This is a genomic window from Streptomyces pseudovenezuelae (genome assembly GCF_001513955.1).
GTDB lineage: Bacteria > Actinomycetota > Actinomycetes > Streptomycetales > Streptomycetaceae > Streptomyces > Streptomyces pseudovenezuelae.
The window spans coordinates 68,853-525,089 of record NZ_KQ948144.1 but is presented as its reverse complement, the minus strand read 5'-3'; the positions used below and the strand labels follow the sequence as shown (position 1 = coordinate 525,089).

Genomic DNA, 456,237 nt, shown 5'->3' with positions numbered 1-456,237 from the left:
ATAGTTGTCGATGAGCACCGCGGACTTGTTCGCCACCGCCCCGGCCGCCTCGGCGGCCCCGGTCATCCAGTTCAGGTCGGCGCCTCGAGCATCAGATACTCACGCCGTCCCATGGCCTGTCGTACCAGTCCGACTGAAGGTGCCCGGTCTGGACGATCATCTGGTCGGGGTCGGACAGCGCGTAGCGGCCCCGCATCGTCCGGCCGGAGCGGGCGACGAAGCGTGCCCTTGCGTCACTGACCGTCCGGACCGAGCAGGAAGTCCAGGAGCGATGGTTTCCCCGAGTTTCGCTGGGTCAGAAGTCGGGTGCGCATGTCGGCCATGAACGCCGACTTCGACCGGTAGGGCGGGAGGACGTTCGCCTTCAGCGTCACCTGCGGGGGCTTTCGTCGCTGTCTTTTCGGCAGCCCCGGTCTTCGCGCCACCGCCCTTGGGCCCACTGGCTTTGCTGCCAACGGCCTTGCGCCGCTGCCCTGGGAGCCACTGCCTTCGGGAGTCTCCGCCTTGGCGCCGCCCTTCTTGCCGCCGCTCTTCTTGACGGCGGTCATCGGGGCGGGGGTGTGCGCAAGGCTTTGGCGTCGTCGCGTGGAGCCCGGTTCGTGTTGGTCCGTCAGCTCAGTGGGGCCCCGGAACGTGGCAGGCACGGGCTTCCCAGTCCAGGAGAAATTGGACTTCTCGCTGCCGCTGCTCTTGATCCTCCAGACGAGCCAGATGTCGATGATGCCAGATTGCGAGCGGTCGTCGAGCTTGAAGGCTGACGAGGTCGGCCCGCTCCCCCGCAGGGTCCCGTGTCTGCCCCTGCTTCGTCTTCGCTGTGGGGGTCGTACTGGGCCCAAAGGTGGTGCTCTCGTCCTTGCCACCCGACGCGACCACCAGCACAACGATGCCGATCACGACCACAGCGGCCAGAGCTCCGGCGCACCCCCACAGACATCCGCGACCTCGCCGCTTCTTCTGCGGTGGCCCAGGGTGCGACGTCCATCCCCGGGAGGGGGCGAGGCGAGAAGGGACTCCCCCACCGAGGACTGCCTTCGGGCGGCTCGCTTGCTGCCATGGCGCCTCCTCGCTAGCGATATCGCCACGCTTGTAAGCCATGGGCGCCTCGCGAACCGAGAGCAGTCACTCAGGCGGCAGCCGCCGCTACGGGGCCGCCGCGGGGCTTGCAACCCCTTAGACCCACGCCACCTCGGAACCAGCCGTCGAGCCCTGAGGGGGCGGTAGCGGCGTTGTCGGCGCCTCCCGCACGAGCCCCTGCCGCCCACTCTCCACACCGAGCGCCGTCAGGGCAGCGACTACGTCGCCTTCGTTCACCCCCGCCAGCGCCTCAATCACCCGATCGAGTGCCTCACTCACCTCAGTGCGAGTGACCACTCGCAGCCGGCGTCGGACCCGCGTTCTTGACCGTAAGAGGCAGCAGCTTCTTCCCGGTCGGGCCGATCTGGATCTGGGTGTCCATCTGCGGGCAGGATCCGAACCGCAACCGCTCAAGCCAGTCGCTGAGAGAGCTCGGCGTCGTCCTCGGCCGACGTCCGTGACGACAACCCTCAACTGATCACCGACCCCTACGGCATCCTCCGGCACTGCCACCGAGTTCAGATCGGCCAGTTGCAGTGCGAGTGACCGCTCCCGAAGGATGCCCCCATCTGCGGCAATCGTTGCGGACGAAGGGGCATGCGGCGGTACGCGCTTCTTCATCCCCCGCCGCACCAGGACCTTCTGGTCCCACGAAATACAGGTTGTTTCAACGCCCCCCTGGGTGCTCCAGTTGGCACCGCATGAAAGGGAGGACCCACACGTATGACAACCCCACCGCCTGAAGGCACCCTGGCATACGCCGTCGATCTGACGCCCGAGAACGTCCGCGCCCTGGAGGCGTTCCTCAACGCGCAGCTAGGGCGAGTATCCGCGGAGGTGGGTGAGACCGGGGAGACGTCTTTCGCGATGCGGTCTCTGTTCATACTGGTCAGCGACTCAGCAGGCTTCCTGCACCAACTCCTCAAGGTGGAGCGGCCCGAGCCGTGGCAGCGGGCTGCGATCGTTCGTGAGTGGCAGCGGCTACGCAGCACAGCCGCCGACTTCAACCATTGCGACGGCTACGACCACGGCCGCTGGTGGAAGCAGATACGGCACTACGACGCCGCCGACGAAGCCGCCGGGCAGGAGAGAATCCGTCACTTTGCCACCTTGCACCCCTGGTCGGACGGTGACGCTGACCAAGGCAAGGAGGATTAGCGAGATACACCGTCACCTGCCAGCGGAGTCGCCTGGTCAGAGTGTCCCGAGGGGCACGGCAACCGTCCCATACAGGCCGGCATGCGGCTTCTCGAAAACCAAGGTTTGCGGGAAGAGGTACGCAACTTCAGTGCGGCACGCTGATGTCCTGGGCACGTCCGCATCTTCGAGAACAAGTCCATCGGAAAGAGCGTCGACCGGCCGCCGGAACTGATAGCCGTGCTGGACTACGCCCGACCAGGCAACGTCCTGTACGTGTGGACGCTTGCCGGTTCGCCCGGTCGCTCATCGGCCTGGTGTCCATCGTCGACGGCCGGTGCGAGCGCGGCATAGGGTTCCGAGTGCTCGACGGCGCGCTCTCCTCTGTCGACACCAGGTCGGCCGACAGACGCCTGTTCTCCAGAACGTCGTGGCCAAGGCGGAGTTCGAACGGTCGCTCATCAACGACCGCACTCAGGCCTGTTCGGAAGCGGCCAGGGCGCAGAACCTTACCGGCGGCCGGCGGCCTGTGGTGAACGAAGACCTACCACCCTGATCCGTGCGGGGCAGGGCAAGGCGCCATCGCCGAGGCGCTCGGCGTTTGACGCGCCACGCTGTACCGACGCCTGTTCATCAGCACCGCGACCATGCGCTTGCCGGCAGGAAGTGGGGAAGGTCGTCCATCGCTTCGGAAGGCACGAAGACCGGCCGGGTCAACAGGTGATCACCCGCCCGCTGCACATCAATCACGACGCCCAGAGATTCTGAGACAGGGACGCCAGCGGCCATATAACTGAGCCCCCTACCAGACTCACGGCCATCGGCTCGGTCGAGCACCCACTGCTCCAAAACCGAAGGCGCACGGCCGACCAGAGCCGTGCCGTCAGCGAAGACCTGAGGTCCACGCAGAGCATCCACCACGACACCGGCCAATCGTTGCTGCTGGTAGTAGAGCTTCAGACCGAACTCTTGGTAGGTGCCGACCTCAACTCTGTAAACGGTCTCCTGCGCAGACCGACTACGCGTGCACCTCTGCGATTCGGCCGTGACGTGGCTAAGAGCCTCTGAGACCTCGTCGGGGCTCATGCCGAAACTCAGCGGGCCTACACCTATCAACGGATCCAGGACCCACTGCTGCCGCCCGTCATCCGGCAGCACATCCCACCACTTGAACATGGCCACGAAGAGTAGGGCAGTTTGCTCGAACCTCTCTCCCCGCAGTCGAGGGACCACGGACGCCAGACGCGCCGGACGGGCCGTAGGTAGGCCTCAGACCCACTCCACCTCGGAATGGACAGCCGTCGAGCCCCTGGGAGGCGGCAGCGGCGTTCTCGGCCCCTCCCGCACGATCCCCCGCCGCCCACTCTCTACACCAAGTGCCCTCAGGACAGCAGCCGTCTCTTCCTCGCCGCTGTTCCCGAGGGCACCCAGAATGCGCCGCAACGCCTCGCTCACCTCAGTGCGTGTGACCGCTCGAAGCCGGCGAACCCGCGTTCTTGACCGTCAAAGGCAGCAACTTCTTGCCCGTCGGCCCGATTTGTATGGCCGTGTCCATCTGCGGGCACACCCCGCAGTCGAAGCAAGGTGTCCACCGGCAGTCCTCGACCTCTGTCTCGTCGAGGGCGTCCTGCCAGTCCTCCCAGAGCCAGTCCTTGTCGAGGCCGGAGTCGAGGTGGTCCCAGGGGAGGACTTCCTCGTAGGTCTTCTCGCGGGTCGTGTACCAGTCGACGTCCACCCCGAACGCGGGCAGCGTCTTGTCGGCGCAGGCCATCCAGCGGTCGTAGGAGAAGTGCTCGCGCCAGCCGTCGAAGCGGCCGCCGTCCTCGTAGACCGCGCGGATCACGGCGCCGATGCGGCGGTCGCCGCGGGACAGCAGGCCCTCCACGATGCCGGGCTTGCCGTCGTGGTAGCGGAAGCCGATCGAGCGGCCGTACTTCTTGTCGCCGCGGATCTTGTCGCGCAGCTTCTGCAGGCGGGCGTCGGTCTCCTCGGCGGAGAGCTGCGGGGCCCACTGGAAGGGGGTGTGGGGCTTGGGGACGAAGCCGCCGATCGAGACCGTGCAGCGGATGTCGTTCTGGCCGGAGACCTTGCGGCCCTCGGCGATCACCTTCGTGGCCATGTCGGCGATCTGGAGGACGTCCTCGTCCGTCTCCGTGGGCAGGCCGCACATGAAGTACAGCTTCACCTGGCGCCAGCCGTTGCCGTACGCGGTGGAGACGGTCCTGATCAGGTCCTCTTCCGAGACCATCTTGTTGATGACCTTGCGCATGCGCTCGGAGCCGCCCTCTGGGGCGAAGGTCAGGCCCGAGCGGCGGCCGTTGCGGGTCAGTTCGTTCGCCAGGTCGACGTTGAAGGCGTCCACGCGGGTGGACGGGAGGGACAGGCCGATCTTGTCCTCCTCGTACCGGTCCGCCAGGCCCTTCGCGATGTCGCCGATCTCCGAGTGGTCCGCCGAGGACAGGGAGAGGAGACCGACCTCCTCGAAGCCCGTCGCCTTCAGGCCCTTCTCCACCATGTCGCCGATGCCCGTGATGGAGCGCTCGCGGACCGGGCGGGTGATCATGCCGGCCTGGCAGAAGCGGCAGCCGCGGGTGCAGCCGCGGAAGATCTCCACGGACATGCGCTCGTGGACCGTCTCGGCGAGCGGCACCAGGGGCTGCTTGGGGTAAGGCCACTCGTCCAGGTCCATGACCGTGTGCTTGGACACGCGCCACGGGACGCCCGACTTGTTGGGGACCACGCGGGCGATACGGCCGTCGGGGAGGTACTCGACGTCGTAGAACGCCGGGATGTACACCGAACCGGTGCGAGCGAGGCGGAAGAGGACCTCCTCGCGGCCGCCCGGCCGGCCCTCCGCCTTCCACTCGCGGATGATCTTCGTCATGTCGAGGACGGCCTGCTCGCCGTCGCCGATGATCGCCGCGTCGATGAAGTCGGCGATCGGCTCGGGGTTGAAGGCCGCGTGGCCGCCGGCCAGGACGATCGGGTCGTCGAGGCCCCGGTCCTTCGACTCCAGCGGGATGCCCGCCAGGTCCAGGGCCGTGAGCATGTTGGTGTAGCCCAGCTCCGTGGAGAAGGACAGGCCGAACACGTCGAAGGCGCCGACCGGACGGTGGCTGTCCACCGTGAACTGCGGGACGGCGTGCTCCCGCATCAGCGCCTCCAGGTCCGGCCACACGCTGTACGTGCGCTCGGCGAGGACGCCCTCCTGCTCGTTCAGGACCTCGTAGAGGATCATGACGCCCTGGTTGGGCAGTCCCACCTCGTACGCGTCCGGGTACATCAGTGCCCAGCGGACGTCGCAGGACTCCCACGGTTTGACGGTGGAGTTGAGCTCACCGCCGACGTACTGGATCGGCTTCTGCACATGCGGGAGCAGAGCTTCGAGCTGCGGGAACACCGACGCGGCGGTTTCGGCTGACATCTCGCACTTCCATGGACGGACAGGGGTGACCATCTAGCCTAACGCGGCCGCGGCCACCCCCCGTACGCCCGGAAGATCACAGGGCGTCCGCGTCCCCCTTGATCCCGTCCCAGGCGCCGGGCAGCTCCGCCTCCACCGCCGCCGCCCGCTGCTCCTCGCGCCCGTACAGCAGCCCGTAGGTGAAGGCGCTCTCCCCCGCCGCGTGGGCGACCGCGGACAGCTCGCGCAGGGTCTGGCGGGCCATCACGCTGTCCTGGTGCTCCCCGAGCAGGTTCTGGAGCGCCTTCATGGACTTGACCATGGTCCTGGCCGGACTGCCGAGGGCCGGGCGGGCGGTCTCGGCCGCGTAGCGGGTGCGCTTGGTCTTCTTGCGGGCCTCGTGGATCGCGACGTCCCGGTCGGTGCCCGGCTCCAGTTCCAGTGCCCGCCCGACGAGCCCGGAGACCTTGCGGAAGTCCTTGCGGACGGCCTTGGCGATCACCTTGTGCGGTTTCTTCCCGGCCGCCTTGAGCAGGGGCGGGTCCGCGATCAGCGCGTCCAGGGCGTCGAGCAGGGCGAGATGGCGCCGGGAGTCCAGCACTCCGATCAGCCGCGCGCTCGCCCCGCCGGGCGAGTCTCCCGACCAGGTGCTCAGGCGGGCGGTCACGGGCCCCGAGACCAACGCCCCGGGCACCTCGTCGAGGGCGGCCGACAGCCGCTCGCTGAGCACCTCGCGGTCCCGGTCCACGCCCAGCTCGCCGGCCAGCCACTTCAGTTCGTCGCTGATCGGGTCGGTGACCGCGCGGTCGAGGACCTTGCCGTACGACTTGAAGGTGCTGCGCAGTCGGCGGGTGGCGACGCGCATGCTGTGCACGGAGTCCTCGGCGTCCTGGCGGACGGCCGGGTCGAGTGCGACGATCGCGTCCCGCTGGGCGCGGACGTACGCGAGGACGTGGTCGCCGGCGGTCACCGGGTCACCGGTGACGGGGCTCTTCTTCCTGGGCGCGGTCTCCGCGAGGGCCCGGGCCAGCTTCGAGGAGGATCCGGACGGCCGTACGCCGGCCTTGCGCAGTCGCTTGTCGACCTTGTCGAGGAGGGCGGGGTCGCCGCCGTCGGCGAGTTCCACCTCGATCTCGGTCCACTGGGCGTCGCCGACGCCGCCGCTGAGCCGCTCGGCGTGCACGGCGTCCACGCTGACCTCGGCGAGCAGCCGGCCGTCCGCGTCGAGGAGGTGGCGCACATCGCGGTCCGAGCGCAGCCGGACCACGGGCAGCAGCTCGACGCCTCTGACGCGGGAGCGGACGAGAGCGGCGAGTTCGTCCGGGAGGGTGTCGGACAGGGGTGCCTGGATCTCGTCGCGCACACCCTCGGAGACGGGGAACTTCAGGTGCCAGCCCGCGTCCGAGCCACCCGTGCGGCGGCGCAGGGTGACCGAGGACGCCATGAGGCGTTCGTCGGCCGTGTCGTAGTAGGTCGCGTCCAGGTGTGCGACACCTTTGTCGACGACGGTCTCGACCCCGGGGACTCCGGTCAGGTCGGGCAGGCCGCTGTCGTCGGACTCGTACTTGCGTTCGATCTCCCGCTTGGTGTCCGCCATGATTCGAATCTAATCGCCGGGCCCCCGTTCCGGCAGGGGGCCACGGCCACCCGGACCACCACCCCTACGCCGACATCGGCCGTTGCACCTTGATCGACTGCAACAGCCCCACCGCCACCCACACCGAGAACATCGAGGACCCGCCGTACGAGACGAACGGCAGCGGCAGACCGGTGACGGGCATGATCCCGAGGGTCATGCCGATGTTCTCGAAGGCCTGGAAGGCGAACCAGGCGACGATCCCGGCGGCCACGATCGTGCCGTACAGCTCGGTCGTCTCGCGGGCGATCCGGCAGGCCCGCCACAGCACGATCCCGAGCAGGACGATGATCAGGCCCGCGCCGACGAAGCCCAGCTCCTCACCGGCGACGGTGAAGACGAAGTCGGTCTGCTGCTCCGGCACGAACTGGCCGGTGGTCTGGGAGCCGTGGAAGAGTCCCGAGCCCGTCAGTCCGCCCGAACCGATGGCGATCCGGGCCTGGTTGGTGTTGTAGCCGACGCCCGCCGGGTCGAGGCTCGGGTTGGCGAAGGCGGCGAAGCGGGCGATCTGGTACTCGTCCAGCACCCCGAGCTGCCACACCGCGACCGCGCCGAGCGTCCCCGCGCCGAGCAGTCCGAAGACCCAGCGGTTGGAGGCACCGGAGGCGAGCAGCAGCCCGAGCACGATGATGACCATGACCATGACCGACCCGAGGTCGGGCATGAGCATCACGATCAGCATCGGTACGGCGGCCAGGCCCAGCGCCTGGAGCACCGTGCGGTGGTCCGGGTAGGGCTTGTCGCCGGCGTCGACCCGGGCCGCGAGCAGCATCGCCATGCCGAGGATGATCGTGATCTTCACGAACTCCGAGGGCTGGAGCGAGAAGCCGCCGCCGAGCACGATCCAGGAGTGGGCGCCGTTGACCGTGGAGCCCAGCGGGGTGAGGACCAGCAGGATCAGGAACACCGAGGCGCCGTACAGCAGGGGCACGGCGGTGCGCAGGGTGCGGTGGCCGACCCACACCACGCCGATCATGAGGGCGAACCCGATGCCGGTGTTCATGAGGTGCCGGATCAGGAAGTAGTACGGGTCGCCCTGGTTGATCTCGGTGCGGTTGCGGGTCGCCGAGAAGACCAGGACCGAGCCGATCATGGACAGGGCGAGGGCCGAGAACAGTATCGGCCAGTCCAGCCGGCGGGCGAGCGAGTCGCGGGCCAGCAGCCGGGTCCAGCCCGCGCGCGCGGGCCCGTACCCGGAGACCTGGAAGCTGTTCGCCCCGGTCATGTGAGCATCCTCCGGCTCCCCCTCTTGCGGCGCCGTCTGCGGGTGTCGCGGTTCCCGGCGGTCGGCGTGTTCACGGTCGCCGCCGGCTGTGTCTCGTTCGGCTCGGGCGCGCTCTGCTGGCTGGCCCGCTGGTCCTTGGCCGGGTCCTTGGCGATCTTCGGGGACTTGATGGTCCCGTCCGTCCGGATCTTCGGCAGGCTCTTCTCGGGGGTCGGCAGCAGGGCGTTCTTCTTGTTGATGGTGCCGTCGTCGGAGACGCCGTACAGCGCGTTGTAGATGCTGCGCACGGCCTCACCGGAGGCGCCGGAGCCCGTACCGGCCTGGGCGATCGTCATGATGACCGTGTAGTCCTTGGAGTACGTGGCCAGCCATGACGTGGTCTGCTTGCCGTAGACCTCGGCGGTACCGGTCTTGGCGTGCAGCGGGATCTTGTCCTGGGGCCAGCCGCCGAACTTCCAGGCGGCCGTACCACGGGTGACGACTCCTTCAAGGGCGGTGTCCATGCCCTTGAGCGAGGCCTGGTCGATCGGCAGCCTGCCGACGGCCTTGGGCTTGATCTCCTGAACGGTCCTGCCGTCGGCGCTCACGATCGCCTTGCCGATGGTCGGCTCGTACATGGTGCCGCCGTTGGCGAGCGCCCCGTAGATCTTGGCCTCCTGGATCGGGGTGACGAGGGTGTCACCCTGGCCGATGGAGTAGTTGATCGAGTCGCCCTCGCGCATCTTGTTGCCTTCGAGGCAGTTCTCGTACGCGATCTTCTCGACGTAGGTGCCGTCCTTCTTGCCGGTCTTGCACCAGGAGTCCTTGTTGGCCTTCCAGTAGTCCTGCTTCCACTGGCGGTCCGGGACCCGGCCGGTGACCTCGTTGGGCAGGTCGATGCCGGTGGGCTTGCCGAGGCCGAACTGGTGGGCGGTCTTGTAGAAGTAGTCCTTGGGCTCACCCTTCTTGGGGTTGATGCCGCCGTCCTTCTTCCACTCCCGGTCGGCGAGGCCGTAGAAGACGGTGTCGCAGGAGACCTCCAGGGCGCGGCCGAGGGAGATGGGGCCGAAGCTCTCCCCCTCGAAGTTCTTGAAGACCTGGCCGCCGACCGAATAGGAGCTGGTGCACGGGTAGCCACCGTCCCACTCGTAGCCGGCTTCGAGCGCGGCGGCCGTGGAGACGACCTTGAACGTCGAACCGGGCGCGGACTGACCCTGTATGGCCCTGTTGAGCAGCGGGTAGTCGGAGTTCTTGCCGGTGAGCTTCTTGTAGTCCTTGGCGGAGATGCCGCCGACCCAGACATTCGGGTCGTACGTCGGCGCGGACGCCATGGCGACGATCCGGCCGGTCTTGGCCTCCATCACGACGACGGCACCCGAGTCGGCCTTGTAGTTCTCACCGGTGATCTTGTCGAACTGGGTGCGGGCGATCTTCATCGCGTCGTTCAGTTCGTACTCCGCGACCCGCTGGACGCGGGCGTCGATGCTGGTGACGAGGTTGGCGCCGGGCTGGGCCTCGTCGGCCTCGGCCTGCCCGATGACGCGGCCGAGGTTGTCGACCTCGTAGCGGGTGACGCCGGCCTTGCCGCGCAGTGCCTTGTCGTACTGGCGCTCAAGCCCCGAGCGGCCGACCTGGTCGGAGCGCAGGTAGGGCGAGTCGGTGTCCTGGGCCTTGGTGATCTCCTCGTCGGTGACCGGGGAGAGGTAGCCGAGGACCTGGGCGGTGTTGGACTTGCCGGGGGCGGCGTAGCGGCGCACGGCCTCCGGCTCGGCGGTGATGCCGGGGAAGTCCTCGGCGCGCTCGCGGATCTGCAGGGCCTGCTTGGGGGTGGCCTCGTCGGTGATGGGGATGGGCTGGTAGGGCGAGCCGTTCCAGCAGGGCTGGGGGGTTTTCGCGTCGCAGAGCCGGACCTTGAGCAGGACGTCCTTGGCGGGCATGCCGAGGACCTTGGCAAGCTTGGCGAGGACGGCCTTGCCGTCGTCCTTCATCTTCAGCAGGTCGGTGCGGGAGGCGGAGACCACCAGCCGGGTCTCGTTGTCGGCCAGCGGCACTCCGCGGGCGTCCAGGATGGAGCCGCGCACCGCGGGCTCGACGACCTGCTGGACGTGGTTCCCGGAGGCCTCCTTGGCGTACGCGTCGCCCTCACGGATCTGGAGGTACCACAGGCGGCCGCCGAGGGTGCCGAGCAGGGACAGCACAAGGATCTGGATGACGACGAGTCGGATCTGGACCCGTGGGGTCCGTCCGGTCTCGGGGATGTTGGTCACTGCGGCTGCCGCCCCCTCTCAGTGTGTGTCTGTGTCATATACGGCGAACCTGTGAGCGGGGTCCGCCGGCTGCCGTGGGGTCACAGCCGCTTGACCCCCTTGATGCGGCCCACCCGCGCGGTACGGGTGCGCGCCTTGGTCTTCAGGCTGCCGAGGCCGCCCCGCTGGCCGCCGATCTTCAGGCCCGTGCCGGAGGAGAGCCAGCCCGAGGAGATGTCCGCCGACTTGGCCGCGGAACCGGCCTCGGCGAGCGGGTCGTTCTCGGCGCGGCGGGCGAGCGCCATGATGCCGGGGACGACGAAGGGGGCGAGCAGCAGGTCGTACAGGGCGGCGGTGAACAGCAGGCTGCCGAGACCCACATGACGGGCGGCGGTGTCGCCGACGAGGGCGCCGACACCGGCGTACAGCAGGGTCGTGCCGATGGCGGCGGCGACCACGACGACCATGGGGCCGGTGGCCGACTTGAGTCTGCCGTTCTCCGGTTTGGCGAGGCCCGCGAGGTAGCCGATGACGCACAGCACCAGGGCGTAGCGGCCGGCGGCGTGGTCGGCGGGCGGGGCGAGGTCGGCGAGGAGACCGGCGGCGAAGCCGACGAGGGCGCCGCCGACATGGCCGTAGACCAGGGCGAGGCCGAGGACGGTGAGGAGCAGCAGGTCGGGGACGGCGCCCGGGAGGTGGAGGCGGGCGAGGACGCTCACCTGGAGGACCAGGGCCACCACGATCAGGGCGGAGGACAGCAGGATCCGGTTGACGCGCATGACTGACAGCTCCTACTGCTCTTGCTGGATCTCGCCGTCGACCGGCGCATTGGCGGACGGGGTGACGGTGACCGTCACGGTCGGCGTGGGCGTCGGCTTCGGTTTGGCGGGCAGCACCGTGTCGCGCGGGTCCTTCTTCGGGGCCTGGACGACCACGCCGACGACGTCGAGCTTGCTGAAGCTGACGTACGGCGTGACGTAGAGGGTGCGGGTGAGGTCGCCGCCGGAGGGGTCGACGCGGGAGACCACGCCGACCGGGACGCCGGGCACGAACGGCTTGTCGGCCTGGGAGCCGAAGGTGACCAGGCGGTCGCCCTTCTTGATCTCTGCCTTGCCGTTGAGGAGTTCGACGCGCAGCGGGCGGTCGCCCTGGCCGGAGGCGAAGCCGAGCTCGTCGCTGGCCTCCATGCGGGTGCCGACCGTGAAGTCGGGGTCGTTGGCCAGGAGCACGGTGGCGGTGTTGGGGCCCACGGTGGTGACGCGGCCGACCAGTCCGTCGCCGTTGAGGACGGTCATGTCGCGCTGGATGCCGTCGTTGGCGCCGACGTCCACGGTGATGGTCCAGGAGAAGCCCTGGGCCGCTCCTATGGCGATGACCTGGGCGCCCTTGATGCCGTACTGCCCCTCGCCGGCGATCTTCAGCATCTTGTCGAGCTGCTTGAGGCGGCTGGAGTTGCGGTCGTCGCTGCCGAGTCTCGCCTTGAGGGCGGCGTTCTCCTTCTCCAGCTCGGCGAGCCGGTCGTGCCGCTCGCCGGAGTCGCGGACGGCGGAGACGGCGTTGCCGACCGGGTCGACCGCGGCGGACACGCCGTTCTCGATGGGGCCGAACACCGCGGCCGCGCCTTGGCGGGCACCGTCGACCGGCGAGTCCTCCCCGCCGCGGATGTCCACCGTGATCAGCGCGAACGCGACGGCGATCAGCAGCACCAGGAGCAGCCGGCTCTCTCGTGTGTCCCTCACGTGCGGCGGCCGTGCCCTTCTTATTGGAGTTGCGTTTATGGGAGCTTATGCCTCTATATCAACGATCCGCCGTACGAGAGGAGATCATCTCGTACGGCGGAATCGAAGAGTTACGTCATCTGCGCGGCTGGGCGTCCAGCACCTGCTGGAGCGCCTCGAATTCCTCGACGCACTTCCCTGAGCCGAGCGCCACGCTGTCCAGCGGGTCCTCGGCGATGTGGATCGGCATGCCGGTCTCCCGGCGCAGCCGCTCGTCGAGACCGCGCAGCAGGGCGCCGCCGCCGGTGAGGACGATGCCGCGGTCCATGATGTCGCCGGAGAGCTCCGGCGGGCACTTGTCGAGGGTCGTCTTGACCGCGTCGACGATGGCGTTGACGGGCTCCTCGATCGCCTTGCGGACTTCGGCGGCCGAGATGACGACGGTCTTGGGCAGCCCGGAGACGAGGTCCCGGCCGCGGATTTCGGTGTGTTCGTCAGCGTCGAGGTCGTACGCCGAACCGATCGTGATCTTGATCTGTTCGGCCGTCCGCTCACCCAGCAGGAGGGAGTACTCCTTCTTGATGTGCTGGATGATCGCGTTGTCCAGCTCGTCGCCCGCGACCCGGATGGACTGCGCGGTGACGATGCCGCCGAGGGAGATGACCGCGACCTCCGTGGTGCCGCCGCCGATGTCCACCACCATGTTGCCCGTGGCCTCGTGGACCGGCAGGCCGGAGCCGATGGCGGCCGCCATGGGCTCCTCGATGATGTGCACCTGGCGGGCGCCGGCCTGGGACGACGCCTCGATGACGGCGCGGCGCTCGACGCCGGTGATGCCCGAGGGGACACACACGACGACGCGCGGCCTCGCGAGATACCGCCGCTTGTGGATCTTCAGGATGAAGTAGCGCAGCATCCGCTCGGTGATCTCGAAGTCGGCGATCACGCCGTCCTTCAGCGGCCGCACGGCAACGATGTTGCCGGGGGTCCGCCCGATCATCTTCTTGGCCTCGGCACCGACTGCCAGAATTCCACCGGTGTTCGTGTTGATCGCGACGACGGACGGCTCGTTGAGTACGATCCCGCGACCCCTGACGTACACCAGCGTGTTGGCGGTCCCGAGGTCGACAGCCATGTCACGGCCGATGAACGACATTGAGTTCCCCATCAGGATTCGTCTGGCCTTCCCGGGAGCTTTTGAGGGCATTTCAGGTCGGCGAAGTGGGTGCTGTGACGTGAAGGCTTCCATCGTAGACGCGCCTGCACGAACACTGCGCGAGGGTCTTCGCCATTGTCAGCAGATCAAACGCCGCCTCGCTTGTGGAGACGGTCCATAAGGGCCACTCGTTCCCCCGATCGGCACGCATATGCCGGAGGACGGCCGAAAAAGTACGGCCGCCCCTGGTCAGACACGAGATCGAGCTGACGCCTCATCAGAAACGTCCACGAAAGCTCCCTGAGCGACGCGGGGAACCGCGCGACGAGCCACGACGGGCCGGCGCGGTCCGCAGCGGCGCCCGGGTGCTACGCGCGGTCCGGGAAGAACACCTTCACCTCACGCTCCGCCGACTCGACGGAGTCGCTGGCGTGGATGAGGTTCTCGCGGACGATGACACCGAAGTCCCCCCGGATGGAGCCGGGCGCCGCGGCGATCGGGTCGGTCGGACCCGCCAGTTGGCGTACGCCCTCGATGACCCGCTCGCCCTCGACGATGAGCGCCACGACCGGACCGGAGGCCATGAACTCCACCAGCGGCTCGTAGAAGGGCTTGCCCTTGTGCTCGCCGTAGTGCTGCTCCAGCGTGTCCAGGTCCAGGGTGCGCAGCTCCAGCGCGGTGATCTGCCAGCCGGCCTTGCGCTCGATACGGCTGATGATCTCGCCGGTCAGGCCACGACGGACGGCGTCGGGCTTGAGGAGGACGAGGGTGCGCTGGCTCACGAGGGGCTCCTTGCCTGCTGACATGTGCGGTGGGACGAGATTACAGGGCGTGTCGGTGCGCTCGTCACACTGCGTCAGGTGCAGGGGAGTCCGCCTGGGCGGACTGGGCGGACTGGGCGGCGAATCTCGCCTTGGCCTCGTCGATCTTCCGGCCGTAGTGCACGGAGGCCCACCACAGGGCCGCGAAGACCGCGCCCAGGAAGAACATCGTCGGCACCACGAAGCCGGAGGCGATCAGGGCGATCTGGAGCGCCCAGCCGAGGGCGATGCCGCCGGGCCGGGTCACCACCCCGCACAGCGCGAGACACAGGAACATGGCGATGCCGCTGACCGTCCACACCGTGGAGGCGGCGAGGTCGGGGTCCTTCATCGCGACCAGCGCGGCGAAGCCGACGACGAAGAACTCACCGATCAGGGTCGATGCACAGAGCGTACGCATGGCCGGGACTCAGCCCCTTCCCAGTAGCAGCCGGGCCTCGCCGACCGTGATGACCGACCCGGTGACCAGCACACCGCCGCCCGCGAACTCGCCGTCCTCCTCGGCCAGCGTGATCGCCTCCTCCAGGGCGTCCGGCAGCCGCGGCTCGACCTGGACGCGCTCCTCGCCGAACACCTCGACGGCGATCGCGGCGAGCTCGTCGGCGTCCATCGCGCGGTGACTGGAGTTCTGGGTGATCACGACCTCGGCGAAGATCGGCTCGAAGGCTTCGAGCAGCCCCCGCACGTTCTTGTCGCCGCTCGCGCCCACCACGCCGATCAGCCGGCTGAAGTCGAAGGCCTCGCCGACCGCCTCCGCGGTGGCGCGGGCGCCCGCCGGGTTGTGGGCGGCGTCCAGGACGACCGTCGGGGAACGCCGTACGACTTCGAGGCGGCCCGGGGCGGAGACGGCCGCGAAGGCCTTGCGGACGGTGTCGATGTCGAGGCGGTCCGGGCGCTGGGCGCCCACGCCGAAGAAGGCCTCCACGGCGGCGAGCGCCACAGCCGCGTTGTGCGCCTGGTACGGGCCGTGCAGCGGCAGGTACACCTCTTCGTACTCGCCGCCGAGGCCGCGCAGGGTCAGCAGCTGACCGCCGACGGCGACCTGCCGGGAGACGATCCCGAACTCAAGGCCCTCGCGCGCGACGGTCGCGTCCACCTCGACGGCCTTCTTCAGCAGGACCTGCGCCGCGTCGACCGGCTGCTGGGCCAGCACGACGACCGCGTCCTGCTTGATGATCCCGGCCTTCTCGACCGCGATCTCACCCGGTGTCCCACCGAGCCGGTCGGTGTGGTCCAGGTCGATGGGGGTGACCACGGCGACATCGCCGTCGATCACGTTGGTGGCGTCCCAGGAGCCGCCCATGCCGACCTCGACGACGGCCACGTCGACGGGCGCGTCCGCGAAGGCGGCGTACGCCATGCCGGTCAGCACCTCGAAGAAGGACAGCCGGTACTGCTGCTGCGCGTCGACCATCTCGACGTACGGCTTGATGTCCTCGTAGGTCTCGATGAACCGCTCGGCGGAGATCGGGGCGCCGTCCAGGCTGATGCGCTCGGTGACCGACTGGACGTGGGGGCTGGTGTAGCGGCCCGTGCGCAGTTCGAAGGCGCCGAGCAGGGCCTCGATCATGCGGGCCGTGGAGGTCTTGCCGTTCGTCCCCGTGATGTGGATCGAGGGGTACGACCGCTGCGGCTCGCCCAGCACGTCCATCAGCGCGGCGATCCGGCCGACCGAGGGCTCCAGCTTGCTCTCGCCCCAGCGGGTGGCGAGCTCCGCCTCGACCTCGCGCAGAGCCTTGTCGACCTCGGGGTCCTCTGGGCGTGCGGGCACGTCTGCCTCCGGCGGGCCGCCCTGGGTGCGCAGGGTGCGGCTGCCGGCCTCGATGACCGCGAGGTCGGGGTCTCGGTCGGTTTCGGCGGCGACGATCTCGTCGAAGGGGTCGGTCTCACTCACGGGCCCCAGTCTACGGACGCGGACTGACAGAGTGCCTTCGGAGTGGGGTGGCCGATGCCGCCTGGCGGGCGCGGGGAAGTTTGTGGCCGGTCGCGCAGTTCCCCGCGCCCCTAGGGGGTCAGGCTTGCGGAAGCCTGTCCAGTTGCTCCTGGATCCTCTGGATGTCCTCGTCCGCCTTGGCCAGGCGGCCGCGGATCTTGTCCACCACGTTGTCCGGGGCCTTCGCGAGGAACGCTTCGTTGCCGAGCTTGGCGTTGGCCTGGGCCTTCTCCTTCTCGGCCGCCGCCAGGTCCTTCGCGAGGCGCTTGCGCTCCGCCGCCACGTCGATCGTGCCGGAGAGGTCGAGCGCGACCGTGGCACCGGCGACCGGGAGGGTCGCCGTGGCCGTGAAGGTCTCGCCCTCCGGCTGGAGGCGCAGGAGCTGGCGGATGGCGGCCTCGTGGGCGGCGAGGGCGGTACCGGTGAGCTCCAGGCGGGCCGGGACCTTCTGGCCGTCCTTCAGGCCCTGGTCCTTGCGGAACCGGCGGACCTCGGTGACGACCCGCTGGACCAGCTCGATCTCCAGCTCGGCGTCCTTGTCGCGGAAGCCGCTGTCGGCCGGCCACTCGCCGATGACCAGGGACTCGCCGCCGGTGAGGGTGGTCCACAGGGCGTCCGTCACGAACGGGATGACCGGGTGGAGGAGGCGCAGCGTGACGTCGAGGACCTCGCCGAGGACCCGGCCGGAGACCTTGGCCTGCTCGCCGCCCGCGAAGAAGGTCGTCTTCGACAGCTCGACGTACCAGTCGAAGACCTCGTCCCACGCGAAGTGGTAGAGCGCGTCGGCGAGTTTGGCGAACTGGTAGTCGTCGTAGTACGCGTCGACCTGGGCGACCGTGGTGTTGAGCCGGGACAGGATCCAGCGGTCGGTCGCGGACATCTCGGAGGCTTCCGGCAGCGGCCCTTCGACCGTGGCGCCGTTCATCAGGGCGAAGCGGGTGGCGTTCCAGATCTTGTTGGTGAAGTTCCGGGAGGCCTTGACCCAGTCCTCGCCGATCGGCACGTCCGCGCCCGGGTTGGCGCCGTTGGCGAGGGTGAAGCGGACGGCGTCGGAGCCGTAGGCGTCCATCCAGACCAGCGGGTCGACCGCGTTGGGGTTCGACTTCGACATCTTCTTGCCGAACTCGTCGCGGACCAGGCCGGTCAGCGCGATGGTGTGGAAGGGGGCCTGGCCGTCCATGGCGTAGAGGCCGAACATCATCATCCGGGCGACCCAGAAGAAGATGATGTCGTGGCCGGTGAGCAGGACGTCGGTCGGATAGAACTTCCGCAGGTCCTCGGTCTGTTCGGGCCAGCCGAGCGTGGAGAACGGCCACAGGCCGGAGGAGAACCAGGTGTCCAGGACGTCGGAGTCCTGGGTCCAGCCCTCGCCGGTGGGCGGCTCCTCGCCGGGTCCGACGCAGACGACCTCGCCGTCGGGGCCGTACCAGATCGGGATGCGGTGGCCCCACCACAGCTGGCGCGAGATGCACCAGTCGTGCATGTTGTCGACCCAGTCGAAGTAGCGCTTCGACATGTCCTCGGGGTGGATCTTGACGCGGCCGTCGCGAACCGCGTCACCGGCGGCCTTGGCGAGCGGGCCGACCTTGACCCACCACTGCATCGACAGGCGCGGCTCGACCGTGGTCTTGCAGCGCGAGCAGTGGCCGACGGAGTGCATGTACGGGCGCTTCTCGGCGACGATCCGGCCCTGCTCCTTGAGGGCTCCGACGACGGTCGAGCGGGCCTCGAAGCGGTCCAGGCCGAGGAAGGGGCCGTGGACCGTGATGACACCGTGCTCATCCATGATCGTCAGGGACGGCAGGTCGTGGCGGCGGCCGATCTCGAAGTCGTTCGGGTCGTGCGCGGGGGTCACCTTGACCGCGCCCGTGCCGAACTCGGGGTCGACATGGGTGTCGGCGACGACCGGGATGGTGCGGTCGGTGAGCGGCAGCTTGATCTGCTTGCCGATGAGGTGCTGGTAGCGCTCGTCGTCGGGGTGGACGGCGACGGCCGTGTCACCGAGCATCGTCTCCGCGCGCGTGGTCGCGACGACGAGGCTGTCCTCGCCCTTGCCGTAGCGGATCGAGACCAACTCGCCCGCGTCCTCCTGGTATTCCACCTCGATGTCGGAGATGGCCGTCAGACAGCGCGGGCACCAGTTGATGATGCGCTCGGCGCGGTAGATCAGCTCGTCCTCGTAGAGCCGCTTGAAGATGGTGAGGACGGCCTCGGACAGACCCTCGTCCATCGTGAAGCGCTCACGGCTCCAGTCGACGCCGTCACCGAGGCGCCGCATCTGGCCGAGGATCCGGCCGCCGTACTCCTCCTTCCACTGCCAGACGCGCTCGACGAACTCCTCGCGGCCCAGGTCGTGGCGGGACTTGCCCTCCTCGGCGAGCTGCTGCTCGACCTTGTTCTGGGTCGCGATACCGGCGTGGTCCATGCCCGGCAGCCACAGCGCCTCATAGCCCTGCATGCGCTTGCGGCGGGTGAGGGCGTCCATCAGCGTGTGCTGGAAGGCGTGCCCGAGGTGCAGGCTGCCCGTGACGTTCGGCGGCGGGATGACGATGGTGTACGGCGGCTTGTCGCTCTTCGCGTCGGCGGTGAAGTACCCCTTGTCCACCCAGCGCTCGTACAGCGCCCCCTCTACCTCGGCCGGCGCGTACTGGGTCGGCAGTTCGGTGCTGGGCGCTGTGGGCTGCTGCTGAGCGTTCTCGGTCACGGGGTCAGTTTAGGGGTGTCCCGGGCGTGTCCCGAAACGCGTTTGTTCTGTAACGGTGGGCCCCCCGATGCCCTGTGCCGACTTGGCCTGGGCCAGGATGTCAGGAACACATAAGCATCTGGAGGGGAACCCAGAGATGAGTCACAACCAGCCGGGCCCGTACGGGCAGCCCCAGCAGCCCGGGCAGCCGCCGCAGCCCGGGCCGTACGGCCAGCCGGGCCCCTACGGCCAGCCGCCGCAGGCGCCCCAGCCCGGCTATGGCTACCCCCAGCAGGCACCGCCGCCCCAGCAGCCGGGACAGCCTCCTCAGCAGCCCGGCCAGCAGCCTCCGCAGCCGGGGTACGGCTACCCGCAGCAGGGCGGGGTGCCGCCGCAGGGCACGCCGGCGTACGGCCAGCCGCAGGCTCCCTACGGCCAGCAGGCCCCGTACGGCCAGCAGCCGCCGTACGGCCAGGCCCCCTACGGCGTCCCGCAGCCCCCTCCGCCGGGCGGCGGCAACGGGAAGAAGATCGGCATCGTCATCGGCGCGGTGGCGGTCGTGGCCGCGATCGCCGTCGGCGCGTACCTCGTGATCGGCGGCGGCGGGAACGGGGGCGGCGGCTCGGACATCGCGGACGACGGGGCGCACAAGCTGACCGCTCCGGCGACCGTCCTCGACGGTGAGTACAAGAAGGGCTCCGACACCGGGGTCGGCGGGATGACCGACGACGACATCAAGGACGCGGAGTCGTGGGGCGTGGACAACCCCAAGGACGTCAGCGCGAGTTACACCGCGGGCTCCGGTCTGACCTCGAAGAACCTGACGTTCGCCGGTGTGTACGGCACCATCGACGACCCGGAGAAGGTCATCGACGCGATGTTCGCCCAGACCAAGTCGGAGGCGTCGAAGAGCTCCAAGAGCGGTGAACTCGTCGGCAGCCCGACGGAGTTCACGCCCGCCGGTTTCGAGAACGGCGTCCTGAAGTGCCAGGAGATCAAGACCACCGAGTCCGGGCAGACCGTGACGATGCCGTTCTGCATCTGGGCCGATCACAGCACCGTCACCTATGTCCTGGCGTTCGACATCGCCGGGCTGGCGGAGGGCAAGAGCACCTCCATGGAGGACGCGGCCGCACTGACCGCGAAGCTCCGCAACGACGTACGCGTCAAGGCCTGACGCGGCACCCGTAACAGCGAAGGGGCCCCGGTCGGTTGACCGGGGCCCCTTCGCATGTCCTGGGCGGTTACGCCGTCTTCTGCTCGCCCGAACCCCGTCCGCGCGCGTCCCGCGGGATCAGCGTCGGGTTGACGTTGGAGTGGACGACGTCCGCCGTGATGACGACGCGGGCCACGTCCTTGCGGGACGGGATCTCGTACATGACGCCCTGGAGGACCTCTTCCATGATGGCGCGCAGGCCGCGCGCGCCGGTCTGGCGGAGGATGGCCTGGTCGGCGATGGCCTCCAGCGCCTCGCGCTCGAAGTCCAGCTCCACGCCGTCGAGTTCGAACAGACGCTGGTACTGCTTCACCAGTGCGTTGCGCGGCTCGACCAGGATCTGGAGGAGGGCCTCACGGTCCAGGTTGTGGACGGAGGTGATGACGGGGAGGCGGCCGATGAACTCGGGGATCATGCCGAACTTGACCAGGTCCTCGGGCATGACGTCCTCGAATTGGTCCTTGGCCTCCAGCTCGCGCTTGGAGCGGATCGTCGCCCCGAAGCCGATGCCCTTGGCGCCCGCCCGGGACTCGATGAGCTTCTCCAGGCCCGCGAAGGCACCGCCCACGATGAACAGGACGTTCGTCGTGTCGATCTGGATGAACTCCTGGTGCGGGTGCTTGCGTCCGCCCTGCGGCGGGACCGAGGCCGTGGTGCCCTCAAGGATCTTCAGGAGCGCCTGCTGCACGCCCTCGCCGCTCACGTCCCGCGTGATCGACGGGTTTTCACTCTTCCGCGCGACCTTGTCGATCTCGTCGATGTAGATGATCCCGGTCTCGGCCTTCTTGACGTCGTAGTCGGCCGCCTGGATCAGCTTGAGCAGGATGTTCTCGACGTCCTCGCCGACGTATCCCGCCTCGGTGAGCGCTGTCGCGTCCGCGATCGCGAACGGGACGTTCAGCATGCGGGCGAGGGTCTGGGCGAGGAGCGTCTTGCCGGAGCCCGTGGGGCCCAGCAGGAGGATGTTGGACTTCGCCAGCTCGATCGCGTCGTCACGGCTGCTGCCGCCGCCGTTCTCGCCGGCCTGGACGCGCTTGTAGTGGTTGTACACCGCCACGGAGAGGGCCTTCTTGGCCTGCTCCTGGCCCACCACGTAGCCCTCCAGGAACTCGTAGATCTCGCGGGGCTTGGGCAGTTCCTCCCAGCGCACCTCGCTCGTCTCCGCGAGTTCCTCCTCGATGATCTCGTTGCAGAGATCGATGCACTCGTCGCAGATGTACACACCAGGCCCTGCGATGAGCTTCTTGACCTGCTTCTGGCTCTTGCCGCAGAACGAGCACTTGAGCAGATCGCCGCCGTCACCGATGCGTGCCACGGTGTGCTTCCCCTTCGCCTGGGAGACGCCTAGGTCCAGCGGCTCCTGGTGCTGCCTTATGTCCGACGGTACCTTGCCGGGCCCCCCGTTCGGGCCCCCCTTGGCAGGGTTCACTTTGACGTGCACTGTGCCAAGGGGCGGCATATCCTACGGGGCCGCGTCAGCGGACGGCGGCGTTGTTCATCTTCCGGGTGGAGATGATCTGGTCGATCAGGCCGTACGCCAGGGCGTCGTCGGCCGTGAGGATCTTGTCGCGCTCGATGTCCTCGCGGATCTTCTCGATCGGCGTCGTGGAGTGCTTGGCCAGCAGGTCTTCCAGCTGGGCGCGCATCCGGAGGATCTCGTTGGCGGCGATCTCCAGGTCGGAGACCTGACCGCGGCCGGTCTCGCTGTACGGCTGGTGGATGAGCACCCGCGCGTTGGGCAGCGCCATGCGCTTGCCGGGCGTACCGGCGGCCAGCAGGATCGCCGCGGCGGAGGCCGCCTGACCCATGCAGACCGTCTGGACGTCCGGCTTCACGAACTGCATCGTGTCGTAGATGGCGGTCAGCGCGGTGAAGGAGCCACCGGGGCTGTTGATGTAGACGGAGATGTCCCGGTCGGGGTCCATCGACTCCAGGCACAGCAGCTGCGCCATGACGTCGTTGGCGGAGGCGTCGTCGATCTGCACGCCGAGGAAGATCACGCGCTCCTCGAAGAGCTTCGCGTACGGGTCGTACTCGCGGATGCCCTGCGAGGTGCGCTCGACGAAGCGGGGGATCACATAACGGGACTCGGCGCGCGGGCCGGTGTACTCGGCCTCGGTGCGGGCGTAGAGGCCGCTGCCGGGGAAGTCGTTCACTGTCTGTCTCCTAGGGGCTTAGGCGGTCGGCTGAGGGGCTGTACGGGGGTGTTGTGGCCCCGCATGGGGCTCAGGCCCCGGTGCCGCCGCCGCCCGGCATACCGGCGGCCGTGGCGATCACGTCGTCGATGAGGCCGTACTGCTTGGCCTCGAACGCGTCGAACCAGCGGTCGCGGTCCGAGTCGCGGGTGATCTGCTCGATCGTCTGGCCGGTGTGCTGCGAGGTGAGCTCGGCCATGCGCTTCTTGGTGTGCAGCAGCCGCTCGGCGTGGATCTTGATGTCCGAGGCCGAACCGGCGAGGCCGGCGGACGGCTGGTGGATCAGGATCTCGGCGTTCGGCAGGGCGAAGCGCTTGCCCGGCGTGCCCGCGCTGAGCAGGAACTGGCCCATGGAGGCCGCCAGGCCCATGGCGATGGTCACCACGTCGTTCTTGATGTACTGCATGGTGTCGTAGATCGCCATGCCGGCGGTGATCGATCCGCCGGGGCTGTTGATGTAGAGGTAGATGTCCTTTTCCGGGTCAGCGGCAAGGAGCAGCAGCTGCGCGGTGATCTTGTTCGCGATGTCGTCGTCGACCGGCTGGCCGAGGAAGATGATCCGCTCGTTGAGCAGCCGGTTGTAGACATGGTCGCCGAGGCCACCGCCGATGGAAGGCTCGCCGGCGGCGGAGGGCATCAGATTCGTCACGTATCCACCTGCTCGTCTTACGACGGCGCCGGGCCGTCTTACGTGTTCCCGTCCGGGGGCTGGGCAGTTTGCGGGACTTCCCTGCCCTGGTACTCATGGACCCTAACGCGCTGGTCCCCTTGGGGAATCCCGGTAAGGGGGGTGTTCGCCGGGGGCGTAGCGCCGTGGTATCGCCGCTCGGCCGCCGGGCGCGGACGATCCGCGGTCCGCCGCACTGTTCCCCGTGCCCGCGCCGGGTCCCGCGCACCGATGCCGGAAGGGCCCCGGAGACATGCGTCTCCGGGGCCCTTCCTACGACGTTCGCGAGGCCGTGGGCTCAGCCCTCGGTCTTCTCCTCGGCCTCGGCCGGGGTCTCCTCGGAGGCGGCCTCGACGGTCTCGGCCGTCTCGTCCTCGTCGTCGTCCAGGTCGATGACCTCGCCGTTGGTGTCCTTGACCGTGGCGGCCTCGACCACGACGGCCAGGGCCTTGCCGCGGGCGACCTCGCCGACGAGGAGCGGAACCTGACCGCCCTCGACGACCGCCTGGGCGAACTGGTCGGGGGACATGCCGGAGGAAGCCGCACGGCGCATGAGGTGCTCGGTGAGCTCCTCCTGGTTGACGTTCAGCTTCTCGCGCTTGACGAGTTCGTCGAGCACGAACTGGGTCTTGATGCCCTTGACCGCGGCGTCCTTGGTCTCGGTGTCGAACTCCTCGGCCGTCTTGCCCTGGATCTCGAGGTACTTCTCGAGGTCGAGGCCCATCTGGCCGAGCTGGTGGTGCTCCAGGTTGTGCTTGCGGGTGTTGACCTCGTCCTCGAGGAGCTTCTCGGGGACGGGCACCTCGACGAGCTCCAGGAGCTTCTCCAGGACGCGCTCCTGGGCCTGGGTGGCCTGGTCGTACTGCTTCATGTTCTCGAGGCGCTTGCGGCTGTCGGCCCGCAGCTCCTCAAGGGTGTCGAACTCGGAGGCGAGCTGCGCGAACTCGTCGTCCAGCTCGGGCAGTTCGCGGGCGGCGACCTGGGTGACCTTGACGGTGACCTCGGCCTCCTTGCCGGCCGCGGAGCCGCCCTTGAGCTCAGAGGTGAAGGTGGCCTCGCCACCGGCCTCCAGGCCCTTCACGGCGTCGTCGATGCCGTCCAGCAGCTCGCCGGAGCCGATGGTGTAGGAGACGCCGCTGGCGACGCCGTCCTCCAGCACCTCGCCGTCGACCTTGGCCTCCAGGTCGATGGTGATGACGTCGCCGTCCTCGGCGGCGCGCTCGACCGGGGAGGTCGAGGCGAAGCGCTCACGCAGCTCGGTCACGGCCTTGTCGACGTCCTCGTCGCTGACCTCGACCGCGTCGACCTCGACCTCGATGCCGGAGTAGTCCGGGATCTCGATGGAGGGGCGGACGTCGACCTCGGCGGTGAAGTTCAGCGTCTCGCCGTCCTTCAGCTCGGTGATGTCGACCTCGGGCTGGCCCAGGACGTCGATCTCGGCCTCGTTGACCGCTTCGGTGTAGAACTTGGGAAGCGCGTCGTTGACGGCCTCCTCCAGCACCGCACCGCGGCCGAACCGCTGGTCGATGACGCGGGCCGGGATCTTGCCCTTCCGGAAGCCCTTCACCGTGACCTGCTGGTTGATCTTCTTGTACGCCGCGTCGAGGCTGTCCTTGAGCTCCTCGAAGGGCACCTCGATGCTGAGCCGAACCCGAGTCGGGTTCAGGGTCTCCACGGCGCTCTTCACGGTTCGGTCTCCTTGTGGCTGACTTCTCGGATTCTGCCGGGGCCAGAACGGCTCCGGCGGATAGCCGCCCGGAGGACTTCTAGTAGGAGAGACACACGGGCGTGCAGCTTGCATAGTAACGGCAGCGGCGACACGCCCCAAAGGCGATCACGGACTCGGTCGCGCGAGCTGATCGCGCAGGTGGTCGGGGTGGCGGGATTTGAACCCACGGCCTTCCGCTCCCAAAGCGGACGCGCTACCAAGCTGCGCCACACCCCGTCTGGTGCGACACGTAGGCTACATGCCCGCAGGCAGCGGGGCTGCCGCATTTCCCGAGCCCCGGCCGCCGGTCCCCCTCACGGGCGCCTGCGACGCAGGCCCGGCCGGGTCACGGAGGCGGCCCGGACCCGATCCGGCGCGGTGCGCGTCGTGTGCCGGCTGCCCGGGCTTCGGCCGGAGGGAAGCGGGAGCGGCCCCGACAGGCGCGATGTCGCGGCGCACGCCCCCGGCGTGAATCCCTCGCGCGCGCTCAGGCAGATGGAAGGGGTGTGCGGCGAGGGCTGACGACCCGGTACGATGCTTTCGTGCCGTCGGTCACCTGACCGCGGCGCGTCCTGTGCGGGCGTAGCTCAATGGTAGAGCCCTAGTCTTCCAAACTAGCTACGCGGGTTCGATTCCCGTCGCCCGCTCCATACACATCAGGGCCAGGTCAGAGGATCAATCCTCCGCCTGGCCCTGATCGTTGTCCGGGTCCTGTTCAGCCCCTCGTGCGGTGCAGGCCCGCGAAGCAGGGCGTGCGCCTTGGCAACGAGGGTGGCCGCCTGCCACGATCAGGCCGTGGTCGACCTTGCAAAGATCGCGGGACGAATGAGCAGCCTCCTCAGAAAAGTCGCGGCGCGGCTGGAGATCCTGGACGTCCTCCTCCCGAAGATCGCGAGGCAGGCGAACCAGCTTCTCGACCTGGTGGGCGGCCCCGTGGTCGGCGCACTGATGCTGTCCGCCGGTATCAAGAGCTACCGCGACGGTGGATCCGTGGGGTGGCCCGTCGCTGGATCGGCCCTCCTCTTGATCAACCTCTGTGTGGCCTGGCGTCGGCTCGCCCGGCACCGGAAGCCCACTCCGACGCCGTAGCCGCCCTCCGACCCGGTCCTCCAGGGGATCGGGCGCCTTCCGGGGCTAGAACTGGATCGAGTTGATGGTCTCCGCTATCGAGTCCAGGAAGCGTTGGATGTCGTCGGCCATGCCGGTGGAGGCGAGGAAGAAGCCGAAGAGCACCGCGACTATGGCGGGGCCGGCCTTGATGGAGCCTCCCCGCATCAACACCACCAGGATGATCCCCAACAGCAGCACCACTGACAGCGAAATGGCCACAACTGATCACACCCTCGGTCGGTCCCGCTCTCCCGGCCCGGGGACGCGACCCCGCGACCCCCGCCAGAACCATCGTGCCACCAACGCGGCCCGCATATGCGGCCGCTGAGCCAACGTTTGGCCATGCCGATACACGCCCCGCACCCCCTGGCCGGTTCCTTTCGGTCTCCGGTCGCCGTGTCCGCACATTCCGTCCGCAGGGAATTCGAAGCATCGACACAGCTGTACGACAGCCATGGTTATGCGCGGCTTCAGGGGGATTAATCCTGACAACACGGGCCTGTTGAAGACGGCTCAGAAGGGAACAACCGGTAACGAGACGGCTGGTTTTACGGAAACACACAGCCGAGGCTAGGGTGCCTCAGATGTTTCCAGCCGCCGCCGACGCAGTCCCCCGTCCGCGCTCGCCGCAGGACCCACCGCCTCGCCAGCAGCGCGACGCCTTCTTCGACAACGCCAAGTACCTGGCGATCGTCCTGGTGGCCGTCGCGCACGCCTGGGAGCCGCTCAAGGGCGACAGCCGGATCCTGGAGGGCGTGTACACCGTCGTGTACTCGTTCCACATGCCGGCGTTCATCGTCATCTCCGGCTTCTTCTCGCGCAGTTTCGACATGCGCCCGGACCGGCTGAAGCGGCTCGTCACCGGCGTCGCGGTGCCGTACGTCGTCTTCGAGACGGGCTATTCGCTCTTCAAGCGGTTCGCCGACCACGACCCGGGCATGGAGATCAGCCTCCTGGACCCGTGGTTCCTCACCTGGTTCCTGGTGGCGCTGTTCATCTGGCGGCTGACCACACCGATCTGGAAGCTGGTGCGGTGGCCGCTGCCGCTCGCGCTCGGCATCGCGATGCTGGCCTCCGTGACCCCGGACATCGGCGACGACCTGGATCTCCAGCGGGTGTTGCAGTTCCTGCCGTACTTCGTGCTGGGCCTGGTCCTGAAGCCCGAGCACTTCCGGATGGTGCGCCGGCGCTCGGTGCGGATCGCCGCGGTCCCGGTGTTCGCGGCCGCCCTCGCGGTCGGCTGGTGGGCGGTGCCGCGCATGAACACCGAGTGGTTCTACCACCGCAACGCCGTCCAGGAGATGGGCGCGCCCTGGTGGACCGGCCCGGTCATGGTGCTGGCCATGTTCGGCAGTTCGCTGTTGCTGACGGCCTGTTTCTTCGCCTGGGTGCCCGGCCGGCACATGTGGTTCACCGCCCTCGGCGCGGGCACGCTGTACGGCTATCTGCTGCACGGCTTCCTGATCAAGGGCGCGGGTTTCGCGGGCTGGTTCGACCCGGCCTGGCTGCACCGGCCGGCCGGTGAGCTGTTCGTGAGCGCCCTGGCCGCGGTCGCCGTCACCGTGCTGTGCACCGCGCCGGTGCGCCGGGTCTTCCGGTGCGTGATGGAGCCCGACATGAACTGGGCGTTCAAGAAGGAAGCTCCCGACATGGCCGCCCGGGCGCGCGAGCAGAGGACGGCTCCGCGCGAGAAGGCCGGCGTCTAGACGGACCCGCGGCTCAGACCGAGAAGCGCACGCATTCCCGCGTACTTCTCGGTCAGTCGGGTGCGGGTCGCCTCGTCGAGGACGGCCAGGCGTACCGGGTCCGCGTTGTGCGCCAGGTCGGCTTCTTTCACCAGCAGTGCGCCCGGGGTCGCGAGGATGCGCCCGGCGTAAACCTCGGGCGGCTCCCCGGCCCGCTTGGTGACGGCACGCACGATGTCCTTCGTACGGCGGCTCAGCGCGGCCTCGTCGAGCCACCGTGCGGAGAGCGCGTCGTCCTCGACGGCGTCGTGCAGCCAGGCCGCCGCGATCTGCTCGTCGTCGCCGCCCCGCGCGCGTACGCCCTCGGCGACGGCCCGCAGGTGTTCGGCGTAGGGCCGGCCGGCCTTGTCCGTCTGGCCCTCGTGTGCGGCGCGGGCCAGGGCCTCGACCTCGGCCAGGGTCAACTCGTCGGTCATGGCTCCAGTGTGTCGCGCCGCGGCGCCGAGCGGACCGGGAGGCCGTGCCGAGGACGATTCCGGCGAGGGCGACCAGACCACCAGGCCACCAGAGGGCCTCCCCGCGGTCATGCGCGGCGCCTGGCAGCGAGTGGAGCCGATTGCGTCAGGCGAACGGCTGGTGCGGTATCGCCTGGGCCGTCGGACCCTCGCGGCAGATCAGCAGCAGCGCCCGGTCGTCGTTGACGTCCTTCGCCACCGCCTCGATCAGGTGCCAGGCGGCACCGTGGAAGCCGCCGGCCACGTACCGGTCGGCCTCCCCCGTCAGCCGGTCGATGCCCTCGACTATGTCGCGGTCGGACGTCTCGACCAGACCGTCGGTGAAGAGCATCAGGACGTCGCCGGGACGCAGTGATCCCTTGACCGGGTCGAACTGGGCGCCGTCGTAGACACCGAGGAGGGGGCCTTCCGCGGCCTTCTCCTCCCAGCGGCCGCTGCCCGCGCTGAGCTGCAGCCCCGGCGGATGGCCTGCCGAGTAGAGCTCGTAGTCGCCGGAGTCGAGGTCCAGGACCAGGTGGATCGAGGTCGCGAAGCCCTCGTCCCAGTCCTGGCGCAGCAGATAGCCGTTCGCGGCGGGCAGGAAGGCGTGCGGGGGCAGCGAACCCAGCAGGCCGCCGAACGCCCCCGACAACAGCAGCGCACGCGATCCGGCGTCCATGCCCTTGCCGGAGACGTCCGTGAGGACGACCTCCATGGTCCGGCCGCCGTTGGTACGGGCCGCGACAACGAAGTCACCGGAGAACGACTGGCCGCCCGCGGGCCGCAGAGCCATCTCCCGGTGCCAGCCCTGCGGCAGGTGCGGCAGCTTGCTCTGCACCCGGATGCGTTCACGCAGGTCGAACAGCATGGTGCCGCCGCGCCGCCAGGGCACCCCGACCCGGCTGCGGAACTGGGCGATCAGCAGGCCGAAGAAACCGCACGCGGCCACGACCAGGACCACGCCCGGGGTGACCCGGGAGGGGCCCTCGGTGTACGGCCCGAGCTGCACCGACTCCACGATCAGGGCGGTCGCGGCCGCCGCGTACAGGCCGAGCAGGCTCGCCGGGCGCAGCAGCAGACCGCCGGCGACGATGGGCAGGACCAGCGCGGCCGGTGAGCACCACACCGAGTTCATCAGGGTGACGGACGTGATCACCGGGACGGTCAGGAGCAGACCGGCGAGCGCGACCCAGTCCGAGCCGTCGCCGCGGAAGTAGTCCACGGCGCTTCTGCGCAGCCCGACGCGGACCCGGTGCCACTGCATCTTCAACCGGGCCGTGAACGTCTCGGCTTCCGCGCGCCGCTCTCGTCCTGCTGCCATTAGTTCGGGACCTTATCCGTCGAACCCCCTGCTTGGCACAGGAGGTACGACTTGTCCCCCGTGCGAGGTTCAACTTCACAGTGGTTCAAGGGCCGTACCCGCCCCGGCGCACGACGGGCCGCGGCGAAATTCCCTCGCTCCTCCCGCAATGCCCTGGTAGGCATGGTTCATGGGGACAGACTTGCGGGTGCTTCGGCAGGACGACTGGGACGAGTGGTACGACAGCCTGATCCGCGCCTTCGGCGGGGTTCCGGAGTCGGCCGAGGAGCGGGAGCTGTCGCGTGAGCTCACCGAGCACGAGCGTTCCATCGGCGTCTGGGACGGCGAGCGGTGCGTGGGGACGGCGGGGGCGTTCAGCTTCCGGCTGACCGTGCCCGGCGGGGCCTCCGTGCCCGCGGCCGGCGTCACCATGGTCGGCGTGGCCGGCACGCACCGGCGGCGCGGGCTGCTGACCTCGATGATGCGCCGCCAGCTGGACGACGTGCGCTCCTGGGGCGAGCCGCTGGCCGTGCTCACCGCCTCCGAGCCGGTGATCTACGGCCGGTTCGGGTACGGCGTGGGCACCTACAACGTGAACGCCGACATCGACACCACCCGGGTTCGGCTGTCCGTATCGCCCGGCACCGACGACGTACGGCTGCGGTACGCGGCGCCCGCCGACGTGCTCGACGCGTGCGAGGCGGTGTACGCCCGGCTGGTGTCCCGGCGGCCCGGGATGGTCGCCCGGATCCCGGGCTGGGAGCGGCTGTGGCTGCTCGACCCGGAGGGCGACCGGGGCGGCGCCTCGCCGCTGCAGTGCGTGGTCGCGGAGCGGGACGGGGAGGTCGTCGGGTTCGTGCGGTACCGGGTCAAGGCGGACTGGGAGGCGGCCGGCCCCAAGGGCACGGTGGTGGTCTCCGACCTGGAGGCGCTGGATCCGGCCACGCACGGCGCGCTGTGGCGGTTCCTGTTCGACCTGGACCTCACCTCGCGGATCGACATCCGGCGACGGCCCGTCGACGAGGCCTGGCAGTACCTGGTCTCCGACGTCCGCCGCTGCTCGCTGGTGGTGCGGGACTCGCTGCATGTGCGGCTGGTCGACGTGGGTGCCGCGCTGGAGGCGCGGACCTATCAGACTCCGGTGGACGTGGTGTTGGAGGTCGAGGACTCCTTCTGCCCCTGGAACAGCGGGCGTTGGCGGCTCAGCGGGGACGCGAAGGGTGCGTCGTGCGAGCGTACGACGGACGCGGCCGATCTCGCCCTGTCCGTAAGGGAGTTGGGAGCGGCCTATCTCGGGGGCGTGAGCCTCGCCTCGCTGGCGGGGGCCGGGCTGGTGCGCGAGGTACGGCAGGGGGCGCTGGCCGAGGCGGCGGTGGGGTTCGGGTCGGCGGTGGCGCCCTGGCTGCCGCACGGGTTCTAGGTTCTCAACGGCTCTGGCAGGCCGGACACCAGAAGAGGTTGCGGGCGGCGAGATCGGCGGTGCGGATCTCGCCGCCACAGATGTGACAGGGCAGAGCGGCCCTGCGGTACACGTAGACCTCGCCGCCGTGGTCGTCGACGCGGGGCGGGCGGCCCATCGCCTCCGGGGTGTGCTCGGGGCGGACGGTGTCGATGCGGTTGTTCCGCACGCCCTCGCGCATGAGCTCGACGAGGTCGGCCCAGAGCGCGTCCCACTCGGCGGGGGTGATGTCCTTGCCCGCGCGGTACGGGTCGACGCGGTGACGGAAGAGGACCTCCGCCCGGTAGACGTTGCCCACGCCCGCGATGACCTTCTGGTCCATCAGCAGGGCGGCGATCGTCGTACGGCTGCGGGAGATCCGCCGGTACGCGGCCTGCGGGTCGGCGTCCTCGCGGAGGGGGTCCGGGCCGAGGCGGTCGTGTATCGACTGCTTCTCGGCGGGGGTGATCAGGGCGCAGGTCGTGGGGCCGCGGAGGTCGACGTACGCCGTGCTGTTCGCGAGGCGGAGGCGGACCGTGTCGGTGGGCGGGGGCGCGGGGGCCGCGCCGAAGGTGACCTTGCCGAAGAGGCCGAGGTGGATGTGGACCCAGTCGGTGCCCCGGAAGCCGAGGAAGAGGTGTTTGCCGTGGGCCTCGGTGCGGGTGAGTCCGGAGCGGTCGAGGAGGGCGGCGGCGTCGGAGAACTTGCCCTGGGGGCTGGTGACGCGGGGTTTCGTCCCCCGGAACGCGGCACCGTAGTCCTGGGCCAGGCGGTGGATGGTGTGGCCCTCGGGCACGGTGGCTCCTTGTTCGTCTGCGGGTGGGGGTGCGGGCGGATTTCCTCGCCCCCGCCGCCCCTACCCGTCCCATCCCCAGGGGGCGCTGCCCCCTTCGACCCCCATCGGCCCGAAGGGCCTCGTCCTCAAACGCCGGACGGGCTGAGAGATGACGTCCAGGTCGGCTGCCCAGGGGCGCGGGGAACTGCGCGGCCGGCCCCCACGCACCCGCACCCGGCCGACAACCCCCGCCGCCCCACCGCCGGAGGCTACTGCTGCGGGTGATGCGCGGGAATCTCCGGCAGGTCGCCCGTGGTCTCGTAGCCGGAGAGCATGTCGATGCGGCGCTGGTGGCGCTCGTCCCCGGAGAACGGGGTGGCGAGGAAGGTCTCGACGAACTTCGTCGCCTCCTCCGTGGAGTGCATGCGGGCGCCTACCGCGACGACGTTGGCGTTGTTGTGCTGGCGGCCCAGCGACGCGGTCTCCTCGCTCCAGGCGAGGGACGCACGGACGCCCTTGACCTTGTTCGCCGCGATCTGCTCGCCGTTGCCGGAGCCGCCGATCACGATGCCGAGGGAGTCGGCGTCGGCGGCGGTGCGCTCGGCGGCGCGGAGGCAGAAGGGCGGGTAGTCGTCCTGGGCGTCGTAGATGTGGGGGCCGCAGTCCACCGGGTCGTGGCCGGCTGCCTTGAGCCAGTCGACGAGGTGGTTCTTGAGTTCGAAGCCCGCATGGTCGGAGCCGAGATACACGCGCATGGAACGAGTGTGACACGGCTGTTTCAGGGCAGCAGCCCCGGGTGTCAGCCAGGAAAACCGTGAACCCGACAATGGATCCTCAAGGAAACCTCAAGTAACGATCTGGATTCAAAGGTTCACGAATTTCTTTGCCTCCGATTCACTGGACCGACCCGTACACCGCTCGTACGGGAGCCCCACACCCGGCACGAAGGAATTCCCCGTATGACTGGTCTCCAGGCCGGACTCAAGAACCGTCACCTCTCGATGATCGCCATCGGCGGTGTCATCGGAGCGGGCCTCTTCGTGGGCTCCAGTTCCGGTATCGCCACCGCCGGACCCGGCATCCTGCTCTCGTACGCCCTCGTCGGCACGCTGGTCGTCCTCGTGATGCGGATGCTCGGTGAGATGTCCGCCGCGAACCCGAACTCCGGCTCCTTCTCGGCGCACGCCGACCGGGCCCTCGGGCGCTGGGCCGGTTTCTCCATCGGCTGGCTGTACTGGTTCTTCTGGGTCGTCGTGCTCGCCGTGGAGGCGACCGCCGGCGCCAAGATCCTCGAAGGGTGGATACCCGCCGTACCGCAGTGGGGCTGGGCGCTGATCGTCATGATCGTGCTCACCGCCACCAACCTGGTCTCGGTGGGGTCCTACGGCGAGTTCGAGTTCTGGTTCGCCGGGATCAAGGTCGTCGCCATCGGTGCGTTCATCGTCATCGGTCTGCTCGCGGTGTTCGGCGTCCTGCCGGGTGTCGACGCCGACCAGGCGGGGCTGTCCAACCTCACCGACCACGGCGGTTTCCTGCCCAACGGGCCCGGCGCCATCCTCACCGGTGTGCTGCTCGTCGTCTTCTCCTTCATGGGCAGCGAGATCGCCACGCTCGCGGCCGGTGAGTCGGAGGACCCGCAGCGGGCCGTGACCAAGTCGACCAACAGCATCATCTGGCGGATCGCGGTCTTCTACCTCGGCTCGATCTTCGTCGTGGTCGCCCTGCTGCCCTGGGACTCCAAGTCCATCCAGGACGACGGCTCCTACGTCGCCGCGCTCGACTCCCTCGGGATCGCGCACGCCGGTCAGATCATGAACTTCATCGTGCTGACCTCGGTGCTGTCCTGCCTCAACTCCGGCCTCTACACGGCCTCCCGTATGGCCTTCTCGCTCGGCGAGCGGGGAGACGCGCCGAAGGCGTTCGCGCGGGTCAACGGCCGGGGCGTGCCGATGGCCGCGATCCTCGCGTCGGTGGTGTTCGGCTTCGTCGCCGTGTTCTTCAACTACCTCTCCCCGGACAAGATCTTCCTCTTCCTCGTCAACTCCTCCGGTGCGGTGGCCCTGTTCGTCTGGCTGGTCATCTGCTTCTCGCAGCTGCGGATGCGGAAGATCATCCAGGCCGAGGCGCCGGAGAAGCTCGTCGTGAGGATGTGGCTGTACCCGTATCTGACCTGGGCGACGGCCGCGTTGATCGTGTTCGTCCTCGGCTACATGCTGACCGACACGGAGCACGACGGTCGGGAGACGGTGCTGCTGTCGCTGCTCGTCGCGGCGGTGGTGCTGGTCATCGCCGTGGTGAAGGAGAAGCTCGGCCGCGGGCGGGCGGGCGCCGCCCCGGCCGGCGAGGTGACGGACAAGGTCTCCGTCGGCTGAGCATTAGCAGTCGTGCGAGAGGGGCCCCGTGGCATGTGCCGCGGGGCCCCTCTCGTATGCGTCCTTTCGCGTGCGTTCACAGGACGGTGAAGCTGTCTTTCACCTCGTCGTACGTCCTGAGGGCCTGCGTCTCGATGTCCGGCTGGTACCAGGTGTTGATCTGGTACGACTTGTCGCCCACGTTGAAGCCGAGCAGCCGGGCGTGCCAGGGGACGCCGCCCAGGGTGAAGCTGTATTCCCAGACGACCGCGGGGTGATCGCGGAAGGTCGTCTCCTCCAGACGGATCTTGCGGTAGTCCTGGCCCTGGTGGGCGTTCTGCTCGGAGGTCCTCCAGGTCTCCATCAGGTCGCCCCGGGCGAGGGAGGACTTGGCCGCGAGCTCCTGCTCTCCGTCCGGCGAGGTGTAGTGGACCTCGGCTCCCGTCTTCACGTCCCGCCGCCAGCCGGTGGGGGTCGCCCACGCGAATCCGCCGGCCTCCTCGTGTGCGCCGGGCGGGAGCGAACGGGGGCGGGCGGTGCCCTCGACGGTGGAGGACGGGGTGCCGCCGGGGGTGGAGGCGCCGGGTGCCGAGGAGGAGACGGACGCGGAGGCGGACGGGGAGCCGCCCGCCTTGTCGTCGCCGGGTGAGCCGGACGTGGTGGCGAGGATGATCGCGACCACTACGGCACCCGCGGCGACCACGCTCCCGGCGGCGACCAGGGCGGTCCGGCGCCGGCCTCGGTGCGGGGTGGCGGGGCGGGCGGGGCCGGGGAGTTCGCCCGGGGGCATGCGGTGGGGGTGGGGGCCCAGGATCAGGGCGGGGTCGGGGTCCCGGCCGGGACGAGGTTCGGTACGGGGGTCCGCGGCGGGTTCGTCGGTGTCGATGCCGGGTCCGCCGTTGCCGGCCGAGCCTGACGTGGGGGCGGGACCGGCCGGATCGGGGTGGTGGGGGCTACGGCGGGTCGGCGGTGCCGGACCGACACGGGTGGGAGCGGAGGCCGCGCGCAGGGGGGTGTCGCGTGTCGGCGCGTCCGGCATCGGGAAGTGCTCCGTGGGGACGCCGGCCGCGAGGGAGTCCTGCGTGGGAGCGCTCGCGAGGGGCGTACTGGTCGTGGTGGCACCCGCCCGGAGCGCGGCTCCCGCCGAGGCTCCCGCCGAGTTCCCGGACGGCGCCTCCGACCGGACCTCCGAACGCTCCTCCGAGACGGCCTCGGTGGAGGCACTGGCACGGTGGTCGGCCGACGGCTCCCGGAGCCGGGACCGGGCGGTCACGAACGGCTCGACGGGGACGCCGAGTTCGGCCCGAGCGGCTACGACCTCGCCTGCCGGCCCGGCGTCGGCGTCCGGGGTCGCGTCTCCTGCTCCCGGCGTGTCCGGGGGCGAGCCCTCGGCGCCGGTCAGGTCCGGGAGCGAGCCTGCTGTCCCCGCCACGTCCGGAGCCGAGTCCCCTGCTGCTGCGGCGTCCGGGGGTGAGCCCGTCGTCCCCACCACGGCCGGAGCAGAATCCTCTGCCCCCGCCGCACCCGGCGGCCAGCCCGTCGTCCCCACCACGTCCCGGGCCGAGTCCCCTGCACCAGCCACGTCCGGCATCCCTGCAGCGGCCGAGGCCGAATCCACGCCTCCCGTCACGTCCGGGGGCGAACCCGTCGTACCCACGACGGCCCGGGCCGAGTCCCCCGCACCAGCCACGGCCGGGGCCGAGTCGCCCGCTCCGGCCACGTCCGATGCCGCGCCCCCGGGCGCCATGACATCCGAGGGCTCCGGAGTCCGGGCGGCAGATCGAGTTCCGTCGGGCGACGAGCCCGGTGCGTCGGAAGCGCCCGCCTCCGAGGGGCCGTGCCCGGGCGGTACGGCATCCATGGGCTGCACGCGCTCGGCCACTGACCGGGACTCCGCCGGCACCGAGTCCGAAGCCCCGGCACCCCCGGCCTCCGAAGGCAGATGACCGGGCGGCACGGCATCCGAGGGCTCCGCGCCCTCGGTCACAGACCAAGACCCTCCCGCCGCCGAGTCCGACCCACCGGCACCATCCGCCCCCGCAGACCCCCGCCCGGGCAGTACCGCGTCCAAGGACCCCGTCGGTTCCGAGAGGCCCGGCACCTCGGCCTCCGGCACCCGCGGGTCCCGTACCGCCCGTACGACCCGTGTGGGCGGCTCCTGGTTCGTCCACCTCACCGACGGGCTGGGCGGTTGCGCTGGGGTGTCCGGCCCCTCCGACGGGTGTCCGCGCGCATCGCTCGGGCCGCCCGGCGCACCGGAGTCTGCCGACACCCCTGAACCACCCGGCGTCCCTGCGGTCCCCGCGGTTCCGGACGTCTCCGGCCCGATCGGATCTCTGGGGTCCCTCAACTCCCCCCGGGCCCACGCCGGTGCGGACGTCCCCGCTCGCTCCGGTGCCGGTGCCGCCTCCGGCTGCTGGGCCTCATCAGCACGTACGGACTCCGACGCTCGCGCAGAGTCCTCCCGCCCCGGGTCGGTCCAAGTCGCGGCCCCGCCTTCCCCGGTCCCCCGCTGCTCACCGGCATCACCCGCACCGTCAGCGCCCGCGTCCTCCCCCGTCTCCATCCGCAGAGTCGGCGTGGGCGCCGGGAACGCCACCCTGTGCAGGGCCGCTTCCACCTCGTCCAGGCCCGGGCGTATCGAGGGGTCCTTCTCCAGCAGGGCGGTCAGGACGTCGGCCAGCGGGCCCGCCGCCGCGGGGAGTTCCGGCTCCTCGTAGAGGACGGCGTGCAGCGTGGCCAGGGTGGTGTCGCGGGAGAAGGGGGAGCGGCCGCCGAGGGCCGCGCAGAGGGTCGCGCCGAGGGACCAGATGTCCGACGGGGGTCCCTGGGGGCGGCCCGAGACCCGCTCGGGGGCCATGTAGTCGGGGGAGCCGACGAGCATGCCGACCATGGTGAGCGCCTTGGCGTCCTGCATCGCGGCGATGCCGAAGTCCGTCAGCACGATCCGGTGACCGGTGCGGTCGCCGGACTCCACCAGGACGTTGCCGGGTTTGATGTCGCGGTGCAGGACACCGCGTGCGTGCACCTGGCGGAGCGCCCGCACCAGCCCGAGTCCGAGCAGCGCCGTGTCGCGTGGTCCGAGCGGGCCGTCCTCCGCGATCATCCGTTCCAGGGAGCGGCCCTTGACCAACTCCATGACGATCCACAGGCGTTCGCCCTCGTCCACGACGTCGTAGACCCGTACGACGTTGGGGTGGTCGATCCGGGCCGTGGCCCTGGCCTCGCGCAGCGTCCGTTCACGGCGGGTGCGGGTGTCCTCCGCGTCGAGGCCGTCGATCCGCATCTCCTTGACCGCGACCTGCCGGTCGAGCATTTCGTCGGCGGCCCGCCACACCCGTCCCATTCCCCCCTGGCCGATACTTTCGACCAGGCGATAGCGTCCTGTCACCAGGAGCCCTGGAACTCCGCCGCGCCTCGCATTTCCCGTGTCTCCCGCATTCCCCGGCAATCCGCTGCACCCCCTCAACGATGTCCCGAGTGGAACACAATGGTCACACTTCGCGCCGTACCAGCATAGTGCGGAGAAATCTTGTGGTACCTCTTCAAGTACTGCGAATTCAGGCGCAGCCAAGGGGGGCGAACATGAGTTCTCGTCGTATGACGACCATTGCCGGATCGCTGGTCGCGGCATCTTTCTCGACGGTGATGATCTTCAGCTTCACCGCGAGCGCGGACGAGGGACCCGCCAGCAGCAAGGGGGGAAAGGCCGTTGACGCGGCACCGGCCGGTGTGAAGCTGACGACGACACTGCCGGAGAAGATCTCCGTCGACAACAGCTCGCAGAAAACCGACCTCACGGCCGGCGTGAAGAACGACGGGAGCAAGGACAGCGGAAAGATCAGGCTCTTGGTCGTCGGTTTCGACGGCCTTACGGTCAAAAACGTTCAAGGTTGCTCTCCGATGGAAGAAAAGGATCTGCCGGAGGGCTCGAACAGCGGATTCGTCTGCTCCATCGACAATCTCGCGGCCGGTAAGTCGAAGTCGTACGCCGTCGACGCGACATTCGATCTCAAGAAGACCGGAAAGATCTGCCTGCCGGTGCAGACCGGCGACGGGAAGAAGACGTTCTGGCAGCAGGGCCCGGTTCCGTTCGGTACGACGAACCCGTCACCGAACGCCCCGGCCACCCCGCTGCTGCTGGGCACCGACAACAAGCCGGTGTCCCCGGGCGGCGGCACGCCGAGCGAACTGCCGAAGACCGGCCCGGCACGTGACCTGTTGCCGCTCGGGGCCGCGGGCGCCTCGCTGATGGCGGCCGGCGTGGCCGGGATGTGGTGGTCGCAGCGACGGCCGCGGCGCACCGTCTGATCCGGAGCGGAAACCGGTGGAGGCGTGACCCGACGGAAACCGTCAGGTCACGCCTCCAGCATGTCCGGCATGAACAGCTCGTGTCGTACCGCTCAACCCGCTGGGCGGGCGTTTCCGTGTACGGCTGTTGACCGGTGGTGGGCGTCAGCAGGCGCGCGAGCTGCTGAACCCGGCCTTCGCGCCGCTGTACGACGCCGAAACACGCGAGATGCTCGCCGAGTTGGAGTCGCGGTACGACCCGGCGAGCCTCTTCCGCGGGGGTGTCAGCGCTTGACGAGCTTCCAGGCGGTGGGCAGCACGCCCATCGCGAGGGCCGCCTTGAGGGCGTCGCCGAGCAGGAAGGGGGTGAGGCCGGCCGCGACGGCGGCGGACAGCGACATGTCGGCGGCGTAGGCGAGGTACGGGACGCCGACGGCGTAGATGATCGCCTCGCCGACCAGCATGGCACCCGCCGTCCGCCACACGTTCCGGTCGGCGCCGCGGCGGGCCAGGGCGCCGACGGCGGCGGAGGCCAGGATCATGCCGAGGATGTAACCGAAGGAGACGGAGAACCCGGAGGTGCCCTGGGCGAACCACGGGAGCCCGGCGAGGCCGGCCAGCGCGTACAGCGCGAGGGAGGCGACACCGCGGCGGGCGCCGAGGGTCGTGCCGACGAGCAGGGCGGCGAAGGTCTGGCCGGTCACCGGCACCGGGGAGCCCGGCACGGGCACGGAGAGCTGTGCGGCGAGGCCGGTGAGCGCGGCGCCGCCCACCACGAGCGCGATGTCCCGGACGCGGGAGGCGGGGATCAGGTCGGCGAGGACCTGGCCGGTGCGGACGGGGGCGACGGCGGTGCTCATGGGGACTCCGCGAGAGTGTGAACGGCGAGGGACATCGTGACGCTATCCCAGCACGTTCGGGCCGATCACCGTCAGCGCCCGACAAAGGGGGGAGCGAGGGCTTGGTGGGCTCCGGACAAAGGATGCGGGTTACACCCGGTTCGGCGTGACGCCGGTCACTGAGGTGAGGTGGCCCCGGCTACAGGCGCGCGGGTTCACGCCACTGTGGGGAACCACCAAACGAATCCTAGTGGGCTGGTCGGATTCACCGTTGGTGACCTACCCTTCGGGACATGGTCGCCCAGTCCCGGTACTTCTCCTCGCGTCGCCACGTCGATCTGCGACGCGTGGGCACGGCCGTCTGTCGCCGTCCGGTGTGAGGCGGGCTCCGGCGCGCCTCGCTCTCCGAGACGTGTCGGCCCCCGTTCCCGAGGACGGTCCTCCATGCCCCCTTCCGTGGCACCCCCTGTCTCTTCCCCTTCCCCTTCCACGTCGCGGCGCCGGACCAGCGCCAGCGTCGTCCTGCGGTCCGTGCTGGAGCACGGGCCGGTGGCGCGCAGCACCATCGCCCGGCTGACGGGGTTGTCCCCGGCGTCCGTGACGGACTACTGCTCACGCTTCACCGAACTCGGCCTGATCCGGGAGTCGGAACTGCCCCGGCGCTCCCAGGGTGTGGGCCGCCCCCATGTGCCCGTGGACCTCGACGCAACACGGTTCGTCGTGGGCGGGGTCCATGTGGCCGTCCCCTATACGACCGTGGCGCTGCTCGATCTGCGCGGCCGGGTGGTGGCCGTGCGGGAGCTGCGGCACGGCAGGGACGGCAGGGGCGACAGGGACGGCAGGAACGAGAGGGCCGACGGGGCCGACGCCCACGCGGTCCTGGCGCGGGCCGCCGACGCGCTCGCCGCACTCCTCGCCCGGGCCCCGCGACTGCGCTGCCTGGGCGTCGGCTTCGCGGCCGGCGGCTGGGTGGACCGGGACTCCGGGACCGTCGTCGAGCACCCCCTGCTGGGCTGGCACGAGGTGCCGGTGCGGGACGTGCTCGGCGCCCGGACCGGTCTGCCCGTCCATGTGGACGGGCACGCACGGGCGTTGGTCAACGCGGAGCGGCTGTTCGGGCGGGCGCGCGGCAGCCGGAGCGTGCTGCAGCTCTTCGTCGGAAACGTGGTGGACGCGGCCTTCGCCACCAACGACGAGGTGCATCACGGACCGCGCTCCCAGGCGGGCGCGATCGCCCATCTCCCGGTACCGGGCGGCACCGAGCCCTGCGCCTGCGGGCGGACGGGATGCCTGCAGGCCGAGCTGAGCGAGCGGACCCTCTGCCGGCGGGCCCGGCGGGCGGGGATCGTCGAGGGCGTGAACCCGATGCATGTGGTCGCGGCGGCGGCCGCGGGCGACCCGGTGGCGGCCCGGCTGCTGGTGGAGCGGGCGGGCGCCGTGGGGCGGGCGGTGCGGCTGCTCCTCGACGTGCTGAACCCGGAGACGGTCGTGGTGACCGAGGTCGGCGTGCTGCACCGGGAGGACTGCCTCGCCGCCCTGCGCGAGGGCGTCGGCGACGACCGTGCGGCCTCGGTCCTGCCGTCGAGTTTCCCGGACTCCGTCCTTGCCGTGGCGGGCGGTTCGGTGGCGCTCGACGTGCTCTACCGGGATCCGCTGGCCGCTTCACCTGAGGCTATTTAATTCAGAAACTCCGAATGTTGACAGGGGTTCCCCATGACCGCGAACATCCTTTCATGAGCCCGCACCTGTACTGTCGCGCCCTTTGTTGCTGACACGTTGCCCCGCGTGACGCGCTCATTTCCTCTGCTTGAACGCATTTCTGCGTGACTTTCTCCTGCACTGATCCAGGGAGTCTTCCCATGCCCTATTCCCGCACGTCCGGCATCGACCGGCGGCTGTTCCTCTCCTCGGTCCTCGGCGCCGCGGCCGGTGTCGCCGGCCTCAGTGGCTGCGCAGGTGGCAGCGCCGCCGCGGCCGGCGAGGACGACCTGTCCGCCCCGCTCGCCAACAAGATCCCGGCCGGTACGAGCCTCAAGATCGCCTCATATTCCGGCACCCAACAACTACAGCTGAAACTCGGCAGACTGGGCGATCCTCCGTTCAAGGTGACGAGCTGGGCCAATATCAGCGCCGGCCCGGATGTCATCAACGCCTTCCGTTCCGGCTCCCTCGACGTCGCCAACAACGCGGGAATCCCGCCGATCCAGGCGCATTTCCAGGGATACGACGCGAAGATCGTCGCGATCAACATCACCCGTAAGCCGAACTACCTCTTCGCCACCAAGCCCGGCAGCGACATCCGCACGGTCGAGGACTTCAGGGGGAAGAAGCTCGCGTTCTCGCAGGGGCAGGCCCAAGGAGTGGTCCTGCTGCGGGCGTTGAAGAAGGCCGGGCTCGCCTACGACGAGGTGAAGCTGGTCCCGCTGACCAGCAACCAGTTCTTCACGGCCCTGCAGTCCGGCCAGGTGGACGTGGCCCCGCTCGCCAACAGCCAGGCGCCCGCCTACCTCCAGCAGTACGAGGCCAAGGGAGCCCGCGCCATCACCACCGACGTGGTCGACCTGCTCAACCTGCTGTGGGCGCCGACCTCCGTGCTGGGCGACCCCGCGAAGGCCGCAGCGGTGGCCGCGTACATCCCGTACTGGGCCAAGGGCCAGGTGTGGACGTACGAGAACCCCGACATCTGGAACGAGGAGTTCTACGTCAAGACGCAGAACCTGACCCCCGCCCAGGCGAAGGCCGTCACCGCGCTCGCCAACAAGCCGCTCTTCCCGCCGAGTTGGGACGAGGCGATCAAGTGGGAGCAGGAGACCGCGGATCTGCTGGCGGAGGGCGGCTTCGTGAAGAAGTTCGACGTGGGCGAGCTGTTCGACCACCGCTTCGAGGGCATCGCCGCGAGGGCCGTGAGCGCGGAGTACCGGAGGTGAGCGCAGTGACCACCACCGTGGCCGCCACCGCCGCGGTCGCCCGGGACACGTCTCAGGTCCGCAGGCGCCGCCGGCTCTCCCCCGGCCGTCGCCTGCCCGCGGCCCGGCTCGTCGGGCCGGTCCTCCTCCTCGCCCTGTGGGCCGCCGCCTCCGCCGCGGGACGCCTCGATCCCGCCGCGGTCCCGGCGCCTTGGACGGTGGTGCGCACCGGCGTCCATCTGTGGACCGCCGGGACGCTGCCCACCGACATCCTGACCTCGCTGCGACGGGCCGCGTCCGGATTCGCGATCGGTCTGGCCGCGGGGGTCCTGCTGGCCCTGGCCGCCGGGCTCAGCCGGGCCGGCGAGGCGCTGATCGACGGGACGGTGAACCTCAACCGGGCGATCCCCACCCTCGGTCTGATCCCGCTGTTCATCCTCTGGCTGGGCATCGGGGAGTCCTTCAAGGTCGCCATCATCGCGATCGTCGTCTACATCCCGATCTATCTGAACACCCATGCCGCACTGGCCGGCATCGACCACCGCTACGTCGAACTGGCCGAGGTGCAGGGGCTGTCGAGGTTCGCCTTCGTCCGGCAGATCGTCATCCCCGGCGCGCTGCCCGGATTCTTCGTGGGACTCCGGCTCGGCGTCACCGGCTCCTGGCTGGGCCTGGTCGTCCTGGAGCAGATCAACGCCACCAGCGGACTCGGCTACCTGATGTTCCAGGCCCAGAACTACGGCCAGAGCGATGTGATCCTCGTCGGTCTCGTCGTCTACGGCGTCTTCGGCCTGGTCTCCGACAGCGCGGTCCGACTCGTCGAACGGAGGGTGCTGTCATGGCGCCGCACACTGAGCAGCTGACCCGGCCGGCCGTACGACTGCGGGGGCTGACCCGGTCGTTCGGCGGGCGTACGGTCCTCGACGGCATCGACCTCGACATCCCGGCCGGACAGTTCGTCGCGCTGCTCGGGCACAGCGGCTCCGGCAAGAGCACGCTGCTGCGGGCGGTGGCGGGGCTGGACCACGAGGTGGTGGGCAGCGGGCAGCTCACGGCTCCGGACCGGGTGTCCGTGGTGTTCCAGGACGCGCGGCTGCTGCCGTGGCGGCGGGTGCTGGACAACGTCCTGCTGGGGACGGACGGCGAGGAGAAGGGGCGGGAGGCTCTTGAGGAGGTCGGTCTGAAGGGCCGTGAGCGGGCCTGGCCGAGCGAGCTGTCCGGCGGTGAGGCCCAGCGCGCGGCGCTGGCCCGGTCGTTGGTACGGGAGCCCGAACTGCTCCTGGCCGACGAGCCGTTCGGGGCACTGGACGCGTTGACGCGGATCAGGATGCACGCGCTGCTGAGGCAGTTGTGGAAGCGGCATCAGCCGTCGGTGCTGCTGGTGACGCATGACGTCGACGAGGCGGTGGTCCTCGCGGACCGGGTGCTGGTGCTGGAGCACGGGCGGATCGGGCTGGACCTGACGATCGAACGTGAGCGTTCGCGGGAGGAGTACCGGGTGCGGTTGCTGGCGGCGCTGGGGGTGACCGCGGAGGTCGGCTGACCGCGGAAGTCGGCTGACCGGCCCTGGGGGCTGCGCCCCCAGACCCCCATCGGCCCCAAGGGGCCTCGTCCTCAGACGCCGGACGGGCTGAAATACGCCACCCGGCACCCGCCCAGAACGGCCCACCGGACACATCACCAGGGCCCCGCACGGCAAAGGATCACCATGTCCCGTCATCTCCACCTCAACGCCTTTCTCATGAACACCGGTCATCACGAGGCGTCGTGGCGGCTGCCCGAGAGCGATCCCTTCGCTCATGTGTCGCTCGACCACTACCTCCACCTCGCCCGGATCGCCGAGCGCGGGACCTTCGACTCGCTCTTTCTCGCCGACGGGCCGCAGTTGTGGAGCAACCTCGCCCAGCGGCCCGCCGGGGCGCTGGAGCCGCTCACCCTGCTGACCGCGCTGGCGACGGCCACCGAGCACATCGGGCTGATCGCGACCGCCTCCACGTCCTACAACTCGCCCTACAACCTGGCCCGGAAGTTCGCCTCGCTGGACATCATCAGCGGCGGCCGGGCGGGCTGGAACATCGTCACCACGGCCGGCGCGGAGGCAGCCCGCAACTTCGGTCTGGACGCGGAGCCGGCGCACGCCGAGCGGTACGCGAGAGCCGCCGAGTTCCTCGACGTGGCCCTCAAGCTCTGGGACAGCTGGGAGGACGACGCGATCGTCGGCGACAAGGCGGCCGGCGTCTGGGGCGACGACACCAAGGTCCACCCGCCCCGCCACCGGGGCACGTACTTCAGCGTCGAGGGCGCCCTCAACGTGCCCCGCACGCCCCAGGGTTACCCGCTGCTCGTACAGGCGGGCTCCAGTGCGGACGGCAAGGAGTTCGCGTCCCGGTACGCCGAGGCCGTGTTCACCGCCCAGCAGACCATCGAGGACGCGCGGGCCTTCTACGCCGACCTCAAGTCCCGCACGGCGGCCGCCGGCCGGGACCCCGAGCACATCAAGGTGCTGCCCGGCATCGTCCCCGTCATCGGCGCCACCGAGGCCGAGGCGCGCGCGAAGGAACAGGAGCTGGAGGACCACATCGTGCACCGGCACGGGGTGGCCAACCTGGAGCGGTTGCTGCAACTGCCGGCAGACACACTGGAGTTGGACAGGCAGCTGCCCGCCGACCTGCCGCCCGAGTCGGCCGTCGAGGGTGCCAAGAGCCGGTACACGCTCGTCGTGGAGCTGGCCCGGCGTGACCGGCTCACCGTGCGGCAGCTGATCGGGCGCCTCGGCGGCGGCCGCGGCCATCTCACCTTCGCCGGCACACCCGAGCAGGTCGCCGACGCCATCGAGACGTGGTTCACGCAGGGCGCCGCCGACGGCTTCAACATCATGCCCGCGGTGCTCCCCTCGGGACTCGACGCCTTCGTCGACCACGTCGTCCCGATCCTGCGCACCCGCGGCCTGCTCCGCACCGAGTACGGCCCACGCCGGACCCTGCGGGAGCGCTACGGCCTCCCGCGCCCCGCCAACCAGCACGTCCAGCCCGCCTACGTCTAGGAAGGACCCCTCCCATGTCCGGTATCGAGATCCGCAAGATCACCGCGAACATCGGCGCCCAGGTCTTCGGCGTCGACCTCACCGAGCCGCTCGACGAGAAGACGGCCACGGCTCTGCGCGACGCCCTCAACGCCCACAAGGCGCTGGTCTTCAGCGACGTGAACCTCGACGACGAGGGCCAGCAGGCCTTCGCCCGGCACTTCGGTGAGCTCACCACCGCCCACCCGACCGTGCCCGCCGTGGACGGCGCCCCGAACGTCCTGCCCGTCGACAGCGAGGGAGGCCGCGCCGCCAACCACTGGCACACCGACGTCACCTTCGTCCTCAACCCGCCCCAGGCCAGCACCCTGCGCAGCCTGACGATTCCGCCGTACGGCGGCGAGACGCTGATCGCCGACTCGGCGGCCGCCTACCGGGATCTGCCGGAGCCCCTCAGGCGCCTCGCCGACGACCTGTGGGCCGAGCACACCAACGACTACGACTACGCCGTACCGGAGGAGACGCTGGACGAGGAACAGGCCGCCCGGCGCGCCCAGTTCACGTCGATCACGTACCGCACGGCCCACCCGGTGGTCCGGGTCCACCCGCTGACCGGCGAACGGGGTCTGTTCGTCGGCGGGTTCGCGCAGCGGATCGTGGGGCTGTCGACGGGTGAGTCCCGCAAGCTACTCGACCTGTTCCAGTCGTACGTGACCCGGCCGGAGAACGTGCTGCGCCACCGCTGGTCGGAGAACCAGCTGGTGCTGTTCGACAACCGGATCACCCAGCACTACGCCGTGGACAACTACGACGGTCTGCCGCGCCGGCTGCACCGGGTGACCGTCGCCGGGGACGTCCCGGTCGGCGTCGAGGGCAAGGAGAGCTGGTCGGTCGAGGGCGACGCCTCGCACTACACGGCCGTAGCCGCGTAGTCACAGCCGGTGCCTGACGGGTCCGCATGGTGGGCGGTCTCCTCTCTGACCAGGGGAGACCGCCCAGACTGTGGGCGTTTTTGCCCGTCTCACGCACTGGACGAACCCGCCCATGCCCAGCACCACCGTCAAGACACCGCCAGGGTCCGAGGCCTCCCTGACCCACGGCCTCAAGCAGCGCCATCTGTCGATGATCGCCCTCGGCGGGGTGATCGGCGCCGGACTGTTCGTCGGCTCCGGCGCGGGGATCGCCGCCGCCGGCCCCTCGATCGTCCTCGCCTACACGCTCTCCGGCCTCCTCGTGATGCTAGTGATGCGGATGCTCGGCGAGATGTCGGCCGCGCACCCCTCCTCCGGCTCCTTCTCGGCGCACGCCGAGCGGGCGTTCGGCCCCTGGGCGGGCTTCACGGTCGGCTGGTCCTTCTGGATCCTGCTGTGCACGGCCGTGGGACTGGAGGGCATCGGTGCCGCGAAGATCGTGACCGGCTGGCTCCCGGGGACCCCCGAGTGGGCCTGGGTGGCCCTGTTCATGCTGGTCTTCTGCGGCACGAACCTGGCCGCGGTGAAGAACTTCGGCGAGTTCGAGTTCTGGTTCGCGGCCCTCAAGGTGGGCGCGATCGGCCTGTTCCTGGTCCTCGGAGTGCTGGCGATCGCCGGCGTCCTGCCCGGCACGGACGCTCCGGGCACCGCGAACCTCACCGGCCGAGGGGGCTTCTTCCCGGGCGGCGGCGAGGGCCTGGTCGTCGGCCTGCTCGCCTCCGTCTTCGCGTACGGCGGCCTGGAGACGGTCACCATCGCGGCCGCCGAGTCCGAGGACCCGGTGCGCGGGGTGGCGAGCGCGGTCCGTACGGCGATGTGGCGGATCGCGCTGTTCTACGTCGGCTCGATGGCGGTCATCGTCACCCTGGTCCCCTGGGACGCGCGGGCGGTCGTGGCGAAGGGCCCGTACGTCGCCGCCCTCGACGAACTGGGCATCCCGGGAGCCGGACAGCTCATGAACGTGGTCGTCCTGGTCGCCCTCCTCTCCGCGATGAACGCCAATGTCTACGGCTCCTCCCGCATCGCCTACTCCCTGGTCGAGCGGGGTCTCGGACCCGGCATCCTGGGGCGCGTCTCCGGCGGGGTCCCGCGCCTGGCGGTGCTCGCCTCCAGCGTCTTCGGCTTCGTCTGCGTGGTCCTCAGCTATTGGCGCCCCGACGACGTCTTCTCCTGGCTCCTCAACATGATCGGCGCGGTCATCCTGGTCGTCTGGGCCTTCGTCGCCGTCTCCCAGCTGCGGCTGCGCCGCGCGCTGGAACGCGAGGGCGCCGAGCGGCTGACCGTGCGCATGTGGGCCTTCCCGTACCTGACCTGGGTCGCCCTGGCCGGCATGGCGGCGATCCTCGTCCTGATGGCCCGCGAGCCGGGCACCCGTGTGCAGCTGTACTGGACGGGCGGCCTGACGCTGCTCCTGGCGGGCGCGGGGTATGCCCGCCAGCGGACCCGCGCCAGGACCTGACCCCACCGCCCGCGAGCCGTCCGGCAGCGCACGAAAAGACCCCCCGGTCCACCCGCGGGGGTCTTTTTGTTGCTAGCGTGCAGTTGCAAGCTCTTTGCAATAAGAGGTTCGGAGGGGACCCCGCATGCCCGTCTACGCGCTGCCCGACCTGCCGTACGACTACTCCGCGCTCGCCCCCGTGATCAGTCCCGAGATCATCGAGCTGCACCACGACAAGCACCACGCGGCCTATGTGAAGGGCGCCAACGACACGCTGGAGCAGTTGGCACAGGCGCGGGACGAGGAGTCGTGGGGCGCGGTGAACGGGCTGGAGAAGAACCTGGCCTTCCACCTCTCCGGGCACATCCTGCACTCCATCTACTGGCAAAACATGACCGGCCCGAAGGGCGGCGGCGGTGAGCCGCTGGCCGCCGACGGGGTCGGGGAGCTCGCGGACGCCGTCGCCGAGTCCTTCGGGTCGTTCGCCGGGTTCAAGGCCCAGCTCACCAAGGCCGCCGCGACCACGCAGGGCTCAGGCTGGGGTGTCCTCGCGTACGAGCCCCTCAGCGGGCGGCTGATCGTGGAGCAGGTCTACGACCACCAGGGCAACGTCGGCCAGGGCTCGACGCCGCTCCTGGTCTTCGACGCCTGGGAGCACGCCTTCTATCTCCAGTACCGGAACCAGAAGGTCGACTTCATCGACGCGATGTGGGCCGTCGTCGACTGGCAGGACGTGGCCCGGCGCTACGAGGCCGCCAAGTCCCGTACGGACGTCCTGCTGTTGGCGCCCTGAGCCGCTCCCGCCGAAGCGTCCCGCCTCGTGATCGTCTTCTCAACCTTCATGCGGGCGGGCGGAATGACGGAAGCCCCCGCGAGGACGTGACTCGCGGGGGCTTCCCCGGTGGCCGAGCGCTCAAGGCTTGCGGCCCACGCCGCCGTGCTGGCCGATCGGGGCCGGGGCCGCGTCGCCCTCGGGGCGCCACAGCGGGACCGAGACCACGCCCGGGTCCACCAGCTCCAGGCCCTCGAAGAACGCCTCGATCTTGTCCACCGGGCGCAGGAAGTAGGGCACCGCGCCGGTCTCGTTGTAGGCGTCCTGGGCCTGCTCGTAGTCCGGGTCGGTGCCGCGCGAGCCGTCGTTGACGCACAGGTAGCTGCCGGAGGGCAGGCCCGCCAGCAGCCGGCCGACCAGCTCGCGGGCCAGGTCGTAGTCGGCGACATGGCCGAGGAGGCCGCTGAGGATCAGGGCCGTGGGGCGGGTCAGGTCGAGGGTCCGCGAGGCCGCCTCGATGATCTTCTCCGGCTCGTAGAGCGTCAGGTCCTCGTACGCCGTCTCGCCCTCCGGGGTGGAGGTGAGCAGGGCGCGGGCGTGGGCGAGGACCAGCGGGTCGTTGTCGACGTAGACGATCTTCGATTCGGGGGCGAAGCGCTGGGCGACCTCGTGGGTGTTGTCGACCGTGGGCAGCCCGGTGCCGACGTCCAGGAACTGGCGGACGCCCGCCTCCTCGACCAGGTACCTGATGCTGCGGCCGAGAAAGGCGCGGCTGCTGCGGGCGATCGTGACGATGCCCGGGAAGACGGCCGTGTAGGCGTCGCCGGCCGCTTCGTCGACGGGGTAGTTGTCCTTGCCGCCGAGCCAGTAGTTCCAGATCCGGGCCGAATGCGGCACCGAGGTGTCGATCTCCGTCATGGTCCTATCGTGCTACGACCGGTCCTGCTCGCACGGCACATTGAGAGAGAGAAGTGCGGCGGATCCGTGCTCGTCGAGGCGGAGTTCGGTGATCGCCGCGTTGCGCAACCGCGGGAACACTCTGCGGTACTCCCCCAGCGGGATCGACAGCAGGGCGCACAACGCCAGCCGCAGCAGGGTGTTGTGGGCGACGACGAGGACGCGCTCGCCGGGGTGGGCGGCGGCGACGCGGCGCAGGGCCGCCGTGCCCCGGGCGGCGGCCGCGGCCGGATCCTCCGCGCCGGGGAAGGGAAAGGCCACCGGGTCCGCCCGGAACGCCTCCGCCGCGTCGGGCACCTCCGCGGCGAACTCCGCGAGCGTACGTCCCTCCACCACCCCGAAGTCGCACTCCCTGAGCCCGGGTTCGCGGTGCGGGGTGACGCCGAGGGCACGGCAGGCCGGGTCGGCGGTGGCGATCGCCCGCGAGAGGGGGGACGTCCAGACCGCGTCGGGGCGGTGCACGGCGGCCCACCGCCCGAGCGCCTCCGCCTGGACCCGGCCCTCGTCGGTGAGCCCGATGTCGCTCACGCCCGCGTAACGGTTCTCGGCATGCCAGATGGTCTGCCCGTGCCGGGCCAGCAGCAGGGTCGTGCTCGTACTCATGAAACGGTCCGCTCGGTCGGGGTCGGGACGGGGTCGAGGGGCGGCCACGGGCCCGCCACCGGCACGGTGGCGGCTACCCGGGCCAGGCCGAACCACCCGCCGCCCGGGCGGCGAGACCGCCAACCGGCCAGGCGCGGCACAGCGCAAGCGCCGTCGACCGGGGCGCCCCTCACGGGGCCCGGGCCCTGCCCTGAAGCCGCCGCGCACCCAGCCAGGCCACCACGCCCGGCGACCACGACCGGTGCCGGGGGACAACCAGGGTGTCCCTCATGGGGCGTAGGGACGGTCATGAGGTTGCCGTGTCTTCGGCCAGGCGGGCGTGTGCGTGGGTCGCCACGTCGGGCGGGAGCCAGCCGCGGGCGGTGAGTTCGTCGACGAGGCGGGCGTACGGCTCGGCGAAGAGGGCCGTGCGGCCGCGGCGGGGTTCCACGACCGTGCGGATGCGGACCATGTGCTCGGCGGCCTCCGCCAGAGGGGTGCCGGTCGTGCCGTGCAGCGCCAACGCGGCCATTCCCAGGGCCGGTTCGGTCTGTTCGGGTACGCGGGCCGGGCGGCCGAGGATGTCGACGCGCAGCTGGTTCCAGTACGCGCTGCGGGCCGCGCCGCCGGTGAAGGTGAGGGGACCGTCCAGCGGGGCGCCCAGATGGTGCAGGTAGTCGAGGCAGAGGCGTTCCGCGAACCCGACGCCCTGGAGGAGCCCGGCCCAGCCGTCGGCGTCGTCGGCGGGATCACCGAGACGGAAGACGGTGGCGTCCGGGGCACGGAAGGGGAACCGCTCCCCCCGTGACACCAGCGGGTAGGCCACCGCGCCGGACGGCTCGTACGCGGCGGCCCGGGCGTCCATGGCCGCGGGGTCCACGTCGCCCGGAAGCGCGCCCGCACCCACACCGGACGCCCCGCCGGGCAGCCAGGTGCCGCCCGGCGCACGGTGGTTGTAGACCACGCCGCTCGGGTCCCGGACCGGCTCCGGGCCGGCCCCCTTCAGGACGAGGGTGGTGCCGAGCACCGAGTTCCAGGACCCGTGCCGCAGGGCGCCCGCGGCGATCTGGGCGGCGCAGCCGTCGGTCATCCCGGCGACGACGGGCGTGCCGGCGGGGATGCCGGTCGCCTCCGCCGCGGCCGGGCAGACCTCGCCGAGCCGGGTGCCGGGGAGGACGACCTCGGGAAGGTCCAGGGCGACATCCGGCCAGGCGCCGCGCTCGACGTCGTAGCCCGTCTTGAGGGCGTGACTGGAGTCGGTGGGCACCGGCCCGCCGACCAGGTGTGCGGTGACGACGTCCGGCTGGTGGGTGACCCGGCCCTTGCCGTGCGCCCCGGCGAGCCACAGCGCCTTCGGCAGCGCCCAGGTGTCCTGCACCGCGAGCCCCGCCGCGCGCAGCCGGGCCGCCTCGTCCGCCGCGCGTCCGTCGTCGTACATGAGCGCCGGGCTCGTCGGCCGGCCCTGCGGGTCCGTCAGCAGGACCGTCCCCGACGTCCCGCACACCGCGAGTCCGCCGACCCGTACACCCGTCAGGGTGAGCAGCGCGGAACGGGACGCCGTGCGCACCGCCTCCCACCACTCCCCCGGATCCTGCTCGTGCCGCCCGCCCTCGCGCCGTCCGCCGAGCGGGGCGGAACCCCGGCCCAGCACGGTTCCACCGGCCGTGACCGCCAGCGCGCGCACGCTCTGGGTGCCGAGGTCGATCCCCAGCCACACCGTCTCGTTCACGTCCGTCATCCCTGTCATCGGAGCCTCCCACCCGCACGGGGTCTATGCGTACCCGGGACTCGCGGCTCAACATCGTCTCAGTGAAGCGACGACTCGGAGGTCGACGATGACCCAGAGGACCGATCCCGTACGTGTCGTGGCGGCCGGCGACCACTTCGTACTGCCGGGGCTGATCGCCGGGGCCGTCGAGGCCGAGCTGGGCGGTATCGCCGCGGAGACGAAGGAGGTGACGCTCGGCTGGCCGCTGGAACCCTTCGGGCCCGTCTCGGAGGTGACGGAGGCGAGCGACGCCGAGGACGAGCTGATCGAGGCGCTGGACGGCGCGGAGGTCCTCGTCACCCAGATGGGCCCGGTCACCGAGCGGGTGCTGGACGCCGCCGACGGCCTGCGGCTGGTCGTGGTGTGCCGGGGCGGCCCGGTCAACGTGAACCTGGACGCGGCCAAGGCCCGTGACGTCCGGGTGTGCTTCGCGCCCGGCCGCAACGCCGCCGCCACCGCCGAGTTCACCGTCGGCATGCTGCTGGCCGCCGTGCGCCGCATCCCGCAGGCCCACGACCTCCTCGCCGGACAGGGCAGTTGGGAGGGCGGCGCGGCCTACTACACCTACGAGCACAGCGGTCTGGAGCTGGAGGACCTGCCCGTGGGACTCGTCGGTTACGGCGCCGTCGGCAGCCGGGTCGCCCGCGTGCTGTGCGCCTTCGGGGCGCAGGTGATGGTCTACGACCCCTATGTGCGCGGCGAGATCCACGGCCTGCGCGTGTCCTCACTGGACCAGCTCCTCACCCGCTCCCGGGTGATCACCCTGCATGCCCGCCTGACCGCCGAGACCCGTGGCCTGATCGGCGCCCGCGAGCTGGCCCTGCTGCCCGGGGGCGCGGTCGTGGTGAACGTGGCCCGCGGCCCGCTGATCGACGAGGGCGCCCTGTGCGACGCCCTCGAAGCCGGTCGGCTGTCGGCGGCGGCCCTCGACACCTACGAGCACGAGCCGCTGCCCGCGGACTCCCGGCTGCATGCCCTGGCCGACCGGGTCGTCCTGACCCCGCACCTCGGCGGGGCGAGCCGCGCGGTGGCCGAGAAGGCGGCGAGGATCGCCGCGGAGGAGGTGGGCCGCTGGGCGCGGGGGGAGCCGTTGGCGCACTGCTTGACGTGACGGTCGTAGGCGGTCGTAGGAGGGAATCCGTATGTACGTCGGTATCGATGTGGGCACATCCGTCGTCAAGGCCGCCGCCTTCGACAGCGGGGGCCGTCAACTGGCCGTCGAGTCGCGCCCGGTGGAGCTCTCCCTGCGCGACGGGTTCGTCGAGCAGGACATGGACGAGGTCTACGGCGGCGTCGTCGACGTCCTCGGCCGGCTGACCGGGCGGGTGCCGGAGCCGGTGGAGCTGGCCGGGCTGACCGGTCAGGGCGACGGGGTGTGGCTGGTCGACGGGGAAGGGCGGCCGGTGCGGTCGGCGCTGTCCTGGATGGACGGGCGGGCGCACGAACTGCTCGACCAGTGGCTCGCGGACGGCACGTTCGAGACGGTGTTCCGGCGGACCGGCGGCGCGATGTTCCCGGGCTCGCCGGGGCCGCTGCTGGCCTGGCTGGACCGGTACGACCCGAAGTCCCTGGACGCCGCCGCGGCCGCCGTGTACTGCAAGGACATGGTCTTCCAGCGGCTCACCGGGGCCGCGCGGGCGACCACGGACGTGTCGGACGCCTCCATGCCCTTCCTCGACCCGCGCACCCGGTCGTACGACAACCGGGTGGTGGAGCTGCTGGGGCTCACCCGTCGCCGGCGGCTGCTCCCGCCGATCGGGGATCCGATCGCCACGGGGGAGGCGCGGGGCGAGGGACTGCCGTCCGGTACCCGGCTCTCCAACGGGCCGTACGATCTGCCGGCCTGTGCGCTGGGCGCGGGGGTGACCTCGCCCGGGGACGGGCTGCTGATCGTGGGCACGTGTCTGGCGGCTCTGGTCGCCACGACCGAGCTCGACCTGGGCAGCGAGCCGGCCGGGCTGTACATCTCGACCGACCGGCCGGGGCACCGTCTGCGGGCGATGCCTGCGATGGTGGGGACGGCCGCGCTGGACTGGGTGCTGTCGACCACCGGCGTCACGCATGCGGAGGTGAACGACCTGCTGGCGTCGACTCCGCCGGGGGCGCACGGGGTGCGCGTGCTGCCGTACTTCGCCCCCTCCGGGGAGCGGGCGCCCTTCGTGGAGCCGCATCTGCGGGCCGAGCTGAGCGGGGTCTCGCTGGAGACGACCAGGGCCGACCTGGTCCGGGCGACCTGCGAGGGGATCGGGTACGCGGCTCGGCACTGTCTGGAGGCGGCCGGTCTGACGGGGTCGCTCGCGGTGTGCGGGGGCGGGACGCGGAGTCCGGCGTGGATGCAGTTGCTGGCCGATGTGCTCGGACGGCCGCTCAGGGTGGTCGAGGGGGAGGTGGGGGCCCGGGGGGCCGTGTTGGCGGCGGCCGAGCGGTACGGGGTTTCTCTTGATGCCCGGGTCTGGACCGAGCCGACGATGATCGTTGAACCGGATCCCGGGCGTTCCGCGTACTACGCGAAGGGGTTCCAGGAACATTTGGTGCGGTTGGACGTGGCTCGGGGGACGGCCGGTCGTCAGCTGCGGTTTCGTGGCGGCTGGTCGCGCAGTTCCCCGCGCCCCTGAGTGGGCTGGGGCACATGGTGTTCATGCGGTGCCGGAACTGCGGTGGGAGCCTTCAGGAGTTTCGGGCTCTCACCGACGAGGAGCAGAGGTTCGTCCGGGAGCACAAGCCCAGGCACACCCGCCTGGGCTCGTACTTCCGGTGTGCGCGTGAAGGGTGTCTGCGGTATCAGCGGCTCGGGGACCAGAACGACGGGGGGTCCTTCCCCGAGCCGGAGAAGTGACTACAGGTTGCTGAAGTCGGGGCCCTTGGTGCGGGTGCGCTTGATCTCGTAGAAGCCCGGGACCGAGGCGACCGCCACCGTGCCGTCCCACAGGCGGGCGGCCTCCTCGCCCTTGGGGGCCGGGGTGACGACCGGGCCGAAGAAGGCGATCTGCTCGCCGTCGGGGCCGGGCACGGCGATGACCGGGGTGCCGACGTCCTGGCCGACCTTGTCGATGCCCTCCTTGTGGGAGGCGCGCAGCTCGGCGTCGAACTCGAAGTCCTTCTGGTCGAAGTACTCGATCAGGTCGGCGGGCAGGCCGACGTCCGCCAGCGCGCCCTCGACGGCCTCGCGCGTCGGGCCCTGGCCCTCGTTGTGGATCCGGGTGCCGAGCGCGGTGTACAGCGGGCCGAGGATGTCGGAGCCGTGCTTCTGCCAGGCCGCGGTGACCACCCGGATCGGCTGCCAGGCCTTGGTCTCGAGGAGCTCGCGGTACTCCTCGGGCAGCTCGTCGATCTTCGGCTCGTTCAGCACCGCCAGGCTCATGATGTGCCAGCGCACCTCGATGTCCCGGACCTTCTCGACCTCCAGGACCCAGCGGGAGGTCATCCAGGCCCAGGGGCACAGCGGGTCGAACCAGAAGTCGACGGGGGTCTTGCCGGACGCGCTCGTGGTCTCGGACATGGGTCTCCTAGAGAAGTGTTCGTCTCACCCCGCAACACCGGTCGCCGCCCACCCCATTCCCGGCTGACCGATGTCAGGGGCACATGGCAGGATCGGGCCTGTCCGCATGCTGAACACCATCCGAGGGAGCATCGCCCGTGCCCGGTGAGAATCTGTCCCGTGACGAGGCCCGGGAGCGGGCCGCCCTGCTGTCCGTCGACGGGTACGAGGTGTCCCTCGACCTGCGCTCGGCGGTCGGGGACCAGGCCGGGGACGGTCCGCGCACCTTCCGGTCGGTCACCACGATCCGCTTCCGGTGCAACGAGCCGGGGGCCACGAGCTTCGCGGACCTGATCGCGCCGCGCGTCACGGCTCTCTCGCTGAACGGCCGGGACCTGGACCCGGGCGAGGTCTTCGACGGCTCCCGGATCGTCCTGGAGGACCTGGCCGCCGAGAACGAACTGATCGTGGACGCCGCGTGCGCCTACTCCCGCACCGGCGAGGGCATGCACCGCTTCGTCGACCCCGAGGACGGCGAGGTCTACCTCTACACGCAGTACGAGCCGGCCGACTCCCGCCGGGTCTTCGCGAACTTCGAGCAGCCGGACCTCAAGGCCCCCTTCCGCTTCGAGGTGCGGGCGCCGGAGGGCTGGACGGTGTGGAGCAACGGGGCCGGGACGGAGAGCGACGGGGTCTGGCGGTTCGCGGAGACCAAGCCGATCTCGACGTACATCACGTGTGTGGTGGCCGGTCCCTACCACTACGTGACGGACTCCTACGAGCGGGTCCTCGACGACGGCACGCGCCTGGAGATCCCCCTCGGCGCCCTGTGCCGCAAGGGGCTCGCCCCCCACTTCGACTCCGACGACGTCTTCCTCGTCACCAAGCAGGGCCTGGACTTCTTCCACGAGCACTTCGACTACCCGTACCCCTTCGGGAAGTACGACCAGGCGTTCGTGCCCGAGTACAACCTGGGCGCGATGGAGAACCCGGGCCTGGTGACCTTCCGCGAGGAGTACATCTTCCGCGGCAAGGTGACCCGTTCCTCCTACGAGGCCCGGGCCAACGTCATCCTCCACGAGATGGCCCACATGTGGTTCGGCGACCTGGTCACCATGGTGTGGTGGGACGACCTGTGGCTGAAGGAGTCCTTCGCGGACTTCATGGGCACCTTCGCCAACGTCGGCGCGACCCGCTTCACCGACGCCTGGATCACCTTCGCCAACCGCCGCAAGGCCTGGGCCTACCGCGCCGACCAGCTGCCCTCCACGCACCCGATCACCGCCGACATCCGCGACCTGCAGGACGCGAAGCTCAACTTCGACGGCATCACGTACGCCAAGGGCGCCTCGGTGCTCAAGCAGCTGGTCGCCTATGTCGGCCAGGACGCGTTCCTGGAGGGCGCCCGGCGCTACTTCAAGCGGCACGCGTACGGCAACACGCGGCTCGGCGACCTGCTGTCGGTGCTGGAGGAGACCAGCGGTCGGGACATGGGCGCGTGGGCGCGGTCCTGGCTGCAGACGGCCGGGGTCAACTCGCTGACCCCGCAGGTGCTGCTGAGCGCCGAGGGGCGGGTCGACGAGCTGGCGGTGGTGCAGGAGGCCGCCGAGTCGCACCCGGAGCTGCGGCCGCACCGGGTCGCAGTGGGGCTGTACCGCCGTACGCCCGAAGGGGCCCTGGAGCGGTACGCGCGCGCCGAGGCGGACGTCGACGGCCCGCGCACGGTGGTGGCGGAGTTGGCCGGTGCGGAGGCGCCGGAGCTCGTGCTGGTCAACGACGACGACCTGACGTACTGCAAGACCCGCTTCGACGCGGGCTCCCTGGAGACCCTGAAGGCGGGGCTCGGCGGCCTCACCGACCCGCTCGCCCGCGCCCTGTGCTGGTCGGCGCTGTGGAACATGACGCGGGACGCGCTGCTGCCGGCCCGGGAGTTCATCGACATCGTGCTGCGCTTCTCGGGCCGCGAGTCCGACATCGGCGTCCTGCAGATGCTGCACGCCTGGGCCGAGTCGGCCCTCGTGCACTACGTGGCGCCCGAGTGGCGGGAGACGGGCGCGGGGCTGCTCGCCGAGGGCGCCGAGCGGGAGCTGCTCGCCGCCGAGCCGGGCAGCGGGCAGCAGCTGGCGTGGGCGCGGTTCTTCGCCCGCACGGCCGTGGGCCGGCCCGCCTTCGACCTGCTGCAGGGCCTGCTGGACGGCACGTCGGCCATCGAGGGGCTGGACGTCGACCAGGAGCTGCGGTGGGCGTTCCTGCAGCCGCTGACCGTGTGGGGGGTCGCCGACGAGAAGGCGCTGGCCGCCGAGCTCGCCCGTGACGACACCGCGTCCGGCAAGCGCCATCAGGTGCGCTGCCTGGCCGCCCGGCCGTCCGAGGCGGTGAAGGCGCAGGCGTGGGCGCAGGTCGTGGAGTCCGACGCGCTCTCCAACGCCCTGGCCGAGGCGACGATCGCGGGCTTCGACCAGCCCTCCCAGCGCGCAATGCTGGAGCCGTACACGCAGAAGTACTTCGCGGTGATCGAGCGGGTCTGGCAGGACCGCTCGATCCAGATCGCGATGAACATCGTCTCGGGGCTGTTCCCCTCCCTCCAGGACTCACCGGCGACGCTGGACGCGGCCGACGCCTGGCTCGCGGCCCACGAGGACGCGGCGCCGGCGCTGCGCAGGCTGGTGCTGGAGGGGCGGGACGATCTGGCGCGGGCGCTGCGGGGTCAGGAGTGCGACGCGGGGGCCGTCAACGCCGTCAACACCGCGTGACCTTTGGCCTGAGCTTGGGCGTCCGGTAGTCGTTACCAAATCCGTTCCCCAGCAGCCGTAACCCCTGGTCCCACCCGAATGGACCAGGGGTTTTCGCTCCCTACTCGGCATCCGAACACCCGTCCTTTAGTACTGCCTTGTCCTCATTTGTCGACGAGCCTGTAACAGCGGTTAGCGGGCGGTCCGGAGGCGGGAATCTCCGCTGCATGAACCACAACGCCCCGGTCCCCCCGCTCTCCCCCCGCCCCCTGCGTCATCTGTCCGAGGTGCACCGCCGTGTCGTGACGGCCGGCCGGCTGCGTGCGACCGGCGTCTCGGTCGCCGAGGCCACCGAGCAGTGCCGGCCCGGCGGCCCCTGGCAGCAGATCCTCCCCGGCGTCTTCCTGCTCCACCCCGGACCGCCGACCAGCGAGGAGCGCCTGCACGCGGTGCTCATGTACGCGGCACGGGAGCAGAGCGCCGGGGTGCCGACGCAGCCGGGAGCGGAGGAGCCGCACCGGCCGGTGTACGCGGAGGCGATGATCACCGGCCTCGCGGCGCTGACCCTGCACGGCTTCAGCTCGACGCCGCCGCTGCTCTCCCTGGACCGGATCGACGTCCTGGTCCCGAGGATGCGCCGGCTGCGCTCGACGGGCGGCGCCCGGATCGTCCGCACCTCGGCGCTCCCGGCCGCCGAACAGGTCACCGGCCTCCCGGTCGCCCCGGTGCCGCGCGCCCTCGCCGACGCGGTCACCGAACTGACGGACGCGGGCGCGGTGCGCCGGCTGCTGACCGAGGCGGTGCGCGGCGGGCACTGCGAACCGGCCGCCGTCGTCCGGGAGTTGAACAACGCCAAGCTGCTGAGCCGCCCGCACGTGGTGGACGCGGTGGACTCCCTGCTCGCCGAGGGCCGCGCCATCGCGGAGGACCGCCTGTACCGCATGGTCGAGGAGTACGGCCTCCCCGACCCGGTGTGGAACGTCGATCTGAGGCTGCCGGGCGGCCCCCACCTGGGCGGCCTGGACGCGTACTGGCCGGAGCAGGCGGTCGCGGTGGAGCTGGACACCCGCGCCCCGCGGCAGGGCCACCGGCAGGACGAGGACGCGCTGTGGTCGGAGTACGCCCGCAAGCGCGAGCACCTGGAACGGCTCGGCATCACGGTCGTCCACATCACCCCGCGCAAGCTCCGGGACGCGATGGAGCAGCAGGCGACGGTGGTCCGTACGGCCCTGATGGCCTCCGGCGACCGGGACCCCGCCGCCTATGTCGTGGTGCTGCCCCGGTAGTGACGGACCGGGGCGGGACCAGGAGGGGAGAGGAGGGGCCACGGCACTGAGCCGGGGCCCCTCCTCGTCGTGTGCGGCCGCGGCGTGACTACGCGCCGCAGAACTCCGCCTCGACCACCGCGTCGCTGTTCCCCGACCAGTCGCCGTTGAAGTTGAAGGCGAGGGAGTGCCGGCCGTCGGCCGTGGTCACGGCCACGGAGGAGGAGCCGTGGATGCCTCCGTCGTGGCCCCACACATGCACTCCGCAGCTCAGCTCGCGGTCCATCAGGGCGAGGCCGTATCCGGCGTTCGGGAGGCCCTCGACGGCCACCGTCGTCTTCATCTCCTTGAGCTGCTTCGGCGGGAGCAGCCGGCCCTTCAGCAGGGCCGAGTAGAAGCGGTTCAGATCGGCCGAGTCGGAGATCATCTCGCCCGCCGAGGAGGCGAGGGAGGGGTTCAGCCGGGTGACGTCGTACGTCGGTCCCGTCGCCGTCTCCGCGAGCTTGGAGTAGGCCCGGCTGCTGGGCCGGGGCACGGTGACGCGGGTGCCCGGGACCGAGGTGGCGGTCAGTTTCAGCGGCTCGATGACACGGTGCCGGATCTCCTCGCCGTAGGTCCGGCCGGTGACCTTCTGGATCAGCATGCCGGCCACGACGTAGTTGGTGTTGGAGTAGTTCCAGGAGGTGCCGGGCGCGAAGTCCGGCTTGTGGGCCATGGCGGTGGCGACGAGCTGCTCGGGGCTCTGGGTGTCGTAGCGGTGCTCGAAGAAGCCGTCCTTGAGGAAGTAGGTGCGTGCGAAGGTCTCGTCGGCGGTGTAGTTGAAGATCCCGCTGGTGTGGTTGAGGAGCTGCCGGACGGTGATCCGGCTGCCGTCGTGGCCGTTGCCGTGCACCACGCCGGGCAGCCACTTGTCCACCGTGTCGTCGAGCGACAGCCGTCCCTCCGCCTCCAGTTGGAGCAGCACGGTGGCGACGAACGTCTTGGTGATGCTGCCGACGCGGTACCGGTCGTCTGCCGCGCGCGGCGCGTGCGTCCTCAGGTTGCCGACCCCGGCGGTGGTCGACCAGGTGCCGCGGCCGTCCCTCGCGGTGAGCGTCACCCCGGGCACACCGTCCTCCACCGCGGCGCGGACGGCCTGCCGGGTGGCCTCGTGACGGTCGGACCCGGCCGCCATCGCGGGGGCGGCGAGGCCGGTCGTGAGTGCCACGGCAGCCGCCCCGACCACCACCGTCGTACGTACGGTCATGTCTTCCCCCTGTTCCGGCACGCTCGGCGAGCGTGATCGGCGGGAGAGACTCACCCGGGGCGGCGAAGGTTGAGGTGGATCAAGGGGTTGGGCCGGTTTCAGCCTTTCTTCAGCACCAGCTCCGTGTTCCGGTCCCGCGAGGCGCCGCCGAGCTTGTCGCTCGCCCCGGGGGCGTTGTAGGCCAGTTCGCGGTAGAGGGCCGCGAGGCCGGTCTGGGAGAGGTCGGTGAAGTCGGTGCGGTGGGGGGCCGCGGACTCGATCAGGGTGGTGAAGATCGAGATCGTGCCGTCCTTGTTGTCGGCCAGCTCGATGACCCGGGCGAGGTGCGGGAAGTCGATGTGGGAGGCGGTGGAGATCTCCCAGAAGGAACGGCCGTCGGGCGCCGAGTGGGCGGTGATCACATTGCGGTGGACGTGACCGTTGACCCAGGCGAGGACGTTGCTGTGGCTCGCGAGGAGGGCGACGACCTCCTGGCCGTTGTGCCGCCGGTCGCCCGGGTGGGCCGGGTCGGGGCGGGTGTTGTCCATCGAGTCGCTGGTGTGGTGGCTGAAGACGACGGCGAAGGAGTCCTTGTTCTCCCGCAGCGTCCGGTCCAGCCAGCGCAGCTGCTGGGCGCCTATGGAGCCCTGGTAGTGGCCGCCCGGGTCCGTGGTGTCGAGGCTGATGCCGATGACGTCGTCGGCGATGCGGAAGCTGTAGTACTGGGTGCCCGCGTCCAGGTTGGCGGTGGAGTAGCCGTGCCCGACCGGGCCCACGCCCCGGTGCGCGGGGTCGAGGTGGGCCGTGAGGTAGTCGCGGGCGGTGTAGGGGGCGCGCCGCTCGTAGGGGGTGACCGAGCGCATGCTGCGGGCGTGTGCCTTGAGCAGGTCGCGGAAGGCGTGGCCCTGGGGGTCGGAGGCCTTGCGGATCATGTCCTGGAGCTTCTTCGACTCGGACGCGGGCAGCGACATCAGCTTCTTGCCGCCGACGGCGTACTCGGCGAGCCAGGAGTCGCCGTGGCCGTAGCAGCCGAGCGGCAGGCTGTCGTGGTTGCCGACCGTGGAGTACCAGGGGATGGTGAGGCCGGGGCTGTTCAACTGGCGTATGGCGGCGGCGAGATAGCCGTGCAGGTGCGGGAAGCCGAGCTGCTTGTCGGCGTCGCGGGTGGCGGAGTCGGGCTGCCAGTACTGCTTGAGGCCGCTGTTCTGGACGCCCTCGTAGTGGCGCGGGTCCCCGGAGTTGGGGGTGATCCGGCCGCCACTCATGACGGTCAGGAACCAGTCGAGCTCGGTGCGCGAGTTGTTGTCCGTGTTGTCGCCGGTCGTCATGGCGAACTGGAGCGGGGCACCGGTGGCGGGGGCGCCCCGCAGCGCGTTGATCCGCTCGACGAGCGAGATCGCGCCCGGCACGGTCAGTGCCTCCTGGGGCCGCCAGGCGTGCGCGTCGGTCGAGCGCAGGTACTCCAGGCGCAGCGGGTGCTGGCTGTCCATCAGGTGCAGGTCGGTGAGCTGCACGAACGCGGCGAGTGTCGTACGGCGGCCGGCCCGCCCGGTCTTCGGGGCGGCCAGCTCGGAGCGCACCTTGCGGCTCCAGCCGGCCCCGTCGCCGAGGCGCCGGTAGCCGGAGCTGGTGCGCGGGGCGGCGACGGAGGCGACGGTGGTGCCGCGGGTGTAGGGGGCGAGGGGGGCCTCGGCCGGGGCGGCGGCCTTGTGGACGGTCTGGGCCACGGGTGCCTCGGCGGCCCCGGTGGTCGTGGCGGCCTGGCTGTCGGTGGGCCGCAGGGCGTAGCCGACGCCCGCGGAGACGGCGGCCGCGCCGGCGGCGGCGAGGACGGTGCGGCGGTGGACCCCCAGCGTGGTGCTGGCGACAGAGCGTGTGCGCGACATGGCGCGATCTCCCCGAGTGCGAACTGCGTCGGCAGTGGTCGCGGGGTGATCGCGTTCGCGAACAACCCGCTCGCTCTGGATGCTTGGCACCGGGAATGACCTGCGCGTGAACGAGACGGCAACGCGCAACGCCGATCACCGTACGTGGATCTTGGCCCACCCTGCGCGTTCAGGAGCGCTCGTCGAACGGCCCGGGGGCGGTCACTCCGTGTTCATCTTCCGGGGTACGACACCTATTCCCCGGGCCGTCCGGCCGCCGGCCGCTCCCGCCACAGACTCAGGCCGAAGTCGACCATGGGGGTGCGTTTCAGCGCGGGTACCGCGTCCAGGTCGTGCCATGCGGCCATGTCCGTGGAGCCGCCTACCTCGAAGCGCAGTTCGCCTCCGGTGACGCGGGCCTCGTACATGAGTCCCACATGGTGCCGGTCGACCGGGCGCCCGAGGCGGTGCCGGGTGGTGAAGCGCACCGACCGCACCCCGAGCACGCCGGTGACCTCGACGCGGTACCCCGTCTCCTCCGTCACCTCCCGCAGGACGGTGTCGTGGGGGTCCTCGCCGTGCTCCATGCCGCCGCCCGGCAGCGTCCACTCCGGCCGGCCGTCGTTGATCCAGCGGGCCAGCAGGAGCTGTCCGTCGCGTACGCACACGGCGTAGGCCGCCACCCTCGACTTCTTGCGCATACGGGCAAGTTAGCCCGCCGGGTCCGGATTGGCCGGTGAGTATGCGGGCGCGGACCAGCGCAGCGGGAGCGCGGCGGGGGTCTCGATCACCTCGCGGACGGTCAGCCGGACCCTGCGCTCCGGGCCGAAGTCGGTGCTCGCCTCGCCGGTGAGCTGGAGCGCCGTGCCGGTCGTCCAGTCGAGGAACAGCAGGCCGGCCCGGGGATCGGCGGCGAGGTTGCCGAGGGTGAGGAACATCGAGTTGCCCGGGTAGTCGCGCCAGCTGAGCTCGCCAGGTGAATCGACGCGCACGAAACCGGGGTTGCCGCCCCGGTGGCTGACGTCGGCCCCGTCCTCGTGCACGGAGGCCAGGAAGAAGGTGTCGGCCCCGGTGACGAACTCGGCCTGCCGCGGGGTCAGTTCGGCGGTGCGCCGGGGCTCGCCCGGTCGGCGGTCCGTGACGATCTCGTACGACTCCCTGCGCTGCAGGTACTTCGGGCAGTTCGCGAAGACACGGTCGGCGTCGATCGCGAACCCCCGTGCCGTGGGCCCGAGTCGGCCGTTGAGGCGCATACGGCGGCGGGTGCGGGGGTCGAGGGCGATCGTGCCGACGGGGGTGCCGGGAGTCGTGAACGCCGTCGCCAGAGGGTCGGCCGGCAGCCATCCGCCCGCGACCGAGACGCGGTACGGGCCCGTCGCCCTCACGAAGCCCGGCGCCCCGGTGAGCGGGGACGCCCAGACCCGGCCGGTCGAGGGGTCCGCGGCGCCGGCCACCAGCAGCGGCTGGAGTTCGAGGAAGGCCGCGGCGACGTCCCGGATGCCCCGGCCGACCGAGCGGCCCACGTGATCGGCCTGCTCGCGCACCCCCACCCGGTCCTGCACGGCTCGCGAGCCCGCGTGATAGACCCCCATGGCTAGAAGAACCCGCAGGTCGGGGCCGTGCCGGAGGGGGCCGGCGCGCCCTGTGCGCCGCTCGGCACCGAGATCTCCAGACGGGTGCCGTCGGGGTCGTGGAAGAAGATGCCGCCCGACCCCGCGCCCTCGCGGTGGGCGACCACGCCCTCGTGGGCGAAGTCCGCGCCGTACGCCCGCAGCGCCTCCTCGTACTGCCTGACCCGGTCGATCGAGTCCGCCTCCAGGGCAAGGTGGTGCAGGCCCGCGCGGTCGGGTCCGTACGGCTGCTCCGCCTGCTGCCACAGGGTGAGCACGAGGGTCTCGCCGTCCCCCAGGAAGGCGTACCGGCGGCCTTCCTCCTTGCCCTCGGCGAGGGGCACGAAGCCGAGGACGTCCCGGTAGAAGGCGAGCGAACGGTCGAGGTCGGTGACGTTCAGGCCGATATGGCCGGTGCGCAAGGTCACGGCTGTCCCCTTCAGCTTGACTGGTTCACATGGGTAACCCTTGTCATCGACTTTAAGGGTTAGAAGCGAAGAGCGCAACCAGTCACGTACGCTTGACCGGTTAGCACGGAAGGGAGCCCCCATGCCCACCCCCCGCGACCCCCGCCCGCTCACCGGCGAGCCGCTCGCACTCGACCTGCTCAACACGCGATGGATGAGCGAGGGGACCCTCCAGGACCTTCTCGCCGACGTCGACGGGCTCGCGGTGTGGCTCGACTCGGCCGGCCTGAGCGGTGATCACGCGCCGGACGACACGATGCTGCGGCACGTCCGGCAGGCCAGGGAGGCCCTGCGCACGGCGGTGGACGGGTCACTGGAGGAGGGGGCCCCACAGGTCGACGCGGTACTGGAGCACGGGCGGGTCCGGGTCGCACTCACCCCCCAGGGCCCGGTCGAGCGACCCGAGTTGAGCAACCCCGACTGGGGCCCCGCCTGGCTCGCCGCCCGCAACTACCTGGAGTTGCTCAGCACCGCGCCGGACCGGATCCGGTCATGCGCCCACGAGTCGTGCGTGCTCCACTTCCTCGACACGTCGAGGAACGGCACCCGGCGCTGGTGCTCCATGGCGACCTGCGGCAACCGCGCGAAGGCGTCCCGGCATTACGCGCGCACCAAGGACGCCTGAAAAGGCCACCCCAAGGGGTCGTAGGCCGGATTGCCCGCTTTCGCACGCACCTTCACCAATGCCCCTAAAGGCCATCGCGGGTTTTCCCCATACACCCATATCGATTCGGTCAACTCTCCCTAAACATCCCTCCCATACGTAAAGCTGTGCGGTCATCCGGGGTCTTCTTCCGGATCACCGTGGCCAGGTCCGATCGGACCCGGTCACACACCCGCTCGTTCCTTTACCTACAAGGGATGCCGATGACCCTCACCCCCCAGCACGCTCCGATATCGGGCGCGAGACGTGTGGCCCGCATAGCGGCCGCCGCGGGACTGGTCGCCGCGCTCTCCGCGGCGGGGCCGATACCCATGGCCTTCTCCGCCGAGGCGGGCACCACCCCCGCGGCGTCGGACCCGGGCCTGAAGTCCGCCGACCAGAAGCTCGGTTCGGACGACGCCGACGCGCTCGCCGAGGCCAAGGCCGACGGCGCCAAGAACATCACGCTGATGGTCGCCACCGCCCCCGGGAAGACCGAGCAGGTCGCCGAGGAGCTGGACGCGGTCAAGGGCGGCCTGGTGGGCCTCACCTACGACAAGCTCGGTTACGTCCGGGCCACCGTCCCCACCGCGAAGGCGGACTCGGCCATCGCCGCCGCCGCGAAGCTCTCCTCCGTGCACGGCATCGACGTCAAGCAGGACATCCCGCTGGACGACCCGACGCCGAGCGCCGACACCGCCAAGGGCGCCGCGCACAAGGCCGCGAAGACCTACCCGGCCCCCAGCGCGAAGACCCCCGCCGAGAACCCGTACAACCCGTCCTTCGAGACGGGCGCCGTCGACTTCGTGCAGGAGCACCCGAAGGCGGACGGCCGCGGTGTCACCATCGGCATCCTGGACTCGGGTGTGGACCTGGGCCACCCGGCCCTGCAGAAGACCACCACCGGTGAGCGGAAGATCGTCGACTGGGTGACCTCGACCGACCCGGTCTCCGACGGCGACGCCACCTGGCGGCGGATGAACAACCCCGTCAGCGGCCCGACCTTCACCATCGCGGGCGCCACCTGGAAGGCCCCGGCGGGCTCCTACCAGTTCAACCTGTTCCGCGAGTCGGCCACGGCCGGCGGTGACGCCAAGGGCGACGCCAACCGCGACGGCGACACCACCGACGTCTGGGGCGTGCTGTACGACGCGGCCGCCGGGACCGTCCGGGTCGACCTGAACAACAACAACGACTTCTCCGACGACGCGCCGATGAAGCCGTACAAGGACGGCTACCAGGTCGGGTACTTCGGTACCGACGACCCGTCGACCGACGTCGCCGAGCGCCAGCCGTTCGTCGTCGAGATCCGCAAGGACGTCGTCTACGACGCCGCGGGCAGCAAGGCCGACTACGTCAACATCGGCGTCATCGAGTCCGAGCACGGCACCCACGTCGCCGGCATCACCGCCGCCAACGGCCTGTTCGGCGGCAAGATGAACGGCGCGGCCCCGGGCGCGAAGATCGTCTCCTCCCGTGCCTGCACCTGGACCGGCGGCTGCACCAACGTGGCGCTGACCGAGGGCATGATCGACCTCGTCGTCAACCGCGGGGTCGACATCGTCAACATGTCGATCGGCGGCCTGCCTGCGCTCAACGACGGCAACAACGCGCGCTCCGAGCTCTACACGCGCCTCATCGACACCTACGGCGTCCAGCTGGTGATCTCCGCGGGCAACTCCGGCCCCGGCGCGAACACCATCGGCGACCCCGGCCTGGCCGACAAGGTCATCTCGGTCGGCGCGGCCATCTCCAAGGAGACCTGGGCCGCCAACTACGGCTCGGCCGTGGAGAAGAAGTACGCGATGATGCCGTTCTCCTCGCGCGGTCCGCGTGAGGACGGCGGCTTCACGCCGACCCTGACCGCCCCGGGCGCGGCCATCAACACCACGCAGACCTGGCTGCCGGGCTCCCCGGTCGCCGAGTCGGGCTACACGCTGCCGGCCGGCTACTCGATGCTCCAGGGCACCTCGATGGCCTCCCCGCAGGCCGCGGGCGCCTCGGCGCTGCTCATCTCGGCCGCCAAGCAGAAGCACCTCGCGCTGACGCCGGCCACCCTGCGCACCGCCCTGACCTCCACCGCCGAGCACATCAAGGGTGTGCAGGCGTACGAGGAGGGCGCGGGCCTCATCGACATCGTGGACGCCTGGGACTCCATCAAGGACGGCGCCACCGCCCACGACTACACCGTCAAGGCCCCGGTCGACACCGCGATCGACCAGCTCCTGAAGACCCCGGGCTTCGGCACCGGTCTCTACGACCGCGAGGGCGGCCTGAAGGCCGGCCAGAAGAAGACGTACGACGTCACCATCACCCGTACGTCCGGCGCGGACAAGGCGCTCCGCCACGAGCTGTCCTTCGAGAACAACGCGGGGCACAGCTTCCGGATCCTCGGCAAGGACGACATCAGCCTCCCGCTGAACCAGCCGGTGACCGTCAAGGTCCAGGCCCAGCCGAAGTCCGCGGGCCTCAAGAGCGCGATCCTGGCCGTCGACGACCCGCGGACCGAGGGCGTCGACCAGCAGATCCTGACCACGGTCGTCGTCTCGGCGCCGGTGAAGTACACCTACACCGCCTCGAACACCGTGCAGCGCAACAGCACCCAGTCGTACTTCGTGACCGTGCCCGCGGGCGCCAAGTCGCTGGAGGTCGCGATCGGCGGGCTCAAGGACAAGAGCCAGACCCGCTTCATCGCCATCCACCCCTACGGCGTCCCGGTCGACAACACCGGCACCCCGTACTGCTACAACAACTACCTCGACGGCAACGGCTGCAAGCCCGACGCCCGTTCCTACGCCGACCCGCAGGCGGGTGTCTGGGAGATCGAGGTCGAGTCGCGCCGCACCTCGCCGCTGCTCGACAACCCGTACAAGCTGGACGTCGCCGTCTACGGCGCGGTCTTCGACCCGGAGACCGTGACCGTCCCCGAGGCCAAGGTCGGCACCCCGGCCACCGCCTCCTGGAAGGTGACCAACACCCTCGCCGCGATCGACGGCAAGCTGGCCGGCGGCCCGCTCGGCTCGTCCAAGACGGCCCGCCCGACCATCACCGAGGGCGCCACCCAGACCACCACGGTCGAGGTGCCCGCGGGCGCCAAGTCGCTGGACGTCGCGATCGGCAACGTCTCCGACCCCTCCGCGGACCTGGACCTCACGGTCTACAACGCGGCCGGCACCTCGGTCGGCTCGTCCGCCGACGGTGACTCGGAGGAGGCCGTGTCGGTCGCCTCGCCCGCCGCCGGCACGTACACCATCGAGGTCGTCGGCTACTCGGTCCCGACCGGTTCCACGGCGTACGACTACCAGGACGTGTTCTTCTCCAGCACCCTGGGCACCGTCACCGTCTCCGACGCGCCGGTGAAGCTCGTCACGGGCGCCTCGACGACCGTCTCCGGCAGCGTCACCGCCCTGGCGGCCGCCCCGGCGGGCCGTGAGTTCTTCGGCCAGGTCAGCCTCGTCAACGCGCGCGGCACGGTCGCGGGCGTCGGCAACGTGAAGATCGAGAAGGTCACGCCGTAACACTTCTCCGTACGGCGACGAGGGGCGGGCGTCCGATGGGCGCCCGCCCCTTCCCGTGCCCTAGCAGCCGATCCCGCGCGAGGCCGGCAGCGAGGCGGTGACCCAGGCCCGCTCCCGGGCGATGTCCTGCTCGCCGACCACCCAGTGGTCGGGGCTCGGCGCGCCGCCGGTCACGCCGAACAGGACACGGGCGCCCTTGGCCAGGGGTTCGGGCAGGTCGTACTCGCTCACCGTGTACGTGAGGAGACCGAGGTCCCGGGTCTGCTTGTAGTAGCGGCTCACGTGCACGGTGACCTGGAGTTCCCCGGTGGCGGGGAGCTCCTTGGCCACGGTGACCTCGCCCTCGGCGACCGTGGTGGCGCAGGCCAGGTAGGCCGGGCTGCCGAAGCGGGCGCCGGCTTCCGCCTTGGAGGCGCCGGAGTCGGCCGAGCTGAGGTTGTCCGCACCGCCGTGTCCCGCGAGCCAGCCGAGCCCCGTGACGACACCGGCGACGGCGGCCGCCACGAGGGTGCCGAAGGCCAGGGCGCGGGCGCGGCGGCGGGCCCGGACGGGCCTGAGGGCTACGGGTTTCCCGGTGGGCGGCGCCTCGGCGAGCGTCTCGCCCAGGATCCCGAGCTGCTCCCTGAGCAACCCGATGTCGGCCTCGGCCGCCCGGTACTCGGCCAGGAACGCGGTGTCCGCGCGGGCCTCGTCGCCGAGCGCCTCGCCGGTGATCGCGGCCATGAGCGCGTCGCCGTCGTACGTCTCGTTCTCGGCGCTCATGTCACACCACCTCGTCCTCGTGCAGGCGGGCGCGCAGGGCCCGCACCGCCGTGTGCAGGCGGCTTTTGACCGTGCCCTCCGGGACGCCCAGCTCCTGGGCGATGGAGCGCACCGGCAGATCGGCGAAGAACCGCAGCACGAGGACCTGGCGCTGCTGGTCGGGCAGCTCGTCCAGGCCCTGGGCGACGGCCAGGGAGAGCACGCTGGTGTCCTCCCCCGAGGTGTGCTCGTGCTGCCTGAGCGAGGCAAGGCGCTCCCCCAGCCGCTCCTGGCGCTTCTTGGCCCGGTGCCAGTCCATGGCGAGGTTGGAGGCGACGACGGCGGCCCACGCGGACACGTCCCGCGGCGCCTCGTACCCCTTGGCCGCCCGCTCCAGCAACCGCAGACGGACCTGCTGCACCCCGTCCGGCAGGTCCGCCTGCGGCACCCCGCCCAGCGCGAGCACGGCCCGCACCCGGCGTTCCTGCGCCGCGTCCAGGGGGTCACCGTGATGGTCCCGGTGCCCGTCCCCGTGGACGCGGCGGGCGATTCTGCGCAGCACAGACACCCCTCCCCTAGGGCCTGCCCGGCGGATCAGGCCGCGGTCGCGGGGTCTGACACGCACATCTGCGGCGTTGTCGTCGGTCGCCGACGCTCCGCGTCGACTCCCTCCTCCGCCTTGCAGCTGCACGCACCAGACCCCGCTCACCGGCGCTGATCAGTCACCGGAGTTTTCCGCGGCCTGATCCGCCGGGCAGGCCCTGCCGCGTTTCTCCTACGACGCCGGGGGCGGCGGAAACGTTCAGAGGCGTACGTCACACCCGGTGCGCGGCGCCGCACGGCTTACGGCAGGACGTGACCGTAGGGCTATTTTCTCCAGCTCAGAAGGGGTGCGGCCAAAGTTCCGCAACCGTTGATCACCGCGCGGCGTCCCAGCCCTCGGGCATGGAGCACAAAGAATTGGACAGGCTGACCCCGGTCGGCCGCATGATGGAAAAGCCGCAGAAAAGTACAGGACACGCAGAAGGAGTCACCGTGAGGGTCGGAATCGTCGGAGCCACCGGGCAGGTCGGCACGGTCATGCGCGGGATCCTCAAGGAGCGGAACTTCCCGGTCACGGAGCTGCGCCTGTTCGCCTCCGCGCGCTCGGCGGGCTCGGTCCTGGACGGCGTGACGGTGGAGGACGCGGCGACGGCCGACTACACCGGCCTGGACATCGTGCTGTTCTCGGCGGGCGGCTCGACCTCGAAGGCGCTGGCCGAGAAGGTCGCCTCGCAGGGCGCGGTCGTGATCGACAACTCCTCCGCCTGGCGCAAGGACCCCGAGGTCCCCCTGGTCGTCTCCGAGGTGAACCCGCACGCGATCGCGGACCGCCCCAAGGGGATCATCGCCAACCCGAACTGCACCACCATGGCCGCGATGCCGGTCCTGAAGGTGCTGGACACCGAGGCGGGCCTGCAGACGCTGATCGCCACCACCTACCAGGCGGTGTCCGGCTCGGGCCTCGCGGGCGTGGCGGAGCTGCACGGCCAGGTGCAGAAGGTCGCCGCCGACGCGGACAAGCTCACCCACGACGGCTCGGCGGTCGACTTCCCCGAGCCGCAGGTCTACAAGCGGCCCATCGCCTTCAACGTCCTGCCCTTCGCGGGCAACCTCGTCGAGGACGGCCTGAACGAGACCGACGAGGAGCAGAAGCTCCGCAACGAGTCCCGCAAGATCCTGGAGCTCCCCGAGCTGAAGGTCTCCGGCACCTGCGTGCGCGTCCCGGTCTTCTCCGGCCACTCCCTCCAGGTCAACGCCCGCTTCGCCCGCCCGATCTCCCCGGAGCGCGCGACGGAGCTCCTGGCGGGCGCCCCCGGCGTGACCCTCTCGGACATCCCGACCCCGCTGCAGGCCGCCGGCCAGGACGCCTCCTTCGTCGGCCGCATCCGCCGCGACGAGACGGTCGACAACGGCCTGGCCCTGTTCATCTCCAACGACAACCTCCGCAAGGGCGCCGCGCTGAACGCGGTCCAGATCGCGGAGCTGGTGGCGGCGGAGCTCAAGGACTGACCCCTGCCGGGGGGCGCCCCCGGCAGGGTCGTCGGTACGCCCCGGCCGGACGACATGGACCCAGCCGCCCGGCCCACGCGGGAGCCGTACGCCCCCGCACGCCAGGTTTTCCCGGGCGGGCCTGGAGGGGGTCGTCGCGCAAGGACCCGAAGCGCGACGCGGCGGAGCGTGGGCTCGGCGACCGGAAACGGCGTCTGCCCGACCGGACCACGCGGAAGCCGTGCGCCCCCGCACGCCAGGCGTTCGCGCGGGCCGGTGGGGCCGACGTGGCAGGACCGGCCCCGACAGGTGCCCTACGGCCTGCGGACCTCGTAGAGGAAACAGCCGTACTCGACGGCCCGGACGTGGACGAGCGCCACGGACGGGTCGTCGAATGCTGTGCGGAAGGCGTCGTCGTCGGGGGCCTCGACCAGCTCACCGCCGAGGATGTGTCCGTCGGCGGAGTAGCGGCGGACGGTCCGGTGATCGTTGGCGAAGGGATACCCCTCGCGCTCTTCCGGCCCCCCGCACTCGTCGGCGTGGATGAACACGGGTCCCTGTTCGTCGTACGCCCCGGGCTCGGCGCCGGTCCCGGCCGCCCAGCGGCGCAGGGGCGCGTAGGAGACGAGGGCGATCCGCTCGCCCGGGACGCTGCGGCGCAGACAGCAGCGCAGCGGAGCGCCGCCCTCCGCGTCGGTGAAGGGTGACAGGGGGCGGCCGGAGTCGTCGGCGGTGCGGAGTTCCTTCAGAGTGGCCGGAGTGACGGGGCGTGCGCGGTAGGTCGTCATGGGACCAGGCTGGCGCGGACGGGTACGGATGACCGGCGGAAATCGGACGGGGCACCCCCGAATCCGCAGGGTAATCCCCCGATCCGTCGGAGACAGTTCGTGGAAGGATGACCGAACCGCCGAACCCACACATAACGAGGAGATGACCGCGTGCCTGGCACAAACCTGACTCGCGACGAAGCTCAGCAGCGGGCGAAGCTGCTCAGCGTCGAGTCCTACGAGATCGATCTCGACCTCTCCGGCGCGCAGGAGGGCGGTACCTACCGGTCCGTGACCACGGTGCGCTTCGACGTGGCCGAGAACGGAGCGGAGTCCTTCATCGACCTCGTCGCTCCCACCGTTCACGAGGTCACGCTGAACGGGGACCCGCTCGACCCGGCGGAGGTCTTCCAGGACTCCCGGATCGCGCTGCCCGGCCTGCTGGAGGGCCGCAACATCCTGCGGGTCGTCGCCGACGCCGCGTACACCAACACCGGTGAGGGCCTGCACCGCTTCGTCGACCCGGTCGACGAGCAGGCGTACCTGTACACCCAGTTCGAGGTGCCGGACGCCCGCCGCGTCTTCGCCTCCTTCGAGCAGCCGGACCTGAAGGCCACCTTCCAGTTCACCGTGAAGGCGCCGACCGGCTGGACGGTCATCTCCAACTCCCCGACTCCGGAGCCGAAGGACGACGTCTGGGTCTTCGAGCCGACCCCGCGGATCTCGTCGTACATCACGGCCCTGATCGTCGGCCCGTACCACTCGGTGCACAGCGTGTACGAGAAGGACGGCCAGTCCGTGCCGCTGGGCATCTACTGCCGTCCCTCGCTGGCCGAGCACCTCGACTCGGACGCCATCTTCGAGGTCACCCGGCAGGGCTTCGACTGGTTCCAGGAGAAGTTCGACTACGCGTACCCGTTCAAGAAGTACGACCAGCTGTTCGTGCCGGAGTTCAACGCGGGCGCGATGGAGAACGCGGGTGCCGTCACCATCCGCGACCAGTACGTCTTCCGGTCCAAGGTGACCGACGCCGCGTACGAGATGCGCGCCGAGACCATCCTGCACGAGCTGGCCCACATGTGGTTCGGCGACCTCGTGACCATGGAGTGGTGGAACGACCTGTGGCTCAACGAGTCGTTCGCCACCTACACCTCCATCGCCTGCCAGGCGTACGCCCCGGACAGCCGGTGGCCGCACTCCTGGACCACCTTCGCCAACTCCATGAAGACGTGGGCGTACCGCCAGGACCAGCTGCCGTCCACGCACCCGATCATGGCCGAGATCGGCGACCTGGACGACGTGCTCGTCAACTTCGACGGCATCACGTACGCGAAGGGCGCCTCCGTCCTCAAGCAGCTCGTCGCCTACGTCGGCGTGGACGAGTTCTTCGGCGGTGTGCAGGCGTACTTCAAGCGCCACGCGTTCGGCAACACCCGGCTGTCCGACCTGCTGGGCGCGCTGGAGGAGACCTCCGGCCGCGACCTGGGCACGTGGTCGCAGAAGTGGCTGCAGACGGCCGGCATCAACATCCTGCGCCCGGAGATCGAGACGGACGGCAACGGTGTCATCACCGCGTTCGCGATCCGCCAGGAGGCCCCGGCGCTGCCCGCCGGCGCCAAGGGCGAGCCGACCCTGCGCCCGCACCGCATCGCGGTCGGCCTGTACGAACTCGACGAGGACAGCGGCAAGCTGGTGCGCGACGAGCGGGTCGAGCTGGACGTGGACGGCGAGCTGACGGCCGTACCGCAGCTGGTCGGCAAGCGCCGTCCGGCGGTCGTGCTCCTCAACGACGACGACCTCTCGTACGCCAAGGTCCGCCTCGACGAGCAGTCGCTGGCCTTCGTGACCGAGCACCTGGGCGACTTCGAGTCGTCCCTGCCCCGCGCGCTGTGCTGGGCGTCGGCGTGGGACATGACGAGGGACGCGGAACTCGCGACCCGCGACTACCTCTCGCTGGTCCTGTCCGGGATCGGCAAGGAGTCCGACATCGGTGTCGTACAGTCGCTGCACCGGCAGGTGAAGCTGGCGATCGAGCTGTACGCCGCCCCCACCGCCCGCGAGGCCCTGCTGACCCGCTGGACCGACGCCACCCTGGCCCACCTGCGGTCCGCGTCGGCCGGCAGCGACCACCAGCTGGCCTGGGCGCGGGCGTTCGCGGCGACCGCCCGTACGCCGGAGCAGCTGGACCTTCTGGAGGGGCTGCTCGACGGCTCCCAGGTCATCGAGGGCCTGGCCGTCGACACCGAGCTGCGCTGGGCGTTCGTGCAGCGGCTGGCGTCCGTGGGCCGCTTCGACGAGTCGGAGATCGCCGCCGAGTACGAGCGGGACAGGACCGCGGCGGGTGAGCGCCACGCGGCGACCGCCCGGGCCTCGCGGCCGACCGCGGAGGCGAAGACGGAGGCCTGGGCCCAGGTCGTCGAGTCCGACAAGCTGCCCAACGCGCTCCAGGAGGCGGTCATCGGCGGCTTCGTCCAGACCGACCAGCGCGAGCTGCTGGCGCCGTACACGGAGCGGTACTTCGAGGTGGTCAAGGACATCTGGGAGTCCCGCTCGCACGAGATCGCCCAGCAGATCGCGGTCGGCCTCTACCCCTCGCTCCAGGTCTCCCGCGAGACCCTGGACAGGACGGACGCCTGGCTGGCCGCGGCGGAGCCGAACGCGGCCCTGCGCCGGCTCGTCTCCGAGTCCCGCGCGGGCGTGGAGCGCGCGCTGAAGGCCCAGGCGGCGGACTCGCTGGCGGACCAGTAGGACCCGGCGGGAGGCGGACGGCTCCGGTCGTCCGCCTCCCGCCCCACGCCCCCACGCAGGCAGTGCCGGGGGGGGGCAGGCGTCCCGGCGCACCGCCCGGGCGGTGCTCAGCATCGTCCGCATGCGCAGGCGGACCGAGTCGAGCACGGGCCTAGTCCAGCGCGTGCCGAGTCGAGCGCGGGCCGAGTCCGGCGCGGGCCCGCTTCAACCACCCCCGCACACCAGCCGGGCCGTGCTCAGCATCGTCCGCACGTGCAGCCCGGTCTGCGCGGCCACCGGCACCCACCGCAGGTGGTACGTCTTCTCCAGCTCCTGGCTCCACTCGCGCACCAGGTCGTCGAGGATCTCCACGGCCCGGGGGTCGGTGCGGGCCAGGGCACGGCTCGCCATCGCCGCCACCCTGAGCGGGATACGGCGGGCGGAGATCCCCCGGGAGGCGAAGTGGCCGTGGAACCGCCCGGGTTCCTCGGCGGCCCAGCCCGCGACGATCGACGGCGCCACGTCGAGGAGTTCGCGCGCGGCGTCCCGCAGCGGCGCCAGATCCTCGGGTACGTCCGTGTCGAGGCGTGTCCCCAGAACGGCCGCGAGTTCCCGGGTACGGCCCAGCAGCACCTCCCCCAGCCGGGCGGCCTCGCGGGCCGGGTCGGTGACCGGCCGGGCGTCGCTCACCGAGGGCACGGCCCAGGCGGGGGTCTCGATCAGGGTGGTCAGGGTGCCGTGGCGGCGCGGATGGAACCAGGTGCTCTCGGCGACGTACCCGCTCGGGTCGCGTTCGCCCTCGCCGTGGCCGTCCGGGAGCACCAGGACGCCGGGCGGGTCGAGCCGCCAGTCGGGGCCGTCGACGGGGTCCCGGTCGACCGGGAGGCGCAGCCGCGCGGCCGTCGCCCGGAAGGCGTCCGCGACACCGGGCACCTCCCGCGTCATCATCACGAAGGCCCCGCCGAACTCGATGCCGTGCAGGGTGAACTGGGCGACGGGCCGCAGTTCGTCGAGGAGCCGGACGAGCGCGGCCGACTCGGGCAGCGGCCGGCCGGGAGGCACGGGCAGGGACTCCGGCTGGCGGGCGAACGCGGGCCGGTAGAAGTACCGGTGACACTCGGTCAGCGAGGGCTCCGGCTGCTCCGGCTGCCAGCCGTGCGCGAGGTGCGCCCCGTCGGGGTCGAGGCAGAGCAGGAAGTGCCAGGTGCAGCCGAGCGTGTCGAGCAGCTGGGGCCGGCCGGTGAACAGGGCGGCGAGCCGCAACGCCGAGGCCCCGCCCACGGGTTCGTTGGCGTGCGCGCCCGCGACGGCCAGGATGTGGCGGTCGCCGTGTCCGGCGGACAGCAGCCACAGCGGGCGCCCGGCCCGGCTCTGTCCGACGCTGCTCAGCCGCAGCAGGCCGGGCGCGGTGCGGACCAGCGTGCGGGCCCTTCGCTCCAGTTCGTCGACTGCCGGGTAGAGCGAAGTCCGCACGCCGGTCCTCCCACGCTGGTGATCCGATCAAGCACCCTGGGAATTACTGTCCCCAGTGGTCTCTTTCTTGTCCAGCGGGCGAATCACGATCTTGACCGGCATGTGAGCTCCTCTCAGCTGCCGCCGTTGCCGCCGCTGTCCCCCGTGGTCTCCTTCTTGTCCAAGGGGCGGATCACGATCTTGGTCGGCATCTCAACTCCTCGTCTTCGTACAGGATTTGACCTTTCCGAAGCGATCGCTGACCGCTCTTGTCAAGGCTGTGCCGACGGGGTCAGAGTGTCAAGAAGGTGTACGTGTAAAGGGGAGGGGTCCCTGGTGGCGGATACGGCGGCGGTGACGGTCGAGGCGTTCGGGCGGCCCCGGATCAAACCCGAGCACCGCGCCTACCGCACGGTCGACGGCAATGTCCGCGTCGGCAGCGTGATCCACGGCATCGGCGCGGAGATCGCGGACCCGCGGGGCTGGGTGTGGACGCTCGTCGAGGCGATGGACGGCAGCCGAGGGCCGTCGGAGGTGGTCGCGGAGGTCCTGCGCGGGCACCCTGAGCTGTCCGGCGCGGACGCCCGCCAGGCGATGGCGGATCTGCTGGCCGCCGGTTTCGTGGACGACGCGGACGCCTCGGCCTCGTTGCCGCCCCGCGAACAGGACCGCTACAGCCGGGGTGTGCCGCTCCTGCGCTGGATGGACCTCGCCCCCCGCACCAGCCCCTGGGACGCCCAACTCCGCCTGCGCGAGGCACGGGTCCTCCTGGTCGGGGTCGGCGGCACGGGCGGCCACGCGGCCCAGGCCCTGGTCGCGTCCGGTGTGGGCCACGTCCACTGCGTCGACCCGGACGTGGTCGAACTCTCCAACCTCAACCGCCAGCCCCTGTACCGCGAGTCCGACCTCGGCCGGCCGAAGGTGGAGGCGGCGCTGGCGACCCTGCGGGCGCTCAACTCGGACGTGACGGTGACCGGGGAGCGCAGGGAGGTGCGGGGGCCGGAGGATCTCACGGAGCTGGTGGCCGCGTCCGCCCTGGCCGGCTCCCCCCACGACCTCCTCGTCCTGGCCGCCGACCGCCCCGACGCGATCCGCCGGTGGACCAACCGGGCCTGTCTGGCGGCCGGGCTGCCGTGGGTCGACGCCGGATACCGGGGGCCTCTCGTGACCGCCGGTGTGTACGTGCCCGGTCAGGGCGCCTGCTGGGAGTGCCTGCGGGAGGGCGAGATCGCGCGGCGCGATCTGCGGCTCGGGCCGGGGCAGGACCCGGAGAGCGCCTCGCCGCGGATGCCGTGGAACCCGGCGAGCGCCGTCACCGCCGGGCTCTCGGGAGCCCTGCTCGCGCATGCCGCCCTGGCCCTGCTGACCGGGGTCCCCGCGATGGAGCCGGGCTTCCGCTTCGGTGTGAACCTCATGCTCCCCGGCGACCCCGTCCACCAGCGCACCCCCCGCCGGCTGGACTGCCCGGCGTGCGGGGAGCGGACGTGAACCGGGTACGGCTGCACGCGCTGGACTCCCGCCCCGACGGCGACGAGTGGATCGTGGGCCGCCGGGCGACCGGTCGTTTCGTCGCCCTGCCCGAGGTGGGCAAGCAGGCCCTGGATCTGCTCGACCAGGGCCTGACCCCGGCCGAGGTCGGCGCACGGCTCCGCACCCGGACCGGCGACGACATCGACGTACCGGACTTCGTGGAGGCCCTGCTGGGTCTGGGGTTCGTGGCGGAGGTCGACGGCCGGGCGATCGACCAGGAGCCGCCCCCGGCACCGACGTTGGCGTGGATACGGCCCCGTCATGTGCGCCGGCTGCTGAGTCCCGTCGTCCCCGTGGCGGTCGCCCTGCTGATCGCGGTCACCGTGCTCACCCGCCCGCCCGTGCCGCTCGACTACCGGACCCTGTTGTGGAGTTCGCACGGCAGCGCGGTCATCGCTCTCGGCGCCGGCGTCGGCTGGAGCCTGCTGCTGCTCCACGAGTGCGCCCACCTGCTGACCGCCCGCGCGACCGGTGTGGCGGGGCGGATACGGCTCGGCACCCGGCTGCAGTTCCTGGTGCTGCAGACGGACATCAGCGGCATCGAACTCGCCCCGCGCAGACACCGGTTGACCGCCTATCTCGCCGGCATCGCGACCAACCTGACGGCCGCGTCCCTGGCCGCCCTCGCCGCGGGCGCCACCACCGGCACCCCCCGCCGGGTCCTCGCCGCCGTGGCCCTGCTCGCCTTGCTCCCGCTCCCCTTCCAGCTCCTGGTCTTCATGCGCACCGACCTGTACTTCGTCCTCCAGGACCTCACCGGCTGCCGCGACCTGTTCGGGGACGGGGTGGTGTACACGAGGTACCGGGCCCGGCGTCTGCTGCCGCGCCGGGGCCGCCGTACCGACGAACCGGACCCCAGCCTCGGACTGCCCGCGCACGAACGGCGGGCCGTACGCGGGTACAGCGTGGTGCTGGTGGTCGGCACCGCGCTGTGTCTCGCGTTCTTCGCCGCCGTCACCCTGCCCGCGGACCTCACGCTGTTCGCCCGCGCCGTGGTCAAGTCGGGCGCGGGGCCCTCGGCCTGGGACCGGCTGGACGGGATCACCGTCGTCGTCACGCTCGGCGCGCTGCACGCCCTGTGGCTGCGCACCTGGTGGCGGGGGAGCGGGCTCAGACGGACACCATCCCGCCCGTCGCGTTGACGAAGGTGCCGGTGATGCCGCCCGCGTGGTCGGAGGCGAGGAACACCGCGGTGGCGGCGACCTCGGCGAGGGTGGGGTTGCGGCGGGTCATGCGCATCCCGGCGAGCTGGTCGACGATGCCCCGCACGGCCCCCTCGTCGATGGCCGGGTTGACCGCGGAGAGCTTCTCCACGGTGAACGTCTCCGGCACCCCGGCCACCCACAGCCCCACCGCCCGCACCCCGCGCGGCCCCAGCTCGATCGCCAGGTTGCGCACGAGCGTGTCGATCGCCCCGTCCGCCGGACCGGTGCCGCCCATCATCGGACTGCCGTGCGCGGAACCGCTGTTGAGGGCGAGGATCACACCCGAGCCCCGTGCGGCCATACGGCGTCCCGCGGCCCGGGCGGTCAGGAAGTTGGCGCGCAGACCACGGGTGACCGGCCGCAGGAAGTCCTCGACGGCCGTGTCGACCAGCGGCGCGCCCTGCACATCGCCGCGCGTGACCAGGTTGATGGAGATGTCGATGTCCCCGACCTGCTCGGCGTGCGCCTCCACGGCCGCCTCGTCCAGCGCGTCCACCACGGCGACCTCGGCGTCCTTGATGTCGGCGGCCACCGCCTCCAGGGTCGCGCGGGTGCGGCCGACGAGGTGGACCCTCGCGCCCTGCTCGGCGAAGGCCCGGGCGACGGCCCCGCCGATCGAACCGCCGGCGCCGTAGACGATCGCGGTCTTGTCGGTGAGCAGCATGGTGACTCCTTGGAAGTGGTTCGTGCGTGACGTCCATGCAGACGTACGACATCGCCGACGCTCATCGGCCGTCTCGCTGCTCGCCGGTCGGTCACAGCCGCAGGGGCAGTCCGAACGCGGGGAAGAGGTGCGGCTCGAAGGAGGTGATCTCCGCGATGCGGTCGCCTTGGCCCTGGCCGGCGAAGCGCAGCACGTCCAGGACCTGGGCGCGGTGGACGCCGGTGCCGGGCCGGCGGACGTAGTGCGCCGTCGCGAGCTGGCCGTTGGCCCGGGTGGGCAGGCTGCGCCAGTGCCCGAAGAACATCGGGGAGGCGGGATCGAGGCTGACCCGCACGAAGTCGATGACGGCGTCCCGGCCGACGAACCAGTACGGGTTCGGCGGCATGGTGAGGGTGACGTCCTCGGTGAGCAGCGCGGCCATCGCCTCGAAGTCGAGGCGTCCGACGGCGGCCATGTACCGGTCCAGTACGGCCTGTTGGTCCTCCGTGGGCACGGTGGTCCGCCAGTCCGAGCGGTCCGGGGGCAGGTGGGCGCGCAGGGCTGGCCTGGCCCGCTGGAGTGCGCTGTTCACGGAGGCCACGCTGGTCTCCAGGGCCTCGGCGGTCTCGGCGGCGGTCAGCCCGAGGGCGTCGCGCAGGACCAGTGCGGCCCGTTGCCGCGGGGGCAGATGCTGGATCGCGGCGAGGAGGACGAGCTCCAGGGTCTCGCGGGAGACCGCGGCGGACTCGGGCTGCTCGTGCTCCTCGGTCAGCGGCATCTCGTCGTCGGGGTAGGGCTGCAACCAGGTGATACGGGCGGGCGGCTCCCCCTCGCCGTGATGCATCCCCGGCACCGGTTCGTACCGTTGCGGGCGGCGCGCGGTCCGTCGCAGCAGGTCCAGACTGGTGTTGGTGGCGATCCGGTACAGCCAGGTCCGCGCGCTCGCCCGCCCCTGAAAGCCGTCCCGGGCCCGCCAGGCCCGCAGAAAGGTCTCCTGGACGAGGTCCTCGGCCTCGTCGTACGACCCCGTCATGCGGTAGCAGTGCACCTGGATCTCACGGCGGTACTGCTCGGTGAGGGCGCCGAACTCGGTCTCGGTGAGGTGGGTGCCGGGGGCGGCCTCGGTGCGTTGCGTCACGGGGTCCGCCGTTACGGAATCCCCGGCGTCCTGGGTGGTGTCGCGCACCGTACGGGCCACCCGCCGCAACCGGGCGACCGATTCGGACAGTTCGCCGACGGTCGCGTAGAGGGCGTCCGCGGGCTCGGGCGCCAGCTGTCCCGCCCGGCGCCCGATGTCGTCGATGAGGCCCTGCACGGTGAGGCCCCGGGGCTGCCGCCGTTCCCGGTAGGCCTTCTGCCGGCAGGCGGCCGAGCAGTAGACGGAGCCGCGTCCGGTCCGGCCGGCTCGCGCGGCGAGCGGCTTCCCGCACACCGCACAGACGTCTGTGGCCACGTGCGCCTCCGGGAGTTTCGTAACGCGCTGCCGGAGTGACGTTACAACGCCCCCGCGACACGTGGGCCCCCTACCGCCGCGCCCTCGCAGGCGTCAGGCCCGACGAGACCGACACCTGCCCAGCAGAACCGAACCACGGCCGCACGGACGGCCTACCCCCAGCCGCCCCGCCACCGTGGCAACGCCCCCGCGACGCGCGCCCGCTACCGCCGCGCCCTCGCAGGCGTCAGGTCCGACGGCACCGACACCTGCCCCGCAGAACCGAACGACGGCCGGACAGGCGGCCGTACCCCCAGCTGACCCGCCACCGTGGCGCCGAAGGCCAGCGCCATGCCCGTCAGCTGCACCGGCGTCAGCGTCTGCCCGAGCGCCGCCCAGCCGACGACCGCGGCGGTCAGCGGGGACAGCGGGCCGAGGAAGGTGACCTGGGTGGCGGTCAGGCGGCCGATGCCGCGGAACCAGAGCCAGTACGCCACCGCCGTGTTCGCCAGCGCGAGGTAGAGGTAGCCGCCGATCGCGCGCCCGTCGAGCGCGGGCGGGGCGCCCTCGACGATCAGGGCGAGCGGCGCGATGAGCAGGCCGCCGGCGGTGAGCTGCCAGGCGGTGAGCGCGAGCGGGCCCACGCCCTCGGGGCGGCCCCAGCGCTTGGTCAGCACGGTACCGACGGACATCGAGGCGGTGGCCGCGAGCGCCGCGAGCACACCGACGGCGTCGAGGGCCCCGGCCGCCTTGAGCACGACCAGGCTGACGCCGAACGCGGCGACGAGTCCGGTGAGCACACTGCGGGCGGTGGGCCGCTGCCCCAGCAGTACGGCCGACAGGCCGACGACGATCAGCGGCCCCACCGACCCGACCACCGCGGCCATCCCGCCCGGCAGCCGGTACGCCGACAGGAACAGCAGCGGGAAGAAGGCCCCGATGTTCAGCGCCCCGAGCACGGCGGCCTTCCCCCACCAGGCGCCGCGCGGCAGCACCCGGGCCAGGCCGAGCAGCACGAGCCCCGCGGGCAGCGCACGCATAAGGCCGGTGAACAGCGGCCGGTCGGCGGGGAGGAACTCGGTGGTGACGGCGTAGGTGGTGCCCCAGGAGACGGGGGCGAGGGCGGTGAGAAGGATGGTGGCGGGACGGTTCGCGGTCGGCTTCCTCATGACTCCCTCTCATCAGCGACTTACAGGAAAGTAGCTTACTCCTAAGCTACTTTCCCACAAGCCACTTTCTTGCGGCCGAGCCGACGGCCGCGGATACTCGGCACATGAGTGCACAGCGCAAGGACGCCGTCGACGCGATCATCGACCAGTGGGCGGCCGTGCGGCCCGACCTCGACACCAGGGCCATGGAGGTCTTCGGGCGCGTCTACCGCCTCTCCCGCGCCATGGGCGACCGCGTCGAGAAGGTCTACGCCCCCTACGGCATCTCCCGCGGCGAGTTCGACGTCCTCGCCACCCTGCGCCGCGCCGGCGAGCCGTACACCCTCTCCCCCCGCCTGCTCTCCTCGACGCTGATGCTCACCACGGGCGGCATGACGGGCCGCCTCGACAAGCTGGAACGCGCCGCCCTGCTGCGCCGCTCCCCCGACCCCCACGACCGCCGGGGCCTCCAGGTGACCCTGACGGAGAAGGGGCTGGCCGTCATCGACGAGGCGGTGGGAGCGGGCCTGGCCGCCCAGACGGCGGCCCTGTCCGCCCTGGACGACGAACAGGCCGGCCAACTGGCCGACCTGTTGCGGACCTTGCTCGCGGGCACCCAGGACTCAGCGCACTAGCGGCCCACCTGTGCGGCCAGCGCCGCCCCCACCGCCCTCGCGTCCGCCCCGTCCGCCGCCCACCCCACGTACCCGTCGGGCCGCACCAGGACGGTCGTACGGCGGGAGGTCGCCCAGCGTTCCACGGCGAGGCGGTCCTTGTGGGCGCCCCCGTCGCCGTAGGCCTCGGGCTCGGGGGTGATGAGGACGAACCTGCCGCCGCGCAGGGACTCGTAGAGGCGGCCGCCGCCCGCGAGGGAGACGTCGGGGGCGCGGGTGCCGGTGAGGGGATGGGAGCCGCGCGGGGCGGCGTACTTGTAGCCGATGCCGGTGAGTTGGCCGAGCATGCGGCGGCGGGCCGGGCCGACGTGGTCGAGGACGGTGGTGAGGGCGGTGCGCAGGGCCAGTTCCCAGGGGCGCTTGGCCATCGCGAGGCGGACGATGCCGCCGCTGCTGCGCAGGACCGCCCTGCCGACGGGGTGCCGCTCCGCCTGGTAGGTGTCCAGGAGCGCGGGGCCCGCGTGGCCGCCCGCCACCTGGGCCAGCTTCCAGCTCAGGTTCGCCGCGTCCTGGAGGCCGGTGTTCATGCCCTGGCCGCCGGCCGGGGTGTGGACGTGGGCGGCGTCGCCGGCCAGGAAGACCCGGCCCACCCGGTAGGCGGGGGCCTGGCGCTCGTCGCTGTGGAAGCGGGACATCCAGCGGGCGTCGTGCATCCCGAAGTCGCGGCCCAGGGCGAGACGGGTGACCTCCTTGATCTCGTCGAGGTCGAGGGGCTCGCTGTCGGCGACGTCATGGGCGCGGTTCCAGGCGATGACCCGGTGGTAGCCGTCGCCGAAGGGGGCGATGAAGGCGAAGGCGTCGCCCACGGCGTGGACGGTGAGCAGGGTCTCGGGCGGCTCGGCGAGGCGGACGTCCGCCAGGACCACCGAGCGGATCACCGAGCGGCCGGGGAACGGCAGCCCGATCGCGTCACGCACGGCGCTGCGCATGCCGTCGGCACCCACGAGGTACTCGGCACGCAGCGCCCCCGCGCCCCCTCCCGGCCCCTTGACCCGCACCGTCACGCCGTTCTCGTCCTGGGACAGACCCGTCACCTCGGTCTCGTACCGGAAGTCGACGCCCGCCGCCACGGCCCGTCGCTCCAGGGCCTGCTCGACCTCGTACTGCGGCAGGACCAGGAGGTGGCGGAAGCGGGAGGGGAGGGTGTCGAGGCCGATGGTCAGGTCGCCGAACAGGCGCAGCTTGTCCAGGCGCTGCCCTGCCGCCTCCAGGCCGTCGGCGAGACCGCGGGCGTCCAGCTGTTCGAGTGTGCGGGCGTGCAGGACGAAGGCGCGGGAGAGGTTGCTGATCCGGTGCGGGCGCCTCTCGACGAGGGTCACGGGGACGCCGGCGACGGCCAGGTCACCGGCCAGGAGCAGGCCGGTGGGGCCGGAACCGACGACGATCACGGTGGGCGTGCCGTGCCCGGGGGTGCCGTTCATGGTGGCCTCCTGTTGCCAACACTTGTTCGCCGACGCCTGATTGCCAACGGTTGTTGGCCAACGCCTGTTGACGAAGGTAGCGCTGCGGAGACCCGGCGTCAACGCTTGTTGGCCAACAAGCGTTGACCTACGATGGCCGTCATGAACGAATCCCCCCGTCGCCGCTCCGACGACACCCGCGACGCGATCCTCGCCGCGGCCCGCGAGCGCTTCGCCGCCGACGGCTACGAGCGGGCCACCATCCGGGCCATCGCCAAGGACGCGCGCATCGATCCCTCGATGGTGATGCGCTACTACGGCAACAAGGAGGGCCTGTTCGCGGCGGCCGTCTCCGTGGACCTGGGACTGCCGGAGCCCGCCTCGCTGCCCCGGCACGACATCGGCCGCGCACTCGTGTCGCGCTTCCTCGACCTGTGGGAGGAGAACGAGGTGCTCACCGCGCTGCTGCGGGTCGGGGCGACCAATCAGGCGGGGGCGGAGCGGATGCAGGGCATCTTCCGGGAGCAGGTGATGCCGGTGGCCCTGCGGGTGTGCCCGGACCCGGAGCAGGCCCCCGCGCGGGCCGCGCTGGCCGCCACGCAACTGCTGGGGCTCGCGCTGACCCGGTACGTACTGCGGTTCCCGCCGACCGTGGCGCTGACGCGCGAGGAGATCGTGGCGTGGCTGGCGCCCACGGTGCAGCGGTACCTCACCGCGCCGAGCCCCTGAGAACGCACCGGGGCGCCGGCCTCGCCCACGTACGGCTCGGGCGCGTACGTGCGGCGGGGCCGGCGCCCCGGGAAGGGCGCGGTCGGCGCCCCGGAAAGGGTGGGGTCAGGCCTTCGAGCCGGCCTTGGCCTCGGCCTCGGCGGGCTTGGTCCTGATGTTGCGGCTGGTCACCCGGTGCTCTTCCTTGGACTTGTCCAGGACCATCACCAGACCGGCGATGACCCCGAACAGCACGAGCGGGGCCACCACGAAGAGGCCCAGCGTCTCGATGACGCTCAGGCCCGTGCCGGGGTCGTCGCCGTCGTCGGGCGTCAGCGCGGAGGCGGGGGACGACATGAGCAGCATCATCAGCGTCGTACCGGCCACCAGGGCGCCGGCGCGCAGGGCGTTCTTCTTGTCCACGGAGCCAAAGTATCCAACGGCGGTCGGGGCCGCGCGTCCGGGGTGCCGTATGCGCCGCCCCGGACCTTGCCCCGCCCCTCGCCCGGCCCCGCGGGCGTCCGCCCCTACGGCGCCCGCAGCACCTCCACCAGGGCGTGCAGACGGGCCGAGCCCGCCAGGTCCTCCAGTGTCATCGCGCGCCCCTCCCCGTCCGCGATCGGCAACCGCCAGTTCGGGTACTGGTCCCACGTCCCCGGCAGGTTCTGCGGCCGGCGGTCCCCCACCGTGTCCGGCAGCCAGACGCCGACCATGCGGGCCGGGGTGTTCAGCAGGTACCGGTGGACGGCCTGGATCTGGGCCTCCTCGGAGGAGGGGTCGGCGCCGCCGCCGGTGCCGTGCAGCAGGCCGAGCCGGGCCAGCAGTTCCAGCCACTCCGCCGTGTCCGCGGCGGCCTCCGCGCGTTCCTCGTCCAGCGGCCGGGTCAGCAGGCCGAGGCCGTCCCGGAGTTCGACGTGTTCCCCGGTGAGCCGTGCGGCCGTGGGCGGCAGGTCGTGCGTGGTCGCCGTCGCCAGACAGTCGGCGCGCCACTTCTCCGGCGGCAGCGGACGCCCGTCGCCCTCCCAGTCCCGCTCGAACCACAGCACCGACGTCCCCAGCACCCCCCGCTCGCGCAGGGCCTCCCGCACGCCGGGTTCGACCGTGCCGAGGTCCTCGCCGATCACCACGGTCCCGGCCCGCGAGGCCTCCAGGACGAGCACGGCGAGCATCGCCTCCGCGTCGTAGCGGACGTAGGTGCCCTCCGTCGGCGGCCGCCCCTGCGGGACCCACCACAGCCGGAACAGACCCATGACGTGGTCGATGCGCAGCGCGCCGGCGTATTGGAAGAGGGCCCGCAGCAGCTGGCGGTACGGCGCGTAGCCGGACTCCGCCAGCCGGTCCGGGCGCCAGGGCGGCAGGCCCCAGTCCTGGCCGCGGGCGTTGAAGGCGTCCGGAGGCGCCCCCACGGACATCCCGGCCGCGAAGTACGCCTGCTGGGCCCACGCGTCCGCGCCCTCGGGATGCACGCCCACCGCGAGGTCGTGGACGACGCCCAACGGCATCCCCGCCTCCCGTGCGGTGCGCTGGGCGGCGCCGAGCTGGCTCTCGGTGAGCCAGGCGAGGCGGCACCAGAAGTCGACGCGGTCCATCAACTCGCCGCGCGCGCGGGCGGTTTCGGCGGATCGCGGGTCGCGGAGGCCGACGGGCCAGCCGCGCCAGTCCGAGCCGTGCACCTCGGCCAGCGCGCACCAGGTGGCGTGGTCCTCCAGCGCCTGGCCGCCCTCGGCGAGATAGTCGGCGTAGGCGGCGCGGCGGCCGGGTCCGAGGGGGACCTCGCGGACGAGTTCGAGCGCCTCCCGCTTCAGCTCCCACACCGCGTCGCGGTCGATCAGCGCGCCCTTCTCCAGCACGGTCTCCCGCAGCCGCCCGGCCCGCTCGCGCAGGGTCCGCAGCCGGTCGTGGTCCGCGACCTGGGCGTACTCGGGGATGTCCTCGATGCGCAGGTGCACCGGGTCGGGGAAGCGGCGCGAGGACGGCCGGTAGGGGGACGGGTCGGTGGGGGCGCCGGGCACGGCCGCGTGCAGCGGGTTGACCTGGACGAAGCCGGCGCCGAGCGCGCGTCCCGCCCAGGAGGTCAGTTCGGCGAGGTCGCCGAGGTCGCCCATGCCCCAGGAGCGGTGCGAGAGCAGGGAGTAGAGCTGGACGAGGAGGCCGTACGACCGCCCCGGCGGCGCCGGCAGTCGCGGCGGGGCCACGATCAGGTGGGCGTCGCCGGTGCGGCCGTCGGGCGCGGTGGCGGTCAGCCGGTGGACGCCGGGCGGGAGTTGGTCGGCGGCGGCGCGGGTCTCGCCCTGTTCGGTCGTGATGCGCAGCCGGGTGCCCGCGGGCAGGTCGGCGAGGAAGGCGGCCGGGCCGCCGCTCCAGCACACCACGGTCGGCGGCAGCAGGCGGGCGCGCAGTTCGCGCTCCCGGGCCGCGAGGGCGGCTGCGGGGTCGCCCGCGTCGACGCCGAGGGCGGCCAGGGCCAGGGTGACGGCGGTGGCGGAGGCGGCGACCGAACGGTCCGGGGAGGGCTGGTAGGAGGTGGCCACGCCGTAGGACTCGGCGAGCCGGGAGAGCTCCGGACCGGGGGGCGCCACCATCTACGGCTCCAGGTAAGCGTCGGACTCGCTGGTCAGGGGGGCGGCGTCGGCGAGCGGCGGCTCGCTGGTGAGGGGCTCGGCGTCGGGCAGGGGTGGTTCGCTGGTGAGCGGGGTCTCGGTGCAGGCGCCCTCGGCGCTGAAGACACAGAAGTGTTCAGCGGGCGCCTCGGGTTTGGACAGGGGCGGAAGCAGAAGGGGTGCCGATGCGGCCACGGGGGCCTCCTTGTCGAGTACGACGACGGGGGTTACCGCAGCCCTACCCACAGGACGCGACGACAGACGTACCGGAGGGGAGAACGTGCTTTTCGTCATGTTCCGTGGCTTCGCCGTTCCCGTCCACCGCTGATCACTATTCACTCAGTACATGTACGTGGTGCATACTGATCGCCATGAGCATCCGCCACATCCTGCTGGGGCTGCTCGCCGGAGGGCCGAGCCACGGCTACGACCTCAAGCGACGCCACGACGACCGTTTCCCCGAGGCCCGTCCGCTGGCCTACGGGCAGGTCTACACGACCCTCCAGCGCCTGGTCCGGGACGGTCTCGCCGAGGTCGAGGGCACGGACTCCGACGGCGGCCCGGAGCGCACCAGGTACCGCTCGACCGAGGCGGGCACGCGTGAACTGGCCGAGTGGGCCGGGCAGATCGCCCCGCCCGCACCCTTCGTGACCAACGAGATCTTCGCCAAGGTCGTCGTCTCGATCCTGTCCGGCGGCGACCCGGACGCCTATCTGCGGGCGCAGCGCGCCGCCCACATGACGCGGATGCGGGAGCTCACGGCGGTCAAGACCGCCAAGGGCGCCGACCTCGCGAGCGTGCTCTCGGCGGACTACGCCCTCAACCACCTCGACGCCGACCTCCGCTGGATGACCACCACGGCGGCCCGGCTCACCACTTTGACCGCGGAGGTCGACTCCGCATGACCATCAAGGGGGACCCCACGGTGCCACTTCTCGAAGGGCTCGGGCTCGTCAAGGCGTACGGCCCGACGAAGGCCCTGCGCGGCGCCTCGGTCCGGCTGGACGCGGGCGAGATCCTCGCCGTCACCGGGACCAGCGGCAGCGGGAAGTCGACGCTGCTGCACTGCCTGGCCGGGATCGTCGCTCCGGACGCGGGTTCGGTGTCCTACGGCGGTGAGCGCCTCGACCACCTGTCCGAGAAGCGGCTCAGCGAGCTGCGCCGTACGGAGTTCGGCGTGGTCTTCCAGTTCGGGCAGCTCATCCCCGAGCTGACGGCGATCGACAACGTGGCGCTGCCGCTGCTGCTCGCGGGCCTGCCCCGCACCGACGCCCACGCTCGGGCCGGTGAGTGGCTGGAGCGGTTCGGGGTGCGCGGCCAGGCCGGGCTGCGGCCCGGCGAGATGAGCGGCGGGCAGGCCCAGCGCACCGCGCTGGCCCGCGCCCTGGTCACCGGACCGAGGATCGTCTTCGCGGACGAGCCGACCGGCGCGCTGGACTCCCTGGCGAGCGAGCAGGTCATGACGGCCCTGGTCCGCACGGCCCGCGAGTCGGGCACGGCGGTCCTGCTGATCACCCATGACGCCCAGGTGGCCGCTTACGCGGACGGCGAGGCACGGATGGCCGACGGGGCCGTCGTGCCGGTGGGGGTGACGGCATGACCACCGGCACCGCAGCGCGTCCGGGGGCCGATCTCCGGATGGCCTGGCTGCTGACCCGCGGTTCCGACCGGCGGGAGTGGTGGCGGATCGGGCTCACCGCCTTCGGGGCGGCGCTCGCGACGGGGATCGGGCTGGCGATCGCCGTGCTGAACTCCCTGGACGGGTACCACTCCGTGTCCTTCGGGTCCGGACTGCTCGATTCCGCGAGCGACCGGCGGAACGTGAGTCTCGTCATGGGGCTGCTGCTCGTCCCGGTGCTCGGGTTCCTCGGGCAGTGCGCGCGCGTCGGCGCGGTGCACCGGGACCGACGGCTGGCCGCGCTGCGGCTGGCGGGGGCCGGCCCCTGGCAGGTGCGGCGGATCGCGGCACTGGAGTCGGGACCGGCCTGTCTGGCGGGTTCACTGACCGCCACGGCCCTGGGCGTACCGCTGCTGCTGCACCTGTGGGCCCGTCCCACCGTGCTCACCTGGACCGGGATCGCCCTGGTCGCCGTGGCCGTGCCGGTGCTGGGCGCGGCCGTGGGCGCGCTGTCGCTGCGGCGCGTGGTGGCCTCGCCGCTGGGCTGGGTCCGGCGGGTACGGCCCGTGTGGGGCCCGGGGCGGACCCTGCGGGCGGTGAGCGGGCTGCTCGGGGTCGCGGGGCTGCTCGCCGGCCTGTCGGCGTTCACCGGCGGTCCGGTCCGTCTTACCCTCGGCCCGCCCGCGCTGTTCGTCGTCGTCCTGCTCGTCGGGTTCGCGACGGTGTCACTGACCGGTACGGCGGCCCGGCGGCTGGGCGGGGCCCTGGCGTCCCGGGCCCAGAGTCCCGCGCTGCTGATCGCGGCGGAACGGCTGCGGGACGACCCGTGGGCGGCCGCTCGCACCCATGCCGCGGTGCTGCTGGTGACGGTCGTGGGAGCGGGCTTCGTGGGCGTGCGTCAGGTCCTGCTGGAGACCCTGCACACCATGCGCCGCGAGGGGACGCTGGGCACGGACATGGCGTACTACACGACCGGCATCGACCTGACGGCCGCCGCGATCCTGGTCGCCCTCGCGCTGACCGTGACGGGGCTGGCCGTGGGCACCGTCGAATCCCTCGCCACTCGGCGCCGGGGCCTGGCCGCCCAGGTCGCCGCCGGGGTGCCGCACCGGGTGCTGGCCCGGGCGCTGCTCCTGGAGACCGCGCTGCCGCTGGCTCCCGCGGTCGCGGTGGCGGGCCTGGGCGGTACGGCGATCGGGTTCTGGTACGCCTCGCTGGCCGCGCACGGGACGGGGACGGGACTGCCGTACGCCGCCCTGCTGGTCCCCGTCGCGGTGTACGCGGCCTGTCTGCTGGCCGCCGCGACCTCCCTGCCGCTGCTGCGCCGCTCGGTCCGCCCGGCGGAACTCAGGCACGCGTGACCCACTGATCGTCCGGTCCCGGAGGCACGGGGGACCTCCGGGACCGGACCCGGGCCGCCGGGTGCGGCAACACGAAGGCCCGGATCGTCGTCAGGCTGAGATGCCGTCGATCCGGGCCATGGCGTCCTCCGCGCCGTACGGTTGCAAGTACGGCAGCCAGCGCGGGTCCCTGTGCCCGGTGCCGATGATGCGCCAGGCCAGACCGGTGGGTGGGGCGGGTTTGTGGCGCAGCCGCCAGCCGATCTCGAACAGGTGCCGGTCGGCTTTGACGTGGTTGCACCGGCGACAGGACGCCACCACGTTGTCCCAGACGTGCTTGCCCCCGCGGCTGCGCGGGATGACGTGGTCGACGCTGGTTGCGACGCCACCGCAGTACATGCACCGGCCCCCGTCGCGGGCGAAGAGCGCCCTGCGGGTGAGAGGAACGGGCCCCCGATAGGGAACCCGGACGAATCGCTTGAGCCGGACCACGCTGGGTGCGGGGACTGTGACGGTCGCGCTGTGCATGAAGGCGCCGGATTCCTCCAGGGAGACCGCTTTGTTCTCCAGGACGAGGACGAGCGCGCGGCGGAGCGGTACGACGCCGAGGGGCTCGTACGACGCGTTGAGTACCAGGACATGCGGCACGGATGCCTCCTTGGGCGTCGGCGGCACGTGGCTCGTGCCGGGACGAACTGAGGTCAGTCTCCCCTCTCGGCCGGGAGAAACGCCACCATGTCCCGGTAACGGGCTGGGAGTGTTTTCGACCACACCTTTCTTCATCCCCAGGTGAGAGCCGTCTCTCCCCCGAACATTGCAACGATCCACACACGATGCACCGTTAGTGTGGTGAGCCTGCTTTACCGGTGACCTTTTCGTGACCTTGACCGCCGTACCGGAAGGCAGACGCAGCACCTGGAGGTACCTGCCGTGTCCTTGTCCGCCGTCCTACTGGCCGCGAGTCCGTCGCCGTCGCCGTCCCCCTCGGACACCCCGACGCCGGCCGTGCCGAGTCTCCAGGACGCCCAGGAGAGCGCGACGAACGCCGCGAGCTGGGTGGAGCAGAACTGGTCGACCTGGCTGGCGATCGGTCTGCGGGTCCTGCTGATCCTGGTGATCGCCGCCGTGCTGAGAATGGTCGTGCGGCGGGCCATCACCAAGCTGATCGACCGGATGAACCGCACCGCCCAGGCGGTCGACGGCACCTCGATCGGCGGTCTGCTCGTCAACAACGAGCGCCGTCACCAGCGCTCCCAGGCCATCGGCTCGGTGCTGCGTTCGGTGGCCAGCTTCGCCATCCTGGGCACCGCCGCCCTGATGGTGCTGGGCGCCTTCGAGATCAACCTGGCCCCGCTGCTCGCGTCGGCCGGTGTCGCGGGTGTGGCGATCGGTTTCGGCGCCCGCAACCTCGTCACGGACTTCCTCTCGGGCGTCTTCATGATCCTGGAGGACCAGTACGGCGTCGGCGACACCATCGACGCGGGTGTGGCCTCCGGCGAGGTCATCGAGGTCGGCCTCAGGGTGACCAAGCTGCGCGGCGACAGCGGCGAGATCTGGTACGTCCGCAACGGCGAGGTCAAGCGCATCGGCAACCTCTCCCAGGGCTGGGCGACGGCCGGCGTGGACGTGACCGTGAGGGCCTCCGAGGACCTCGACAAGGTCAAGCGGGTGCTGGGCGAGGTCGCCGAGAAGATGAGCAAGGAAGAGCCCTGGAACGAGCTCCTGTGGAGCCCGATCGAGGTCCTCGGCCTGGACAGCGTCCTGCTGGACTCCATGGTCGTGCGGGTCTCCGCCAAGACCATGCCCGGCAAGTCCCTCACGGTCGAGCGCGAGCTGCGCTGGCGCATCAAGCGCGCCTTCGACGCGGCCGACATCCGCATCGTCGGCGGCGCGACCGTCCCCGCCGACGAGGACCCCGCCGACCCGGCCGCCGCGGTCGCGGCCCCGTCGGTCTTCTCCAACTCCGAGTCCCCGCAGTCGGCGGCGGCCTCCCCGCTCGTGTCGGCCCCGGCCCAGCGCGGCCCGGCGCCGAAGTAGGACCCCCTCCCGCGAGACCGCCCCGGCAGGTAACGACTCCGTTTCCTGCCGGGGCGGTTTGGCGTTCCCCTCTTGACGGAAAGGTGGTCCAGACCTATGTTCCGTGCATCCGATAGGAAACCTTCCTAACAGTCACCGGACAGTACAGTCGTCCGGCAGTCACGGAGAGGGGCACCCATGGCAGGCACACCACGCACACTCCGCGCCATGAACGACCGTGCCGCGCTCGACCTCCTGCTGGAGCACGGCCCCCTCTCCCGTACGCGGATCGGCAAGCTCACCGGCCTGTCCAAGCCGACCGCGTCCCAGCTCCTGGCCCGCCTGGAGGCGTCGGGGCTCGTCCTCGCGACCGGCACCAGCGAGGGCAGGCCGGGCCCCAACGCCCAGCTGTACGAGGTCGACCCGAGTGCCGCGTACGCCGCCGGGCTCGACGTCACCCCCGAGCGCGTCCTCGCCGCGGTCGCCGACATCACCGGCCGCACGGTGGGCTCCTTCGAACTGCCGACCCCGGGCAGGCGACCCGCCCAGCCCGTCGTCCGGCAGGTCACCGACGCCCTCGACGGGGCGGTGAAGGCGGCCGGGCTCGCCCGCGCCGACGTCCACCGGCTCGTCATCGGCACCCCGGGCGCCTTCGACCCGGGCACGGGCCGGCTGCGCTACGCCTCCCACCTCCCCGGCTGGCACACCCCGACCCTCCTCGACGAGATCGCCGCCGCGCTGCCGATGCCGGTCGAGTACGAGAACGACGTCAACCTCGTCGCCGTGGCCGAACAGCGGCTCGGGGCGGCCCGCGGACACGAGGACTTCGTGCTGCTGTGGAACGAGGGCGGCCTCGGAGCCGCCCTGGTCCTCGGCGGCCGGCTGCACCGCGGCTGGACCGGCGGCGCGGGAGAGGTGGGTTTCCTGCCGGTTCCCGGAGCGCCCCTGGTGCGGCAGGTGACCAAAGCCAACAGTGGCGGCTATCAGGAGCTCGCGGGCTCCCAGGCGATCCCGGGCCTCGCCCGCGAGCTCGGCATGACGGACATCCCGTCGGGGCCGTACGCCGAGGTCGCCGCCGCCCTCGTCGAGCGGGCCGCCACCGAGGACACCGTCCTGCACCGGCTGCTCCTGGAGACCTACGCCACCCGTCTGGCCACCGGTCTCGCCTCCCTCGTCTCCGTCCTCGACCCCGAACTCGTCGTCCTCAGCGGTGCCTCGCTCACCGCCGGCGGCGACACCCTGCGCGCCCTCGTCCAGGCCGAACTGGAGGAACTGGCAGCCTCCCGGCCCCGCCTGGTCGTCGGCGCCGTCCACGAACACCCCGTGCTGCGCGGCGCGCTGGAGAGCGCGCTGGCGGCCACCCGCGACGAGGTCTTCGACACCTCGCGCTGACCCCCGTACTCCCCCACACCCTCATCTCACCGCCCGTCCCTGGGAGACCTCGTCATGCGCACAGCCATACCCTCAGCCGCCCGGAAAGCGGCATTTGCCCTGACCGTGTCCGCCGCGCTCCTCACCACCGCCTGTACCGGCCAGTCCTCCTCCGGCGCCGACGACGACGCGTCCAAGGAGACGACCATCAACTTCTGGCACGCCTGGAGCGCGGACTCCGAGGTGGCCGGGGTGAAGGCGCTGGTCGCCGGGTTCGAGAAGGCCCACCCCAACATCCACGTCAACGTCGTCGGCAACATGACCGACGACAAGATCAACCAGGCACTGCGCACGGGCGGCGCCAAGGCCCCGGACGTCATCTCGTCGTTCACCACGAACAACGTGGGCAAGTTCTGCTCCTCGGGCGCGCTGGTCGACCTCAACCCCTTCTTCAAGAAGTCGGGGATCGACCCGGACACCACCTTCCCGGCCGCGATGAACCAGTACACGCAGTTCGACGGCGACCGGTGCGCGGCGCCGCTCCTCGGTGACGCGTACGGGCTCTACTACAACAAGACGGCCTTCGAGAAGGCCGGCATCAGCGCGCCGCCCAAGACGTGGACCGAGTTCGAGGCCGACGCCAAGAAGCTGACGATCGCCCAGGGCGACTCGTACAAGCAGCTCGGTTTCATGCCGGACTACCACGGCTGGGAGACCACGACCGAGCACTACATGGGCCAGTTCTCGCCCACCTACTTCGACAAGGCGGGCAAGTCCACGGTCGCCACCGACCCTGCCGTCGCCGCCGCCTTCACCCTCCAGAAGAAGCTCGTCGACGAACTCGGCGGCTACCAGAAGCTGGAGAAGTACCGGGCGGGGCTCGGCGACGAGTGGGGTCCCAAGCACCCCTTCCAGACCGGCCAGGTCGCCATGCAGCTCGACGGCGAGTGGCGGCTCGGCATGGCCGTGGACGCCAAGCCCGGCTTCGACATCGGCGTCGCCCCGCTCCCCGTGCCCGACGACCAGGCCGACCAGTACGGCAAGGGCTACATCACCGGCACCATCGCCGGCATCGCCGCCAACAGCAGCAAGCAGAACGCGGCCTGGGAGTTCCTGAAGTACATCACCACGGACACCGACGCGGTGGTCGGCTTCTCCAACGCCATCCACAACGTGCCCTCGACGCTCGCGGCCCTGAAGTCCCCGAAGCTCAAGTACGACCCGCGCTTCAAGACCTTCCTGGACATCGCCGCGAACCCGAACTCGACGACCGCCCCGTCCTCGATCAACGGCGGCGTGTACCTCACCACCATTCAGGACCTCGGCTACGCCTACGAGAGCGGCAAGGTCACCGACCTGAAGAAGGGCCTCGCCGACGCGGCCAAGCAGATCGACACGGACATCGCGCAGGCGAAGTAATGGCAACCGTCACCCTGGCGTCGAAGCGCCGCCGGTCGGCGCTTCGCACGATCGCCTTCATGTCGCCCTGGCTGATCGGCTTCACGGTCTTCTTCGCCTACCCGCTGCTCTCCACGGTCTACTTCTCGTTCATGCACTACGACGGCTTCAAGCCGCCGACCTGGAGCGGGACGAAGAACTGGACCTACGTCTTCAAGGACTACCCCTTCTTCTGGCCCGCCCTGCGCAACACCCTGTGGCTGGTCGTGGTGATGGTGTCGTTGCGGGTCGTCTTCGGACTGGGCGTCGGCATGCTCATCACGAAGATCAAGACGGGCACGGGCGTCTTCCGGACGCTCTTCTACCTGCCCTACCTGGCCCCGCCGGTGGCCGCCACGATGGCCTTCGCCTTCCTGCTCAACCCCGGTACGGGCCCGGTCAACTCGATCCTGGAGAAGGTCGGCATCCCGGCCCCGGGCTGGTTCAACGACCCCACCTGGTCGAAGCCGGCCCTCACCCTGCTCGCCCTGTGGGGCATCGGCGACCTGATGGTCATCTTCATGGCCGCGCTGCTTGATGTGCCCCAGGAGCAGTACGAGGCCGCGGAGCTGGACGGGGCGTCGGCGTGGCAGCGGTTCCGGTTCGTCACCCTTCCCAACATCTCGCCGATCGTGATGTTCGCCGTGGTCACCGGTGTCATCCAGACGATGCAGTACTACACCCAGCCGCTCATCGCGGGGAAGGTCGCCTCGGGCGTGATCCAGGGCGCGGGCACGCAGTTCGAGCCCGGCTACCCGGACAAGTCCACGCTGACCCTCCCCCAGCTCGTCTACAACCTCGGCTTCCAGCGCTTCGACTACGGCTCCGCGTGTGTCGTCGCCCTCGTCCTCTTCGCCCTGTCGATGGTGTTCACCGCGTTCCTGATGCGGCGCCGGGGCGGTCTCATCCAGGCAGGTGACTGACCATGACCCAAGTACTGGACCGGCCGGTGGAGTTGAAGACCCCGGTCTCGCCCGCCGAGCGCACCGCCCGGCGCAGGGCACTCCTCGAATGGGTGGCGATCCACTCCCTCGGCATCGCCGCCGCCCTCTTCTTCACGCTGCCCTTCGTGTTCGTGTTCCTGACCTCGCTGATGAGCGACAGCCAGGCCCTCAGCCGCGACCTGATCCCGCACACCTGGGAGTGGGGCAACTACCGGCGGGTCTTCGACACCCCGGGTTTCCTGACCTGGTGGCGCAACACGCTGGTCTACGCGGGACTGGGAACAGTCCTTACGGTCGTGTCGTCGATCCCCGTGGCGTACGCGCTCGCCAAGTTCCGCTTCCGGGGCCGCAACCTCTCCCTGATGCTGGTCATCTCGATGATGATGCTGCCGCCCCAGGTGGTCATCATCCCGATGTACCTGTTCTGGGCGAAGCAGCTCGGCCTGTCCGGCACCCTGTGGCCGCTGATCATCCCGATGGCGTTCGGGGACGCGTTCTCGATCTTCCTGCTCAGGCAGTTCCTGATGACGATCCCCAACGAGTACGTGGACGCGGCCAAGGTCGACGGCTGCGGCGACTTCCGCACCCTCGTACGGGTCGTCATCCCCATGGCCAAGCCCGGGATCGCCGCGGTGGCCCTCTTCCAGTTCTTCTATGCCTGGAACGACTACTTCGGCCCGCAGATCTACGCCTCGGAGAACCAGAACGCCTGGACGCTCAGCTACGGCCTGGAGTCCTTCAAGGGCATGCACCACACCGACTGGAACCTCACCATGGCCGCGACCGTACTGGTCATGGCCCCCGTGATCCTCGTGTTCTTCTTCGCGCAGAAGGCATTCGTCGAGGGCGTCACGCTGACCGGAGTGAAGGGTTAACCACACATGAAACTCACCGTGGTCGGCGGCGGCTCGACCTACACCCCCGAACTCGTCGACGGCTTCGCCCGCCTGCGCGACACCCTGCCCGTCGAGGAACTCGTCCTCGTCGACCCGGCCGAGGACCGCCTGGAGCTGGTCGGCGGTCTCGCCCGGCGCATCTTCGCCAAGCAGGGCCACGACGGCCGTATCGTCACCACGACCGACCTGGACGCGGGCGTGGACGGCGCCGACGCCGTGCTGCTGCAACTGCGGGTCGGCGGCCAGGCGGCTCGTCAGCAGGACGAGACCTGGCCCCTGGAGTGCGGCTGCGTCGGCCAGGAGACGACCGGGGCCGGCGGCCTCGCCAAGGCGCTGCGCACGGTCCCGGTGGTCCTCGACATCGCCGAACGGGTCCGCCGCACCAACCCGGACGCCTGGATCATCGACTTCACCAACCCGGTCGGGATCGTCACCCGCGCCCTGCTGCAGGCCGGGCACAAGGCGGTCGGGCTGTGCAACGTGGCGATCGGCTTCCAGCGGAAGTTCGCCGCGCTGCTCGGCGTCACGCCCGCCGACGTCCACCTCGACCACGTGGGCCTCAACCACCTCACCTGGGAGACCGGGGTACGGCTCGGCGGTCCCGAGGGGGAGGACGTCCTGCCCAAGCTGCTCACCGGGCACGGCGACACCATCGCCGCCGACCTGCACCTGCCGCGCCCGCTCCTTGACCGGCTCGGCGTGGTCCCGTCGTACTACCTGCGCTACTTCTACGCGCACGACGAGGTCGTGCGCGAACTGGGCACCAAGCCGTCCCGGGCCGCCGAAGTGGCGGCCATGGAGCGGGAGTTGCTCCAGATGTACGGCGACCCGGCCCTGGACGAGAAGCCGGAGCTGCTCGCCAGGCGGGGCGGCGCCTACTACTCGGAGGCGGCCGTGGACCTCGCCGCCGCACTGCTCGGCGGGGGCGGCAGCCCCTACCAGGTGGTCAACACCCTCAACCGGGGCACGCTGCCCTTCCTGCCCGGCGACGCGGTGATCGAGGTGCAGGCGGCGGTGGGCCCGAACGGGCCGGCCCCGCTGGCGGTGCCGGCCGTGGACCCGCTGTTCGCGGGCCTTATGGCGCACGTGACGGCGTACGAGGACCTGGCGCTGGCGGCGGCCCTGCGGGGCGGCCGGGACCGGGTCTTCAAGGCGCTGCTCGCCCACCCCCTCGTCGGCCAGTACGCGTACGCCGAGGGCCTCACCGACCGACTGATCGCACACAACCGGGAGCATCTCGCGTGGGCCTGACCGCATGCGTCCTCGCCGTCGACGCGGGCAACAGCAAGACCGACGTCGCGGTCGTGGCGGCCGACGGAAACGTCCTCGCCACGGCTCGCGGCGGCGGGTTCCGGCCGCCGGTGGTGGGCGTCGAGACGGCGGTGGACACCGTCGCCGACGCGGTCGGACGGGCCTTCGCGGCGGCCGGGGTGACGTCGGTGCAGCACGTCTCGGCGTGCCTGGCCAACGCCGACTTCCCCGTGGAGGAGCGGCAGTTGGCCGCCGCGCTGCACACGCGCGGGTGGGGCCCGGACGTGGAGGTCCGCAACGACACCTTCGCGATCCTGCGGGCCGGGATCACCGAACCGCGCGGGGTCGCCGTGGTGTGCGGCGCGGGCATCAACTGCGTCGGCATGCGCCCCGACGGCCGCACCGCCCGCTTCCCCGCGCTCGGCCGGATCTCCGGCGACTGGGGCGGCGGCTGGGGGCTCGCCGAGGAGGCCCTGTGGCACGCCGCCCGCGCGGAGGACGGGCGGGGCGTCGACACCGACCTCGCGCGCGTGCTCCCGCGGCACTTCGGGCTGGCGTCCATGTACGCCCTCATCGAGGCCCTGCACCTGGAGGAGATCGCCCCGGCCCGCCGTCACGAACTGACCCCGGTGCTCTTCGCCGCGGCCGCCGCCGGTGACACCGTGGCCCGCTCGCTCGTCGACCGCCTGGCCGACGAGGTGGTGTCCATGGCGACGGTGGCCCTGACCCGCCTCGACCTCCTCGACGAGGAGACCCCGGTCCTGCTCGGCGGCAGCGTCCTGGCCGCCCGGCACCCCCAACTGGACGACGGGGTGCGGGAACTCCTGGCGGCCCGCGCCCCCAAGGCCGTACCCCAGGTGGTGACGGCGCGTCCGGTCCTGGGCGCGGCGCTCCTCGGCCTGGACCGCGCGGGGGCCTCACCGCGGGTGCAGGAGAGGGTGCGGGCGTTCTACGAGGCCTGAGCGAGCACCGCGTCGGCCACGTCGGAGACGGACCTGCCGTTTCCGACGTCGACGCGGGGCAGTCCCAGCCGGTCGACCGCCTCCACCATGAGCTCCTGATAGCGCACGCTCCGGGCCAGGAACTTGTCCATCAGCGCGCGCTCCCCCTCGGACGCCTCGTCATAGCGCCCGCCCGCACGGATCCGGGCGCGTACGACGTCCTCGCCGGCGGTGAGCCATACGGCGGCCGTGTGCGGGGCGTCCAGTGCGGCAACCCGCTCCGGCCACAGCGCGGAGCCCTCCAGGACCAGGCCCGGCCCGGTGGCGTGCGCCGCGACCAGCTCCTCGATGCGGGGCCAGAGCCGCTCGTAGTGGGCGAGGACCGAGTCGATCAACTCGTCGACGCCGAGCGTCGCGTAGTGCTCGGCCACATGCGGCGGCACCTCCCGCTCCGGCGTGCGCCAGGGCCGCCCCGGGTGTCTCGCCAGCAGGTCCGTCGAGCGATGCGTGAAGCCGAGGCGGTCCGCGACCGCCCCGGCGACCGTGGACTTACCGGTATTCGACGTTCCGCCGATCATCACCACTCGCACCCCGCGCACGACGGCGACCCTACGCGCTCCCCCGGGGGAACCGAACCGATTCCGGGGGCGTATTCATGGGCAAGGGGTGGTGCAGAACGCGGAGCCGCCGGGGGCGATCCGCTGCGATCCGATCAAGATCGAGTGAAGCCCGGTGCGGATGTCGGTCCCGGCAGCGATACTTGCGGCGAGGGATGACCATGGGGGAGGTCAAACAGTGACACACCCGCCGAAGAGCAGCGCGGCGGCACCGGGTTCCGGGGTGCCCACGATGCCGGCCGTGCCGCCGCAGCCGGGCCCTGTGGCCCCGGCCCCGCAGGCACCCCCGCCCGCCGTCGCGCCGGAGCGGGCACCCGCGCGCCGTACCGCCTTCGCGGAGGGTTTCGACCAGGTGCGCGCGGCCGCCACCACCGAGCCGGGCCGGCTGCGCATCATCGGTGCCGCGCTCGCCCTGCTCGTCGTCCTCTTCGGCGCGGTGACCGCCTGGCAGACCAACGACCGGGCCGCCGCCGCGGACGACGTGCTGCACAAGAGCCAGCCGCTCAGCAGCGCCGCCGCCGACATCTACCGCTATCTGGCCGACGCCAACACCGCCGCCTCCAGCGGCTTCCTCGCCGGCGGCCAGGAGACGGCCGCCTCCCGCGAGCTGTACGAGAAGGACATCGACCTGGCCGCGGCCGGCCTGGTCAGGGCCGCCTCGAACTCCGACCCGGACTCCCCGGCAGCGAGGACCGTGGCCGAGCTCAACACCCTGCTGCCGGAGTACAAGGGCCTGGTGGAGCGGGCCCGTACGTACAACCGCCAGGGCTTCCCGGTCGGCGGCGCCTATCTGCGCTACGCCAACGAGAAGATGCAGGAGGAGATGCTCCCGAAGGCGCAGAACCTCTACACGAGCGAGAACCAGCGGCTGCGCGCCGACTACGGCGACGCCACGCCCTACCCGTGGGCCGCGATCGGCCTCGGCGTGCTGGCGCTCGCCGGTCTCGCCTGGGCCCAGCACCGCAACTACCGGCGCACCAACCGGGTCCTCAACCACGGCCTGGTCGCGGCCACCGCGACGGCCACCGTGGTGCTGCTGTGGCTGGTCGTCGGCCACACCGTCGCGCGCGCGGGCCTCAACGACTCCTACGACCACGGTGTCCTCTCTCTCAACGTGCTGCACGACGCCCGGATCGCCTCCCTGAAGGCGCGCGGCAACGAGAACCTCACGCTGGTGGCGCGCGGCGCGGAGACGGTCGTCAAGAAGAACGCCCAGGGCGAGGACGTCACCTACGACGCCTACGACTACGACTTCGACAAGGACATGGACACCCTCGGCAAGGGGCTGGCCCAGGCGTCGAAGCTCGCCGACGACAGCAGCGGCAAGCAGCCGGTGACCGCGGCCGAGGGCAACATGGCGGTGTGGAAGCAGCGCCACACCGCGGCCCGGGAGCAGGACGACAACGGCAACTACGAAGAGGCGCTGAAGCGGGTCATAGGCCCCAAGGGCGCGACGGGCGAGTGCTTCGACAGCGTCGACGACAACCTCGCCAAGGCCCTGACCCACGAGGAGGCCGAGTTCAGGCGTTCGGCCGGTGACGGTCTGGGCGCGATGACCGGACTGCCGGTGGGCGCCGCCGTGCTGGCCGTCCTGGGCGCGGCCGGCGCGGTGCTGGGCATCGGGCGCAGGCTGTCGGAGTACCGGTGAGAGGGGGCGTGACGATGCGGATGCGCGGGCGGGTGCGGACCGGTCTCAGGGGCTGGGGCGGGGTCGGGGCGATGGCGGTCGTCTGCGCCCTGGCGCTCGCCTTCGTCCTGCTGCTGCCGCTGACCCAGTCGCACGGCGACGGCGGCACGGAGACCGGCGGGCCCGGCGTGGTGTACGCGCGGCAGGCGGCCGACGACGATCCCTGTCTGGACCCGGCGATCAAGTCGGCCCCGGAGAAGCAGACGCTGTCCCCGTCGAGCGCGGACGGCCCGACCATCGAGAAGATCAAGGCCCGCGAGGGCGAGAAGCGCAAGCTGATCGTCGGCGTCGACCAGAACAGCTACCGCTGGGGCTACCGCAACCCCAACGGCGGGCCGAAGGCCGACCTGGAGGGCTTCGACATCGACCTGGTGCACAGGATCGCCCAGGACATCCTCGGTGACCCGAACGCCGTCCAGTTCAAGGCGATCCCCACCAACCAGCGCATCCCGGCCATACAGAAGGGCCGGGTCGACATGGTCGTCCGCACGATGACGATCAACTGCACGCGCGTGGGCCAAGTGGCGTTCTCCGCGCCGTACTTCAAGACCGGCCAGCAGGTCCTCGCCCCCAAGTCCTCCGCTATCGAGGGCTACGGCGACACCCTGGCGCACAAGAAGATCTGCACGGCGGAGGGTTCGACCGCCTTCAGCAAGCTGGACGACGACAAGAAGGCGGGCAGGCTCGTCGCCTCCGCCGACATCACGACCACGGTTCCCAACCAACTCGACTGCCTGGTGAGGCTGCAGCTCGGCGAGGTCGACGCCGTGGTCACCGACGGCGCGCTCGCCGCCAGCCAGGCCGCGCAGGACCCCACGGTCGAACTGAAAGGGACCCCCTTCACCACCGAGTACTACGGCGTGGCGATGAAGAGCGACGCCGACGATCTGGTACGCCGGGTCAACCAGATCCTGGTGGACTACCGCAAGGACACCACCGACGGCTGGCAGGCGTCGTACGACAGGTGGCTGTCCGCCACACTGGCCAAGGACTCGGCGAAGTCGGAGCCGCCGCCACCGCAGTACCTGCGCACGAGCTGACGACCACCACGGACGACCGCAACGGACGACAACCACCCACAGCAACCCTTCAGCAGCGAGAGGTGATCGATGGGCGTCACGGGACCCCCCGGGCCGGTGATGGACCGGGACGAGGTGGACCGTGCGCTGGCGCGGCTCGGCGCGGAGCACGAGGCGATCGAGACCTCCCTCCTCGCCCTCCAGGACCACGCGGGCCGCAGGCTGCTGGAAGGCGCCGAGCTCACCGGGGTGACCAAGGAGCGCTGGGAGTCCGCCGACGCGTCGATCACCCTGCTGTGGGCGTACTTCGACGCGTACGCGGACGCGCTGCGCTCGGCCCGCGAGATCCGCTCCCGCCGCCGCTGGTCCAGCCGCGAGGACCTGGTGGAGCTGACCGAGCTGCTGCGCGGCGAGTCGGTCACGGTCGCGGGCTCGGCGACCGCCACGGCCAACGCGCCCACCCTGCACGGCAATGCGGGCAAACTCAGCGAGCGGTTCTCGCTGGTGACGCTCGTGGAGCGGATGAACGAGCTGTACGCGACGAGCCTGGACATGGTCGTCGCCGCCGACGCGGTGTGGTCGGCGCTGCCCGCCCGGATAGACCTGCTGTCCGCCGAACTCCAGCGCACCCGCCGGCTCGCGCACTCCGTCGGCGTACGCCCCGGGGAGCACCCGTCGGGCGACGACCTGGAGCGCATCACCCGCACCCTCACCTCGCTGCGCGAGCAGGTGATCTCCGACCCGCTCGCCTTCTGGCAGCCCACGCCGGGCAGTTCGGCCCCCGGCGGCGGACGGCCGGACACCACGGCGTACGACCGTGAGGCGCGCGCCCTGGAGGACGTGCGCCGGGAGATCGACGCGGTGCTCACCGTCCGCCAGGACGCCGAGGCCCGGCTGGTCAAGCTGCGGGACGTGCTCTCCCGCGCGGACCGCACGCTCGCCGAGGCCCGCATCGCGCGCGGCGAGGTCCTCGCGAAGATCGCGGCCACGGAGGTGCCGGTCGTCAGCGGACCGCCGACCGCTCTCCAGGAGCAGCTGGCGACCGCCGCCGAGTACCGCAGACACGCCCAGTGGCACCGCCTGTCCCCGCTCCTGGAGTCCCTGGAGCAGAAGGCGGAGGACGAACTGCTGCGCGCCCGCGAGTCGCTGACCGCGGTCACCGCGCCGCTCGCCGTCCGCGCGGAGCTGCGCGGCCGGCTCGACGCGTACAAGGCGAAGGTCGCCCGGCACGGTCTGGCCGAGGACCCGTTCCTGATCGAGCGGTACGACGCGGCCCGGCGGATGCTGTGGAGCGCGCCCTGCGACCTGCGGGTCGCCGACCAGGCCGTGTTGCGCTATCAGCACGCGGTCGCCGAACTGCTGACCGCCCCGCGGGTGCCGCAGAGCGGGCCCGAGGACCGTAGGGGGGAGTCGTCGTCATGAGTCAGGAACAGCAGCCCTGTCAGCGGCCCGGCTGCGAGGGCAGGTACGAGGACATGGGCGGCGGCGAGCTGTACTGCGACACCTGCGGCCTGGCGCCGGTCGTCGCGGGGACCGGCCGCTCGGGGTCGGTGCCCGCCGGCACCGACGGCGGCGGGGACTCGCAGGGCAGCGCGAGTGCGCGCGCCACCGGCCGCGGTTCCTCACGGACGTCCTCGCACTCGTCGAAGTCGCGGCGCTCGGTGTCGGGCCGGCTCTCGCGTTCGGTCTCGGGCAAGTCCACGGGCCGTTCGGTGTCGGTGCGCGGCTCCGGCTCCTCCGCCGGTTCGACCGGGCGCGGCCGGATCGGCGCGGGGCTCGTCGAGGTGCCCGGGGTGCCGCGGCCCGACCCGCGCGAGATGGTCCTGGAGAACCCCGAGGTGCCCGAGCGCAAGCGGTTCTGCTCGCGCTCCGACTGCGGTGCCCCGGTGGGGCGTTCGCGCGGGGAGAAGTCCGGGCGCACCGAGGGTTTCTGCACCAAGTGCGGCCACCCGTACTCGTTCGTGCCGAAGCTGAAGTCCGGCGACATCGTGCACGGCCAGTACGAGGTCGCGGGCTGCCTCGCGCACGGCGGTCTCGGCTGGGTCTATCTCGCCGTGGACCGCGCGGTGTCCGACCGCTGGGTGGTCCTCAAGGGTCTCCTGGACACCGGCGACCAGGACGCGATGGCCGCCGCGATCTCCGAGCGGCGCTTCCTCGCGGAGATCGAGCACGCCAACATCGTGCGGATCTACAACTTCGTGGAGCACCTGGACCAGCGCACCGGTTCGCTCGACGGCTACATCGTCATGGAGTACGTCGGCGGCAAGTCGCTCAAGGAGATCGCCAACGGCCGCCGTTCGGCCGACGGCAAGCGGGACCCACTGCCGGTGGAGCAGGCGTGCGCCTACGGCATCGAGGCCTTGGAGGCGCTCGGCCATCTGCACAGCCGCAACCTCCTGTACTGCGACTTCAAGGTCGACAACGCCATCCAGACCGAGGACCAGCTCAAGCTGATCGACATGGGCGCGGTGCGCAGGATGGACGACGAGGAGTCGGCCATCTACGGCACGGTGGGCTACCAGGCGCCGGAGGTCGCGGACGTGGGCCCCTCGGTCGCCTCCGACCTGTACACGGTCGGCCGCACCCTGGCCGTGCTGACCTTCGACTTCCAGGGCTACACCAACGTCTTCGTCGACTCGCTGCCCGACCCGGACAACATCGAGGTCTTCCGCCGGTACGAGTCCTTCTACCGGCTGCTGGTCCGCGCGACCGACCCCGACCCGGCCCGCCGTTTCGCCTCCGCGCAGGAGATGTCGGAACAGCTGACGGGCGTCCTGCGCGAGGTCGTCTCCCTGCAGACGGGCCGCGCCAGACCCGCCCTGTCGACCCTCTTCGGCCCCGAAGTGCGGGTCACGGACGCGGAGTTGTTCCCGAAGCTGGACGGGGAGGTGTCACGGCTGGGGGGACGGGCGCTGCCCGCCCGGAAGTCTGCCGGCCAGGCGGGCGCCCCGGGTGCCGCCGAGCGGCCGGGCGCCGGAGCCCTCGGCACCCCCCGGTCCCTCGTCAAGCCGGCGAACGCTCCCGTCGCCGCCCTCGCGCTCCCCGTCCCCCACGTGGACCCCTCCGACCCCAACGCCGGTTTCCTCGCCGGGCTCATGGCCACCGCGCCCGCCGAGCTGCTCGGCGCCCTCGCGGCCGCGCCGGCGCCGTCGGCGGAGTCCCGGCTCCGGCAGATCCGCGCCTGGCTGGAGAACGGCGACGCGCACACCGCGGACGAGGCGCTGCGGCGCCTTGAGGAGGAGCGGCCCGACGACTGGCGGGTGGTCTGGTACCGGGGCGTGGCCGCGCTGGTGACCGGCGACCACGAGGCCGCCGCGCTCGCCTTCGACGCGATCTACGACGCCTTCCCCGGCGAACCCGCCCCCAAGCTCGCCCTCGGCCTGTGCGCGGAGGTGCTGGGCCAGCTCGACAACGCCGCCGAGTACTACGGGCTGGTGTGGTCGACCGACCCGAGCTATGTGAGCTCCGCGTTCGGCCTCGCGCGCGTGCAGCTGGCGACCGGGGACCGCCGTAGCGCGGTGCGGACCCTGGAGTCGGTGCCGGAGTCCTCCATCCACTACACCGGCGCCCGGGTGGCGGCCGTCCGCGCGCGGCTGCGTGGACGCACCGCGACCGCGGGCGACGTACCCTTCCTGGACGACCTGACCGCCGCCGCCGGGCAGGTCGAGGCGCTGGACGCGTACGGACTGGATCCGGCGCGTCGCGAGCAGTTGTCGGCCGAGGTGCTGGGCGCGGCCCTGGACTGGATACTCTCCGGTGGCCAGGACTCCGTCGCCCCCGCCCCCGGGGGACGGGCACTGCTCGGCAGCGGACTGGACGAGCGCGGACTGCGCTTCGGCCTGGAGCGTTCGTACCGCGCGCTGGCCCGGCTCGCGCAGGGCGGCGAGGAGAGGATCGACCTGGTGGAACGAGCCAACCGTTACCGCCCCCGGACGTGGGTGTAGTTGATGTCGCAGATGCCCCAGCAGACCGCCCTTTCGAGGTGTCCGAGCTGCGAGGAACCCGTCGAGTCGGGCGACCGTTTCTGCGGTGCGTGCGGATACGACCTGTCCGCCGTCCCGGCCCGGCCGGACGACAGTCCGACCGTCGCCGTGAACGGCGCGCCCCCGGGCGGTCCCTGGCCGACGGCCCCGCACCCCCCGGCGGAGCTCCATCTGCCGACCGACCTGCGGGCCTCCGCGTCGGGCGAGCACGAACTGCCGCCGGTGCCGCCCCAGTCGGGGCCGGTGCTCGGGTCGCCGGTCTCCCCCGCCTCCGGCGTGCGCTTCGACCGGCCGCCGGAGCCCGACGAGTACGTCCTTCAGGCGCCCGACCCGCGCGTGGCCGCGGGACCGGCCACCCCTGCCGAAGGGACCAAGGTGTGCGTGGCCTGTCGTGCCGGCCGGGTCGACGACGACGGCTACTGCGAGAACTGCGGGCACGCCCAGCCGCGTGAGCGCGACCACATGGAGCAGGAGATCGGCCCGATCGCCGCCGTCAGCGACCGCGGCCTGCGCCACCACCGCAACGAGGACGCCTTCACGCTGGGCACCAGCGTGCTGCCCGACGGCTCACCGGCCACCTTCGCGGTCGTCTGCGACGGTGTGTCCTCCGCGACCCGCCCCGACGACGCCTCCCTGGCCGCCTCCCGGGCCGCGGCCGACGCGCTGCTGGCCACGCTGCCGCAGGGCACCCACCCCCAGCAGGCCCTGCACGAGGCGATCGTCGCCGCCTCCCGCGCGGTCAACTCGCTCGCCGGGGAGCCCGCCACGGCCCGCGAGCACCAGCCGCACCAGAACGCCCCCGCGTGCACGATCGTCGGATCGGTCGTCACCCCGAGCCTGCTGGTCGTCGGCTGGGTCGGCGACAGCCGCGTCTACTGGGTGCCCACGGACCGCGGCGCACCCCCGGCCCGGCTCACCGAGGACGACTCCTGGGCCGCGCAGATGGTCGCCGCGGGCCTGATGAACGAGGCCGAGGCGTACGCCGACGAGCGCGCCCACGCGATCACCGGCTGGCTCGGCGCGGACGCCTACGAACTCGACCCGCACACCGCTTCCTTCAAGCCGGACCGGCCTGGTGTGGTGGTGGTGTGCACCGACGGCCTGTGGAACTACGCGGAGGCGGCCGAGGAGATGGCTCAGGCCGTGCCGGCCGACGCCGCCGCGCGCCCGCTGCACACCGCCCGGGTGCTGGTCGGTCACGCCCTGGACGGCGGGGGCCACGACAACGTAACAGTGGCCGTCGTGCCGTTCCCGATCCCTGCGCAGGGGGCAGGATCGGCCTGAGGCCGTACACGGGGAGGCCCGGCGGACCGGAGGGGACCGGTCCGCGATCAGTCATCGCCCCATGAACGTGGGGTTCGCGAGGGGGATTTGAGTAGGCATGGCCAATTTCTCGAAGTCGAACGTGCCGCAGTTCGCGATGGACGTCTACCAGAACGAGTACCTGCCCGAGGGCGGCCGCGAGGTCAACGCGATCGTCACGGTGACCTCGACCGGCGGCGGCACGATCGGAAGCGCGGTCGCCGCCCCGCACCTGTGGTCGGCCGGGCAGGGCCCCTCGGCCGCGGTCGCGCTCATGGTCGACTGCTCGGGCTCCATGGACTACCCGCCGACCAAGATGCGCAACGCCCGCGACGCCACGGCCGCCGCGATCGACACCCTGCGCGACGGTGTGCACTTCGCGGTGATCGGCGGCACCCATGTGGCCAAGGAGGTGTATCCGGGCGGCGGCGGCCTCGCGGTCGCCGACGCCACCACCCGTGACCAGGCCAAACAGGCCCTGCGCAAGCTCAGCGCGGGCGGCGGTACGGCCATCGGGACCTGGCTGCGCCTGGCCGACCGCCTGCTGTCCTCGGCGGACGTCGCCATCCGCCACGGCATCCTGCTCACCGACGGCCGCAACGAACACGAGTCACCGGAGGACCTCAAGGCCGCCCTCGACTCCTGCGCGGGGCGTTTCACCTGCGACGCCCGGGGCGTGGGCACCGACTGGGAAGTGAAAGAAGTCACAGGGATCGCCTCCGCGCTGCTCGGCACGGCCGACATCGTCGCCGACCCGGCCGCCCTCGCCGCCGACTTCACGCAGATGATGGAGGCGGCCATGGGCAAGGAGGTCGCGGACGTCGCCCTCAGGGTGTGGACCCCGGTCGGCACCACGATCAAGTTCGTCAAACAGGTCGCGCCCACCGTCGAGGAGCTCACCGACCGACGCACCGAGGCCGGTCCGCGGGCCGGCGACTACCCCACCGGCTCCTGGGGAGACGAGTCCCGTGACTACCACGTCTGCGTCGAGGTCCCGGCCGCGAACATCGGCCAGGAGATGCTCGCCGCCCGGGTCTCCCTGGTCGTCCCGCAGCCCGACGGCACCCCGCAGAACCTGGGCGCCCAGGGTCTCGTCCGGGCCGTGTGGACCGACGACATGGTCGCCTCGACGTCGATCAACCCCCAAGTCGCCCACTACACCGGCCAGGCCGAACTGGCACAGGCCATCCAACAAGGGCTCGATCTTCGCAAAGCGGGCGATATCGATGGAGCAACGGCCAAACTGGGCCGGGCCGTTCAGCTCGCGAACAACTCGGGGAACGCCGATACTGCGAAACTGCTTTCGAAGGTGGTCGACGTGGTCGACGCCACGACAGGTACTGTGCGACTGAAGGCGAAGGTCGAGGAGGCCGACGAGATGACTCTCGAGACCCGGTCGACAAAGACTGTTCGTGTAAAGAAGTGACGTAGAAGTTCCCTGATCCGAGAGGGGGAAGCGCCGACATGCCGACCTGCCCGAACGGACACCAGTCGGGTTCCGACGACTGGTGCGAGGTCTGCGGTCACCGCATGGCCGGTGCCGTACCTCCGCCCCCTCCGCCGCCCGGTCCGGGTGGCGGCTACGGCTTCCCGCCGCCCGGTGGTCCCGGGGGCCAGCCCGGTGGACGTCCCCATCTGTCCTCCGTACCGGACCCCGAGCCGGAGCTCTGCCCGCAGTGCCGTACGCCCCGTGAGGGCGGTGCGCCCTTCTGCGAGGAGTGCCGGTGGAACTTCCTGACGAACACGGCGACCTCGTACACCCCGGCCGCCCCGCGCCCGCCGGCCGGCTCCGGCGGTCCGCCCTCGCACTTCCAGCAGCAGGCCGGGCCCGGTCCGTCCTTCGGCGGCGGCGGTGACTCGTACGAATACCAGGGCTCGCGCCCGTCACAGGTGAACCGCCCCGCGGAACCGATCCCCTTCGGCTCGGAGCCGTCGGGCCGCTCGGGTCCGGGTGGTCCCGGCGGTGGTCCGGGTGGGCAGGGTGGCCCCGGCGGTCCTGGCGGTCCCGGCGGTTCGCAGGGCTTCCCCGGTGACCCGTCCCGTCCCGGCGGCCCCGGTGGTCCCGGCGGTCCTGGTCCCTCCGGTTTCCCGGGCGGCCCCGGAGCACCTGGCGGCCCCGGCCCCTCCGGTTACCCCGGCGGTCCCGGTCCTTCCGGCCCGGGTGGTCCCGGTGGCCAGCAGGGCTTCCCGGGTGACCCCGGGCGTCCTGGCGCACCCAACCCCTCCGGTTATCCCGGCGGCCCCGGTGCACCCGGCGGCCCCGGCCCCTCCGGTTACCCCGGCCAGTCCGGCCCGGGTGGCCCCGGCGGCCCCGGCGGCCCCGGCGGTTACGGCTACCCCCAGCCGGGCTCGCCACAAGCCCCTTCCGGTCCCGGCGGCCCCGGTGGCCCCCAGGGCTTCGGCGGACCCCCCACCCAGCCCGGCCCCGGCGGCTCAGGGGGCCCGCAGGGCTTCCCCGGTGACCCGTCCCGCCCCGGCGGCCCCGGCGGCCCCGGTGCTCCCGGCGGTCCGCCGAACTTCGGTGCGGACCCCTCCCACCCGGTCCCGCCGCCCCCCGGCCCCGGAGCCACGAGCGGTGCCCCGCAGGGCTTCCAGGCGCAGGGCGCGTCGGCCCCGCCCGCCTTCCCGCAGGAGACCAACCGGCCCCAGCCGGGTGGCGGGCCCTTCGGCGGCGGTGGCGCCGACGACTGGGTCATCTCCCCGCCGTCCTCCACCGCCCCCGGTGGTCCCGGTGGTCCCGGGAACAACCCCGGCCCCGGCGGTTACGGCTACCCGCAGCCCGGCTCCACCCAGGCCCCGCCCGCGCCCCCCGGCCCGTCCTTCCCGCAGCAGCCGGCGACCTGGACGGCGACCATCGGCCCGGACCGCGACTATTTCATGGCGATGATGCAGCGCTCCGGCCCCGAGGCCGCGGGCCTGAACCTGCCCGCGTACTCCCCCGAGCAGCAGCGCGCGCTCACCGGCAACCAGGTCACCATCGGCCGCCGCCGGCACTCCACCGGCGACACCCCCGACGTCGACCTGTCGGTGCCGCCGGAGGACCCGGGCGTCTCGCACCAGCACGCGGTGCTGGTCCAGCAGCCGGACGGCTCCTGGGCGGTCGTCGACCAGAACTCGACGAACGGCACCACGGTCAACGGCGCCGAGGAGCCCATCACGCCGTTCGTGCCGGTGCCTCTCCAGGACGGCGACCGGGTGCACGTCGGCGCCTGGACGACGATCACGATCCGCCGCGGCTGACGAACGGCCACGTCACCGGAGGGGCCAGGCATACGGTCCCTCCGGGTCGTCCAGCCACGCCCACTCCCGGTCCGCGCCGACCGTGATGCCGTAGCGCTCCCGACTCGGCTGCCCCTCGCGCTCCCACAGCGCGTACGCCTCCTGCGGTTCGAGGCTGCCGCGGCTCAGGACCAGCAGGAACCGGAACAGCTCGCTCTCCCGGGCCCGGCGCGGGAGTCCCTCCAGGTCCGCGGACTCCTCGTCCGGCCGGCCGGCGCCGCGCAGCGGCACGAAGTAGGCGGGCGTGTGCAGGAACCGCCCCTCGGCGTGGCCGGCGTCCCGCACGGTCAGGACGATCAGGCCGGTGGCGAGCGGGCTCAGGATGCGCGCGCCGGGGCGGCACTGGGCGAGCCAGGCCGTCGGGACCGAGGCCAGCGTGCAGGTGGCGATGATCCGGTCGAAGGGGGCGCGTTCGGGCACCCCGCGCGCGCCGTCGCCGGTGACGACGACGGGGTGGTACCCGGCGGCGGCCAGATGCCTGCGCGCCGCCTCGGTGATCTCCGGCTCCAGATCGACCGTGGTGACTCGGTCGTCGCCGAGCCGGTGCGCGAGCAGGGCCGCGTTGTAGCCGGTGCCCGCCCCGATCTCCAGGACCCGGTCGCCGTCCCGTACCCGCAGCTCGGCCAGCATCATCGCCATCAGCGAGGGCTGGCTGCTGGAGGAGAGGAGTTCGCCGTCGCGCAGCCGGGTGGCCAGCGGGGCGTCGGCGTAGGCCCCGCGGACCCACTTCTCCCGGGTGCGCGGGTCCCGGCTCTCGCCCCAGCGCCGCTCGTAGGCCCCCATGACGCCGACGTAGTAGTAGGGCACGAACAGATGCCGGGGCACCGCCTCGAAGGCCGCCCGCCATCCCGGGTCGGCGGCCCACGCCCCGCTCGCGTCGATCTCCCGCACCAGCGCGGTCCGCGCGGCGGCGGCGAGTTCGGCGAGATCCCTGTGGAGAGCGTGCGCGCCCATACCTCCACTCTGCACCCTGCGTACGGGAGGTCCTAAGCCTTGAGTCCTCCTCCACCCCGTCTGAGACCATGGTTGACGTGAAAGAGATCCGGCGCGGCACGCTTCAGACGCAGACCTTCTACGAGCAGGTCGGCGGGGAGGAGACCTTCCGCCGCCTCGTCCACCGTTTCTACGAGGGGGTGGCGGAGGACCCGGTCCTGCGGCCCATGTATCCCGAGGAGGACCTCGGTCCGGCCGAGGAGCGCCTCACGCTGTTCCTGATGCAGTACTGGGGCGGCCCCACCACGTACAGCGACAACCGCGGCCACCCCCGGCTGCGCATGCGTCACGCCCCCTTCGTCGTCAACCGCGAGGCGCACGACGCGTGGCTGCGGCACATGCGCGACGCCGTCGACGAACTCGGTCTGTCCGAGGAGCACGAGACCCAGCTGTGGAACTACCTGACGTACGCGGCAGCTTCGATGGTGAACACCGCCGACTGATCACCACTCAGTGACCGTTGTTCACTGATTGCCGGATTCCGGTCACGCGGGACCGGATTGCGGTCACAATCCGGTCAAGCCCGGGCTACAAGCGCTTACTCGTGGCCGTGCCCTCTGACATCCTCGCCGGAGATCTGCCACGACACGGCGGGGGGCCGGGTGACGGGGTTCGGGGGAATCGCACGTCTCGGGTTCCTGCGTGCGCGGGCGCACCGGCTGCTGCTCGCCGCCGCGTTGCTCACGGTCCTGCTCACCACGGCGGTCCTCGCGACCCTCACCGCCTACTCCGGCGCGATCGGTGACGCGGCCCTGCGCCACTCCCTGGACGATCCGCACAACGCCGCCGACACCGCGCTGTTCGTCAAGGCCGACGTACCCGCGGACCGCCGTACGGCCGCCGACGCCACCGTACGCAAGGTGGCGCGGCAGACCTTCGACGGGCTGCCGGTGACCGTGCGGACCTTCCTGCGGTCGGGCCCGTACGCGCTGCCGCGGTCTCTGCAGCCCGAGTCGGCGCGGTCCGGGGATCCGGATCTGACCCACTTCGCGGCGCTGGACCGCAGCCGGCTGCGGCTGGTCGAGGGGCGGGCGCCCCGGCCGGCCGAGGGGCTGGTCGAGGTGGCGCTCCCGCAGGCCGCCGCCCGCGTCCTGCGTCTGGGCCCGGGGGCCCGTTTCACCCTCACCGACCGGCTGCGCGGCCCCGCCGTGCGCGTCACGGTGACCGGCCTGTACCGGCCCGTCCGCACGGACGACTCGTACTGGCTCCTCGACGACCTGCACGGGCGGGGCATCAACAAGCTCGACTTCACGACCTACGGCCCGCTGCTCGCCGATCCCGCGGTCCTGACCGACGGGACGGTGAGCGTGGGGACGTCGGGGTGGGTGGCGTCGGCCGACTTCGCGACGGTGACGACCGCGCGCTCGGACACGCTGCGCAAGTCGGCCGAGGCGGGGAACGCGGTGCTGCGCAAGGAGGCCGCTTTCGGCGGCGCCACGACCGCCTCGACCGCACTGCCCGAGGTCCTCGACCGCACCGACCGCTCCCTGCTCGTCTCCCGCTCGACCCTGCTGATCGTCGCCCTGCAACTGGTGCTCCTCGCGGGCTGCACCCTGTTGCTGGTGGCGGGGCTGCTGAGCAGTGAGCGCACGGGCGAGAGCCGGCTGCTGCTGGCGCGCGGCGCCTCCCGTGCCCGGATCGCGGGCCTCGCCGCGCTGGAGGGGACGCTGCTCGCGGTGCCCGCGCTGCTGTGCGCGCCGCTGCTGGCGGGCCCGCTGACCCGGCTGCTGGCCGGTCGGGGTCCCCTGGCCCGGATCGGGCTGCACCTTCAGGTGCCGTCGGCCGGGCGGCCCGAGGTGTGGCTGGTGGCGGGGTCGGTGGCGTTCGGGTGTGCGCTGGCGGTGACCCTGCCCGCGCTGACCTCCTCGTTCGCGCGCGGCCGGGCCCGGGCGCTGCCCGGTGCGGTGCGCTCGGGGGCGGATCTCGGGCTGCTGGCCGTGGCCGGGGTGGCGTACTTCCAGCTCAGCCGGCAGACCTCAGGGGCCGTGTCCGACGACGTCTCCGGCACGCTGGGCGTGGATCCGCTGCTGGTGGCGGCGCCCGCGCTCGCGCTGCTGGCCGGGACCGTCCTGACGCTGCGGCTGCTGCCCCCGCTGGCCCGGCTCGCCGAACGACGGGCGACCGGCGGGCGCGGGCTGACCGCGGCCCTGGCGGGCTGGCAGATCGCCCGTCGCCCGATGCGCGGGGCGGCCCCGGTGCTGCTGCTGGTCCTCGCGATGGCGCTGGGCATGCTGGCGATCGGGCAGGGCGCCTCCTGGAGCCGTTCGCAGTCCGACCAGGCGGACTTCCGGGCCGGGGCACCGGTGCGGGTGCTGACCCCCGGGGAGCCGGGTCCCGGCCGCACCGAGCAGTACGCGGCCGTCGCGGGCGTACGGCAGATCGCTCCCGCCACCCGGTCCGAACTGCCGCTGTCCGGCGGCCGGTCGGCGACGGTGCTGGCGCTGGACACCACACGCGCCTCCATGCTGATCCGCCCCGACCTGCACTCCGGACCGTTCCTCCAGGGCCTCGCCCCGGTGGGTGGGATCGCGGGGGTGAAGGTCCCCACCGGCACGGCCGGGCTGCGGCTGACGGCGACCCTGCGCAGTGGGAACCGGAGCACGACGGGCGTCGCCGTCACTGTGGTGGACGGCTACGGCACCCCCTTCCGGGTCCCGGCCGGTCAACTCCCCGGCGACGGCCGGGCCCACACCCTGGACGTCCACCTGTCCGGGGGCCCGCTGATCCTCACCGCCCTGGAACTGGCCGTCCCCGTCCCGGCCGACACGTCCGACCGACAGCGCTTCACGGTGAGCGAGCTGGCGGCCACGGGCACCGACGGGGCGGTACGACAGCTGCCGTTGCCGACCGACTGGACGGCCAAGTCGCTGAGCGACGGGGCGAGTTCGGCTTCGGATCCCGAGGCCGGGCCCAGCGCACCGCGTCTGAGTCCCGAACCCGGGCTGCTGCGCGTGGACTACCGCACCGGGACCGCCCGGTGGGACGACACCTCCGGCTCGGGGACGCTGACAGTCCGGTTGGAGGCCCCGCAGCCGGTGCCCGCCCGGATCACGGCTGTCGCCACCGAGCGCTTCCTCACCTCGGCGGGAGCGGCCGTCGGGGACAGTCTGGACGTGCCCCTGGACGGCGAGACGGTCTCGGTGCGGATCGTGCGCTCCATACGGGAGTTGCCCACCGCCTCGGACAGCGGAGGGGCCCTGCTGCTCGATCTGCGGACCGTGAACCGGAGGCTGCAGGCGCAGAGCGGCCGCGGTGTGGAGCCGACCGAATGGTGGCTGTCGACGGACCCGGGCGCGTCGGACAAGGTCGCGGCGGCGCTGCGGGCCCGGCCCGACATGGACCCCGCGCAGGTCGTGGTGCGGGACGAACTCGCCGGGCAGCTGCGCGACGATCCGTTCGGAGCGGGCCCCGAGGCCGCGTTCGCCGCGGCGGCCGGAGTGGCGGCGGCGCTGGCCGCGGTCGGCTTCGCGGTCAGTGCGGCGGGGTCGCTGCGGGAGCGCGGCGCGGAGTTCGCCGTACTGCGCGCCCTGGGGGCCCCGAGGCGGCGGCTGGCCCGCGCGGTCGCCGTGGAACAGGGCGTCCTGGTGGTGCTCGCGCTGCTGGTGGGCGCGCTGCTGGGCACGGCGTTGACCCGGGCGGTGGTCCCGCTGATCGTGCTGACCGGCGCGGCGGCCAGACCGGTCCCGTCGGTCCTGGTCCGGCTCCCGCTCCCCCAGGCGGCCGCGCTGCTGGCGGCGGTGGCCCTCGTCCCGCTCCTGGTCACCGCGGCGCTGGCGCTGCGGCGGGCGGATCCGGCGCGGGCGCTGCGTGAGGGAGGTGAGTGAGGTGAGGTTCTTCGGGACCGCCGAGCCGGGAGTCCCCGGCACGACCGCGCCCTGGGTGCGCACCCGGCTGCGCACCGCGCCCGGGACCGCGTTCTGGCTCGCGCTGCTGGTCGCGCTGACAGCCTGCCTCGCGGCCGCGTTCCCGCGGGCGGTCGACCGCTACGAGGACGCCGGACTGCGCCGCGCCGCCGAGCAGGCCCGTCCCGACCGGACCAGCGTCGAGGTGTTCGCCCCGCCGCCGTCCCCGATGCTGACACCGCACGAGCAGGAGGACGTCCTGCGCCCCGCCCTGCTGGCCGGGCAGTACGCCCAGGTCCGCGCCGAGGTCCCGCGCGCGCTCGTCCTCGACCCGGACCAGTCGACGTACGGCGTGCGCACCACCCTGGACCTCGCGGTACCCGACCCGTGGCTGCCCAGGCCGACCGGCAAGCCCACGGAGGTGACCCTGGTCGCCCAGGCGGGCCTCGGCGCCCATGCCACGGTCGCCCGGGGGCGCCTGCCGCGCGCGGCGCGGAACGTGACGGCCGCCGCACCGGAGCTGGAGGCCGCGGTCACCGCCGAGACCGCCAAGTCGCTCCACATCAAGGTCGGTTCGGTGCTCCACGTTCCCGCCAGGGCGGGCGCCCTCCCGGTCCGTGTCACGGGCATCGTGACCCCGCACGACCCCCACGGCGCCTACTGGTCCACCCGGTCCATCCTGCGCACCCCGGCCCTGATCCGCGAGCCCGCGCCGTCCGTGGACATGCACTGGCTCGGCGCCCTGCTCATCGCCCCCGAGGGGGCCCCGGCCCTGCTGGCCACCCCGGGACGCCCGGAACGCTACTGGCAGTTGGCGCCCGCCGAAGAGTCCCTCCGGGCCCGCGACACCCCCGCCCTGCAGTCCGCGCTCGCCTCCCTGGAGGCGGGTCCCGCCCTGCGGAAGGTGCGCCTGAGGATCGACGGTCCGGTGACCGAGCTGACGGAGATCACCGGCCAGACCGACATCCTCACCGACCTCGACGAGGTCCTCCTCACCTACCGCCGGGTCCGTGCGTCGGTCGCCCCGCTCGTCGCGGTCGGCGCGGTCGGCACCGGCGCGGTCGCCGCCGTCGTGCTCCTGATGGCGGGCGGCCTCACCGCCGACCGCCGCCGCGGCGAACTCGCCCTGCTGCGCGCCCGGGGCGCCTCCCTGCGCGGTCTGACGGGCCGCCTGTTCGCCGAGACGGCGGTCGTCGCCGTCCCGGCGGGCGCCCTGGGTCTGGCCGCCGCGCTGGTCGCGGTCCCCGAGGGCCGCTTCCGGTACGCGCTCGCGGCCGCCGCGGCGGTCACCGCCGTCACCTGCGCGGCCCTCCCCCTGCGCGCGGCGGCCGCCCACCGCGTGGTCCGCGTCCACACCGGCCGCGAGGACGTCTCGGCCGTACGACCGTCCCGGCGCCGCACGGTCGCCGAACTGACCCTGCTGGTCCTGGCGGCCGCGGCGGTGGAGTCGCTGCGGCGCCGCGGCACCTCGGGCGCCTCCGACGACCTCGTCTCCCTGGCACCCGTGCTGGTGGGCGTGATCGCCGCCCTGGTGCTGGTCCGCCTGTACCCGCTGCCGCTGCGGGGCCTGGCCCGCCCGGCCGCCCGCCTGCGCGGAGCCCTCGCCCATCTGTCCCTGGCCCGGGCGGGCCGCACCTCGGCCTCCGCCGTCCTGCCCCTGCTCGCCCTGCTGACCGCCCTGACCACCGCGGCCTTCGGCGGCTCGGTCCTCGCGGGCGTACGGGAGGCCCGCGACCACGCGTCCCTCCTCGCGGTCGGCGCCGACGCGCGCGTGGACACGGCGACACCGCTCCCGTCGGGGCTGCCGGACCGGCTGCGCCGGTCGCCCGGGGTGAGCGGCCTGTCCGCGGTGAGCGTCACCGACAACGCGATGCCGTTGAACGGAGCCGCGTCGCTGCCCCTGGTCGGCGTGCACCCCGCGGACTACGCGGCCCTGTCGTCCCGGACGGACATCGGCGCCTTCGCGGCGGCCAGGCTGCGGGCGGGGAGCAGCGCGGGCACGACCCCGGCCCTGGCCTCCACGGCCACCGCCCGGACCTACGGCACCCGCCCCTTCCGGGTCCTCCTGCCGGACGGCAGCTCGCTCACCGTCCGCATCACCACGGTGGTGGAGCGCACGCCGGCGGTGCTCGGCTCGGACTTCCTGGTCGTGGACCGCGAGGCGCTGAGCCCGGCGCAGGCGCGGCCGACGACCCTCCTGCTGACGGGGCAGGGCCTGGACGGGTCCGCTCTGCGGAAGGCGGCCCCCAAGGCGGCGTCCGTGCATCTGCGGTCCGAGGAACGGGCACGCTACGTCGGCTCCCCCCTGCAGACCGGCGCGGAAGGCGTCTACGCGACGGCGGTGGCGGCCGGCACCGGATACGCGGTTCTGGCTCTTCTGCTGTCCCTCCTGCGCGCGGCTCCCGAACGCGCGGCCCTGCTGGCGCGCCTGCGCACGATGGGCCTGACCCGGGCGGCGGGCCGCCGCCTGCTGATCCTGGAGTCCCTGCCGCAGGCGATCCTGGCCGCCCTGGGCGGCACCCTCACGGGCTGGGCCACCATCCGCCTGCTGTCCCCGGGCATCGACCTGACAGCCATCGCCGTCCCCACGGGCGAAACCGCCTCGGCCGGGGCGCAGTTGCGCACGGACGCCCTGTCGCTGGCGATACCGGCGGCGGCCGTGCTGCTGCTGGCGGTGGCGATGGGGATCGGGCAGGCGTGGTGGTCGGGCAGACGGGGCTCGGTGCGGGAGTTGAGAGCGGGGGACGCGAGATGAGCGGCTTCGTCGCCCCCGGCCGCGGTCGGTGGAACCCCGGCGGCGCCTCCCCGCCGGCGCGGAGCGGCACCCGACCCACGGCACAGCGAGGCACATCGACAGGCGCCCCCACAGGAGACGGCCAGTGACCACGAACCCCACCCTCACCGACCTCGCCCGCAAGGCGACCGCGGCCCGCTCCCACCCCGCCTACGGCCACGACGCCCTGATCACCTGCGACCGGCTCGTCCGTGTCTTCACCACGGACGGTGTGGAGGTGCAGGCCCTCCAGGGTCTCGACCTGCTCGTCCGGGAGGGCGAACTCCTCGCCCTCGTGGGCGCGTCCGGCAGCGGCAAGTCCACCCTCATGAACATCCTCGCCGGGCTGGACACCCCCACCGCCGGGGCCGCGAGGGTCGCGGGCCACGACCTCCTCACCATGACCGCGAAGGACCGCCTGGCCTACCGGCGCAGGACGGTCGGCTTCGTCTGGCAGCAGACCTCCCGCAACCTGCTGCCCTACCTCACCGCGGCCCAGAACATCACCCTCCCCATCCAGCTCTCCGGCTCCCGGACACCCCGTCGCGCCCACACCGAACGCGCCCTGGAACTCCTGGAGTTGCTGGAGGTGGCCGACTGCCGCAACCGCCGTCCGCATCAGATGTCGGGCGGCCAGCAGCAACGTGTGGCGATAGCGGTGGCGCTGGCCAACAACCCGGCGGTCCTGCTGGCCGACGAACCGACCGGCGAGCTCGACTCCCACACCGCGGAGCAGATCTTCGCCGCGTTCCGCACCGCCAACGAACGGCTCGGCACGACGATCGTCATCGTCACCCACGACCAGGCGGTGGCGGGAGAGGTCCGCCGTACGGTGGCCATCAGGGACGGCCGTACCTCCACGGAGGTCCTGCGCCGCAGCGAGGTGGACGCGACGACGGGCCACGAGACCCTGGTGGCGCGGGAGTACGCGATGCTCGACCGGGCCGGCCGGCTCCAGCTCCCGAAGGAGTACACCGAGGCGCTGGGCATGCGTGACAGGGTCGCGCTGGAACTGGAGCCCGACCACATCGGCGTCTGGCCGGACGACAGCGAGCAGGACTGACGGCCGCTCAGCGCACGCTGACGCCGAGCATCCCGAGTCCCCCTTGCCGTACGGCGATCGAGCCGTACGGGGTGCGCAGCCGCAGCCACGCCCCCGACGCGACGAGCGCCACCTCCCCGCCGGGCCGCAGGAACCCGAGCGACTGGGCGGCGTGCACGGCCCGCACGGGCAGCCGGGTGTCCCCCACGGTCCGGGACCAGATCTCCCGCCCGATCCGGTCGAGTTCGGCCCGCGTACGCGCCTCGGGCGCCAACTCCTCGGTACGGGACCGGAATTCGGTGACCCCTGAGTGGACGAGCGCCCGCAGCGCCTGAGGCTCCGGCAGCCCGGGCACCGCCTGCCATCCGCCGCGCGGCGGCAGCACTCCGGCCCACGGCGGACCGGTCACCGCCGTCGGCACGACGGCCGTGACCGCGCCCTCGTCGACGGACTCCAGGAGCTCACCCGCGGACACGGTCACGTCGAGCGTGACGTCGAGCCCGTTCTCGTACGGCTTGGCGAGGCGTACCGCGCGGATCGCCAGCACTTCGAAGGAGGGCGGGCGCCCGAAGACGGCGAGCGCGGTTCCGGTGCCCTGGAGGCGTACCGCGGCCGAGCGGTCGTAGCGGAGCAGCCGGGAGAGGAAGGCGGCGAGATCCGCGGCCTCCCCCTCGTCGGCCAGGTGGAGCACCGTCATGCGGCGACGGCCTCGTCCTCGTCGTCGCGGAACCCCTCCAGGAACTCCCGTTCCTCTTCGGTGATCCGGCGCGGCCGCTGTGCCTCGAAGTCGAACGGCACGACCACCGTCGAGGCCCTTACGTAGACCAGGTCGTCGTCCTTCACCTCGTAGCTGATGGTGAAGGACGCCGCTCTGATCTGCGAGACCCACAGCTCGATGTCGACCGGGTGGTGCCGGTGGACGAGCTGCCGCTTGTAGTCGATCTCATGGCGTGCCACCACGGACCCCTGCTTGAAGTCCTTCTCCGGCCGGAAGAGGAAGTCGATCCGGGCTTCCTCCAGATAGCGGATGAAGACGGCGTTGTTGACATGTCCGTAGGCGTCCATGTCGGACCAGCGCAGCGGGCAGCGGTAGAGGTGACGCAAGATCGATCAGCCCCGGGTCAGCTTCTTGTAGGTGGCGCGGTGCGGACGGGCCGCGTCCGGGCCGAGCCGCTCGATCTTGTTCTTCTCGTAGGACTCGAAGTTGCCCTCGAACCAGAACCACTTGGACTCGCCCTCGTAGGCGAGGATGTGGGTGGCGACCCGGTCCAGGAACCACCGGTCGTGGGAGACGACCACGGCCGCGCCCGGGAACTCCAGGAGCGCGTTCTCCAGCGAGCCGAGGGTCTCGACGTCGAGGTCGTTGGTCGGCTCGTCGAGGAGCAGGAGGTTGCCGCCCTGCTTGAGGGTGAGCGCGAGGTTCAGGCGGTTGCGCTCACCGCCGGAGAGCACACCGGCCGGCTTCTGCTGGTCCGGGCCCTTGAAGCCGAAGGCGGACACATACGCCCGGCTCGGCATCTCGACCTGACCGACGTTGATGTAGTCGAGCTCGTCGGAGACGACCGCCCACAGCGTCTTCTTCGGGTCGATGTTCGCGCGGCTCTGGTCGACGTACGAGATCTTGACGGTGTCGCCGACCTTGATGGTGCCGGAGTCCGGCTCCTCCAGGCCCTGGATCATCTTGAAGAGGGTGGTCTTGCCGGCGCCGTTCGGGCCGATGACACCGACGATGCCGTTGCGCGGCAGCGTGAAGCTCAGGTCGTCGATCAGGACCTTGTCGCCGAAGCCCTTGGTGAGGTTGTTGACCTCGACGACGATGCTGCCGAGCCGCGGGCCCGGCGGGATCTGGATCTCCTCGAAGTCCAGCTTCCGCATCTTGTCGGCCTCGGCCGCCATCTCCTCGTAGCGCGCGAGACGGGCCTTGGACTTGGCCTGACGCCCCTTGGCGTTGGACCGCACCCACTCCAGCTCTTCCTTGAGCCGCTTGGCGCGCTTGGCGTCCTTCGCGCCCTCGACCTTGAGACGGGTCTGCTTGGTCTCCAGGTACTTGGAGTAGTTGCCCTCGTAGCCGTGCAGCCGGCCGCGGTCGACCTCGCAGATCCAACCGGCCACGTTGTCCAGGAAGTACCGGTCGTGGGTCACGGCGACGATGGTGCCGTCGTACTTGGCGAGGTGCTGCTCCAGCCAGTTCACCGACTCGGCGTCGAGGTGGTTGGTGGGCTCGTCGAGGAGCAGCAGGTCAGGAGCTTCCAGCAGCAGCTTGCACAGGGCCACGCGGCGCCGCTCACCACCGGAGAGGGTGGTGACGGCCCAGTCGCCGGGCGGGCACCCGAGGGCGTCCATGGCCTGCTCCAGCTGAGCGTCGAGGTCCCACGCGTTGGCGTGGTCGAGCTCCTCCTGCAGCTTGCCCATCTCGTCGAGCAGCGCGTCGGAGTAGTCCGTGGCCATGAGCTCGGCGATCTCGTTGAACCGGTCGAGCTTGCCCTTGACCTCGGAGACGCCCTCCTGGACGTTCTCCAGGACGGTCTTCTCCTCGTTCAGCGGCGGCTCCTGCAGCAGGATCCCCACGGTGTAACCCGGCGACAGGAAGGCATCGCCGTTCGACGGCTGCTCCAGCCCCGCCATGATCTTCAGAATGGTCGACTTACCGGCACCGTTCGGGCCGACCACACCGATCTTCGCGCCAGGCAGGAAGTTCAGCGAGACGTCGTCAAGGATGACCTTGTCGCCGATTGCCTTGCGCGTCTTGCGCATGGTGTAGATGTACTCAGCCAAGAGAAACCGTCCGGCAGCTTGAAATCTGGCAGTGGGCAGATACACCCCATCTTGCCTGAGGTCCACCCTCGGGTGGTAACCCGTTTGGTCGGGGGGCTGTGACCTGGGGGTTCGCGGCCTTCGGCGCGGGCTCGGCGGCCACTGCCGATCACCACCGGCCACCCTCGCCCGCCCTGACCGCAACCTGGACCTTCACTGCCGCCGCTGGTGACGGCTCCCGCCCCTCCCCTCCCCCTCACACTCCTCCGACTTACCGAAGCCATGCCCGCCGAGCCGGAGGCCGCGCGCGGGATGGTGTGCACTGCGCAGCGTCTCCGGCACCGGACGGAGGTCGCGGTGCGGGAACCCCTGGTCACCGAGCGAGGGCGGTACGGCCGTGGGCCCGCCCGGGTGGGCCCATCGGATGCGCAGCGCTCTGCCGCCGCACCGGAGGACACTCGGGGCGGCAGCCGAGGCCGGCCCCCTGTACGCACGCTGCGCCTCGCCCGGCCGCAACCCGGTCACCTCAGCGCTGGACGCCGCCGGTCCTCGACGAGGCCCGCACCTCGCCGCATCCGCACAGCCCTGCCGATCGGCGCCGCGGCCCACCGGTGACGATCAACTCGCCTCTCCCCTCACGGCGGGCATACGGACCCCGAGCTCGCCACCCGGTCGTGCACGACGAGATCAGCGGTGTTCACGACCAGCTGGTCGACGCCGACCCCTTCCGGCCCGGGGAGCACCACCGCAACGCCTCCGCCCAGAGCCGCGACCACGCCGACCTCCCGGACCGGCACGTCGGCTCAGTCGGCCGCCCTGCGCACCGCCAGCAGCACGGCCGCGCCCACGGCCACCGCTCCCGCGGACCGCATCAGCCCCTGGGACGAGCGCCACGAGAGCACCGACCACTTCGACTGCGCCGACAGCAGGGACCCGGTGCTCAGCCATGAACCCGCCGAGATCAGGGACAGGGCCGAACCGATCGAGCCCACGGACAGGGCGCTGCCGATCGAGCCGACCGAGAGGGCCGAGCCCACGGAACCGATGGACAGCACCGAGCCCACCGAGCCGATCGACAGCACCGAGTCCTGGGACCACAGGGACAGCACCGAGTCGGATGAGCGGTGACGCGCCGGCGATGCGGATGACTTGGTCATGACGTCATTCTGCCGTCACCGACGCGCCCGGTCAGTCCTGTGCCCGGTTCTGCTTCCTGCCGGTGAGAACAAGGGCGGCGCCCCCGATCACGACCAGGGCGATGGCGGTACCGGTGATCAGCGGGGTGGTGGCGGAGCCGCCCGTCTCGGCGAGGTTGACGTCGGTGGTGGGGACGGCCACCGTGGCGGGGCTGGGCTCGCTCAGGGTCTGGGTCGTGGCGCCCGTCTCGCTGCTGCGGGTGCGGCAGTCGAGGACGCCGGTGAAGCGCTCGGCGAGTCCGTCGTTGCCGGTGATCGTGAAGTCGTACGCCTGGTCCTCCTGGAGCGGGACGGTCACCGTGCGGGACTCGCCCGCCGCGATGGCGTACTCCGTGCCCATCAGCTCGAACGCGAACTCCTCGTCGCCCTGGTTGACCGCCTTGATGTCCAGGCCGCCCTCGGCGCAGTTCCGCGCCGCGGAGAGGGCCGGTACGGCACCCTCCTTCGCCCAGGTCGCGCTCGCCGTGGCCGAGACCGTCGACTCGCTGGAGCCGGCGAGGATCTGGGTCTGGCTCCGGCTCTCGGAGGCGAACGCACGGCCGACCGGCACGGTGGTCGAGGCCTGCACGGTGAGGTCGGCCGAGCCCGCCGCCGCGTCCTCGGGGACCTCGAAGTAGAGCTCGCTGCCGTTGCTCGCGGAGGTCACCGGCCTGCCGTCCTTGCCGACGATCCGCACCCCGCTCGTGGCCGCGTCCGCCGGCGGGCTGACCGTGACGCCGCCCGCGTTGGTGTGGACCGTCACCGGGCCGAGCAGCTCACCGGGGTGGCCGGAGACCGCGGGCGGGTCGAGCGTCAGCGACGCCGCCGGCTCCGCGATGTCACGGGCGCTCTTCTCCAGGTAGTCCGCGAGCCTCTCGGCCTGCGGGTCGGCGGCGTCGACGTCGGCGGCGTCCGAGTAGCGCCAGATCGCCACCTGGGTGCCGGCCGCCGCGTCCTGCTCGGTCAGTCCGGCGGTGATACCGGCCTTGGCGGCCAGCGCCGCGAGATCGTTGACCTGGGGATAGGAGTTCTCCAGGATCCAACGGATCTTGCCGGCACCCTTGTTGGCGCCGAGCGAGGTGCCGCTCCAGTCGGTCTCGTGGTACTTGGCGTCCTTCTGCGTCGGGTTGTAGAGGTCGACGCAGTACGTCTGGAGCGTTCCGCCGCCCTCGACGGACATCTCGAACAGCCCCGCCGACACCTGGAGATCGCCGTCGGTCCCGTGTATGACCGCGTCACCGTAGGTCTTCAGGCCCCCTATGGTGGCGGTCGCCCCTCTCTGGTTCTGCGCCGCCTCGTCCGCCGACGCCGTGTCGGCGGCGGCCACCGTCGCACCGGCGGCGAGCAGGCCGGAGACGAACGTGACGGCCGCGAGGCGAGCCGCCCCCCGTCCGCGCACGGACAGCGCAGAGAACGCAGAAAACACGGAATTCCCCTTCGAGCAGGACCCGTTGTCGAGCGGGCTGGCGGTCCCACCAGCAGAATCAGTAGCCCCGGGAGCTGTGTTCGGCATCCTAGGGACGCGGCCGCCCCCCTCTTCCCGGGGATGCGGTCGGAAGATCGATCCGACTCGGAATCGTTATCGCCAGGGCCTTCCACCCGCATGGCTTATCGACAAATCGATCGCAGTCATCCGTAACGCATCAGCCGATAAGCCACACTTGGGGCAGGGAGGGAACCGGGTCGGATCCGCCGCGTCCTCGTCCGACGTCACGTCATGTCATGTCACCGCGACGGGCTCCTTCCGGTCCGCGGTCTCGTCCGACGGTGTCTCCCAGGCGGGCTCCGGCTGCGCGGACGGCCCCGCGGCGCCGCTCTCCAGTCGCTGGGTGCGCCGGAAGGCCGAGGTGCCGCGCGCGAGGTCATGGCCGATCGCCACCGCGTCGATGTCGGCCGAGGTCCAGGCCGGCTGCCCCTCGCGCATCTCCGAACGCACCTTCAACCGGCCCTGGACGACCACCGGATCACCCACGTTGATCGACCCCGCCACGTTCGTGGCGAGCTGGCGATTGGCCCACACCGTGAAGAAGTTGGTGTGCCCGTCCGTCCACTCGTTCTTCTCGCGGTCCAGATAGCGCGCCGTCGCCGCCAGCCGGAACCGCACCGACGCGCCCGTCGCCAACTCCCGGTACACCGGCTGTGTCGCCACGTTGCCCACCGCGCAGATCATGGTCTCGTTCATCGCCGGGATCCCCTTTCGGACATGCGTACGGGCCCGTCCCGTACGGCTGCTGCTGTCTGCGTGCCGACCGCGTCACCGCGATCGCCGCGAAGCCAGACTGCCTCCGCCGGGCCGAGCCCGCTGCGCCCTGTGGACCGTCCCCGGGTTGTGGAAAACTCCGCCACCCGAACGGGGCACCCGGCCCACAGGACCGCTCCGTCACACTCCGACGACCCTGCTGTACTGCTCCCGGACCTCCCGGTAGCGCAGCAGCTCCGCCGCCACCGGATCCAGCACCCGCGCCCGCCCGCACCCGGACGCCGCCTCCCGCAGCCGACGCTCCGCCTCCACGCCGTACCGTCGCGCGGGCCCGCGTGCCGCCATCCGGCAGCTCCACTCGACGAGCGGGCCGCCGATGATGCCGGCCACCATCAGCAGCACCGGAACCCCCAGGTTCGGTGCCATGACCCCCACGATCTGGCCCACCAGCCATAGCCCGCCGACGATTTGAAGGAGCGTCATGGACGCCTGTGCCAGCACGGCCGCCGGCCACCAGCCCGGGCGCGGCGGACGGCCCGGTGGCAGCCCGGCCCGGGCCGTCAGCTCGTCCAGCGCCTCCGGCAGCCCCTGGGAGCCCCGTACGGCCGCCTCGCGCACCGCCTGCGCCCACGGCGCGGGCAGTCCCGCCGAGGCCCGGTCGGCGAGCGTCCGTACGGCCTGCTCGACACGCTGCCGCGCGGTCGCCTCCTCTTCGGGGTGGGCACGCAACGGCAGCCGCCCGGTGGGAGGTTCGCGCCGGTCCTGGTACCAGCGCCACAGCCGCAGCCACGGCGTGCCGCAGGCGCGGTTGGCGTTGCGCAGCCAGGCGCGTTCGGCCGCCTCGCCCGCCGCGGTGGCGCCCACCGCGTCCGCGAGCCGGGCGGCGAAGTCGTCGCGCGCCTCCTCGCTCAGCCCGGTGCGCCGGCCCGTCGCGTAGACGGGCCGCAGCCGCCAGGCCGCCGCGTCCACGTCGGCCGCGATCCGCCGCGCCGGAGCCCCGCGCTCCGCCACGAACTGACCGAGCGCCTCCCGCAGTTCGCCGATGCCGTCCCCGGTGAGCGCCGACAGCGCGAGCACGGTCGCGCCCGGTTCGCCGTACTCGCCGAGGGCGATCCCGTCCTCGTCCAGCAGCCGCCGCAGATCGTCGAGGACCTGCTCGGCGGCCTCTCCGGGCAGCCGGTCGATCTGGTTGAGGACGACGAACATGACCTCCGCGTGGCCCGCCATGGGACGCAGATAGCGCTCGTGCAGCATCGCGTCGGCGTACTTCTCGGGGTCGACGACCCAGATGACGGCGTCGACGAGCGCCAGGATCCGGTCCACGTGCTCGCGGTGCTGGACGGCCGCAGAGTCGTGGTCCGGCAGGTCGACCAGAACGAGCCCGCGCAACTGGGCCTCCGACTCGGCACTCTGCAGCGGGCGCCGCCGCAACCGGGGCGGGATGCCGAGCCGTTCGATGAGACTCGCCGACCCGTCGCTCCAACTGCACGCGATCGGCGCGGCCGTGGTGGGCCGGCGCACCCCGGTCTCCGAGATCGCCACTCCGGCGAGCGCGTTGAACAGCTGCGACTTCCCGCTGCCCGTGGCCCCGGCGATGGCGACGACGGTGTGCTGCCCGGAGAGCCTGCGCCGGGCGGCCGCCTCGTCCAGGACCTGCCCGGCCTCGGCGAGCGTCCGGCTGTCGAGCCGGGCCCGCGAGAGCCCTACGAGTTCCCGCAGGGCGTCCAGACGGGAGTGCAGGGGGGCGTCGTAGGCGAGCGGGGCCGCGGGCGGGGCGTTGGGCCCGCGGACCTCCACGGCGGCGGCCTGCTCGGTCTCGGCGGTGACCCGGCGCGCGATGAGCCCGTCGTCCCAGCCGCCCGCGGAGTCGGCGTCGGCCGGCCCCTCGGCGGTCTCCACGGTCTCTCCGCGGGCGGGTCCGGCCTCCTCCCGCGCGCGCCCCGGCCCGGCCTCCGCCCGCGCGGGACCGCCCTTGGCGCTCTCCACACGCGTGTGCCCGTCCTTCCCGCCCCTGTCCGCGTCGCCCCCCACGGGTTCCTCGACCGGCCCCTCCCGGTTCTCCGATCCGGCGTCCCCCGCCTGGTCCGTGTGGTCCTGATCCGTGACGGCGGTCATCGGTCACCTCTCCTTCTGCAGTACGGACAGCGCGGCGATGAGTTCGGCCTGGGGTTCGGGGTGTACGTCGAGTGCGTCGAGCGGGGCGAGCCGGCGCTCGCGTTCGGTGTGCACGACCCGGTCGAGGTGCTCGGCGAGCAGCCGCCCGCCCCGGTCGCGCAGCCGCAGGGCACCGTGGGCGCCAATCCGCTCGGCGAGCCCCTCACCGGCGACCCGCGCCCGGCGTCCGCCCAGCAGCGCGGTGGCGACCAGGGCGGCGACCGTCTCCGGGTCGGGCGCGACCCCGCGGTCGAGGTCGCGGATCTCCTCCTCGGCGTACTCCTCCAGCTCCCGCCGCCAGCGCCGTACGGCCATCCCGATCCGGTGTTCGGCGCTCTCCGCGGTCGGATCGCGGTTCGTCAGTTCCGGTGCGGCCGCGGCCGGTTCGCGCCGCCAGGCCTCGTCGACGCGCTCGTCGGCCGCGGTGACCGCGCACAGCAGGAGGGCTGCCAGGCTCTCCACCAGGGCGTCCAGGAGCTCCGCGGCGGTGCAGTCGAGGGGGAAGGCCCGCCAGCGCTTGAGGGCGTCACCGGCGAGCACGGCGCCGGCCTGGAGCCGCCCCCGCACGCGCGCGTACTCGCTGTCGTACGCCCCTTCGACGGCGGTGGTGAGCCGCAGCGCGGCCGCGTACTGGGCGGCGGCCGCGCCGGCCAGTTCGGGCATCCGGGACTTGAGGGAGGCGAGGACGCCGTGGGCCGTACGGGCGACGGCGTGCTGCCGGGCCGCGGGGTCCTGCACCTGATGGACGAGCCAGGTCCGCAGCGACGCCACGGCGGTGGCCGGCAACAGCCCCCCGCCCCAGGCCGATTCGGGCAGCTCCGGCACCGTGAACCGGGGCACGTCGCCGAGGCCCGCCTTGGTGAGCAGGGCGCCGTACTGGCGCGAGACCTCGGAGACGACCTGGTGCGGCACCCGGTCGAGGACGGTCACGAGCGTGGCGTCGTACTCCTTGGCGGTGCGCAGGAGATGCCAGGGGACGGCGTCGGCGTAGCGGGCGGCCGTGGTCACCATGATCCAGACATCGGCGGCGCAGATCAGTTCGGCGGCGAGCGTGCGGTTGTCGGCGACCAGGGAGTCGACGTCGGGCGCGTCCAGGAGCGCGAGGCCCCGCGGGACGGTGTCGGCGGTCTCGACGCGCAGCACGCGCGCGGGGTTCTCGCCGGGGAGCAGGACGTCGTCGCCCGGATCGTGGTGGGGCACCCACACGCGCGTGAGGTCGGGCAGTACGCGCATTCCGCTGAACCAGTGATGGTCCTCCGGATGGCAGACCAGCACCGGCGTCCGGGTGGTCGGCCGCAGCACGCCCGCCTCGCTCACCCGCCGCCCCACAAGGGAGTTGACGAGGGTCGACTTGCCGGCCCCGGTGGAACCGCCCACCACGGCCAGCAGCGGCGCTTCGGGGTCCCTCAACCGGGGCACCAGATAGTCGTCGAGCTGGGCGAGCAGTTCGTCGCGGTTGGCACGCGCGCGTGGGGCCCCCGCCAGGGGCAGCGGGAAGCGTGCGGCGGCGACACGGTCGCGCAGGGCGGAAAGTGCGTCGAGCAGCTGAGGCCGTACGTCCAAGGTCACCACATGTGAAGAATGCCCAATTTTAGGGGAATTCTGAAGCATATGAGCATGTCTGCGCGCCGACAGGACGTAAGGGACGGAAGGGATGACTGGGACGGAGGCACAGTCCAGGCATAACGAGTGCACAACACCCGGTGCGCGAGGCGCCAAAAGCGATGCACGATTCGTACCTGCCTGCGATTATCAGGACCGCTTCACTGAACCTCCACATCGAGCCACGGAGGCGAAGCAACAGGGACAAGGTCGTGGGAGCCCTATCCTTGTCCCCGGCAACGTCACGGAACGGCCCACACCCGGGCACCCAAGACAGAGGCCACCACACCCGGCCCCCGTAGCTCAGTGGATAGAGCAGGCGCCTTCTAAGCGCTTGGCCGCAGGTTCGAGTCCTGCCGGGGGCGCTCTTTCCTCGCTCTCCTTCGGGAGAGCGTTTTTGCTGTTCAGAGCGGGTATCGCTCGGCACGACGAAGCCCCGGCCCCTCCCCCTGACGATCAAGGGAGAGCTCCGGGACTGTCCGGCTCTCACCGGGTTTTTGCGGGTGGCCGTGTCGAATGCGTGTCGAAGTTCTTTGGCCGAAGATCAACCAGGGCCGGGCGGCTCGGGGAGGCCTCCGGCGGCTTCAAGTCACTTCTTCAGGTCCGGCAGTTGCCCGTTGACGCACCGGGCGTAGGTGGCGAGCAGCACGGGGACGCTGTTGCCGGCGAGCATGTGGAAGCACCACCGTCGTGGCGGTGTCAGTCCTGCCGTACACAATGCCGTCCATGAGTGAGCGCTATGAGGTCGTCTTTTCCTGCTACTTGCGCGACGACACCCCCGAATGGGTCATGACCGCCTTGCGGTGGCACTTGGGCATGGTCGCCGAGTTCCCCGAAGGTCTCGACGACCAAGACGAGTATCTGTACCCCCTGCTCGTCCCCGACAACTACGCCAACCGCCGGGTGCCCGGGGGAGACGTCGTGTCCCTGCGTCGCGAGGTGCAGGAGTTCACGAGTTCCGGGGAGAGGTACGAGTGGGAACTTTTCGCACGCAACCACTGGGTCGACGACTCCATGCTTTACCTCCGGGGCCTGTTGGACCTACTCGCCCCGCACATCGCGCAGCCCGGCTATGGGGGCCACTTCCGCCACATATCCGACACCGAAGTGACTGTCTTCCACTTCCGCGATGGGGCGTATGAGCCCATCAAGATATGGGGTGTCGACCCGCGGTGACAGGGCGACAAAACGCTCGCGCCCCGCGTGCGCTCCCGGACGAAGAGCGGTCGCGCCAGATCCATGCCACAACGGGCGGAGAGTCACGGGGAATCGGGGTGCACCGAGACGCGTGCCACCGGACTGCACTCAAGGCGGTGAACCCGCAGGTCACGCTGCGAGTCACCCTGCCTCACCCCTAAAGCGATGGCGTCCTGGCGCCCAGCGGCAGCGGCCAGCTAGCGCAGGCCGCGAGCGCGCTGCCGTCCTCGGTGAGGAAGAGCAGGGTGAACCGTGTCCGACTATCGTGCGCGACCACTACTGACAGTGCGGCGGCGTAGAGTCGATCATCCTGAGCATCCTGGCCTGATCAAGCGGGGAAGGACCGACATGCGTCTGCGCTGTGCCGTGCTCGACGACTTCCAGCGGGCGGCGACCGAGCTCGCCGACTGGTCACCGCTCGCGGACCGGGTCGACGTCGTCTCCTACGCCGACCACTTCGCCGACGAGGACGCCCTGGCCGCCGCCCTCGCCGACGCCGACATCGTGGTCACCCTGCGCGAGCGGGTCCCCTTCCCGGCGTCCCTCATCGCCCGGCTGCCCCGGCTCAAGCTGCTCATCGCCTCCGGCATGCGCAACTCCGTCATCGACTACGCGGCCGCCGAGGCGCACGGCGTCACCGTCTGCGGTACGGCGAGTTCGTCGACCCCGCCCGTCGAGCTGACCTGGGCGCTGCTGCTGGGCCTGGCCCGCGGGATCGTCGAGGAGAGCAACGCCCTCCGCCAGAAGGGGCCCTGGCAGTCCACCGTCGGCGCCGACCTGCACGGCCGCCGGCTCGGGCTGCTCGGCCTCGGGAAGATCGGCGGCCGGGTGGCGCAGGTGGGGCTCGCCTTCGGGATGCACGTGAGCGCCTGGAGCCAGAACCTCACCCAGGAGCGCGCCGACGAGGTGGGCGTGCACCTGGCCGCGTCCAGGGAAGAGCTGCTGGCGGAAAGCGACTTCGTCTCCGTCCACCTCGCCCTCGGCGACCGCACCCGAGGCCTGCTCGGCCCCGCCGAATTCGCCCTCCTCAAGCCCACCGCCTATCTGGTCAACACCTCGCGCGCGGCGATCGTCGACCAGGACGCGCTCCTCGCCGCCCTGCACGAGGGCCGGATCGCCGGAGCGGGCGTCGACGTCTTCGACACCGAGCCCCTCCCCGCCGACCACCCCATGCGCACGGCACCGCGGCTGCTCGCCACCCCTCACCTCGGCTATGTCTCGCGGGCCAACTACGCGACCTACTACGGCCAGGCCGTCGAGAACATCCAGGCCTACCTGGCGGGCGCGCCCGTACGACGGCTTCCCTGAGACGTGCGGTATCCGACCCTCCGCTTCAACAAGGGTGATCCGCACATGAACGCCGTTACCAGGAGTGAACCTTCGCGTTGAAGGGTAAGTGCGACGGCTCGTCCTGCCGCCGCACTTACCGATCAGAAGGAGTACGTGATGTCTCGCATCGCGAAGGCAGCTGGTGTCGCCCTCGGCACCGGTGCCGTGGTCATCGGTGGCGCCGGCCTGGCCCTGGCGGACGCGGGTGCCGACGGCACCGCCGTCGGCTCGCCCGGCGTCCTGTCCGGCAACGTCGTCCAGGTCCCGATCCACATCCCGGTCAACGTGTGCGGGAACACCGTCAACGTGATCGGTCTGCTGAACCCGGCCTTCGGCAACAGCTGCGCCAACATCAGCGACGGCCACAAGGGCCACCCGGGCCCGGGTGGACACGGCGGCTACGGCGGCTGATCGTCCGTACGCACAAGAGCCCCGGCACCTCGAGCGCCGGGGCTCTTGCCTGTCCGGTCCGCCGTCCGCGAACCGCCCGCGGGTCTCAGGCGTACCGATAGATCCGGCTGACGTCCTCCAGCTGATCCGGCGTCACGTCCCAGGGCGGCAGCTTCTCGTGGCGGGCCACGACCCGCTCGTACTGGTCGCTGGCCGGACCGGGCGGCCTGGCGGGCTGGTAGCGGGCGCCGCCGTGCCGCCGCTGCCAGCGGTACCAGCACAGGTCGATGAAGGCGTGGTGCATCCAGAAGACGGGGTCGTTGACGGAGGCGCCGCCGACCATGGCACCGCCGACCCAGCGGTGCACCCGGTTGTGGTTGCGCCAGGCGGCACTGCCCCGGCCGCTCCCCCACCCCTCCAGCTTGTTGCGGAAGCCCTTGGTCACCGTCGAGTTCCAGGGCGAGACGTCGTAGACGGGGTCGGCGAGCGCCCCCTCCAGCTCGCTCCTGGTCGGCAGCGCGAGGGGAGCGGCGGCGCGCCCGAGATCCCGGGTGAGGAACTCCCCGTCGGTGACGCCCTCCGTGAGGGTCCAGTTGCCGCTCGCGTAGGCGAACGGCCCGGTCATCACCTGGCGGTCCGAGCGCCGGCCGTTGCCGCCGAGCAGGTCCTTCGTCCAGGGCGCGGACGTGGTCGTACGGTCCCGGGTCCAGTCCCAGTACGGCACCGTCACCGAGGAGTCCACCCGGCGCAGCGCCCGCTCCAGGTCCAGCAGGAAGCGGCGGTGCCAGGGCAGGAAGGAGGGGGCCATGTGGGCCGTCCGCAGCCCGTCCTCGCCGTCGGAGACGTAGTACTGGATGTGCGTGCGCACGAACTCGTCGTACTCGCCGCGCTGTTTGAGCTCCAGCATCGCCTTCACGAACCGCCGCTTCTCGGCGGCGGTCAGGGTGCTGACGTCCTTACGCGTGTACACCATGGTGTCCCCCCATGTGCGTCTGATCGGCCGTGGTGGTCTCGCGCAGCCGCTGTCCCGGCCCCAGTTCGTCGACGGCCGCGCGGGCCGCCGCCAGGGGGGTCGGGTACGAGCGGTAGTGGTCGACCATGCTCAGCCAGCCGCCGTCGGCGCGGCGCATGAGGTGCAGCGGTCGGCCGTCCACGGTGACGTGCCACGGGGCGGCGCCGGCGGAGTGCCCGGCGGCGATCATCCGCGAGCCGCGCAGACGCCGTCCGCGATAGGTCTCGTCGAACTCGAAGGCCGGGTCCGCCGGTCGCGCGGCCCGGTGCGCCGGCCGGGAGGCCGCGACGACGGGGGCCAGCGCCATGGCCACGGCCGCGACGAGCAGCCCGCGCAGCGCGTCCCGCCGCGCGGTGCGCACCGGCCCGGGTCTCACCGCCCCTGTTTCGGCGCTCGCCACTCCCCCACCGACGCTGACGACCATCGTGCACTCCTCGTCCGGTTGCGATGTACACAGCCGTAACCGCCCGAGGGCCCCCGTGGTCACTCCCGCGGTCCGGACGGTCCCACGGAGAGGCGGTGGCCCTCGTGCCGAGCTCGCCGCGTCGGCGCGGTCCCGCGGCGCGGGTCCTACAGGCCCGGCCCCATGCCCAGGTTCGCGCCGGGCACCGTCTGGAGGACCGGGGCGAGGATGCCCGCCTGCGGGAGCTTCGTGTCCGGCAGGCCGAGGTGGTCGGGGTTGGGCCGGGTCAGCGGGGCGTCCACGCTCAGGCCGGGCGACAGGGTGCGCAGGTCGGAGGCGGGCACGTCGGCACCGACGTGGTCGAAGTCCGTCCCGAGGACGTGGGGCACGGGCGCGCGCAGGCCCGCGCCGGGCAGGCCGCCGGTGACCGGCAGCTGGGGGACGGTCCGCGCCGGGAGGAGCCGGCCCGCGACGAACTGCGGTCCGTCCGGCTTTCCGGGCTTCGGCAGCGGGATCTCGCCGCTCAGGCTGGGCAGCTCCATGTTGAGGGCCTTCTCGGCGCCTTCCAGGGGCACCGGGACGGGGACCGTGCCGACCGCGGCGGCGGGCGCGGCGGCGGCACCCACGGCGGCCGCGACGCCCGTGACGACGGCGGCAAGGGTCCTTCGGGTGGTCGACTTCATGGCAGGTGCGGTCCCTTTCAGGGTTCGGGGGCTCAACGTCCTTACCGCGTAACGATCCTGGGGCCGTCACCAGCGCAAGAATCCCCCGGCTGCCGTAGTAGTACGACGAGCCGACAACGGCAGGTCAGCCGGTCCAGAAGTCCCACCAGCGGGTCAGGACCAGCATCCCGACGATCCCGGTGTGCAGCACCGGGGGCACCCAGGCGAACTCGCCGAGGAACGCCCTCACCGGGGCCGGCGCGGGCAGGAACCGGTGGCGTACGAGGTGCGAGAGGACGTACCAGAACAGCAGGATCGTGGCGACCCACGCCAGACAGCACCACAGGCACAGCGCGTTGATCCGGTACAGCGACTGGAACTGCAGCCACGACACGAACCCGACGCCGAACAGGCAGCCGGCACCGAAGAGCAGCCAGTACCAGCGGGGGAAGCGGGCGCCGGCGAGCAGGCTCATGCCGACGCAGATCACGATGCCGTAGGCGACCAGGCCCAGCATCGGGTTGGGGAATCCGAAGGCCGAGGCCTGGTCGCTCTTCATGACGCTGCCGCAGGACACCACCGGGTTGAGGCTGCAGCCGGGGGTGAAGTCCGGGTCCTTGAGCAGCTTGAACTTGTCGAGCGTGATCACCCAGGAGGCCAGCAGCCCGGCCGCCCCCGTGACCACCAGCAGGAGGGCGAGGGCGCGCCCCGCGCCCGCGGGTTCTCGCGGGTGCTGCCCCGGGGCGGCCACGGCGTCAGGCGCGCAGGCTGCGGGCCGGCAGCACGATGTGCGCGGCGGCGTCCAGGGTCTCGTCGGCGTTGACGAACTCGGCGAGCGCCTCCGGGTCGACGGTCGCGCCCGGTTCGGCCTCGGTCCAGGCGCGGGTGGTGAAGATCAGGTAGGCGAAGCCGCGGGCCTCGACGGCCGCCAGCCACTCCGGGGGCACGGTGCACTGGACGCTGAGCCGCGGCATGGTGAGGACGGCCTGGCCCGCGACGACGAGCAGCCCGACCGGGAGACTGGGCCGTGCGATGCCGTCGACCAGCTCCCTGCCGACCGGCAGGCCGTTGTCCGTCAGCAGCCGCTCGACCGCGGCGGACGCCGCCTGCGGACCGCCCTCGGCGTTCCCGAGGGAGCAGACCAGGAGGTGGGGGATGTCGACGCCGTCGGCGTTCTCCCCGCTCCAGGGCAGTACGACGACGGTGCCCAGGTCGGCGGAGCGCAAGGGCCGGGTTTCGCTTGAGGTTGAGGTCACCGGGCGACCATATCGACGCTCCGGACGGCCGCCTGACGCGTTCTCACCCGAGCGGGCGACGGGCCGCGGCGCGTCCACACGAACGAGGGACGGGCTCGAACAGCGAAGGGCCGATTCCATGGCCCTGGACGGCCACCACGGAATCGGCCCTTTTCCCGGATGTCTCCGGTTCGGGAAATGCGGATTCAGCCGCCCATGGGAAGAGCGCCGACAATTCCGCCGTCGCGGTTCAGGTCCCGGGTCGCGCCCTTCACGGTGTTGAGCACGGAGTCCTTGTTCTCGGTGTCGAGCGCGTCCGACTGGTGCTGCAGGGGCATCACGTCGATGGGACCCCTGGTGAGCGCGTTCACGGCGCCGTTCAGGCTGGTGGGCGTGAGGTCGGCGCTGTTGTAGGCGAACGCGGGCGCTGCGGCACCGGCGAGGACCAGGGAACCGGCAACGACAGCAGCGGCCTTCAGGGACTTCATCGTGTTCCTTTCTTCGGCAACTCATGTCGCCAGAGGAAATTCTGACGCCGTGTCCAACGAGTTGCGACCTGAGCGGAAACCCTTCCTGTGAGTCCTCATATGAAATCCCGCCGACTAGCTCGACAGGCCCGCTGTCGGCAGGCTCGGCGGGCCGGGCAGGCTCGGTGCGGGCAGCTTGCCGCCCAGCAGAGTCGCGGCCACGGTGTTGACGAGACTCGCCAACGAGTTGGTCACCGCCGTGGCCACCTGAGCGGGGTCACCCGAGGTCACCGCCTTGATCAGCTCGTCGATCGCCTTCTGCAGCGCGGCCAGCGCGTCGCCGATGACATCGGCGGGGGCCGCCTCGGTGGCGCCACCGCTTCTCGTGGGCGCGGGCAGCGTAGTGGCCGGCGCGGGGGCGGTCGGGAGGGCAGGGGTCGTCGGCGTCACGGGAGTCGTCGGCGTGACCGGGGTCGTCGGGGTTGCCGAGGTGGCCTTGGCGATGGCGTCCTTCACCGCGGTGCCCAGCTTGGTCGCCTCGTCGGCGGAGAGCCGGCCGTCGTCGGCCTTGAGGACGGCGTTGAGCAGATCGGTGACCGGGGTGAGTACGCCGCCGAGGTCACCCAGACTCTTGACCTGGGCGAGGAGCGTGTCCGCGTCGGGCAGGGGCGCACGGGACGCCGCGTGGGTGTGATCCCGGGCCGAGTCGGCGGCGACGGCGGACGGACCGGCCGCGCCGGCCAGGAGGGCGGCGCACAGTGCGGTGGACGCGATACGCCGTGCGGGCAGACCACGCATGGGTGTTCCTTTCGATGAGCATCGGATCTGTGCTCACCGTGAATTCACCCGCCGCACCTCGCAACCCGTCGCCCCCGTTCGGGGGCAGCGCAGACCGGCCGCTCTCCCGCGCAGGAACACGGGAGGGCGGCCGGCCGACGGAGTGGCGTGCGAACGTCAGTCGTTGCCGCACTGGTTGCCGAACGCCGGGTTCAGCAGGGCGATGACGTCGACGGTGTTGCCGCAGACGTTGACCGGAACGTGAACCGGAACCTGGACGACGTTGCCCGACAGCACACCCGGGGAGTGAGCGGCGGCGGCCTGCGCGCCACTGTCGGCAGCGGCGATGCCCGCACCACCGGCGACGGCCGCGGCGGCAACGGTGGTCAGGGCCAGGCCCTTCGCGATACGCGACATGGAGAGTTGCTCCTTGGGGGTTGACACAAAACACCCGGGCGGGATGCCCGGCGCTGTGTCAACGCGTGGCGCCCTCGCGGGTTGTGCGGCCAAAGGGGTGATCTACGAGGACCGCGGGTGTGCGACGCCGACACGGTTGACTGATTTGCCAGTAATAGTCCCGATCCTGGCTAGAGTTGCGGACCTCCCGAGGCCCCCACCGACAGCACGTCGCACGCACGGGGCCGCACTTTCCCGAAAGGGCAACGCCGGTCATGCGTAATTCCCCGGGCCCCCTGCTGCGCCGTGCGATGGCCGGTGCGCTCTCGCTCGCGGCCCTGTGCACGCCGGTCTGCGCCGAGGCGGCGGCGCCCGCCCCGCCTTCCGCGGAGGCGCAGCGGCTCCCCTTCGCCGAGCGGTACCGCGCGACCCAGCACGGCGGCATCGTCCGCGCGGCCAACACCTCCATCAGCTGCCGTGCCACCGGCCCCCGGGCCGCGTCCGCCTGCCCGGCCGTACGCGCGGGCGGGAAGGGCGCCAACGGCGACTTCGACATGTTCTACGTCGACGTCGACAGCGACCCCAACACCTACAACTCCTCCCGCGCCGAGGTCCGGCTGCCGGAGGGCTCCCGGGTGACGTACGCGCGGCTGTACTGGGGCGGCAACCTGCGGGTGGGTGAGCAGAAACCGCCGAAGGACGACGGGCGGGTGCTGATCGCCGAGCCCGGCGGCCAGTACAAGGCGCTCCTCGCGGACACCGTGGTGGGCCACCGTGTGGCGCAGGGCGCGGACGCCTTCCAGGCCTCGGCCGACGTCACGAAGCTGGTCCGGGACAGCGGTTCGGGCCTGTACACGGTGGCGCAGGTCGACGTGGCGATGGGCAGGTCGAAGGCCGGGGCGTGGGGCGGCTGGACGCTGGTGGTGGCGTACGAGAACCCGGACCAGCCGCTGCGGCACCTCTCCGTCCGGGACGGCTTCGACGCCCTGGGCTCCCGTACCGCCCAGGAGATCCGCCTGAGCGGGTTGCGCCTGGCGAGGAACGGCACCGGCCGGGCGGGGCTCGTCGCGTACAACGGCGACCGCGGCCGTACGGGTGATTCGTTCACCGTTTCGACCGGCCGCGGTTCGAACACCGTGCTCGCCGGTCCCGCCGACCCCCGGGACGACGTACTGAACTCGACGATCTCCGAGGCGGGGGCGCCCGCGCCGGAGCGTGTGCCCTCGTACGCGCACACCCTCGGTTACGACTCGGACGTGTTCGAACTCGGAAACGCTCTGCGGCACGGCGGTGACCACCTGGCCTTCCGGCTCGTTTCCCACCGGGACGCGGCGTGGGCCGGTGCGCTCTTCGTCGCAGTCGACGCCCGGCAGTAGGCGCGTTCCGGCCCGTCCCGAGCCCGTCCGTGAGCGAGGAAACCGCGCAATGCACCAGTCAGCAACCGACCCCAGGCCGCGGGTCCTGCACCTCACGCAACCCGTGGACGGCGGGGTCGCCCGGGTGGTGACGGACCTGGTGCGGGCCCAGGTCGCCGAAGGCCTGGACGTCACGGTCGCCTGCCCGGACGGTCCCCTCACCGCGAACCTGCGGACCCTGGGCGCCGACGTACGGCGGTGGGAGGCGACGCGCTCGCCGGGTCCCGCACTCGTCGGCGAGGTCCGGCGGCTCACCCGGGTGATCGAGCAGGTGCGGCCGGATCTGGTGCACGCGCACAGCGCGAAGGCCGGACTGGCCGGGCGGATCGCCGTACGGGGACGGATCCCGACCGTGTTCCAGCCGCACGCCTGGTCGTTCGAGGCGGTCGGCGGCGTCACCGCCGCCCTCGCGCTCGGCTGGGAGCGGCGTGGCGCGCGCTGGTCCGCGCGGACGGTGTGCGTCAGCGAGGCGGAGCGCCGGACCGGGCTGCGGGCCGGGATCGCGGGACGGTGGCGGGTGATCCCCAACGGGATCGACACCGGACGCTTTCGTCCCGCCGCGGCGGACACCGTACGGGCGAGGCTCGTGCCCGAGGCCGATCCGGCGGCCCCGCTCGTGGTGTGCGTGGGGCGGCTGTGCCGGCAGAAGGGGCAGGACGTCCTGCTGCGGGCGTGGGACGCGGTGCTGCGACGGGTGCCGGAGGCCCGGCTGGTGCTGGTCGGGGACGGGCCGGAGCGGGACGCGCTGCGCGAACGGGCCCCGCGGTCCGTGCTCTTCGCGGGGGCCGTCGCCGACGCGGTGCCCTGGTACCAGGCCGCCGATCTGGTCGTCCTGCCCTCGCGCTGGGAGGGCATGGCGCTCGCCCCGCTGGAGGCCATGGCCTGCGGGCGGCCGGTGGTGATGACGGACGTGGACGGCGCCCGGGAGAGCCTGCCGCCCGAGCTCGCGCCGCGCTGCCTGGCGCCCACGGAGAACCCGGCGGCACTGGCCGACGCCGTCGCCGCACTGCTGCTCGACCCGCCGCTGCGCGAGTCGCTCGGCCTCCAGGGGCGCCGTCACGTCCTGACCACGCATGACGTGCGGCGCACGTCCGAGGCGGTGGCGGGCCTGTACCGCGACCTGCTCGACGCCGAGCCCGCCGCGCGCGTCGCGCCCACCGAGTACAGGGAGCCCATCCACTCGTGACCGCGGAAAGCACCGTCCCCTCCCCCGGCGGACAGGCCCGGGACTTCGGATTCCCCTCCGTCTCGATCATGCCGCCGCGCGGCCCCGGAGCGGGCTTCAGGTTCCCCGCCCGCCGGCCCCCGGCCCGTCCCGCCTCCCCGGTCCCGCTGCTCACCGCGGACCTCGTCGCCGCTCTCGTGGGGGCGCTCGCCTTCAGCGGCGCCCAGTGGCGGCCGCTGCTCGCGGCGCTGCTGGTGGCCGCGTCGATGCTGCTGCGCCCGCACCCGCCGCGCCGGGTGGCCGGTGTCCTCGACGAACTGCCCGCCGTCTGCGGCAGGATCGCGGTCGCCTGGCTGCTCCTCGCCGCCGCGGTGGCCTCGTACGACGTGGACCGGGCGCTGCCCGCGACCACCCTGGCCGTCGGCTTCCTGCTCCAGTCGGTGACGGCGTGCGCGGGCCGCGGCACCGTGCGCCGCTGGCAGCGCGTGGCCCTGCTGGCCCGTCCGCGCGCCGCCCTCGTCATCGGCCCCGCGGCGACCGCGCAGCGCGTGGCCGCCGCCGTACTGCGCCATCCGGGCTGCGGGGTAAGGCCGGTGGGGGTCGTGACCGAGCAGCCCGACGGCGGCGAGGGGCTGCCCGTGCTGACGACCGGCGAGGAGGTCGAGCGGGCGCTCATCCAGAACGGCGTACGGGACGTCCTGACCGTGCATCCGTCCGTACGGTCCCGGCAGGGGCCGCTGCTGCGGGCGCTCGCGGAGTCGGGCTGCACGGTGTGGGAGATCGACGCGGACTCGCCGTCGTACGAGATGCGGGAGCAGCTGGCCGGGTTCTCCTGCCGGCGTCTGGTGATGGGGTCGCGGCGGCGGGGCAGCGCCGGGAAGCGGGCGCTGGACGTGGCCGTGTCCGGGGTGCTGCTGTTGCTGGTCAGCCCGCTGCTGCTGGTGTGCGCGGTGGCCCTGCGGCTGAGCGGCGGTCCGGGCGTGGTGTTCCGGCAGGAGCGGATCGGCAAGGACGGGAAGCCGTTCACGCTGCTGAAGTTCCGCACCCACCGGCCGGTCGACGCGCACGAGGCGGCGACGCGCTGGAGCGTGGCGAACGAGCACCGCATGCCGTGGCTGTGCCGCTTCATGCGACGCACCTCGATGGACGAGCTGCTCCAGCTGTGGAACGTCCTGCGGGGCGACATGAGCCTGGTCGGTCCGCGGCCCGAACGCCCCTACTTCGTCACGAAGTTCAGCCAGACCTACCCCGGTTACGCGGCCCGCCACCGGATGCGGACCGGCATCACCGGGCTCGCCCAGATCCACGGGCTGCGCGGTGACACCTCGATCGAGGACCGCTGCCGGTTCGACAACGCCTACATCGACAACTGGTCGCTGTGGCAGGACATCTGCATCCTGCTGCGCACCGCGGCCGCGCTCGTGCGTCCGACAGGGAGCTGAGCGCGCATGAGTCTCGCACTGAGCCTGCCGCGGGTACGGGAGTTGTCTCCCGTCCTGCCGGTGGTGGCCGTGGTCACCCTGCTGGCGCTGCCGGTGTCGCCGACCGCCGAGAGCGGTGCGGGACCGGCCGACGCGGTCTCCGCACTGGTGGTGCTGTACTGCGTGGTCCGGCTGCTGCGGGAGCGGCGGCGCCCCCTGTCGCGGACGGCGGCCGTCCTCCTCGGTCTGCCGGTGGCGGGGCTGGCGGTCGCCGCGGTGGGCGCGTCCTCGCCGGCCGCCGGGCTCACCGGCATGGGCCGCTACCTCCAGGTCTTCGTGCTCGTCCCGGCGGCCGTGCTGCTGCTGGTCCGCGACCGGCGCGACTTCCGGCTGCTGGCCTGGTCGCTGGTGGCCCTCGCCGGGTGGCAGGGCGCGCTCGGCGTGCACCAGTACACGACCGGGACCGGCGCCTCCTACCAGGGCGAGGACATCCGGGCCGTCGGCACCTTCGGGGCGTCGGACGTGATGGGGATGGCGACCGTGGTCTCCTTCGGGCTGGTGTGCGCGCTCGGGCTGGCGCTCGGCCGGGCGTCCGTACGGCAGCGCATGGTCGCCGCCGGGTGCGCGCTCGCGCTGCTCATGCCGCTCGCGCTGTCCTTCAGCCGGGGCGCGTGGATCGCCACGGCCGTGACCTGCTCGGTGCAGCTGGTGCTGGCCGGGCTGCGGCGGGCGCTGGTGGTGGGTGCCGTGGTGGCCGCCGTCGGCGTGGTCCTGGTGGGCGGGTTCGGGGTCGGTTCGGCGCAGCTGCAGGAGCGGATCAGCAGCATCACGCAGGTGACCGACGCCCCCGACCAGTCCGTGACCGACCGGTACACCATGTGGGCGGCGGCCGTCGGCATGTGGCGCGAACAGCCGCTGACCGGCGTGGGGTTGAAGGGCTTTCCCGAACAGCGGGACGGGCACGCCTCGCTGGCCCTGTCCGCCGGCAGTGACACGGAGGGCGCGGGAGCGGCCTTCCGCCGGCAGCCGCTGCTGTCCCCGCACAACATGTATCTCCTCGTGCTCGCCGAACAGGGCCTGATCGGCCTGCTCGCCCTCGCGGGCAGCTGGCTGGCGCTGCTGGTGTGCGGACTGCGCGGGCTGGTGCGGGCGCGCGGGTCCGGGCGGGGGCTCGACTGCGCGCTGGTCGGCTGCGGGCTGCTGGTGTGGCAGCTGACGGACTTCGCGTACGCGGACATCGGCGGCCCCTCGACGGTGCTGACGGCGGTGTGCTTCGGGGTGGTGGCGTGGTGGGCGCTGGTCGGCAGCGATGCCGTGCCGGAGCGGGGCGGAGCCGGTTCCACGACGGCACGGGCCGGGGCCGTCGGCGAGGCGGAGGAGGCCGAAACCCGATGACGGTGACACCTCCACACGCCTCGGGCTCGACCGGAGCGGGCTCCGCCCTCGGCCGAGCTTCAGGATCGGCTGCCTCGGGCTCCGCCGCCGGCCCGGCATCGGGGTCCCCCTCCAGCTCCGCCCCCGGCCCGGCTTCGGGATCCCCCGGCCTCCTCTCCGGGCCCACCGACTCCGGCTCCGGCTCCGCCCCCGGCCTCACCTCCGTGCCGGACTCCAGCTCCGCCCCCGGCCACCTCTCCGGGCCCACCGACTCCGGCTCCGCCCCCGGCCTCCTCTCCGGGCCCACCGACTCCGGCTCCGGCTTTACCCCCGGCCTCACCTCCGCGCCCGAATCCAGCTCCGCCCCCGGCCTCCTCTCCGGGCCCACCGACTCCGGCTCCGGCTCCGGTCTCCCCTCCTGGCCCACCGACTCCGACTCCGGCTCCGGTCTCCCCTCCGGGCCCACCGACTCCGGCTCCGGCTCTACCCCCGGCCTCACCTCCGCGCCCGAATCCAGCTCCGCCTCCGCGCCCCGCCGCGCCGGCGTTCCGATTCCCGTCCCCCCGGCCCGCGGCTCCGCCGACCAGCCCGGCGGCATTCCCGAACTCCCCGCCGTCTCCCGTCGTTTCCTCGCCAAGGCCACCGCCGTCACCGCCGCCCTGTCCGTCGCCGGGGCGCTGCTCGGGCTGGTGCGGGACCAGTCGCTGGCCCGGCTGTTCGGGGCCGGCAGCGGGACGGACGCCTTCCTGGTGGCGTGGACCGTGCCGGAGTTCGCGTCCACGCTGCTCATCGAGGACGGGCTGGCCTTCGTACTGATCCCGGCGTTCAGCCTGGCCCTGGCCCGGCGTGCCCAGGGCGCCCCCGGCGACCCGGTCCGTGCCCTCGTAGCCGCCACCCTGCCCCGCCTGACCCTGGTCTTCGTCGCCGTGTCCGCGCTGATCGTCGCCACCGCCCCCTACCTGGTCGAGGCGCTGGCGCCGGGCCTGCCCGACCCCGCCCTGGCCGTGGACTGCACCCGGCTCACCGCGACCTGTGTGCTGAGCTTCGGGCTCGCCGGGTACTGCAGCGCGGCGCTGCGGGCGCACCGGCGGTTCCTGATGCCGGGCGCGATCTACATGGCGTACAACGCCGGCATCATCACGGCGATGTTCGTCCTGGGCGGCGACTGGGGGGTGCGGTCGGCCGCCGTGGGGGTCGCGGCGGGCGGCGCCCTGATGGTGGCGGTCCAACTCCCCGCGGTGTGGCGCCAGTTGCGTCGCTCCCCGGTGCGCCGGGAGGAGCCCGCCGAGACACCGGACCGGGCGGTGGCCCTGACGCTCGTCGCCACCGTCCTGCTCTTCGCGCTGTGCCGGCAGTCCCAGGTCCTCGTCGAGCGCTTCCTCGCCTCCCCCCTCCCCGCCGGGGCCATCTCGCACCTGAACTACGCGCAGAAGGTGGCCCAGATCCCGATGACCCTGTCGCTGATGCTGTGCACGGTCACCTTCCCGGTGGTCGCGCGGGCACTGGCCGACGGCGACACCGAGCGGGCCCGTACCCGCGTCGAGCGGGATCTGGCGCTGGCCGCCTGCACGGTGCTGCTCGGGGCGGCCACGGTCATCGCGTGCGCCCCGCAGATCATCGAACTCCTCTTCCAGCGGGGTGCGTTCACCGCCTCCGACACGGCGGCCACGGCGGGCGTGATGCGCGTGTACGCCCTCGGGCTGCTCGGTCAGACCCTGGTCGGCGTGCTGATCCGCTCGTACTTCTCGGCGGGCCGCCCCACCTGGTACCCGGTCTGCGCGATGGCCGCGGGCATCCTCGTCACCTCGTGGTCAGGCGCCTGGGCGGTGGGCCCCTGGGGCGTGTCCGGGATCGCCGCCGCCAACGCCGCCGGGATCACCGTGACGGCGTCACTGCTGCTCGCCGGCATGGGGACGAGGCACCGGGGCGTCCCGCGCGGCGTCCCCGTGCGCACCCGGCAGGTGCTCGCGGAGCTGAGCCGGCCGGTGTGCGCGGCCGCGGTCGCGACGCCGGCGGGCTGGCTCGTCGCCGGCCGGACCGGTCAGCCGCTGCCGGGACTCCTGGCGGGGGCGGCGACCGTGGCCGCCGTGTTCGTCCTGCTCGGCCTGGCCCTGGGCGCCCAGGGTTTCGCACCCGCCCTCCGTTCCGTACGGGTCGCCGCCCGTACCTTCACCCGAAGGCTCACGCATGGCCGTTGACTCCGCAGGCGCCCGCACGGCGCCCCGCCCCGGCCCCGCTCCCTGGGTGGCGATGTACCACTCGGTGACGGACTGCCCGGACGACCCGTACCGGATCACCGTCACCCCCGACCGGCTGGAACGGCAGCTGAGATGGCTCGCCGTGCGGGGCGTGCGGGGCGTGTCCATGGCCGAACTGCTGGCCGCACGCGCGCGCGGCGAGGGCCGGCGGCTGGCGGGGCTCACCTTCGACGACGGCTACGCCGACTTCGTCGACCACGCCCTGCCCGTGCTGCGCCGGCTGGACTTCGGCGCCACCCTGTTCGTCCTGCCCGGCCGGCTCGGCGGCGACAACGCCTGGGACCCGCTGGGCCCGCGCAAGCCGCTCCTGTCGGCCGACGGCATCCGGCGGGCGGCACGGGCGGGGATCGAGATCGGCTCGCACGGGCTGACCCACGTCGACCTGACGACCGAGGACGACCTCCGGCTGAAGGCCGAGGTCGTCGAGAGCCGGGCCGCCCTGGAGGACCTGCTCGGCGCACCGGTGAACGGCTTCTGCTACCCCTACGGCACGCTCGACCGACGGACCGTCGAGGCCGTACGGAGCGCCGGGTACCGCTACGCCTGCGCCATCGACCCCGGTCCGCTCACCGGCCCGTTCGCCCTCCCCCGGCTGCACATCGGACAGAACGACGACGCCGTACGCCTGTTCCTCAAGTACCGGCTGCACCGGCTGCGGCGCCGGCCCGTGAAGGGGCTGTGACATGCGGGCCCTGCACATCATCACCGGCCTCGGCGTCGGCGGCGCCGAGCAGCAACTGCGGCTCCTGCTGCGCCACCTGCCGGTCGACTGCGAGGTCGTGACGCTCACCAACCCGGGCGCGGTCGCCGACGGGCTCGTCGCGGACGGGGTGCGGGTCACGCACCTCGGCATGGCCGGCAACCGTGACCTGGCCGCGCTGCCCCGGCTGGTCCGGCTCATCCGCCGGGGCCACTACGACCTCGTGCACACCCACCTCTACCGGGCCTGTGTCTACGGCCGGCTCGCCGCGCGCCTCGCGGGCGTCCGGGCGGTGGTGGCCACCGAACACTCCCTCGGTGACTCGCAGATGGAGGGGCGCAGGCTCACCCCGGGGGTACGGGCGCTGTACCTGGCCAGTGAACGGCTCGGCCGTGCCACCGTCGCCGTCTCCCCCACCGTCGCCGACCGGCTCAGGCGCTGGGGGGTGCCCGCCCCGCGGATCTCGGTCGTCCCGAACGGCATCGACCTGGCCCGCTTCCGCTTCGACCCGGCCCAGCGGCTGCGCACCCGCCAGCGCCTCGGACTGCCGGAGACCGCGTACGTCGTCGGCGGCATCGGCCGGCTGACGGCGGCCAAGCGGTTCGACGTGCTCATCCACGCCCTCGCCCAGCTCCCCGACCACTACTGGCTGTTGCTGGTCGGCGGCGGGCCCGAGGAGCACGTCCTGCGGCGCACCGCGCACGCGGCCGGGGTGGCGGACCGCGTGCTGTTCACCGGCGAACGCCCCTGCGTGCCCGACGGCTCCCCCGGCCCCGACCTGCCGTCGCTCACCGCCGCGATGGATCTGCTCGCCTCGCCGTGCCCCGAGGAGGCGTTCGGACTGGCCGTCGTGGAGGCCCTCGCCGCCGGGCTGCCGGTCCGCTACGCCGCCTGTCCGGCGGTCGAGGACCTGCCCCCGCACTCCGCGCCGGCCGCGCGCCGCGTCACCGGGGGCCCCGACGCGTTCGCCCGGGCACTGGTGGCGGCCCGCGCCGAGGGCCCCCTCGCGCGCACCGCGCCCGACGCCGCCCACCACTACAGCATCGCCCGCAGTGCCGCGCGGCTCATGGACGTCTACGCGGCCGCCCACTCCTCGCCCTCGTCACCTCACGGAGTCAGTTCCTCATGACCGAGAATCCCACCGGCCCGCACCGCTCCTCCCCCGCCCTCACCCGCGCCAGGTCGCTGCCTGCCTGGTCCCTGCTCGCGGCCGGCGTCCTCGCCGGCGGGCTGCTCGGCGGCACGTACGGGCTGGTCAGGACGCCGACGTACACGGCCACCAGCTATGTCGTCGCGGTACCGACAGACCGGTCCGACGCCGCGACCGCGCTGGGCTTCGCACAGGCCTACGGCAGGGTCGCCCCGCAGCTCGCGGTGCTCGGGGACGCGCAGGTGTGGGCGGGCGTGCCGGTGACGACGCTGGAGTCGAGCGTGCAGACGGCGACCTCGCCGGACGCGCCGATGGTCGCGATCACGGCGACCTCCTCGCGCCCGGACCTCGCCGCCGACATGGCCAACGCCGTCTCGCGCGCGCTGACCCGGCACGCGAACGACTCCCGGGCCGACACCCACGTCGAGCTGAGGCAGTTCGCCCGCGCCACCCGTCCGGCAGGACCGTCCTCGGCGTCCGCGGCGGTCACGGGTCTGGTGGGGGCGAGCGCGGGCGGTCTGCTCGGCGGGCTGGTGCTGCTGGTCCGGCCCCGGCGGGCCGCCGGGGAACAGCTGCGGCCACCGTCGGTGCCGAGCCCGGCCACCGCCGCCGATGTCCACGGGCAGCTGTGAAGTACACCGTAGAACTCGTCACCGACGACACCGCGTTCGCCGAACTCGCCCCGGACTGGGACCAGTTGTACGGCAGGTGCGCGGCGGCGACCCCCTTCCAGAGCCACGCCTGGCTGCACTCGTGGTGGCTGTCCTACGGCAGCCGCGGCCGGTTGCGGCTGCTGCTGGTCCGCGACGGCCGCGAACTCGTCGCCGCCGCGCCGCTGATGCGGGTACGCCGTCCGGTGCCGACGCTGGTGCCGCTCGGCGGTGCGATCTCCGACTACGGGGACGTGCTGCTGGACGACGAGCGCGGCGAGGAGGCGGTCACCGCGCTCACCGAGGGGCTCGCCTCGGTGGCCCGCACGGCACTGATCGACTTCCGCGAGGTACGGCCCGGGGGCGCGGCCGAGCGGATCTACGACCGCTGGCACGGCCCGCGCAGCCGGGTCAGCGACTCGCTGTGCCTGGAGCTGCCCGCCGTGCCGATGGACGAACTGGTCGCCCGGCTGCCCTCGGCGAAGGCGCAGCGGGTGCGGGCCAAGCTGCGCAAGCTGACCGCGCTCGGCGTCGAGCGCCAGGTGGTGCGGCCGGAGGAGGTCGACACCGCGCTCCGGCGGCTGCTGGAGCTGCACCGGCTCCAGTGGGCCGGGCGGAAGGTGACGTCGGAGCATCTGCGGCCGCGGTTCTGCGACCACCTGGTGCGGTCGGTCGGGCCGATGGTGCGCTCGGGGGACGCCGTGGTCACCGAGTTCCGCCTCGGCGAGGACGTGGTGGCGGTCGACCTGACGCTGCTGTCGCGACGACTGGCGGGCGGCTATCTGTACGGCGCCCACCCGCGGCTGCGGGAGTGCAAGGCGGACGTGGCGGTGATGCTGCTGGACGCGTGTGCCGAGCACACCCGTACCGGCGGACGCGGCACGCTGAGCCTGCTGCGCGGCAACGAGCCCTACAAGCATCACTGGCGTCCCGAACCGGTCGTCAACCAGCGGCTGTTGCTGGCCCGGCGGCGCACCGCCCCGCTGCTGTCGGCGACGCTGTGCGACGTGGCCGCCCGGCGGCGGGGCAAGGAACTGCTGCGACGGTGGAGGGAGCGCGGTGGCGACGGGCCGTGACCGACCCGCCGCCGCCTGGGGTTCACCGGCTGCGCGACCACCAGTCGAAGCGCAGGCACAGCTTCCCGCCGAGCCAGTACTCCACCCAGTCGCCCAGTTGCAGCGGCGAGCAGTTGGTCGGGGGCACGGGCGTGACCGGTGCGGTGGGAGTCGCCGGGACCGTCGGGGTGACCGGAGGCGTCGGTGTGGCCGGGGTCGTCGGTGGGGTGGTCCCGCCGGGCTTGGTCGGCTCCGGGGTCGGGCCCTCGGTGCGGCCGAAGAGCACGGACCGGTAGACCTGCGAGGACATGGGGTTGTCGGCGCACTGCCAGACACCGTGCGGACAGTAGTCCGTCAGCGTGTTGTACAGCGGCTTGTGCGCGTCCATCCACGCGAGCATGCCCCGCATGTACGCGGAATTGTCACCGTTGCGGAAGAGCCCCCATTCCGGATAGGAGATGGCCTTTCCGTGCGCCTTCGCGAAGTCCACCTGGGCCTGGAGGCCGTACGGCTCTTTCACCTGCTGCTCGAACGACAGTCCGCTGGGCTGGTCGTACGAGTCCATTCCGATGATGTCGACCGTGTCGTCCCCGGGGTAGCACTGCGTCCAGGGAACGGCGTCCCGGCCGCGGCTCGGGGCGAAGTCGAAGCGGAACTTCTGGCCCGGCACCGCGCGCATCGTGGTGACGATCCGCTTCCAGTACGTCTTCCACGCCTCGGGGTCGGGGCCGCAGCGGTGGGTGTACGTGGTGCCGTTCATCTCCCAGCCGAGGACGACGACGGTGTCCGGCACCTTCAGCTCGACCAGCCGCTCGGCGAGCGCGCGGAAGTGCCGGTCGAACTCGCCGGCGACGCCCCGGCGCAGCAGCTGCCGCACCTCGGCGTCGGAGACGTTCTCCTCGTTGCGCTCCATCATGGGCACGTTGAGGACCAGCATCCGGTCGGCCTGCCGGGTACGCCAGTCCGCCCACACGTCGAGGAAGCCGTGCCGGCCCTCGATGTTGGTCCAGCGGTCACCGGGCAGATAGGTGTGCCCGACGCGCAGCTCGGCACCGCCCAGCCAGTGACTGAGCTCGGCGATGCGGGCCACGCCGCGGGGACCGTAGTCGAGGTAGGCGCCGAAGGCGGACCCGGTCAACACCGGCGGGGTCGGCGGCTGCGGGACCGGCGGGATCGTCGGCATCGGCGGGGTGACCGCCGGCACCGGGACCGGCGGGGCGACCGTGGGTGTCGGAGCGGGAGGATCGGCGACCCGCGCCGTCCCCGCGGCGAAACCCGTTCCCGACGCCAGGACGACCGACGCGACGACCGACGCGGCGACCGCCGCCGTGGTGACGGCCAGTCGTCGGGAACGGGCCCCTCGCTGCTGTGAGGACATGCCTGCTCCTTTCTCTCCGATAACTGACACTCAGTCACATCAATATGACCAACGCCACCGTGGTTACGGCTTTCGAGTGCACCGATCGCCCGCCCGAGTGAAACCACCCGAAGGAAATGCCCGTGTCGCTGCTCGACACCCGAGTCCCCGCCGTCCTGCTGCGGATCGACCGCAATCCCTTTCACCACGGAACGCTGGGGGCCGTCCGCTCACTCGGCAGGGCGGGGGTCCAGGTCCATCTCGTCGCGGACTCCACCGGAAGTCCCGTACGGACCTCCCGCTTCGTGCGCCAGATCCATCCCCCGCCGCCGCCCGGCGCCTCCCTCGGTGACATCGCTGTCGCACTGCGCCGGATCGCGAACGGCGTCGCGCGTCCGGCCGTGCTGATCCCGATGGACGACGCGAGCGGCATCGCGGTGGGCCGGCTGCGCGAGGAACTGGCCCCCGCCTACCTGCTGCCCCAGCAGCCGGGCGCCCTGCCCGAACGCGTGGCCGACAAGGCGGAACTGGCCGAGGTGTGCGCGGCGGCGGGCGTTCCCCATCCCGAGACGGTCATCCCGGAGAGCGCGGAGCACGCCGCGAGCGCCGCCCGCGGGCTGGGGCTCCCGGTGATCGCCAAGTGGAGCAGGCCCTGGCTCCTGCCCCCGGGGACCGGGCTGCGCAGCACCACCGTGGTCCGCTCGGCGCAGGAGGCGCGGGACCTGTACCTGCGGACCGGGGAGGCGGGCAGTCGGCTGCTGCTCCAGGCCTTCCTGCCGCCGGGCCCGGACCGGGACTGGTTCTTCCACGGGTACGCCGACCGTTCCGGGGCCGTGTGCGGCGGCGGTCCCGGCGTCAAGACACGGGCCTGGCCGCGCGGCGCCGGACTGACGGCGGTGGGCCGCTGGGCCCCCAACCCGCAGGTGCAGCTGCTCGCCGAGCGGCTGGCGGGCGAGCTGGGCTACCGCGGCATCTTCGACCTCGACTTCCGCCGCTGCGGCGCGACGGGCCGCTATCACCTGCTCGACTTCAACCCGCGCCCCGGAGCGCAGTTCCGGCTCTTCACCGACTCCGCCGGGCTGGACGTCGTACGCGCCCTGCACCTCGACCTGACCCACCGGCCGCTGCCGGACGGGGTGCCGCTGCCGGGGCGGGAGTTCGTGGTGGAGAACTACGCGCCGCTGACCGCGCTGCGGCCCGTCCCTCCGGCCGGCCGCGAACTGGCCTGGAACGCGCGGGACGACCGCGGACCCGGGCGGGCGCTGTGGGGCCTGTGGGCGCGTCATGTGTCGGGCCGGCTCCTGGACCGCGTACGAGCGGCGGTACCGGCCGCCTCCCCCACCGAGTTGCCCCACGACCTGTCCGACGACGTCCGCGAGAACGTCTCCGAGGACGTCTCCGAGGACGTCTGCGACGAGAAGGCGAGCAGTTGCTGATGTACGACCTGCTGGTGGTGGGCGCCGGGCCCTACGGCCTGTCCATCGCGTCCCACGCCGCGGCCGCCGGGCTGAGACTGCGCGTCTTCGGCCGGCCCATGGCGTCCTGGCGCGACCACATGCCCCGCGGCATGTTCCTCAAGTCGGAGCCCTGGGCCTCCAACCTCTCCGACCCGCAGGGCCGTTGGCAGCTGGACAGGTACTGCGCGCAGCAGCGGCTGTCCGCCCGGCACGGGGAGCCGATCCCGGTGGAGACGTTCGCCGAGTACGGCCTGTGGTTCGCGCGCAACAGCGTGCCCGAGGTCGACGAGCGCACGGTGACCCGGGTGACCCCCTGCCCCGGCGGCTTCGAGGCGATCACGGAGGACGGGCAGTCCGTGCACGCCCGTACGGTCGCCCTGGCGGTCGGCGTGATCCCCTTCGTCGAGATCCCGTCCGCCCTGCGCGGCCTGCCCGCGTCCCTCGTCTCGCACAGCAGCCACCACAGTGACCTCTCCCGCTTCCGCGGCCGGGACGTGACCGTCGTCGGCGGCGGCCAGGCGGCCCTGGAGACCGCGGCACTGCTGGCCGAACAGGGCACGCGGGTAAGGGTGTTGGTGCGCGCCGGCCACCTGTCCTGGAACGACGTACCACCGCCGTGGGAACGCCCTTGGTGGCAGTCGGCCCGCGCCCCGCACAGCGGCCTGGGCTGCGGCTGGCGCAACTGGTTCTACGCCGAACGCCCCGGCCTCTTCCGTCGCCTGCCGGAGTCGGCCCGGACCCGCGTCGCCGCGACGGCACTCGGCCCGGCGGGCGCGTGGTGGGTGAGGGACCGGGTCGAGGAGGCGGTGGAGGTCCTGCCCGGTCACGAGGTCGCGGCGGCACGATCGGTGCGGGACGGGGCCGGGGTGCGGCTGGAGGTGGTGCACCGGACCGGTGCCGCCGGGCCTGGAGCTCTCGCGCCCCTGGAAACCGACCACGTCATCGCGGCCACGGGCTTCACGGCCACCGCTGACCGTCTGACGCTCCTCGCCCCCGAGCTGCGCACCGCCCTCACGAGCACCGCGGCCGGTTCACCCGGGGTGAGCTCCGCCTTCGAGTCCTCCCACCCCGGCCTCTTCCTGGCCGGTCTGATCACCGCCCCGGGCTTCGGCCCGGCGATGCGATTCGTGCACGGGGCGGCCTACACGGCGGAGACCTTGGTACGAGGGGTGCGGCGCCGGCTGCGGGTGGGGGACGTGGGAGCAGTGGTGCCGGCGCCGGGGAGGCGGGGGCGCAGCGGGGCACCGGCGAGCGCGCGCGGCTGACGCCGGGGGGTTCGTGCCGCGGGTGCCGGACGTTCACGGTCCGGCACCCGGCGCACTATCGACGGGAGGCCGCTCGGCCTCGGCGGTACAGGACGACCCCACCCACGATCATCGCGGCGCTGGCCCCCGATGCGGCCAGCATGGCCTGGGCACCGGTGTGGGGCAGCTGGGGCGGGGGCGTGTGGTGGCCACCGGGAGGCGGAGTGTGGTCCCCACCGGGAGGTGGCGTGTGGTCGCCGGGAGGCGGGGTGTGGTCCCCACCGGGAGGTGGCGTGTGATCACCCGGCGGCGGCGTGTGATCCCCACCCGGAGGTGGCGTGTGGTCGCCGGGGGGCGGGGTGTGGTCCCCACCCGGAGGCGGGGTGTGGTCGCCGGGAGGCGGGGTGTGGTCCCCACCCGGAGGTGGCGTGTGGTCGCCGGGAGGCGGCGTGTGATCCCCACCCGGAGGCGGAGTGTGATGCCCACCGGGAGGCGGCGTGTGATCCCCACCCGGAGGCGGCGTGTGATCCCCACCCGGAGGCGGAGTGTGATCCCCACCCGGAGGCGGAGTGTGATCCCCACCCGGAGGTGGCGTGTGATGCCCACCGGGAGGCGGCGTGTGGTGACCACCCGGAGGTGGCGTGTGATGCCCACCGGGAGGCGGAGTGTGGTGACCACCGGGTGGAGGCGTGTGGTGGTCGCCCGGCGGAGGCGTGTGGTCGCCGTAGCCGCCGCCCTCCTCGTGCCCGGGGCTGTCGCCGTACCCGCCGCCGCCCGACTCCTGCCCGGAGTCATCGCCGTAACCCGAATCGTCGTCGCCGTACGGCGCGCTGCGTGAGCCGTGTCTGCCCGCACTCGGTTTGACGGCACAGGAGTTGCCGAACGCCGGGTTGAGCGCGGCGGCCGCGTCGACGGAGTCGCCGCAGGCGTTGACGGGGACCTCGGCCGGCGCCGCCACACTGTCGCCGGACAGGACGCCGGCCGAATCCGTGGCGACCCCGCTCGTGTGCGTGTCGGCGAGGACAGGGCTGCTGCACAGGGACAGAATGCTTGTCGCGGCGGCGGCCGCGACCATTCCCCTACTCAGGGTCTGTCGCAATCTCGTTGTCTTCCTGCTTGTAGAAGTGGGAAAAGCCGGCCTCGGACGGAATCGAGCGGTCCAAGGCCGGCCAGTACAGCCGGTACGGCTGAGGCGTTACGTGGTCAGTCGTTCACGCACTGGTTGCCGAACGCCGGGTTCAGCGCACCGATGACGTTGACCGTGTTGCCACACACGTTGATCGGGACGTGGATCGGCACCTGGACCACGTTTCCGGACAGGACACCCGGGGAACCGATGGCGGCACCCTGGGCTCCGGCGTCAGCGAAGGCCGGGGCGGCCACGCCGAAGGCCATGATCACGCCCGCGGCGACAGCGGCGGTCTTCTTCATGAGATTTCCCTTCTCTGCGGTCATGCCCCTTTGTCGGCGTGTGACCGAGCGAGCACAGACGGAACGGCTCGCGCCATGACCTGCAGGCTGTAGAACGAGGGATAGCCGATGGAGAAACTACCGAACGCGTGGCGCGGGAGAATTCACTCGATTGCCCTGTGCCGTCACTCATTTCCCCCTCGACCGCACGGAAAAGGGCCCACGCAAAAAACCCGGACGGCCCGCAGACAATGCCGCGGGCCGCCCGGTCGATCGGATTCGTCTTAGCCCTCGGTGGCGGCCGACAGAACCGACAGGTCCTCGAGAACGTGCGACAGCGCGCCGTCCCGCTTGGACTGGGTGGAGTTGTCGCTGCACTGCTGGGTGAGCTTGTCCGACAGGACGGGGATGTCCTGGACGTTGACGACCTGCAGGACGCCGACGTTGGTGTCGCTGAGGCCGAGGCACGGCTTGTTGAGCGTGCCCTGGACGAGCGAGAGCTGGGGGCTCATGTCACCCTTGGTCGCCGAATTGCCGAACGACGACGTGGCGCCGTTACCGTTCTGCACGGCCGGCCCGTTGTCGTTGCCGATGGCAAGCGCCGTCGGAGCTGCCGCCACCGACATTCCGACGACAGATGCGGCGGCCGCCGCGGCGGCCATTGCCTTCTTAAGCACTTCGCGTTCCTTTCCTCGTAGCGACACAATGTCCTACGGCCACATCAACCCGGCAGGTGAGGAATGGTTGCGGGCGTTCACTCCATTGGCCCTATGGCCGACTCGGGCACCCCGTGGGCACCGGCTTCCGGCGGGGTGCCCGGCCGCTCGCCGCTATCGGCCGTCGGAGTGAACGGGAGAAACCTCGTCGCGGGCGCGCAGTTAGCCAGAACGCTCCGGTCCACGGGGCTTCCTCAGAAAGGACTGGCCAGTGATCAAGAAGATTGTTGCCACCGCGGCGATCGCCGCGTCCGCCGTGGGTGCCTCCGCCGCCGCGGCTCCGCAGGCACTGGCGATCGGCAACGACAACGGGCCGACCGCGGCGAACGGCAACGGCTCGTGGCAGAGCTTCGGCAACTCGAGCACCTACGGGAACATGAGCCCGCAGATGGCGCTGATCCAGGGTTCGTTCAACAAGCCCTGCATCGCCGTCAGCGACCTGCCCGTCGGCGTGCTTCAGGTCGTCAACGTCCAGGACGTTCCGATCCTGTCGGACCAGCAGACGCAGCAGTGCGCCGAGAACTCGACGCAGGCCAAGCGCGACGGTGCGCTGGCCCACCTGCTGGAGGACGTGTCGATCCTGTCCAGCAACCAGGAGTCCGACGGCAAGAAGTCCGGTCACTGATCCCGGCTTGCTGGTCGAAGCCGAAGGGGCCGCCGAGCATCTCGGCGGCCCCTTCGGCGTGTCAGCGCCGGTACAGCGCCTCGATCTCCTGCGCGTAGGCCGCCGTCACCACGTGCCGCTTGACTTTCAGGGACGGGGTGAGCATGCCGTTGTCCTCGGTGAACTCCCCCTCGACGAGCCGGAAGGCGCGGATCGACTCGGCGCGGGAGACGGCGAGGTTGGCGTGGTCGACGGCCTTCTGGAGGTCGGCGCGCAGCCGCTCGTCCTTGACGAGCTCGGCGTGCGGGGTGTCGGCGGGCAGTCCCCGCACCGACAGCCAGTGGGTCATCGCCTCGGGGTCGAGGGTGATCAGGGCGGCGACGAAGGGGCGGTTGTCGCCGACGACGAGGCACTGGCCGACGGGGGCCCGGCTGCGCAGCCGGTCCTCCAGGACCGCTGGGGAGACGTTCTTGCCGCCGGAGGTGACCAGGAGGTCCTTCTTACGGCCGGTGATGGTGAGATAGCCGTCCTCGTCGAGGGCGCCGAGGTCGCCGGTGGCGAACCAGCCGTCCCGCAGGACGGCGTCGGTGGCCTCGGGGTTGTTCCAGTAGGCGCCGAAGACGACCCCGCCCTTGACGAGGACCTCTCCGTCGTCGGCGATGCGGATCGCGGTGCCGGGAACCGGCTGTCCGACCGTGCCGGGGCGGGGGCCGAGCGGCGGGACGACGGTGGCGGCGGCGCTGGTCTCGGTGAGGCCGTAGCCCTCGTAGATGATGATCCCGGCCGCGGCGAAGAACAGGTTGAGCTCGCGGTCCAGGGGGGAGCCGCCGCTGATGGCGTAGCGCATGCGGCCGCCGAGCTCCTTGCGGATACGGCGGTAGACCAGCAGGTCGTACAGGCCCCAGGCGGCGTAGAGACCGGGGCCCGGCCCCTTGCCGCGGCCCAGGAACTTGTCCAGGTACGCCGCGCCGAAGCGGACGCCGGTGCGGTGGGCGCGGTCGAAGGAGGCGGCGCGGCCCAGTTTCTCGGCGGTGGCGCGGCCGGTGGCGTGGATCTTCTCGAAGAGGTACGGGACGCCGACGAGGAAGGTCGGGCGGAACTCCTTGAGCGCGGGCCTGAGTTCGTCGGGCTTGATGCTCGGGCAGTGGCCGATCTCGATCCGGGCCATCAGACAGGCGATCTGGAGGGTGCGGCCCATGATGTGGGCCAGCGGGAGGAACAGCAGGGTGGAGGCGGTCTGGTCGGTGACCTCCTTGAAGATGGGGTGGAGCAGTTCGACGGTGTTGGCGGCCTCGGCGTGCAGGTTCGCGTGGGTGAGGACGCAGCCCTTGGGGCGGCCGGTGGTGCCGGAGGTGTAGCAGACGGTGGCGATGGTGTCGGGGGTCAGGGCGGCGCGGCGCTTGGTGACCTCCTCGTCGGGGACGTCGAGCCCCTTGGTCCTGAGGGCGGCCAGGTCGTGGCTGTCGATCTGGAAGTAGCGCACGAAGTCGGGCGCGGGGTGGTCGGCGGCGGTCGCGGTGGCCAGGTTGTCGGCGGTCTCCACGAAGAAGTGGCGCACGCCGGAGTCCCGGACGATCCACTCCACCTGCTGGGCCGAGGAGGTGGCGTAGACGGGGACCGTCTGGCCGCCGGCCGCCCAGATCGCGAAGTCCAGGACCGTCCACTCGTAGCGGGTGCGGGACATCACCGCGACCCGGCCGCCCGGTTCGAGACCTTCGGCGATCAGCCCCTTGGCAACGGCGGTGACTTCGGCGGCGAACTCCCTGGCGGTGACCGGATGCCAGCCCGTCCCCTCCCGGCGGTGCAGCACCACCGCGTCGGGGGCCTCGGCCGCGTTGGTGAAGGGGAGGTCGGCGGTGCTGCCCGTGGTCGGGGGCGGGGCGAGGGGCGGTGTGCGGGCCTCCCGTACGACACCGCCCTCGTCCTTGACGATCTCGACCCGGGTCCGGCCCGCCAGGTGTTTCGCCCGCTTCAGGTCTTTGCGTACGCCCATGGTGGCTCCCCGGTCGGCTCCGACTCGGCCGCTAACTTACTCTCAAGTAAGAAAAGGTCAATGGGGCCCGTGTCAGTCCGCGAGGTGCCGGGCCCGGCGGATGGTGTCGGCGAGTTGGCGTACCGCGCTGTCCTCGGTGCGGTCCCCCAGACGGTCCGCCCAGTCGGCGAGTTCGCCCATCGAGGGGCGTCCCGGCAGCCGGTCGTTCCGGTCACCGTCCCGCAGGGCGTCGGCGAAGTAGGCGGCCACCGCGTCGACCTGGAAGCGGAGGTTCGCGTCGCGCAGCGAGCCGTCGAAGGTCTCCAGCGCGGCCGACTTCTCGTGCGGGGCCCGGGTCTTCGGGTCCTGCCAGCGGACGGTGGCCGTGGCGAGGTGGCCGTCGGCGCCGGGCCTGGTGCGGACTGCGTAGAGCGCGGTGACCGTGTGGCCGGGGCCGACCTCGCCGCCGTCCACGCGGTCGTCGCGGAAGTCGTCGTCGGCGACGCGGCGGTTGTCGTAGCCGATGAGGCGGAAGGAGGCGACGGTCTCGGGGTCGAAGGCGACCTGGGCCTTGGCGTCGCGGGCGGTCAGGTCGATGTTCTGCGGGAGCTGTTCGCAGAAGACCTTCTCGGCGTCGTCGCCGGAGACGTAGACGGTGTGGCCGTCGCCCTTGTCGGCGAGCCGTTCCATGAGGGCGTCGCCGTAGTCGCTGCCGACACCGACGCCGAAGAGGGTGATGCCGTGCTCGCGGCGGGCGGTGTCGATGCGGTCGAGGATGGCGTCGGGGTCGGTCTCGCCGTCGTTGGCGAGGGCGTCGGAGATGAGGACGACCCGGTTGGTGGCGCCCTCGCGCAGGCCGTCGACGGCCGTCTCGTAGCCGGTCTCGACGCCCGCGCCGAGGTTTGTGGAGTACGTCGGCTCCAGGCCGTCGATCGCCCGGTGGATCCGGTCGCGGTGGTCGCCGACGCGGGTCATCGGCAGGACCGTCTCGGCCTGGTCGCTGAAGGTGACGAGGGCGACCGAGTCGTCGTCGCGCAGCCGTTCCGTCATGGTGTCGAGGGACCGTTGGGCGAGGTCGAGGCGGCCGGGTTCGGACATGGAGCCGGAGATGTCGATGACAAAGGTGAGGGCGGCGGGCGGGCGGTCGTCCGCGTCGTGCTGTGCGCTCCTCGTGGCCAGGCCCACCCGGACCAGGGACCAGTCGTCGCGGGCGGTGCGGGCGCCGTCGACGGTCACTGTGAAGCCGTTGCCGTCGGGGCGGTCGTAGTCCTGGCGGAAGCTGTTGACGAACTCCTCGGGGCGGATCGTCGAGGGGTCGGGGCGGCGGCCCTCGGCGAGGGTGCGGCGGGCGTAGCCGTAGGAGGCGGTGTCGACGTCGAGGGCGAAGGTGGAGAGGTAGTCGGGGGACGGGGTGACGTAGTCGTCGCGGGACTCCTCGGAGTTCTGCTCGCCCTGCGGCTGGTCCGGGGCCGGGAACCCTGAGCCGTACGAGCCGCCCTTCGCTCCGTCCGCGCTGCTCCCGCCCCCGTCGTCGCCGCCCCCGCAGCCGGTGAGCAGCAGGCCGCCCGCCACTGTGAGGGCGAGCATCACCTGTCGTGTCCGCTGTCGCTCCATCGTCCGTACCCCCTGGGCCTGTTGACGTCGGCTTCTGCGACTGTGACGGGCCGGGGGGCCGGAACGTGCGCTACGGAGCGTTGCGGATGGGTATCGAAGGGGGCACGGAGACGGGCTGTTGAGACCAGTAGGTGATCCTCCGTTGACCTAGGAGACCACGTCCTTGCGGGCGAAACCCCGGAAGGCCAGGGCGAACAGCACCAGGGCGAGCGTTATCGACAGCGAGGTGCCCTGGATCATGTCGGACCACTGCACCTTCGGCTGCACGGCGTCCAGCCACGCGTACTGCCAGTGCGAGGGGAGGAAGTCGCGCCAGTCACCGAGGGCCGTGACCTGGTCCAGCACATTGCCGACGATGGTCAGGCCGACCGCGCCGCCGACCGCGCCGAGGGGGGCGTCGGTGCGGGTGGAGAGCCAGAACGCCAGGGCCGCGGTGACGAGTTGGGAGACGAAGATGTACGCCACCGTGATCAGCAGGCGCTGGGCCGCGGTGCCGGGTTCCAGTGCGCCCCCGGTGGGAAGCTGCAGCGGGCCCCAGCCGTAGGCGGCCGTGCCGACCGCGAGGGCTGTCAGCGGGAGCAGGAGCATCGCGGCCAGGCTGAGGGCGAGGCCGACGACGAGCTTCGACCACAGCAGGCGGGCCCTCGGCACGGGCGCCGCCAGCAGGTAGCGCAGGGAGGACCAGCCGGCCTCCGAGGCGACCGTGTCCCCGCAGAACAGCGCGACCGGGACGATCAGCAGGAAGCCCGCGGAGGCGAAGAGGTTCACCGCGGCGAAGTTGGCCCCGGACACCGTCGCCGTGTCCATCAGGTTGACGCGGGTGTTGCCCGAGCCCGGTCCGCCGCCCAGTTGGAAGGCGATCAGCAGGACGAAGGGCAGGGCGATCAGGATGCCGAACATGACGAGGGTGCGGCGGCGCTTCAGCTGCCGTACCAGCTCGACCCGGACCGGCAGCGTACGGGCGGCGCGGTAGCCGTCGGCGACCTCCGCGCGCCCGGTCAGCGTGCTGCTGCTCATGCGGAGTCTCCGATCAGGGTGAGGAAGGCGTCCTCCAGGCGGCGGTGGGGGCCCACCGCCGCCACGGGGACCTCCAGCCGGACGAGGTCGGCGACCAGCTGTGCCGCGCTGCCGTCCGCGTCGAGTCGTACGAGCAGTCCGCCGTCGGTGGTGACCGCCGACGCCACGCCCGGCAGGGCCGCGACCTTCTCGGCCACGGGCTGCTCGACCGGTACGGCCGTGCCGACCAGAAGGGTGTCGCCGGAACCGACGATCTCGGCGACCGGGCCCGCCTGGACCAGCTTGCCGTGGTCCATGACCACGAGGTGGGTGCAGGACTGCTCGACCTCCGAGAGGAGGTGGCTGGAGACGATGACCGTGCGTCCGGCGGCCGCGTAGCGGATCATCACCTCGCGCATCTCGCGGATCTGCGGCGGGTCGAGGCCGTTGGTCGGTTCGTCGAGGATGAGCAGGTCCGGCAGGCCCAGCATGGCCTGGGCGATGGCCAGGCGCTGGCGCATGCCCTGGGAGTAGGTGCGCACCGCGCGGGACAGCGCGTCGCCGAGGCCGGCGATCTCCAGCGCCTCCTCCAGGTGGGCGTCCTCGGGCGGGCGGCCGGTGGCCCGCCAGTACAGCTCCAGGTTCTCCCGGCCCGACAGGTGCGGGAGGAAGCCCGCGCCCTCGACGAAGGCGCCGACGCGGGAGAGCACGGGGGCGCCGGGCGCGATCGCGTGGCCGAAGACGCGGACCTCGCCGCCGTCCGGCTTGATGAGGCCCATCAGCATGCGCAGGGTGGTCGTCTTGCCCGCGCCGTTCGGGCCGAGCAGGCCGAGGACCTGGCCCTTGTCCACGCGGAACGAGAGGTCGCGGACCGCGTAACGGTCGGCGGACCTGGCGTACCGCTTGCTCAGATCCGTTATCTGCAGGGGTACTTCGGCCAGCTCCGGCTCGGGGGCGGCGGGGGCCGTCGTACGGCGGCGGCCGGTCGCCACGAGGATCAGCGCGAGCACCGCGCCGGCCAGGGGCAGCCACCACACCCAGGCGGGCAGGGGGGCCTGGGTGTTCTTCTCACTGAGGGCGGTGGGGACCTGCAGGTCGCTCTTCAGCGAGACGCTGTACGTCGCCGGGGCCGCCGGGGAGGCGTAGCCGAGGTCCGTGGAGGCGAGGACCAGGCGGAAGCGGTGGCCGTCCTCGATGTCGTGGTCGATCGCCGGGAGGGTGACCGTGACGTCCTTGCCGGCCTTCGCGCCCTCGACCCTGAGGGGCTCGACGAGTTGGGAGGGCAGCGTCTGCCCGCCGTTCGGGCCCACGTCGTACAGCTTGGCGAACAGGACGGCGTCGTCGGTCGTGGACTTCACGTGGACGGTGACGGTGGGCGAGCCGGTGATCCGGAGGTCGTCCCCGACCGGGGCCGACTCGAAGGCGGCGTACTGGCCCGGGAAGTCGAGGGAGACGCCGACGCCGAGGGAGGAGAGCTGGGAGAGGCCGCCCCCGCCCAGGCCGGGCAGGGCCGAGACGGCGGGCGGGCTGGCGCCGGCCGGGTTGCCGAAGTCCTGCTCGCGGCCGGTCAGGGCGATCCTGTGGTCGTCGCCCTCCAGGCCCGGGTAGGTGTCGGCGGTGACGCCGGTCAGGCGCGTCTCGCCGTCGCCGGTGTCGGTGCCGAGGGTGCGGGTGACGCGGAAGGCGGGGCCGGTGTCGGCGCTCTTGTCGTCCTTGAGATAGCGGTCGAACCAGCCGGCCACCCGGGACTGGACACGGCTCGTCTCCAGGTCGCCGCCGTCATGGCCGCCCGCGATCCAGTCGACGTCCACGGGGGCGCCGTTGGCGCGGATCGCCTTCGCGGCCTGGTCGGCCTGGTTCAGGGGGAAGAGGGAGTCCGTCTGGCCCTGGACGAGGAGGGTGGGGACCTTGATGTCCTGGGCGACGGCCGACGGCGAGCGCTCCTCCAGCATCCGCTCGGCCGGCGCGTCCGGGGTGCCGGACTGGGCCACGCGCTCGTACATCGCGCAGATCTGCGGCTCGAACTTGTCGCAGCCACCGGCCGAGTTGACGAAGATGCCGGCCCACAGCTTCTTGAAGACGCCGTTCGGGAAGAGGGCGTCCGAGAGGTTCCAGTACGTGATCGACGGGGCGATCGCGTCCACGCGGTCGTCGTGACCGGCGGCGAGCAGGGAGATCGCGCCGCCGTAGCTCGCGCCCGCCACGCCGACCCTGGGGTCGCCGGGCTTGTCGAGCCGGACCTGGGGTTGCCTGGCCAGCCAGTCGATCAGCTTGCTGACGTCCTTGACCTCGGCGTCGGGGTCGTTGAGGCCGACCTTGCCGGTCGACCTGCCGAAACCGCGGGCGGACCAGGTCAGGACCGCGTAGCCGTCTCTGGCGAGGTCTTCGGCCTGTTGGCGTACGTCGTTCTTGCTGCCGCCGAAGCCGTGGCCCAGGAGGACCGCGGGGCGCCTCTCGGTGCCGTTCGTCGTGAAGTACGAGGTGTCTATGCGGACGCCGTCGATCGACATGATCTGGTCCGCGCGGTGCACCGGGGGTGGGTCGTCAGAAGCGGCGGCCGTCCATGTCCCGGCAGCGGCGAGGACGACGACGGAGGCCGCGGCGGCGATCCGCCGCGGCCTCCGGAGGCGTCGAAGATCCATGATTCAACGGTACGGGGTGAAGCTGTCGGGGACGTGCCCTCCGGGGGCTGAACTGCGGGCCATCCTTGGGGTGGATGGGGGTGCGTGGTGTACAGCGGGTGCGGTACGGCTACGAGCTCGGTCTCGTCCGTTCGGCTGCCGGATGCCGGCTCGTTGTGGCTGGTCGCGCAGTTCCCCGCGCCCCTGGGTCAGTTCACGCATCCGGGATCGAGACCAACCACCTGGTGTCCCGGCGGGGGCGGAGGTAGAGGACCCAGTACAGGGTCGCCGCTGCTGTGATGCCGCCCGTCCACAGCAGGTACTCCGTCTCCTGCTGGGTCAGGATGTAGGCCAGGACCGCGATCAGGAGGACCGGCGTCGCGGGCCACAGGGGCATGCGCCAGGCCGGGGTGTGCCGGTGGTGGTTGCGGCGGGACAGCAGGGCGGCCACGGCGACCAGGAGGTACATGCCGGTCACCGAGACGCCCGTGACGCCGTACAGCGTGTCCAGGTTCACGAAGCACAGGGCCGCTCCCGGGACGCCCACCGCGAGGGTGGCGACCCAGGGGCTGCCGAAGCGGCCCAGTTTCGAGAAGACCGTGTTGACCGGCTCGGGCCAGGCCTTGTCCCTCGCCGAGGCGAACAGGACGCGGGAGTTCTGGATGACCATGACGATGCCGGCGTTGATGATCGCGAGGGCGACGCAGAGGCTGACGAAGGTGCCGACCGCGGAGTTGGACCAGGCGGTGACCATGGTGCTGATGTCGCCGCCGGTCAGTTCGGAGAGGTCGGAGGCGCCCATCGTGATGGCCACCACCGGGATCAGGATGACGAACGTGGAGATGGCGAGGGTGGCCAGGACCGTGCGGGCCACGGTGCGGCGGGGGTTCTCCAGTTCCTCGGAGAGGTAGACGGCGGTCGAGAAGCCCTGGGTGACGAAGAGGGCGATGGCCAGGCCGGAGACCACCAGCATGGCCGTGACCGTGTCCGTGCCGCCGTGCGCGCCCGCCACCTCCATGGACAGGAGGCTGCTCGGGCCGCGCTCGGCGTGGGTGAAGCCCAGCAGTGCCACGACGGCCGCCGCGATCACCTCCAGGACCAGGAAGACGCCGGTGATCCACGCGTTGGCGCGCAGGTCGAGGAGGCCGGCGAGGGTGGCCAGGAGCATGACTCCGGCGCCAGCGAGGGAGGGGTCGAGGTGGATGACCGGGGCCAGGTAGTCCGCCGTGCCCATCGCGATCACCGGCGGGACGATCATGACGACCAGGAGGGAGAGCACGAAGACGAGCCAGCCCGCGAGGCGTCCCGCCAGCGTCGAGACGATCGCGTACTCGCCACCCGCGCTGGGGATGAGGGTGCCCAGCTCCGAGTAGCAGAACGCCACGGCGATGCAGAGGAGGGAGCCGATGGCGATCGTCAGGGCGGTGGCGGTGCCGAGCGAGCCGAAGAGGTCGGGGACGACCACGAAGAGCGTGGAGGCCGGGGTCACGCAGGACAGCGTCAGGAGGGTGCCGCCGACCACGCCGATGGAGCGGTTGAGCTTGGCGTGGCCGTGCTCCAGCGCCTCTGGGACGGCGTTGTCGGCAGGGCGGAGGGTGTCGGTCATGGTGCTGCATGGAACCCCGACGAAAACCGGCCCGTCAATAGATGACTTGCTGCGAAATCCGTAGGCGAAAACCGGTTGGGGTGACGAGTTCGACAGTTCGAGGCAATGGTTTCCGCGTTTCCGGGAGTACGGGAACCGCAGCGCGCGGGCGCAAAAAAACGGGGCCGTCCGCATGGCGGACGGCCCCGTCGGGGGTGCTCAGTGGTTGCGCGGGAAGCCCAGGTCCACGCCGGTGGGGGCGTCGGCCGGGTCGGGCCAGCGGGTGGTGACGACCTTGCCGCGGGTGTAGAAGTGCGTGCCGTCGTTGCCGTAGATGTGGTGGTCGCCGAAGAGGCTGTCCTTCCAGCCGCCGAAGGAGTGGTAGCCCACGGGGACCGGGATCGGGACGTTCACGCCGACCATGCCGGCCTCGACCTCCAGCTGGAAGCGGCGGGCGGCGCCGCCGTCCCGGGTGAAGATCGCGGTGCCGTTGCCGAAGGGCGAGGCGTTGATCAGCGCCAGGCCCTCCTCGTAGGTGTCGACGCGCAGCACGGTCAGGACCGGGCCGAAGATCTCGTCCTGGTAGGCCTTGGCGGTGGTGGGGACCTTGTCGAGGAGCGAGATGCCGATCCAGTGGCCGTCCTCGAAGCCCTCCACGGTGTGGCCGGTGCCGTCCAGGACGACCTCGCAGCCCTCGGCGGCCGCCCCCTCGACGTAGGAGGCCACCTTGTCGCGGTGCACCTTCGTGATGAGCGGGCCCATCTCGGAGGCCGGGTCGTTGCCGGGGCCGATCTTGATCTTCTCGGCGCGCTCGCGGATCTTCTCCACCAGCGTGTCACCGACGGCGCCGACCGCGACGACCGCGGAGATCGCCATGCAGCGCTCGCCGGCCGAGCCGTAGGCGGCGGAGACGGCCGCGTCGGCGGCGGCGTCCAGGTCGGCGTCCGGCAGGACCAGCATGTGGTTCTTGGCGCCGCCCAGGGCCTGCACGCGCTTGCCGTTCGCGGAGGCGGTGGTGTGGATGTAGCGGGCGATCGGGGTCGAGCCGACGAAGGAGACCGCCTTGACGTCCGGGTGCTCCAGGAGGCGGTCGACGGCCACCTTGTCGCCGTGCACGACGTTGAAGACGCCGTCGGGCAGACCGGCCTCGGCGAGCAGCTCGGCGATCTTGATGGAGGCCGAGGGGTCCTTCTCGGACGGCTTGAGGACGAAGGTGTTGCCGGTCGCGATGGCGATCGGGAACATCCACATCGGCACCATGGCCGGGAAGTTGAACGGCGTGATGCCCGCGACCACACCGAGCGGCTGGCGGATCGAGGCGACGTCCACGCGGCTGGCGACCTCGGTCGACAGTTCGCCCTTGAGCTGCACGGTGATCCCGCACGCCAGGTCCACGATCTCCAGGCCGCGCGCGACCTCGCCGAGCGCGTCGGAGTGCACCTTGCCGTGCTCGGCGGTGATCAGCTCGGCGATCGCGTCGCGGTTCGCCTCCAGCAGCGCACGGAAGCGGAACAGGATCGTGGTCCGCTTGGCGAGCGAGGAGGTGCCCCAGGTCTGGAACGCGTCCTTCGCGGCGGCCACGGCGGCGTCGACCTCGTCGACCGACGCGAAGGCGACCTTCGTGGTGACCGCGCCGGTCGCCGGGTCGGTGACCGGCCCGTAGTTCCCCGACGCGCCTTCGACGGTCTTGCCGCCGATCCAGTGGTTGACGATCTTCGTCATGACCGAGTACTCCTTTTCACAGATGGCGGCGTCGGGTTGAGACGTGCCGTTCGTACAGCTCACGGGCCTTCACCGCGGACGCGCGCGTCGCGGTCTCGGCCACAGGTACATCCCACCAGGCCTGCGCCGGAGGCGGGCCCGACACTGTGTCGGCCGTTTCGGTCTCGACGTAGACACATGTGGGAGTGTCGGCGGCCCGCGCCGTTTCGAGCGCGGCACGCAGGTCTCGTACGGTCTTCGCACGCAGCACCCGCATGCCCAGGCTGGCCGCGTTGGCGGCGAGGTCCACGGGCAGCGGGGCGCCCGTGTAGGTGCCGTCGTCGGACTGGTAGCGGTAGGCCGTGCCGAAGCGCTCGCCGCCGACCGTCTCGGACAGGCCGCCGATGGAGGCGTAGCCGTGGTTCTGGATCAGGAGGAGCTTGATCGCGATGCCCTCCTGTACGGCCGTGACGATCTCCGTCGGCATCATCAGGTAGGTGCCGTCGCCGACCAGCGCCCAGACGTTGCGGTCGGGAGCGGCCATCTTCACACCGATCGCGGCCGGGATCTCGTAGCCCATGCAGGAGTAGCCGTACTCCAGGTGGTACTGGTCCCTCGACCGGGCGCGCCACAGCTTGTGCAGGTCGCCGGGGAGGGAGCCGGCCGCGTTGATGATCACGTCGGACTCGTCGACGAGCGCGTCCAGGGCGCCGAGGACCTGCGGCTGGGTCGGCCTGATGTCGGGCTCGTCGGCCTCGTAGCAGGCGTCGACGCGCTGCTCCCAGCGCTCCTTGTCGAGCGTGTACTCGTCGACGTAGACGTCCGGGACGCGGTGGGCGTGCAGTTGGAGCGCCTCGGTGAGTTCCGTCAGTCCGCTGCGGGCGTCCGCGACCAGCGGCATACCGGCGAGCTTGTGGCCGTCGTAGGGCGCGATGTTGAGGTTGAGGAAGCGGACGCCGTCGCCCGCGAAGAGGGTGCCGGAGGCCGTGGTGAAGTCGGTGTACCGGGTGCCGACGCCGATCACCAGGTCGGCCTGGCGGGCCAGTTCGTTGGCGGTCGCGGTGCCGGTGTGGCCGACGCCGCCGACGTCCTGGGGGTGGTCGTGGCGCAGGGAGCCCTTGCCGGCCTGGGTGGAGGCGACCGGGATGCCGGTGGCGGCCGCGAACTCGGCGAGGGCCTCCTCGGCGCGGCTGTGGTGCACCCCGCCGCCGGCGACCAGCAGGGGACGCCGGGCGCCGCGGATCGCGTGGACCGCCTCGGCGAGTTCGGTCGGGTCGGCGCCCGGCCGCCGTACGGTCCAGGTGCGCTCGGCGAAGAACTCCTCCGGCCAGTCGTACGCCTCGGCCTGCACGTCCTGGGGCAGCGCGAGGGTCACCGCGCCGGTCTCGACGGGGTCGGTGAGGACGCGCACGGCCTGCAGGGCGGCCGGTATCAGGGCCTCCGGCCGGGTGACACGGTCGAAGTACTTCGACACGGGCCGCAGACAGTCGTTGACGCTGATGTCGCCCGCGTACGGCACTTCGAGCTGCTGGAGGACCGGGTCGGCCACCCGGGTGGCGAAGGTGTCACCGGGGAGGAGCAGGACCGGGAGGTGGTTGATCGTGGCGAGGGCGGCGCCGGTGACCAGGTTGGTGGCGCCCGGGCCGATCGACGTCGTCACCGCGTGCGTGGACAGGCGGCCCGACTGACGCGCGTAGCCCACGGCCGCGTGCACCATGGACTGCTCGTTGCGGCCCTGGTGGAAGGGCATCTCGTCGCCGTACTCGACGAGCGCCTGGCCGAGGCCCGCGACATTGCCGTGGCCGAAGATGCCCCAGGTCGCGGAGATCAACCGCTGCCGTACACCGTCGCGTTCGGTGTACTGGGCGGCCAGGAAGCGGACCAGCGCTTGCGCGACGGTCAGGCGGGTGGTCATCGGTACCCCTCCGTGTGGTCCGGGTGGAAGCAGATCCGCCACTCCCGCGTCTCACCCGGTCCCGCCATGACGTTGAGGTAGTACATGTCGTGGCCGGGCTGGGCGATGGACGGGCCGTGCCATCCGTCGGGGACGAGGACGGCGTCGCCGGAGCGGACCTCGGCGAGGACGTCGGAACCGCCCTCACGGGAGGGAGATACGCGCTGATAGCCGAAACCGTTCGGGCCGTCGATCTCGAAGTAGTAGATCTCCTCCAACTCGGCTTCCACGCCGGGCCGGTGCTCGTCGTGCTTGTGCGGCGGGTACGAGGACCAGTTGCCGCCGGGGGTGACCACCTCGACGGCGATGAGCTTGTCGCAGTCGAAGGCGTCGGCGGAGGCGAAGTTGCGCACATGCCGCAACTGCGTGCCGCTGCCGCGTTCTTCGACGGGGACCTCCGGCGCGGGGCCGTAGCGGGCGGGGAGTCGTCGCTCGCACTTCGCTCCTGCCAGGGCGAAGCGGCCTCCCGCGCCGGAGGCGATCGATGCCTGGGCGTCCCGGGGCACGTACGCGAAGTCCGAGACTCCGGCGAACACGCTTTCCCGGCCCAGGAGTTGGAACTCTTCGTCTCCGACGTGGACGGTACAGCCGCCTTCCAGCGGGAGCACGATCCACTCGCTGTCACCGGAGGTGAAGGTGTGCGTGCCCCCCGGTGCCAGTTCGACGATCCGCAGACTGCTGTGGGTCCAGCCGGCCCGCTTGGGGTCGATGTCCACCGCGTACTGGGCGTTGGCGGAGCCGCCCTTGGGGACGTACAGCTCGGTCTGTGTCATGCGGCGGCCCTCACAGCAGTCCGACGGCGGTGTCCACGGCGGCGGCCACGTCGCCGTCCGCCGGGTACAGCAGCGAGCGGCCGACCACCAGGCCGCGCACGGTGGGCAGTTGGAGGGCGCCGCGCCACTTCTCGTACGCGCCGGCTTGTTCCTCCATGGAGCCGCCGACCTCGCCGCCCAGCAGTACGGCGGGCAGCGTGGAGGCGGCCATGACCTCGCTCATGTCGTCGGGGTTGTCGCAGACCGGGACCTTGAGCCAGGTGTAGGCCGAACTGCCGCCCAGGCCCGAGGCGATGGCGATCGACCTGGTGACGGCCTCGGCGGACAGGTCGTTCCTGACCTTGCCCTCGGTGGTGCGACCGCTGATGAACGGTTCGACGAAGACGGGGAGCCGGCGCGCCGCCATGTCGTCGATGGCGCGGGCCGTGGACTCCAGGGTGGTCAGGGAGCCCGGGTCGTCGTAGTCGATGCGCAGCAGCAGCTTGCCGGCGTCGAACCCGAACCGCTCGATGTCCTCGGGGCGGTGGCCGGTGAAGCGGTCGTCGAGCTCGAAGCTCGCGCCCTGGAGGCCGCCGCGGTTCATGGAGCCCATGACGACCTTGCCGTCGAGGGCGCCGAGCAGCAGCAGGTCGTCGAGTATGTCGGCGGTGGCGAGGACGCCGTCGACGCCGGGGCGGGACAGTGCCAGGCAGAGGCGTTCGAGCAGGTCGGCGCGGTTGGCCATGGCCATCCGGTTGCCGCCGACGCCGAGCGCGCCCCGGGCGGGGTGGTCGGCGGCGACGATCATCAGGCGGCCGCTGTCGTTCAGCAGCGGGCGCCGGGTGCGGCGGGCGGCGGCCTCGGCGATCGCCTCGGGGCGTTCGGCACGCAGCCGCACGAGTTCGGTGATGTCGACGCTCACTTGACCGCTCCCGCCGCGACCGCGTCCTCGATCTCGGTGACCGTCGGCATCGCCGAGCTGCATTCGAGGCGGGAGGCGACGATGGCGCCGGCCGCGTTGGCGTGCCGCATGATCTTCTCCAGGTCCCAGCCCGCGAGGAGGCCGTGGCAGAGCGAGCCGCCGAAGGCGTCACCGGCTCCGAGGCCGTTCAGGACGGTGACGGGCAGGGGCGGGACCTCCGCGGACTCCCCCCTGCTGTTGACGGCGAGGACACCCTTGGGGCCCTGCTTGACGACCGCCAGTTCGACACCGGCGTCCAGGAGGGCGCGGGCGGCGGCGTGCGGCTCGCGCACCCCGGTCGCGACCTCGACCTCGTCGAGGTTGCCGACGGCCACGGTGGTGTGGCGCAGCGCCTCTTCGTAGAAGGGGCGGGCCTGCGCCGGGTCCTTCCAGAACATCGGGCGCCAGTCCAGGTCGAAGACGGTGGTACCCGCCTTGTCGCGGTGGGCGAGGGCCGCCAGCGTCGCCGTACGGCTGGGCTCCTCGCTCAGGCCGGTGCCGGTGACCCAGAAGACGTTCGCCTCGCGGATCGCGTCGAGGTCCAGCTCGTGGGCGTCGATCTCCAGGTCGGGGGCCTTGGGCTGCCGGTAGAAGTACAGCGGGAAGTCGTCCGGCGGGAAGACCTCGCAGAAGGTGACGGGGGTCGGCAGGCCCGGGACCGGGGTGACCCAGCGGTCGTCCACGCCGAAGCCCTGGAGGGCTTCGTGCAGATAGGTGCCGAAGGGGTCGTCTCCGGTGCGGGTGATCACCGCGGTGCGCCGTCCCAGGCGGGCGGCGGCGACCGCGACGTTCGTCGCCGAGCCCCCGAGGAACTTGCCGAAGGACGTCACCTGCGGCAGCGGGACACCGGTCTGGAGTGGATACAGGTCCACACCGATCCGCCCCATGGTGATCAGGTCGTACGCCATCGGCTTCCCTTCGTACCTGCGTCGGCTCTCCCGGCGTTTGTAGCCCCGGACGCCGAGCCCTGTCAATGTTTTGTCCAGACATTCGGACGAGACCTTGACAGCGCTTGCTGTGCGAACCGAAGCTGACCGGCATGACAGCGCCCGCACCTCAGCCCTCACTGTCCCGCATCCGGATCGGCTCGGCTCCGGACTCCTGGGGCGTGTGGTTCCCCGACGACCCCCAGCAGGTCCCCTGGCAGCGCTTCCTCGACGAGGTCGCGGACTCCGGCTACGAGTGGATCGAGCTGGGGCCGTACGGGTACCTGCCGACCGACCCCGCAGTCCTCACCGAGGAGGTCTCCCGACGTGGCCTGAAGGTGTCCGCAGGCACCGTCTTCACCGGCCTGCACCACGGCGAGGCCGTGTGGGAGAAGACCTGGGCGCATGTCGCGGACAACGCGGTGCTCGCGCAGGCGATGGGTGCCCGGCATCTTGTCGTGATCCCTTCCTTCTGGCGGGACGACAAGACGGGTGAGGTGCTGGAGCCTTCGTCGCTGACGGCCGAGCAGTGGGGCAACCTGGGCTCGCTGACCGAGCGGCTGGGGCAGCGGGTGCGTGACGAGTACGGCCTGCAGATCGTCGTCCATCCGCACGCCGACACCCACATCGACAGCGAGGAGAACGTGGTCCGCTTCCTGGACGCCACGGACTCCGACCTGGTGTCGCTGTGCCTGGACACAGGGCACTACGCGTACTGCGGCGGGGACAGCGTCAAGCTGATCGAGACCTACGGCTCGCGGATCGGGTACCTGCACCTCAAGCAGGTGGACCCGGAGATCCTCGCGGACGTCCGGGCCAAGGGGACGCCGTTCGGTCCCGCGGTGGCGCAGGGCGTGATGTGCGAGCCGCCGTCGGGTGTGCCGGCGCTCGGTCCCGTGCTGGAGGCGGCGCAGAAGCTGGACGTGGATCTGTTCGCGATCGTCGAGCAGGACATGTACCCGTGCGAGCCGGACAAGCCGCTGCCGATCGCTCAGCGGACCCGGGCGTTCCTTCGGTCCTGCGGCGCGTAGCCGTACGCCCGCGGGGGCGGTCACGCGGCGCACGGGACGCCCCGGCGTCAATGCGCCGCGCCCGCACGCCCGCGCGCACCTTTGCGTCACCTCTGTCACAAAACCCCCTTCCGTGTCACACATGTCCCGGGTACGCGGGCTCCCCGTCACACCCGGCGCACAGCCCCTGACCGACGGTCACCGGAGGTCGTTCACGAGGCGCAGGCTTTGTGATCGCCAGCGCAGCGCCCGGTACCCCCGACGGCCGTTCCCGGCCGCCGCCGCGGTGCGCGCGAGGAGGTGCACCCACATGACCGACCGAAGGCTCTGGTCGTACAAGGAGATCGCGGCGCACATCCGTGTGCAGCCGGACACCGTGCGGTCGTACCGCAAGCACGGGCTGCTGCCGCCGCCCGACCATGTCGAGAGCGGCAAGCCCTTCTGGTACGCGGACACCGTGCGCGCCTGGGTCGCGTCCAGGCCGGGGAACCGGGGGCGCAGAGAGGACTGAGGCCGGCACGGGCATCCGGCGTCCTCGGCGCCCCCTGCCCCCTGCCCGCCGAGTCCTCCCGGCCCGCCGAAAATCACGGGCCGGGAGGACTCGGCGTCTGACACAGTCGGCCCATGAGCGACTTCTCCGTCAAGCCCGTGCTGACCGGCGACAAGGCCGTGCTACGGCCGTTCACGGAGGCGGACGCCGAGGTCATGGCGGAGATCATCACGGACCCCGAGGTCATCCGCTTCACCGGCCCGCCCGCCGCCGAACTCACCCCGGAGCGGCTGCGGTCCTGGTACGGCTCCCGGTCCGCGCAGCCCGACCGTCTCGACCTCGCCGTCACCGACCGCGCCACCGGCGAGCTGGTCGGCGAGGTCGTCCTCCACGAGTGGGACGCCCGGGCGCGCAGCTGCACGTTCCGCACGCTCATCGGCCCCCGGGGCCGTGACCGCGGGCTAGGCAGCGAAGCCACCCGTCTCGTCGTCGGCCACGGCTTCGAGCGACTCGGTCTGCACCGCATCGAGCTGAAGGTCTACGGCCACAACGCCCGCGCGCTGCGGGTCTACGAGAAGGCCGGGTTCAAGGTCGAGGGAGTGCGACGGGAGGCGGACCTGCGGGACGGCGCGTGGGTGGACTGGGTCCAGATGGGCCTCCTCGACCGCGAGTGGGCGGCCCTGACCCTCACGGCTCGATGACCGTCCCCTCCACGGCTCGTGACCGCCACCTCCACGGCTCGTGACCGCCACACCCGCGGCCGTACTCACGGGGCCGCGGGAGGCGCGATCAAGGGCGTGACCGGCACACCCGCCCGCGCCAACTCCGACCGGACTGGCGCCTGACAGGCCCCTTCGACCGCGAACAGGCCCCGCTCACCTCCACGACTCGATGACCGTCACGCCCGTCCGGGCGGCGTGCCCACGCCACGACGGCGGTCAGGGACGCGCCCGGGGCGATCGCGGACGTGACCAGCGCACCCGCCCCCACCAGCTCCGCCCGGACTGGGACCTGGACAAGCCCGTCGACCGCGAACGGGCCCCACTCACCCCACGGCCCGATCACCGTCCCCCCGACCCGGGCGCCGTAACCACGCCACGATGCGGTCAGGGACGCGCCCAGGGCGATCTCGGACGTGACCAGCGCACCCGACCCACCAGCACCGACCGGACTGAGACCTGGCAGGCCCCCTCGACGGCGAATGGGCCCCGCTCACCCCCACGGCCCGATCACCATCACCGCCCGCGAGGGCAGTCAGGGCCGCGTCCGGCGCGATCAAGGGCGTGACCGGCACACCCGCCCCGCCCCCACCAACTCCGCCCGGACGGGGGACCTGGACAAGCCCCTCGACCGCGAACGGGCCCCATTCACCCCCACGGCTCGATCACCGTCACGCCCGACCCGGGGGCCGTGCCCATCGCCGCGAGGGCGTCCGGGGCTGCGGCCAGGGTGATGGTGGAGGTGACCAGCAGGTCCGGTCGCAGGGTGCCCGCCTCGACCAGTTCGAGCATCGGCGGGTAGGTGTGGGCGGCCATGCCGTGGCTGCCGAGGAGTTCCAGCTCCAGGGCGATCGCGCGGGCCATGGGGACCGGGGTCGTCCCGTCCGGTGAGGGCAGCAGGCCGACCTGGACGTGCCGGCCGCGGCGGCGCAGGGAGCCGACCGAGGCCGCGCAGGTGGCCGGGGAACCCAGGGCGTCCAGGGAGACGTGGGCCCCGCCGCCGGTCAGGTCACGGATCGCCGCCGCGGTGTCGGGCGTACCGGTCGCGTCCACGCACTCCGCCGCGCCGAACTCCCGTGCCAGGGCCAGGGCCCGGGGAGACACGTCCACGGCCACCACGCGGGCCCCTGAGGCCGCCGCGATCATCACCGCGGACAGGCCCACGCCGCCGCACCCGTGCACCGCGACCCACTCCCCCGCGCCGGCCCGCCCCTGCTGTACGACCGCCCGAAACGCCGTGGCGAAACGGCAGCCCAGGGACGCGGCCGTGGCGAAGGACATGCCCTGCGGCACGGCCACGAGGTTCACGTCGGCGTGGTCCAGCGCCACGTACTGGGCGAACGAGCCCCAGTGCGTGAAGCCGGGCTGAGTCTGGCGCTCGCAGATCTGGTGGTCGCCCGCCGCGCAGGACGCGCAGGTGCCGCAGGCGCAGACGAAGGGGACGGTGACCCGGTCGCCGGGGCGCCAGTCGCGCACGCGGGGGCCGACCGACTCCACCACGCCCGCGAGCTCATGGCCGGGCACGTGCGGGAGGGTGATGTCCGGGTCGTGGCCCTGCCAGCCGTGCCAGTCGCTTCTGCACAGGCCCGTGGCCTCCACCCGGACGACCGCGCCGTGGTCCGCCGGGCGGGGGTCGGGCACATCACGTACCTGCGCGGGTTCGCCGTACCGTTCGAAGACAACCGCTCGCATCCAGTCTCCCTCGCCGTTTCCGTCTGCCGGTCCATCGTGACTGGTCACCGATCCGCCACGTCGACCCGGCCCACGACTCTTGGAGAAATACCCCCTAGGGGTATAGGCTGTGATGCAGTAACCCCACACGCTCCACGAGGAGAACGACATGACCGCCCAGACCGATACCCCGGGTTCCGTCACCGCCGTCTACAAGGTGAGCGGAATGAGCTGCGGGCACTGTGAGGGTTCCGTTTCCGGCGAGATCTCCGAGATCGCGGGGGTCAGCTCCGTGAAGGCGGTCGCCTCCACCGGCGAGGTGACGGTCGTGTCGGCGGAGCCGCTGGACGAGGAAGCCGTACGGGCCGCCGTGGACGAGGCCGGTTTCGAGCTCGTCGGCAAGGCCTGAGCGTCCCGAGAAGAGCGTCGGCGGGCCGTCGGGCGACCGACGGGCCCGCCGAAGCCGTTCGCACAGTGAAGTAGGGAACATGTCCACCACGGCCCCGATAGCCCCCGTGTCCGAGGTCGAGCTCGTCATCGGCGGGATGACCTGCGCCTCCTGCGCCGCCCGGGTCGAGAAGAAGCTCAACCGGATGGACGGCGTCACCGCCACGGTCAACTACGCGACCGAGAAGGCCAAGGTCGCCTACCCCGCGGAGGTCGACGTCGCCGACCTGATCGCGACCGTCGTGAAGACGGGCTACACGGCCGAGGAACCGGCGCCCGCGGCGGACCGGTCCGAGGCACCCGACGACACGGACCCCGAGCTCACCGCCCTGCGGCAGCGGCTCCTCGTCTCCGTCGCGCTGGCCGTCCCCGTCGTCGCGCTGTCGATGGTCCCCGCCCTCCAGTTCGACAACTGGCAGTGGCTCGCGCTGACCCTCGCCTCACCCGTCGTCGTCTGGGGCGCCTGGCCCTTCCACCGGGCCGCCTGGACGAACACCCGGCACGGCGCGGCCACCATGGACACCCTCGTCTCGGTCGGGACCCTGGCCGCGTTCGGCTGGTCGCTGTGGGCCCTGTTCTTCGGCGACGCGGGGATGCCGGGCATGCGGGAGCGCTTCGAGCTCACCATCGGCGGCATGGACGGTGCCTCGACGATCTACCTCGAAGTGGCCGCGGGGGTCACCGCCTTCATCCTGCTCGGCCGCTATCTGGAGGCCCGCGCCAAACGCCACGCGGGGGCCGCCCTCAGGGCGCTGATGGAGCTCGGGGCCAAGGACGTCAGCGTGCTGCGGGACGGGCGCGAGGTGCGGATCCCGGCGGAGCGGCTGGCCGTCGGGGACCGGTTCGTCGTACGGCCCGGCGAGAAGATCGCGACCGACGGCACCGTGGTCGAGGGCGCCTCGGCCGTGGACGCCTCGATGCTCACCGGCGAGTCGGTGCCGGTGGACGTCGGCGTCGGGGACGCCGTCACCGGTGCGACCGTCAACGCCGGCGGACGGATCGTCGTCGCGGCGACCCGGATCGGGGCCGACACGCGGCTCGCGCGGATGGCGAAGCTGGTGGAGGACGCGCAGAACGGCAAGGCGCAGGTGCAGCGGCTGGCCGACCGGGTCGCCGCGGTCTTCGTGCCGGTGGTGATCGGCATCGCCGTGGCCACCTTCGGGGGCTGGCTGGGTGCCACCGGGGACACCGCCGCCGCGTTCACCGCGGCCGTCGCCGTGCTGATCATCGCCTGTCCGTGCGCGCTGGGCCTGGCCACGCCGACCGCGCTCATGGTCGGCACCGGGCGCGGCGCCCAGCTCGGCATCCTCATCAAGGGTCCCGAGGTCCTGGAGTCCACGCGGCGCGTCGACACCGTCGTCCTGGACAAGACCGGCACGGTCACCACCGGCCGGATGACGCTCCAGGAGGTCCACGTCGTCCGGGACGCCGACGAGAAGCAGGTGCTGCGGCTCGCGGGCGCCCTGGAGCACGCCTCCGAGCATCCCGTGGCCCGGGCGGTCGCCGTGGGCGCCGAGGAGCGGGTCGGACCGCTGCCGGCCGCGGAGCGGTTCGAGAACGTGCCCGGCAGGGGCGTACGCGGTCGCGTGGAGGGCCGCGAGGTGGCCGTGGGGCGGCTGTTCGACGTGCTGCCCGCCGAACTGGCCCGGGCGAAGGAAGAGGCCGAGCGGGACCGCCGTACGGCTGTCGTCGTCGGGTGGGACGGTGTGGCACGCGGCGTGCTGGCCGTCGCCGACGCGGTGAAGGGGACCAGCGCCGAGGCGGTGCGGTCGCTGCGGGCGCTGGGGCTCACTCCGGTCCTGCTGACCGGGGACAACCGGACGGTGGCCGAGGCGGTGGCCCGGGCGGTCGGGATCGACGAGGTGATCGCCGAGGTGCTGCCCGAGGACAAGGTCGACGCCGTACGGCGGCTTCAGGGTCGGGGGCGAGTCGTCGCGATGGTCGGCGACGGCGTCAACGACGCCGCCGCGCTGGCCGCCGCCGACCTGGGGCTGGCCATGGGGACCGGGACCGACGCGGCGATCGAGGCGGGGGACCTGACGCTGGTGCGCGGGGACCTGCGGGTGGCCGCGGACGCGATCCGGCTCTCCCGGCGCACCCTGGCGACGATCAAGGGCAATCTCGTGTGGGCCTTCGGCTACAACGTGGCGGCGCTGCCGCTGGCCGCGGCCGGCCTGCTGAACCCGATGATCGCGGGGGCCGCGATGGCGTTCTCCTCGGTGTTCGTGGTGACCAACAGCCTGCGGCTGCGGACCTTCCGTTGAGGATCCTTTGACGGACCCCCTCTGGAGTCCGGAGCCACGCTCACATAAGCTCTTCACAAGACTCGCGCATCGTCCTTACGCTTGGTCCCGTTCGCTGCATCCGGGCTCTTGCGTATCTAACGGACATTTGCAAGAGACGCAGATCACAGTGATGTGAAGGTAACCATCGAAGGGGTTCGAAGGTCTAAGTTGGCGATGTCAGGCAGCGTCTTGGGGGGCGCCGACTGACGTCTGAGGATGTCTTGGGGGACTTCCTCGGAGCTGCGTTGCCGGGGCACGCACTTAGGGAAGCTTTGAGCGGCCCTCCCGACCGTGCGCTGTCCCGGCAGACCGCACACAGGAGTAGTACGAGCAGTTCTGCTCGTTCTGCTCAAACAGCAGTACCGGAAAGACAGCGATTCAGGCGCTGGTCTCTCAGACGCCCGGCCGGATCCCGTGGGGGGAATCCGCACCGGGACATGGGAAGGCGCCCTGGACGCCGGCCCGTGGGGGGACCGTCGCCAGGGCGCCTTCCGCTTTTCGCTTCGCGGATCGAGCCGGGGGGTTCGTGGAAGTTCCGGTCGTCTACCGGCTTCCCGCCGGTGGGGGCTGGTCGCGCAGTTGCCCGCGCCCCTAAAAAGCCAAAAGCAGGCCAGCCCCGGCACCGGCGTTCATCAGCGCTGCTCGACCGGCACGAAGTCGCGCTCCACCACGCCCGTGTAGATCTGGCGCGGGCGGCCGATGCGGGAGCCGGGCTCCTTGATCATCTCGTGCCACTGGGCGATCCAGCCCGGGAGGCGGCCGAGGGCGAACAGGACCGTGAACATCTCGGTCGGGAAGCCCATGGCGCGGTAGATCAGGCCCGTGTAGAAGTCGACGTTCGGGTAGAGGCTGCGCGAGACGAAGTAGTCGTCGGAGAGCGCGTGCTCCTCCAGCTTGAGCGCGATGTCCAGCAGCTCGTCGGACTTGCCGAGGGCCGACAGGACGTCGTGCGCGGCAGCCTTGATGATCTTCGCGCGCGGGTCGAAGTTCTTGTAGACCCGGTGGCCGAAGCCCATCAGCCGGACGCCGTCCTCCTTGTTCTTCACCTTGCGGATGAAGGAGTCGACGTCACCGCCGGAGGTCTGGATGCCCTCCAGCATCTCCAGCACCGACTGGTTGGCGCCGCCGTGCAGCGGGCCCCACAGCGCGTTGATGCCCGCGGAGATCGACGCGAACATGTTCGCCTGGGACGAGCCGACGAGGCGGACCGTCGAGGTCGAACAGTTCTGCTCGTGGTCGGCGTGCAGGATGAGCAGCTTGTCGAGGGCGGAGACCACGACCGGGTCGGGCTCGTACTCCTGCGCCGGGACCGAGAAGGTCATGCGGAGGAAGTTCTCGACGTAACCGAGGTCGTTGCGCGGGTAGACGAACGGGTGACCGATCGACTTCTTGTACGCGTACGCGGCGATCGTCGGAAGCTTGGCGAGCAGGCGGATCGTCGAGAGGTTGCGCTGCTTCTCGTCGAAGGGGTTGTGGCTGTCCTGGTAGAACGTGGACAGCGCGGAGACCACCGACGACAGCATGGCCATCGGGTGGGCGTCGCGCGGGAAGCCCCGGTAGAAGTTCTTGACGTCCTCGTGCAGCAGGGTGTGCTGCGTGATGTCGTTCTTGAACACCGAGAGCTCGTCGACGGTCGGAAGCTCACCGTTGATCAGGAGGTAGGCGACCTCCAGGAACGTGGAGCGCTCGGCCAGCTGCTCGATCGGGTAGCCGCGGTACCGGAGGATGCCGGCCTCACCGTCGAGATAGGTGATGGCGGATTTATAGGCGGCGGTGTTGCCGTAGCCGCTGTCCAGGGTGACCAGACCGGTCTGGGCGCGGAGCTTCCCGATGTCGAAGCCCTTGTCGCCGACGGTGCTGTCGATCACCGGGTAGGTGTACTCGCCATCGCCGTACCGCACTACTACAGAGTTGTCGCTCACGTCATCCCTCACCGACGTTGTGCCTCTTCTTCGAGGTTGCCCTGACTGTCTCTACCATCCCCCATTTGGCGCAGGAGAGTGCACTCGGGGTCGGCCGTTGGGCGTATCAGCGGCACTGAGTGCCGCCAACTTGCTCATCCTGCCCCTCTCCACCCGCTTCCGGAAGGGCTCTGTGATCCACGTGACTCATTTGATCGATCATTTTTTGTGTTGTCTCACGATTGACGCCCGTCACCGGCCCGCGAGCCGGAAGTCCAGCGCGGTGCAACGCCGTCCCGCCGAGACCGTGCGCACCGCCTGACCGATCGCCTTGCGCGAACCGACCAGGACGACCAGCTTCTTCGCCCGGGTGACCGCCGTGTACAGCAGGTTCCGCTGCAGCATCATCCAGGCGCTGGTGGTGACCGGGATCACCACGGCCGGATACTCGCTGCCCTGGGAACGGTGGATGGTCACCGCGTACGCGTGGGCCAGTTCGTCCAGCTCGTCGAACTCGTAGGGCACCTCCTCGTCCTCGTCGGTCAGCACGGTCAGGCGCTGGTCGACCGGGTCGAGCGAGGTGACCACGCCCACGGTGCCGTTGAAGACACCGTTGGCGCCCTTCTCGTAATTGTTGCGAATCTGGGTGACCTTGTCGCCGACCCGGAAGACCCGGCCGCCGAACCGCTTCTCGGCGAGGTCGGGTCGGCCCGGGGTGATGGCCTGCTGGAGCAGGCCGTTGAGCGTGCCGGCGCCCGCGGGGCCTCGGTGCATGGGGGCGAGCACCTGGACGTCCCGGCGCGGGTCGAGGCCGAATTTGGCCGGAATCCGACGGGCCGCCACGTCCACGGTGAGACGGCCGACCTCCTCGGTGTCGTCCTCGACGAAGAGGAAGAAGTCCTTCATGCCGTCGGTGACGGGGTGCTGCCCGGCGTTGATCCGGTGCGCGTTGGTGACCACGCCGGACTGCTGGGCCTGCCGGAACACGCGCGTGAGGCGCACCGCGGGGACCGGGCCGCCCTCGGCGAGCAGGTCCCTGAGGACCTCCCCCGCGCCGACGCTGGGCAGTTGGTCGACGTCCCCGACGAACAGGAGGTGCGCGCCCGGCGGCACCGCCTTCGCCAGCTTGTTGGCGAGCAGCAGGTCCAGCATGGAGGCCTCGTCGACCACCACGAGGTCGGCGTCGAGCGGGCGGTCCTTGTCGTAGGCCGCGTCGCCGCCGGGCTTCAGCTCCAGGAGCCGGTGGACGGTGGAGGCCTCGGCGCCGGTGAGCTCGGCGAGGCGCTTTGCGGCCCGTCCGGTCGGGGCGGCGAGGACGATCTTGGCCTTCTTGGCGCGGGCCAGCTCCACGATCGAGCGGACGGTGAAGGACTTGCCGCAGCCGGGACCGCCGGTGAGGACGGCGACCTTCTCGGTCAGCGCGAGCTTGACGGCGGCCTCCTGCTCGGGCGCGAGCTCGGTGCCCGTACGGGACCTCAGCCAGCCGAGCGCCTTGTCCCAGGCCACGTCCCGGAAGCCCGGCATCCGGTCCTGGTCGGTGCGCAGGAGCCGCAACAGCTGGGCGGAGAGGGAGAGTTCGGCGCGGTGGAAGGGGACCAGGTAGACGGCGGTGACCTCATGGCCGTCGGGGCCGGGCACCTTCTCGCGCACGACGCCGGGCTCTCCCGAGTCCTCGTCGGGCAGGGCGAGTTCGGCGAGGCACTCGATGACCAGGCCGGTGTCGACCTGGAGGAGCTTGACCGCGTCGGCGATCAGCTGTTCCTCGGGGAGGTAGCAGTGGCCCTGGTCGGTGGACTGCGAAAGGGCGTACTGGAGACCGGCTTTGACCCGCTCCGGGCTGTCGTGCGGGATGCCGACGGACTGGGCGATCTTGTCGGCGGTGAGGAAGCCGATGCCCCAGACGTCGGAGGCGAGGCGGTAGGGCTGGTTCTTCACGACGGAGATCGAGGCGTCGCCGTACTTCTTGTAGATGCGCACGGCGATGGAGGTGGACACCTCGACGGTCTGGAGGAAAAGCATGACCTCCTTGATCGCCTTCTGCTCCTCCCAGGCGTCGGCGATCTTCCTGGTCCGCTTGGGGCCGAGCCCGGGGACCTCGACGAGCCGCTTCGGCTCCTCCTCGATGATCTTCAGGGTGTCCATGCCGAAGTGCTGGGTGATGCGGTCGGCGAAGACCGGCCCGATGCCCTTGACGAGCCCGGAGCCGAGATAGCGGCGGATGCCCTGGACGGTGGCCGGCAGGACGGTCGTGTAGTTCTCGACGGTGAACTGCTTGCCGTACTGCGGGTGAGAGCCCCAGCGCCCCTCCATCCGCAGGGACTCCCCCACCTGGGCGCCGAGCAGCGCGCCGACGACGGTGAGGAGGTCACCGCCGCCTCTGCCGGTGTCGACGCGGGCGACCGTGTAGCCGTTGTCCTCGTTGGCGTAGGTGATGCGCTCGAGCACGCCTTCCAACGTCGCCAATCGGTGGTCCGCGCCTGCCTCTTGCCTGGACATGATCCGACGGTACCGGCCGGCTCTGACAGCGGGGACGGCTCCCGACCTCCAGCCCGATCACCGACTTGTCAAGACCAGGTGATCCGCTCCAGCACGCCTTCGAGCACGGCCGGCCGTCGTTCGCCCGTGGAGGCCCCCGCCTGATCGGTCATGATCCGTCCGTACCCCCGGGGTCCGACATCACGATCCGGTATCGAGGTCTTGCCTCTGGCCGTGTAATCGATTCCAATCCTCGGTACACGAAGTCGTGTAATCGATTCCACAAGGAGGTGGAGCGGCGATGGCGAGCATCAAGGACGTCGCTGCCGAGGCGGGGGTTTCCGTCGCCACGGTGTCGCGCGTCCTCAACGACCATCCGTCGGTCAGCGCGGACGCACGCACCCGCGTGCTGGCCGCCGTCGAGGCCCTGGGCTACCGCCCGAACGCCGTCGCCCGCTCCCTGCGCACCGACCAGACCCACACCCTCGGCCTGGTCATCAGCGACGTGCTGAACCCCTACTTCACCGAGCTGGCCCGCTCCGTCGAGGAGGAGGCCCGCGCGCTGGGCTACAGCGTGATCATCGGGAACGCCGACGAACGCCCCGACCTCCAGGACCACCACGTACGGAACCTGCTGGACCGCCGGATCGACGGGCTCCTGGTCTCCCCCACCGACGGCGGCTCCCCGCTGATGCTGGACGCCGTGCGCGCGGGCACGCCGATGGTGTTCGTGGACCGGTGGATCCCGGGCGTGGCCGTGCCGGTCGTCAGGGCCGACGGACAGGCCGCGGTGCGCGATCTCGTCGCGCATCTGCACGGCCTCGGACACCGCAGGCTCGCCATCATCGCCGGGCCCGCCGCCACCACGACCGGCCAGGAGCGCGTGGCGGCCTTCCGGGACGCCCTTGAGGCGTACGGACTGGAGCTGCCCGACGCCTACATAGGGCAGGGCGACTTCCAGGCCGAGAGCGGGCGGCGGGTCACCGAGGGCTTCCTCGACCTGCCCGAGCCGCCCGAGGTCGTCTTCGCGGCCGACAACCTGATGGCGCTCGGCGCCCTGGACGCCGTACGCGCGCGTGGGCTGCGGGTACCGGAGGACCTCGCCCTGGCCGCGTTCGACGACATCCCGTGGTTCGTGCACACCGATCCGCCGATCACCGCGATCGCCCAGCCCACGGGCGACCTGGGACGGGCCGCGGTGCGCGCGCTCGTCGACCGCATCGAGGGACGGCGGCCCGCGTCGGTCACCCTCCCCGCCCGTCTGGTCGTCCGCCGCTCGTGCGGCGAGAACCCCAACCCTGTGCAAAGGAGCACGTCGTGAGCAACGAGGACGAGTTGCTGCGCATCGAGGGCATACGGAAGTCCTTCCCCGGAGTGGTCGCGCTCGACGGCGTCGACTTCGACCTGCGCCGGGGCGAGGTGCACGTACTGCTCGGCGAGAACGGCGCCGGCAAGAGCACGCTGATCAAGATGCTGTCGGGCGCCTACCACCCCGACCAGGGCCGCGTCCTGGTGGACGGCGAGGAGGTGCACATCCGCGGGGCGCAGGACGCCGAGCGGCTGGGCATCGCCACCATCTACCAGGAGTTCAACCTGGTACCGGATCTGACGGTCGCCGAGAACATCTTCCTGGGCCGGCAGCCGCGCCGGCTCGGGATGATCGACCGCAAGCGGATGGAGGCCGACGCCGAGGTGCTGCTGCAGCGCGTCGGGGTCAGCGTCTCGCCCCGCGCGCGGGTGCGTGAACTCGGTATCGCCCGGCTCCAGATGGTCGAGATCGCCAAGGCGCTCAGCCTGGACGCGCGCGTGCTGATCATGGACGAGCCGACCGCCGTGCTCACCTCCGAGGAGGTCGACAAGCTCTTCGCGATCGTGCGCAGGCTGCGCGCGGACGGGGTCGGGATCGTCTTCATCACCCACCACCTGGAGGAGATCGCCGCCCTCGGTGACCGGGTCACGGTCATCCGGGACGGCAAGTCCGTCGGCCAGGTGCCCGCCTCCACGCCCGAGGACGAGCTCGTACGCCTCATGGTGGGGCGGTCGATCGAGCAGCAGTACCCGCGCGAGCGCGGCGACACCGGAGCGGCCCTGTTGAAGGTCGAGGGCCTGACCCGGGACGGCGTCTTCCACGACATCGGCTTCGAGGTGCACGCCGGCGAGGTGGTCGGCATCGCCGGGCTGGTCGGCGCGGGCCGTACCGAGGTGGTGCGGGCCGTGTTCGGCGCGGACCCGTACGACAAGGGGGCCGTGCACGTCGCCGGGGCGGCCCTGCGGGGCCATGACGTGGGCGCCGCGATGGCGGCCGGGATCGGGCTGATCCCCGAGGACCGCAAGGGCCAGGGGCTGGTGCTCGACCAGTCGGTCGAGGAGAACCTGGGGCTGGTGACCATGCGGGCCCGCGCGCGGGCGGGGCTCGTCGACCTCAAGGGCCAGCGGGAGGCCGCCGCGCGGATCGCCGAACAGCTCGGGGTCCGGATGGCGGGCCTGCACCAGCACGTGCGGACCCTGTCCGGCGGCAACCAGCAGAAGGTCGTCATCGGCAAGTGGCTGCTCGCCGACACCAAGGTGCTGATCCTCGACGAGCCCACGCGCGGGATCGACGTCGGCGCCAAGGTCGAGATCTACCAGCTCATCAACGAACTCACCGCGGCCGGTGCCGCCGTCCTCATGATCTCCAGCGATCTGCCCGAGGTGCTCGGCATGAGCGACCGGGTGCTGGTGATGGCCCAGGGCCGGATCGCCGGCGAACTGACCGCCGACGAGGCCACGCAGGACTCCGTGATGGCACTCGCCGTCAGCACGAACACCGTCAAGACCGACAAGGAGGCCCCTCGTGGCCACTGACACGCTCAAGGGCGGGGCGAGCGCGGGTGGCCTGCGCCGTCTCCTGCTCGACAACGGCGCGCTGACCGCGCTGATCGTCCTCGTCATCGCCATGTCGGCGCTGTCCGGCGACTTTTTGACCACCGACAACCTGCTCAACGTCGGCGTCCAGGCGGCCGTGACCGCCATCCTCGCCTTCGGTGTGACCTTCGTGATCGTCTCCGCGGGCATCGACCTGTCGGTGGGCTCGGTGGCGGCCCTGTCGGCCACCGTCCTGGCCTGGAGCGCGACCTCGCACGGGGTGCCGGTCTTCATAGCGGTCGTCCTCGCCGTCGCCACCGGCATCGCGGCCGGTCTCGTCAACGGCTTCCTGATCGCGTACGGCAAACTCCCGCCGTTCATCGCCACGCTGGCGATGCTCTCGGTGGCGCGCGGTCTGTCGCTGGTGATCTCCGAGGGCTCCCCGATCGCCTTCCCCGACTCCGTCTCGCACCTCGGTGACACGCTCGGCGGCTGGCTGCCGGTGCCCGTCCTCGTCATGGTCGTCATGGGGCTCCTCGCGGCGTTCGTGCTGGGACGGACCTACATCGGCCGCTCCATGTACGCGATCGGCGGCAACGAGGAGGCGGCCCGCCTCTCCGGGCTGCGGGTGAAGAAGCAGAAGCTCGCCATCTACGCCTTCTCCGGTGTGTTCGCGGCCGTCGCGGGTGTCGTGCTCGCCGCCCGGCTCTCCTCGGCGCAGCCGCAGGCCGCCGACGGCTACGAGCTGGACGCGATCGCCGCGGTCGTCATCGGCGGCGCCTCGCTCGCGGGCGGCACCGGCAAGGCGTCCGGGACGCTGATCGGCGCGCTGATCCTCGCGGTACTGCGCAACGGCCTCAACCTGCTGAACGTGTCCGCGTTCTGGCAGCAGGTCGTCATCGGTGTCGTCATCGCGCTGGCGGTCCTGCTGGACACCCTGCGCCGCAAGGCCGGGGCGACCCCGGTGGCCGGGGCCCCGCAGGGCGGCAAGCGGCGCCAGGCGGCGACGTACGGTCTCGCGGCCGTGGTCACCGTGGCGATCGTGGGCGCGACCTCCTTCCTGCACAACGACTCGTCCTCGTCGTCGAACCCGAAGGTGGGTCTGTCGCTGTCGACCCTCAACAACCCCTTCTTCGTGCAGATCCGGGCGGGTGCCCAGGCCGAGGCGAAGAAGCGGGGCGTGGACCTGACCGTCACGGACGCCCAGAACGACGCCTCCCAGCAGGCCAACCAGCTGCAGAACTTCACCAGTTCGAGCCTCGGCGCGATCATCGTCAACCCGGTGGACTCGGACGCGGCGAGCAACTCGGTCAAGGCCGCCGACAAGGCGAAGATCCCGGTCATCGCGGTGGACCGCGGTGTCAACAACGCGAAGACGGACGCCCTGGTGGCCTCCGACAACGTCGCCGGCGGTGAGCTGTCCGCCCGGACGATCGCCGAGAAGCTGGGCGGCAAGGGCAAGATCGTGATCCTGCAGGGGCAGGCGGGCACGTCGGCGGCGCGTGAGCGCGCGCAGGGTTTCGCGCAGGGTCTCAAGGCGTACCCGGGCATCCAGGTCGTCGCGCAGCAGCCCGCCGACTTCGACCGCACCAAGGGCCTCGACGTGATGTCGAACCTGCTCCAGGCCCACCCGGACGTCCAGGGCGTCATCGCCGCCAACGACGAGATGGCGCTCGGCGCGATCAAGGCGCTGGGTTCCAAGGCCGGAAAGTCGGTCTCGGTGGTCGGCTTCGACGGCACCCCGGACGGCCTGAACGCGGTGAAGAACGGCACGCTCTTCGCATCCGTGGCACAACAGCCCTCCCAACTCGGCAAAATCGCGGTGGACAACGCGCTCAAGGCCCTTCAGGGCAAGAAGGTCGAGGAGACCATCAAGGTGCCGGTGAAGGTGGTCACGAAGGAGAACGTGGCCGGTTTCACGGGCTGACGACGGCGTAAGGGCGGGCGGTCGCTTCGACCGCCCGCCCCGCGTCACCGACTAGGGGAGTCATTCATGTACGACTACGACCTTCTGGTCGTAGGGTCGGCCAACGCCGACCTGGTGATCGGCGTGGAGCGGCGGCCGGGGGCCGGCGAGACGGTGCTGGGCTCGGACCTGGCCGTGCACCCGGGGGGCAAGGGCGCCAACCAGGCCGTCGCGGCGGCCCGGCTGGGCGCCCGTACGGCGTTGCTGGCCCGCGTCGGCGACGACGGGCACGGCCGGCTGCTGCTCGACTCGCAGCGGGCGGCCGGGGTGGACACGGTGGGGGTGCTGGTGGGCGGGGCCCCGACGGGGGTCGCGCTGATCACCGTGGACCCCTCGGGGGACAACTCCATCGTGGTCTCGCCGGGTGCCAACGGGCGTCTGACACCTGGTGACGTACGCGCCGCGGTCAGTCTCTTCCACGCCTCCCGGGTGGTGTCGACCCAGCTGGAGATCCCGCTGGAGACGGTCGTGGAGGTCGTACGGAACCTGTCTCCGGACAGCCGGTTCGTGCTGAACCCGTCACCGCCGCGGCCGTTGCCCACCGAGGTCCTCGCGGCCTGCGATCCGCTGATCGTCAACGAGCACGAGGCGAAGGTGATCCTCGGGGACGCGTGCGTGAGCGACGCGCCGGAGGACTGGGCGCGGCTGCTGCTCGCGAAGGGCCCGCGGTCGGTGGTCGTGACGCTGGGCGCCGAGGGGTCGCTGGTGGCGTCCTCGGCGGGGGTGAGCCGGGTGGCGTCGGTGAAGGTGGACGCCGTGGACACCACGGGCGCGGGGGACGCCTTCACGGCGGCGCTGGCGTTCCGGCTGGGGGCCGGTGCCGGACTGGCGGAGGCGGCCGCGTACGCGTCCCGGGTCGGGGCGGTCGCGGTGACCCGGAAGGGCGCGCAGGACTCCTTTCCCACGTCGGAGGAGGTCGAGGCGCTGTGAAGAAGGCCGGGATACTCAACCGCCAGCTCTCCGGCGCGCTGGCCGAGCTGGGGCACGGGGACGGGGTGCTGGTGTGCGACGCCGGCATGCCGATCCCCGACGGGCCGCGCGTGGTCGACCTGGCCTTCCGGGCCGGGGTGCCGTCCTTCGCGGAGGTCCTGGACGGGCTGCTCGCCGAGCTGGTCGTGGAGGCGGGCACCGCGGCGGAGGAGGTGCGGGGCGCCAACCCGGCGGCCGCGCAGCTGCTGGACGCCCGCTTCCCCGCGCTGCGCCTGGTCTCCCACGAGGAGCTCAAGGTCCTGTCGGCGGGCGCGCGGCTGGTGGTGCGCACGGGCGAGGCACGGCCGTACGCGAACGTGCTGCTCAGATGCGGGGTGTTCTTCTGACGTCGGCCGGCTCAGGGCGTCGGGAAGGCGAGCCGTAGGCCGTACGTGCTCTCGGCGCGGCGCAACGCCGGTACCAGGGCGGTGCGCAGCTCGCGGATCTGCTCGGCGTGCTCCGCGAGGAACCGCTCACGCAGGTGGCGCCGGACCGGCTCCCGTGCGGCCTCGACCGGGCGCATGCAGAGGGCGTAGGCACTGCCGAGGGCGCTGTCCTCGCGCGCGTAGTCGGCCGCGGGGGCGTTCATCAGACGGGAGTCGACGAGCGCGAAGAAGGCGTTCTCGTCGCGGACCCGGTAGCCGCGGTCCGCGAGACAGCCCGGCAGGCCGCGCAGGGCCCGGGACGCGGCGGGATCGTTCCGCGAGGCCGTGAGTGCGCCGAACCACGCCCGCTGCACCGGCAGATAGACGTTGCGCACCGCGGACCCGGCGGCCTCCCCCTCGGCACGGCAGCGCCGGGTCTCGGCGGCACCCCCGGACCGCGCCGCGCCGGGGCTCGCGGCCGGGGTCGGTACGGGCACCTCCGTGCCGTGTCCGAACCCGTGGCGGCCGAGGAAGGCGAGGTCGGGCAGTTCGGCGTACGAGATGAAGGCCAGCGGGACCTCCTGACCGGGCGGCGCGATCCCCTCGTCGTGCGCGCAGTCGGCGGCGGCCGTGCGGGCCACCTGCTGCACGAAGACGTCCAGACCCTGCGTCCAGCGGCTCTCGGCGCCCGTCGCCGGGAGCACCATGAGCGCCGGGTCCCGGGGCAGCGTGTGGGTGACCCGCGCGGGGGCCGCGGCCGTCGTGGGCGCGGGCGGCGCGCTCGGCTCCTGCCCGGACGAGCCGGCCGCCGTGCCGCACGCGGCGGTGAGCAGAGCGGCGGCCGCTGCGACGAGGGTGCGCGCCAGGCTGGTCCGGTTCACGTCCGTCCTTCCGCCGGCCGGGGTGCCGCGCGCACGCGGCACCCCGGGACCGGGAGTCGAGGTCAGTGGGTGATGGTGACGTTGTCGCCGCCCTCGAGGAGGCTGGCCACGCTGAACGGGGTGTTGTCGTTGACGTCGGTGCACAGCCAGTACGTGGAGTCGTTGATGCTGTGGTTGCCGTCGTAGGCCTGGACGTAGCGCTTGGCGCAGGTGAACCAGGTGCCGTCGGAGCGGCGCAGCCGGCCCGCGTAGTAGTCGTAGGTGCGGGACGTGGTGTTGAACGAGTAGGTCAGGTTGAGGTCGCCGCAGGAGCTGGTGGCGGACTTGTTGCGGACGGTGCCCTGGCTCTCGTACTCGCCGGTGGTCAGTGGCGAGGGGGTGCAGGCCTGGGGGGCCGCGGAGGCGGCGGGGGCGAGCACCATGCCGGTCGCGGCGGAGACGAACACGAGTGCTCCTGCGACGACGGCCCGGCGGCTGCGGTCTCTGTTCGGCATGCTGGGATCTCCTCTTCCGGTGGGTGGTGGTGCCGCCGGATACGGTCGCAGCGCGGGCCCGTTCGAACCACGCCCTTCGAACAGCCTCGAAAGTCGCAGGCGGGGCAGCGGAGTTCGTCGCTCCGGTGCGGCGGGTGGGTCTGCCGGGGCCCATGAGCCGGACGGTGTCTGTGGTGCCGGGCGCCGTTGACTAAAAGTCGCTCGGCACCGCCGCCCCGGCGTGCTCGGCCGGTGAGGGGCGCCGCAGCATCGCCGCACCCAGCGGGGTGAGGGTGTGCAGGACGGTGTTCTGCAGGCGCCGGCTCGTGCTCAGGCCGGCGTCGCGCAGCACCGTGGTGTGGTGGGTGGCCGTGGCCGGGGAGACGCCCAGGAAGCGGGCCAGTTCCGAGGTGGTCATGCCGAGGGCCACGGCCCGCAGCGCGGCGGCTCTGGTGCGGCCCAGCAGCGCGGAGAGAGCGGCGTCGGGTGCGGCCGGGCCGGACGGCCGGACGTGCTGCACGGAGTACACCAGCACCGGTTTCAGCGAGCCGTCGGCCAGGGACACCGGTGCCTTCCAGCAGAAGTAGGACGGGACCAGGCGCAGGCCCCGCCCGTCGAGGTACAGGTCGCGGTCCTCGACGTAGTCGACGTGGAGCACGGGCGGGCACCAGCGCATGGCGGGCGAGAGGCCGTTGAGCAGGTCGCCGACGCCGCCGTTGAGCGTCGAACGGGCGAGCAGGCCACGCTCCCCGGCGAGGGACTCGCACATCCGGTCGAGGTGGGGTGCGACGACGGTGTCGTGGTAGGCGCGCAGGACCCGCACGAGTTCGTTCCGCAGGTCGGGCTCCGCCAGCGCGGGCGCCCAGTCGGGGGCGCCGCTGCACCGGGCCAGCAGCCTCATCTCGTGCACGACCCGCTCGGGTGGGGTGTCCCGGACCGCGGCCAGCCCCGCCTCCAGCCCGTCCGCGCCCTCGGCCGGGGTGAGGAAGTCGGGCCAGTAACGGGCCCTGGGCAGCACCGGGATGAGCAGTCCCCGCACGGCGGCGCCCAGCCTGGTGCCGGTGAGCGCGGCCAGGGTGCCGCGATGCCAGTCGGCGTAGGCCCAGCGGCCCTGGGTGGTCTGGAGGCGGTGCAGACTGAACGCGGTCTCCCAGAGCGGGTCCGGTGTACTCGCCACCCTGATGCGGGTCAGGTCATCGGGGGTGAAGTGGATGCGCAGCACGGAACGGTCCCCCAGGAGCGTCGGAAGTCGTGCTCGGCAGGCAGCAGCCTGGGGCCTCGGGCGTCACACGGGCAACGTATGGATTCGGCCGCTTCCCTCCGTCACCGCCGGTCACCGTCGGCTCCGCGAAGAGGGTGCGGAAAAAAGTCGGTGCGCCCGTACAACCCTCCCCCGACCTGGCGGGTCGTACTTGGCATCAGGACTCTTGGAGGGGGATCTGGGGGGATCGCGGGGGTTCTGATGGGGAGGGGAAACCCGAGGGGGCCCGGTCATCGGCCGGGCCCCTTCGAAATGCCCGGACCGCCTCACACGGTGTGTGCCACGAACCGTTCCGCCGTCTCCGCGAGGACCTCGCGGCCGTCGCGGGCCCACAGCGCGTCGTTGAACAGCTCGACCTCGATGGCACCCGTGTAGCCGGCCGCCTCGACGTACCGCTGCCACTCCCGCATGTCGATCGAGCCGTCGCCGATCTGCCCGCGGCCGTTCAGCACGCCCTCCGGCAGCGGGGTCGTCCAGTCCGCGAGCTGGAAGGTGTGGATACGGCCGCCGGCGCCCGCGCGGGCGATCTGCGCGGGCGCGTTGTCGTCCCACCAGATGTGGTACGTGTCCACCGTGACGCCGACCTGCCGGGCGGGGAAGCGCTCCGCCAGGTCGAGGGCCTGGGTGAGCGTGGAGACCACACAGCGGTCCGAGGCGTACATGGGGTGCAGCGGCTCGATGGCCAGCTTCACCCCGTGCTCCTCGGCGTACGGGCCGAGCACCGCCAGGGCGTCCGCGATGCGCTCACGGGCGCCGTGCAGGTCCTTGGAGCCGGCCGGCAGACCGCCCGAGACCAGGACCAGCGTGTCGGTGCCGAGGGTGGCCGCCTCGTCGACCGCGCGCCGGTTGTCGTCCAGGGCGGCGGCCCGCTCGTCGGGGTCGATGGCCGTGAAGAAGCCGCCGCGGCACAGCGTGGTGACGGTCAGACCCGCGTCGCGGACCAGCTTGGCCGTCTCCTCGACGCCGTACGACTGGACGGGCTCGCGCCACAGGCCGAGGTTGCCGATGCCCAGCTCCTGGCAGGCTTCGACCAGTTCGGGCAGGGACAGCTGCTTGACCGTCATCTGGTTGATGGAGAAGCGGGACAGGTCGGTCACTGGGTCACCCCGTACAGGGACAGCAGGTTCTTCATGCGCTCCTCGGCGAGCTTCGGGTCCGGGAACAGGCCCAGGCCGTCGGCGAGTTCGTAGGCGCGCGCGAAGTGCGGCAGGGAGCGGGCCGACTGGAGGCCGCCGACCATCGTGAAGTGCGCCTGGTGGCCGGCCAGCCAGGCGAGGAACACCACGCCCGTCTTGTAGAAGCGGGTGGGTGTCTGGAAGAGATGCCGGGACAACTCGACCGTGGGGTCGAGGAGTTCACGGAAGCCCTTGGCGTCCCCGGTGTCCAGCACCCGCACAGCCTCGGCCGCGAGCGGGCCCAGCGGGTCGAAGATGCCGAGCAGGGCGTGCGAGAAGCCCTGCTCGTCGCCCGCGATCAGCTCGGGGTAGTTGAAGTCGTCGCCGGTGTAGCAGCGGACGCCCTGCGGGAGCCGCCGGCGGATGTCGATCTCGCGCTGCGCCTCCAGGAGGGAGACCTTGATGCCGTCGACCTTGTCGGGGTGGGCGGCGATGACCTGGAGGAAGGTGTCGGTCGCCGCGTCGAGGTCGCTCGATCCCCAGTAGCCCTCCAGGGCCGGGTCGAACATCGGGCCCAGCCAGTGCAGGATCACCGGCTCGGCGGCCTGGCGCAGGAGGTGGCCGTAGACCTCCAGGTAGTCCTCGGGGCCCTTGGCCGCGGCCGCGAGGGCCCGGGAGGCCATCAGGATGGCCTGGGCGCCGGACTCCTCGACGAGGGCGAGCTGCTCCTCGTAGGCGGCCCGTACCTCGGCGAGGGTCGCCGGGCCTGTGAGCTGGTCGGTGCCCACACCGCAGGCGATGAGCCCGCCGACCGACTTCGCCTCGGCGGCGCTGCGGCGGATCAGCTCGGCCGCGCCCGCCCAGTCCAGGCCCATCCCGCGCTGGGCGGTGTCCATGGCTTCGGCGACCCCGAGTCCGTGCGACCACAGGTGGCGGCGGAAGGCGAGGGTGGCGTCCCAGTCGACGGCGGCCGGGGAGTCCGGCGTCGCGTCGGCGAACGGGTCGGCGACGACGTGCGCGGCCGAGAAGACCGTACGGGAGGTGAAGGGGGTGCCGGAGGCGGCGGCGAAGGGCTCCTCGCGGGGCGCGTAGGCCCTGAAGCCGCCCTGGAAGTCGGGGAGTCGGATCGTCACAGCGAGATCTCCGGGACGTCGAGACGGCGGCCCTCGGCCGAGGACTTCAGGCCCAGTTCGGCGAGCTGGACACCGCGGGCGCCGGCGAGGAGGTCCCACTGGTAGGGGGCGTCCGCGTAGACGTGCTTGAGGAAGAGCTCCCACTGGGCCTTGAAGCCGTTGTCGAACTCGGCGTTGTCCGGGACCTCCTGCCACTGGTCGCGGAAGACCTCGGTGGCGGGGATGTCCGGGTTCCAGACCGGCTTCGGGGTGGCGGAGCGGTGCTGGACGCGGCAGTTGCGCAGGCCCGCGACCGCCGAGCCCTCCGTGCCGTCGACCTGGAACTCGACGAGCTCGTCGCGGTTGACGCGGACGGCCCAGGAGGAGTTGATCTGGGCGATGGCGCCGCCGTCGAGCTCGAAGATGCCGTAGGCGGCGTCGTCGGCGGTGGCGTCGTAGGGCTTGTCGTCCTCGTCCCAGCGCTGGGGGATGTGGGTGGCGGTGAGGGCCTGCACGGACTTCACCCGGCCGAAGAGCTCGTGGAGCACGTACTCCCAGTGCGGGAACATGTCGACAACGATGCCACCGCCGTCCTCGGCGCGGTAGTTCCAGCTCGGGCGCTGGGCGGTCTGCCAGTCGCCCTCGAAGACCCAGTAGCCGAACTCGCCGCGGATCGAGAGGATGCGGCCGAAGAAGCCGCCGTCGATGAGGCGCTTGAGCTTGAGCAGGCCCGGCAGGAAGAGCTTGTCCTGGACGACGCCGTGCTTGATGCCCTTCGCCTCGGCGAGGCGGGCCAGCTCCAGGGCGCCGTCGAGGCCGGTGGCGGTGGGCTTCTCGGTGTAGATGTGCTTGCCGGCGGCGATCGCCTTCTTGATGGCCTCCTCGCGCGCGGAGGTCACCTGGGCGTCGAAGTAGATCTCGACGGTCGGGTCGGCGAGGACCGCGTCCACGTCGGTGGAGATGTTCGCCGGGTCCAGGCCGTGCTGCTCGGCGAGGGCCTTCAGCGCGTGCTCACGGCGGCCCACGAGGATCGGCTCGGGCCACAGCACGTTGCCGTCGCCGAGGTCGAGACCGCCCTGCTCGCGGATGGCGAGGATCGAGCGGACGAGGTGCTGGCGGTAGCCCATGCGCCCCGTCACACCGTTCATGGCGATACGCACCGTCTTGCGTGTCACGTCATTCCCTTCATAGGAGTCGTACGCGGTTGTGCGCGCCGCGCACGCCCTACTGATGAGCGTTACAGCAAGCGCTTTCTATCTAGGAAGAAGCTAGCCTCTGACCAGCGGTCTGGACAAGCCCGCGAACGGGGTGAGTTGTTCGAGGGGGCGAACGACTGGGGTCGGGGGGCTTAAGGTCGGCTCGGAACCGGGCCGTGGGGGCCCGCGTGTACGACGGAGTACGACTGAGATGCGCCAGGGCGGGGCCGCGGCACACCGCGGCACGCTGAGGCGCGCAACCGGAGGACGACGAGATGACGGTGACCCTGGCGGACGTGGCGGCCCGCGCCCAGGTCTCCCCCGCGACGGTGTCGCGCGTACTGAACGGGAACTACCCCGTGGCCGCGTCCACCCGTGAGCGGGTGCTGCGGGCCGTGGACGAGCTGGACTACGTGCTGAACGGGCCGGCCAGCTCGCTCGCCGCCGCCACCTCGGATCTCGTCGGGATCCTCGTGAACGACATCGCCGACCCCTTCTTCGGGATCATGGCCGGCGCGATCCAGTCGGAGATCGGCGGACCGGGCGGGCGCGCGGGCGGTGAGCGGCTCGGGGTCGTCTGCAACACCGGGGGTTCCCCGGAGCGGGAGTTGACGTATCTCACGCTGCTCCAGCGGCAGCGGGCGGCGGCGGTCGTCCTGACGGGCGGGGCGACGGAGGCCGCGCCGCACCAGGCCGCGATGTCCGCGAAGCTGCGGAAGCTGGCGGACGCGGGGACGCGGATCGTGCTGTGCGGGCGACCGCCGGCGCCGGAGACCGGGGCGTTCGCGCTCACCTTCGACAACCGGGGCGGCGGCCGCGAACTGACGGAACACCTCATCGGGCTCGGCCACCGCCGCCTCGGGTACATCGCGGGCCCGGAGGAGCGGACGACCACCCGGCACCGGCTGGAGGGCCACCGGGCGGCCCTGTCGGCGCACGGCATCGAGGAGGACCCTCGCTGGACCGTGCACGGCCGCTACGACCGGCGGTCCGGGTACGAGGCCACGCTGGAGCTGCTGCGGCGGGACCCGTCCCTCACGGCCGTGGTGGCCGCGAACGACTCCGTCGCGCTGGGAGCGTGCGCCGCGCTGCGGGATTCGGGGCTGCGGATTCCGGACGACGTGTCCGTCGCCGGGTTCGACGATCTGCCGTTCAGCATCGACGCGGTGCCCGCTCTGACGACGGTGCGGTTGCCGTTGGCGGAGGCGGGGGCGCGGGCGGGCCGGATCGCCATGGGGCGGGAGGAGCCGCCGCCCGGGGGGATCGCGACGGTGCGGGGGGAGTTGATGGTTCGGGGGTCTTCGGGGGTTCCTCGGGGTTGAGGGTGCGGGGGTCGTCGGGGGCGCCTCGGGTCAGGCGTCGGCGGCAGGGCCGGCTCATCCTCTTCTCCGACCAGTACAACTGCAGGCCGGCCGCGCCTGACCAGCCGCCCGTAGGCAACGGCACCGGCGCGGAGTCCGAGCGCTGTTACACGCTCACAGGTGAAGTTCGTGCAGCTGCTGGGGTGGCGTGTCCTGGCGGTCGCGGGGGACGGCCAGGACCCGCACGGGATCTCTCATGGCGGGGCGTCAATTTCGCACATACGCCGCATGAATGGACGTTACAAGCGACAGTCACAGCAATACGGATGAACAGTAACGGACCGCCCGTATCGCGTTCACCACCTGCACGAAACGGCCATGGTGTGGGTGTGCGGCCGACCGGCCGCCACCCGCACACTGCACCAACTCGTCCCACCCGCTGCGCTGTCAGGGCCCCGGGACGGGCGGGTGCCCGTACAGCCTGGGGGCTTTGTGTCTTCTTCCACGGTGACCGCCCGTCGGATGTCCGCCGCCGCTCTCGCGGCCGCCGCGATCGTCGGGGCGGTGGCGCTGCCGGCGTCGGCTGCCGACCACGGCCGGCCCGACCGCACGAAGGTGGAGATCAGCGCGGTCCAGTACGACTCACCCGGCTGGGACGACCGTTCGCGACGTTCGCTGAACAAGGAGTGGGTGGAGCTCACCAACACCTCCAGCCGCACGGTCAACCTCGACGGCTGGACTCTGACGAACGAGGACGGCGACACCTACACCTTCGACCACTACCGCCTTGAGGGGCGCGCCACGGTCCGTATCCACACCGGCTACGGCCACGACACCGACAGCGACCTCTACATGGACCGCCACAACGAGGTGTGGGACAACTACTCCGACACCGCCACCCTGCGCAACGACCACGACCGTTTCATCGACGACGCGTCCTGGGGCCACCACCGCCACGGTGGCCGCCACCACTGACCCTGCTTCCCACACCCGCGGCTCGAGGTGATGCCGCGGAGTGACGGAGGGCCGGCCGGCTCGCCCGGCGGGCCCTCCGTCACTCAGGCGCGCCAGTCGGGCCGACGCCAGCGGGATAACCCGTGTCCGGAATTCGGGGTCAAGGCCCGGCGCTACTTGAGCTCGTCGGCCGTGTAGTAACCGTCCCGGATCAGAACGTCATAGTTGGTCTCGTCGAGGCTCTGCGGCTGCAGCAAGTAGGCGGGCACGTTCTTGACGCCGTTGTTGTAGTCGCGTCTGTTGTTGATCCGCGGACGCCTGTCCTTGAGTATGTCGTCGACCATCTCTGCGGCGGCCCCGGCGAGTTCGCGGACGTCCTTGTAGACGGTCTCCGACTGCTGACCCGCGATGATCGACTTCACCGAGGCAGGCTCGGCGTCCTGCCCGGTGATGACTGGGAGCCCGCTGCCGGAGCCGTACCCGTCCGACTTCAGCGCGGACAGGACCCCCCGGGAGATGCCGTCATACGGCGACAGGACCGCGTCGACCTTCTTGCCGTGGTACCACGTGGCGAGGATTCCGCTCATGCGCTTTTCCGCGGTGGGCCCGTCCCAGCGCAAGGTGGTGATCCGGCTGAGCTTGGTCTGACCCGAAGGGACGACCAACTGCTTGCTGTCCAGGAACGGCTGCAAGCGCGCCATCGCACCGTCGAAAAAATATTTGGTGTTGTTGTCGTCGGGGGAGCCGGCAAACAGCTCGATGTTGAAGGGGCCCTTGCCGTCCTCCAGTCCGAGCTTCTTGATGATGTGGGAAGCCTGCATCCGGCCGACCATCTCGTTGTCGAAGGAGACGTAGTAGTCGACGTTCTTGGTGCCGAGGATGAGCCGGTCGTAGGAGATCACCGGAATGTGCGCAGCGGCGGCCTCTTGAAGCACGCCGTTCAGCGACTTGGCGTCGATGGCCGCGATGATCAGTGCGTCGACGCGCTGCTTGATCAGGTTCTCGACCTGGGAGACCTGGGCTTTCGGGTCGTCGTCGCCGTAGACCAGCTTGGCCTTGTACCCCTTGCCCTTCAGGTCCTTGACGATGCTCCTGCCGTCGGTGAGCCAGCGGTCGGAGGACCGGGTCGGCATGGCGACGCCGACGGTACCGCCCACGGACGTGCCCTCGGAGCTGCGCACGCTGCTCTGGCCGCAGGCGGACGCGGTAAGGGCGAGAGAGGCGGCTCCGGCGAGGGAAGCGAGGGCGGTTCTTCGGTTGAACATGGCGATCGTTCCTTGTCCTTCTCATCGTTGAGGAGTTGCGGCGGACCAGTCGTCGAGGGGGAAGTGGTGGAGCGAGCCGGGCGCTCGGCAGGCAGGTCGAGAGCGAGTCGGAACGCTGTTCGCGCGCTGTGGCACGGGCAGGCGTCGCAGACGAGTGCCGTACGGGCAGATCCCCGGGCGGACCGGACTTCGGACTGAGCGGTGCACCGGAACGGATCAGTTTGGGCGCCCTCCCCGATCCGCACGCAGCAGCCGAGGTCGTCGGGGTCTCGGCGCACGGGTTTCAAGGCGAGCGAGCAACCGGCGAACCTGGCTCGTACGGTTGCGATCAGGCCGGCCCGGCACGTTGCTCGAGTCGGTGCTCAGACGCCTCGGCATCTCGTACATCGCCGATCAGCGCGTTGCTACGGCCTGGCATCGCCGACTCTCGTGCTCCCTTTGCCGGCGTGCTCCTGTACCTACGTCGGGCTGCGCCACGGCGTTCCGGCCACGTGCGTGCTGATTCCGGGGGTGCACAGGGCAATCGCCTTTCGCATGTTCGAAATATCGCCAAGCGTTCGGAAGTTGGCGTGACAGTAAGGGGCCGGGTATGGGGTGTCAACGGTACGAACTGGAACGGTTACAGAGAGATGTTCAAAGCCGCTTTCGGCCTCCACGCGGAGCAGAGGGGGCGAGGCGATGCCGATCGTGGCGACCACGCTGGAGCCGTTGCGCGGGCACGGCCCGGCCGGGCCCGCGTTCTGGCGCTTCGGCCGCGATGGCCGACAGAACCTCTGGGACACGATCGGCAACCCCCGCCGGTACGAAGAGGCGCGGCGCCGTCCCGCGCAGGAAGCAGACGAACGCGCGACGCAGCGCCCGGTGTGCGCCAACTGGGGGCAGAAGTTCACCGACGACCGGTGGAGAGCCGGCATCGCGGTCGACTGGGGCCGCGGGGACAGCCACCCGCACCTGCGGCCGGGTGGCGGAGCCGTTTGCGTGGCGACCGTCACCCCCGACATATGCTCCCCTCCACCGATGAGTTCCGCGCCCCGCCTCGGTCTGCAAAGCCGTAACCGGCCGACCAGGAAATGGAGTGAGTCCCATGCGCATCGTGGTCAGTGAGTTCATCAGTCTGGACGGGGTCGTGCAGGCGCCGGGCGGGCCCGAGGAGGACACCGACGGCGGGTTCGCGCACGGGGGCTGGTCGCACCCGTACTTCGACGAGGAGGTGCTCGGCCCGGCGTTCACCGAGGGGATGGAGCGGGCCGAGGCGCTGCTGTACGGGCGGCGGACGTATCTGACGATGGCGGGGGCCTGGCCCGAGCGGGCCGGGGACCCGTTCGCCGACCGGCTGAACTCCCTGAAGAAGTACGTCGTGACGGACACCCTCGGCGACGACGAGCTGACCTGGAACAACACCGAGCGCATCCCCGGCTCCGAGGCCGTCGCGCGGATCCGTGAGCTGCGCGAGCGCGAAGGCGGCGAGCTGGCGATGATGGGCAGCCCCACCCTGGTCCGCACGCTGATCAGCGAAGGGCTCGTGGACGAGCTGCAGCTGATCGTGATGCCGGTGGTGCTCGGCGGTGGCAAGTCGATCTTCCCCGAGGACGGCGCGAAGCGGCCCTTCGAGCTGGTGTCCACAGTCGCCGGGAAGACCGGCGTGCAGGTGTGCGTCTACCGGCCCGCTGCCGAGGGGTAGCCGCGGCGGGCGCGGACGTCCTACGCTCGGTCCGTCGGTATCTCTGACTGAGTCAAGTATCCGGGGGTCGACCGATCATGACCGTCCAGGACGTCCGCGCCTTCAACCGCTTCTACACGAACGTCATCGGCGCCCTCGACTACAGCCGCCGGCTGTACGCGCCGTACACCCTGACCGAGTCCCGCGTGCTGTACGAACTGGCCCACTCGCCGCGCACCGACGCGGCCGATCTGCGCACCGAACTCTCCCTGGACGCGGGGTACTTGAGCCGGATCCTGAACAGGTTCGAGCAGGACGGGCTGATCGAGCGCACGGCCTCTGACCGTGATCCGCGCCGGCGCCGGGTCGCGCTGACCTCGCGCGGCCGGGAGACCGCCGCGCTGCTCGCCGAGCGCGCCGACGAATCCGTGGGCGCGCTCCTCGCGACCGTCCCCTCGGCCGACCGGCCCCGGCTCTCCGAGGCGATGCGGACCGTCCGCACACTCCTGTCCGACGGCCGCCCTCCCCGCCGCGAGGACGTCCTGCTGCGCGAGCCGGGTCCCGGTGACCTCGGCTGGATCGTGGCCAGGAACGCGGCTCTCTACGCCGCCGAGTACGGCTTCAACGCCGACTACGAAGCCCTGGTCGCGAGGATCGTCGCCGACTTCGCGGAGGACCACGACCCGCATCTGGAGCGGGTGTGGATCGCCGAGCTGGACGGGCGTCCGGTGGGGTGCGTGATGTGCGTACGGGACGACGCGCCCGCGACCGCCCGGCTCCGGCTGCTCCTCGTCGAGCCCGAGGCGCGCGGACTCGGCATCGGGGACCGGCTGGTGTCGGCCGTCGTCGACTTCGCGCGCGGTGTCGGCTACCGCGACCTGGTGCTGTGGACCAACGACGTGCTCACGGCCGCCCGCCGCGTCTACCAGCGGCACGGTTTCGTCCTGGCCGCCGAGAAACCCCACCGCTCCTTCGGCAAGGACCTGAACGGGCAGGACTGGCGACTGGATCTGACCGGGACGGGTGGGTGAGGTGGGAGCGGCCGGCGAATGGCCGAGCCGGCCGTCGGCTGCACCGCTCGCCGCGCGCCACTCCGCCCGGCTGGACCTCAGCGACTCCACCGGGCGAGAGTAGGGCGCATGAAACTGGCGTTCTCCACCCTCGGTGTCCCCGGCCTCCCCCTCACCGACGTGCTGCGGCTCGCGACCACGCACGGCTATCACGGAGTAGAACTGCGCGCGCATCCGGAGGAGCCCGTGCATCCCGGCATCGGGCTCGGCGAACGGGCCGACGCGGTCGCCGAGTTCAAGGCGGCGGGCGTGGAGGTCCTCGGTCTCGCCGGGTACGCGCGCGTGGCCGCCCCGGGCGACGACGAGCCCGTCGTGGAGGAGATCCACCGCCTCCTGGACCTCGCCCGCGACCTCGGCGCCGGCTTTGTGCGCGTCTTCCCCGGCGCCGCCTCCGACCAGTCCCGAGAGGAAGCCGACGCCACGGCCGCCCGGCGGCTCGGTACGGCCGCGGAGTACGCCGGTGACCTCGACGTACGCATCCTCCTCGAAACCCATGACTCGCACCGCACGGCCGCCGACGCGATCCGTGTCCTCGGTCCGGTCGGCCACCGTCAGGTCGGCTCGCTCTGGGACGTCATGCACACCTGGCTCGGCGGCGAACAGCCCTCCGAGACCTACGCGGCCCTCGCCCCGCACCTCGGATACGTCCAGGTCAAGGACATCGCCTCGGCCGAGGACACCACCCCGGTCGCCCTCGGCACCGGTGTCCTGCCGCTCGCGGAGTGCGTGGAGGTCCTCTCCCGGCACGGCTGGGACGGCTGGCTGTGCTGGGAGTACGAGAAGCGCTGGTACGAGAAGGCCGCGCCGCTGGAGGAGCTGCTGGGAGCGGGCCGCGAGCACCTGGCCAGGCTCCTGAACGACTCCGCCTGACATCGGATGACCGGGCGGCAGGGCGGCAGGGCGGCAGGGCGGCAGCGGCTCGGTACCGTCCCGGGCGCCTGAGCCCGCCCCTCGCCCGTCTTCCGCAGGCTGCTGCCAGATGTGGGACACGGCCCACAGCACGGTCCGGAGCGGCGCGGTTGACATCGCACCGGCCGTCTCGATGGTCGGGGGCGGTCAGGGCGCGGGCGCGGGTTCCTGGGCCGACCGGGCCGACCGGCGCCGGGTGTACCGACGGGCCCGGTCGGCTCGGCGGTCCGCTCCCTGCTGCCGACCGTGCAGGGCTTCGCCGGACTCGCGCCGGCGCTGATCGTCCTGCTGCCGGTGGCGGCGCAGACCTCCTTGGCCTCGCCCGGCGAGCAGGCTGCCGTAGCCGGCGTCCACGTCGGGGCGGCCGGAGGGCGGCGCCGGTCCCCCGTCCGCTCGGCGGACGCCCACCGCGACCTGGCCCTGGACCGACCACGGCTCTCAGGAACTGCAGGCCGGATCAGCAACCGTACCCACGGGCAGGGCGGCCGGACGCCGGCGAGACTGTTCCGCGGCCCTGATCCGGCAAGGGCGAGAGCAGCGCCGGGATCAGCGGGCGCCGGAGCCGCGTGACACGTATCCGGCCACCCGCTCCTCCAGCCGCTCGCGGCATTCCGGCCACTCCTGGACCGTGACGGAGAAGATCGCCGAGTCCCGCAACAGGCCGTCCTCGCCCGGTGCCCAGGAGCGGGACCAGTTGCGCAGGACGCCCTCGAAGCGGGCGCCGACACTCTGGATCGCGGCGCGCGAGCGGGCGTTGCGGGCGTCCGTCTTCAGGTCGACCCGGGAGACGCCCCACGTCTCGAAGGCGTGCCGGAAGAGCAGCAGCTTGGCCTCGGCGTTGATGCCCGTGCCCTGGGCCGAGGCCCCGAGCCAGGTGAACCCGACCTCGACGGCGTCGAGCCGCTCGTCCGAGCGCCAGCACCGCGGCTCCCAGAACGACGTGGTCCCCACCGCCCGCCCGGTCGCCACCGACACCTGCGCGTAGGGCGCCAGCCGTCCCGTCGCCGCCCGCGCGAGCTGCGCGTCGACGTAGTCACCGACCTCGTCGGCCCTGGGCACCCAGGTGTACGCGTACGTACCGCGGTTCTCCTCCGCCGCCACGGCCAGGTCCGCCGTGTGCCCGTGGTCCAGTGGTTCCAGGCGTACCAACGCGCCCGCCAGGACCGGCCCTTCCAGCTGGAAAGTCACCGTCCGTTCACCCCCCGATGCCCCTGCGCAGCTCCGCGAACGCCTCGTGGAAGCCGGGGAAAGTCTTCCGTACGCACCCGGGGTCGTCGAACGAGATTCCCGGGATCCGAAGCCCGGTGACCGCGAAGGACATCACGATGCGGTGGTCGCCGTACGTCTCGATGCGCGTCCGGTCCGAAGGCGCGGTCCCCGGGTGGATCTCGATCCAGTCCGGGCCCGTGGCCACCCGCACGCCCAGCCGCCGCAGGTTCTGCGCGCAGGCCTCCAGCCGGTCGCACTCCTTCACCCGCGTGTTGGCCACGTCCTCGATGCGGACCGGGCCGGAGGCGAAGGGGGCGATGGACGCGAGGGTCGGCATGGTGTCCGAGATGTCCCGCATGGCGACGGTCAGGCCGCGCAGTTCGCCGGTGCCCCTGACCGTGGTGGCGTCGGCACCGACGGACACCTCCGCGCCCATCTGCCGCAGGACGTCCACGAAGCCGAGGTCGCCCTGGAGCGCGCCCGTGCCGAGCCCGGGGACCGTCACCTCGGCGCCCGGCGTCAGCGCCGCGGCCGCGAAGAAGTAGCTCGCCGTGGACGCGTCCGGCTCGATCGCGTAGGTCGTGGCGCGGTAGCCGTCCGGCGGGACCACGAAGACGTCGTCCTCCCGCGTCACCTCCACCCCGAACGCCCGCATCATCGCGAGGGTGATCTCGACGTACGGCGCCGACACCAGGTCGGTGACGCGGATGCGCAGGCCACGGCGGGTGAGGGGGCCGAGGAGCAGGAGCGCGGTGAGGTACTGGGAGGACTGGCCCGCGTCCAGCACCACCTCTCCGCCGTCGACGCCCGCCGCCCGCACGGTCAGCGGATGGTGCCCCTCCGCCTCCTCGTGCCGCAGGTCCACCCCCAGGTCGCGCAGCGCCCGCGACAACGGCAGCAGCGGGCGCCGGCGCATCTGGGGCGAGGCGTCGAAGCGGTACGTGCCGTGGCCGGCCGCGGCCAGGGTGGGCAGGAAGCGGGCGGTGGTCGCGCCGTCACGGCAGTACACGTCGGCCTCGGCGGCCGCCGGTCCCTGCGGGCGGCCGTCCACCTGCCAGGCGTCCGGCGAGCGTCCCACCCGGTAGCCGAGCCGCACCAGCCCCTCGGCGAAGCCCTCCGTGTCGTCCGAGCGCAGGGGGCGTACGAGGGTGGTCACGCCGTCGGCCGCGGCGGCCAGGAACAGGGCGCGGGCGGTGATGGACTTGGAGCCGGGAAGGGAGAGGGACTGCGGGGCGGGCGTGTCGGCGGGCATGCCCCTCATGATCGCCCACGGCCGTCTCCGACGCCGGGACGTCCACGGGGTGGACCCCGTTCAGGCGCGACGCCCGGGGCGCGGCCCCCGCTTCCACCGGTCGTCCGGCAGCGGCGCTCTGCGGTCCGTCTGCACCTGGAGTTCGTGGTACGAGTCGGCCGCGGTGCCGTGGAAGGCCTCGTCGTGCGCGGCCAGCGCACCGCGCAGGCCGCCCCCGGCCGTGCCCCGCTTGCGGACATGTGCGGCCAGGGCCGTGAAGAGGCCGAGCACGACGACGAGAGCACCCATGACGGTCAGGAGCGGCATCAACGGACCCATGGGGCGACGATACGCCGGACAAGTCGCCGACTCATCCGCCCCGTTGACCCCGGCCGCACCAACTTGGGGAAATCCGGCCCCTGGCGGGAACCCCGCCCCGCCGCCGCTCGTCCAATGCGCAAGCTGCCGGAGAGTCACCGCGGTGCGGCGTCGGCCTCGCTGCTGGCTGCGAACGCTGACCAACCCTCTCCTCCGTACCGCGGCCGGCAGCACGCCGTCATCGGCGCGCCCCCCTCCAACTGCGCCGATGGCGGCCCCTCCCTGGTTACTGTGCACTCCCTTGACTGGCAGAAACTTCCCGGATATTGGTGACCCCACGGAAGTTTCCTTCAGCGGATCATCTCCGGAAGGAGCGCACGTGCCCTCCAGACGTACCGTCCTCGCCGCCACGGCAGGCGTCGCCGCCTCACTCGCCATCGGCGGGACCGCACACGCCGACGACCACAGGCTCCGCTCGCTCATCTCCCGTATGACGCTTGAGGAGAAGGTCGGCCAGCTCTTCGTGATGCGGGTCTACGGCCACTCCGCCACCGCTCCCGACCAGGCCGACATCGACGCCAACCTCAAGGAGATCGGCGTCCGTACCGCCGCCGAGATGATCGCCAGGTACCGGGTGGGCGGGATCATCTACTTCACCTGGGCGCACAACACCCGTGATCCGCACCAGATCGCCGACCTCTCCAACGGCATCCAGGAGGCGTCGCTGCGACAGCCGCGCGGGCTGCCGGTCCTCATCTCCACCGACCAGGAGCACGGGATCGTCTGCCGGGTCGGTGAGCCCGCCACCCTCTTCCCGGGTGCCATGGCGATCGGCGCCGACGGGTCGCGGAAGGACGCCCGCACGCTCGGCCGGATCGCCGGGCAGGAGCTCGCGGCGATCGGCGTCCGCCAGAACTACTCCCCCGTCGCCGATGTCAACGTCAATCCGGCCAACCCGGTCATCGGCGTCCGTTCCTTCGGGGCCGACCCCCAGGCCGTCGCGGGACTCGTGGCCGCCGAGGTCGCGGGGTACCAGGGGGCCGGGGTCGCCGCGACCGCCAAGCACTTCCCGGGACACGGGGACACCGCGGTCGACAGCCACTACGGCTTCCCGGTCATCACCCACAGCCGGGAGCTGTGGGAGAAGCTGGACGCCGTGCCCTTCCGGGCCGCGATCAGCGCCGGCATCGACTCGGTCATGACCGCGCACATCCAGTTCCCGGCGCTCGACGACTCGGGCGACCCGGCCACCCTCTCCCACCCCATCCTCACCGGCATCCTGCGCGGCGAACTCGGCTACGACGGGGTCGTGGTCACGGACTCCCTCGGCATGGAGGGCGTCCGCACCAAGTACGGCGACGACCGCGTCCCCGTCCTCGCCCTCAAGGCCGGTGTCGACCAGCTCCTCAACCCGCCCTCCCTGGACGTGGCGTGGAACGCCGTCCTGAAGGCCGTACAGGACGGGGAGCTCACCGAGGCGCGTCTCGACGAGTCGATCCTGCGGATCCTGCGGCTCAAGGCCCGGCTGCGGCTCTTCGAGCGGCCCTACGTCAGCCACGACGGAGTGACCCGGACCGTCGGCACCCCGGCCCACCTCGCCGCGGCCGACCGGATCGCCGAGCGCACCACGACCCTGCTGGTCAACGAGCGGCGACTGCTGCCCCTGAACCGCCGCACCCACCGCAAGCTGCTCGTCGTGGGCGCCGACCCCGCCTCCCCCTCCGGCACGACGGGTCCGCCCACCGGCGTCCTCGCCGCCGCCCTCACCGAACTGGGCTTCACGGCCACCGCGTTGTCGACCGGTACGGCCCCCTCGGCGGCCGTCGTCGCCCAGGCCGTCGCGGCCGCACAACAGGCGGACGCGGTGGTCGTGGGGACGTACAACATCACCGCGGCCCAGAAGACGCTCGTCGAGCAGCTGCTGGCGACCGGGCGGCCGGTGGTGGCGGTCGCGATCCGCAACCCCTACGACGTGGCCCAACTCCCCGCGGTACCGGCCTACTTGGCGACCTACTCCTGGACCGACGTCGAACTGCGCGCGGCGGCACGGGTGATCGCCGGGAAGGCGGCACCGCACGGGAGGCTGCCGGTGCCGGTACAGCGGGCGGATGATCCGGCGAAGGTGCTGTACCCGGTCGGGTACGGGCTGTCGTACGGCCGGTAGGGGGCGGGACGTAGTTCCCGTACGACGCACAACTCGCACATCACCCCCGAAAGGCGCAAAGGGCCCCACACGTCTGGCGTGGCCCCGCCGCGGCGGTCACGCTGGACGCGCGGGCGGCTCGGGGGGTTGGCGATGCGCGACAGGTTTTCCACGGGGGTGGTGTCCGTACTGGCGGCGCTGCTGGCCGCCCTGCTGACGGGGTGCGCCCCGTCGGCGGCGGGCACCGACGGCGGCGGGACGACCGGGCCGTCCGGCGGTACGGCCTCGGTCAGACCGTCCGCGGTCCGGACCTCCGGTTTCGGCGCGGTGTTCCTCGCGGTCGACGAGTGCAGTTCCTTCGGCAAGACCAGCTTCACCGAGGTGCCCTGCTCCGGCGAACGGGCGGCGGCCCGGGTCGTGGCCCGGCACGACGGCACCACGGCCGACGGACCACCCTGCCCGGCCACCACCGACTTCGTGCTGCACATCAGTGAGCAGAGCCGGCTCTCCGACGAGGACGGCGACGGGGCGGTCCCGCAGGGGTACGCCTGCATGCGCAACCTGGAGCCGCCGCACCCCGGTGATCCCGGCGGCGGGGGCGGACCCCGGACCATCGTCGGCGACTGCGTGTACGGCTCGGGCGACGGGCAGGTCCGGGAGACCGCGTGCGACGGCAAGGGCGCGAGGAAACCGCAGTACAAGGTGGTGAAGGCGGTCGCCACGCGCAGCCGGTGCCCGCTGTCGACCGCCCTGTACGTGCAGCTGGGCGGCCCTCAGCCGGTGGGCTGCGCCCGGCCGTTGTGACTCCCGGCCGGGCGCGGCGCGCGGACTACGGACGCAGGGTGGGCTCGCGCTCCACGTCCCGCACGTCCAGCTTCCTGTCGAACGTCGCGAGCGGCTTGGCCGCGGTCACGGCCGGGGCCGGGACACCCGCCCAGGCGAGGATCCTGGCCGTGGCGAACGCCTTCTGGTCGGCGACCAGACCGGCGACGTTCGCCCCGTGGTTCATGCCGGGCGCGGTGAACACGTACGCGTCCTTCGCCCCCTTGTCGACGCGGAATCGCTCCGCGCCCCACGGGTCGTTCTGGCCGTAGACCCACAGCATGTGGTGGGCGTTGTTCCGTACCCAGGTGTCCACGTCCCGCATCGCGTACGGCTGGAACTTCGTCGGGATGCTGCGCGGGACGAAGTTGCGCGGCGGCTGGTAGCCGTAGCGGATGTACTTCTTCTCGATGTGCGGGAACCTGATCGTCGGCGCGCCCAGCTGGGTGGCCGCCTGGTAGTAGTACGGCGTGTACGTCTCCAGACCCTGGTCGGCGTAGGCGGAGAAGCCGGAGATCGTGTCGACCGAGTTCCAGATCTGGTCGTCGGTCGCGGTCTTCGCGTTTGCCGGGATCAGCGCGTCGTCCCCGCAGTTGGCGAGCAGGTTGTACTGCCAGAAGCCCCAGACGTAGTCGAGTACGACGGCCTCGTACGCCTTGTCGAGGCTGCCGACGGTGGTGAAGGTGAGGCCCTCCGCCGCCGCGTAGTCGGCGTACTTCTTCTCCAGGGACTCGCGCCGGACCAGGGCCTCGCGCTGCACCGCGTTCAGCCGGTCGCGGCACTCCTCGGTGCCGACCTTCGCGAAGAAGCGGTCGTAGGCCGAGTCCTCGTTGTTCACCACGTCGTTGGGGGCGACGTAGGCGACGACTCCGTCCATGTCCCGCGGATAGAAGCGCTCGAAGTAGGTGGCGGTCATGCCGCCCTTGGAGCCGCCCGTGGAGAGCCAGTTCTTCGCGTAGATCTTCTTCAGCGCCTTGAAGATGCGGTGCTGGTCGCTGGCGGCCTGCCAGATGTCCAGCTTGCTCCAGTCCGCCGGGGCGGGCCGGGAGGGCGTGAAGAAGCGGTACTCCATGGAGACCTGGTTGCCGTCCACGATCTGGGTCGGCTCACTGCGGCGAGGCGTGGTGGAGACGTTGTAGCCGCCGGTGTAGAAGACCGTCGGCCGGCTCACGTCCTTGTGCAGCACGGTGATCCGCTGCTGGAACGTGCCCTTGGACGGGTGCCGGTGGTCGACCGGCTGGGTGTAGTTCAGGACGAAGAAGCGGTAACCGGTGTACGGCTTCTCCTCGATCAGGCTCATCCCCGGAACGGCGAGGAGCTGATCCTTGATGTCGGTGGTGGCACCGGTGCCTCTGGCCTCCGGCTCGGCGGCGGTGGCCACCCCTGCCGTGCCGACCGTGCCTATGAGCACGACCAGCGCGAGAAGCCATCTGAGCGCCTTGCGCATGCACCCTCCCCTGTGAGTACAGATGTGCGCCGGACGCTAGCGGCGCAAGTGCGCTCCGCACCAGGGGAGATGGCACCTCGATGGGGAAAACCCTGTGAGGAGTCTGTGGGTCAGAGCCGGATCCAGCCGTCCGAGTCGTACCTGCCCCGCCCCACCCCGCCCTTGATCCACACCTTGCGCTGGCCGGCGTGCACGGTGACAGGGCCGGCCCGGTACTTGTACCGGCCCGCGTCCTCGACCGGCCGCAGCCCGTACGCGCGCAGGCTCACCATCATGTACTGGCGGGCCCCCGCACGCCTGGGAAGCGTGATCGCGCACACGTAACCGTTCCGCTTGTAGACCTCCACCGTGCCGGTGGAGAACGGAAACGATCTGACCTTGCGCCCCTCGCACGACGTGGCCGCGGCGTGCGCCTGTCCCGGCACCGCGACCCCGAGCATCCCGGCCGCCGCCGCCACGGCAAGCCCCGTCGCGAGCCGCCGTATCGCTCCACTCTTCACTGCCGTCCCTCCCGCAGCTTTCTGGGCGTACAGGTGTACGGACGCAGAACCCATGTCGGACGGTTGCACGACCGTCAGGGAGACACCTCGACCGGCTCCCCTACGAACGTCCGCCACAGCTGCGCGTATCGGCCGTCCCGCGCGAGCAGTTCGTCGTGGGTGCCGTCCTCGACCACACGGCCGTGATCCATGACCACGACCCGGTCGGCACGGGCCGCCGTGGTCAGGCGGTGGGCCACGACGAGGGTCGTACGGCGGCCCGCGAGACGGTCGGTGGCCTGGTTCACCAGGGCCTCGGTGGCCAGGTCCAGGGCTGCCGTGGCCTCGTCGAGGAGCAGGATGTCCGGGTCGACCAGTTCGGCCCGGGCCAGCGCGATCAGCTGGCGCTGGCCGGCGGAGAGGTTGCGGCCGCGTTCGGCGACCTCGTGCAGGTAGCCGCCCTCCAGCGTGGCGATCATCTCGTGGGCGCCGACCGCGCGGGCCGCCGCCTCGACCTGGGCGTCGGTGGCGTCCGGGCGGCCGTAGGCGATGGCGTCGCGGACCGTGCCCTGGAAGAGGTACGCCTCCTGCGGGACCACTCCCAGGCGGTGGCGGTAGGAGGTCAGGTCCAGGGCGCGCAGATCGGTGCCGTCGACCGTGACCCGGCCGTCCGTCGGGTCGTAGAACCGGGCCACCAGCTTGACCAGGGTGGACTTGCCCGCGCCCGTCTCGCCGACGAAGGCGACGGTCTGGCCGGCGGGGATCTTCAGGTCGATCCCGCCGAGGGCCTCCTCGTCGTCCCCGTACGCGAAGCGCACGTCCTCGAAGGCGACTTCGCCGCGCAGCGAGAGGACTTCCAGCGGCTCCTCGGCCGCCTTCGTGGACGTCGGTTCCCGGAGCAGTTCCTGGATGCGGCCCAGGGAGACGGTCGCCTGCTGGTAGCCGTCGAAGACCTGGGACAGCTGCTGGACCGGGGCGAAGAACAGGTCGATGTAGAGGAGGTAGGCGACCAGGGCTCCGGTCGTCAGCGTCGCCGCGTCCACCCGCCCCGCGCCCGCGATCAGGACGGCCGCCGCGGCCACCGAGGACAGCAGCTGAACGAAGGGGAAGTAGATCGAGATCAGCCACTGGCCCCGGATACGGGCCTGGCGGTAGCTGTCGCTGCGCTCCGCGAACCGCGCCCCGCCGTCCCGCTCGCGGCGGAACGCCTGCACGATCCGCAGCCCCGACACCGACTCCTGGAGGTCGGCGTTGACCAACGAGACGCGCTCACGGGCGAGTTCGTACGCCTTCACGCTCGCCTTGCGGAAGAAGTACGTGGCGACGATCAGCGGCGGCAGGGTCGCGAAGACGACCAGCGCCAGCTGTACGTCGAGCACCAGCAGGGCGACCATGATGCCGAAGAAGGTGACGACCGAGACGAACGCGGTGACCAGGCCGGTCTGCAGGAAGGTCGACAGGGCGTCGACGTCCGTCGTCATCCTCGTCATGATCCGGCCGGTCAACTCCCGCTCGTAGTAGTCGAGTCCGAGCCGCTGGAGCTGGGCGAAGATCTTCAGACGCAGGGAGTACAGGACCCGTTCGCCGGTGCGTCCGGTCATCCGGGTCTCGCCGATCTGGGCGGTCCACTGGACGAGCACCGAGAGCAGGGCGAGCAGGGTCGCCGTCCAGACCGCCCCGACGGCCATCCGCGAGACGCCGTCGTCGATGCCGTGCCGGATCATCACCGGGAGCAGCAGGCCCATGCCGGCGTCCACGGCGACCAGGCCCAGGCTGATCAGCAGCGGGCGGCCGAAGCCCCGCAGCAGCCGGCGCAGGCCGTACGACTCCTCGGGTGTGACCGCGCGGGCCTCGTCGATGTCGGGGACGTCCGTCGCCGGGGGCAACGCGTCGACCTCGGCGAGGAGCTCGGGGGTGGCCGGGGTGCCGGCCAGGGCCAGGTCCTTGCGCTCGCGGTCGCCGGTCCACAGGCGGGGGGTGACCCCGCGCTCGGCGTCGAACTCGGCGTCCAGTTCGTCGCGTACGGAGGTGTCCTCCTGGACGGCGACCGGCTGGGCGTGGCCCGGGGAGACGCCCCCGAGGCCGTCGGGGTCGGTGAGCAGGCGGCGGTAGAGGGCCGAGCGCTGCTCCAGCTCCTCGTGGGTGCCGACGTCGGCGAGGCGGCCGTGCTCCAGGACGGCGATGCGGTCGGCGAGGTTCAGCGTGGAGCGGCGGTGGGCGATGAGGAGGGTGGTGCGGCCCTCCATGACGTGCTTGAGGGCCTCGTGGATCTCGTGCTCGACCTGGGCGTCCACGGCGGAGGTGGCGTCGTCGAGGACGAGCAGGCGGGGGTCGGTGAGGATCGCCCGGGCGAGCGCGACGCGCTGGCGCTGGCCGCCGGAGAGGGTGAGGCCGTGTTCACCGACCGTGGTGTCGTAGCCCTCGGGGAGCTCGGCGACGAAACGGTCCGCCTGGGCGGCGCGGGCGGCCTTCACGACCTCTTCCGGGGTCGCGTCGGGACGGCCGTAGGCGATGTTGTTGCGGATCGTGTCCGAGAACAGGAAGGAGTCCTCGGGGACCAGGCCGATCGCGGAGCGCAGGGAGTCCAGGGTGAGTTCGCGGACGTCGTGGCCGCCGATGAGGACGGCTCCGTGGGTGACGTCGTAGAAACGCGGCAGGAGCAGGGAGACCGTGGACTTGCCCGAGCCGGAGGAGCCGACGACCGCGAGGGTCTCGCCGGGGCGGATCTCGAAGCTGAGCCCGTCGAGAACCGGCCGCTCGTGGTCGTAGCCGAAGGACACGTCGTCGAACTCGACGGTGGCCGGGGCGTCGGCGGGGAGCTCCTTGGTGCCGTCCTGCAGATACGGCTCGGTGTCGATCAGCTCCAGGACGCGCTCGGTGCCGGCGCGGGCCTGCTGGCCGACCGTGAGGACCATCGCGAGCATGCGGACCGGGCCGACGAGCTGGGCGAGGTAGGTGGAGAAGGCGACGAAGGTGCCGAGGGTGATGTGACCGCCGACCGCGAGCCAGCCGCCGAGGGCGAGCATCGCGACCTGGCCGAGGGCGGGGACGGCCTGGAGCGCCGGGGTGTACTTCGAGTTGAAGCGGATCGTGCGCAGCCGGCCCGCGTACAGACGGCGGCCGACCTCGCGGAGCTTCCCGGTCTCCTGGTCCTCCTGCCCGAAGCCCTTGACCACGCGTACGCCGCTGACCGCGCCGTCGACCACGCCCGCGACGGCGGCGGCCTGGGCCTGGGCGTACCAGGTGGCGGGGTGCAGCCGGGAGCGGGAGCGCTTGGCGATCACCCACAGGGCCGGGGCGACCGCCAGGGCGACCAGGGTGAGCGGGATCGACAGCCAGGCCATCACGACCAGGGAGATCACGAAGAGCGCGAAGTTGCCGATCGTCATCGGCAGCATGAAGAGCAGGCCCTGGATCAGCTGGAGGTCGCTGGTGGCCCGTCCCACGACCTGGCCCGTGGACAGCTCGTCCTGGCGGCGGCCGTCGAGGCGGGTGATCGTGCCGAACATCTCCGTGCGCAGGTCGTGCTGCACGTCGAGGGCGAGGCGGCCGCCGTAGTAGCGGCGGATGTAGGTGAGGACGTAGACGAGGACCGCCGCGACGATCAGGGCGCCCGCCCAGGGAGCCATGTCCCGGGTGTGGTCGCCGATGACGTCGTCGATGATCACCTTGGTGATCAGGGGGACGACCGCCATGACGGCCATGCCGCCGAGGGAGGAGCCCAGGGCGAGGACGACGTCCTTGGGGTAGCGCCAGGCGTACCCGGCCAGTCGTCGTGCCCATCCCCGTTGCGGTGTCACGCGGGTGCCCTCCGGTTCGTTCGTCGTCCTGATCTACCGGAAGGCACCAACGCGGACGGAAGCGGATTTCATCCCTCCGCAACAAAGAGTGGTCAGACGCGGACCCGCAGGTAGTACAACCGGGTCGTCTGCACCGCGTTCTGGTTGTCGTCGCTGACCAGCAGAACCTTCAGGCGGCCCTTGTCCCGGCCCGTGACGACCATGCCCTCGATGTTGTCCAGAAGCGGGTTCGGCTGGGGCTGCTTGGCCGTGGCGCCCAGGGTGGGGCAGCTCGCGATGTCCGTGAGCAGGGTCTTCCTGATCAGGCGTACGCCCGACTGCCCCGTCAGGTTCTCGGTGCCGCTGGTGTCCGTCGCGTGGCGGGGGTCGGCCAGGTAGAGGCGGACCGTGTTGCCCACGCCGGAGGTGAAGCCGCGCTCCAGGACGAGGAGGCGGCCGTCGGGGAGGGCCTGGACCTCGGGGACGCCGAGGAAGGCGGCGTCGGTGCGGTAGGCGTACTGGGCGCCGGGCCGCCAGCTCTTCCCGTGCCGCTGCCAGGTCTGGAAGCGCACGATCCCTGCCGTGTCGCCGGAGAGCGCGTACTCCATGGCGGCGAGCAGGGTGCGGCCGCCGTTCATGAAGGTCAGGCCCTCGAAGGTCTGGTTGGAGGTGGCGCGGCCCGCCGGGGCGACCTGGAGGGCGGCCGGGACGGGGAGCCGGTCGAGGATCTTCCCGTCGGCGCTGTAGCGGCGGATCGACGGCCCGGTCTCCGAGGTGATCAGCCGGGTGCCGTCCCGGTCGATCGCCAGGCCCTCGGAGTCCAGCGCGGCGCCCTTCTCGTCGGCGAGCGGGACGACCGACGCCGGCGCGAGGGTCCTCGCGTCCAGGCCGAAGAGGGCGGAGCGGTCGGAGAGGGCGGCGAGGGAGCCGTCCCGGTCCACCGCGAGCGCGGAGAGGTTGCCCACGAAGGTGCCGTCGTACGTCGTCTTGTCGAGCGCGTCGGAGAAGCGGTCGAGGGAGACGGACGGGGAGCAGGCGTGGCTGACCGGAGCCGGGGCCGAGGCGACGGCGGGCCCTGCCGCTGTCAGGCAGGTCGCCGCCGCCAGGGCCGCGGTGGTGGTCGCGAGTACGGTTCTCAGCTGCATGGGCGTCACCGTAGGGCGGCCCGGTGACGTCCGGGAGTCCGCGTCATGAAGCGCCGGCGGGCGGTCGCTGTTCGCGTGCGGACCCGCACCGCGGTCGAGCGCGGACGACGGGCAAGGTGGCGAGGGGCCCGTCGTGGCGCAGGTGACCGCACCTCCCCAGGGGCGCGGGGAACTGCGCGAGCAGCCACAACGCACCCGCAGCCGCCCGACCACCCGCACCGGCATCCCTGTAGGCGCCCCGCCCGAGCCCAGCGCGGCAAACCGGTGACGTCCGGAGGCCGCGCCAGGCCGGTCGGTATCCGTGAGCCGGCACGGGCGGGCGGGAGTCCGCAGGCGTCGGTTCAGCTCGCCGCGAGGTCCTTGTGAATGACCTTCGCGACGCCCTGGATCGTCGTGATGCCGTAGTTCATCGTGCTGTTGCCGTGCGTGAGCACCGTGATCATGTAGTCGTGGCCGCCGCCCGTGAAGGTGCCGACGCTGTGCACCCGCCAGCCGTGCGTGGAGCGCTGGAGCCAGCCGTTCTTGACGTGCCAGGCGATACCCGAGCCGGCGCCGTACGGTGTGCCCCAGCGCTGCGAAGAGATGACCTGGCCCATCAACTTCAGGATGTAGGCACGCGCGTTGTCGCTCAGGACCGTGTTCTTCGCGGTGACCAGCTTGAGCAGCTTCTGCTCGTCGGTGACGGTGATCTGGGTCAGGCCCCAGTAGTTGTTCGCCCCGGGCTTGGTCTGGGTCATGCCGGCCGCGGCGAGGAAGCCCTTGATCTTGGTCAGGCCCAGCTGGCGCCACAGCTTGCTGGTGGCGTCGTTGTCCGACTTGGTGATCATGGCCTTGGCGAGGTTGCTCTCGGTGGTGGTCAGATACCTGTTGTGCTTCTTCGCGTCCCACAGCAGCGTGGCGAGGACGGTCACCTTGACCACGCTCGCGGAGTCGTACGCGGTGGAGGAACGAAGGGTGCAGGTGGTCTTGGTCGTACGGTCGTAGAGGCCCACGGCGATCGTGCCGGAGCGGCTGGAGACGGCGGACGTGATGTCCCGCTTGAGTTTGTCGGCGAGGCCCGCCCTGGCGGACGTGCAGCTGACGGTCGGTGTGGTCGCCGCGGCGGCCGGAGTGGCGGCGGCGACGCAGGCGGCCAGCGCACCGGCCGCGATCCATTTCGTGTGTCTGAATATCCCCCGTGTCATGCCCAGTTGACTCTCGGGTCCGGGGGAATGGTTGTACGCATGGGGAATGGTTGTACGAGTCGTTACCTGGCGCGTGGCAATTTCACAGGAAGACGCCAGGTACGTCACAGCCCCCGCCCAAGCCGCCTCTGCACGATGCCCGGGTGACATCTGCCACCGATCCCCACCCCCACACCGCGCCCGTGTCCGCCGACCGGCCGCCACCGGCCCCGCCCGCGGCACCTCCGGACAGGGCCCCGCGCTGGTCGCTGCCCGCCCTGCTCGCGATCCTGGTGCTGGCCGGCGTCCTGTACGGCTGGAACCTGAGCGGCAACAGCCTCAACAGCTTCTACAGCGCGGCGGTCTACAGCGGTACGCAGAGTTGGAAGGCCTGGTTCTTCGGCTCGCTGGACGCGGGGAACTTCCTCACCGTCGACAAGCCGCCGTTCGCGCTGATGATCATGGGGCTGTCGTGCCGGGTCCTCGGCTTCGGCACCTGGCAGATGATGCTGCCCGAGATCGCGGCCGCCCTCGGCACGATCTGGATCCTGCACACCTCCGTGAAGCGGGTGTTCGGGCACGTGGCGGCCGCGATCGCCGCGCTCGTCCTCGCGCTGACCCCGATCACCGTCGCGATCAACCGGGACAACAACCCCGACACGATCCTGGTGCTGCTCATGGTGGGCGGCGCCGCCCTGGCACTGCGCGCGGTGCGCACCGACCGGCTGCTGCCGCTGATCGGCTCCGCGGTCCTGTTCGGGCTCGCCTTCAACACCAAGATGCTCCAGGGCTACATCGCCCTGCCGGCCGTCTTCGCGGTGTACGTGTACGCGTCGAAGCTCGGCTGGAGGAGGAAGGCCGTCAACCTGGCCCTCGCGGCCGTGGCGTTGGCGGTCTCCAGCTTCTGGTGGGCGACGGCGGTCTCGCTCGTCCCGGCCGACGACCGGCCCTACATCGGCGGTTCGACGGACGGCTCCGCCTGGAACCTGATCATGGGCTACAACGGCCTGGGCCGGGTCCTCGGCGGCGAGGGCAACGGCGGAGGCGGCGGGGGCGGGGGCGGTACCTTCGCCGGCACCGCGGGCATCGGCCGGATGTTCAACGACATCCTCGGCGGCCAGATCTCCTGGCTGATCCCCTTCGCCTTCCTCGCGCTCGTCGCCGGCCTGCTGCTGTGCGGCCGCGCGCCGCGCACCGACCTGCCCCGGGCCGCGCTCGTCCTGTGGGGCGGCTGGCTGGTGCTGCACTACCTGACCTTCGCGATGGCCGAGGGCACCATGCACCCGTACTACACGACCGCGCTCGCCCCCGGTATCGCGGCCCTGACCGGCGCGGGCGCCGTCCTGCTGTGGCGGGCCTTCCGGAGCGGTGACGCCCGCTGGTCCTGGGTGCTGCCGGCCGGACTCGCGGTCACCGGCGTCTGGGCGATCGTGCTGCTGCGCCGGGCCACCGGCTGGAACACCTGGCTGTGGCCGGTCCTCGGCGTCCTCATGGTCCTGGCGATCGCGGGCCTGTTCGTCTTCCGTACGGCGGGCTCGGGGACGAGGCTCCGGCTGCTCGGGGTGTCGGTCGCCGCGGCGATCGTGGCGGCCCTCGCGGGTCCGACGGCGTACGCCGCCTCGCCGGCCTTCTCCGCCACCACCGGCGGCATGGGCGGCACCAACCCGACGGCGGGTCCGTCGACCGGGGGCGGCATGGGAGGTCCGGGCGGCGGGGGCGGCCGGGGTGGCTTCGGCGGCGGCAGCGGCGGCCCCGGCGGCCGGATGCCGGGCGGCACCCAGCAGAGCGGCGGTCGGGCGGGCGGGGAGTTCCCCGGCGGCGGCACCGGTCAGATGCAGCCCGGCGGCGGCACCGGTGAGCTTCCGCAGGGCGGCGGCGCACCCGGCGGCACGAACGGAGAGCTCCCGGGCGGCGGCACGGCTCCCGGCGGCACCGGCGGCACGAGCGGTGGCCCCGGCGGCGGCATGGGCGGCAGTGTCGACAGCGCGCTGGTCTCGTACCTGGAGAAGCACCAGGACGGCGCCAAGTGGCTGCTCGCGGTGTCCAATTCACAAGGTGCCGGCCAGCTGATCCTCAGCACCCACCGGCCGGTCATCTCCATGTGGGGGTTCACCGGCACGGACCAGGCGATGACCCTCACCAAGCTCAAGGAACTGGTGAAGAAGGGCGAGCTGCACTACATCCAGCTCGGCGGCGGTGGCATGGGCGGCAACAGCGGCCTCAGCCAGGAGATCACCAGCTGGGTGCAGAAGAACGGCACCGCGGTGAAGGCGAGCGACTACAGCGCCACGAGCGGGTCCGCGGCGACGACCACGACCGGCCAGTCGTCGGTCTACCGCCTGGACCCGTCGGACGTCAGCTGACCAAGTCCCGGCGGAGCGGCCCCCGATCACGCGTCGGGGGCCGCTTTCGCGTGTCAACTCGCGTAGACACGGCCCGATTTGCCGTTTCAGGTCACCCAATGGACACGTGCAATCCATTTACACGGCCGCATGTCCATGTCACTCTCCCAACTGCCGCCTCCATTCAACCCGCGTAGATGGGACCCCCCTCATGCTGGCGACACGCAACCGCAGCTGGAAGTCGGTGGCACTCACCACCGCCGCCGTGCTGGCCGGGCTCGCCGCCCCGGTCGTGACCACGACCCCGGCCGCCGCCACGACCACCGCGTACGACACGACGTACTACAAGAACGCGGTCGGCAAGACGGGCACGAGCCTGAAGTCCTCCCTGCACACGATCATCAGCGCCAACGTCTCGAAGATCTCGTACTCCGCCGTCTGGGACGCGCTGAAGGTCACCGACCAGGACCCGAACAACAGCAGCAACGTGATCCTGCTGTACAGCGGTGTCTCCCGGAGCAAGTCCCTCAACGGCGGTGACACGGGCGACTGGAACCGCGAACACGTGTGGGCCAAGTCCCACGGCGACTTCGGCGAGGTGACCGGTCCCGGCACCGATCTGCACCACCTGCGCCCCGCGGACGTCCAGGTCAACAGCATCCGCGGCAACCTCGACTTCGACAACGGCGGCAGTGCCGTCACGGGCGGCGGCGGCAGCACCGTCGACTCCGACTCCTTCGCGCCGCGCGCCGCGGACCGGGGTGACGTGGCCCGCATGATCCTCTACATGGCCGTGCGCTACGACGGCGGCGACGGCTTCGCCGACCTGGAGCCCAACGAGAAGGTCGGCAACGGCTCCAACCCCTACATGGGCAAGCTCTCCGTCCTCAAGGCCTGGAACGAGGCGGACCCGCCGAGCGCCTTCGAGGAGAAGCGCAACCAGGTCATCTACGACACCTACCAGCACAACCGCAACCCGTTCATCGACCACCCGGAGTGGGTCGAGGCGATCTGGTAGCCGTTGCTGTGGCTGGACTCCTGTCTCGATGAAGGGAGTCCAGCCGGGCCTACCGAATGTCGCCCATCCAGAGCCGTCGCCCCAGCTCGTCGAGGTCCGCCCGCCGCTCCTCGTACTCAGGCAGCGCCACCCGCAGCAGCCGCCAGAAGTCCTCCCGGTGCCCGGACACCTTCACGTGGGCCAGTTCATGGGCGATGACGTAGTCGATCAGATGCATGGGCAGCTGGAAGAGTGGCCACCCGAGACTCATCAGACCCTTGGCGCCTGCCCCGGCCTGCGGCGGCCGGTAGGAACCCCATCGGTCTCCCAGGTCCCGCACGTCGAGTTCCGGCTCGGTCACCCCCATGCGGGCCGCCCAGGGCTGAAGCCGCTGTCCCGTCCACCTCCGGCCGGCCCGGCAGTACCAGTCGACCAGCGCCGCCCGACCCGCCTGCGGCTCCGCCGCCAGATCCGGGCCCATGACGAGGCGTCCCGCGATCAGCCGGACCTCTCCGCCCGCCCCCTCCTCGCCGGACACGGCCAGTCGGTACGTCCTCCCCAGGTAGCGGAAGACCTCTCCGTCGGCGAGCCGCTTGACGGGGCTGAGCGGGCGGGTGCGCTCCCGCTCCCGCCGCTTGGTCATCAGCCAGTCCCGGTGCGCGCGGACGAACTGCTCCGCCTCGGCCGTCGAGCGCCCGGCCGGGGTGTGCAGGGTGAGGGTCGCGTCGGTCTCGACGGTCAGGGCGAACCGTTTCCTGCGGGCGCTGGCCCGTACCCGCAGGGACAGTCCGTCCACGGTGAGGAGGGCTTCGGGGGCGGAAGACGTCGAGGGGTCGGCCGGAGCGGTCACCCGCCTATTCTCCCCTCGCCCTGCTCCGGAACTGCCGCAGGTTGTTCTGTGCGAAGGACGCCAGGCGCTCCGCCGCGTTCCCCAACGCCGCCCAGTCCCCGTCCACGGGCCGGACATCGTTACCAAGCAGGACGTCCTGGAGGTCCCCGGCCAGCGCGCTTATGTCCTGGTGCTGCCCCTGGTACGACGCCCTGGCCATGGCTCTGGTGGCCACGTCGCACACCCTGCCCGCTAGCCGCCTGACGTCTCCGTCACCGGCGAGCCTGATTCCGGGGGTGTCCTCCAGGATCTGCTCCACCAGCCGGTACACCCGCTGTTCGAGCGGCGTGAGCCCGGCGAGTTCCGGGGACTCCTCCTGTTCCTGCCGGGCCTCCTCGATCAGCGGGCCGAACTCCTCGATCTGCTCCTCGAAGCGGCCCGGCATCGTGCGCAGGATCTCTTCCAGACGCTTGGAGAGCCGCTCGTACTTCGCGGGGTCCTCCCTCTTGGTCCGCTCCTCCAGGTGGAAGCGGAGCGCATGGCCCATCTCCGCCGCGGCCTCCTGCGGCGGCAGCCGCCGCACGGCGTCGTCGAAGGTCAGGGCGGTGAGCGAGACCGGCGGGATGACCTGGTCGATCTCCGGCCCTTCGAGGTGGTCGGCGATCATCGCCCGGACCTTGCGCCCGTACCGGCGCAGGGTGAACGTGCCGCCCTCGGCGTCCCGGCACAGCCGCCGCACCCGCTTCTGGAGCAGGCTCCAGCGCCGGGCGTCCGCGACGTAGTCCAGGGCGTCCTCATGCGGAAGGACACGTTCGAGGGTGGCGAGGAACGCGTGCAGCACCTCGTCGAAGTCGAACCGCAGGTCTTCGGGCTGCAGGGCGAGGGCCGCGGGCCCCAGCTTCGCGAGCTGGTCGAGCTGCGCGTCGTCGATGCCGTTGCGCCGCAGGAAGTCACGGACCTCCTGGGCGGCGGGCCCGAGCTTGTCCACCTCGTAGGACAGATCTCGCATGGTGTCGGTGACGTCGGCGTTCCGGTACCCGGCGAGTGCGCTGGAAAGGTGCTCGAAGACGCCGTAGTAGTCGACGACGTAACCGACCTCCTTGCCGGGCGAGGTGCGGTTGACCCGCGCGACGGCCTGGAGCAGCTCGACGTCCCGGATCGGCCGGTCCAGATAGAGCACCTGTTCGCGCGGGGCGTCGAATCCCGTGAGCAGCATGGACTTCACGATCAGGAACGCGATGGGGCTGTCGGGGTGCACGGGGTCGGGGACCGAGGTGGGGAGCGGCGACGGTTCGCTGTTCGAGGCCTCGGACCACGGAGTGTTCATCCCCCCGGCGGGATCGGTGGAAGGGGCCGGGTCCTGCGGCGGGTTGAAGGGGGTCACGGCGACCCACTCCGGATCGGGGGCCAGCTCGGGAAAGGCCTTCTGGAAGCGCTCGGTGTACGCCTCCTGGCGACCGGCGTCGGTCCACTCCCGCCATTGCCCCCGCTTGCGGCCGGCCCCAGGGGAGATGACGGGAACGAAGTCGATCCGCCGCAGCAACGCCCGGAACTGGTACGCCTGGTGGAGGTAGCGCTGTCTGGCGGACAGCTTCTCCAGCGGTGTCCCCGTCACTGACTCCGGATCGAACTCGGCCAGCCGCGCAAGCAGTTCGTCCCGGGCCCTGCGCAGGGCGTAGTGGTACTGCACGGCCGCCTTCCGGCTGACGGCGGCGACCTGTGCCTTGAAGCCGCCGGGCAGCACGGTGGTCACCCAGTGCTCCAGCATGTCCTCGGCCTTCGCCTCGATCATGGGAACGGACTCGGCGACGTCCCGCTCGGTGGGCCACCGTTTGAGGAGCGCGGCCCGCTCCTCGGGAGTGCGGTCCCGGACGAGGTCGTCGAACCCCCTGTCGAGGACCTCCCCGTCACGGACCTCGCCCTCCCCCGTCCGTCCCTCGTAGCGGATGCGGACGACGACGCCGTCGTGCTCGGCGTCCTCCATCCGGTATTCGTCGAGGAAGCCACGCGGTGAGTCGCCCCGCCCGAAGATCCGGCGCGTGTCCTCCTCGCGCCCGGTGATGATGGGCGTCCCCGTGAACCCGATCTTGGCGGCGTTCGGGATCGCCTTGCGCAGGGCCGCGTGCAGGACGCTGGTGTGGGAACGATGCGCTTCGTCGACGAGGACGAGGATGTCCGACGACCTGTTGCACTCGGGGAAGTCCGGTACGGGTCCGGGGCTTTCGTCCTCGCCCCCGCCCGTTCCCTCTCCCGTCAGATCCCGGTCGTCCCCGCTGCCTTCCGCCTCCCCGGCGAAGGTGAACCCGGTCCCGCACTTCTGGATCATGCCGAAGACGACGCGCCGCCCGCCGTCGCGCAGCAGCCCCTCCATCTGCGTCCGGGTCTTCGCCGTCTCGACGTCCGACTCGCTGAGCTTCAGCGTCCGTGAGAGCTGGGTCTGCAACTGGGTGCGGTCGGTGACCACGACCACCATGAACTCACTGAGCTCATGGTGCAGGTGCACCCGTCGCACCAGGAACGTCATGGTCAGCGACTTGCCGGAGCCCTGCGTGTGCCAGATGACACCGCCACGCTCGTCCTCGGTGTCACGCCCGGCACGCGCCCGCCCGTTCAGCAGTCTGCGTACGGCCTTCTCGGCGGCCCGGTACTGCTGGTGCCGGGCGACGGCCTTCACGGTCCTCACGGCACCGCCGTCCGCATCCGACTCGACGGCCATCGGGATCACGTAGTGCCGTACGACGTTGAGCAGGGCGGCTGGCCGCAGGACCACACCGACGAGCTTCTGCTGCTCGCCGAGCGGCGGGGGCGCGGCCGGGTCGGCGTCGTCCGCGAGCAGTCCGGCGGTACGCAGCTCCCGCCGCAACGTGCTCTCCTCCTCCGGCTCGACGCTGCGCCACGGATGGAAGTGCTCGGGCTCGGAGGTGACGGTACCCAGGTGGGCGGTCTCACCGGTCGCGGCGACGAGGAGCTGCACGGTCCGGAACAGTTCCGGCACACCGGCGGGGACCGGGGCCCCGGTGGAGTCGAGGTCCAGGACAGGATTCCCGGCGTAGTGCCGGAGGTCGAGCACGGCACTGCGGACGGGCTCGGCGAGATCGGGGCTCTTGCACTCGACGGCAACGAGCGGGATGCCGTTCACGAAGAGGACGACGTCGAGTATCGACAGCTCGCCGGAACGGCTGCGCACGCGGAGCTGGTCGACGACGGTGAAGGTGTTGCGCGTGACGAGGTCCGGATGCCACTCGATGTACTGCACGGTGGCGGACGGACCGCCGTGCGCTGCGGAGGGCGAGGGAAGCGTCCAGCCGTGGAGCAGCATGTCGGTGGCCGCGAGGTTCGCCTGCACGACGCCGCTGCCGAGGGAGAGGGAAGCGAGCTCGCCGACCGCCCGCCGGATGTCGTCCTCACCCATCCAGGGCTGACCGTCACTGCCCCGGAGGTTGATCCGCCGCAGCGCCGGCCCGAGCTGGTCGACGAGCAGCGGCACGGCCGCGTCGAGCGTGTCCAGCTCCACGCCCGGGACGTGCGTCCACCCCATGGCCTCCAGCTGGGCCACTAACGGCCGCTCCACCTCGTCCCGCTCGACCTGCACCACCACAGCCCCGCACCTCTCCGTACGTCCCGCCGTTCCCCGGAGATCCATTCTGTGCCGAGGGGGTGGGCTGAGGGAAAGGGATGCAGGGGAGTACGTGGCAGATCGTGCGGACGTAGGGGGGCTTTATGCCGGTACGTCCGCATGATCGGCGGAGGCGGGTGGGTCAGGTGCCGGGGCCCTCCTCACGAGCTTCGTCGTCATCGTCCGGGACAGGGAGGCGGGCGCCCCGGCTGCGAGCGATGCGGTGCACGTCGTGCAGAGATTCGGTCAATCGGGCTGCGAGAAAACGGAGTTGAGGCGCTGTGGCCTTGATGTCGGCTAGGAGGTCGGCGGCATGGTCGAGAAGGTCGCCGGCCATGCCGAGCTGGACGGCCTCGACATTGTCGGCGACACGGGAGAGAGGACCGGTGCCGGAGGCGTCGGCTACGAGGTAGCAGGGGTTGCCGTCGGGGTTGGACCACGGGAGGAGGCGGGGGCGCGTGGCTGTGGAGGCGGCGTCGTGGCTCTTGTAGATCATGCGGCGGCCACCTCGTTGCCCCGGGTCCGGCGTGAGCCGACCTCGACACCGTGGATGCGCCGTGGCCCCACGTCGATGCCATGCACAGCGAGCCAGAGGGTTCGACGACGGGCACGCTGCCGCCTGGCCTGCCCACGCTGTTCGTGGGTGAGGAGGTAGGGGCGGACGAGTGGGGAGTCCTCGCCACGGATGAGGGCTTCGTGCGGGGAGAGGGGGCGGTCGGGGGCGGCGGCTCCCGGTGCGGGGGTGGGCCGCACCCTCCCCCCGGCACGGTGCCGGTTCTGGTGCCGGTGGCACCCGGAGGCGGGCAACAGGAACCGCAGCAGCGGCTCAAGGAGGCAGGCAATAAGGTTCAACACGTCTTCAACTCCGTTGCGGTTGAGGGCCATGCCCCCGGGCCGTCGGTAGCGGTCGCGGGGGTCTTCCGTGCCCGAGGGCAGGTCGACATGCATGGACATCGCTGTGTAGCGATCCACTCACAGAGTGAGATGGGTCGGACTAGGCTCGCCAGAGGGCTGGATGTGACAACGCATCTGTCACACGGGAGTTGACGATGAGCAACATCTATGGGGAGTGGTTGAAGACTCAGCGCGAGGCGGCCGGGCTGACGCAGCAGGAGCTGGCGACGGCCGCTGTCATGACGCGTTCGCACATCGCGCACATCGAGGCGGGCCGACGCAACCCGTCCAAGGAGGACGCGAGACGCCTCGACAGGGCGCTGAACACGGGCGATGTGCTCAGCAGCTTCCTGCCAGACGACGACAGCGTGGTGGCGAAGCACTTCGAAGCGGCCCACGCACTCGAACAACAGGCCGTCGAGATTCGGGAGTTCGCCCTCTCCTTTGTGCCGGGCATCCTCCAGACGGAAAGGTACGCACGTGCGGTCCTGGGCCCCTCTTACCCTCCACTGGGTGAAGAGGAATGTGACAGGCTCGTTGTCACACGCCTGGAGCGGGCGAAAATCCTTGAGGACCCCGTGACACCAGTAGTGTGGGCGCTTCTGGACCAGAGCGTCGTGGACCGGCCGATCGGCGGCCCAGAGGTCATGGCCGAGCAGATCACACACATCGTCAGGCTGGCAGAGTCAAGACGGGTCCGCGTGCACGTGCTACCGCGCTCCTTGGGGTTCCACCCCTTGCTGGAGAGCATGCTGACGCTGATGTGGTTCGACGATCAGCCGCCGGTGGCATACAGCGAGGGGGTCCGCATGGGGAAGGTGCATGACTCCCCAGCCATGGTTCAGGAACTGCAAGGCCGTTACGATCTCGCACTGAGCGACGCTCTGCCATTCAAGGAGTCACTGGCCCTGCTGAGGGCGACAGCAAAGGATTACGGACGTCATGACTGAACCGATCATCTCGAACGCTGCCGCACTGACCGGCTGGCGGAAGTCCTCCTACAGCGGCAGCGAGGGCGGCAGTTGCCTGGAGGTCCTGGACAACCACCCCATGGGCGTCCCGGTCCGCGATTCCAAGATTCCCGAGGGGCCCGCCCTGGTCTTTCCATCAGCTGGGTGGACGGCGTTCGTCGCAGCGGTCAAGGGCGAAAACTTTCCCGCCTGATCACTCCCCACGACTATTCGTTCAGCCCTCGCCCCACAGCGAGGGCCGGCCGTCGTTCGCTCAGGCCGCCACAACAGATACTGCAACCCGCCCCGCCAGCAGGTCGCCCACCAATCCCTGCTTGAGCTGGCGCAATTTCGCAAGCTCCACGACTTCCGCCATACGCTGCCCCTCCACCGCATCAAGCCTCTTAAGAAAGGCCAGCTGCCCCGGCACATCCATTTTTGGGAATGGACAGTCGCGCACGTCATCGCCATTAATACTGGCCTGAGAGATGGCACTCTTGGCGCGCTGCAGAAAGTACCGCTTAACCGTCGAGCTCCCCAACCAAGTCTCCGTAAAACCAGGGTCGGCGGCGGAATGATGCAGTTTGCAGCGCATCATGTTCGACTCAAAGATCGTGGGCTCAATCAAGCGACGTACCGATGTCGCTTTACCAACGAGGTCGGGCGTGTTCACGCGATTGATTACGATATCCCCCACCTCCAGCCCATACCGCGCAATCTCGCCACCACTCACGGCGACCCGCAATAGGCCTCGGGTAAGGTCCGACCTTCCCCTGGAGAAACTATCGATGCGCACGATGGGGGTACCTTGCAGGCCGTACGAGCTTGCGGGCTTGTAGATCCCGTTCTGGGGCCCCTGCTTGAGAACCTCACCGAACTGCCCGCACTCCAGTTCAGCAAGCTCCTCCATCAAACCGGAGCGCAACGCCTCAAATTTAGCAATCGACGCCTCGATGCCCCGCTCCAGCTTAGTGAAACTGTCGAGCACCTTAACAACCTGCCGCTGCACTGGCAGCGATGGAACTGGGACTTCGAATGCCAACACGTCCGACTTGGTAATGTTCGGATCCTTGCGGGTGCTCGCTGCATAGCGGCTCCACCGCGACCTACCGTGCTGCAATGCAACCAATAGGTAGCGCGGTTCCAGTTGCGGACCGACCTCCAAGACCGAGATCGCCTGATTGACTGCTGCCGGCACTGCGAGTATTGCCGTGCGACCGATTTGCTCCCAACCGCCGTACATAGCGAGAAGCACCGCCTTCGCCGGGTAGATACGTGCCCCCGTCTCGGCGACAGCAATATCAGTCAGCGATTCATCAGTCGCATGAAGTGATCCTTCATTGAGATCCAGAGTCTTCACCCATGGGATACCTTGATGGGTGAAGTAACGAGCACCGGCCGCCCTGCTAGGAGTCGTTCCAGAACTAACTCGGCAAAGGTTTCCCAGAGATTCGAGGGGCCACGGCCCTTCTCCGCTAGACACTCAGCCCCATCCCTTCAAGGAGACTGTCCAGCTTCTCTGCCGCTGCTTCCCTCGCCGCCCGAATCTCCCTCAACGAGACGGCGTACTTCTGCTCCCACGTCTCGTAAGAGGCCGCCAGTTCCCGCTGCCACCGCACCACATGCCCGCCCAGCTTCGCCGCCAGGTCGCCCCGCAGCAGGTCGAGTACCACCCGGCGCTCCCCCTCCGCGTCCAGCTCCGCCCGCGCCCGGAACAACCGCGGCGGCTCCTCCCCCAGCGTCGGCGGGTCGCTCGGGTACGGATACCGGTGGAAATCCGCCTCAAGACGCTTGATGTCCGCGCCCGCCTTCGTTCGCGCCTTCTTCACCCTCGCCAGCTCAGCCGTAAGCTCGGCCAACTCCTCGACACTCAGAGCAACTTCCTCCGAGTCGGCCTCACCATCGACCTGATCGCCGTCGGCCTCCGCTTCCTCCCCACCCCCAGAAAGCCGCGCACTCAGCTCCTTGAACCGCGCGTCCGCCTCCGCCTTGCGCGCGTCCGCCTCCGCCAGCTCCTCCAGGAACCGTGGAGCGATCGCGGCGACCACCTTGTGGTCGTACGCCTGACGCCGCTCCGCCGCCGTCCTCGTCCGCAGCTTCTTCGTCCGTGCGTCCTGCTCAGGCGAGAGCATCGTGTCAACGTTCTCGACCCAACCGTCGACAACGCCCCCGAACCCGTTCTCCGACAGCGCGAGCAGGTCGTATTTCGCCTCCCACCACCAACCCGCGACCGCCCCTGCCAACGCATACCGGTCCAGCAGCCCGACCCGTCCCAGCCGCTCCCCGAACGACTTCATCAACTGCCCCCGCACCGCCATCAACGCGGCCTTGCGCTCGGAGGATGTGGAGGAAGCGAGAGTCTCAGGCGTAGCCGCCACCGCCTCCAATCGCAGGGCGGCCTCCTCCTCCCACCACTTACCGAACTCCGCCCGCAGCGCCTCCTCACGAGGTCGGGCCAGCTCGCCCAGCTCGGGACGGCCGCCCGCCGCCTCGTCCCGGAAGTCGACGTACGCCGGGTCCGCCGGCTCTCGCTCCACGAACAGATCGGTCACCCCGATCCCGTACGAGTCGAGCAGTGGCTTCTTCGCCTCGATCTCCGCGCGCGGTACCCCTCCCACCAGGTGTGCCCGCACGTCCTGCGGCTCGGGCGGCGGCGTGTTGTCCACGTACCGGCGGATGTTGAGGTTGTCGTCGTTGGCGGCGAGTTCCTCGCGGGTCACGATTCGCGAGAAGCCGGGTACCTCCTCATACGCGTGGAACGTCGAGACGATCTTCTCGGCGTGCTCGGGGAGCAGGATGTTCTGCGCCCGCTCCGCGTGGAACTCACGGTCGGCGTTGATGAACAGCACCTTCCGCTCCCGGTCCCTGTCCTTCCGCCCTGGCGGGCGCAGCACCAAGATGCAAGCCGGGATACCCGTCCCGTAGAAGAGGTTCGGCGCGAGGCCGATGACCGCCTCGATGGCGTCCTTCTCCAGCAGCTCCCTACGGATGGCCTGCTCACCGCCACCCCGGAACAGCACCCCGTGCGGCATGACCGTGATCACCATGCCGCCGCGAGCGCCCTCCCGTTTGGTCTCCCACAGCATGTGCTGGAGGAACATCAGGTCGGCCTTGCCGCGCTCGCTCGTCGCCCCGTACTTGGCACGCTCCGCCGGGTGTGCCAGGTCCGCGAGGGTGTAGTCCAGGGAGAACGGAGGATTGCTGAGCACCCCGTCGAACCGGTCCTCGTCCGAGCCCGGGACGTGCGCCGGCTGCGAGAGCGTGTCCCCGGTGGCCAGGTCGAAGCGGCGCACCCCGTGCAGGACCATGTTCATCGTCGACATGATCCAGGAGCCGGAGTTGGCGTCCTGACCGGCGAAGAACATCGACGACGTGTCGCCGCCGTGCTCCTCCACGTACTCCGCCGCGTGGATCAGCATGCCGCCCGAGCCGACGCACGGGTCGTAGATCCTCATGTTCTCGGTGGGAGCGAGGAGTTCGACCATCATGCGGACCACGGCGCGCGGGGTGTAGAACTCGCCGCCCTTGCGTCCGGCCGAGTCCGCGAACTCCTTGATCAGGTACTCGTACGCGGCACCGATCAGGTCGGGGAACTCGAAGTCCTCCGTGCGCAGCCGGATCCGCCCGAAGTGCGCGATGAGGAGTTTCAGGCGCTGGTCGGCGAGCTTGGCCGCGCCGGACGCGGCACCCGACCCGCCGATGCGGTTGAAGTCCAGGTGGTCGAAGAGGCCCTTGAGCTTGCTGTTCTGCCCCTCAAGCGCCTGGAGGGCGGGACGCAGGGTCATCTCGTTGATGTTGTGGGTGGCGGCGGAGACCTTGGCCCAGCGAGCGTCCTCCGGCACGTACAGCACATCGCGCTTGCGGTACGGACCCGGCTGCTCCAGGTACCCGGGAAGGTCTTCGTCGGCGAGCTTGAGCTCCTCGACCGCGTACTGCCTGAGCCTGTCCCTGGCCGCCTCGAACTCGTCGTTGGCCCGCTTCAGGAAGAGCAGCCCGAAGATGTAGTCCTTGTACTCGGAGGCGTCCATCGAGCCGCGCAGAATGTCCGCGGCGGCCCACAGATGCCGTTCCAGCTGGGCGAGCGTCAGCTTGGCCACGTACGACTCCCTACGACCCGACCTGTGATGACGGAGAGACCCTATGACTCCGCTCGGGTCATACCGAAATCAACGCATGATCATGGCCGAGAAAGGTCAGTAGCTGTCGATGTGCAGCGCCTTCTCCACGAACTCGTGTACGTCCGTGTAGGGGTCCCTGTCCCACTTGCCCACATGGGCCGGATGCTGGCCGTTCATCCGCTCGGCGTTCTTCCGGGCTGTCTTGTAGCTCCCCAGGATCTGGTGCGGCAGGACGACCTTGGGAGTCTTGGCATCCTGGGAGCCCCGCGGGAACGGCAGCCGCCCGGCTGCCCCGTCACACACCCCGGCGAATGAGCCGCTGACCGGCTTGTAGTGGGCGAGGCGCCACACCTCGAAGCACGGATGCGAGAAGGCGACACCGATGCCCGCCTTCTCCGCCTGGTCCAGTGCGTCGCGGACGTACTTGTAGTTGTCGTGGTCGAAGAGGCACCAGACTTGAGGGAGGTACTTCTCCTCCAGCTTGGCCCGCTTCGCCTTGCGGTCCTCTTCACGCTTCAGCCTGATCGCCTGCTCGACCAGGTCGAGCGGCTTGCGCCCGCTGTCGGCCCTGCGGTTGGCGATGTGCATCTCCACCGGGACCTCGTCAGCGAGCGGGACGCCCTGGTCCTTGAGGATGTCGAGATACGAGGGCTCGGTCACCTTGCCCTCGGTGAAGATGAAAACCTGGCGCTTGCGCTGTCCGCCCCGTCGGGCCGGACGCTCCCACGAGTCCCTGCCCTTTTGCGCCCGCCCCATCAGTCGCGCCCCGCCCCGTCCGCTCGCTCGCCTGTCTCGTCGTACGTGCCGGCCTCGCGCGCCACCAGGAGCCGCCGCGCGATCTGCCCCTCCAGGAGTGCTGGAACCCCGCCGAAGGCCCCCGCAAGATAGGACTGTGTGAGGTCCTCGTCCTCACCCGGCTCCGCATCGGTGAGGGGATACAGCGCGGTCGCCCCGCCCTTGTCCTTCTCCGTCAGCCACACCTGCGCCGGGTCGAGGAGCCGTTCGCCGCTCGGGGTGGTGAGCACCGTGGCGTCGTGCGACGTGAAGACCAGCTGGGCACCCTTGGGGTTCGCGTACGGGTCGTGGAAGAGCCGGACGACCTCGGCCGCGAAACGGGAGTGCAGGCTGGCGTCGAGTTCGTCGACGAGGAGGACCGCGCCTTCGTCGAGGGCGAGGAGCAGTGGACCCAGGAGGGCGTACCAGGACCGGGTGCCGTAGGACTCCTCCTGCCAGTCGAAGGAGACGTCCCCGGCAGCCGAATGGTGCGTCAGCTTCACCGCGTCCTGGCCGGGACTGTCCTGGACGACCGTCGCTCCGGTGATGCCGAGGTCGGCGACCCTCAGCAGCTCCTGGATCCTGGCGGCCCTCGGACCGGACAGTTCCTTCGTGGTGTACCGCGCGCGCTCGTCCCGCTCGACCTCCGGGCTGATCATCCAGAAGTTGCGGCGGAACCAGTGGAAGAGCGGAGAGAGCTGCGGGTGGTTGTCCGTGCCGGCCGTGGAGAGCAGCAGGGCGTTCGGCCGTGTACGCCGTACGAGCTGAGCCCGGTCCCTGACGCGGCTGCCGGGCCATTTGAAGACGTCCGCCCGGGAGGCGTCGCGGTCGAGCCACCCCTGACGGTGACCCTTCGGATAGCTGTACAGCCATTCGGACTCGACACGGGTGGCGCCGAGCTCGAAGCCGTACGTCCAGCGGACCGAGTCGATGACGACGTCGACCTCGAAGAAGGAGGGCTCGTCCTCACTCTTGGGACTGAGGGCGAAAACCTGGCGCGGGATGCCATCGTAAGAGGCCCAGCGTGCATACGAATTGAGGACCGCGTTGCGCATGTCCGTCATCGCGGTCAGCACGTTCGACTTACCGGAGGCGTTGGCCCCGAAGATGCCGATCAGTGGGAGTACGGAGAGTGATCCGCCACCTGCAAGATCCACCGGGCTCGCCGACCCGCCCGGGTCGCCGCCAGGTGCGACGAAGGACAGCTCCTGCTCGTCTCGCAGGGACCGTACGTTCGCGACGCGGAACCTCAGCAGCACGCTGTCCTCCTCTCCTGGCTCAGGCTAGTGGCCGCATCTGACATCGGCCCGGCTGGGGATGCCAGCGACCTCACGGAACATATCCCGTCAAGGTCATCGCGAACAGTCGATTGGTTGATCAGTCGGAGCCCAAATGAGTGGGTGCGAACATCCGCAGCACCGCCGGGAGCACGACCACCGAGGGCCCCGGTGAGTTGAGCGCCTTCGACAGGTCGTCCGAGAGGGTCCCCGGGGTCGTACGGACCCCGGGGACGCCGAAGGACTCGGCCAGTGCCACATAGTCGGGGCGAGACAGTTCCGTCCCCGTGGCCTGGCCGAAGGCGTCCGTCATGTACTCGCGCAGGATGCCGTAGCCGCCGTCGTCGACGATCAGCCAGGTGACGTTCAGGTCGTACTGGCGGGCCGTCGCCAGCTCGGCGATCGAGTAGAGGGCACCGCCGTCTCCCGAGACCGCCAGCACCGGGCGCGAAGGGTCGGCCACCGCCGCGCCCAGCGCCGCCGGGAAGCCGTAGCCCAGCCCTCCGGCGCCCTGGGCGGAGTGGAGCAGGTTGGGGCCCTTGGCGTCGAACGCCGACCAGGCCCAGTACGCGAGGATCGTCATGTCCCAGAAGGACGGGGAGTCGGCGGGCAGCGCCCTGCGCACCGACGCCAACACGTCCTGTTCCAGGGTGAGTTCCTGGGCGGCGATCCGGTCGGAGACCTTCGCGAGGACGGCACGGACCCGTTCGGGGGCCTCCGCGTCCTCCCTCGGGGACACCGTCTCCAGCAGCGCCTGCAAGGCCAGTCGCGCGTCGGCGTGGATGCCGAGCGCGGGGTGGTTGGCCTCCAGCTTGCCGAGGTCCGCCTCGATCTGGATCACCCGGCCGCGCGGCCGGAACGTATGGTAGTTGGACGACAGCTCCCCCAGCCCCGAGCCGACCACCAGGAGTACGTCCGCGTCCTCCAGGAAGTCGGTGGTGTGACGGTCCTCGATCCACGACTGGAGCGAGAGCGGGTGCGTCCAGGGGAAGGCTCCCTTGCCGCCGGGGGTCGTGACGACGGGTGCCTGAAGGGTCTGCGCCAGCTGCCGCAGCTTGCCCGAGGCGTCGGAACGTACGACTCCCCCGCCCGCGATGATCGCCGGGCGGGCGGCGCGGGAGAGCAGGTCGGCTGCCACCGCCGTGAGTTCGGGGCGCGGCGGCAGCTCCTCGGGGAAGGCGTCGCCGCCCGTCACCACCGGGATGGAGGTCTCGGCGAGCAGCACGTCCTGCGGAATCTCCACCCACACCGGGCCGTGCGGGGCGGTCAGCGCGGACGTCCAGGCCGCCTCGATCGCGGAGGCGATCTGGGACTGGGCGCGGACGGTGTGCACCGACTTCACGACACCTCTGAACGAGGCCGACTGGTCCGGGAGTTCGTGCAGATAGCCGTGGCGGCCGCCGCCCAGGCCGGCGGTCGGGATCTGGCTGCTGATCGCCAGGACCGGCGCCGAGGCCGAGGCCGCCTCCTGGAGGGCCGCCAGGGACGTCAGCGCTCCCGGTCCCGTCGACAGCAGCAGGGGCGCCGCCTCGCCCGTGATCCTGCCGTACGCGTCCGCCGCGAAGCCCGCGTTGTTCTCCATCCGCAGGCCGATGTACCGCAGGTCGGAGCGCCGGAGCGCGTCGAACACGCCGAGCGCGTGCTGGCCGGGCAGGCCGAAGACGGTGGTCGCGCCGAGCGCGGCCAGCGTCTCCACGACCAGGTCTCCGCCGTTGCGGCCCGGAGGCGGGTTCAGGGCCGCCGAGATCTGCGCCTCGGTCGGACGGAGCACCAGGTCGTGGTCGTGAGTCACTGCGCGCGGGCCTCTGCAATCTGGCGGGACATGATCGTGGTCAGTTCGTAAGCCGTGTGGGAGGCCGCGACCGAGGTGATCTCCGCGTGGTCGTACGCGGGGGCCACCTCGACGACGTCCGCCGACACCAGGTTGCACGATGCCAGACCGCGCAGGATCTCCAGCAGCTCACGGGAGGTCATGCCGCCCGCCTCGGGGGTGCCGGTGCCGGGCGCGTGGGCCGGGTCCAGGCAGTCGATGTCGATGGAGATGTAGAGCGGGCGGTTGCCGATGCGCTGCCGGAGCTGGTCGGCGACCTCGTCCACACCGCGCCGCATGACGTCCGCCGAGGTGACGATGCCGAAGCCCATCTTCTCGTCGTCGTCCAGGTCCTGCTTGCCGTACAGCGGACCGCGGGTGCCCACGTGGGAGAGGGCGGAGGTGTCCAGGATGCCCTCCTCCACCGCCCGCCGGAACGGCGTCCCGTGCGTGTACTCGGCGCCGAAGTAGGTGTCCCAGGTGTCGAGGTGGGCGTCGAAGTGCAGCAGGGCGACCGGGCCGTGCTTCTTCGCGACCGAGCGGAGAAGGGGAAGCGCGATGGTGTGGTCGCCGCCCAGCGTCATGAGGCGGGCGCCGGTGCCGAGGAGGTCGTCCGCGGCGGCCTCGACCGTCTCCACGGCCTCGTTGATGTCGAACGGGTTCACGGCGATGTCGCCCCCGTCCGCCACCTGCGCCAGCGCGAAGGGGGACGCGTCCTGAGCCGGGTTGTAGGGCCTGAGCAGCCGGGACGCCTCACGGATCGCGTTGCCGCCGAAGCGGGCGCCCGGCCGGTAGGAGACACCCGAGTCGAAGGGCACGCCCACGACGGCGACGTCGGCCCGGCCGACCTCGTCCAGGCGCGGCAGCCGGGCGAAGGTCGCGGGTCCGGCGTAGCGCGGGATGCGGGAGGAGTCGACGGGGCCGCGGGGCGTCTCGGGGGTGCTCATGGTCGTGTGCCTTCCTTCTGCCGGTGCCGGTCCGGGTCCTTCGGGTCTGCGTCGACACTAGGTGGCCGGAACGCGGCTGCGAAGTGTACGTTTCATCCATTGGAGCGGTTCCGGATGGAGGGAACGTCCACCATGCCGGACCCGGCTGTCCCACCCACCCCACCGGTCCCACTGGCCGCGCTGCTGGCCCGCGAGGATCTGGGCCTGCGGCAGATCGCGGGGCCCGTGGACCCGTCCGCGGTCGTCCACGGGGCGCACACCTCGGAGATGGCGGACCCGTACCCGTATCTACTGGGCGGGGAGCTGCTGCTGACGGCGGGGGTGCACATCCCGGAGGGGGCGGGGCCGGACCCGTACTTCGACGCCTATGTGTCGCGGATCGTCGCGGCCGGCGGGGCGGCGCTCGGCTTCGGTGTGGCGCCGGTGCACGAGACCGTCCCGCGCGCGCTGGTCGCGGCCTGCGACGCCTACGGGCTGCCCCTGATCGAGGTCCCGCCCGGGACCACCTTCTCCGGCGTGGCCCGCGCGGTCTGGCAGCTGATGGCCCAGGCCCGCCACGCGGAACTGCGCCGCGTGACCGAGGCCCAGCAGAGTCTGGCCGCGGCCGCGTCCCGCCCGGACCCGGTGCCGTCGGTGCTGCGGCAGCTGGCGCAGCGGGTCGGGGGATGGGCGGCGCTGTACGGACCGGACGGGGCGGAGGTCGCGGTGGCCGGCGGACGACCCGGGACCCGGCCGGTGCGAGAGGCGCTGGGGGGGCTGGCGCGGATCGTCCGGCCGACGGCCACGGGCCCGGCCACCTCCCGCCCCGCCGCCACCCCCGCCTCCGCCACCGACACCGTCGCCGGCCTGCACCTGGCCGCCTACGCCCTCGGCGCCGGGCACGGTTTCGTCCTCGGGGTCGCGGCGCCCCACCGCGCCCCCGGCGACCACACCATCGCCTCCGTCGCCGCCGTACTGCTGTCGTTGCTCACCGGTGAGCAGCAGAGCGGGTCGGGCGCGGCGCGGTCCTCCGCTCTGGTGCGGCTGCTGCTGGGTGCCCCGGCCGAGGACGTGGCCCCGCTCCTCGGTGGCGAGCGCTGGATGGTCGTGCACGCCCGGTCCGACACCCTCGCCGCCGTCGATCCGGTCGCCGCCTCCGCGCTCGGTGCGGCCCTCGGCTCGTCGCTGGTGGACGTGGCACCGGACGTCGTACGGGTCCTGCTGCCGGCCGAGCGGGAACCGGCCCCGCAGCCCGGCTGGACGCTCGGGGTCAGCGCTGTCGCCGGACCGGCGCAGTGGACCGACGCCGACGTCCAGGCGGGCCGTGCGCTGGCCCGTGCTCGCGCGACCCGTGCCGCGCTGGTCCGGTACGGGGCCCGGCCCGCCCTCGCCGATCTGGTGCCGGAGGCGGACGCCGACGCGCATGCCCGTGCCCTCCTGGCACCGCTGGCCCCCGCCCTCACCGAGACCCTGCGCACCTGGCTGTCCCTGCACGGCAGTTGGGACCGTACGGCGGTCGCGCTGGACGTGCACCGCAACACCGTGCGGCAGCGGATCGCGAAGTGCGCGGCGCTGCTGGAGCTGGACCTGGACGACCCGGACGTACGGATGGAGCTGTGGTTCGCACTGCGGCGACCATGATCGCGTGACCCGCGTCCCAGCGTGCGGGATGCGCGGCGGTCCTGGGAGGACGTGCCTCAGAATGGGAGACATGCCGATACCCGGGACACCCAGCCGCGCCGAGCTCGTCGACCACCTTGTGAAGACCCGTATCGCGGGCGAGGTGGCCACCCCGCGGGAGAACAACCTCTCCCACTACCGCCAGCTGGCGAACGGCAACCGCCACTACTGGTTCGGGCTGGAGTTCGGGGACCGCTGGACCGACGAGCAGGACGTGCTCGCGGTGATGGCCGAGCGGGTCGGGGTCAACGACGACCCGGAGTACCGCTACGGCCAGGACACCATCGACCCGGAGCTGACCGTGGGCGGTCTGGAGCGGATGGCGGCCCGGCTGCGCAAGGCGGCCGACGGCGCGCAGCGGGTGCTGTTCGCCACCGGTCACCCCGGCGGCCTGCTCGACGTCCACCACGCCACCGCCGCCGCGCTGCGCACCGCCGGCTGCGAGATCGTCGTGATCCCGGACGGGCTGCAGACGGACGAGGGGTACGTCATGCAGTTCGCGGACGTGGCGGTCCTGGAGCACGGCGCGACGCTGTGGCACACCCACTCCGGTGACCCGATGAAGGCCGTCCTCACGGCCCTGGAGCGGGAGGGGCGCCCGCTGCCGGACCTGGTCGTCGCCGACCACGGCTGGGCGGGGTACGCCGGCCGGCACGGGGTGGACTCGATGGGGTACGCCGACTCCAACGACCCGGCGCTGTTCCTGGCGGAGGCCGAGGGGACGGTCCAGGTGACCGTGCCCCTCGACGACCACGTGGTGAGCCCGCGCTACTACGACCCGATGACGGCGTACCTGCTGAGCGAGGCCGGCCTGTCGTAGGCGCCGGTCACCTGGGCGCGCGGACCACGCCCTCCTGGATGACCGAGATCGCCAGCCGGCCGTCCCGCGTGTAGATGCGGGCCTGGCCCAGGCCCCGGCCGCCCGAGGCCGACGGGGACTCCTGGTCGTACAGGAGCCATTCGTCGGCGCGGAAGGGGCGGTGGAACCACATCGCGTGGTCCAGCGAGGCCCCGACGACGTCCCCGACGGCCCAGCCGCCACGGCCGTGCGCGAGCAGGACCGAGTCGAGGAGCGTCATGTCGGAGACGTACGTGGCGAGCACGACGTGCAGCAGCGGGTCGTCCGCGAGCTTGCCGTTGGTGCGGAACCAGACCTGGGAGTGCGGTTCGCGCGGCTCGCCGAACTTCCCGTAGGGCGGCTCGTCGACGTACCGCAGGTCGATCGCCTCGCGGGCCTCCAGGAACCGCTCGACGACCGCCGGGTCCAGGTGGTCGTAGCCGTGCAGCCGGTCCGCGGAGGTGGGCAGCGTGGCCGGGTCGGGGGCGGCCGGCATGGCGGCCTGGTGGTCGAAGCCGTCCTCGTGCCGCTGGAAGGAGGCGGAGAGGGCGAAGATCGGCTGGCCGTGCTGGACCGCGAGCACGCGGCGCGCGGTGAAGGACCGGCCGTCGTTCATGCGGTCGACGGTGTAGACGATCGGCGCGCCCGGGTCGCCGGGGCGCAGGAAGTACGCGTGCAGGGAGTGGGCGAGCCGGTCCTCGGGGACCGTGCGCCCGGCGGCGACCAGCGCCTGCGCCGCGACCTGCCCGCCGAAGACGCGCGGGACGACGGCGGCGCGGGAGTGGCCGCGGAAGATGTCCTCCTCGATCTGCTCGAGGTCGAGCAGATCGAGGAGGTCCTGGAGTGCCTGGCTCATGGAGCTGTTGTACCGGCCGGTGATCTCGCGCGGCTTACAGGCCCATGTCCTTCGCGATGATCGACTTCATGATCTCGTTGGTGCCGCCGTAGATGCGGTTGACGCGGTTGTCCGCGTACAGGCGGGCGATCGGGTACTCGTTCATGAAGCCGTAGCCGCCGTGCAGCTGGAGGCAGCGGTCGATCACGCGGTGGGCGACCTCGGTGGCGAACAGCTTGGCGCTGGCGGCCTCGGCGGGGGTCAGCTCGCCCGCGTCGAGGGCCTCCAGGGCGCGGTCCACGACGGCCTCGGCGGCGTCGACCTCGGCCTGGCACGCGGCCAGCTCGAACTTGGTGTTCTGGAAGGAGGCGACCGGCTTGCCGAAGACGGTGCGCTCCTGGACGTACTGCTTGGCGAACCGGACGGCGGCCTTGGCCTGCGCGTAGGCGCCGTAGGCGATGCCCCAGCGCTCCGAGGCGAGGTTGTGGCCGAGGTAGTAGAAGCCCTTGTTCTCCTCGCCGAGGAGGTCCTCGACGGGCACCTTGACGTCGACGAACGCGAGCTCGGCGGTGTCGGAGGTCTTCAGGCCGAGCTTGTCGAGCTTGCGGCCGACGGAGTAGCCCTCGGACTTGGTGTCCACGGCGAACAGGGAGATGCCGAAGCGGCGGTCCTCGGCGGAGGACGGGGAGGTGCGGGCGGCCACGATCACGCGGTCGGCGTGGACGCCGCCGGTGATGAAGGTCTTGGCGCCGTTGAGGACGTAGTGCGTGCCGTCCTCGGAGAGCTTGGCGGTGGTCTTCATGCCCGCGAGGTCGGAGCCGGTGCCCGGCTCGGTCATCGCGAGGGCCCACATCTCCTCGGCGGAGACGAACTTCGGCAGGAAGCGCTTCTTCTGCTCGTCGGTGGCGAGCATCTTGATGTACGGCAGTCCGAGCAGGACGTGCACACCGGAGCCGCCGAACTGGACACCCGCGCGCGAGGTCTCCTCGTACATCACGGCCTCGAACTTGTACGAGTCGATGCCGGCGCCGCCGAACTCCTCGTCCACGCGGATGCCGAAGATGCCGAGCTCGGCGAGCTTGTAGTAGAAGTCGCGCGGCGCCTGGCCGGCCTGGAACCACTCGTCGTAGACGGGGACGACCTCGGCCTCGATGAAGGCGCGCAGGGTCTCCCGGAACGCCTCGTGGTCCTCGTTGAACACCGTACGGCGCACCGCCGCCACCTCCACCTGACTCAAAGGGTCCATGTCTAAGCGCTTGCTCAGATCAACGGTACCGGCGAGTACGAAGAGGCGTCCAGAGCTGATCCCGTAACGCTCGTCACGCCGCCCACGGTCCGTGGCCACTCAGCCGTTGCGGCAGGGGGCCGACACGTGCAGCCCCTTCAGGTAGCGGTCGCACTCGTCCGCAGGGAGTTCTTGCGGCGCGAGATCACACAGCACCTTCTGCCACGCGGCCACATCGACGACCCGTCGCACCAGGCTGCCGTCCGAGCCGAAGGTGGTCATCGCGCCGTCGTCGCCCGGCAGCAGGCCCGTGACCGTGGCGCCCTTGCCGGTCGCCTCGTCCGGGAGTGTCCAGGCCCCGCGGGACTCGCCGGTGGCGGCGTCCCAGAACTGGAGTCCCGAGGAGCCCCCGGCCTGGACGAGGAAGGCGCTGTCTCCACTGAACGCCAGAGCCGTTCCGTCGCTCGCCGCGGACGTGGCCCGCACGAGCCGCCCGCCGGACACGTCGAGGGTGGAGATGAGCCCGTCGGAGTTCAGCACCGCGACGCGCTCCCCGTGCGCACTGACCACGACGTCAAGCCCGTACTGCGTCCAGACCGGCCGGATCGACACCCTGCGCACCCGTTGGAAGCCCTTGCCCCCGGCCCACTTCCACACGGTCAGGACGTCGTCGTCCCCCACCGTGGCCAGGGTGGTGCGGTCGGCACTGACGGCGACGGAGGTGTCCGGGGCGACGGGATCGAAGGGTATGGACTGCACGGTCCGCCAGGTCCGGGTGTCCAGGACGTACACCGCGGACTCGCTCTCCGACATCGCCACCACATGAACGCCGTCGGCCAGGAAGGCAAGCACCGCGAACATGTCGTCACCGGTAGCGTGGCGCCCCAGTCGACTGCCGTCCTTCGGACGCCACAGCGAGACGACGCCGTCCTGCGCCACCACGGCGCGGGTGCCGTCGAGCGAGGCCACCAGCGTGTCCCCGCGCAGTTCATGGTCGAGGCCGCGCAGCGGTATGCGGCCCACCGTCCGGACACCTCTGCCGGTGACGGACCAGACGTCGGTGCCGGATGCGTCGGTACGGAAGGCGGTGCGGTGGTCCGCGCTCAGGTTCGCGGGCTTGAGATGCGGCGGGTTCGGAAGCTGGACACCTTCCTGGTAGCGGGCCGTGGAGAAGAGGGAGACGGCGCCGTCCTGGGAACCGGCGGCCACCCATCGGCCGTCCCCCGAGACCGCGATGCTGAACACCGGCCAGGTGAAGGAGCCGAGGGTTCGGGGATGGCGCAGCTCCGCGTCATAGACGTTGACCTCGCGGTCGTCGGCGACGTACACGGCGCTGCCCGCTGCACCGGGCAGAGCGAGCGCTCCGACGCCCTCGACGGGCTTGCCGCCCTCGCCGCCCTTACGGGAGACGAGGCGGCCCTCGGAGAGATCCCACAGCTCACGCCGCTCGCCGATGAACGCCTGGGAGCCGTCGGCCGACAGGATGACCCGGGCTGTCGCCGGCACCTTCGGGCGAGGGAGACCACGAATGACCCGCCAGCCGCTCCAGGTCGTGGAGCCGCTCGCGAGGCTGCGGATCCGACCGGTCTCGTAGTCGAGCGCCAGGAGGCGGTTCGACTCGTCGAAGCCGAGGGCGAGGCTGTCCGGGCGCACCGTCTGCTCGCTGATCAGCCGCCCGCTCCTCACGTCCCAGACCGCGGCGCGGAATTCCTCCGATTCGTTGGAGGCGTAGAAGGAAGCAGCGATCCGCCGTCCGTCTCCGGAGAAGGCGAACGCCCGAAGGTGTTGCAGGGCCGTGGCCAGGTCCCCGCCCTGACTGGCCGTGATCCGTCGGATGAGCTTGTGGCGGGTGACGTCCCAGAGGGCGATCCGGTTGTACGGTTCTTCGACCGCCAGGGTGCCGCCGTCCGCGCTGAACTCGATGCCCCCGCCACTCTGCGGCCAGCTTGCGTTTTCCAGGTGAGGCAGTTCCCTGCCTTCGGCGATGTCGTACAGGTGAATGCGCTGCGGCGCCGTGCCGACCAGCGCGCCGGGATCGAAGTCCGAGTAGTAGGCCAGCATTCCTCCGTCACGACTGATCGCGACCTCGGTGGCACCGACGTTGCCCGCCCCGCGGTAGTTGACCACCGCCTCGTGGCCGACCTGGAGGTGCCGGACCACGCTGTCGTTGGCTGCGACCGCTTGTGCCATGGCCTGCGCCGACTCACCCGTGGGCCGGACCGCCTGGGCGTACAGGGCGAACTGGGCGGCCTTGCGGGGGTCCTTGGACGCCAGGGCGAGGGAGCGGGCGGCCAGCGCCTGCGAGGCGGAGGTACGGGCGCGCGCCAGAGCCTCGCCCCGTTGCTGCCAGGCGACGACACCGGCCACGACCGCGGTCAGCGCCAGCGCGAGGAGGCCGACCACGAAGTACCGCAGGATGCGCACTGCCTTGCGCTGAATGTGCAGGTCGGTGCTGTCCAGCGCGTCCTTCGCCATGCCGTGCAAGGGCGCGGCCAGCCCCGCCACCCGGTCTCGGAAGTCGGAACCCGGCTTCATCGACCGCTGGTCGGCGTCACGGAATCCCCTGAGGTCGACCCAGAGCGGCTCGGCGGCGAAGGCCCCCTGCAACCCGGGCGGCAGCACGTCGGTGTACGCCCAGTCGAAATCGCGCGCATCAGGGTCCCAGACGAGGTTCCCGTCGCTGAGGGCGATCAGGAACTGCTCCATGCCGTGGTTGCGGCTCCAGTAGCCGATCTCCTCGCGCACCCACCGCGACCGTGCGGCCTCGGGGGAGGCGAGATAGATGAAGTAGCGGCACTCGGCGAGCGCGGCCTTGATGGAACCGTCGAGGTCGTGGTTGGCCGCGAGGCTGGTGGTGTCGCGGAACACCTTCAGTTTGGAACGCCGCAGCCAGGGCGTCCGGAGGATGTCATGCAGCCCGCTCTCCACGGCCTGCGCCAGCGGAACGTCCCGCTTGTGACTGTATGAGATGAACGCGTCGCGCTGCACTGCCGTTCCCCCGAAGTTCCTGCGCGTGCCCGTGGATTGCACTCAGCAGGGTGGCACAAGGAGTCCGAGGCAGAGCCGGGTTCCTGTGAACGGGGCCGCGACAGGAGGCCGAGGAGCTGTGGCGATGCCCGGTCAGGCGGCGTCGCCGGCCGCCGCGAACGCCCCCCTGGCCATGCGGTGCAGCAGCTCCGCGGTGGCGCCGCGCCCCGGGAGCGAACCGGGGCGGCCCAGGTGCGGGGTGGAGTTCAGGAGCCCGAAGACGGAGTGCACGGCCGAGCGGGCGGCGGGTTCCGTGAGGCCGGGGTAGACCTCGCGCAGGATCTCCACCCACAGCTCGACGTACTGCCGCTGGAGCTGCCGCACCAGCTTGCGGTCGCTGTCCCGGAGGCGGTCCAGCTCGCGGTCGTGCAGGGTGATCAGGGGGCGGTCGTCGAGCGCGAAGTCGATGTGGCCCTCGATCAGCGAGTCCAGCAGCACCTCGGGGTCACCGCCGTCCGACTCGGCGACCCTGCGCTTGCCGCCGGTCAGGAGCTGGCCGCTGATGCCGACCAGCAGCTCCGCCAGCATCGCGTCCTTGCCCGCGAAGTGCCGGTACAGCCCGGGCCCGCTGATCCCGACGGCCGCGCCTATCTCGTCCACGCCCACGCCGTGGAACCCGCGCTCGGCGAACAGCCGCGCGGCCTCCTTGAGGATCTGCTCGCGGCGGGTGGGGGCGTCGGTTCTGGTGGCCATGGAAGCAATTCTAGACAGGGAGGTTAGCGGTCGTTAACCTAATGGAAATGGTTAACGCTCATTAACAGGCGATCACTGGGTGAGGGGACCGCGGGACATGGATCAGGCACCCGAGCTGACGAGCGCGGCAGACCCCGCGTCGGCGGCCTGGAAGGCCAACGAGGAGGCCCACCGGGCCCTCGTGGACGAGCTGCGCGACAAGCTCGGCGCGGCCAGGCTGGGCGGCGGCGAGAGGGCGCGCGAGCGGCACACCGCGCGCGGGAAACTGTTGCCCCGGGACCGGGTCGACACCCTCCTGGACCCCGGCTCGCCCTTCCTGGAGCTGGCTCCGCTCGCCGCCGACGGGCTGTACGACGGACAGGCCCCGGCCGCCGGGGTCATCGCCGGGATCGGGCGGGTGAGCGGGCGCGAGTGCGTGGTCGTCGCCAACGACGCCACCGTCAAGGGCGGCACGTACTACCCGATGACGGTGAAGAAGCACCTGCGCGCGCAGGAGGTCGCCCTCGACAACCGTCTGCCGTGCATCTACCTCGTGGACTCCGGTGGCGCCTTCCTGCCGATGCAGGACGAGGTCTTCCCGGACCGTGAGCACTTCGGGCGGATCTTCTACAACCAGGCCCGGATGTCCGGCGCGGGCATCCCGCAGATCGCGGCGGTGCTCGGCTCGTGCACGGCCGGGGGCGCCTACGTCCCCGCCATGAGCGACGAGGCCGTCATCGTCCGCAACCAGGGCACGATCTTCCTCGGCGGCCCTCCCCTCGTGAAGGCCGCCACCGGTGAGGTCGTCACCGCGGAGGAGCTCGGCGGCGGCGAGGTGCACTCCCGGATCTCCGGGGTCACCGACCACCTCGCCGAGGACGACGCCCACGCGCTGAGGATCGTGCGGAACATCGCCGCGACCCTGCCCGCGCGCGGGCCGCTGCCGTGGTCCGTCGAGCCGGCGGTGGAGCCCAAGGTGGACCCCCACGGCCTCTACGGCGCGGTGCCGGTGGACTCCCGCACCCCCTACGACGTCCGGGAGATCATCGCGCGGATCACCGACGGCTCCCGGTTCGCCGAGTTCAAGGCCGAGTTCGGGCAGACCCTGGTCACCGGGTTCGCCCGGATCCACGGCCACCCGGTCGGGATCGTCGCCAACAACGGCATCCTGTTCTCCGAGTCGGCCCAGAAGGGCGCCCACTTCATCGAGCTGTGCGACCAGCGCGGCATCCCGCTGCTGTTCCTCCAGAACATCTCCGGCTTCATGGTCGGCAGGGACTACGAGGCCGGCGGCATCGCCAAGCACGGCGCCAAGATGGTGACCGCGGTCGCCTGCACGCGCGTGCCCAAGCTGACCGTGGTCGTCGGCGGTTCGTACGGCGCCGGGAACTACTCGATGTGCGGCCGGGCCTACTCCCCGCGCTTCCTGTGGATGTGGCCCAACGCCAAGATCTCCGTCATGGGCGGCGAGCAGGCCGCGTCCGTCCTCGCGACCGTCAAGCGGGACCAGCTGGAGCAGCGGGGCGAGGACTGGTCCGCGGCGGACGAGGACGCCTTCAAGGACCCGATCCGCGCCCAGTACGAGCGCCAGGGCAACGCCTACTACGCGACCGCCCGCCTCTGGGACGACGGGGTCATCGACCCGCTCGACACCCGTCAGGTGCTCGGCCTGGCCCTGACCGCATGCGCCAACGCGCCGCTGGGCGACCCCCAGTTCGGCGTCTTCCGGATGTGAGGACCCATGTTTGACACAGTGCTTGTCGCCAACCGGGGCGAGATCGCGGTCCGCGTCATCCGCACCCTGCGCGCCCTGGGCGTGCGCTCGGTGGCGGTCTTCTCCGACGCCGACGCCGACGCGCGGCACGTCCGGGAGGCCGACACCGCCGTACGCCTGGGACCGGCGCCGGCCTCCGAGAGCTATCTGTCCGCCGAGCGCCTCCTGGAGGCCGCCGCCCGCACCGGCGCCCAGGCCGTCCACCCCGGCTACGGCTTCCTCGCCGAGAACGCGTCCTTCGCGCGCGCGTGCGCCGACGCCGGGCTGGTCTTCATCGGGCCGCCCGCCGAGGCGATCGCCCTCATGGGCGACAAGATCCGCGCCAAGGAGACCGTCGAGGCGGCCGGCGTCCCGGTCGTGCCGGGCGGCCGGGACCCCGAACTCGCCGAGGCCGCGCGCGCGTTGGGCGCCCCGGTGCTGCTGAAGCCCAGCGCGGGCGGCGGCGGCAAGGGCATGCGACTGGTCCGGGACCTCACGGTCCTGGAAGAGGAGATCGCGGCCGCCCGCCGCGAGGCCCGCACCTCCTTCGGCGACGACACCCTGCTCGTGGAGCGGTGGGTGGACCGGCCCCGGCACATCGAGATCCAGGTGCTGGCCGACGGCCACGGCAACGTGATCCACCTCGGCGAGCGCGAGTGCTCCCTCCAGCGCCGGCACCAGAAGATCATCGAGGAGGCGCCCAGCGTCCTCCTCGACGAGACCACGCGCGCGTCGATGGGCGAGGCCGCGGTCGAGGCGGCCCGCTCCTGCGGCTACCGGGGCGCGGGCACCGTCGAGTTCATCGTGCCCGGCGACGATCCGTCCTCGTACTACTTCATGGAGATGAACACCCGCCTCCAGGTGGAGCACCCGGTCACCGAGCTCGTCACCGGCCTGGATCTGGTGGAGTGGCAGCTGCGGGTCGCGGCGGGCGAGCGGCTGCCGTACGGGCAGGAGGGCGTCTCCCTCAAGGGACACGCGATCGAGGCCCGCGTCTGCGCGGAGGACCCTTCAAAGGGCTTCCTCCCGTCCGGCGGCACCGTGCTCCGGCTCCACGAACCCCAGGGCGACGGCGTCCGCACCGACTCCGGGCTCAGCGAGGGCACCGAGGTCGGCAGCCTGTACGACCCGATGCTGTCCAAGGTCATCGCCTACGGCCCGGACCGCGCGACCGCGCTCAGGAAGCTGAGGGCGGCCCTCGCGGGGACGGTGACGCTGGGCGTGCAGACCAACGCGGGCTTCCTGCGCCGGCTGCTGGCCCATCCGGCGGTGGTCGCGGGCGAGTTGGACACCGGGCTGGTCGAGCGCGTGGTGGACGACCTGGTCGCCACGGACGTGCCGGACGAGGTGTACGAGGCCGCAGCCGCCGTACGACTGGAGGCGTTGCGTCCCCCCGAGGGCGGCTGGACCGATCCGTTCGCGGTGCCGAGCGGCTGGCGGATGGGGGGCCTCGGGAAGGACCTCGGATTCCCCCTCCGGGTGCAGGAGCCCGTGGAGTACGTCCCGCGCGGCACCCACACCGTTACCGAAGACCGGGTCGCCGTCACCCTCGACGGCGTCCGCCACACCTTCCACCGGGCCGGTGACTGGGTGGGCCGGGACGGCGACGCCTGGCACGTGCGCGACCACGACCCGGTGGCCGCGTCCCTCACCCGCGGCGGGCACGCAGGCGCCGACTCCCTCACCGCCCCCATGCCCGGCACCGTGACCGTCGTGAAGGTGGCGGCCGGGGACGAGGTGGCGGCCGGGCAGAGCCTGCTCGTCGTCGAGGCGATGAAGATGGAGCACGTCATCTCCGCCCCGCACGCCGGCACGGTCGCCGAGCTGGACGTCACGCCGGGCACCACGGTCGCCATGGACCAGGTGCTTGCGGTCATCACCCCCGTGGAGGACGAGCGATGACACTCCCCATGGTCGTACCGGAGACAGGTCTCCCGGCCCGCGTCCGCATCCACGAGGTCGGCGCCCGCGACGGCCTGCAGAACGAGAAGTCGACCGTGCCCACCGAGGTCAAGGCGGAGTTCGTGCGCCGCCTGGCCGACGCGGGACTGACGACCATCGAGGCGACGAGCTTCGTCCACCCCAAGTGGGTGCCTCAACTCGCGGACGCTGAACAGCTGTTCCCCCAGCTCGCCGACCTGCCCGTGGACCTCCCGGTGCTCGTCCCGAACGAACGCGGCCTGGACCGCGCCCTGGCCCTCGGGGCCCGCCGGGTCGCCGTGTTCGCGAGCGCCACCGAGTCCTTCGCCAAGGCCAACCTCAACCGCACGGTCGACGAGGCCCTGGCGATGTTCGACCCGGTCGTCGCGCGGGCCAAGGCCGAGGGCGTGCACGTCCGCGGCTACCTCTCCATGTGCTTCGGCGACCCCTGGGAGGGCGCGGTCCCGGTCCCCCAGGTCACCAAGGTCTGCCGTGCCCTGCTCGACATGGGCTGCGACGAACTCAGCCTCGGCGACACCATCGGGGTGGCGACACCGGGGCACGTACGGGCACTGCTCACCGAACTCGACGTCCCCGTCGAGAAGGTGGGCGTGCACTTCCACGACACGTACGGCCAGGCCCTCGCCAACACCCACGCCGCCCTCCAGCACGGCGTCACCACCGTGGACGCCTCCGCGGGCGGCCTCGGCGGCTGCCCGTACGCCAAGTCCGCCACCGGCAACCTCGCCACCGAGGACCTCGTGTGGATGCTTCAGGGCCTCGGCATCGACACCGGTGTCGACCTCGGCCGTCTCGTCGCCACCAGCGCCTGGATGGCCGAACACCTGGGCCGACCCAGCCCGTCCCGCACCGTCCGCGCCCTCTCCCACCAGGAGTGAACCCCCGATGGACCACCGCCTCTCCCCCGAGCTGGAAGAACTCCGCCGTACCGTCGAGGAGTTCGCCCATGACGTAGTGGCGCCGAAGATCGGCGAGTACTACGAACACCACGAGTTCCCCTACGAGATCGTCCGCGAGATGGGCCGCATGGGCCTGTTCGGGCTGCCGTTCCCCGAGGAGAACGGCGGCATGGGCGGCGACTACCTGGCGCTCGGCCTCGTCCTCGAGGAACTCGCGCGCGTGGACTCGTCGGTGGCGATCACCCTGGAGGCCGGCGTCTCCCTCGGAGCCATGCCGATCCACCTGTTCGGCACGGAGGAGCAGAAGCGCGAGTGGCTGCCCCGGCTGTGCTCGGGCGAGATCCTGGGCGCCTTCGGCCTCACCGAACCGGACGGCGGCAGCGACGCCGGAGCGACGCGTACGACGGCCCGGCTGGACCCGGACACCGACGAATGGGTCATCAACGGCACCAAGTGCTTCATCACCAACTCCGGCACCGACATCACGGGCCTGGTCACCGTCACCGCCGTCACCGGGCGCAAGCCGGACGGCAAGCCGCTGATCTCCTCGATCATCGTCCCCTCCGGCACCCCGGGCTTCACGGTCGCCGCGCCGTACTCGAAGGTCGGCTGGAACGCCTCGGACACCCGTGAGCTGTCCTTCTCCGACGTCCGGGTCCCGGCGGCGAACCTGCTGGGCGAACAGGGCCGCGGCTACGCCCAGTTCCTGCGCATCCTCGACGAGGGCCGGATCGCCATCGCGGCCCTGGCGACCGGGCTCGCGCAGGGCTGTGTGGACGAGTCGGTGAAGTACGCCAAGGAGCGGGAGGCCTTCGGGCGGCCCATCGGCGCCAACCAGGCCATCCAGTTCAAGATCGCCGACATGGAGATGAAGGCCCACACGGCCCGCCTCGCCTGGCGGGACGCGGCCTCGCGGCTGGTCTCCGGCGAGCCCTTCAAGAAGGAGGCCGCCCTCGCCAAGCTGTACTCCTCCACGATCGCCGTGGACAACGCCCGCGACGCCACCCAGATCCACGGCGGGTACGGCTTCATGAACGAGTACCCGGTGGCCCGTATGTGGCGCGACTCCAAGATCCTGGAGATCGGCGAGGGCACGAGCGAGGTCCAGCGGATGCTGATCGCACGGGAGTTGGGGCTGGCCGGGTAGGGCGCGGCCCACAGGGCACCCACGGCTTCGACGGGGCGGCACCCCGCCCTCTGGACATTTGATGAGGTTAGGCTAACCTACCTTCGAACTTGTCCGGCGGGCGCTCCGCCCCGTTCGAAAGCAGCCACACATGTCCAACGCAAGAGCCGCCCATCTCACCCGCCGTGGCATCCTCGCCGCGGGCGGCGCACTCGGCCTCGGCGCCGTGCTCGCGGCCTGCGGTGACGACGACGCCGGCAGCGAGGGCTCCGGCAAGGGCACCACGGCCGCGAAGTCCGGGGCGTGGACCTTCAAGGACGACCGCGGCACGACCGTGAAGCTCGACAAGGTTCCCACGAAGATCGTCGCCTTCGTCGGCGTCGCCGCCGCGCTCCACGACTACGGCATCGAGGTCAAGGGCGTCTTCGGCCCCACCAAGACCAAGGACGGCAAGGCCGACGTCCAGGCCGGCGACATGGACGTCAGCAAGCTGACCGTCTTCGGCAACGTGTGGGACCAGTTCAACGTCGAGCAGTACGCGGCCTTCGCGCCCGAGGTCCTCATCACCACGACCTTCGACAGCGCCGGCACCCTCTGGTACGTCCCCGCGGCCTCCGCCTCCAAGATCGCCAAGCTGGCGCCGAGCGTGGCGATCTCCGTCTACGACCGTCAGATCACCGCCCCCCTGCAGCGGGTGTGGGAGCTGGCCGAGTCCCTCGGCGCCGACATGACGGCGGCGAAGGTCACCGACGCGAAGAAGCGGTTCGAGTCGGCCTCGGAGCGGTTGCGGGCCGCCGCCAAGGCCCACCCCGACATCAAGGTGCTCGCCGGGTCCGCGGCCCAGGACGTCTTCTACGTCTCCGGCACCAACCTCTCCATCGACCTGGAGTACTTCAAGGCGCTCGGCGTGAACTTCGTGGAGCCCCCGGCGTCCGTACTCAAGGCCTCCGGCGGCTGGTACGAGTCGCTGAGCTGGGAGAACGTCGACAAGTACAAGGCCGACATCATCATGATGGACGACCGTACGGCGACCATCCAGCCGGCCGACATCACCGAGGCGACCTGGAAGAAGCTGCCCGCGGTGAAGGCGGGTCAGGTCATCGCACGGTCGCCGGAGCCGATCCCGTCGTACGACAAGTGCGTGGCGATGGTGGAGAACCTCGCCAAGGCGATCGAGACCGCCAAGAAGGTCAGCTAGCCCCCTCACGTCTTCCTGAGCCTCAGGAGCCCTGCATGACTACGGCCGTAGCCGCCCCGTTCCGTTTCTTCTCCCTCCAGGTCGCGCGGACGAGGCGGCTCGGGCCGTCTCTGGTCCGGGTCAGCTTCACCGGGGAGGACCTTCAGCACTTCTTCTCCGACGGACACGACCAGTCACTGTCCCTCTTCCTCCCGGCTGCGGGGCGGACCGAGCCCGGCGTCCCCGTCGAACTCGGGGACGGCTGGTGGCAGGCCTGGCGGGAGCAGCCGGACGAGGTGCGGGCCGTGATGCGGTCGTACACCCTGCGGGGCCTGCGGCGCGATCCCGACGAGATCGACATCGACTTCGTGCTGCACGAGCCGGCCGGGCCCGCGTCCACCTGGGCCGCGCGCGCCCGCGCCGGCGACCGGGTCCAGCTGCTCGGGCCCGCCGTCGCCGACAACCGGGCCATCCGGTTCCGCCCGCCGGCCGACACCGACCTGGTGCTGATGTGGGGCGACGAGAGCGCCCTGCCCGCCGTCTCCGCGATCCTGGAGGCCCTCCCCGCCGGGCAGCGCGCCCGCGTGTGGCTGGAGGTGCGTGACGCCGGGGACATCCAGGACCTGGCGACCGACGCGGACGCCGAGATCACCTGGCTCGTCGGGGAGAAGGCACCGGATCTCATCCGTGACACCCAACTCCCGCCCGCCGAGCGGCCGTACGTCTGGATCGCGGGCGAGTCCGGGTGCGTGAAGGAGCTGCGGCGGCACTTCGTGCGCGAGCGCGGGGTCGACCGGCGCCGGGTCACCTTTGTCGGGTACTGGCGGCAGGGGATGACCGAGGAACAGCTGCGGGCGGCCGAGTAACTCCCCCCGACGTGACGGCGGTCACGGGTGGGGCAGGTTTCGGCTCAAGTTAATTAGGTTAGGCTTACCTAAGTTGAAGCCCGGGTATCCGCCCCGCTCCTGCCCCGTCCCGCACGGATCGTCCCCACCGGAGGACCCCCACATGCGCTCGCACCTGCTCAACGACACGACCGCGGAGAGCTACCGCCGCTCCGTGACCGAAGGAATCGAGCGGGTGGCGGCCAAACTCGCCACCACCACCAGGCCGTTCACCGGCGTCACCGTCGACGCCCTCTCCCCCCGCATCGACGAGATCGACCTCGACAAGCCCCTGCTGGACACGGCCGCGGTGCTCGACGAGCTGGAGGACGTCTACCTCCGGGACGCGGTCTACTTCCACCACCCCCGCTACCTCGCCCACCTCAACTGCCCGGTCGTCATCCCGGCCGTGCTCGGCGAGGCCATCCTCTCCGCCGTCAACTCCTCCCTGGACACCTGGGACCAGTCGGCCGGCGGCACCCTCATCGAACGCAAACTGATCGACTGGACGACCGCACGCATCGGTCTGGGACCGGTCGCCGACGGCGTGTTCACCTCGGGCGGGACGCAGTCCAACCTCCAGGCCCTGCTCCTGGCCCGCGAGGAGGCGAAGCCGGCGCGGGACGGGTGGGAAGGCCCGGCCGCCTTCACCGCCCTGCGCATCTTCGCCTCCGAGGTCAGCCACTTCAGCGTCAAGAAGTCGGCCAAACTGCTCGGCCTGAGCCCGGACGCCGTGGTCTCGATCCCCGTCGACCACGACAAGCGGATGCAGACCGTGGCCCTCGCCCGCGAGCTGGAACGCTGCCGCCGCGAGGGCCTGGTCCCGATGGCCGTCGTCGCCACCGCCGGCACCACCGACTTCGGCTCCATCGACCCGCTGCCCGAGATCGCCGAGCTGTGCGAGCAGTACGGCACCTGGATGCACGTCGACGCCGCCTACGGCTGCGGACTGCTCGCCTCGGTCAAGTACCGCGACCGCATCGACGGCATCGAGCGCGCCGACTCGGTCACCGTGGACTACCACAAGTCCTTCTTCCAGCCCGTGAGTTCGTCCGCCGTGTTGGTCCGCGACGCCTCCACGCTGCGGCACGCCACCTACCACGCGGAGTACCTCAACCCGCGCCGCATGGTGCAGGAACGCATCCCCAACCAGGTCGACAAGTCCCTCCAGACCACCCGCCGCTTCGACGCGCTCAAGCTGTGGATGACCCTGCGCGTGATGGGCGCCGACGGCGTCGGCCAGCTCTTCGACGAGGTCTGCGACCTGGCCGCCGAGGGCTGGAAGCTGCTCGCCGCCGACCCCCGCTTCGACGTGGTCGTCGCCCCGAGTCTGTCCACGCTGGTCTTCCGCTACATCCCGGCCTCGGTCACCGACCCGGCCGAGATCGACCGCGCCAACCTGTACGCCCGCAAGGCCCTGTTCGCCTCCGGCGACGCGGTGGTCGCGGGCACGAAGGTCCAGGGCCGCCACTACCTGAAGTTCACCCTGCTCAACCCCGAGACGACGGTCGAGGACATGTCCGTCGTCCTCGACCTGATCGCCGGCCACGCCGAGCAGTACCTGGGAGAGTCCCTTGACCGCGCGTCCTGACAACCCGTCCACCACCTACGACTTCGTGGGGATCGGGCTCGGCCCGTTCAACCTGGGCCTCGCCTGCCTCACCGAGCCCATCGCCGAACTCGACGGCGTCTTCCTGGAGTCGAAGCCCGACTTCGAGTGGCACGCCGGCATGTTCCTGGAGGGCGCCCACCTCCAGACCCCGTTCATGTCGGACCTGGTCACCCTCGCCGACCCGACCTCGCCGTACTCCTTCCTCAACTACCTGAAGGAGAAGGGCCGGCTGTACTCGTTCTACATCCGCGAGAACTTCTACCCCCTGCGGGTCGAGTACGACGACTACTGCCGCTGGGCCGCGAACAAACTGAGCAGCGTCCGCTTCGGTACGACGGTGACGGAGGTCCGGTACGAGGACGACCTGTACGTCGTGACGACGTCGGCCGGTGACGTGTACCGCGCCCGCCACCTGGTCCTCGGCACCGGCACCCCGCCGTACATACCGGAGGCCTGCCGGGACCTGGACGGCGACTTCATCCACAACTCCCGCTATGTGCAGCACAGAAGCGAGCTGGTGAAGAAGGAGTCGATCACCCTGGTCGGCTCCGGACAGTCCGCCGCCGAGATCTACTACGACCTGCTCGGCGAGATCGACGTCCACGGCTACCGGCTGAACTGGGTGACCCGCTCCCCGCGCTTCTTCCCCCTCGAATACACCAAGCTCACGCTGGAGATGACCTCCCCGGAGTACATCGACTACTACCGCGAGCTGCCCGAGGCCACCCGCTACCGGCTCACCGCCGAGCAGAAGGGCCTGTTCAAGGGCATCGACGGCGACCTCATCAACGAGATCTTCGACCTGCTCTACCAGAAGAACCTCGGCGGCCCGGTCCCCACCCGGCTGCTCACCAACTCCTCGCTCAGCAGCGCGCGCCACGAGAACGGCACGTACACGCTCGCCTTCCGCCAGGAGGAGCAGGAGAAGGACTTCGAGATCGAGTCCCAGGGCCTGGTCCTCGCCACCGGCTACAGGTACGCCGAGCCGGAGTTCCTGGCCCCGGTCAAGGACCGCCTGGTGTACGACTCCCAGGGCAACTTCGACGTGTCCCGCACCTACGCGATCGACGTGACGGGCAGAGGCGTCTTCCTCCAGAACGCCGGCGTCCACACCCACAGCATCACCAGCCCCGACCTGGGCATGGGCGCCTACCGCAACAGCTGCATCATCCGAGAGCTGCTCGGCACCGAGTACTACCCGGTCGAGAAGACGATCGCGTTCCAGGAGTTTTCCGTATGAGCACCACCGCCGTGGGCACCTTCACCTTCCGCCCCCTCGACCCCCTGAAGGACGCCGAGCTGCTGCACGGGTGGGTCACCCACCCCAAGGCCGCGTTCTGGATGATGCAGGACGCGAAGCTGGAGGATGTCGAGCGCGCGTACATGGACATCGCGGCCGACGAGCACCATCACGCGCTGCTGGGCCTCGACCGGGACGGCGAGCCCGCCTTCCTGATGGAGAAGTACGACCCCGCCCACCGCGAGCTGGTGGGGCTGTACGAGCCCCGGCCCGGTGATGTCGGCATGCACTTTCTCACCCCGGCCACCGACCGGCCGGTGCACGGGTTCACCCGGTCCGTCATCACCGCCGTGCTGGCGCACCTCTTCGAGGACCCGGCGGCCCGGCGGGTGGTCGTGGAGCCCGACGTCTCCAACAAGGCCGTCCACGCCCTGAACGAGGCGGTCGGGTTCGTGCCCGAGCGCGAGATCCAGAAGCCGGAGAAGAAGGCCCTGTTGAGCTTCTGCACGCGGGAGCAGTTCGCGGCGGCCACGGGGGTGGCCGTATGAGCCTCGCCGACACCGTGGCGCACCTGTCCCCCGAGCGCTGGGAGACGGCCAACCGCCTGCTGGTCCGCAAGGCCCTCGCCGAGTTCGCCCACGAGCGGCTGATCGAGCCGGAGGAGACGGACAAGGACCAGTACGTCGTCCGCAGCGACGACGGAAAGACCCGCTACGACTTCACGGCCGTACGCCGCTCGCTCGACCACTGGCAGGTCGACGCCGACTCCCTGACCCGGCACCGCGACGGCACCGAACTCCCCCTCGCCGCGCTGGACTTCTTCATCGAGCTGAAGAACACCCTCGGTCTGAGCGACGAGATCCTGCCGGTCTACCTGGAGGAGATCTCCTCCACCCTCTCGGGCACCTGCTACAAGCTCACCAAGCCCCGCATCCCGGTGGCGGAGTTGGCGAAAGCCGGCTTCCAGGACATCGAGACCGGCATGACCGAGGGCCACCCCTGCTTCGTCGCCAACAACGGCCGGCTCGGCTTCGGCATCCACGAGTACCTGTCGTACGCCCCCGAGACGGCGAGCCCGGTCCGTCTGGTCTGGCTCGCCGCGCACCGCTCCCGCGCCGCCTTCACGGCCGGGGTCGGCATCGAGTACGAGTCCTTCGTACGCCAGGAGCTGGGCGAGGAGACCGTCGAGCGCTTCTACGGCGTCCTGCGCGACAAGGGCCTCGACCCGGCCGAGTACCTCCTCATCCCGGTCCACCCCTGGCAGTGGTGGAACAAGCTCACCGTCACCTTCGCCGCCGAGGTCGCCCGCGATCTGCTGGTCTGCCTCGGCGAGGGCGACGACGAGTACCTGGCCCAGCAGTCGATCCGGACCTTCTTCAACAGGTCCCACCCGGAGAAGCACTATGTGAAGACGGCCCTGTCCGTCCTCAACATGGGCTTCATGCGCGGGCTTTCGGCCGCCTACATGGAGGCGACCCCGGCCATCAACGACTGGCTGGCCGCCCTCATCGACGGCGACCCGGTCCTCAAGTCCACCGGTCTGTCGATCATCCGCGAGCGGGCCGCCGTGGGCTACCGGCACCTGGAGTACGAGCAGGCCACGGACCGCTACTCGCCGTACCGCAAGATGCTGGCCGCGCTGTGGCGCGAGAGCCCGGTCCCGTCCCTCCGGGACGGCGAGTCGCTCGCCACGATGGCCTCGCTGGTGCACGTCGACCACGAGGGCCGGTCCTTCGCGGGCGCGCTCGTCGAGCGCTCCGGGCTCGCCCCGGCCGACTGGCTGCGCCGCTACCTGCGCGCCTACTACACCCCGCTGCTGCACAGCTTCTACGCCTACGACCTGGTGTACATGCCGCACGGCGAGAACGTCATCCTGGTCCTGAAGGACGGCGTGGTCGAGCGGGCGGTCTACAAGGACATCGCCGAGGAGATCGCCGTCATGGACCCGGACGCGGTGCTGCCGCCGGCGGTCGAACGGCTGCGGGTGGAGGTCCCGGACGACAAGAAGCTGCTGTCGATCTTCACGGACGTCTTCGACTGCTTCTTCCGCTTCCTCGCCGCGAACCTCGCCGCGGAGGGCGTGCTGGAGGAGGAGGACTTCTGGCGCACGGTCGCCGAGGTCACCCGCGACTACCAGCACTCGGTGCCGGAACTGGCCGACAAGTTCGCGCGGTACGACATGTTCGCGCCCGAGTTCGCCCTGTCCTGTCTCAACCGCCTCCAGCTGCGCAACAACAGGCAGATGGTGGACCTCGCGGACCCGTCGGGCGCGCTGCAGCTGGTCGGCACGCTGAACAACCCCCTCGCGGGCCTGTAGGACGGCCCGGCAGGCGGGCGGGGCCCGGGAGTACGGTCCTCCCGGGCCCCGTCTCTTTCCGGCTCTTCTGGTGCCTCTTGAGCACCCGGGCCGCACAGCATCGTCATAGTGAGTGCCACTACGGTCCACATCTTGCCGTGACCGCGCTCCTTGGGGGAGACGAGACGATGATGTCCGAGCACACGCCCCAGCAGGCCCTGGACGACCCGGCGACAGGCTTCCAGGCGCAGGACATCGCGGCGGTGCACGCCTATGCGGGCGCGTTCTGCGGCAGGCCGGGCCCCGCGGCGGACCTCGCCGCGGCGGTGCTGGCCGGCCGGCCGGGGCCCGCCGCGCGCACGGACCTGCTCGCCGACGTACGACGGACGGCTTTCGGGTGGCTGCGGGACGAGCGCGCCGGACTCCTCCGCCCCGGCTTCCGGGACTGGGCCCGGCGGGCGGGCGAGCGCTTCGGTACGACGGACACGCTGCGGCTCGTGGAGCACGACGCGCTGCTGCTGCGGGCGTTCGGGGAGCTGGCCGACCAGTCGCGGGCCGCGCTGTGGCTGTGTCTCGCGGAGGGCGAACCGGCCTTCGCCGCCCGCGTGTTGAACACCTCGGAGGACTTCGCCGCCTCGCTGGCCGAGTCGGCCCGTTCCCGTCTCGCCGACACCTTTCTGCGGCTGCGCGCCGAGCACACGGCCGACGCGCGCTGTGTGCACTACGGCGGGATGCTCGGCGCGATCGCCCGCGGCACGCATCGTGAGACCCCGGCCGATCTCGAACAGCACCTGGAGACCTGCGAGTTCTGCGCCCACGACATCGCGTTGCTGCGCACGCTCACGTCGGGGGGTGCGCCGGAGCTCCGGCCGCTGCTCGTCGACCGGCTCCTGGTGTGGGGCGGCCCGGACTACCGCGCGGCGAGGCCGGGGGTGCGCAAGGCCCGCCCGGCAGCCGCGGAGCGGGCGTCCCGGAGCGGGCCGGGGAGGTGGGCCGGGATGAGGTTACGGGGGCGGGGAGCGCGGGCCGGTTCCGTGGCTCCCGCGGGATCGGGGGCCGGGGCGTCCCGCGCGGACCGGTCGGCCCCGGACGGCCCCGCCGCCCTCGACAGCCCGGTCACGGCAGGTTTCCCCGGCGCACCGGACACGCCCGCGGCCCCGCTCCCCCCGGGCCCCCGCCGCCCGGTGCTCGCCATCGCCGTGGCCGTGGTGGTGACCGCGGCCGCCACCGCCGTGGCGCTGAGTCTGCTCTCCGGTGTGGGGTGGAGCGAGCGGTCCGCCGGTTCCTACGGTCCGCCGCCCGCCGGGCCTCAGCGGTCCGCCTCTGCCTCTGCCGGGGCGGGGACCGTGCTCGCCACCGTCGCGCTGAAGGGGGCGGCCGAGCCCGGGAGGTGTGTCGGCGCCGCCGCCGGTGGGTCCCCGGACAACGTCCCCGCGCCGGCCGCGTGCGACGGGGGTGCGGGGCAGCGGTGGCGGGTCGTCGACCTCGGTGGCGGGGCCGTCGCTCTGCAGCACGTGGCGTCGACGTTCTGCCTGGACATCGCGGGCTACCGGGCCGTGGGCGACCCCATGCAGCTGCGGCCGTGCGCCTACACGCAGGGGACCGCCGCGCCCTACCCCGAGGACCAGGCGTTCCTCCTCAAGGCCCACCAGGACCGGACCTTCGGCCTGGTCTGCCAGGACAACCCGGCGATCGCCGTGGGGATCACGAACGGCGAGGTGCGCATGCTGTCCTCCGCGACCGCGGGCAGCGCGGTCCGCTTCGCCCTCGACGACGCCCTGGCCGCGGCGCTGGGCGACTGAGGCCCGATCGTTCCGCGACGGCCGGGCCGGGCTCCCCCGCCCGGCCCGGACCGCCACGTCGACGTACGCGCCGAGGGTGTGTCACTTCGCCCGGCGCGCCACCGTGAAGTGGTCGATGCGGTCACCGGTCTCGGCGATGCCCGACACCTTCAGCTTGGCGTAGTGGCCCTTCGACGCGGGCTCCACGTCGACGCGCAGGAAGGAGTAGTTGAGGTAGCGCACCCGGGACCAGGCGACGGTCTCGTCGACCTTGCCGTCCTTGGTGTTGACGAAGGAGGCGACGGAGTCGCGCTCGTTCAGGTGCCCCTCGTAGGAGTCCGGCGCGGAGAACGCGTACAGGCTGCGGCCCGCGGCGCCCGCCGTGACGTAGACGACCCCCTCGGTCTCGGGGTACGCGGTCTCGCCGATCGGGAGCTTCTTGGCGACCTTGTCGCCCTTGATGACGTCGGTGCGCTCGTACTGGTGGTTGTGGCCGTTGATGACCAGGTCCACGGTGTACTTCTCGAACAGCGGCACCCACTCCTGGCGCACGCCCCCCTCCGAGGCGTGCGCGGTGGAGGTGCAGTAGGCGCAGTGGTGGAAGAACACGATGACGAAGTCGATGTCCTTCGCGGCCCGGTACTTCTTCAGCTGCCCCTCGAACCACGTGGTCTGGGTGCCGCCGGAGATGCCGAGGTTGGCCGGGATCTCGAAGGAGACGTCGTTCGGGTCGAGCGAGATGATCGCCGTGTTGCCGTAGACGAAGGAGTACACGCCCGGCAGATGGGCCTTGTCCGGCCCGTTGTCGGGGAGCGTGAAGCGGGCCTCCTCGCCGCCGTAGCCGTTGGGCGAGTACCAGGCCTCCATGTCGTGGTTGCCGTAACTCACCATCCACGGCACGGACTTGGCGACGGACTCGGTCTGGGCGAGGAACTGGTCCCACACCCGCGAGTCGAAGCCGGTGTCGGCGGTCTTGCCCGCGCCGGCCGGGTCGGCGTAGGCGATGTCGCCGGCGTGCAGGTGGAAGCTGGGGTTCTGGCCGAGGAGCAGGCTGTCGTTGGCCAGGCCGTGGTAGCTGACGCCCTGGTCGCCGAAGGCCGTGAAGGTGAACGGCTTCTTGTGGGCGGGGGCGGTGGTGAAGGTGCCCAGGGTGCCGGTCAGGTGCGGCTCGGCGGGGTCGAAGCCCTGGTGGCCGACGCCGTAGTAGTAGGTCTGGCCGGGGCGCAGGTGGGTCAGCTTGGCGTGCAGGTAGTACTGGGTGTGGTCGCCGCTGGCGCCGACGCCGGCCGGGGTGTACAGGGTGCGCACCTCGGCCTCGATCTTGCGGGAGAGGTCCCAGGGGCGGGCGCCGATCCGGATGAAGGGCTTCTTGACCGCGACCGGCACCTGCCAGGAGACGGTCATCTCGGTGCGCGGGTCGTTGCCGTAGGCGAGGTGCCGGCCGAAGGGGGCGACGAGGGCGCCGTCGACGCTCTCGGTGCTGGGGAAGGTCCGGGTCGGCGCGGCGGCCTGGGCGACGGCGCCCGGCACGAACGCGCCACCCGCGACGGCGCCCAGGGTGACGGCGCCGCCCCGGATCATGGTGCGCCGGGAGAATCTGGCGCGCAGGTACTCATGCTGTTCGGCCATGCTCATGTGCTCGGCGAGCTGGTCGGGTACGCCCATACGAGGAATGTCCATGACGTCTGAAACTCGTCGCCATGAGCAACGAGGTGTGAGACGCAGGATGGACAGCTTACGAACAGACGTTCATAAGAGCATCAACAGCCATCTGCCCGATATCGGGCAGGATTCTTGCGAAACGGCCTCCGGTACCCCAGGATCTACCGGGTGCACGACGAACTTGTTGATCATCTGACGCGGTCCACGCCCCTCAGCAGGGGCGAGGCACTGCGGGTGATCCAGGACGTGCTCGCCTTCTTCGACGAGACGACCGAGGTCTACGTCCGTCGCCGCCACCGCGAACTCCAGGCCCAGGGCCTGGTGAACGCGGAGATCTTCGGACGGATCGAGGCGGACCTGAAATATCGAGCGGTGGCGCCGCCTGAGCTGACACTGAGGCAGCTGCGCCGCATGGTCTACGGCTAGGGGACACATCCATATGTGCGGAATTGTCGGATACATCGGGAAGCGTGATGTCGCCCCGCTGCTCCTGGAGGGTCTGCAGCGCCTCGAATACCGCGGCTACGACTCCGCGGGCATCGTCGTCAGCTCCCCGAAGACGGCCGGCCTGAAGATGGTCAAGGCCAAGGGCCGGGTGCGCGACCTGGAGGCCAAGGTCCCGGCCCGCTTCAAGGGCACCACCGGCATCGCCCACACCCGCTGGGCCACCCACGGCGCCCCCTCCGACGTGAACGCCCACCCGCACATGTCGGCCGACCTCAAGGTCGCCGTCGTCCACAACGGCATCATCGACAACGCCTCCGACCTGCGCCGCAAGCTGGAGGCGGACGGTGTCGAGTTCCTCTCCGAGACCGACACCGAGGTCCTCGTCCACCTCATCGCGCGCTCCCAGGCGGAGAAGCTGGAGGACAAGGTCCGCGACACCCTGCGGGTCATCGAGGGCACCTACGGCATCGCCGTGATGCACGCCGACTTCGCCGACCGCATCGTGGTGGCCCGCAACGGCTCCCCGGTGGTCCTCGGCATCGGCGAGAAGGAGATGTTCGTCGCCTCGGACATCGCCGCGCTGGTCGCCCACACCCGGCAGATCGTGACGCTGGACGACGGCGAGATGGCCACCCTCAAGGCCGACGACTTCCGCACCTACACGACGGAGGGCACCCGTACGACGGCCGAGCCCACCACCGTCGAGTGGGAGGCCGCCTCCTACGACATGGGCGGCCACGACACCTACATGCACAAGGAGATCCACGAGCAGGCCGACGCCGTGGACCGCGTGCTGCGCGGCCGCATCGACGACCGCTTCTCCACCGTGCACCTCGGCGGCCTGAACCTGGACGCCCGCGAGGCCCGTCAGATCCGCCGCGTGAAGATCCTCGGCTGCGGCACCTCGTACCACGCGGGCATGATCGGCGCCCAGATGATCGAGGAGCTGGCCCGCATCCCCGCGGACGCCGAGCCCGCCTCGGAGTTCCGCTACCGCAACGCGGTCGTCGACCCCGACACCCTCTACATCGCCGTCTCCCAGTCCGGTGAGACCTACGACGTCCTCGCGGCCGTCCAGGAGCTCAAGCGCAAGGGCGCGCGGGTCCTGGGCGTCGTGAACGTGGTCGGCTCGGCGATCGCCCGCGAGGCGGACGGCGGCATCTACGTGCACGCGGGCCCCGAGGTCTGCGTGGTCTCCACCAAGTGCTTCACCAACACGACGGTGGCCTTCGCCCTTCTCGCGCTCCACCTCGGCCGCACCCGCGACCTCTCGGTCCGCGACGGCAAGCGGATCATCGAGGGCCTGCGCAAGCTGCCCGCGCAGATCACCGAGATGCTGGAGCAGGAGGAGCACATCAAGAAGCTGGCCGAGCAGTACGCCGAGGCCCGCTCGATGCTCTTCATCGGCCGCGTCCGGGGCTACCCGGTGGCCCGCGAGGCCTCCCTGAAGCTCAAGGAGGTCTCCTACATCCACGCGGAGGCCTACCCCGCCTCCGAGCTCAAGCACGGCCCGCTGGCCCTGATCGAGCCCGCCCTCCCCACGGTCGCGATCGTCCCCGACGACGACCTCCTGGAGAAGAACCGCGCCGCCCTGGAGGAGATCAAGGCCCGCAGCGGCAAGATCCTCGCGGTCGCCCACCAGCACCAGGAGAAGGCCGACGAGACCATCGTCGTCCCGAAGAACGAGGACGAGCTGGACCCGATCCTGATGGGCATCCCGCTCCAACTCCTCGCCTACCACACGGCCTTGTCCCTGGGCCGGGACATCGACAAGCCCAGGAACCTCGCGAAGTCGGTCACCGTGGAGTAGGGCCGTCACGGGCCACCCGACGGAACGGACCCCCACGTGATGCCACCTGGCACGGGGGGTCCGTCTCTGTCGCCGGGAAGCCGCCCAACTCCCCGGCGGGCGCGGCTGACCGGTGGCCGTCACGCCCCAACCGGCAGCCCGTGACCGCTATATGCCCTTCACAAAAGCACAAACACCCCTACGCGCGGGTAGGTTCACACATCGCACGTGGGGAGAACCGCGCGTCAAGGAATGACGATGACGGGCCGCTTCGCCCGCTTGGCGAGCCGCCCCGCGACGGAGCCGAAGATGCGCCCGACGATGCCGTGGGTCGAGCCGACGACGATCGCGTCCGCCTCGTACTCCCGCCCGACCTCCTCGAGTTCGTGGCAGATGTCCCCGCCGCGCTCGACGAGGATCCAGGGGACCTCGGCCAGGTAGTCCGCGCAGGCGAGCTCCAGGCCGAGCACCTCGGTGCGGTGGTCGGGCACGTCCACGAAGACCGGTGGCTCGCAGCCGGCCCACACGGTGGTGGGCAGCCGGTTGGCGACATGCACGATGATCAGGCCCGAGCCGGAGCGATGGGCCATGCCGATCGCGTAGGCGAGAGCGCGCTCGCTGGACGTGGAGCCGTCGAAGCCCACCACGACGCCGTGCTTGAAGGCGGGGTCGCAGGAATGGCGTGGCTCTTCCGCCGCCAGGGGCTCGGCCGCCGTGGGGTCGGCGACAGGCCGCTTGCGGTCCGCTGGTTCGAAGAATTCGTGACCGGCCATGGCTGTCTCGGCGTTGTGATCCTTGTGTGGGAGGGACGACAGTGTGCGGCGGAGCTGTGTCCGGGAATCATCTTCCCAACCCCATACCCCCAAGGGTACGGCGCCAAGCCTGCTTGGCCCAGAGCCCGCCCACCGTCCGTGGGGGTTCCAGGGAGCATGCACGAGGGGGCGCCCGTAACGCAATGGTTGCTGCGTTGTACAGGCGGTTTGCACAGGATTCCCGCCACCGGCCCCGCCTCGGCCCACCGGACGGCCCTCGACACAGTGACCGAAGGGTCGAACAGGCGTTGAACCCGTGAGCCACGCCGCAGGGAGACGCCCCAGGGAGCACACGATGACCGGACACCGACCGCCCGCCGAGGACTCCACCACGGACGTGGTCCGCTGGGCGGCCTTCAGCTGCGTCCTCGTCCCCGTGGTGCTCCTGTGGTACGGCACCTCGCTGGCCGGCGCGACGGGCACCGCCCTCGGTCTCGCCGCCGTCACGGCCGTCTGCCGTATCCTCCTGCGCCAGTCGGAGCGCGGCGCGGCCCGTCTGCACGCGCAGGAGCGGACACCCCGTCGCGGCCGTCACCACAGGGGCGCCACCGGGGCCCGTCGAGGCGGTCGTCACACCGGGGGAAATACACCGGTCGGCTGACCGGTTTCCATGCACCGCGACGATTCTTTTCAGCCAACTTCCGCGTTGGGCGTGTCCCTTGGTCCAAGCACCCCCCAACCCCCGTTCCACCTGCACGGATAGGGGTTGGGAGGCCCCGCGCACCCTACGTGGATTAGCCACTGCCACAAGGCGCACTTCCCTGCACGGCCCACGAGTGCAACGCTTCGTGATCGAATGCTTTACGCCAAGTTGCCAAGTCGACAATCTGCCGGATGACGAACTGGTCACGCCGACAGCACGGGACACAGTAGATTCGATCTTGACGTCTTACGGCGGGGGACTCGTGCAGGACCGAGGGGAAACGTGCAGGAGCGACACAACCGAGGAGCCGCGACCACCGAGGGGGGCTTAGCAGTATGAGCCACGACTCCACCGCCGCGCCGGAAGCCGCGGCCCGGAAACTTTCCGGGCGACGCCGCAAGGAGATCGTCGCGGTGCTGCTGTTCAGCGGCGGCCCCATCTTCGAGAGTTCCATACCTTTGTCGGTGTTCGGGATTGACCGCCAGGACGCCGGCGTGCCGCGCTACCGCCTTTTGGTGTGCGGCGGCGAGGAAGGCCCACTGCGGACCACAGGGGGCCTGGAACTCACCGCACCGCATGGCCTGGAAGCGATCTCACGCGCGGGCACGGTCGTCGTACCGGCCTGGCGCTCGATCACTTCTCCGCCACCGGAGGAGGCGCTCGACGCTCTGCGCCGGGCACACGAAGAGGGCGCCCGGATAGTAGGACTGTGCACCGGCGCGTTCGTACTGGCGGCGGCTGGCCTGCTGGACGGCCGCCCCGCGACGACACACTGGATGTACGCGCCGACGCTGGCCAAGCGCTACCCGTCGGTGCACGTGGATCCACGAGAACTCTTCGTGGACGACGGCGACGTACTGACCTCGGCCGGTACCGCGGCCGGAATCGACCTCTGTCTCCACATCGTGCGGACGGACCACGGCAACGAGGCGGCCGGGGCCCTGGCCCGCCGTCTGGTGGTCCCGCCGCGCCGCTCGGGCGGTCAGGAGCGCTACCTCGACAGGTCTTTACCCGAGGAGATCGGCGCCGACCCGCTCGCCGAGGTCGTCGCCTGGGCGCTGGAGCACCTCCACGAACAGTTCGACGTGGAGACGCTGGCGGCGCGGGCGTACATGAGCCGTCGTACGTTCGACCGCCGGTTCCGCTCGCTGACGGGTTCGGCCCCTCTGCAGTGGCTGATCACGCAGCGGGTGCTGCAGGCACAGCGTCTGCTGGAGACGTCGGACTACTCGGTGGACGAGGTCGCGGGCCGTTGTGGCTTCCGCTCACCGGTGGCGCTGCGCGGGCACTTCCGGCGGCAGCTGGGGTCGTCCCCGGCCGCCTACCGGGCCGCGTACCGGGCCCGCCGTCCGCAGGGCGACAGGCCGGTGGACAGCGACGGTCCGATGGGGGGCCCGACGGGTCCCGCGCCCAGCGCGCCCGTCCCGCTGCACCCGGAGAGCGGTCCGGTACCGCTGCAGACCCGCCGTACCCCGGCCCCCGTGGGCCCGCCCTCCGACAACGGCCGCGAGCTGTACGTCGGCGGCGGCCGGGCGAGTCTGCCGGGGCAGCGCAGCGGAGCGTGACGTCCTGACGCCGGGCGCGACCTGTGAAGGTCCGCCCGGCGTTCCAGGCGCCCGGCACCGCCCGGGGCGCCACAAAGGCGAACGTCAGCCGTAGGGTGTTCGCATGAACGATCGCATGGTGTGGATCGACTGCGAGATGACCGGCCTCTCGCTGTCCGACGACGCGCTCATCGAGGTTGCCGCCCTCGTCACCGACTCCGAGCTCAACGTGCTCGGCGACGGTGTGGACATCGTCATCCGCCCGCCGGACCAGGCGCTGGAGACGATGCCGGAGGTGGTGCGTCAGATGCACACCGTGTCCGGGCTGCTCGACGAGCTGGCCGGCGGGACGACCCTCGCCGACGCCGAGGAGCAGGTCCTCGCCTACGTCCGCGAGCACGTCAAGGAACCCGGCAAGGCCCCGCTGTGCGGCAACTCCGTCGGCACCGACCGCGGTTTCCTGCTGAGGGACATGCCCACTCTGGAGGACTACCTCCACTACCGCATCGTGGACGTCAGCTCCGTCAAGGAGCTCGCCCGGCGCTGGTACCCGCGGGCCTACTTCAACAGCCCGGACAAGAACGGCAACCACCGCGCCCTCGCCGACATCCGCGAGTCCATCGCGGAGCTGCGCTACTACCGCGAGGCGATCTTCGTCCCGCAGCCCGGACCCGACTCCGAGACCGCGAAGACGATCGCCGCGAAGCACGTCCTGCCAGGGCGGTAAAAGCCGGGCGCGAGCACCCCTTCGGACCCTGTACACTTTTTCTCGGCCGGTCGGAGAGATCCGAACAGCCGAACATGGTGGGTGTAGCTCAGTTGGTAGAGCACCTGGTTGTGGTCCAGGTGGCCGCGGGTTCAAGTCCCGTCACTCACCCCAATCACCTCAGCCGGTGACCTTGGAAACAAGGTCACCGGCTGAGGTCGTTTCAGGAGCCGGGCGCCTTGAGGAAGGTCCGCGCGGCGTTGAGGACCACATGGGCCGGCTCGACACCGTGCATCGGGACCGCGGTGACATCGGGGCGGAGCGTTCCGGCCCGGGGCAAGGCCGTGATGGCCAGGGCCTGTCCGGAGGCGACGAGTTCGAACTTGTCCTCCAGCGCGTCGGCCAGCGGGCCGTCCGGTGCCGGGCGGCCGTCCGGACGGGGATCGATGCGCCAGTACGCGTTCCAGGTCTCGTCGGCCACCCGGACCAGCGGCTCGTCGGAGATGTCGTCGAGGGTGACGGACTCCTTGCCCGCGAGGCGGTGGCCGACCGGGAGCACCAGCGCCCGGGGCTCCTCGTAGAGGACCGTCACCTGCGCCCCGTCGGTCGGGAAGGGCAGCCGGGTCACCAGGACGTCGACCCTGAGCTCGGGCAGGACCGTGGTCCGCTCGGTCCAGTCGACGTGCGCGGTCCTGACGTCGGCGTCCGGGAAGCGCTCGCGCAGGGCGCGCACCGCCGGGGTGACGATGATCCCCGTCGTGTACCCCACGGTGATCCGGCTCGGCTCGGCGGCCGCCCGGGCCAGGCTCGCCGCCTGGGCCGCCGAGCGCAGCAGTGCCTTCGCCCGGGGCAGGAAGACTTCCCCCGCCCCGGTGAGCCGGCTCCCCTGCGGGGTCCGCTCCAGCAGCCGCGCGCCGAGCTGCTGCTCCAGTCGCCGGATCTGCCGGCTCAGCGACGGCTGCGTGATGTGCAGCGCTTCGGCGGCCCGGCCGAAGTGCCGGTGCTCGGCGACGGCCGTGAAGTACCGGACCAGCCGGAGGTCGAGGTCGGTCATGCCTGAAGCGTACGACCGCCCGCACGGCAGTCTTCCGCTCATAACGCCCGCCACCTGCGGTGATGCCTGATCCGTATTGCGTCATACGAAACAGGCTTTGGACTGCCGCGGCCTTGCCTTCGCACGCTGAAGAGGCATTCACCCGTTCATCCGCTTCACCCGTTCACAGCGAAGGATCACCATGCGTGTATTCGTCACCGGTGCGACCGGCTTCGTCGGTTCCGCCGTCACCCGGGAGCTGCTCGACGCCGGGCACGAGGTCGTCGGCCTCGCCCGCTCGGACCGGTCCGCGGAGGCGCTGAAGACCGCGGGCGCGCAGGTGCACCGCGGGGACCTGACCGACCTCGACAGCCTGCGCCGGGGCGCACAGGCGGCGGACGGGGTCGCCCACCTGGCGTTCATCCACGACTTCACCGCTCTGGCCGCTTCCGGCGAGGCCGACCTCAGGGCGATCGAGGCCCTCGGCGAGGTGCTCGAAGACACCGGCAAGCCCTTCGTGGTCACCTCGGGGCTGCTGACCGCGCCGGGACGCGTCGGCACCGAGGAGGACCCGGCCGACCCCCGCTCCCCCGGCCATCACCGGCTCGCCTCGGAGGGCGCGGCGCTCGCGCTGGCCGAGCGCGGGGTGAGCTCCATGGTTTTGAGGCTCCCCCCGAGCGTGCACGGCGAGGGCGACACCGGTTTCGTGCCCATGTTCATCGACCACGCCCGCACCAAGGGTGTCTCGGCGATGGTGGGCGACGGTTCCAACCACTGGGCGGCCGTCCACCGGCTCGACGCGGCCCGGCTGTTCCGGCTGGCGCTGGAGGCGGCACCGGTGGGCGTGCGGCTGCACGCGATCGGCGACGAGGGGGTGCCGTTCCGCGAGATCGCCGAGACGGTCGGACGGGGGCTCGGCGTGCCGGTCACGAGCGTGGCCCCCGAGCAGGCGACGGACCACTTCGGCTGGCTCGGCCGCTTCGCCGCCATCGGCATGCGGGCCTCGGGCGCGCTCACCCGAGAGCTGCTCGGCTGGCGGCCGGAGCACCCCGCGCTGATCCCGGACCTGGAGGCCGGCCACTACTTCAAGACGTCCTGAGGAGACATCCTGACTGCCCGGTCCCGCCACCGTCCAGGCCGGCGCCACCGGCCTTTCGTGATCCTTGCGTTCAACCTCTTGACGGCATCGAGGTCAGGACGACGCCCGCGCCACCAGTTCCGTGGCCAGGACCACCTGGCGGCGCTCGAGTTCCCGGGACACCGCGGGGCGGCGGTCGGCGATCTCCGAGAGCAGCAGGTCGATCATGTGGCGGCCCATCTCCTCGATGGGCTGGCGGACGCTGGTGAGGGGCGGGTCCATGTGGCGGGCTATGGCCGAGTCGTCGTAGCCGATCAGGGCCACGTCCGAGGGGATGCCGCGACCCTCCTCGCGCAGGACCTGGCGGGCGCCGGCCGCCATGACGTCCGAGCCGGCGAAGACCGCGTCCAGGTCGGGACGGCGGGCCAGCAGGTTCGTCATCGCCCGCCGGCCGCCCTCCTCGGTGAAGTCACCGGGCTCGATCAGCCGCTCGTCCACCTCGTGGCCCGCGTCGCGCAACGCGTCCCGGTAGCCGTCGACGCGCCGCTGGGCGCCGTACACGTCGAGGCGGCCGGTGATGTGCGCGATCGTGCGGCGGCCCCCGGCCAGAAGGTGCTCCACGGCCGAGCGGCCGCCGCCGTAGTTGTCGGAGTCCACGGACGGGAGCGTTTCCCCCGCCGAGCGCGGACCGCTGATCACCGCCGGGATCTCCAGCTGGGACAGCAGGTCGGGGAGCGGGTCGTCGGCGTGCACCGACACCAGCAGGACGCCGTCGACCCGGTGCGCGGCCAGGTACTGGGCCAGCCGGCGTCGCTCGCGGTCGCTGCCCGCGAAGATCAGCAGGAGCTGCATCTCGGTTTCCGAGATCTCGGCGCCGACTCCCTTGAGCATGTCCGAGAAGTACGGCTCCGCGAAGAACCGTGTCTCCGGCTCGGGCACGACCAGCGCGATCGCGTTCGTCCGGTTGGCCGCCAGGGCGCGCGCGGCCGTGTTCGGGACGTACCCGAGCTCCGCCACCGCCGCCTCGACCGCCGCGCGCGTGGCGTCACTGACCCGCGGCGAGCCGTTGATGACCCGGGACACGGTGCCCCGGCCCACGCCGGCGCGCGCGGCGACCTCCTCAAGGGTGGGCCGGCCACCGCTTCGGCTCCGCGCTCCGTGGCTTGCCATGGGCTCCGCCTTCCCACCGTGTATCTAAGCTGGCCTGGAATTTAACAGTCCCGCGTGCGGACGTGACTGTCGCGGGGGCCGCCACCCCCCGCTCCGGACGGCCGTCCGCGCGAGCGACGGCCGTGCCGAGTGGGTCCAGTTAACGGGCTGATAACTGAAGGCATCTCTCCTCGCCCACTCCCTTGACACCCTCGCTCCGACCCGCGAACCTTCAACACATCACTTGTGGGAGCGCTCCCACGGTACCTGACACATAAACATCCCGCACGTTCCCCGCCCGAGCCGCAGCATGAACCAAAGGGCCCAACAACGCAGTTGGCCGGGGGGTCGGCACGTCAGGCAACAGGAGGACGCAATGCGCACGACTACCCGCCGGTCCCACCGGCTGTTGGCCCTGGCGGCCGTCGCCGCACTGACCACGGGAGTGCTGGCCGGCTGCGCCGGCGACTCCGACGACGGCGACTCGTCGGGCTCGGGCAACAACTCCGGCGGCGGTAAGACCACGCTGACGGTCGGCACCTTCGGGGTCTTCGGTTACAAGCAGGCCGGTCTCTACGACGAGTACCAGAAGCTGCACCCGGACATCACCATCAAGGAGAACGTGACCACCCGCACCGACGTCTACTGGCCGAAGGTCCTCACCCGGCTCCAGGCCGGTTCCGGCACCGACGACATCCAGGCCATCGAGGTCGGCAACATCACCGAGGCCGTGCAGACGCAGGGCTCCAAGTTCGTCGACCTCGGCAAGGACGTCGACAAGTCGCAGTGGCTGGACTGGAAGAACGCCCAGGCCACCACCGCGGACGGCAAGCTGATCGGGCTCGGCACCGACATCGGCCCGATGGCGATCTGCTACCGCAAGGACCTGTTCCAGAAGGCCGGTCTGGAGACCGACCGCACCAAGCTCGCCGCACAGTGGAAGGGCGACTGGAACAAGTACGTCGACCTCGGCAAGCAGTACATGAAGAAGGCGCCGAGCGGCACCAAGTTCGTGGACTCGGCCTCCTCCGTCTACAACGCGGTCCTCAACGGTGAGAGCGAGCGCTACTACGACAAGAGCGGCAAGGTCGTCTGGGACAAGTCCGCCGGCGTGAAGAACGCCTGGGACGTCGCGATGTCCGTGGCGACGAGCAACATGTCGGCGAAGCTCAAGCAGTTCGACAAGCCGTGGGACCAGGGCTACGCGAACGCCTCCTTCGCCACGGTGGCCTGCCCCGCCTGGATGATCGGCTACATCCAGGAGAAGTCGGGTGAGGCCGGCAAGGGCAAGTGGGACGTGGCGGCCGCGCCGACCGCGGGCAACTGGGGCGGTTCGTTCATCGGTGTGCCGACGGCCGGCAAGCACCAGAAGGAGGCCGTCGCGCTGGCCAAGTGGCTGACGGCGCCCGAGCAGCAGGCCAAGGTCTTCGCCAAGCAGGCCAGCTTCCCGTCGACCCCGTCGGCGTACTCGACCCTGAAGCCCGCCACCGCCACCACGGAGTACTTCAGCAGCGCGCCGATCACGCAGATCTTCTCCGACTCGGCGAAGACGATCCCGGCGCAGGTCTTCGGTATCAAGGACCAGCCGATCAACACCGCGCTGACCGACATCGGCATCCTCCAGGTCGAGCAGAAGGGCAAGTCCCCCGAGCAGGGCTGGGACGCTGCCACGAACGAGATCAAGGACGTGCTCGGCCAGTGACAAGCCCCAAGCAGGCACTCGCGCATCCCGCGTCGAGCGTCGAGGCCGCGCCCGGCTCCCAGCCGGGCGCGGCCCGGGGCGCTGACGGTCGCGGTACGCCGCCCGAGGGCAAGGGCCCCTGGCGCAGCCGGCTGTACCGCTGGGACATGAAGGCGTCTCCGTACGTGTTCATCGCCCCCTTCTTCGTGATCTTCGGGGCGTTCTCGCTCGTCCCGCTGCTGTACACGGCCTGGTACTCGCTGCACGACGTGCAGCTGTCCTCGCTGGACACCCAGACCTGGGCGGGCCTGGACAACTACAAGAACCTGCTCAGCTCGGACTTCTTCTGGAACGCCCTCAAGAACACCTTCACCATCGGCCTGATCTCGACCGTCCCGCAGCTGATGGCGGCGATCGGCCTCGCCCACATGCTCAACTACCGGCTGCGCGGCTCGACCGTGTGGCGGGTCGTGATGCTGACCCCGTACGCCACCTCGGTGGCGGCCGCGACCCTCGTCTTCACGCTGCTGTACTCGTGGGACGGCGGCATGGTCAACTGGCTGCTCGACTTCGTCGGCATCGACCCGATCAACTGGCGTGAGTCCGACTGGGGTTCGCAGTTCGCGGTGTCCTCGATCGTGATCTGGCGGTGGACCGGCTACAACGCGCTGATCTACCTCGCGGCGATGCAGGCGATCCCGGCCGATCTGTACGAGTCGGCGGCGATCGACGGGGCCAACCGCTGGCAGCAGTTCCTCCATGTGACGGTCCCGCAGCTGAGGCCGACCATCCTGTTCACGGTGGTCGTCTCCACCATCGGCGCGACCCAGCTCTTCGGTGAGCCCCTGCTGTTCGGCGGGGTGAGCGGTTCCAAGGGCGGCTCCGAGCACCAGTACCAGACGCTCGGCCTGTACATGTACGACCAGGGCTGGATCATCGGCAACCTCGGCAAGGCGTCCGCGATCGCCTGGTCGATGTTCCTGATCCTGTTGATCATCGCCGCGATCAATCTGCTGGTCACCCGACGTCTGAGGAAGTCCCAATGACCACCAGTGAACTGACGTTGCCTCAGGTCCGTAAGGAGGGGCGCCGGTCCCGCCGGGTGATGGGCGCGGGCAAGCAGCTGCACGCGGGCCCGGTGACCTATCTGGTCCTGGCGGTCTTCGCGCTGGTCTCGCTGGCTCCCCTGGTGTGGACCGCGATCGCGGCCTCGCGCACCGACCGCAGGCTCGCGGAGACCCCGCCGCCGCTGTGGTTCGGCGGGAACCTGTTCAAGAACATGCAGACCGCGTGGGACGAGGCCGGTCTCGGCACGGCGATGCTGAACAGCGTGGTCGTGGCGGGCGCCATCACGATCAGCACGGTGCTGTTCTCCACGCTGGCCGGGTTCGCCTTCGCCAAGCTGCGGTTCAGGTTCTCGGGCTTCCTGCTGCTGCTGACCATCGGCACGATGATGATCCCGCCGCAGCTGGCGGTCGTACCGCTGTATCTGTGGATGGCGGACCTCGGCTGGTCGAACCAGCTCCAGACGGTCATCCTGCCGACCCTCGTGACGGCCTTCGGCACCTTCTTCATGCGGCAGTACCTGGTGCAGGCGCTGCCCACCGAGCTGATCGAGGCGGCCCGGGTGGACGGGGCGAGCAGCATCCGGGTGGTGTGGCACGTGGTCTTCCCGGCGGCGCGGCCGGCGATGGCCGTGCTCGGGCTGCTGACCTTCGTGTTCGCCTGGAACGACTTCCTGTGGCCGATCATCGCCCTGAACCAGCAGAACCCGACCGTGCAGGTGGCGCTGAACTCGCTCGGCACCGGCTATGTCCCCGACCAGGCCGTGATCATGGCGGGCGCGTTCCTCGGCACGCTGCCGCTGCTGATCGCCTTCCTCCTGTTCGGCAAGCAGATCGTGGGCGGCATCATGCAGGGCGCGATCAAGGGCTGACGCCCGTCGTACGGTTTCTCCCGCACGTCTTCCGGGGCCGGGCCGCCGCCGCTTCGGCCCCTGTCTCTCCTCCTCCCCCCTCCATCCGTCGGTCCGACGACCTCCAATGGGAGCGCTTCCATGCCTGAACCCGAATCGCCGGCGACCCCGGTGACCTTTCCCCCGGCCTTCCTGTGGGGAGCCGCGACCTCCGCCTACCAGATCGAGGGGGCGGTGCGGGAGGACGGCCGTACGCCCTCCATCTGGGACACCTTCAGCCACACCCCGGGCAAGACGGCGGGCGGTGAGCACGGTGACATCGCTGTCGACCACTACCACCGCTACCGCGACGACGTGGCGCTCATGGCCGACCTCGGTCTGACGGCGTACCGCTTCTCGGTCTCCTGGTCCCGGGTGCAGCCGACCGGCCGCGGCCCCGCGGTCCAGCGGGGTCTGGACTTCTACCGCCGGCTTGTGGACGAGCTCCTCGCGCACGGCATCAAGCCGGCCGTCACGCTCTACCACTGGGACCTGCCCCAGGAGCTGGAGGACGCGGGCGGCTGGCCGGAGCGCGACACGGCGTACCGGTTCGCGGAGTACGCGCAGATCGTCGCGGAGGCGCTCGGCGACCGGGTGGAGCAGTGGATCACCCTCAACGAGCCCTGGTGCGCGGCCTTCCTGGGCTACGCCTCCGGAGTGCACGCGCCGGGCCGTACGGACCCCGCGGCCTCGCTGAAGGCGGCGCACACCCTCAACCTGGCGCACGGGCTCGGCACGTCGGCCCTGCGCGCCTCGATGCCGGCCCGCAACTCGGTGGCGCTCAGCCTCAACTCCTCGGTCGTCAGGCCCCTCTCGCAGGACCCGGCGGACCTGGCGGCGGCGCAGAAGATAGACGACCTGGCCAACGGCGTCTTCCACGGCCCGATCCTGCACGGCGCGTATCCGCAGACGCTGTTCGCGGCGACGGAACTGATCACGGACTGGTCGTTCGTCGAGGACGGTGACCTGGCCCTGATCCACCAGCCGCTCGACGCGCTGGGCCTGAACTACTACACGCCCGCGCTGGTGTCGGCCGCCGACGCGGAGACCAGCGGGCCGCGCGCCGACGGTCACGGCAGCAGCGCGCACTCCCCGTGGCCGGGCGCGGACGACGTCACGTTCCACCAGACGCCGGGCGAGCGCACGGAGATGGGCTGGACGATCGACCCGACGGGCCTGCACGACCTGATCATGCGCTACACGCGCGAGGCGCCGGGGCTGCCGCTGTACATCACCGAGAACGGCGCGGCCTACGACGACAAGCCCGACCCCGACGGCCGCGTCCACGACCCCGAGCGGATCTCCTATCTGCACGGCCACCTGGCCGCGGTCCGCCGCGCCATCACCGACGGCGCGGACGTCCGTGGCTACTACCTGTGGTCCCTGCTGGACAACTTCGAGTGGGCGTACGGCTACGAGAAGCGGTTCGGGGCGGTCTACGTCGACTACACCACGCTGGAACGGACACCCAAGTCCAGTGCCCTCTGGTACGGCCGGGCGGCACGCAGCGGCACCCTCCCGGAGGTCCACAGCATCCCGTAGCCACCACTAGGACGGGGGACGGGGGACGGGGAAGGGGCGCGGCAGCCGAGGGGGGTGCCGCGCCCCGCCGTTCACCGAGGTCGTGTCAGCGTGGTTCCCGCACGACCACGACATCGCCCGGCGGCACCGACACACAGCCGCCGTCGACGCGCTTGCCGCTCAGCAACTCGGTCGCCCGCGCGGCCACTTGTACGTCGGCGGTTCGCTCACCATGGTTGATCAGGAAGAGGTAGTCCGCGTCCTCGCCCCTGCGCAGCACCGTCTCCAGGCCCGCCGGTGTCTCCCGTACCGGTGTCACACCCGCCTCGGTGCGGATGCGGTCCAGCAGATCCGTGAGGGTCGACGGGTCCGGGTGGGTGGCCAGGTACCAGGCCACCCCCTCGCCGTAGGGGTGCCGGGTGACCGCCGGGACTCCGGTCAGGGGGCCCGAGGTGTACGAGGTGACGGCCTCGGCGCCTTCCAGGTGCACCCGCTCCGACCACAGGGTCGCGGTGCCGCCGTCGCTCAGGTCCAGGGACTCGCCGGGCAGCAGCGGGAAGAGTTCGTCCGTGCGGACGCCGAGGGGCTCCCGGAACGCGCCCGGGTAACCGCCCAGTCGGACATGGCAGTTGGTGTCGACGGCCCCGCTGTGGAAGCCGACGACCAGGGTGCCGCCGCCCGCGGCGAAGTCCGTCAGGTTCGCCGCGCCCTCGTCGTCGACCAGGTAGAGGGCGGGGGCGAGGACGAGCCGGTACCGCGACAGGTCCGCCGACGGGTGGACGAAGTCCACGGCCACGCCGGAGCGCCACAGCGGCTCGTACCAGGCGCGGACCAGGTCGAGGTAGCGCACCGACTCACTGGGCTGGGAGGGCAGTTCCAGGGCCCAGCGGGCGTTCCAGTCCCAGACGACGGCGACCGAGGCGGGGCTGGTGCTGCCCCGCACCTCCGCGAGCGCCTTCAGGTCCGCGCCCAACGCGACCACGTCACGCCAGATCTGGCTGTCGGTGCCCGCGTGCGGGAGCATCGCCGAGTGCCACTGCTCGGCGCCCGCCTTCGCGGCCCGCCACTGGAAGTAGGCGATGCCGTCGGCGCCCCGGGCGACGTGGGCCAGGGCGTTGCGGCGCAACTCCCCCGCGGTCTTGGCCCGGTTGACCGGCTGCCAGTTCACCGCGCCGGTCGAGTGCTCCATCAGCAGCCACGGGCCGCCCGCCAGCGACCGGACCAGGTCGCCGCTGAGCGCGATGTCGATCTCCGACTCGGGATCCGCCGACCACAGATAGTGGTCGTTGGAGACGACGTCCAGCTCCGGCGCCCAGCGCCAGTAGTCCAGCGCGTCGAAGTTGTACATCACCATGAAGTTGGTGGTGGCGGGGATCGAGGGAGCGGCCTGCCGCAGCACCTCCCGCTCCGCCGTGCACAGGGCCAGCAGCTCGTCGCTGCAGAAGCGCCGCCAGTCCAGCTGGTGGGTCGGGTTGGGCACGGCACCGGTGGCGCGGGGCGGGAGGATCTCCTCCCAGTCGTAGTACCACTGGCTCCAGAAGGTCGTGCCCCAGGCGTCGTTGAGGGCGTCCAGGTCGCCGTACTTCGCGCGCAGCCACACCCGGAACGCTGCCGCGCTCACATCGCAGTAGCACTCCGCGTTGTGGCAGCCGTACTCGTTGTGGATGTGCCACATCACGACCGCCGGGTGGTCGGCGTACCGCTCCCCGAGGACCCGGGCGATCCGCAGGGCGGCCTCCCGGTAGGCGGGGCTGGAGGGGCAGAAGGTCTGGCGGCTGCCGTACGACAGTCTCCGGCCGTCCTTGTCGACCGGCAGCGCCTGCGGGTGGGCGCGGAAGAACCAGGCCGGCGGGGCCGCGGTCGGGGTGGCCAGGTCGGCGGCGATGCCGTGCTCGTGGAGCAGGGCGAGGATCCTGTCGAGGCGGGAGAAGTCGTAGGTGCCCTCGCGGGGTTCGAGGAGCGCCCACGCGAAGATGTTGACGCTGACCATGGTCACGCCCGCCTCGCGCATGAGGCGTACGTCCTCGGCCCAGACCTCCTCGGGCCACTGCTCCGGGTTGTAGTCGCCGCCGTAGGCGATGCCCTCGGCGATCATCGGACGTCTCCGCCGAGCAGTCGGCGGGTCGTCTCCACGCCCCACGGGTCCAGGGACAGCAGCCGGTCGCTCGACGCCATCAGGCCGCCCGTCGCCTCCACGTGGGCCGCCCAGCGCTCGCGGGTCTCCACGGCCGGGCGGGCCATCAGGCAGTCGGGGTCGTTGACCCAGAGCCGGCCGTGCTGCCACTGGCGGCCGGCGCCGGTGAACTCGGCCGGGTCCTGACCCGGCTGGCTGTAGTCGTCGGCCTCGGAACGCCGGTGCGGGGCCGTGTCGGGGCTGACCCGCATCGCGTCGAACAGGCCGATGGAGGGCAGCACGGGCGCCCCGCAGCCGAGCAGGTAGGCGTCCTCGCCGATCGCCTCGCGGATCAGCTCGATGCCGGAGCGGTACGCCGTGAGGGCGTCGGCGGCGGAGTGCCGTACGCCTTCCAGCGCTCCCGCGTACAGGAAGTCGACCTTGAAGTAGTCGTAGCCCTCGGACACCAGGGTCCTGAAGACCGAGGCCAGGTACCGCGCCGCCTCGGGGTGGGTGGTGTCCAGGACGCACAGGTCGTGGCCCCAGTTGCGGCCGGCGTGCAGGAAGCCTCCGTCGAGGTCCTCGACCAGCCAGTCGGGGTGCTCGGCGGCCAGGTCACTGGCCGGGTCGACCAGGAAGGGAGCCGTCCAGATGCCGGCCCGCCGCCCCCGCGCCCGGATCGCGTCGGCGATGCCCGCGCGGGAGCGGAAGCGGCCGGAGAGGGTGAGCCAGTCGCCCAGGGCCTTCTGGTAGCCGTCGTCGATCTGGACGACGTCGACGGGCAGGTCGAGGGTGTCCATCGCGCGGAGGTTCTCGTGGATGTCGTCCTCGGTGACGCCGGTGAAGTACTCGTACCAGGAACACCAGACGGTGGGCGCCGGGCGGAGGGTCCGGACCCCGAGCTCGGCGGCCCACTCGGCCAGCACCGACTGGATGGCGGTGCCGGTGAACTCCTTCACCGGGCCGTCGGCCAGGACCTCCGCCACGGAGCCTTCGGCGACCAGACGGATCGACGGGACCTCACGCGTGGGGTCCGTCGCCGCCCACAGCCGTACCGGCGATCCGTCGCCCGGGTCGAGCGCCAGCAGGCCCTCGCCCTGGAAGGCGCCTTCGGGCACGGTGACGCCTGGCCGGTAGCAGACCGTCGCCCAGTTGTCGTTCGTCGGGCGGTACGGCTTGTCGCCGAGGGCGTACGTGCCGCTGGGGCTCCAGGACTGCCAGCCCTCCTCGTGCACGCGGGCCCTGAGCGGGTCCACGGGCACGGAGGCGAGCGGGGTGAAGGGGTGGGGCACGGGGGTTCTCTCTCAGGTGCGGGCGGTCAGCCCTTGTTGGCGCCGAGGGTCAGTCCGCTGACGAACTGGCGCTGGAGGACGAAGTACACGATCAGGGTGGGGATCGCGGTGAGCAGGGCGCCGGCGGCGACCAGGTTGGGGTCGGTGAAGTACTGGCCGGAGAGGTTGTTCAGGGCGGAGGTGATGGGCATGTTCTCGCCGGTGGAGATCAGCACGATGGCCCAGAAGAAGTCGTTGTAGATCCAGATGGACAGCAACGTCCCCAGGGCGGCCATGGCCGGCTTGCACAGCGGCAGCACGATCTGCCAGTACATCCGCCACACCGAGGCGCCGTCGACCAGGGCGGCCTCCGTCAGCTCGTGCGGCAGCATCCGCATGTAGTTGCTGAGCACGAAGGCGCAGAACCCGGACTGGAAGGCGACGTGGATGAGGACCAGGCCCAGCGCGGAGTCGTAGAGCTTGCCGCTCATGGTGATGCCGGGCAGGTCGATGAGCAGGTACAGGCGGTACAGCGGGGTGATGATGACCTGCTGGGGCAGCAGGTTGCCGGCGGTGAAGACGAGCAGCAGGGCGATGTTGAGGCGGAAGTCGAAGCGGGAGACGTAGAACGCGACCATCGACGACAGCAGCAGGGTGATCAGCACGGACGGCACCGCGATGATCAGGGTGTTGCCGAAGTAGTGCAGCATGTCGGACTGCTCGAAGGCGTTCGTGAAGTTGTCGAACGTCAGCTTGTCCGGCCAGGACACATAGCCCTTGTTGCTGGTCTCCGAGTAGGGCCTGAGGGCGGCGAAGACCGCCCACAGCAGGGGCGCGAGCCAGGCCAGCGCGGTGCCGGCCAGGAACACGTGCAGCAGGATCCGGGCCGGGCGCAGCGGGGTGCGCTGTTCGGCCGGGGCGCCGGCGGTCAGGGTGCTCATGCGCGGCGCTCCTTGCGGAAGGTCGCGATCAGGTACGGGATGATGACCGCGAGGGAGATGACCAGCAGGACCACGGCGATCGCGGAGCCGTAACCGATCCGGCTGGACTCACCGATGATGTTGTTGGTGATCAGGATCGACAGCAGTTCGGTGCCCTGGGCACCCTTGTTGAAGACGAACACCAGGTCGAAGGCGCGCAGGGCTTCGATGATCGTGACGACCAGGACGACGGTGTTGGTGGGGCGCAGCGTGGGGAAGATGACGTTCTTGAACGTCTGCCACTCGTTGGCGCCGTCCAGCGAGGAGGCCTCGCGCAGGGACGGGTCGACGCCCTTGAGGCCGGCCAGGTAGAGGATCATCATGTAGCCGGTGTGCCGCCAGGACGCGGCGATCAGCACCGCCCACAGGTTCAGCTTGGGGTCGCCGATCCAGTCGATGTAGTGGCCGGGCTTGTTCGCCCCGATCAGGCTGTTGATCAGGCCGGTGTCGGGGTTGTAGACCAGCTGCCACACGAACCCGGTCACCGCGAGCGAGACCACGACGGGCAGGAAGAACGCGGTCTGGTAGACGCGGGAGAAGCGGATGTTCTTGTCCAGCTGGACGGCCAGGAACAGACCGAAGGGCGTCGGGATCAGGATGAGCACGACGAACCAGATGATGTTGTGCTCGACCGCGGGCCAGAACTGCGGGTTGTCGGTGAACAACTGCTTGAAGTTGTCCAGTCCGACCCACTTGATGGAGTCGAAGCCGATGCCGTCCCAGCTGGTGAAGGCCAGCGCGATCGACGCCAGCGCGGTGACCCAGACCAGGAGCACGTGCAGGACCGTGGGCACACCCGCCATGAAGGAGAGCGTGATGCGGTCACGGCGGGTCAGCAGGCGCTTGTGGCCACGCGGGACCCGCTTGACAGGGGCAGGGCCCGAAGGCGGCATAGCGGCCGCCTCCGGGCTCTTCGTGTTGATGTCGGTAGTCATTCAGCCGCTCAGCTCAGGAGGACGCGAAGATCGTCTTCTTCTGGCGTTCGATCGAGGCCAGCAGACTGTCGACGCCCTTGGGGTTCTGGAGGAACTTCTGCAGCGCGGGCTGCATCACCGTCGAGGTGAAGTCGGGGCGCGAGTCGCGGTCCATGAACTGGGTCAGGCTCTTGGCTCCGGAGATCATCTCGTACGCCTTCTTCTGCAGCGGCGTGTACGAGGAGGTGTCGGCCTTGCTGGAGGCGGCCACCACGCTGGAGTCGGCCTTGAGGTAGATCTGCTCCGCGGCCGGGGTGCCCAGGTACTCCAGCAGCTTGGTGACGCCGGCCTTGTTCTTCGGCGCCTTGGAGACCATGAAGCCGTCGGTGGGCGCCTCCACGGTGTCCTGGCCGTAGGCGGGGTTGATCTCCGGGAAGGCGAAGAAGTCCAGGTCGTCCAGGTCCGCCTTGTTGGTGAACTGCTGCGCCACGAAGGAGCCCAGCAGGTACATGCCGGCCTTCTTGGACACCAGCGTCTGGGCGGCGTCCTGCCAGGTGCGGCCCATGAAACCGTCCTGGTGGTAGGGCAGCAACTCGGCCCAGTGGTCGAAGGCGGCCTTGACCTTGGCGTCGGTCCACGCGGCCTTGCCCGCCATCAGCTCGACGTGGAAGTCGTAGCCGTTGAGGCGGAAGTTGATCTGGTCGAAGGTGCCCATCGCCGGCCAGGCGTCCTTGTCGCCGAACGCGATCGGGACCAGGCCGTCCTTCTTCATCTGCTTGGACAGGGCGACCAACTGGTCCCACGTGGTCGGGACCTCGTAGCCGTGCTGCTGGAAGACGCTCTTGCGGTAGAAGATCGCCCACGGGTACGTGTACAGCGGCACGAAGTAGTACTTGCCGTCCGCGCCCTTGGACAGCTTCTTCATGGCGTCCGGGAAGTTGCCCCCGATCTTGTCCCACACGTCGTCGATCGGGGAGGCGAGGTTCTTGGCCGCGAAGAACTGCATCCGGTACCCGGCGAACCAGTTGAACACGTCGTCCGGCGTGCCCTGGAGGTAGGAGTTGATCTGCTCCTGGAAGGTGTTGTGGTCCTTGGTGTTCACGTCGACCGTGATCCCGGACTGCTTCTGGAAGGCCGCGTAGATCTCGGCGAACGCCTTCTTCGGCACCGCGTCCGACGCGTTCGACCCAAGACTCACGGTCTTCGGGTCGCTGGAGCTGCCGCTGCTGCCACAGGCGGACAGCAACGGTATGCCCGCACCGAGCAGGGCGGCACCACCCACCCCCTTGAGCACACCACGACGGCTGGGCGAGGGAAGGGAAGACGAGAGGTCACGCATGGACGGCTCCTGAAGGCAGGGGTTCAGTCACGGAGGGATTCGGAGACCAGTCGTAATCGACCAGAAACCAACTTGACCGAACACGGTGGCGCAATGACAGCGTTATGTCAGGTCATGCGTCAATAGCTATCGACCCGATTTGTCGAAACGTGACCGACATCCCTGCCTACCGGTGACCCGGGAGCCTCGCCGTCGAGGGGCTCAGCCGAAGGCGGCGAAGGCCTTCGAGAACGCGAACGCGTCCTGGACGATCGAGCTGCAGCTCGCGTCGGCGGTGGGCTTGGCACCGCCGGAGCACTGCTTGTCCCGGGTGGCGGACCACATCGACAGCAGGCCCAGTCCCTTCGCCTTGGCGAAGGCCACCAGCTGGGCGGCGTCCTCGACCCTGAAGATCTCCGAGGCCACGTCGTTGACCCCGATCATCGGCGTGACCCCGACCGCCTTCCAGGCGGCGCTGTCGGACAGCCCGAGGACACCCTTGACCTGTGCCTGGGTGGCGGTGGCCGCCTGCTCGGCGTAGGTGCCCATGTCCCCGCTGTACGAGGCCCCGTAGTCCATCGCCATGATGTTGACGGTGTCGATCTCCACACCGTTGGACTTGGCGTTCGCGAGCAGGTCGACCCCGTCCTGGGTGAGGCCCTCGGGCATCACCGGGAGGGTGTAGGAGACGTCCAGGCCGGGGTGCCGGTCCTGGAGCCTCGCGATCGCCTGCGCCCGCCGGGTGTTGGCGGCCGTGTTCGGCAGCGCCCCGCCCTCCACGTCGAAGTCGACCTTGGTGAGGCCGTACGCGTCCACGACCTTGCCGTACGCCGCCGCCAGCGCGTCCGCCGAGGAGCAGGTGGTGGCCAGCTCGGAGCCGGAGGCGCCGCCGAAGGAGACCCGGACGTCACCGCCCTTCGCCCGCAGCGCGCCGATCTGCGCGGCCACGGCGTCGCTCGCCAGGTCGGTGACCCCGCCCCACTTGGGGGTGCAGCCGCCGCTGTCGGTGACGAAGGCCAGGTGGTAGGTCTTCACGCCGGTCGCGTCGGCGGCGGCGAGGAGGTCGAAGGCGGGGTGGAGGGAGGTGTCGACGTAGGGGGCGAAGCCGCCGCTCGCCGAGGGGGAGGCGGTGGAGGTGGGAGCGGCGGTGGGGGTCGGCGTGGACGTGGGTGTGGGCGTCGGGGCGGACGTGGGGGTGCCGCTGTCGCCGGTGGAGCAGTCGCCGTCGTCGACGAGACAGCCGGTGGGGTCGCCCGTGCCGTCCACCACGAATCCGACCGTGACCGACTCACCGGGTGCCAGACCGTCGGTGTCCCAGCGGGGCGGCTTCACCAGGACATGCCGCCCGCTCACGCTGGACTCCCCGTTCCACAGGGAGCCGAGGGTGGATCCGCCCGGCAGGTCGAACTCCAGCTTCCAGTCCTTCTGGGCCGAACCGCTGTTGTTGGTGACGACGTACTGCGCGGTGTACCCCGTCGACCAGTCGCTCGTCCGCGTGTACGCGGCGCCGATGCCGGCCGCCTGGGCGGTTCCGCTCAACAGGACCGCGCCGGTCCCCACCACGGCGGCGGCGACCACCCCGCCGATCACCTTGTTCCTGCCGTTCAGTCTGCGCCGATGCATGCTCATGGCGTGGCACGCTAGCGATCCGGAATCGGGCAAATAGCCTGATCAGGGCGGGCGTTGAGGATCTTAGGGCGCGCTTAAGGAAGGGATCGGGGTCGGTTAAAGGTCGAGACCAGTCTGCCGGTCCGGCGTCTGCGCACCCGGTGTCCCCGGCGCACCGGTTCGCGCCCGTCCAGCTGGATCCACACCCGCACCTCGGTGCCTCCCAGCACCGACGACCCGATCCGTACGTCCCCTCCCGTCGCCTCGGCGAGCCGCCGGACGATGTCGAGCCCGAGCCCGGTCGACCCGGTGCTGCCGGACCCCCGTCCGCGTGCCATGGCGGCCTCGGGATCGAGGATGCCGGGGCCCGCGTCGGAGACGAGCACGATCACGGCGTCCTCGCCGTTGTGCACGTCGACCGCGAAGGCGGTGCCCTCCGGGGTGTGCCGGAAGACGTTGCCGAGCAGGGCGTCCAGCGCGGCCGCGAGGTCCGCCCGGGCCACGGGGATGCGCACCGGCCGCTCGGTGCCGGCCACCCGCCACTTGCGGCCCTCGTCCTCGGCGAGCGCCGACCAGAACCTCATCCGCTCGCGGACCACCTCGGCCGCGTCGCATCCGGCGCCGGGCCCGGCCGCCGCCGTCTGCGGTTTGGCCTCCCGCGCGGTACGGATGATGGTGTCGACCTCGCGCTCCAGTTGCGCGACCGCCGCCCGGGTCTGCTCGGCGGCCGGACCCTCGCCGAGCGAGGCCGCGTTGAGGCGCAGCACGGTCAGCGGGGTGCGCAGCCGGTGGGACAGGTCGGCGGCCAGCTCCCTTTCGTTCGCCAGCAGTTGGACGACCTGGTCGGCCATGGAGTTGAACGCGACCGCCGCCAGCCTCAGTTCGGTCGGACCCTCTTCCGGCACCCTCGACCCCAGCTTCCCCTCGCCCAGTTCGTGGGCGCCCTCCACGAGTTTCTGCGCGGGCTGCACCATCCGGACGCCGAGCCGGTCGGCGACCGCGACCGACCCGACGACCAGCGCGATGCCGACGCCGGCGAGCACCGCCCAGGCGGTCGCGACGCCGTTGCTCACCTCGGACTCGGGGACGTACACCTCGACGACGGCGATCTGGCCGGAGCTGAGCGCGACCGGCTGGAGCAGGGTGGAGCCGCCGGGCACCTCGGTGGTGGAGGCTCGGCCCAGCCGGCGCACGGTCGCGATGTCGTCGGCGGCGGCCCGCTGCCGTCCGATGTCCACGGCCTTCTGGGCGCCGCGCCGCTCCCCGTCGGCCGGTATGTGGACGGCCATCCCGGCGTCCGATCCCGCGGAGGCGACGACCCGCTCCAGCTGGTCGCGGTCGGTGGTGATGGACAGCGCGGGGGCGACCGCGGCCGCCTGCCGCTCGGCGTTGGAGAACGCGCGGTCCCGGGCCATCTCCTTGATGACGAGGCCGAGCGGGACGGCGAAGGCGACCACGACCATGGTGGTGACCGCCAGGCAGACCTTGACCAGAGCCCATCTCACAGCGGCAGCCCCCCGCCCGGTGGTTCCAGCTTCACGCCGACGCCCCGCAGGGTGTGCAGATAGCGGGGCTGCGCCGCCGTTTCGCCCAACTTGCGCCTGAGCCACGACAGATGGACGTCGATCGTCTGGTCGTCACCGTAGGACTGCTGCCAGACCTCCGCGAGGAGTTCCTTGCGGGGGACGACCACCCCGGGCCGCGCGGCCAGGAAGGCGAGCAGGTCGAACTCGCGGCGGGTGAGGTCGAGCCGGACGCCGTCCAGTTCGGCCTGGCGGCGCAGCGGGTCGACGCTCAGTCCGCCGACGCGCAGCACGGTCTCGGGCGACGCGTCGCCTCCGGCGGCCCGGGAGCGTCGCAGGACGGCGGACATCCGGGCGGAGAGGTGCTCCACCGAGAAGGGCTTGGTGAGGTAGTCGTCCGCCCCGGCGTTCAACAGACGGACGATCTCGGTCTCGTCGTCCCGCGCGGTGGCGATGATGACCGGCACGTCGGTGATCCCGCGCAGCATCTTCAGGGCCTCGGACCCGTCGAGATCGGGCAGACCGAGATCCAGGATCACCACGTCGAAACGGAAATGGGCGACCTCGCGCAGCGCCTCCAGCGCCGTCCCGACGCTGCGCACGGTGTGGGCCGCGTCGGTCAGGTGCCGGATGAGCGCCGAGCGAACGAACTGGTCGTCCTCGACCACGAGCACACTTGCCATGCGCCGCACCGTACGCGATTCGGGCGAGCCCGGTCGGGGCCTGTGGACAACTCAGTCCGGGTGCGGCCCGTGAGACGCGTGAGGCAGTATGGCGGGCGATGCGCAGAGGATTCGTACACGTACTGGCCTGGCTGCTCGCCACGGGCGCGGCGGTCACGCTGTCCTGGTGGGGTGTCCACACGGTCATGGCGGGCACGGCCTACGATCCGCCGCGCGCACTGCCCATCACGGCGGCCGACGCCACCACGCAGGAGTCGAAGCCGCTGGTGTCGCCGACGCCGACGCCGACCGAGCGGGCGACCCCGTCGAAGAGCCCCGCACCGACGCCGAGTTCCCCGACCGCGAAACCCGCCCCCTCCTCGAAGAGCCCCTCCCCCACCGCCTCCGGTCAGGTCCGGAGCTACGACACCGACGGCGGCCGCGCGGTCTTCGACCTCGGTGAGAAGTCGGCGACGCTGGTGTCCGCGACGCCGGGCACCGGCTGGTCGATGCAGGTGTGGAAGACGGAGTCGTGGATCCGGGTGGAGTTCTCCTCGGGCGCGGACCGGGTGTCGGTGTTCTGCACCTGGCACGACGGCCCACCGCGGGTGGAGATCGGGACCTACTGACTCACCGGTTCATCTGAACACGGAGGCGGGCGGCGCCGGAGAGGCCACCGCCTCGGCGTCCGTCACCGGTACGGCCCCTCCGGTGAAGTCGAGGAGCGCCTTGCCGTGTTCGACGCGGCCGGGGTGCGGGTCGGAGGCGGCCCGGCGGGTCAGTTCCGCGATCGGCAGGGGGGTGTCGCAGGCGACGAGCACGGCGTTGCCGAAGCGTTTGCCGCGCAGGACCGTCGGGTCGGCGACGAGGGCCAGTTCGGGGAAACGGGCGGCGGCGGTGGCGATCTGGCCGCGGAGATGGGCGAGCGGCGGTCCGTCGGCGAGGTTGGCGGCGTAGAGACCGCCCGGCCTGAGCGCCCTTCGGACCTCGTCGAGGAACTCGGTGGAGGTGAGGTGCGCCGGGGTCCTGGCTCCGCTGAACACATCGGCGATGACGAGGTCGGCCCAGCCGTCGGGGACCTTGGCGAGGCCCTCACGGGCGTCCACGGAGCGCACGCGTATCCGCGCGGCCGGCTCCAAGGGCAGTTTCTGCCGGATCAGTTGGACGAGGGCCGCGTCCCGCTCGACGACCTGCTGGGTGGAGCGGGGGCGGGTGGCGGCGAGGTACCGGGCGAGGGTGAACGCGCCGCCGCCGAGGTGTACGGCGTGCACGGGCTTGTTGGGGGGCGCGAGCAGGTCGATGACGTGGCCGAGCCGGCGCTGGTACTCGAAGGACAGGTGGCGTGGGTCGTCGAGGTCGACGTGGGACTGGGGGGCGCCGTCGATGAGCAGCGTCCACGCGTGCGCGCGTTCCCGGTCGGGGATGAGCTCGGCGAGGCCGCCGTCGACTGGTTCCACGACGGCTTCGGCGGACTTTCTGGACTTTCCCACTCCGCCATTATCCGGGGCGGTGGGTGGCCGCGCTCCCGCGGGCCGGTGGGGGCCGGTCGCGGCCACGCGGCGGGGCCGCACACCGGTGCCGCCCCGCGCCCCCGACCGGGTGCGGTCACCTGCAGTTGTCCGCGGCCTCGATCAGTCGCGCCGCCTCGCCCAGGGCCGCCCGCAGCACGGCCGGGTCCGTCGCCAGGTCCGCGTCTCCCGGCGGCAGCAGCCAGTCCGACCCCTCCACGGGAGGCTCCGGGGTCAGCCGCAGCCCCCGGCCGTCGGTCTCCGTGCAGGTGCTCCCCGGCATGTCCCAGCCCGCCGCCGTCCCCGGCGGCACCAGGAACCCCAGGGTCCGGCCACCGTCGTCGTGCAGCACGGGCCCGACGCCCTCACTCACCCCCCGCCGCAGGATGTCGACGGCCTCCAGGCCGTGTCGCGCCGGCACCGTGACCACGTCGCACGACACCGGCGTACAGGGATTGACGCTCCGGCTGATCTCCATCGCGGCCTCCACCAAGGAACCCTCGTCCGACTCCGGGAGGTTCAACGCGCGCCGGCGTCAACGGCTACGGCGAAAGTCCGCCGCAAAGGATGGCAGTTCATGGCGGATCCCGGATGAGATATCCGGTTTGTAGCCAAACCCCGCATGGGGACCCGGACTCAACAGGTACGTTCTTGCCCGCCGGAAACAGGGCGTCACACTGACAAACCAGTCAACTCGCCCCGCGCCCGGCATGGTTCGACGGTTCGCACGAGAGGACCCGGACATGGCGTCGTCAATGGTGACCTCGTCCCAGTCCCCCACACCACCGAGGCCGAACCTCGCGTTCCGGCGCCTGCGCGGGCAGCGCTCGCCGGCCGAGTTCGCCGCGGCGGTGCGACGGGCCGCGCGCGAGATCGGAGAGAGCGTCAGCTGCGACGCGCGCTATGTGGGTCGCGTCGAGGCGGGCGAGATCCGCTGCCCCAACTACGCGTACGAACGGGTGTTCCTGCACATGTTCCCCGGCCGCACGCTCTCCGACCTGGGCTTCGCCTCCCGCGCGTCCGTCCGCGGACGCCGGGGGCGCCCCACGACTGAGACACCGGGGACGTACGAGCCGTATGACACGCAGGACACGCAGGACCCCGACGAGACGTACGACGACTATGAGGAGAGCGACGTGCTGCGTCGCGCATTCATGACCGGCGGGGGCGCCACGGTCGCCGCCGCCTCCCTGGGCCCCCTCGGGCTCGCCCTCGACGCCAAGGCCGCCGGACGACCGGTCCGCCGCGCCGGGACGGGCGAGGCGGGTGCCCTGGAGGAGGCCGTGCGCAGGATCCGGCTGCTCGACGACCGGCACGGCGCCGACGGCCTGTACCAGCGGGCGGCGGCCCCCCTGCGCGCCGCCTACGCGCTCCTGGACGCCGGCGCGACCCGGCAGACGACCGCCGACCGGCTGCACTCGGGCGCGGGTGAACTCGCCATCTCGGTGGGCTGGCTCGCGCACGACTCCGGGCGGTTCGACGACGCCCGCTCGCACTACGCGGAGGCGCTGGCCACGGCCCGGTTCACCGGTGACGACGCCCTGGAGGCGCACGCCTTCTGCAACACCGCCTTCCTCGCGCGCGACGCGGGACGGCCGCGGGAGGCGGTACGGGCCGCGCAGGCCGCGCAACGGGTCGCCCGGCCCCTGGGTTCGGCCCGGCTCATGTCGCTGCTCGCGCTGCGTGAGGCGGGCGGCTGGGCGGGCCTCGCCGACCGCACCGGGTGCGAGCAGGCCCTGGTCCGCGCGCAAACCTATTTCGAGCGCGGTCTCTCGGACACCGACCCCGAGTGGATGAGCTTCTACGGCGAGGCCGAGCTGGAGGGTCTGGAGGCGCAGTGCTGGTCCACGCTGGGCGACTGGCGCCGGGCCGCCCGGCACGCACGCCGCGCGGCGGATCTCCAGGACCCGCACTTCACCCGCAACATCGCGCTGTACACGGCCGAGCTCGCGGACGACCTGGCCCGCGGCGGCCACCCGGACGAGGGGGCGGCGGCGGGGCTGCGGGTGCTGGAGCTGCTGGGCGAGGTCCAGTCCTCGCGCATCCAGACGATGCTGGCGGCGACGGCGAGGGTGCTGCTGCCGCACCGGAGGGCGACGGGGGTCTCGGCGTTCCTGGAGCGCCACGCGTCGACACGTCGGACGGCTTGAAGGGGGGTGGTCGTTCGACCGCGGGCCGGTGGGGGCTGGTCGCGCAGTTCGCCGCGCCCCTGAGTGGGTACAGCCAGGCAGGCCGTCACGGCACCGAGCCCGGCTACGACCCCAGATGCCCCAGGTCGTTCCAGCTCTCGATCGCGGGCTCCCCGTAGGCCCAGCCGAGCACCGAGAGGGACGTCGGATTGAGCCGTATCCGTGCCGCGAAGTCGACCGGCAGCCCCAGCCACCGTGCCCCGATGGACCGCAGGATGTGCCCGTGGGCGAACACCAGCACATCCCGGTCCGCCGAGCGCGCCCACGCGACGACCTCGTCCGCGCGGGAGGTGACCTCCGCCAGGGACTCCCCCTCGGGGACGCCGTCCCGCCAGATCAGCCAGCCCGGCCGCACCGCCTGGATCTCCTCCGGGGTCATGCCCTCGTACGTGCCGTAGTCCCATTCCATGAGCGTGTCCCAGGTGGCCGCCCGCTCCCCGAACCCGGCGAGTTCGCAGGTCTCCCGCGCGCGCACCAGCGGGCTCGTGCGTATCTCCACGTCGGAAAGACCGTCGTAGGGGGCCCGGTGCAGCCGCTCGCCGAGCAGCTTGGCACCCCTGCGGCCCTCCTCCAGAAGCGGCACGTCGGTCCTGCCGGTGTGCTTGCCGGACAGCGACCACTCGGTCTGTCCGTGCCGGGCCAGCAGGATGCGCGGTGCCATGGAGAAACCTTTCCGGGGGAAAGCGGAGGCGGAACCCCTCCATCATCGCGCACCCTGTGGGAGGGCAACCCGGCGGGCGATCTCAGCGTCTTCGTGGACCGAAGGCGCTGCGTGGGGGCACTCCACAAGGGCCCGCACATACGCCGTAAAGTGGCACGGCCGGACGACGACCGCCGGATGCCGCGCGAAACGAAGGGGGACAGGATCGGATGCCGCTGACCGAGACACCAGGCACCGAGGAAGTCCCGCAGACGCGGCTGCGCTGGTGGACCGAGCTGCCCCTGATCCTGTTGGTGTACGCCTGCTACAGCGCCGGCCGGCTCCTCGCCAGGGGCGATGTCACCGGCGCCGTCGACCACGGCCTGGCGATCCTCAAGGTCGAGAAGTTCCTCCACCTCAACGCCGAGCACCCGCTGAACCGGCTGTTCACCAGCCAGACGTGGATCGGCGTACCGGCCGACTTCTGGTACGCCTCGCTGCACTACCTGGTCACACCGGCCGTCCTGATCTGGCTCTTCCGCTCGCGTGCCGTGCACTACCGCGCGGCCCGCACCTGGCTGATGACGTCCACCTTCATGGGCCTGATCGGCTTCACCCTGCTGCCGACCTGCCCGCCCCGCCTCCTCTCGGCGAGCCACGGCTTCGTCGACACCATGGCCCAGTACAGCTCGTACGGCTGGTGGGGCGGCGAGGCGAGCGCCCCCCGGGGCATGGGAGGCATGACGAACCAGTACGCGGCCATGCCCAGCCTGCACGTCGGCTGGGCCCTGTGGTGCGGTGTGATGCTGTGGCGCTACGGCAGGACGCGTACGACGAAGGCCGCGGCCGTCGCCTACCCGCTGATCACCACCATCGTGGTCATGGGCACCGCGAACCACTACTTCCTGGACGCGGTCGCGGGCGCGGCGGTGATGGGGCTCGGATTCCTGCTCGCCCCGTACGTCAGCCGGGCGGCACAGCGGGCCACGGCGGGCATCCGCGCCCGGATAGCCCCCGTCTCCGTCGCCTCTCGCGGCACAGAGCCCTCAATTGTCAGTGGCGGATGCCAGACTTCCGCGGGTGAGCACATTCCACGGCAGCGCGAGTCACGCTTCCCAGGCGGAGCCGAGCCGAGTGCCGCTCCCACGGACGCGGGGGACGGCGCTCCGGCAGCGGCTCGCTGAGCTGCGCGGCCCCGAGGTACCGGCCAAGGCACTGGACGCACGCGCCCTGGCGGCGCTCGCCGCGAACCCCGGCTGCAAGCGGCGCGCGATCCTCGACGGCGCCGGGGTGAACAAGACGGCGCTGGCGAGCGCGCTGGGTGCGCCGTCCGCCTTCGGGCAGTCGCAGTTCGCCCTGACCCGGGGCAACGCCTTCGAGGCCAAGGTCAAGGCGGACGGCGGCGCGGCGCTGCTGCGGCTGGTGCACGAGCGGCTGGACCGGAGCGCCGAGCCGCCCACCGAGGCACAGGTGCCCGACCTCACCGCGATCGGTCCCGAGGGCCGTACCGCGCGTACGGCCCTCGCCCTGCGCGAAGCCACCGAGGCACAGGGGTGGACGCTGCTCGACCACCCCATGCTCGCGCTCGACGTCGCCGGCTCCCCCGCCTTCCTGGAGCCGGACGCGGTGGTCGTGCACCCGGACGGCAGCTGGACGGTCGTGGAGATCAAGTCCTTCCCGATGCTGGACGGTTCGGCGGACCCCGCGAAGGTGGGCGCGGCCGCCCGCCAGGCCGCGGTGTACGTCCTCGCGCTGGAGGAGGTCGCCGCCCGCCTGGAGCCGGCTCCGCGGGTCCGTCACCGGGTCCTGCTGGTGTGCCCCAAGGACTTCTCCAACCTGCCCACCGCCTCGGCCGTCGACATCCGCAAGCAGCGCGCGGTCACCGCCCGCCAGCTGACCCGGCTCACCCGCATCGAGGACATCGCCGACACCCTGCCCGAGGGCGCCTGCTTCGCCCCCGACCTGCCCGCCGCCGACCTGACCGCCGCGGTCGAGTCGGTCCCGGCGGCCTACGCCCCCGAGTGCCTGTCCGCCTGCGAACTGGCCTTCCACTGCCGGGACCGCTCCCGCGCGGACGGCGCGGTGACCTCCCTGGGCCGCTCGGTCCGCGCGGAACTGGGCGGTCTGACGACGGTCGAGGAGGTCCTGGCGGCGGCCCGCGGCGAGGCCGGGGACCCGGACGACCCGGCGGTGGCCGCTCTGCGCAGAGCGGCGGAACTGCGCGCGGAGGCACTGGGGGTGACCGCGTGTCACTGATCGCCACGCTCGCCCGGCTGGAGGCCGTCAGCACCGGCCGCGCCCAGCCCGCCGCGACCGTCCTGCACCGGCACCTGTCCGCACACCCCCTCGTCCTCGTCCCGCTCACCACCGCGGGCGAGGCCGGTGCCCCGCTCGGCGCGCTCGTGGGCACGGACCGGGACGCCCCGCACCTCCTGGTCGTACCGCAGCCGCGCGACCGTGACCTCAGGTTCGCGTTCCTGGCCGAACTGGCCGACATCGTGCTGCCGTACGTCGACGGGTACGCCGAGTCGGTCGAGGCCGCCGAGCGCAACGAGACCGACCCGGAGACCGGAAAACGCGTCAAGGTCGAGGTCGAGCTGTGCGCGGACGCCCCGCAGCTGATCCTGCCGAGCCGCGCGGGCGTCGATTTCGTACGGCTGCTCGGGCGCTCCATGCGCTTTCGGCGTACGGCGGAGCAGGACCCGGAGACGCCGTACCCGGCCCCGCCCCGGGTGCCGTTGCTGGGCCGGTGGCTGACCCACTTCGGGGAGCGGGCCCGGGTGCCCGGCTCCTCGCTGCTGCTGGCGATGACGGACGTGCTGTCCCGGCACTGGTCCACCGGCCAGTCCACGCTGGAGGACCAGCACCTGGGCGCGCTGCTCGCCTGGATCGACCCGCCGCAGGGGCGGTCGGGCGCCGAGGCCGCACTGGCGGCCGAGCTGGCCCGGGACGACCGCGGCCAGCTGCTGCACCCGCCCGCCGGCCCCGCCACCGACCCGGCGTTCGACAACAAGCTGCTCGCCCCGGCCTTCGAGCGCTACGACCGCGCGCGGACCGCCCTCGCCGCCGCCGAGGACGGTCTGGAGGCCGACGACCGGCTCGGCGCGCTCACCGCCGCCGAGCAGGAGATCCGCGCCCTGGTCGCGAGTCGTACCCGGCCGACCTGGGACGCGGTGTGGCGGGGCATCGACCTGCTGCGGACGCTGCCCGAGGGGGCGCACGCCGAGGAGCGGTGGACGCGCGACCGCTGGTCGTTCACGAGCCACCGCGACCGGGTCGTGGCGGGCGAGCCCCCGCAGCCGCGCCGCGACGACGCGGTCACCGCCGCCAACAAGCTCGCCTCACGTGAGCGCGAACAGGCCCGCCTGGACGCGCAGGAGGCGCTCGACGACCCGCTGGTGATGGCGGGGCGGCGGCTGGCCGGGGAGGCGTTCGCGGGGGAGGTCACGGACGTCGTCATGACGTACAGCGAGGGCAAGCGGCCGAGCCCGCGCCCACTGGTGACCGTGCGGACCGACGACCGGCCGCATCTGGGCGAGCGGGCCAAGGTGTACCGCTCGCTGGGCGGCAAGCCGCAGTCGGCCGAGTTCGTGGGGTCCGAGGAGGAGGGCGCGCTGATCGTCCTCAAGATCCTCGACAAGATGGGCCGCGGCAAGGAGCCGGAGACCGGGTCCGTCCCCGAGAAGGGCGACCGGGTGTGCTTCACGCTGTTCGAGCACGAGCAGCGCGGCGGCGCGAAGCTGCCCGACCCGGAGAACACCCCGTGGACGCACGGAGGCCCGCCCGGTGAGGCCGTGCCGGAGAGCGCCGATCCCCTGACCCCGGAGGACGTCCTGTGACCACCCAGGCCAGGGGCCCCCGGGCCTTCGACCCCGGTGCCGAGGCCGCGCGGGCCACCGACGCGATCCTCCACGACACCCTGCACGGCACCCACCGCGGTGTCGTCGTCGACTCCCCGCCCGGCGCCGGCAAGTCCACCCTGGTCGTCCGCGCGGCACTCGAACTGGCCGACGCGGGACGCTCGTTGATGGTGGTCGCGCAGACGAACGCGCAGGTGGACGACCTGGTCCTCAGGCTCGCCGAGAAGAACCCCGGGCTGCCGGTCGGGCGGCTGCACAGCAGTGACGCCGACCCGTACGACAAGGCGCTGGACGACCTGCCCCAGGTCCGCAAGTCGGCGAAGGCGGGTGACCTGACCGGGCTGCCCGTCGTGATCTCCACGGCCGCCAAGTGGGGGCATGTGAAGACCGACGAGCCGTGGACGCACGCGATCGTGGACGAGGCGTACCAGATGCGCTCGGACGCACTGCTGGCGGTGGCGGGACTGTTCGAGCGGGCCCTGTTCGTGGGCGACCCCGGGCAGCTGGACCCGTTCGCGATCGTGGGCAGCGAGCAGTGGGCGGGGCTGTCGTACGACCCCTCGGCCTCGGCGGTGACGACCCTGCTGGCGCACAACCCGGAGCTGCCCCAGCACCGCCTCCCGGTCTCCTGGCGGCTCCCGGCCTCCGCCGCGCCCCTGGTCTCGGACGCCTTCTACCCGTACACGCCCTTCCGCAGCGGCACCGGCCACGACGACCGCCGGCTCACCTTCGGCGTTCCCTCGGACGGCTCCGGCCCCGACCGGGTGATCGACGCCGCGGCGGAGTCCGGCTGGGGTCTGCTGGAGCTGCCCGCCCGGCACACCCCGCGCACGGACCCGGAGGCGGTGCGGGCCGTCGCGACCGTCGTACGGCGTCTCCTCGACCGGGGCGGGGCGGCCGCGTCGGAGCGCTCACCGGACCCCACGCCGCTGACGGCCGACCGGGTCGCCGTGGGCACGGCCCACCGGGACCAGGCGGCGGCGGTCCGCGCGGCGCTGGCCGAGCTCGGCGTCACGGACGTCACCGTCGACACGGCGAACCGTCTCCAGGGCCGCGAGTACGACGTCACGGTCGTCCTCCACCCGCTCTCCGGCCGCCCCGACGCCACCGCCTTCCACCTGGAGACGGGCCGCCTGTGCGTCCTGGCCTCCCGCCACCGGCACGCGTGCGTCGTGGTGTGCCGGGCAGGCGTGAGCGACCTCCTGGACGACTACCCGTCCACGGAACCGGTCCAGCTGGGCACCCTGGTGAAGTTCCCGGACGGCTGGGAGGCGAACCACGCGGTGCTCGCGCGGCTGGCGGAACACCGGGTGGCGTGGCGACCGTGACCACTCCCGCCGACGCCCGCCGACCATCCCCGGACGGAGTCCGGCCCGCCGCCGGAGGTGGCCCATGGACACAGCCCGGACGGCTGGGAGGCGAATCACGCAGTGCTCGCGCGGCTGGCGGAACACCGGGTGGCGTGGCGACCGTGACCGGCCCGCGTGGAGGCCGTGAGCGGGAACAGCACGCGGGCCGTGGGCCTTGGTACCCCCCGGAGGCGCCCCGCCCTCTTGCACGGGCGCGGGACAATGGACGGTGGCCCATCCACAGGCGGGCCGTCGGTACGGACGACATACGAGGAGGATGAAGACATGGCGGAGCCCACGCCGCGTCGGAACGAGCCGCGGCTACGCCCCGCGCCCCTGCTGTTCGAGCCCGCGCAGGTGGCCGACGACCCCGAGCACTTCTTCGACCTGGAGTCGATCGACGACCCGCGCGCGCTGCTGACCCGGTCCACCGAGCTGGCGCAGGCCTTCCGCGCGGCGGCGGACCGTGCCGTGGAGTTCCAGGCGATGGCGGCCGCCCAGCTGGCCGACCCCCGGCGCTTCGACCGGCTCACGACGGCGGACATCGCCGAGCGCGCCGAGTGGACCGAGGACTACGCGAAGAAAATGGTCGAGTTCGGCCGGGATCTGCTGCGCGGCGCGGAGGGCGGGGCGGGACACGCCGACCCGGTCTGAGCCACGGAGGTCTCAGGCGTCCCAGGCACCCCAGTGACTCCCCGTCAGCCGCCGTAAAGAATCCCTGGCATATGCCAGGCGGGCAAGATACCCCTCACCGCCCCCTCCTGTCCCGATTTCCCGCAACCCTGTGGAACCGACCGCTCACGCCCGGTAGATGTATGCGGCATGACCACTCGCGACGAACCCTTCTCCGACCGCTTCGACGTCTCCGGCGTCACCGCGGACGGAGCGGCCTGGCTCGCCTCGGCAGGAACGTATCCGCGCAGCACCCTGTCGCTCTGGGAGGAGCGCCCCGCCGCCCCGGTGGTCCTGCCCTGCGGCACCGCCTTCGACGTGGTCAGCGCTCCCGCGATCTTCGGGCGCCGGATGCTCGACCGGCTGTGGGACGAGGGACCGGGCTCCGGGCCGGTGGCCGCGTTCCGGGGCCGGATGCTCCTCTTCGCGGCGCCGGGCACGGCACAGCGGCTGCCGTCCCTGCTGCGGTGGGAGGAGTTCGGCCGTACGGCGGCGATCCCGCCGCTGCTGTGCCACGGCACCGGCGACGCGGTGACCGTCCCGGCCCCGCTCGGCACCGCGAAATCCACGCTGACCTCGCGATGGCTGGTCGCTCCCGACACCCGTCACCCGTGGCTGCCGGGGCCGGAAATCCTGCTCTGGGCGGCCGTCCGAGCGGCCCGTACCGCGGTGCGGATATCGATTTTTCCCCCGGCCGATCAGGATGCTAAGGTCTACGACGTCAGCAGGCGCCGCTAGCTCAGTTGGTTAGAGCAGCTGACTCTTAATCAGCGGGTCCGGGGTTCGAGTCCCTGGCGGCGCACAGACACCGAAGGCCCTCCGCGAGAGCGGGGGGCCTTCGTCATGAAGCCCAGCGGTCCCCACGCCGAAGCGGCCGGGGGTCCGGGGGTCGCCCCCGGAAAGACACAGCATCAGCGGGTCCGGGGTTCGAGTCCCTGGCGGCGCACAGACACCGAAGGCCCTCCGCGAGAGCGGGGGGCCTTCGTCGTGCGGGCCGGGGGTCCGGTCCCTGGCCGTGTGCGTCGGCTAGCCGACCGCGATCTCCACGTCCCACGCCCCCGTGGTCGTGCGGCCCGTCACCTTCACGCGGACGTCCTCGCCCGGCACCCGGAAGGTCTCGCCCACGCCGACGGGGGCGTCCGCGAGCGGGGGATAGACGGAGTTCTCCCAGCAGGCCTCGGTGCGAGGGTGGGCGTCGATCACCTGGATCGGGCCGCCGCCGGACGCCTCGCCGCCGCGGACCCGGTACACCAGCACGCCCTCCCGGCAGAGCGCCGTGTCGTTGCCCACCGCCGCGCGCGCCTCGAAGGCGAGCGCGCTGTCGGCTCCGGTGCGCACGACCGCCAGCTTCGTGCCGCGCCCGAGTCCGAAGATCCCGGCACGGTCGGGGGCGGCCCCGACGGGTTCCAGCGTCAGCCGCGTCGGCTTCGGCCCCCGTACGCACGCCACCTGCCGTCGCTCCAGCCAGCCCAGCTTCCACTTGTGCCAGGCGAACAGGTCCGGGGCCAGCCCGAACTGGCTGCCCATCAGGTCCCAGTCGCCGACGTAGGTGTCCCAGTCGCCCTTGCCGTCCATCGGCCGGTGGTACAGGTCCGGCAGGTCGAAGACGTGCCCGGTCTCGTGGGCCAGCACCAGACGGTCCGGCGGGTGCTTCTCGAAGACCGTGACGACCCGGCGGATGTCCGTGCCGTCGGCGCGCAGCGGGACGTCCAGGTTGACGACCTTCGTGGCGTCCGAGTCGACGCCGGGCGCGTCCGGATCGGCGACGAAGTAGACGACGTCGTAGCGCGAGAAGTCGACCTGCCCGTCCGCCGCGGCCAGCGCGTCGCGGAGGTAGGCGCCCCGGTCCGCGGCACTCCAGTCGCGCTGTATGGCGTACGCGGTCGACGGACGCGGCATCCGGATCCAGTTCCGCAGCGGGTGCGGGCGCAGGGTGAAGCGGCCGTAGGAGGCGCGTTCGAAGAAGCGGGTGGTGGCCGGGAAGTGATCGGCGGTCAGCTCGGCCGGGGTGGTCATCGGCGGGGCGTCCGGGAAGGACAGGAAGACCATCACGGCGTCCAGGGCGCGGGCCGGACGCGGATACGCGCTGTTCCAGGTGTCCAGGCCCTCCGAGTGGTGGACCTCGGTGCGTTCCAGGGTGCAGGGCGCCGAGGAGAAGGGTCCGGCGACCGAGGGCCCGGTGACGAGGGAGGTGGCGGCGAGCGCCGCCATGGTGGTGAACACGGCGGCGGTGCTGCGCAGGGGCGGGCGCGGCAAAGTGCGCGGAAACGAGCGCGGCAACGGGACCTCCGGGAGCGGTTCACGGGACACCGCACCCAGCCTGTGATGATTTGCGGTAATACGCCCTGTTTATCTGCACCGGACGAGTGAGTTGGCGTGACCTGCCGAACCGGCCGACACCCCCGAATCACTCACGGAACGTCACAACCGGTCTCCTGCCTGAAGAACCCGTCCAGCTGCGGGCAGAAACGATCTGCCAGAAGGGGTTGCCGGTCCCCGAGACTGGGCAATGGCTGGAAGGGCCTGGGGGCAACCTCTATGATCGGCACACTTTCCTGCGCGGACAGCGATCGAGTGCACTGCGGGAGCTAGCGGTGAACGGAACGTCCGAAGGGCCGGCGCCCGCGGCAGACCTCGACGGGTCAGCTGTAACAGAGAGTGACATCGCAACACCTTTTCGTACCGAGCCCCCGTCGCATCGCGCGGCGTTCGCGGCGGCACCGCTGGCCATGGCCGTGGTGGACCGCGAGGGCACGGTCGTCGACGCCAACCCCGCCTTCGGGGAGCTGCTCGGGGCAGCACCGGAGGAGCTGTCCGGGACCCCGGCCGCCGACCTGGTGGACCTGGCCTCGGACACACGTACCTGGCACGCCTATCGCGAGGTACTGCGGGGCCGTCAGGCGAAGCTGCGCTGCAAGCGCCGGCTCAAGCATCCCGACGGGCACTCCATGTGGGCGCAGATCACGGTCACCCCGCTGACCGCGGACGCGCACGGCTCGCCCGGCGTCCTGCTCTCCGTCGCCGACATCACCGCCCGCCGTGAACTCCAGGCGCGGCTGCGGCACTTGCAGATGCACGACCCGGTGACCCGGCTGCCCAACCGCACACTGTTCTTCGAGCGGCTGACGGCCGCGCTGGAGCCGGAGTCGTACGAGCAGGGCGGCACGGGCCGGATCGGGCTGTGCTACCTGGACCTCGACGGGTTCCAGGCCGTCAACGACACCCTCGGCCACCGGGTCGGCGACCGGCTGCTGGCCGCCGTCGCGGAGCGCCTGACGCGCTGCGCGGACGAGGCCGGCCACGACCGGGCGACCGCTCCCCTGGTGGCACGGCTGGGCGGCGACGAGTTCGCGCTGCTCGTCGAGGACTCCACCGGCACGGAACAGCTCGCCGACCTCGCCGAGTCCCTGCTGAAGGCGATCCAGGCGCCCTTCGACCTCTCCGGCCACCGGATGTCGGTGTCGGCGTCGATCGGGGTCGTCGAGCGCCGGGCGGCCGGCACCTCGGCGACGGGGCTGATGCAGGCCGCCGACACCACGCTGTACTGGGCCAAGGCCGACGGACGGGACCGCTGGACCCTGTTCGACCCCGAGCGCAACGCCCACCGCATGACCCGGCAGGCCCTGGCCTCCACGCTGCGCCCGGCCATCGAGCGCGGCGAGTTCAGGCTGGAGTACCAGCCGCTGGTCGGCATGGAGGACGGCCGGCTGCGCGGGGTCGAGGCGCTCATCCGCTGGGACCACCCGCAGTTCGGGATGCTGACGCCGAATCGGTTCATCCAACTGGCCGAGGAGGACGGCTCGATCGTCCCGCTGGGCCGCTGGATCCTGGCCACCGCCTGCCGCCAGGCCCGGCAGTGGCAGCTGGACCATCCCGACGAGCCGCCGATCTTCGTCAGCGTCAACGTGGCGGTCCGTCAGGTCTGGGACTCCGACCTGGTCGCGGACGTGGCGCGGACCCTCGCGGAGACCGGCCTGGCCCCGCATCTGCTCCAGCTCGAACTCACCGAGTCCGCGGTGATGGGCTCGGCGGGCCGCCCGCTGCAGGCCCTCCAGGCGCTGAGCGACATGGGCGTCGGCATCGCCATCGACGACTTCGGCACCGGCTACTCGAACCTCGCCTACCTCAGCCGCCTGCCGGTCTCCGTCCTGAAGCTGGACGGTTCCTTCGTCCGGGGCTTCCAGTACGAGGGTGAGGGCGTCGCCCCGAACCCGGCCGACGAGGTCGTCGTCGAGGCGATGATCCAGCTCGCCCACCGTCTCGGCCTCACCGTCACCGCGGAGTGCGTCGAGACCTCGGCCCAGGCCAGCCGGCTGCGCCGCATCGGCTGCGACACCGGCCAGGGCTGGCTGTACTCGCGGCCGGTGTCGCCGGATCGTATCTCCGGGCTGATGGGCGTGCAGGCCTAGGAGGCCGCGGGGAGTCCGTAGGCGTCCGCGACGAGTTCGTACGAGCGCAGGCGTACGTCGCCGCTGTGGGCGTTGCCCGTGAGCATCAGCTCGTCGGCGCCGGTGCGCTTGTGGAGGTCGTCGAGGCCGGCGCGGACCTCGTCGGCGGTGCCGTGGATGACGTTGGCGTTCCAGGAGGCGGCGAACTCCTCCTCCATCGGGCTGAACTCGTGGGCCTCCGCGTCCTCGGGGGTGGGGACCAGGCCCGGGCGGCCGGTGCGCAGCCGGATCATGCTGAGGGCGGCGGCACGGACCTGGCGGCGGGCCTCCTTCTCGTCGTCGGTGGCGAGGGCGGAGACGCCGATCAGGGCGTACGGCTCGGCCAGGGCCGCGGAGGGCCGGAAGGACTCGCGGTACAGGTCCAGGGCCGGGACGGTGTTCTGCGCCGAGAAGTGGTGCGCGAAGGCGAAGGGCAGGCCGAGGGAGCCGGCCAGCTGAGCACTGAAGCCGGAGGAGCCGAGCAGCCAGACGGGCGGGCGGTGCGGGGACTGGACACCGCCCGGCGAGGTCGCCTGGACGGGGCCGGGTACGGCGTGGATCCGGCGGTAGGGGTGGCCGTCGGGGAAGTCGTCGTCCAGGAAGCGGGTGAGCTCCATGAGCTGCTCGGGGAAGTCGTCGGCGCCCTCGCGCAGCCGGTCGCTGCGGCGCAGGGCGGCCGCGGTGGCGCCGTCCGTGCCCGGGGCGCGGCCCAGGCCCAGGTCGATGCGCCCGGGGGCCAGCGCCTCCAGGGTGCCGAACTGCTCCGCGATCACCAGCGGGGCGTGGTTGGGGAGCATGACACCGCCCGAGCCGAGCCGGATACGGCTGGTGTGGGCGGCGAGGTGGGCGAGGATCACCGCGGGCGAGGAGGACGCCACGCCCGGCATGGAGTGGTGCTCGGCGACCCAGTAGCGATGGAAGCCGCGGGACTCGGTGAGCCTGGCGATGGCGACGCTGGTGCGCAGGGCGTCGCCGGCCGTGCGTCCGGCGCCTACGGTGACCAGGTCGAGTACCGAGAGAGGTACGGGGGCGGTGCCCTGTGCAGTACCTCGGATCTCGTCTTCCGCCACGGTGGGGTGCCTCCTGCTCATGAGCCGTGCTGTCGTCCTGGCGACAACAGGAGAGTGTCCCCGGTTATTCCCGGGCGCGGTCACGCGGCTCCCTGGAGCCCCGGCTTCCGCATCCCGCCCGGCACGTGACCGCTTGCCGCACGGGCCCCCGGGTACCCAGAGCCCATCACCTCACGGACCGGAGGGATCGCCCATGACGCAGGAGAACACGTCGCGGCCGTCGGAGCTCGGACCGCTCGAACCCGGCACCAGGCAGCGCGCCCAGCTGTCCATCCGTATTGCCGACATCGCCTGGACCGCCCTGAGTGTCATCGCCGCCCTGTGGATGATCCTGGCCACCGTCGACGCCGTACGCGGCACGGGCTCGTGGGCGTACAGCGTGGTGGCCCTCGCCCTGCTCACCATCGGCCTGACGATGCGGATCGTCGGCATCCGGCGCCGGGGGCGGACTCACCTCTGAAGGACACCGCGGGCCTCACCGCCGGGCCGTCCAGGACGGGACCGCCGGCGGTGAGTCCCCGCACCGGTGGGTGTCACACCTGGACGATCGGCTCCCGCGTGAACAGCGCCCCCATCGCCGGAGCGTTCACCCGGCGGTCCGTCAGCCTCAGGGCCTCCCAGACGGTGACCTGGTTCGCGGTGAGGACCGGCTTGCCGAGCTCCTTCTCCAGGGCCGGGATGTGGGTGGCGGTGTGGAGGGCCGTGTCCGGGAGGAGCAGCGCCTCGGCGTCCGGCGAGTCGGCCTCCCGGGCCAGCGCGAAGATCTCCTCCTCGCCCCAGGTGCCGACCTCCACGGCGGTGATGATCCCGGCGCCGCGGACCTGGCCGACCTCGACCCCGCCGGCCCGCAGGAACTCGGCGAACAGGGCCGCCACGTCGTCCGGGTAGGTCGCCGCGACCGCCACCCGCCCGGCCCCGATCTCCTTCGCCGCGCGCACGAAGGCGAAGGAGGTCGAGGAGGCGGGCATACCGGCCGTGCGGGCCAGGGTGCGCACCTGCTCCTGGGCGCCTTCCCAGCCGCGCACGAAGCTGCCACTGGTGCAGGCCCAGACGACGGACTCGGCGCCCGACATGTGCAGTTCCTCGACGCCCGCGGCGAGCCGCTCGGGTGAGCCCATCTCCAGGAGGGCGTCCACGCGGTGGGCGTCCGTGCCGATGTCGGTGTGGACCACGTCCAGGCGGATGTCGCTGCCCAGGAGCTGTTCGATGCGCGGGTAGTCGTCCTCGGCGGAATGTCCCGGGTAGAGGAATCCGAGTGCGGTCATGTCCAGCCTTCCTGCTGCTGTTCTCCGTCCGGCAGTTCCCGGACTTCCGGCAGACCCGGAATCTCCGGGCGCACGGGACCGGACCTCGCCGCCGGGTCGATCAGCGCCTGGTACGGTCCCACGGCTCGGGTACCCAGTCGGCGCAACGCCGCCCACATCGTCACCTGGTTGGCCGAGATCACCGGTATCCGCAGTTCCGCCTCCAGTTGCGGGATGACGTCGTACGTCGGCAGGTTGGTGCAGCTGATGAACAGCGCCTGGGCGTCGGCCCGTACGGCCTTGTGGGCCATCTCGGAGACCTGCCGGTAGGGCACCTTCCAGATGTGCCGGGTCAGGCCCATGTAGGCGCACCCGGTGACCGAGACGCCCGCCTCGGCGACGTACTCCTCAAGGGCCGTGGTCACCGAGACCGTGTACGGCGTCACCAGGGCGACCCGGGTGACGTCCAGCTCGGCGAGGGCGTCCAGGAGCGCGCCGGAGGTGGTCAGGGAGGGGACCGCGCCCGCCCTGGTCATGGCCGCGCACATGGCCCGCTCCCCCGCGATCCCGCCGACGAAGCTGCCGGAGGTGCAGGCGTAGGCGACGACCTCGGGGGCGATGGCGTTGAGGGTGCGCACGGCGTCGTGCAGGGTCTCGTGCTCACTCACGAGCCGGGCCAGGTCGAGGCTGACCTCGACGGGAACGTACGGGGTGCGGGTCAGATGGAGCGAGATCTCGTCGGGGACCCAGCGCCACAGCTCGCGATCCAGCGCGAAGTCGAAGGGGGCGACGACACCGACACCGCGCTGAGGGCGCGGACCACCCAGAAAGGAAACGTCCATGGCGAGACCGGCCTCACGGTGAGAGACGGGGGGACAGCGGAACGTACGCAACGCCCGTGTTGACGAAGGTAGGTTCGGGTGCGAGCGTGGTCAATCCGCCCATGTCACGCTCACGTCACACCGGGGTTGCCGTCGGCGTTCCCGCCCACGTCAGACGCCCGGCCGCTCCGCGATAATCCGTAGAAACGGTGGCTCGATGCCCGTCCCCACCCTTCTGGTCCTTGACGCCGACCCCCCGCCCCGGCTCGGACGGCTCACCGGCCGGGCCCGGATCGAGCACGCGGACGAGGCCACGCTCGCCGAGCGACTGCCGTCCGCCGATGTGCTGCTGGTCTGGGACTTCACCTCGACCGCGGTACGGGACGCCTGGCCGGGCGAGGGCCCGCGGCCGCGCTGGGTGCACACGGCGAGTGCGGGCGTGGACCACCTGATGTGCCCCGAACTCGCCGTCTCCGACACGGTGGTGACCAACGCCCGCGGGGTCTTCGACCAGCCGATCGCCGAGTACGTCGCCGCGCTGGTCCTGACGATGGCCAAGGACCTGCCCCGGACCCTGGAGCTGCAACGCGAGGGTGTGTGGCGGCACCGGGAGTCCCAGCGGGTGGCCGGCACCCGTGCGTGCGTGGTCGGTTCCGGGCCCATCGGCCGGGCGATCGTGAGCACGCTCAAGGCGCTGGGCATCACGACCGCCCTGGTCGGCCGCCGTCCCCGCACCGGGATCCACGGCCCCGACGACCTCGACCGGCTGATGGCCCGCGCGGACTGGGTGATCGCGGCCGCCCCGCTCACCGCGGACACGCACGGCATGTTCGACGCCCGGCGCTTCGGGATGATGCAGCCCTCCGCCCGGTTCATCAACATCGGACGGGGCCAACTGGTCGTCGAGCAGGCCCTGGTGGAGGCGGTGTCCAAGCGGTGGATCGCCGGGGCCGCCCTCGACGTGTTCGACACCGAACCCCTGCCGCCGGAGAGCCCCCTGTGGGGGGTCCCGGGTCTGATCGTGTCCCCGCACATGAGCGGTGACACGATCGGCTGGCGCGATGAACTCGGCACGCAGTTCGTGGAGTTGTACGACCGCTGGGAAGCGGGCAGAGCACTGCCGAACGTGGTCGACAAGGAACGCGGGTACGTACCAGGGCACTGAACGTCGACGGAGGGGCACACATGCGGGACCTCACCGAACTGACCGCCGTACAACTCGTCGAGGGCTACCGCAAGGGCGAGTTCAGCCCCGTGGAGGCCACCCGGGCGACTCTCGACCGGGCCGAACGGATCCAGCCGGAGGTGAACGCCTTCGTGCGCCTGACCGGCGAGGAGGCCCTGGCGCAGGCCCGTGCGTCGGCCGACCGCTGGCGGCGTGGGGAGCCGTGCGGCGCGGTGGACGGCGTCCCGGTCACGGTGAAGGACATCCTGCTCATGCGGGGCGCCCCGACCCTGAAGGGCTCCAGGACGATCTCGGAGACCGGCACCTGGGACGAGGACGCGCCCTCCGTCGCCAGGCTGCGCGAGCAGGGCGCCGTGTTCCTCGGCAAGACGACCACGCCGGAGTTCGGCTGGAAGGGCGTCACGGACTCACCGCTGTCGGGCGTGACCCGCAATCCCCACGACCCGACGCGCACCGCGGGCGGCTCCAGCGGGGGCGCCGCGGCGGCCGTGGCGCTCGGCGCGGGGCCGCTCGCGCTCGGCACGGACGGCGGGGGCAGCGTCCGGATCCCGGCCGCGTTCTGCGGGATCTTCGCCCTGAAGCCGACCTACGGGCGGGTGCCGCTCTACCCTGCGAGCGCCTTCGGCACCCTCGCCCACGTCGGCCCGATGACCCGGGACGCGGCCGACGCGGCGCTGCTGCTCGACGTCATCGGCGCGCCGGACTCCCGTGACTGGTCGGCGCTGGGCCCCGCGGCCGGCCCGTGCACGGCGACCCTGTCGGGCGGGGTGCGCGGGCTGCGGGTCGCCTACTCACCGTCCCTCGGCGGCCAGGTGGCCGTACAGCCGGCGGTCGCCGCCGCGGTCCGCCGTGCCGTGGAACGCCTGGCCGGGCTCGGCGCGTACGTCACCGAGACCGACCCCGACCTCACCGATCCCGTGGACGCCTTCCACACCCTGTGGTTCAGCGGGGCGGCCCGGGTGACCCAGCATCTCGGGCCGCACCAGCGGGAGGCGCTGGACCCGGGGCTCCGGGAGATCTGCGGCCTCGGGGCCCGCATGAGCGCGCTGGACTACCTGGCGGCGGTGGACGTCCGGATGGAACTCGGGCGCCGGATGGGCCGGTTCCACGACTCCTACGACCTGCTGGTCACCCCGGCCCTGCCGATCACCGCGTTCGAGGCGGGCACGGAGGTGCCGAAGGGCTCGGGCCAGCACCGCTGGACGGGGTGGACGCCGTTCACGTACCCCTTCAACATGACCCAGCAGCCGGCGGCGAGCGTGCCCGTCGGCGTGGACGCCGACGGGCTGCCGGTCGGACTCCAGATCGTGGCGGCCCGGCACCGGGACGACCTGGTGCTGCGGGCGGCCCACGCCCTGTACGAGGCGGAGGCGGCGGGCATCAGGCTGCCCGCCGCGGCCTACGCGAGGTGAGGGCTAGGCCCGGCTGAAGCGGAGGTTTTCGCCGAGGGCGCCTGCCCGCCAGAGGTCGTTGCAGCCCTCGGCGAGGGCGTCCAGGCCCTCCACCACCTGGCCCCAGACGATGCCCGGCACCCAGCCCACGTCGGCGTTCAGGAGCAGGTTGTTGCGCTCGTAGAACAGGGCCAGGTCGACCACCGTCGTGCCCGCGCGGACCTCGCGGTCGTAGCCGTAGGACTTCGTGCCGAGTTCCGTGCCCGCGAAGGAGAAGTAGCAGAGATCTCCGGGAATCGGGGTAACTGTCGGATTTTCCAGAGGTGGCTCCTTTTCCGCGAAAGGCGGGAAAAGGGCGTAGATCTCGTTGCGTGCGTACTTTGCGTGATAGACGTCACCGGCGAGCGGGAGGGCGTCCCATACGGCCGCACACGTGATCGGTGCCCGGTCGTCGAGAAGCTTTGCCCTGGCGGTGATCCCGCGCTTGACCAGCGAGACTTCGATGTAGCGGTCAGCCATGCACTCCATGGTCCCCCGCCGGTCAAGAGGGCCTCGGTGGAAAAAGGGGCGCGAATCGATCCGCATAAGTCGCATCCGGTCGGGTAGCCGCGCCGCCATGGCTCCACCACTGGAACACGGCGAACACATATCCGGGACCACCCGCCGGTCGCTGCTCGCGGGGGTAGCGGCGCTCGGCGCGCTGGGCGCGGCCGGCTGCTCACGTGTGGCCACCGCCTCCACCTCAGGAGGCGGTGAACTGCTCGACCGGCTCAGAGCGGCAGGCGTCGTACGGCTGGGAATCGCAGGTGAGATCCCCTTCGGGTACATCGACAAGAACGGCGACCTGACCGGCGAGGCACCAGAACTCGCGAAGGTCATATTCAAGCGGCTGGGCGTGGACCGGGTGCAGCCCGTGCCCACCGAGTTCGGCTCGCTCATTCCCGGACTGAATTCACAGCAGTTCGATGTCGTGGCGGCCGGGATGTATGTCACCCCGGAACGCTGCGAACAGGTGATCTTCGCAGATCCCGACTATCAGATGCTCGATTCCTTCATCGTGCGCAAGGGAAATCCCAAAGGTCTTCACAACTACAAGGACGTCGTCGCGAAGAAGGCGAAGTTCGCCACCGGTACCGGCTATGCGGAGATCGGGTACGCGGTCGAGGCGGGATACAAGGAGAGCGACATCCTGATCGTTCCGGACCAGGTCGCGGGGCTGAACGCGGTGGAGGCGGGACGCGTCGACGTGTTCGCCGGGACCGCGCTCACCACCCGTGAGGTGGTGAAGAAGTCGGCCAAGGCGGAGGCGACGAAGGCCTTCACCCCGATCGTGGGCGGCAAGCCGCACACCGACGGCGGGGCCTTCGCGTTCCGCCGTACCGAGACGAACCTGCGGGACGCCTTCAACGCCGAGCTGCGGAAGCTGAAGGAGAGCGGGGAACTGCTCCGGGTCCTCAAGCCCTTCGGGTTCACGCAGGCCGAGATGACGGACCTGACCGCGAAGGAGCTCTGCGGCGGATGACCTCCGGACTCTGGGAACTGGTGTTCAAGGGCATCTGGACCACCGTCCAGCTGCTGTTCTTCAGCGCGATCCTCGCCGCCGCGGTCTCCTTCGTGGTCGGCGTGCTGCGCACCCACCGGCTGTGGATCGTCCGCTTCCTCGCGGGCTTCTACACCGAGGTGTTCCGCGGCACCTCCGCGCTGGTGATGATCTTCTGGGTGTTCTTCGTGCTGCCCCCGGCCTTCGGCTGGCAGCTGGTCCCGATGTGGGCGGGCACCCTCGCCCTCGGCCTGACCTACGGGGCGTACGGCTCCGAGATCGTGCGCGGAGCGCTCAAGGCGGTCGACCCGGCCCAGCAGGAGGGCGGGATCGCGCTGAGCTTCACGCCCTGGCAGCGGATGCGGCTGATCCTGCTGCCGCAGGCGGTGCCGGAGATGATCCCGCCGTTCTCCAACCTGCTGGTCGAGCTGCTCAAGGGCACCGCGCTGGTGTCCGTGATGGGCATGGGCGACCTGGCGTTCAGCGGCAACCTGGTACGGCTCGCGCTCCAGGAGAGCGCCGGGATCTACACGTATCTGCTGCTCATCTACTTCGTGATCGCCTTCCTGCTCACCCGGCTGATGCGGGGCCTGGAGAAGAAGCTGAAGGCGGGGGTCGGCAAGGAGCCCACCCGTGAGGTGAAGGTGCCCGAGCCGGTCGGAGGTGGTGTCTGATGGAGTGGGACTGGAGCGCCGTGGGCGACTTCATGCCGCAGTTCTGGGACGGTCTGCTGGTCACCCTGCAGGCCCTCGCGCTCGGCTCGCTGATCTCTTTCGTCCTCGGGCTGGTGTGGGCGCTGCTGATGCGCGCCCCCTCGCGGTTCGTGCGCTGGCCGGTCGGGGTGGTCACGGAGTTCGTGCGCAACACCCCGCTGCTGGTCCAGCTGTTCTTCCTCTTCTACGTGCTGCCCGAGTGGGGCGTGACCCTCTCGGCGCTGGCCACCGGTGTCATCGGGATCGGCCTGCACTACTCGACGTACACGATGCAGGTCTACCGGGCCGGCATCGAGGCGGTGCCGCCCGGCCAGTGGGAGGCGGCGACGGCGCTGAACCTGCCGCGGGTGCGCACCTGGCAGGTGGTGATCCTGCCGCAGGCGATCCGCCGGGTCGTGCCGGCCCTCGGCAACTACGTGATCTCGATGCTCAAGGACACCCCGATGCTGATGGTCATCACGGTCCTGGAGATGCTCGGCCAGGCGCGGCTGTTCGCCCAGGAGCACTTCCAGTTCACCGAGCCGCTGACCGTGATCGGCGTGGCCTTCATCGTCATCTCCTATCTGGCCTCCCTTCTTCTGCGATCCCTGGAGCGACGTCTTGTCCGCTGACACTCCCCTCATGAAGGACCCCGACGCGAACACCAACCCGCCGGTGGACGGCAGCGAGCTGATCCGCTTCGAGGACGTGACCAAGCGCTTCGGGTCCAACACGGTCCTGGACCGGCTGAACTTCTCGGTCGACTCCGGCAAGCACGTGACGCTGATCGGCCCCTCCGGGTCCGGCAAGACCACGATCCTGCGGATGCTGATGACCCTGACCAAGCCCGACGAGGGCACGGTCACCGTGGACGGCGAGAAGCTGTTCCCGGCTCCGGAGAAGCAGCTGCGCGAGGTCCGCAAGAAGATCGGGATGGTCTTCCAGCAGTTCAACCTGTTCCCGAACATGTCGGTCCTCAGGAACATCACCGAGGCGCCCGTCACCGTCCTCGGCATGTCCAAGGACGAGGCGGAGGCACGCGCGCGTGAGCTGCTCGACCTGGTGGGGCTCGCCGACAAGGCAGGCGCCCGGCCGACCCAGCTCTCCGGCGGGCAGCAGCAGCGGGTCGCGATCGCCCGGGCGCTTGCCATGCGGCCGCGGGTGCTGCTGCTCGACGAGGTGACCTCGGCGCTCGACCCGGAGCTGGTCGCCGGCGTCCTCGACGTGCTGCGGGACATCGCCCGCACCACCGACATCACCATGCTCTGCGTGACCCACGAGATGAACTTCGCCCGGGACATCTCCGACCAGGTCCTGATGTTCGACTCGGGCCGCATCATCGAGTCGGGCCCGCCGGAGAAGATCTTCAGCGACCCCGCGCAGGACCGCACGCGAGAATTTCTCAGCGCGGTTCTCTGACGGCGAGAAGTGAACAGCGTTCAACCTTCGAGGTCCCGGACCCGGGTCATGCCCTTGGCATATGCCACCGTGTCGACGCCCCTGCTGAGAGGGCCTGGCCCGGGGACGGAATCTCGTCAACAGCCGCTCACTACAAGCCTTTTGCCGGTTATCGTGGAGGGGATCGCTGTCTGGATTACGGCCCAGTAGTAGTGCGACCGAGCGAGCGCAGGGGGAACACCGTGGCGCTGAAGCACGAGCCGACCGCGCCGTACCACTCGGCTCAGGACGCGCTGCGCGTCCTGGAGACCGTGGCACGGCACACCGCCGGAGTCACCGACACAGAACTCGCCCGTACCACCGGCCTCGACCCGGAGCGACTGACCACGCTCCTGAGGATGCTGCGCCGCGAGGGGTACGTCGAGCAGGTCGCCGACGGCGCGTATGTGACGGGGGACGCCCTGACCAGGCTCACCTCGGTGCACGACCGTGACGAGGCCCTGCGCGACCAGCTCCAGCGCACCCTCGACGAGCTGCGCGACTCGATCGGCGCGGCCGTCTACATCAGCCGGTACGTCGACGGTGAGGTCACCATCGACCAGTACGCCGACGGTCCCGCGACCCCGGCGGTCCACGAGTGGGTGGACTTCCGCTCCTCCGCCCACGCCACCGCGCTCGGCAAGAGCCTGCTCAGCCAGCTCGACCACAACGGCCGCCGCGACCACCTCTCCCGGCACCGCATGACCCGCCTCACCTCGCGGACCATCACCAACGACAAGCTGCTGCTCTCCCGCCTGGACGCCCAGCCGCCGACGGTCCCCCACCTCGACCTCCAGGAGTACGCGGTGGGCACGGTGTGCGCGGCGGTACCGATCACCGCGGGTTCGCTGGTGGGCTGCCTCGCGCTGTCCCTGCCGGTCGACCAGGCCCACCGCCTGCGCCGGGCGACGGACCGCCTGAACAGGGGGGCGGCGCCGGTACTGCTGTCCCTGGCGATCTAGGAGCGGTGCGGAAGGTCGTGGTTCGACCGCGGGCCGTGGGGGCTGGTCGCGCAGTTCCCCGCGCCCCTGGGTGGGTCGACTCCAGCGTGGTCAGAAGCACCCCTTCCGACCGGGTAGTATTTTCTCTGTCGCCAGCCGCCGAAGGCGGAGGGCGAGAGTCATGCGCCGCTAGCTCAGTTGGTTAGAGCAGCTGACTCTTAATCAGCGGGTCCGGGGTTCGAGTCCCTGGCGGCGCACCGGTGAAGGGCCTCTCGTGGGAGCGAGGGGCCCTTCGGCGTTTCCCGCACGCCGAGATGTCGGCTGGGGGTCTGGGGGTTACCCCCCAGAAGACACCGCATCAGCGGGTCCGGGGTTCGAGTCCCTGGCGGCGCACCGGTAAGGGCCTCTCGTGGGAGCGAGGGGCCCTTCGGCGTTTCCCGCACGCCGAGATGTCGGCTGGGGGTCTGGGGGTTACCCCCAGAAGACACCGCATCAGCGGGTCCGGGGTTCGAGTCCCTGGCGGCGCACCGGTGAAGGGCCTCTCGTGGGAGCGAGGGGCCCTTCGGCGTTTCCCGCACGCAGTCTGCGGTACGTCGGCTCGCCCGGTGGCCGCCACCACACCGGGTCGGCGCACGCCAGCCCCTCCTTCCGCAGCCGCGCCCGGTGGATCTTGTTCGTGGCCGTCACCGGCATCCGCTCCACCACCCGCACGAACCGCGGCGCCATCTTCGTGCCGAGATCGGGCTGGGCGGCGAGGAAGTCCGCGAAGGCCCGCGGGTCGAAGGTGCCGGCGAGCGTCGCCATCACCTGATCCCCGGTCACCGGATCGGGCACCGCGTACACGGCGACGGCCACCGCCCCCTCGTAGCGCGCGAGGATGTTCTCGATCATCGCGGCGGCCAGGTTCTCGCTGTCGACGCGAAGCCGGTCGTCGGTGCGGCCCGCGAAGTAGAGGTATCCGTCGGCGTCCCGGTAGAACAGGTCTCCGGTCCAGTACCAGCCTCCCCGGCGGCGCTCGGCCTCCGCCTCGGGATTGCGCCAGTACCCCTCGAAGGGGTTCGGGGCCCGGTTCACCAGCTCACCTATGGCCTCGTCCCCGTTCAGCAGCCGCCCGGCCGCGTCGAACCGCGCGGGCGGACACTCCTGACCCGTCTCCTGATCGAGTACGACGAGCCCGGGACCCGCCCGCCCGACCGCGCCCCGCGGAGTCCCCGGCGCCCACTGGATCGCCGCGCCGCCCTCGGAGGACCCGTACCCCTCGACGAGCCGCACCCCGAACCGCCGCTCGAAGGCCGCCGCGTCCACGGCCCCCGCCTCGGTGCCGAAGCCCAGCCGCAGCGGGTTGTCCCGGTCGTCCTCGCGCGCCTCGGTGGCCAGGACGTACTGGATCGCCCGGCCGACATAGGTGAAGTACGTCGCCCCGTACGCGCGCACGTCCGCCAGGAACCCCGAGGCCGAGAACCGCCGCCTGAGCGCGATGCCCGCCCCGGTGGCCAGCGCGGGCGCCCAGTCGGCGATCACCGCGTTGCCGTGGAACATCGGCATGCAGACGTAGTGCACCCCGTCCGGGCCGAGCCGGAACTGTTCGGCCAGCGAGCGCCCGGCGGCGGCCAGCCTGCCCTGGGAGCAGAGCGCGGCCTTGGGGGCACCGGTCGAGCCGGAGGTGAAGTAGAGGAGCAGCCGGTCCTCGGGCGCGGCACGGGAGGCGTCGGGTTCGGCGCCGGCGTAGGGCGCGAGCAGGGTGTCGTACTCCTCGGTGCCGGTGACCAGCAGGCGGACGCCGGGGAGGTCGAGGCCGCGCAGGAGGGGGAGCCGGGACGGTTCGGTGACCAGCAGACGGCACTCGGTGTGCAGGATGTCGCGGGCGAGCTCGGGGCCCCGGCGGGTGGGGTTGATGCCCGCGACGGCGGTACGGGCGAGGGCGGCCGCGCTCAGCCACAGCGGGTATTCGGGGGTGTTGTCGAGCAGCACACCGATATGGGCCCCGGGGCCCGGCAGCAGGTCGGCGAGCAGCGCCGCCCGGACGGCGGCGCCCGCCGCCACCTCGTGGTGGGTGAGCACCCGCCCCTCGAACCACAGTCCGGGCCGGTGGTCGCCCCACCGGCCGGCGACGAGCTCCGCGACCGTACGCCTCCTGGAGTCCATGGGGGCGCAGGGTAGTTGACGGTCCGTCAGATGTGGAGCCTCAGAAGCCTGCCGCGTTCGAGCCCGAGGACATCGTGGCGAAGGTGACCATGAAGCCGACGCAGAACAGCACGATCACGCCGAGGAACGCGAGCATGACGAAGGCGGCCGCCGCGTACCTGGCGCTACCGCGCGGGTGCGCCGTGGCCACGACGTCCTGGCCTGCGGCGTAGTGGACGGTGACGCTGTCTCCCTCGACGGTCGTCCCGGGCCCGCCGTCCTCCTCGAACCGGACGACCCGGCCGTCCTGGGTCGTGAACTCGTACACGTGGTGCAGCCTCGTGCGCACCCGGGTGTCACCGCCGCCGTGCGTCGTCGTGTACACCCGCAGACACCGCCCCCAGGCCGTCAGCCCGCTGTTCCAGGCACTGCGCATCCTGAGCCAGCGCCGCACCACGAGCCAGGCGCCGAGGAGCGCCACGGCCATGATCAGGCTTGGAGCGAGGTAGAAAAAGACATCCATGACGCATCCCCCGAGGTCAGGTACTGATCGTGTGGGGAACCTACCCCGGGGGACGCCTGGACTGTCTCAAGCGATGCTCAGAACGTGACGTCCGAGCAGGCGTAGAACGCGTTCGCCGTGTCGGCGATCGTCCACACCGCGACGATCACATGCCGTCCGCTGAGCCCGGACGGCAGGGTGCCGCTGTGCGAGAGGGTGGAGGGGGGTCGCTGGCCGTTGTAGGGGACGGTCAGGAACGGGGTGAGGTTGAGGTCGGAGCGGGCCAGGTTGTGGTTCTGGTTCCAGCCCGCCTTGGTGACGTAGTACTTGAAGTCGGTCGTGGCGTGCATGGCGGTGAACTGCCAGCGGAAGGTGTAGCTCTGGCCGCCCGTCACCTTGGTCGCCGGCCAGGCCGTGCCCGAGGGGGTCCTGGGCGCGCTGAGCTGGCTGAACTGACTCAGGCCCGCGTTGCATATCTGCCCGTCGGCGGGGCCGGAGGCCGGGAAGCCCTTCGGACCCTCGACGCTCTGCGGCTCCCACTGGATCGAGCCGCAGTTCGCCACCGTGCCGTTCTGGCAGAGCTTCTGCCTGCTGATGGGGAGGTCGGTGTAGCCGTGGCTGCTGGCGCCGCCGGAGGAGAGGACGACGGCGCCGGTGGTGACGAGGCCCACCACGGCGGCGTACCACTTGGTCTTTTTGCGCATGCTGCCGCTCCTGGAGAACGTGGGGGAAGTTCAGTGAGCTTGCAGGTCTAGACCAAGTCCCAGATTATTGCTGAGCGTTGACCATGTCCATACCAACTACGCCCCTTGTTCGCCGCGGCCCGCGCAGAACGCCACCGTCAAGTCCTTCACCAGCGCCTTGCGTTCGTAGTCGTCCAGCTCCACCAGGCCCCGCATGGTCAGCCGGGTCACCGTGTCCTCCACCGAGTCCACGACCGAGGTGAGCATGGTGGACCGGTGCTGGGCGTCCAGCGCGGCGATCCGGCGGCGGTGCATCGCGGCGGCGACCTCGGGGGCGTACTCGACACGCAGCGGCTGGACCGAGAACACCTCGACACCGACCGGCGCGGTCTCCGCGGCCACCAGCCGGGTCAGCGCCTCCCCCGCCGCGTCGACCGAACCGCGGCCGGAGCCCGGCGCCTCCACGGGGACCCGGGCGAGCGCGGCCTCGACGCACTCGCGCAGGTAGGTCTCGTGGTCGTCGACGCCGAGCGTGGCCCGCGCGGTGTCCCGCACCCGCCACACCACGAGGACGACGACCCGCAGCGCGACCCCGCTCGCGTCGGCGGCCGGCATCGGCTCGCCACGCCAGTGCCGCAGCCGCACGTCGACCCGGCGGCGCAGCAGCAGCGGGTTGACCCACATCAGGCCGGTGCGGCGGACGGTCCCCCGGTAACGGCCGAACAGTCCGAGCACCCAGGCCCGGCCGGTCCGGCCGCGGGCCAGTCCGCCGAAGCCGACCAGGCCGAGGGCACCGGCTCCGGCGTACGCCGCCCACTGCGCCGGGCCGAGGCCCGCCCCCGCGACCGCCGGGACCCTGAGCGCCTCCAGTGCGAGCCGCGGCAGCAGGCCGGCCCACCACGAGGTGACCGCGCACCCGGCCACCCCGCAGGTGCCGGCGAGCACGCCCACCGAGCCCGGCAGCACCCGGGCCGGACGCTCGGCCAGCTCGGGGTCGACGTCGGGGGCGAGGCGCGGGGCGACCTGGTCGGGCCTGCGCAGCCGGGGCTGTTCGCCGGTGCCCTGCCGACGGGCCACCACCGCGGGCCTGAGCGGTACCGACACCGGGTCCGGGTCGTCACGGAAGAGCAGATGGACGGGGATCTCGGTGGTCGCCTCGTTCTGGATGAGCCGGGCGGGGCGGGCATGCCCCTCGGACTCCGGTGTGGGTGAAGTGGTCGTAGTCATGCGTGTCTCCAGCCTCCGCGCCAGATGTCACCACAGGTGGTTACGAGAAGAGCCGCCGCCAGGTCTCCGGCCCGGGGTAGCCGTCGGCCGCGCCGCCCCGCCAGCCCTGGGCGCGCTGGAACGCCTCGACGCCCCGCCGGTCCGGCTCGCCCCAGCGCGGACCCGGCCCGGTCGTGTAGTACTTGCCGAACCCTTTCTGCACCAGCTGCCTGCCGAGCTGGGTGACGTACTTGTTGGTCGCGCCGGGCCGGAACATCGCGCGCCCGGGGTAGCCGGGGATGCCGTGCGAGGAGGGCGCCGACGGGCCCGCCGCCCCGGTCTGACCGCCTGCCGCGGGGATGTCCTTGCCCTTGCCGGTCGCCAGCAGCGTCCAGGTCTGCGCCCCGGGCAGCCCGTCCGCGTCCTCGCCCTGCCAGCCCTGCGCCTGCTGGAACGCCTGGGTGGCCCTGCGGTCCGCGTCCGTCCAGCGGGGGCCGGGACCGGAGGTGTAGTAGCGCCCGGCGCCGCGCTCCACGAGCATGCGGCCGAGCTGGGTGACGTACTTGTTGTCGGCCCCGGGACCGAAGTAGGCGGCCCCCGGGTAGGGCGTCACCTCCGGCGACTCCGGCTTGGCGGTGTCCGGCTCGGCTCCCGCCGCCGGGCCCGCGAGCCCCTTGTACCGGTAGGCCACGTAACGGTCCGAGTTGCTCCAGTAGGCGTACGGGGTGGCCTGCCTGCGGGCGTACGGGCGGGTCTCCTCGTAGGCGAGGTAGTAGGTGCGTGTGTAGTCCGTCCAGCCGCCGAAGATGACGACGTGCGAGCCCTGCTCGGGGTTGGCCGGGTTGTGGAAGAGCAGGATGTCGCCGGGCTGGAGGTCGTCCTTGGCGATCCTGATCCCGTACTGGCCCAGGCTGCCGGTCCACTCGTTGCCCGGCAGGTTCCAGGCCATGGACACGAAGCCCGAGCAGTCCTGCCGGTAGCCGTCGTCCCAGTAGGCGGACATGCTGTACGGCACCTTCGCGGCGACCCATTGCTTGGCCCGCCGGATGATCTCGGCGCGGGTGGTGGTCGGCGTCCTGACGCCCGTCGATGTGCCTCCGGGGCCGTGCAGCGGGGCCTTGTGACCCTGAGGGGTGTCGGGCTCGTCGACCGCGGGAACGCCCGGCCGGGCCGGGGCGTGGGCGGCGGCGAAGGCCGGGGCCGTGTGGACCGCGCCGAAGGCGGTGGAGGCCGCGGCGGCGAGGATCACGGCCCGGGTGGCGGCGGGGTGACCGCCGGTCGAGCGGGGCAGGACGCGCCGCCAGTGGACGCATCCGGGGCAGTCGCAGTCGCTCGCGGGATCGATGTCCTCGAATACCGGAGTCTCCATGCGACGCCCCTCACACTCCAGATAGAAATGTCCGCAACTGTGCACATTCGTCAGTTTCTCAACTGTCGCCCGGACGCGCATGCTGACGGTCCGAATGATGTACGGCGATCCGGAGCACCCTCCCGCGTCGGGTAGAGTTGTGCAGGTCAGCAGGCGCCGCTAGCTCAGTTGGTTAGAGCAGCTGACTCTTAATCAGCGGGTCCGGGGTTCGAGTCCCTGGCGGCGCACAGACACCGAAGGCCCTCCGTGAAAACGGGGGGCCTTCGTCATGGAGCCCAGCGGTCCCCACGCCGAAGCGGCCGGGGGTCCGGGGGTTGCCCCCGGGAAGACACAGCATCAGCGGGTCCGGGGTTCGAGTCCCTGGCGGCGCACAGACACCGAAGGCCCTCCGCGAAAACGGGGGGCCTTCGTCATGGAGCCCAGCGGTCCAGCACACCCAAGCGGCCGGGGGTCCGGGGGTTGCCCCCGGGAAGACACAGCATCAGCGGGTCCGGGGTTCGAGTCCCTGGCGGCGCACAGACACCGAAGGCCCTCCGTGAAAACGGGGGGCCTTCGTCATGGAGCCCAGTGGTTCACCACGCCGGAACCGCTTCCTGCGTGACGGGGCGTGAACCAGGCCGAGCCGGCGGACGTACGGATGTCCGCAACCACTCCACAAGGCCCCCACAGGAGCCACAATGAACGCGTATGACCGGTAAACACCGTGTTTCGCATCTTGCGATCATGATGAGCACCGTAGAACCCTGGTTTTCAAGATGCTGCGTATACGCGGCAGTTGGGGGGCATGGAGCCGGTTGCCGGAGTTGCGGGGAAAGGGGCCCCGCTTCGGAGGATGCCGAGGGGGGCGTCTGCAACCGGAAGGTCGCTGTTACCTGTCTAATGCTGTGAAGATTGTGGTGACTGCGGCCCACCACTGATACGTCTGTGAAGGTCGAGGGGGACCGGACCGGACGTAAGGAAACGACAACACGCGGTGCTTTCGCGTGTGGGGGGATGACTCATGACGTCGACGCCGACGGGCGCCCGGCAGAACTTCGACCCGTCCGACACCACTCAGCTCAGGCTGCCTGCACATCGGACCGGCACACTGCGCCGGATAAAGAAGACACTTCCGAAGTACGACTACGAGCACTACAGCAGACTGGCCGGTCCCCTCACGCAGCCCGACCCGGGCCAGCCCTACAAGGTGCAGTACCGCTCGCTGATCTCGCAGGAGCCGCACCGCATCCGGGTCGCCCTGATGCTCGCCGCGGCCCCGCTGCTCTCGCTGGTCCTGCTGGCCTGGCTGCTCCAGCCCGAGCACTGGACCGAGCGCGACTACCCGGCCTTCTCGTGGCTGCCGGCCCTGGACATCGTCATGCTCGTCTCGATCGGCCTGATCGAGTTCTTCCGCTGCATGAACGTCCTGTCCAACGCGCACGCCACCCTGGTCGCCCGCGACCCGATCCCGGTGGTGCCCGAGACCGGCACCAGAGTGGCCTTCCTCACCTCCTTCGTGCCCGGCAAGGAGCCGCTGGAGATGGTGACGAAGACCCTGGAAGCCGCGGTGCGGATCCGCCACCGCGGCCTCATGCACGTCTGGCTCCTGGACGAGGGCGACGACCCGGCGGTCAAGGAGGTCTGCGCCCGGCTCGGTGTGCACCACTTCTCCCGCAAGGGCATCGAGAAGTGGAACCAGCCCAAGGGCCCGCACCGCGCCAGGACCAAGCACGGCAACTACAACGCCTGGCTGGACGCGCACGGCGACCAGTACGACTTCTTCGCCTCCGTGGACACCGACCACGTGCCGCTGCCCAACTACCTGGAGCGGATGCTCGGTTTCTTCCGCGACCCGGACATCGGCTTCGTGATCGGCCCGCAGGTCTACGGCAACTACGACAACTTCGTCACCAAGGCCGCCGAGTCCCAGCAGTTCCTCTTCCACGCGCTGATCCAGCGCGCCGGCAACAAGTACGGCGCCCCGATGTTCGTGGGCACCTCCAACGCCGTACGCATCAGTGCGCTGAAGCAGATCGGCGGCCTGTACGACTCGATCACCGAGGACATGGCGACCGGTTTCGAGATCCACCGCCACAAGAACCCGGCCACGGGGCGGAAATGGCGCTCGGTCTACACGCCGGACGTCCTCGCCGTCGGCGAAGGGCCCAGCGCCTGGACCGACTTCTTCACCCAGCAGATGCGCTGGTCGCGCGGGACGTACGAGACGATCCTCAAGCAGTACTGGAAGGGCTGGTACTCGCTGCCGCCGAGCAAGCTCTTCAACTACACGATGATGATCATCTTCTACCCGATGTCCGCCCTCAACTGGATCCTCGCGGCCCTGAGTTGCGCGCTGTTCCTGGGCCTGGGCGCCTCGGGTGTGAACATCGACCCGACCGTGTGGCTGATGCTCTACGGCAACGCCTCCGCGCTCCAGATCGGCCTGTACATCTGGAACCGCCGCCACAACGTCTCCCCGCACGAGCCCGAGGGCTCCGGCGGTGTCGCGGGCATGGTGATGTCGGCGCTGTCCGCCCCGCTGTACGCGAAGGCCCTGGTCGACTCGCTGCTGCGGCGCAAGAGCAAGTTCGTGGTCACGCCCAAGGGCGACTCCGCGAGCCCTGACCGGTGGTTCGCGACCTTCCGCTACCACTGGTACTTCATCGCGATCTTCGGTGGCTCGATCGGTGCCGGTGTCGCCCTGGGGCACTCGCACCCCGCGATGATCATCTGGGCGACCTTCGCCATGATGATCACCGCGACACCGATCTTCACCTGGCGGCACATGCTGCGACAGGCACGCAAGAAGCCGGCCGGCGCACCGCCCGAGGCCGTGGTTCCGGCTCAGGTCCCGGCCCAGACCTCGGCGCGGACGCCGTACCAGCCGCAGCCCGCCGCCCCGCACGCTCCGGCCCGGAAGCCGAGCTGGGCGGACTCGCACACGCACGACGAGGGCAACGACCAGACGATGCAGATCGCCCTCGGTGGACTTGGGGGACGTAAGGAATGAACGACCGTGCAGGCCGCCGCCGCGCCCGTCGACTCGCGATCGGTACGGCGGTGGTGCTCGCGCTGGCCGGGATGAACGGCCCGTGGCTGTACCGCTTCGGGACGGCGAAATACCACCAGTACAAGATCGACAAGCCCGAGTACAAAGCCGAGAACGGCAAGTGGGAGATCGTCGACTTCCCCGAGAAGTACCGGCAGAACACCATCCACGCGGCGCTGCTGCGCACCGGGAAGGTGCTGTTGGTGGCGGGCTCCGGCAACAACCAGGACAACTTCGACGCGAAGAGGTTCGACACCAGGATCTGGGACCCGGTCAAGGGCACCATCAAGAAGGTGCCGACCCCGAGCGACCTGTTCTGCACCGGGCACACCCAGCTCGCGAACGGCAATCTGCTGATCGCCGGCGGCACCAAGCGGTACGAGAAGCTCAAGGGTGACGTCACCAAGGCCGGCGGCCTGATGATCGTCCACAACGAGAACCCGGACCGTCCGATCACCCTGCCGGCGGGCACCAAGTTCACCGGCAAGGAGAACGGCAGGACGTTCGTGTCCAAGGACCCGGTCGTCGTGGAGCGGGCCACGAAGGTCTTCGACAAGACGACCGGGAAGTTCCTGCGCAACAACCCCGGGCTCGGGCGGATCTACGTCGAGGCGCAGAAGAGCGGCGCCAAGTACGAGACCGGTACGCAGGACAACTACCGGATCCAGGGTCTGACCGGGACGGACGCGCGCAACACCTACGGCATCGCGCAGAAGCTCGCGCTCGACAAGAAGGACTTCCAGGGGATCCGGGACGCCTTCGAGTTCGATCCGGTGGCCGAGAAGTACATCAAGGTCGACCCGATGAAGGAGGCCCGCTGGTATCCGACGCTCACGACCCTGAGCGACGGGAAGATCCTCAGCGTCTCCGGGCTCGACGACATCGGGCAGCTGGTCCCCGGCAAGAACGAGGTCTTCGACCCGAAGACCAGGAAGTGGACGTACCTCTCGAAGGTCCGCCAGTTCCCGACGTATCCCGCGCTGTTCCTCATGCAGAACGGCAAGGTCTTCTACTCGGGGTCGAACGCGGGGTACGGGCCGGACAACGTCGGGCGGGTGCCGGGGATCTGGGACGTGGACACCAACAAGTTCACCAAGATCCCGGGGCTCAGCGACGCCGACAGGATGGAGACCTCCGGGACCGTGCTACTGCCTCCGGCGCAGGACGAGAAGTTCATGGTGATCGGGGGCGGCGGGGTCGGCGAGTCCAAGCTGTCCAGCAACCGGACGCGGATCGTGGACATGAAGGCGGACAGCCCGAAGTTCGTGGACGGGCCGACGCTGGAGAAGGGGACGCGGTATCCGCAGGCGTCGATCCTTCCCGACGACACCGTGCTGGTGTCCGGCGGGTCGGAGGACTATCGCGGGCGCGGTGACTCCAACATCCATCAGGCCCGGCTGTACCACCCGGACACCAACACCTTCGAGTCGGTGGCCGATCCGCTGGTGGGGCGCAACTACCACTCCGGGTCGCTGCTGCTGCCGGACGGGCGGGTGATGTTCTTCGGGTCGGACTCGTTGTACGGGGACAAGGCGAACACCAAGCCGGGTGTCTTCGAGCAGCGGATCGAGATCTACACGCCGCCCTACCTGTACCGGGACTCCCGGCCCTCGCTGTCCGGGGGGCCGCAGACGATCGCCCGGGGGGCCTCGGGGACGTTCACCTCTCCGCAGGCTTCCGTGATCAAGAAGGTGCGCTTGATCCGGCCCAGTGCGTCGACTCATGTGACCGATGTGGATCAGCGGTCCGTCGAGCTGAAGTTCACGGTGTCCGGGGACAAGGTGAAGGTGACCGTGCCGGAGAACAAGAACCTGGTGCAGTCGGGGTGGTACATGCTGTTCGTCGACGACGACCAGGGGACGCCGAGCAAGGCTCAGTGGGTTCGGGTGCCGTAGCGCTCCCGCAGGTCGCCCTTCGGGTGCGGGAGCGCTGCGGCTTGTCGCGCGGTTCCCCGCACCCTGGGGCGTGTCCCGTCACATCGCACCGTGCCGGTGGTCAGGCGGTGAACATCGTCATGATGGCGGCAATCCTTCCGTCGCGGACGGTGATGACGTCGATCCCGCGGACGGCGGGCCTGCCGGGCGGACCGAAGGCCCAGGCGAGTGCTCCGGTGCGGGGGCCGGCGTAGCGCCGACCGTCCTCGGTGAACTCGAAGTCGGCGGGGGCGTCGGCAAGAAGAGCGGCGGCCTTGTCCGCGATGGCGTCGCGTCCGGTGGTGGCGCCCTCCGGATCGGTGAAGACGACGTCCTCGGTGTAGATGCGGTCGATGGCCGCGCGGCGGGTTGCGGCGTCGCGGTTGCCGAAGACTTCGTGCAGGTTGGCCGCGAGCAGGTCGGTCACGTTGCGCATGGGGCCTTCAAGGGTGTCCGGAGCGGCAGGGGCGACCGGCCGGCTCGGCAGAGCTCGGCAGGCCGTCCCGTGCGCTCGTGTCAGGTGTGTGGAGGGGGATGGGCGGCTGTGGTGCTGGTCAGATCTGGCTTGCGCCGCCGTCGACGTATATCTCGGCACCGGTCATGTAGCTGCTGGCCTCACCGGCGAGGAAGAGGACCGTCTCGGCGATCTCCTCCGGGCGGCCGAGACGCTGCATGGGGACGCCGGCGGCGAGGCCCTCAAGCAGCTGTTCGGCAGCCTCGGGGGTGCCCGCGAGACCGCTGAGGCCGGGCGTCTCGATCGGGCCGGGGGCGATGCTGTTGACGCGGATGCCGCGGGTGACGAGTTCCGCCGCCCAGCTGCGGGTCAGGGAGCGCAGCGCGGCCTTGGTCGCGGCGTAGACGCTGAACGAGGCAGCGCCCTTGGTGTCGATGTTGGAACTGGTCAGGATGACCGACGCGCCCGGGCGGAGCAGCGGGAGCGCCTTCTGCACGGTGAACAGGGTGCCCGCGACGTTGGTGTTGAAGGTGTCGGCGTAGTGGTCCCAGGTGATGTCGGGCAGGGCCGCGAACTCTCCGCCGCCCGCGTTGGCGAAGACGATGTCGAGGCTGCCGTGCCGCTGGATCTGGTCGAAGAGGCGGTCGAGGTCGCCGAGGTCGGCGACATCGGCTCGTACTCCCTTGGCGCGGTCGCCGATGGAGGCCACCGCCTCGTCGAGCGCCTGCTGCCGGCGGCCGGTGAGGAAGACCTGGGCGCCTTCCGCAGCGAGCCGTCGTGCGGCGGCCAGGCCGATGCCGGACGTGGCACCGGTGACGAGGGCGGTCTTGCCGTCGAGCTGACCCATGAGGGGTTCTCCATTTCTGTACCGCTCGGTACTCAAGTCGTTCATCCGTGGAGAACCGCGACACCGGGGCAGCTATTCCGTACCGCTCGGTTAAAATTTCGGGAGCCGACACAGGAGGGCTTCATGGCGGTACGCGGCAGACCCCGCGGCTTCGACGTGGAGGCCGCGCTGGACCGTGCGGTGGAGGTCTTCTGGCGCCAGGGCTACGACGGCGCGTCGCTCACCGACCTCACCGAGGCGATGGGCATCAACCGCACGAGCATGTACGCGGCGTTCGGCAACAAGGAGCAGCTCTTCCACCGCGCCGTCGCCCGCTACGCCGAGGCGGACATGGCCTACGCCCGCGAGGCTCTCGCGGAGCCGACCGCCTATGCGGTCATCCAATCCTTCCTCCGTGCCAACGCCGACGCACTCACCCGCCCCGACCGCCCCTCCGGATGCCTGTCCGTGCAGGGCGGCCTGGCCGAGGGCGGAGACAGCGGCCGCATCGCCCGGTTCCTGGCCGACAGCCGCCTCGCCGGCGAGCACGCCCTCGCGCAGCGTCTGGCCCGCGCCGTCGAGGAGGGCGACCTGCCCGCGGGGACCGACCCGCACGCCCTTGCCCGCTATGTCATGGTCGTCAGCGAAGGCAATGCCGTACACGCGGCCGCCGGCGCGACCCGTGCGGCCCTCCACACCACCGTCGACATCGCCCTGCAGGCGGTGCCCCGGCCGCACGCACAGGTGAGCGCCTGACTTGTACGACGGAGAGCGGGACGGGGTGGTGTGCGAGCGCCATGCCGACGGACGGACACCTCCGAGCAACTGACCGAGACGTCGGAGCGATGCAGCCTAGGTGCCCGAACCCCGCGCCAGCTTCAACGCGTAGTCGGCCCACCATTGGCCCGCCTTCGGGCCGCCCTTGCATTCGCCGTCCGACTCTCCTGGGCGTTTGACCCAGAGGTAGGCGTCCACCAGCGGGTCCGCCGTCTTTATGGTCGGCGTCTCCCCCAGCGCCCTGCCCGGCGGGTTGCACCAGCGTTCGTTCTCGTCGCCGTCCTTGTACGGGCCGTTGCCGTTGCGGCTGGTGTCGATGACGAAGTGTTTGTTGCCGACCTTCGCGGAGAGCTGCTTGCCGTAGGTGATGGAGTCCTTGGTGGAGTAGAAGTTGGAGACGTTCACCGAGAAGCCGTCGGCCTTGGCGACGCCCGCCCACTTCAGGGGTTCGAAGATCTGGTCGGGGTGGCCCCAGCCCGCGTTGCCCGCGTCCAGGTAGACCTTCGTGTTCTTCAGGGACTTGAGCTTCTCGACGGCGCCGGTGAGCAGGTCGTAGCGCTCCTCGTGGAACTCGTCCTTGGTGCAGCCGTCGACCAGGTGCAGGACGGCGTCCGGTTCGAGGATCACCGTCGCCGAGCGGTCGCCGATGCCGGCGGCCACACCGTCGATCCAGGTCCGGTAGGCGTTGCCGTCGGCGGCACCGCCCTGGGAGTACTGGCCGCAGTCGCGGTGCGGGATGTTGTAGAGCACGAGAAGGGCCGTACGGCCGGCCTTGTCCGCGGCCTCGGTGAAGCCGCGCGCCTCCTGCTCCGGGTTCTCCGGGCCGATCCACTCGCCGGTCGGCTGCTGGGCGATCTTGCGGATCTGTCCGGCCTCGTCGTCCTTGCCGCTCTTCCGGTACGCCGCGACCTGCTTGGCCGCGTTGCCGTCCGGGTTGACCCAGAACGGGTCGGCCTCCTTGGGCTGCTGGGTGATCCCGGCGCCGGCCTTGTCGCCGTCGCCCTCCTGCTTCGGATCCTCCGACGACGAACACGCGGCGAGCAGCAGTGCCGCCCCCAGCACCGCCGCGGACGCCCGTGCGCGGGCTGCCGTCGTGGCCCCCCTGCTGACGTACATCCAATTCCCCCCTGGGTGCACTGTGGCAAGTCTCAATCGTGACACACCGCTCGCGCCGCCCACGAGCTCGCCGGAGCCTTGTCCAGGAGCTGTTACAGCCTGGAAGGTCGGGGTAGGGGCGCGCCGTACGGGGGCGCTCGTCGATGGAGGAGAGTGCTCAGCGATGCGGTACGCCACCAGGGAGATCCGGCTGGCCTCGGCACTGGTGGAGGCCGCGGACACCCTCGTCGAGGGCTTCGAGGCCACCCGGTACTTACAACGGGTCTCCGACCACTGCGTGGAACTGCTCGACGCGCGGGCGGCGGGGGTGATGCTCATCGACGGCGGCCGGTCGGTGTCGCTGGCCGCCAGCAGCCGGCACGAGCAGGTGGCGCTGGATCTGCTGGAGGCGCAGCACGGCGGCGGTCCCTGCCTGGACAGCTACGGCTCGGGACAGCCCGTACCGCCGGTCTCCATACGGGTCGCCCACGCGGCCGCCCGCTGGCCCGACTTCACCGAAAGGGCCCTGCGGCACGACATCGTGACCACGTTCGCGGTCCCGCTGCGCCGCAGCGAGAGCCTGCTGGGCGCCCTCAACGTGTTCGCGCCCACGCTGCCCGACACCTCCCCGGCCGGCGACGTCACCTCCGAGCTCCATGTCGCCCAGGCCCTCGCCGACGCCGCCGCCCTCGGTCTGCAGAACCGTCACACCTACGCCCGCTACCGCACCCTGTCCGGTCAGCTGCAGGAGGCCCTGTCCAGCAGGGTCCGCATCGAGCAGGCGAAGGGGATGCTCGCCGAGCGCTGGAGCGTCCCCGCCGACCAGGCGTTCATCGCGCTGCGGCAGTACGCCCGACGCCACCGGCTGCCCCTGGACCGGGTGGCGAGCGCGGTCATCGAGGGTGCCGCGGACGACGCCGAACTGCGCCGGGAGACCGGCCCGAGCGCCGACGGGCCCGCGTAGCACACTGGACCACCAGGGCGTATGACGGAGAGCCACAGCACGGGACTTGGCGTCCATCAGCCTCTAGGCCGGGGCGCTCATCCGTTCTAGAGTCTTCTCATACGGTTACGGCCCCAGCCCCTGGCCGCAGTGATCACCACCGAGCCTCCAGGCCTCCCGCGCCGTCGCCGGGTTACTCCCGCAGCCCGCGCGCGTGCGGTCGAGGACCAGCCCGGTCGGCGGCTTCGGGGGGAGCGGGTCGCCGACCGGGCCAGGTGACGGCCAGGGGAGCCCTACAGGCCGGTGCCGGTCAGATACGCCGAGACGATCACGTTCGCCGTGTAGCTGCGGCTCGCCCGGTCGAAGGTGCCGCCGCAGGTGATCAGGCGCAGTTCGGCGCGGCCCGGCCGGCGCGGGCCGTAGGCCTGGTGGGCGTCGAAGCCCGCGCGGTCGAGGACGCGCACGTCGTCGACGGTGAACTCGGCGACCCTGCCGTCGTCACGGATCACCCGGACCGTCTCGCCCGGTCTCAGGGTGCCGAGCCGGTGGAAGACAGCGGGCCGGGTCTCGGTGTCGACGTGGCCCACCATCAGCGCGGTCCCGGCGGCCCCGGGTTTCGCGCCGGCCGCGTACCAGCCGACGACACCGGGCTGGTCGAAGGGCGGTGGGTCGAGGGCGCCCCGGCCGTCCAGACCGCGGGCCACCACGGGCGCCTGCACCTTGAGGTCCGGGATGTCGAGGCGCTGCGGCCGCGCTCCCGTCAGGGGCCGTGCGGCGGGCGGCAGTTCGACGGCCCCGGGCGGGCGCCCGACCGCGGCCAGGTCACCGGTGACCGGCGCGGACGTGCCGTGCCGTACGTCCGTGACCTGGCACCCCCACAGCCACAGCCCTAGCAGCAGCACGGCCCAGGTCACGCCGGTCAGCAGCCGTCCGGTCCCGGAGGTGTGGCCGCCGAGGGCGGGGACGCCGTCCTGGTCGAGGAAGCGGTCGGACATCGCCGGTCAGTCCGTCCGGCAACTCCGGCGGCTGCGGCGCAGCACCACGGCCACCGCCGCGACCCCGGCGAGCACCAGGCCCGTCACCGCGTGCCCGGTTCCGGGCGCGACGGCGTGGGGCTCCATGGCGGAGAGATGGGTGGCGGTCCAGCCGCCACCGGCGTCGACGGGGGCGGCCGGGGTCGCCGGGGCCGTGCCGCCCTGCGCCGCCGCGACGGTGATCCTGCCCTTGACCTCCAGGTCGGCGCAGGTGATCCGCACGTCGTAGGGGCCGGGCTCGACCGAGGAGCGGACACGGGTCTCGCCGGCGAGACTGCCGCCGGCCCCGGTCAGCCGGGCGTCCGCGACGAACGCGGCCGAGGCGGCGGTGGCCGTCCGGCCCGCGCAGCCGGTCACCCGGAGCGTGAGATCGGCGCCGGGGGCGGGGGTCGACGGGGTCACCGACACACCGTCGCCGTCCGCCGCCTGGGCCGCCTGGGCCGCCTGGGCCGCCTGCGCGGCCGGGGCGAGGGCGGCGACGGCCAGGACCGCGGTACAGAGAGTGAGGCGTAGTGAACCCATCGTGAACCTCCAGATATCTGGAGAGTCCCCCGGGGACCCCGGGCCCGCATCCCGGGGAGCCGCCGCGTTGCTCCGTTCGGGTGCGGTCGGCTCTCAGATGCGGTCGACGAGGTCCGCGATCGAGTCCACGACCTTCGAGGGCCGGTACGGGAAGTCCTCGACCTGCTCGGGCCGGGTCAGGCCGGTGAGCACCAGGAAGGTCTGCATGCCGGCCTCCATGCCGGCCAGGACGTCGGTGTCCATGCGGTCGCCGATCATCGCGCTGGTCTCGGAGTGCGCGCCGATGGTGTTGAGGCCGGTGCGCATCATCAGCGGGTTGGGCTTGCCCGCGAAGTACGGCTGCTTGCCGGTCGCCTTGGTGATCAGGGCCGCGACGGCACCGGTGGCGGGCAGCGCGCCCTCCGCCGAGGGCCCGGTCTCGTCGGGGTTGGTGCAGATGAAACGGGCGCCGTCGTTGATGAGCCGGACCGCCTTGGTCATGGCCTCGAAGGAGTAGGTGCGGGTCTCGCCGAGGACGACGTAGTCCGGCTCGTGGTCGGTGAGGATGTAGCCGATGTCGTGCAGGGCGGTGGTCAGACCCGCCTCGCCGATGACGTACGCCGTCCCCTCGGGCCGCTGGTCGTCCAGGAACTGCGCGGTGGCCAGGGCGGAGGTCCAGATGTTCTCGATCGGGACGTCCAGGCCCATGCGGCGCAGGCGGGCGTGCAGGTCACGCGGGGTGTAGATGGAGTTGTTGGTCAGCACCAGGAAGGGCTTGCCGGACTCACGGAGCTTCTTGAGGAAGGCGTCGGCGCCGGGGATCGGTACGCCCTCGTGGATGAGTACACCGTCCATGTCGGTGAGCCACGAATCGATGGGCCTGCGGTCTGCCATGTGCGGGATCTCCTGCCGTACGCGTGTACGCCGTGCTGCGTCGGCCCCAGCCTAGACAGTGGCCGGATCTTGGGGGAATGGCCGGTTGGGGGCAGGTCCGGGAAGGTCTGGGGTCAGCGGCGGCCGCGGGCCCGGAGGATCGCGCCCGCCGTGACCAGGAGGAGGGCTACGGTCGCGAGGGCGGCGGCGGCCGCGGCGGGGCCGGTGCTGGCGAGTTCCTCGGCCGCGTCCGTGAAGGGCAGGCCGTCCGGGGTGGGGGTGGGGGTGGTGTCGGACGTCGGGTTCGCGGCGGAGCCGATGCCGAAGCGGTAGTCGTTGGACTGCCCCACCCAGTCGCCGTCGTCGCCGTGCCGCTGGACGACGGCCGCGTTGGCGGTGACCTCGTTCGGTACGGCGTCTTCGGCGACCGCGAGCCGTACCTTCACGGTGACGGTCTTTCCGGGGCCGACGGTGAGCCCGGCGCCGCCGAACGCCCCGACGAGTTCGTCCTCGTCGGTGGACTCGAACCGGACGGGGTGGGTGCGGGTGCCGTCGTAGAACTCCAGGCGGGGCTGCGCGGGCTTCAGGGCGTGGCGCTCGTCGACCAGGACGACGACGGGGTGGACCCCGGCACAGGTGTGCGGGGTCGTGTTGACGAGGTCCAGGTACCAGGTGGCGAAGCCGCCACCGGCCTCGTAGACGGCGGGGCCGCCATGGATACGGGTGGTGAGCGGGAAGGTCCGGCCGGCGGGGTCGCAGGACGGGCCGCCGGGGCCGGCTGTCGCCGGGGGCGCGGACATCAGGGCGGCTGCCGCCGCGAGGCCGAGAAGGGTGGGCGCATGACCGTGCACATACCGTCGCATGAACACATGACCATGCCGGGCGGGACGAACCACCGGGCGATGCCGCTCCGCACGCCTCTCGAAGTCCCCTCGATCAGCGGACGCGGGGCACGGCCGCCCCGCCGCACGCGCCTACCGCTTGCGGAGCTGAGCGAGCCGTGCCGTCCGACGGCGGAACCCCACACGCGCGACAGCCCGGCGAAGGCCGCCCACCGCATACCGCTGCGGCTTGCCACACCCGACCTGCCCGAGAGAGTCCCCCCAGCCTTCACCGGACGTAGGGCCCCGAGCCGCTCAGCCACGCAGGCCCGAGACCGACCAGCCGGGGCCGTTCGGGCAGTTCACCTGCGCCGGACCGCACCCCACCGCATGAAGACATCCCAGCGCGCTACTCCCGGTCCGCCCGCCCCCGGCCCGGAGCGGCCCACGCCGTACCCGCTCGGCCGCCCGGGCCAGACACCGACCGGCCGGGGCCGTTCGGGCAGTTCACCTGCGCCGGACCGCACCCCACCGCACGAGGACATCCCGGCGAGCCACGCCCAACCTGCCCGAAACTCGGACCCCAGACAGTCCCGACCAGCCCCCACCGCACGTAGGGCCCCGAGCGGCCCCCGCCCCACCCGCTCGGGGACGCAGGCCCGAGACCGACCCGCCGGGACCATTCGGGCCGGTCGCCTACGCCGGACCGCACCCCACCGCGCGAAAGCGTCCCGGCGCGCCACAACCGACCCGCCCGGCCACAGCCCGAACAGCCCACGGCGTACCCGCTCAGCCGCCCCGGCCGGTGCCGTTCGGGCGGAGCGCCAACGCTTGACCGCCTCCCGCCGCATGGAAGCGCCCCGGCCCGAAACAGCCCCCACCGGACGTAGGCGCCCGCAGCAGCCCACCCCGTGCCCACTCGCCCACGCGCACCGCGCACCCCGCACCGCGCACCGCACACCCACCAGCCGGAGCCATTCGAGCGGAGCGCCTGCGCCCAATCGCGCAGTCCGTCAGGCGTCGGCGCGGCCGAAGAGTGGGGACAGGACGAGTTGGGCCGCGCCCTCGGCAACCTCGTCGGGTGCGGTGCGGACGGGGATCGGTGGCTCGCCGGTGTGCCGGGCGCGTGCGTCGAGGACGGCTTCGACGCCTCGCAGGAACGGGTCCGGGGCGCCGGTGACGGTGCGGCCGCCCAGCAGGACCAGGTCGATGTCGAGCAGGGCGACGAGGTTGCCGGCCGCGATGCCGAGGACCCGTGCCGCCTCGGCGAGGTCGCCGCGGGCCACCGCCGCCAGGCACAGCGCCTCGACGCAGCCCCGGTCGCCGCAGCCGCAGGGCGGCCCGTCGAGCTGGACGACCTGGTGTCCGAACTCCCCGGCCCCGGTCCGGGCACCCCGGTGCACGGTCCCGCCGATGACGAGCCCGGCACCGAGCCCCGTACCGAGGTGCAGATACGCGAACGACCCGCGCTCCCCCGCGACCGCCAGCCCGAGCGCGGCCGCGTTGGTGTCCTTGTCGACCGCGACGGGCACCCCGAGCCGCCGCGCGAGCGCGTCCCGCAGGGGGAAGCCGTCCCACTCGGGGAAACCGGTGACGCGGTGCAGCACGCCCCGGGTGTGGTCGAGGGGGCCGGGGAGGGCGACGCCGACCCCGAGGAGGGCGGAGAGGGAGCCGGCAGCGAGCTGCGGCGCGGCGGGCCCGGTGCCGCTCACCCCCGTCACCAGTGCCTCGGCCTCCCCGGCGACCGCCGCCACGACGGCCTCCGCACCCGCCCCCAGGTCCAGCGCGGCACGTCGTTCGCCCACCACCGTCCCCGCGAGATCCACCAGCACCGTGCGCAGCGCGTCCCGGTCCAGGTGGATGCCGACCGCGTGCCCCGCCGCGGGTACGAGGCGCAGGACGGTCCGTGGCTTGCCGCCCGTCGAGGCCCGGTGTCCCGCTTCCACCGCGAGGCCCGCCTCCCGCAGCCGTCCGGTGATCTTGCTGACGGCCTGCGGGGTCAGCCCGGTCCGCTCGGCGAGCTCCAGTCGGCTGATTCCCCCGGCACCCGCGCCCCGCAGCAGGTCGAGCACGAGCGCGGTGTTGTGGCTGCGCGGGGCCAGGAGGTTGACGCCGCCGTTCGTCCTGTTCACGCCTGCCATTCTCCGTCACGCTTGCACTTTGGCAACACCGTTGCGAAAGTGGAGGGCATGACTGCTGCTGACCTCCGCGTGGGCCTCGTCGGCTACGGCCTCGCGGGCTCCGTCTTCCACGCCCCGCTGATCGCCGCCACCGAGGGCCTGACCCTCGACACCGTGGTGACCTCGAACCCCGAGCGGCGGGAACAGGCCCGCGCCGAGTTCCCGGACGTCCGTACGGTCGCGGGCACCGACGAGCTGTTCGCCCGCGCCGGCGACCTGGACCTGATCGTCATCGCGTCCCCCAACAAGACGCACGTCCCGCTCGCCGGCGCCGCCCTGGAGGCCGGCCTCCCGGTCGTGGTCGACAAGCCGATCGCCGGCACCGCGGCCGAGGCCCGCGAGCTCGCCGCCCGCGCCGAGGAGCGCGGCCTGCTCCTGTCCGTCTTCCAGAACCGGCGCTGGGACAACGACTTCCTGACCCTGCGCCACCTCCTCGACGAGGGCGAACTGGGCGACGTATGGCGCTTCGAGTCCCGTTTCGAGCGGTGGCGGCCGCAGCCCAAGGGCGGCTGGCGCGAGTCCGGCGACCCGGAAGAGATCGGAGGTCTGCTCTACGACCTCGGCAGCCATGTCGTCGACCAGGCCCTGACCCTGTTCGGGCCCGCCGCCTCCGTGTACGCCGAGGCGGACGTCCGCCGCCCGGGCGCCGAGATCGACGACGACACGTTCCTCGCGATCACCCACGCGAGCGGCGTCCGCTCCCACCTCTACGTCTCCGCAACCACCGCCCAACTCGGCCCCCGTTTCCGGGTGCTGGGCTCCAAGGCGGGCTATGTGAAGTACGGCCTGGACCCGCAGGAGGCGGCCCTGCGGGAGGGCGAGCGTCCCGGCACCGCGGCCGACTGGGGTCGCGAGCCGGAGGAACTGTGGGGCCGGCTGGGCGCGGGAGAGTCCCCCGTGACGGGCGGCGGCAGTCCCGTCCCCACCCTCCCCGGCGACTACCCCGCTTACTATGCGGCCGTGGCCAGGGCCCTTTCCGGCGACGGCACCAACCCGGTGACCGCGCTGGAGGCGGCCGCCGCCCTCGACGTACTGGAGGCGGCGCGCCGTTCGGCCCGCGACGGAGTGGCGGTGCAGCTGTGACGCACAACACCGGGCTGACCCCGAAGTTCCAGCCGGAACTCACCCCTCCCCTGGAGGAGCTGGAGGCGCAGGAACGCCGCCTGGTCTTCCGGCAGTTCACGTACGAGGACGCGTGGGCGCTGGGCTCCCTGCTGGTGGAGATGGCCAGGGAGCGGCAGGCTCCGGTGGCCGTCGACATCCACCGCGGCGGCCAGCAGCTCTTCCACGCGGCCCTGCCGGGTTCCACCCCGGACAACGACGCCTGGATCGACCGCAAGCGCCGGGTCGTGGAGCGTTACGGCGCCGCCTCGTACCTGGTCGGCGCCCGCTTCCGCGCCAAGGGCAGCACCTTCGAGGAGTCCTCGCGCCTGGACCCGGACGCGTACGCGGCCCACGGCGGCTCCTTCCCCATCACGGTGGAGGGCGTGGGTGTGGTCGGCACGGTGACCGTCTCGGGCCTGCCCCAGCTCCACGACCACCGTTTCGTGGTCGAGGCGCTGGAGGAGTTCTTGGACAAGAGCCTTCCGCGGAACAGGGATTAGCGCCGGGCCCTGGCGCGTTGGCACCTGCCATGAAGGAGACCATCGGAAAGTACGGCATCTGGAACGGCGGCGGGCTGCGCGGGGAGGACCCCTCCCTGCGGGGCGAACGCGCCGAGGCCGCCGCCGAGCTGGAGGAACTCGGGTTCGGCGCGATCTGGCTGGGCGGCAGCAGTTCGGCCGCCAACGCCGCCCCGCTGCTTGAGGCGACGTCCCGGATCGTCGTCGGCACCAGCATCCAGAGCATCTGGGACCACGAGGCCAAGGCCGCCGCCGCGAGCTTCACCGACCTGAACGCCGCCCACGCCGGCCGCTTCGCCCTGGGCCTGGGCGTCAGCCACGCCAAGCTCGCCGAGCAGTACCGGCGCCCGTACTCGGCGCTGGTGGCCTACCTGGACGCCCTGGACGAGGCGGGCGTCCCGGCCGAGGGCCGCGCCCTGGCCGCGCTGGGCCCGAGGACCGTCGAGCTGGCCCGGGACCGCGCGGCGGGCTCGATCCCGTACCTGATCACCGCGGACCAGACGGCACGCTCCCGGGAACTCCTTGGCGAGGGGCCCCTGTTGGCCCCGGAGCTGAAGGTCGTCCTGGAGTCCGACCCCGCGCGGGCCCGGACCCTGGCCCGCGGCTCCCTGGCCGTCTACCTGGGCCTGCCCAACTACACCAACAACTTCCTCCGCAACGGCTTCACGGAGGACGACCTGAAGGACGGCGGCAGCGACCGCCTGGTCGACGCGGTTTTCGCCTGGGGCACGGACGACAGGATCCGCGCCCGCGTCGACGAGTTCATCGAGGCGGGCGCGGACCACGTGGCCCTGCAGATCGTGGACGGCGCCCCGCGCCACAGCCTTCCGAGGGAGGCCTGGCGCACGCTCGCATCTCTACTGGGGTGAGGTACGGCCTTCAGGGGCGCGGGGAACTGCGCGACAAGCCACATCGGAGTCGCACCCGCCGAACAACGCGCAGTCCCGGGTTCTCCCAGCGGAGCGTCTACGCGTCCTTGAACTCCTGCCGCTGACGCCCGAGCCCCGAGATCTCCAGCTCCACCACGTCCCCGGCCCGCAGATAGGGCTTGGGCTCGGGCTCCCCCATCGCGACCCCGGCCGGCGTGCCCGTGTTGATCACGTCCCCGGGGTACAGGGTCATGAACTGGCTGACGTACCGCACCACTTCACCGACGGGGAAGATCTGCTCGGCGGTCGTGCCGTTCTGCTTCTGCTCTCCGTTGACCCACAGCCGCAGGGACAGGCTCTGCGGATCGGGAACCTCGTCCGCGGTCACCAGCCAGGGCCCCAGGGGATTGAAGGTCTCGCAGTTCTTCCCCTTGTCCCACGTCCCGCCGCGCTCGATCTGGAACTCCCGCTCGGACACGTCGTGCGCCACCGCGTATCCGGCGACATGGGCCAGCCCCTCCTCGGGGGACGCCAGATACCGGGCCGTACGCCCGATCACGACCGCCAGCTCGACCTCCCAGTCGGTCTTCACCGACCGGCGGGGGACCAGCACGGTGTCGTACGGTCCGACGACGGTGTCCGCGGCCTTGAAGAAGATCACCGGCTCGGCGGGCGGCTCGGCCCCCGTCTCGCGCGCGTGGTCGTGGTAGTTCAGCCCGATGCAGACGATCTTCCCGATCCGGGCGACCGGCGGCCCGACGCGGAGCCCCGTGGCGTCCAGCGCGGGCAGGTCCCCGGCCTCCGCGGCCGCGCGGACCCGGCCGAGTGCCGCGTCGTCGGCGAGCAGCGTCCCGTCGATGTCGTCCACGACACCGGACAGGTCCCGCAGGACCCCGTCGGCGTCGAGCAGCGCGGGCGTCTCCGTTCCCGCCGTACCGACTCGCAGCAACTTCATGATCACAATCTCCCTCGATCGCGGGGCGTCCCCCGACGGGTGCAGCCATCGGATGACTGGTCGATCCTCCAAGCTGGGCGTCCGGTCCGCAATACCCGGTTCACGGACTGGACCGGTCAGCGGTAGAGGGCGGCCCGCTCGACCGCGGCCCACGTCGAACTGGTCACCACGTACAGCGCGGCGGCCAGGGGCACCACCGCCACGGTGAAGAGGGTGAAGAAGGACATGAAGGGCATGAGCCTGCTCACCGCACCGACCCCGGGCACCGCCTCCGCGCCCGGGCCCGCGGGGGCACCCGGCACGACCGGGTTGGCGGCCATCATCCGCTTCGTACGGCGGAAGTTGAAGGTCGCGACGGCGGCGACCACGACGAACAGCCCGGCGTAGACGAGTCCGGCGCCGCCGAACACCCCACCGTCGCCGAGGGCGTCCGCCCAGCGGCCGCCGAGCGGTGCGGTGAACAGCTCGTGGCTGAGCAGTTCGTTCGCCTTCCCGCCGATCGTCGTGTTGGAGAAGAGGTGGTAGAGCAGGAAGAACGCGGGGAGCTGGAACAGTCCGGGCAGACATCCGGACAGCGGTGAGACCTTCTCCTCGGCGTGCAGGGCCATCACCGCCTTCTGCAGCTTCTCGGGGTCGCCCTTGTGCCTGCCGCGCAGCTCGGCGATCTTCGGCTGGAGCCTGGTGCGGGCCTTCTGGCCACGGGCGGCGGCGCGGGACAGGGGGTGCACGAGCAGTCGTACGAAAGCGGTGAACAGGACGATCGCGGCGGCGGCCGCGGTGGCGCCGAAGAGAGGGTGCAGCAGGTCGGCGAGGTGTTGGACCAGATCAGCGAAGACGGACATGGGTGAGCCCTCCGGGGGTCTCGTCGTGCCGGAAGAGAGAAGGCGGCATGACGACCCGCGCGGGGGTGTCCGTACAGGAGTGAGCCCCTACGCGGCGGTCGCCGGGAGGGCGTGACCGGGCGCTCGGGGGCGGGGGCGGCCCTTGGCGTCGGGGTCGCGTTGCGCGAGGAAGGCCGTACGGCGGGCTCGGTCGCGGATGGCGGTACGGACCCGGGTGGGCGGTACGGCGGGCGCGCAGCGCGAGGCGATCAGCGAGCAGGCGGCGAGCGCGGAGCCGGCCGCGGCGGTGGCGGCGAGCGCGACGGCGGCGGAGAGGCTGCCGGCGTCGAGGAGGACGACATCGAGGAGGAGCAGGAGCAGCACGGCGGCGGGACGCGGTGTCGTCCAGTTGCGCATCACGGCCACTCCCCCTCTCGCTGCGGTCCTCCCCCGGTTATACCTGATCGACCACGATCGGCTGAAGGAGCCTCCGGGGCTGGAGCAGCGCCCGGCTGACCGGGTCGGCCGGGTCCGGGTCGAGTCCGGGGCCAGGCGCCATGAGGACGTCCTCGACCGGTACGACGGTCGCGCAGGCGGGGCATTCGCCGTAGGAGCCGAGTTCGGTGCCGCACTCGGCGTGGTGGAAGGTGCGCAGCGCGCTCTCGCCGTGGTGCTCGCGGCCCCAGCGGCCGAGGGCGCGCAGGGCGGGCCACAGGGCGATGCCGCGGTCGGTGGCGACGTACTCGTCGCGCGGCGGGGACTCCTGGTAGCGGCGCTTCTCCAGGATCCCCTCCTCGGTGAGCATCTGGAGGCGGGTGGCGAGGACCGCGCGCGGGATGCCGAGGTGGACAAGGAAGTCGTTGTAGCGCCGGACGCCGTAGAGGGCGTCGCGGACGACGAGCAGGGTCCAGCGCTCGCCGACGATCTCCAGCGCGCGGGCGATCGAGCATTCCTGTGTCGCGTAGTCCTTGCCCAGTGCCATGACGCCCACTGTAACCATTTTCCGGCCGTGGGTTCAATGACAGAACCTACTCTGCTACGGTTTTTGGCATGCCAAGGTTCAATGAACGAACTCTCACTGAGGTGAACGCCGCCGAGGCTCCCCAGGCGTCTCCCGCGCACTCCACCGCCACGCTCACCCTGACCAGCGCCGCCACCGCCGTGGCCCTCATGACGTACACCGCGCCGATGGTCACGCTCCCCGACGTCGCCGCCGACCTGCACACCCCGCTGTCCGCCCAGGCCTGGCTCCTGAACGGCACCCCGCTCGGCCTCGCCGCCCTCCTCCTGGTCGCCGGCAGCCTCGCCGACGACTACGGCCGCCGCCGGATCTTCGTCGCGGGCACCCTGGCGCTCGGCCTCACCACGGCCCTCGGCGCCCTGACCTCGTCCACCTGGCTGTTCACGCTGGCCCGGATCGCCCAGGGCGCGGCCAGCGCGGCACTCCTCGCGAGCAGCCTCGGCCTGATCGTCCACGCCTTCCCCTCACCCAGGGGCCGCCTGCACGCGACCGGCGTGTGGGGCGCGTTCGTGAGCGGCGGCATCGCGGTCGGCCCGCTGCTGAGCGGCGCGATGCCGAACTGGAGAGTGTCCTACGGCGTCCTCGGCGCCGCCGCCGTGCTCGTGGCCGCCCTGTCCGCCCGCTTCCTTTCGGAGTCCCGGGCCCCGCGCGGCGGCCGCCCCGATCTCGCCGGCGCGGTGACCTTCGGGCTCGCCCTGGTCGCCCTGGTCGCGGCCCTGACGCTGGGCCGGGACGGCTGGCTTCGGGCACCGGTCGGCCTGTTGCTGCTGGCGTTCGTGGTCCTGCTCGCCGGGTTCGCCGCGGTGGAGCGCCGCTCGGCCACCCCCATGATCGACCTGGGCCTGCTGCGCCACCGCCGTTTCCTCGCCTCCTCCTCCAGCGGCCTGTTCACGGGGCTCGCGGTGATCGGCCTGTTCAGCTTCCTCCCGGCCCTCCTCCAGCAGACCGTCGGCCTGTCCGCGATGGACACCGCCTGGCTCTTCCTCCTCTGGTCCGGCCTGTCCTTCGCGGTCGCCCTCCAGGTCCGGCGCCTGGCGGGCCGGGTACCGCCGCGCTGGCAACTCGCGATCGGCTTCCTCCTTCACGCGGCGGGCGTACTGACCATGCTGGGCTCGCTCGACGCGGGTTCCTGGGTACGGCTGCTGCCGGGCCTGGTGATCGCCGGCATCGGCAGCGGCCTGCTCAACGCGGCGCTCCCGCTGCTCGCCGTGGAGTCCGTCCCGGCGGCACGGGCGGCGATGGGCTCGGGCGCCCAGCAGACCTTCCGCTACATCGGCTCCTGCGCCGGAGTCGCTCTGACCATCGCGATCGCCACCTCCTGCGGCGGCGGCCTCGCCCACGGCGCGGACATCGCGATGCTGGTGTCAGCGGGCCTCGCGCTGGTGGCGGCCGCGAGCGTGGTGGGGCTGCGGGAACGGTGAGGTCGAGGTCGTGTAGGCGGGTGCGGGGTGGGGGCTGCGGGCTGCGGGGACGGTTAGGTCGTCTAGGTGGGCGCGGGGTGGGGACTGCGGGGACGGTGACGTCACCGACGCGGGGTGGGGACTGCGGGAACGGTCACGCCGTCGGCGCGGGCGCGAGGCCGGGACGACGGGAACCCTGACGCCGCCGACGCGGCCACGGAGTGGGGACTGCGGGAACGGTTACGCCGCCGAGGCGGGCGCGAGGCCGGGACTGCGAGAACAGTGACGCCGCCGACACGGGCGCGGGGCGGGGACTGCGGGAACGGACCCGCCGCCGACGCGAGCGCGAGGCCGGGACGACGGGAACCCTGACGCCGCCGACACGGGCGCGGGGTGGGGACTGCGGGGACGGTGACGCCGTCGGCGCGGGCGCGGGGTGGGGGCTGCGGGAACGGACCCGCCGTCGGCGCGAGCGCGAGGCCGGGACGACGGGAACCCTGACGCCGCCGACACGGGCGCGGGGCGGGGGCTGAGCAAGCAGTGAAGCCCCCACGCCGTCGCAGGAGCGGTGAACCCGTCGTACGCAGCCCCAGGGTGAGGGCTGAGCGGGCGCTGAAGCCGCCAGACGCGGCCGCACCGTGAGAGTTGCGCGAGCACTGTGGCCGTCAACGCGGCCTCGTCGACACGAGCTTGCCCCACACCACCAGCCGGTACCGGGACGTGTACTCGGGGGTGCACGTGGTGAGGGTGAGGTAGTGACCGGGCGCGGTGTACCCGTAGGAGGGGTGCAGTGTCGAGCGCGGGACCGGGCCGATCACTCCCGAGTCGCGGGCCGAGGTCTGGCGCAGAGTCCGGTCCACGGCGTACGTGTAGACCGCGCTCCGCGTCTCCACCCGGACGGTGTCCTCGGGCACGAGCCGGTTGATGTACCGGAAGGGCTCGCCGTGGGTGTTGCGGTGTCCGGCGAGCGCGAAGTTCCCGGCCGCGCCCGGCTGCCCGGTGCCGGGGTAGTGGCCGACGTACCCCTTGTTGAGGACGTTCCGCTTGCCGACGCCCTCGGCGACGGGAACGCGGAGGTGGAGCCGGGGGATGCTGAGGACGGCGTACGCCTGGGACAGGTCCGGGGTCACGGCGGCGGAGCCGGGGGCGGCACGGAGATCCTGACCGGAGGGGGACTCGCGGGGTTCCCCGGACACCCCGGTCCCCCGGGACGCCTCCGACTCCCGGGACTCCTCGGACTCCTGGGACCCGGAGTCCGTTCCCCCACCCCGCGCCCACTCCCGCTCCAGCGCCTCGACCCTGCGCTGGGCGCCCTCCCGGGCCTCCCGGTTGGTCCACCACAGCTGGTGCGCGACGAGCAGCAGCAGGACGACGCCCGTGGTGACGAGCAGTTCGCCGCCGGTCCACACCGCGCGCCGGCGACGCTCGCGCCGACGCCGGGCACCGTGGTGCATGATGCGCTGCCGCATGGGTCACGCCTCCTCGGACGGGGCCGCCCGCACGATAAGGGCAGGGCCCGCAAGTAGCCAGGGCGAGGGCCTCGCGGAGCGGGCGCGGCGGTCGGCGCGTTCGACATACCGCACTTTCTCCACTGGTTGTAAGAAGGGCTGTCAGAACCCTCGACAACCCCACTGGCCACACCCGATGCTTCGACGTGGCATGAACGGGGCAGGCCACGACGCGGGTCAGAAGGCCGCGTCGATCCATCGGAGTTCGGAGTAGCCATGATCCGACGCAGAACGCTGCTGACAGCCGCAGGAGGCACCCTCCTCGGCAGCGCGCTGGCCACCGGTACCGCCCGTGCGGACGCCACGATCGCCGTGAGCCCGGGAACGTCGTACGGCACCTGGGAGGGCTGGGGCACCTCGCTGGCCTGGTGGGCCAACGTGTTCGGCGCCCGGGACGACTTCGCCGACATCTTCTTCACCACCAAGTCGACGTCCTACAACGGCACCACGCTGCCCGGCCTCGGCCTGAACATCGCCCGCTACAACCTGGGCGCGAGCAGCTGGAACTCCGTGAACGGCGAGTCGATGGTCGCGTCGGCCAACATCCCCGCCTTCAAGCAGATCGAGGGCTACTGGCAGGACTGGAACAACGAGGACCCGACGTCGAGTGCCTGGGACTGGACGGCGGACGCGAACCAGCGGGCGATGCTGGTGAAGGCGACGTCGAGGGGCGCGACCTCGGAGCTCTTCGCGAACTCCCCGATGTGGTGGATGTGCAGCAACCACAACCCCTCGGGCGCCTCCGGCGGCGGCAACAACCTCCAGACCTGGAACTACCGCCAGCACGCCTCCCACCTGGCCGCGACCGCCCTGTACGCCAAGAACAACTGGGGCGTGAACTTCGCGACGGTCGACGCCTTCAACGAGCCCTCCTCGTCCTGGTGGACGGCGACCGGCACGCAGGAGGGCTGCCACATGGACGCGTCGGTCCAGTCGGCCGTACTGCCTTACCTGCGCAGCGAGTTGAACAACCGCGGACTGACCGGCGTGAAGATCTCGGCCTCGGACGAGACCAGCTACGACCTCGCCCGCACCACCTGGAACTCCTTCAGCTCGACGACTAAGGGGTACGTGAACCGGGTCAACGTCCACGGCTACCAGGGCTCGGACGGCCGCAGGGACCTCCTCTACACGGACGTGGTGACCACGGCGGGCAAGGCCCTGTGGAACTCCGAGACCGGCGACGGCGACGGCACCGGCTACACCACGGCCTTCAACCTCCTCTACGACTTCCGCTGGCTGCACCCGACGGCCTGGGTCTACTGGCAGGTCATGGACCCGACGGCGGGCTGGGGCGTGATCAAGTACGACGCCGGCACCCTCCAGGCCGGCGCGATCGAGACGAAGTACTACGTGCTGGCCCAGTTCAGCCGGCACATCCGCCCCGGCATGAAGATCATCGACACGGGGGTGAGCAACGCGGTCGCGGCCTACGACTCCTCGGCCAAGCGCCTGGTCATCGTGGCCCTGAACACCTCGTCCTCGGCCCAGACCCTGACCTTCGACCTGTCCCGCTTCACGACGGTCACGGGCGGCTCCGGCGGCCTGGTCCCGCGCTGGAACACGGTCACGACGGGCGGCGACAAGTACGCGTCGTACTCCAATACCTTCCTGAGCGGGAAGTCGGTGGCGGTGCCGTTCGCGGCGAAGGCGGTGCAGACGCTGCAGATCGACGGCGTGACGATCTGAGGGCGTGGGTGCGGGCCCGGGGTCCCCGTGTCCCCTGGCCTGCACCTCTCTCTTCTTTGTCACTGATCGGCAGTACGGTGTCACCCATGCGCCCCGACACGCCTGCCGAGAACGTCGACCACAACGCCGAAGCGGCGCGCCTGGAGCGGACCGCCGACCGGTATCCCGAGGACGCCGAAGCCCTGCTCCTGCAGGCCGCGGCCCATCTGGAACTGGCCGGCGACCGCCCCGCCGCGTCCTCCCTCTACGACCGCCTGCTGGCCACACAGGAGGGCCTGGAGAACCCCTTTCTCGTCCGCGCCCTGAAGGCCGCGAACCTCTGGGAGTACGGCCACGAGGCCGAGGCCCGCGCGATCATCGAGGGCGTCCGCGCGGCGGCCCCCCGGGACCCGGCCCCCTGGGTGATCGTCGCGGAGGCCCTGGAGTCCCACGACGAGCTGGAGCAGGCGCAGGAGACGTTCACGGAGGGGGCCCGGGTGCTCCTGACGGACGTGGCGGAACCCCCGTACTCCACCCACCCGTTGCTGTTCGGCCGCCACCGGGTGCGCCGCATGCTGGGCCTGGCCCACGACGACTGGGACGTCCTGGCGGACACCCTCCACTCCTCCCCGGTCTCCCTGGACGAACTGCACGACCCGAAGCGCGTCTGGTCCCTCGGCTCGGAGAACCCGGCGGAACTGGAGGCGGAGATCTCCCGCCTGCGCGCCGAACTCGGCACGTTCCGGGCGGCGTTGTCGCGTCCGTTCCCGGTGGCGGTCCTGCACTGGCCCGCGTCCGAACTGACGGAACTGGTGGCGGCGTACCCCGCCCTCTCCTCGGAGTACCCCTCCCACGAGGAACACCTGGCGACGATAGAGGCGTCCCTGCGCGAACTCTCCGCCTCCGGCACGGCGAACCTCGGCATCGTCACCGGCACGGTCCCGTCCTACGAGGCTTTCGCGGCCTCGGAGGGCATGTCCCCGGCGGAGACCGCGCTGCTCCCCCAGTACGCGACGACCCTGGCGGCACGGGGGCGTGCGGTGGAGTGGCCGCCGCAGCGGGGGGCGGCTTGCTGGTGCGGGTCGGGGCGGGGGTACGGGGAGTGCCACGGGGAGTGACGCGGCGAGGGGGCCGAGTTGATTCCTCGGCCCCTTGCTGTGTGACGGCGGCGTCGGTGCACCGATGAAGTGAGCGGTGCCGCCGGCCGGTTCAACGCCCCTGGATCAGCCGCACCGGATGTCCGGGGTGCTGAGGGTGTACTTCACCCCGCCCCGGATCAGTGACCCGCCCAGGTGGATGCACTCGTTGGTCGCGTCGAACCAGGTGTAGAGCGGCCCGGCGTAGTAGTGATAGTTCGCCGGGTGCTCCTGCGGCGGGTCGGCGGAGTAGTCGCCGCTCTCGTCGAAGAGATACAGCGTGATGTTGGACGCCAGCCCGTCGTACGGGCTGGAGAAGAACTTCGCGCAGTTCCGCTTGGTCGAGGCGTTCCAGTAGGTGCGCGCGTAGCCGCCCCCGCTGCTCCCTGAAGGGCTCTTGGCCCAGTAGTTCTTGCCGTCCCAGCTGCCGCTGCACTCAACAGCCGCGGAAGCGGCGGCAGTTGCCCCCTCGTCCTGCGCCGCCTGCGCGGTCGGCGCGGCGACCAGACCGAGCATCAGCGCCATGACTCCTACGCCGATCAGCTGTGTTCTCCGTAAACGCTTCATCCGCAGCTCCCGTGGTGCGATGCCGTCGATCCGGTACATGACACGTGCACTCGGAATGCTCTGCCTCCCACAGGACGGGCACCCGCCTTTTCACGAAATCCCTACCCAATGGCGACAGATCGGCGCGATCTCACCGACGACAAGGGTGCGTAGGCGAGACGCGCCGGGAAAGACACACTATTTACCCAAAGGATCTTCACTGAATGTGAAGTCTGTCCATAGGATGCGGGGATCAACAGGCCTGACCAAGAGGGGACTTGGGGCGGGCCTCTCAATTTCCCGTGGGGGATTCATGCGTATACGCGTTGCGGCCGCCGTCGTCTCCGGCGCCGTCGTTCTGTCCGCGCTCGCTCTTCCGGTGGCCGCCCAGGCGGCGGTACGGACGGGTGCGGAGGCGAAGCTCAGTTCCTTCACCTCGCAGTCCGTGCAGCCGAGGGACTCGTTGGGAAACATGAAGTTCTCGCACGGGGTCATCAACGGGGGCAAGGACATCGTCCTCGGCACCACCGGCACGAAGACCGTCACCGTCACCTACACCGCCACGGACGAGAGCGGCGTCGCCCTCACCGAGGCCTTCCTGTGGCAGGGAACCGACAGTTCGACCACGGAGGGCATCACCGGCGGCCTGGGGACGGACGACGACCCCAACTGCACGGAGACGGCGACCCAGGGCACGTACACCTGCAAGGCCGTCTTCCACATCCACCCCGCCACCGACATGAAGGACAACGGCGTGGCCGGGACCTGGAAGCTGTTCCTGGGTGGCTGGGACCTGTACGCGAACGCCAGCTACAACGACGACGTGGCCACCACCTCGATCAAGAAGGCCTCCACGCTGACCGCCAACGCCACACCCGAGCCGGTCAAGAAGGGCAAGACCATCACGGTCACGGGCAAGCTCGCCCGCGCGAACTGGCAGACGGGGAAGTTCGCGGGCTACGTGTCCCAGCCCGCGAAGCTCCAGTTCCGCAAGAAGGGCAGCAACACCTACACCACGCTCAAGACCGTCAAGACGAACAGCACCGGCGTCCTGAAGACCACCACCAAGGCCACGGTCGACGTTACTACCGCTACGTCTTCGCCGGCACCGCCACCACCGCCGCAGCAACGGCACCCGGCGACTTCGTCGACGTCAGGTAAGCGGTCCAGTCATCCGGTGCCGGGCCGCCCTGCGTCATGGCGGCCCGGCACCGCGCATCGCACCACCGACCGCCGACCACCGACCACCGACCACCGGCCGAGCCACCTCACCAACGATGGCAGGCCAGGGAATGCCCGCAGTGTTCTCTCCGGCAATCGGCGGCGGGGCGGTGAGGTGTCGCCACATACGCCTGACATCCGCAGGTCAGGCACGTTTCGAAGACATCATCGGCGCCACGGCTGATACCCGCTTCCGTCAGCCTTGCCGAGGCCTTTCGCTGGGCCGCCCGGAGCCGCTCCTCGGCCTTCCCGAGGGCGGCAGCGTTCTCCTTGAACGCTTCACGCTGAGCTTCGGTGAGGCACGGCGGGTCCTCGTCGCGCGGTGGAGCTTGCTGCTCGCCAGCTTTCGTCATCACGGAAACACCTCCGTGCAGAGCTGTGCCGAGTTGCCGAGCTGAACGGAAGAAGCGGCAGCCTGCGCCCGCACTGAAGGCTGGATCGTGGAAACGAGTGGTGGGCAACCGGGTATAGCCGTAAGCCCGCAACTACGTTGAACGGAACTCCATTGTCCGACCGGGGACGCGGGGTTGCCACTGGAGAAGTGTGCCCACCGGCCTGGGGCCCCCGACCCGGGCCCGAGCCCGACGGCAACGAAGCAGGAACGGAACCTCGAGCCCCGTCAGTCCGCCCTCATCGCATCCGAGATGGACTTGACCCCACCGTGCGCGGTAAGTCCCCCGTCCACGGGTATCTCCGCCCCCGTGATGAACGAGGACTGATCGGAAAGCAGGAACACCACAAGCGGAGCGATGTCATCAACGGTTCCGCTCCGCCCCAACGGCGTCTCCCCGATTGTCGCGTCCCGGAAAGCCTCTGTGGCCCCGGCAGTCATCTCGGTCTCGATGTACCCGGGATGCACGGTATTGACCCGAATCCCCCGAGGCCCCAACTCCATGGCGGCAACCTTGGACACCCCGCGCAGAGCCCACTTGCTGGCGGTATAGGCGACGGGGTAGTACCCGGTGAGCGCAGCCGACGATCCGACGTTCACGATGGACGAGCCGGGCGGCATGAGCGGCGCAAGGTACTGAATCCCCAGCAACGGCCCAACGGTATTCACGGCCTGCACCTGCGCGAAGTCCTCGGCCCGCACACTGCCGATCCGATCCCGCTGAATGATCCCGGCGTTGTTGACCAGCCCGTGCACCTGGCCGTACGCCTCCTTGAGCTCAGCGGCGAACTCAGCCCAGTCGGCCTCACTACTGACATCAAGCTGCCGGCACTCATTGCCCTCCGGCCGCACATCAGCACCCACCACCGTGGCCCCGGCCCGCTCCAACGCGGCAACCTCGGCGGCCCCTTGCCCTCGGGCTGCACCGGTCACGACTACCACCCTGCCAACCAGGGGCTCATGATGCTGACCGCTTCTCGGGATCTGAGTCATGGCGGACAAGATATCCGCGACGGGTAGCCACCCGGGGGCTTCGGCCGGGGGCGCACTCTTCAGCCCACCCGACACACACCCGCGCTCCCACCGGCCGTCAGCCGCTGAACAAACCCGGCGTGCCATCGAAACGCGACAGCGCCTCCCCCGACTCCGGTGCACAGGGCAGCCAACCCCACTGCAACTCACCTGGGCCACCCATCCCTCCGGGCCGCCCGCTCGCTTCTCCCCCGTGCTGGAGCGGACTGGGTCAAGGGTCGGCCGCAGGCCGATCGCCGAAGGCGACGCGACCGCAGAGAGCGCCCTTGAGGCAGGCCGTGGAGGAACGAGACTGCAAAGAAGCGGGCGGCCCAACAGCAACCAAGCAGAGAGGGGCACGATGGCCGAGCTGGCCCTGGGTCACTGGTCACTGGTCACTGGTCACTGGTCACTGGTCACTGGTCACTGCCAGACCTACGCCGCGGCAGACCAGTTATTTATGACGCCCAGGCTTCGGAGAGCCGCAGGTCCCGACATTCCGATCACCGCCCCTGTCAAGACTCATCCGCGTGGAACCATCTGCCCGCTGCCCGGCGGCAGGACTAGGCTCAACGGTGTGCCCGAAGATCTCGAATGGGAAGCGCCCGAGGGCTCCTGGGCTTCCTCCGCAGCCCGGCGCCGCAACATGCAGGCGATCCGAAGCCGTGACACAAAGCCTGAGAAGCTGATCCGCCGACTAGTGCACGCACAGGGGCTGCGATACCGCGTCGCCGCACGTCCTCTGCCGGACCTTCGCAGAACTGCCGACATGGTCTTCCGGCCTGCCAAAGTCGCCGTCTTCATTGACGGCTGCTACTGGCACGGCTGCCCCCAGCACTATGTTCCGCCGAAGACGAATCCCGGCTACTGGTCTGAGAAAGTGCTTCGCAACATGGAGCGTGACCGTGACACCGATCAACGTCTCAAGGAAGCAGGATGGCTAGTTCTTCGCTTCTGGGAACACGAGGCCGCGGAGGTCTGCTCACTCGCCGTCTGCCAGGCGGTCGCCAGCAGAAGAGCCGAACATGTGAGTGCTCGCACTGAGCCAACCGACCGACCCGGGCATCCAGACGGAGTGTCCCCATCGCTTCCCGCGAAGGGGGAATAGTCCAGGCAGCAGGCGCATTGCCCCTCCCCTACCCTGGTCTCCAGCGGGTTCAGCAGGCGTACGCGGCTTCTGCGGTGGGGAGACTGCCAACCGAGCTCGCATCAAGGCAGAGCGGGTGCTGGCTGGCCAGCCGCTACCGCATAGAAGGCTGGGGGGCACAGTGGCGGTCGAGCGCACAAACCGCGACGTCCGGACACTTATCACGCAGATCGCGGCCGGAGAGATCATGCTCCCTGAGATCCAGCGTGGATATGTGTGGAAAGCTTCCCAGGTCGCCAGGCTCATCGAATCGCTGTATCGCGGATATCCGGCCGGGTCTCTGCTCTTCTGGAAGACCGGACAACTCGCCGAGACCAGGCAGGCCGCGATTGGCACAGCTCAAGCCCTGCCCAGGGTCATGCCTCTCTACCTGCTGGACGGCCAGCAGAGGCTCACCTCACTCTTCCGTGTCCTGAGCGACCACCCAGACGCGCAGGTTGTCTTCAACATCGAAACAGAGGCCTTCCAGAACCAGAGTGCCGCCACCCGGCGGAACCGGAAATGGCTCAAGGTCTACGACGTCGTCGGCCCCGATGCCGACATGTTCGCTATCCACGGCGAGCTGAAAGGCGCTGGACTCGCCATCCCCGAACCTGAGATCGGCCGCCGACTGAGCGCGTTGCAGAAGATCACCCAGCGGGACTTCCACATGGAAGTGCTGCACGAGTTCGGATATGAGGAAGTCGCGGACATCTTCGTACGCGTGAACAGTGGCGGACGAGCTCTCAAGACCACGGACCTCGCGCTCGCTACCCTCTCGGCACGCATACCAGGCTTCCTAGGGCAGTTGGAGGCCGAATCAGCTCACTGGGCCGAGCGCGGGTACGGAGCTCTTGATGTCAACTTCCTTATCAAAGCACTGACTTTGAGCCTGTCGACCACGGGCACACGACTCGCTTCCGTAGCGAAGCTAACTGCCGCTAGCAGAGAAAGTGTCGAAGGCGGGTGGGAGAAGGTTCAGCGCGGGCTCGCGCACGTCGTACCTCTGCTTGCTGAGAAGCTCCTCATCCCGACGACAGCACTGGTCCCGTCACTGGCCGCGCTGCATCCACTGATCCTTTACTACGGCCGACAGCACCAAGAAGCAAAGGTCGCCAAGGAGGTCGAGGAGGGGCTTCTGTATTGGTTCCTAGCTGCAACGGCCCGCAACCGCTACGGCGGATCCACGGACACCACGCTGACTCAGGACATCAGGATGCTTGATGCTGAAGATCCCGTGGCAGCCTTGCTCGCCAACCTGGGGATCCGCGACCGGGGTCTCTCGGTAACTGCCAGCGATTTGGCCGGCCGCAACCATCAGAGCCCGTACCTGATGTTCTGTTACCTGGCGGCAGCCCACGCGGGGGCCACTGATTGGTGGGACGGCGGCCCCATCTCGGAGGGGGTCGAAAAGTCCGGAAAGCCGCAGTACAGCCTCGTGCACCCGGCAGCGAAACTGCGTACTCATGGAAGCAAGTACTCATCTGCCGAGATCAACGAGCTCGCCAACATCGTGTTCGTCTCTGAGCAGACAGCGAAGAACATCATCGGTAGCCGTTCGCCGGCCGCCTACATGCAGAGTGTGAATGCAAGCGACCGTGCCGCCCATGCGATTCCGAACGACCCTGCCATTCTGGAGCCTGAGGGATACCGCGACTTCCTAGCTGCCCGCAGGTTCCTGCTGGCAGAGCGGATCACTGCACTGCTGGACCAGTTCCGACCGAGTTTCCTGGTCGAGGACGACACACCAACCGAAACCGCTGCGTCACGGTCGCTGATGTTCACCGGATACACCGGAGCCGGCCGAAGCGTGCTGACCGCGGAGGCGAAAGTCGACAGCCAGATCTGGGTCGGATGGATCGACCCCGCAGACTTCGAAGCAGCCCTTGACGCCGCCGCCACCGGTCTCGCCAGCGATGTCCCCCTGGGTGACGAGACAGCACCGTTGCGCATTGACGATGAGGGCGGCATGACCTTCGGTCTAGGTCCATTTGTCATCCGCGGTTCGCTCGATCAATGGCGTACCGCTGTCAAGGACGCCTTCGAGGACGCACAGCCCCTGGCGGACTGTCCCGAACCCAACGACGGTCCATGGCCCGCGGAACCTGATGAGTTCCTCCTCTCAGAAGCAGGAGTACAGCCAGCCTGAACTCTTGGCTTTCCAGGGCCCACCAACCTCGATCCCTGTGATACGTCCTCGCACGATCAGGCGATCCAGTCGATGCACACGAGGCCGCTTGTCCAGCCCAAGAAGTGGGGATCGGGGTCGTAGCCCTCGCCACAGAGCAGCACACAAGATCGCAATAAGCACTCTAGGGTGCGCCCGCGCCAGTGAGCAGCGGGGGCGCGGTTTTGGAAAGTATGGGCGCGAGGCTTGGAATGCCGGCTACCGGAACTTCCGAAGGTATATCGAGCCGACATGACTCCCAACGCCCCCGCATAGTGCGGTCCGAGGGGACATGGTCAGCAATCCATTTCTTCGGCACTGCGGCTACCCCCGTGATTTTGAGTTCTGGCGTGAGCCGAACTGTCACGAGTTCCCAAGCAGGGTCCCGCAGCATGGTCTCGTATTCGTTACGTGAAATATAGACGGTAAGACGCCCTTTACGAGTCGTGGTTTTCACCTCCAAGTGGGCGGAAAATAGATCCGAATCGACAAAGATATCGTACCCGTAACCATCGGACCACGCCGCGACGTGCTCCACCCGGCCGTCAGCAGATTCGGAAAGCAACTCCAAGAGCGCGAGTTCGCCGGCTGATCCAATCCGGGAGCGCTCTTCGGTGTTGACTTTCCCCCACACCGCATGAACCTGCGCATACGCCTCATCCTGGGTCAGGCCTAGTGCCTCTGCTGCGCGTAGGGCGTCCTCAGGAAGCTCGTCTGGTTTACGTACGAGCAGGTCGGCATCCTGAAACCAGGGCGCTCCGCTATAAGCCATGGCCGTGTCAAAGACTCGGCACTGCACGGGTACTCGACTACGGAGGTCCTCAAGGAGCCCCGCCTCTCGAATCCACATGTACGCTGCATCGTACTGTGTCGGGGTGAGGTCACTGAAGTCGCTATGCGTGGTAAACAGGGCACGAACCCGCGCAACGCCGCTGGCCGGGAGCTTCTCCAGCCAGCGGGCAGCAGCACGCAGGACCGGCTCAGGCGGCACGGGCACGGAGATGACCCATCAGCGCCTGAAGGTCCCGGTGATCCAGGCCACCACCCTCGGGTGACTCTTCCTCAAGGTCTGCCAGCTGCCGCACAGCGGGGTCATCGAGGATACTTCCCATGAAGTGCAGCTTGTCACTGAGCCGTTGATCAACGATTTCATCGATCGTGCCCTCTGAGGCAAGCACCGTAATTCGGGTCTCCGTCTCAGGTGCAAGCCCAAGGCGGTGAATGCGGTCCAGACTCTGCAGGAAGCGGCCAGCTGCGAAATCACGGTCCACATATACGGCGTCATGACAGTGATGGTGAAGGCTGATACCTTCACCAAGGGTACCCGGATTAGACAACAGAACCATGCAATCCGGGTCATTCCGGAACCGTTTGATCGCCTCCTCACGGTCAGCGTCGCCCAACCCTCCATAGACCAGGGCGGGCGAGAACTCACCAAGCATGTGATCCAACGTATTGAGACTGCGCACAAATGTGGACCAGACAAGTGTCTTGCGTCCGCGGGCCGCGTTCTTACTGACGATGTCAAGAACCTCGCGGTACTTCGGCGACATCTCGTAGCTCGGAAGGTCCCGCATCAAATCGAAGAGCGGAGTGCCCTCAGGCACAGAGAGGGGAGGCACCCGGTAAGACAGCGGCTCGTGCCGCGTAGTGCCAACAGCAAGGAGCGCCGGACTGGTTGCCGCCATCAGCATGTAAACGATGATCTTGCCAAGTGCGAGAAAATCGCTCTCCGAACCAGCGGCTCGTGCGGAGAACCGACCCACAAGTGCCTCGTAAACCTCATTGTGGAGAGGCGGCATGGGAACGGTTCGCAAATTCGTGGAGACCGGCGGCAACCCCAGCTCACCTTTAGTGGTGCGAGTGAACAGGGGTCGCAGAACCTGGCTGGCCTTGGCTAGGTCCCCGCCAGCTACGGCCTGGATGACCTTTTGGCGACCATGGCCTGGCCATACGAAACCGAAGAGATTTTCCAGATCCTTGACACCGTTCGGAGCCGGCGTACCGGTAAGAATGAGGCGGTGTCTGCTGCGGGGGCCGAGCGCAAGGCAGGCAGCACCGTCCGTTCCGTCCGCTCCGCGCTTCATCCGATGGGCTTCGTCGAGCAGGAGCATGGACGGCCGTGCGGCGAGCCACCGGCCGAGCTCATTCACGACACCGTCTTGGCGCAGCCGCTCGTAGTTGACGATGAGCGCGTCGGCAGCCGGATCAGCGTCCCTTGAGAACACATCCATGCGCAGAGGCTCGTTCAGGCACTGTCTGTTCTCGAACTTCCAAGACTCATAGCAGGACTTCGGTCCGACCACAAGAAGCCGCTCGATTCCCTTGGTTTTCCGCAAAGCGTGGAACACCGCCAGGCCTACGCGAGTCTTCCCGGCCCCCGGCACGGAGAAGTTGGCTCCGTGGCGCAGGGACAGCAACTTAGCGATGTCCCGACGTTGAAACGAGGTGAGATCCGCTACCCAGTCGGAACCAAGCAGGTTACCGACCTCATCAGGGTCGACTTCTCCATCCGGGCCGGCGGTCGGATCAAGCCGTTTCGCGACAGTCTGCGCGTCTACCGCGGAGTCTGTAGCCAGTGCGGCCAGCTGCGGGTCCCACGAGACGCTGTTGGGCTCTGGCCAGGTAGCAAGGGACACCAAGTTCGTAAGGAGGTCGTCGATCTCGACCTCCAAGGTCCCGGGAGAGCGCTGCACACTGCTCTGGAATCTAAGAGCCAGACGACGAAGATCCGCCTCGTAGCCATTGCCCGCCCTGAGCCGTGCCCGAGTCACGCCGTCACCGAAGCCGATCTCCAGACTTGGTGCAGGAGGCTGACCCGCCATCAGTTCTCCCGCGTCGAGTCGAGCAGCCATGCGACGCCGTTGCCGGGGGAACTGAAGGTTCGCCCAGCCTGCTTCGCAAGGCGGGTGAGGCTGGCCTTCAAGGTCAACAGAGCGTCGTCAAACGCGTCCTCGTCCAGCGCGCGCTTGGCCTTGGCCTCAGCGAACTCAGCGGCACACTGGTTCACGTAATCGGCTGCGTCCGTCAGACGCTCTGGAACAGCGACTTGCCGCTTCTGAAGCTCCGCGTTCGCCCCCGCCAGCTTCACGGCTGCGTCGAAGGTCTTGCGTGCTGACTTGATGAGCCCGTCCGCCTGCGTGACAGCTGCCGTATCCAGCATGTCGCCGGCCTGCGCGGCCGCCTTGGCTTGAAGCAACGAATCTGTAAGTGCACGGGTGGTCTTCACAGCTGCGGTGGCGTCCTGAATCGCGACCCCAGCCAGGCCAGGGATCGACACGGCAGCGGATTCCTGAACTGCGGGCCGCAGTTCAGGGGGCAGGCGTTCTTCCAGATAGCGGCTGTGAAAATCAGCTTCCGCGAGCCGCACCGTCGTCTTGGCATAGTTCAAGACCACCATTGCCAGACGCGATTCTTTGAGCTGTTCTGCAGCGTCGCGATCCGTCTTCGCGAGTTTGGTGTAGTCGCGGTGCAGCTCGCGGAGCTTCTCCTGGTGGTCCTCGAAGTCGACGAGCCTGAGAACGGCACCCTTCGTCGTCCGACTACGTTCGATGGCGCTGTTAATCAACTCATAGACCCAGCGGTCTTGTTGGAGAGTGGTCCTCTTGATGTTGAAATCCCGGGCCACATCCTCTTCGCGACGGCCGTCCGCGAGCTCGTCTTCGATCGCGATGAGCCGGTTGATGTAGGAGTACTCTCGGCGCTTATCACGGCGCAGCTGCAGAGCAAGCTCGACACTGTTGATGTCACGGCGTGACGTGTCCGCAGGGAGCACGCCAACCCGGATGTCCCGGATACCCAGGTCCTTCAGCGCCGCGCAGCGGGTGTTCCCGTCAACGAGGATGCCGTCCCGACTGATGATTCCGGGCTCCCGCTGCCCCACGTCGTCCAGCTCGTCCTGGAGTGCCGTGTAGTCCGGATCAGTCTGGTTCGGGTTCGAGGGCCGGCACCGCAACAGGTCATGAAGATACGTTTGCGCAGCCTCACTCCACGGCTCTTCCTCGAGGACCCGATTGCGTTCGGGCTGCAGGGTGCGCTGTGCCCGGATGCGGTGTGTATCGGGGTTGAAGTAGAGCATGTCGACCGGCATGGAGATCACGTGCAAGTGCTTCTGCTCGCCGCGCCACTCCACAGTGATCTTCGCACCGTCCTCGGCCATAGCCTGCTTCAGCCGCTCGTCCACCAGCGAGCGAATCTTCTCGCCCTCGGGCGGAACGCCGAACTTCACAGCCATAACCAGAGCCTCCAAGGAACCAGACGCAGTGTGTCCCAGCATCATGGCAGCACCGGCTGACAGCAGGTGCGCCCATGACCCACAATCGATGTCTCGATCACTTGGAGAACGGAGCACGAGGTGACGCTGCCCGCCTGGAACGACCCTGACCTCAAAGCAGGGACCATGGTTCGCGGAGCGCTCTGGCTCGTCCAAGTGGTCGGTGAGGGGAACACGTTCACTAAAGAGCAGCTGCGCGATGCCTTCCCGGGGATCTCACAGGCTGACCGCCGCATACGCGATCTCCGTGACTACGGCTGGGTCCTCTTCACGAACTCCGACGACGCCAGGCTGGTGGCTGAGGACCAGCGCTTCGTCAGGGCGGGAGTCCCCGTCTGGGACCCTGCGGCCCGCCGCGCCGCAGCGCCGCAGAAGACCATCTCCAACAAGGAGAAACAGGCAGTCTTGGCCCGCGATGACTACATGTGCACTGTCTGCGGCGTCTCAGGCGGCGAGGCCTATCTGGACGACTCGAACCAATCCGCTGTGCTCTCTGTGACCAGGCGCGAAACCGTCCTTCCAGACGGCCGGGAACAGACCCTGCTTGTCACAGAATGCAAACGGTGCCGCGCGGGCAGCGACGGTAGCCCTGCCCGAGCCGATGAGGCGATGGCTGATATCAGAGCTCTCGACCCTGGCGAACAGAAGAGGCTCCGCAGGTGGATCGAGCGCGGACGGCGTGGTTCCACTCCACTGGAGCGGGCATGGAATGCCTACCGGCGGCTCCCGGCTGACGCCCGTGATGAGGTGCGGGCGGCACTCGAAAGCTGATCACTCCGCGGCCGCCGCAACGTGTGGGGCACGCGGGTTCGGAGCATGTCAGTGGGCCGCCGTAGACTTCACAGCCTCGCCTCTGGCACGCCATCGCAATTAGATGACGTCAGCGAAGGCCGGAGACTAGGGTGCTACCGCTAGAACTGTGTTCAAGCCAGTGCCCGCTGTGACAGTGAGCCGAGCGCACGAACTCGGCACCGCGCTGGCTTAGCCGGTGCGCCTGAAAGGAGATCGGATGACGGCGTTGGAGCGCGACAGGCAGCTCGAGGTCGTCGAGATCTGCGCAGGCGCGGGGGGGCAGACCCTCGGCTTGGAGCGGGCAGGTTTTCGCCACCGACTCGCGGTGGAGCTCGATGTGCATGCCGCGAACACGCTGCGCGAGAATTTGCAGGAAGTCCTCGGCTACAGCGCGGAAGAGGCTGCCGACACCGTAGCGGTCGGAGACGTTGCCGACCCGACCACCTGGGACCCCGCTGAGTACAAGGACAAGGACATCGACCTGCTCGCTGGTGGTGTTCCGTGTCCGCCGTTCAGCATTGCGGGCAAGCAGCTAGGCGCCAACGACGAGCGTGATCTCTTCGCCTGGGCAGTCGAACTCTGCGGTGAGATCCGACCCAAGGCACTGCTGCTGGAGAATGTGCGAGGGCTCAGCGCCAATCGATTTACGGCCTACCGCCAGCATGTCCTGGACCGGCTTCACGAATACGGCTACATCGGCGACTGGAAGCTCCTCCACGCCAACGAATTCGGTGTATCACAACTCCGACCGCGCTTTGTACTGGTCGCTCTGAAACGGGAATTCGCGGAGTACTTTGAGTGGCCGACCCCACATGAGGAAGAGCCGCTCACGGTAGGCCAGCTTCTCGCAGACCTCATGGCGAGCAATGGCTGGGAGGAAGAGCAGGTCGCCAAGTGGGTTGAGAGGGCCCATGACATCGCACCGACCATCGTCGGTGGCTCCAAGAAACACGGTGGGGCTGACCTCGGTCCGACCCGGGCCAAGCGTGCATGGGCGGATCTCGGAGTGGACGCTATGGGTGTGGCAAACCATGCCCCAGCGAAGGGGTGGAGAATCCCCGAAGGTGTCCCTGGTCCCAAGCTCACTACCGCCATGGTTGCCAGGATCCAGGGCTGGCACGACATCGAAGAGCCGACGGGCAGCGCCTCAGACCACGAGTTCCGCTGGCGATTCCATGGACGTAAGACCTCCGTGTACCGGCAAATCGGCAATGCGTTCCCGCCGCCAGTCGCCAAGGCTCTCGGCGTAGCTATCCGGAAGGCCATCCTTCAGGAGGGCGAGCGTAAGACTCTGGTCGAGAACACGGACCGTGTCCTGGACCCCGTGTACAAGCTCCTACGCGGTCTTGACCGCCCGCTCACGGTCGACCAGATCATCGAGAAGCTCGCCAAGAAAGGCACCCTTCTGGATCAACCGGACGTCGAGCGGCGCCTGAACCATCTCGCCCACGACTTCGCGGTGACCATGGCCCCCCGTTCCAGCGGCGCCATCGCTTACAGCCTGGGCGAGTTCAAGGCGTTCATCGGCCAGGACGATCACCAGCGTCATGACCTGTTCACCTTGCACCGAGCCAAGATCAGCTAGCTGCGGGACAGAGCCAGCGTGAGTCCCATCCCGCACCTGGAGAGCTACTCGAAAAGCTTGGCCGTCAGCCTGGCTCTTTCGGCGCCCCCGAGATCCTTCGCCTTGTTGATGGCCTTCGCTATGAGCTCCGGCACCTTCGAGTAGTCGATCTTCAGGTCAACCAAGGTGTAGAACTGACTTCCGTCCACCGCGGACGTCGTGATGTTGAACCCCAGCTCGCGGAGTTCCCTAGCCCGTCGCTCTGAATGAGTCCTGTCCGCCGTCAGAACGCGGAGCCTGTCGCTGTCCACCGGCTTGCCGAGAGCCTGCAGGAGAATCATGAAGAGCAGTTCGTGCACCTGACTGCCGTAAGGGACCCTGAGAAATCGTTCTGGGATTCTGTCAGCGTAACGATTTTTCATCTCCGCTTCGATGCGAGCTCGCAGCTCGGCAAACTCAGGGCACTGCGCAGGTAGTTGCGAGAGCATCAACGCCCGCATGGACTGAGCAAGTTGCCGCTTCGCGAAAAGATAGGCATCGACGAGGTCGTCCAGTGTGGAGTCGTCGCTCCCAAGGGCGGAACTCAGCTCTCGCACCGCGTAGGCTGATGTCGGCTTGAGGTTCTTCCAGACCTCGTACTGCTCCTCGTTCGCAGCGGACACGGTGGCATCCCTTCTTCGTGGTGGAAGCGGCGGTGGCGACAACAGAGTCCGGGACATTAAGACGCCGTCTGTTTCAGACCGTCCGCAAACAGTTGCAGGACTCCGCCCCGCAATTCCGGTCAAATGGCGCCACGTTGGTTCTCAGCGGCTTGCTCTGAGGCCAGCGCGCTCAAGATTCCACGATCGGTCGACGGCGAAGAGCCAAGGAGGTCGAGGAACCATGGTGCGATCCATGACGACTCCCGGCGAATCCATTCCCCTGATGGCAGTACCGTTCCCGGCTTCCAGTCCGGCGCGGGCGCCTCGCCGCCTCGAACAGCCGCAGCAATGTCAACCTGCGCCTCTCCTTCGGCGACTTCCCGTCGATGCAACTGCGCTGTGACTCCGATAAGCCACCACTGCGCAAGTCTGTCCACTGGCGCTAGTGACTCCATCACGGCCCGCAGAACAGAGGAGGTAAGCCCAGCAGATCTGTAAGCGGTGATCGGCAAGCCACTGGGCGGAGCGATCTTCGCAGCCGTACTCACTGTGACCACCGTGCCATCATCCAATGTCGGCGATGTGAACGTTTCTGACACCCGTCGGATCTCCGCGAACGTGTCCTCCGCGAGCTCTGCCTTCAGATACTCACCGATACCCGCGTAGAAGTCTGGCGGAGTCTCAAGTCGTAACTCTGCGCCGGCCCGGCGCTGAATCTCGTCCAGCAACGCGGGCCAGGGACGCTGCTTGCCATTGCTTGTGTCATACCAGTCCTCTTTGACGTCATTGGACACAAAGAGGACTCGACGCTTCCCTCCCGGGAGCAGTGCAGCATGCTCGATCACTTCCTCCCATATCAGGAAGTCACCTGCCGCATTGAGCGGAGTGCCCTTGTCGGAGTCCTTGAAGCCCGGCGGGATCTGGTTCGGGAATCTGAAGGCCAGAGCCTCATCCAGTCGTTGCTGGAGCAGCTGGTCATCGGGCTGATGGCCCACGCGATCACCGTAGAGATCTGCCACCCGAGGCAGGATCGGATCGGCGGTATCGACGTTGACCGGATGAAGGTCATGCTCCGACTTCAGCATGTCCAAGTGAGCCTTGAACGCGTCTCCGTAGACGGCGAGGTGCTCCTTGACGGCCGCTTCGCTGACCAAATTCTCCAGGGCCTCTATCTCACCGGGTACTCTCGCGTACTTCTCTAACTGCGCTCGCACGGTGTTCTTCGCTGCGATGACCGCCTGACAGGCGGCCATCAGCTTGGTGTTGACCGACTTCGAGGCCTCACTCAACACCCGTTTACGTGACTCCAGTACGCTGCGGCGGCCGCGCACGAATTCAAGACCCACTTGGTACGGCATCCACAGGCGTCCGGAGACCTGGCTCAGAGCCTTGAGGACTTCCTCTCGGGACTCTGCCGTGTACTCATAGAGACTGAGCAGGACGTTGGTGTCCAGGACGATCAGAGCGTCCTGGAAGAAGATGAGACGAGCAGTGTCCTGCGGGGACGGCACGGGCTGCAGCCAAGCGTGGAACCGCCGGAGCAGTGCCGGATCCTCCATGTGTACTCCCCCTGAACTCGTCTGATCGCAGCCTGCGATCATCCTGGCATAAGTACGGGCTGAGAAGCAGGGGAGGCCAGGAGGAAAGGAATGCCCCATACAAGCAGCATTCCCGCAGACCTTCACAGCGGCAGACAATATCTAGGCCGCGTCCGCCTCTGCTTCGTAGTGGGCCTGAGCCCGGTCGAGCATGTCGTCCGGATCTTGGCCCCGGGCGGCAGTCCAGTGCAGGAGATCAGCGATCAGCTCGATCGCTGACACCTCCAGAGCCGCCTCCCACCTCCTGCCCCGCGAGCCAGCAGCTCTGGCACTCCCCTGATACTTCTCAAGCGCCTCCACGGCTCGCTCAATGCGTCGGCACGCACGTCCCGAGGGGATAGCGACCTCACACCAGACCGCCTTGCCCGCAGCCGTCAGGACAGTTCCCCAGTCCACAGCCAGCGCCGCCAGCAGGTGCAGCCCTCGGCCACACTCCTCGCCACAGTCCGCCAACTTGGGTGTCGGCATCACCTGACTCTTGTCGTGGACCTCAAGCCGCAGCCGCTCTCCCCTCCGTTCAAGGATCAGAGTCGCCGACACCCCTTCGCCGACATGCTTGAAGACGTTCGTGGCCAACTCCGTGACGAGCAGCTCCGTTTCGTCTGTCGCTGCGGGCAGACCCCAACGGCTCAGCTGCTGGGCGGCGGCCTTGCGGAGAAGGCGCACTTCCGCCGGCACCGCCTCGAATGGCAGGACACAGCGGAGCTGGGGCTCGGACATGTCGTAGCCGGCCATGGGCATTCCTCCCTCCCAAGCCACACAGACGCTTCACGTGTCGTATCCGGACGACTGCACTGTGTAGCGATTCGAGAGTGAGCATGGCATAGAGAAGTCTCACTGTGTAACTTCTCACGAGAATCCATCGAGTGAATTTGATGGTGGCTCCGGCCGCTCCCTGCCTAGCCTGTTGAGAATCTCCGGGCCTGCCGACCCGGTACCTGGCGGAGGAGCCGCATGCCCGAACGCACCACAACCCGGCGTCGTCAACTAGGCGCGATGATGCGCAAGTTGCGCGCCCGCAAGGGCATGACGCTTGAGGAGGCCGGGAAACTCGTCGGCGTTTCCAAGGCGACGGTGAGCAGGTACGAAACTCAGGCAGGACCGGTCAAGTGGCTCATCATCGACGCGCTCTGCCGCGGGTACGGAGCAACTGAGGCCGAACGCACGGCGATTGTCGGGCTTGCCAAAGATGCGAAGCAGCAGGGCTGGTGGAGCTCCTTCGCCGACTCCATCCCGGAGAGCATGAACCTGCTGCTCACTCTGGAGGACGAGGCAGTGCAGGAGAGTCACTTCGCGTGCGTCTACGTCCCCGGCCTCCTCCAGACCCGCGCGTACAGCACAGCACTTCAGAAGGCCAACGAAGTGCCTCTGGAGCCTGGGGAGATCGAGCGGCTCGTCGACATCCGAATGAAACGGCAGGAGATCCTCAACCGTCCGAAGCCGCCACGCCTCTGGGCCATCCTCGACGAGTCCGTGATCCGCCGCGTCGTCGGATCACCCGACATCATGAAGGAGCAGCTCGGCCGACTCCTCGAAGCCAACGAGTCACCGCACACAACACTTCAGGTGCTGCCCTTCGCCAAGGGTGCTCATGCCGCAGCGCTGGGAAGCTTCGTCATCATCGGCGGCGCCGAGCCAGGTCTCGACGTCGTGTACGTCGACTTCCACACCGGCTCCCTCTTCCTGGAGAAGGACGAGGAACTGGACCGATACAGACTTGCGTTCGAGTACCTTCGCGCACAAGCGTTGGACATGGAAGCCTCCTCCGCCATGATCCATCGCGCCCGCAAGGAGCTGTGAATGTCCGTCGGTCCTCAGCTTGTTTCTGAGCCTGCTTGGTTCAAGTCGTCTTACAGCGGGGGCAATGCGACCGAGTGCGTCGAAGCCGCGGTCGTCCCCTTCGGCGTACTCATACGGGACTCGAAGCGCCCCGGGTATCCCCACCTCACCGTGTCAGCGCCACCCTGGGGCGAGTTCCTGGCAAGCCTCGACTTGCCGCTGCCTTTCCCCGGAGAGCCGAAGCTCTGAGGTCCACGCTCCGGGAAAGCCTGATCCGATCGCCTGCATCAGGAGACCACCGCATGACCATCGTGCAGGGCATCGACCCCCGCGGCATGCAGCACTGCGAGACCACCACCCTAGGCGTGCTCCTGCGTCACCAGGGGGTCGATCTCTCCGAGCCCATGCTCTTCGGGCTCGGTCGTGGGCTGTCCTTTGTCTACTGGGACAGCAAGAGCATGGGCTTTCCCTTTCTCGGGGGGCGGGTCAAGCCGTTCGAGCTGACCAGGAACCTCGCCGACACGCTCGGGCTGGAGCTGGTGGTGCGGGAGACCTCCTCCGCCCGCAAGGGCTGGGCGAATGTCGTGGAGGCGATCGGTGCCGGGCGGCCCGTGGGGTTGCAGCTCGACAGTTACCACCTGGAGTACTTCACGGCGAAAGTGCACTTCGGGGGGCATGTCGTCGCCATGTACGGCTATGACGACCGGGTCGCCCGGCTCGTGGACACCGAGCAGCAGGGCGGGGCCGTGACGACCGGGCTGGGCAGTCTTGCCGAGGCCAGGGCGGCGCGCGGGCCCATGGCCGCCAGGCACCGGTCCTTCACCCTCACCGCTCCGCAGGACCTGCCCGCCGTTCACGACAGGATCGTTCCCGCCGTCACCGCCTGCGCCCACGCCTTCCTCAACCCGCCCATCGCCAACCTCGGGCACCGTGGCATCGCGAAGAGCGGCAAGCTCGTACCCACCTGGCTCGGGCGGAGCGACGATCCTCGGCGGGACCTGCCGCAGGCCGCCCTGCTGATGGAGAAGGCCGGTACCGGCGGCGCCCTGTTCCGCAATCTCTACCGGGACTTCCTCGCCGAATGCGGCCAGTTCCTCGACAGTGAACTCCTGCGCACCGGCCATCGGTTGTACGCCGAGGCGGCCGCCCTGTGGACCGAGGTCGCGATGCTGATCACCGAGGCCGGTGAGTCGGGTGAGGAGCGGTACCTCGTACAGGCGGGCACCGCCCTTCTTGAACTGTCGCGCATCGAGCGCGAGGCCATGGAGGCGCTGAGCCGCCTGGAGAACTGAACCGAGTCCCGGTGCAGGCAGGAGGCGGCGCCCCACACGGTCGACCGAGGGTGACGTAACAGCGAAGACGCCGGACGCAGGGATACTGCCTCTCAAGGACCGACCCCGGAAGGCGACGACACCATGCTCATCCTCTTTGGCACCAAGGGATACCTGTACCAGCTCGCGATACTCACCCTGGTGTGCGGGCGGTGCGGGAACCCGGCCGCGCACACCCTGCGCAAGCGCGTCACGAAGTTCACGCTGTTCTTCGTGCCGCTGTTCCCGATCTCCACCAAGTACGCGTCGCAGTGCACCTTCTGCGGTGCGGAGAACAAGGTGAGCGCCGAGGAGGCGGAGCAGCTGCAGGCGCAGGCCGCCGCCGGTGGCGGGCAGAGCGGTCAGGTGTACGGCGGACAGGCCCCGCAGCAGCCGTACCAGCACTGAGGTCTCAGCGGGACTTGCGGGCCACCCCGCCGTAGAAGCCGATCTCGTGCGAGCGGGGCGGCGGGGGTGTGTCCGGGCGCCAGAACGGGACCTGGGCCACGCCCGGATCTATCAGCTCGAAGCCGTCGAAGAAGCGCTCGATCTCGGTGCGGGTGCGCAGGTTCATGGCCGCCGTGGCCTTGCGGTAGACGGCAGCCGCCCCGCTGCGGTCCGCGAAGTCGCCGGTGGCGTGGGACAGGATCAGGTGGCTGCCGGGGGTGAGGGCGTCGCGGAGGGTGGCGACGATCTCCTGCGGCTTGTCCGCGTCCGCGAGGAAGTGCAGGACGACGCCCAGAAGCAGCGCCACCGGCTCGTCGAAGTCGATGACGGCCCGTACCTCGGGGGCGTCCAGGATCGCCCGCGGGTCGCGCAGGTCGGCCAGGAGGATGCCGATCGTGATGCCGGCGGTGCCGGTGGTGCCGTCCGGGCCGAGCAGGTCGCCGGCGTGGGCGTGCACGATCGGGTCGTTGTCGACGTAGGCGACGCGGATGTCCGGCGCCACCTCCAGGGCCGTCTCGTGGACGTTCGGTGCGGTGGGCAGGCCGGTGCCGATGTCCAGGATCTGGCGGACCCCGGAGCCGACGACGTGACGGACGGCCCGGCGCAGGAAGGCCCGGTTGGCCCGTACGCCGATCCGCGCCTCCGGGGCCGCCGCGACGAGCTGTTCGCCGGCCTCGCGGTCCACCTCGTAGTGGTCCTTGCCGCCGAGGAGGTAGTCGTAGATCCGTGCGGGGTGCGGCTTGGTGGTGTCGATCTCCTCGGCGCGAAAGCCGTTCTCTCCCACGGGGGCTCCTCTCAGGCGGCCCCGAACGCCTGACCGGCGGGGAGCACGTCAGCTGTGCCTTCGCTGGGTTCAACTCCCTTGTCCGTGGCGGAAGTTCCGGGGGCGGGCCCGGGTCCGCACCCGTCGCCGGCGCCGTCGCTGGGCGGAGCGACTGGGGTGGTGGGGGGCTCCGATGCGGCCGGGGGATCCGATGGCTGCGGTGACCCCGGCGCGGTCGGGGGTTCCGAGTAGGTCGGTGGGTCCGGCGTCTCGTCGGCCGGTGGAGGACCGGTGGGCGTCGGGGTGCTGGGCTCCGGTACGGGTGTCTTCTCCCCCGGCCCGCCGGGCTTCGGCTTCCCCGGCTCGGGCTTCTGTTTCTCCGGCGGAACCGGCGTCGGATCCGCGGGCGGCTCCGGCGTCCCGGGCTCCCCGACGACACCTCCGCCCTCAGAACCGCTGGATCCGTCGCCGGAGTCCCCCGAGTCCCCGGTGCTCCCGAAACCCCCGGCGCCCCCGGCGCCCCAGATGACCACCGCCCCGGCCCCGTCGCCCCGATCCCGGTCCCGCCCCCGCTCGGCCTCCACCGGCAAGGCATCCCCCGGCGTCCGCCCCGCCGCTCCCGCGGACGGACCGGCGACCGGTTCCTGTGACACCGGGCCCTGCGCCACCGGCGCCCTTCCCGGCGAAGTCACCGTGGCGGGCGACTCGTTGAGGCCGAGGGCCAGGACGACCGCGACGGCAGCCGCGACCGTCGTACCGGAGGCGAGGGCCGCCTTGGTCTTCGGGCCCGCCGCACGGGCCGTACGCAGCAGACCCTGGCCGGTCGCCGAAGCCGCACCGGCCGTACCGGCCGCACCTGCCGCGCCCGCGGACCCGGCCGTGAGCGACGCCAGGAACTTTCCTCCGCCGCCCACCGCGAGAACCAGCAGCGCGGGGCCGACGAGCGCGGGCAACCGGTGGTTGGCGCGGATCAGGACGGCGAGACGGCCGCGGCACCCGTCGCAGGCGTCGACGTGGGCGAGGAGGCGCTCGGACTGGCGCGGGGTCGCGTTGCCGCGGACGTAGGCCGGCATCCGGACCCAGTGGACCTCGCACGCGGGATCCTCGGGGGCCTCGGTCTGCGAGCGCAGGAACGCCTGGCGCATGCCTTCGCGGGCGCGGTGCAGCAGTACCGCCGTCGCGCCCTGCTTGGCGCCGATCTGCCGGCCGACCGTCTCCAGCGGCTGGCCCTCGGCGTCGGCGAGCCACAGGGCCCGCACCCAGCGTTCGGGGAGTTCGCCGAGGACACGCACCAACAGGTCGGTGGCGGAGACCTGTTCGGCCGGGTCCGCCATCTGTCCGGCCGAGGCCTGCTCCGGAACCTGCGGGAGCTGCGGGTCCCGCGGGGTCTCGTGCGTGGCGCTGCTCGCGACGGAGGACGCGAGATGCCGGACGGTGGTCATGAGGTACGCCGGGACGTTGTCGATCTCGTGTCCGGCGGACAGTCGCCGCCACACCCTGAAGTGCGCCTCGGCGACAAGGTCTTCGGCCGCCCAGGTGTTACGGGTGAGCGAGCGGGCATACGCGACGAGGCGCGGCTGCTCCTGCTCGTAGATCCGCACGTACGCGGCGGTCGCGGCGGCCTCGGCGGTCGCGGAGGGGGATGTCAGGGCGGGCACTCTGGCCGGTTGGTCGGTCATGCAGGAACGCTCCAGTTCCCGGCGGTCGGGGCGCGAAAGGGTTTGTCAGCGTAGATGACAAAACTTTCAATCATTCAGTTCCGGCCGTGATTCAGATCACATGAACGAACTCCGGGCCCGCGTAATCGATCGGTACTCCTGGGGCTCGACAAGGCAACCGACCCGCACCCCACACCCGAGACGGAGACCGCCGCTCATGCGCCTCACCACCCTGGAACAGACCGTCCGCGCCCGTCTGATCACCGCCGGCCACCCGGAACTCCCGGTGCGCCCCACGCTGCGCTACAGCTCCGCCGAGCCGTTCGCCGTGCACATCGACTTCCCCGCGCAGGTCTCGGCCGACGGGGAGGGCCTGACGTGGATGTTCGGACGGGCCCTGCTGGAGGAGGGACTCGGGACACCGGCCGGGGAGGGGGACGTACGGATACGGCCCTACGGATGGGCCCGGACCGTCATCGAGTTCCACTCCCCACTGGGCCTCGCCGTGATCCGCTTCGGCACGGCCGGCCTGCGCCGCTTTCTGCTGCGCTCCTACGACGTCGTCGAGCCCGGCGCCGAGGATCTGGGCCCTGACCTCGACCAGGGCCTCGCCTCGCTGCTCGACGAGGTGTGAGAAGGCACCCGCCCTCCTGCCCCACCTCCCTTCCCCGCCCCCCACTGCCCTCACAGGCTCCGGGCGAAGGCCGCGAGCTCGGCGAAGTCCGCTTCGCGCAGCCCGAGTCGGGGGTCGACCCGGTGCAGCAGGGCCGGCCCGGCATGGTGTGCGGTCACGAACCGCCGGTCCTGGTCGTCGAGTTCGTCGTCGAGCCAGGCGAAGGGGCGGCCGCGGGCATGGGTGACGAGGTGGCGGGTCTTCCAGAAGGTGCCGTTCGGGCCGGGGGTGAGGGTCGTGGGCCAGTCGACGACGGGGAGGGCCGGGAGACCGAGGACGGGGGCGATGAAGGTGTTCGCCTCCTGGCGCCAGGTGGTCGCCCAGACGAGGTCGTAGCGGTCCGCCAGTGCCAGCAGGGCGCGTCCGTGGCCGGGGTTGAGCCAGACCCGCAGGGGTTTGACGGCGGACGGGGGCAGGCCGGGGTGCTGGGCGATCCAGCCGTCGGGCTTCATGCGGTGGGTGGTGTAGCCCTCGGGACGGCGTTCGGGCTGGGCGGCGTAGGGGTTGAGGGGTCCGTCGACGTCGAGGTAGAGGAGCGCGCGGCCCGTGCCGCCGTCGCCGCTCATGAGCGCTCGCGCCGGCGCCGCCCCCGGTCCTTCCGCGTGCGTACGTCCGTCACCCTCGCCGCCTCCCCTCGCCGCGGTTGCCTGAGTGAGCACCACGGTTGCCTGAGAGAGCCCCCGCGGTTACCTGTGTGAGCGCCACGGTTGCCCCCGTGAGGGAAGACTCGCCCGCCAGAGCCGTCCGCGCCAGCCCTTTCCCGCGACCCGGTCTGTGACAGCCCTGTTGCCGGAACTATGGGCTCCGTCACAGCGGTTCCCCTTCCGTGCTGCTGAACTCTGCGGACCCGGAAGACGAGTGGTCAGGGGGCCGGGATGTCATCACTGCCGCGCGGTCTGCGAGGCGTCGCCACGCTGGCGGGGCTCGTGGCGCTCGCCGTGTACGCATGGGGGCTGCTGCATCTGGCCGGCTCGGTCCTGGAGGCGGAGGACGGCGGTGTGAACTCCGCGCCGATGCCGCCGTGCCGCGGGAGCGAGCAGGCCGCCCAGGTCATCGACTACTCGGTGAGCTATCTCCCCCTCTCCTTCGACTGCGAGCTGAGCGGCGGCGGCAGCTACTCGGCCGGGGCGATCCCCGGGTACGTCAATCCCGTCGCCGTGGGCTCCGCCCTCGGTGCCGTCGGCTGTGCCGTCGCCGCCGCCTGGGTGGCGGAGCTGCGGCTGCGCGCCGGGACACGCGAGGGCGGGGCCCGCTAGGGCCTGTCGTTTGGATCAGCCCGGCGTCGCGGGGTCTGGCACGCACATCTGCGGCGTTGTCGTCGGTCGCCGACGCTCCGCGTCGACTCCCTCCTCCGCCTTGCAGCTGCACGCACCAGACCCCGCTCAAGTCGGCAGAAAAGCACCGCACCTCACGGCCGGCCTGATCCAAACGACAGACCCTAGGGCCCGGTCAGGCCGCGGGAGCCAGTTCCGCCTTGCCGAACAACAGGGCGTAGCCGGACGGCAGTCGGGCCAGCACTCGGTCGACGAGCTCGTCGCCCACCAGCTTCGGCAGCACGCTCAGGACCGAGCTGACGTGCCAGCGGGCCGTCGCCGGGGTCGCGCCCTCGATGCGACCGGCCACCGACTCCACGAACTCCGGTGCGGCCAGCGGCTTGTTGAGCGGAATCCGGGAGGCGACAAGCCTGGCGGCCTCCTCGGGCAGGGCCCGGGCGAGGTCGACACGTTCGTCGCCGGTGACATGGCCGCCGAGGGCGGACAGGACGACACGGGCGACCTGTTCCGCCTCCGCCGTGCTCGCGTACTGCCCGGCGTCCCGCACGGCGTCGACGAGGTCGCTCCACCGTGCCGTTCCGGTCGCTCGTTCCGCGCTGAGTGCGCTCATGTACGGGTCTCCTGGGGGTCGTTGCACCCCGCGGGCGGATCGGCCGGCCCGCGGGGCGCGACTGCCTGGTTCGTTCTACGGCCGCCGCGGTCAGCGGCTGATCTGCTTGCGGTCGCTGTCGCCGCCCGTGATCCGGATGCGGCGCGGCTTGGCCTGCTCGGCCACCGGGATGCGCAGGGTGAGGACGCCGGCGTCGTACGAGGCGTCGATGCGTTCCGTGTCGAGGGTGTCGCCGAGGAAGAGCTGACGGGTGAAGGAGCCCGTGGGGCGCTCGGCGACGATCATCTCCGCGTCCTCGGGGGCGGGGAGGCGGCGCTCGGCGCGGACGTTCAGGACGTTGCGCTCGACGTCCAGGTCGATCGATTCGGGGTCGACACCGGGGAGGTCGAAGTGGACGACGAAGTCGTCCCCCGACCGGTACGCGTCCATCGCCATCGCGGCGGGACGGGCGGTGGAACCGAAAACCTGCTGCGTGAGCCGGTCGAACTCACGGAAGGGGTCGGTACGCATGAGCATCACAGTCCATCTCCTTTCCCCAGACTCCGGGTGCGATGCCCTACGCCTTCTTATATAGCTCGGAGCCAGGAAACTTGACAAGCCCAGACTCAGGTTAGTTTCCCGTCTCAGGTCCGGAGTTAGCCTCGCCCCATCGGCGGGGCCGGTCGTGACCGTGCCGATCATGAGCGTCAGGAGGCAGACATGGCGAAGGTTCCCAGCGCGCTGGTGGCGGCGGGCGGGCTCGTCGGCGGGTACGGCGTGGCCCGCTGGACGAGGAAGCGGCAGCTGGGCGGGGCGGTGCTGGCCGTCGCCGGGGCCGCGGCGGCCCAGCAGTGGCGGGAGCGGGCCGGCGGAAAGGCGGCCGGGGCACTGACGGCCGCGTACGTGGCCGCCTTCGCCGGGTCCCACCCGCTGGCCAAGAAGGTCGGCGCGTGGCCCGCGGTGTTCGGTGCGGCGGGCGCGGTGGCCCTGGCCTCGTGGGCGGTGGCGGACCGCAACGCCTGAGAGGTCTCACCCGCCTCCCCCGGACGGGTGGGTCAGCACGTTCACCACCCGCCCGTTCGGATCGCGGACGAAGAAGCGCCGTACGCCCCACTCCTCGTCCCGCAGCTCCCGTACGATCTCCGCGCCCGACGCGACGACCTGCGCGTACACGGCGTCGACGTCCTCGACCTCCACGCTCAGATCGGGTACGACGGGCGCGGTGCGCTCCTGGGTGAGAAAGCTGATCTGGGCGGTCGGGTTGGCGGGCGACGCCAGCGTCACCACCCACCCCATGTCCATGACCTCCTCGAACCCGAGCAGGCCGTAGAAGTCACGGTTGGCGGTCAGCGCCTCCCCGGACTCGACGTGGATGTCGGGCATGATCCTGCGAATGCTCACGGGCACGACTCCTCGGCTGTCGCCTTTTCTGTTATCGCCGGTCCCACCCTCGCGTCTCCTGACCGTCCCCAGCCACCGGCACGCGAGGAATGACGTTCGTGACTTCACAGATCAGCCGCCGCGCCATGCTCAGGGCGACGGCAGCGGCAGGTGCGGCGGTGACCGCCACGACGGCCCTGCCCGCCACGGCCGCCACCGCCGCCGACTCCGCCTTCGCGCACCCGGGCCTGCTGCACACCCGGGCCGACCTGACCCGCATGGCCGCCAAGGTGAAGGCGGGCGCCGCCCCCTGCACGGCGGGGTTCGCCAGGCTGACCGCCAACCGCCATGCGCAGAGCGACTGGACGCCCAACCCGCAGACGACGGTGTACCGGGGCGAGGGCAGCCCGCAGAACTACGCGACGCTCTACAACGACATCCACGCCGCTTACCAGAACGGCCTGCGCCACCATGTCAGCGGCGACAGCGCGTACGCCGACACGGCCGTGGCGATCCTCAACGCCTGGTCGGCGAAGCTGACTTCCCTCGAAGGCAGCGCGGACCGCTTCCTCGCCGCAGGGCTCTACGGCTACCAGTTCGCCAACGCCGCCGAACTCGTCCGCGACCACCCGGACTTCGACCTCTCCCGCTTCCAGGAGATGCTCACCAAGGTCTTCGCCCCGCTCAGCGACGACTTCCTGGTCCGGCACAACGGCGCCGTCGTCACCAACTACTGGACCAACTGGGACCTCACCGCCATGGCCTGCGTCCTGGCCACCGGCATCCTCTGCGACGACAGGTCCCAAGTCACCCGCGCCATCGACTACTTCAAGCACGGGGACGGCCTCGGAGCGATCAGGAACGCCATCCCCGTCGTGCACGACGACGGCCTCGCCGAGTGGCTGGAAGCGGGCCGGGACCAGGGGCACGCGCTCCTCGGCGTCGGCCTCATGGGCACGTTCTGCGAGATGGCGTGGAACCAGGGGTACGACCTGTACGGCTACGACGACAGCCGCTTCCTCAAGGGCGCCCAGTACGTGGCGAAGTGGAGCCTGGGAGGGGACGTCTCCTACACCGCGAACACCCGCGCGAAGGGGGCGATCGGAGGCTGGTCCGGGAGAGAGACGGCCTCCGCGGCGGCCGGGGTCGACCCGTCGATGACCCGCCCCATCTGGGCGATGATCGCCAACCACTACACGAAACGGCGGGGACTTCCGGCGTCGTACGTCACCCGGATCGCGGCGAAGTCGGCACCGGAGGGGGGCGGCGGGGACTACGGCCCCAACAGCGGGGGCTACGACCAACTGGGCTTCGGCACGCTGGCGTTCACACGGGACCGGGCGGTCACTCCTCGGCCTGCGCCCAGCTCAGCCGCCTCTCCGCAGGCCGGGACCACCGGCGGCCAAAACCTCGCCGCCACGGGTTCCGCCGATGTGGTCGGGTGGTCGGCGGCTGCGGGGATCACGGCGGTGGCGGGGGGACTGCTGTTGCTGCGGCGGCGGGGCGAATAGGCGCCGGGTGCGGGCCGGTGGGGGCTGGTCGCGCAGTTCCCCGCGCCCCTGGGTGGGCCATGTGGACGCTCGTGCAGCCGCACACGGCGCACAGGGGACGGGGTGGGGGGTGTCCGCCCGCAGCGGCCGGCGTCCGTTACAGAGCACTCCTCAAGGGACCGAGCCGCCGGACCGAGGACGGATACCCCCCACCCCGGCCCCGACCCCACCACCCACCCAGGGGCGCGGGGAACTGCGCAAAAACGCACATCACCCCGTAGCCGTGAGCGGCTTGGCGATGTCCTCCAGCGACCGCCTCTCCGCCCGCACCGCAAGAAACGCCGCCACCAGCCCCGCCGCACACATCAGCCCCGCCCCGATCTGGAAGGCCAGCACCGTGTCGCCGACCTTGCCCGTACTCGTGAGGTCGGCGAACAGCAGCGGCCCGCTGATACCGCCCGCCGCGGTGCCCAGCGCGTAGAAGAACGCGATCGACATCGCCCGCGTCTCCATCGGGAACACCTCGGACACCGTGAGGTAGGCGCTCGACGCCCCCGCCGAAGCGAAGAACAGCACCGCGCACCAGCACGCCGTCAAGGAACCCGCACTCAGCGACCCCTGGTCGAACAGCCACGCCGTACCGAACAGCAGCACCCCCGACAGCAGATACGTCGACGAGATCATCACCCGCCGCCCCACCGTGTCGAACAGCTTCCCCAGCAGCAGCGGCCCGAAGAAGTTGCCGACCGCGATGACCGCGAAGTAGTACCCGGTGTCCCCGGTCGGCACGTCGAAGAACGTCGTGAGGATCGCCCCGAACCCGAACGTGATCGCGTTGTACAGAAACGCCTGGCCGATGAAGAGCGAGAAGCCGAGCACCGACCGGCGCCGGTAGTCCGAGAACACCGTCCGCGCGATCTCCACGAAGGTCACGCTCCGCCGCTGACGGATCGTGAGCTCCCCCTCGGGCCGCGGCAGAGCGGACCCCTGCTCCGCCTCCACCCGCTCCTCGATCGAGGTGACGATCCGCTCGGCCTCCTCGTCCCGCCCGTGGATCAGCAGCCACCGCGGACTCTCGGGCACATGCCGCCGTACGAGAAGGATCACGAACGCCAGCACCGCGCCCAGCGCGAACGTCAGCCGCCAGCCCACGTCCTTGGCGAAGATGTCCGTGTTCAGCGCGACGATCGACAGCAGGGAACCCCCCACCGCCCCCAGCCAGAAACTCCCGTTGATCATCAGGTCGACGCGGCCCCGGTACTGCGCCGGGATCAGCTCGTCGATCGCGGAGTTGATCGCCGCGTACTCCCCGCCGATGCCGAACCCGGTGAGGAACCGGAACAGGAAGAACCACCAGGAGTCGAAGGACACCGCCGTCAGTGCCGTGGCCGCCAGATACACCGCCAGCGTGATCATGAACAGCTTCTTGCGGCCCCATTTGTCCGTCAGCCGCCCCCAGAAGAGCGCCCCGAGGCACGCGCCCGCCACGTACAGCGCGGCCGCGACACCGGTGACCTGCCCGGAGGAGATCGACAGGCCGCTCCCCGGTTCCGACAGCCGGCTGGCGATGTTGCCGACGACCGTGACCTCAAGGCCGTCGAGGATCCATACGGTGCCGAGGCCGATGACGATGGTCCAGTGCCAGCGTGACCAGGGAAGCCGGTCGAGTCTGGCGGGGATGTTGGTCGTCACGGTGCGGCCGGTGTCGGCCTGGGCGGTGGTCACGGACGGGCTCCCTCCTCGTCGAGCGATCCTCGAACGACCCCCGGGTGCCCCCGGCCCGCCCGCCTACGCCCCCCGCCTACGCGCCCGCCTACGCCCCCAGCGCCCGCGACACCGTGTAGATCAGCAGTCCCGCGAGCGATCCGACCACCGTGCCGTTGATCCGGATGAACTGCAGGTCGCGGCCGATGTGCGCCTCGATCTTGCGTGTCGTGTGCTCGGCGTCCCAGCCGGCCACCGTGTCCGTGATGAGGGAGGTGATCTCCCGCCGGTAGGTGGTGACCACGTACACCGCGGCCCCCTCCACCCAGCCGTCGACCTTCGCCTGCACCTTCGGGTCGTCGGCCATCCGCGCGCCCAGCGACAGCAGCGACGCCCGCACCCGCAGCCGCAGCTCGCTGCGCTCGTCCTCGGCGGCGGAGACGATCATGGACCGTACGGCGGTCCAGGCGGACGCGATCAGGTCCTGCACCTCGCCGCGCCCCAGCACCTCGCCCTTGAGCCGCTCGACACGCGCGCGGGTGTCCGTGTCGGACTGGAGGTCGGAGGCGAAGTCCGTCAGGAACCGGTCCAGCGCCCCGCGCGCCGGATGGGAGGGCATGTCACGCATCTCGGTCACGAACCGCAGCAGCTCCTTGTAGACCCGCTCGCCGACCTTCTTGTCGACGAAACGCGGGGTCCAGCCGGGCGCGCCCCCCTGCACCGCGTCCATGACCTGTTCGTCGTGGAGCACGAGCCAGTCGTGGGCCCGGGCCACGACCAGGTCGACGACCCGCCGGTGCCCGCCGTCGGCGACGACCTTGTCCAGCATCTTGCCGATACCGGGCGCGATCTCCTGGGCGTCGGCCCGCCGGGTGATCGCCTCCCCGACCACGGCCTGGACGTCGGAGTCCCGCAGGACGGTCAAGGCACCCCTGAGCGCGGCCGACAGCTCCGCCGTGACCCGGTCGGCGTGCTCGGGCTCGGCAAGCCAGGCCCCCAGCCGGCTGCCGATCCCCACGGCCCGCAGCCGCTGTCGTACGACGTCCTCGGAGAGGAAGTTCTCACCCACGAACTCGCCCAGCGACACACCCAGCTGGTCCTTCTTGGTGGGGATGATCGCGGTGTGCGGGATGGGCAGGCCGAGCGGGTGGCGGAAGAGGGCGGTGACCGCGAACCAGTCGGCGAGCGCGCCGACCATGCCGGCCTCGGCGGCCGCCGCGACGTACCCGGCCCAGGGGCCGGCCCCGGAGCTGTGCGCCCACTTGGCGAGGACGTACACCACGGCCACGAACAGCAGCAGTCCGGTCGCGGTGAGCTTCATGCGCCGCACCCCGCGCTGTTTCTCCAGGTCGGCCTCGCTGAAGGTGTTCATCGCACGTACGGCCGGGGCGGGGGCGGCGCGGCCCGTGGACGTCGCGGCCCCGTCGCTCCGGGCCTGCGGCTCCACGTCCGACGGTGCCGTTTCCTCAGGTTTCGTGCGTTCCATCCGCTCCACCCGTTCGGTGATCCCTCACACATTGTCCCTTCCTGACCGACTCCCGGAACAGAACAGGAGTTCCCGGTGTCGGTTCCGGACGAGGGAACCGGAGGGGGCTCGTCACTGCTCCTCAGGTTCATGCCCCATCATGGGTTCATCAGATCGGAGCCTCGGGCTCCCATCGCCCTAGGAGAACAGCACCACATGACCCGGCGTCATGGTTACGCCCTGCTCGCCTCGATCGTCGCTCTGATCGTGGCCCTGTCCACCGCCATCTACGTCTCAGTGGCGGCCGGTACCGGCACCGCGGACCGGACCTCGTTGTCCGGTTCCGGGCCCGTACGCCCCTCCGCCGCGCCCGCCTCCGCAGGAGTCTGGGTCGGCACCTGGTCCGCCGCCCCGGTCGGCGCCGAGCCCGGCACCGGGGCCGAGGGAATGACCGGCCGCTCCGTCCGCAACGTCGTCCACACCAGCGTCGGCGGTACGAGTGCCCGTATCACGCTGTCCAATCTCTACGGCCGGACCGCGCTGACCGTCACGCACGCGTCCCTCGCCCTCGCCGCCGGTCCGGGGACCCCCGCGGCACAGACGGGCACCACACGGCGGCTCACGTTCGCCGGCAACACCACGGTCGTCGTCGCGGCGGGCGCGCAGGTGCTCAGCGACGCCGTCGCGCTGGCCGTCCCGGCGGGCGCCGACGTCCTCGTCACCACCTACTCCCCCACCCTGTCCGGCCCGGTCACCTACCACCCGACGGCCCGGCAGACCTCGTACGCCGGCCCGGGCGACCTCACCGCGAACGAGACCGGGGCGGGGTACACGGAGCAGGTCGACCACTGGCGGTATCTCACCGCGCTGGACGTGCTCAGCGGCGAGGCCGACGGCACGGTGGTCGCCTTCGGCGACTCGCTGACCGACGGCAAGAACTCCACCGCCGACGCGAACGCCCGCTGGCCGGACTTCCTGAACCGGCGTCTGCGCTCCGCGCTCGCCACCGGCCGGGACCTGCCCCGCTACAGCGTCGTCAACGAGGGGATCGGCGGCAACCGGGTCCTCGCGGACGCCCGGGGCCGCGCAGGGGAGAACCAGGCCGGCATCCGACGCTTCCGGCGCGACGTGCTCGACCGCCCCAACGTCAAGGTCGTGGTCGTCGACCTCGGCATCAACGACATCCTCCGCACGCCGGGCACCGTCGACCCCCAGCAGCTCCTCACCGGCCTGCGCGACCTGGTCCGCCAGGCCCACGCGCGCGGCATCAAGGTCGTCGGAGCGACCCTCATGCCCGTCGGCAGGCGCACCACCTGGACCGAGGCCCGCGAGGACGTCCGCCAGACCGTCAACGCGGAGATCCGTTCGGGCAGGGTCTACGACGCGGTGATCGACTTCGACCGGGCGCTGAGGGATCCCTACGACCCCCGCAGGCTCCGCACGATGTACGACTCGGGCGACCGGCTGCACCCCAACGACAAGGGGTACGAGCGGATGGCGGACGTGTTCGACCTGGAGTACCTGAAGGGGTCAACGGCGGCGCGACTGTAGGCGCGGGCCGGGTGGGTGCAGCCGGGCATGCCTGCCCTGCACCCACCCAGGGGCGCGGGGAACCGCGCGACCGGCCACGACGAGACCGCACCCGCCCCCGGCCGCTCAGCGCTCCCCGCGTCGAAGCTCCCGCGCAGCGGATCGGCGCTCCATCCGCTCCTGCCGCCGCTCCTCCCGCAGCCGCTGCCGGTCGGCCTTCCTGAGCTTGCGCTCGACCCCGACCCCGCCCCAGAAGGCGAACCCGCTCACGATCACGCGAGGTGCCCCGGGCTCACCCGGAACCCCTTCCTCGCGGTGGTCGAAGCCGCCCATGATCCCGATGCCGCGCACCACGACCTCGACCCCCGGCGGCACGACGACCTGCATCCCGCCCATGATCGCGACACAGGTGATCTCGACCTCGCCGGCGGCGAAGTTCGCCTCCCGCAGGTCGAGTTCCCCACCGCCCCAGAAGGCGAAGCAGGTGAAGCGCCGGGGCACGGTCCACCGCCCTTTGCGCTGGAACCCGGACATCACGGCGACCGCCCAGGTCGAGGAGCCCTCGCCGCCGACGATCCGGGACGCCCAACTCCCGTCCTGCTCCGGCCGCTTCAGCATGTCGACCTTGGGCGCGGTCACCGGCCCGACCGGCAGGTCACGGGTGATCGGAGCGAGCTCGCCGTAGGTCCGCGCCTTGTAGGTGGCGTCCAGGCGCTCCTCGAACTCCTCCATGTCGAGCCGCCCCTCCGCGAGGGCGTCCCGCAGGACCTCGGCGACTCGCTCACGATCGGCGTCGGCGGCACGCAGCTCTGGGAGTTCTTCCGTCATACAGGGCAGCCTACGAGCAACCCCTTCCCACGGCTACGACACCGCGTTCTCCGCTTCTCCCGCGTACATGCGCGCGATCACGGCCTCGATGTCCGGCTCCCGCACCGACAGGTCGACCAGCGGATACTCCGCCGCGACCCGGGCCACCAGCGCGGCCGCCGACTCGGACGCCGGGAACGCCAGCCACTGGCGCGGCCCTTCCACCTTCACCACGCGCGCGGGCGCCGCCTCGATCGGCGGCACCTCCCGCTCCAGGTCCACCACCAGCATGCGCTCGCTCTCGCCCACCTCGTGCAGGCCGGCGAGCGCACCGTCGTACATCAGGCGGCCGTGGTCGATGACCATCACGCGTGAGCACAGCTGCTCGATGTCCTGGAGGTCGTGGGTGGTCAGCAGGACCGTCGTGCCGCGCTCGGTGTTCAACTCCCGCAGAAAACCCCGCACCTTGGCCTTGGAGATGACGTCGAGTCCGATCGTCGGCTCGTCCAGGTACAGCACCTCGGGGTCGTGCAGCAGGGCCGCCGCGATGTCGCCCCGCATGCGCTGGCCCAGCGACAGCTGGCGCACCGGGACGTCCAACAGGTCGGTCAGTTCGAGGAGTTCGACGCAGCGGTCGAGGTTCTCGCGGTAACGGGCGTCCGGGATCCGGTACATGCGGTGCATCAGCCGGTAGGAGTCGATCAGCGGCAGGTCCCACCAGAGAGTGGTCCGCTGTCCGAAGACGACCCCGATCCGGTGGGCCAGCCGGGTGCGTTCGCGGGACGGGTCGATGCCGGCCACCCGCAGCCGGCCGCCGGACGGGGTCAGGATGCCCGTCAGCATCTTGATCGTCGTCGACTTGCCCGCGCCGTTCGGGCCGATGTACCCGACCATCTCACCGCGCGCCACGGTGAAGGAGATCGAGTCGACCGCCCGCACCTGGCGCCGTTCCCGTTTGAGGAACCCGGTCTTCCTGCGCACGTCGAAGACCTTCTCGACGCGGTCGAGTTCAATGAAGGCATCCGTCATCACGTCCATCGCCACGTCCACCTCTAACTCCCCGTACTCCGATACGACCCGAGCCCCGCCCGCCACGCGAGCCCCGCCAGCGCAGCGCACGCCACCGCCACCAGCGGCGGGGTGAAGGCCGCCCACCCCGGCAGGTCCAGCGGGTACGGCCGGCCCAACACGTAGGAGGCCGGCACCCAGTTGACGAAGGCGAGGGGCAGCACGAACGTCACCCCGCGCACGAAGTCCTTCCCGAACACCGTCGGCGGATACTGGAGCAGGGTCGTACCGCCGTACGTGAACGCGTTCTGCACCTCGGAGGCGTCCTGCGCGAAGATCTGGAAGGCCGCGCCCGCCACGAACACCGCGCAGAAGATCGCCGCGCCGCTGACCACCATCAGCGGCACCAGCAGCACTTTCGCCGCACTCCAGTCGACCTCCACCGAGGCCAGCGCCCACACCAGCACCGCCGTGCCCTGGGTGATCCGGCCCAGGCGGCGCACCGCGAAACGGTCCGCGCCGATCTGCGCGAGCACCGGCGCCGGGCGCACCAGCAGGATGTCGAAGGAGCCGTCCCGGATCCGTGAACCCAGCACGTCCATCGAGCCGAGCACCAGGTCGGCGATCCCGAAGGCGGTCACCGACAGGCCGTAGAGGAAGGCGATCTCGGGCAGCCCCCAGCCGCCCAGCGAGTCGACCTGCGAGAACATCAGCAGGATCCCGACGAAGTCCAGGCCGGTCATCAGCAGGTTGCCGCACATCGTGACGACGAAGGAGGTGCGGTAGGTCATCGCGGACCGGATCCACATGCCCGCGATCAGCCAGTAGGCCCGGACCCCCTCGCCCAGGCGGGACGTCTCAGCCACCCTGCACCACCACCCGCCGTGTCGCCGCCGACTGCAGCAGCCGCCCGGCTCCCAGCAGCACCACCGCCCACGTCGCCTGGAAGGCGTACGCGCCGAGCGGGTCGGTCTCCCCCATCAGCACATCGGCCGGCATCTGCAGCTGCGCCGCCCACGGCAGCGCCCGCACGATGTCGCCCAGCGCCCCCGGGAAGGCGTTGAGCGGGAACACGATGCCCGAGCAGAAGACGCCCGTGATCATCACGCCCTGCATGATGCCCATGCCGTCCATCAGCCAGAACACACTCAGCGCCGCGAGATAGCGGATCCCGAAACTGACCACCATGGCGAGCAGCAGCGCCACGAACAGGGCCGCCCACGACATGACGTCGGTGGGCAGCGCCATCGGGAAGAACAGCGCGCCGAACACGAAGGGGATCACCCCGCGCCCGATCAGCTGGAACAGCGAGCGGCCCAAGTCGCTCGCGAGCCACCACAGTTGAAGATCGGCCGGGCGGTACAGGTCGACCGCGATCTCACCCGTGCGGATCCGCTCGATCACGTCCTTCTCGGCACCGCCGCCCTGGATGGCCAGCGTCGAGTAGAGGCACTGCCCCAGCCAGACATAGGTGACGGCCTGCGCCTGGTCATAACCCCCCAGATGGGGCTTCTCGTCCCACAGCGCGAGATACGTGTAGACGAGGATCACACCGAAGACGGTGTTGGTGAACACCCCCGCGAACGTGGCCGCGCGATATGTCGCGTATCGTCGGAATCCCCCCGCCGCGACGGCCGCGTACAACCGCCAGGAACCCACATCAACAGCCCTCCTCGGCCCGCGGACACCGAAGCGCAGGAGCCTACTGCGCAGGTGACGGGGCGGGCCAGCCATTTTCCCGGGCGAGACGCGCGCCATATCCGGGAACGGAACGCCGGGTGCGAGAGTCTTCAACAGGGGACGCAGAACGCGTAAGAGGTCGTACGGGAACGTACGACGCGAAACAGGAGTCCGTGCACGAGATGAGCGACCAGCCGCAGCAGCCGACCGAGGGCTGGGCACCGACAGACCCCCAGGCGCCTGAAGAGCCCGGCGGCAAGAAGAAGGCCAAGCGGCCCAGGCGCACCGGCTGGCGACGGCTGATCCCGACCTGGCGCATGGTGCTGGGCACCTTCGTCCTCGGACTGGTCGCCCTGGCCGGCCTGTTCTTCCTCGGCTACTCCATGGTCAAGATCCCGCCGGCCAACGCGCTCGCCATGAAGCAGACCAACGTCTACCTCTACGCCGACGGCAGCCAGCTCGCCCGCGACGGCGAGGTCAACCGCGAGAACGTCTCCCTCTCGCAGGTCTCCAAGGACGCCCAGCACGCCGTACTGGCCGCCGAGGACCGCGACTTCTACACCGAGTCCGCGATCGACCCCAAGGCCATGCTCCGCGCCGGCTGGAACACCGCCACCGGCAAGGGCAAGCAGTCCGGCTCGACGATCACCCAGCAGTACGTGAAGAACTACTACCTGGCCCAGGAGCAGACCGTCACCCGCAAGGTGAAGGAGTTCTTCATCTCGATCAAGCTGGACCGCACCCAGTCCAAGGACCGGATCCTCGAGGGCTACCTCAACACCAGCTACTTCGGCCGCAACGCCTACGGCATCCAGGCCGCCGCCCAGGCCTACTACGGCAAGGACGCCGTCGACCTCGACCCGGCCCACGCCGCCTACCTCGCCGCCCTGGTCAACGCGCCCAGCGAGTACGACGTCGTCGCCCACCCCGGGAACAAGGCGGCGGCCGAGGCCCGCTGGAACTACGTCCTGGACGGCATGGTCAAGAAGGGCTGGCTGGCCCAGTCCGAGCGCACCGGCCTGAAGTTCCCGATGCCGAAGGAGCAGACCGTCTCCACCGGCCTGTCCGGGCAGCGCGGCTACATCAGGGACGCGGTCGAGGACTACATCCTCACCAACAAGATCCTCACCAAGGACCAGTTGGAGGCGGGCGGCTACCGCATCACCACCACCCTCGACAAGAGCAGGCAGAACGCCTTCGTCAAGGCCGTCGACGACCAGGTGATCAAGAAGCTCGACAAGAAGAACAACAAGGTCGACAACTACGTCCGCGCGGGCGGCGCCTCCGTCGACCCGAAGACCGGCAAGGTCGTCGCCATGTACGGCGGCATCGACTACGTCAAGCAGTACACGAACGGCGCGACCCGGGGCGACTTCCAGGTCGGCTCCATCTTCAAGCCCATCGTGTTCGCCTCCGCCGTCCAGAACCACTCCGAGACCCAGGACGGCGAGCTCATCACCCCCAACACCTACTACGACGGCACCAACAAGCGGCCGGTCGTGGGGTGGAGCGGCGGCTCCTACGCCCCCGAGAACGAGGACCAGGGCTCCTACGGCGACATCACCGTCCGCGAGGCCACCGACAAGTCCGTCAACTCGGTGTACGCGCAGATGGCCGTCGACGTCGGCTCCGACAAGGTCAAGCAGACCGCGATCGACCTGGGCATCCCCTCCGACACCCCGGACCTGACGGCGTCCCCGTCCATCGCGCTGGGCGTGAACACCGCGAGCGTCCTCGACATGGCGGAGGCCTACGCCACCCTCGCCAACCACGGCCGGCACGGCACGTACACGATGATCGACAAGATCACCAAGGACGGTGAGGAGACCGTCGAGCTGCCGCAGAAGCGCACCCGGCAGGCCGTCAGCCGCGAGGCCGCCGACACCACCACCTCGATCCTCCAGAGCGTCGTCGAGAACGGCACCGCCACCGCCGCCCAGGGCGCGGACCGCCCCGCCGCGGGCAAGACCGGCACCGCCGAGGAGGACACCGCGGCCTGGTTCGCCGGCTACACCCCCGAACTCGCCACCGTCGTCTCCGTCATGGGCCAGGACCCGGTGACCGCCGCGCACAAGTCGCTGTACGGCGCGATGGGCCTGGAGCGCGTCAACGGCGGCGGACCGCCCGCCGAGATCTGGGCGCAGTACACCAAGGCCGCCCTCAAGGGGAAGCCGGCCGGTGACTTCGACCTCCAGCTCCAGGAGGGCGCCGAGGAACAGGCCCCGAGCAGCCAGGCCCCCGTCGACCCGACCACGGGCGGCCAGGACGACGGCGGCACCACGGGCGACACCACCGGCGGCCAGGAGACCCCGGGCCGGACCGAAGGGCAGACCCAGGGCCAGACCCAGGGCCAGACCGGGGGCCAGGACAACGGCGGCACCACCACCGGCGGCGACACGACGACGGGCGGGACCACCGGCGGCACCACGGGCGACGGCGGCACGACGACGGGCGGGACCACCGGGGACACCTCCACCGGGGGCGGCACGACCGACGGTGGCACCACAGGCGACGCCACCGGAGGCACCACCGGGGACACACCGAGCGGCGGGGCGACGGGCGGCCAGAACCTGCTGACCACGTCCCGCCGGGAATGACCGTCCCTCAGTGACCCGAGGTCGCCTTCAGCCCCACCACGGCGACCAGCAGCAGGCACACGAAGAAGATCCGCGCGGCGGTGACCGGCTCCCCCAGCACCACCATGCCGAGCACCGCCGCCCCGGCCGCCCCGATCCCGACCCAGACGCCGTAGGCGGTACCGATGGGAAGGGACTTGGCGGCGTACGACAGCAGGATCATGCTGGCGGCGATTCCGGCACCGGTGAGCAGACTCGGCACCAGCCGGGTGAAGCCCTCCGTGTACTTCATGCCGATCGACCAGCCGACCTCCAGCAGACCGGCGACGACGAGCAGAACCCAGGCCATGACGGGCACCTCCGAGACATACGACAGAACGGGCTGCGTCGTCTTTGCCTGTCCCGGTACGGCGCGTCTCGTCGGGCACCTTCGAAGGTAGCAAGGAAACGCCGAAAAGGGCCGGTGACGATGGTCACCGGCCCTTCTCGCCCGCTGTTCTAGAGGTACAGGCCCGTCGAGTCCTCGGAGCCCTCGAACCGGTCGGCCGCCACGGCGTGCAGATCACGCTCCCGCATGAGGACGTAACCCGTCCCGCGCACCTCGACCTCGGCCCGGTCCTCGGGGTCGTACAGCACCCGGTCACCCGGCTCCACGGTCCGTACGTTCTGCCCCACGGCGACCACCTCGGCCCAGGCCAGCCGGCGCCCGACGGCCGCGGTGGCGGGAATGAGGATGCCGCCTCCCGACCGCCGCTCGCCCTCACCGTTCTCCTGCCGCACGAGTACGCGGTCGTGCAGCATCCGGATGGGCAGCTTGTCCTGCGGGGTGTCGTTTCTCTTGGCGCTCACGCCACTGAACCTACCTGTCCTCGACGCCCGTGTACGCGGCCGGGTCAGCCCTTGCGGCGCCGGGTCCCCAGGGCGAGCAGCCCCACGAGTCCCACGGCGACGAGGGCGACCGGCAGGACACGCTCCAGCCGGGGCGCGCCCTCCTCGTCCACGAACTGGGCCTTCACGTCCGTCACGGCCTTGTTCACGGAGACGTACGCCCGCCCCAGCGTGTGGTCGATGTTGGAGACGACCTTGGCCTTGGCGTCACCGACGATCGTCTTCGGGTGCACCCGCACCCCGATCTCGTCGAGCGTGTCTGCCAGCACCTCGCGGCGGCGCTTGATGTCCGCCTCGATCTGCGCCGGGGTTCTGGTGTCCGACGTGTCCGCCACGGTAGAGCCTCCGGGTTCGCTTCTGCTTGTCCTGGACAGTCTGTCAGTTCCGCCCGCCACCGCACTGTCAGGACCCCCGGTTACGCTGACCCAATGAGCGAGCGACTCCAGCCCGGGGACGTGGCCCCCGCCTTCACCCTGCCCGACGCCGACGGCAACGACGTGTCCCTCTCCGCCCACAAGGGCCGCAAGGTCATCGTCTACTTCTACCCGGCCGCCCTGACCCCCGGCTGCACGAAGCAGGCCTGCGACTTCACCGACAACCTGGAGGTGCTGGCCGGCGCGGGCTACGACGTCCTCGGCATCTCCCCGGACGCCCCGGAGAAGCTGGCGAAGTTCCGCGAGAAGGAATCCCTCAAGGTCACCCTCCTCGCCGACCCCGAGAAGACCGTCACCGAGGCCTACGGCGCCTACGGCGAGAAGAAGAACTACGGCAAGACCTACATGGGCGTCATCCGCTCCACGATCGTCGTCGACGAGGAGGGCAAGGTCGAACGCGCCCTGTACAACGTCCGCGCGACGGGCCACGTAGCAAAGATCATCAAGGACCTGGGCATCTGAACTCCTCGGCTCCCCTGCCGAACGGCCCGCACCGAATGCCGGTGCGGGCCGCTTCCCGTTCCGGGCGTGACTGTCCGATAAACGATTCGTTACCCCGTACGAGGCCGCGAACGTGTGGTCGGGAACGGAGGGGGTCCGGTGGGGGCCAGTGCGTACACGAAGGAGCGGCTGGAGGCGGCGGCTCGGGGGGCTCGGACGTTGTCGGAGGCGTGTCAGAGGTTGGGGGTGGATCCAAAGGGCTGGAAGCGGCGGTACGTCCACGAACGGATGAAGAAGCTCGGGGTGGACGTCTCGCACCTCGAGCGTGAGGGTGCCAAGTGGACGCGGGACATCCTTGAGCCGGTGGTCGCGGCGTCGACGAGCGTCAATGACGTCCTGCGCCGACTCGGGCTGGAACCGGTCGGCGGCCACCACGCCAACATCTCTCGGCGCATCAAGGCCTACGGCATCGACATCTCGCACTTCACGCCGGTGGTGCGCACGGAACGGCAGCGGTACAACCAGCGCCGCCGGACAGCCGAGGAGATCCTCGTCGAGGACAACTCGGCAGTCGCACGCCGCGTGCCGGGCAGCCGCCTCAAGCGGGCGATGAGCGCGCAGGGCGTGGAGGAGTGCTGCGCCATGTGCGGGATCGAAGGGGTCTGGCTCGGCGAGCCGCTCTCCCTCGAGGTCGACCACATCGACGGCAACTGGCGGGACAACCGCGTCGAGAACCTGCGGCTGCTGTGCCCCAACTGCCACTCGACGACGGACAGTTACCGAGGGCGCGGCAAGGGCAGGGCTTCATGAGCAGCAGCATGCGGTACACCCGGGAACGGCTGGCTGAAGCCGCCGCTCGGTGTTCCGACCTCGACGGGGTCATCACCTTCTTCGAAACTCAGCCCTACGGCCATCTGCGCACGTATCTCGCCGGGCGATTCGCCCACTTCGACATCGACATCTCGCACTTCCGCCCCTGCGGCAGGTCCGCGCGGCCCACCCGCGACGAGCTACGTGCGGTGGTTGCCGACTCGACCTCCATGGCGGAGGTGCTGCGTCGCCTCGGCCGCACGGACACCGGTGCGCAGCGACAGAAGCTGCGCCAGTGGATCGCCGACGATCACCTCGGGACGGACCACTTCCTTGGACAGGCACACCAGCGAGGCAGACCGGCGCCGAACTCCAAGCGCCCCGAGGACGTTCTGGTACGGCACCAGGGCACCCACCGGACGGCGACGAAGCGCCTGCGCCGGGCGCTGGGCGCGGTCGGGGTTCCTGAGGAATGCGCCAGGTGCGGAGTCGGCCCTGTGTGGTGGGGCAAGCCCATGACCCTGGAGGTCGACCACATCAACGGCGATTGGCGCGACGACCGGCGGGAGAACCTGCGGCTGTTGTGCCCCAACTGCCACGCGATCACCAGCACCTGGTGCAGGGGAGGCCGAAAGCGGGGAGCGGCTCCCGGTACGATGGCAGGCGGCTAGCGGCGGTGGCGCAACGGCGACGCAGCAGGTTTAGGTCCTGTGGCCCCTGATCGGGCTTGAGGGTTCGAATCCCTTCCGCCGCACATGAACGGCCTGCGAATCGAAGCATCGACGCGCAGGCCGTTCTGCATCATCCCAACAGCTCCCGCACCACCGGCACCAGCGCCCGGAACGCCTTCCCCCGGTGGCTGATCGCGTTCTTCTCCTCCGCTGACATCTCGGCGCATGTGCGGGTCTCGCCGTCCGGCTGGAGGATCGGGTCGTAGCCGAAGCCGTTCGTGCCGGTGGGGGTGTGGCGGAGCAGGCCCCGGAGCTGTCCCTCGACCACGCGCTCCGTGCCGTCCGGCAGGGCGAGGGCGGCGGCGCAGGCGAAGTGGGCGGCGCGATGTTCGTCGGCGATGTCGGAGAGCTGGGCGAGGAGCAGGTCCAGGTTGGCCTGGTCGTCGCCGTGGCGTCCCGACCAGCGGGCGGAGAAGATGCCCGGGGCGCCGTTGAGGACGTCGACGCAGAGGCCGGAGTCGTCGGCCACGGCGGGCAGGCCCGTGGCGCGGGCCAGGGCGTGGGCCTTCAGGAGGGCGTTCTCGGCGAAGGTGACGCCGGTTTCCTTGACGTCGGGGATCTCCGGGTACGCGTCCGCGCCGACGAGGTCGAAGGGCAGACCTGCGTCGGCGAGGATCGCGTGGAGCTCGGTGATTTTGCCGGCGTTGCGGGTGGCGAGGATCAGGCGGGTCATGCGCACCAGTATTACGGCGTGCAGACCTTGGTCAGTTCGCCGGCGGCGTCGGTGACGGGGCTCAGGTCGGGGGTCTCGTCGCCGTTCTTGACGGCCGTACGGACGTTTGACACGGCCTGGTCGAGGTGGTCGACCGCCTGGTTGACGTCGGTGTTGTCGGTCTTGTCGCCGATCTCGTCGAGGTTCTGGTCGATGGCGGCGAGGGACTCGTCGATCTGGGTCGGGTCGTTCGAGGCGTTCTCCACGGCCTGCTGGAGGTCGGTGACGCTGTCGGCGACGGCCTCGGCGGTCTGGACGCAGTCCAGGGCCTTGTTGACGGCGTCGCAGCCGGTGGTGAGGCCGGCTGTGAGTGCCACGGCGGCCACCGCGGCGGCGAGGGTGATACGGCGACTACGGCGGCGTCGGCTCGCGGCCATGGATCTGTTCCTCCTCGTGGCAGGCCTCGGGGGCCCCCGTTGACTGGACGGGCGCCCGTTGTGCACAGCGGGCGCCCGTACTCCCGAAGACGCCGGGACGGCCGGTCGGGTTGCGCGCGCCGGCCGCCGTTCTTGGCGGTCCCTTTACCTTTCGAGGACCGTATCAAGTGCCTTGCTCTGTACGGCGGTGAGTTCGGAGCAGCCCAGGACGGCGAGGTCGAGGAGGGAGTTGAGTTCGTCGCGGGCGAAGGGCTCGGCCTCGGCGGTGCCCTGGACCTCGACGAAGCGGCCGTCGCCGGTGCAGACGACGTTCATGTCGGTCTCGGCGCGGACGTCCTCCTCGTAGCAGAGGTCGAGGAGGGGTGTGCCGCCGACGATGCCGACGGAGACCGCGCTCACGGTTCCGGTCAGCGGTCGGCGGCCGGCCTTGATCAGTTTCTTGCCCTGGGCCCAGGCGACGGCGTCGGCGAGGGCGACGTAGGCGCCTGTGATGGCGGCCGTGCGGGTGCCGCCGTCGGCCTGCAGGACGTCGCAGTCGAGGACGATGGTGTTCTCGCCGAGTGCCTTGTAGTCGATCACCGCGCGCAGGGAGCGGCCGATGAGGCGGCTGATCTCGTGCGTGCGGCCGCCGATCTTGCCGCGGACGGATTCGCGGTCGCCGCGGGTGTTGGTGGCGCGGGGCAGCATGGAGTACTCGGCGGTGACCCAGCCCTCGCCGCTGCCCTTGCGCCAGCGGGGGACGCCTTCGGTGACGGAGGCGGTGCAGAAGACCTTGGTGTCGCCGAAGGAGACGAGGACGGAGCCTTCGGCGTGCTTGCTCCAGCCGCGTTCGATGGTGACCGGGCGGAGTTGTTCGGGGGTGCGGCCGTCGATTCGAGACATGGCGTCGAGCCTATCGGCCTCCCGGGTGGGTCTTCGGCGTGCTCAGCTCACATCATGTCCTCGATCTCGGCGGCGATCGGGTCGGCGTCCGTGCCGATGACGACCTGGATCGCGGTGCCCATCTTGACGACGCCGTGGGCGCCGGCGGCCTTGAGGGCGGCCTCGTCGACGAGGGCGGCGTCGTGGACCTCGGTGCGCAGGCGCGTGATGCAGCCCTCGATCTCGTCGATGTTGTCGATGCCGCCGAGTCCGGCGACGATCTTCTCTGCCTTGGTGGCCATGTCGTTCTCCTCCTGCACAGTTGGCCCAACTTCGCGGGCGATCGCGCTGTCCGTACCGAAAGATGACGTCACAGCAACCAATCGTCCGTGACTGGTCTACACCACCCGACAGGCGGTCGCCAACTGATGAGTTCGGAGACGGAGATCTCACCCGCACGCCGGCGCTGGCAGTCGGCGTTCCAGGGGTTGCAGAAGATGGGCCGCAGTCTTCAGCTGCCTATCGCGGTGCTGCCGGCGGCGGGCATCCTCAACCGGCTCGGGCAGCCGGACGTGTTCGGGGACGACGGTCTGGGGTGGACGGACGTCTCCAAGGTGATGGCGGGGGCGGGCGGGGCGCTGCTCGACGGTCAGCTGGGGCTGCCGCTGCTGTTCTGTGTGGGTGTGTCGATCGGGATGGCGAAGAAGGCGGACGGGTCGACGGCGTTGGCGGCGGTGGCCGGATTCCTTGTCTACTACTCGGTGTTGAGGCAGTTTCCGGAGGACTGTCCGAGCGGGGCGAAGGCCGTGCAGGGCATCGGGTGCCAGGCGACGGTGGACCAGACGGTGGTGGCGTTCACCTATCAGAACCCGGGGGTGTTCGGCGGCATCGTGATGGGGCTGCTGACGGCGTACTTCTGGCAGCGGTACCACCGTACGAAGCTGGTGGACTGGCTCGGGTTCTTCAACGGGCGGCGGCTGGTGCCGATCATCATGGCGTTCGTGGCGATCGTGTTCGCGGCGCTGTGTCTGTGGGTGTGGCCGCCGATCGGTGACGGTCTGGAGAGCTTCAGCGACTGGCTGAATGACGCGGGGGCATGGGGTTCGGGGCTGTTCGGTGTCGCGAACCGGGCGTTGCTGGTGATCGGGCTGCACCAGTTCCTGAACGTGCCCATCTGGTTCCAGTTCGGGACGTACACCAAGCCGGACGGCACCGAGGTGCACGGTGACATCAACATGTTCCTGGCGGGCGACCCGAACGCGGGGCAGTTCACCTCGGGGTTCTTCCCGATCATGATGTTCGCGCTGCCGGCGGCGGCGCTGGCGATGACGCACTGCGCGAAACCGGAGCGGCGCAAGGAGGTGGGCGGGCTGATGCTGTCGGTCGCGCTGACCTCGTTCGTGACGGGGATCACCGAGCCGATCGAGTACTCGTTCCTGTTCATCGCGCCGCTGCTGTACGTGGTGCACGCGGTGCTGACGGGGGTGTCGATGGCGGTGACCTGGGGGCTGGGGGTGCACGACGGCTTCAGCTTCTCGGCCGGTCTCATCGACTACGTCATCAACTGGAACCTCGCGACGAAGCCCTGGGCGATCATCCCGATCGGCCTGTGCTTCGCGGCCGTCTACTACGTGATCTTCCGGTTCGCGATCACCCGGTTCGACCTGAGGACGCCGGGCAGGGAGCCCGAGGAGGAGGTCGAGGACGTCACCAAAGTGTAGTCCTCCGGTTGCAGAACTGACGGGTTCCTTATAACGCCCCCATCGTGTACAACAGGTCTACACCACTGAGTGGTGTAGACCACCACCCGATGGAGGAAGCGTCATGAGCACCGCCACCGAGACAGCGGCGGCCCCCGCCAAGAAGCGGGGAGCCGGTCTTGTCCAAGGCCTGCAGAAGGTCGGCCGAAGCCTGCAGCTCCCGATCGCCGTGTTGCCGGCGGCGGGGATCCTGCTCCGGTTCGGCCAGCCCGATGTGTTCGGCAAGGACGGCTTCGGCTGGGACAAGGTCGCGTCCGTGTTCGCCACCGCCGGTGGCGCGATCTTCGACAACCTGCCGCTGCTGTTCTGTATCGGTGTCGCCATCGGCTTCGCCAAGAAGTCCGACGGCTCCACCGCGCTGGCCGCCGTGGTCGGTTTCCTGGTCTACAGCAACGTGCTGAAGGCCTTCCCGGTGACCGAGGCGAAGGTTCAGGCCGGCGCGGACATAGCCGCGACCTACAACAACCCCGGTGTCCTCGGCGGCATCATCATGGGTCTGCTGTCCGCCGTGCTGTGGCAGCGCTTCCACCGCACCAAGCTGGTGGACTGGCTCGGCTTCTTCAACGGCCGCCGCCTGGTGCCGATCATCATGGCCTTCGTCGGCACCCTCATGGGCGTCTTCTTCGGTCTGGTCTGGGAGCCGATCGGCGAGGTCATCTCCAACTTCGGTGAGTGGATGACCGGACTCGGCGCCTTCGGTGCGGGGCTGTTCGGTCTGATCAACCGCGCGCTGATCCCCATCGGCATGCACCAGTTCGTGAACTCCGTCGCCTGGTTCCAGATCGGCGACTTCAAGGACGCCACAGGCGCCGTCGTCCATGGCGACCTGACCCGCTTCTTCGCCGGTGACCCGACGGCCGGTCAGTTCATGGCGGGCTTCTTCCCGATCATGATGTTCGGTCTGCCGGCCGCCGCGATCGCGATCGCCCACTCCGCCCGCCCCGAGCGCCGCAAGGCCGTGATGGGCATGATGATCTCGCTCGCGCTGACCTCCTTCGTGACGGGTGTGACCGAGCCGATCGAGTTCTCGTTCATGTTCATCGCGCCGGTGCTCTACGCGATCCACGCGGTCCTGACCGCACTCTCCATGGCGGTGACCTGGGCGCTCGGCGTCCACGCCGGCTTCACCTTCTCGGCGGGCGCCATCGACTACGGGCTGAACTGGAACCTGGCCACCAAGCCATGGCTGATCATCCCGATCGGGCTGGTCTTCGGCGCGATCTACTACGCCGTCTTCCGCTTCGCCATCGTCAAGTTCAACCTCCCCACCCCCGGCCGTGAGCCCGAGGAAGAGGTCGAGGACCTCACGAAGGCGTAGAGCCGCCGTACCGCATGCGAAGGCCCCCGGAGTCCTGAACCTCTCCGGGGGCCTTCGTCATGTCGTAGGGGCTAGATCTCGTACGACTGCCTCGGCGTCGCCAGGGACACCGGGCCGTCGAAGACCGCGCGCGCGTCGGCGAGGTTGACCTGGGGGTCGGTCCACGGGGGGATGTGGGTGAGGACCAGGCGGCGGGCGCCTGCCCGGGTCGCGGTCTCACCCGCCTCGCGGCCGTTGAGGTGCAGGTCGGGGATGCTCTCCTTGCCGTGCGTGAAGGCGGCCTCGCACAGGAACAGGTCGGTGTCGCGGGCGAGTTCGGTCAGGGCCGGGCTGAGACCCGTGTCGCCGGAGTACGTCAGGGACTTCCCGCCGTGCTCGACGCGGATGCCGTACGCCTCCACCGGGTGCGCCACTCGCTCCGTGTGGACCGTGAACGGGCCGATGTCGAAGGTGGACGGCTTGACCGTGTGGAAGTCGAAGACCTCGCTCATGGAGGAGGCGGTGGGGGTGTCGGCGTAGGCCGTGGTCAGACGGTGTTCGGTGCCTTCGGGGCCGTAGACCGGGAGGGGGTCGCAGCGGCCGCCGTCGTGGCGGTAGTAGCGCGCGACGAAGTACGCGCACATGTCGATGCAGTGGTCGGCGTGCAGATGGCTGAGGAAGATCGCGTCGAGGTCGTAGAGACCGCAGTGGCGCTGCAGCTCGCCAAGGGCACCATTGCCCATGTCGAGAAGCAGCCGGAAGCCGTCGGCCTCGACGAGGTAGCTCGAGCAGGCCGATTCCGCGGACGGGAACGACCCCGAGCAGCCGACGACGGTGAGCTTCATAAAACAGAAACCTCCGCTGGCGGGAACTTTTCTGGGATGGGAACGGGGGTCGTGCGGTCCGTCGAGCGTAAGGCGCAAAACCTCCGGTCGCTCCTCCGCCAAGGGCCGTTGTGGGCGAACTCACCTGTGGTGTCACCGGTTCGGCTGGACCAGGGGCGTATGGGGAGTGAGAGAGGGATCACGGGTTACGCAGAGGGCGCGCGGGGCAGATCGCGCGCCGGTACCGTCGTCTGCATGGACACGTCCTGGTGGCTCGCGCTCGCTGCGATGGTGCTGCTCGCGCTGGTCGCCACGCTCGTCGACGGGTGGGGGCGGGGGCACCGGCCGCGGAGACGCGCGGACCGTACGACTGGGCCGTCCGGGCGTACGACGGGAGGACGGCCGCGGCCCGCCGAGATCTGGTGGGCGCAGGTGCCGTACGAGGACGGGCCGGGGGCCAAGGACCGACCGTGCCTGGTGCTGGCGGTGCACGGCCGCCGGGTCACCGTCGCGAAGATCACCAGCAGGTACCACGACGGGCGGGCCGGGGTGATCCCGCTGCCTCCGGGCTCGGTGGGCGACGCCCAGGGACGCGCGAGCTTCCTGGAGACGGACGAGCTGCGGCAGGTACCGGTGGGGGACTTCCGGCGCAGAGCGGGGGTGGTGGACCCGGTCCTGTGGGACCAGGTCCGTCACCTGGCGACCTAGCGGGAGGTCAGGCCCAGAGCTGGCCCTGCAGGGTCTCGATCGCTTCCTCTGTCGTGGCCGCGGTGTAGACGCCGGTGGACAGGTATTTCCAGCCGCCGTCGGCCACGACGAACACGATGTCGGCGGACTCCCCCGCCTTCAGCGCCTTGTTGCCGACGCCGATCGCCGCGTGCAGGGCGGCGCCGGTGGAGACGCCCGCGAAGATGCCCTCCTGCTGGAGGAGCTCGCGGGTGCGGGTGACCGCGTCGGCGGAGCCGACGGAGAAACGGGTGGTCAGCACCGAGGCGTCGTACAGCTCCGGGACGAAGCCCTCGTCCAGGTTCCTGAGCCCGTAGACCAGGTCGTCGTAGCGCGGCTCGGCGGCGACGATCTTCACGTCCGGCCTGTGCTCGCGCAGGTAGCGGCCGACGCCCATCAGGGTGCCGGTGGTGCCGAGGCCCGCGACGAAGTGGGTGACCGAGGGGAGGTCGGCGAGGATCTCCGGGCCGGTGGTCGCGTAGTGGGCGCCCGCGTTGTCCGGGTTGCCGTACTGGTAGAGCATCACCCAGTCGGGGTGCTCGGCGGACAGCTCCTTGGCGACCCGTACGGCGGTGTTGGAGCCGCCCGCGGCCGGGGACGAGATGATCTCGGCACCCCACATGGCGAGCAGGTCCCGGCGCTCCTGCGAGGTGTTCTCGGGCATCACGCAGACGATCCGGTAGCCCTTGAGCTTCGCGGCCATCGCCAGCGAGATGCCGGTGTTGCCGGAGGTGGGTTCCAGGATGGTGCAGCCCGGGGTGAGCCGGCCGTCCTTCTCCGCCTGCTCGATCATGTGCAGGGCGGGGCGGTCCTTGACCGAGCCGGTCGGGTTGCGGTCCTCCAGCTTCGCCCAGATACGGACGTCGGCGGACGGCGAGAGCCGCGGCAGGCGCACCAGAGGGGTGTTGCCCACCGCGGCCAGCGGGGAGTCGTAACGCATCGACGTCAGGCCATGCCGCCGGCGACGGCCGGCAGGATCGTGACGTTGTCGCCGTCGGCGAGCTTGGTGTTGATGCCGTCGAGGAAGCGAACGTCCTCGTCGTTCAGGTAGACGTTGACGAAGCGGCGCAGCTCACCGCCGTCCACGATGCGGGCCTGGACGCCCGCATGCCGGGTCTCCAGGTCGGCGAAGAGCTCGGCGAGGGTGTTCCCGTTGCCCTCCACCGCCTTCTGGCCGTCGGTGTAGGTGCGGAGGATGGTCGGGATGCGGACCTCGATGGCCATGGCTCAGGGCTCCTGTCGGATGGTGTCTGGTCGGTGGGCGCGCGGCAGCGCTGGTACCGCAGGTCGTGCGTGTGTCAGGCGCCGCGGCTCACGGCCGTACGGCGGCAGGGGGCAGCGTCAACAGATGGCGCTGGCGAGCCTGCACAGGTCGACGTGCAGCCGCGCCACGAGCAGGCTGCCCGGCGTCTTCTCGCTCACGTCGTAAGAAACCATGGGGTCATCGTATCGATTCCCGGTCCGGGTCCCGGAGTGTGATCCCACCATGCGGACGGAATCCGCCCGCTCACTGAGATCGGGCAGCTCAGGCGGAGGCCCTGACCACCAGTCTGGTCGGTACGACCACCGAGGGCGGCGGTGCGGGCCGGTCGAAGAGGAGGCGGGCCATGAGCCGCCCCGTCCGCTCCACGTCCTGGTGCACCGTGGTCAGCGGCGGGTCCGTCGACTCGCTGATCGCGGTGAGGTCGTCGAAGCCGATGACCGCGACGTCCTCGGGGACCCGGCGGCCGCACGCGCGCAGGGTGCGCAGCGCGCCCGCGGCCATGAGGTCGGAGGCGACGAAGACGGCGTCGAGGCCGGGGCACCGGTCGAGCAGGGCGGCCATGGCGTCGGCGCCGCCCTGCTCGGTGTAGTCGGCGCGTTCGGTCAGCTCGGGCGGGGCGTCGGGAAGGACGTCCTGGTAGCCGGCGAGCCGTTCGGCGGCGGAGTCCTCCTGGTCGTAGGGCCCGGTGACGGTCGCGATCCTCGTGCGGCCCCGGGAGACGAGGTGCTGGACGGCCTGCCGGGCTCCCCCGCGGTTGTCGCCGTCGACGTGGGCGTGGGCGTGCGCGGTGTCGCCGTCGCGCGGCAGGGGGCGGCCGCCGAAGACGACCGGGATGTCGAGCCGGTCGGCCAACTCATGGAGCCGGTCGCCGGGGCGCAGGGAGAACAGCACGGCGCCGTCGACATGGCCGCCGCCGAGGTAGTCGGCGACGCGGGCGTGGTCGTCGGGTTCGTCCAGGAACAGCAGGACGGCCTGGGCACCGTGCCCGGCGAGTTCGCGGCGCACTCCGCGCAGCAGGCAGTCGAAGAACGGGTCGAGGAAGAGGCGGTTCTGCGGCTGACTGGCGACCACGGCGACGGCGCCGGTGCGTCGGGTGACGAGTTGACGGGCCGCCTGGTTGGGCACGTAGCCGAGTTCGGCGATGACCTCGCGGACCTGCTCGACGACCTCCGCGCGCACTTTCGGCTCGCCGTTGATCACCCGTGACACCGTGGACTTCGACACCCCCGAGCGGCGCGCGACATCCTCCAGGGTGGGCCGTCGTCCGTGCGTGTGCGAGGTCAACACCCTCTCCGATACGGGAAGTCGGTCGTCCCCGCGAGCCTAGTACGCCGCGACGATCTTCACGTCCTCCTCGGTGACCTCGCCGTCGACGATCCGGTAGGAGCGGAACTGGAAGTCGCCGAGGCCGTCGGTGTCGGCCGTGGAGACGAGGACGTAGTGGGCGCCGGGCTCGTTGGCGTAGGAGATGTCCGTGCGGGACGGGTAGGCCTCGGTCGCGGTGTGGGAGTGGTAGATGACCACCGGCTCCTCGTCGCGGTCGTCCATCTCGCGGTACAGCTTGAGCAGGTCACCGGAGTCGAACTCGTAGAACGTGGGCGACATGGCGGCGTTGAGCATGGGGATGAAGCGCTCGGGGCGGTCCGACCCGGCCGGGCCCGCGACGACTCCGCACGCCTCGTCGGGGTGGTCCTTGCGCGCGTGCGCGACGATCTGGTCGACGAGGGCCTGGGTGATGGTCAGCATGCCGAAAGGATAAGCAGAGGGCCGCCCCGTACCGAGGGTCGGTACGGGACGGCCCACATGCCGGACTTACCGGCTTCAGACCTTCTCGAGCTCGGGCTCGCGCCGGTCCGCGATCCCCGGGTTCCGGGTCTTCAGGACGGCCCAGCCGATGCCCAGCGCGGCGGCCCATCCGGCCATCACGTACAGACACACGCGCGAGTCGGCGTCGTAGGCGATCAGGCAGGTGACGAAGAGCAGGAACACGATCGCGATCCAGCTGCCGACCGAGCCGCCGGGTGCCGGGAAGGAGGAGGCGGGCAGGCGGCCCGCCACGACCTCGCGGCGGTAGCGCACATGGCTGATCAGGATCATCAGCCAGGTCCAGATGCCGGCGGCGGTCGCGACCGAGACGACGTATCCGAAGGCCTTCTCCGGCACGACGTAGTTCAGCACCACGCCGATGCCCATGAAGAGCACGGAGACGGTGATGGCCAGCGCCGGGGTGCGCGTCACCGAGAGCTTGTTGAAGGCCTGCGGGGCCTCTCCGCTGTCGGCGAGGGTGCGCAGCATGCGGCCCGTGGAGTACATGCCGGAGTTGCAGGAGGACAGGGCCGCGGTGAGGACGACGAAGTTGACGATGCCGGCGCCCGCGGGGATGCCGATCACGGCGAAGGCCTTCACGAAGGGGCTGACGCCCGCCGCGAACTCGGTCCACTTCACCACGCACAGGATGACGGTGAGGGCGCCGACGTAGAAGAGGCCGATCCGCCAGGGCAGGGTGTTGATCGCCTTGGGGAGGGTCTTCTCGGGGTTCTCGGACTCACCCGCGGTGACGCCGACCAGCTCGACGGCGAGGTAGGCGAACATCACGCCCTGCAGGGTCATCAGGGACGAGCCGACGCCCTTGGGGAAGAAGCCGTCGAAGGCCCAGAGGTTGGACACCGCGGCGGTGTCGCCGGCCGCGCTGAAGCCGAAGGTGAGGACGCCGAGGCCGATCACGATCATGCCGATCAGGGCGGTGACCTTGATCATCGAGAACCAGAACTCGATCTCGCCGAACAGCTTCACCGAGATCAGGTTGGCCACGAACAGGACGACCAGGAAGACCAGGGCCGTCGTCCACTGGGGGACGGCCGGGAACCAGTAGTTGACGTAGATCGCGGCGGCGGTGAGTTCCGCCATGCCGGTGACGACCCACAGCAGCCAGTACGTCCAGCCGGTGAAGTAGCCGAAGAACGGGCCGAGGAACTCGCGGGAGTACTCCGCGAAGGAGCCCGAGACCGGGCGGTAGAGCAGCAGCTCGCCGAGTGCCCGCATGATGAAGAAGATGATCACGCCTGCGACGGCGTACATGAGGATGAGGCTCGGACCGGCCTTGGCGATGTTCGCCCCGGCGTTGAGGAAGAGGCCGACGCCGATGGCGCCGCCGATCGCGATCATCTGGACCTGGCGGCTGCCGAGTCCGCGCTCGTACCCCTCTTCGGAGGTCTTCTCCGAGCCTGAGCCCGTGCCTGTGTCGACCTGAGCGGAGGTCATGTGTGTGGTGCGCCTTTCTCCATGCCGACCCCGGCCTTCGTCGGCCGCGGACCGGATCTCGATCCCCCCGGATTGATGGAGTGAGCGGGCTCGGGGACGTCCGGGTGCGCTCCCGCGTCGTTCGGTGCGTGCTCTCGGCGTGCCGGACGAAGTCCTTCGTGGCGGAGCCACGTGGGGCTTTGGCCGGTGCGGCGAGAGTGCGTGCCGGGCGGTGTGGGGGCGTGCTCGGGCGTTTCCGGGTCCGCTGAGCCTGGCCGGCGGTTGCCGGCTCGGTGGCGCACCCGGCCGAACATACGGGTGGTGTTCGCCGGGCGGTCGTGAAGATTTATCACGGCCGCAACACTGATCGCCTGGGCGGGATGTGGCGCGCGTCACAGGGAGAAGCGGACAAAGAACACCCTTGGCGGGCATAGGCGGCCATCACGGTGACGTGATCGTTATCCGGATTTGAGCGTCCTCTGAGCGAACACATCATCCTCAAAAGCGAGCACGAAAACGCCACATCTCATGGCATAAGGGTGGTCACGAGGGTCTCCTGGAGGCCCCCCAGCCACAGGTACGCCATCACCATCGGCTTGCGGGGGTCCTCGTCCGGGAGCCGGTAGAGGAGGTCGGTGTCCTCCTCGTCGGTGATGTCGAGGCGGGAGCCGATCGCGAGCCGCAGGTCGTTGAGGGCGCCGAGCCACTGCCGGGACTCATCGGTCGACAGCTTGAGGACCGCCCCGCCGTCGCCCCCGGAACGCAGCGCGTCCAGCGAGCGGACCACCGCGAGGGCGTTCTCGCGCTTGCCGGCCCGCAGGTCGTTCTCGGTGTAGCGGCGGAACTCCGAGGAGTACTCCCGCTGCTCCTCGGCCTGCTCCGCCTGCGGAGTGCCCTCGGGGTCGCTGTAGGCGTCCGGGAACAGCCGCTTGAGCACCGGGTCGGACGGCGGCTCGCTCGGGCCGTCCGCGAAGAGCTCCGCGAGCGGGTCGTCGGGCGCGTCCTCGGCGGGTCCGGGACCGATGAGTTCCAGGAGCTGGACGGCCAGCGACCGGATGATGGAGATCTCGACGTCGTCGAGGGCGACGGCCGCGCCGCCGCCGGGAAGCGGTTCGAAGGTTCCGGGCATCAGGGATTGTCGCTACTTCCGGTCCTGCGGGCGGGGTCGGGTCATTTCCGGTCCTGCTGGAGGGTGGCCCACAGGCCGTAGCCGTGCATGGCCTGCACGTCGCGTTCCATCTCCTCGCGGGATCCGCTGGAGACGACCGCCCGGCCCTTGTGGTGGACGTCGAGCATCAGCTTGGTGGCCTTGTCCTTCGAGTACCCGAAGTACGTCTGGAAGACGTAGGTCACGTAGCTCATGAGGTTGACCGGGTCGTTGTGGACGATCGTGACCCAGGGGACGTCCGGCTCGGGTACGGCGAAGACCTCCTCCGCCGACTCGGTGCGTTCGATCTCTACGGGAGCGGGTGACGTCACACGGCCCATGCTGCCACGCACCCCACAAATCGTCACACTGACGCGAAGTGGGGTAGCATCCGTTGTTATGAACACAGCGGACCTTGGGCTGCCGGTGGACGTTCCCTCGACGGCACTCTTCACGGACCAGTACGAGCTGACCATGCTGCAGGCCGCCCTGAAGGCGGGTACCGCCGAACGGCGCAGCGTGTTCGAGGTCTTCACCCGGCGGCTGCCGGAAGGACGGCGCTACGGCGTCGTCGCGGGCACCGGCCGGGTCCTGGACGCGGTGGAGAACTTCCGCTTCGACGGGGACGTCCTGGGCTTCCTGCGCGAGCGCTCCATCGTCGACGAGGAGACTTTGGACTGGCTCGGCGCCTACCGCTTCGGCGGTGACATCTGGGGCTACCCGGAGGGCGAGGTCTACTTCCCGGGCTCGCCGATCATGCGGGTGGAGGGCTCCTTCGCCGAGTGCGTGCTCCTGGAGACCGTGATCCTGTCGATCCTCAACCACGACTCCGCGATAGCCGCGGCCGCCTCCCGGATGTCCTCGGCCGCGGGTGACCGGCCGCTGATCGAGATGGGTGCCCGCCGCACCCACGAGCTGTCCGCGGTCGCCGCGGCCCGCGCCGCCTACGTCGGCGGCTTCGCCACCACCTCCGACCTCGCGGCCGGCTTCCGCTACGGCATCCCCACGGTGGGCACCTCCGCCCACGCCTTCACCCTCCTGCACGACCAGGAGCGGGACGCCTTCCAGGCCCAGGTGGACTCGCTGGGACGCAACACGACCCTGCTGGTGGACACCTACGACGTCACCGAGGCCGTCCGCACGGCCGTCGAGGTCGCCGGGCCGGAGCTCGGGGCCGTGCGCATCGACTCCGGCGACCTGCTCCTCGTCGCCCACCGGGTGCGGCAGCAGCTGGACGAGCTGGGCGCCGAGGGGACGCGGATCATCGTCACCTCCGACCTGGACGAGTACGCCATCGCCTCGCTGGCGGCGGCCCCGGTGGACGCGTACGGCGTCGGCACCCAGCTGGTGACCGGGTCCGGGCATCCGACCGCGTCGATGGTCTACAAGCTGGTCGCGCGCGCCGAGTCCGACGATCCGAAGGCCCCGCTGATCCCGGTGGCGAAGAAGTCGTCCGGGGGCAAGACCTCGATCGGCGGCCGCAAGTGGGCGGCCCGGCGGCTGGACGCGGAGGGTGTCGCGGAGGCCGAGGTGGTGGGCACCGGGCCGGTCCCGGCGGGGCTCACGGACCGGCAGCTGCTGGTCGAGCTGGTCAAGGGCGGCGAGGTCGTCGCCCGCGAGCCGCTGGACGTCGTACGGGACCGGCATGCCGCCGCCCGGGCCAACCTGCCGCTGTCGGCGACGCAGCTCTCGCGCGGGGAGCCGGTCATTCCGACGGAGTATGTCAACGGGCGCACGGGTAGCTAGGGTCTGTCCGGCCGATCGGGCCGGCTCCCGCACGAGGTCGTTCGAGCACGGCGGATCCGGCAACCGACGACAACGCCGCAGCTCGGCGCACCGGCCCGCGCGACGCCGGCGTGATCCGCCGGACGGGCGCCGCGGCTGTCGTCCCGAACGCGCCCCGCAATGCCCCCTCCCGCCCGGTCCCCGAAGTCTCTAGGCTCGTAAGTTCACTCTTAGTCGAAGGACACCCACCATGCGCCGCGCCTTGATCGTCGTCGACGTGCAGAACGACTTCTGCGAGGGAGGCAGCCTCGCGGTGGCCGGAGGCGCCGATGTGGCCGCCGCCGTCACCGAGCTGATCGGGCAGGCGGCGGGCTCCGGCTACCAGCACGTGGTGGCCACCCGCGACCACCACATCGCCCCCGGCGGCCACTTCGCCGACAACCCCGACTACGTGCACTCCTGGCCCGCGCACTGTGTCGCCGGGACCGAGGGGGTCGGCTTCCACCCGAACTTCGCGCCGGCCGTCGCCTCCGGGGCGATCGACGCGGTCTTCGACAAGGGGGCGTACGCGGCGGCGTACAGCGGGTTCGAGGGCGCCGACGAGAATGGCGTGACCCTGGGCGACTGGCTGCGGGCGCGGGAGGTGACGGAGGTGGACGTGGTCGGGATCGCCACGGACCACTGCGTACGGGCCACCGCGCTGGACGCGGCCCGGGAGGGCTTCCGTACCCAGGTCCTCCTCGACCTCACCGCCGGGGTCGCCGAGGCGACGACCGAGCGGGCGATCGAGGAGTTGCGCCAGGCGGGCGTGGAGCTGTCCGGGAAGCCGGTCGTCTAGGGACAGGCCCCCGGCCTCAGGCCGGTGCCGCCGGCCTCCGCAGCAGTGACCTGATCGGATGCCACAGCTCCTGAGCCAGCTCGGGACCGCCCACGACAGCGTTGTCAGGGGCGGTACGCCATATCAGTCCGTCCGGATGGTGGAGCACGGCGGTGATCTCGTCGGGGGTCGGGGGCGCGCCGTTGCCGCGCAGGTACACGGCCCGCAGACCCAGGTTGCGCAGCCTGGTCAGGGCGCGCGCCCGGTTGTGGGCGTGGACCAGCACCCGCACGCTGCCGTATCCGTCGGCGGGCGGGCGCGGCAGGTTCAGCGCCACCACCACCCTGCCGTTCGGCAGCTTGCAGAAACCTCCTGCGGCCATGCGGTCACACCCCCGTGAGCGTCGGTGTCAATAAGGAAGCCACAGGACGCACCTAAACACGATCGGCGGCAACCCGCCAGGGGTTGCCGCCGATACGCTTCTGACCTGCAGTTTTACTTCTTCTTGGCCGAAGGTCCAACCTGGAGCGAGATCGTCGAGCCGTCCAGGGGCTCCTTGACGATCTTGATCCGGGTGTCGGTGTCAGTGATCTTGACACCGGCGAGCGGGTTCGTCGCGTCGTAGTAGCTCGACGTGCCGTCGTCGAAGACCGGGACGCCCGGCTTGGACTTGATCTTCGTCGCGACGTCGGCGTTGTGCAGCGTGATCGAGTCCGTCGGGTACCAGCTGAAGGTGGAGTCGTAGGCCTGGATGCGGTTGCGCATCAGCGTGCCGTCGGACCACTTCAGCGCGGTCGGGTGGGAGTCGATCGGGAGGATCAGACCCTCGCCCGGGTGCTGGCTGGTGTTGTCGTCCGCCTGGGAGGTGTCCCACTTCCAGATCAACAGGCCGTTCTGGTAGGCGTAGTGCTCCACCCAGTCCGGACGGGTCTTCGAGAAGCCGTAGTTGTACGGGCCGACCTTCAACACCTTGTCGTACGACACGTATTGGCGGTTCTCGGCGAGGTAGTACTGCGCGTACTCGTCCGTGATCGAGGAGCCGATGCGCGAGAAGCCGTTCGCGGTCCAGGCGGCGTCCGCCGTCTCGGCGTTGTCGGAGAACAGGGTCGCGCCGTCGGCGGTCACCGTGATCTCGTCGGCCGTGAAGCCCTTCTGGGCGACCCCGCCGTCGGTCTGGTAGCGGAAGCGCAGCTGGATCTTCTGGCCCGCGTAGGCGTTCAGCGGGAAGGTCAGCTTCTGGTACGCCTCGACCGTGCCGGTGAGGGTGGGCTTGCCGCTGCCGTCACGCGGGATCGCGGTGCCGTCGGCCAGAGTGCCGTCGATCGGCGTCCAGTTGGCGCCGTCGGTGGAGACCTCCGCGTAGACGTAGTCGTAGTCCTTCTCGGTGTCCCACCAGGCGTCGAGGGTCAGCGCCGCCGAGGACTTGCCGGTCAGGTCGACCGCGCGGGTCAGGGTGTTGCGCAGGTCGTTGCCGCTGCCGCTCCACCACTGGGTCGCGCCCTGCGCCGGGGTGACCACCGAGGTGGTGACCGTCTTCTTCGGCAGCTGGACCACGAGCGCCTGCGGGTTCTTGGTGTTGTACTCCGCGACGCCCAGCTTGTGGCTGGAGCGCTTGCCGGCCGTGGCCGTGTCGTAGTCGAGCCAGCCCAGTTGGAGCTTGTCCCAGGCGTTCATGTCGCCGGGCAGGTCACCGATGGAGTCCTTGCCGGTGCCGAGCCAGGAGCCGGAGGACATCAGCGTCCAGAAGCCGGTGGAGTTCTCGCCGCCGCCGGAGGTGTCGTACTCGTCGGGCAGGCCGAGGTCGTGGCCGTACTCGTGGGCGAAGACGCCCAGGCCGCCGTTCTCCGGCTGGATGGTGTAGTCGCCGACCCAGATGCCGGTGTCGCCGATCTGGGTGCCGCCGAGCTTGTTGGTGTCCGGACCGGTGGAGCCGGCGTCGGTGCCGAAGGCGTACCAGCGGTGCGCCCAGATCGCGTCCTCGCCCTGGGCGCCGCCGCCCGCGGACTCGTCCTCGCCGGCGTGCACGATCTGGAAGTGGTCGATGTAGCCGTCGGGCTCGTTGAAGTTGCCGTCGCCGTCGAAGTCGTAGCGGTCCCACTGGTCGAACTCGGCCAGTTCCGTCCTGATCTCGGCGGCCGTGTCACCGGCGGCCTCACGCTGGGCGACCCAGGCGTTGACGCCGTCCTGGACCGCGTACCAGGCGCAGTTGTCGGGGTCGCACTTGTTGGAGCCGTAACGGGCCTCGTTGTAGGGGACCTTGACCCAGTCGGTGACCTCGCCCTCGACCGAGTAGCGGCCCGAGGACTGCTTCTCGTAGTACTTCTTCAGCGACTCGGTCTTCTTGCCGGTGCCGAAGTACAGGTCGCGGAAGTGCGTCTGGTTGTAGTCCGCCTGCCAGGCCGTGCTGTTGTCCTTGGCACGGTCCGGCTTGGCTATCTGGTTGTGCAGCGGGCCGGCGGTGCCGCCGTAGCGCGGGTCGACCTTGTCGCCGAACTCGACCAGGATCGTGAAGATCTTGTCGGTCTTCTCACGGCCGAGTTCGACGTACTTGCTGTCGCCCTTGCGGCTCTTGAGCTCGACCACCTGGGAGCCGTTGCGGTTCTTGACCGCCGCGTCCCCGGATATGACCTGGTCGAGCGCCTCCTTGCGCTGCGCCTCCCGGGTCTTGGTCAGCGGGCCGTCGAAGTCGTGCTCCCTGGCCTTCGCCGGCTGCGGGTCCTGCCGGTCGACCGCGGAGGTCCCGGCGGAGCTGTCCGCGGCCTGCGCCACGGCGAACGTGGAGAACGTGGCCGAGGCCGCGGCTATCGCCACGACCGTCGCTGCCGTCCTGAACGTCCAGGATCTGTCAGTCACTTGTACCTCTCCCCTATCAGGCAAGTGAGCCGTATTTGACTAAAGTTTGAGGAGAAAAGACAGACCTTGACTTGGACCCGACAAGTGCATTATTGGGAGCCGGTGTTCGCATTGCGGACACGTGCCTGCAACACGACGGGCGCGCGCGACCGTCCACTTGATGGACGTCATGACTCCGTGCGCCCCCTGTGCTCCGGCACTGTTGGTTAGGTCACGCTTACTGTTCGTTCCAGTCGGGCACACAGGCGATTAGAGTCGATTGGCGGAACGCCCGGATGTCGGCGGAAAGCCAGGCCGACACCCCCCGTGGACCCCCGATTCCGAGGACACGATTGCCATGCCTCGTCCGACCGCCGCACAGATCGCCTACGGTTCGATCACCGTCATCTTCTCGACGCTCGCCATGCTGCTGCTGTCACAGACGAGTTCGGCCGTGGGGACCGCGGTCATCGCGGTCTCGGCGCTCGCCCTCGGCCTGCTGGTCGCCATGACGGTGCCGCAGCCGAAGTCCCGCGTCGTCGCGGTGAACAGGCCCGTCGAACGCGCGGCGGAGGAGCCCGTACCCGCCGCGGCCACCCGCTCCAAGACCGCAGCCTGAGCACTGCGTTCACCTGGCCGGCTCCTCAGGGTCCACCGAGGCACCGGCCACGTTCGCGCTCGCTCCCGCCGACGGCTCCGCGCCCCAAGCACGCTGCCACGACACCGCGTTGGCCGCGCTCCGGTACCGCCCGATCCCTCGGCCTGTGCGCCGTCACGGGCGCCCGGAGCCAGCCACTGCCCCGTACGGCGGGACGGCCCGCAGTGGGCAGGAACAGCTCGCGCGCGCATCGCCCACGCCGCCGTGCCCGGAACACCAGCACAGGCCGCCCAGCGGGCCCTCCGGGTCCATCAGCCCGGACCGGAGCACCGCCCGCGTCCACCCACAGGCCGCTGGGCTCTGCGAGGCATCCCCGCGTCCACCCGACCGGACCGCGGGGCACCGACCGCACTCCCCCTCACAGCCCGCCACGGCACGCCCGCGATCACCCCGCCCAGGCTCCGGACCACCTTCGCGATCACCCCGCCCAGGCTCCGGACCACCTTCGCGATCACCAGGCCCAGGCTCCGGACCACCTCCGCACCCACCCAGGCAGCCCGGGTCACCGACCGCGCTCTCCCCCACAACCCGCCGGCTCACCGCCAGACGACCACGATCTCTGGATTGCCTCCGCACCCCCAGGCAGACCCGAGCGCCAACCGCGCTCCCCTCACAGCCCGCCGACGCCCCCGGCCCGCAAACGGCCCCTCCAGGCGTGCCACAGCAAGACCTGCCGCACCGGGACTCCGGACCACCGCATCCACCCAGGCAGACCCGAGCACCGACCCCGCTCCCCCTCACAGCCCGCCGACGCCCCCGGCCCGCAAACGGCCCCTCCAGGCGTGCCACAGCAAGACCTGCCGCACCGGGACTCCGGACCACCCGCATCCACCCAGGCAGACCTGAGCACCGGCCACGCTCCCCCTCACAAGCCGACGGCCCGCCGCCCCACCACCGCGACCGCTGGGGACGTCTCCCCCAGGCAGACCGAAGCGCCGGCCCCGTGCGCCCTCGCGGGCCGACGACCCGGCGCTCGTGAGGGGCGCGGGAGGGGGCGGGTCAGCCTGTGGTGACCACCACGGTCTTCGCCGCCTTGTCGTGCAGGCCCTGCTTGTAGGGCTTGTCGAAGTAGCTCCAGCCGCCCGCGATGGCGGTCCAGATGCAGGCGCAGCAGAACGCGAAGGGGATCCACAGCACCGCCGAGCGGGTCAGCGTGGTCTGCACGGAGGGCGTGGAGCCGTTGTCGAGGTTCGCCACCCGCATGCCGAGCCACCTCTTGCCGAGCGTCTGCCCGGACCGGCTGATCAGGACGGTGTCGTAGGCGATGTAGAGCACCGCGGCGAGGAGCGACTGCGCGAGCGACTTGCCGTACTGCACGTCGTCGCCGTTCACGTCGTACTCGCTCACCCCGAAGCCCCAGGTGATCAGCCAGACGACGATGCCCACGAGGATCATGTCGATGATGCGGGCGAGCGTGCGCCGCCCGCTGGGCGCGAGCGGCGGCATGCCGGCCAGCGGGTCGGCGGGGTAGGAGCCGCCGCCGTACGGGTCGCCGCCTGGGGCGCCCCCGGGAGGCGGGGGCGGTGCGCTGTACGGCGATCCCGAGCCCTCGGCCGGCGGGGGCTGTTTCCTGAACGGGTCGTCATCCGGCGGCTGCTGGCCGGAGCCGGGAGGCGGTTCACTGCTCATGGCCCGAGTCGACCGCGAACCCCCCGGCTCCGCATCCGGCGAGCGGCCGTCCGGGGTACCGAATCCCGTACGCCGTTCGCGGGATCCGCTCAGCCCGCCACGAACGTATGCGCCGCCTTGTCGTGCCAGCACTGGCGCCACGGCCGGTCGAACAGGCACCAGGCGACGCCCACGAGGCCGATGCCGAGCAGGCCGGGGACGCTGTAGACCAGCCAGCGGCGCAGGGCCGCGCCGAACGCCGGGGGCTCGTGGCCCTCGATGTCCCGCACCTCCAGGCCGAACAGCTTCTTGCCGAGGGTGCGGCCCCACTTGGCGGTGGGCAGCGCCTCGTACAGGACACCGGCGACGAGGAGGACGGCGACCACGATCGCGAGGTACACCGACGTGGTGCCGTCCAGCAGCCAGACCGTGACGGTCTCGCCGGAGAGCTTGGCCGCGTCGACCTTCTCGGAGATGTGGTCGGCCGCCCTGGTGCCGAGGGGGACGGCGGCGACGGCCGTCACGGCGCCGACGACGAGGGTGTCGAGGAGCCGGGCGGCCAGCCGCTTGCCGAGAGCCGCGGGTCTGGCGGAGGCCTGGCGGCGGGCGGCCGCCTGGAAGATGTCCTCGACCGGTGGCTTCCAGGGGGCGGGCTGCTCCTCGTCGGGCCCGGCGAGCCGGTGCACCTGCTGGGCCCAGGACGGCTGACCGCCGCCGGGACCCGCGCTCATGGGAGTGGCGGCCTGGGCCCCGGCGGCCTGCTGGGGGACGCCCTGGTGCGGCAGGCCTTGCTGCGGCACGCCCGGAGGGGCCGTCTGCGGGCCGGGGGCGGCGCCGGACTGCTGGGAGCCGGAGAGGGCCGCGGCAGCCGCGGAGGCGGGACCCTGCGGGTCCGCGGCACCGGCCGCCGCGGCGCGCTCGGCGGCCGCCTTGCCGGCACCGAAGCCCGGGGCCTCGGGGGCCGCCGCGGAGGACTGCGGGCCGGCCGGCGGGCCGCCCTGGGCGGTGGGACCGGAATACGCGGGTCCGGGCGTGCTTCCGTTCTGCGCCCCGGGCCCCGGGCCCTGCTGCGCCGTGCGCGGGGAGAGCGCGCGGAACTTCATGGTGCCGTCGTCGGACTGCTGGGCCGCCCCCGCCCCCTGGGACCCGGCCGTGGGCCTGCGGAAGACCCGCGTGCCGCCGTCCTCGTCCGGCTCGGCGGGCGGGATCGTCGCGGTGCCGTCGGTACGCGCCGCGTGCCCGTCCGGCTGGACCGGCGCCTCGGCGGACCGCCCCGGTCCCGGCACCCTCGGGTCGGCGCCCTGCGGAGTGCGCGGTACGCCGTGCTGAGCTCCCTGCGGCCCCTGCTGAGCCCCTTGGTGGGGAACCCCCTGAGGCGCCCCCTGCTGAGCCTGCGCGGCCGACTGCGGGGACCCCCACGACACCCGGCGGTCCTGGTCGCCGCCGAAACCCGCCTGGTGGGCCCGGTCGGCGGCCCACGCGGACGCGGGTTCGGGACGGCTGCCGTGCTGGGTGTCGGGGTGCGGGGGTTCCTCGGCCGGGTCCTCGTCGAAGAAGTGCGGGCCCGTCTCCTCCACCGGCGACGGGGCCGCGTCGGAGCCCGCGCCGGACGGCGACGCGAGCGGTTCGCCGGCCGCCGGGGCGGGACGGCTGGTGCCCGGCACCCAGGAGGCACCGTTCCAGTAACGGACATATCCAGGAATGGACGGGTCCGGGTAGTAGCCCTCGCGGGGCCTGTCGTCACCGGGTGCCGGGGTTGGGGCGCTCATGTCCGTCGTCCCGTATCTGCTCGGGGGTCAATAGAGGGGGCTCCACATCTATCAGACCGGCGCAAGACCCACCGCAAGTCCCACCGGACCCACCCCTTTTGAGCACGACCCGGCACCGGCCGTGATACCGGCCTCGACACCGGCCGTGGCGCCTGCCGCGGTGCGCCCGGAAAAAAGTCCGCCGAACCCGCGTAATGATCCCGCCCCCTGCCCCCTCTCCACTCGTACGGGCCCACCGCGGGACCCGGACGAGCCGAGAGAGGAACGAACGACATGCACCACACGGTGGTAGAGCGCGAACTGGAGCTCCAACTCATCCTGTCGCCCGAGCGCAGCATCCCGGTCCCGGCCCGGCTGGGCTACCGCAGCGACGACCCCTTCGCCGTCCACATCACCTTCCACATCGGCTCGGACCACCCCGTCCACTGGACCTTCGCCCGCGAACTCCTCGTGGAGGGGGTGTTCCGCCCGTGCGGGCACGGGGACGTGCGGGTGTGGCCGACGAAGGTCGCGGGGCGCGGTGTGGTGCTGATGGCACTGAGCTCCCCCGACGGCGACGCCCTCCTGGAGGCCCCGGCCGCGCAGGTCTCGGCCTGGCTGGAGCGCACCCTGAGGGCGGTCCCCCCGGGCTCCGAGGCGGAGCAGCTCGGTATCGACGACGGTCTCGCCGAGCTGCTGGCCCCCACTCCGGGCTGTCACGACGAACTGTGGCTGTGCGACCCGTGGCCGGGCGACGAGTCCAAGGACGGGGAGTGAGCCGTACCGCCAGGCCTCAGAACAGCTTGCCCGGGTTCAGGATCCCCAGCGGGTCGAAGACCCCCTTCACCGCGCGCTGCATCTCCACCCCCACCGGGCCGATCTCGCGCGCCAGCCACTCCTTCTTCAGTACGCCCACCCCGTGCTCCCCGGTGATCGTGCCGCCGAGCTCCAGGCCGAGCGCCATGATCTCCTCGAAGGACTCGCGGGCCCGCCGGGACTCGTCGGGGTCGGCGGCGTCGAAGCAGACCGTGGGGTGGGTGTTGCCGTCACCCGCGTGGGCGACGACACCGATGGTGAGCCCGTGCTTCTCGGCGATCCGCTCGGTCCCTTCGAGCAGTTCACCGAGCCGGGAGCGGGGCACGCACACGTCGTCGATCATCGTGGTGCCCTTGACCGCTTCGAGCGCGGTGAGCGACAACCGGCGCGCCTGGAGGAGCAGTTCGGACTCGGCGGCGTCGTCGGCCGGGACGACCTGGGTGGCACCGGCCGCCTCGCACAGCGCGCCGAGGGCGGCGAGGTCGGCGGCCGGGTCCGTGGTGTCGAAGGCCGCGAGGAGCAGGGCCTCGGTGGTCTCCGGCAGTCCCATGTGCGCCAGGTCGTTGACGGCCTTGACGGTCGTACGGTCCATCAGTTCGAGGAGGGACGGCACGTGCCCGCCCTCCATGATCTTGCACACCGCGTCGCAGGCGGCGGCCCCGGAGGCGAACTCGGCGGCCAGCACCAGCTGCTCGGGCGGCTTCGGACGAAGGCCCAGGACCGCCTGCACGACGATGCCGAGCGAGCCCTCGGAGCCGACGAAGAGGCGGGTCAGGTCGTATCCGGCGACCCCCTTCGCGGTGCGGCGGCCGGTGGACATGAGCCGCCCGTCGGCGAGGACGACCTCCAGTCCGAGGACGTACTCGGCCGTGACCCCGTACTTGACGCAGCACAGTCCGCCGGACGCGGTGCCGATGTTGCCGCCGATCGTGCACATCTCCCAGCTGGAGGGGTCCGGCGGGTAGTAGAGGCCGAGTTCGTTCACCGCGCGGGACAGGGTCGCGTTGACGACGCCGGGTTCGACGACGGCGATTCGGTCGACCGGGTTGATCTCCAGGATCCGGTCCATCCTCGTCAGGGACAGCACGATGCAGCCGTCGGAGGCGTTGGCCGCGCCCGACAGGCCCGTGCGGGCGCCCTGGGGGACCACCGGGACGCGCAGCTCGGTGGCGATGCGCATGACGTGCTGGACCTGTTCGACCGTGCGCGGCAGGACGACCACGGCGGGGGTGCCGGCCGGGCAGAAGCTCGCCATGTCGTTGGCGTAGGAGACCGTGACGTCCGGGTCGGTGAGCACGGCGTCGGCGGGCAGACCGGTGAGCAGGCGGTCCACCAGGTTGCCGGTGACCGCGGTGTCTTCGTCGCGACGGGCTTCGATACGGCTCATGATCACAGCGTCGCACCGGGGGCCATCGGTGTGAACCCCACCTGCGGCAACCGCCGTATGCCGCGGTGCGGTCGTCGTACTGACGCACAGTGAGCGCCATGGAGAACCGAGCCACGGAGGACCGGCCCGCGCAGCCGCGGCAGGAGCGGCGGGCCCGGCTGCGGGGGCGCCTGGTGATCGCCGCGGTCGCGGGCTGCGCGGTGCTCGGCACGGCGCTGATGCTGCTGCCCGCGGAGCGGACGGCGCCCCGTGCGCCCGCCCCGGCCCCCGGCGCCCAGGCGCTGACGGCGGTCGCCGCCGGGGTACCGGCCGCGCTGCCCGACCTGGCGGCCCTGATCGGTGAGCGGGAGGGCCATCTGCGCCGGCATCCCGAGGACGCCGGGTCGTGGGCGCTGCTCGGGACGGCCTACGTCGAACAGGGGCGGCGGACCGCCGACACGACGTTCTACACGAAGGCCGAGAACAGCCTGCGGACGTCCCTGAAGGTGCGCAGGAGCGCGGAGGCCCTCGGCGGTCTGGCCGCCCTCGCGAACGCGCGCCGGGACTTCCGGACCGCGCGGACCTGGGGCGAGGAGGCGCGGCAGCTGGAGCCGAGACGGTCGACGACGTATCCGGCGCTGATCGACGCGTACACGGGGCTCGGCGACTACAAGGCGGCCCGTGGGGCGCTGGAGCGGCTGACGGAGCTGCGGTCGGGGCCCTCGGTGATGGCCCGGGCGGCGGCCGTGTACCGGGACCGGGGCTGGCGCGAGGACGCGGCGGCCCAGCTCGCCGACGCGGCGGCGGGCGCGCGGGCCCCGGCCGAGCGGGCCGCGTATCTGGAGCGGGCCGGGCAGCTCGCCTGGGAGCGCGGTGACCGCGAGGACGCGCTGCGGCACTTCCAGGAGGCGGTCCGGATCGACCCCGACCAGCGGGCGGCGCAGGCCGGTCAGGGCCGGGCCCTCGCCGCGCTGGGCCGCACGGCGGAGGCCCTGAACGCCTACCGGACGGCCCTGGCGAAGCAGCCGCTGCCGCAGTACGCCCTGGAGCTGGGCGAGTTGTACGAGTCGCTGGGCCTGGGGCAGGCCGCCCGGGTGCAGTACGACCTGCTGCGGGCGGCGGTGGAACGCGCCGCGGCGGGCGGGGCGGACGAGGAGCTGGTCCTCGGGCAGTACGAGGCGGACCACGGCGACCCGTCGTCCGCGGTACGGCGGTTGCGGGCCGAGTGGCTGCGGCAGCCGGGGATCGCGGTGGCCGACGCGCTGGGGTGGGCGCTGCACCGGTCCGGCCAGGACCGGGAGGCGCTGCGGTACGCCCGGATCGCGACGGACCAGGTGCACGGGGGCGGGGTGCGCAGCGCGCTGTACGCGTATCACCTGGGCATGATCGAGTGGGCGTCGGAGCAGTCCGCCCCCGCGCGCCGCCATCTTCAGGAGGCCCTGCGGATCAACCCCTGGTTCTCGCCGACGCGGGTGCGGGAGGCGCGGGAGGCGTTGGCGGCGCTGGGGGACGTGCCGGACACGGGCCTGCCGGAGGAGAACGGGGCGGACGAGAGCGGGCCGGACGCGAGCGGGGCGGACGACGAGGGCGGACCGATGACGGACGCGAAGCCCGTCACACCGCGGCCGTACCGATGAGGGCGTTCCTCGTCACCAGCCCCGCCAGTCCCTCCTCGTCGAGCGCTTCCGTGCCGTCCGGTCGGCGGGGCAGCACCATGTAGCGGGTCTCCGCGCTGGAGTCCCACACCGTGATGTCCACGGAGGCGGGCAGCGAGAGCCCGAACTCCCGCAGCACCTCGCGTGGTTCGCGGACCACGCGGGAGCGGTAGGCCTCGGACTTGTACCAGCTGGGGGACGGGCCGAGCAGCCGCAGCGGGTAGCAGGAGCACAGGGTGCAGACGATGACGTTGTGGACGGACTCGGTGTTCTCCACGACCCGCAGGCGCTGGTACGAGCCGTCCATGTACCCGAGCTCCTGCACGGCGGCCGTGCCGTCCGCGAGCAGCCGGGCCCGGTAGGCGTCGTCGGTCCAGGCGCGGGCCACGACCCGGGCGCCGTTCGCCGGCGAGGACTCCGCGAGGAACGCGTCGATCGCCTCGTCCAGCCGCTCGCCGGTGATCAGCCCCTTCTCCTCCAGGAGGGTCTCCAGTCGCCGTACCCGCCGGGCGATCGTCGCGTCGGTGTGGTGGTCACCGCTCATCGTCGGAATCCTCCTCCAGGTAGCTCTCCCACAGGTCCAGTACGACGTGGTGGTCGCCCTCGCCCCACAGGTCGCGGGCCTCGAAGCGGACCGCGTAGATCTGCTCGACGGGCGCGTCCCCGCGGCCCCGCGCGCTGACGTCGGCCAGTTCCCCGGGGCCTTCCGGCTCGACGACCACGCCCCGCTTGCCGCGCGCGTACCGCGGCAGGCGAGTGTGGTGCGGCGGGTCGTGGCGGTAGGTGCGGACCCGGGTGCCGGGCGGGAAGCGGTCGGTGGCCGCGTCAGTCATCGAGCTCACCCGGCCCGAGCACGCCCTTGCGTTCGAGCAGGGCGCAGATCGCGGTGAACCAGCGCTCGTAGTACGACGCCGCCAGGTACTCCGCCGGTGGCATCGACTCGATCGCGTCCCGGAACTCGTTCGTGTTGAAGAGGCCTTGCGCGCGCAGGGTGTTGAAGAGGCCGACGACACGTGCCTCCCAGTCCGCGTGGAAGGGCTCGGTGTCGTCGGTGGTGTCGATCGCGCCGAATCCCTGCGTGCCGCCCACGTCGTTGATCCTGGCCATGCGGCCAGCCTACGAGGCCTGAGGCCGGCGCGGTCGAAGAAGCGGACACGGGGACGCCCCGGAAGGCGCGGGCGGGAGGACCGTTCCGTGGCGCGGTGTCCCGGGCCCGGTCCCCCCTCGGTCACCGGGGGCTAGAGGTTGCCCCGCTTCTCCTGCTCCCGCTCGATGGCCTCGAACAGGGCCTTGAAGTTGCCCTTCCCGAAGCCCATGGAGCCGTGCCGTTCGATGAGTTCGAAGAACACGGTCGGCTTGTCCTGGACCGGCTTGGTGAAGATCTGCAGGAGGTAGCCGTCCTCGTCGCGGTCGGCGAGGATCTTCAGCTCCCGGAGCGTGTCGACCGGGACCCGGGTGTCGCCGACCCACTCGCCGAGGGTGTCGTAGTAGGAGTCCGGGGTGTCGAGGAACTGGACCCCGGCCGCGCGCATGGTCCGTACGGTCTGCACGATGTCGTTGGTGTTCAGCGCGATGTGCTGGACGCCGGCGCCGCCGTAGAACTCCAGGTACTCGTCGATCTGGGACTTCTTCTTGGCGATGGCGGGCTCGTTGATCGGGAACTTCACCTTGAGCGTGCCGTCGGCCACGACCTTCGACATCAGCGCGCTGTACTCGGTGGCGATGTCGTCGCCCACGAACTCCTTCATGTTCGTGAAGCCCATGACCTTGTTGTAGAAGCCGACCCACTCGTTCATCCGGCCGAGCTCGACGTTGCCGACGCAGTGGTCGACGGCCTGGAAGGTGCGGTGGGCGGGCGGCTCGACGATCGGGGCGACCGCGGCGAAGCCGGGCAGGTACGGGCCGTCGTAGCCGGTGCGCTCGACCAGGGTGTGGCGGGTCTCGCCGTAGGTGGCGATCGCGGCGAGGACGACCGTGCCGTGCTCGTCCTTCAGCTCGTACGGCTCGGCCACCGAGCGGGCGCCGTGCTCAAGGGCGTAGGCGTAGGCGCGGCGGGCGTCCGGGACCTCGATGGCGAGGTCGATCACGCCGTCGCCGTGCTCGGCCACGTGCTGCGCCAGGAAGTGGCCCCAGGGGGTGGCGGGCTTGATGACCGAGGTGAACACGAAACGGGCGGAGCCGTTCTCCAGCACATAGCTCGCGGTCTCGCGGCTGCCGTTCTCCGGTCCGGAGTAGGCCACGAGCCGCATGCCGAACGCGGTCGAGTAGTAGTGCGCCGCCTGCTTGGCGTTGCCGACGGCGAAGACGACCGCGTCCATTCCCTTGACCGGGAAGGGGTCGGCCTGCCGGGCGGTGTCGGGAGTGTGGTGAGTGGTCTGCGTCATGTACGAAGCCTGGCTCCGCTCTGCAAGGTGCGCAATAGTTTGCGTATCCACTGGACAACATGTTCAGCGATACGGCCGGATCGGCGGCCTTTCTGTACATGATGACCATCTCTCCGGGAGGCCGCTGTGGGGATCGACGCACTGGACGGGCGGATCATCGTGCTCCTCGCGCGCGAGCCGCGGATCGGGGTGCTGGAGATGTCCCGGCGGCTGGGGGTGGCCCGGGGGACCGTGCAGGCGCGGCTGGACCGGCTTCAGTCGAACGGAGTCATCCGGGGATTCGGTCCGCAGGTCGATCCGGCGGCGCTCGGCTACCCGGTGACCGCGTTCGCCACGCTCCAGATCCGGCAGGGGCAAGGGGCCGACGTCCGGGCGCACTTGGCCACCGTGCCGGAGGTGCTGGAGCTGCACACCACCACGGGCAGCGGGGACATGCTGTGCCGGCTGGTGGCCCGCTCCAACGCCGATCTCCAGCGTGTGATCGACCGGGTTGTCGGTTTCGATGGGATCGTCCGGGCCGCCACCGCGATCGTCATGGAGAACCCCGTTCCGCTGCGGATCATCCCGCTGGTGGAGCAGGCGGCGGAGGACCCGGCCCTTCGGGAGTGACCGAGCCACTGAGGTGAGCGGAGGACAGCGATTCCCGGGGGACGCCCCCGGACCCCCGGCCACGGCTGTCCATCCGGCACCAGCGAGCGAGGTGACGCGCGTGACCTTCTGGGAGTACCTCGGCAGCCGCCACCAGCAGCTGCTCGCGGACGCCTACCAGCACGCGAGCGCCGTCTTCCAGTGCATGGTCGTGGCGACGGTGATCGGGGTGCTGATCGGGGTCGTGACCTATCGCAGCGAGTGGGCGGGCAACCTCGCCACGACGACCACCTCGACGCTCCTGACCATTCCCTCGCTCGCCATGATCGGTCTGCTCATCCCGGGCGTGGGGCTCGGGGTGCCGCCCACCGTGATCGCCCTGACGCTGTACGGGCTGCTGCCGATCGTCCGCAACGCGATCGTCGGGCTGCGCGGGGTCGACCCGGCGCTGGTGGACGCGGCCACGGGCATCGGCATGTCCTGGGTCACGCGCCTGGTGCGGGTCGAGCTGCCGCTCGCCTGGCCGCCGATCCTGACCGGGATCCGGGTCTCGACACAGATGCTGATGGGCATCGCCGCGATCGCCGCCTACGCCTCCGGGCCCGGCCTCGGCAACGAGATCTTCCGCGGCATCGCCTCCCTGGGCAGCAAGAACGCGCTCAACCAGGTGCTCGCCGGCACGCTCGGGATCGTCGTCCTCGCCCTGCTGTTCGACGCCGCGTACGTCCTGATCGGACGGCTGACCATTCCGAGGGGGATCCGTGGCTGAGACGTCCGGCACCTCAGGTGCGTCCATCGAACTGGAGCACCTGACCAAGCGATATCCCGGCGCTGCGGAACCCGCCGTGGACAGCGTCAGCATGGAGATCAAGGCGGGCGAGACCGTCATCTTCGTGGGTCCGTCCGGATGCGGTAAGTCGACCACGCTCAAGATGATCAACAGGCTGATCGAGCCGACCGGCGGCCGCATCCGGATCAACGGTGAGGACGTGACGGACATCGATCCGGTCAGGCTGCGCCGCAAGGTGGGCTACGCCATCCAGTCGGCCGGGCTCTTCCCGCACATGACGGTGGCGCAGAACATCGCGCTCGTGCCGAGGATGATCGGCTGGGGGAAGGGCCGGATCGGCGACCGGGTGGAGGAACTGCTCGACCTCGTCGGGCTCGACCCCGGCGAGTTCCACGGGCGCTATCCGCGTCAGCTGTCCGGCGGCCAGCAGCAGCGGGTGGGGGTGGCGAGGGCCCTCGCGGCCGATCCGCCCGTCCTGCTGATGGACGAGCCGTTCGGCGCGGTCGACCCGATCACCCGTGACCACCTCCAGGACGAGCTGATCCGGCTCCAGCGCGAGTTGCACAAGACGATCGTCTTCGTCACCCATGACTTCGACGAGGCGATCAAGCTGGGCGACCGGATCGCCGTGCTGCGCGAACGCTCCCACATCGCCCAGTTCGACACCCCGGAGGCGATCCTGACCAACCCGGCCGACGACTTCGTGTCCGGGTTCGTCGGCGCGGGGGCGGCGCTGAAGCGGCTGAGCCTCACCCGGGTACGGGATGTGGAGATCACCGGCTGTCCGACGGTGACGTTCGACGACCCGCTCCAGGAGATCTTCAACAAGCTCCGGAGCAGCGGGACGCACGAGGTCCTGCTGCTCGACGGGCGCGGACGGCCCTACAAGTGGCTCAGGCGCGGCGACATGATGCGCGCCAAGGGGTCGCTGGCCAGGGCCGGGACGCCGGTGAGCGACACGGTGACCCGGGACGCGACCCTGCGGGACGCGCTGGAGGCCGTGCTGACCGACAACGCGGGGCGGGTCGCGGTGACCGGGCGGCACGGGGAGTACACGGGGGTCGTCGACATGGAGACGCTCATGAACTCCGTGCACGAGCTCCTGGAGGCCGACCGGCTGGAGGCCATGGAGCACCAGCACGAGCTGGAGGAGATCCGGGCCGACCGGACGCACGCCGAGCAGGAGGGCGCCGTCGGAGGGGGGCGGACGGCGTGACGGCGTCCACTGCCCCGGAGCTGGAGGAGACGGCCGCTCCTCCCCCACCGGCCGCGCCCGGAAGCCGCGTGAGCTGGCAGAAGCTGACCTTCGTGCCCGCGTTCCTCCTCGCCCTCCTGTTCGCGACCTGGCTGTGGTTCGAGCAGGCCGACCTGGATCCGCTCACCGAGAACGCGCTGTCGGACGGGCAGGTGTCCAAGGCCCTGTGGCAGCACGTGCAGCTGACGGTGATCTCGACGTTCTTCGTGCTGATCATCGCGATCCCGCTGGGGATCGTGCTGACCCGCCGCGCCTTCCGGAAGGTCAGCCCGCTGGCGATGACGGTCGCCAACATGGGCCAGGCGACCCCGGCGATCGGCCTGCTGGCCCTGCTGGTGATCTGGCTGGGCACCGGCACGAAGGCGGCCCTGATCGGCATCGTCGCCTACGCCGTCCTGCCGGTCCTGTCGAACACCATCGCGGGCCTGAAGGCGAACGACCCGACCCTGCTCGAGGCGGCCCGCGGCATCGGCATGTCGCCCTTGGACGTCCTGTCCCGCGTCGAACTCCCGCTGGCCGTCCCGCTGATCCTCGCGGGCGTCCGTACGGCCCTGGTCCTCAACGTGGGCACGGCGACCCTGGCGACCTTCGGCGGAGGGGGCGGCCTCGGCGTGCTGATCACGACCGGCATCACCAACCAGCGGATGCCCGTCCTGATGCTCGGCTCCATCCTCACGGTGACCCTCGCCCTCCTGGTCGACTGGCTGGCCTCACTGGCCGAACTGCTGCTCAGGCCAAGGGGCTTGGAGACGGACACATGAGCCGGACACAGGAGACGAGCACTCCCGGCACCGGCCCCCGCTCCCGCCGGCGGTGCGGCCGGAGACCTCCACGGGCGCGAGGGGTGGAGGTGACGGTGTGAGGCGGATCTTCCTGGTGCTGGGCGGCTGCCTGGTGGTGCTGGCCGGATGCGGGCTGACCAGCGGCTCCCCGATGGCCGACGACGTGAAGCCGGGGTCGATCGGCCGGGGTGAGCCGCTCAAGGGCGCGGATCTGACGGTCACGTCGAAGGAGTTCACCGAGCAGCTGATCCTCGGCGCGATCATGGGCATCGCCTTCGAGGCGGCCGGCGCGGACGTGCTCGACCGCACGGGGATCCAGGGATCGGTCGGCGCCCGGGAGGCGGTCAAGTCCGGTGACGCGGACGGGATGTACGAGTACACGGGCACGGCGTGGATCACCTACCAGGGCCACAGCGAACCGATCACCGACCCGCAGCGACAGTGGGCGGCGGTGCGGAAGGCCGACCTGGACAACGGCCTGACCTGGCTGCCGAAGGCGCCCCTGAACAACACCTACGCCCTCGCCATGAACCAGGCGGGCTTCCGGAAGTACCGCACGAGGACGCTCTCCGACGTGGCCGCGCTGGCCAAGAAGGATCCCGGTGCGGTGACGCTGTGCGTGGAGAGCGAGTTCGCCAACCGCGCCGACGGACTGCCGGGCATGGAGAAGGCGTACGGGATGAGCGTCCCGGCGAAGAACCTCACCCAGATGGACACCGGGATCATCTACACCCAGGTGGCGAAGGGCAGTTGCCGGTACGGAGAGGTCTTCACGACCGACGGGCGCATCAAGTCCATGAACCTGGTGGTGATGCGGGACGACCGGAAGTTCTTCCCCAACTACAACGCCGCTCCCGTGATCAACTCCAAGGCCCTGAAGCGGTGGCCGGCCATCGCGGAGGTACTGGATCCGGTCACGAAGAGGCTGGACAACACGGTGGCGCGGGACCTCAACGCGAGGGTGGACGTGGCCGGGGAGGATCCGCACCAGGTGGCGCTGGACTGGATGAAGGCGGAGGGGTTCGTGCACTGAGGAGCCGTCTCCGTCGGACCGGGTTACAAAGAACCTGTTGCAAAGAAGCCTTTGCATAGATATCTTTGTACGCATGCCGGAAGAGCCGAAGACACGGAAACTCGACGCCCGTTCACTGCGAGGGCTGGCCCATCCCCTGCGGATGGAACTGCTCAACGCACTGCGCCGGCGCGGACCCGCCACCGCGTCGATGCTCGCCGAGCGGCTGGGCGAGTCCAGCGGAGCCACCAGCTACCACCTGCGCCAGCTCGCCGAGCACGGCTTCATCGCCGACGCCCCGGAGCACGGGAAGGGACGGGAGCGCTGGTGGAAGGCCGTGGACCAGGGGCTGACCTTCGACACCACCGAATTCGAGGGCGCAGGACCCGAAGTGCGCGGGATGGCCGAGATCTACCTGCAGGAGATCGCCGCCACCCACTCCCGCGAGCTGTCCGGCTGGCTCAGCACCCGGGACCACTGGCCCGCCGAGTGGACCCGCGGTTCCGACATGAGCGACATGACAGTCCGGCTCACCCCCGAGCTGGCCACCGAGCTCATCGGCAAGATGCACGCCCTGATCAACGACTACCGCGACCAGGTCACCGACGAGGACCCCGGCGCGGAGCAAGTACGCGTCCACACGCACCTGTTCCCCATCGAAACCAGCTGAAGGGCCCCGCCATGCACCCCGAGACCCACCTCGCCCTGCACCACCTGCGGGCCGCCGACCTCCGCGCCGAGGCCGACGCCCACCGCCTGGCCGCGCGGGCCGAGCGGCCGTACGCCATCAGGACCCGGCTCGGCTGGACCCTCGTGGAGGTCGGCCTCCGGCTGGCCTCCCCCAGGCCGGCCTTCGCGCCCTAGCAGGCGGGGACGGACCCCTTGCCCGACTCCAGCGCGGTCAGCGCGCCGACCGCCCCCTTCAGGGACGTCACCGGGATCAGCCGCAGGCCCTTCGGCAGCTCCGCCTTCGCGTCGGCGCACTCGTCCTCAGGGACCAGGAACACCGTCGCCCCGTCCCGCTTCGCGGCCTGCGTCTTCAGTGCCACGCCGCCCACCGCGCCCACCGTGCCGTCCGCGTCGATCGTGCCGGTCCCGGCGATGGTGCGGCCGCCCGTGAGATCGCCCCCGGCGCCGTCACCGTCGAGCTTGTCGATGATCCCCAGGGTGAACAGCAGCCCCGCGCTCGGCCCCCCGACGTCCGCGAGCTTCAGCGTGACCTTGACCTTGTCGGCGCTGAGCTTGAGGTAGCCGAGGGCCGCCTCGGTCGCCGCGTCCTGGGACTCCTTCATCTGGGCGGTGTTGTGCTCCTCGATCTCCTTGACGCTCTGCCCGCTCGGGTAGACCGCGTCATGGGGCATGACCGCCTGGTCGGTGCGGAACCAGCTGTCGACGATGTCGCCGAGCGAGACACGCGTGTCGGGCCCGGTCGCCTCGATGGTCGTCATCCTCAGCTGCCCGCTCGTCGTACGGGTCCTGGCCCCGGAGATCGTGATCACCGCCGCGCCCTCGTTCTTGCCGAGGACGTTCGCCGTCATCCCGGGCTGCGCCAGGGAGAACGGCAGCGGCGCGAAGAGGGCCGTGGCGACCAGGACCACGACGGGCAGGGCGCAGACGGCGACGGCCTGGGGGCGCGTGAGGCGAGAGAGCACGGGATCAATCTAACGCGGCGGTCGATTCCGGCCACGAGCCGGTCAGGCCCGGTACAGCTCCCGTCGCGCGCGCGTGAAACGCCGTAGGACCCCGGGGAGCGGTTCGACGCCGATCCCCGGGGTGCGCGGGACCGGCAGGTGGCCGTCCACCAGGACGAACGGCTCGGTGATGTCCTCGGCGAAGTAGCGGGAGGAGGCCGAGGTGTCGCCGGGGAGCGTGAAGCCGGGCAGAGCCGCCAGGGCGAGGTTCGCGGCGCGGCCGACTCCCGTCTCCAGCATGCCGCCGCACCACACCGGCACGCCGTGCGCGCGGGCCACGTCGTGGATGCGGCGGGCCTCCAGATAGCCGCCCACGCGCGCGGGCTTCACGTTGACCACCCGGCACGCGTCCATGGCGATCGCGGCGGCGGTGTCCCGGGCGTTGTGCAGGGACTCGTCGAGGCAGACGGGGGTGGCGAGACGGCTCTGCAGGCGCGCATGGCCGTAGAGGTTGTTCTCGTCCAGGGGCTCCTCGATCAGCAGCAGCCCGAACTCGTCGAGGCGTCGCAGGTGTTCCGCGTCCGCGAGGGTGTAGGCCGTGTTGGCGTCGACCTGGAGGGGCAGAGCGGCGCCGAAGCGCTCGCGCACGGCCCGTACCGGCTCGACATCCCAGCCCGGCTCGATCTTCAGCTTGATCCGGACGTAGCCCTCGGCGAGATAGCGCTCGACGTCGTCCAGCAGCTCCGGCACGGACTCCTTGATCCCCACCGACACCCCCGCGGGCACCCGTTCGCGCACCGCGCCCAGGTAGACCGCCAGCGGCATGCCGTACGACCGCAGCTCCGCGTCGAGCACCGCCGTCTCCAAAGCGGCCTTCGCCAGCTCGTGCCCCTTGATCCCGCTGACGGCGGGCCCGACGAGCGCGGCCGTGAGCGCGGGCAGCGCCGCCGCCCTCGGCACCAGGAAGTCCCGCAGCACGAGCTCGGCGCCCGCCACGAACTCCGAGCAGTACCGCGGCTGCGGGTCCGCGGCGAACTCCGACCAGCCCTCGGCGGTGTCCGTGACGACGTGCAGCAGGAAGGTGTCCTTCGTGGTCATCGTGCCGAAGGAGGTCCGGAAGGGGCTGACCAGCGGGATCGCCACATGGACGACCTCGACGCGCTCCAGCTTCATACCGCGGCCTTTCTGGTGAGTGTGTACCAGCTGTCCCTGGACATGCCCGTCGCCCGGAACCCCTGGGCGAACGCCTCCGTGAACACCTCGCGCACGGCCCGCCGCCAGCGCAGCGCGAGCGCCGGGTCGGCGGCCCGCAGCCTGACGACGTCGTCCGGGACCCGGCACCAGACGTGCAGGCCGGCGAGGTCGCGGCGGGCGAGGGGCTCTCCGTCGGGGGCGCGGTGGGTGGCGGGCGCGGCCTCCCGGTCACCCGGGTCGTACGGCCCCGCGGGCGCCGCCAGGTCCCAGGTCACCGTCAGCCGGTCGCTCTCGTCGCCGGCGTTCACGCCGTCCCGCATCGGGCCGTAGAAGTCGACCAGGTACTCGGTGCCGGCCGCGCCCAGTTTGGCCAGGTTGAAACGGGCGTTGCGGGCGACCAGCGGGTCGAAGGTCCAGCGCATGGTGCGGGCGCCGAGACCGAGCGCCCAGGCGCGCTGTGCCTGCTTCACCGCCTGCCCGAGCCCGGGCTCCGCCGCGGCGACCAGGGAGTACGCCTCCCGCGAGCCCGGTGGCCCGAACACGGCGGCACAGGCCCCGGCCAGGCGCTGCCCGTCGAGGGCCGCGTGCACCGCGCCGCCCGCGTGGACCAGGCTGCGCAGCACCTCGGCCGGGTAGGGCGGGGCCGTGCGCGGGGTCCGCCAGACCTCGCCGAAGTAGGCGCTGACGGCAGCGAGGCCGGCGACGTCGTGGACGGTACGGATGCTCACTCCGGTCATGTGCCCAGTCTCGGGGCCGTTCGGCCGGCGTGGGTTGTACGGGCGCACAACATCCCCGTACGTTCGTTTACGGATCGGACAAGACATCCTCCGGAGGCACCCTTGGACACCTGCACCCTGGGGGACCTCCTGGACGTGGTCGGCGGCACCGCCGTACGCCTGCACACCGCTCCCGCCGGACTCACCGCCCCGGTCACGGAGGTCCTCCTCCACGACCCCCACGCGCCGCTCCCCCGGGTGCCGGGCGCGCTGCTGCTGGCGGTCGGGGTGCGGGCGGCAGCCGCCGGGCCGCTGGCGAGGGCGGCCGCGGAGGCCGGGATGACCGGCCTGGTGGTCCGGGGCCCGGACGGGCCCACGGCCGAGGCGCGAACGTACGGTGTGGCGCTGCTGTCCGTCGCCGAGGACACCGCCTGGCACCGGGCGCACCTGCTGCTGGCCTCGGCGATCGGCGCCCGGCCGGTCCCGTCCACGGGCGGCCACGACGACCTCTTCGCGCTCACCGACGCCATCGCGGCGGCGACCGGTGGGGCTGCGGCCGTGGAGGACCCGCGCCGGCGGATCCTCGCCTACTCCACCGTCCCCGGCCAGCCGGTCGACGAGGACCGCCGCCAGGGCATCCTGGGCCTCCAGGTGCCGGCGGACGTGGAGAACACCGAGCAGTACCGGGAGCTGTTCGCGGCCGCCGGCCCGGTACGGCTGCCCGCGCTGCGCGACGGCGTCCTGCCGCGCCTCGCGGTCGCCGTCCGGGCCGGCGGGGAGACCCTCGGATCGGTGTGGGTCGTCGACGACGGCACGCTCGCGGCGGACGCGGAGGAGACCCTCGCCCAGGGGGCGTCCACGGCGGCCCTGCTGCTCCTGCGGGCGCGTGCGGCAAGGGAGTTGGCCCGGCACCGCAGCGGCGACCTGCTGCGGCGGGTGCTGGACGGTACGGCGGACCCGGCGACGTCCGCCGCCCGGCTGGGGGTCGAGGGCCCGGTGCGGGTGGCGGCCTTCGCCCTGGACGAGGCCGGCCTCCCGGACGCCGAACAGACCGGGCTGCGGCTGCTGGAGGTCGTACGGCTGCGGTGCGAGGCGCGGTACGGGCGGCAGGCGTGTGTGCTGCTGGACGGGGTGGTGTACGCGTTGCTGCCGGCACCCGGGGTCCGCCACCGGCGGCTGGCGGAGGAGATCGTGGCGCGGGCCGGGCAGGCGCTCAGGGTGCCGGTGCGGGCCGGGCTCGGCGAGATGGTGGCGGGACTCGGGGAGGTGGCCGGGTCACGGGCGGACGCCGATCTGGTGCTGCGGGTGCTCGGGCCCTCGCTCCCGGTGGCCACGGTCGACGAGGTACGGCCACGGGTGACACTGCTGCGCCTGACCGAAGTGTTCGCCGGACGACGGGAGTTGGCGGAAGGCTCCTGGCGGCGGGTGCTGGCGTACGACGGTGAGCACGGCACCGACCACGCCCGCACACTGATCTGCTGGCTCGACGCCGGATGCGACATCGCGGCGGCGGCACGCCTGCTCGCCGTCCATCCGAACACCTGCCGCTACCGGCTGAAGCAGGTGCGCCGGCACGTCGGAATCGACCTGGACGACCCCGACGAACGGCTTTTGCTGTGGCTGCAGTTGAGGGTGCTGGCGGGGCTCGGTCCGGTGGGCGGCTGACGCGTGGGGCGGCGGTCCCCGCGGGGGCCGCCGCCGAGGACGGTGCCTGCGCTCAGCGCAGTGCCTCCGCGACCTCCCGGGCCGCGTCCACCACCCGCGGTCCCACCCGTTCCGGCACCGCGTCCGCCAGCATCACGACCCCGACGCTGCCCTCGACCCCGGTGACCCCGAGCAGAGGAGCGGCGGCCCCGCTCGCGCCGGCCTCCAGCTCTCCGTGCGTCAGCATGTAACCCGGCTCCCCGAACCCCTGTTGCCGGGCCGCGAGAATCGCCCGGCCCGCGGCGCCCCGGTCCAGCGGATGCCGGAACCCGGCCCGATAGGCCACGTGATAGTCCGTCCACGTGGGCTCCACGACGGCCACGGCCAGCGCCTCGGCGCCGTCCACCAACGTGAGATGAGCCGTCGCCCCGATGTCCTCGGCGAGCGACCGCAACGCGGGCAGCGCGGCCTCCCGCACCAGCGGATGCACCTGTCGTCCGAGGCGCAGCACGCCCAGTCCCACCCGGGCCCGCCCGCCGAGATCACGCCGTACGAGGGCGTGCTGCTCCAGCGTGGCGAGCAGCCGGTACACCACGGTCCGGTTCACGCCCAGTTTGTTGGACAGCTCGGTGACGGTGAGCCCGTGGTCCGTGTCGGCCAGAAGTTTGAGGACACGCAGTCCCCGGTCAAGCGTCTGAGAGGTCTCCGCGGTCACGACGCCCACTCCTCCAAGTGGTGAGGTCGGCAACCTCCGAGCGGCGGTGCGTCACCGAGTCCCGTCGGCGACGCGCTTCAGAGGCCGCCGATCGGCCGGCGGCCCGGTCTCTTTCCGGGCCGCGTCGCTTCACGGCTGCGCTCCGCGGCGGCGCTGCCACGGGGCGTGTGCGTAGCGGGACAGTAGCGAAGGGGGTTCGCTCAGCGGAAGCCTCCGTCCAGAATCCGGGCAGTAGCCGGTACGGACCACTCCGTTTGTCCTGGTACGTGCGGTCCGCGGCCACGACACGAGCGGCGCCGCGCGTCACCTTCACCCGGGACCCGCGTCGCCTCACGGGCCGCGGGTCACCTCATCCGGGTGGCCCACTCCTGCACCTTGGCGATCCGCTGCCGCAGCTGCCCGGCCGTGGCCTCCGCGCTCGGCGGTCCGCCGCACACCCGGCGCAGCTCGGTGTGGATCACGCCGTGGGGTTTGCCGCTCTGGTGGACGTACGCGCTGACCATGGTGTTGAGCTGCTTGCGCAGCTCCATCATCTCCTTGTGCGAGACGACGGGCCGCCGCTCGGCCGGCAGCTCCAGCAGGTCCGCCTCGGTGTCCGGCTTCTTGCGGCTGTGCGCGATCTGCCGGGCCTGCCGCTTCTGGAGCAGCAGCTGCACCTGGTCCGGTTCCAGCAGCCCCGGAATCCCGAGGTAGTCCTGCTCCTCCTCGCTCCCCGGGTGCGCCTGCATGCCGAACTCGGCGCCGTCGTACAGGACGCGGTCGAAGACGGCCTCGGACTCCAGCGCCTCGAAGGCGAACTGCTCCTGCTCGCCGGTGTCCTCGTCCTCCTCCCGGTTCGCCTCCTCCATCTCCTTCTCGGACTCGGCGTACGGGTCCTCCTCGCCCTCCTTCTTCGGCTTGTCGAGGGCGTGGTCCCGTTCCACCTCCATCTCGTTGGCGAAGGTGAGGAGGTCGGGCACGGTCGGCAGGAACACGGAGGCGGTCTCGCCGCGCCGCCGGGACCGTACGAAACGGCCGACGGCCTGGGCGAAGAAGAGGGGCGTGGAGATGGTGGTGGCGTACACCCCGACGGCGAGCCGCGGCACGTCGACGCCCTCGGACACCATGCGCACCGCGACCATCCACCGGTCGTTGCTCGCGCTGAAGTCGTCGATCCGCTTGGACGCGGCGGCCTCGTCGGACAGGACGAGGGTCGCCTTGTTGCCGGTGATCTCGCGGATCAGCTTGGCGTAGGCGCGCGCGGACTCCTGGTCGGAGGCGATGACAAGGGCGCCGGCGTCCGGGATGGCCTTCCGGACCTCGGTCAGCCGCTGGTCGGCGGCGCGCAGCACGCTCGGCATCCACTCACCGCGCGGATCCAGGGCCGTACGCCAGGCCTGGCTGATCGCGTCCTTGGTCATCGGCTCGCCGAGCCGCGCGGCGATCTCGTCGCCCGCCTTGGTCCGCCAGCGCATCTGCCCGCTGTAGGACAGGAAGATGACGGGCCGCACGACGTGGTCGGCGAGCGCGTTGCCGTACCCGTAGGTGTAGTCGGCGGCCGACCTGCGGATCCCGTCGTTGCCCTCCTCGTACGTCACGAAGGGGATCGGGTTGGTGTCGGACCGGAAGGGCGTACCGGTGAGCGCGAGCCTTCTCGTCGCCGGCTCGAAGGCTTCGAGGCAGGCCTCGCCCCACGACTTGGAGTCACCGGCGTGGTGGATCTCGTCGAGGATGACGAGGGTCTTGCGCTGCTCGACCCGGTTGCGGTGCAGCATGGGCCGTACGCCCACACCCGCGTAGGTGACGGCGACTCCGTGGTAGTCCCTGCCGAGCGGCCCGGCGCTGTACTCGGGATCCAGCTTGATCCCTATCCGCGCCGCCGCCTCGGCCCACTGCTTCTTCAGATGCTCGGTCGGCGCGACGACCGTCACCTGCTGCACGACATGGTGGTGCAGCAGCCAGGACGCGAGCGTGAGCGCGAAGGTCGTCTTACCGGCCCCCGGCGTCGCGACGGCCAGGAAGTCTCGCGGCTGCTCCTGGACGTACTTCTCCATCGCCCCTTGCTGCCACGCTCGCAGCTTGCTGGCGGTACCCCAGGGGGCCCGGCCGGGGAAGGCGGGGGAAAGGTGATGGGAGGAGGCGGCGGTGGTAGTCACGGTCTCCGTCGGGGTCGAGCGGCTGGGCTGTCTCTTCGGCTGTGTATGACGACCGGGTCACCTTACCGGCGGCCCGCCACCACCACCGCGCGGACGGGGCCGGGGCGGCGGCGGGTGGGACCGAGGTCACAGTGGGCCGGGGTCATGGTGGGCTCGGGTCACGGTGAGCCCGGGGCACGGTGGATCCGGGTCGCGGTGGATCCGGGTCGCGGTGAGCCCGACCGGACGGGCCGGCAGATGTTGGGGGCAGACGGGTTGGGTTTGTTGGGGGGTGGGGGCGGTGAGGGGGCCTGGGCGGTGGGGGTTGGGTCCGGTGGGGACCACGTCCGATAGGGACCACAGCCCATGGGGAGCGCGTCCAGTAGGGGCCACGTCCGATAAGGGCCACACCCGGTAGGGGGCGCTGCCAGTGGGGATCACGTCCGGCGGGGACCGCGTCCGGCGGAGGCCACGTCCGGTGAGGGTCGCTGCTAATGGGGACCACGTCCGATAGGGGCCACAGCCCGTGGGGACCGCGTCCGGCGGAGGCCAAGCCCGGTGGAGGCCACGCCCGGCGGGACCAGCTCCGGTGGGGCCAAGTCCGGTGGAGGCCGCTCATGCGTGGGGCGACCCCGTGCGGGCATGCAGCCGGGTCGTCACCCACGCCCCCACCAGGGCCACCCCCGCCATCGGCAGGAACACCGCGGCGAACGCCGACGGATGCTGCACCCCGGACGCCCCCGTCACCGTATGACTCACCGTCCCGCCGCCCAGCGCCGCGAACCCCGCACCCCCCGCCGCCAGTAGGACGGCGTTCGACAGACCGTCGGAGATCTGGAGGGCGGCGGAGTTGGTACCGGCCTCCTGCGGGGCGGACAGGTGCAGCAGGAGCACGCTGGTGGAGGAGATCACCAGCCCCATCCCGAAGCAGCCGAAGCCCCAGGCGACGGCGACGGTCCAGACCGGCACGGAGTCGATCAGCACACTCGGCGCGGCGGCGATCGCGGCCGCGACCAGCACCATCCCGGCGGTCATCAGCCGTTCCCGGTACGGCTCCACGCGCGCCCGCGACTGCACCCACGATCCCAGCGCCCAGGTCCCGCCGCCCGCCGCGAGCGAGAACCCGGCCAGCGTCGGCGACAGCCCTCGCTGGGTGACCAGCATCAACGGCACGAAGGACTCGGCGGCCACGAAGGACCCCGCGGCGACCCCGCGCAGCAGCACGACGGAGGGCAGCCCGCGTGCCGCCCGGTACGTCCCGCGCGGAAGCAGTCCGAGCACGGCAGGCACGAGCAGCGCCACGCCCGCGAGGCCGGGGAGCAGGGAGAGGGGGCGCAGGTCCTGGGCGGCGTACTGGAGGAGCCCGGCGCCGAGGGAGATGCCGAGGGCGAGCCGGATGCGGCGCCGGTCCGCGTCACCGGGGGCACGGCCGTCCACCGGACCCGCGGCCCGCCGCCGTATCTGGGGAAGCGCGAGGGCCAGCGGGAAGACGACCAGGACCGGAATCCCGACGAACACCCACCGCCACCCGAGGTGTTCGGTCACCGCCCCGGCCGCGAGCGGCCCCACGATCGACGGCACCACCCAGCCCGCCGCGAACGCCGCCATGATCGCGGGCCGCAGCCGCTCCGGATAGGCCCGGCCGACGACGACGTACAGCGCCACGATGACCAGCCCGCCCCCGAACCCCTGCACGGCCCGCCCAAGGATGAACAGCCACATCGCGCCGGCGGTCCCGGACAGCAGCAACCCGGCGGCGAACGCGGCGATCCCACTGCTCAACGCCCCCAGCGGCCCCCGCCGATCCGCCCACTGCCCGGCCAGCACCATCCCGAACAGGCTGGTGGTGAAGTACCCGGAGAACGCGAAGGCGTACAGCGCGACCCCGTCCAACTCCCGGGCGGCGACCGGCATCGCGGTCCCCACGGCGGTCGCCTCGAACGCGATCAGCAGCACGACGGACACGATGCCGATGCTCAGCGCCCGGTACGAACGCCCCAGCACCCCCTCCTCCCCCTCATGGACGGACGGGACCTCAGGGTCGTCGGTGACACCGGCGTCACGCGGTTCCAGGACTGCCATGCCCGCCAGAGTAAGGTCCACAGCCCCCGTTGGCCCCTGTCAAAAGCATGCCTCGCCCTGAGACCTTGGTCGTACGACCACCGCCGGTCCCGCCCGTTCATGAACGGCGTATGGCAGTCCCGTTGCAGCCCCCACGACACCCTTGAACCACCCCCCACACCCCCCTACGGTCAAGTCACCGGGTCACCCCGGCCGTGTGCCCGAGTGGCTCAGGGACTCGCCTGCAAAGCGAGTTACGCGGGTTCGATTCCCGCCACGGCCTCTACCGGCTTGACCAGGCAAAAGCATGAGGCGGCACCCCTCTGGGGTGCCGCCTCATGAAGCGTCAGTCTCAGTTGCCGTCTCAGTTACGCTTGACCTTAGGCAACGTCTGTTGGTAGCTGCAGATCGAGCTGTCCCGTGTCAGGCCGATAAGCACCCAGGCTCACCCCGACAGGATCAGAGCCGTACTCGTTCCCACAATGGGAGCTGTACCAGGTCGGATAGTCAGAGGTGAACGTCCCTCGCCAGCTCTCCAAGTCGTAGGTTCCGCCTGTGGCCCAGAAGCTGTCACTCGACCAGTTGGACGGTTTAGCCGGCACGGCCGCCAGATACTGATGGCATTCAAGCTGGTCCCAAATGCTGTCCGCGAGTCCACCGTAGAGCCCCGACACGCAGTTCTGTACCGCATGCCACTCGGAGACGGTAGCTGCATGAGGATCAGGTGCCCAACGCGCGGCACTCTTCGGAGTCACCTTGATCTTGAATTCTCCGCTGGTCCAGCGCTCAACCGAGATGTGATCCACGTATTCACTAGACCCGCAGTAGAGCGGCTCGGCTGCGGCTGCTGGCGCCAACGCAACAGCGCCTGAGAGAGCCAGCAGCGACGCTGTCGCCGCTCCAGCCGTACGAATAAGGAAACCCTTCAAAGACATGCAAGCCCCTCCATGAGTTATCGACAGACATCACCAAGAAGGCACAGCCTGAACTCGGACGATGCCTTAGACGACGGTAACCCACAGCGGGGGCGATTTTCACATGTTAAATTCGATCAATTTCATCTGAGATATCGAATCAAAACTTACGTCCAACATTGACCAGAATGACCGACATTGAATTAATCTGATCAATCAATATTTGATCCTGATCGTTTCTATCTCGACCAACCCGACAGCGAAAGCAGGTGGGGCAACCCTGCCTGAGCCACCCCACCGCTTATAGTCCGTCCGTCTCCGTTGAGGTGACAGGATGACGCGATGTCCGACTCCCTGCACGAACGTTGGCTGCGCGGCATCGCCTTCAATCCGGCAGCGCCCTCCGACGTGCTGGTACGCCTGTTGGGCCCAGCGGCCGGTGACGCCGGCCTGCTGATGTGCGAGGGCCGTGACCTGCCCGACGCCGTCATCGACGCTGCCCTGCACCATCCGTCCGAAGTCATCCGCCGCGCGCTCGCCCGCAACCGGTACGTCGACCCGGCGCGGCTCACCCCCTTGGCGTCGGACCCGTCGGGGATCGTCCGCGCGCGGCTCGCCTCCGGCCCCCGTCACTACCCCCAACGGGTCCGACCGTTGCCGGACGACATCCTCGTGACCCTCCTGATGGCCCAGGACGGGGGCGAGGACGGCAAGCTCACCGCGAAGGAGATCATCGGTGAGCTCGATTCGTCCCGGCAGATCCCGCTGTCCTTCTTCCGCTCCATCGCCGGCCACGAGCACCCCGAACTCCGGATGGTGGCCACGTGGAGGTGGCAGTCCCTCACGCCGGCACAGCGGGCGGCGCTGCTCGACGATCCGGACCCCGGGGTCCGTGAAGCGGCGCAGGACAGGAACTGGGCGCTGGACCCGGAACGGGTGGAGGCCGGACTGCCGTCCTTCGGCTCGCGCAACGGATTCGTGTTCAGCACGTGTGCTCTGTCCCCCACGCTCGTCGAGCAGTGTTTCGCGGACGGCACGGTGCTCCCCATGGCCCGGAACCCACACACCCCGGCCTACGCCCTCGCCCGGCTCGCCCGCCACCCCGACGCGGAGGTCCGCGCGTCGGTTGCCGCCCGGCCCGACGTGGGACCGGACCTGGTGGCGGAGTTGAGGTCGGACCCGGTCGAGTACGTGCGGACGTGTGCGCGCCTCCACCCCTTCCCCCGTACCTGGGCGGAGTACAGGGCGATCGACCAGGTCATCGGGCACGGTCCTGACTGCACCTGTCCGATCGGCGAGCCGTTCACCGAGTCGAATGTCGATCCGGCCGTCGGGCCATCACCCGACTGGTTCGCATCCTGTGCGGTGTCCGAGGAAGCGGTGCTCCGCCGGGTTGCGGCAAGTTGGCCGGGACTGTCGGCGGAACTCGCCGAGGCGCTCGCGCAGGACGACGACGAGGAGGTGAGGATCCGGCTGGCCTGCCACCACCCGCTGGCTCCGTCGCACCTCCTCCTGGATGTCTTCGTCACCCGCCCGGCCCACCGTCCGCACCTGCTGGACCTGCCCGCGTTCCCCCGTACCGGCCGGGCTCACCTCATCGACTACCCGGATCCCGAGGTCCGGGCCCTGGCCGCAGCCGACCCTGCCTTGCCCGACCCCCCGGTGGAGGACCCCGACGCGTCGGTGCGCCAGGCAGCGGCCACCAACCCGGGCCTGTCACCGGAAGCCCTGGAGCCCCTCCTCGCCGACCCCCATACCGCCGAGGGCGCTGCGTCCAACCCGGCACTGCCCGTTCCGCGCATGCACGCACTCCTCGACCACTGCCTGAACGGCACCGCCACCGTGCCGACGGCCGTCCGGCGCTGAGAGACGACCCCCACGTAGCGATCACAGGCATGGCAGCCTCCGGCCCCGGGAGGGGGCGGCGTCTCGTTCGAGGTGCCGCCCCCTTCCCCTGCGCGGCGCCCTACGCTTGCGGCGGTAGTGGTCGTGAGTGTGGAGGAGTGCGGGCGTGGTCGACGGTGTGGTGGGGTCTCCCTTTCCCGATGCGCTGCGGGGGGAGCAGGTGCCTGCTCCCCACGCGCTGCTCGGGCCTGTGCTCGGGTTTCTGGGGGTGTGGCGCGGTCGGGGCCGAGGTGGGTATCCGACGCTCGACGGCGACTTCGCGTACGCGCAGGAGGTCCGCTTCAGTCATGACGGGCGGCCCTTCCTCCGGTACGAGGCGCGGGCCTGGCTGGTCGACGGTGACGGGGTGCCGGTGCGGCCCGCGGCCCGGGAGAGCGGGTGGTGGCGGCTGCAGCCGGACGGCCGGGTGGAGGCGCTGGTGACCCAGCCCACCGGCGTCACCGAGATCCTCGTCGGGCAGGTGGAGGAGGGAGCGGTCGATCTCGCCACGCACTCCGTGGCGCTCACCCCCACCGCCAAGGAGGTGACCGCCACCCGTCGCCGTTACACCCTGGCCGACGGGGACGGCGACTCCTTCACCTTCGTCCACGACCTCGCGGCTGTCGGGCAGCCTCTGCAGCATCACCTCTCGGCCACCCTGCGGCGGGACGCCGGTCAGAGCACCCCGCCCACCTCGTCCTGGAACAGCTCCGTCCAGTAGTGCCAGTCCGCGTCCGTCGTCGTGCCCGTGGGGTCGATGGTGGACAGGGCCCGGATCATCGTCTTGGCGACCTGGACGTAGAGCGTGTTGGTCAGTTCGTGGGCCAGTGACTCGTCTATCCGGCGCTCCCGGTTCAGCAGCCAGAGGGTGAAGGCGAGCGTGGAGATGTCGGTGTTCAGGGGGTGGAGCGTGCCCTCGCGCTCGCTCCAGTTCAGGACGCCGCCCGTCTCGCCGTCGACGACCAGGGTGTTGTCCTCGATCAGGTGGCCGAGGACGATCAGGTGGCCGGCCCGGGGCGGGAGGGCGGTCAGCTGCTCGGCCCGGTGTTCCGCCAGGGTCGGGAGCGGGGCGTCCGGGTCGGTGTGGAAGAGGACGCCGTCCTCGGGCAGGCCCGTCTCGGCCAGGAAACGGCGGGTCGGGGCGTGCGTGAGGGTGGACGGGAAGTCGATGTCCTCGAAGCGCACGACGTGGCTGCGGCCGAACTCCTGGTCCAGAAGGCGCGGCGGGAGGTCCAGGGCCAGGCCGGAGTCCGTGCCCGGGCCCGCCACCAGGGTCAGGGGGCGGATCAGGGCCGCGATCTTCCAGAAGGTGGGGACCTCGCCGCCCGTGCCCTCCTCGAAGACCGTCAGCAGCTGACGGGTGGCGTCCTCCACGGCCGTGGGACCGAAGCGGCCGGCGTACGCGGCGAACTGGCCGCGGACCTCGGTCAGTTCGTCCGTGGCCGTCGCGAAGCGGACCAGGGTGGGCAGGGACGGGGCCAGGGGGGTGCGGTCCATGAGGTCGGGGCGGGTGTGGAAGAACGCCGTCGTCGAGACCTCGCCGGTGACCCCGTCGAGCAGGACCGACTCCGTCTCCCTGCCGTGCAGGTCCGTGAGTCCGCCGATCACCAGCTGGTCGCGCAGTTCCTCGCTGAGCCGTCCGGCCGGGTCGCCCGTCGCGTCCGCCACCGTCCGCAGGCCCTCCCTGCGCAGCTCCTCGAAGGTGAACAGGTCGCTGTCGAGGGGCAGTCCGGGGCCGCTGAGCCAGCGGCGGGTCGAGGCGTGCGAGATGTAGGGCTGCAGTTCGTCCTCGGTCAGTCTGATCGCCGCTACGGCGGCATCGGTCGCGCTCATGGTTCCCCCGTGTGCTTCGTACGCAGTCCCCTGGCCGGGCACGGCACGGCGAACCCGTCGGGCCTGCGCTCGTCCCCCACTGCTGGAAACACTACGCGCCACCACTGACAACGCCCCCGTACCAAGGAGACGTCAGGGCACCCTCGCGCGTTCCCGCCCCGCGAGAATCGCCTCCACCGTCTGCGCGGGGGTCTGCGCGGAGGTGTCCAGCCACAGGCCGATCGGCGGGGTCGACTCCCGCAGCGCCTCGTCCAGCGCGGCGATCGTCCAGGCCCCGCCGTCGTAGCCCGTCTTCGCCCGGCCGGCCTCCCGGGCCGCCACGGTCCTGGGGTCCGGCGCCAGGACGACGACGTACAGCGGCCGGGTCCGGACCAGTCCGGCGTACGCCGTCAGGTCCTCGCCGAGGACGACGTCCTGCACGACCGCCGTGAACCCGGCCTCGGCGTACGCGTCCGCCGTCGCCGCCGACAGCCGGTAGCGCAGGCGAAGTTGGGCGGCAGCGTCCTCGGAGGCCCCGGGTGTGTACTCCTCGCGCCCCGACACGATCATCCGCCGGAACAGGTCCCCGCGGACGTGCGCCGCCCGCGGCAGCCGCTCGGCCAGCGCCTGCGCGACCGTCGACTTCCCGGCCGCCATCACACCGGTGACCAGTACGACCCCGCGCATCACGTGAACTCCCCGACGGCCGAAGGCACTTCGGTCACGCGAAGTAGACGCCGCCCACCACGACCACGACGGCCGCCACCACGAACAGCAGGATCCACAGGGCCAACTTGCCGAGACCGGGCGGCGGTTCGTACTCGCGGGGCTCCTGCCCCGGCGTGCTCATCGGTCCGTCACCACCGCGGCCTGCGGGCGGATCGGGAGCCGGTTCACCGGACGGCCCGTGGCCGCGCGCACGGCGGAGGCGACGGCCGCGGGTGAGGTGACCACCGGCACCGCGCTGGCCGCCTTCGCGCCGAACGGGGCGACCACGTCTCGCTCCTCGACGAGCTTGACGATCCGGATCTCCGGCGCGTCCAGGGCCGTCGGCAGCGCGTACCCCGTGAGGTCGGGGTGGCGGATCAGCCCGCGCGCGCTGCGCAGGTTCTCCGTCAGCGCTATGCCGACGCCCTGTGTGACGCCCGCTTCGATACGGGCCTCCAGCTGGGCCGGGTTGAGGATCCGGCCCACGTCCTGGGCGAGCGCCAGCTCGACCACGCGCACCGAGCCGAGTTCGATGTCGACGTCGACCACCGCGCGGATCGCGCAGAAGGCCATGCCGACGAAGGCGTCGCCCTGGCCGATCTCGTTGAGGGGTTCCGTGGGGTGCGGGCGGCACTGGGCGGTGGCCCACAGTTCCTTGCCGTCCATGGCCTCGGTGACGGTCGTCGAGAGGACTCCGTCGTACGAGGTGATCTTGCCGTCGGTGATCTGGAGCAGTTCGGTGGACATGCCGAACTTGTGCGCCAGGGGCTGGAGGAGCTGGGTGCGGACCATCTTGGCCGCGCGTTCCACCGCGCCGCCCGAGACCCAGGTGTGGCGGCCGCGGCAGCCGGGACCCGCGGGGGGCTGGTCGGTGTCGACGGGCGCCACGTGGACCTCGTCGATGCCGAGCGTCTCCTGGACGATCTGGCGGGCCAGGGTGGTGAAGCCCTGGCCGGTCTCGACGGCCGCGCAGAGCACCGTGGCGACGCCGTCCTGGACGCGGACGGTCGCCGTGGAGACCTCGTCCGCGCCCTCGGCGCCCAGCATGTGCACCATGCCGAGGCCGTAGCCGACGCCCCTGCGGATCGCGCCCGGTTCGCCGGCGCCCTCGGGGCCGCCGGGCAGCAGCCACTCGTCCTCGGGGGTGTCCTTGGGCAGCGCGGGCAGCGGGAAGTCCCGTACCGCCTGGAGCAGTTCGGCGACCGGGGCCGGGCAGGTCACGGTCTGGCCGGTCGGGAGCACGTCACCGGTGGCGAGGGCGTTGCGCAGGCGCAGTTCGGCCGGGTCGACGCCCAGCTTCTTGGCCAGCTTGTCCATCTGCGCCTCGTAGGCGGCGCACACCTGCATCGCGCCCTCGCCGCGGACGTGGCCGGAGGGCGGGTTGTTGGTGCGCACGGCCCAGCCCTCGATGAAGGCGTTCGGGACGACGTACGGTCCGCAGGCGAAGCCCACGGCGGCGGCCAGGGCCTCCGAGGAGGTGTCGGCGTAGGCGCCCGAGTCGAGCAGGATCTGCGCCTCGACCTTCACCAGCTTGCCCTCGGCGTCGGCGTGGTGGCGGTATCTCAGCAGCGTGGGGTGACGGTGGACGTGGCCGAGGAAGGACTCCTCGCGGGTGGCCGTCAGTTTGACCGGGCAGCCGGTCTTGAGCGCGAGCAGGCCGAGCGGGAGCTGGAAGCCCTGGTCCTCGCGGTCGGCGGTGGCGCCGGGCACGCCGGTGACGACGACCTTGACGCGCTCGGGCTCCAGGCCGTAGCAGGCGGCGGCCGTGTCGCGGTCGCTGTGCGGGTCGGTGGAGGCGAGGTAGAGCTCGACGCCGCCGTCCGGGCGGGGCACGGCGAGTCCTGCCTCGGCCCCGATGGGGGCGGGGTCCTGGCGGCCGATGCGGTACTGGCCCTCGACGACGATCTCGCCGGTCGCGGAGGGGTCGCCGTGCTGGAGCGGGATGTGCCGGACCAGGTTGCCGTCGGGGTGCAGCGGCTCCGCCTCGAAGGCCTGCTCCGGGTCGGTGACCGGGTCGAGGACCTCGTATTCGACGATGACGGCGGCCGCGGCCATGCGCGCGGTGTCGGGGTGGTCGGCGGCGACGGCCGCGATGGGCTCGCCGTGGTGGCGGACGACCTCGGAGGCGAACACCGGGCGATCGGCACGGCCGCGGCCGTGGACCGGGCTGCCGGGCACGTCCTCGTGGGTGACGACCGCGCGGACTCCGGGCATCTCACGCGCGTGCGAGGTGTCGATCGACACGATGCGCGCGTGCGCGTGCGGGGAGCGCAGCACGGCCGCCCACAGCAGGCCCTCGGCCCACAGGTCGGCCGCGTAGGGGAAGGTGCCCTCGGTCTTCGCGCGCGCGTCGGCGGCCGGCAGGGAGACGCCGATGCCGTGCGGAATCGGCTCGGGGGCGGGTGCTGCCTCCGCGGCGGTGGTCGCGGTGGCGGCTTCGTTGCTCACGCCTGGCCTCCGTCCTGTCCCTGTCCGTACGCCTGGTCATGTGATCCGGAGGCGTTCGGGAACCCCGGCGAGTCGAACGCCGACGGGTGGACGCTGCCGCCTCCGGGGCCCGCCTGGTGCGGAATACGTGCTTCGTCGCCGTCCGTCTCACCGTCGCCCGTCGCGTGGGCCTCGCGCTCGGCGACGACCTCCTTGACGGCGTCGACGACGCCCCGGTAGCCGGAGCAGCGGCAGAGGTTGCCGCACAGCGCCTGGCGGGTCTCCAGCTCGGTGGGCGCGGGGTTGCCCTCCAGGAGGTCGTGCACGGTCATCGCCATGCCGGGCACGCAGAAGCCGCACTGCACGGCGCCGCACCGGGCGAGCGCCCGCTGCACGTCGGAGGGCCGGCCGTCCTCGGCGAGGCCCTCGACGGTACGGACCTCGCTGCCGGCGGCGGTCACGGCGGGCACCAGGCAGGAGGCGACGAGCCGTCCGTCGACCTGGACGTTGCACGCCCCGCATTCGCCCTGCGAGCAGCCGTCCTTGGCGCCGGCGAGTCCGAGCCGCTCGCGCAGCACGTAGAGCAGCGACTCGCCGATCCAGGCGTCGGTGACGGGGCGGTCGACGCCGTTGACGCGCAGGACGTAGGAGGCGAGGGGGTGTTCCTCACCGGGGAACGCGGGGGCCGGCTCGTCCTGGTTCTCGTCGGGGTCGCCCGCGTGCTCCTCGGCGGCTTCCGGCGCCGGTTCGTCGTCGCCCGCGGCCGGGGTGTGCTCGGCACCGGGCTCGGCGGGGCCGTCAGCGGCTTCCACGGCCTCTTCGGAGCCCTCGGGGGTCCCGACGGTCGGTCGCTCCTCACCCGGGCCGTGTGAGGGCTGTGAGGCGGCAGCGGAGGGGTCGTCCCCGTAGGGCTCGGCGGGGTCGAGGGGCTGGGCTGTGCCGTGCGGTCCGGCGAGAGCGGTGCCGTGGCCGTCGGTGTCGGTGTGCGGCTGCGCAAGCCGGATGCCGTGGCCATGGGTGTCGGTGTGCGGCTGGGCGGCGTCCTGGGCCGCCTCGGGGCTCGCCTCGTCCGGCTCGGGCGGGGCGTCGGCGACCGCGTGGTTTCCGAGGTGCGCGGCGGACGGCAGGTGCGCGTCACCGGCCGGGCCACCGTGCGGGGCGTCGGCCTCGCCGCCCGGTGCCTCGTCACCGGGCACGTGCGCGTGGTGGTCGCCGACCGGACCGCCGTCGCCCACCGGACCGCCGTGACCGTCGCCGACCGGACCGCCGTGACCGTCGCCGATCCGACCGCCGTGACCGTCGTCGAAGCCGCCGGAGTGTCCGTCACCGTGCGGCAGGTGGGGGTGCTGTTCCCCGGCCGGTCCCCCGTGCTCGGGTCCCGCTCCCGGGCCGCCCTGGGGCTGGTCCCCCCACGGCTGCGCCGGCTGTGACGCCCAGGGCGCGGACGCACCGCCCGGCAGGGTCGCCGGAGGAGTGCCGCCCCACTGCTCGACCAGGGACGACGTGGTGAACTCGCCCGATTCGTCCGGGAGCTCGCCGCCGGCGACCGGGATCGACCACTGGCCGGTGACGTCGTGGCCCGGCGCGGGCGCGGCCGCGGGGTCCTCGACGTGCCACTGCTGGGTGGTCGCGGGGTTGTACGTGAACTGCCCGGTCTGCCCCTGGGGCAGGGTGCTCGGGTCGGGCCACTGCGCGCCCTCGGCGGGTACGGCCCAGCCGCCCGTGCCCGCCGGGTCGGTCCCGTCCCCCGGCGCGGCCGTTATCTGCGGCGGCACATACCCGTGCCCAGGCGCGGCCAGCGGGCTGTCGGCGGAGGCCAGGAGGGCGTCGATGCCCCCTTCCGGGAGCTTCACGAAGGCGGTCGCGCCGTCGTCGTAGTCGCCGTGGGGCAACGGGTCCCAGCGGCCGGCGGCCCGGGGCGTGCCCTCTCCGTGCTGGTCGTCGGTCACGAAAGTGCCCTCCCCAGTGCTCGTCGGGCCAGCGCGGCGACGGTGCGCCGCAGGTGCAGTACTGCGGGCGGATGCTGCGGCACCGAGCCGTCCGGGGCCGGTGCCGGGTCGGGGATGCAGGCCGCGGCGACGTACTCGCCGAAGGCCTCCAGGGCCTCCGGGACGATCGCGCGGTTGTTGTCCCAGTCGATGAGCCGGGCGACCCACTGCTCGGCGTCCAGGGGGCGCAGCGGCATCGGCGCTATGGCACCGACGGCGCACCTGACCCCGCGCCGGGCCGGGTCGAGGACCAGCGCGACGGAGGCCATCGCGCGGCCCGGGCCGGTACGCCCTGTGACCTTGAGGAAGACCTGCGGGGCGTGCAGCAGCGGCACGCGCACGAAGCCGATGAGTTCGCCGGCGCGCAGCATCTCCATGCCGGCCAGCAGGTGCGAGACGGGCATCTCGCGGCGGGCTCCGTCCGGGCCCGCGATGATCAGCGTGGCTTCGAGGGCGGCGAGGACGGGCAGCGCGTCGCCCGTGGGGGCCGCCGAGGCGATATTGCCGCCCAGGGTGCCCGCGTTGCGGATCTGCGGTGGGCCCGCGGCGCGGGCGGCGGCGGCGAGCGCGGGGATGAGGGCGGCGAAGTCGGGGCGGCCCATCCGCGCGTGGGTGAGCCCGGCGCCGAGCAGGGCGTGCCCGTCCTGGTACTGCCAGCCGCGGATCTCGCTGATCCGGCCGAGACCGACGAGGGCGGCGGGCCTGAGCTGCCCGGAGTTGACGGCGGCCATGAGGTCGGTGCCGCCGGCGACGGGCACGGCGGCGGGCATGGCGGTGAGGGCCGCCACGGCCTCGTCCAGTGTCGTGGGCAGCGTGACGGCCTGCGCCGCCTGCGGTGTGTGCGTGGTCAAACCGGCTGCCCCTTCCCGCTGCCCCACCTGGCCCTGCCTGTTGCTGCCGTACGGTACGTGCTGACAGGGCGGACGTGGCAACTCTGGCACATCTTCGCAACACCCGAAGACAGGGGTCCGCTAGGAGGCGTTCGGCGGCATTCGCCCACCCCACCAGGGAGATGGTCCGTTTTCATCCGGGATAACCCGCACATGACGATTGACACTCTTCGGTGACACTTGAGGTCTTTTTCCCCTACCTGTTCGGGGGCGTCCCCTCGATGGACCGGCCGAGCACACCGGGCCGTTTCTGCCACGGCAGCGGTCCCGTGCGCGGCCGGTAGCCGACGCCCAGGGCGTCGAGTCGTTCGTAGTGCGCGGTCATCCGCCGCTCGAAGTCGGCGAAGTCCCGTTCCGCGGGGGCGGGCAGAGCACTCCAGGCCACCTCGGCGAAGGCCACGAGCCGAGGGAACGCCTGGTAGTCCACACGCGCGTGATCCTCCATCACCTCGGTCCACAGGTTGGCCTGGGTGCCGAGGACATGCCCGGCCTCCTCCGAAGTCAGCTGGGGCGGAACGGGCTCGAAGCGGTACACGTCCTCCAGGGTGCGGACGTACCCGATCGGCGCCGGCTCGTCCGCGCCGGCGTCCTGACGGTGGTCCAGGTACACATACTGCTCGGGGCACATGACGACGTCGTGGCCGGAGCGTGCGGCGGCGATCCCGCCCTGGTAGCCGCGCCACGAGGAGACGGCCGCGCCGTCGGCGAGACCGCCCTCCAGGATCTCGTCCCAGCCGATGAGTCTGCGTCCGCGCGCGGTCAGCCACTTGTCGAAGTGGCCGATGAACCAGGACTGGAGCTCGTCCTCGTCGGCGAGACCGAGCTCCTCGATACGGCTCTGGACAAGGGGCGACTCGCGCCACTGTTCCTTGGCGCATTCGTCGCCGCCGATGTGCACGAACTCGGAGGGGAACAGGTCCAGCAGTTCCTCGAACACGCCCTCGTAGAAGCGCAGGGTGTTGTCAGTGGGGGCGAGTACGTTCAGGGAGACGCCCCAGTTGTCCCAGACCGTGAGGGAGGTCGTGTCGATGACGTCGGTGTTGCCGAGTTCCGGGTACGCGGCGATGGCGGCCTGAGAGTGTCCGGGCACGTCGATTTCGGGGACGACGGTGATATGCCGCTCGGCGGCGTAGGCGACGATCTCCCGGATGTCGTCCTGGGTGTAGAAGCCACCGTGCGGCTTCTCCTCCCACAGCGGCGAGGCCCGGTGGCCGAATTTGGTACGCGCCCGCCATGAGCCCACCTCGGTGAGCCGGGGGTATCGCTTGATCTCGATCCGCCAGCCCTGGTCGTCCGTCAGGTGGAAGTGGAAGACGTTGAGTTTGTGCGCGGCCATGAGATCGAGGTAACGCAGGACTCCGTCCTTGGGCATGAAGTGCCGGGCCACGTCGAGCATGAGGCCGCGCCAGCGGAAGCGCGGGGCGTCCTCGACGCTCTGATGCCGGACGCCGTACTGCCGGCCGGGGGCCACGGGCGCGCGCCGGAAGGCGTCGGGGCCGAGGAGCTGGCGCAGCGACTGGGCGCCCCAGAACACGCCTGCCGGGCCGCCGCCCGTGATCTCGACGCCCCCCTCTGCGGTGACCTGGAGCCGGTAGCCCTCCGGGTCCAGGGTGTCGTCGAGGCGCAGCGTGAGCGTGTCCTGGCCGCCCTCCCGCCCCGGCGGCAGCGGCAGGCCGAGGGCCGTGCCGAGGGTGGAGCGCAGCCACCGCTGTGTGGTCCCGGTACCGGGGGCGCCCCACAGGGCGGTCTCCGGTCCGAAGACGAAGCCGCCCGCCGTGGGCCCCTCGACGGAGCGCGGCGCGGGAATCAGTTCTGCCAGCGAAGTCACGTCAGTCCTTAACCGCTCCGCCCGGTGCCGAGACCAGGCGTCGCTGTACGAGTACGAAGAACACCAGCACCGCGATCGTCGTCACCGTCGACGCCGCCATGACCCCGCCCCGGTCCGGCTCGTCCGGCGTGAGGAGGACCGGCGGGGCCATGGGCGGAGTGGACCGCGAAGTGTCGCTGATGATGAACGACTTGGCGAAGAGGAAATCGTTCCGGGCCGAGATGAAGAATCTGCCACAGGAATCACGCACGGCTCGCGCCGTCGATGTACGCGGCCTCCTCCAAAGCCTCCGGTACGGCCTTCCCGAACCCCTTCGGCATCCAGATCGCGAAGGGCGGCGAGAACGCGATGCGGGGCAGGATCAGCGAGCCCCGCGGGTTCAGCAGAGCGAAGTCCCGCAGCCGCAGGAACAAGAGGACGGTGAGGGTCCGGAAGCGGAAGCGGAATCGTGTCACGGCGGTCGCGGTGAGAAACGCGATCAGCGCCGAGACGATCACGACACTGCACGCGACGACAAGGCCGTTGACGAAATACCGACCGAAATCCCGCTGCCCGAACACGCGCCGGAAGGAATCCGGCGAGGGCACGAGCGTCAGGGCGGGGACGAGACAGAGCCAGGGGGTCCGGGCGGCGCGCTGGGTCACCGGGGCCACCCGGCGGAGCCGAACGGTCCGGCAGTAGAGGGCGTGGACGCCGGGGTGAGGAGTCGGGCGGACAGCTTCATGGAGGGCCCTCCGTTAGTGCGTTGCACTATGCGCAATCACCGTTTCGCTGTGCACAACGCAACGGAGGCTAAGGCGTGCAGGAACACGTCCACAAGAGGTCTCGACCACTTCGTGACCCGAGCACGCGAAAGCCCCCGGGGCACGCGGAACGCGTCCCGGGGGCCTGGCGAACGGCTACTTGTCGCCGTCCTTGTCGTCGTCCCCGGAACCCATGGACTCGTAGATCTCCTTGCACATGGGACACACGGGGTACTTCTTGGGATCGCGGCCGGGCACCCACACCTTGCCGCACAGCGCCACGACGGGCGTGCCGTCGAGGGCGCTCGCCATGATCTTGTCCTTCTGGACGTAATGGGCGAAGCGCTCGTGGTCGCCGTCGCCGTGGGAAGTCTGCGGCGTGGGCTCGACGAGGGTCCCCGTACCAGTCCCGCGCTCGGGCTCGAGAGTGCTCATACGGCCAAGGGTACTGAAGCTCACATGGATCAGTTCAGCGAAGGGTCGTCCGGATACGTGGCCACCATCGCGAGCTCGTTGCGCTGGCGGCGCAGGACCTCGCGCCACAGTCTCTCCGGGGACGGGGAGGACACGTCACCGGGTTCCGACTCGACGACGTACCAGGCGCCCTCCACCAGTTCGTCCTCCAGCTGGCCGGGGCCCCAGCCGGCGTAACCGGCGAAGATGCGCAGGCTGCCGAGGGCCGAGGCGAGCAGCTCCGGAGGGGCCTCCAGATCGACCAGTCCGATCGCGCCGTGCACTCGGCGCCAGCCCAGCGGGGTCCCGTCGACGGCCCCGCCGCCGGGGATGACGGCGACCCCCAGCGCCGAGTCCAGGGAGACCGGGCCGCCCTGGAAGACGACGCCGGGTTCGCCCGCGAGCTCGGCCCAGCCCTCCAGGATGTCGCCGACGTCCACCGGGGTGGGCCGGTTGAGGACGACGCCGAGGGAGCCCTCCTCGTCGTGGTCGAGAAGGAGCACCACCGCTCGGTCGAAGTTCGGGTCCGCCAGGGCGGGTGTTGCCACGAGCAACCGCCCTGTGAGCGAGGACACCTCGGTCATGCCAGACATGATCCCGCATCTTCCCTCCGCGTGGGGAGGCAATGCCGCTACGGCAGTGGATGCAGCTCAGAGCGCACCGATGCGCCCCACGCGCACGCCCGGCGCCGGTGACCCCATGTGCCCGACAGGGGACGGCACGTGTTGTGACACAGCTATGACGTGACTGAGCGGCACTTGGGCTTACTGAAGGGGGGTGGGCGGCGATTACCCTTGTCCCTTCCGGCCCCTGCCCGACTCATCGGAACGCGAGATACATGACCGTCAACGGCTCTGACGACGTACTGCTTGTCCACGGCGGAACCCCGCTGGAGGGCGAGATCCGTGTCCGCGGTGCGAAGAACCTCGTACCGAAGGCCATGGTCGCCGCCCTGCTGGGCAGCGAGCCGAGTCGACTGCGCAATGTTCCGGACATCCGTGACGTGCGCGTCGTACGCGGGCTGCTGCAACTGCACGGGGTGACGGTCCGTCCGGGTGAGGAACCGGGCGAGCTGGTGATGGACCCGACGCATGTCGAGAGCGCCAACGTCGCTGACATCGATGCCCACGCGGGTTCCTCCCGGATCCCGATCCTCCTGTGCGGTCCCCTGCTGCACCGCCTCGGACACGCCTTCATCCCCGGTCTCGGCGGCTGCGACATCGGCGGCCGGCCCATCGACTTCCACTTCGAGGTGCTGCGGCAGTTCGGCGCGACCATCGAGAAGCGCGCCGACGGGCAGTTCCTGGAGGCGCCGCGGCGGCTTCGCGGCACGAAGATCACGCTGCCCTACCCGTCCGTCGGCGCGACCGAGCAGGTGCTGCTGACGGCCGTTCTCGCGGAGGGCGTCACCGAGCTCTCGAACGCCGCGGTGGAGCCGGAGATCGAGGACCTCATCTGCGTGCTGCAGAAGATGGGCGCCATCATCGCGATGGACACCGACCGGACCATCCGCGTCACGGGGGTGGACCGGCTCAGCGGCTACAACCACCGCGCCCTGCCGGACCGTCTGGAGGCCGCCTCCTGGGCGTCCGCCGCGCTGGCGACCGAGGGCGACATCTACGTCCGCGGCGCCCAGCAGCGCTCGATGATGACGTTCCTGAACACCTACCGGAAGGTGGGCGGTGCCTTCGAGATCGACGACGAGGGCATCCGGTTCTGGCACCCCGGCGGCCAGTTGAAGTCCATCGCGCTCGAAACGGACGTGCACCCGGGCTTCCAGACGGACTGGCAGCAGCCGCTGGTGGTCGCCCTCACCCAGGCCACCGGTCTGTCGATCATCCACGAGACGGTCTACGAGTCCCGCCTCGGTTTCACCTCCGCGTTGAACCAGATGGGTGCTCACATCCAGCTCTACCGCGAGTGCCTGGGCGGTTCCAACTGCCGCTTCGGCCAGCGCAACTTCCTGCACTCGGCGGTCGTCTCGGGACCCACCAAGCTCCAGGGCGCCGACCTGGTCATCCCCGACCTGCGCGGCGGCTTCTCGTACCTGATCGCCGCGCTGGCGGCCCAGGGGACGTCCCGGGTCCACGGGATCGACCTCATCAACCGCGGCTACGAGAACTTCATGGAGAAGCTCGTCGAGCTGGGCGCGAAGGTTGAGCTGCCGGGCAAGGCCCTCGGCTGACCGATTCCCGCGTACGACGATGGGGCGGCCACCCGGTTCCGGGTGGCCGCCCCATTGACGTTACTGAGACGTGTACGTCGTCCCGAGACGCACCGTCGGACCTACTTGCCCTTGGCGGCTTCCTTGAGCTTGCTGCCCGCCGAAACCTTGACGCTGTAGCCGGCCGGGATCTGGATCGGGTCACCGGTCTGCGGGTTGCGCGCGGTGCGAGCGGCACGGTGCGTGCGCTCGAAGGTCAGGAAGCCGGGGATGGTGACCTTCTCGTCGCCCTTGGCGACGATCTCGCCGACGGTCTCGGCGAACGCGGCCAGAACGGCGTCGGCGTCCTTGCGGGTCACCTCGGCGCGGTCGGCCAGCGCGGCCACCAGCTCACTGCGGTTCATGTTGTTACTCCCGTGTTCTTCTTGCCGTTGGGGTGTGCCACGCGGCGGGGCCGCACACGAGGCACAGCGAAGCCGATGCGCTCGCGCCCAGGGACGCATCCTGCCCCTACCTGCTGCGGGAAAGCCAATCCGGCACCCGCAGGACTCGTGAGAACACCCTAGGGGGTCACACGAACAGAGGCCTGGGCGTGGCGCCACCCTAGAGGGTGCCCGGAAGCGCCCGGTTCCACGACGCGCCGGGCCGGAGGACCGCCGTGGCAATCCTCACAGCCGAACAAACATACGACGCCCACTGTAGACGCGGGGCCCGGAGCCCCGGAAGCGGGCCCTACGCCGTCGCGCCCGCCGCCTTCGCCGCGTCCCGCACCGCACCCGCCACCGCGCCCGCGACCTTGTCGTTGAAGACGCTCGGAATGATGTAGTTCGGGTTCAGCTCGTCCTCGGTGACGACGTCCGCGAGGGCCTTCGCGGCCGCGAGCATCATCTCCGTGTTGACCGTGCGGGACTGGGCGTCCAGCAGACCGCGGAAGACGCCCGGGAAGACCAGCACGTTGTTGATCTGGTTCGGGAAGTCGGACCGACCGGTGGCCACGACGGCCGCCGTCTGGCGGGCGACCGCCGGGTCGACCTCGGGGTCGGGATTCGCGAGCGCGAACACGATCGCACCCTCGGCCATGGCGGCCACGTCGGTGCCGTCCAGGACGTTCGGGGCCGAGACGCCGATGAAGACGTCGGCACCGCGAACGGCCTCCTTCAGGGTCCCGGTCAGGTTCTCGGGGTTGGTGTTGTCGGCGATCCAGCGCAGCGCCGAGCCCGGGGCGGCGTCGACGAGGTCCTCGCGGCCTGCGTGCACGACACCGTGGATGTCGGCGACGACGGCGTTCTTGACGCCCGCGGCGATCAGCAGCTTGAGGATGGCCGTACCGGCCGCGCCGGCACCGGACATGACGACCCGGATGTTCTCGATCGCCTTGCCGGCGACGCGCAGGGCGTTCGTCAGGGCGGCGAGGACGACGATCGCGGTGCCGTGCTGGTCGTCGTGGAAGACGGGGATGTCGAGGGCCTCACGCAGCCGGGCCTCGATCTCGAAGCAGCGGGGCGCGGAGATGTCCTCGAGGTTGATGCCGGCGAACCCGGGGGCGATCGCCTTGACGATCTCGACGATCGCGTCGGTGTCCTGGGTGTCCAGGCACAGCGGCCAGGCGTCGATGCCGGCGAACCGCTTGAAGAGGGCCGCCTTGCCCTCCATGACCGGCAGGGCGGCCTTGGGTCCGATGTTGCCCAGGCCCAGCACGGCCGAGCCGTCCGTCACGACCGCAACGGAGTTGCGCTTGATGGTGAGGCGGCGCGCGTCCTCGGGGTTCTCGGCGATCGCCATGCACACCCGGGCCACGCCCGGCGTGTAGATCATCGAGAGGTCGTCACGGTTGCGGATGGGGTGCTTCGACGCCATCTCGATCTTGCCGCCGAGGTGCATCAGGAACGTACGGTCGGACACCTTGCCGAGCGTGACGCCCTCGATGCCGCGCAGCTGCTGGACGATCTCGTCGGCGTGCGCGGTGGAGGACGCGGCGATGGTGACGTCGATGCGGAGCTTCTCGTGGCCGGACGCGGTCACGTCGAGGCCGGTCACCGAGCCTCCGTGGGACTCTACGGCCGTGGTGATCTGGGAGACCGCGGTTCCGCTCGCGGGCACCTCCAGCCGGACCGTAATCGAGTAGGAGACGCTGGGCGCCGTTGCCATGGCCGACTTCCTCTGCTTTCACCTGACGTTGATGCCGTCCGATGGTCGCACCTACTGATGAGTAGGCGTTAGCCGCTCCGGATTGCGGACTTTGTGTTCACGGGGACATTCACGCGAAAGAGGCCCACGTCACATGGACGTGGGCCTCTCACCAGGTCAATGACACCGACCCGCCATGCTCGCCTCGCGGCAAGTGGTCGCTCGTAGCGACGAAGGTTGGGCCCGGGGGCTTGGATCGGGCCGGTGTCTCGTCCAGGCTAACAAACGGATCCCGAAAGACCATTCCCGTGCGGAGAGTTCAATCTCTCAGCAGATCCGGCACGCCCTGCCCGTCCGGCTGGTCCCGGTCCGCCGAGACGACCGTGAGCTGCTGGGTGGCCCGGGTGAGGGCGACGTAGAGCACCCGCAGTCCGGCCGGCGACTCGTCGGCGATCTCGGCCGGGGAGACGACGACCGTGGCGTCGTACTCCAGGCCCTTGGCCTCCAGGCTGCCGAGCGCGACCACCCGGTCCCCGAGTCCGGTGAGCCAGCGGGCGGCCTCCTCCCGGCGGTTCATGGCGACCACCACACCGACGGTGCCGTCGACGAGGCCGAGGAGCCGGGCCGCCTCCTCGCGGACCGTCTCCCCCAGCGACTTGCGCACGACGGTGAAGCGTGGCTCGACGCCGGTGGACCGTACCGCCGAGGGCGACGTGGAGCCGGGCATCGCGAGGGCCAGCACCTTGGCCGCGAGCTCGGCGATCTCGGAGGGGTTGCGGTAGTTCACCGTCAGCTCGAAGCGGCGGCGGGGCCGGGAGCCGAGGGCCTCGTCGCGGGCCTCGGCGGCCTCGTCGGGGTCGGACCAGGAGGACTGGGCGGGGTCTCCCACGACCGTCCAGGTGGCGTGCCGGCCGCGGCGGCCGACCATGCGCCACTGCATGGGCGTGAGGTCCTGGGCCTCGTCGACGATGACATGGGCGTACTCGACACGCTCCTGGGCGAGCCGCTCGGCCCGCTCGCGCTGCGACTCCTCGCGGACCGGCATCAGCTCCTCCAGTCCGGTGAGCTGGTCGAGCGGGTCCAGCTCGCGCCTCTTGCGCGGGCGGGCGGGGGCGCCGAGGACGGCCTGGAGCTCGTCGAGCATGGCGATGTCGTGCACGGTCAGGCCGTCCCGCCTGAGCGAGCGGGCGACCCGGCGGACCTCGCCGGGGTTGAGGATGCGGCGGGCCCAGCGCCCCAGGCGCCGCTCGTCGGCCATGGCGGCGAGGACGGTCTTCGGGGTGAGCTCGGGCCACCAGGCGTCGAGGAACTCGATGAAGCTGTCCTCGGAGGTGATGTCCTCGTCGAACGAGGACCGCAGCTCGGCGGCCAGCTCCGGATCGGTGTGCCGGCCCCCCGCCCCGGACCGCGCCCACAGGGCGTCCAGGAGGAGCTTGCGGGCCCGGGGCCGCAGCAGGTTCACCGGCGCGGTGCCGCTGAGGGCGTTGCGGCGGATACGTTCCAGCTCGTCCGCCTCCAGCTCCAGCCGCCGCCCGAAGGCGACGACGCGCAGACGGGTGGGGGGTCCGGACGGGGGCTGCGGGGATACGGCGGTGGCGGCGCCGCTCCCGTCACCGGCACCACCGTCGACGGCACCGAGGTCCCCGAAGGAGAGCTGCCCGGAGTCGGACCGGCCGCGGGCCCCGCCGGTGCCGCCCGCCCTCGCGGAACCGCCCGGGCCGGCGTCCGCACCGGCGCCCAGCTCCAGCACTCCCCGTGCCGCCTTCCGCAGCACCTTCAGCATCCGGTACGAGCCCTTGGCGCGGGCCACCGCCGGGGAGTCGTACAGGGTGGCCTCGACGCCGTCGACCAGGGAGCCGATCGCGCGGATGGCGACCTGGCCCTCCTCACCGAGGGACGGCAGGACGCCCTCGGTGTAGGCGACCAGCAGGGGGGTGGGCGAGACGATGAGGATGCCGCCCGAGTAGCGGCGGCGGTCCTGGTAGAGGAGGTACGCGGCGCGGTGCAGGGCCACGGCGGTCTTGCCGGTGCCGGGGCCGCCCTCCACGTACGTCACGGACGCGGCGGGGGCGCGGATGACCAGGTCCTGCTCGGCCTGGATGGAGGCGACGATGTCCCGCATGGTGTGGCTGCGGGCCTGGCCGAGCGCGGCCATCAGGGCGCCGTCGCCGATGACGGGCAGCTCGTGGCCGTCGAGGAAGGCCTTGAGCTCGGGGCGCATGAGGTCGTCCTCGACTCCGAGGACCCGGCGGCCCTTGGAGCGGATGACCCGGCGTCGTACGACACGCCCGGGATCCACCGGAGTGGACCTGTAGAAGGGCGCGGCGGCCGGGGCCCGCCAGTCGATGACGAGCGGTGCGTACTCGGAGTCCAGGACCCCGATCCGGCCGATGTGCAGGGTCTCCGCGATGTCGGCGGTGGCGTCCTCACGGACAGCGCCCTCGGCGGGCTCCACGGCGGTGTAGGCGCCGTCGGGGCCCTTCTTGCCGTCCTTGCCGGGGAGCAGGTCGATCCGGCCGAAGAGGAAGTCCTCGAACTCGTTGTTGAGCCGGTTGAGGTGGACGCCGGCCCGGAAGACCTGGGCGTCCCGTTCGGCGAGCGCGCCGGGCGTGCCGACCTGGCCACGCTTGGCCGCGTCGTTCATCAGGAACTCCGCCTCGTGGATCTTCTCCTCCAGGCGCCGGTAGACCCGGTCCAGATGTTCCTGTTCGACGCTGATCTCACGGTCCCGGACGGAGTCCTGAACCGAACCGACCGCAGATGGTTGAGCCTGAGCGGCCACCGGGCCCCCTTCTGACGTGCTGGGCAGCCGTCAACCGTACGCGAAGGGGGCCCCGGCGGGAAGTTACGCGGCGACCTGGACGAGCTTGTTGCCGTCGGAGTCCACGACCTCGAAGTGATCGATGTCGTTCTGGGCCGGGGCGACCGCGCCGCCGATGTAGAGGGGCTGCTTGGACTCGGCGGTCTTGCCGTTCGGGATGCCGTAGCCCCACTTGCCGACGGACCAGGTGGAGGCCGTCCAGCGCTCGCCGTTGGTGCCGACGGCGATCAGGGAGCACTTGAGCGGTCCCTTGACGCCCTTGAGCTCCAGGCCGAGCGAGGTGCCCCAGGCCTTCTCCTGCATGGCGACGGTCGCGCTGACGCCGGTGGAGGAGTCGGTCGCGGACACCTTGTCGCTCATGGACTCGAAGAGTTCCTTCGGGGTGGCCGCGAGGACCTGCCCCTGCTTGGGCCCGCCGTCCGAGTCGCCGCCGTTCGCCGCGATCGCCACGAACGGACCGCCGATGATCAGCGCGGCCGCGGCCGCGACCATGTAGAAGCTGCGGCGCCGCTTCTGCGCACGGTGCTCGGCGACCTCGTCCACGAGCTTGTTCACGATCCGCGGACTGGGCTTGGCGGACAGCGACTCCCCGATCGCGGGGGTGCCGGAGCCCGGCAGATCCGCGAGGGCGGCGAGCATCGGCTCCATGCCGGCGAGCTCGTCGAGCTGTTGCGCGCACCATTCGCAGGTCGCGAGATGGGCCTCGAAGGCGGTCGCCTCGGCGTCGTCGAGGATCCCGAGGGCGTAGGCGCCGACGGTCTCGTGCTCGTTCGGCACCGGAGATCCCATCATGGAGCCAGACATACCCGAACCACCTGTGCCGAATCCCTGGTTACCCCCGTAAACACCCATCACGCTGTCACCCCCCGCTCCTCCAGTGCGAGCTTCATCGACCGCAGGGCGTAGAAGACCCGCGAGCGGACGGTTCCGCTGGGGATGCCCAGTGTCTCGGCCGCCTCGTTGACGGTACGCCCCTTGAAGTACGTCTCGACCAGTACCTCCCGGTGGGCGGGGGTCAGGTCGTCCAACGCGTCCGACAGCGTCATCAACCACAGCGCCTTGTCGATCTCGTCCTCCGCGGGGATGACCTCCAGCGGCGACGGATCGACCTCCTGCGGCCGGGCCTGCCGGCTGCGGTGGCCGTCGATGACGATGCGCCGGGCGACCGTCACCAGCCAGGGGCGTACCGATCCGGTCGCTCGATTGAGCTGTCCGGCGTTCTTCCAGGCACGGATGAGCGTCTCCTGCACCACGTCCTCGGCTCTTTGGCGGTCACCCGCAACCAACCGGAGGACATACGCAAGGAGAGGCCCGGCGTGCTCTCTGTACAGGGCACGCATCAGCTCCTCATCAGGTTCCGAGGGCTGGGACATGCGATGTCGGGCCCTCGATCCACGTTCATTGGCCACGACGGAATCCTTGCGCACGCCCACCTCCGATGTCCGGGGGTTCCCCCAGTCGGTCGCTCGACGAGGGGTACGGACGTGGGGTGCCGGGTGTTCAAAGTGCGACGACAGTTTTCTTCTGAGTGACGTGACGAGACAGGACATGCGCGCACATTCCCGCCGCGCGATCTTTACATTTCCACCACACGGGCAAGATCACGACTACCGCCCGTGAGGTTGAGCGAGTAAACGACATGTAATCGAAATCACTTCGACTGCCGCTCCACAGAAGAGACATAACGGTCAGTCAGGCGCGCGCGAGTGCAGGCGCCGACGATGCCGGGCCACCCTTTCCCGGTTCCCGCAGACCTCACTGGAGCACCAGCGCCTCCTGCGTCCCCGTGATGTATCCAGGTACACGATGGGGCAGTTGTCCCCTTCGCACTCTCTGATCCCGGCCCGCGCGACCGGGTCCGTCAGCAGCCCCACGGCGTCCCTGGCGATGGCCCCGAGCAGGGCCGCGCAGTCGGGCGGGCCGTCCAACTCGCGTACCAGCGCGCCCTCCTCGTCCCGCACCGCGCGCGGGGCGGGCGGCGCGACACGGGCGGCCGCGTTGACGTGGGCGAGTGCGAGGTCGTAGCCGTGTCCGGGGGCGCCCCTGACCAACTGTCCGATACGTCCCCGCAGTTCGCGGAAGCCCACGAGCCAGGAGGGGTCCGCGTGGGTCAGGTCCGTCCCCCGCGGCACCAGTCCCGAACCGACGATCCAGGCGCCGAGCACCTCCGTCGAGTCGAGGCGTTCCTCGGGGTGGGTGGTGGCGAGGAGGTCGAGACAGATCCGCCCGGCGTCGAACCGCAGCTCGTACGCGACCGTGGCCGTACCCAGTGCCATGTGCCTGTCACCGCCTTGGGGTGCCCCGGTCGTATGGGGTCGGTGAGTGCTTCGAGGCTGTTCCGGGGCTCCCTCTAACAGTGCCTTCCCGCCCTCGCCGCCGGAACCCCCCGGACCGGGCGCGGTGCCTGGACGCGCACGTATGCGACGGCGCGTCTCGGCCATGTCGGCGCGGTGGGGCCCGGCTCTTGACTGGGGGCATGACACAGAACAGCAGGAGCAGCGGAGTCGTCCTCGGCGCGGCCACGGTCGCCACGGGCCTGGTCGCCGGGGCCTTCTGCGTCTTCGCGTGCGCCGTGATGCCGGCCCTGGCCCGCAGCGACGACCGCGTCTACGTCGAGGTGATGCGTGACATCAACGAGGTCATCCAGAACCCGATGTTCTTCCTCGGTTTCCTGGGCGCACCGCTGCTCACGGCGGTGGCGGCCCGGCAGGCGCGGGGCCGCGGCCACCGGCGGTGGGTGTGGGCGGCCCTGGTGCTCTCCGCCCTGGCCTTCCTGGTCACCGTCGCCTTCAACGTCCCCCTCAACGACGCCCTCGCGCGGGGCGGCGACCCCGGCGCCCTGCGCGAGAGGTTCGAGGACCCGTGGGTGGCGTGGAACATCGTGCGGGCGGTGTTGCTGACGGTGACACTGGGGTGCCTGGTGAAAGCCACGGGCAGCCGTGCCGACAGGCCCTAGCTAGACGTCGGAGTACTTCGCGTCCGCCGCCGGGTCCAGGGCCAGCCGGTACCCCCGCTTGACCACCGTCTGGATCAGCTTCGGGGCGCCCAGGGCCGTGCGCAGGCGGGCCATCGCCGTCTCGACAGCGTGTTCGTCGCGGCCCGCGCCCGGCAGGGCCCGCAGGAGCTCCGCCCGAGACACCACCCAGCCCGGCCGCCGCGTCAGCGCCCGCAGCAAGGACATCCCCGCCGGCGGCACCGGCCGCAGCGCCCCGTCGACCAGCACAGCGTGGCCCCGGATCTCCACCCGGTGGCCGGCGATGGGCAGCGCCCGGGCGCGCGCGGGAAGCTCCTGGCACAGCAACTGCACGAGCGGACCGAGCCGGAAACGCTCGGGCGAGACCGTATCGACCCCCCGCGCCTGCAGGGGCACCGCGGTCACCGGCCCGACACAGGCCGGCAGCACGTCATGGTTGAGCGCGGCGAGCAGTTCCGGCAGCAGACTCCGGTCCTCGGCCCGGGACAGCAGCGAGGCCGCGGCCGGCGCGCTCGTGAAGGTCAGCGCGTCCAGCCCCCGCGAGACGGCCGCGTCCAGCAGCCGGTCCACCGGCCCGATGTCCTCCGGCGGCATCCACCGGTACACCGGCACCCCGACGACCTCCGCGCCCCCGGCCCGCAGCGCCTCCACGAACCCGGGCAGGGGCTCACCGTGCAGCTGGATGGCGATACGGCGGCCCTCGACCCCCTCCTCCAGCAGCCGGTCCAGCACCTCGGCCATGGACTCGGACGACGGCGACCAGTCCTCGGTCAGTCCGGCGGCTCGTATCGACCCCTTGACCTTGGGCCCGCGCGCGAGCAGTTCCACCTCGCGCAGCCGGTCGAGAAGCGTCTCACCGAGCCCCCAGCCCTCGGCGGCCTCGACCCATCCCCTGAAGCCGATGGCCGTGGTGGCCACCACGACGTCCGGCGCCTGGTCGATCAGGTCCTTCGTCGCCGCCAGCAGCTCGCTGTCGTCGGAGAGGGGCACGATCCGCAGGGCGGGCGCGTGCAGGACCGCGGCCCCGCGTCGCTGGAGCAGCGCACCGAGTTCGTCCGCCCGGCGCGCGGCCGTGACTCCCACGGTGAAGCCCGCGAGGGGGCCGTGCTGCTCTGCTGCCTGCTGTTGCTCGTACATGGCTCTCGTCCCGCACTCGAGTCGTCGTACACGGTCGTACGTGGGTCGTCCCTACATGCCGACCGAGCCTGTCAACGGCTCGTGACAGGCTCGGTTCCGGTTCATGTCGCCAGTGTTACGTCACACCTCGGCGTAGCTGAGCTGCGGCTTCGCCTCTGCGGCCGTCGACGCCTGGCCCTGGACGGCCGTACGCCGAAGGTATACGGCCCAGGTGACCCCGAAGCAGGCCGCGTAGAAGGCGAGGAAGGCGACGAACGCGCCGGTTCCGGAGCCGTAGGAGAGGAAGGACTGGCGGAAGGCCAGGTTGATTCCGACTCCGCCGAGCGCGCCGACCGCGCCGATCAGGCCCATGGAGGCACCGGAGAGACGGCGGCCGTAGGCGGCGGCCTCCTCGCCTTCGAGCCCCTTGCCCAGGGCCTTCGTGTGGAAGATGCCGGGGATCATCTTGAAGGTCGAGCCGTTGCCGAGGCCGCTGAGGACGAACAGGACCACGAACGCCACGGTGAACAGTCCGAGCGACTTCTCCATGCTGGCCGCGATGAGGACGGCGGTCGCGGCGCCCATGCCGACGTAGTTCCACAGCGTGATCTTCGCGCCGCCGTACTTGTCGGCCAGCGCGCCGCCCACCGGGCGGATCAGCGAGCCGAGCAGCGGGCCGATGAAGGTGACGTACGCGGCCTCCAGCGGGGTCCGGCCGAACTGGTTCTGCAGCACCTGCCCGAAGGCGAAGCTGTAGCCGATGAACGAGCCGAACGTGCCGATGTAGAGGAAGGACATGATCCAGGTGTGACCGTCACGCGCGGCGTCCTTGGCGGCACCGGTGTCGTTCTTCACGTTCTCGATGTTGTCCATGAAGAGCGAGGAGAGGACGGCGGCGACGAGGATCAGCGGGATGTAGATCCCGAGCAGCACCCGGGGGCCGCCGCTGGCGCCGATGATCGCGAGGGCGATCAGCTGGATGACCGGGACGCCGATGTTGCCGCCGCCCGCGTTGAGCCCGAGCGCCCAGCCCTTCTTGCGGAGGGGGAAGAACGCGTTGATGTTGGTCATGGAGGAGGCGAAGTTGCCGCCGCCGATGCCGGCCAGCAGGCCGACCAGCAGGAAGGTGTTGAACGAGGTCCCCGGCTTCATCACGGCGAACGCGGCGACGGTGGGGACGAGGAGCAGACTGGCCGAGATGACCGTCCAGTTGCGGCCACCGAAGATCGCGACGGCGAAGGTGTAGGGGACGCGGACGACGGCACCGACGAGCGTGACCATCGACGTGAGCAGGAACTTGTCGGCGGGGGTCAGCCCGTACTCCGGGCCCATGAAGAGCACGAGCACGGACCACATGGTCCAGATCGAGAACCCGATGTGCTCGGAGAGAACGGAGAAGAGCAGGTTCCGCTTGGCGACCTTCTCGCCGGTCTCCTTCCAGAAGGTCTCGTCCTCCGGATCCCACTGCTGGATCCAGCGACCGCCCCTGCTCGGGGGTGCGGGGGCTGTACTAGGGGCTGTCATGACGCCTCCACGGTGCGACGGGGCTCAGGTCCTGCTACGAGTGGCTGACCCCGAAGGTAGGGACGCGGCGTTTCCTGCCTGTGGCACCGGGTGACCGGAAAGGAACGTTGCTCTCACCCTCGCGGAGACCGGGATGAGAGGTCGTGGGGGCTTTGTGTTACGAACAGCTCCGCGTCAGCCCTCGGCGTCCTGAGAGTCGTCGTAGTCCTCAAGGAGGCGCAGCCCGAGGTCGGACTCCCAGTCGAGCGCCCATCGTCGCAGGTCAGCGATTTCTTCGGGGGTGAGTCCGTGGGCGGCGAACTCCTCGTCCCCGACCCATACGACGCTTTCGAGGCGTTCCCGCAGGTCGTACGGGTCGAACCCGCCCAGCTGCTCCAGCTCGACCACGGAGTAGTACCGGCAGGCGGCGTGGACGCCGATGACGTCCTGAGGGAGGCCGCGGTCGACGAACTCACGCACCTTCACCCCGGCCTCGACCACGGGTCCGCCGTCGGTCGTCATGGGCGCAGAGTACCGAGAGGCGGGCGGACCACGCCTACCGCGTCCCATGGGGCCGGCCGGTCAGGACCCCTGGCCCGCGGCGACCCGTGCCCTCGCCCGGCCCCTCTTCGTACCGTTCGGCCACAGCCTGGGCGCACGCTTCGCCGCCAGGTCCTCGATCCACCCGAACGCCAGGATCGCGAGCCCGATCAGGGGCCACACCAGGAAGAACATCCACAGCGTGTCCGTCGCGTCGAGCGCGGCGACCGCGCGGTCGCTCTGCATGAAGGGGAGGCGGTAGGCCAGGTCGATGATCGGGACCGTGGCCATGATCAGCATGTTGTGCCAGAGGTAGATCGTGACGGCGCGGTTGTTGGACAGGGTCACCAGCTTGTCCCAGCGGGCGAGGCGGCCCGGGAGCTCCTGCCAGGACGGGGAGTACTGGAGGAGGATCACGACGAAGCCGAAGGACCAGGCCGCCTGGGCGAGCGGGATGTCGTTGAGGTCCCAGCCCTCGGGGCCGAGGTGGCCGGACGCCCACCACAGGGCGAAGGACATCACCAGGACCGATCCGGAGACGGCGAGATAGCGCGGGACCTTCGCCAGCACTCCCTCGTGGTGCGCGAAACCGAGGACCCAGCAGCTGCCGTAGACCGCGAAGTCGGTGACCGCGTTGCCGAGTTCGCCGGGGATCGTGACGACTCCCGTGCCGACCACGGCCGTCAGCGCCAGCGGTGCGAGCAGCGTGGCCCACGGCACCCTGCGGAACGCCCACAGCAGCAGCGGGGAGGCCAGCACGAACCACAGATAGGCGCGGAGGTACCAGAGCGGGCCCACCGCCTGGTCGGCCCAGGTGCTCTCCAGCAGGTCCTTCGGGAAGCCGACCTCCCAGGGGTACGGCGGCGCCCCGATCGGGATGACGTAGTTGACCAGTTCCAGCAGGCCCCAGGTGCCGCTGTGGTCCGGGTCCTCCGAGAGCTTCCAGCCGCCGAGGAACATCAGCGGCAGCACCACCGCGCTGAACGCCCAGAGGGGAGGCAGGAGCCGGCGGATCCGGCCCCTGATCACGCTCAGGGCCGGGCGTTTCAGTGACCGCGCCATCAGGGAGCCCGCCAGCGCGAACATCACGCCCATCGACGGGAACAGCACGGTCAGCCACGCCCAGCCGAAGAGGTGGTAGAGGACCACTCGGACCAGGGCGAGGGAGCGGAGGAGGTCCAGGTAGCGGTCCCGGCCGGGGGCCTTGGAGGCAGTGACCATCCCATGCCGGCCCGCCGTGTACTCCTGCGTCATCCGACCGGCCTCCGCTCGTCGCTCTCACTGCGTGCCTGCTGCCGCGGCACCGGTCCGCCCGGTGCCTCGACGACTCCCGTGCGGCGCAGCTTCTGCCAGCGCAGGCGGCCTCCGGTGAGAGCCGTGATCCAGGACTGGAGCAGTACGACGTACATGAGCTGGCGGTAGAGGATCTGCTGCAGCGGCAGCGAGATCAGGTGGGTCATGCGTTCCCGGTCCAGGCGGAAGGCGTAGGCGGCGCAGACGACCTGGATCGCGAGGACGCCCAGCCAGGCCATGATCGTCTTCTGCGTCGGGCCGAACACGACGCCGTAGAGGAGGAACACGTCGATCAGAGGGGCCAGGAGGGGTGCCAGCACCATGAACAGGGAGACCAGGGGGAGGCCGACGCGGCCGAAGCGGCCCGACGGGCCTCGTTCGACCAGCGCGCGCCGGTGCTTCCAGATCGCCTGCATGGTGCCGTACGACCACCGGTAGCGCTGGGACCAGAGCTGCTGGACGGACTCCGGGGCCTCCGTCCAGGCGCGCGCCTTCTCGGCGTAGACCACCCGCCAGCCGTCCCGGTGCATGGCCATCGTGATGTCGGTGTCCTCGGCGAGCGTGTCGTCGCTCATGCCGCCGACGCGTTCCAGGGCGGAGCGGCGGAAGGCCCCGACCGCACCGGGAATCGTCGGCATGCAGCGCAGGACGTCGTACATGCGGCGGTCGAGGTTGAAGCCCATCACGTACTCGATGTGCTGCCAGGCGCCGATCAGCGAGTCCCGGTTGCCGACCTTCGCGTTGCCGGCGACGGCTCCCACGCGCGGGTCACCGAAGGGCTGGACCAGCTCCCGTACGGTCGACGGCTCGAAGACCGTGTCGCCGTCCATCATCACGATGATGTCGTGCCGGGCGTTCGCCAGACCGCGGTTGAGGGCGGCCGGCTTGCCCGCGTTGAGCTGGCGTACGACGCGGACGTTCGGCAGGCCCATCGCCTCGACGATCCTCGCGGTGCCGTCGCTCGAACCGTCGTCGATGACGAGCACCTCGACGGGGTGCTCGCTCGCCATCAGGGAACGGACGGTGTTCTCGATGCACTTGGCCTCGTTGTACGCGGGGACGAGCACCGACACCGGCTGGGTGACCGGCGCTCCCCAGCGGAAGTCCTTGCGGCGCACCCGGCGGGCGTGGATGCCCGAGAGCAGCAGCATGAGGACGAAGCGGCCGATGACCAGGGAGCCGATGATCGACAGTCCGACCACGAGGACGTCGGTGATGTGCTCGGAGGCCTGGACCAGGAAGATCCACGCCTTGCCCTTCCACAGTTCGGGTCCGGCGACAGCGGTGTGCGCGGTGGGCGCGTCCAGGGCCTCGGTGAGGTTGTCGAACTCGTAGCCCTTGTGCTTCATCTCGGGCAGGAACCGGTCGAGCGCCTGGACCGTCTGGTGACGGTCGCCGCCGGAGTCGTGCATCAGCACGATCGCGCCCTTGCCGCTCTTCGGCGTGGCGTTGCGGATGATCTGGCGGACGCCGGGCTTCTGCCAGTCCTCGCTGTCGGTGTTGTTGACGACCGTGATGTAGCCGCGGGTGCCGATGTACTCGGTGACCGGCCAGGACTTGTCGTCCATGGCGTCGGCGAACGAGGAGTAGGGCGGCCGGAAGAGCGAGGTGCGGACACCGGCCGCGCCGGCGAGGGCGAGCTGGTTCTGGGAGAGCTCCCAGTCGATGCGCCTCTTCGACTGGAAGGACAGGTCGGGGTGGTTGAAGGTGTGCAGGCCGACCTCGTGGCCCTCGTCGACCATGCGCTTGACCAGGTCCGGGTAGCGGGAGGCCATCGTGCCGGTGACGAAGAAGACCGCGTGCGCGTGGTGCTTCTTCAGGACGTCCAGGACCTTGGGGGTCCAGGTCGGGTCGGGGCCGTCGTCGAAGGTGAGCACGAGCCGGTGGTCGGGCATCTTCAGGCTGGTGGCGCGTCCGCTGCGGGTGTCGATCACCGGCCCGCCGTCGAGGATCTTCTCCGGCACCTTGTCGGTGGCGGCCTCGGCCCGGATGCGGTGGTCGGCGAGGATCTCGCTGTGGACGTAGCCGCGCAGCATCAGCATCGCCATGAGGGCGACGAGGACGAGGACGGGCAGCAGCAGGCGCATGGGCAGGCGACGGCGCCTGGAGCCGTCGGGGGCTCCTGGTGCGGCCCCCGGGCGGCGGGTTCGGGATGCCATCAGAGGATGTTCTCCGGGGACGTGGGGGAGAGCGGGGCGCCGGCGAGCACGGGAGCGGAGGTGGCGGGCGGCTGCGACGCGACGGGCGGGGTACCGGCGGTCTCCGACGCGAGGGGCGAGGGGGCGGCCGGGCCGTCGGCGACCGTGCCGGGGCCGGCACTGCCGCCACCCGTGGTCTGGGTCGGGGCGACCGAGGGGTCGGGGCTGGTGGTGACGGGCGGGGTCACCGACGCGCTGGGCGGCGGGGTCACCGACTGCGTCGGCTGTGTCGACGGATCGGCGCTGACCGACGGGTTGCCGCCCGGCTGGGTGGCGGTGGGCGACGGATCGGCGGAGGTTCCCGCCTTGCCGGGGCTGACCGTGGCGCCGGGCGCGATGCCGCTGACTCCGGGGACCGGGGTCGCCCCGCCGCTGACCGTCGGGGTGGTCCCCGGGATCACCCCCACGCCGGCGGAGGGCTCGGTGGACCGGGCCGGCAACGGACTGGTGTCGACCTTGCCGGCCGGGGCGTCGTCCTTGGGGCCGGTCATGGGGAGCCAGGGCGCGTTGGAGTTGCCGGACAGCAGGGTGACGACGATGACGACGGCGTAGACCGCGCAGGCCAGACCGACGGCGATGCCGATCCGGCGGTAGCGCCGGCTGCGCCGGCCGGACTCGTCGACGAAGACCGGGCCGTCCGAACCCTCGGCCGCTCCGTCGCCGCCGGGGCGGCCCTCGATGCGGTCGTCGCCGGTCAGGCTGACCGCGTCGAGCTGGACGGTCACCTCGTGCGGATCGTGGGTGCCCCCGTCACCGCTGCCGGACTCGTCCCAGGGGTCACGTACGACGGTTCGGCGGCCGGGCGGGCCGAGGAGATCGCCGTCGCGATCCGCTCTCGGGGCTCCCGGGAAGTCCCGGGTGGCGCTCTTTCCCGCCTTCCCCGTGTTTCCCGTCTTCGCTGTGCTTCCCGTCTTCGCTGTGCTTCCCGTCCTCCCCGCCGGCATCTCGGTGCGGTCGGCCGTCGGTTCGGGGCCTTCGGTGCCGGCCGAGCCGGAGGGTGCGGCGGCCGGGGCTCCGACTGACCCGAAGAATCCGGTTGATCCGGACGGCCCAGTCGATCCGGCTGAACCGGCTGAACCAGTCGATCCTGATGCTCTGGTTATTCCGAAGGATCCGGGCGCTCCGGGCGCTCCGGTGGTTCCGGTGGTTCCGGTCTCCGGGAACGTCTGGGTGGCGCCCCCCGTCGGGATGTCCTGGGTGCCTGATGCAACCTCGGGCCACTCCGGTTGGGCGTCTTCTCGCCACTTTTTCACGCGCACGCACATCCCCCCACGGGCTGATCTGGGCGCGCTTTCGACTCGAGCACACGTCGGCTGAACCGGGCCCCCACCCGATCCGAGCGCCCCCTTTACCACACCGTGCTCAGGCCACGAATGTAGCGCATGCGAAGGATGTGTGTTTGCCACGTGTCATTTGGGGAGGTTCATCTGGGCCTCATCGGTGGCCGGAATCCATCCGTCGGCGGGCCTGCGAAGCCAGTCATGTTCGACGGAAAGTTCGATTGCGGCGCGGCGCAGGGCATCGAAGGCGGGATGCACCAGACCCTTGCGCCACACGAGGGACACGGGCGACAGCGGTACCGGGTCGACCAGCGGACGCAGCACGGTGGCGGGCATGGCGGGAAAACCCAGGACGGCGAGAATCGGGTTCCGGGTCTTCGCCATGATCCGCTGGAACTCCTCGTCGCCGACCGCGAGCGGGGCCGGCGGGGCGATCCGGATGCCCCGTCCTTCGAACAGCCGACGAGCGAGATCGGTCCATTCCGGAGTGCGCGGATTTCCGGCCCCCGCGTACACGGTCTCGCCCGCCAGCGCGGCCAGCGGCACCCGCTCCAGGGAGGCCAGCCGGTGGTCCTCGGGCAGGACGACGGCCATGGGCTCGTAGCGCACGGGCTGGTGGTCGAGACCCGAGCGCAGTGCCGGGTCCACACCGGCGAACCTGCCGAAGGACACGTCGAGGCGACCGGTCAGCAACTGCGCCGCCGCGCCCGTCAGCCCGCTCTCGTAACGGGCCATCAACTCCTGGTCAGGGGCGAGTTCCCGGGCGCGCAGCAGTACGGCGCGGGCGGTGGCCTGGTCGGGGAAGTTCAGGTCCACGAGCAGGGGGCGGGCCTGCGCGAAGGCGGCGAGCAGCTCGTCCTGGGCGTCCAGGGCCCGGCGGGCGTACGGCACCAGCCGCTCGCCGTCGGCGGTCAGCGTCACCTGCCGGGTGGTGCGCACGAACAGCTCCGCGCCCAACTCCCGCTCCAGTCGCCGCACATCACGGCTGAGCGCCTGCTGGGCGACGTAGAGCCGGGCCGCCGCGCGCGTGAAGTGGAGTTCGTCGGCGACGGCGAGGAAGGCACGCAGGAGACGGGGGTCGAGGTGGTGGGGGCGGGGGCCGGGACTCGGGCTGGGCGCGGACATCGGGCGAACTTACAACACGGGTGCGTGAATCGGCGCGGAGCAGGTGTTGGACGCCTTGATCACCCGCACGCGACGGTGGTCGCATGCCGCAATCGCACCGACCGATGTTCACCACGACCGCGGACGCGCTCGTCATCGTCGACTTCGGTCCACGAGGAGCGCGCGCCGCGGCCTCCCCGCGCCGTCGCCGCGCCCCCGGTCCCTACCGCCGTCTTCTCGCCACCCCCGGAGCGCGCGCGTTCACCATCGGGAATCTCCTCGCCCGGCTTCCCATGGGCATGTTCAGCGTCAGCGCGGTCCTGATGATCGCGGGGACGCGGGGGTCGTACGCCCTCGCCGGCGCCGTCACCGCGGCCGGTCTAGGGGCCACCGCGGTGGTCGCCCCGTGGACCGCGCGGCTCGTGGACCGGCACGGACAGGCCAAGATCGCCGTACCGGCCACGGCACTTGCCGCGCTGGGTTCGTTGGCGTTGCTGCTGTGCGTCCGCCTCGGCGCCCCGGCGTGGACGCTCTTCGTGTCGTACGCGGCCACCGCCACGACCCCCAACCTCGGCGGTATGTCCCGCGCCCGCTGGGCCCATCTGCTGCACGGCGACGAGAGCTCGCTGCATGTCGCGAACTCCTTCGAGCAGGCCGTGGACGAGGCGTGCTACATGCTGGGGCCGGTCCTCGCGGCCTTCCTGTGCACGGCGTTCTTCCCGGAGGCGGGCACGCTGACCGGGGTGGTGCTGCTGGTGACGGGGGTGCTGGTGTTCACGGCCCAGCGCTCGACGGAGCCTCCGGTGCGCGGGCGCGGCCCCTCGAAGGCGCCGTTCCGCGCGCCCGGCGTCCCTCCGCTCCTCGCCGTCTGCCTCGCCATGGGCGCGGTGTTCGGCTCCATGGAGGTGGTCACCATCGCCTTCGCCGACGCACAGGGACACCGCTCGGCGGCCGGGATCGTGCTCGCGCTCCAGGCGGCCGGTTCGTGCGCGGCGGGGCTGGTGTACGGGGCGAGCCGGCGGACGGGGTCGGCCGAGGACCGGTACGTGTGGTGCATAGCCGCCATGACGGCCCTGCTGACGCTCCCCCTGCTGGCCGCGTCCCTCACCGGATCCCTGCTCGCCCTGGCCGCCGCGCTGCTGATCGCCGGGATGGCGACGGCCCCGACGATGGTCACCGGGATGACCCTGGTCCAGCGACGCACCCCGCCCGGCCGCCTCAACGAGGGCATGACCCTCGCCGTGACCGGCCTGCTCGGCGGAATCGCCTGCGGCAGCGCGGCCGGCGGCTGGACGGCGGAGCACGTGTCGCCGGTGGCGGCCTACGGCGTCCCGGTCACCGCGGCAGCGACAGCACTGATGACCGCCCTCACGTGGACTAGGCAACCCCGGACATGACCCACCTCGCCCGCGCGGCCGGCGGCGTCCCGGTCACCCCGGCAGCGACAGCACCGACGACCGTCCCGACGCGGGCAGACCGACCCCGGCATGACCCACCTCGCCCGCGCCGGCCCGGCCGGAGAACCACGTATCGCCGACGCCAGGCCACGACCTCCCGGCCAGGCCCCA

394 protein-coding genes, 9 tRNA genes, 5 pseudogenes and 1 riboswitch (1 of these 409 cut by a window edge) are annotated in these 456,237 nt (G+C 71.0%); of the genes and pseudogenes, 185 read left to right on the top strand and 223 right to left on the bottom strand.

What is annotated here, in order from left to right; translation table 11 throughout:
* The 3 genes and pseudogenes from AQI94_RS46525 to AQI94_RS44505 form a co-directional block, all read right to left on the bottom strand.
* Positions 1 to 75: the beginning of a polymorphic toxin type 5 domain-containing protein gene (locus AQI94_RS46525; RefSeq protein WP_404817882.1), read on the bottom strand. The gene continues 495 nt to the left of window position 1, outside the view; only the first 75 of its 570 coding nucleotides appear in the window; the start codon lies at positions 73 to 75; its stop codon lies off the left edge, out of view.
* Between the two features lie 16 nt (positions 76 to 91).
* Positions 92 to 220 (bottom strand): annotated as a pseudogene (locus AQI94_RS46520) (polymorphic toxin type 5 domain-containing protein); the annotation flags it as partial.
* 13 nt (positions 221 to 233) lie between these two features.
* Positions 234 to 548: a hypothetical protein gene (locus AQI94_RS44505; protein WP_158806135.1), complete on the bottom strand. Its 315-nt coding sequence runs from the start codon at positions 546 to 548 to the stop codon at positions 234 to 236.
* Between the two features lie 1,249 nt (positions 549 to 1,797).
* On the opposite strand from AQI94_RS44505, the gene AQI94_RS02240 reads away from it, so the two are divergent.
* Positions 1,798 to 2,232 (top strand): hypothetical protein, encoded by a 435-nt coding sequence (locus AQI94_RS02240; RefSeq protein WP_037941001.1) that lies wholly within the window; start codon positions 1,798 to 1,800, stop codon positions 2,230 to 2,232.
* 612 nt (positions 2,233 to 2,844) lie between these two features.
* Here AQI94_RS02240 and AQI94_RS02235 read toward each other — a convergent pair.
* The 12 genes from AQI94_RS02235 to AQI94_RS02180 form a co-directional block, all read right to left on the bottom strand.
* Positions 2,845 to 3,393 carry a hypothetical protein gene (locus tag AQI94_RS02235; protein ID WP_051831885.1) on the bottom strand — a complete coding sequence of 183 codons (549 nt, stop codon included), beginning with the start codon at positions 3,391 to 3,393 and terminating at the stop codon, positions 2,845 to 2,847.
* A gap of 274 nt (positions 3,394 to 3,667) precedes the next feature.
* Positions 3,668 to 5,635 carry a TIGR03960 family B12-binding radical SAM protein gene (locus tag AQI94_RS02230; protein WP_031036971.1) on the bottom strand — a complete coding sequence of 656 codons (1,968 nt, stop codon included), beginning with the start codon at positions 5,633 to 5,635 and terminating at the stop codon, positions 3,668 to 3,670.
* A 76-nt stretch (positions 5,636 to 5,711) separates the two neighbouring features.
* Positions 5,712 to 7,211 (bottom strand): CYTH and CHAD domain-containing protein, encoded by a 1,500-nt coding sequence (locus AQI94_RS02225; protein ID WP_031036975.1) that lies wholly within the window; start codon positions 7,209 to 7,211, stop codon positions 5,712 to 5,714.
* 64 nt (positions 7,212 to 7,275) lie between these two features.
* A complete protein-coding gene (gene rodA, locus AQI94_RS02220; protein ID WP_031036978.1) occupies positions 7,276 to 8,475 on the bottom strand; it encodes a rod shape-determining protein RodA in 1,200 nt (399 codons plus the stop codon).
* Positions 8,472 to 10,721 (bottom strand): penicillin-binding protein 2, encoded by a 2,250-nt coding sequence (gene mrdA / locus AQI94_RS02215; RefSeq protein WP_031036980.1) that lies wholly within the window; start codon positions 10,719 to 10,721, stop codon positions 8,472 to 8,474. The genes rodA and mrdA overlap by 4 nt, the downstream gene beginning before the upstream one ends.
* 80 nt (positions 10,722 to 10,801) lie before the next feature.
* Complete coding sequence (gene mreD, locus AQI94_RS02210) at positions 10,802 to 11,479, bottom strand: rod shape-determining protein MreD (protein ID WP_031036983.1); 678 nt, start codon at positions 11,477 to 11,479, stop codon at positions 10,802 to 10,804.
* A gap of 12 nt (positions 11,480 to 11,491) precedes the next feature.
* Positions 11,492 to 12,439 carry a rod shape-determining protein MreC gene (mreC, locus tag AQI94_RS02205; RefSeq protein ID WP_031036986.1) on the bottom strand — a complete coding sequence of 316 codons (948 nt, stop codon included), beginning with the start codon at positions 12,437 to 12,439 and terminating at the stop codon, positions 11,492 to 11,494.
* Between the two features lie 115 nt (positions 12,440 to 12,554).
* Complete coding sequence (locus AQI94_RS02200; RefSeq protein WP_004931372.1) at positions 12,555 to 13,574, bottom strand: rod shape-determining protein; 1,020 nt, start codon at positions 13,572 to 13,574, stop codon at positions 12,555 to 12,557.
* 368 nt (positions 13,575 to 13,942) lie between these two features.
* Positions 13,943 to 14,356: a nucleoside-diphosphate kinase gene (gene ndk / locus AQI94_RS02195; protein ID WP_031036990.1), complete on the bottom strand. Its 414-nt coding sequence runs from the start codon at positions 14,354 to 14,356 to the stop codon at positions 13,943 to 13,945.
* Between the two features lie 64 nt (positions 14,357 to 14,420).
* Positions 14,421 to 14,795: a DUF4233 domain-containing protein gene (locus AQI94_RS02190; protein ID WP_031036992.1), complete on the bottom strand. Its 375-nt coding sequence runs from the start codon at positions 14,793 to 14,795 to the stop codon at positions 14,421 to 14,423.
* A 9-nt stretch (positions 14,796 to 14,804) separates the two neighbouring features.
* Positions 14,805 to 16,289, bottom strand: a complete 1,485-nt coding sequence (gene folC / locus AQI94_RS02185) for a bifunctional tetrahydrofolate synthase/dihydrofolate synthase (protein WP_031036993.1) — start codon at positions 16,287 to 16,289, stop codon at positions 14,805 to 14,807.
* Between the two features lie 118 nt (positions 16,290 to 16,407).
* Positions 16,408 to 19,032, bottom strand: a complete 2,625-nt coding sequence (locus AQI94_RS02180) for a valine--tRNA ligase (RefSeq protein ID WP_031036994.1) — start codon at positions 19,030 to 19,032, stop codon at positions 16,408 to 16,410.
* 136 nt (positions 19,033 to 19,168) lie between these two features.
* Between AQI94_RS02180 and AQI94_RS02175 the strand changes: the two genes are divergently transcribed.
* Positions 19,169 to 20,188 (top strand): hypothetical protein, encoded by a 1,020-nt coding sequence (locus tag AQI94_RS02175; protein WP_031036997.1) that lies wholly within the window; start codon positions 19,169 to 19,171, stop codon positions 20,186 to 20,188.
* A gap of 67 nt (positions 20,189 to 20,255) precedes the next feature.
* Here AQI94_RS02175 and clpX read toward each other — a convergent pair whose 3' ends face one another.
* The 5 genes from clpX to AQI94_RS02150 form a co-directional block, all read right to left on the bottom strand.
* Entirely contained in the window at positions 20,256 to 21,542 is a 1,287-nt protein-coding gene (gene clpX / locus AQI94_RS02170) for an ATP-dependent Clp protease ATP-binding subunit ClpX (RefSeq protein WP_031036999.1), read from the bottom strand.
* Between the two features lie 160 nt (positions 21,543 to 21,702).
* The gene (locus AQI94_RS02165; protein WP_007382023.1) at positions 21,703 to 22,383 is read right to left on the bottom strand and encodes an ATP-dependent Clp protease proteolytic subunit; all 681 of its coding nucleotides are present in this window, start codon (positions 22,381 to 22,383) and stop codon (positions 21,703 to 21,705) included.
* Positions 22,384 to 22,453: 70 nt separating this feature from the next.
* Positions 22,454 to 23,059: an ATP-dependent Clp protease proteolytic subunit gene (locus tag AQI94_RS02160; protein ID WP_031037003.1), complete on the bottom strand. Its 606-nt coding sequence runs from the start codon at positions 23,057 to 23,059 to the stop codon at positions 22,454 to 22,456.
* 328 nt (positions 23,060 to 23,387) lie between these two features.
* On the bottom strand, positions 23,388 to 24,776 hold the full coding sequence (gene tig, locus AQI94_RS02155; protein WP_031037004.1) for a trigger factor: 1,389 nt from the start codon (positions 24,774 to 24,776) through the stop codon (positions 23,388 to 23,390).
* Positions 24,777 to 24,957: 181 nt separating this feature from the next.
* Positions 24,958 to 25,034 (bottom strand) — tRNA-Pro (locus AQI94_RS02150).
* Between the two features lie 339 nt (positions 25,035 to 25,373).
* Here AQI94_RS02150 and AQI94_RS02145 point away from each other — a divergent pair.
* Both AQI94_RS02145 and AQI94_RS02140 read left to right on the top strand, forming a co-directional pair.
* A tRNA-Gly gene (locus tag AQI94_RS02145) sits at positions 25,374 to 25,447 on the top strand.
* Between the two features lie 145 nt (positions 25,448 to 25,592).
* Positions 25,593 to 25,886: a hypothetical protein gene (locus AQI94_RS02140; protein WP_225890134.1), complete on the top strand. Its 294-nt coding sequence runs from the start codon at positions 25,593 to 25,595 to the stop codon at positions 25,884 to 25,886.
* Positions 25,887 to 25,931: 45 nt separating this feature from the next.
* On the opposite strand, the gene AQI94_RS02135 is transcribed toward AQI94_RS02140, so the two are convergent.
* Positions 25,932 to 26,126 carry a hypothetical protein gene (locus tag AQI94_RS02135; protein ID WP_007382026.1) on the bottom strand — a complete coding sequence of 65 codons (195 nt, stop codon included), beginning with the start codon at positions 26,124 to 26,126 and terminating at the stop codon, positions 25,932 to 25,934.
* 365 nt (positions 26,127 to 26,491) lie between these two features.
* On the opposite strand from AQI94_RS02135, the gene AQI94_RS02130 reads away from it, so the two are divergent.
* The gene (locus tag AQI94_RS02130) at positions 26,492 to 27,613 is read left to right on the top strand and encodes an acyltransferase family protein (protein ID WP_031037008.1); all 1,122 of its coding nucleotides are present in this window, start codon (positions 26,492 to 26,494) and stop codon (positions 27,611 to 27,613) included.
* On the opposite strand, the gene AQI94_RS02125 is transcribed toward AQI94_RS02130, so the two are convergent.
* Positions 27,610 to 28,068 carry an HD domain-containing protein gene (locus AQI94_RS02125; RefSeq protein ID WP_031037009.1) on the bottom strand — a complete coding sequence of 153 codons (459 nt, stop codon included), beginning with the start codon at positions 28,066 to 28,068 and terminating at the stop codon, positions 27,610 to 27,612. The two genes, AQI94_RS02130 and AQI94_RS02125, sit on opposite strands and share 4 nt — an antisense overlap.
* A gap of 145 nt (positions 28,069 to 28,213) precedes the next feature.
* Complete coding sequence (locus AQI94_RS02120) at positions 28,214 to 29,407, bottom strand: PP2C family protein-serine/threonine phosphatase (RefSeq protein ID WP_031037011.1); 1,194 nt, start codon at positions 29,405 to 29,407, stop codon at positions 28,214 to 28,216.
* Positions 29,408 to 29,576: 169 nt separating this feature from the next.
* On the opposite strand from AQI94_RS02120, the gene AQI94_RS02115 reads away from it, so the two are divergent.
* Positions 29,577 to 30,806: a GNAT family N-acetyltransferase gene (locus AQI94_RS02115; RefSeq protein WP_031037013.1), complete on the top strand. Its 1,230-nt coding sequence runs from the start codon at positions 29,577 to 29,579 to the stop codon at positions 30,804 to 30,806.
* Between the two features lie 4 nt (positions 30,807 to 30,810).
* On the opposite strand, the gene AQI94_RS02110 is transcribed toward AQI94_RS02115, so the two are convergent.
* The gene (locus tag AQI94_RS02110; protein WP_031037015.1) at positions 30,811 to 31,620 is read right to left on the bottom strand and encodes an Fpg/Nei family DNA glycosylase; all 810 of its coding nucleotides are present in this window, start codon (positions 31,618 to 31,620) and stop codon (positions 30,811 to 30,813) included.
* A 248-nt stretch (positions 31,621 to 31,868) separates the two neighbouring features.
* Entirely contained in the window at positions 31,869 to 32,354 is a 486-nt protein-coding gene (locus tag AQI94_RS02105) for a ribose-5-phosphate isomerase (RefSeq protein ID WP_031037017.1), read from the bottom strand.
* A gap of 204 nt (positions 32,355 to 32,558) precedes the next feature.
* Between AQI94_RS02105 and AQI94_RS02100 the strand changes: the two genes are divergently transcribed.
* Positions 32,559 to 33,971, top strand: coding sequence for an amino acid permease (locus tag AQI94_RS02100; protein ID WP_031037018.1), 1,413 nt, complete (start codon positions 32,559 to 32,561; stop codon positions 33,969 to 33,971).
* A gap of 2,566 nt (positions 33,972 to 36,537) precedes the next feature.
* On the opposite strand, the pseudogene AQI94_RS46705 reads toward AQI94_RS02100, so the two are convergent.
* Positions 36,538 to 37,296: pseudogene (locus tag AQI94_RS46705) on the bottom strand (serine/threonine-protein kinase); the annotation flags it as partial.
* Between the two features lie 239 nt (positions 37,297 to 37,535).
* Between AQI94_RS46705 and AQI94_RS02085 the strand changes: the two are divergent.
* Positions 37,536 to 38,261, top strand: coding sequence for a hypothetical protein (locus AQI94_RS02085; RefSeq protein ID WP_031051001.1), 726 nt, complete (start codon positions 37,536 to 37,538; stop codon positions 38,259 to 38,261).
* 127 nt (positions 38,262 to 38,388) lie between these two features.
* Positions 38,389 to 38,535 (top strand): hypothetical protein, encoded by a 147-nt coding sequence (locus tag AQI94_RS43790; RefSeq protein ID WP_225890133.1) that lies wholly within the window; start codon positions 38,389 to 38,391, stop codon positions 38,533 to 38,535.
* Here the strand turns inward: AQI94_RS43790 and AQI94_RS02080 are convergent.
* On the bottom strand, positions 38,525 to 39,100 hold the full coding sequence (locus tag AQI94_RS02080; protein ID WP_031050998.1) for a biotin transporter BioY: 576 nt from the start codon (positions 39,098 to 39,100) through the stop codon (positions 38,525 to 38,527). The two genes, AQI94_RS43790 and AQI94_RS02080, sit on opposite strands and share 11 nt — an antisense overlap.
* 272 nt (positions 39,101 to 39,372) lie before the next feature.
* On the opposite strand from AQI94_RS02080, the gene AQI94_RS46515 reads away from it, so the two are divergent.
* The 9 genes from AQI94_RS46515 to AQI94_RS02040 all read left to right on the top strand — a co-directional run bounded on the left by AQI94_RS46515 (position 39,373) and on the right by AQI94_RS02040 (position 48,209).
* Positions 39,373 to 39,459 (top strand): putative leader peptide, encoded by an 87-nt coding sequence (locus AQI94_RS46515; RefSeq protein WP_353963568.1) that lies wholly within the window; start codon positions 39,373 to 39,375, stop codon positions 39,457 to 39,459.
* Between the two features lie 64 nt (positions 39,460 to 39,523).
* Complete coding sequence (locus AQI94_RS02075; RefSeq protein WP_031050996.1) at positions 39,524 to 40,759, top strand: ROK family protein; 1,236 nt, start codon at positions 39,524 to 39,526, stop codon at positions 40,757 to 40,759.
* A 179-nt stretch (positions 40,760 to 40,938) separates the two neighbouring features.
* On the top strand, positions 40,939 to 42,006 hold the full coding sequence (locus tag AQI94_RS02070) for an ABC transporter substrate-binding protein (protein WP_031050994.1): 1,068 nt from the start codon (positions 40,939 to 40,941) through the stop codon (positions 42,004 to 42,006).
* Entirely contained in the window at positions 42,003 to 42,848 is an 846-nt protein-coding gene (locus tag AQI94_RS02065) for an ABC transporter permease (protein WP_062229555.1), read from the top strand. Before AQI94_RS02070 ends, AQI94_RS02065 begins: the two co-directional genes overlap by 4 nt.
* Positions 42,824 to 43,528 carry an ABC transporter ATP-binding protein gene (locus AQI94_RS02060; protein ID WP_031051167.1) on the top strand — a complete coding sequence of 235 codons (705 nt, stop codon included), beginning with the start codon at positions 42,824 to 42,826 and terminating at the stop codon, positions 43,526 to 43,528. The genes AQI94_RS02065 and AQI94_RS02060 overlap by 25 nt, the downstream gene beginning before the upstream one ends.
* Positions 43,529 to 43,693: 165 nt before the next feature.
* Entirely contained in the window at positions 43,694 to 45,028 is a 1,335-nt protein-coding gene (locus AQI94_RS02055; RefSeq protein ID WP_031051170.1) for an LLM class flavin-dependent oxidoreductase, read from the top strand.
* Between the two features lie 14 nt (positions 45,029 to 45,042).
* Complete coding sequence (locus tag AQI94_RS02050; protein WP_031051172.1) at positions 45,043 to 45,939, top strand: TauD/TfdA dioxygenase family protein; 897 nt, start codon at positions 45,043 to 45,045, stop codon at positions 45,937 to 45,939.
* Between the two features lie 112 nt (positions 45,940 to 46,051).
* The gene (locus AQI94_RS02045; RefSeq protein WP_031051173.1) at positions 46,052 to 47,437 is read left to right on the top strand and encodes an amino acid permease; all 1,386 of its coding nucleotides are present in this window, start codon (positions 46,052 to 46,054) and stop codon (positions 47,435 to 47,437) included.
* A gap of 124 nt (positions 47,438 to 47,561) precedes the next feature.
* The gene (locus AQI94_RS02040; RefSeq protein ID WP_031051175.1) at positions 47,562 to 48,209 is read left to right on the top strand and encodes a superoxide dismutase; all 648 of its coding nucleotides are present in this window, start codon (positions 47,562 to 47,564) and stop codon (positions 48,207 to 48,209) included.
* Positions 48,210 to 48,329: 120 nt separating this feature from the next.
* On the opposite strand, the gene AQI94_RS02035 is transcribed toward AQI94_RS02040, so the two are convergent.
* From AQI94_RS02035 to AQI94_RS02025, 3 genes are all read right to left on the bottom strand, one after another.
* On the bottom strand, positions 48,330 to 49,106 hold the full coding sequence (locus AQI94_RS02035; RefSeq protein WP_031051177.1) for an SAM-dependent methyltransferase: 777 nt from the start codon (positions 49,104 to 49,106) through the stop codon (positions 48,330 to 48,332).
* A 12-nt stretch (positions 49,107 to 49,118) separates the two neighbouring features.
* Positions 49,119 to 49,748, bottom strand: a complete 630-nt coding sequence (locus tag AQI94_RS02030; protein ID WP_062229554.1) for a histidine phosphatase family protein — start codon at positions 49,746 to 49,748, stop codon at positions 49,119 to 49,121.
* 286 nt (positions 49,749 to 50,034) lie between these two features.
* The gene (locus AQI94_RS02025; RefSeq protein WP_062229553.1) at positions 50,035 to 51,465 is read right to left on the bottom strand and encodes an FGGY-family carbohydrate kinase; all 1,431 of its coding nucleotides are present in this window, start codon (positions 51,463 to 51,465) and stop codon (positions 50,035 to 50,037) included.
* A gap of 97 nt (positions 51,466 to 51,562) precedes the next feature.
* On the opposite strand from AQI94_RS02025, the gene AQI94_RS02020 reads away from it, so the two are divergent.
* Complete coding sequence (locus AQI94_RS02020; RefSeq protein ID WP_031042532.1) at positions 51,563 to 52,606, top strand: 2-hydroxyacid dehydrogenase; 1,044 nt, start codon at positions 51,563 to 51,565, stop codon at positions 52,604 to 52,606.
* A 31-nt stretch (positions 52,607 to 52,637) separates the two neighbouring features.
* Positions 52,638 to 54,110, top strand: coding sequence for an FGGY-family carbohydrate kinase (locus AQI94_RS02015; protein WP_051832044.1), 1,473 nt, complete (start codon positions 52,638 to 52,640; stop codon positions 54,108 to 54,110).
* Positions 54,111 to 54,331: 221 nt separating this feature from the next.
* Here the strand turns inward: AQI94_RS02015 and AQI94_RS02005 are convergent, their stop codons facing one another.
* Entirely contained in the window at positions 54,332 to 54,994 is a 663-nt protein-coding gene (locus AQI94_RS02005) for a mycothiol-dependent nitroreductase Rv2466c family protein (RefSeq protein WP_031042524.1), read from the bottom strand.
* Between the two features lie 137 nt (positions 54,995 to 55,131).
* Between AQI94_RS02005 and pepN (AQI94_RS02000) the strand changes: the two genes are divergently transcribed.
* Both pepN (AQI94_RS02000) and AQI94_RS01995 read left to right on the top strand, forming a co-directional pair.
* Entirely contained in the window at positions 55,132 to 57,726 is a 2,595-nt protein-coding gene (pepN, locus tag AQI94_RS02000) for an aminopeptidase N (protein WP_031042518.1), read from the top strand.
* 206 nt (positions 57,727 to 57,932) lie between these two features.
* A complete protein-coding gene (locus AQI94_RS01995; RefSeq protein WP_031042515.1) occupies positions 57,933 to 58,991 on the top strand; it encodes a hypothetical protein in 1,059 nt (352 codons plus the stop codon).
* An 88-nt stretch (positions 58,992 to 59,079) separates the two neighbouring features.
* On the opposite strand, the gene AQI94_RS01990 is transcribed toward AQI94_RS01995, so the two are convergent.
* The 5 genes from AQI94_RS01990 to AQI94_RS01970 all read right to left on the bottom strand — a co-directional run bounded on the left by AQI94_RS01990 (position 59,080) and on the right by AQI94_RS01970 (position 64,098).
* Complete coding sequence (locus AQI94_RS01990) at positions 59,080 to 60,216, bottom strand: serine hydrolase domain-containing protein (protein WP_031042513.1); 1,137 nt, start codon at positions 60,214 to 60,216, stop codon at positions 59,080 to 59,082.
* Between the two features lie 98 nt (positions 60,217 to 60,314).
* Positions 60,315 to 62,081 carry a TIGR03767 family metallophosphoesterase gene (locus AQI94_RS01985; RefSeq protein WP_031042509.1) on the bottom strand — a complete coding sequence of 589 codons (1,767 nt, stop codon included), beginning with the start codon at positions 62,079 to 62,081 and terminating at the stop codon, positions 60,315 to 60,317.
* A gap of 233 nt (positions 62,082 to 62,314) precedes the next feature.
* Positions 62,315 to 62,761 (bottom strand): NUDIX hydrolase, encoded by a 447-nt coding sequence (locus AQI94_RS01980; RefSeq protein ID WP_031042507.1) that lies wholly within the window; start codon positions 62,759 to 62,761, stop codon positions 62,315 to 62,317.
* A gap of 9 nt (positions 62,762 to 62,770) precedes the next feature.
* Positions 62,771 to 63,652, bottom strand: a complete 882-nt coding sequence (locus AQI94_RS01975) for a pyridoxamine 5'-phosphate oxidase family protein (RefSeq protein WP_031042504.1) — start codon at positions 63,650 to 63,652, stop codon at positions 62,771 to 62,773.
* Between the two features lie 2 nt (positions 63,653 to 63,654).
* Positions 63,655 to 64,098, bottom strand: coding sequence for a VOC family protein (locus tag AQI94_RS01970; RefSeq protein ID WP_031042501.1), 444 nt, complete (start codon positions 64,096 to 64,098; stop codon positions 63,655 to 63,657).
* Between the two features lie 121 nt (positions 64,099 to 64,219).
* Between AQI94_RS01970 and AQI94_RS01965 the strand changes: the two genes are divergently transcribed.
* The gene (locus tag AQI94_RS01965; protein WP_031042498.1) at positions 64,220 to 64,762 is read left to right on the top strand and encodes a CGNR zinc finger domain-containing protein; all 543 of its coding nucleotides are present in this window, start codon (positions 64,220 to 64,222) and stop codon (positions 64,760 to 64,762) included.
* A 242-nt stretch (positions 64,763 to 65,004) separates the two neighbouring features.
* Positions 65,005 to 68,298: a S8 family serine peptidase gene (locus AQI94_RS01960; RefSeq protein ID WP_031042495.1), complete on the top strand. Its 3,294-nt coding sequence runs from the start codon at positions 65,005 to 65,007 to the stop codon at positions 68,296 to 68,298.
* Between the two features lie 60 nt (positions 68,299 to 68,358).
* Here AQI94_RS01960 and AQI94_RS01955 read toward each other — a convergent pair whose 3' ends face one another.
* Together AQI94_RS01955 and AQI94_RS01950 are read right to left on the bottom strand one after the other, a co-directional pair.
* The gene (locus AQI94_RS01955; protein ID WP_031042492.1) at positions 68,359 to 69,060 is read right to left on the bottom strand and encodes a hypothetical protein; all 702 of its coding nucleotides are present in this window, start codon (positions 69,058 to 69,060) and stop codon (positions 68,359 to 68,361) included.
* Position 69,061: 1 nt separating this feature from the next.
* Complete coding sequence (locus AQI94_RS01950; protein WP_031042491.1) at positions 69,062 to 69,601, bottom strand: sigma-70 family RNA polymerase sigma factor; 540 nt, start codon at positions 69,599 to 69,601, stop codon at positions 69,062 to 69,064.
* Positions 69,602 to 70,074: 473 nt separating this feature from the next.
* On the opposite strand from AQI94_RS01950, the gene AQI94_RS01945 reads away from it, so the two are divergent.
* On the top strand, positions 70,075 to 71,091 hold the full coding sequence (locus tag AQI94_RS01945) for an aspartate-semialdehyde dehydrogenase (RefSeq protein ID WP_031042488.1): 1,017 nt from the start codon (positions 70,075 to 70,077) through the stop codon (positions 71,089 to 71,091).
* A gap of 293 nt (positions 71,092 to 71,384) precedes the next feature.
* On the opposite strand, the gene AQI94_RS01940 is transcribed toward AQI94_RS01945, so the two are convergent.
* Complete coding sequence (locus AQI94_RS01940) at positions 71,385 to 71,858, bottom strand: DUF1203 domain-containing protein (RefSeq protein WP_031042485.1); 474 nt, start codon at positions 71,856 to 71,858, stop codon at positions 71,385 to 71,387.
* 150 nt (positions 71,859 to 72,008) lie between these two features.
* Here AQI94_RS01940 and pepN (AQI94_RS01935) point away from each other — a divergent pair, with 150 nt between their 5' ends.
* Complete coding sequence (gene pepN / locus AQI94_RS01935) at positions 72,009 to 74,585, top strand: aminopeptidase N (protein ID WP_031042481.1); 2,577 nt, start codon at positions 72,009 to 72,011, stop codon at positions 74,583 to 74,585.
* 204 nt (positions 74,586 to 74,789) lie between these two features.
* Here the strand turns inward: pepN (AQI94_RS01935) and AQI94_RS01930 are convergent, their stop codons facing one another.
* Positions 74,790 to 76,037, bottom strand: coding sequence for a M14 family zinc carboxypeptidase (locus AQI94_RS01930; RefSeq protein WP_062229552.1), 1,248 nt, complete (start codon positions 76,035 to 76,037; stop codon positions 74,790 to 74,792).
* A gap of 315 nt (positions 76,038 to 76,352) precedes the next feature.
* Here AQI94_RS01930 and AQI94_RS01925 point away from each other — a divergent pair, with 315 nt between their 5' ends.
* Both AQI94_RS01925 and AQI94_RS01920 read left to right on the top strand, forming a co-directional pair.
* Positions 76,353 to 77,504 carry a HesA/MoeB/ThiF family protein gene (locus AQI94_RS01925; protein WP_225890132.1) on the top strand — a complete coding sequence of 384 codons (1,152 nt, stop codon included), beginning with the start codon at positions 76,353 to 76,355 and terminating at the stop codon, positions 77,502 to 77,504.
* Complete coding sequence (locus AQI94_RS01920; RefSeq protein ID WP_051832387.1) at positions 77,501 to 78,688, top strand: hypothetical protein; 1,188 nt, start codon at positions 77,501 to 77,503, stop codon at positions 78,686 to 78,688. Before AQI94_RS01925 ends, AQI94_RS01920 begins: the two co-directional genes overlap by 4 nt.
* On the opposite strand, the gene AQI94_RS01915 is transcribed toward AQI94_RS01920, so the two are convergent.
* From AQI94_RS01915 to AQI94_RS01905, 3 genes are all read right to left on the bottom strand, one after another.
* Entirely contained in the window at positions 78,657 to 79,415 is a 759-nt protein-coding gene (locus AQI94_RS01915) for an SDR family NAD(P)-dependent oxidoreductase (RefSeq protein WP_031049182.1), read from the bottom strand. The genes AQI94_RS01920 and AQI94_RS01915 overlap by 32 nt on opposite strands.
* 91 nt (positions 79,416 to 79,506) lie before the next feature.
* On the bottom strand, positions 79,507 to 80,847 hold the full coding sequence (locus AQI94_RS01910; RefSeq protein WP_031049183.1) for a sigma-70 family RNA polymerase sigma factor: 1,341 nt from the start codon (positions 80,845 to 80,847) through the stop codon (positions 79,507 to 79,509).
* Positions 80,848 to 81,050: 203 nt separating this feature from the next.
* Positions 81,051 to 81,995, bottom strand: a complete 945-nt coding sequence (locus AQI94_RS01905) for an EamA family transporter (protein ID WP_062229551.1) — start codon at positions 81,993 to 81,995, stop codon at positions 81,051 to 81,053.
* 104 nt (positions 81,996 to 82,099) lie between these two features.
* Between AQI94_RS01905 and AQI94_RS01900 the strand changes: the two genes are divergently transcribed.
* Positions 82,100 to 82,609 (top strand): MarR family winged helix-turn-helix transcriptional regulator, encoded by a 510-nt coding sequence (locus AQI94_RS01900; RefSeq protein WP_031049187.1) that lies wholly within the window; start codon positions 82,100 to 82,102, stop codon positions 82,607 to 82,609.
* On the opposite strand, the gene AQI94_RS01895 is transcribed toward AQI94_RS01900, so the two are convergent.
* Positions 82,606 to 84,069, bottom strand: a complete 1,464-nt coding sequence (locus AQI94_RS01895) for an FAD-dependent monooxygenase (RefSeq protein WP_031049189.1) — start codon at positions 84,067 to 84,069, stop codon at positions 82,606 to 82,608. The genes AQI94_RS01900 and AQI94_RS01895 overlap by 4 nt on opposite strands.
* 141 nt (positions 84,070 to 84,210) lie before the next feature.
* On the opposite strand from AQI94_RS01895, the gene AQI94_RS01890 reads away from it, so the two are divergent.
* Positions 84,211 to 84,777 (top strand): TetR/AcrR family transcriptional regulator, encoded by a 567-nt coding sequence (locus AQI94_RS01890; protein WP_031049191.1) that lies wholly within the window; start codon positions 84,211 to 84,213, stop codon positions 84,775 to 84,777.
* A 105-nt stretch (positions 84,778 to 84,882) separates the two neighbouring features.
* On the opposite strand, the gene AQI94_RS01885 is transcribed toward AQI94_RS01890, so the two are convergent.
* The 3 genes from AQI94_RS01885 to AQI94_RS01875 all read right to left on the bottom strand — a co-directional run bounded on the left by AQI94_RS01885 (position 84,883) and on the right by AQI94_RS01875 (position 87,551).
* Complete coding sequence (locus tag AQI94_RS01885; protein WP_031049193.1) at positions 84,883 to 85,179, bottom strand: hypothetical protein; 297 nt, start codon at positions 85,177 to 85,179, stop codon at positions 84,883 to 84,885.
* Positions 85,180 to 85,283: 104 nt separating this feature from the next.
* A complete protein-coding gene (gene malQ / locus AQI94_RS01880) occupies positions 85,284 to 87,338 on the bottom strand; it encodes a 4-alpha-glucanotransferase (RefSeq protein WP_062229550.1) in 2,055 nt (684 codons plus the stop codon).
* On the bottom strand, positions 87,339 to 87,551 hold the full coding sequence (locus AQI94_RS01875; RefSeq protein WP_031048537.1) for a hypothetical protein: 213 nt from the start codon (positions 87,549 to 87,551) through the stop codon (positions 87,339 to 87,341).
* A gap of 176 nt (positions 87,552 to 87,727) precedes the next feature.
* Here AQI94_RS01875 and AQI94_RS01870 point away from each other — a divergent pair, with 176 nt between their 5' ends.
* From AQI94_RS01870 to AQI94_RS01860, 3 genes are read left to right on the top strand one after another with little or no spacing between them, the layout of a single operon-like run.
* Complete coding sequence (locus AQI94_RS01870; protein ID WP_031048534.1) at positions 87,728 to 88,261, top strand: PadR family transcriptional regulator; 534 nt, start codon at positions 87,728 to 87,730, stop codon at positions 88,259 to 88,261.
* The gene (locus AQI94_RS01865; RefSeq protein WP_031048532.1) at positions 88,258 to 88,956 is read left to right on the top strand and encodes an ABC transporter ATP-binding protein; all 699 of its coding nucleotides are present in this window, start codon (positions 88,258 to 88,260) and stop codon (positions 88,954 to 88,956) included. Before AQI94_RS01870 ends, AQI94_RS01865 begins: the two co-directional genes overlap by 4 nt.
* Positions 88,953 to 90,335 (top strand): FtsX-like permease family protein, encoded by a 1,383-nt coding sequence (locus AQI94_RS01860; RefSeq protein WP_031048529.1) that lies wholly within the window; start codon positions 88,953 to 88,955, stop codon positions 90,333 to 90,335. The genes AQI94_RS01865 and AQI94_RS01860 overlap by 4 nt, the downstream gene beginning before the upstream one ends.
* 90 nt (positions 90,336 to 90,425) lie before the next feature.
* Here AQI94_RS01860 and AQI94_RS01855 read toward each other — a convergent pair whose 3' ends face one another.
* Positions 90,426 to 90,962, bottom strand: coding sequence for an HNH endonuclease (locus AQI94_RS01855; protein WP_020116449.1), 537 nt, complete (start codon positions 90,960 to 90,962; stop codon positions 90,426 to 90,428).
* Between the two features lie 282 nt (positions 90,963 to 91,244).
* Between AQI94_RS01855 and AQI94_RS01850 the strand changes: the two genes are divergently transcribed.
* The 7 genes from AQI94_RS01850 (at position 91,245) to AQI94_RS01820 (ending at position 99,191) form a co-directional block, all read left to right on the top strand.
* Positions 91,245 to 92,351 carry a mechanosensitive ion channel family protein gene (locus AQI94_RS01850; RefSeq protein ID WP_031048525.1) on the top strand — a complete coding sequence of 369 codons (1,107 nt, stop codon included), beginning with the start codon at positions 91,245 to 91,247 and terminating at the stop codon, positions 92,349 to 92,351.
* Between the two features lie 177 nt (positions 92,352 to 92,528).
* On the top strand, positions 92,529 to 93,722 hold the full coding sequence (locus AQI94_RS01845; protein WP_031048523.1) for an ROK family transcriptional regulator: 1,194 nt from the start codon (positions 92,529 to 92,531) through the stop codon (positions 93,720 to 93,722).
* Between the two features lie 54 nt (positions 93,723 to 93,776).
* A complete protein-coding gene (locus tag AQI94_RS01840) occupies positions 93,777 to 95,120 on the top strand; it encodes an ABC transporter substrate-binding protein (protein ID WP_031048521.1) in 1,344 nt (447 codons plus the stop codon).
* Positions 95,120 to 96,061 carry a carbohydrate ABC transporter permease gene (locus AQI94_RS01835; RefSeq protein WP_031048518.1) on the top strand — a complete coding sequence of 314 codons (942 nt, stop codon included), beginning with the start codon at positions 95,120 to 95,122 and terminating at the stop codon, positions 96,059 to 96,061. The genes AQI94_RS01840 and AQI94_RS01835 overlap by 1 nt, the downstream gene beginning before the upstream one ends.
* 2 nt (positions 96,062 to 96,063) lie before the next feature.
* On the top strand, positions 96,064 to 96,957 hold the full coding sequence (locus AQI94_RS01830; RefSeq protein WP_031048516.1) for a carbohydrate ABC transporter permease: 894 nt from the start codon (positions 96,064 to 96,066) through the stop codon (positions 96,955 to 96,957).
* Positions 96,958 to 96,963: 6 nt separating this feature from the next.
* Positions 96,964 to 98,229 carry a 6-phospho-beta-glucosidase gene (locus AQI94_RS01825; RefSeq protein WP_031048513.1) on the top strand — a complete coding sequence of 422 codons (1,266 nt, stop codon included), beginning with the start codon at positions 96,964 to 96,966 and terminating at the stop codon, positions 98,227 to 98,229.
* Positions 98,220 to 99,191, top strand: coding sequence for an N-acetylglucosamine kinase (locus AQI94_RS01820; RefSeq protein ID WP_031048511.1), 972 nt, complete (start codon positions 98,220 to 98,222; stop codon positions 99,189 to 99,191). The genes AQI94_RS01825 and AQI94_RS01820 overlap by 10 nt, the downstream gene beginning before the upstream one ends.
* Here AQI94_RS01820 and AQI94_RS01815 read toward each other — a convergent pair.
* A complete protein-coding gene (locus AQI94_RS01815; protein ID WP_031048507.1) occupies positions 99,179 to 99,748 on the bottom strand; it encodes an AAA family ATPase in 570 nt (189 codons plus the stop codon). The genes AQI94_RS01820 and AQI94_RS01815 overlap by 13 nt on opposite strands.
* Positions 99,749 to 100,019: 271 nt before the next feature.
* Here AQI94_RS01815 and AQI94_RS01810 point away from each other — a divergent pair, with 271 nt between their 5' ends.
* The 7 genes from AQI94_RS01810 to AQI94_RS42315 all read left to right on the top strand — a co-directional run bounded on the left by AQI94_RS01810 (position 100,020) and on the right by AQI94_RS42315 (position 111,018).
* Positions 100,020 to 101,435, top strand: a complete 1,416-nt coding sequence (locus tag AQI94_RS01810) for a hypothetical protein (RefSeq protein ID WP_079062527.1) — start codon at positions 100,020 to 100,022, stop codon at positions 101,433 to 101,435.
* Positions 101,436 to 101,449: 14 nt separating this feature from the next.
* Positions 101,450 to 102,514: a glutamate ABC transporter substrate-binding protein gene (locus tag AQI94_RS01805; RefSeq protein WP_031052057.1), complete on the top strand. Its 1,065-nt coding sequence runs from the start codon at positions 101,450 to 101,452 to the stop codon at positions 102,512 to 102,514.
* A 69-nt stretch (positions 102,515 to 102,583) separates the two neighbouring features.
* A complete protein-coding gene (locus AQI94_RS01800) occupies positions 102,584 to 103,915 on the top strand; it encodes a coiled-coil domain-containing protein (protein ID WP_031052056.1) in 1,332 nt (443 codons plus the stop codon).
* Positions 103,912 to 106,437, top strand: coding sequence for a serine/threonine-protein kinase (locus AQI94_RS01795; protein WP_062229548.1), 2,526 nt, complete (start codon positions 103,912 to 103,914; stop codon positions 106,435 to 106,437). The genes AQI94_RS01800 and AQI94_RS01795 overlap by 4 nt, the downstream gene beginning before the upstream one ends.
* The gene (locus AQI94_RS01790) at positions 106,438 to 107,760 is read left to right on the top strand and encodes a PP2C family serine/threonine-protein phosphatase (protein WP_031052588.1); all 1,323 of its coding nucleotides are present in this window, start codon (positions 106,438 to 106,440) and stop codon (positions 107,758 to 107,760) included.
* A gap of 97 nt (positions 107,761 to 107,857) precedes the next feature.
* Positions 107,858 to 109,204, top strand: coding sequence for a vWA domain-containing protein (locus tag AQI94_RS01785; RefSeq protein WP_031052586.1), 1,347 nt, complete (start codon positions 107,858 to 107,860; stop codon positions 109,202 to 109,204).
* A 38-nt stretch (positions 109,205 to 109,242) separates the two neighbouring features.
* Entirely contained in the window at positions 109,243 to 111,018 is a 1,776-nt protein-coding gene (locus AQI94_RS42315) for an FHA domain-containing protein (protein WP_063801610.1), read from the top strand.
* A 12-nt stretch (positions 111,019 to 111,030) separates the two neighbouring features.
* Here the strand turns inward: AQI94_RS42315 and AQI94_RS01775 are convergent, their stop codons facing one another.
* Entirely contained in the window at positions 111,031 to 112,011 is a 981-nt protein-coding gene (locus AQI94_RS01775; protein ID WP_031052896.1) for a methyltransferase domain-containing protein, read from the bottom strand.
* A gap of 68 nt (positions 112,012 to 112,079) precedes the next feature.
* On the opposite strand from AQI94_RS01775, the gene AQI94_RS01770 reads away from it, so the two are divergent.
* From AQI94_RS01770 to AQI94_RS01755, 4 genes are all read left to right on the top strand, one after another.
* Entirely contained in the window at positions 112,080 to 112,493 is a 414-nt protein-coding gene (locus AQI94_RS01770; RefSeq protein ID WP_031052899.1) for a globin, read from the top strand.
* Positions 112,494 to 112,652: 159 nt separating this feature from the next.
* Positions 112,653 to 115,874, top strand: a complete 3,222-nt coding sequence (locus AQI94_RS01765; RefSeq protein WP_079062526.1) for an FtsX-like permease family protein — start codon at positions 112,653 to 112,655, stop codon at positions 115,872 to 115,874.
* On the top strand, positions 115,867 to 118,647 hold the full coding sequence (locus AQI94_RS01760) for a thioesterase domain-containing protein (protein WP_062229546.1): 2,781 nt from the start codon (positions 115,867 to 115,869) through the stop codon (positions 118,645 to 118,647). The genes AQI94_RS01765 and AQI94_RS01760 overlap by 8 nt, the downstream gene beginning before the upstream one ends.
* 124 nt (positions 118,648 to 118,771) lie before the next feature.
* A complete protein-coding gene (locus tag AQI94_RS01755) occupies positions 118,772 to 119,728 on the top strand; it encodes an ABC transporter ATP-binding protein (RefSeq protein WP_031049823.1) in 957 nt (318 codons plus the stop codon).
* A gap of 7 nt (positions 119,729 to 119,735) precedes the next feature.
* Here the strand turns inward: AQI94_RS01755 and AQI94_RS01750 are convergent, their stop codons facing one another.
* The 8 genes from AQI94_RS01750 to AQI94_RS01715 all read right to left on the bottom strand — a co-directional run bounded on the left by AQI94_RS01750 (position 119,736) and on the right by AQI94_RS01715 (position 129,562).
* Positions 119,736 to 120,404, bottom strand: a complete 669-nt coding sequence (locus AQI94_RS01750; protein WP_031049832.1) for a hypothetical protein — start codon at positions 120,402 to 120,404, stop codon at positions 119,736 to 119,738.
* Positions 120,401 to 120,811 (bottom strand): acyl-CoA thioesterase, encoded by a 411-nt coding sequence (locus AQI94_RS01745; protein ID WP_031049835.1) that lies wholly within the window; start codon positions 120,809 to 120,811, stop codon positions 120,401 to 120,403. The genes AQI94_RS01750 and AQI94_RS01745 overlap by 4 nt, the downstream gene beginning before the upstream one ends.
* Before the next feature lie 6 nt (positions 120,812 to 120,817).
* On the bottom strand, positions 120,818 to 122,482 hold the full coding sequence (gene ettA, locus AQI94_RS01740; RefSeq protein WP_031049838.1) for an energy-dependent translational throttle protein EttA: 1,665 nt from the start codon (positions 122,480 to 122,482) through the stop codon (positions 120,818 to 120,820).
* Positions 122,483 to 123,264: 782 nt separating this feature from the next.
* Positions 123,265 to 123,618 (bottom strand): hypothetical protein, encoded by a 354-nt coding sequence (locus AQI94_RS01735; protein WP_031049841.1) that lies wholly within the window; start codon positions 123,616 to 123,618, stop codon positions 123,265 to 123,267.
* Between the two features lie 31 nt (positions 123,619 to 123,649).
* On the bottom strand, positions 123,650 to 125,062 hold the full coding sequence (locus AQI94_RS01730) for a TQXA domain-containing protein (protein WP_031049844.1): 1,413 nt from the start codon (positions 125,060 to 125,062) through the stop codon (positions 123,650 to 123,652).
* A gap of 294 nt (positions 125,063 to 125,356) precedes the next feature.
* Complete coding sequence (locus tag AQI94_RS01725; RefSeq protein ID WP_031049847.1) at positions 125,357 to 125,818, bottom strand: single-stranded DNA-binding protein; 462 nt, start codon at positions 125,816 to 125,818, stop codon at positions 125,357 to 125,359.
* Positions 125,819 to 126,016: 198 nt separating this feature from the next.
* A complete protein-coding gene (locus AQI94_RS01720) occupies positions 126,017 to 127,951 on the bottom strand; it encodes a YfjP family GTPase (RefSeq protein WP_062229545.1) in 1,935 nt (644 codons plus the stop codon).
* 3 nt (positions 127,952 to 127,954) lie between these two features.
* Entirely contained in the window at positions 127,955 to 129,562 is a 1,608-nt protein-coding gene (locus tag AQI94_RS01715; protein WP_062229544.1) for a dynamin family protein, read from the bottom strand.
* Positions 129,563 to 129,884: 322 nt separating this feature from the next.
* Between AQI94_RS01715 and AQI94_RS01710 the strand changes: the two genes are divergently transcribed.
* The 4 genes from AQI94_RS01710 (at position 129,885) to AQI94_RS01695 (ending at position 132,529) form a co-directional block, all read left to right on the top strand.
* Positions 129,885 to 129,957 (top strand) — tRNA-Arg (locus tag AQI94_RS01710).
* 361 nt (positions 129,958 to 130,318) lie between these two features.
* Entirely contained in the window at positions 130,319 to 130,768 is a 450-nt protein-coding gene (locus AQI94_RS01705) for a hypothetical protein (RefSeq protein ID WP_031051931.1), read from the top strand.
* A gap of 369 nt (positions 130,769 to 131,137) precedes the next feature.
* Positions 131,138 to 132,097 (top strand): D-2-hydroxyacid dehydrogenase family protein, encoded by a 960-nt coding sequence (locus AQI94_RS01700; RefSeq protein WP_031051933.1) that lies wholly within the window; start codon positions 131,138 to 131,140, stop codon positions 132,095 to 132,097.
* A gap of 138 nt (positions 132,098 to 132,235) precedes the next feature.
* Positions 132,236 to 132,529: a chaplin gene (locus tag AQI94_RS01695; protein ID WP_031051935.1), complete on the top strand. Its 294-nt coding sequence runs from the start codon at positions 132,236 to 132,238 to the stop codon at positions 132,527 to 132,529.
* 85 nt (positions 132,530 to 132,614) lie between these two features.
* On the opposite strand, the gene AQI94_RS01690 is transcribed toward AQI94_RS01695, so the two are convergent.
* The 8 genes from AQI94_RS01690 to chpG all read right to left on the bottom strand — a co-directional run bounded on the left by AQI94_RS01690 (position 132,615) and on the right by chpG (position 137,481).
* A complete protein-coding gene (locus tag AQI94_RS01690; RefSeq protein ID WP_031051937.1) occupies positions 132,615 to 133,481 on the bottom strand; it encodes a tyrosinase family protein in 867 nt (288 codons plus the stop codon).
* Positions 133,465 to 133,944, bottom strand: a complete 480-nt coding sequence (locus AQI94_RS01685) for a tyrosinase family oxidase copper chaperone (protein WP_062229543.1) — start codon at positions 133,942 to 133,944, stop codon at positions 133,465 to 133,467. Before AQI94_RS01685 ends, AQI94_RS01690 begins: the two co-directional genes overlap by 17 nt.
* A 146-nt stretch (positions 133,945 to 134,090) precedes the next feature.
* Positions 134,091 to 134,606: a hypothetical protein gene (locus AQI94_RS01680; RefSeq protein WP_062229542.1), complete on the bottom strand. Its 516-nt coding sequence runs from the start codon at positions 134,604 to 134,606 to the stop codon at positions 134,091 to 134,093.
* A 124-nt stretch (positions 134,607 to 134,730) separates the two neighbouring features.
* Entirely contained in the window at positions 134,731 to 135,336 is a 606-nt protein-coding gene (locus AQI94_RS01675; protein ID WP_031051699.1) for a vitamin K epoxide reductase family protein, read from the bottom strand.
* A 4-nt stretch (positions 135,337 to 135,340) separates the two neighbouring features.
* Entirely contained in the window at positions 135,341 to 135,841 is a 501-nt protein-coding gene (locus AQI94_RS01670) for a DUF5949 family protein (RefSeq protein WP_031051700.1), read from the bottom strand.
* 185 nt (positions 135,842 to 136,026) lie between these two features.
* The gene (locus tag AQI94_RS01665) at positions 136,027 to 136,308 is read right to left on the bottom strand and encodes a hypothetical protein (RefSeq protein WP_031051702.1); all 282 of its coding nucleotides are present in this window, start codon (positions 136,306 to 136,308) and stop codon (positions 136,027 to 136,029) included.
* A gap of 114 nt (positions 136,309 to 136,422) precedes the next feature.
* Positions 136,423 to 137,085 (bottom strand): hypothetical protein, encoded by a 663-nt coding sequence (locus AQI94_RS01660; RefSeq protein ID WP_031051704.1) that lies wholly within the window; start codon positions 137,083 to 137,085, stop codon positions 136,423 to 136,425.
* A 156-nt stretch (positions 137,086 to 137,241) separates the two neighbouring features.
* Positions 137,242 to 137,481, bottom strand: a complete 240-nt coding sequence (gene chpG / locus AQI94_RS01655; RefSeq protein WP_031051706.1) for a chaplin ChpG — start codon at positions 137,479 to 137,481, stop codon at positions 137,242 to 137,244.
* 254 nt (positions 137,482 to 137,735) lie between these two features.
* On the opposite strand from chpG, the gene AQI94_RS01650 reads away from it, so the two are divergent.
* The 9 genes from AQI94_RS01650 to AQI94_RS01610 all read left to right on the top strand — a co-directional run bounded on the left by AQI94_RS01650 (position 137,736) and on the right by AQI94_RS01610 (position 148,669).
* Positions 137,736 to 138,836, top strand: coding sequence for a DUF3344 domain-containing protein (locus tag AQI94_RS01650; RefSeq protein ID WP_031051708.1), 1,101 nt, complete (start codon positions 137,736 to 137,738; stop codon positions 138,834 to 138,836).
* Between the two features lie 49 nt (positions 138,837 to 138,885).
* Complete coding sequence (locus AQI94_RS01645) at positions 138,886 to 140,061, top strand: glycosyltransferase family 4 protein (protein WP_031051710.1); 1,176 nt, start codon at positions 138,886 to 138,888, stop codon at positions 140,059 to 140,061.
* The gene (locus AQI94_RS01640; protein WP_062229541.1) at positions 140,058 to 141,482 is read left to right on the top strand and encodes an exopolysaccharide biosynthesis polyprenyl glycosylphosphotransferase; all 1,425 of its coding nucleotides are present in this window, start codon (positions 140,058 to 140,060) and stop codon (positions 141,480 to 141,482) included. Before AQI94_RS01645 ends, AQI94_RS01640 begins: the two co-directional genes overlap by 4 nt.
* Before the next feature lie 6 nt (positions 141,483 to 141,488).
* Positions 141,489 to 142,856: an O-antigen ligase family protein gene (locus tag AQI94_RS01635; protein ID WP_062229540.1), complete on the top strand. Its 1,368-nt coding sequence runs from the start codon at positions 141,489 to 141,491 to the stop codon at positions 142,854 to 142,856.
* A gap of 575 nt (positions 142,857 to 143,431) precedes the next feature.
* The gene (gene murJ, locus AQI94_RS01630; RefSeq protein ID WP_455712792.1) at positions 143,432 to 145,033 is read left to right on the top strand and encodes a murein biosynthesis integral membrane protein MurJ; all 1,602 of its coding nucleotides are present in this window, start codon (positions 143,432 to 143,434) and stop codon (positions 145,031 to 145,033) included.
* Entirely contained in the window at positions 145,023 to 145,775 is a 753-nt protein-coding gene (locus tag AQI94_RS01625) for a polysaccharide deacetylase family protein (protein ID WP_078902863.1), read from the top strand. The genes murJ and AQI94_RS01625 overlap by 11 nt, the downstream gene beginning before the upstream one ends.
* A gap of 1 nt (position 145,776) precedes the next feature.
* Entirely contained in the window at positions 145,777 to 146,922 is a 1,146-nt protein-coding gene (locus AQI94_RS01620; RefSeq protein WP_062229539.1) for a glycosyltransferase, read from the top strand.
* The gene (locus AQI94_RS01615; protein ID WP_031037751.1) at positions 146,919 to 147,575 is read left to right on the top strand and encodes a YveK family protein; all 657 of its coding nucleotides are present in this window, start codon (positions 146,919 to 146,921) and stop codon (positions 147,573 to 147,575) included. The genes AQI94_RS01620 and AQI94_RS01615 overlap by 4 nt, the downstream gene beginning before the upstream one ends.
* A complete protein-coding gene (locus tag AQI94_RS01610) occupies positions 147,572 to 148,669 on the top strand; it encodes a GNAT family N-acetyltransferase (RefSeq protein ID WP_031037754.1) in 1,098 nt (365 codons plus the stop codon). Before AQI94_RS01615 ends, AQI94_RS01610 begins: the two co-directional genes overlap by 4 nt.
* Before the next feature lie 22 nt (positions 148,670 to 148,691).
* On the opposite strand, the gene AQI94_RS01605 is transcribed toward AQI94_RS01610, so the two are convergent.
* Complete coding sequence (locus AQI94_RS01605; RefSeq protein WP_031037756.1) at positions 148,692 to 150,026, bottom strand: glycoside hydrolase family 26 protein; 1,335 nt, start codon at positions 150,024 to 150,026, stop codon at positions 148,692 to 148,694.
* A 116-nt stretch (positions 150,027 to 150,142) separates the two neighbouring features.
* On the opposite strand from AQI94_RS01605, the gene AQI94_RS01600 reads away from it, so the two are divergent.
* Both AQI94_RS01600 and AQI94_RS01595 read left to right on the top strand, forming a co-directional pair.
* On the top strand, positions 150,143 to 151,441 hold the full coding sequence (locus AQI94_RS01600) for an ATP-grasp domain-containing protein (RefSeq protein ID WP_031037759.1): 1,299 nt from the start codon (positions 150,143 to 150,145) through the stop codon (positions 151,439 to 151,441).
* Positions 151,441 to 152,727 carry an NAD(P)-binding domain-containing protein gene (locus AQI94_RS01595; RefSeq protein WP_031037762.1) on the top strand — a complete coding sequence of 429 codons (1,287 nt, stop codon included), beginning with the start codon at positions 151,441 to 151,443 and terminating at the stop codon, positions 152,725 to 152,727. Before AQI94_RS01600 ends, AQI94_RS01595 begins: the two co-directional genes overlap by 1 nt.
* Before the next feature lie 55 nt (positions 152,728 to 152,782).
* Here AQI94_RS01595 and AQI94_RS42430 read toward each other — a convergent pair whose 3' ends face one another.
* The 3 genes from AQI94_RS42430 to AQI94_RS01585 form a co-directional block, all read right to left on the bottom strand.
* Positions 152,783 to 153,781, bottom strand: a complete 999-nt coding sequence (locus tag AQI94_RS42430; RefSeq protein WP_208611836.1) for a chaplin — start codon at positions 153,779 to 153,781, stop codon at positions 152,783 to 152,785.
* Between the two features lie 128 nt (positions 153,782 to 153,909).
* Entirely contained in the window at positions 153,910 to 154,137 is a 228-nt protein-coding gene (locus AQI94_RS01590) for a chaplin (RefSeq protein ID WP_031037763.1), read from the bottom strand.
* Positions 154,138 to 154,400: 263 nt separating this feature from the next.
* A complete protein-coding gene (locus tag AQI94_RS01585; protein WP_031037765.1) occupies positions 154,401 to 154,793 on the bottom strand; it encodes a rodlin in 393 nt (130 codons plus the stop codon).
* A gap of 250 nt (positions 154,794 to 155,043) precedes the next feature.
* Between AQI94_RS01585 and AQI94_RS01580 the strand changes: the two genes are divergently transcribed.
* Positions 155,044 to 155,457, top strand: coding sequence for a rodlin (locus tag AQI94_RS01580; RefSeq protein ID WP_031037767.1), 414 nt, complete (start codon positions 155,044 to 155,046; stop codon positions 155,455 to 155,457).
* A 61-nt stretch (positions 155,458 to 155,518) separates the two neighbouring features.
* On the opposite strand, the gene AQI94_RS01575 is transcribed toward AQI94_RS01580, so the two are convergent.
* The 10 genes from AQI94_RS01575 to iolC form a co-directional block, all read right to left on the bottom strand.
* Positions 155,519 to 157,429 (bottom strand): AMP-dependent synthetase/ligase, encoded by a 1,911-nt coding sequence (locus tag AQI94_RS01575; RefSeq protein ID WP_031037770.1) that lies wholly within the window; start codon positions 157,427 to 157,429, stop codon positions 155,519 to 155,521.
* Positions 157,430 to 157,501: 72 nt separating this feature from the next.
* Positions 157,502 to 159,022, bottom strand: coding sequence for a vWA domain-containing protein (locus AQI94_RS01570; RefSeq protein ID WP_031037772.1), 1,521 nt, complete (start codon positions 159,020 to 159,022; stop codon positions 157,502 to 157,504).
* 147 nt (positions 159,023 to 159,169) lie between these two features.
* Positions 159,170 to 160,039: an ABC transporter permease gene (locus AQI94_RS01565; RefSeq protein ID WP_031037775.1), complete on the bottom strand. Its 870-nt coding sequence runs from the start codon at positions 160,037 to 160,039 to the stop codon at positions 159,170 to 159,172.
* The gene (locus tag AQI94_RS01560; protein WP_031037778.1) at positions 160,036 to 162,660 is read right to left on the bottom strand and encodes an alpha/beta fold hydrolase; all 2,625 of its coding nucleotides are present in this window, start codon (positions 162,658 to 162,660) and stop codon (positions 160,036 to 160,038) included. The genes AQI94_RS01565 and AQI94_RS01560 overlap by 4 nt, the downstream gene beginning before the upstream one ends.
* A 193-nt stretch (positions 162,661 to 162,853) precedes the next feature.
* Positions 162,854 to 164,245 carry an APC family permease gene (locus AQI94_RS01555; protein ID WP_031037780.1) on the bottom strand — a complete coding sequence of 464 codons (1,392 nt, stop codon included), beginning with the start codon at positions 164,243 to 164,245 and terminating at the stop codon, positions 162,854 to 162,856.
* Positions 164,246 to 164,443: 198 nt separating this feature from the next.
* Positions 164,444 to 165,946 carry a CoA-acylating methylmalonate-semialdehyde dehydrogenase gene (gene mmsA / locus AQI94_RS01550; protein ID WP_031037783.1) on the bottom strand — a complete coding sequence of 501 codons (1,503 nt, stop codon included), beginning with the start codon at positions 165,944 to 165,946 and terminating at the stop codon, positions 164,444 to 164,446.
* Between the two features lie 16 nt (positions 165,947 to 165,962).
* On the bottom strand, positions 165,963 to 167,840 hold the full coding sequence (gene iolD, locus AQI94_RS01545; protein WP_031037786.1) for a 3D-(3,5/4)-trihydroxycyclohexane-1,2-dione acylhydrolase (decyclizing): 1,878 nt from the start codon (positions 167,838 to 167,840) through the stop codon (positions 165,963 to 165,965).
* Positions 167,837 to 168,652: a 5-deoxy-glucuronate isomerase gene (iolB, locus tag AQI94_RS01540; protein WP_031037789.1), complete on the bottom strand. Its 816-nt coding sequence runs from the start codon at positions 168,650 to 168,652 to the stop codon at positions 167,837 to 167,839. The genes iolD and iolB overlap by 4 nt, the downstream gene beginning before the upstream one ends.
* A gap of 10 nt (positions 168,653 to 168,662) precedes the next feature.
* Positions 168,663 to 169,553 carry a Cgl0159 family (beta/alpha)8-fold protein gene (locus AQI94_RS01535; RefSeq protein ID WP_031037793.1) on the bottom strand — a complete coding sequence of 297 codons (891 nt, stop codon included), beginning with the start codon at positions 169,551 to 169,553 and terminating at the stop codon, positions 168,663 to 168,665.
* Positions 169,550 to 170,500, bottom strand: a complete 951-nt coding sequence (gene iolC, locus AQI94_RS01530) for a 5-dehydro-2-deoxygluconokinase (protein WP_031037797.1) — start codon at positions 170,498 to 170,500, stop codon at positions 169,550 to 169,552. Before iolC ends, AQI94_RS01535 begins: the two co-directional genes overlap by 4 nt.
* A gap of 131 nt (positions 170,501 to 170,631) precedes the next feature.
* Here iolC and AQI94_RS01525 point away from each other — a divergent pair, with 131 nt between their 5' ends.
* The 3 genes from AQI94_RS01525 to AQI94_RS01515 all read left to right on the top strand — a co-directional run bounded on the left by AQI94_RS01525 (position 170,632) and on the right by AQI94_RS01515 (position 172,719).
* The gene (locus AQI94_RS01525) at positions 170,632 to 171,549 is read left to right on the top strand and encodes a sugar phosphate isomerase/epimerase family protein (RefSeq protein ID WP_031037800.1); all 918 of its coding nucleotides are present in this window, start codon (positions 170,632 to 170,634) and stop codon (positions 171,547 to 171,549) included.
* 289 nt (positions 171,550 to 171,838) lie between these two features.
* A complete protein-coding gene (locus AQI94_RS01520; RefSeq protein WP_031037805.1) occupies positions 171,839 to 172,039 on the top strand; it encodes a helix-turn-helix transcriptional regulator in 201 nt (66 codons plus the stop codon).
* 113 nt (positions 172,040 to 172,152) lie between these two features.
* Positions 172,153 to 172,719, top strand: coding sequence for a GNAT family N-acetyltransferase (locus AQI94_RS01515; RefSeq protein WP_031037808.1), 567 nt, complete (start codon positions 172,153 to 172,155; stop codon positions 172,717 to 172,719).
* A gap of 666 nt (positions 172,720 to 173,385) precedes the next feature.
* Here AQI94_RS01515 and AQI94_RS01510 read toward each other — a convergent pair.
* Complete coding sequence (locus tag AQI94_RS01510; RefSeq protein ID WP_031037811.1) at positions 173,386 to 174,429, bottom strand: zinc-dependent alcohol dehydrogenase family protein; 1,044 nt, start codon at positions 174,427 to 174,429, stop codon at positions 173,386 to 173,388.
* Positions 174,430 to 174,577: 148 nt separating this feature from the next.
* On the opposite strand from AQI94_RS01510, the gene AQI94_RS01505 reads away from it, so the two are divergent.
* Together AQI94_RS01505 and AQI94_RS01500 are read left to right on the top strand one after the other, a co-directional pair.
* Positions 174,578 to 174,817, top strand: coding sequence for a heavy-metal-associated domain-containing protein (locus tag AQI94_RS01505; protein WP_031037814.1), 240 nt, complete (start codon positions 174,578 to 174,580; stop codon positions 174,815 to 174,817).
* A gap of 79 nt (positions 174,818 to 174,896) precedes the next feature.
* The gene (locus AQI94_RS01500) at positions 174,897 to 177,119 is read left to right on the top strand and encodes a heavy metal translocating P-type ATPase (RefSeq protein WP_031037816.1); all 2,223 of its coding nucleotides are present in this window, start codon (positions 174,897 to 174,899) and stop codon (positions 177,117 to 177,119) included.
* Positions 177,120 to 177,772: 653 nt separating this feature from the next.
* On the opposite strand, the gene AQI94_RS01495 is transcribed toward AQI94_RS01500, so the two are convergent.
* Both AQI94_RS01495 and recD2 read right to left on the bottom strand, forming a co-directional pair.
* Positions 177,773 to 179,062, bottom strand: a complete 1,290-nt coding sequence (locus AQI94_RS01495; protein WP_031037819.1) for a citrate synthase — start codon at positions 179,060 to 179,062, stop codon at positions 177,773 to 177,775.
* A gap of 231 nt (positions 179,063 to 179,293) precedes the next feature.
* Positions 179,294 to 181,537, bottom strand: coding sequence for an SF1B family DNA helicase RecD2 (gene recD2, locus AQI94_RS01490; RefSeq protein ID WP_031037822.1), 2,244 nt, complete (start codon positions 181,535 to 181,537; stop codon positions 179,294 to 179,296).
* Positions 181,538 to 181,817: 280 nt separating this feature from the next.
* Here recD2 and AQI94_RS01485 point away from each other — a divergent pair, with 280 nt between their 5' ends.
* The 5 genes from AQI94_RS01485 to rbsD all read left to right on the top strand — a co-directional run bounded on the left by AQI94_RS01485 (position 181,818) and on the right by rbsD (position 187,642).
* Positions 181,818 to 182,837 (top strand): LacI family DNA-binding transcriptional regulator, encoded by a 1,020-nt coding sequence (locus AQI94_RS01485; RefSeq protein ID WP_031037823.1) that lies wholly within the window; start codon positions 181,818 to 181,820, stop codon positions 182,835 to 182,837.
* Entirely contained in the window at positions 182,834 to 184,360 is a 1,527-nt protein-coding gene (locus tag AQI94_RS01480; protein ID WP_031037826.1) for a sugar ABC transporter ATP-binding protein, read from the top strand. The genes AQI94_RS01485 and AQI94_RS01480 overlap by 4 nt, the downstream gene beginning before the upstream one ends.
* A complete protein-coding gene (locus AQI94_RS01475; protein ID WP_031037830.1) occupies positions 184,350 to 186,287 on the top strand; it encodes an ABC transporter permease/substrate-binding protein in 1,938 nt (645 codons plus the stop codon). The genes AQI94_RS01480 and AQI94_RS01475 overlap by 11 nt, the downstream gene beginning before the upstream one ends.
* A gap of 66 nt (positions 186,288 to 186,353) precedes the next feature.
* Entirely contained in the window at positions 186,354 to 187,256 is a 903-nt protein-coding gene (locus AQI94_RS01470) for a ribokinase (RefSeq protein WP_031037833.1), read from the top strand.
* Positions 187,253 to 187,642 carry a D-ribose pyranase gene (rbsD, locus tag AQI94_RS01465; protein WP_031037836.1) on the top strand — a complete coding sequence of 130 codons (390 nt, stop codon included), beginning with the start codon at positions 187,253 to 187,255 and terminating at the stop codon, positions 187,640 to 187,642. Before AQI94_RS01470 ends, rbsD begins: the two co-directional genes overlap by 4 nt.
* A gap of 11 nt (positions 187,643 to 187,653) precedes the next feature.
* On the opposite strand, the gene AQI94_RS01460 is transcribed toward rbsD, so the two are convergent.
* The 6 genes from AQI94_RS01460 to AQI94_RS01435 form a co-directional block, all read right to left on the bottom strand.
* The gene (locus tag AQI94_RS01460) at positions 187,654 to 188,541 is read right to left on the bottom strand and encodes a hypothetical protein (RefSeq protein WP_062229538.1); all 888 of its coding nucleotides are present in this window, start codon (positions 188,539 to 188,541) and stop codon (positions 187,654 to 187,656) included.
* 62 nt (positions 188,542 to 188,603) lie between these two features.
* Positions 188,604 to 189,035 carry a hypothetical protein gene (locus tag AQI94_RS01455; RefSeq protein ID WP_031051286.1) on the bottom strand — a complete coding sequence of 144 codons (432 nt, stop codon included), beginning with the start codon at positions 189,033 to 189,035 and terminating at the stop codon, positions 188,604 to 188,606.
* A gap of 190 nt (positions 189,036 to 189,225) precedes the next feature.
* Positions 189,226 to 190,236 carry a helix-turn-helix domain-containing protein gene (locus AQI94_RS01450; RefSeq protein ID WP_037943497.1) on the bottom strand — a complete coding sequence of 337 codons (1,011 nt, stop codon included), beginning with the start codon at positions 190,234 to 190,236 and terminating at the stop codon, positions 189,226 to 189,228.
* 305 nt (positions 190,237 to 190,541) lie between these two features.
* Positions 190,542 to 191,372, bottom strand: coding sequence for a sugar phosphate isomerase/epimerase family protein (locus AQI94_RS01445; protein ID WP_031051282.1), 831 nt, complete (start codon positions 191,370 to 191,372; stop codon positions 190,542 to 190,544).
* Positions 191,369 to 192,523: a dihydrodipicolinate synthase family protein gene (locus AQI94_RS01440; RefSeq protein WP_031051280.1), complete on the bottom strand. Its 1,155-nt coding sequence runs from the start codon at positions 192,521 to 192,523 to the stop codon at positions 191,369 to 191,371. The genes AQI94_RS01445 and AQI94_RS01440 overlap by 4 nt, the downstream gene beginning before the upstream one ends.
* Positions 192,520 to 193,677: a Gfo/Idh/MocA family protein gene (locus AQI94_RS01435; RefSeq protein WP_031051279.1), complete on the bottom strand. Its 1,158-nt coding sequence runs from the start codon at positions 193,675 to 193,677 to the stop codon at positions 192,520 to 192,522. Before AQI94_RS01435 ends, AQI94_RS01440 begins: the two co-directional genes overlap by 4 nt.
* A 296-nt stretch (positions 193,678 to 193,973) precedes the next feature.
* Between AQI94_RS01435 and AQI94_RS01430 the strand changes: the two genes are divergently transcribed.
* Both AQI94_RS01430 and AQI94_RS01425 read left to right on the top strand, forming a co-directional pair.
* Positions 193,974 to 195,020: a LacI family DNA-binding transcriptional regulator gene (locus AQI94_RS01430; protein ID WP_031051278.1), complete on the top strand. Its 1,047-nt coding sequence runs from the start codon at positions 193,974 to 193,976 to the stop codon at positions 195,018 to 195,020.
* Positions 195,021 to 195,506: 486 nt separating this feature from the next.
* A complete protein-coding gene (locus AQI94_RS01425; protein ID WP_225890131.1) occupies positions 195,507 to 195,974 on the top strand; it encodes a lamin tail domain-containing protein in 468 nt (155 codons plus the stop codon).
* Between the two features lie 152 nt (positions 195,975 to 196,126).
* On the opposite strand, the gene chvE is transcribed toward AQI94_RS01425, so the two are convergent.
* Entirely contained in the window at positions 196,127 to 197,218 is a 1,092-nt protein-coding gene (gene chvE / locus AQI94_RS01420; protein WP_031059366.1) for a multiple monosaccharide ABC transporter substrate-binding protein, read from the bottom strand.
* 678 nt (positions 197,219 to 197,896) lie between these two features.
* On the opposite strand from chvE, the gene AQI94_RS44500 reads away from it, so the two are divergent.
* From AQI94_RS44500 to AQI94_RS01405, 4 genes are all read left to right on the top strand, one after another.
* On the top strand, positions 197,897 to 198,322 hold the full coding sequence (locus tag AQI94_RS44500; RefSeq protein WP_158806470.1) for a hypothetical protein: 426 nt from the start codon (positions 197,897 to 197,899) through the stop codon (positions 198,320 to 198,322).
* Positions 198,303 to 198,899 (top strand): dihydrofolate reductase family protein, encoded by a 597-nt coding sequence (locus AQI94_RS01415; RefSeq protein WP_031059365.1) that lies wholly within the window; start codon positions 198,303 to 198,305, stop codon positions 198,897 to 198,899. Before AQI94_RS44500 ends, AQI94_RS01415 begins: the two co-directional genes overlap by 20 nt.
* A 77-nt stretch (positions 198,900 to 198,976) precedes the next feature.
* A complete protein-coding gene (locus AQI94_RS01410) occupies positions 198,977 to 199,909 on the top strand; it encodes a bifunctional helix-turn-helix transcriptional regulator/GNAT family N-acetyltransferase (RefSeq protein ID WP_031059363.1) in 933 nt (310 codons plus the stop codon).
* Between the two features lie 108 nt (positions 199,910 to 200,017).
* Positions 200,018 to 200,818 (top strand): sugar phosphate isomerase/epimerase family protein, encoded by an 801-nt coding sequence (locus AQI94_RS01405; protein WP_031059361.1) that lies wholly within the window; start codon positions 200,018 to 200,020, stop codon positions 200,816 to 200,818.
* Positions 200,819 to 201,403: 585 nt separating this feature from the next.
* On the opposite strand, the gene AQI94_RS01400 is transcribed toward AQI94_RS01405, so the two are convergent.
* Genes AQI94_RS01400 through AQI94_RS01390 form a run of 3 tightly spaced genes read right to left on the bottom strand, consistent with a single transcriptional unit; the run spans position 201,404 to position 203,636 of the window.
* Entirely contained in the window at positions 201,404 to 202,045 is a 642-nt protein-coding gene (locus AQI94_RS01400) for a GNAT family N-acetyltransferase (RefSeq protein ID WP_031059360.1), read from the bottom strand.
* 7 nt (positions 202,046 to 202,052) lie between these two features.
* A complete protein-coding gene (aroA, locus tag AQI94_RS01395) occupies positions 202,053 to 203,318 on the bottom strand; it encodes a 3-phosphoshikimate 1-carboxyvinyltransferase (RefSeq protein WP_031059358.1) in 1,266 nt (421 codons plus the stop codon).
* 60 nt (positions 203,319 to 203,378) lie between these two features.
* On the bottom strand, positions 203,379 to 203,636 hold the full coding sequence (locus AQI94_RS01390; RefSeq protein ID WP_031059356.1) for a hypothetical protein: 258 nt from the start codon (positions 203,634 to 203,636) through the stop codon (positions 203,379 to 203,381).
* 358 nt (positions 203,637 to 203,994) lie between these two features.
* On the opposite strand from AQI94_RS01390, the gene AQI94_RS01385 reads away from it, so the two are divergent.
* Together AQI94_RS01385 and AQI94_RS01380 are read left to right on the top strand one after the other, a co-directional pair.
* Positions 203,995 to 205,779: a glycoside hydrolase family 3 protein gene (locus AQI94_RS01385; RefSeq protein ID WP_031059354.1), complete on the top strand. Its 1,785-nt coding sequence runs from the start codon at positions 203,995 to 203,997 to the stop codon at positions 205,777 to 205,779.
* Between the two features lie 132 nt (positions 205,780 to 205,911).
* The gene (locus tag AQI94_RS01380) at positions 205,912 to 206,562 is read left to right on the top strand and encodes a hypothetical protein (protein ID WP_031059352.1); all 651 of its coding nucleotides are present in this window, start codon (positions 205,912 to 205,914) and stop codon (positions 206,560 to 206,562) included.
* A 25-nt stretch (positions 206,563 to 206,587) separates the two neighbouring features.
* Here the strand turns inward: AQI94_RS01380 and AQI94_RS01375 are convergent, their stop codons facing one another.
* The 5 genes from AQI94_RS01375 to AQI94_RS01355 form a co-directional block, all read right to left on the bottom strand.
* The gene (locus AQI94_RS01375) at positions 206,588 to 208,027 is read right to left on the bottom strand and encodes a S28 family serine protease (RefSeq protein ID WP_031059350.1); all 1,440 of its coding nucleotides are present in this window, start codon (positions 208,025 to 208,027) and stop codon (positions 206,588 to 206,590) included.
* 110 nt (positions 208,028 to 208,137) lie between these two features.
* Positions 208,138 to 208,527, bottom strand: coding sequence for a hypothetical protein (locus AQI94_RS01370; RefSeq protein WP_031059349.1), 390 nt, complete (start codon positions 208,525 to 208,527; stop codon positions 208,138 to 208,140).
* A 74-nt stretch (positions 208,528 to 208,601) separates the two neighbouring features.
* Positions 208,602 to 212,306, bottom strand: coding sequence for an ABC transporter ATP-binding protein (locus tag AQI94_RS01365; RefSeq protein ID WP_031059347.1), 3,705 nt, complete (start codon positions 212,304 to 212,306; stop codon positions 208,602 to 208,604).
* Between the two features lie 92 nt (positions 212,307 to 212,398).
* Positions 212,399 to 213,430 carry an esterase-like activity of phytase family protein gene (locus AQI94_RS01360; RefSeq protein WP_031059345.1) on the bottom strand — a complete coding sequence of 344 codons (1,032 nt, stop codon included), beginning with the start codon at positions 213,428 to 213,430 and terminating at the stop codon, positions 212,399 to 212,401.
* Between the two features lie 341 nt (positions 213,431 to 213,771).
* Entirely contained in the window at positions 213,772 to 214,614 is an 843-nt protein-coding gene (locus tag AQI94_RS01355; RefSeq protein WP_062229536.1) for a serine hydrolase, read from the bottom strand.
* 143 nt (positions 214,615 to 214,757) lie between these two features.
* Here AQI94_RS01355 and AQI94_RS01350 point away from each other — a divergent pair, with 143 nt between their 5' ends.
* Together AQI94_RS01350 and AQI94_RS01345 are read left to right on the top strand one after the other, a co-directional pair.
* Positions 214,758 to 216,956, top strand: a complete 2,199-nt coding sequence (locus tag AQI94_RS01350; RefSeq protein WP_062229535.1) for a mannosyltransferase YkcB-related protein — start codon at positions 214,758 to 214,760, stop codon at positions 216,954 to 216,956.
* A gap of 190 nt (positions 216,957 to 217,146) precedes the next feature.
* The gene (locus AQI94_RS01345) at positions 217,147 to 217,953 is read left to right on the top strand and encodes an endonuclease I family protein (protein ID WP_031045996.1); all 807 of its coding nucleotides are present in this window, start codon (positions 217,147 to 217,149) and stop codon (positions 217,951 to 217,953) included.
* Positions 217,954 to 218,002: 49 nt separating this feature from the next.
* On the opposite strand, the gene AQI94_RS01340 is transcribed toward AQI94_RS01345, so the two are convergent.
* The 3 genes from AQI94_RS01340 to AQI94_RS01330 form a co-directional block, all read right to left on the bottom strand.
* Positions 218,003 to 218,782 carry a M48 family metallopeptidase gene (locus tag AQI94_RS01340; protein ID WP_031045999.1) on the bottom strand — a complete coding sequence of 260 codons (780 nt, stop codon included), beginning with the start codon at positions 218,780 to 218,782 and terminating at the stop codon, positions 218,003 to 218,005.
* Between the two features lie 4 nt (positions 218,783 to 218,786).
* Positions 218,787 to 222,359, bottom strand: a complete 3,573-nt coding sequence (locus tag AQI94_RS01335; protein ID WP_031046002.1) for a type I restriction endonuclease subunit R — start codon at positions 222,357 to 222,359, stop codon at positions 218,787 to 218,789.
* Between the two features lie 160 nt (positions 222,360 to 222,519).
* On the bottom strand, positions 222,520 to 222,873 hold the full coding sequence (locus tag AQI94_RS01330) for a hypothetical protein (RefSeq protein ID WP_037942486.1): 354 nt from the start codon (positions 222,871 to 222,873) through the stop codon (positions 222,520 to 222,522).
* Positions 222,874 to 223,426: 553 nt separating this feature from the next.
* On the opposite strand from AQI94_RS01330, the gene AQI94_RS01320 reads away from it, so the two are divergent.
* Together AQI94_RS01320 and AQI94_RS01315 are read left to right on the top strand one after the other, a co-directional pair.
* Entirely contained in the window at positions 223,427 to 224,221 is a 795-nt protein-coding gene (locus AQI94_RS01320; RefSeq protein WP_031046010.1) for a helix-turn-helix domain-containing protein, read from the top strand.
* Positions 224,214 to 224,435, top strand: a complete 222-nt coding sequence (locus tag AQI94_RS01315) for a DUF397 domain-containing protein (protein ID WP_031046012.1) — start codon at positions 224,214 to 224,216, stop codon at positions 224,433 to 224,435. Before AQI94_RS01320 ends, AQI94_RS01315 begins: the two co-directional genes overlap by 8 nt.
* A 60-nt stretch (positions 224,436 to 224,495) precedes the next feature.
* On the opposite strand, the gene AQI94_RS42420 is transcribed toward AQI94_RS01315, so the two are convergent.
* The 6 genes from AQI94_RS42420 to speB form a co-directional block, all read right to left on the bottom strand.
* Complete coding sequence (locus AQI94_RS42420) at positions 224,496 to 225,704, bottom strand: restriction endonuclease subunit S (RefSeq protein WP_078902748.1); 1,209 nt, start codon at positions 225,702 to 225,704, stop codon at positions 224,496 to 224,498.
* Complete coding sequence (locus AQI94_RS01305; protein WP_031046018.1) at positions 225,697 to 228,318, bottom strand: type I restriction-modification system subunit M; 2,622 nt, start codon at positions 228,316 to 228,318, stop codon at positions 225,697 to 225,699. The genes AQI94_RS42420 and AQI94_RS01305 overlap by 8 nt, the downstream gene beginning before the upstream one ends.
* A 96-nt stretch (positions 228,319 to 228,414) precedes the next feature.
* The gene (locus tag AQI94_RS01300) at positions 228,415 to 229,095 is read right to left on the bottom strand and encodes an RloB family protein (protein ID WP_031046020.1); all 681 of its coding nucleotides are present in this window, start codon (positions 229,093 to 229,095) and stop codon (positions 228,415 to 228,417) included.
* Complete coding sequence (locus tag AQI94_RS01295; protein ID WP_031046026.1) at positions 229,095 to 230,372, bottom strand: AAA family ATPase; 1,278 nt, start codon at positions 230,370 to 230,372, stop codon at positions 229,095 to 229,097. Before AQI94_RS01295 ends, AQI94_RS01300 begins: the two co-directional genes overlap by 1 nt.
* Before the next feature lie 118 nt (positions 230,373 to 230,490).
* Complete coding sequence (locus AQI94_RS01290) at positions 230,491 to 232,182, bottom strand: thiamine pyrophosphate-binding protein (protein ID WP_031046031.1); 1,692 nt, start codon at positions 232,180 to 232,182, stop codon at positions 230,491 to 230,493.
* Positions 232,179 to 233,147: an agmatinase gene (gene speB, locus AQI94_RS01285; protein ID WP_031046035.1), complete on the bottom strand. Its 969-nt coding sequence runs from the start codon at positions 233,145 to 233,147 to the stop codon at positions 232,179 to 232,181. The genes AQI94_RS01290 and speB overlap by 4 nt, the downstream gene beginning before the upstream one ends.
* Positions 233,148 to 233,279: 132 nt before the next feature.
* On the opposite strand from speB, the gene AQI94_RS01280 reads away from it, so the two are divergent.
* Positions 233,280 to 234,767 carry a PucR family transcriptional regulator gene (locus tag AQI94_RS01280; protein ID WP_208611826.1) on the top strand — a complete coding sequence of 496 codons (1,488 nt, stop codon included), beginning with the start codon at positions 233,280 to 233,282 and terminating at the stop codon, positions 234,765 to 234,767.
* 70 nt (positions 234,768 to 234,837) lie between these two features.
* Positions 234,838 to 235,626, top strand: a complete 789-nt coding sequence (locus AQI94_RS01275) for a phosphatase (protein ID WP_031044240.1) — start codon at positions 234,838 to 234,840, stop codon at positions 235,624 to 235,626.
* A 7-nt stretch (positions 235,627 to 235,633) separates the two neighbouring features.
* Here the strand turns inward: AQI94_RS01275 and AQI94_RS01270 are convergent, their stop codons facing one another.
* The 4 genes from AQI94_RS01270 to AQI94_RS01255 form a co-directional block, all read right to left on the bottom strand.
* Positions 235,634 to 236,500 (bottom strand): acyl-CoA thioesterase, encoded by an 867-nt coding sequence (locus AQI94_RS01270; RefSeq protein WP_031044243.1) that lies wholly within the window; start codon positions 236,498 to 236,500, stop codon positions 235,634 to 235,636.
* 34 nt (positions 236,501 to 236,534) lie between these two features.
* Positions 236,535 to 237,692 carry an acyl-CoA dehydrogenase family protein gene (locus tag AQI94_RS01265; RefSeq protein ID WP_031044246.1) on the bottom strand — a complete coding sequence of 386 codons (1,158 nt, stop codon included), beginning with the start codon at positions 237,690 to 237,692 and terminating at the stop codon, positions 236,535 to 236,537.
* A 132-nt stretch (positions 237,693 to 237,824) separates the two neighbouring features.
* Positions 237,825 to 240,692: a toll/interleukin-1 receptor domain-containing protein gene (locus AQI94_RS01260; RefSeq protein WP_031044248.1), complete on the bottom strand. Its 2,868-nt coding sequence runs from the start codon at positions 240,690 to 240,692 to the stop codon at positions 237,825 to 237,827.
* Positions 240,693 to 240,824: 132 nt separating this feature from the next.
* A complete protein-coding gene (locus tag AQI94_RS01255; RefSeq protein WP_031044252.1) occupies positions 240,825 to 241,424 on the bottom strand; it encodes an SACE_7040 family transcriptional regulator in 600 nt (199 codons plus the stop codon).
* 97 nt (positions 241,425 to 241,521) lie between these two features.
* On the opposite strand from AQI94_RS01255, the gene AQI94_RS01250 reads away from it, so the two are divergent.
* The 11 genes from AQI94_RS01250 to AQI94_RS01200 all read left to right on the top strand — a co-directional run bounded on the left by AQI94_RS01250 (position 241,522) and on the right by AQI94_RS01200 (position 256,133).
* On the top strand, positions 241,522 to 243,138 hold the full coding sequence (locus AQI94_RS01250; protein WP_031044255.1) for a carboxyl transferase domain-containing protein: 1,617 nt from the start codon (positions 241,522 to 241,524) through the stop codon (positions 243,136 to 243,138).
* Between the two features lie 6 nt (positions 243,139 to 243,144).
* Positions 243,145 to 245,058 carry an acetyl/propionyl/methylcrotonyl-CoA carboxylase subunit alpha gene (locus AQI94_RS01245; RefSeq protein ID WP_031044258.1) on the top strand — a complete coding sequence of 638 codons (1,914 nt, stop codon included), beginning with the start codon at positions 243,145 to 243,147 and terminating at the stop codon, positions 245,056 to 245,058.
* A complete protein-coding gene (locus tag AQI94_RS01240; RefSeq protein ID WP_031044261.1) occupies positions 245,055 to 245,975 on the top strand; it encodes a hydroxymethylglutaryl-CoA lyase in 921 nt (306 codons plus the stop codon). The genes AQI94_RS01245 and AQI94_RS01240 overlap by 4 nt, the downstream gene beginning before the upstream one ends.
* Positions 245,976 to 245,982: 7 nt before the next feature.
* Positions 245,983 to 247,143: an acyl-CoA dehydrogenase family protein gene (locus AQI94_RS01235; protein WP_031044265.1), complete on the top strand. Its 1,161-nt coding sequence runs from the start codon at positions 245,983 to 245,985 to the stop codon at positions 247,141 to 247,143.
* Positions 247,144 to 247,273: 130 nt separating this feature from the next.
* Positions 247,274 to 248,320 carry an ABC transporter substrate-binding protein gene (locus tag AQI94_RS01230; RefSeq protein ID WP_031044266.1) on the top strand — a complete coding sequence of 349 codons (1,047 nt, stop codon included), beginning with the start codon at positions 247,274 to 247,276 and terminating at the stop codon, positions 248,318 to 248,320.
* Between the two features lie 35 nt (positions 248,321 to 248,355).
* Entirely contained in the window at positions 248,356 to 249,165 is an 810-nt protein-coding gene (locus AQI94_RS01225) for a siderophore-interacting protein (RefSeq protein ID WP_031044269.1), read from the top strand.
* A 142-nt stretch (positions 249,166 to 249,307) separates the two neighbouring features.
* On the top strand, positions 249,308 to 250,774 hold the full coding sequence (gene desA / locus AQI94_RS01220; RefSeq protein WP_031044272.1) for a lysine decarboxylase DesA: 1,467 nt from the start codon (positions 249,308 to 249,310) through the stop codon (positions 250,772 to 250,774).
* Positions 250,758 to 252,035 carry a lysine N(6)-hydroxylase/L-ornithine N(5)-oxygenase family protein gene (locus AQI94_RS01215; protein ID WP_031044274.1) on the top strand — a complete coding sequence of 426 codons (1,278 nt, stop codon included), beginning with the start codon at positions 250,758 to 250,760 and terminating at the stop codon, positions 252,033 to 252,035. Before desA ends, AQI94_RS01215 begins: the two co-directional genes overlap by 17 nt.
* Positions 252,032 to 252,583, top strand: a complete 552-nt coding sequence (locus AQI94_RS01210) for a GNAT family N-acetyltransferase (RefSeq protein ID WP_031044277.1) — start codon at positions 252,032 to 252,034, stop codon at positions 252,581 to 252,583. The genes AQI94_RS01215 and AQI94_RS01210 overlap by 4 nt, the downstream gene beginning before the upstream one ends.
* Positions 252,580 to 254,352 (top strand): IucA/IucC family protein, encoded by a 1,773-nt coding sequence (locus AQI94_RS01205; RefSeq protein WP_031044280.1) that lies wholly within the window; start codon positions 252,580 to 252,582, stop codon positions 254,350 to 254,352. The genes AQI94_RS01210 and AQI94_RS01205 overlap by 4 nt, the downstream gene beginning before the upstream one ends.
* A 137-nt stretch (positions 254,353 to 254,489) precedes the next feature.
* Complete coding sequence (locus AQI94_RS01200; protein ID WP_159050629.1) at positions 254,490 to 256,133, top strand: RICIN domain-containing protein; 1,644 nt, start codon at positions 254,490 to 254,492, stop codon at positions 256,131 to 256,133.
* Between the two features lie 81 nt (positions 256,134 to 256,214).
* Here the strand turns inward: AQI94_RS01200 and AQI94_RS01195 are convergent, their stop codons facing one another.
* The gene (locus tag AQI94_RS01195) at positions 256,215 to 257,777 is read right to left on the bottom strand and encodes a purple acid phosphatase family protein (protein WP_031040797.1); all 1,563 of its coding nucleotides are present in this window, start codon (positions 257,775 to 257,777) and stop codon (positions 256,215 to 256,217) included.
* Positions 257,778 to 257,942: 165 nt separating this feature from the next.
* Between AQI94_RS01195 and AQI94_RS01190 the strand changes: the two genes are divergently transcribed.
* Complete coding sequence (locus AQI94_RS01190) at positions 257,943 to 258,200, top strand: hypothetical protein (protein ID WP_031040795.1); 258 nt, start codon at positions 257,943 to 257,945, stop codon at positions 258,198 to 258,200.
* Between the two features lie 13 nt (positions 258,201 to 258,213).
* A complete protein-coding gene (glmS, locus tag AQI94_RS01185; RefSeq protein ID WP_031040791.1) occupies positions 258,214 to 260,031 on the top strand; it encodes a glutamine--fructose-6-phosphate transaminase (isomerizing) in 1,818 nt (605 codons plus the stop codon).
* Positions 260,032 to 260,255: 224 nt separating this feature from the next.
* Here the strand turns inward: glmS and AQI94_RS01180 are convergent, their stop codons facing one another.
* Entirely contained in the window at positions 260,256 to 260,783 is a 528-nt protein-coding gene (locus AQI94_RS01180; protein ID WP_020123262.1) for a universal stress protein, read from the bottom strand.
* 334 nt (positions 260,784 to 261,117) lie between these two features.
* Here AQI94_RS01180 and AQI94_RS01175 point away from each other — a divergent pair, with 334 nt between their 5' ends.
* The 4 genes from AQI94_RS01175 to AQI94_RS01160 all read left to right on the top strand — a co-directional run bounded on the left by AQI94_RS01175 (position 261,118) and on the right by AQI94_RS01160 (position 263,889).
* Positions 261,118 to 261,423 carry a hypothetical protein gene (locus AQI94_RS01175; protein WP_031040788.1) on the top strand — a complete coding sequence of 102 codons (306 nt, stop codon included), beginning with the start codon at positions 261,118 to 261,120 and terminating at the stop codon, positions 261,421 to 261,423.
* Between the two features lie 377 nt (positions 261,424 to 261,800).
* A complete protein-coding gene (locus tag AQI94_RS01170; RefSeq protein ID WP_031040785.1) occupies positions 261,801 to 263,030 on the top strand; it encodes a GlxA family transcriptional regulator in 1,230 nt (409 codons plus the stop codon).
* A gap of 103 nt (positions 263,031 to 263,133) precedes the next feature.
* Entirely contained in the window at positions 263,134 to 263,736 is a 603-nt protein-coding gene (gene orn, locus AQI94_RS01165; RefSeq protein ID WP_037941700.1) for an oligoribonuclease, read from the top strand.
* A 77-nt stretch (positions 263,737 to 263,813) separates the two neighbouring features.
* Positions 263,814 to 263,889 (top strand) — tRNA-His (locus tag AQI94_RS01160).
* 49 nt (positions 263,890 to 263,938) lie between these two features.
* Here the strand turns inward: AQI94_RS01160 and AQI94_RS01155 are convergent.
* Positions 263,939 to 264,769: a LysR family transcriptional regulator gene (locus tag AQI94_RS01155; RefSeq protein ID WP_051831970.1), complete on the bottom strand. Its 831-nt coding sequence runs from the start codon at positions 264,767 to 264,769 to the stop codon at positions 263,939 to 263,941.
* A 181-nt stretch (positions 264,770 to 264,950) separates the two neighbouring features.
* Between AQI94_RS01155 and AQI94_RS01150 the strand changes: the two genes are divergently transcribed.
* Positions 264,951 to 265,847 (top strand): SDR family oxidoreductase, encoded by an 897-nt coding sequence (locus tag AQI94_RS01150; protein ID WP_031040775.1) that lies wholly within the window; start codon positions 264,951 to 264,953, stop codon positions 265,845 to 265,847.
* 93 nt (positions 265,848 to 265,940) lie between these two features.
* Here the strand turns inward: AQI94_RS01150 and AQI94_RS01145 are convergent, their stop codons facing one another.
* Positions 265,941 to 266,996 (bottom strand): LacI family DNA-binding transcriptional regulator, encoded by a 1,056-nt coding sequence (locus AQI94_RS01145; protein WP_031040772.1) that lies wholly within the window; start codon positions 266,994 to 266,996, stop codon positions 265,941 to 265,943.
* 355 nt (positions 266,997 to 267,351) lie between these two features.
* Here AQI94_RS01145 and AQI94_RS01140 point away from each other — a divergent pair, with 355 nt between their 5' ends.
* The 4 genes from AQI94_RS01140 (at position 267,352) to AQI94_RS01125 (ending at position 272,152) form a co-directional block, all read left to right on the top strand.
* The gene (locus AQI94_RS01140) at positions 267,352 to 268,677 is read left to right on the top strand and encodes an ABC transporter substrate-binding protein (RefSeq protein ID WP_031040769.1); all 1,326 of its coding nucleotides are present in this window, start codon (positions 267,352 to 267,354) and stop codon (positions 268,675 to 268,677) included.
* Complete coding sequence (locus tag AQI94_RS01135; RefSeq protein WP_020123272.1) at positions 268,674 to 269,702, top strand: carbohydrate ABC transporter permease; 1,029 nt, start codon at positions 268,674 to 268,676, stop codon at positions 269,700 to 269,702. Before AQI94_RS01140 ends, AQI94_RS01135 begins: the two co-directional genes overlap by 4 nt.
* Positions 269,699 to 270,592 carry a carbohydrate ABC transporter permease gene (locus AQI94_RS01130; protein ID WP_031040764.1) on the top strand — a complete coding sequence of 298 codons (894 nt, stop codon included), beginning with the start codon at positions 269,699 to 269,701 and terminating at the stop codon, positions 270,590 to 270,592. The genes AQI94_RS01135 and AQI94_RS01130 overlap by 4 nt, the downstream gene beginning before the upstream one ends.
* Positions 270,593 to 270,712: 120 nt before the next feature.
* Positions 270,713 to 272,152, top strand: a complete 1,440-nt coding sequence (locus tag AQI94_RS01125; protein ID WP_031040761.1) for a GH1 family beta-glucosidase — start codon at positions 270,713 to 270,715, stop codon at positions 272,150 to 272,152.
* Positions 272,153 to 272,237: 85 nt separating this feature from the next.
* On the opposite strand, the gene AQI94_RS01120 is transcribed toward AQI94_RS01125, so the two are convergent.
* The 8 genes from AQI94_RS01120 to AQI94_RS01085 form a co-directional block, all read right to left on the bottom strand.
* Positions 272,238 to 274,226 (bottom strand): beta-galactosidase, encoded by a 1,989-nt coding sequence (locus AQI94_RS01120; RefSeq protein ID WP_031040758.1) that lies wholly within the window; start codon positions 274,224 to 274,226, stop codon positions 272,238 to 272,240.
* Positions 274,223 to 275,536 carry a glycoside hydrolase family 36 protein gene (locus AQI94_RS01115; protein ID WP_031040755.1) on the bottom strand — a complete coding sequence of 438 codons (1,314 nt, stop codon included), beginning with the start codon at positions 275,534 to 275,536 and terminating at the stop codon, positions 274,223 to 274,225. The genes AQI94_RS01120 and AQI94_RS01115 overlap by 4 nt, the downstream gene beginning before the upstream one ends.
* A 26-nt stretch (positions 275,537 to 275,562) precedes the next feature.
* Complete coding sequence (locus tag AQI94_RS01110; RefSeq protein ID WP_031040753.1) at positions 275,563 to 276,456, bottom strand: carbohydrate ABC transporter permease; 894 nt, start codon at positions 276,454 to 276,456, stop codon at positions 275,563 to 275,565.
* Positions 276,453 to 277,430 carry a carbohydrate ABC transporter permease gene (locus AQI94_RS01105; protein WP_031040750.1) on the bottom strand — a complete coding sequence of 326 codons (978 nt, stop codon included), beginning with the start codon at positions 277,428 to 277,430 and terminating at the stop codon, positions 276,453 to 276,455. Before AQI94_RS01105 ends, AQI94_RS01110 begins: the two co-directional genes overlap by 4 nt.
* A 13-nt stretch (positions 277,431 to 277,443) precedes the next feature.
* Entirely contained in the window at positions 277,444 to 278,748 is a 1,305-nt protein-coding gene (locus tag AQI94_RS01100; protein WP_031040747.1) for an ABC transporter substrate-binding protein, read from the bottom strand.
* 201 nt (positions 278,749 to 278,949) lie between these two features.
* Positions 278,950 to 280,356: a glycoside hydrolase family 18 protein gene (locus tag AQI94_RS01095; RefSeq protein WP_031040744.1), complete on the bottom strand. Its 1,407-nt coding sequence runs from the start codon at positions 280,354 to 280,356 to the stop codon at positions 278,950 to 278,952.
* A gap of 74 nt (positions 280,357 to 280,430) precedes the next feature.
* A complete protein-coding gene (locus AQI94_RS01090) occupies positions 280,431 to 281,840 on the bottom strand; it encodes a sensor histidine kinase (protein WP_031040742.1) in 1,410 nt (469 codons plus the stop codon).
* Positions 281,837 to 282,541 carry a response regulator transcription factor gene (locus AQI94_RS01085; protein ID WP_031040739.1) on the bottom strand — a complete coding sequence of 235 codons (705 nt, stop codon included), beginning with the start codon at positions 282,539 to 282,541 and terminating at the stop codon, positions 281,837 to 281,839. The genes AQI94_RS01090 and AQI94_RS01085 overlap by 4 nt, the downstream gene beginning before the upstream one ends.
* 98 nt (positions 282,542 to 282,639) lie before the next feature.
* Between AQI94_RS01085 and AQI94_RS01080 the strand changes: the two genes are divergently transcribed.
* Positions 282,640 to 283,149, top strand: a complete 510-nt coding sequence (locus AQI94_RS01080) for a superantigen-like protein SSL4 (RefSeq protein ID WP_031040736.1) — start codon at positions 282,640 to 282,642, stop codon at positions 283,147 to 283,149.
* Between the two features lie 9 nt (positions 283,150 to 283,158).
* On the opposite strand, the gene AQI94_RS01075 is transcribed toward AQI94_RS01080, so the two are convergent.
* The gene (locus AQI94_RS01075; RefSeq protein WP_031040733.1) at positions 283,159 to 284,010 is read right to left on the bottom strand and encodes a spermidine synthase; all 852 of its coding nucleotides are present in this window, start codon (positions 284,008 to 284,010) and stop codon (positions 283,159 to 283,161) included.
* Positions 284,011 to 284,125: 115 nt separating this feature from the next.
* Positions 284,126 to 284,506, bottom strand: a complete 381-nt coding sequence (locus AQI94_RS01070; protein ID WP_225890130.1) for a hypothetical protein — start codon at positions 284,504 to 284,506, stop codon at positions 284,126 to 284,128.
* A 265-nt stretch (positions 284,507 to 284,771) separates the two neighbouring features.
* On the opposite strand from AQI94_RS01070, the gene AQI94_RS01065 reads away from it, so the two are divergent.
* A complete protein-coding gene (locus AQI94_RS01065) occupies positions 284,772 to 286,178 on the top strand; it encodes a tetratricopeptide repeat protein (RefSeq protein WP_062229531.1) in 1,407 nt (468 codons plus the stop codon).
* 103 nt (positions 286,179 to 286,281) lie between these two features.
* Here the strand turns inward: AQI94_RS01065 and AQI94_RS01060 are convergent, their stop codons facing one another.
* Complete coding sequence (locus AQI94_RS01060; protein WP_031052602.1) at positions 286,282 to 286,878, bottom strand: histidine phosphatase family protein; 597 nt, start codon at positions 286,876 to 286,878, stop codon at positions 286,282 to 286,284.
* Positions 286,879 to 287,087: 209 nt separating this feature from the next.
* On the opposite strand from AQI94_RS01060, the gene AQI94_RS01055 reads away from it, so the two are divergent.
* The 7 genes from AQI94_RS01055 to AQI94_RS01025 all read left to right on the top strand — a co-directional run bounded on the left by AQI94_RS01055 (position 287,088) and on the right by AQI94_RS01025 (position 293,540).
* Positions 287,088 to 288,041, top strand: coding sequence for a phosphatase PAP2 family protein (locus AQI94_RS01055; protein ID WP_031052599.1), 954 nt, complete (start codon positions 287,088 to 287,090; stop codon positions 288,039 to 288,041).
* Positions 287,992 to 289,113, top strand: a complete 1,122-nt coding sequence (locus AQI94_RS01050) for a hypothetical protein (RefSeq protein WP_031052596.1) — start codon at positions 287,992 to 287,994, stop codon at positions 289,111 to 289,113. The genes AQI94_RS01055 and AQI94_RS01050 overlap by 50 nt, the downstream gene beginning before the upstream one ends.
* Entirely contained in the window at positions 289,104 to 290,696 is a 1,593-nt protein-coding gene (locus AQI94_RS01045) for a hypothetical protein (RefSeq protein ID WP_062229530.1), read from the top strand. The genes AQI94_RS01050 and AQI94_RS01045 overlap by 10 nt, the downstream gene beginning before the upstream one ends.
* Positions 290,693 to 292,045: an AAA domain-containing protein gene (locus AQI94_RS01040; RefSeq protein WP_031053075.1), complete on the top strand. Its 1,353-nt coding sequence runs from the start codon at positions 290,693 to 290,695 to the stop codon at positions 292,043 to 292,045. Before AQI94_RS01045 ends, AQI94_RS01040 begins: the two co-directional genes overlap by 4 nt.
* Before the next feature lie 306 nt (positions 292,046 to 292,351).
* Complete coding sequence (locus AQI94_RS01035) at positions 292,352 to 292,720, top strand: hypothetical protein (protein WP_031053073.1); 369 nt, start codon at positions 292,352 to 292,354, stop codon at positions 292,718 to 292,720.
* 168 nt (positions 292,721 to 292,888) lie between these two features.
* Entirely contained in the window at positions 292,889 to 293,476 is a 588-nt protein-coding gene (locus tag AQI94_RS01030) for a bifunctional DNA primase/polymerase (RefSeq protein WP_031053070.1), read from the top strand.
* A tRNA-Lys gene (locus AQI94_RS01025) sits at positions 293,467 to 293,540 on the top strand. Before AQI94_RS01030 ends, AQI94_RS01025 begins: the two co-directional genes overlap by 10 nt.
* Positions 293,541 to 293,764: 224 nt before the next feature.
* On the opposite strand, the gene AQI94_RS01020 is transcribed toward AQI94_RS01025, so the two are convergent.
* Positions 293,765 to 295,048, bottom strand: a complete 1,284-nt coding sequence (locus AQI94_RS01020; protein ID WP_031050327.1) for a M6 family metalloprotease domain-containing protein — start codon at positions 295,046 to 295,048, stop codon at positions 293,765 to 293,767.
* A 284-nt stretch (positions 295,049 to 295,332) separates the two neighbouring features.
* Here AQI94_RS01020 and AQI94_RS01015 point away from each other — a divergent pair, with 284 nt between their 5' ends.
* The gene (locus tag AQI94_RS01015) at positions 295,333 to 297,147 is read left to right on the top strand and encodes a putative bifunctional diguanylate cyclase/phosphodiesterase (protein WP_031050329.1); all 1,815 of its coding nucleotides are present in this window, start codon (positions 295,333 to 295,335) and stop codon (positions 297,145 to 297,147) included.
* On the opposite strand, the gene AQI94_RS01010 is transcribed toward AQI94_RS01015, so the two are convergent.
* The gene (locus AQI94_RS01010; protein WP_031050332.1) at positions 297,144 to 298,256 is read right to left on the bottom strand and encodes an LLM class flavin-dependent oxidoreductase; all 1,113 of its coding nucleotides are present in this window, start codon (positions 298,254 to 298,256) and stop codon (positions 297,144 to 297,146) included. The two genes, AQI94_RS01015 and AQI94_RS01010, sit on opposite strands and share 4 nt — an antisense overlap.
* Before the next feature lie 172 nt (positions 298,257 to 298,428).
* On the opposite strand from AQI94_RS01010, the gene AQI94_RS01005 reads away from it, so the two are divergent.
* Complete coding sequence (locus AQI94_RS01005; RefSeq protein ID WP_031050333.1) at positions 298,429 to 298,695, top strand: hypothetical protein; 267 nt, start codon at positions 298,429 to 298,431, stop codon at positions 298,693 to 298,695.
* A 73-nt stretch (positions 298,696 to 298,768) separates the two neighbouring features.
* On the opposite strand, the gene AQI94_RS01000 is transcribed toward AQI94_RS01005, so the two are convergent.
* Positions 298,769 to 299,500: a maleate cis-trans isomerase family protein gene (locus AQI94_RS01000; protein ID WP_031050337.1), complete on the bottom strand. Its 732-nt coding sequence runs from the start codon at positions 299,498 to 299,500 to the stop codon at positions 298,769 to 298,771.
* Entirely contained in the window at positions 299,497 to 300,321 is an 825-nt protein-coding gene (locus AQI94_RS00995) for a maleate cis-trans isomerase family protein (protein WP_031050340.1), read from the bottom strand. The genes AQI94_RS01000 and AQI94_RS00995 overlap by 4 nt, the downstream gene beginning before the upstream one ends.
* 196 nt (positions 300,322 to 300,517) lie before the next feature.
* Between AQI94_RS00995 and AQI94_RS00990 the strand changes: the two genes are divergently transcribed.
* Both AQI94_RS00990 and AQI94_RS00985 read left to right on the top strand, forming a co-directional pair.
* Entirely contained in the window at positions 300,518 to 301,465 is a 948-nt protein-coding gene (locus AQI94_RS00990; RefSeq protein ID WP_031050343.1) for a D-2-hydroxyacid dehydrogenase, read from the top strand.
* 20 nt (positions 301,466 to 301,485) lie between these two features.
* Positions 301,486 to 302,898 (top strand): amidase, encoded by a 1,413-nt coding sequence (locus AQI94_RS00985; RefSeq protein WP_062229529.1) that lies wholly within the window; start codon positions 301,486 to 301,488, stop codon positions 302,896 to 302,898.
* A 3-nt stretch (positions 302,899 to 302,901) separates the two neighbouring features.
* Here AQI94_RS00985 and AQI94_RS00980 read toward each other — a convergent pair whose 3' ends face one another.
* A complete protein-coding gene (locus AQI94_RS00980; RefSeq protein ID WP_031051914.1) occupies positions 302,902 to 303,396 on the bottom strand; it encodes a DUF3830 family protein in 495 nt (164 codons plus the stop codon).
* Between the two features lie 97 nt (positions 303,397 to 303,493).
* On the opposite strand from AQI94_RS00980, the gene ehuB reads away from it, so the two are divergent.
* From ehuB to AQI94_RS00950, 6 genes are all read left to right on the top strand, one after another.
* Positions 303,494 to 304,399: an ectoine/hydroxyectoine ABC transporter substrate-binding protein EhuB gene (gene ehuB, locus AQI94_RS00975; RefSeq protein ID WP_031051912.1), complete on the top strand. Its 906-nt coding sequence runs from the start codon at positions 303,494 to 303,496 to the stop codon at positions 304,397 to 304,399.
* Entirely contained in the window at positions 304,396 to 305,091 is a 696-nt protein-coding gene (ehuC, locus tag AQI94_RS00970) for an ectoine/hydroxyectoine ABC transporter permease subunit EhuC (protein WP_031051910.1), read from the top strand. Before ehuB ends, ehuC begins: the two co-directional genes overlap by 4 nt.
* On the top strand, positions 305,091 to 305,741 hold the full coding sequence (gene ehuD / locus AQI94_RS00965; RefSeq protein ID WP_031051905.1) for an ectoine/hydroxyectoine ABC transporter permease subunit EhuD: 651 nt from the start codon (positions 305,091 to 305,093) through the stop codon (positions 305,739 to 305,741). The genes ehuC and ehuD overlap by 1 nt, the downstream gene beginning before the upstream one ends.
* Before the next feature lie 10 nt (positions 305,742 to 305,751).
* A complete protein-coding gene (gene ehuA, locus AQI94_RS00960; RefSeq protein ID WP_031051904.1) occupies positions 305,752 to 306,528 on the top strand; it encodes an ectoine/hydroxyectoine ABC transporter ATP-binding protein EhuA in 777 nt (258 codons plus the stop codon).
* Between the two features lie 221 nt (positions 306,529 to 306,749).
* A complete protein-coding gene (locus AQI94_RS00955) occupies positions 306,750 to 307,508 on the top strand; it encodes an IclR family transcriptional regulator (RefSeq protein WP_031051902.1) in 759 nt (252 codons plus the stop codon).
* Between the two features lie 162 nt (positions 307,509 to 307,670).
* Positions 307,671 to 307,744: transfer RNA gene (locus tag AQI94_RS00950), tRNA-Lys, on the top strand.
* Between the two features lie 235 nt (positions 307,745 to 307,979).
* Here AQI94_RS00950 and AQI94_RS00945 read toward each other — a convergent pair.
* The 5 genes from AQI94_RS00945 to AQI94_RS00925 form a co-directional block, all read right to left on the bottom strand.
* The gene (locus AQI94_RS00945) at positions 307,980 to 309,632 is read right to left on the bottom strand and encodes a long-chain-fatty-acid--CoA ligase (RefSeq protein ID WP_062229528.1); all 1,653 of its coding nucleotides are present in this window, start codon (positions 309,630 to 309,632) and stop codon (positions 307,980 to 307,982) included.
* A 40-nt stretch (positions 309,633 to 309,672) separates the two neighbouring features.
* Positions 309,673 to 310,134, bottom strand: coding sequence for a hypothetical protein (locus AQI94_RS00940; RefSeq protein ID WP_031053119.1), 462 nt, complete (start codon positions 310,132 to 310,134; stop codon positions 309,673 to 309,675).
* Between the two features lie 77 nt (positions 310,135 to 310,211).
* Positions 310,212 to 310,817 carry a lytic polysaccharide monooxygenase auxiliary activity family 9 protein gene (locus AQI94_RS00935; RefSeq protein WP_031053116.1) on the bottom strand — a complete coding sequence of 202 codons (606 nt, stop codon included), beginning with the start codon at positions 310,815 to 310,817 and terminating at the stop codon, positions 310,212 to 310,214.
* Between the two features lie 96 nt (positions 310,818 to 310,913).
* Positions 310,914 to 312,023, bottom strand: coding sequence for an SPFH domain-containing protein (locus AQI94_RS00930; protein WP_062229527.1), 1,110 nt, complete (start codon positions 312,021 to 312,023; stop codon positions 310,914 to 310,916).
* Positions 312,024 to 312,063: 40 nt separating this feature from the next.
* Positions 312,064 to 313,371: a peptidoglycan-binding protein gene (locus AQI94_RS00925; RefSeq protein ID WP_031053944.1), complete on the bottom strand. Its 1,308-nt coding sequence runs from the start codon at positions 313,369 to 313,371 to the stop codon at positions 312,064 to 312,066.
* Between the two features lie 153 nt (positions 313,372 to 313,524).
* Here AQI94_RS00925 and AQI94_RS00920 point away from each other — a divergent pair.
* The 3 genes from AQI94_RS00920 to glxA all read left to right on the top strand — a co-directional run bounded on the left by AQI94_RS00920 (position 313,525) and on the right by glxA (position 318,294).
* Positions 313,525 to 313,598: transfer RNA gene (locus tag AQI94_RS00920), tRNA-Lys, on the top strand.
* Between the two features lie 773 nt (positions 313,599 to 314,371).
* Positions 314,372 to 316,360, top strand: a complete 1,989-nt coding sequence (locus AQI94_RS00915) for a glycosyltransferase family 2 protein (protein ID WP_031049551.1) — start codon at positions 314,372 to 314,374, stop codon at positions 316,358 to 316,360.
* On the top strand, positions 316,357 to 318,294 hold the full coding sequence (gene glxA / locus AQI94_RS00910; protein ID WP_031049547.1) for a radical copper oxidase GlxA: 1,938 nt from the start codon (positions 316,357 to 316,359) through the stop codon (positions 318,292 to 318,294). The genes AQI94_RS00915 and glxA overlap by 4 nt, the downstream gene beginning before the upstream one ends.
* Positions 318,295 to 318,394: 100 nt before the next feature.
* On the opposite strand, the gene AQI94_RS00905 is transcribed toward glxA, so the two are convergent.
* Complete coding sequence (locus AQI94_RS00905; RefSeq protein ID WP_031049545.1) at positions 318,395 to 318,748, bottom strand: nuclear transport factor 2 family protein; 354 nt, start codon at positions 318,746 to 318,748, stop codon at positions 318,395 to 318,397.
* A 118-nt stretch (positions 318,749 to 318,866) separates the two neighbouring features.
* Complete coding sequence (locus AQI94_RS00900) at positions 318,867 to 319,613, bottom strand: SDR family NAD(P)-dependent oxidoreductase (protein ID WP_031049542.1); 747 nt, start codon at positions 319,611 to 319,613, stop codon at positions 318,867 to 318,869.
* 123 nt (positions 319,614 to 319,736) lie between these two features.
* Between AQI94_RS00900 and AQI94_RS00895 the strand changes: the two genes are divergently transcribed.
* A complete protein-coding gene (locus tag AQI94_RS00895) occupies positions 319,737 to 320,348 on the top strand; it encodes a TetR/AcrR family transcriptional regulator (protein WP_031049540.1) in 612 nt (203 codons plus the stop codon).
* Positions 320,349 to 320,444: 96 nt separating this feature from the next.
* On the opposite strand, the gene AQI94_RS00890 is transcribed toward AQI94_RS00895, so the two are convergent.
* Entirely contained in the window at positions 320,445 to 321,485 is a 1,041-nt protein-coding gene (locus tag AQI94_RS00890; protein WP_031049537.1) for a glycoside hydrolase family 6 protein, read from the bottom strand.
* Positions 321,486 to 321,648: 163 nt separating this feature from the next.
* On the opposite strand from AQI94_RS00890, the gene AQI94_RS00885 reads away from it, so the two are divergent.
* Entirely contained in the window at positions 321,649 to 322,428 is a 780-nt protein-coding gene (locus AQI94_RS00885; RefSeq protein WP_031049535.1) for a GAF and ANTAR domain-containing protein, read from the top strand.
* A gap of 272 nt (positions 322,429 to 322,700) precedes the next feature.
* Here the strand turns inward: AQI94_RS00885 and AQI94_RS00880 are convergent, their stop codons facing one another.
* The 5 genes from AQI94_RS00880 to AQI94_RS00860 form a co-directional block, all read right to left on the bottom strand.
* Positions 322,701 to 323,402, bottom strand: a complete 702-nt coding sequence (locus AQI94_RS00880; RefSeq protein ID WP_031049532.1) for a class F sortase — start codon at positions 323,400 to 323,402, stop codon at positions 322,701 to 322,703.
* A 6-nt stretch (positions 323,403 to 323,408) separates the two neighbouring features.
* Positions 323,409 to 323,963, bottom strand: coding sequence for a hypothetical protein (locus AQI94_RS00875; protein WP_062229526.1), 555 nt, complete (start codon positions 323,961 to 323,963; stop codon positions 323,409 to 323,411).
* 93 nt (positions 323,964 to 324,056) lie between these two features.
* Complete coding sequence (locus AQI94_RS00870; protein ID WP_031049199.1) at positions 324,057 to 324,836, bottom strand: HAD-IIA family hydrolase; 780 nt, start codon at positions 324,834 to 324,836, stop codon at positions 324,057 to 324,059.
* 113 nt (positions 324,837 to 324,949) lie between these two features.
* Complete coding sequence (locus tag AQI94_RS00865; protein WP_031049200.1) at positions 324,950 to 325,678, bottom strand: hypothetical protein; 729 nt, start codon at positions 325,676 to 325,678, stop codon at positions 324,950 to 324,952.
* A 971-nt stretch (positions 325,679 to 326,649) separates the two neighbouring features.
* A complete protein-coding gene (locus tag AQI94_RS00860; RefSeq protein ID WP_031049201.1) occupies positions 326,650 to 327,777 on the bottom strand; it encodes an ROK family transcriptional regulator in 1,128 nt (375 codons plus the stop codon).
* Positions 327,778 to 327,825: 48 nt separating this feature from the next.
* Here AQI94_RS00860 and AQI94_RS00855 point away from each other — a divergent pair, with 48 nt between their 5' ends.
* Genes AQI94_RS00855 through AQI94_RS00845 form a run of 3 tightly spaced genes read left to right on the top strand, consistent with a single transcriptional unit; the run spans position 327,826 to position 330,307 of the window.
* Entirely contained in the window at positions 327,826 to 328,899 is a 1,074-nt protein-coding gene (locus tag AQI94_RS00855; RefSeq protein WP_031049202.1) for a Gfo/Idh/MocA family oxidoreductase, read from the top strand.
* Entirely contained in the window at positions 328,896 to 329,420 is a 525-nt protein-coding gene (locus tag AQI94_RS00850; RefSeq protein ID WP_031049203.1) for a heme-degrading domain-containing protein, read from the top strand. The genes AQI94_RS00855 and AQI94_RS00850 overlap by 4 nt, the downstream gene beginning before the upstream one ends.
* A gap of 29 nt (positions 329,421 to 329,449) precedes the next feature.
* Complete coding sequence (locus AQI94_RS00845; RefSeq protein ID WP_031049205.1) at positions 329,450 to 330,307, top strand: LLM class F420-dependent oxidoreductase; 858 nt, start codon at positions 329,450 to 329,452, stop codon at positions 330,305 to 330,307.
* A gap of 97 nt (positions 330,308 to 330,404) precedes the next feature.
* Here the strand turns inward: AQI94_RS00845 and AQI94_RS00840 are convergent, their stop codons facing one another.
* The 4 genes from AQI94_RS00840 to AQI94_RS00825 all read right to left on the bottom strand — a co-directional run bounded on the left by AQI94_RS00840 (position 330,405) and on the right by AQI94_RS00825 (position 333,065).
* Positions 330,405 to 331,262, bottom strand: coding sequence for a fumarylacetoacetate hydrolase family protein (locus AQI94_RS00840; RefSeq protein ID WP_031049207.1), 858 nt, complete (start codon positions 331,260 to 331,262; stop codon positions 330,405 to 330,407).
* Positions 331,263 to 331,378: 116 nt separating this feature from the next.
* The gene (locus AQI94_RS00835; protein WP_031049210.1) at positions 331,379 to 332,104 is read right to left on the bottom strand and encodes a YidC/Oxa1 family membrane protein insertase; all 726 of its coding nucleotides are present in this window, start codon (positions 332,102 to 332,104) and stop codon (positions 331,379 to 331,381) included.
* Positions 332,105 to 332,191: 87 nt separating this feature from the next.
* Positions 332,192 to 332,500 (bottom strand): DUF6412 domain-containing protein, encoded by a 309-nt coding sequence (locus AQI94_RS00830; protein ID WP_404817872.1) that lies wholly within the window; start codon positions 332,498 to 332,500, stop codon positions 332,192 to 332,194.
* Positions 332,501 to 332,537: 37 nt separating this feature from the next.
* Positions 332,538 to 333,065 carry a winged helix-turn-helix transcriptional regulator gene (locus tag AQI94_RS00825; protein WP_031049214.1) on the bottom strand — a complete coding sequence of 176 codons (528 nt, stop codon included), beginning with the start codon at positions 333,063 to 333,065 and terminating at the stop codon, positions 332,538 to 332,540.
* Positions 333,066 to 333,133: 68 nt separating this feature from the next.
* Between AQI94_RS00825 and AQI94_RS00820 the strand changes: the two genes are divergently transcribed.
* Positions 333,134 to 334,525 carry an MFS transporter gene (locus AQI94_RS00820; protein WP_031049215.1) on the top strand — a complete coding sequence of 464 codons (1,392 nt, stop codon included), beginning with the start codon at positions 333,134 to 333,136 and terminating at the stop codon, positions 334,523 to 334,525.
* Positions 334,526 to 335,169: 644 nt separating this feature from the next.
* Here the strand turns inward: AQI94_RS00820 and AQI94_RS00815 are convergent.
* Positions 335,170 to 335,973: a class E sortase gene (locus AQI94_RS00815; RefSeq protein ID WP_031041795.1), complete on the bottom strand. Its 804-nt coding sequence runs from the start codon at positions 335,971 to 335,973 to the stop codon at positions 335,170 to 335,172.
* A 255-nt stretch (positions 335,974 to 336,228) separates the two neighbouring features.
* On the opposite strand from AQI94_RS00815, the gene AQI94_RS00810 reads away from it, so the two are divergent.
* Together AQI94_RS00810 and AQI94_RS00805 are read left to right on the top strand one after the other, a co-directional pair.
* The gene (locus AQI94_RS00810; RefSeq protein ID WP_031041798.1) at positions 336,229 to 337,701 is read left to right on the top strand and encodes a glycoside hydrolase; all 1,473 of its coding nucleotides are present in this window, start codon (positions 336,229 to 336,231) and stop codon (positions 337,699 to 337,701) included.
* Between the two features lie 86 nt (positions 337,702 to 337,787).
* On the top strand, positions 337,788 to 338,798 hold the full coding sequence (locus AQI94_RS00805) for an SEC-C domain-containing protein (RefSeq protein ID WP_031041800.1): 1,011 nt from the start codon (positions 337,788 to 337,790) through the stop codon (positions 338,796 to 338,798).
* Positions 338,799 to 338,903: 105 nt separating this feature from the next.
* Here AQI94_RS00805 and AQI94_RS00800 read toward each other — a convergent pair whose 3' ends face one another.
* Complete coding sequence (locus AQI94_RS00800; protein WP_225890129.1) at positions 338,904 to 339,383, bottom strand: hypothetical protein; 480 nt, start codon at positions 339,381 to 339,383, stop codon at positions 338,904 to 338,906.
* A 292-nt stretch (positions 339,384 to 339,675) separates the two neighbouring features.
* Between AQI94_RS00800 and AQI94_RS00795 the strand changes: the two are divergent.
* Together AQI94_RS00795 and AQI94_RS44495 are read left to right on the top strand one after the other, a co-directional pair.
* A pseudogene (locus AQI94_RS00795) lies at positions 339,676 to 340,523 on the top strand (hypothetical protein).
* Positions 340,524 to 340,639: 116 nt separating this feature from the next.
* Positions 340,640 to 340,981: a hypothetical protein gene (locus tag AQI94_RS44495; RefSeq protein WP_158806215.1), complete on the top strand. Its 342-nt coding sequence runs from the start codon at positions 340,640 to 340,642 to the stop codon at positions 340,979 to 340,981.
* Between the two features lie 221 nt (positions 340,982 to 341,202).
* Here AQI94_RS44495 and AQI94_RS00790 read toward each other — a convergent pair whose 3' ends face one another.
* On the bottom strand, positions 341,203 to 341,967 hold the full coding sequence (locus AQI94_RS00790; RefSeq protein WP_031041805.1) for an SDR family NAD(P)-dependent oxidoreductase: 765 nt from the start codon (positions 341,965 to 341,967) through the stop codon (positions 341,203 to 341,205).
* Positions 341,968 to 342,631: 664 nt separating this feature from the next.
* Here AQI94_RS00790 and AQI94_RS42415 point away from each other — a divergent pair.
* The gene (locus AQI94_RS42415) at positions 342,632 to 343,093 is read left to right on the top strand and encodes a very short patch repair endonuclease (RefSeq protein WP_234438780.1); all 462 of its coding nucleotides are present in this window, start codon (positions 342,632 to 342,634) and stop codon (positions 343,091 to 343,093) included.
* Positions 343,094 to 343,253: 160 nt separating this feature from the next.
* Positions 343,254 to 345,260: a GmrSD restriction endonuclease domain-containing protein gene (locus AQI94_RS00785; protein ID WP_031041807.1), complete on the top strand. Its 2,007-nt coding sequence runs from the start codon at positions 343,254 to 343,256 to the stop codon at positions 345,258 to 345,260.
* 163 nt (positions 345,261 to 345,423) lie between these two features.
* Here the strand turns inward: AQI94_RS00785 and AQI94_RS42410 are convergent, their stop codons facing one another.
* From AQI94_RS42410 to AQI94_RS00775, 3 genes are read right to left on the bottom strand one after another with little or no spacing between them, the layout of a single operon-like run.
* On the bottom strand, positions 345,424 to 346,275 hold the full coding sequence (locus AQI94_RS42410; protein WP_078902676.1) for a protein NO VEIN domain-containing protein: 852 nt from the start codon (positions 346,273 to 346,275) through the stop codon (positions 345,424 to 345,426).
* A complete protein-coding gene (locus AQI94_RS00780) occupies positions 346,259 to 348,103 on the bottom strand; it encodes a DEAD/DEAH box helicase (protein WP_031041809.1) in 1,845 nt (614 codons plus the stop codon). The genes AQI94_RS42410 and AQI94_RS00780 overlap by 17 nt, the downstream gene beginning before the upstream one ends.
* Positions 348,103 to 349,512 carry a ParB N-terminal domain-containing protein gene (locus AQI94_RS00775; RefSeq protein ID WP_031041811.1) on the bottom strand — a complete coding sequence of 470 codons (1,410 nt, stop codon included), beginning with the start codon at positions 349,510 to 349,512 and terminating at the stop codon, positions 348,103 to 348,105. The genes AQI94_RS00780 and AQI94_RS00775 overlap by 1 nt, the downstream gene beginning before the upstream one ends.
* Before the next feature lie 120 nt (positions 349,513 to 349,632).
* On the opposite strand from AQI94_RS00775, the gene AQI94_RS00770 reads away from it, so the two are divergent.
* Positions 349,633 to 350,322, top strand: coding sequence for a hypothetical protein (locus AQI94_RS00770; RefSeq protein ID WP_031041813.1), 690 nt, complete (start codon positions 349,633 to 349,635; stop codon positions 350,320 to 350,322).
* Between the two features lie 238 nt (positions 350,323 to 350,560).
* A complete protein-coding gene (locus AQI94_RS00765; protein ID WP_031041814.1) occupies positions 350,561 to 351,928 on the top strand; it encodes a DNA cytosine methyltransferase in 1,368 nt (455 codons plus the stop codon).
* 44 nt (positions 351,929 to 351,972) lie between these two features.
* On the opposite strand, the gene AQI94_RS00760 is transcribed toward AQI94_RS00765, so the two are convergent.
* From AQI94_RS00760 to AQI94_RS00750, 3 genes are all read right to left on the bottom strand, one after another.
* Positions 351,973 to 352,569 carry a hypothetical protein gene (locus AQI94_RS00760; RefSeq protein ID WP_031041816.1) on the bottom strand — a complete coding sequence of 199 codons (597 nt, stop codon included), beginning with the start codon at positions 352,567 to 352,569 and terminating at the stop codon, positions 351,973 to 351,975.
* 119 nt (positions 352,570 to 352,688) lie between these two features.
* Positions 352,689 to 354,107, bottom strand: a complete 1,419-nt coding sequence (locus tag AQI94_RS44490; protein ID WP_031041817.1) for a PIN-like domain-containing protein — start codon at positions 354,105 to 354,107, stop codon at positions 352,689 to 352,691.
* Between the two features lie 141 nt (positions 354,108 to 354,248).
* A complete protein-coding gene (locus AQI94_RS00750) occupies positions 354,249 to 354,881 on the bottom strand; it encodes an ATP-binding protein (RefSeq protein WP_037941819.1) in 633 nt (210 codons plus the stop codon).
* A gap of 219 nt (positions 354,882 to 355,100) precedes the next feature.
* Between AQI94_RS00750 and AQI94_RS00745 the strand changes: the two genes are divergently transcribed.
* The 4 genes from AQI94_RS00745 to AQI94_RS00735 all read left to right on the top strand — a co-directional run bounded on the left by AQI94_RS00745 (position 355,101) and on the right by AQI94_RS00735 (position 357,643).
* A complete protein-coding gene (locus tag AQI94_RS00745; RefSeq protein ID WP_031041819.1) occupies positions 355,101 to 355,946 on the top strand; it encodes a helix-turn-helix domain-containing protein in 846 nt (281 codons plus the stop codon).
* The gene (locus tag AQI94_RS42405) at positions 355,947 to 356,174 is read left to right on the top strand and encodes a DUF397 domain-containing protein (RefSeq protein WP_051832027.1); all 228 of its coding nucleotides are present in this window, start codon (positions 355,947 to 355,949) and stop codon (positions 356,172 to 356,174) included.
* Positions 356,175 to 356,227: 53 nt separating this feature from the next.
* Positions 356,228 to 357,217, top strand: a complete 990-nt coding sequence (locus tag AQI94_RS00740) for a BtrH N-terminal domain-containing protein (protein WP_031041821.1) — start codon at positions 356,228 to 356,230, stop codon at positions 357,215 to 357,217.
* Positions 357,218 to 357,340: 123 nt separating this feature from the next.
* On the top strand, positions 357,341 to 357,643 hold the full coding sequence (locus AQI94_RS00735) for a zinc-ribbon domain-containing protein (RefSeq protein ID WP_031041822.1): 303 nt from the start codon (positions 357,341 to 357,343) through the stop codon (positions 357,641 to 357,643).
* 4 nt (positions 357,644 to 357,647) lie between these two features.
* Here AQI94_RS00735 and AQI94_RS00730 read toward each other — a convergent pair whose 3' ends face one another.
* Positions 357,648 to 358,466, bottom strand: coding sequence for an SAM-dependent methyltransferase (locus AQI94_RS00730; RefSeq protein WP_031041823.1), 819 nt, complete (start codon positions 358,464 to 358,466; stop codon positions 357,648 to 357,650).
* Positions 358,467 to 358,477: 11 nt separating this feature from the next.
* Positions 358,478 to 360,124 (bottom strand): sigma-70 family RNA polymerase sigma factor, encoded by a 1,647-nt coding sequence (locus AQI94_RS00725; RefSeq protein ID WP_051832029.1) that lies wholly within the window; start codon positions 360,122 to 360,124, stop codon positions 358,478 to 358,480.
* A 196-nt stretch (positions 360,125 to 360,320) separates the two neighbouring features.
* On the opposite strand from AQI94_RS00725, the gene AQI94_RS00720 reads away from it, so the two are divergent.
* Positions 360,321 to 360,737, top strand: coding sequence for an SsgA family sporulation/cell division regulator (locus AQI94_RS00720; protein WP_031041827.1), 417 nt, complete (start codon positions 360,321 to 360,323; stop codon positions 360,735 to 360,737).
* 50 nt (positions 360,738 to 360,787) lie between these two features.
* Here the strand turns inward: AQI94_RS00720 and AQI94_RS00715 are convergent, their stop codons facing one another.
* Positions 360,788 to 361,342, bottom strand: a complete 555-nt coding sequence (locus AQI94_RS00715; RefSeq protein WP_031041830.1) for an HAD domain-containing protein — start codon at positions 361,340 to 361,342, stop codon at positions 360,788 to 360,790.
* 309 nt (positions 361,343 to 361,651) lie between these two features.
* Between AQI94_RS00715 and AQI94_RS00710 the strand changes: the two genes are divergently transcribed.
* Entirely contained in the window at positions 361,652 to 362,032 is a 381-nt protein-coding gene (locus AQI94_RS00710) for a hypothetical protein (RefSeq protein ID WP_037941821.1), read from the top strand.
* Positions 362,033 to 362,225: 193 nt separating this feature from the next.
* On the opposite strand, the gene AQI94_RS00705 is transcribed toward AQI94_RS00710, so the two are convergent.
* Positions 362,226 to 362,660 carry a DUF2267 domain-containing protein gene (locus AQI94_RS00705; RefSeq protein WP_031054250.1) on the bottom strand — a complete coding sequence of 145 codons (435 nt, stop codon included), beginning with the start codon at positions 362,658 to 362,660 and terminating at the stop codon, positions 362,226 to 362,228.
* Between the two features lie 90 nt (positions 362,661 to 362,750).
* The gene (locus tag AQI94_RS00700) at positions 362,751 to 363,176 is read right to left on the bottom strand and encodes an Hsp20/alpha crystallin family protein (RefSeq protein WP_031054248.1); all 426 of its coding nucleotides are present in this window, start codon (positions 363,174 to 363,176) and stop codon (positions 362,751 to 362,753) included.
* Positions 363,177 to 363,359: 183 nt separating this feature from the next.
* Between AQI94_RS00700 and AQI94_RS00695 the strand changes: the two genes are divergently transcribed.
* Positions 363,360 to 363,662, top strand: a complete 303-nt coding sequence (locus tag AQI94_RS00695; protein ID WP_062229524.1) for a hypothetical protein — start codon at positions 363,360 to 363,362, stop codon at positions 363,660 to 363,662.
* A gap of 6 nt (positions 363,663 to 363,668) precedes the next feature.
* On the opposite strand, the gene AQI94_RS00690 is transcribed toward AQI94_RS00695, so the two are convergent.
* Positions 363,669 to 364,040: a VOC family protein gene (locus AQI94_RS00690; RefSeq protein ID WP_031053751.1), complete on the bottom strand. Its 372-nt coding sequence runs from the start codon at positions 364,038 to 364,040 to the stop codon at positions 363,669 to 363,671.
* 125 nt (positions 364,041 to 364,165) lie between these two features.
* On the opposite strand from AQI94_RS00690, the gene AQI94_RS00685 reads away from it, so the two are divergent.
* Positions 364,166 to 365,530, top strand: a complete 1,365-nt coding sequence (locus AQI94_RS00685) for an alginate lyase family protein (protein WP_031053748.1) — start codon at positions 364,166 to 364,168, stop codon at positions 365,528 to 365,530.
* Positions 365,531 to 365,779: 249 nt separating this feature from the next.
* Here AQI94_RS00685 and AQI94_RS00680 read toward each other — a convergent pair whose 3' ends face one another.
* Positions 365,780 to 367,234, bottom strand: a complete 1,455-nt coding sequence (locus AQI94_RS00680; RefSeq protein WP_031056789.1) for an MFS transporter — start codon at positions 367,232 to 367,234, stop codon at positions 365,780 to 365,782.
* Positions 367,235 to 367,322: 88 nt separating this feature from the next.
* Positions 367,323 to 368,699 (bottom strand): DUF445 domain-containing protein, encoded by a 1,377-nt coding sequence (locus tag AQI94_RS00675; RefSeq protein WP_031056787.1) that lies wholly within the window; start codon positions 368,697 to 368,699, stop codon positions 367,323 to 367,325.
* A 195-nt stretch (positions 368,700 to 368,894) separates the two neighbouring features.
* Between AQI94_RS00675 and AQI94_RS00670 the strand changes: the two genes are divergently transcribed.
* On the top strand, positions 368,895 to 370,229 hold the full coding sequence (locus tag AQI94_RS00670; protein ID WP_031056786.1) for an SGNH/GDSL hydrolase family protein: 1,335 nt from the start codon (positions 368,895 to 368,897) through the stop codon (positions 370,227 to 370,229).
* A gap of 108 nt (positions 370,230 to 370,337) precedes the next feature.
* Here the strand turns inward: AQI94_RS00670 and AQI94_RS00665 are convergent.
* The 4 genes and pseudogenes from AQI94_RS00665 to AQI94_RS00650 all read right to left on the bottom strand — a co-directional run.
* Positions 370,338 to 371,036: pseudogene (locus tag AQI94_RS00665) on the bottom strand (DUF1707 SHOCT-like domain-containing protein); the annotation flags it as partial.
* A 33-nt stretch (positions 371,037 to 371,069) separates the two neighbouring features.
* Positions 371,070 to 372,044, bottom strand: a complete 975-nt coding sequence (locus tag AQI94_RS00660) for an ABC transporter ATP-binding protein (RefSeq protein ID WP_031056780.1) — start codon at positions 372,042 to 372,044, stop codon at positions 371,070 to 371,072.
* A gap of 23 nt (positions 372,045 to 372,067) precedes the next feature.
* Positions 372,068 to 372,889, bottom strand: coding sequence for an ABC transporter permease (locus AQI94_RS00655; RefSeq protein ID WP_031056778.1), 822 nt, complete (start codon positions 372,887 to 372,889; stop codon positions 372,068 to 372,070).
* Positions 372,882 to 373,682, bottom strand: a complete 801-nt coding sequence (locus AQI94_RS00650; RefSeq protein WP_031056776.1) for an ABC transporter permease — start codon at positions 373,680 to 373,682, stop codon at positions 372,882 to 372,884. The genes AQI94_RS00655 and AQI94_RS00650 overlap by 8 nt, the downstream gene beginning before the upstream one ends.
* Positions 373,683 to 373,885: 203 nt before the next feature.
* Here AQI94_RS00650 and AQI94_RS00645 point away from each other — a divergent pair, with 203 nt between their 5' ends.
* Complete coding sequence (locus AQI94_RS00645) at positions 373,886 to 376,300, top strand: transglycosylase domain-containing protein (RefSeq protein ID WP_031056772.1); 2,415 nt, start codon at positions 373,886 to 373,888, stop codon at positions 376,298 to 376,300.
* 7 nt (positions 376,301 to 376,307) lie between these two features.
* On the opposite strand, the gene sugE is transcribed toward AQI94_RS00645, so the two are convergent.
* From sugE to AQI94_RS00630, 3 genes are all read right to left on the bottom strand, one after another.
* Positions 376,308 to 376,628: a quaternary ammonium compound efflux SMR transporter SugE gene (gene sugE / locus AQI94_RS00640; protein WP_031056769.1), complete on the bottom strand. Its 321-nt coding sequence runs from the start codon at positions 376,626 to 376,628 to the stop codon at positions 376,308 to 376,310.
* A 32-nt stretch (positions 376,629 to 376,660) separates the two neighbouring features.
* Positions 376,661 to 376,721: riboswitch (guanidine-III (ykkC-III) riboswitch) on the bottom strand.
* A 56-nt stretch (positions 376,722 to 376,777) separates the two neighbouring features.
* Positions 376,778 to 377,080, bottom strand: a complete 303-nt coding sequence (locus AQI94_RS00635; RefSeq protein ID WP_202477632.1) for a GroES family chaperonin — start codon at positions 377,078 to 377,080, stop codon at positions 376,778 to 376,780.
* 92 nt (positions 377,081 to 377,172) lie between these two features.
* The gene (locus tag AQI94_RS00630; protein ID WP_031056766.1) at positions 377,173 to 377,502 is read right to left on the bottom strand and encodes a DUF3618 domain-containing protein; all 330 of its coding nucleotides are present in this window, start codon (positions 377,500 to 377,502) and stop codon (positions 377,173 to 377,175) included.
* A 93-nt stretch (positions 377,503 to 377,595) separates the two neighbouring features.
* Here AQI94_RS00630 and bcp point away from each other — a divergent pair, with 93 nt between their 5' ends.
* From bcp to AQI94_RS00610, 4 genes are all read left to right on the top strand, one after another.
* Positions 377,596 to 378,063, top strand: a complete 468-nt coding sequence (bcp, locus tag AQI94_RS00625) for a thioredoxin-dependent thiol peroxidase (RefSeq protein ID WP_031056763.1) — start codon at positions 377,596 to 377,598, stop codon at positions 378,061 to 378,063.
* 138 nt (positions 378,064 to 378,201) lie between these two features.
* Positions 378,202 to 378,852, top strand: coding sequence for an HNH endonuclease signature motif containing protein (locus tag AQI94_RS00620; RefSeq protein ID WP_031056761.1), 651 nt, complete (start codon positions 378,202 to 378,204; stop codon positions 378,850 to 378,852).
* Positions 378,849 to 379,523: an HNH endonuclease signature motif containing protein gene (locus AQI94_RS00615; protein WP_037945048.1), complete on the top strand. Its 675-nt coding sequence runs from the start codon at positions 378,849 to 378,851 to the stop codon at positions 379,521 to 379,523. Before AQI94_RS00620 ends, AQI94_RS00615 begins: the two co-directional genes overlap by 4 nt.
* A tRNA-Leu gene (locus AQI94_RS00610) sits at positions 379,523 to 379,606 on the top strand. The genes AQI94_RS00615 and AQI94_RS00610 overlap by 1 nt, the downstream gene beginning before the upstream one ends.
* Before the next feature lie 47 nt (positions 379,607 to 379,653).
* Here AQI94_RS00610 and rdgB read toward each other — a convergent pair.
* From rdgB to AQI94_RS00590, 4 genes are all read right to left on the bottom strand, one after another.
* A complete protein-coding gene (rdgB, locus tag AQI94_RS00605) occupies positions 379,654 to 380,256 on the bottom strand; it encodes an RdgB/HAM1 family non-canonical purine NTP pyrophosphatase (protein ID WP_031056757.1) in 603 nt (200 codons plus the stop codon).
* 11 nt (positions 380,257 to 380,267) lie between these two features.
* Positions 380,268 to 380,672: a hypothetical protein gene (locus tag AQI94_RS00600; protein ID WP_031056756.1), complete on the bottom strand. Its 405-nt coding sequence runs from the start codon at positions 380,670 to 380,672 to the stop codon at positions 380,268 to 380,270.
* 144 nt (positions 380,673 to 380,816) lie between these two features.
* Positions 380,817 to 381,554 (bottom strand): ribonuclease PH, encoded by a 738-nt coding sequence (gene rph, locus AQI94_RS00595; protein ID WP_031056754.1) that lies wholly within the window; start codon positions 381,552 to 381,554, stop codon positions 380,817 to 380,819.
* 47 nt (positions 381,555 to 381,601) lie between these two features.
* The gene (locus tag AQI94_RS00590) at positions 381,602 to 381,835 is read right to left on the bottom strand and encodes a glucose PTS transporter subunit EIIB (RefSeq protein WP_031056752.1); all 234 of its coding nucleotides are present in this window, start codon (positions 381,833 to 381,835) and stop codon (positions 381,602 to 381,604) included.
* A gap of 126 nt (positions 381,836 to 381,961) precedes the next feature.
* Here AQI94_RS00590 and AQI94_RS00585 point away from each other — a divergent pair, with 126 nt between their 5' ends.
* Positions 381,962 to 383,254, top strand: coding sequence for a PTS transporter subunit EIIC (locus AQI94_RS00585; RefSeq protein ID WP_031056750.1), 1,293 nt, complete (start codon positions 381,962 to 381,964; stop codon positions 383,252 to 383,254).
* Between the two features lie 103 nt (positions 383,255 to 383,357).
* The gene (locus AQI94_RS00580) at positions 383,358 to 384,611 is read left to right on the top strand and encodes a PTS transporter subunit EIIC (RefSeq protein WP_031056745.1); all 1,254 of its coding nucleotides are present in this window, start codon (positions 383,358 to 383,360) and stop codon (positions 384,609 to 384,611) included.
* A gap of 71 nt (positions 384,612 to 384,682) precedes the next feature.
* Here AQI94_RS00580 and AQI94_RS00575 read toward each other — a convergent pair whose 3' ends face one another.
* Entirely contained in the window at positions 384,683 to 385,435 is a 753-nt protein-coding gene (locus tag AQI94_RS00575; protein ID WP_031056743.1) for an MBL fold metallo-hydrolase, read from the bottom strand.
* Between the two features lie 234 nt (positions 385,436 to 385,669).
* Between AQI94_RS00575 and AQI94_RS00570 the strand changes: the two genes are divergently transcribed.
* Positions 385,670 to 386,122, top strand: coding sequence for a type II toxin-antitoxin system PemK/MazF family toxin (locus AQI94_RS00570; protein ID WP_031056740.1), 453 nt, complete (start codon positions 385,670 to 385,672; stop codon positions 386,120 to 386,122).
* Positions 386,123 to 386,129: 7 nt separating this feature from the next.
* On the opposite strand, the gene AQI94_RS00565 is transcribed toward AQI94_RS00570, so the two are convergent.
* The 8 genes from AQI94_RS00565 to clpS all read right to left on the bottom strand — a co-directional run bounded on the left by AQI94_RS00565 (position 386,130) and on the right by clpS (position 392,132).
* Entirely contained in the window at positions 386,130 to 387,080 is a 951-nt protein-coding gene (locus AQI94_RS00565; RefSeq protein WP_031056737.1) for a PLP-dependent cysteine synthase family protein, read from the bottom strand.
* 5 nt (positions 387,081 to 387,085) lie between these two features.
* Positions 387,086 to 387,364 carry a MoaD/ThiS family protein gene (locus AQI94_RS00560; protein WP_031056734.1) on the bottom strand — a complete coding sequence of 93 codons (279 nt, stop codon included), beginning with the start codon at positions 387,362 to 387,364 and terminating at the stop codon, positions 387,086 to 387,088.
* Positions 387,365 to 387,481: 117 nt separating this feature from the next.
* Positions 387,482 to 387,577 (bottom strand): putative leader peptide, encoded by a 96-nt coding sequence (locus AQI94_RS46370; protein WP_311717690.1) that lies wholly within the window; start codon positions 387,575 to 387,577, stop codon positions 387,482 to 387,484.
* An 88-nt stretch (positions 387,578 to 387,665) separates the two neighbouring features.
* Entirely contained in the window at positions 387,666 to 388,688 is a 1,023-nt protein-coding gene (locus AQI94_RS00555) for a LacI family DNA-binding transcriptional regulator (RefSeq protein ID WP_031056731.1), read from the bottom strand.
* A 39-nt stretch (positions 388,689 to 388,727) separates the two neighbouring features.
* Positions 388,728 to 389,150 (bottom strand): Mov34/MPN/PAD-1 family protein, encoded by a 423-nt coding sequence (locus tag AQI94_RS00550; RefSeq protein WP_007382357.1) that lies wholly within the window; start codon positions 389,148 to 389,150, stop codon positions 388,728 to 388,730.
* A 75-nt stretch (positions 389,151 to 389,225) separates the two neighbouring features.
* On the bottom strand, positions 389,226 to 390,665 hold the full coding sequence (locus AQI94_RS00545; RefSeq protein WP_031056728.1) for an amino acid permease: 1,440 nt from the start codon (positions 390,663 to 390,665) through the stop codon (positions 389,226 to 389,228).
* Positions 390,666 to 391,170: 505 nt separating this feature from the next.
* Complete coding sequence (locus AQI94_RS00540; protein WP_031056725.1) at positions 391,171 to 391,773, bottom strand: DUF2017 domain-containing protein; 603 nt, start codon at positions 391,771 to 391,773, stop codon at positions 391,171 to 391,173.
* 41 nt (positions 391,774 to 391,814) lie between these two features.
* Positions 391,815 to 392,132: an ATP-dependent Clp protease adapter ClpS gene (gene clpS, locus AQI94_RS00535; RefSeq protein WP_007382360.1), complete on the bottom strand. Its 318-nt coding sequence runs from the start codon at positions 392,130 to 392,132 to the stop codon at positions 391,815 to 391,817.
* A 58-nt stretch (positions 392,133 to 392,190) separates the two neighbouring features.
* Between clpS and AQI94_RS00530 the strand changes: the two genes are divergently transcribed.
* A complete protein-coding gene (locus AQI94_RS00530) occupies positions 392,191 to 393,537 on the top strand; it encodes a nicotinate phosphoribosyltransferase (protein ID WP_031056721.1) in 1,347 nt (448 codons plus the stop codon).
* 229 nt (positions 393,538 to 393,766) lie between these two features.
* Positions 393,767 to 394,354: an isochorismatase family protein gene (locus tag AQI94_RS00525; protein ID WP_031056719.1), complete on the top strand. Its 588-nt coding sequence runs from the start codon at positions 393,767 to 393,769 to the stop codon at positions 394,352 to 394,354.
* 16 nt (positions 394,355 to 394,370) lie between these two features.
* Here AQI94_RS00525 and AQI94_RS00520 read toward each other — a convergent pair whose 3' ends face one another.
* Both AQI94_RS00520 and AQI94_RS00515 read right to left on the bottom strand, forming a co-directional pair.
* On the bottom strand, positions 394,371 to 394,715 hold the full coding sequence (locus tag AQI94_RS00520; protein ID WP_031056716.1) for a hypothetical protein: 345 nt from the start codon (positions 394,713 to 394,715) through the stop codon (positions 394,371 to 394,373).
* Positions 394,716 to 394,828: 113 nt separating this feature from the next.
* Positions 394,829 to 397,186 (bottom strand): immune inhibitor A domain-containing protein, encoded by a 2,358-nt coding sequence (locus AQI94_RS00515; RefSeq protein ID WP_031056714.1) that lies wholly within the window; start codon positions 397,184 to 397,186, stop codon positions 394,829 to 394,831.
* Between the two features lie 337 nt (positions 397,187 to 397,523).
* Here AQI94_RS00515 and AQI94_RS00510 point away from each other — a divergent pair, with 337 nt between their 5' ends.
* Positions 397,524 to 397,784, top strand: coding sequence for a hypothetical protein (locus tag AQI94_RS00510; RefSeq protein WP_031056711.1), 261 nt, complete (start codon positions 397,524 to 397,526; stop codon positions 397,782 to 397,784).
* Positions 397,785 to 398,822: 1,038 nt separating this feature from the next.
* On the opposite strand, the gene AQI94_RS00505 is transcribed toward AQI94_RS00510, so the two are convergent.
* Complete coding sequence (locus AQI94_RS00505; protein ID WP_031054003.1) at positions 398,823 to 399,452, bottom strand: RDD family protein; 630 nt, start codon at positions 399,450 to 399,452, stop codon at positions 398,823 to 398,825.
* 89 nt (positions 399,453 to 399,541) lie between these two features.
* Positions 399,542 to 401,200 (bottom strand): RDD family protein, encoded by a 1,659-nt coding sequence (locus tag AQI94_RS00500; RefSeq protein ID WP_079062522.1) that lies wholly within the window; start codon positions 401,198 to 401,200, stop codon positions 399,542 to 399,544.
* Positions 401,201 to 401,473: 273 nt separating this feature from the next.
* Between AQI94_RS00500 and AQI94_RS00495 the strand changes: the two genes are divergently transcribed.
* Positions 401,474 to 401,956, top strand: a complete 483-nt coding sequence (locus AQI94_RS00495) for an SsgA family sporulation/cell division regulator (RefSeq protein ID WP_031053310.1) — start codon at positions 401,474 to 401,476, stop codon at positions 401,954 to 401,956.
* Between the two features lie 16 nt (positions 401,957 to 401,972).
* On the opposite strand, the gene AQI94_RS00490 is transcribed toward AQI94_RS00495, so the two are convergent.
* A complete protein-coding gene (locus AQI94_RS00490) occupies positions 401,973 to 403,388 on the bottom strand; it encodes an FAD-binding oxidoreductase (protein ID WP_031053306.1) in 1,416 nt (471 codons plus the stop codon).
* 92 nt (positions 403,389 to 403,480) lie between these two features.
* Here AQI94_RS00490 and AQI94_RS00485 point away from each other — a divergent pair, with 92 nt between their 5' ends.
* Positions 403,481 to 404,998, top strand: coding sequence for a tetratricopeptide repeat protein (locus AQI94_RS00485; protein ID WP_062229522.1), 1,518 nt, complete (start codon positions 403,481 to 403,483; stop codon positions 404,996 to 404,998).
* Here AQI94_RS00485 and nthA read toward each other — a convergent pair.
* From nthA to hppD, 4 genes are all read right to left on the bottom strand, one after another.
* On the bottom strand, positions 404,976 to 405,560 hold the full coding sequence (gene nthA, locus AQI94_RS00480; protein WP_031041583.1) for a nitrile hydratase subunit alpha: 585 nt from the start codon (positions 405,558 to 405,560) through the stop codon (positions 404,976 to 404,978). The two genes, AQI94_RS00485 and nthA, sit on opposite strands and share 23 nt — an antisense overlap.
* Positions 405,550 to 405,849, bottom strand: a complete 300-nt coding sequence (locus tag AQI94_RS46510) for an SH3-like domain-containing protein (protein ID WP_031041585.1) — start codon at positions 405,847 to 405,849, stop codon at positions 405,550 to 405,552. Before AQI94_RS46510 ends, nthA begins: the two co-directional genes overlap by 11 nt.
* Positions 405,842 to 406,123 (bottom strand): SH3-like domain-containing protein, encoded by a 282-nt coding sequence (locus AQI94_RS46505; protein ID WP_031041589.1) that lies wholly within the window; start codon positions 406,121 to 406,123, stop codon positions 405,842 to 405,844. The genes AQI94_RS46510 and AQI94_RS46505 overlap by 8 nt, the downstream gene beginning before the upstream one ends.
* 131 nt (positions 406,124 to 406,254) lie before the next feature.
* Positions 406,255 to 407,400 (bottom strand): 4-hydroxyphenylpyruvate dioxygenase, encoded by a 1,146-nt coding sequence (gene hppD / locus AQI94_RS00465; RefSeq protein ID WP_031041592.1) that lies wholly within the window; start codon positions 407,398 to 407,400, stop codon positions 406,255 to 406,257.
* 126 nt (positions 407,401 to 407,526) lie between these two features.
* On the opposite strand from hppD, the gene AQI94_RS00460 reads away from it, so the two are divergent.
* From AQI94_RS00460 to AQI94_RS00430, 7 genes are all read left to right on the top strand, one after another.
* Positions 407,527 to 408,009 carry an Lrp/AsnC family transcriptional regulator gene (locus AQI94_RS00460; protein ID WP_031041595.1) on the top strand — a complete coding sequence of 161 codons (483 nt, stop codon included), beginning with the start codon at positions 407,527 to 407,529 and terminating at the stop codon, positions 408,007 to 408,009.
* Between the two features lie 100 nt (positions 408,010 to 408,109).
* Positions 408,110 to 408,757: an ABC transporter permease gene (locus AQI94_RS00455; protein WP_031041598.1), complete on the top strand. Its 648-nt coding sequence runs from the start codon at positions 408,110 to 408,112 to the stop codon at positions 408,755 to 408,757.
* On the top strand, positions 408,750 to 409,994 hold the full coding sequence (locus AQI94_RS00450; protein WP_062229521.1) for a betaine/proline/choline family ABC transporter ATP-binding protein: 1,245 nt from the start codon (positions 408,750 to 408,752) through the stop codon (positions 409,992 to 409,994). Before AQI94_RS00455 ends, AQI94_RS00450 begins: the two co-directional genes overlap by 8 nt.
* On the top strand, positions 409,991 to 410,794 hold the full coding sequence (locus AQI94_RS00445; RefSeq protein WP_031041601.1) for an ABC transporter permease: 804 nt from the start codon (positions 409,991 to 409,993) through the stop codon (positions 410,792 to 410,794). The genes AQI94_RS00450 and AQI94_RS00445 overlap by 4 nt, the downstream gene beginning before the upstream one ends.
* Before the next feature lie 97 nt (positions 410,795 to 410,891).
* Positions 410,892 to 411,848, top strand: coding sequence for a glycine betaine ABC transporter substrate-binding protein (locus AQI94_RS00440; protein ID WP_031041603.1), 957 nt, complete (start codon positions 410,892 to 410,894; stop codon positions 411,846 to 411,848).
* Between the two features lie 73 nt (positions 411,849 to 411,921).
* Complete coding sequence (locus tag AQI94_RS00435) at positions 411,922 to 412,497, top strand: ArsR/SmtB family transcription factor (RefSeq protein WP_031041606.1); 576 nt, start codon at positions 411,922 to 411,924, stop codon at positions 412,495 to 412,497.
* An 11-nt stretch (positions 412,498 to 412,508) separates the two neighbouring features.
* Positions 412,509 to 412,691 carry a hypothetical protein gene (locus AQI94_RS00430; RefSeq protein ID WP_031041608.1) on the top strand — a complete coding sequence of 61 codons (183 nt, stop codon included), beginning with the start codon at positions 412,509 to 412,511 and terminating at the stop codon, positions 412,689 to 412,691.
* On the opposite strand, the gene AQI94_RS00425 is transcribed toward AQI94_RS00430, so the two are convergent.
* Genes AQI94_RS00425 through AQI94_RS00415 form a run of 3 tightly spaced genes read right to left on the bottom strand, consistent with a single transcriptional unit; the run spans position 412,688 to position 415,389 of the window.
* Entirely contained in the window at positions 412,688 to 413,479 is a 792-nt protein-coding gene (locus AQI94_RS00425; protein ID WP_031041610.1) for a S16 family serine protease, read from the bottom strand. The two genes, AQI94_RS00430 and AQI94_RS00425, sit on opposite strands and share 4 nt — an antisense overlap.
* Positions 413,480 to 413,521: 42 nt before the next feature.
* The gene (gene menC / locus AQI94_RS00420) at positions 413,522 to 414,631 is read right to left on the bottom strand and encodes an o-succinylbenzoate synthase (protein WP_031041613.1); all 1,110 of its coding nucleotides are present in this window, start codon (positions 414,629 to 414,631) and stop codon (positions 413,522 to 413,524) included.
* Positions 414,628 to 415,389 (bottom strand): chorismate synthase, encoded by a 762-nt coding sequence (locus AQI94_RS00415; protein ID WP_031041616.1) that lies wholly within the window; start codon positions 415,387 to 415,389, stop codon positions 414,628 to 414,630. The genes menC and AQI94_RS00415 overlap by 4 nt, the downstream gene beginning before the upstream one ends.
* A 102-nt stretch (positions 415,390 to 415,491) precedes the next feature.
* Between AQI94_RS00415 and AQI94_RS00410 the strand changes: the two genes are divergently transcribed.
* Positions 415,492 to 417,033: a PucR family transcriptional regulator gene (locus AQI94_RS00410; protein WP_031041620.1), complete on the top strand. Its 1,542-nt coding sequence runs from the start codon at positions 415,492 to 415,494 to the stop codon at positions 417,031 to 417,033.
* A gap of 52 nt (positions 417,034 to 417,085) precedes the next feature.
* On the opposite strand, the gene AQI94_RS00405 is transcribed toward AQI94_RS00410, so the two are convergent.
* The 3 genes from AQI94_RS00405 to AQI94_RS00395 form a co-directional block, all read right to left on the bottom strand.
* Positions 417,086 to 417,727, bottom strand: coding sequence for an IclR family transcriptional regulator (locus AQI94_RS00405; protein ID WP_031041623.1), 642 nt, complete (start codon positions 417,725 to 417,727; stop codon positions 417,086 to 417,088).
* A 344-nt stretch (positions 417,728 to 418,071) separates the two neighbouring features.
* Entirely contained in the window at positions 418,072 to 419,862 is a 1,791-nt protein-coding gene (locus tag AQI94_RS00400) for a DEAD/DEAH box helicase (RefSeq protein ID WP_031041626.1), read from the bottom strand.
* Positions 419,863 to 420,456: 594 nt separating this feature from the next.
* A complete protein-coding gene (locus tag AQI94_RS00395) occupies positions 420,457 to 421,923 on the bottom strand; it encodes an MFS transporter (RefSeq protein WP_031041631.1) in 1,467 nt (488 codons plus the stop codon).
* A 190-nt stretch (positions 421,924 to 422,113) separates the two neighbouring features.
* Between AQI94_RS00395 and AQI94_RS00390 the strand changes: the two genes are divergently transcribed.
* The 3 genes from AQI94_RS00390 to AQI94_RS00380 all read left to right on the top strand — a co-directional run bounded on the left by AQI94_RS00390 (position 422,114) and on the right by AQI94_RS00380 (position 425,421).
* Positions 422,114 to 422,185 (top strand) — tRNA-Cys (locus AQI94_RS00390).
* Positions 422,186 to 423,158: 973 nt separating this feature from the next.
* A complete protein-coding gene (locus AQI94_RS00385) occupies positions 423,159 to 424,682 on the top strand; it encodes a hypothetical protein (protein ID WP_031041633.1) in 1,524 nt (507 codons plus the stop codon).
* Positions 424,683 to 424,842: 160 nt separating this feature from the next.
* Positions 424,843 to 425,421 (top strand): FABP family protein, encoded by a 579-nt coding sequence (locus tag AQI94_RS00380; protein WP_107064224.1) that lies wholly within the window; start codon positions 424,843 to 424,845, stop codon positions 425,419 to 425,421.
* Here the strand turns inward: AQI94_RS00380 and AQI94_RS00375 are convergent.
* The 10 genes and pseudogenes from AQI94_RS00375 to AQI94_RS00330 all read right to left on the bottom strand — a co-directional run bounded on the left by AQI94_RS00375 (position 425,376) and on the right by AQI94_RS00330 (position 436,133).
* Complete coding sequence (locus AQI94_RS00375; protein WP_031041636.1) at positions 425,376 to 426,533, bottom strand: SUKH-4 family immunity protein; 1,158 nt, start codon at positions 426,531 to 426,533, stop codon at positions 425,376 to 425,378. The genes AQI94_RS00380 and AQI94_RS00375 overlap by 46 nt on opposite strands.
* A gap of 132 nt (positions 426,534 to 426,665) precedes the next feature.
* A complete protein-coding gene (locus AQI94_RS00370; RefSeq protein ID WP_031041637.1) occupies positions 426,666 to 427,199 on the bottom strand; it encodes an AAA family ATPase in 534 nt (177 codons plus the stop codon).
* A 34-nt stretch (positions 427,200 to 427,233) separates the two neighbouring features.
* On the bottom strand, positions 427,234 to 427,362 hold the full coding sequence (locus AQI94_RS46185; protein ID WP_263973288.1) for a hypothetical protein: 129 nt from the start codon (positions 427,360 to 427,362) through the stop codon (positions 427,234 to 427,236).
* The gene (locus AQI94_RS00365) at positions 427,359 to 429,668 is read right to left on the bottom strand and encodes a xanthine dehydrogenase family protein molybdopterin-binding subunit (protein WP_031041639.1); all 2,310 of its coding nucleotides are present in this window, start codon (positions 429,666 to 429,668) and stop codon (positions 427,359 to 427,361) included. Before AQI94_RS00365 ends, AQI94_RS46185 begins: the two co-directional genes overlap by 4 nt.
* Positions 429,665 to 431,596, bottom strand: coding sequence for a 2Fe-2S iron-sulfur cluster-binding protein (locus AQI94_RS00360; RefSeq protein ID WP_031041641.1), 1,932 nt, complete (start codon positions 431,594 to 431,596; stop codon positions 429,665 to 429,667). The genes AQI94_RS00365 and AQI94_RS00360 overlap by 4 nt, the downstream gene beginning before the upstream one ends.
* Positions 431,593 to 432,486, bottom strand: a complete 894-nt coding sequence (locus tag AQI94_RS00355) for an FAD binding domain-containing protein (protein WP_062229520.1) — start codon at positions 432,484 to 432,486, stop codon at positions 431,593 to 431,595. Before AQI94_RS00355 ends, AQI94_RS00360 begins: the two co-directional genes overlap by 4 nt.
* A 235-nt stretch (positions 432,487 to 432,721) precedes the next feature.
* Positions 432,722 to 434,353 carry a beta-N-acetylhexosaminidase gene (locus AQI94_RS00350; protein ID WP_031049768.1) on the bottom strand — a complete coding sequence of 544 codons (1,632 nt, stop codon included), beginning with the start codon at positions 434,351 to 434,353 and terminating at the stop codon, positions 432,722 to 432,724.
* 1 nt (position 434,354) lies between these two features.
* Positions 434,355 to 435,036, bottom strand: a pseudogene (locus tag AQI94_RS42395) (carbohydrate ABC transporter permease); the annotation flags it as partial.
* 216 nt (positions 435,037 to 435,252) lie between these two features.
* The gene (locus tag AQI94_RS00335; protein ID WP_020121221.1) at positions 435,253 to 435,531 is read right to left on the bottom strand and encodes a DUF3039 domain-containing protein; all 279 of its coding nucleotides are present in this window, start codon (positions 435,529 to 435,531) and stop codon (positions 435,253 to 435,255) included.
* A gap of 29 nt (positions 435,532 to 435,560) precedes the next feature.
* Positions 435,561 to 436,133 (bottom strand): YqgE/AlgH family protein, encoded by a 573-nt coding sequence (locus AQI94_RS00330; RefSeq protein WP_031049772.1) that lies wholly within the window; start codon positions 436,131 to 436,133, stop codon positions 435,561 to 435,563.
* Between the two features lie 254 nt (positions 436,134 to 436,387).
* Between AQI94_RS00330 and murA the strand changes: the two genes are divergently transcribed.
* Complete coding sequence (gene murA / locus AQI94_RS00325; RefSeq protein WP_031049776.1) at positions 436,388 to 437,734, top strand: UDP-N-acetylglucosamine 1-carboxyvinyltransferase; 1,347 nt, start codon at positions 436,388 to 436,390, stop codon at positions 437,732 to 437,734.
* 101 nt (positions 437,735 to 437,835) lie between these two features.
* On the opposite strand, the gene AQI94_RS00320 is transcribed toward murA, so the two are convergent.
* The 6 genes from AQI94_RS00320 to AQI94_RS00295 all read right to left on the bottom strand — a co-directional run bounded on the left by AQI94_RS00320 (position 437,836) and on the right by AQI94_RS00295 (position 444,937).
* Positions 437,836 to 438,117: an HU family DNA-binding protein gene (locus AQI94_RS00320; protein ID WP_007382399.1), complete on the bottom strand. Its 282-nt coding sequence runs from the start codon at positions 438,115 to 438,117 to the stop codon at positions 437,836 to 437,838.
* Between the two features lie 328 nt (positions 438,118 to 438,445).
* Positions 438,446 to 439,861 carry an NAD-dependent malic enzyme gene (locus tag AQI94_RS00315; protein ID WP_031049778.1) on the bottom strand — a complete coding sequence of 472 codons (1,416 nt, stop codon included), beginning with the start codon at positions 439,859 to 439,861 and terminating at the stop codon, positions 438,446 to 438,448.
* Between the two features lie 298 nt (positions 439,862 to 440,159).
* Positions 440,160 to 442,622, bottom strand: a complete 2,463-nt coding sequence (locus tag AQI94_RS00310) for a HelD family protein (protein WP_062229519.1) — start codon at positions 442,620 to 442,622, stop codon at positions 440,160 to 440,162.
* A gap of 63 nt (positions 442,623 to 442,685) precedes the next feature.
* Positions 442,686 to 443,453, bottom strand: a complete 768-nt coding sequence (locus tag AQI94_RS00305) for an anti-sigma factor family protein (protein WP_158806224.1) — start codon at positions 443,451 to 443,453, stop codon at positions 442,686 to 442,688.
* A 59-nt stretch (positions 443,454 to 443,512) separates the two neighbouring features.
* Positions 443,513 to 444,034 (bottom strand): sigma-70 family RNA polymerase sigma factor, encoded by a 522-nt coding sequence (locus AQI94_RS00300; protein WP_010039908.1) that lies wholly within the window; start codon positions 444,032 to 444,034, stop codon positions 443,513 to 443,515.
* Between the two features lie 315 nt (positions 444,035 to 444,349).
* The gene (locus AQI94_RS00295) at positions 444,350 to 444,937 is read right to left on the bottom strand and encodes a CGNR zinc finger domain-containing protein (protein ID WP_031042635.1); all 588 of its coding nucleotides are present in this window, start codon (positions 444,935 to 444,937) and stop codon (positions 444,350 to 444,352) included.
* A 200-nt stretch (positions 444,938 to 445,137) separates the two neighbouring features.
* Here AQI94_RS00295 and AQI94_RS00290 point away from each other — a divergent pair, with 200 nt between their 5' ends.
* The gene (locus AQI94_RS00290; protein WP_031042638.1) at positions 445,138 to 445,617 is read left to right on the top strand and encodes an anthrone oxygenase family protein; all 480 of its coding nucleotides are present in this window, start codon (positions 445,138 to 445,140) and stop codon (positions 445,615 to 445,617) included.
* Here the strand turns inward: AQI94_RS00290 and AQI94_RS00285 are convergent, their stop codons facing one another.
* The 7 genes from AQI94_RS00285 to AQI94_RS00255 all read right to left on the bottom strand — a co-directional run bounded on the left by AQI94_RS00285 (position 445,618) and on the right by AQI94_RS00255 (position 454,690).
* Entirely contained in the window at positions 445,618 to 446,772 is a 1,155-nt protein-coding gene (locus AQI94_RS00285; protein ID WP_031042640.1) for a uroporphyrinogen-III synthase, read from the bottom strand. It abuts the gene before it with no gap.
* Positions 446,773 to 446,892: 120 nt separating this feature from the next.
* The gene (locus AQI94_RS00280; RefSeq protein WP_031042643.1) at positions 446,893 to 448,275 is read right to left on the bottom strand and encodes a nitrate/nitrite transporter; all 1,383 of its coding nucleotides are present in this window, start codon (positions 448,273 to 448,275) and stop codon (positions 446,893 to 446,895) included.
* Between the two features lie 174 nt (positions 448,276 to 448,449).
* A complete protein-coding gene (locus tag AQI94_RS00275; RefSeq protein ID WP_051832058.1) occupies positions 448,450 to 448,776 on the bottom strand; it encodes a hypothetical protein in 327 nt (108 codons plus the stop codon).
* 60 nt (positions 448,777 to 448,836) lie between these two features.
* Positions 448,837 to 450,048, bottom strand: a complete 1,212-nt coding sequence (locus AQI94_RS00270; RefSeq protein ID WP_031042649.1) for an acyltransferase family protein — start codon at positions 450,046 to 450,048, stop codon at positions 448,837 to 448,839.
* On the bottom strand, positions 450,045 to 452,246 hold the full coding sequence (locus tag AQI94_RS00265; protein WP_031042653.1) for a glycosyltransferase: 2,202 nt from the start codon (positions 452,244 to 452,246) through the stop codon (positions 450,045 to 450,047). Before AQI94_RS00265 ends, AQI94_RS00270 begins: the two co-directional genes overlap by 4 nt.
* Positions 452,246 to 453,010, bottom strand: a complete 765-nt coding sequence (locus tag AQI94_RS00260; protein WP_225890128.1) for a hypothetical protein — start codon at positions 453,008 to 453,010, stop codon at positions 452,246 to 452,248. Before AQI94_RS00260 ends, AQI94_RS00265 begins: the two co-directional genes overlap by 1 nt.
* A 684-nt stretch (positions 453,011 to 453,694) precedes the next feature.
* Positions 453,695 to 454,690, bottom strand: coding sequence for a LysR family transcriptional regulator (locus tag AQI94_RS00255; RefSeq protein WP_031042657.1), 996 nt, complete (start codon positions 454,688 to 454,690; stop codon positions 453,695 to 453,697).
* An 83-nt stretch (positions 454,691 to 454,773) separates the two neighbouring features.
* Here AQI94_RS00255 and AQI94_RS00250 point away from each other — a divergent pair, with 83 nt between their 5' ends.
* On the top strand, positions 454,774 to 456,066 hold the full coding sequence (locus tag AQI94_RS00250) for an MFS transporter (RefSeq protein WP_031042660.1): 1,293 nt from the start codon (positions 454,774 to 454,776) through the stop codon (positions 456,064 to 456,066).
* Positions 456,067 to 456,237: the final 171 nt, after the last annotated feature.

Bases quoted from the DNA above. Each gene is read 5' to 3' on its own strand.
- AQI94_RS00320 (WP_007382399.1), bottom strand. From the start codon at position 438,117: ATGAACCGCAGTGAGCTGGTGGCCGCGCTGGCCGACCGCGCCGAGGTG.
- AQI94_RS01615 (WP_031037751.1), top strand. From the start codon at position 146,919: ATGACCGAGAATCCCACCGGCCCGCACCGCTCCTCCCCCGCCCTCACC.
- AQI94_RS01500 (WP_031037816.1), top strand. From the start codon at position 174,897: ATGTCCACCACGGCCCCGATAGCCCCCGTGTCCGAGGTCGAGCTCGTC.
- AQI94_RS01955 (WP_031042492.1), bottom strand. From the start codon at position 69,060: ATGAGCGCCGAGAACGAGACGTACGACGGCGACGCGCTCATGGCCGCG.
- AQI94_RS01650 (WP_031051708.1), top strand. From the start codon at position 137,736: ATGCGTAATTCCCCGGGCCCCCTGCTGCGCCGTGCGATGGCCGGTGCG.
- AQI94_RS01980 (WP_031042507.1), bottom strand. From the start codon at position 62,761: ATGCGCAAGAAGTCGAGGGTGGCGGCCTACGCCGTGTGCGTACGCGAC.
- aroA (WP_031059358.1), bottom strand. From the start codon at position 203,318: ATGCCCGCCGACACGCCCGCCCCGCAGTCCCTCTCCCTTCCCGGCTCC.
- AQI94_RS00985 (WP_062229529.1), top strand. From the start codon at position 301,486: ATGCGGGACCTCACCGAACTGACCGCCGTACAACTCGTCGAGGGCTAC.
- AQI94_RS01390 (WP_031059356.1), bottom strand. From the start codon at position 203,636: ATGGGTCCGTTGATGCCGCTCCTGACCGTCATGGGTGCTCTCGTCGTC.
- AQI94_RS00880 (WP_031049532.1), bottom strand. From the start codon at position 323,402: ATGTCCGACCGCTTCCTCGACCAGGACGGCGTCCCCGCCCTCGGCGGC.
- AQI94_RS00570 (WP_031056740.1), top strand. From the start codon at position 385,670: ATGGACACGTCCTGGTGGCTCGCGCTCGCTGCGATGGTGCTGCTCGCG.
- AQI94_RS01345 (WP_031045996.1), top strand. From the start codon at position 217,147: ATGCTGGCGACACGCAACCGCAGCTGGAAGTCGGTGGCACTCACCACC.
- AQI94_RS00740 (WP_031041821.1), top strand. From the start codon at position 356,228: ATGACCATCGTGCAGGGCATCGACCCCCGCGGCATGCAGCACTGCGAG.
- AQI94_RS00895 (WP_031049540.1), top strand. From the start codon at position 319,737: ATGGCGGTACGCGGCAGACCCCGCGGCTTCGACGTGGAGGCCGCGCTG.
- AQI94_RS01720 (WP_062229545.1), bottom strand. From the start codon at position 127,951: ATGACCGCCGTCACGGATCAGGACCACACGGACCAGGCGGGGGACGCC.
- AQI94_RS00590 (WP_031056752.1), bottom strand. From the start codon at position 381,835: ATGGCCACCAAGGCAGAGAAGATCGTCGCCGGACTCGGCGGCATCGAC.
- AQI94_RS01275 (WP_031044240.1), top strand. From the start codon at position 234,838: ATGCCGATACCCGGGACACCCAGCCGCGCCGAGCTCGTCGACCACCTT.
- AQI94_RS01055 (WP_031052599.1), top strand. From the start codon at position 287,088: ATGCCGCTGACCGAGACACCAGGCACCGAGGAAGTCCCGCAGACGCGG.
- AQI94_RS01455 (WP_031051286.1), bottom strand. From the start codon at position 189,035: ATGCCGAACAGAGACCGCAGCCGCCGGGCCGTCGTCGCAGGAGCACTC.
- malQ (WP_062229550.1), bottom strand. From the start codon at position 87,338: ATGGTGGCGCCCCCCGGTCCGGAGCTCTCCCGGCTCGCCGAGTCCTAC.
- iolD (WP_031037786.1), bottom strand. From the start codon at position 167,840: ATGACCACCCGCCTGACCGTCGCGCAAGCGCTGGTCCGCTTCCTGGCC.
- AQI94_RS00815 (WP_031041795.1), bottom strand. From the start codon at position 335,973: ATGCGGCAGCGCATCATGCACCACGGTGCCCGGCGTCGGCGCGAGCGT.
- AQI94_RS01565 (WP_031037775.1), bottom strand. From the start codon at position 160,039: ATGAGCAGCAGCACGCTGACCGGGCGCGCGGAGGTCGCCGACGGCTAC.
- AQI94_RS00875 (WP_062229526.1), bottom strand. From the start codon at position 323,963: ATGGGTTCACTACGCCTCACTCTCTGTACCGCGGTCCTGGCCGTCGCC.
- glxA (WP_031049547.1), top strand. From the start codon at position 316,357: ATGAACGACCGTGCAGGCCGCCGCCGCGCCCGTCGACTCGCGATCGGT.
- AQI94_RS00885 (WP_031049535.1), top strand. From the start codon at position 321,649: ATGCGGTACGCCACCAGGGAGATCCGGCTGGCCTCGGCACTGGTGGAG.
- AQI94_RS00710 (WP_037941821.1), top strand. From the start codon at position 361,652: ATGTCATCACTGCCGCGCGGTCTGCGAGGCGTCGCCACGCTGGCGGGG.
- AQI94_RS01130 (WP_031040764.1), top strand. From the start codon at position 269,699: ATGACCACCAGTGAACTGACGTTGCCTCAGGTCCGTAAGGAGGGGCGC.
- AQI94_RS02200 (WP_004931372.1), bottom strand. From the start codon at position 13,574: ATGTCGTTCATCGGCCGTGACATGGCTGTCGACCTCGGGACCGCCAAC.
- AQI94_RS01645 (WP_031051710.1), top strand. From the start codon at position 138,886: ATGCACCAGTCAGCAACCGACCCCAGGCCGCGGGTCCTGCACCTCACG.
- AQI94_RS00295 (WP_031042635.1), bottom strand. From the start codon at position 444,937: ATGGCACTGGGTACGGCCACGGTCGCGTACGAGCTGCGGTTCGACGCC.
- AQI94_RS01300 (WP_031046020.1), bottom strand. From the start codon at position 229,095: ATGGGGCGGGCGCAAAAGGGCAGGGACTCGTGGGAGCGTCCGGCCCGA.
- AQI94_RS01835 (WP_031048518.1), top strand. From the start codon at position 95,120: ATGGCAACCGTCACCCTGGCGTCGAAGCGCCGCCGGTCGGCGCTTCGC.
- glmS (WP_031040791.1), top strand. From the start codon at position 258,214: ATGTGCGGAATTGTCGGATACATCGGGAAGCGTGATGTCGCCCCGCTG.
- AQI94_RS01010 (WP_031050332.1), bottom strand. From the start codon at position 298,256: ATGAGCAGGAGGCACCCCACCGTGGCGGAAGACGAGATCCGAGGTACT.
- AQI94_RS00865 (WP_031049200.1), bottom strand. From the start codon at position 325,678: ATGCGACGGTATGTGCACGGTCATGCGCCCACCCTTCTCGGCCTCGCG.
- AQI94_RS02045 (WP_031051173.1), top strand. From the start codon at position 46,052: ATGCCCAGCACCACCGTCAAGACACCGCCAGGGTCCGAGGCCTCCCTG.
- AQI94_RS00315 (WP_031049778.1), bottom strand. From the start codon at position 439,861: ATGGCAACGGCGCCCAGCGTCTCCTACTCGATTACGGTCCGGCTGGAG.
- AQI94_RS01210 (WP_031044277.1), top strand. From the start codon at position 252,032: ATGAGCACCACCGCCGTGGGCACCTTCACCTTCCGCCCCCTCGACCCC.
- AQI94_RS00520 (WP_031056716.1), bottom strand. From the start codon at position 394,715: ATGGCCGCAGGAGGTTTCTGCAAGCTGCCGAACGGCAGGGTGGTGGTG.
- AQI94_RS00900 (WP_031049542.1), bottom strand. From the start codon at position 319,613: ATGGGTCAGCTCGACGGCAAGACCGCCCTCGTCACCGGTGCCACGTCC.
- AQI94_RS01620 (WP_062229539.1), top strand. From the start codon at position 145,777: ATGCGGGCCCTGCACATCATCACCGGCCTCGGCGTCGGCGGCGCCGAG.
- AQI94_RS00575 (WP_031056743.1), bottom strand. From the start codon at position 385,435: ATGAAGCTCACCGTCGTCGGCTGCTCGGGGTCGTTCCCGTCCGCGGAA.
- AQI94_RS00810 (WP_031041798.1), top strand. From the start codon at position 336,229: ATGATCCGACGCAGAACGCTGCTGACAGCCGCAGGAGGCACCCTCCTC.
- AQI94_RS01705 (WP_031051931.1), top strand. From the start codon at position 130,319: ATGAGTGAGCGCTATGAGGTCGTCTTTTCCTGCTACTTGCGCGACGAC.
- AQI94_RS00585 (WP_031056750.1), top strand. From the start codon at position 381,962: ATGAGTTCGGAGACGGAGATCTCACCCGCACGCCGGCGCTGGCAGTCG.
- AQI94_RS01155 (WP_051831970.1), bottom strand. From the start codon at position 264,769: ATGACCGACCTCGACCTCCGGCTGGTCCGGTACTTCACGGCCGTCGCC.
- AQI94_RS01800 (WP_031052056.1), top strand. From the start codon at position 102,584: ATGGGCGTCACGGGACCCCCCGGGCCGGTGATGGACCGGGACGAGGTG.
- AQI94_RS00505 (WP_031054003.1), bottom strand. From the start codon at position 399,452: ATGAGCAGTGAACCGCCTCCCGGCTCCGGCCAGCAGCCGCCGGATGAC.
- AQI94_RS00890 (WP_031049537.1), bottom strand. From the start codon at position 321,485: ATGTACGTCAGCAGGGGGGCCACGACGGCAGCCCGCGCACGGGCGTCC.
- AQI94_RS01795 (WP_062229548.1), top strand. From the start codon at position 103,912: ATGAGTCAGGAACAGCAGCCCTGTCAGCGGCCCGGCTGCGAGGGCAGG.
- AQI94_RS02225 (WP_031036975.1), bottom strand. From the start codon at position 7,211: ATGGCGGACACCAAGCGGGAGATCGAACGCAAGTACGAGTCCGACGAC.
- AQI94_RS01505 (WP_031037814.1), top strand. From the start codon at position 174,578: ATGACCGCCCAGACCGATACCCCGGGTTCCGTCACCGCCGTCTACAAG.
- rodA (WP_031036978.1), bottom strand. From the start codon at position 8,475: ATGACCGGGGCGAACAGCTTCCAGGTCTCCGGGTACGGGCCCGCGCGC.
- AQI94_RS01735 (WP_031049841.1), bottom strand. From the start codon at position 123,618: ATGACCAAGTCATCCGCATCGCCGGCGCGTCACCGCTCATCCGACTCG.
- AQI94_RS01180 (WP_020123262.1), bottom strand. From the start codon at position 260,783: ATGGCCGGTCACGAATTCTTCGAACCAGCGGACCGCAAGCGGCCTGTC.
- AQI94_RS01775 (WP_031052896.1), bottom strand. From the start codon at position 112,011: ATGGGCGCGCACGCTCTCCACAGGGATCTCGCCGAACTCGCCGCCGCC.
- AQI94_RS01815 (WP_031048507.1), bottom strand. From the start codon at position 99,748: ATGATCGGCGGAACGTCGAATACCGGTAAGTCCACGGTCGCCGGGGCG.
- AQI94_RS00285 (WP_031042640.1), bottom strand. From the start codon at position 446,772: ATGTACGAGCAACAGCAGGCAGCAGAGCAGCACGGCCCCCTCGCGGGC.
- AQI94_RS00280 (WP_031042643.1), bottom strand. From the start codon at position 448,275: ATGACAGCCCCTAGTACAGCCCCCGCACCCCCGAGCAGGGGCGGTCGC.
- AQI94_RS01940 (WP_031042485.1), bottom strand. From the start codon at position 71,858: ATGACGACCTACCGCGCACGCCCCGTCACTCCGGCCACTCTGAAGGAA.
- AQI94_RS00255 (WP_031042657.1), bottom strand. From the start codon at position 454,690: ATGTCCGCGCCCAGCCCGAGTCCCGGCCCCCGCCCCCACCACCTCGAC.
- AQI94_RS00270 (WP_031042649.1), bottom strand. From the start codon at position 450,048: ATGACGCAGGAGTACACGGCGGGCCGGCATGGGATGGTCACTGCCTCC.
- sugE (WP_031056769.1), bottom strand. From the start codon at position 376,628: ATGGCCTGGGTTCTGCTCGTCGTCGCCGGTCTGCTGGAGGTCGGCTGG.
- AQI94_RS00870 (WP_031049199.1), bottom strand. From the start codon at position 324,836: ATGGCAGACCGCAGGCCCATCGATTCGTGGCTCACCGACATGGACGGT.
- AQI94_RS00525 (WP_031056719.1), top strand. From the start codon at position 393,767: ATGCGCCGCGCCTTGATCGTCGTCGACGTGCAGAACGACTTCTGCGAG.
- AQI94_RS00500 (WP_079062522.1), bottom strand. From the start codon at position 401,200: ATGAGCGCCCCAACCCCGGCACCCGGTGACGACAGGCCCCGCGAGGGC.
- bcp (WP_031056763.1), top strand. From the start codon at position 377,596: ATGAGCGAGCGACTCCAGCCCGGGGACGTGGCCCCCGCCTTCACCCTG.
- AQI94_RS01515 (WP_031037808.1), top strand. From the start codon at position 172,153: ATGAGCGACTTCTCCGTCAAGCCCGTGCTGACCGGCGACAAGGCCGTG.
- AQI94_RS01525 (WP_031037800.1), top strand. From the start codon at position 170,632: ATGACAGCGCCCGCACCTCAGCCCTCACTGTCCCGCATCCGGATCGGC.
- AQI94_RS01995 (WP_031042515.1), top strand. From the start codon at position 57,933: ATGAACCACAACGCCCCGGTCCCCCCGCTCTCCCCCCGCCCCCTGCGT.
- AQI94_RS00835 (WP_031049210.1), bottom strand. From the start codon at position 332,104: ATGTCCGTCTTCGCTGATCTGGTCCAACACCTCGCCGACCTGCTGCAC.
- AQI94_RS01380 (WP_031059352.1), top strand. From the start codon at position 205,912: ATGCGCGACAGGTTTTCCACGGGGGTGGTGTCCGTACTGGCGGCGCTG.
- ehuA (WP_031051904.1), top strand. From the start codon at position 305,752: ATGAAGGACCCCGACGCGAACACCAACCCGCCGGTGGACGGCAGCGAG.
- AQI94_RS00395 (WP_031041631.1), bottom strand. From the start codon at position 421,923: ATGGCAGTCCTGGAACCGCGTGACGCCGGTGTCACCGACGACCCTGAG.
- AQI94_RS01625 (WP_078902863.1), top strand. From the start codon at position 145,023: ATGGCCGTTGACTCCGCAGGCGCCCGCACGGCGCCCCGCCCCGGCCCC.
- AQI94_RS00550 (WP_007382357.1), bottom strand. From the start codon at position 389,150: ATGCTGACCATCACCCAGGCCCTCGTCGACCAGATCGTCGCGCACGCG.
- AQI94_RS01825 (WP_031048513.1), top strand. From the start codon at position 96,964: ATGAAACTCACCGTGGTCGGCGGCGGCTCGACCTACACCCCCGAACTC.
- AQI94_RS02080 (WP_031050998.1), bottom strand. From the start codon at position 39,100: ATGAGCACCGCCGTCGCCCCCGTCCGCACCGGCCAGGTCCTCGCCGAC.
- AQI94_RS01085 (WP_031040739.1), bottom strand. From the start codon at position 282,541: ATGGCAAGTGTGCTCGTGGTCGAGGACGACCAGTTCGTTCGCTCGGCG.
- AQI94_RS01845 (WP_031048523.1), top strand. From the start codon at position 92,529: ATGGCAGGCACACCACGCACACTCCGCGCCATGAACGACCGTGCCGCG.
- AQI94_RS02040 (WP_031051175.1), top strand. From the start codon at position 47,562: ATGCCCGTCTACGCGCTGCCCGACCTGCCGTACGACTACTCCGCGCTC.
- AQI94_RS02085 (WP_031051001.1), top strand. From the start codon at position 37,536: ATGAGTTCTCGTCGTATGACGACCATTGCCGGATCGCTGGTCGCGGCA.
- AQI94_RS01690 (WP_031051937.1), bottom strand. From the start codon at position 133,481: ATGGTGTACACGCGTAAGGACGTCAGCACCCTGACCGCCGCCGAGAAG.
- AQI94_RS00685 (WP_031053748.1), top strand. From the start codon at position 364,166: ATGCTCAGGGCGACGGCAGCGGCAGGTGCGGCGGTGACCGCCACGACG.
- AQI94_RS01870 (WP_031048534.1), top strand. From the start codon at position 87,728: ATGAGCATCCGCCACATCCTGCTGGGGCTGCTCGCCGGAGGGCCGAGC.
- AQI94_RS00940 (WP_031053119.1), bottom strand. From the start codon at position 310,134: ATGGATGTCTTTTTCTACCTCGCTCCAAGCCTGATCATGGCCGTGGCG.
- AQI94_RS02120 (WP_031037011.1), bottom strand. From the start codon at position 29,407: ATGGCAGCAGGACGAGAGCGGCGCGCGGAAGCCGAGACGTTCACGGCC.
- AQI94_RS01175 (WP_031040788.1), top strand. From the start codon at position 261,118: ATGACCGGACACCGACCGCCCGCCGAGGACTCCACCACGGACGTGGTC.
- AQI94_RS01595 (WP_031037762.1), top strand. From the start codon at position 151,441: ATGTACGACCTGCTGGTGGTGGGCGCCGGGCCCTACGGCCTGTCCATC.
- murA (WP_031049776.1), top strand. From the start codon at position 436,388: ATGACCGTCAACGGCTCTGACGACGTACTGCTTGTCCACGGCGGAACC.
- AQI94_RS00695 (WP_062229524.1), top strand. From the start codon at position 363,360: ATGGCGAAGGTTCCCAGCGCGCTGGTGGCGGCGGGCGGGCTCGTCGGC.
- AQI94_RS01600 (WP_031037759.1), top strand. From the start codon at position 150,143: ATGCCCGTGTCGCTGCTCGACACCCGAGTCCCCGCCGTCCTGCTGCGG.
- AQI94_RS01785 (WP_031052586.1), top strand. From the start codon at position 107,858: ATGGCCAATTTCTCGAAGTCGAACGTGCCGCAGTTCGCGATGGACGTC.
- AQI94_RS00930 (WP_062229527.1), bottom strand. From the start codon at position 312,023: ATGACTACGACCACTTCACCCACACCGGAGTCCGAGGGGCATGCCCGC.
- AQI94_RS01110 (WP_031040753.1), bottom strand. From the start codon at position 276,456: ATGAGCACCCTGACCGCCGGCGCCCCGGCCGAACAGCGCACCCCGCTG.
- AQI94_RS42430 (WP_208611836.1), bottom strand. From the start codon at position 153,781: ATGGTCGCGGCCGCCGCCGCGACAAGCATTCTGTCCCTGTGCAGCAGC.
- AQI94_RS01140 (WP_031040769.1), top strand. From the start codon at position 267,352: ATGCGCACGACTACCCGCCGGTCCCACCGGCTGTTGGCCCTGGCGGCC.
- AQI94_RS02130 (WP_031037008.1), top strand. From the start codon at position 26,492: ATGTTTCCAGCCGCCGCCGACGCAGTCCCCCGTCCGCGCTCGCCGCAG.
- AQI94_RS01005 (WP_031050333.1), top strand. From the start codon at position 298,429: ATGACGCAGGAGAACACGTCGCGGCCGTCGGAGCTCGGACCGCTCGAA.
- AQI94_RS01170 (WP_031040785.1), top strand. From the start codon at position 261,801: ATGAGCCACGACTCCACCGCCGCGCCGGAAGCCGCGGCCCGGAAACTT.
- AQI94_RS00600 (WP_031056756.1), bottom strand. From the start codon at position 380,672: ATGGCCGCGAGCCGACGCCGCCGTAGTCGCCGTATCACCCTCGCCGCC.
- ehuC (WP_031051910.1), top strand. From the start codon at position 304,396: ATGACCTCCGGACTCTGGGAACTGGTGTTCAAGGGCATCTGGACCACC.
- AQI94_RS00635 (WP_202477632.1), bottom strand. From the start codon at position 377,080: ATGCTGCACGACCGCGTACTCGTGCGGCAGGAGAACGGTGAGGGCGAG.
- AQI94_RS01080 (WP_031040736.1), top strand. From the start codon at position 282,640: ATGCGCAGAGGATTCGTACACGTACTGGCCTGGCTGCTCGCCACGGGC.
- AQI94_RS00775 (WP_031041811.1), bottom strand. From the start codon at position 349,512: ATGGCTGTGAAGTTCGGCGTTCCGCCCGAGGGCGAGAAGATTCGCTCG.
- AQI94_RS00290 (WP_031042638.1), top strand. From the start codon at position 445,138: ATGACACAGAACAGCAGGAGCAGCGGAGTCGTCCTCGGCGCGGCCACG.
- AQI94_RS01840 (WP_031048521.1), top strand. From the start codon at position 93,777: ATGCGCACAGCCATACCCTCAGCCGCCCGGAAAGCGGCATTTGCCCTG.
- AQI94_RS00430 (WP_031041608.1), top strand. From the start codon at position 412,509: ATGCACCCCGAGACCCACCTCGCCCTGCACCACCTGCGGGCCGCCGAC.
- AQI94_RS00565 (WP_031056737.1), bottom strand. From the start codon at position 387,080: ATGCGTTACGACTCCCCGCTGGCCGCGGTGGGCAACACCCCTCTGGTG.
- AQI94_RS01975 (WP_031042504.1), bottom strand. From the start codon at position 63,652: ATGGGGGTCTATCACGCGGGCTCGCGAGCCGTGCAGGACCGGGTGGGG.
- AQI94_RS02115 (WP_031037013.1), top strand. From the start codon at position 29,577: ATGGGGACAGACTTGCGGGTGCTTCGGCAGGACGACTGGGACGAGTGG.
- AQI94_RS01280 (WP_208611826.1), top strand. From the start codon at position 233,280: ATGCCGGACCCGGCTGTCCCACCCACCCCACCGGTCCCACTGGCCGCG.
- AQI94_RS00560 (WP_031056734.1), bottom strand. From the start codon at position 387,364: ATGGCCATCGAGGTCCGCATCCCGACCATCCTCCGCACCTACACCGAC.
- AQI94_RS01865 (WP_031048532.1), top strand. From the start codon at position 88,258: ATGACCATCAAGGGGGACCCCACGGTGCCACTTCTCGAAGGGCTCGGG.
- AQI94_RS01145 (WP_031040772.1), bottom strand. From the start codon at position 266,996: ATGGCAAGCCACGGAGCGCGGAGCCGAAGCGGTGGCCGGCCCACCCTT.
- AQI94_RS00485 (WP_062229522.1), top strand. From the start codon at position 403,481: ATGGAGAACCGAGCCACGGAGGACCGGCCCGCGCAGCCGCGGCAGGAG.
- AQI94_RS01960 (WP_031042495.1), top strand. From the start codon at position 65,005: ATGACCCTCACCCCCCAGCACGCTCCGATATCGGGCGCGAGACGTGTG.
- AQI94_RS00980 (WP_031051914.1), bottom strand. From the start codon at position 303,396: ATGGCTGACCGCTACATCGAAGTCTCGCTGGTCAAGCGCGGGATCACC.
- AQI94_RS01965 (WP_031042498.1), top strand. From the start codon at position 64,220: ATGCCCACCCCCCGCGACCCCCGCCCGCTCACCGGCGAGCCGCTCGCA.
- AQI94_RS01250 (WP_031044255.1), top strand. From the start codon at position 241,522: ATGGATCAGGCACCCGAGCTGACGAGCGCGGCAGACCCCGCGTCGGCG.
- AQI94_RS01195 (WP_031040797.1), bottom strand. From the start codon at position 257,777: ATGGGCGTACCCGACCAGCTCGCCGAGCACATGAGCATGGCCGAACAG.
- AQI94_RS42405 (WP_051832027.1), top strand. From the start codon at position 355,947: ATGTCCGTCGGTCCTCAGCTTGTTTCTGAGCCTGCTTGGTTCAAGTCG.
- AQI94_RS00580 (WP_031056745.1), top strand. From the start codon at position 383,358: ATGAGCACCGCCACCGAGACAGCGGCGGCCCCCGCCAAGAAGCGGGGA.
- AQI94_RS00335 (WP_020121221.1), bottom strand. From the start codon at position 435,531: ATGAGCACTCTCGAGCCCGAGCGCGGGACTGGTACGGGGACCCTCGTC.
- AQI94_RS01665 (WP_031051702.1), bottom strand. From the start codon at position 136,308: ATGAAGTCCCTGAAGGCCGCTGCTGTCGTTGCCGGTTCCCTGGTCCTC.
- AQI94_RS01635 (WP_062229540.1), top strand. From the start codon at position 141,489: ATGAGTCTCGCACTGAGCCTGCCGCGGGTACGGGAGTTGTCTCCCGTC.
- AQI94_RS01685 (WP_062229543.1), bottom strand. From the start codon at position 133,944: ATGGTCGTCAGCGTCGGTGGGGGAGTGGCGAGCGCCGAAACAGGGGCG.
- AQI94_RS01890 (WP_031049191.1), top strand. From the start codon at position 84,211: ATGAACGAATCCCCCCGTCGCCGCTCCGACGACACCCGCGACGCGATC.
- AQI94_RS01125 (WP_031040761.1), top strand. From the start codon at position 270,713: ATGCCTGAACCCGAATCGCCGGCGACCCCGGTGACCTTTCCCCCGGCC.
- AQI94_RS00750 (WP_037941819.1), bottom strand. From the start codon at position 354,881: ATGGCCGGCTACGACATGTCCGAGCCCCAGCTCCGCTGTGTCCTGCCA.
- AQI94_RS01725 (WP_031049847.1), bottom strand. From the start codon at position 125,818: ATGAACGAGACCATGATCTGCGCGGTGGGCAACGTGGCGACACAGCCG.
- AQI94_RS00725 (WP_051832029.1), bottom strand. From the start codon at position 360,124: ATGACCGACCAACCGGCCAGAGTGCCCGCCCTGACATCCCCCTCCGCG.
- AQI94_RS01065 (WP_062229531.1), top strand. From the start codon at position 284,772: ATGGCGTCGTCAATGGTGACCTCGTCCCAGTCCCCCACACCACCGAGG.
- AQI94_RS01105 (WP_031040750.1), bottom strand. From the start codon at position 277,430: ATGACTACCGACATCAACACGAAGAGCCCGGAGGCGGCCGCTATGCCG.
- AQI94_RS02025 (WP_062229553.1), bottom strand. From the start codon at position 51,465: ATGACGGACGTGAACGAGACGGTGTGGCTGGGGATCGACCTCGGCACC.
- AQI94_RS02060 (WP_031051167.1), top strand. From the start codon at position 42,824: ATGGCGCCGCACACTGAGCAGCTGACCCGGCCGGCCGTACGACTGCGG.
- AQI94_RS00820 (WP_031049215.1), top strand. From the start codon at position 333,134: ATGCCAAGGTTCAATGAACGAACTCTCACTGAGGTGAACGCCGCCGAG.
- AQI94_RS02050 (WP_031051172.1), top strand. From the start codon at position 45,043: ATGTCCGGTATCGAGATCCGCAAGATCACCGCGAACATCGGCGCCCAG.
- AQI94_RS01225 (WP_031044269.1), top strand. From the start codon at position 248,356: ATGACTACGGCCGTAGCCGCCCCGTTCCGTTTCTTCTCCCTCCAGGTC.
- AQI94_RS00545 (WP_031056728.1), bottom strand. From the start codon at position 390,665: ATGACCTCCGCTCAGGTCGACACAGGCACGGGCTCAGGCTCGGAGAAG.
- AQI94_RS00995 (WP_031050340.1), bottom strand. From the start codon at position 300,321: ATGGACGTTTCCTTTCTGGGTGGTCCGCGCCCTCAGCGCGGTGTCGGT.
- AQI94_RS00435 (WP_031041606.1), top strand. From the start codon at position 411,922: ATGCCGGAAGAGCCGAAGACACGGAAACTCGACGCCCGTTCACTGCGA.
- AQI94_RS00415 (WP_031041616.1), bottom strand. From the start codon at position 415,389: ATGACCGGAGTGAGCATCCGTACCGTCCACGACGTCGCCGGCCTCGCT.
- AQI94_RS01575 (WP_031037770.1), bottom strand. From the start codon at position 157,429: ATGGGCGTACGCAAAGACCTGAAGCGGGCGAAACACCTGGCGGGCCGG.
- AQI94_RS01590 (WP_031037763.1), bottom strand. From the start codon at position 154,137: ATGAAGAAGACCGCCGCTGTCGCCGCGGGCGTGATCATGGCCTTCGGC.
- AQI94_RS01700 (WP_031051933.1), top strand. From the start codon at position 131,138: ATGCGTCTGCGCTGTGCCGTGCTCGACGACTTCCAGCGGGCGGCGACC.
- iolC (WP_031037797.1), bottom strand. From the start codon at position 170,500: ATGGCGTACGACCTGATCACCATGGGGCGGATCGGTGTGGACCTGTAT.
- AQI94_RS00945 (WP_062229528.1), bottom strand. From the start codon at position 309,632: ATGGACTCCAGGAGGCGTACGGTCGCGGAGCTCGTCGCCGGCCGGTGG.
- ehuD (WP_031051905.1), top strand. From the start codon at position 305,091: ATGGAGTGGGACTGGAGCGCCGTGGGCGACTTCATGCCGCAGTTCTGG.
- AQI94_RS00385 (WP_031041633.1), top strand. From the start codon at position 423,159: ATGTCCGACTCCCTGCACGAACGTTGGCTGCGCGGCATCGCCTTCAAT.
- menC (WP_031041613.1), bottom strand. From the start codon at position 414,631: ATGAAGCTGGAGCGCGTCGAGGTCGTCCATGTGGCGATCCCGCTGGTC.
- AQI94_RS00925 (WP_031053944.1), bottom strand. From the start codon at position 313,371: ATGGAGACTCCGGTATTCGAGGACATCGATCCCGCGAGCGACTGCGAC.
- AQI94_RS00275 (WP_051832058.1), bottom strand. From the start codon at position 448,776: ATGACGACCGACGGCGGACCCGTGGTCGAGGCCGGGGTGAAGGTGCGT.
- AQI94_RS00705 (WP_031054250.1), bottom strand. From the start codon at position 362,660: ATGAGCGCACTCAGCGCGGAACGAGCGACCGGAACGGCACGGTGGAGC.
- AQI94_RS01120 (WP_031040758.1), bottom strand. From the start codon at position 274,226: ATGATCGCCGAGGGCATCGCCTACGGCGGCGACTACAACCCGGAGCAG.
- rph (WP_031056754.1), bottom strand. From the start codon at position 381,554: ATGTCTCGAATCGACGGCCGCACCCCCGAACAACTCCGCCCGGTCACC.
- AQI94_RS00735 (WP_031041822.1), top strand. From the start codon at position 357,341: ATGCTCATCCTCTTTGGCACCAAGGGATACCTGTACCAGCTCGCGATA.
- AQI94_RS01270 (WP_031044243.1), bottom strand. From the start codon at position 236,500: ATGAGCCAGGCACTCCAGGACCTCCTCGATCTGCTCGACCTCGAGCAG.
- AQI94_RS02035 (WP_031051177.1), bottom strand. From the start codon at position 49,106: ATGACGGAGATCGACACCTCGGTGCCGCATTCGGCCCGGATCTGGAAC.
- recD2 (WP_031037822.1), bottom strand. From the start codon at position 181,537: ATGTCCAGGCAAGAGGCAGGCGCGGACCACCGATTGGCGACGTTGGAA.
- AQI94_RS46510 (WP_031041585.1), bottom strand. From the start codon at position 405,849: ATGACTGACGCGGCCACCGACCGCTTCCCGCCCGGCACCCGGGTCCGC.
- hppD (WP_031041592.1), bottom strand. From the start codon at position 407,400: ATGACGCAGACCACTCACCACACTCCCGACACCGCCCGGCAGGCCGAC.
- AQI94_RS46370 (WP_311717690.1), bottom strand. From the start codon at position 387,577: ATGGTTTCTTACGACGTGAGCGAGAAGACGCCGGGCAGCCTGCTCGTG.
- AQI94_RS02015 (WP_051832044.1), top strand. From the start codon at position 52,638: ATGTACGTCGGTATCGATGTGGGCACATCCGTCGTCAAGGCCGCCGCC.
- AQI94_RS02005 (WP_031042524.1), bottom strand. From the start codon at position 54,994: ATGTCCGAGACCACGAGCGCGTCCGGCAAGACCCCCGTCGACTTCTGG.
- AQI94_RS00700 (WP_031054248.1), bottom strand. From the start codon at position 363,176: ATGCTCATGCGTACCGACCCCTTCCGTGAGTTCGACCGGCTCACGCAG.
- AQI94_RS00825 (WP_031049214.1), bottom strand. From the start codon at position 333,065: ATGGCACTGGGCAAGGACTACGCGACACAGGAATGCTCGATCGCCCGC.
- AQI94_RS01330 (WP_037942486.1), bottom strand. From the start codon at position 222,873: ATGATCTACAAGAGCCACGACGCCGCCTCCACAGCCACGCGCCCCCGC.
- AQI94_RS01555 (WP_031037780.1), bottom strand. From the start codon at position 164,245: ATGACCGACACCCTCCGCCCTGCCGACAACGCCGTCCCAGAGGCGCTG.
- AQI94_RS00495 (WP_031053310.1), top strand. From the start codon at position 401,474: ATGCACCACACGGTGGTAGAGCGCGAACTGGAGCTCCAACTCATCCTG.
- AQI94_RS00745 (WP_031041819.1), top strand. From the start codon at position 355,101: ATGCCCGAACGCACCACAACCCGGCGTCGTCAACTAGGCGCGATGATG.
- AQI94_RS02075 (WP_031050996.1), top strand. From the start codon at position 39,524: ATGCCCCCTTCCGTGGCACCCCCTGTCTCTTCCCCTTCCCCTTCCACG.
- AQI94_RS00715 (WP_031041830.1), bottom strand. From the start codon at position 361,342: ATGAGCGGCGACGGCGGCACGGGCCGCGCGCTCCTCTACCTCGACGTC.
- AQI94_RS01810 (WP_079062527.1), top strand. From the start codon at position 100,020: ATGCCGGCCGTGCCGCCGCAGCCGGGCCCTGTGGCCCCGGCCCCGCAG.
- AQI94_RS00375 (WP_031041636.1), bottom strand. From the start codon at position 426,533: ATGAGCGCGACCGATGCCGCCGTAGCGGCGATCAGACTGACCGAGGAC.
- AQI94_RS00330 (WP_031049772.1), bottom strand. From the start codon at position 436,133: ATGACCGAGGTGTCCTCGCTCACAGGGCGGTTGCTCGTGGCAACACCC.
- AQI94_RS01915 (WP_031049182.1), bottom strand. From the start codon at position 79,415: ATGCTGCTCACCGACAAGACCGCGATCGTCTACGGCGCCGGCGGTTCG.
- AQI94_RS00645 (WP_031056772.1), top strand. From the start codon at position 373,886: ATGAGCGACCAGCCGCAGCAGCCGACCGAGGGCTGGGCACCGACAGAC.
- AQI94_RS00660 (WP_031056780.1), bottom strand. From the start codon at position 372,044: ATGACGGATGCCTTCATTGAACTCGACCGCGTCGAGAAGGTCTTCGAC.
- AQI94_RS01205 (WP_031044280.1), top strand. From the start codon at position 252,580: ATGAGCCTCGCCGACACCGTGGCGCACCTGTCCCCCGAGCGCTGGGAG.
- ehuB (WP_031051912.1), top strand. From the start codon at position 303,494: ATGGCTCCACCACTGGAACACGGCGAACACATATCCGGGACCACCCGC.
- AQI94_RS00675 (WP_031056787.1), bottom strand. From the start codon at position 368,699: ATGGAACGCACGAAACCTGAGGAAACGGCACCGTCGGACGTGGAGCCG.
- AQI94_RS01030 (WP_031053070.1), top strand. From the start codon at position 292,889: ATGACCACTCGCGACGAACCCTTCTCCGACCGCTTCGACGTCTCCGGC.
- AQI94_RS01660 (WP_031051704.1), bottom strand. From the start codon at position 137,085: ATGCGTGGTCTGCCCGCACGGCGTATCGCGTCCACCGCACTGTGCGCC.
- AQI94_RS01035 (WP_031053073.1), top strand. From the start codon at position 292,352: ATGGCGGAGCCCACGCCGCGTCGGAACGAGCCGCGGCTACGCCCCGCG.
- clpS (WP_007382360.1), bottom strand. From the start codon at position 392,132: ATGGGCCGTGTGACGTCACCCGCTCCCGTAGAGATCGAACGCACCGAG.
- AQI94_RS01430 (WP_031051278.1), top strand. From the start codon at position 193,974: ATGACGGTGACCCTGGCGGACGTGGCGGCCCGCGCCCAGGTCTCCCCC.
- AQI94_RS01230 (WP_031044266.1), top strand. From the start codon at position 247,274: ATGTCCAACGCAAGAGCCGCCCATCTCACCCGCCGTGGCATCCTCGCC.
- AQI94_RS00855 (WP_031049202.1), top strand. From the start codon at position 327,826: ATGACTGCTGCTGACCTCCGCGTGGGCCTCGTCGGCTACGGCCTCGCG.
- AQI94_RS00990 (WP_031050343.1), top strand. From the start codon at position 300,518: ATGCCCGTCCCCACCCTTCTGGTCCTTGACGCCGACCCCCCGCCCCGG.
- AQI94_RS00935 (WP_031053116.1), bottom strand. From the start codon at position 310,817: ATGCGCAAAAAGACCAAGTGGTACGCCGCCGTGGTGGGCCTCGTCACC.
- chpG (WP_031051706.1), bottom strand. From the start codon at position 137,481: ATGTCGCGTATCGCGAAGGGCCTGGCCCTGACCACCGTTGCCGCCGCG.
- AQI94_RS01405 (WP_031059361.1), top strand. From the start codon at position 200,018: ATGAAACTGGCGTTCTCCACCCTCGGTGTCCCCGGCCTCCCCCTCACC.
- AQI94_RS01095 (WP_031040744.1), bottom strand. From the start codon at position 280,356: ATGAGCATGCATCGGCGCAGACTGAACGGCAGGAACAAGGTGATCGGC.
- AQI94_RS00790 (WP_031041805.1), bottom strand. From the start codon at position 341,967: ATGACTCAGATCCCGAGAAGCGGTCAGCATCATGAGCCCCTGGTTGGC.
- AQI94_RS01860 (WP_031048529.1), top strand. From the start codon at position 88,953: ATGACCACCGGCACCGCAGCGCGTCCGGGGGCCGATCTCCGGATGGCC.
- AQI94_RS01240 (WP_031044261.1), top strand. From the start codon at position 245,055: ATGACACTCCCCATGGTCGTACCGGAGACAGGTCTCCCGGCCCGCGTC.
- AQI94_RS00860 (WP_031049201.1), bottom strand. From the start codon at position 327,777: ATGGCAGGCGTGAACAGGACGAACGGCGGCGTCAACCTCCTGGCCCCG.
- AQI94_RS02070 (WP_031050994.1), top strand. From the start codon at position 40,939: ATGCCCTATTCCCGCACGTCCGGCATCGACCGGCGGCTGTTCCTCTCC.
- AQI94_RS01355 (WP_062229536.1), bottom strand. From the start codon at position 214,614: ATGACACGGGGGATATTCAGACACACGAAATGGATCGCGGCCGGTGCG.
- AQI94_RS01000 (WP_031050337.1), bottom strand. From the start codon at position 299,500: ATGACCGCACTCGGATTCCTCTACCCGGGACATTCCGCCGAGGACGAC.
- AQI94_RS01235 (WP_031044265.1), top strand. From the start codon at position 245,983: ATGGACCACCGCCTCTCCCCCGAGCTGGAAGAACTCCGCCGTACCGTC.
- AQI94_RS01985 (WP_031042509.1), bottom strand. From the start codon at position 62,081: ATGTCGCGCACACGCTCTGTCGCCAGCACCACGCTGGGGGTCCACCGC.
- AQI94_RS02105 (WP_031037017.1), bottom strand. From the start codon at position 32,354: ATGCGCGTGTATCTCGGCTCCGACCATGCGGGCTTCGAACTCAAGAAC.
- AQI94_RS01770 (WP_031052899.1), top strand. From the start codon at position 112,080: ATGGTTGACGTGAAAGAGATCCGGCGCGGCACGCTTCAGACGCAGACC.
- AQI94_RS01900 (WP_031049187.1), top strand. From the start codon at position 82,100: ATGAGTGCACAGCGCAAGGACGCCGTCGACGCGATCATCGACCAGTGG.
- AQI94_RS00830 (WP_404817872.1), bottom strand. From the start codon at position 332,500: ATGCGCAACTGGACGACACCGCGTCCCGCCGCCGTGCTGCTCCTGCTC.
- AQI94_RS01605 (WP_031037756.1), bottom strand. From the start codon at position 150,026: ATGTCCTCACAGCAGCGAGGGGCCCGTTCCCGACGACTGGCCGTCACC.
- orn (WP_037941700.1), top strand. From the start codon at position 263,134: ATGAACGATCGCATGGTGTGGATCGACTGCGAGATGACCGGCCTCTCG.
- AQI94_RS01485 (WP_031037823.1), top strand. From the start codon at position 181,818: ATGGCGAGCATCAAGGACGTCGCTGCCGAGGCGGGGGTTTCCGTCGCC.
- AQI94_RS01520 (WP_031037805.1), top strand. From the start codon at position 171,839: ATGACCGACCGAAGGCTCTGGTCGTACAAGGAGATCGCGGCGCACATC.
- AQI94_RS01360 (WP_031059345.1), bottom strand. From the start codon at position 213,430: ATGCAGCTGAGAACCGTACTCGCGACCACCACCGCGGCCCTGGCGGCG.
- AQI94_RS00720 (WP_031041827.1), top strand. From the start codon at position 360,321: ATGCGCCTCACCACCCTGGAACAGACCGTCCGCGCCCGTCTGATCACC.
- AQI94_RS01905 (WP_062229551.1), bottom strand. From the start codon at position 81,995: ATGAGGAAGCCGACCGCGAACCGTCCCGCCACCATCCTTCTCACCGCC.
- speB (WP_031046035.1), bottom strand. From the start codon at position 233,147: ATGAGCACCCCCGAGACGCCCCGCGGCCCCGTCGACTCCTCCCGCATC.
- AQI94_RS01070 (WP_225890130.1), bottom strand. From the start codon at position 284,506: ATGGAGATCAGCCGGAGCGTCAATCCCTGTACGCCGGTGTCGTGCGAC.
- AQI94_RS02125 (WP_031037009.1), bottom strand. From the start codon at position 28,068: ATGACCGACGAGTTGACCCTGGCCGAGGTCGAGGCCCTGGCCCGCGCC.
- AQI94_RS01410 (WP_031059363.1), top strand. From the start codon at position 198,977: ATGACCGTCCAGGACGTCCGCGCCTTCAACCGCTTCTACACGAACGTC.
- AQI94_RS01895 (WP_031049189.1), bottom strand. From the start codon at position 84,069: ATGAACGGCACCCCCGGGCACGGCACGCCCACCGTGATCGTCGTCGGT.
- AQI94_RS01570 (WP_031037772.1), bottom strand. From the start codon at position 159,022: ATGGAGCGACAGCGGACACGACAGGTGATGCTCGCCCTCACAGTGGCG.
- AQI94_RS00305 (WP_158806224.1), bottom strand. From the start codon at position 443,453: ATGATGGGATCTCCGGTGCCGAACGAGCACGAGACCGTCGGCGCCTAC.
- AQI94_RS00780 (WP_031041809.1), bottom strand. From the start codon at position 348,103: ATGGCGGGTCAGCCTCCTGCACCAAGTCTGGAGATCGGCTTCGGTGAC.
- AQI94_RS00670 (WP_031056786.1), top strand. From the start codon at position 368,895: ATGACCCGGCGTCATGGTTACGCCCTGCTCGCCTCGATCGTCGCTCTG.
- AQI94_RS00915 (WP_031049551.1), top strand. From the start codon at position 314,372: ATGACGTCGACGCCGACGGGCGCCCGGCAGAACTTCGACCCGTCCGAC.
- AQI94_RS01805 (WP_031052057.1), top strand. From the start codon at position 101,450: ATGCGGATGCGCGGGCGGGTGCGGACCGGTCTCAGGGGCTGGGGCGGG.
- AQI94_RS01255 (WP_031044252.1), bottom strand. From the start codon at position 241,424: ATGGCCACCAGAACCGACGCCCCCACCCGCCGCGAGCAGATCCTCAAG.
- AQI94_RS01245 (WP_031044258.1), top strand. From the start codon at position 243,145: ATGTTTGACACAGTGCTTGTCGCCAACCGGGGCGAGATCGCGGTCCGC.
- AQI94_RS00540 (WP_031056725.1), bottom strand. From the start codon at position 391,773: ATGCCCGGAACCTTCGAACCGCTTCCCGGCGGCGGCGCGGCCGTCGCC.
- AQI94_RS01060 (WP_031052602.1), bottom strand. From the start codon at position 286,878: ATGGCACCGCGCATCCTGCTGGCCCGGCACGGACAGACCGAGTGGTCG.
- AQI94_RS01695 (WP_031051935.1), top strand. From the start codon at position 132,236: ATGTCTCGCATCGCGAAGGCAGCTGGTGTCGCCCTCGGCACCGGTGCC.
- AQI94_RS01320 (WP_031046010.1), top strand. From the start codon at position 223,427: ATGAGCAACATCTATGGGGAGTGGTTGAAGACTCAGCGCGAGGCGGCC.
- AQI94_RS00250 (WP_031042660.1), top strand. From the start codon at position 454,774: ATGCCGCAATCGCACCGACCGATGTTCACCACGACCGCGGACGCGCTC.
- AQI94_RS00840 (WP_031049207.1), bottom strand. From the start codon at position 331,262: ATGAAGTTGCTGCGAGTCGGTACGGCGGGAACGGAGACGCCCGCGCTG.
- AQI94_RS01510 (WP_031037811.1), bottom strand. From the start codon at position 174,429: ATGCGAGCGGTTGTCTTCGAACGGTACGGCGAACCCGCGCAGGTACGT.
- AQI94_RS01415 (WP_031059365.1), top strand. From the start codon at position 198,303: ATGCGCATCGTGGTCAGTGAGTTCATCAGTCTGGACGGGGTCGTGCAG.
- AQI94_RS00845 (WP_031049205.1), top strand. From the start codon at position 329,450: ATGAAGGAGACCATCGGAAAGTACGGCATCTGGAACGGCGGCGGGCTG.
- AQI94_RS01750 (WP_031049832.1), bottom strand. From the start codon at position 120,404: ATGACGGTGCTCCACCTGGCCGACGAGGGGGAGGCCGCGGATCTCGCC.
- AQI94_RS02240 (WP_037941001.1), top strand. From the start codon at position 1,798: ATGACAACCCCACCGCCTGAAGGCACCCTGGCATACGCCGTCGATCTG.
- AQI94_RS00370 (WP_031041637.1), bottom strand. From the start codon at position 427,199: ATGCGCGGGGTCGTACTGGTCACCGGTGTGATGGCGGCCGGGAAGTCG.
- nthA (WP_031041583.1), bottom strand. From the start codon at position 405,560: ATGAGCGGTGACCACCACACCGACGCGACGATCGCCCGGCGGGTACGG.
- AQI94_RS01680 (WP_062229542.1), bottom strand. From the start codon at position 134,606: ATGAAGTCGACCACCCGAAGGACCCTTGCCGCCGTCGTCACGGGCGTC.
- AQI94_RS02020 (WP_031042532.1), top strand. From the start codon at position 51,563: ATGACCCAGAGGACCGATCCCGTACGTGTCGTGGCGGCCGGCGACCAC.
- AQI94_RS02160 (WP_031037003.1), bottom strand. From the start codon at position 23,059: ATGCCCTCCGCCGCCGGCGAGCCTTCCATCGGCGGTGGCCTCGGCGAC.
- AQI94_RS02030 (WP_062229554.1), bottom strand. From the start codon at position 49,748: ATGAGTACGAGCACGACCCTGCTGCTGGCCCGGCACGGGCAGACCATC.
- AQI94_RS01830 (WP_031048516.1), top strand. From the start codon at position 96,064: ATGACCCAAGTACTGGACCGGCCGGTGGAGTTGAAGACCCCGGTCTCG.
- desA (WP_031044272.1), top strand. From the start codon at position 249,308: ATGCGCTCGCACCTGCTCAACGACACGACCGCGGAGAGCTACCGCCGC.
- AQI94_RS44490 (WP_031041817.1), bottom strand. From the start codon at position 354,107: ATGGAGGATCCGGCACTGCTCCGGCGGTTCCACGCTTGGCTGCAGCCC.
- AQI94_RS01150 (WP_031040775.1), top strand. From the start codon at position 264,951: ATGCGTGTATTCGTCACCGGTGCGACCGGCTTCGTCGGTTCCGCCGTC.
- mreD (WP_031036983.1), bottom strand. From the start codon at position 11,479: ATGCGCGTCAACCGGATCCTGCTGTCCTCCGCCCTGATCGTGGTGGCC.
- AQI94_RS46505 (WP_031041589.1), bottom strand. From the start codon at position 406,123: ATGGCCAGGATCAACGACGTGGGCGGCACGCAGGGATTCGGCGCGATC.
- AQI94_RS42315 (WP_063801610.1), top strand. From the start codon at position 109,243: ATGCCGACCTGCCCGAACGGACACCAGTCGGGTTCCGACGACTGGTGC.
- AQI94_RS01315 (WP_031046012.1), top strand. From the start codon at position 224,214: ATGACTGAACCGATCATCTCGAACGCTGCCGCACTGACCGGCTGGCGG.
- AQI94_RS02175 (WP_031036997.1), top strand. From the start codon at position 19,169: ATGAGTCACAACCAGCCGGGCCCGTACGGGCAGCCCCAGCAGCCCGGG.
- AQI94_RS00530 (WP_031056721.1), top strand. From the start codon at position 392,191: ATGAACACAGCGGACCTTGGGCTGCCGGTGGACGTTCCCTCGACGGCA.
- AQI94_RS00765 (WP_031041814.1), top strand. From the start codon at position 350,561: ATGACGGCGTTGGAGCGCGACAGGCAGCTCGAGGTCGTCGAGATCTGC.
- mmsA (WP_031037783.1), bottom strand. From the start codon at position 165,946: ATGACGAAGATCGTCAACCACTGGATCGGCGGCAAGACCGTCGAAGGC.
- iolB (WP_031037789.1), bottom strand. From the start codon at position 168,652: ATGACACAGACCGAGCTGTACGTCCCCAAGGGCGGCTCCGCCAACGCC.
- AQI94_RS02190 (WP_031036992.1), bottom strand. From the start codon at position 14,795: ATGCGTACGCTCTGTGCATCGACCCTGATCGGTGAGTTCTTCGTCGTC.
- AQI94_RS01375 (WP_031059350.1), bottom strand. From the start codon at position 208,027: ATGCGCAAGGCGCTCAGATGGCTTCTCGCGCTGGTCGTGCTCATAGGC.
- AQI94_RS00805 (WP_031041800.1), top strand. From the start codon at position 337,788: ATGCGCCCCGACACGCCTGCCGAGAACGTCGACCACAACGCCGAAGCG.
- AQI94_RS00615 (WP_037945048.1), top strand. From the start codon at position 378,849: ATGAGCAGCAGCATGCGGTACACCCGGGAACGGCTGGCTGAAGCCGCC.
- rdgB (WP_031056757.1), bottom strand. From the start codon at position 380,256: ATGACCCGCCTGATCCTCGCCACCCGCAACGCCGGCAAAATCACCGAG.
- AQI94_RS44495 (WP_158806215.1), top strand. From the start codon at position 340,640: ATGGCAGGCCAGGGAATGCCCGCAGTGTTCTCTCCGGCAATCGGCGGC.
- AQI94_RS44505 (WP_158806135.1), bottom strand. From the start codon at position 548: ATGACCGCCGTCAAGAAGAGCGGCGGCAAGAAGGGCGGCGCCAAGGCG.
- AQI94_RS02100 (WP_031037018.1), top strand. From the start codon at position 32,559: ATGACTGGTCTCCAGGCCGGACTCAAGAACCGTCACCTCTCGATGATC.
- AQI94_RS01990 (WP_031042513.1), bottom strand. From the start codon at position 60,216: ATGACCGTACGTACGACGGTGGTGGTCGGGGCGGCTGCCGTGGCACTC.
- AQI94_RS00265 (WP_031042653.1), bottom strand. From the start codon at position 452,246: ATGGCATCCCGAACCCGCCGCCCGGGGGCCGCACCAGGAGCCCCCGAC.
- AQI94_RS00510 (WP_031056711.1), top strand. From the start codon at position 397,524: ATGCCTCGTCCGACCGCCGCACAGATCGCCTACGGTTCGATCACCGTC.
- AQI94_RS01470 (WP_031037833.1), top strand. From the start codon at position 186,354: ATGTACGACTACGACCTTCTGGTCGTAGGGTCGGCCAACGCCGACCTG.
- AQI94_RS42415 (WP_234438780.1), top strand. From the start codon at position 342,632: ATGCAGGCGATCCGAAGCCGTGACACAAAGCCTGAGAAGCTGATCCGC.
- AQI94_RS00300 (WP_010039908.1), bottom strand. From the start codon at position 444,034: ATGTCCCAGCCCTCGGAACCTGATGAGGAGCTGATGCGTGCCCTGTAC.
- chvE (WP_031059366.1), bottom strand. From the start codon at position 197,218: ATGTTCAACCGAAGAACCGCCCTCGCTTCCCTCGCCGGAGCCGCCTCT.
- AQI94_RS00800 (WP_225890129.1), bottom strand. From the start codon at position 339,383: ATGAAGCGTTTACGGAGAACACAGCTGATCGGCGTAGGAGTCATGGCG.
- AQI94_RS00905 (WP_031049545.1), bottom strand. From the start codon at position 318,748: ATGCGCAACGTGACCGACCTGCTCGCGGCCAACCTGCACGAAGTCTTC.
- AQI94_RS01560 (WP_031037778.1), bottom strand. From the start codon at position 162,660: ATGGATCTTCGACGCCTCCGGAGGCCGCGGCGGATCGCCGCCGCGGCC.
- AQI94_RS01100 (WP_031040747.1), bottom strand. From the start codon at position 278,748: ATGCGTGACCTCTCGTCTTCCCTTCCCTCGCCCAGCCGTCGTGGTGTG.
- AQI94_RS46515 (WP_353963568.1), top strand. From the start codon at position 39,373: ATGGTCGCCCAGTCCCGGTACTTCTCCTCGCGTCGCCACGTCGATCTG.
- AQI94_RS46185 (WP_263973288.1), bottom strand. From the start codon at position 427,362: ATGAGCACGCCGGGGCAGGAGCCCCGCGAGTACGAACCGCCGCCCGGT.
- AQI94_RS02230 (WP_031036971.1), bottom strand. From the start codon at position 5,635: ATGTCAGCCGAAACCGCCGCGTCGGTGTTCCCGCAGCTCGAAGCTCTG.
- AQI94_RS02055 (WP_031051170.1), top strand. From the start codon at position 43,694: ATGTCCCGTCATCTCCACCTCAACGCCTTTCTCATGAACACCGGTCAT.
- AQI94_RS44500 (WP_158806470.1), top strand. From the start codon at position 197,897: ATGCCGATCGTGGCGACCACGCTGGAGCCGTTGCGCGGGCACGGCCCG.